Origin of the sequence: Pseudoalteromonas xiamenensis, assembly GCF_030994125.1 — a bacterium.
GTDB lineage: Bacteria > Pseudomonadota > Gammaproteobacteria > Enterobacterales > Alteromonadaceae > Pseudoalteromonas > Pseudoalteromonas xiamenensis_B.
The window spans coordinates 115,344-576,716 of sequence record NZ_CP099918.1 but is presented as its reverse complement, the minus strand read 5'-3'; the positions used below and the strand labels follow the sequence as shown (position 1 = coordinate 576,716).

General features: G+C 43.7%; 388 protein-coding genes and 5 pseudogenes (2 of these 393 running past the window's edge). 220 read left to right on the top strand and 173 right to left on the bottom strand.

Translation table 11 applies throughout. The features are described from left to right. Positions 1 to 718 carry the 3' portion of a cytochrome d ubiquinol oxidase subunit II gene (locus tag NI389_RS19560; RefSeq protein ID WP_308363177.1) on the top strand. 281 nt of this gene lie to the left of the window's left edge, so only the last 718 of its 999 coding nucleotides appear in the window; its start codon lies off the left edge, out of view; the stop codon is at positions 716 to 718. A gap of 79 nt (positions 719 to 797) precedes the next feature. Here the strand turns inward: NI389_RS19560 and NI389_RS19555 are convergent, their stop codons facing one another. Next, positions 798 to 1,394 (bottom strand): hypothetical protein, encoded by a 597-nt coding sequence (locus tag NI389_RS19555; protein WP_308363176.1) that lies wholly within the window; start codon positions 1,392 to 1,394, stop codon positions 798 to 800. 220 nt (positions 1,395 to 1,614) lie between these two features. Here NI389_RS19555 and NI389_RS19550 point away from each other — a divergent pair, with 220 nt between their 5' ends. From NI389_RS19550 to NI389_RS19510, 9 genes are all read left to right on the top strand, one after another. Continuing rightward, positions 1,615 to 2,166: an isochorismatase family protein gene (locus NI389_RS19550; RefSeq protein ID WP_308363174.1), complete on the top strand. Its 552-nt coding sequence runs from the start codon at positions 1,615 to 1,617 to the stop codon at positions 2,164 to 2,166. Positions 2,167 to 2,334: 168 nt separating this feature from the next. Next, positions 2,335 to 3,120 (top strand): GlxA family transcriptional regulator, encoded by a 786-nt coding sequence (locus tag NI389_RS19545; RefSeq protein ID WP_308363173.1) that lies wholly within the window; start codon positions 2,335 to 2,337, stop codon positions 3,118 to 3,120. A 377-nt stretch (positions 3,121 to 3,497) separates the two neighbouring features. Next, positions 3,498 to 6,086 carry a TonB-dependent receptor plug domain-containing protein gene (locus tag NI389_RS19540; RefSeq protein WP_308363172.1) on the top strand — a complete coding sequence of 863 codons (2,589 nt, stop codon included), beginning with the start codon at positions 3,498 to 3,500 and terminating at the stop codon, positions 6,084 to 6,086. 239 nt (positions 6,087 to 6,325) lie between these two features. Then, entirely contained in the window at positions 6,326 to 7,357 is a 1,032-nt protein-coding gene (locus NI389_RS19535; protein ID WP_308363171.1) for a S41 family peptidase, read from the top strand. A gap of 156 nt (positions 7,358 to 7,513) precedes the next feature. Beyond that, positions 7,514 to 7,906 (top strand): hypothetical protein, encoded by a 393-nt coding sequence (locus tag NI389_RS19530; protein ID WP_308363170.1) that lies wholly within the window; start codon positions 7,514 to 7,516, stop codon positions 7,904 to 7,906. A gap of 478 nt (positions 7,907 to 8,384) precedes the next feature. After that, positions 8,385 to 9,593 (top strand): efflux RND transporter periplasmic adaptor subunit, encoded by a 1,209-nt coding sequence (locus tag NI389_RS19525; RefSeq protein ID WP_308363169.1) that lies wholly within the window; start codon positions 8,385 to 8,387, stop codon positions 9,591 to 9,593. Positions 9,594 to 9,607: 14 nt separating this feature from the next. Continuing rightward, a complete protein-coding gene (locus NI389_RS19520) occupies positions 9,608 to 10,309 on the top strand; it encodes an ABC transporter ATP-binding protein (RefSeq protein ID WP_308363168.1) in 702 nt (233 codons plus the stop codon). Between the two features lie 13 nt (positions 10,310 to 10,322). Continuing rightward, entirely contained in the window at positions 10,323 to 11,654 is a 1,332-nt protein-coding gene (locus NI389_RS19515; protein WP_308363167.1) for an ABC transporter permease, read from the top strand. A gap of 8 nt (positions 11,655 to 11,662) precedes the next feature. After that, positions 11,663 to 12,868, top strand: a complete 1,206-nt coding sequence (locus NI389_RS19510) for an ABC transporter permease (protein ID WP_308363166.1) — start codon at positions 11,663 to 11,665, stop codon at positions 12,866 to 12,868. 55 nt (positions 12,869 to 12,923) lie between these two features. Here the strand turns inward: NI389_RS19510 and NI389_RS19505 are convergent, their stop codons facing one another. Genes NI389_RS19505 through NI389_RS19485 form a run of 5 tightly spaced genes read right to left on the bottom strand, consistent with a single transcriptional unit; the run spans position 12,924 to position 20,010 of the window. After that, positions 12,924 to 14,183 (bottom strand): sensor histidine kinase, encoded by a 1,260-nt coding sequence (locus NI389_RS19505; RefSeq protein ID WP_308363165.1) that lies wholly within the window; start codon positions 14,181 to 14,183, stop codon positions 12,924 to 12,926. Beyond that, a complete protein-coding gene (locus tag NI389_RS19500) occupies positions 14,180 to 15,598 on the bottom strand; it encodes a sigma-54-dependent transcriptional regulator (protein WP_308363164.1) in 1,419 nt (472 codons plus the stop codon). The genes NI389_RS19505 and NI389_RS19500 overlap by 4 nt, the downstream gene beginning before the upstream one ends. 35 nt (positions 15,599 to 15,633) lie before the next feature. Beyond that, on the bottom strand, positions 15,634 to 18,051 hold the full coding sequence (locus tag NI389_RS19495; RefSeq protein WP_308363163.1) for an ABC transporter permease: 2,418 nt from the start codon (positions 18,049 to 18,051) through the stop codon (positions 15,634 to 15,636). After that, entirely contained in the window at positions 18,048 to 18,755 is a 708-nt protein-coding gene (locus NI389_RS19490; protein WP_308363162.1) for an ABC transporter ATP-binding protein, read from the bottom strand. Before NI389_RS19490 ends, NI389_RS19495 begins: the two co-directional genes overlap by 4 nt. 16 nt (positions 18,756 to 18,771) lie before the next feature. Next, positions 18,772 to 20,010, bottom strand: coding sequence for an HlyD family secretion protein (locus NI389_RS19485; protein WP_308363161.1), 1,239 nt, complete (start codon positions 20,008 to 20,010; stop codon positions 18,772 to 18,774). Between the two features lie 262 nt (positions 20,011 to 20,272). Here NI389_RS19485 and NI389_RS19480 point away from each other — a divergent pair, with 262 nt between their 5' ends. After that, positions 20,273 to 20,995 carry an alpha/beta hydrolase gene (locus NI389_RS19480; protein WP_308363160.1) on the top strand — a complete coding sequence of 241 codons (723 nt, stop codon included), beginning with the start codon at positions 20,273 to 20,275 and terminating at the stop codon, positions 20,993 to 20,995. A 219-nt stretch (positions 20,996 to 21,214) separates the two neighbouring features. Next, the gene (locus NI389_RS19475) at positions 21,215 to 21,838 is read left to right on the top strand and encodes a hypothetical protein (RefSeq protein WP_308363159.1); all 624 of its coding nucleotides are present in this window, start codon (positions 21,215 to 21,217) and stop codon (positions 21,836 to 21,838) included. Between the two features lie 233 nt (positions 21,839 to 22,071). Here NI389_RS19475 and NI389_RS19470 read toward each other — a convergent pair whose 3' ends face one another. After that, entirely contained in the window at positions 22,072 to 24,870 is a 2,799-nt protein-coding gene (locus NI389_RS19470) for a serine/threonine-protein kinase (RefSeq protein WP_308363158.1), read from the bottom strand. Continuing rightward, positions 24,863 to 25,402, bottom strand: coding sequence for an ECF-type sigma factor (locus NI389_RS19465; protein ID WP_308363157.1), 540 nt, complete (start codon positions 25,400 to 25,402; stop codon positions 24,863 to 24,865). Before NI389_RS19465 ends, NI389_RS19470 begins: the two co-directional genes overlap by 8 nt. A gap of 429 nt (positions 25,403 to 25,831) precedes the next feature. On the opposite strand from NI389_RS19465, the pseudogene NI389_RS19460 reads away from it, so the two are divergent. Further along, positions 25,832 to 26,410: pseudogene (locus NI389_RS19460) on the top strand (aminoacetone oxidase family FAD-binding enzyme); the annotation flags it as partial. 25 nt (positions 26,411 to 26,435) lie between these two features. On the opposite strand, the gene NI389_RS19455 reads toward NI389_RS19460, so the two are convergent. The 5 genes from NI389_RS19455 to NI389_RS19435 form a co-directional block, all read right to left on the bottom strand. After that, positions 26,436 to 29,261 carry a protein kinase domain-containing protein gene (locus NI389_RS19455; RefSeq protein ID WP_308363156.1) on the bottom strand — a complete coding sequence of 942 codons (2,826 nt, stop codon included), beginning with the start codon at positions 29,259 to 29,261 and terminating at the stop codon, positions 26,436 to 26,438. Next, positions 29,254 to 29,793: an ECF-type sigma factor gene (locus tag NI389_RS19450; RefSeq protein ID WP_308363154.1), complete on the bottom strand. Its 540-nt coding sequence runs from the start codon at positions 29,791 to 29,793 to the stop codon at positions 29,254 to 29,256. The genes NI389_RS19455 and NI389_RS19450 overlap by 8 nt, the downstream gene beginning before the upstream one ends. A gap of 260 nt (positions 29,794 to 30,053) precedes the next feature. Then, a complete protein-coding gene (locus NI389_RS19445) occupies positions 30,054 to 30,323 on the bottom strand; it encodes a histidine kinase dimerization/phospho-acceptor domain-containing protein (RefSeq protein WP_308363153.1) in 270 nt (89 codons plus the stop codon). Positions 30,324 to 30,449: 126 nt separating this feature from the next. Beyond that, positions 30,450 to 31,118, bottom strand: coding sequence for a response regulator (locus NI389_RS19440; protein WP_308363152.1), 669 nt, complete (start codon positions 31,116 to 31,118; stop codon positions 30,450 to 30,452). Positions 31,119 to 31,131: 13 nt separating this feature from the next. Then, positions 31,132 to 34,299 carry an ATP-binding protein gene (locus NI389_RS19435; RefSeq protein ID WP_308363151.1) on the bottom strand — a complete coding sequence of 1,056 codons (3,168 nt, stop codon included), beginning with the start codon at positions 34,297 to 34,299 and terminating at the stop codon, positions 31,132 to 31,134. 375 nt (positions 34,300 to 34,674) lie between these two features. On the opposite strand from NI389_RS19435, the gene NI389_RS19430 reads away from it, so the two are divergent. The 3 genes from NI389_RS19430 (at position 34,675) to NI389_RS19420 (ending at position 58,054) form a co-directional block, all read left to right on the top strand. After that, positions 34,675 to 46,605 (top strand): immunoglobulin-like domain-containing protein, encoded by an 11,931-nt coding sequence (locus NI389_RS19430; RefSeq protein WP_308363150.1) that lies wholly within the window; start codon positions 34,675 to 34,677, stop codon positions 46,603 to 46,605. A 258-nt stretch (positions 46,606 to 46,863) separates the two neighbouring features. After that, entirely contained in the window at positions 46,864 to 55,395 is an 8,532-nt protein-coding gene (locus NI389_RS19425; RefSeq protein ID WP_308363149.1) for a beta strand repeat-containing protein, read from the top strand. 463 nt (positions 55,396 to 55,858) lie between these two features. Continuing rightward, positions 55,859 to 58,054 (top strand): carbohydrate binding family 9 domain-containing protein, encoded by a 2,196-nt coding sequence (locus NI389_RS19420; RefSeq protein ID WP_308363148.1) that lies wholly within the window; start codon positions 55,859 to 55,861, stop codon positions 58,052 to 58,054. 59 nt (positions 58,055 to 58,113) lie between these two features. Here NI389_RS19420 and NI389_RS19415 read toward each other — a convergent pair whose 3' ends face one another. Further along, positions 58,114 to 60,177, bottom strand: a complete 2,064-nt coding sequence (locus NI389_RS19415) for a winged helix-turn-helix domain-containing protein (protein ID WP_308363147.1) — start codon at positions 60,175 to 60,177, stop codon at positions 58,114 to 58,116. A gap of 276 nt (positions 60,178 to 60,453) precedes the next feature. On the opposite strand from NI389_RS19415, the gene NI389_RS19410 reads away from it, so the two are divergent. From NI389_RS19410 to NI389_RS19390, 5 genes are all read left to right on the top strand, one after another. Then, positions 60,454 to 61,980, top strand: a complete 1,527-nt coding sequence (locus NI389_RS19410; RefSeq protein WP_308363146.1) for a PPC domain-containing protein — start codon at positions 60,454 to 60,456, stop codon at positions 61,978 to 61,980. A 176-nt stretch (positions 61,981 to 62,156) separates the two neighbouring features. Continuing rightward, a complete protein-coding gene (locus tag NI389_RS19405; protein ID WP_308363145.1) occupies positions 62,157 to 62,999 on the top strand; it encodes a DMT family transporter in 843 nt (280 codons plus the stop codon). 145 nt (positions 63,000 to 63,144) lie between these two features. Then, a complete protein-coding gene (locus tag NI389_RS19400; RefSeq protein ID WP_308363144.1) occupies positions 63,145 to 63,456 on the top strand; it encodes a hypothetical protein in 312 nt (103 codons plus the stop codon). Positions 63,457 to 63,573: 117 nt separating this feature from the next. Next, positions 63,574 to 64,275, top strand: a complete 702-nt coding sequence (locus NI389_RS19395; RefSeq protein ID WP_308363143.1) for a helix-turn-helix transcriptional regulator — start codon at positions 63,574 to 63,576, stop codon at positions 64,273 to 64,275. A 113-nt stretch (positions 64,276 to 64,388) separates the two neighbouring features. After that, entirely contained in the window at positions 64,389 to 64,913 is a 525-nt protein-coding gene (locus tag NI389_RS19390) for a GrpB family protein (RefSeq protein WP_308363141.1), read from the top strand. Here NI389_RS19390 and NI389_RS19385 read toward each other — a convergent pair whose 3' ends face one another. After that, on the bottom strand, positions 64,914 to 68,729 hold the full coding sequence (locus NI389_RS19385) for a CHASE domain-containing hybrid sensor histidine kinase/response regulator (RefSeq protein WP_308363139.1): 3,816 nt from the start codon (positions 68,727 to 68,729) through the stop codon (positions 64,914 to 64,916). It abuts the gene before it with no gap. Positions 68,730 to 68,885: 156 nt separating this feature from the next. Here NI389_RS19385 and NI389_RS19380 point away from each other — a divergent pair, with 156 nt between their 5' ends. Continuing rightward, positions 68,886 to 69,329: a YaiI/YqxD family protein gene (locus NI389_RS19380; RefSeq protein ID WP_308363138.1), complete on the top strand. Its 444-nt coding sequence runs from the start codon at positions 68,886 to 68,888 to the stop codon at positions 69,327 to 69,329. Between the two features lie 38 nt (positions 69,330 to 69,367). Here NI389_RS19380 and NI389_RS19375 read toward each other — a convergent pair whose 3' ends face one another. The 4 genes from NI389_RS19375 to NI389_RS19360 form a co-directional block, all read right to left on the bottom strand. Continuing rightward, on the bottom strand, positions 69,368 to 70,615 hold the full coding sequence (locus NI389_RS19375; RefSeq protein WP_308363137.1) for a hybrid sensor histidine kinase/response regulator: 1,248 nt from the start codon (positions 70,613 to 70,615) through the stop codon (positions 69,368 to 69,370). Next, on the bottom strand, positions 70,608 to 72,983 hold the full coding sequence (locus NI389_RS19370; protein ID WP_308363135.1) for a response regulator: 2,376 nt from the start codon (positions 72,981 to 72,983) through the stop codon (positions 70,608 to 70,610). The genes NI389_RS19375 and NI389_RS19370 overlap by 8 nt, the downstream gene beginning before the upstream one ends. A gap of 66 nt (positions 72,984 to 73,049) precedes the next feature. Continuing rightward, positions 73,050 to 74,657: a ligand-binding sensor domain-containing diguanylate cyclase gene (locus NI389_RS19365; RefSeq protein WP_308363134.1), complete on the bottom strand. Its 1,608-nt coding sequence runs from the start codon at positions 74,655 to 74,657 to the stop codon at positions 73,050 to 73,052. After that, positions 74,648 to 76,045 (bottom strand): ligand-binding sensor domain-containing protein, encoded by a 1,398-nt coding sequence (locus NI389_RS19360; RefSeq protein ID WP_308363133.1) that lies wholly within the window; start codon positions 76,043 to 76,045, stop codon positions 74,648 to 74,650. The genes NI389_RS19365 and NI389_RS19360 overlap by 10 nt, the downstream gene beginning before the upstream one ends. Before the next feature lie 558 nt (positions 76,046 to 76,603). Between NI389_RS19360 and NI389_RS19355 the strand changes: the two genes are divergently transcribed. From NI389_RS19355 to NI389_RS19315, 9 genes are all read left to right on the top strand, one after another. Then, a complete protein-coding gene (locus NI389_RS19355) occupies positions 76,604 to 77,317 on the top strand; it encodes a hypothetical protein (protein WP_308363131.1) in 714 nt (237 codons plus the stop codon). 755 nt (positions 77,318 to 78,072) lie between these two features. Beyond that, positions 78,073 to 81,765: a PKD domain-containing protein gene (locus tag NI389_RS19350; protein ID WP_308363130.1), complete on the top strand. Its 3,693-nt coding sequence runs from the start codon at positions 78,073 to 78,075 to the stop codon at positions 81,763 to 81,765. Positions 81,766 to 81,778: 13 nt separating this feature from the next. After that, positions 81,779 to 83,761 (top strand): Hint domain-containing protein, encoded by a 1,983-nt coding sequence (locus tag NI389_RS19345; RefSeq protein ID WP_308363129.1) that lies wholly within the window; start codon positions 81,779 to 81,781, stop codon positions 83,759 to 83,761. Between the two features lie 48 nt (positions 83,762 to 83,809). Beyond that, a complete protein-coding gene (locus tag NI389_RS19340; RefSeq protein ID WP_308363128.1) occupies positions 83,810 to 85,051 on the top strand; it encodes an internalin in 1,242 nt (413 codons plus the stop codon). Positions 85,052 to 85,061: 10 nt separating this feature from the next. Next, positions 85,062 to 85,901, top strand: coding sequence for a GEVED domain-containing protein (locus NI389_RS19335; protein ID WP_308363127.1), 840 nt, complete (start codon positions 85,062 to 85,064; stop codon positions 85,899 to 85,901). Positions 85,902 to 85,912: 11 nt separating this feature from the next. Further along, positions 85,913 to 86,686: a hypothetical protein gene (locus NI389_RS19330; protein ID WP_308363126.1), complete on the top strand. Its 774-nt coding sequence runs from the start codon at positions 85,913 to 85,915 to the stop codon at positions 86,684 to 86,686. Further along, positions 86,680 to 87,417, top strand: coding sequence for a hypothetical protein (locus NI389_RS19325; RefSeq protein WP_308363125.1), 738 nt, complete (start codon positions 86,680 to 86,682; stop codon positions 87,415 to 87,417). Before NI389_RS19330 ends, NI389_RS19325 begins: the two co-directional genes overlap by 7 nt. Positions 87,418 to 87,466: 49 nt before the next feature. After that, positions 87,467 to 88,606 carry a hypothetical protein gene (locus NI389_RS19320; protein ID WP_308363124.1) on the top strand — a complete coding sequence of 380 codons (1,140 nt, stop codon included), beginning with the start codon at positions 87,467 to 87,469 and terminating at the stop codon, positions 88,604 to 88,606. A gap of 100 nt (positions 88,607 to 88,706) precedes the next feature. After that, the gene (locus NI389_RS19315; protein ID WP_308363123.1) at positions 88,707 to 89,744 is read left to right on the top strand and encodes an NAD(P)H-dependent flavin oxidoreductase; all 1,038 of its coding nucleotides are present in this window, start codon (positions 88,707 to 88,709) and stop codon (positions 89,742 to 89,744) included. Between the two features lie 67 nt (positions 89,745 to 89,811). Here the strand turns inward: NI389_RS19315 and NI389_RS19310 are convergent, their stop codons facing one another. Both NI389_RS19310 and NI389_RS19305 read right to left on the bottom strand, forming a co-directional pair. Further along, complete coding sequence (locus tag NI389_RS19310; RefSeq protein WP_308363122.1) at positions 89,812 to 90,852, bottom strand: M28 family metallopeptidase; 1,041 nt, start codon at positions 90,850 to 90,852, stop codon at positions 89,812 to 89,814. A gap of 124 nt (positions 90,853 to 90,976) precedes the next feature. Beyond that, the gene (locus NI389_RS19305; RefSeq protein ID WP_308363121.1) at positions 90,977 to 91,858 is read right to left on the bottom strand and encodes a LysR family transcriptional regulator; all 882 of its coding nucleotides are present in this window, start codon (positions 91,856 to 91,858) and stop codon (positions 90,977 to 90,979) included. Between the two features lie 119 nt (positions 91,859 to 91,977). Between NI389_RS19305 and NI389_RS19300 the strand changes: the two genes are divergently transcribed. Beyond that, positions 91,978 to 93,126 (top strand): S-(hydroxymethyl)glutathione dehydrogenase/class III alcohol dehydrogenase, encoded by a 1,149-nt coding sequence (locus tag NI389_RS19300; RefSeq protein ID WP_308363120.1) that lies wholly within the window; start codon positions 91,978 to 91,980, stop codon positions 93,124 to 93,126. 56 nt (positions 93,127 to 93,182) lie between these two features. Continuing rightward, positions 93,183 to 94,022, top strand: a complete 840-nt coding sequence (fghA, locus tag NI389_RS19295) for an S-formylglutathione hydrolase (RefSeq protein WP_308363119.1) — start codon at positions 93,183 to 93,185, stop codon at positions 94,020 to 94,022. 130 nt (positions 94,023 to 94,152) lie between these two features. On the opposite strand, the gene NI389_RS19290 is transcribed toward fghA, so the two are convergent. The 4 genes from NI389_RS19290 to NI389_RS19275 form a co-directional block, all read right to left on the bottom strand. Beyond that, positions 94,153 to 96,318 (bottom strand): M3 family metallopeptidase, encoded by a 2,166-nt coding sequence (locus NI389_RS19290; RefSeq protein ID WP_308363118.1) that lies wholly within the window; start codon positions 96,316 to 96,318, stop codon positions 94,153 to 94,155. An 878-nt stretch (positions 96,319 to 97,196) separates the two neighbouring features. Next, positions 97,197 to 99,416, bottom strand: a complete 2,220-nt coding sequence (katG, locus tag NI389_RS19285; protein WP_308363117.1) for a catalase/peroxidase HPI — start codon at positions 99,414 to 99,416, stop codon at positions 97,197 to 97,199. Positions 99,417 to 99,603: 187 nt separating this feature from the next. Beyond that, positions 99,604 to 100,584, bottom strand: coding sequence for a glutathione S-transferase family protein (locus NI389_RS19280; RefSeq protein WP_308363116.1), 981 nt, complete (start codon positions 100,582 to 100,584; stop codon positions 99,604 to 99,606). 10 nt (positions 100,585 to 100,594) lie between these two features. Then, positions 100,595 to 101,434, bottom strand: coding sequence for a pirin family protein (locus NI389_RS19275; RefSeq protein WP_308363114.1), 840 nt, complete (start codon positions 101,432 to 101,434; stop codon positions 100,595 to 100,597). 215 nt (positions 101,435 to 101,649) lie between these two features. On the opposite strand from NI389_RS19275, the gene NI389_RS19270 reads away from it, so the two are divergent. Together NI389_RS19270 and NI389_RS19265 are read left to right on the top strand one after the other, a co-directional pair. Next, the gene (locus NI389_RS19270) at positions 101,650 to 102,162 is read left to right on the top strand and encodes a DUF2141 domain-containing protein (protein WP_308363113.1); all 513 of its coding nucleotides are present in this window, start codon (positions 101,650 to 101,652) and stop codon (positions 102,160 to 102,162) included. 253 nt (positions 102,163 to 102,415) lie between these two features. Beyond that, positions 102,416 to 104,242 (top strand): ATP-binding protein, encoded by a 1,827-nt coding sequence (locus NI389_RS19265; protein WP_308363112.1) that lies wholly within the window; start codon positions 102,416 to 102,418, stop codon positions 104,240 to 104,242. 99 nt (positions 104,243 to 104,341) lie between these two features. Here NI389_RS19265 and NI389_RS21175 read toward each other — a convergent pair whose 3' ends face one another. Beyond that, complete coding sequence (locus NI389_RS21175) at positions 104,342 to 105,433, bottom strand: methyl-accepting chemotaxis protein (RefSeq protein WP_308363111.1); 1,092 nt, start codon at positions 105,431 to 105,433, stop codon at positions 104,342 to 104,344. Positions 105,434 to 105,718: 285 nt separating this feature from the next. Between NI389_RS21175 and NI389_RS19255 the strand changes: the two genes are divergently transcribed. The 6 genes from NI389_RS19255 (at position 105,719) to NI389_RS19230 (ending at position 110,731) form a co-directional block, all read left to right on the top strand. Beyond that, positions 105,719 to 106,222, top strand: a complete 504-nt coding sequence (locus NI389_RS19255; protein ID WP_308363110.1) for a hypothetical protein — start codon at positions 105,719 to 105,721, stop codon at positions 106,220 to 106,222. A 271-nt stretch (positions 106,223 to 106,493) separates the two neighbouring features. Next, the gene (locus tag NI389_RS19250) at positions 106,494 to 107,498 is read left to right on the top strand and encodes a nitrate- and nitrite sensing domain-containing protein (protein ID WP_308363109.1); all 1,005 of its coding nucleotides are present in this window, start codon (positions 106,494 to 106,496) and stop codon (positions 107,496 to 107,498) included. Beyond that, positions 107,483 to 108,526, top strand: a complete 1,044-nt coding sequence (locus NI389_RS19245; RefSeq protein ID WP_308363106.1) for a methyl-accepting chemotaxis protein — start codon at positions 107,483 to 107,485, stop codon at positions 108,524 to 108,526. The genes NI389_RS19250 and NI389_RS19245 overlap by 16 nt, the downstream gene beginning before the upstream one ends. A gap of 423 nt (positions 108,527 to 108,949) precedes the next feature. Next, positions 108,950 to 109,162 carry a transcription antiterminator/RNA stability regulator CspE gene (gene cspE, locus NI389_RS19240; protein ID WP_208844927.1) on the top strand — a complete coding sequence of 71 codons (213 nt, stop codon included), beginning with the start codon at positions 108,950 to 108,952 and terminating at the stop codon, positions 109,160 to 109,162. Between the two features lie 323 nt (positions 109,163 to 109,485). Beyond that, complete coding sequence (locus NI389_RS19235) at positions 109,486 to 109,689, top strand: hypothetical protein (RefSeq protein WP_308363489.1); 204 nt, start codon at positions 109,486 to 109,488, stop codon at positions 109,687 to 109,689. A 751-nt stretch (positions 109,690 to 110,440) separates the two neighbouring features. Next, the gene (locus NI389_RS19230; RefSeq protein WP_308363105.1) at positions 110,441 to 110,731 is read left to right on the top strand and encodes a hypothetical protein; all 291 of its coding nucleotides are present in this window, start codon (positions 110,441 to 110,443) and stop codon (positions 110,729 to 110,731) included. Between the two features lie 137 nt (positions 110,732 to 110,868). Here NI389_RS19230 and NI389_RS19225 read toward each other — a convergent pair whose 3' ends face one another. Beyond that, complete coding sequence (locus NI389_RS19225; protein WP_308363104.1) at positions 110,869 to 111,288, bottom strand: MerR family DNA-binding transcriptional regulator; 420 nt, start codon at positions 111,286 to 111,288, stop codon at positions 110,869 to 110,871. A gap of 75 nt (positions 111,289 to 111,363) precedes the next feature. Here NI389_RS19225 and NI389_RS19220 point away from each other — a divergent pair, with 75 nt between their 5' ends. Then, positions 111,364 to 111,636 carry a SelT/SelW/SelH family protein gene (locus NI389_RS19220; RefSeq protein WP_308363102.1) on the top strand — a complete coding sequence of 91 codons (273 nt, stop codon included), beginning with the start codon at positions 111,364 to 111,366 and terminating at the stop codon, positions 111,634 to 111,636. A gap of 9 nt (positions 111,637 to 111,645) precedes the next feature. On the opposite strand, the gene NI389_RS19215 is transcribed toward NI389_RS19220, so the two are convergent. From NI389_RS19215 to NI389_RS19205, 3 genes are all read right to left on the bottom strand, one after another. Continuing rightward, positions 111,646 to 112,845, bottom strand: coding sequence for an HD-GYP domain-containing protein (locus NI389_RS19215; protein ID WP_308363101.1), 1,200 nt, complete (start codon positions 112,843 to 112,845; stop codon positions 111,646 to 111,648). A 117-nt stretch (positions 112,846 to 112,962) separates the two neighbouring features. Continuing rightward, positions 112,963 to 113,961 carry a helix-turn-helix transcriptional regulator gene (locus tag NI389_RS19210; RefSeq protein ID WP_308363100.1) on the bottom strand — a complete coding sequence of 333 codons (999 nt, stop codon included), beginning with the start codon at positions 113,959 to 113,961 and terminating at the stop codon, positions 112,963 to 112,965. 18 nt (positions 113,962 to 113,979) lie between these two features. Further along, positions 113,980 to 114,942, bottom strand: coding sequence for a GGDEF domain-containing protein (locus NI389_RS19205; RefSeq protein ID WP_308363099.1), 963 nt, complete (start codon positions 114,940 to 114,942; stop codon positions 113,980 to 113,982). A gap of 271 nt (positions 114,943 to 115,213) precedes the next feature. On the opposite strand from NI389_RS19205, the gene NI389_RS19200 reads away from it, so the two are divergent. The 9 genes from NI389_RS19200 (at position 115,214) to NI389_RS19160 (ending at position 126,747) form a co-directional block, all read left to right on the top strand. Continuing rightward, a complete protein-coding gene (locus NI389_RS19200; RefSeq protein WP_308363098.1) occupies positions 115,214 to 117,997 on the top strand; it encodes a TonB-dependent receptor in 2,784 nt (927 codons plus the stop codon). 46 nt (positions 117,998 to 118,043) lie between these two features. Next, positions 118,044 to 119,315, top strand: a complete 1,272-nt coding sequence (locus tag NI389_RS19195; protein WP_308363096.1) for a metallophosphoesterase — start codon at positions 118,044 to 118,046, stop codon at positions 119,313 to 119,315. Between the two features lie 308 nt (positions 119,316 to 119,623). Further along, positions 119,624 to 120,109, top strand: a complete 486-nt coding sequence (locus NI389_RS19190; protein ID WP_308363095.1) for an SPOR domain-containing protein — start codon at positions 119,624 to 119,626, stop codon at positions 120,107 to 120,109. Between the two features lie 82 nt (positions 120,110 to 120,191). Then, entirely contained in the window at positions 120,192 to 120,797 is a 606-nt protein-coding gene (locus NI389_RS19185; protein ID WP_308363093.1) for a DUF4402 domain-containing protein, read from the top strand. A 33-nt stretch (positions 120,798 to 120,830) separates the two neighbouring features. Then, positions 120,831 to 121,244 carry a DUF4402 domain-containing protein gene (locus tag NI389_RS19180; protein WP_308363092.1) on the top strand — a complete coding sequence of 138 codons (414 nt, stop codon included), beginning with the start codon at positions 120,831 to 120,833 and terminating at the stop codon, positions 121,242 to 121,244. A 10-nt stretch (positions 121,245 to 121,254) separates the two neighbouring features. After that, entirely contained in the window at positions 121,255 to 122,031 is a 777-nt protein-coding gene (locus tag NI389_RS19175; RefSeq protein WP_308363091.1) for a fimbrial biogenesis chaperone, read from the top strand. After that, complete coding sequence (locus NI389_RS19170) at positions 122,032 to 124,929, top strand: carboxypeptidase regulatory-like domain-containing protein (RefSeq protein WP_308363089.1); 2,898 nt, start codon at positions 122,032 to 122,034, stop codon at positions 124,927 to 124,929. Further along, the gene (locus NI389_RS19165; protein ID WP_308363088.1) at positions 124,926 to 125,564 is read left to right on the top strand and encodes an SPOR domain-containing protein; all 639 of its coding nucleotides are present in this window, start codon (positions 124,926 to 124,928) and stop codon (positions 125,562 to 125,564) included. The genes NI389_RS19170 and NI389_RS19165 overlap by 4 nt, the downstream gene beginning before the upstream one ends. Positions 125,565 to 125,664: 100 nt before the next feature. Continuing rightward, positions 125,665 to 126,747: a tetratricopeptide repeat protein gene (locus tag NI389_RS19160; protein ID WP_308363086.1), complete on the top strand. Its 1,083-nt coding sequence runs from the start codon at positions 125,665 to 125,667 to the stop codon at positions 126,745 to 126,747. 70 nt (positions 126,748 to 126,817) lie between these two features. Here NI389_RS19160 and NI389_RS19155 read toward each other — a convergent pair whose 3' ends face one another. Beyond that, positions 126,818 to 127,426: a glutathione S-transferase family protein gene (locus NI389_RS19155; protein WP_308363488.1), complete on the bottom strand. Its 609-nt coding sequence runs from the start codon at positions 127,424 to 127,426 to the stop codon at positions 126,818 to 126,820. Continuing rightward, positions 127,413 to 127,862: a VOC family protein gene (locus NI389_RS19150; RefSeq protein ID WP_308363085.1), complete on the bottom strand. Its 450-nt coding sequence runs from the start codon at positions 127,860 to 127,862 to the stop codon at positions 127,413 to 127,415. The genes NI389_RS19155 and NI389_RS19150 overlap by 14 nt, the downstream gene beginning before the upstream one ends. A 124-nt stretch (positions 127,863 to 127,986) precedes the next feature. Between NI389_RS19150 and NI389_RS19145 the strand changes: the two genes are divergently transcribed. After that, positions 127,987 to 128,913 carry a LysR family transcriptional regulator gene (locus tag NI389_RS19145; protein ID WP_308363084.1) on the top strand — a complete coding sequence of 309 codons (927 nt, stop codon included), beginning with the start codon at positions 127,987 to 127,989 and terminating at the stop codon, positions 128,911 to 128,913. Between the two features lie 52 nt (positions 128,914 to 128,965). Here NI389_RS19145 and NI389_RS19140 read toward each other — a convergent pair whose 3' ends face one another. Further along, a complete protein-coding gene (locus tag NI389_RS19140) occupies positions 128,966 to 130,975 on the bottom strand; it encodes a bifunctional 2',3'-cyclic-nucleotide 2'-phosphodiesterase/3'-nucleotidase (protein WP_308363083.1) in 2,010 nt (669 codons plus the stop codon). 259 nt (positions 130,976 to 131,234) lie between these two features. On the opposite strand from NI389_RS19140, the gene NI389_RS19135 reads away from it, so the two are divergent. The 5 genes from NI389_RS19135 to NI389_RS19115 all read left to right on the top strand — a co-directional run bounded on the left by NI389_RS19135 (position 131,235) and on the right by NI389_RS19115 (position 135,190). Further along, the gene (locus NI389_RS19135) at positions 131,235 to 131,609 is read left to right on the top strand and encodes a hypothetical protein (protein WP_308363082.1); all 375 of its coding nucleotides are present in this window, start codon (positions 131,235 to 131,237) and stop codon (positions 131,607 to 131,609) included. A 175-nt stretch (positions 131,610 to 131,784) separates the two neighbouring features. Then, entirely contained in the window at positions 131,785 to 132,195 is a 411-nt protein-coding gene (locus tag NI389_RS19130; protein ID WP_308363081.1) for a GNAT family N-acetyltransferase, read from the top strand. An 89-nt stretch (positions 132,196 to 132,284) separates the two neighbouring features. After that, positions 132,285 to 132,698: a GFA family protein gene (locus NI389_RS19125; protein ID WP_308363080.1), complete on the top strand. Its 414-nt coding sequence runs from the start codon at positions 132,285 to 132,287 to the stop codon at positions 132,696 to 132,698. 337 nt (positions 132,699 to 133,035) lie between these two features. Then, on the top strand, positions 133,036 to 133,869 hold the full coding sequence (locus NI389_RS19120) for an acyl-CoA thioester hydrolase/BAAT C-terminal domain-containing protein (RefSeq protein WP_308363079.1): 834 nt from the start codon (positions 133,036 to 133,038) through the stop codon (positions 133,867 to 133,869). A gap of 427 nt (positions 133,870 to 134,296) precedes the next feature. Then, on the top strand, positions 134,297 to 135,190 hold the full coding sequence (locus NI389_RS19115) for a S1 family peptidase (RefSeq protein ID WP_308363078.1): 894 nt from the start codon (positions 134,297 to 134,299) through the stop codon (positions 135,188 to 135,190). Positions 135,191 to 135,203: 13 nt separating this feature from the next. Here NI389_RS19115 and NI389_RS19110 read toward each other — a convergent pair whose 3' ends face one another. After that, positions 135,204 to 135,515 (bottom strand): phage integrase N-terminal SAM-like domain-containing protein, encoded by a 312-nt coding sequence (locus NI389_RS19110; protein WP_308363077.1) that lies wholly within the window; start codon positions 135,513 to 135,515, stop codon positions 135,204 to 135,206. Positions 135,516 to 135,751: 236 nt separating this feature from the next. Here NI389_RS19110 and NI389_RS19105 point away from each other — a divergent pair, with 236 nt between their 5' ends. From NI389_RS19105 to NI389_RS19075, 7 genes and pseudogenes are all read left to right on the top strand, one after another. Next, positions 135,752 to 136,072, top strand: coding sequence for a hypothetical protein (locus NI389_RS19105; RefSeq protein ID WP_308363076.1), 321 nt, complete (start codon positions 135,752 to 135,754; stop codon positions 136,070 to 136,072). A 115-nt stretch (positions 136,073 to 136,187) separates the two neighbouring features. Further along, entirely contained in the window at positions 136,188 to 137,072 is an 885-nt protein-coding gene (locus NI389_RS19100; protein ID WP_308363075.1) for a hypothetical protein, read from the top strand. Between the two features lie 28 nt (positions 137,073 to 137,100). Next, positions 137,101 to 137,481: a hypothetical protein gene (locus NI389_RS19095; protein WP_308363074.1), complete on the top strand. Its 381-nt coding sequence runs from the start codon at positions 137,101 to 137,103 to the stop codon at positions 137,479 to 137,481. A 121-nt stretch (positions 137,482 to 137,602) separates the two neighbouring features. Then, positions 137,603 to 137,977 (top strand): hypothetical protein, encoded by a 375-nt coding sequence (locus tag NI389_RS19090; RefSeq protein ID WP_308363073.1) that lies wholly within the window; start codon positions 137,603 to 137,605, stop codon positions 137,975 to 137,977. 276 nt (positions 137,978 to 138,253) lie between these two features. Continuing rightward, entirely contained in the window at positions 138,254 to 139,915 is a 1,662-nt protein-coding gene (locus tag NI389_RS19085) for a hypothetical protein (protein WP_308363072.1), read from the top strand. Positions 139,916 to 140,049: 134 nt separating this feature from the next. Beyond that, a pseudogene (locus NI389_RS19080) lies at positions 140,050 to 140,160 on the top strand (HNH endonuclease); the annotation flags it as partial. Positions 140,161 to 140,176: 16 nt separating this feature from the next. Beyond that, a complete protein-coding gene (locus NI389_RS19075; RefSeq protein ID WP_308363071.1) occupies positions 140,177 to 140,509 on the top strand; it encodes a hypothetical protein in 333 nt (110 codons plus the stop codon). A gap of 300 nt (positions 140,510 to 140,809) precedes the next feature. Here NI389_RS19075 and NI389_RS19070 read toward each other — a convergent pair whose 3' ends face one another. Beyond that, positions 140,810 to 141,178, bottom strand: coding sequence for a MerR family transcriptional regulator (locus tag NI389_RS19070; RefSeq protein WP_308363070.1), 369 nt, complete (start codon positions 141,176 to 141,178; stop codon positions 140,810 to 140,812). Between the two features lie 72 nt (positions 141,179 to 141,250). Here NI389_RS19070 and NI389_RS19065 point away from each other — a divergent pair, with 72 nt between their 5' ends. Then, on the top strand, positions 141,251 to 142,132 hold the full coding sequence (locus tag NI389_RS19065; protein WP_308363069.1) for an alpha/beta hydrolase family protein: 882 nt from the start codon (positions 141,251 to 141,253) through the stop codon (positions 142,130 to 142,132). 323 nt (positions 142,133 to 142,455) lie between these two features. Beyond that, positions 142,456 to 142,809 (top strand): DUF3147 family protein, encoded by a 354-nt coding sequence (locus tag NI389_RS19060; protein WP_308363068.1) that lies wholly within the window; start codon positions 142,456 to 142,458, stop codon positions 142,807 to 142,809. A 100-nt stretch (positions 142,810 to 142,909) separates the two neighbouring features. On the opposite strand, the gene NI389_RS19055 is transcribed toward NI389_RS19060, so the two are convergent. Further along, the gene (locus tag NI389_RS19055) at positions 142,910 to 143,899 is read right to left on the bottom strand and encodes a DUF4382 domain-containing protein (protein ID WP_308363067.1); all 990 of its coding nucleotides are present in this window, start codon (positions 143,897 to 143,899) and stop codon (positions 142,910 to 142,912) included. A gap of 394 nt (positions 143,900 to 144,293) precedes the next feature. Here NI389_RS19055 and parS point away from each other — a divergent pair, with 394 nt between their 5' ends. Together parS and NI389_RS19045 are read left to right on the top strand one after the other, a co-directional pair. After that, on the top strand, positions 144,294 to 144,746 hold the full coding sequence (parS, locus tag NI389_RS19050) for a type II RES/Xre toxin-antitoxin system antitoxin (protein ID WP_308363065.1): 453 nt from the start codon (positions 144,294 to 144,296) through the stop codon (positions 144,744 to 144,746). Next, positions 144,746 to 145,219, top strand: a complete 474-nt coding sequence (locus tag NI389_RS19045) for an RES family NAD+ phosphorylase (protein WP_308363064.1) — start codon at positions 144,746 to 144,748, stop codon at positions 145,217 to 145,219. Before parS ends, NI389_RS19045 begins: the two co-directional genes overlap by 1 nt. Positions 145,220 to 145,231: 12 nt before the next feature. Here NI389_RS19045 and NI389_RS19040 read toward each other — a convergent pair whose 3' ends face one another. The 4 genes from NI389_RS19040 to NI389_RS19025 form a co-directional block, all read right to left on the bottom strand. Further along, positions 145,232 to 146,302: a glycerol-3-phosphate dehydrogenase/oxidase gene (locus tag NI389_RS19040; protein ID WP_308363063.1), complete on the bottom strand. Its 1,071-nt coding sequence runs from the start codon at positions 146,300 to 146,302 to the stop codon at positions 145,232 to 145,234. Positions 146,303 to 146,370: 68 nt separating this feature from the next. After that, complete coding sequence (locus NI389_RS19035) at positions 146,371 to 146,787, bottom strand: gamma-glutamylcyclotransferase family protein (protein ID WP_308363062.1); 417 nt, start codon at positions 146,785 to 146,787, stop codon at positions 146,371 to 146,373. A 37-nt stretch (positions 146,788 to 146,824) separates the two neighbouring features. Then, positions 146,825 to 147,397, bottom strand: coding sequence for a GNAT family N-acetyltransferase (locus tag NI389_RS19030; protein WP_308363061.1), 573 nt, complete (start codon positions 147,395 to 147,397; stop codon positions 146,825 to 146,827). Positions 147,398 to 147,399: 2 nt separating this feature from the next. Next, positions 147,400 to 148,572: an MFS transporter gene (locus NI389_RS19025; RefSeq protein ID WP_308363487.1), complete on the bottom strand. Its 1,173-nt coding sequence runs from the start codon at positions 148,570 to 148,572 to the stop codon at positions 147,400 to 147,402. A gap of 108 nt (positions 148,573 to 148,680) precedes the next feature. On the opposite strand from NI389_RS19025, the gene NI389_RS19020 reads away from it, so the two are divergent. Both NI389_RS19020 and NI389_RS19015 read left to right on the top strand, forming a co-directional pair. Then, a complete protein-coding gene (locus NI389_RS19020; RefSeq protein ID WP_308363059.1) occupies positions 148,681 to 149,571 on the top strand; it encodes a LysR family transcriptional regulator in 891 nt (296 codons plus the stop codon). 16 nt (positions 149,572 to 149,587) lie between these two features. Beyond that, on the top strand, positions 149,588 to 150,337 hold the full coding sequence (locus NI389_RS19015) for an EAL domain-containing protein (RefSeq protein WP_308363058.1): 750 nt from the start codon (positions 149,588 to 149,590) through the stop codon (positions 150,335 to 150,337). 186 nt (positions 150,338 to 150,523) lie between these two features. Here the strand turns inward: NI389_RS19015 and NI389_RS19010 are convergent, their stop codons facing one another. Both NI389_RS19010 and NI389_RS19005 read right to left on the bottom strand, forming a co-directional pair. Continuing rightward, positions 150,524 to 151,195, bottom strand: coding sequence for a DUF2461 domain-containing protein (locus NI389_RS19010; protein ID WP_308363057.1), 672 nt, complete (start codon positions 151,193 to 151,195; stop codon positions 150,524 to 150,526). A 44-nt stretch (positions 151,196 to 151,239) separates the two neighbouring features. Next, positions 151,240 to 152,172: a hypothetical protein gene (locus NI389_RS19005; RefSeq protein WP_308363056.1), complete on the bottom strand. Its 933-nt coding sequence runs from the start codon at positions 152,170 to 152,172 to the stop codon at positions 151,240 to 151,242. 106 nt (positions 152,173 to 152,278) lie between these two features. Between NI389_RS19005 and NI389_RS19000 the strand changes: the two genes are divergently transcribed. Continuing rightward, the gene (locus NI389_RS19000; protein ID WP_308363055.1) at positions 152,279 to 153,139 is read left to right on the top strand and encodes a hypothetical protein; all 861 of its coding nucleotides are present in this window, start codon (positions 152,279 to 152,281) and stop codon (positions 153,137 to 153,139) included. Positions 153,140 to 153,161: 22 nt separating this feature from the next. On the opposite strand, the gene NI389_RS18995 is transcribed toward NI389_RS19000, so the two are convergent. After that, positions 153,162 to 154,136, bottom strand: coding sequence for a hypothetical protein (locus tag NI389_RS18995; protein ID WP_308363054.1), 975 nt, complete (start codon positions 154,134 to 154,136; stop codon positions 153,162 to 153,164). A 201-nt stretch (positions 154,137 to 154,337) separates the two neighbouring features. Here NI389_RS18995 and NI389_RS18990 point away from each other — a divergent pair, with 201 nt between their 5' ends. The 3 genes from NI389_RS18990 to NI389_RS18980 all read left to right on the top strand — a co-directional run bounded on the left by NI389_RS18990 (position 154,338) and on the right by NI389_RS18980 (position 157,415). Next, positions 154,338 to 155,297, top strand: a complete 960-nt coding sequence (locus NI389_RS18990; protein WP_308363053.1) for an esterase/lipase family protein — start codon at positions 154,338 to 154,340, stop codon at positions 155,295 to 155,297. A gap of 1 nt (position 155,298) precedes the next feature. Continuing rightward, positions 155,299 to 156,144 carry a lipase secretion chaperone gene (locus tag NI389_RS18985; RefSeq protein ID WP_308363051.1) on the top strand — a complete coding sequence of 282 codons (846 nt, stop codon included), beginning with the start codon at positions 155,299 to 155,301 and terminating at the stop codon, positions 156,142 to 156,144. 83 nt (positions 156,145 to 156,227) lie between these two features. Beyond that, complete coding sequence (locus tag NI389_RS18980; RefSeq protein WP_308363050.1) at positions 156,228 to 157,415, top strand: alpha/beta hydrolase; 1,188 nt, start codon at positions 156,228 to 156,230, stop codon at positions 157,413 to 157,415. A gap of 152 nt (positions 157,416 to 157,567) precedes the next feature. Here the strand turns inward: NI389_RS18980 and NI389_RS18975 are convergent, their stop codons facing one another. The 4 genes from NI389_RS18975 to NI389_RS18960 are packed head-to-tail and all read right to left on the bottom strand — an operon-like array spanning position 157,568 to position 161,229. Next, entirely contained in the window at positions 157,568 to 158,710 is a 1,143-nt protein-coding gene (locus NI389_RS18975; RefSeq protein WP_308363049.1) for an ABC transporter permease, read from the bottom strand. Further along, positions 158,694 to 159,629, bottom strand: coding sequence for an ABC transporter ATP-binding protein (locus NI389_RS18970; protein WP_308363048.1), 936 nt, complete (start codon positions 159,627 to 159,629; stop codon positions 158,694 to 158,696). Before NI389_RS18970 ends, NI389_RS18975 begins: the two co-directional genes overlap by 17 nt. After that, positions 159,626 to 160,570 (bottom strand): HlyD family secretion protein, encoded by a 945-nt coding sequence (locus NI389_RS18965; protein ID WP_308363047.1) that lies wholly within the window; start codon positions 160,568 to 160,570, stop codon positions 159,626 to 159,628. The genes NI389_RS18970 and NI389_RS18965 overlap by 4 nt, the downstream gene beginning before the upstream one ends. After that, positions 160,567 to 161,229, bottom strand: coding sequence for a TetR/AcrR family transcriptional regulator (locus NI389_RS18960; RefSeq protein ID WP_308363046.1), 663 nt, complete (start codon positions 161,227 to 161,229; stop codon positions 160,567 to 160,569). Before NI389_RS18960 ends, NI389_RS18965 begins: the two co-directional genes overlap by 4 nt. A 275-nt stretch (positions 161,230 to 161,504) precedes the next feature. Between NI389_RS18960 and NI389_RS18955 the strand changes: the two genes are divergently transcribed. Together NI389_RS18955 and NI389_RS18950 are read left to right on the top strand one after the other, a co-directional pair. After that, positions 161,505 to 162,266 carry a putative porin gene (locus NI389_RS18955; protein WP_308363045.1) on the top strand — a complete coding sequence of 254 codons (762 nt, stop codon included), beginning with the start codon at positions 161,505 to 161,507 and terminating at the stop codon, positions 162,264 to 162,266. Between the two features lie 122 nt (positions 162,267 to 162,388). Then, on the top strand, positions 162,389 to 162,871 hold the full coding sequence (locus tag NI389_RS18950; RefSeq protein ID WP_308363044.1) for a hypothetical protein: 483 nt from the start codon (positions 162,389 to 162,391) through the stop codon (positions 162,869 to 162,871). 24 nt (positions 162,872 to 162,895) lie between these two features. Here NI389_RS18950 and NI389_RS18945 read toward each other — a convergent pair whose 3' ends face one another. After that, entirely contained in the window at positions 162,896 to 163,522 is a 627-nt protein-coding gene (locus NI389_RS18945) for an arylesterase (protein WP_308363043.1), read from the bottom strand. Between NI389_RS18945 and NI389_RS18940 the strand changes: the two genes are divergently transcribed. Together NI389_RS18940 and NI389_RS18935 are read left to right on the top strand one after the other, a co-directional pair. After that, positions 163,521 to 164,237 carry an ABC transporter ATP-binding protein gene (locus NI389_RS18940; RefSeq protein ID WP_308363042.1) on the top strand — a complete coding sequence of 239 codons (717 nt, stop codon included), beginning with the start codon at positions 163,521 to 163,523 and terminating at the stop codon, positions 164,235 to 164,237. The genes NI389_RS18945 and NI389_RS18940 overlap by 2 nt on opposite strands. Beyond that, positions 164,227 to 166,731 carry an ABC transporter permease gene (locus NI389_RS18935; protein WP_308363040.1) on the top strand — a complete coding sequence of 835 codons (2,505 nt, stop codon included), beginning with the start codon at positions 164,227 to 164,229 and terminating at the stop codon, positions 166,729 to 166,731. Before NI389_RS18940 ends, NI389_RS18935 begins: the two co-directional genes overlap by 11 nt. A 34-nt stretch (positions 166,732 to 166,765) precedes the next feature. Here NI389_RS18935 and nhaR read toward each other — a convergent pair whose 3' ends face one another. Further along, on the bottom strand, positions 166,766 to 167,674 hold the full coding sequence (gene nhaR / locus NI389_RS18930) for a transcriptional activator NhaR (RefSeq protein ID WP_308363039.1): 909 nt from the start codon (positions 167,672 to 167,674) through the stop codon (positions 166,766 to 166,768). 479 nt (positions 167,675 to 168,153) lie between these two features. On the opposite strand from nhaR, the gene NI389_RS18925 reads away from it, so the two are divergent. The 4 genes from NI389_RS18925 to NI389_RS18910 all read left to right on the top strand — a co-directional run bounded on the left by NI389_RS18925 (position 168,154) and on the right by NI389_RS18910 (position 172,362). Then, positions 168,154 to 168,555 carry a phosphate ABC transporter substrate-binding protein gene (locus NI389_RS18925; protein WP_308363037.1) on the top strand — a complete coding sequence of 134 codons (402 nt, stop codon included), beginning with the start codon at positions 168,154 to 168,156 and terminating at the stop codon, positions 168,553 to 168,555. Between the two features lie 16 nt (positions 168,556 to 168,571). Continuing rightward, positions 168,572 to 169,768, top strand: a complete 1,197-nt coding sequence (locus NI389_RS18920; protein ID WP_308363036.1) for a porin — start codon at positions 168,572 to 168,574, stop codon at positions 169,766 to 169,768. Positions 169,769 to 169,850: 82 nt separating this feature from the next. Further along, positions 169,851 to 170,264, top strand: a complete 414-nt coding sequence (arfB, locus tag NI389_RS18915; RefSeq protein ID WP_308363035.1) for an alternative ribosome rescue aminoacyl-tRNA hydrolase ArfB — start codon at positions 169,851 to 169,853, stop codon at positions 170,262 to 170,264. Positions 170,265 to 170,754: 490 nt separating this feature from the next. Beyond that, positions 170,755 to 172,362: a hypothetical protein gene (locus NI389_RS18910; protein WP_308363034.1), complete on the top strand. Its 1,608-nt coding sequence runs from the start codon at positions 170,755 to 170,757 to the stop codon at positions 172,360 to 172,362. 595 nt (positions 172,363 to 172,957) lie between these two features. On the opposite strand, the gene NI389_RS18905 is transcribed toward NI389_RS18910, so the two are convergent. Then, positions 172,958 to 173,686, bottom strand: a complete 729-nt coding sequence (locus NI389_RS18905) for a 5-oxoprolinase subunit PxpA (RefSeq protein ID WP_308363033.1) — start codon at positions 173,684 to 173,686, stop codon at positions 172,958 to 172,960. A gap of 84 nt (positions 173,687 to 173,770) precedes the next feature. Next, the gene (locus NI389_RS18900) at positions 173,771 to 175,540 is read right to left on the bottom strand and encodes a glycoside hydrolase family 3 protein (RefSeq protein WP_308363032.1); all 1,770 of its coding nucleotides are present in this window, start codon (positions 175,538 to 175,540) and stop codon (positions 173,771 to 173,773) included. A gap of 132 nt (positions 175,541 to 175,672) precedes the next feature. Here NI389_RS18900 and NI389_RS18895 point away from each other — a divergent pair, with 132 nt between their 5' ends. After that, positions 175,673 to 176,023: a VOC family protein gene (locus NI389_RS18895; protein WP_308363031.1), complete on the top strand. Its 351-nt coding sequence runs from the start codon at positions 175,673 to 175,675 to the stop codon at positions 176,021 to 176,023. 67 nt (positions 176,024 to 176,090) lie between these two features. On the opposite strand, the gene NI389_RS18890 is transcribed toward NI389_RS18895, so the two are convergent. Both NI389_RS18890 and NI389_RS18885 read right to left on the bottom strand, forming a co-directional pair. Then, positions 176,091 to 176,822 (bottom strand): MBL fold metallo-hydrolase, encoded by a 732-nt coding sequence (locus NI389_RS18890; protein WP_208844981.1) that lies wholly within the window; start codon positions 176,820 to 176,822, stop codon positions 176,091 to 176,093. Then, positions 176,819 to 177,436, bottom strand: a complete 618-nt coding sequence (locus NI389_RS18885; protein ID WP_208844982.1) for a chemotaxis protein — start codon at positions 177,434 to 177,436, stop codon at positions 176,819 to 176,821. The genes NI389_RS18890 and NI389_RS18885 overlap by 4 nt, the downstream gene beginning before the upstream one ends. 218 nt (positions 177,437 to 177,654) lie before the next feature. Between NI389_RS18885 and NI389_RS18880 the strand changes: the two genes are divergently transcribed. The 10 genes and pseudogenes from NI389_RS18880 to NI389_RS18835 all read left to right on the top strand — a co-directional run bounded on the left by NI389_RS18880 (position 177,655) and on the right by NI389_RS18835 (position 185,628). Further along, positions 177,655 to 178,296, top strand: coding sequence for a thermostable hemolysin (locus NI389_RS18880; protein ID WP_308363030.1), 642 nt, complete (start codon positions 177,655 to 177,657; stop codon positions 178,294 to 178,296). Next, positions 178,293 to 179,741, top strand: coding sequence for an AMP-binding protein (locus NI389_RS18875; RefSeq protein WP_308363029.1), 1,449 nt, complete (start codon positions 178,293 to 178,295; stop codon positions 179,739 to 179,741). The genes NI389_RS18880 and NI389_RS18875 overlap by 4 nt, the downstream gene beginning before the upstream one ends. 10 nt (positions 179,742 to 179,751) lie before the next feature. After that, on the top strand, positions 179,752 to 180,441 hold the full coding sequence (locus NI389_RS18870; RefSeq protein ID WP_308363028.1) for a TenA family transcriptional regulator: 690 nt from the start codon (positions 179,752 to 179,754) through the stop codon (positions 180,439 to 180,441). Further along, positions 180,438 to 181,226, top strand: coding sequence for an SDR family oxidoreductase (locus NI389_RS18865; RefSeq protein ID WP_308363025.1), 789 nt, complete (start codon positions 180,438 to 180,440; stop codon positions 181,224 to 181,226). The genes NI389_RS18870 and NI389_RS18865 overlap by 4 nt, the downstream gene beginning before the upstream one ends. Further along, positions 181,223 to 181,873 carry a hypothetical protein gene (locus tag NI389_RS18860; RefSeq protein WP_308363023.1) on the top strand — a complete coding sequence of 217 codons (651 nt, stop codon included), beginning with the start codon at positions 181,223 to 181,225 and terminating at the stop codon, positions 181,871 to 181,873. The genes NI389_RS18865 and NI389_RS18860 overlap by 4 nt, the downstream gene beginning before the upstream one ends. After that, a pseudogene (locus NI389_RS18855) lies at positions 181,873 to 182,531 on the top strand (response regulator). The gene NI389_RS18860 and the pseudogene NI389_RS18855 overlap by 1 nt, the downstream one beginning before the upstream one ends. Further along, entirely contained in the window at positions 182,532 to 183,842 is a 1,311-nt protein-coding gene (locus NI389_RS18850; protein ID WP_308363021.1) for an ATP-binding protein, read from the top strand. Continuing rightward, entirely contained in the window at positions 183,832 to 184,182 is a 351-nt protein-coding gene (locus NI389_RS18845; protein WP_208844990.1) for a cupredoxin domain-containing protein, read from the top strand. The genes NI389_RS18850 and NI389_RS18845 overlap by 11 nt, the downstream gene beginning before the upstream one ends. After that, positions 184,172 to 184,918: an iron transporter gene (locus tag NI389_RS18840; protein ID WP_308363020.1), complete on the top strand. Its 747-nt coding sequence runs from the start codon at positions 184,172 to 184,174 to the stop codon at positions 184,916 to 184,918. Before NI389_RS18845 ends, NI389_RS18840 begins: the two co-directional genes overlap by 11 nt. Beyond that, positions 184,915 to 185,628 carry a hypothetical protein gene (locus NI389_RS18835; RefSeq protein WP_308363019.1) on the top strand — a complete coding sequence of 238 codons (714 nt, stop codon included), beginning with the start codon at positions 184,915 to 184,917 and terminating at the stop codon, positions 185,626 to 185,628. The genes NI389_RS18840 and NI389_RS18835 overlap by 4 nt, the downstream gene beginning before the upstream one ends. A 119-nt stretch (positions 185,629 to 185,747) precedes the next feature. Here the strand turns inward: NI389_RS18835 and NI389_RS18830 are convergent, their stop codons facing one another. Continuing rightward, complete coding sequence (locus NI389_RS18830) at positions 185,748 to 186,452, bottom strand: hypothetical protein (RefSeq protein WP_308363018.1); 705 nt, start codon at positions 186,450 to 186,452, stop codon at positions 185,748 to 185,750. Positions 186,453 to 186,752: 300 nt separating this feature from the next. Between NI389_RS18830 and NI389_RS18825 the strand changes: the two genes are divergently transcribed. Further along, positions 186,753 to 186,962, top strand: a complete 210-nt coding sequence (locus tag NI389_RS18825) for a cold-shock protein (RefSeq protein ID WP_308363017.1) — start codon at positions 186,753 to 186,755, stop codon at positions 186,960 to 186,962. Between the two features lie 137 nt (positions 186,963 to 187,099). On the opposite strand, the gene NI389_RS18820 is transcribed toward NI389_RS18825, so the two are convergent. Beyond that, positions 187,100 to 187,825 carry a substrate-binding periplasmic protein gene (locus NI389_RS18820; RefSeq protein WP_308363016.1) on the bottom strand — a complete coding sequence of 242 codons (726 nt, stop codon included), beginning with the start codon at positions 187,823 to 187,825 and terminating at the stop codon, positions 187,100 to 187,102. A gap of 172 nt (positions 187,826 to 187,997) precedes the next feature. Between NI389_RS18820 and NI389_RS18815 the strand changes: the two genes are divergently transcribed. The 5 genes from NI389_RS18815 to prpF all read left to right on the top strand — a co-directional run bounded on the left by NI389_RS18815 (position 187,998) and on the right by prpF (position 194,695). Beyond that, positions 187,998 to 188,687, top strand: coding sequence for a GntR family transcriptional regulator (locus tag NI389_RS18815; RefSeq protein WP_208845355.1), 690 nt, complete (start codon positions 187,998 to 188,000; stop codon positions 188,685 to 188,687). Then, positions 188,684 to 189,562 (top strand): methylisocitrate lyase, encoded by an 879-nt coding sequence (prpB, locus tag NI389_RS18810; RefSeq protein ID WP_308363015.1) that lies wholly within the window; start codon positions 188,684 to 188,686, stop codon positions 189,560 to 189,562. Before NI389_RS18815 ends, prpB begins: the two co-directional genes overlap by 4 nt. A gap of 94 nt (positions 189,563 to 189,656) precedes the next feature. Further along, positions 189,657 to 190,778 carry a bifunctional 2-methylcitrate synthase/citrate synthase gene (prpC, locus tag NI389_RS18805; protein ID WP_308363014.1) on the top strand — a complete coding sequence of 374 codons (1,122 nt, stop codon included), beginning with the start codon at positions 189,657 to 189,659 and terminating at the stop codon, positions 190,776 to 190,778. 99 nt (positions 190,779 to 190,877) lie between these two features. After that, the gene (gene acnD / locus NI389_RS18800; protein WP_308363013.1) at positions 190,878 to 193,469 is read left to right on the top strand and encodes a Fe/S-dependent 2-methylisocitrate dehydratase AcnD; all 2,592 of its coding nucleotides are present in this window, start codon (positions 190,878 to 190,880) and stop codon (positions 193,467 to 193,469) included. A 44-nt stretch (positions 193,470 to 193,513) separates the two neighbouring features. Beyond that, the gene (prpF, locus tag NI389_RS18795; protein WP_308363011.1) at positions 193,514 to 194,695 is read left to right on the top strand and encodes a 2-methylaconitate cis-trans isomerase PrpF; all 1,182 of its coding nucleotides are present in this window, start codon (positions 193,514 to 193,516) and stop codon (positions 194,693 to 194,695) included. A 30-nt stretch (positions 194,696 to 194,725) separates the two neighbouring features. On the opposite strand, the gene NI389_RS18790 is transcribed toward prpF, so the two are convergent. Then, on the bottom strand, positions 194,726 to 196,132 hold the full coding sequence (locus tag NI389_RS18790) for an aminotransferase-like domain-containing protein (RefSeq protein ID WP_308363010.1): 1,407 nt from the start codon (positions 196,130 to 196,132) through the stop codon (positions 194,726 to 194,728). 103 nt (positions 196,133 to 196,235) lie between these two features. On the opposite strand from NI389_RS18790, the gene NI389_RS18785 reads away from it, so the two are divergent. Both NI389_RS18785 and NI389_RS18780 read left to right on the top strand, forming a co-directional pair. Next, entirely contained in the window at positions 196,236 to 197,585 is a 1,350-nt protein-coding gene (locus tag NI389_RS18785) for a pyridoxal phosphate-dependent decarboxylase family protein (RefSeq protein ID WP_308363009.1), read from the top strand. Positions 197,586 to 197,789: 204 nt separating this feature from the next. After that, positions 197,790 to 198,722 (top strand): hypothetical protein, encoded by a 933-nt coding sequence (locus tag NI389_RS18780; protein ID WP_308363008.1) that lies wholly within the window; start codon positions 197,790 to 197,792, stop codon positions 198,720 to 198,722. Positions 198,723 to 198,750: 28 nt separating this feature from the next. On the opposite strand, the gene NI389_RS18775 is transcribed toward NI389_RS18780, so the two are convergent. The 8 genes from NI389_RS18775 to NI389_RS18740 form a co-directional block, all read right to left on the bottom strand. After that, positions 198,751 to 199,092 (bottom strand): tRNA-binding protein, encoded by a 342-nt coding sequence (locus tag NI389_RS18775; RefSeq protein ID WP_308363007.1) that lies wholly within the window; start codon positions 199,090 to 199,092, stop codon positions 198,751 to 198,753. Positions 199,093 to 199,210: 118 nt separating this feature from the next. After that, positions 199,211 to 199,915 carry an AraC family transcriptional regulator gene (locus NI389_RS18770; protein WP_308363006.1) on the bottom strand — a complete coding sequence of 235 codons (705 nt, stop codon included), beginning with the start codon at positions 199,913 to 199,915 and terminating at the stop codon, positions 199,211 to 199,213. 335 nt (positions 199,916 to 200,250) lie between these two features. Next, positions 200,251 to 200,667, bottom strand: coding sequence for a DoxX family protein (locus tag NI389_RS18765; RefSeq protein ID WP_308363005.1), 417 nt, complete (start codon positions 200,665 to 200,667; stop codon positions 200,251 to 200,253). A 124-nt stretch (positions 200,668 to 200,791) separates the two neighbouring features. Continuing rightward, on the bottom strand, positions 200,792 to 201,664 hold the full coding sequence (locus NI389_RS18760) for an ABC transporter substrate-binding protein (RefSeq protein WP_308363004.1): 873 nt from the start codon (positions 201,662 to 201,664) through the stop codon (positions 200,792 to 200,794). A 241-nt stretch (positions 201,665 to 201,905) separates the two neighbouring features. Beyond that, positions 201,906 to 205,022 (bottom strand): efflux RND transporter permease subunit, encoded by a 3,117-nt coding sequence (locus tag NI389_RS18755; protein WP_308363002.1) that lies wholly within the window; start codon positions 205,020 to 205,022, stop codon positions 201,906 to 201,908. An 11-nt stretch (positions 205,023 to 205,033) separates the two neighbouring features. Beyond that, positions 205,034 to 206,725, bottom strand: coding sequence for an efflux RND transporter periplasmic adaptor subunit (locus tag NI389_RS18750; protein ID WP_308363001.1), 1,692 nt, complete (start codon positions 206,723 to 206,725; stop codon positions 205,034 to 205,036). Then, positions 206,722 to 208,047 carry a TolC family protein gene (locus NI389_RS18745; RefSeq protein ID WP_308363000.1) on the bottom strand — a complete coding sequence of 442 codons (1,326 nt, stop codon included), beginning with the start codon at positions 208,045 to 208,047 and terminating at the stop codon, positions 206,722 to 206,724. The genes NI389_RS18750 and NI389_RS18745 overlap by 4 nt, the downstream gene beginning before the upstream one ends. 100 nt (positions 208,048 to 208,147) lie before the next feature. Next, positions 208,148 to 208,522, bottom strand: a complete 375-nt coding sequence (locus NI389_RS18740) for a hypothetical protein (protein ID WP_308362999.1) — start codon at positions 208,520 to 208,522, stop codon at positions 208,148 to 208,150. A gap of 226 nt (positions 208,523 to 208,748) precedes the next feature. Between NI389_RS18740 and NI389_RS18735 the strand changes: the two genes are divergently transcribed. Next, on the top strand, positions 208,749 to 208,988 hold the full coding sequence (locus NI389_RS18735) for a hypothetical protein (RefSeq protein WP_308362998.1): 240 nt from the start codon (positions 208,749 to 208,751) through the stop codon (positions 208,986 to 208,988). A 12-nt stretch (positions 208,989 to 209,000) separates the two neighbouring features. Here NI389_RS18735 and NI389_RS18730 read toward each other — a convergent pair whose 3' ends face one another. Beyond that, positions 209,001 to 209,456, bottom strand: coding sequence for a hypothetical protein (locus tag NI389_RS18730; RefSeq protein ID WP_308362997.1), 456 nt, complete (start codon positions 209,454 to 209,456; stop codon positions 209,001 to 209,003). A gap of 127 nt (positions 209,457 to 209,583) precedes the next feature. Then, entirely contained in the window at positions 209,584 to 210,693 is a 1,110-nt protein-coding gene (locus NI389_RS18725) for a M35 family metallo-endopeptidase (protein WP_308362996.1), read from the bottom strand. Positions 210,694 to 211,359: 666 nt separating this feature from the next. Between NI389_RS18725 and NI389_RS18720 the strand changes: the two genes are divergently transcribed. Further along, positions 211,360 to 212,901, top strand: a complete 1,542-nt coding sequence (locus NI389_RS18720) for a winged helix-turn-helix domain-containing protein (protein ID WP_308362995.1) — start codon at positions 211,360 to 211,362, stop codon at positions 212,899 to 212,901. A gap of 96 nt (positions 212,902 to 212,997) precedes the next feature. Here NI389_RS18720 and NI389_RS18715 read toward each other — a convergent pair whose 3' ends face one another. Both NI389_RS18715 and NI389_RS18710 read right to left on the bottom strand, forming a co-directional pair. Beyond that, on the bottom strand, positions 212,998 to 213,927 hold the full coding sequence (locus NI389_RS18715) for a glycoside hydrolase family 16 protein (RefSeq protein WP_308362993.1): 930 nt from the start codon (positions 213,925 to 213,927) through the stop codon (positions 212,998 to 213,000). Between the two features lie 257 nt (positions 213,928 to 214,184). Next, positions 214,185 to 216,881, bottom strand: a complete 2,697-nt coding sequence (locus tag NI389_RS18710; protein WP_308362991.1) for a choice-of-anchor B family protein — start codon at positions 216,879 to 216,881, stop codon at positions 214,185 to 214,187. 82 nt (positions 216,882 to 216,963) lie between these two features. Between NI389_RS18710 and NI389_RS18705 the strand changes: the two genes are divergently transcribed. The 3 genes from NI389_RS18705 to NI389_RS18695 are packed head-to-tail and all read left to right on the top strand — an operon-like array spanning position 216,964 to position 219,356. After that, positions 216,964 to 217,698: an MbnP family copper-binding protein gene (locus NI389_RS18705; protein WP_308362988.1), complete on the top strand. Its 735-nt coding sequence runs from the start codon at positions 216,964 to 216,966 to the stop codon at positions 217,696 to 217,698. Next, entirely contained in the window at positions 217,691 to 218,857 is a 1,167-nt protein-coding gene (locus NI389_RS18700) for an MbnH family di-heme enzyme (RefSeq protein ID WP_308362986.1), read from the top strand. Before NI389_RS18705 ends, NI389_RS18700 begins: the two co-directional genes overlap by 8 nt. Before the next feature lie 55 nt (positions 218,858 to 218,912). Then, a complete protein-coding gene (locus tag NI389_RS18695) occupies positions 218,913 to 219,356 on the top strand; it encodes a GNAT family N-acetyltransferase (protein ID WP_308362984.1) in 444 nt (147 codons plus the stop codon). Here the strand turns inward: NI389_RS18695 and NI389_RS18690 are convergent. Continuing rightward, positions 219,345 to 220,205, bottom strand: a complete 861-nt coding sequence (locus NI389_RS18690) for an EamA family transporter (protein WP_308362982.1) — start codon at positions 220,203 to 220,205, stop codon at positions 219,345 to 219,347. The two genes, NI389_RS18695 and NI389_RS18690, sit on opposite strands and share 12 nt — an antisense overlap. Positions 220,206 to 220,483: 278 nt before the next feature. Between NI389_RS18690 and NI389_RS18685 the strand changes: the two genes are divergently transcribed. Next, entirely contained in the window at positions 220,484 to 221,047 is a 564-nt protein-coding gene (locus tag NI389_RS18685; RefSeq protein WP_308363485.1) for a lipid-binding SYLF domain-containing protein, read from the top strand. 44 nt (positions 221,048 to 221,091) lie between these two features. Here the strand turns inward: NI389_RS18685 and NI389_RS18680 are convergent, their stop codons facing one another. Genes NI389_RS18680 through NI389_RS18670 form a run of 3 tightly spaced genes read right to left on the bottom strand, consistent with a single transcriptional unit; the run spans position 221,092 to position 222,576 of the window. Then, positions 221,092 to 221,445 carry a HopJ type III effector protein gene (locus NI389_RS18680; protein ID WP_308362980.1) on the bottom strand — a complete coding sequence of 118 codons (354 nt, stop codon included), beginning with the start codon at positions 221,443 to 221,445 and terminating at the stop codon, positions 221,092 to 221,094. Beyond that, entirely contained in the window at positions 221,399 to 222,004 is a 606-nt protein-coding gene (locus NI389_RS18675; protein WP_308362978.1) for an FMN-binding negative transcriptional regulator, read from the bottom strand. Before NI389_RS18675 ends, NI389_RS18680 begins: the two co-directional genes overlap by 47 nt. Next, positions 222,001 to 222,576, bottom strand: coding sequence for a GNAT family N-acetyltransferase (locus NI389_RS18670; RefSeq protein ID WP_308362976.1), 576 nt, complete (start codon positions 222,574 to 222,576; stop codon positions 222,001 to 222,003). The genes NI389_RS18675 and NI389_RS18670 overlap by 4 nt, the downstream gene beginning before the upstream one ends. Before the next feature lie 103 nt (positions 222,577 to 222,679). On the opposite strand from NI389_RS18670, the gene pdxR reads away from it, so the two are divergent. Continuing rightward, positions 222,680 to 224,092: a MocR-like pyridoxine biosynthesis transcription factor PdxR gene (pdxR, locus tag NI389_RS18665; protein ID WP_308362974.1), complete on the top strand. Its 1,413-nt coding sequence runs from the start codon at positions 222,680 to 222,682 to the stop codon at positions 224,090 to 224,092. A gap of 110 nt (positions 224,093 to 224,202) precedes the next feature. Here the strand turns inward: pdxR and NI389_RS18660 are convergent, their stop codons facing one another. The 3 genes from NI389_RS18660 to NI389_RS18650 all read right to left on the bottom strand — a co-directional run bounded on the left by NI389_RS18660 (position 224,203) and on the right by NI389_RS18650 (position 227,336). Then, positions 224,203 to 225,360 (bottom strand): type III PLP-dependent enzyme, encoded by a 1,158-nt coding sequence (locus NI389_RS18660; protein WP_308363484.1) that lies wholly within the window; start codon positions 225,358 to 225,360, stop codon positions 224,203 to 224,205. Positions 225,361 to 225,784: 424 nt separating this feature from the next. After that, the gene (gene ykgO, locus NI389_RS18655; protein WP_208845024.1) at positions 225,785 to 225,925 is read right to left on the bottom strand and encodes a type B 50S ribosomal protein L36; all 141 of its coding nucleotides are present in this window, start codon (positions 225,923 to 225,925) and stop codon (positions 225,785 to 225,787) included. A gap of 136 nt (positions 225,926 to 226,061) precedes the next feature. Then, positions 226,062 to 227,336, bottom strand: a complete 1,275-nt coding sequence (locus NI389_RS18650) for a Xaa-Pro dipeptidase (RefSeq protein WP_308362970.1) — start codon at positions 227,334 to 227,336, stop codon at positions 226,062 to 226,064. A gap of 268 nt (positions 227,337 to 227,604) precedes the next feature. Here NI389_RS18650 and NI389_RS18645 point away from each other — a divergent pair, with 268 nt between their 5' ends. The 6 genes from NI389_RS18645 (at position 227,605) to NI389_RS18620 (ending at position 234,230) form a co-directional block, all read left to right on the top strand. After that, positions 227,605 to 229,452: a S8 family peptidase gene (locus tag NI389_RS18645; RefSeq protein WP_308362968.1), complete on the top strand. Its 1,848-nt coding sequence runs from the start codon at positions 227,605 to 227,607 to the stop codon at positions 229,450 to 229,452. 252 nt (positions 229,453 to 229,704) lie between these two features. Next, positions 229,705 to 230,361, top strand: coding sequence for a hypothetical protein (locus tag NI389_RS18640; protein WP_308362965.1), 657 nt, complete (start codon positions 229,705 to 229,707; stop codon positions 230,359 to 230,361). Positions 230,362 to 230,399: 38 nt separating this feature from the next. Further along, on the top strand, positions 230,400 to 232,661 hold the full coding sequence (locus NI389_RS18635; protein ID WP_308362963.1) for a hypothetical protein: 2,262 nt from the start codon (positions 230,400 to 230,402) through the stop codon (positions 232,659 to 232,661). Between the two features lie 198 nt (positions 232,662 to 232,859). Then, the gene (locus tag NI389_RS18630; protein ID WP_308362961.1) at positions 232,860 to 233,288 is read left to right on the top strand and encodes a hypothetical protein; all 429 of its coding nucleotides are present in this window, start codon (positions 232,860 to 232,862) and stop codon (positions 233,286 to 233,288) included. Next, positions 233,285 to 233,773 (top strand): hypothetical protein, encoded by a 489-nt coding sequence (locus NI389_RS18625; protein ID WP_308362958.1) that lies wholly within the window; start codon positions 233,285 to 233,287, stop codon positions 233,771 to 233,773. The genes NI389_RS18630 and NI389_RS18625 overlap by 4 nt, the downstream gene beginning before the upstream one ends. A gap of 34 nt (positions 233,774 to 233,807) precedes the next feature. Continuing rightward, a complete protein-coding gene (locus tag NI389_RS18620; RefSeq protein ID WP_308362956.1) occupies positions 233,808 to 234,230 on the top strand; it encodes a nucleotide triphosphate diphosphatase NUDT15 in 423 nt (140 codons plus the stop codon). Positions 234,231 to 234,292: 62 nt separating this feature from the next. Here the strand turns inward: NI389_RS18620 and NI389_RS18615 are convergent, their stop codons facing one another. After that, positions 234,293 to 235,369 (bottom strand): MBL fold metallo-hydrolase, encoded by a 1,077-nt coding sequence (locus tag NI389_RS18615; RefSeq protein WP_372588642.1) that lies wholly within the window; start codon positions 235,367 to 235,369, stop codon positions 234,293 to 234,295. A 132-nt stretch (positions 235,370 to 235,501) separates the two neighbouring features. Here NI389_RS18615 and NI389_RS18610 point away from each other — a divergent pair, with 132 nt between their 5' ends. Beyond that, positions 235,502 to 236,095, top strand: coding sequence for a TetR/AcrR family transcriptional regulator (locus NI389_RS18610; protein ID WP_308362953.1), 594 nt, complete (start codon positions 235,502 to 235,504; stop codon positions 236,093 to 236,095). A gap of 65 nt (positions 236,096 to 236,160) precedes the next feature. Here the strand turns inward: NI389_RS18610 and NI389_RS18605 are convergent, their stop codons facing one another. Then, a complete protein-coding gene (locus NI389_RS18605) occupies positions 236,161 to 237,510 on the bottom strand; it encodes a flavohemoglobin expression-modulating QEGLA motif protein (protein ID WP_308362951.1) in 1,350 nt (449 codons plus the stop codon). Between the two features lie 107 nt (positions 237,511 to 237,617). Here NI389_RS18605 and NI389_RS18600 point away from each other — a divergent pair, with 107 nt between their 5' ends. Then, positions 237,618 to 238,049, top strand: a complete 432-nt coding sequence (locus NI389_RS18600; protein ID WP_308362948.1) for a GFA family protein — start codon at positions 237,618 to 237,620, stop codon at positions 238,047 to 238,049. A gap of 93 nt (positions 238,050 to 238,142) precedes the next feature. Continuing rightward, the gene (locus NI389_RS18595; RefSeq protein WP_308362946.1) at positions 238,143 to 240,170 is read left to right on the top strand and encodes a S9 family peptidase; all 2,028 of its coding nucleotides are present in this window, start codon (positions 238,143 to 238,145) and stop codon (positions 240,168 to 240,170) included. Between the two features lie 166 nt (positions 240,171 to 240,336). On the opposite strand, the gene NI389_RS18590 is transcribed toward NI389_RS18595, so the two are convergent. The 4 genes from NI389_RS18590 to NI389_RS18575 form a co-directional block, all read right to left on the bottom strand. Next, the gene (locus NI389_RS18590) at positions 240,337 to 242,508 is read right to left on the bottom strand and encodes an ATP-binding protein (protein ID WP_308362944.1); all 2,172 of its coding nucleotides are present in this window, start codon (positions 242,506 to 242,508) and stop codon (positions 240,337 to 240,339) included. After that, complete coding sequence (locus tag NI389_RS18585; protein WP_308362942.1) at positions 242,483 to 243,673, bottom strand: sugar ABC transporter substrate-binding protein; 1,191 nt, start codon at positions 243,671 to 243,673, stop codon at positions 242,483 to 242,485. Before NI389_RS18585 ends, NI389_RS18590 begins: the two co-directional genes overlap by 26 nt. A gap of 111 nt (positions 243,674 to 243,784) precedes the next feature. Then, positions 243,785 to 245,122: an NAD(P)/FAD-dependent oxidoreductase gene (locus NI389_RS18580; protein ID WP_308362940.1), complete on the bottom strand. Its 1,338-nt coding sequence runs from the start codon at positions 245,120 to 245,122 to the stop codon at positions 243,785 to 243,787. Next, on the bottom strand, positions 245,119 to 245,691 hold the full coding sequence (locus NI389_RS18575) for a GNAT family N-acetyltransferase (protein ID WP_308362937.1): 573 nt from the start codon (positions 245,689 to 245,691) through the stop codon (positions 245,119 to 245,121). Before NI389_RS18575 ends, NI389_RS18580 begins: the two co-directional genes overlap by 4 nt. A 203-nt stretch (positions 245,692 to 245,894) precedes the next feature. On the opposite strand from NI389_RS18575, the gene NI389_RS18570 reads away from it, so the two are divergent. The 4 genes from NI389_RS18570 (at position 245,895) to NI389_RS18555 (ending at position 250,119) form a co-directional block, all read left to right on the top strand. Then, positions 245,895 to 247,340, top strand: coding sequence for a chitinase (locus NI389_RS18570; RefSeq protein WP_308362935.1), 1,446 nt, complete (start codon positions 245,895 to 245,897; stop codon positions 247,338 to 247,340). Between the two features lie 165 nt (positions 247,341 to 247,505). Continuing rightward, entirely contained in the window at positions 247,506 to 248,681 is a 1,176-nt protein-coding gene (locus NI389_RS18565; protein WP_308362933.1) for an RsmB/NOP family class I SAM-dependent RNA methyltransferase, read from the top strand. A gap of 226 nt (positions 248,682 to 248,907) precedes the next feature. Further along, positions 248,908 to 249,792 (top strand): DMT family transporter, encoded by an 885-nt coding sequence (locus NI389_RS18560; protein WP_308362931.1) that lies wholly within the window; start codon positions 248,908 to 248,910, stop codon positions 249,790 to 249,792. 75 nt (positions 249,793 to 249,867) lie between these two features. Then, complete coding sequence (locus NI389_RS18555) at positions 249,868 to 250,119, top strand: DUF2999 family protein (protein ID WP_208845041.1); 252 nt, start codon at positions 249,868 to 249,870, stop codon at positions 250,117 to 250,119. 53 nt (positions 250,120 to 250,172) lie between these two features. Here NI389_RS18555 and NI389_RS18550 read toward each other — a convergent pair whose 3' ends face one another. The 3 genes from NI389_RS18550 to udk all read right to left on the bottom strand — a co-directional run bounded on the left by NI389_RS18550 (position 250,173) and on the right by udk (position 252,889). Continuing rightward, positions 250,173 to 250,694, bottom strand: a complete 522-nt coding sequence (locus NI389_RS18550; protein WP_308362928.1) for a dienelactone hydrolase family protein — start codon at positions 250,692 to 250,694, stop codon at positions 250,173 to 250,175. A 324-nt stretch (positions 250,695 to 251,018) separates the two neighbouring features. After that, positions 251,019 to 252,242 (bottom strand): NupC/NupG family nucleoside CNT transporter, encoded by a 1,224-nt coding sequence (locus NI389_RS18545; protein ID WP_308362926.1) that lies wholly within the window; start codon positions 252,240 to 252,242, stop codon positions 251,019 to 251,021. A 17-nt stretch (positions 252,243 to 252,259) separates the two neighbouring features. After that, positions 252,260 to 252,889 (bottom strand): uridine kinase, encoded by a 630-nt coding sequence (gene udk, locus NI389_RS18540; protein ID WP_308362924.1) that lies wholly within the window; start codon positions 252,887 to 252,889, stop codon positions 252,260 to 252,262. A 289-nt stretch (positions 252,890 to 253,178) separates the two neighbouring features. Here udk and NI389_RS18535 point away from each other — a divergent pair, with 289 nt between their 5' ends. The 8 genes from NI389_RS18535 (at position 253,179) to NI389_RS18500 (ending at position 261,507) form a co-directional block, all read left to right on the top strand. Next, complete coding sequence (locus NI389_RS18535) at positions 253,179 to 254,393, top strand: phosphopentomutase (RefSeq protein WP_308362923.1); 1,215 nt, start codon at positions 253,179 to 253,181, stop codon at positions 254,391 to 254,393. A gap of 16 nt (positions 254,394 to 254,409) precedes the next feature. Next, positions 254,410 to 255,111, top strand: a complete 702-nt coding sequence (gene deoD, locus NI389_RS18530; RefSeq protein ID WP_308362921.1) for a purine-nucleoside phosphorylase — start codon at positions 254,410 to 254,412, stop codon at positions 255,109 to 255,111. A 175-nt stretch (positions 255,112 to 255,286) separates the two neighbouring features. Continuing rightward, complete coding sequence (locus NI389_RS18525; RefSeq protein ID WP_308362919.1) at positions 255,287 to 256,267, top strand: hypothetical protein; 981 nt, start codon at positions 255,287 to 255,289, stop codon at positions 256,265 to 256,267. A 54-nt stretch (positions 256,268 to 256,321) separates the two neighbouring features. Then, positions 256,322 to 257,062, top strand: a complete 741-nt coding sequence (locus NI389_RS18520; RefSeq protein ID WP_308362917.1) for a ferredoxin--NADP reductase — start codon at positions 256,322 to 256,324, stop codon at positions 257,060 to 257,062. A gap of 46 nt (positions 257,063 to 257,108) precedes the next feature. Then, positions 257,109 to 258,008 (top strand): hypothetical protein, encoded by a 900-nt coding sequence (locus NI389_RS18515; protein ID WP_308362915.1) that lies wholly within the window; start codon positions 257,109 to 257,111, stop codon positions 258,006 to 258,008. Between the two features lie 19 nt (positions 258,009 to 258,027). Next, the gene (locus NI389_RS18510; protein ID WP_308362913.1) at positions 258,028 to 258,759 is read left to right on the top strand and encodes a substrate-binding periplasmic protein; all 732 of its coding nucleotides are present in this window, start codon (positions 258,028 to 258,030) and stop codon (positions 258,757 to 258,759) included. Positions 258,760 to 258,946: 187 nt separating this feature from the next. After that, positions 258,947 to 259,939, top strand: coding sequence for an L-threonylcarbamoyladenylate synthase (locus NI389_RS18505; protein ID WP_308362911.1), 993 nt, complete (start codon positions 258,947 to 258,949; stop codon positions 259,937 to 259,939). A gap of 80 nt (positions 259,940 to 260,019) precedes the next feature. Continuing rightward, positions 260,020 to 261,507: a carboxypeptidase M32 gene (locus tag NI389_RS18500; protein WP_308362910.1), complete on the top strand. Its 1,488-nt coding sequence runs from the start codon at positions 260,020 to 260,022 to the stop codon at positions 261,505 to 261,507. 839 nt (positions 261,508 to 262,346) lie between these two features. On the opposite strand, the gene NI389_RS18495 is transcribed toward NI389_RS18500, so the two are convergent. After that, complete coding sequence (locus tag NI389_RS18495; protein ID WP_308362908.1) at positions 262,347 to 262,856, bottom strand: MerR family transcriptional regulator; 510 nt, start codon at positions 262,854 to 262,856, stop codon at positions 262,347 to 262,349. 153 nt (positions 262,857 to 263,009) lie between these two features. Between NI389_RS18495 and NI389_RS18490 the strand changes: the two genes are divergently transcribed. Then, entirely contained in the window at positions 263,010 to 263,513 is a 504-nt protein-coding gene (locus NI389_RS18490; protein ID WP_308362907.1) for a hypothetical protein, read from the top strand. A 532-nt stretch (positions 263,514 to 264,045) separates the two neighbouring features. Here NI389_RS18490 and NI389_RS18485 read toward each other — a convergent pair. Continuing rightward, a complete protein-coding gene (locus NI389_RS18485) occupies positions 264,046 to 264,513 on the bottom strand; it encodes a nuclear transport factor 2 family protein (protein ID WP_308362906.1) in 468 nt (155 codons plus the stop codon). Positions 264,514 to 264,832: 319 nt separating this feature from the next. Here NI389_RS18485 and NI389_RS18480 point away from each other — a divergent pair, with 319 nt between their 5' ends. Continuing rightward, positions 264,833 to 265,327 carry a hypothetical protein gene (locus NI389_RS18480; protein WP_308362905.1) on the top strand — a complete coding sequence of 165 codons (495 nt, stop codon included), beginning with the start codon at positions 264,833 to 264,835 and terminating at the stop codon, positions 265,325 to 265,327. Here the strand turns inward: NI389_RS18480 and NI389_RS18475 are convergent. Beyond that, complete coding sequence (locus NI389_RS18475) at positions 265,324 to 265,518, bottom strand: hypothetical protein (RefSeq protein ID WP_208845058.1); 195 nt, start codon at positions 265,516 to 265,518, stop codon at positions 265,324 to 265,326. The two genes, NI389_RS18480 and NI389_RS18475, sit on opposite strands and share 4 nt — an antisense overlap. A 202-nt stretch (positions 265,519 to 265,720) precedes the next feature. Here NI389_RS18475 and NI389_RS18470 point away from each other — a divergent pair, with 202 nt between their 5' ends. Beyond that, positions 265,721 to 267,280, top strand: a complete 1,560-nt coding sequence (locus NI389_RS18470) for a GGDEF domain-containing protein (protein WP_308362904.1) — start codon at positions 265,721 to 265,723, stop codon at positions 267,278 to 267,280. A 98-nt stretch (positions 267,281 to 267,378) separates the two neighbouring features. On the opposite strand, the gene NI389_RS18465 is transcribed toward NI389_RS18470, so the two are convergent. Next, on the bottom strand, positions 267,379 to 267,789 hold the full coding sequence (locus NI389_RS18465; RefSeq protein WP_208845060.1) for a hypothetical protein: 411 nt from the start codon (positions 267,787 to 267,789) through the stop codon (positions 267,379 to 267,381). Positions 267,790 to 268,036: 247 nt separating this feature from the next. On the opposite strand from NI389_RS18465, the gene NI389_RS18460 reads away from it, so the two are divergent. Continuing rightward, a complete protein-coding gene (locus NI389_RS18460) occupies positions 268,037 to 270,556 on the top strand; it encodes a putative bifunctional diguanylate cyclase/phosphodiesterase (RefSeq protein WP_308362903.1) in 2,520 nt (839 codons plus the stop codon). Between the two features lie 69 nt (positions 270,557 to 270,625). On the opposite strand, the gene hemH is transcribed toward NI389_RS18460, so the two are convergent. Together hemH and NI389_RS18450 are read right to left on the bottom strand one after the other, a co-directional pair. Next, a complete protein-coding gene (gene hemH / locus NI389_RS18455) occupies positions 270,626 to 271,645 on the bottom strand; it encodes a ferrochelatase (protein ID WP_308362902.1) in 1,020 nt (339 codons plus the stop codon). A gap of 175 nt (positions 271,646 to 271,820) precedes the next feature. Then, complete coding sequence (locus NI389_RS18450) at positions 271,821 to 273,140, bottom strand: HD domain-containing phosphohydrolase (protein WP_308362901.1); 1,320 nt, start codon at positions 273,138 to 273,140, stop codon at positions 271,821 to 271,823. A gap of 113 nt (positions 273,141 to 273,253) precedes the next feature. Between NI389_RS18450 and NI389_RS18445 the strand changes: the two genes are divergently transcribed. The 10 genes from NI389_RS18445 (at position 273,254) to NI389_RS18400 (ending at position 286,453) form a co-directional block, all read left to right on the top strand. After that, positions 273,254 to 274,351: an HDOD domain-containing protein gene (locus tag NI389_RS18445; RefSeq protein ID WP_308363482.1), complete on the top strand. Its 1,098-nt coding sequence runs from the start codon at positions 273,254 to 273,256 to the stop codon at positions 274,349 to 274,351. Then, complete coding sequence (locus NI389_RS18440; RefSeq protein ID WP_308362900.1) at positions 274,348 to 274,887, top strand: heme NO-binding domain-containing protein; 540 nt, start codon at positions 274,348 to 274,350, stop codon at positions 274,885 to 274,887. Before NI389_RS18445 ends, NI389_RS18440 begins: the two co-directional genes overlap by 4 nt. Beyond that, positions 274,888 to 275,838: a sensor histidine kinase gene (locus NI389_RS18435; RefSeq protein ID WP_308362898.1), complete on the top strand. Its 951-nt coding sequence runs from the start codon at positions 274,888 to 274,890 to the stop codon at positions 275,836 to 275,838. A 376-nt stretch (positions 275,839 to 276,214) separates the two neighbouring features. Then, on the top strand, positions 276,215 to 279,352 hold the full coding sequence (locus NI389_RS18430; RefSeq protein WP_308362896.1) for a glycosyl hydrolase family 18 protein: 3,138 nt from the start codon (positions 276,215 to 276,217) through the stop codon (positions 279,350 to 279,352). Between the two features lie 49 nt (positions 279,353 to 279,401). Further along, positions 279,402 to 280,823 (top strand): lytic polysaccharide monooxygenase, encoded by a 1,422-nt coding sequence (locus NI389_RS18425; RefSeq protein WP_308362895.1) that lies wholly within the window; start codon positions 279,402 to 279,404, stop codon positions 280,821 to 280,823. A 58-nt stretch (positions 280,824 to 280,881) separates the two neighbouring features. Next, positions 280,882 to 283,497 (top strand): glycosyl hydrolase family 18 protein, encoded by a 2,616-nt coding sequence (locus NI389_RS18420; RefSeq protein WP_308362893.1) that lies wholly within the window; start codon positions 280,882 to 280,884, stop codon positions 283,495 to 283,497. Positions 283,498 to 283,715: 218 nt separating this feature from the next. After that, positions 283,716 to 284,483 carry a substrate-binding periplasmic protein gene (locus NI389_RS18415; protein WP_308362892.1) on the top strand — a complete coding sequence of 256 codons (768 nt, stop codon included), beginning with the start codon at positions 283,716 to 283,718 and terminating at the stop codon, positions 284,481 to 284,483. Between the two features lie 11 nt (positions 284,484 to 284,494). After that, positions 284,495 to 285,274, top strand: a complete 780-nt coding sequence (locus NI389_RS18410) for a substrate-binding periplasmic protein (RefSeq protein WP_308362891.1) — start codon at positions 284,495 to 284,497, stop codon at positions 285,272 to 285,274. A 245-nt stretch (positions 285,275 to 285,519) separates the two neighbouring features. Then, complete coding sequence (locus NI389_RS18405; RefSeq protein ID WP_308362890.1) at positions 285,520 to 286,149, top strand: DUF6058 family natural product biosynthesis protein; 630 nt, start codon at positions 285,520 to 285,522, stop codon at positions 286,147 to 286,149. Positions 286,150 to 286,162: 13 nt separating this feature from the next. After that, positions 286,163 to 286,453, top strand: coding sequence for a helix-hairpin-helix domain-containing protein (locus NI389_RS18400; protein WP_308362889.1), 291 nt, complete (start codon positions 286,163 to 286,165; stop codon positions 286,451 to 286,453). A 142-nt stretch (positions 286,454 to 286,595) separates the two neighbouring features. Here NI389_RS18400 and NI389_RS18395 read toward each other — a convergent pair whose 3' ends face one another. Then, a complete protein-coding gene (locus tag NI389_RS18395) occupies positions 286,596 to 287,342 on the bottom strand; it encodes an SDR family NAD(P)-dependent oxidoreductase (protein ID WP_308362888.1) in 747 nt (248 codons plus the stop codon). Between the two features lie 240 nt (positions 287,343 to 287,582). On the opposite strand from NI389_RS18395, the gene NI389_RS18390 reads away from it, so the two are divergent. Further along, a complete protein-coding gene (locus NI389_RS18390) occupies positions 287,583 to 288,146 on the top strand; it encodes a helix-turn-helix domain-containing protein (protein ID WP_308362886.1) in 564 nt (187 codons plus the stop codon). Positions 288,147 to 288,225: 79 nt separating this feature from the next. Here the strand turns inward: NI389_RS18390 and NI389_RS18385 are convergent, their stop codons facing one another. Further along, complete coding sequence (locus tag NI389_RS18385) at positions 288,226 to 289,731, bottom strand: DUF2235 domain-containing protein (RefSeq protein ID WP_308362885.1); 1,506 nt, start codon at positions 289,729 to 289,731, stop codon at positions 288,226 to 288,228. 89 nt (positions 289,732 to 289,820) lie between these two features. On the opposite strand from NI389_RS18385, the gene NI389_RS18380 reads away from it, so the two are divergent. The 4 genes from NI389_RS18380 (at position 289,821) to NI389_RS18365 (ending at position 295,610) form a co-directional block, all read left to right on the top strand. After that, entirely contained in the window at positions 289,821 to 291,803 is a 1,983-nt protein-coding gene (locus tag NI389_RS18380; RefSeq protein ID WP_308362883.1) for a RecQ family ATP-dependent DNA helicase, read from the top strand. A 104-nt stretch (positions 291,804 to 291,907) separates the two neighbouring features. After that, a complete protein-coding gene (locus tag NI389_RS18375; protein ID WP_308362882.1) occupies positions 291,908 to 293,293 on the top strand; it encodes a S41 family peptidase in 1,386 nt (461 codons plus the stop codon). 189 nt (positions 293,294 to 293,482) lie between these two features. Beyond that, positions 293,483 to 293,689 carry a hypothetical protein gene (locus NI389_RS18370; RefSeq protein ID WP_308362881.1) on the top strand — a complete coding sequence of 69 codons (207 nt, stop codon included), beginning with the start codon at positions 293,483 to 293,485 and terminating at the stop codon, positions 293,687 to 293,689. A 550-nt stretch (positions 293,690 to 294,239) separates the two neighbouring features. Beyond that, on the top strand, positions 294,240 to 295,610 hold the full coding sequence (locus NI389_RS18365; protein ID WP_308362879.1) for a DUF6765 family protein: 1,371 nt from the start codon (positions 294,240 to 294,242) through the stop codon (positions 295,608 to 295,610). Positions 295,611 to 295,852: 242 nt separating this feature from the next. Here the strand turns inward: NI389_RS18365 and NI389_RS18360 are convergent. Beyond that, positions 295,853 to 296,008 (bottom strand): annotated as a pseudogene (locus NI389_RS18360) (phage integrase N-terminal SAM-like domain-containing protein); the annotation flags it as partial. A 314-nt stretch (positions 296,009 to 296,322) separates the two neighbouring features. Between NI389_RS18360 and NI389_RS18355 the strand changes: the two are divergent. The 6 genes from NI389_RS18355 (at position 296,323) to NI389_RS18330 (ending at position 300,456) form a co-directional block, all read left to right on the top strand. Continuing rightward, positions 296,323 to 296,958 carry a hypothetical protein gene (locus NI389_RS18355; RefSeq protein ID WP_308362877.1) on the top strand — a complete coding sequence of 212 codons (636 nt, stop codon included), beginning with the start codon at positions 296,323 to 296,325 and terminating at the stop codon, positions 296,956 to 296,958. Positions 296,959 to 297,096: 138 nt separating this feature from the next. Beyond that, entirely contained in the window at positions 297,097 to 297,465 is a 369-nt protein-coding gene (locus tag NI389_RS18350; protein ID WP_308362875.1) for a molecular chaperone DnaJ, read from the top strand. A 132-nt stretch (positions 297,466 to 297,597) separates the two neighbouring features. Continuing rightward, positions 297,598 to 297,903 carry a hypothetical protein gene (locus tag NI389_RS18345; RefSeq protein ID WP_308362874.1) on the top strand — a complete coding sequence of 102 codons (306 nt, stop codon included), beginning with the start codon at positions 297,598 to 297,600 and terminating at the stop codon, positions 297,901 to 297,903. Between the two features lie 109 nt (positions 297,904 to 298,012). Further along, positions 298,013 to 298,906, top strand: coding sequence for a hypothetical protein (locus NI389_RS18340; RefSeq protein ID WP_308362873.1), 894 nt, complete (start codon positions 298,013 to 298,015; stop codon positions 298,904 to 298,906). A gap of 107 nt (positions 298,907 to 299,013) precedes the next feature. Then, positions 299,014 to 299,841, top strand: a complete 828-nt coding sequence (locus NI389_RS18335) for a hypothetical protein (protein ID WP_308362872.1) — start codon at positions 299,014 to 299,016, stop codon at positions 299,839 to 299,841. A gap of 93 nt (positions 299,842 to 299,934) precedes the next feature. Then, entirely contained in the window at positions 299,935 to 300,456 is a 522-nt protein-coding gene (locus NI389_RS18330) for a cysteine hydrolase family protein (RefSeq protein ID WP_308362871.1), read from the top strand. An 81-nt stretch (positions 300,457 to 300,537) separates the two neighbouring features. Here the strand turns inward: NI389_RS18330 and NI389_RS18325 are convergent, their stop codons facing one another. Beyond that, the gene (locus NI389_RS18325; protein ID WP_308362870.1) at positions 300,538 to 300,963 is read right to left on the bottom strand and encodes a transposase; all 426 of its coding nucleotides are present in this window, start codon (positions 300,961 to 300,963) and stop codon (positions 300,538 to 300,540) included. Between the two features lie 344 nt (positions 300,964 to 301,307). Here NI389_RS18325 and NI389_RS18320 point away from each other — a divergent pair, with 344 nt between their 5' ends. After that, positions 301,308 to 302,189, top strand: a complete 882-nt coding sequence (locus NI389_RS18320) for a polysaccharide deacetylase family protein (RefSeq protein ID WP_308362869.1) — start codon at positions 301,308 to 301,310, stop codon at positions 302,187 to 302,189. A 690-nt stretch (positions 302,190 to 302,879) separates the two neighbouring features. Here NI389_RS18320 and NI389_RS18315 read toward each other — a convergent pair. The 3 genes from NI389_RS18315 to NI389_RS18305 all read right to left on the bottom strand — a co-directional run bounded on the left by NI389_RS18315 (position 302,880) and on the right by NI389_RS18305 (position 305,337). Next, positions 302,880 to 304,178 (bottom strand): sensor histidine kinase, encoded by a 1,299-nt coding sequence (locus NI389_RS18315; RefSeq protein WP_308362867.1) that lies wholly within the window; start codon positions 304,176 to 304,178, stop codon positions 302,880 to 302,882. Next, positions 304,175 to 304,864 (bottom strand): response regulator transcription factor, encoded by a 690-nt coding sequence (locus tag NI389_RS18310; RefSeq protein ID WP_308362866.1) that lies wholly within the window; start codon positions 304,862 to 304,864, stop codon positions 304,175 to 304,177. Before NI389_RS18310 ends, NI389_RS18315 begins: the two co-directional genes overlap by 4 nt. A 74-nt stretch (positions 304,865 to 304,938) precedes the next feature. Beyond that, positions 304,939 to 305,337, bottom strand: a complete 399-nt coding sequence (locus NI389_RS18305; protein ID WP_308362865.1) for a hypothetical protein — start codon at positions 305,335 to 305,337, stop codon at positions 304,939 to 304,941. A gap of 287 nt (positions 305,338 to 305,624) precedes the next feature. Between NI389_RS18305 and NI389_RS18300 the strand changes: the two genes are divergently transcribed. The 6 genes from NI389_RS18300 (at position 305,625) to NI389_RS18275 (ending at position 312,019) form a co-directional block, all read left to right on the top strand. Next, the gene (locus NI389_RS18300) at positions 305,625 to 306,341 is read left to right on the top strand and encodes a DUF4386 family protein (RefSeq protein ID WP_308362864.1); all 717 of its coding nucleotides are present in this window, start codon (positions 305,625 to 305,627) and stop codon (positions 306,339 to 306,341) included. Positions 306,342 to 306,343: 2 nt separating this feature from the next. Next, positions 306,344 to 307,012 carry a hypothetical protein gene (locus tag NI389_RS18295; protein ID WP_308362862.1) on the top strand — a complete coding sequence of 223 codons (669 nt, stop codon included), beginning with the start codon at positions 306,344 to 306,346 and terminating at the stop codon, positions 307,010 to 307,012. A gap of 164 nt (positions 307,013 to 307,176) precedes the next feature. Then, the gene (locus tag NI389_RS18290; protein WP_308362860.1) at positions 307,177 to 308,628 is read left to right on the top strand and encodes a DEAD/DEAH box helicase; all 1,452 of its coding nucleotides are present in this window, start codon (positions 307,177 to 307,179) and stop codon (positions 308,626 to 308,628) included. A gap of 523 nt (positions 308,629 to 309,151) precedes the next feature. After that, positions 309,152 to 309,589 carry a phosphate ABC transporter substrate-binding protein gene (locus tag NI389_RS18285; protein WP_308362858.1) on the top strand — a complete coding sequence of 146 codons (438 nt, stop codon included), beginning with the start codon at positions 309,152 to 309,154 and terminating at the stop codon, positions 309,587 to 309,589. A 9-nt stretch (positions 309,590 to 309,598) separates the two neighbouring features. Beyond that, a complete protein-coding gene (locus NI389_RS18280; protein ID WP_308362856.1) occupies positions 309,599 to 310,744 on the top strand; it encodes a porin in 1,146 nt (381 codons plus the stop codon). 288 nt (positions 310,745 to 311,032) lie between these two features. Then, complete coding sequence (locus tag NI389_RS18275) at positions 311,033 to 312,019, top strand: hypothetical protein (RefSeq protein ID WP_308362854.1); 987 nt, start codon at positions 311,033 to 311,035, stop codon at positions 312,017 to 312,019. A 75-nt stretch (positions 312,020 to 312,094) separates the two neighbouring features. Here the strand turns inward: NI389_RS18275 and NI389_RS18270 are convergent, their stop codons facing one another. From NI389_RS18270 to NI389_RS18250, 5 genes are all read right to left on the bottom strand, one after another. Beyond that, on the bottom strand, positions 312,095 to 313,387 hold the full coding sequence (locus NI389_RS18270) for a sensor histidine kinase (protein WP_308362852.1): 1,293 nt from the start codon (positions 313,385 to 313,387) through the stop codon (positions 312,095 to 312,097). Between the two features lie 11 nt (positions 313,388 to 313,398). Beyond that, on the bottom strand, positions 313,399 to 314,772 hold the full coding sequence (locus tag NI389_RS18265) for a sigma-54-dependent transcriptional regulator (protein WP_308362850.1): 1,374 nt from the start codon (positions 314,770 to 314,772) through the stop codon (positions 313,399 to 313,401). A 99-nt stretch (positions 314,773 to 314,871) separates the two neighbouring features. Continuing rightward, positions 314,872 to 317,286, bottom strand: a complete 2,415-nt coding sequence (locus NI389_RS18260) for an ABC transporter permease (RefSeq protein ID WP_308362848.1) — start codon at positions 317,284 to 317,286, stop codon at positions 314,872 to 314,874. 9 nt (positions 317,287 to 317,295) lie between these two features. Further along, a complete protein-coding gene (locus tag NI389_RS18255) occupies positions 317,296 to 318,006 on the bottom strand; it encodes an ABC transporter ATP-binding protein (protein WP_308362846.1) in 711 nt (236 codons plus the stop codon). A gap of 18 nt (positions 318,007 to 318,024) precedes the next feature. Further along, entirely contained in the window at positions 318,025 to 319,281 is a 1,257-nt protein-coding gene (locus NI389_RS18250; protein WP_308362845.1) for an efflux RND transporter periplasmic adaptor subunit, read from the bottom strand. Between the two features lie 347 nt (positions 319,282 to 319,628). On the opposite strand from NI389_RS18250, the gene NI389_RS18245 reads away from it, so the two are divergent. The 3 genes from NI389_RS18245 (at position 319,629) to NI389_RS18235 (ending at position 324,457) form a co-directional block, all read left to right on the top strand. Continuing rightward, positions 319,629 to 321,059 carry a hypothetical protein gene (locus NI389_RS18245; protein WP_308362844.1) on the top strand — a complete coding sequence of 477 codons (1,431 nt, stop codon included), beginning with the start codon at positions 319,629 to 319,631 and terminating at the stop codon, positions 321,057 to 321,059. Beyond that, positions 321,059 to 323,218, top strand: coding sequence for a LodA/GoxA family CTQ-dependent oxidase (locus NI389_RS18240; RefSeq protein ID WP_308362842.1), 2,160 nt, complete (start codon positions 321,059 to 321,061; stop codon positions 323,216 to 323,218). Before NI389_RS18245 ends, NI389_RS18240 begins: the two co-directional genes overlap by 1 nt. A gap of 105 nt (positions 323,219 to 323,323) precedes the next feature. Continuing rightward, positions 323,324 to 324,457, top strand: a complete 1,134-nt coding sequence (locus tag NI389_RS18235; RefSeq protein WP_308362841.1) for an NAD(P)/FAD-dependent oxidoreductase — start codon at positions 323,324 to 323,326, stop codon at positions 324,455 to 324,457. Between the two features lie 95 nt (positions 324,458 to 324,552). Here NI389_RS18235 and NI389_RS18230 read toward each other — a convergent pair whose 3' ends face one another. Then, positions 324,553 to 325,908 (bottom strand): 5-methyltetrahydrofolate--homocysteine methyltransferase, encoded by a 1,356-nt coding sequence (locus tag NI389_RS18230; protein ID WP_308362839.1) that lies wholly within the window; start codon positions 325,906 to 325,908, stop codon positions 324,553 to 324,555. A gap of 557 nt (positions 325,909 to 326,465) precedes the next feature. Between NI389_RS18230 and NI389_RS18225 the strand changes: the two genes are divergently transcribed. Continuing rightward, positions 326,466 to 327,668 (top strand): anhydro-N-acetylmuramic acid kinase, encoded by a 1,203-nt coding sequence (locus NI389_RS18225; protein ID WP_308362837.1) that lies wholly within the window; start codon positions 326,466 to 326,468, stop codon positions 327,666 to 327,668. 58 nt (positions 327,669 to 327,726) lie between these two features. On the opposite strand, the gene NI389_RS18220 is transcribed toward NI389_RS18225, so the two are convergent. From NI389_RS18220 to NI389_RS18210, 3 genes are all read right to left on the bottom strand, one after another. After that, entirely contained in the window at positions 327,727 to 330,924 is a 3,198-nt protein-coding gene (locus NI389_RS18220) for a bifunctional diguanylate cyclase/phosphodiesterase (protein WP_308362836.1), read from the bottom strand. 139 nt (positions 330,925 to 331,063) lie between these two features. Next, positions 331,064 to 331,531, bottom strand: a complete 468-nt coding sequence (locus tag NI389_RS18215; RefSeq protein WP_308362835.1) for a hypothetical protein — start codon at positions 331,529 to 331,531, stop codon at positions 331,064 to 331,066. Between the two features lie 212 nt (positions 331,532 to 331,743). Next, positions 331,744 to 332,085, bottom strand: a complete 342-nt coding sequence (locus NI389_RS18210; RefSeq protein ID WP_308362834.1) for a winged helix-turn-helix transcriptional regulator — start codon at positions 332,083 to 332,085, stop codon at positions 331,744 to 331,746. A gap of 86 nt (positions 332,086 to 332,171) precedes the next feature. Here NI389_RS18210 and NI389_RS18205 point away from each other — a divergent pair, with 86 nt between their 5' ends. After that, the gene (locus NI389_RS18205) at positions 332,172 to 332,459 is read left to right on the top strand and encodes a YciI family protein (protein WP_308362833.1); all 288 of its coding nucleotides are present in this window, start codon (positions 332,172 to 332,174) and stop codon (positions 332,457 to 332,459) included. Between the two features lie 81 nt (positions 332,460 to 332,540). Here NI389_RS18205 and NI389_RS18200 read toward each other — a convergent pair whose 3' ends face one another. The 16 genes from NI389_RS18200 to NI389_RS18125 all read right to left on the bottom strand — a co-directional run bounded on the left by NI389_RS18200 (position 332,541) and on the right by NI389_RS18125 (position 353,402). Further along, positions 332,541 to 333,614 carry a bifunctional 3-deoxy-7-phosphoheptulonate synthase/chorismate mutase type II gene (locus NI389_RS18200; protein ID WP_308362832.1) on the bottom strand — a complete coding sequence of 358 codons (1,074 nt, stop codon included), beginning with the start codon at positions 333,612 to 333,614 and terminating at the stop codon, positions 332,541 to 332,543. Positions 333,615 to 333,656: 42 nt separating this feature from the next. Continuing rightward, on the bottom strand, positions 333,657 to 334,253 hold the full coding sequence (locus NI389_RS18195; protein WP_308362831.1) for an NADPH-dependent FMN reductase: 597 nt from the start codon (positions 334,251 to 334,253) through the stop codon (positions 333,657 to 333,659). Positions 334,254 to 334,275: 22 nt separating this feature from the next. Then, positions 334,276 to 335,355 (bottom strand): LLM class flavin-dependent oxidoreductase, encoded by a 1,080-nt coding sequence (locus NI389_RS18190; protein WP_308362830.1) that lies wholly within the window; start codon positions 335,353 to 335,355, stop codon positions 334,276 to 334,278. 28 nt (positions 335,356 to 335,383) lie between these two features. Next, on the bottom strand, positions 335,384 to 336,628 hold the full coding sequence (locus NI389_RS18185) for an ATP-grasp domain-containing protein (RefSeq protein ID WP_308362829.1): 1,245 nt from the start codon (positions 336,626 to 336,628) through the stop codon (positions 335,384 to 335,386). A gap of 11 nt (positions 336,629 to 336,639) precedes the next feature. Next, a complete protein-coding gene (locus NI389_RS18180; protein ID WP_308362828.1) occupies positions 336,640 to 337,860 on the bottom strand; it encodes an ATP-grasp domain-containing protein in 1,221 nt (406 codons plus the stop codon). A gap of 8 nt (positions 337,861 to 337,868) precedes the next feature. Then, positions 337,869 to 339,116, bottom strand: a complete 1,248-nt coding sequence (locus NI389_RS18175; protein ID WP_308362827.1) for a DUF6421 family protein — start codon at positions 339,114 to 339,116, stop codon at positions 337,869 to 337,871. Positions 339,117 to 339,118: 2 nt separating this feature from the next. Further along, positions 339,119 to 339,655, bottom strand: a complete 537-nt coding sequence (locus NI389_RS18170; protein WP_308362826.1) for a hypothetical protein — start codon at positions 339,653 to 339,655, stop codon at positions 339,119 to 339,121. A 43-nt stretch (positions 339,656 to 339,698) separates the two neighbouring features. After that, positions 339,699 to 340,562: a branched-chain amino acid transaminase gene (locus NI389_RS18165; protein ID WP_308362825.1), complete on the bottom strand. Its 864-nt coding sequence runs from the start codon at positions 340,560 to 340,562 to the stop codon at positions 339,699 to 339,701. Positions 340,563 to 340,580: 18 nt separating this feature from the next. Further along, the gene (locus NI389_RS18160) at positions 340,581 to 341,612 is read right to left on the bottom strand and encodes an efflux RND transporter periplasmic adaptor subunit (protein ID WP_308362824.1); all 1,032 of its coding nucleotides are present in this window, start codon (positions 341,610 to 341,612) and stop codon (positions 340,581 to 340,583) included. Then, positions 341,612 to 344,671: an efflux RND transporter permease subunit gene (locus NI389_RS18155; RefSeq protein ID WP_308362823.1), complete on the bottom strand. Its 3,060-nt coding sequence runs from the start codon at positions 344,669 to 344,671 to the stop codon at positions 341,612 to 341,614. Before NI389_RS18155 ends, NI389_RS18160 begins: the two co-directional genes overlap by 1 nt. A 37-nt stretch (positions 344,672 to 344,708) precedes the next feature. Continuing rightward, positions 344,709 to 345,917, bottom strand: a complete 1,209-nt coding sequence (locus NI389_RS18150) for an MFS transporter (RefSeq protein WP_308362822.1) — start codon at positions 345,915 to 345,917, stop codon at positions 344,709 to 344,711. Positions 345,918 to 345,948: 31 nt separating this feature from the next. Beyond that, complete coding sequence (locus tag NI389_RS18145; protein WP_308362821.1) at positions 345,949 to 347,256, bottom strand: ATP-grasp domain-containing protein; 1,308 nt, start codon at positions 347,254 to 347,256, stop codon at positions 345,949 to 345,951. Between the two features lie 658 nt (positions 347,257 to 347,914). Further along, positions 347,915 to 349,867, bottom strand: coding sequence for a methyl-accepting chemotaxis protein (locus tag NI389_RS18140; RefSeq protein WP_308362820.1), 1,953 nt, complete (start codon positions 349,865 to 349,867; stop codon positions 347,915 to 347,917). A gap of 281 nt (positions 349,868 to 350,148) precedes the next feature. Next, a complete protein-coding gene (locus NI389_RS18135; protein ID WP_308362819.1) occupies positions 350,149 to 351,459 on the bottom strand; it encodes a sigma-54-dependent transcriptional regulator in 1,311 nt (436 codons plus the stop codon). A gap of 9 nt (positions 351,460 to 351,468) precedes the next feature. After that, on the bottom strand, positions 351,469 to 351,963 hold the full coding sequence (locus tag NI389_RS18130; RefSeq protein WP_308362818.1) for a hypothetical protein: 495 nt from the start codon (positions 351,961 to 351,963) through the stop codon (positions 351,469 to 351,471). Continuing rightward, positions 351,960 to 353,402, bottom strand: coding sequence for a sensor histidine kinase (locus NI389_RS18125; RefSeq protein WP_308362817.1), 1,443 nt, complete (start codon positions 353,400 to 353,402; stop codon positions 351,960 to 351,962). The genes NI389_RS18130 and NI389_RS18125 overlap by 4 nt, the downstream gene beginning before the upstream one ends. 284 nt (positions 353,403 to 353,686) lie before the next feature. Between NI389_RS18125 and NI389_RS18120 the strand changes: the two genes are divergently transcribed. Genes NI389_RS18120 through NI389_RS18075 form a run of 10 tightly spaced genes read left to right on the top strand, consistent with a single transcriptional unit; the run spans position 353,687 to position 356,047 of the window. Further along, positions 353,687 to 353,917, top strand: coding sequence for an EF-hand domain-containing protein (locus NI389_RS18120; RefSeq protein WP_208845125.1), 231 nt, complete (start codon positions 353,687 to 353,689; stop codon positions 353,915 to 353,917). 58 nt (positions 353,918 to 353,975) lie between these two features. Then, complete coding sequence (locus tag NI389_RS18115; RefSeq protein WP_308362816.1) at positions 353,976 to 354,197, top strand: crotonobetainyl-CoA--carnitine CoA-transferase; 222 nt, start codon at positions 353,976 to 353,978, stop codon at positions 354,195 to 354,197. A 10-nt stretch (positions 354,198 to 354,207) separates the two neighbouring features. Next, positions 354,208 to 354,429, top strand: coding sequence for a hypothetical protein (locus NI389_RS18110; RefSeq protein WP_308362815.1), 222 nt, complete (start codon positions 354,208 to 354,210; stop codon positions 354,427 to 354,429). Between the two features lie 10 nt (positions 354,430 to 354,439). Then, entirely contained in the window at positions 354,440 to 354,661 is a 222-nt protein-coding gene (locus NI389_RS18105) for a hypothetical protein (RefSeq protein ID WP_308362814.1), read from the top strand. A gap of 10 nt (positions 354,662 to 354,671) precedes the next feature. Next, positions 354,672 to 354,893, top strand: coding sequence for a hypothetical protein (locus NI389_RS18100; RefSeq protein ID WP_308362812.1), 222 nt, complete (start codon positions 354,672 to 354,674; stop codon positions 354,891 to 354,893). A gap of 10 nt (positions 354,894 to 354,903) precedes the next feature. Beyond that, positions 354,904 to 355,125: a hypothetical protein gene (locus NI389_RS18095; RefSeq protein WP_308362813.1), complete on the top strand. Its 222-nt coding sequence runs from the start codon at positions 354,904 to 354,906 to the stop codon at positions 355,123 to 355,125. Between the two features lie 10 nt (positions 355,126 to 355,135). Then, the gene (locus NI389_RS18090; RefSeq protein WP_308362812.1) at positions 355,136 to 355,357 is read left to right on the top strand and encodes a hypothetical protein; all 222 of its coding nucleotides are present in this window, start codon (positions 355,136 to 355,138) and stop codon (positions 355,355 to 355,357) included. Between the two features lie 10 nt (positions 355,358 to 355,367). Beyond that, a complete protein-coding gene (locus NI389_RS18085) occupies positions 355,368 to 355,589 on the top strand; it encodes a hypothetical protein (RefSeq protein WP_308362812.1) in 222 nt (73 codons plus the stop codon). Between the two features lie 10 nt (positions 355,590 to 355,599). After that, positions 355,600 to 355,821: a hypothetical protein gene (locus NI389_RS18080; RefSeq protein WP_308362810.1), complete on the top strand. Its 222-nt coding sequence runs from the start codon at positions 355,600 to 355,602 to the stop codon at positions 355,819 to 355,821. 10 nt (positions 355,822 to 355,831) lie between these two features. Beyond that, complete coding sequence (locus NI389_RS18075; RefSeq protein WP_208845131.1) at positions 355,832 to 356,047, top strand: EF-hand domain-containing protein; 216 nt, start codon at positions 355,832 to 355,834, stop codon at positions 356,045 to 356,047. A 68-nt stretch (positions 356,048 to 356,115) separates the two neighbouring features. Here the strand turns inward: NI389_RS18075 and NI389_RS18070 are convergent, their stop codons facing one another. The 11 genes from NI389_RS18070 to cydP form a co-directional block, all read right to left on the bottom strand. Beyond that, positions 356,116 to 356,865 carry a hypothetical protein gene (locus NI389_RS18070; RefSeq protein ID WP_308362809.1) on the bottom strand — a complete coding sequence of 250 codons (750 nt, stop codon included), beginning with the start codon at positions 356,863 to 356,865 and terminating at the stop codon, positions 356,116 to 356,118. A gap of 235 nt (positions 356,866 to 357,100) precedes the next feature. After that, complete coding sequence (locus NI389_RS18065) at positions 357,101 to 358,789, bottom strand: hypothetical protein (RefSeq protein ID WP_308362808.1); 1,689 nt, start codon at positions 358,787 to 358,789, stop codon at positions 357,101 to 357,103. After that, entirely contained in the window at positions 358,786 to 360,606 is a 1,821-nt protein-coding gene (locus NI389_RS18060) for a hypothetical protein (protein WP_308362807.1), read from the bottom strand. The genes NI389_RS18065 and NI389_RS18060 overlap by 4 nt, the downstream gene beginning before the upstream one ends. A gap of 81 nt (positions 360,607 to 360,687) precedes the next feature. Next, on the bottom strand, positions 360,688 to 361,029 hold the full coding sequence (locus tag NI389_RS18055) for a gamma-glutamylcyclotransferase family protein (protein ID WP_308362806.1): 342 nt from the start codon (positions 361,027 to 361,029) through the stop codon (positions 360,688 to 360,690). Positions 361,030 to 361,114: 85 nt separating this feature from the next. Next, on the bottom strand, positions 361,115 to 363,265 hold the full coding sequence (locus NI389_RS18050) for a DUF6351 family protein (RefSeq protein WP_308362805.1): 2,151 nt from the start codon (positions 363,263 to 363,265) through the stop codon (positions 361,115 to 361,117). A 265-nt stretch (positions 363,266 to 363,530) separates the two neighbouring features. Beyond that, positions 363,531 to 364,019: a SixA phosphatase family protein gene (locus NI389_RS18045; RefSeq protein ID WP_308362804.1), complete on the bottom strand. Its 489-nt coding sequence runs from the start codon at positions 364,017 to 364,019 to the stop codon at positions 363,531 to 363,533. A gap of 16 nt (positions 364,020 to 364,035) precedes the next feature. Then, the gene (locus NI389_RS18040; protein ID WP_308362803.1) at positions 364,036 to 364,776 is read right to left on the bottom strand and encodes a phytanoyl-CoA dioxygenase family protein; all 741 of its coding nucleotides are present in this window, start codon (positions 364,774 to 364,776) and stop codon (positions 364,036 to 364,038) included. 193 nt (positions 364,777 to 364,969) lie between these two features. Next, complete coding sequence (locus NI389_RS18035; protein WP_308362801.1) at positions 364,970 to 365,281, bottom strand: cyd operon YbgE family protein; 312 nt, start codon at positions 365,279 to 365,281, stop codon at positions 364,970 to 364,972. Between the two features lie 14 nt (positions 365,282 to 365,295). Next, on the bottom strand, positions 365,296 to 365,415 hold the full coding sequence (gene cydX, locus NI389_RS18030) for a cytochrome bd-I oxidase subunit CydX (RefSeq protein WP_208845140.1): 120 nt from the start codon (positions 365,413 to 365,415) through the stop codon (positions 365,296 to 365,298). Between the two features lie 10 nt (positions 365,416 to 365,425). Then, positions 365,426 to 368,137, bottom strand: a complete 2,712-nt coding sequence (cydB, locus tag NI389_RS18025) for a cytochrome d ubiquinol oxidase subunit II (protein WP_308362800.1) — start codon at positions 368,135 to 368,137, stop codon at positions 365,426 to 365,428. A 16-nt stretch (positions 368,138 to 368,153) separates the two neighbouring features. Continuing rightward, positions 368,154 to 368,309 (bottom strand): cytochrome oxidase putative small subunit CydP, encoded by a 156-nt coding sequence (gene cydP / locus NI389_RS18020; RefSeq protein WP_308362799.1) that lies wholly within the window; start codon positions 368,307 to 368,309, stop codon positions 368,154 to 368,156. A 165-nt stretch (positions 368,310 to 368,474) separates the two neighbouring features. Between cydP and NI389_RS18015 the strand changes: the two genes are divergently transcribed. From NI389_RS18015 to NI389_RS17975, 9 genes are all read left to right on the top strand, one after another. Then, a complete protein-coding gene (locus tag NI389_RS18015; RefSeq protein ID WP_308362798.1) occupies positions 368,475 to 369,788 on the top strand; it encodes a sigma-54 interaction domain-containing protein in 1,314 nt (437 codons plus the stop codon). Between the two features lie 266 nt (positions 369,789 to 370,054). Next, positions 370,055 to 371,311 (top strand): efflux RND transporter periplasmic adaptor subunit, encoded by a 1,257-nt coding sequence (locus NI389_RS18010; protein ID WP_308362797.1) that lies wholly within the window; start codon positions 370,055 to 370,057, stop codon positions 371,309 to 371,311. A 116-nt stretch (positions 371,312 to 371,427) separates the two neighbouring features. After that, entirely contained in the window at positions 371,428 to 372,144 is a 717-nt protein-coding gene (locus tag NI389_RS18005) for an ABC transporter ATP-binding protein (RefSeq protein WP_308362796.1), read from the top strand. 1 nt (position 372,145) lies between these two features. Then, on the top strand, positions 372,146 to 373,459 hold the full coding sequence (locus NI389_RS18000) for an ABC transporter permease (protein ID WP_308362795.1): 1,314 nt from the start codon (positions 372,146 to 372,148) through the stop codon (positions 373,457 to 373,459). Between the two features lie 10 nt (positions 373,460 to 373,469). Beyond that, positions 373,470 to 374,681: an ABC transporter permease gene (locus tag NI389_RS17995; protein ID WP_308362794.1), complete on the top strand. Its 1,212-nt coding sequence runs from the start codon at positions 373,470 to 373,472 to the stop codon at positions 374,679 to 374,681. 110 nt (positions 374,682 to 374,791) lie between these two features. Next, positions 374,792 to 376,138 (top strand): sigma-54-dependent transcriptional regulator, encoded by a 1,347-nt coding sequence (locus NI389_RS17990; RefSeq protein WP_308362793.1) that lies wholly within the window; start codon positions 374,792 to 374,794, stop codon positions 376,136 to 376,138. Beyond that, on the top strand, positions 376,138 to 377,433 hold the full coding sequence (locus NI389_RS17985; RefSeq protein WP_308362791.1) for a sensor histidine kinase: 1,296 nt from the start codon (positions 376,138 to 376,140) through the stop codon (positions 377,431 to 377,433). The genes NI389_RS17990 and NI389_RS17985 overlap by 1 nt, the downstream gene beginning before the upstream one ends. A gap of 43 nt (positions 377,434 to 377,476) precedes the next feature. After that, complete coding sequence (locus NI389_RS17980; protein ID WP_308362790.1) at positions 377,477 to 378,340, top strand: helix-turn-helix transcriptional regulator; 864 nt, start codon at positions 377,477 to 377,479, stop codon at positions 378,338 to 378,340. Between the two features lie 150 nt (positions 378,341 to 378,490). Continuing rightward, on the top strand, positions 378,491 to 379,048 hold the full coding sequence (locus tag NI389_RS17975) for a YbhB/YbcL family Raf kinase inhibitor-like protein (RefSeq protein ID WP_308362788.1): 558 nt from the start codon (positions 378,491 to 378,493) through the stop codon (positions 379,046 to 379,048). Positions 379,049 to 379,153: 105 nt separating this feature from the next. Here the strand turns inward: NI389_RS17975 and NI389_RS17970 are convergent, their stop codons facing one another. The 3 genes from NI389_RS17970 to NI389_RS17960 all read right to left on the bottom strand — a co-directional run bounded on the left by NI389_RS17970 (position 379,154) and on the right by NI389_RS17960 (position 381,229). Continuing rightward, positions 379,154 to 379,810: a hypothetical protein gene (locus NI389_RS17970; protein ID WP_308362787.1), complete on the bottom strand. Its 657-nt coding sequence runs from the start codon at positions 379,808 to 379,810 to the stop codon at positions 379,154 to 379,156. Between the two features lie 186 nt (positions 379,811 to 379,996). Then, the gene (locus tag NI389_RS17965; RefSeq protein ID WP_308362786.1) at positions 379,997 to 380,788 is read right to left on the bottom strand and encodes a dioxygenase family protein; all 792 of its coding nucleotides are present in this window, start codon (positions 380,786 to 380,788) and stop codon (positions 379,997 to 379,999) included. 12 nt (positions 380,789 to 380,800) lie between these two features. Continuing rightward, complete coding sequence (locus NI389_RS17960; RefSeq protein ID WP_308362785.1) at positions 380,801 to 381,229, bottom strand: DoxX family protein; 429 nt, start codon at positions 381,227 to 381,229, stop codon at positions 380,801 to 380,803. Positions 381,230 to 381,449: 220 nt separating this feature from the next. Here NI389_RS17960 and NI389_RS17955 point away from each other — a divergent pair, with 220 nt between their 5' ends. Beyond that, positions 381,450 to 382,343: a LysR family transcriptional regulator gene (locus NI389_RS17955; protein WP_308362784.1), complete on the top strand. Its 894-nt coding sequence runs from the start codon at positions 381,450 to 381,452 to the stop codon at positions 382,341 to 382,343. Here the strand turns inward: NI389_RS17955 and NI389_RS17950 are convergent. Next, complete coding sequence (locus NI389_RS17950) at positions 382,318 to 383,049, bottom strand: substrate-binding periplasmic protein (protein ID WP_308362782.1); 732 nt, start codon at positions 383,047 to 383,049, stop codon at positions 382,318 to 382,320. The genes NI389_RS17955 and NI389_RS17950 overlap by 26 nt on opposite strands. Before the next feature lie 287 nt (positions 383,050 to 383,336). Between NI389_RS17950 and NI389_RS17945 the strand changes: the two genes are divergently transcribed. Further along, entirely contained in the window at positions 383,337 to 384,287 is a 951-nt protein-coding gene (locus NI389_RS17945) for an acyltransferase (protein WP_308362781.1), read from the top strand. A 91-nt stretch (positions 384,288 to 384,378) separates the two neighbouring features. Here the strand turns inward: NI389_RS17945 and NI389_RS17940 are convergent, their stop codons facing one another. Further along, a complete protein-coding gene (locus NI389_RS17940) occupies positions 384,379 to 385,410 on the bottom strand; it encodes a methionine synthase (RefSeq protein ID WP_308362780.1) in 1,032 nt (343 codons plus the stop codon). A gap of 20 nt (positions 385,411 to 385,430) precedes the next feature. Beyond that, positions 385,431 to 386,405, bottom strand: coding sequence for a DUF1852 domain-containing protein (locus NI389_RS17935; RefSeq protein ID WP_308362779.1), 975 nt, complete (start codon positions 386,403 to 386,405; stop codon positions 385,431 to 385,433). A gap of 497 nt (positions 386,406 to 386,902) precedes the next feature. Between NI389_RS17935 and NI389_RS17930 the strand changes: the two genes are divergently transcribed. From NI389_RS17930 to NI389_RS17920, 3 genes and pseudogenes are all read left to right on the top strand, one after another. Continuing rightward, entirely contained in the window at positions 386,903 to 387,712 is an 810-nt protein-coding gene (locus tag NI389_RS17930) for a sulfite exporter TauE/SafE family protein (RefSeq protein ID WP_308362778.1), read from the top strand. Positions 387,713 to 387,976: 264 nt separating this feature from the next. Further along, positions 387,977 to 389,146: pseudogene (locus tag NI389_RS17925) on the top strand (MerR family transcriptional regulator). A 319-nt stretch (positions 389,147 to 389,465) separates the two neighbouring features. Next, positions 389,466 to 389,909, top strand: a complete 444-nt coding sequence (locus tag NI389_RS17920) for an energy transducer TonB (protein WP_308362776.1) — start codon at positions 389,466 to 389,468, stop codon at positions 389,907 to 389,909. Positions 389,910 to 389,914: 5 nt separating this feature from the next. Here the strand turns inward: NI389_RS17920 and NI389_RS17915 are convergent, their stop codons facing one another. From NI389_RS17915 to NI389_RS17905, 3 genes are all read right to left on the bottom strand, one after another. Then, entirely contained in the window at positions 389,915 to 390,562 is a 648-nt protein-coding gene (locus tag NI389_RS17915) for a 2OG-Fe(II) oxygenase (protein ID WP_308362775.1), read from the bottom strand. A 104-nt stretch (positions 390,563 to 390,666) separates the two neighbouring features. Beyond that, the gene (locus NI389_RS17910) at positions 390,667 to 391,134 is read right to left on the bottom strand and encodes a low molecular weight protein-tyrosine-phosphatase (protein ID WP_308363481.1); all 468 of its coding nucleotides are present in this window, start codon (positions 391,132 to 391,134) and stop codon (positions 390,667 to 390,669) included. Positions 391,135 to 391,175: 41 nt separating this feature from the next. Then, positions 391,176 to 392,489: a class I SAM-dependent methyltransferase gene (locus NI389_RS17905; protein WP_308362773.1), complete on the bottom strand. Its 1,314-nt coding sequence runs from the start codon at positions 392,487 to 392,489 to the stop codon at positions 391,176 to 391,178. Positions 392,490 to 392,735: 246 nt separating this feature from the next. On the opposite strand from NI389_RS17905, the gene NI389_RS17900 reads away from it, so the two are divergent. The 7 genes from NI389_RS17900 to NI389_RS17870 all read left to right on the top strand — a co-directional run bounded on the left by NI389_RS17900 (position 392,736) and on the right by NI389_RS17870 (position 398,385). Beyond that, entirely contained in the window at positions 392,736 to 393,134 is a 399-nt protein-coding gene (locus NI389_RS17900; RefSeq protein ID WP_308362771.1) for a hypothetical protein, read from the top strand. A 120-nt stretch (positions 393,135 to 393,254) separates the two neighbouring features. Further along, positions 393,255 to 393,878 carry a LysE family translocator gene (locus NI389_RS17895; protein ID WP_308362770.1) on the top strand — a complete coding sequence of 208 codons (624 nt, stop codon included), beginning with the start codon at positions 393,255 to 393,257 and terminating at the stop codon, positions 393,876 to 393,878. Positions 393,879 to 393,958: 80 nt separating this feature from the next. After that, a complete protein-coding gene (locus tag NI389_RS17890; protein ID WP_308362768.1) occupies positions 393,959 to 394,879 on the top strand; it encodes a bile acid:sodium symporter family protein in 921 nt (306 codons plus the stop codon). 67 nt (positions 394,880 to 394,946) lie between these two features. Next, positions 394,947 to 395,705 (top strand): GH25 family lysozyme, encoded by a 759-nt coding sequence (locus NI389_RS17885; protein WP_308362767.1) that lies wholly within the window; start codon positions 394,947 to 394,949, stop codon positions 395,703 to 395,705. An 89-nt stretch (positions 395,706 to 395,794) separates the two neighbouring features. Next, on the top strand, positions 395,795 to 396,751 hold the full coding sequence (locus NI389_RS17880) for a hypothetical protein (RefSeq protein ID WP_308362766.1): 957 nt from the start codon (positions 395,795 to 395,797) through the stop codon (positions 396,749 to 396,751). A gap of 175 nt (positions 396,752 to 396,926) precedes the next feature. After that, positions 396,927 to 397,787, top strand: a complete 861-nt coding sequence (gene yghU, locus NI389_RS17875; RefSeq protein ID WP_308362765.1) for a glutathione-dependent disulfide-bond oxidoreductase — start codon at positions 396,927 to 396,929, stop codon at positions 397,785 to 397,787. 115 nt (positions 397,788 to 397,902) lie between these two features. Next, the gene (locus tag NI389_RS17870) at positions 397,903 to 398,385 is read left to right on the top strand and encodes a DUF523 domain-containing protein (protein ID WP_444850734.1); all 483 of its coding nucleotides are present in this window, start codon (positions 397,903 to 397,905) and stop codon (positions 398,383 to 398,385) included. Between the two features lie 68 nt (positions 398,386 to 398,453). Here the strand turns inward: NI389_RS17870 and hmpA are convergent, their stop codons facing one another. From hmpA to NI389_RS17855, 3 genes are read right to left on the bottom strand one after another with little or no spacing between them, the layout of a single operon-like run. Then, entirely contained in the window at positions 398,454 to 399,620 is a 1,167-nt protein-coding gene (gene hmpA, locus NI389_RS17865) for an NO-inducible flavohemoprotein (RefSeq protein ID WP_308362764.1), read from the bottom strand. A 21-nt stretch (positions 399,621 to 399,641) separates the two neighbouring features. Continuing rightward, positions 399,642 to 400,859 carry an NnrS family protein gene (locus NI389_RS17860; RefSeq protein ID WP_308362763.1) on the bottom strand — a complete coding sequence of 406 codons (1,218 nt, stop codon included), beginning with the start codon at positions 400,857 to 400,859 and terminating at the stop codon, positions 399,642 to 399,644. Further along, positions 400,859 to 401,083 carry a hypothetical protein gene (locus tag NI389_RS17855; protein WP_308362761.1) on the bottom strand — a complete coding sequence of 75 codons (225 nt, stop codon included), beginning with the start codon at positions 401,081 to 401,083 and terminating at the stop codon, positions 400,859 to 400,861. Before NI389_RS17855 ends, NI389_RS17860 begins: the two co-directional genes overlap by 1 nt. A 161-nt stretch (positions 401,084 to 401,244) precedes the next feature. On the opposite strand from NI389_RS17855, the gene norR reads away from it, so the two are divergent. The 5 genes from norR (at position 401,245) to NI389_RS17830 (ending at position 406,169) form a co-directional block, all read left to right on the top strand. Next, positions 401,245 to 402,810, top strand: a complete 1,566-nt coding sequence (gene norR, locus NI389_RS17850) for a nitric oxide reductase transcriptional regulator NorR (RefSeq protein WP_308362760.1) — start codon at positions 401,245 to 401,247, stop codon at positions 402,808 to 402,810. 182 nt (positions 402,811 to 402,992) lie between these two features. Beyond that, positions 402,993 to 403,463: a bacterioferritin gene (gene bfr / locus NI389_RS17845; protein WP_208845170.1), complete on the top strand. Its 471-nt coding sequence runs from the start codon at positions 402,993 to 402,995 to the stop codon at positions 403,461 to 403,463. Positions 403,464 to 403,466: 3 nt separating this feature from the next. Then, positions 403,467 to 403,949 carry a bacterioferritin gene (gene bfr / locus NI389_RS17840; RefSeq protein WP_308362759.1) on the top strand — a complete coding sequence of 161 codons (483 nt, stop codon included), beginning with the start codon at positions 403,467 to 403,469 and terminating at the stop codon, positions 403,947 to 403,949. Positions 403,950 to 404,126: 177 nt separating this feature from the next. Further along, positions 404,127 to 405,773 carry a methyl-accepting chemotaxis protein gene (locus NI389_RS17835; protein ID WP_308363479.1) on the top strand — a complete coding sequence of 549 codons (1,647 nt, stop codon included), beginning with the start codon at positions 404,127 to 404,129 and terminating at the stop codon, positions 405,771 to 405,773. 90 nt (positions 405,774 to 405,863) lie between these two features. Beyond that, positions 405,864 to 406,169: a hypothetical protein gene (locus NI389_RS17830; RefSeq protein ID WP_308362757.1), complete on the top strand. Its 306-nt coding sequence runs from the start codon at positions 405,864 to 405,866 to the stop codon at positions 406,167 to 406,169. A gap of 65 nt (positions 406,170 to 406,234) precedes the next feature. On the opposite strand, the gene NI389_RS17825 is transcribed toward NI389_RS17830, so the two are convergent. The 10 genes from NI389_RS17825 to NI389_RS17780 all read right to left on the bottom strand — a co-directional run bounded on the left by NI389_RS17825 (position 406,235) and on the right by NI389_RS17780 (position 416,871). Then, on the bottom strand, positions 406,235 to 407,110 hold the full coding sequence (locus tag NI389_RS17825) for an HlyD family secretion protein (RefSeq protein ID WP_308362754.1): 876 nt from the start codon (positions 407,108 to 407,110) through the stop codon (positions 406,235 to 406,237). Beyond that, entirely contained in the window at positions 407,107 to 407,337 is a 231-nt protein-coding gene (locus NI389_RS17820) for a DUF1656 domain-containing protein (protein WP_308362752.1), read from the bottom strand. Before NI389_RS17820 ends, NI389_RS17825 begins: the two co-directional genes overlap by 4 nt. Continuing rightward, positions 407,330 to 409,261 carry an FUSC family protein gene (locus NI389_RS17815; RefSeq protein WP_308362750.1) on the bottom strand — a complete coding sequence of 644 codons (1,932 nt, stop codon included), beginning with the start codon at positions 409,259 to 409,261 and terminating at the stop codon, positions 407,330 to 407,332. The genes NI389_RS17820 and NI389_RS17815 overlap by 8 nt, the downstream gene beginning before the upstream one ends. Positions 409,262 to 409,394: 133 nt before the next feature. Beyond that, a complete protein-coding gene (locus NI389_RS17810; protein ID WP_308362749.1) occupies positions 409,395 to 410,255 on the bottom strand; it encodes an oxidoreductase in 861 nt (286 codons plus the stop codon). A 20-nt stretch (positions 410,256 to 410,275) separates the two neighbouring features. Next, the gene (locus NI389_RS17805; protein ID WP_308362748.1) at positions 410,276 to 411,046 is read right to left on the bottom strand and encodes an SDR family NAD(P)-dependent oxidoreductase; all 771 of its coding nucleotides are present in this window, start codon (positions 411,044 to 411,046) and stop codon (positions 410,276 to 410,278) included. A 25-nt stretch (positions 411,047 to 411,071) separates the two neighbouring features. Next, on the bottom strand, positions 411,072 to 412,028 hold the full coding sequence (locus tag NI389_RS17800; RefSeq protein WP_308363478.1) for an SDR family NAD(P)-dependent oxidoreductase: 957 nt from the start codon (positions 412,026 to 412,028) through the stop codon (positions 411,072 to 411,074). 832 nt (positions 412,029 to 412,860) lie between these two features. Further along, complete coding sequence (locus NI389_RS17795; protein ID WP_308362747.1) at positions 412,861 to 413,730, bottom strand: oxidoreductase; 870 nt, start codon at positions 413,728 to 413,730, stop codon at positions 412,861 to 412,863. A gap of 27 nt (positions 413,731 to 413,757) precedes the next feature. Further along, positions 413,758 to 414,624: an oxidoreductase gene (locus NI389_RS17790; protein WP_308362745.1), complete on the bottom strand. Its 867-nt coding sequence runs from the start codon at positions 414,622 to 414,624 to the stop codon at positions 413,758 to 413,760. Between the two features lie 17 nt (positions 414,625 to 414,641). Further along, positions 414,642 to 415,415 carry an SDR family NAD(P)-dependent oxidoreductase gene (locus tag NI389_RS17785; protein ID WP_308362743.1) on the bottom strand — a complete coding sequence of 258 codons (774 nt, stop codon included), beginning with the start codon at positions 415,413 to 415,415 and terminating at the stop codon, positions 414,642 to 414,644. A 520-nt stretch (positions 415,416 to 415,935) separates the two neighbouring features. Next, entirely contained in the window at positions 415,936 to 416,871 is a 936-nt protein-coding gene (locus NI389_RS17780; protein WP_308362741.1) for an alpha/beta hydrolase, read from the bottom strand. A 127-nt stretch (positions 416,872 to 416,998) separates the two neighbouring features. Here NI389_RS17780 and NI389_RS17775 point away from each other — a divergent pair, with 127 nt between their 5' ends. Both NI389_RS17775 and NI389_RS17770 read left to right on the top strand, forming a co-directional pair. Next, a complete protein-coding gene (locus NI389_RS17775; protein ID WP_308362740.1) occupies positions 416,999 to 417,922 on the top strand; it encodes an AraC family transcriptional regulator in 924 nt (307 codons plus the stop codon). A gap of 868 nt (positions 417,923 to 418,790) precedes the next feature. Next, on the top strand, positions 418,791 to 419,981 hold the full coding sequence (locus tag NI389_RS17770) for a TCR/Tet family MFS transporter (protein ID WP_308362739.1): 1,191 nt from the start codon (positions 418,791 to 418,793) through the stop codon (positions 419,979 to 419,981). A 205-nt stretch (positions 419,982 to 420,186) separates the two neighbouring features. On the opposite strand, the gene NI389_RS17765 is transcribed toward NI389_RS17770, so the two are convergent. The 3 genes from NI389_RS17765 to NI389_RS17755 all read right to left on the bottom strand — a co-directional run bounded on the left by NI389_RS17765 (position 420,187) and on the right by NI389_RS17755 (position 424,586). Next, on the bottom strand, positions 420,187 to 421,842 hold the full coding sequence (locus NI389_RS17765) for an alpha-keto acid decarboxylase family protein (protein ID WP_308362738.1): 1,656 nt from the start codon (positions 421,840 to 421,842) through the stop codon (positions 420,187 to 420,189). A gap of 41 nt (positions 421,843 to 421,883) precedes the next feature. Next, entirely contained in the window at positions 421,884 to 422,714 is an 831-nt protein-coding gene (locus NI389_RS17760) for an MBL fold metallo-hydrolase (protein WP_308362737.1), read from the bottom strand. Positions 422,715 to 423,149: 435 nt separating this feature from the next. Then, positions 423,150 to 424,586, bottom strand: a complete 1,437-nt coding sequence (locus tag NI389_RS17755) for a glycoside hydrolase family 15 protein (RefSeq protein ID WP_308362736.1) — start codon at positions 424,584 to 424,586, stop codon at positions 423,150 to 423,152. 453 nt (positions 424,587 to 425,039) lie between these two features. Here NI389_RS17755 and NI389_RS17750 point away from each other — a divergent pair, with 453 nt between their 5' ends. Genes NI389_RS17750 through NI389_RS17730 form a run of 5 tightly spaced genes read left to right on the top strand, consistent with a single transcriptional unit; the run spans position 425,040 to position 430,626 of the window. Next, a complete protein-coding gene (locus tag NI389_RS17750; RefSeq protein WP_308362735.1) occupies positions 425,040 to 426,965 on the top strand; it encodes a GMC family oxidoreductase in 1,926 nt (641 codons plus the stop codon). After that, positions 426,958 to 428,085 carry a ferritin-like domain-containing protein gene (locus NI389_RS17745; RefSeq protein ID WP_308362734.1) on the top strand — a complete coding sequence of 376 codons (1,128 nt, stop codon included), beginning with the start codon at positions 426,958 to 426,960 and terminating at the stop codon, positions 428,083 to 428,085. The genes NI389_RS17750 and NI389_RS17745 overlap by 8 nt, the downstream gene beginning before the upstream one ends. Further along, positions 428,085 to 428,597, top strand: a complete 513-nt coding sequence (locus tag NI389_RS17740) for a hypothetical protein (RefSeq protein WP_308362733.1) — start codon at positions 428,085 to 428,087, stop codon at positions 428,595 to 428,597. The genes NI389_RS17745 and NI389_RS17740 overlap by 1 nt, the downstream gene beginning before the upstream one ends. A gap of 60 nt (positions 428,598 to 428,657) precedes the next feature. Continuing rightward, complete coding sequence (gene iolE, locus NI389_RS17735; protein ID WP_308362732.1) at positions 428,658 to 429,575, top strand: myo-inosose-2 dehydratase; 918 nt, start codon at positions 428,658 to 428,660, stop codon at positions 429,573 to 429,575. 25 nt (positions 429,576 to 429,600) lie between these two features. Beyond that, a complete protein-coding gene (locus tag NI389_RS17730; protein WP_308362731.1) occupies positions 429,601 to 430,626 on the top strand; it encodes a sugar phosphate isomerase/epimerase family protein in 1,026 nt (341 codons plus the stop codon). Between the two features lie 480 nt (positions 430,627 to 431,106). On the opposite strand, the gene NI389_RS17725 is transcribed toward NI389_RS17730, so the two are convergent. Continuing rightward, a complete protein-coding gene (locus NI389_RS17725) occupies positions 431,107 to 431,265 on the bottom strand; it encodes a hypothetical protein (RefSeq protein WP_308362730.1) in 159 nt (52 codons plus the stop codon). 312 nt (positions 431,266 to 431,577) lie between these two features. Between NI389_RS17725 and NI389_RS17720 the strand changes: the two genes are divergently transcribed. The 6 genes from NI389_RS17720 to NI389_RS17695 all read left to right on the top strand — a co-directional run bounded on the left by NI389_RS17720 (position 431,578) and on the right by NI389_RS17695 (position 437,633). Next, on the top strand, positions 431,578 to 433,743 hold the full coding sequence (locus NI389_RS17720) for an exonuclease domain-containing protein (RefSeq protein ID WP_308362729.1): 2,166 nt from the start codon (positions 431,578 to 431,580) through the stop codon (positions 433,741 to 433,743). Positions 433,744 to 434,093: 350 nt separating this feature from the next. Continuing rightward, positions 434,094 to 434,570: a transcriptional regulator SlyA gene (slyA, locus tag NI389_RS17715; RefSeq protein ID WP_308362728.1), complete on the top strand. Its 477-nt coding sequence runs from the start codon at positions 434,094 to 434,096 to the stop codon at positions 434,568 to 434,570. Then, a complete protein-coding gene (locus NI389_RS17710; RefSeq protein WP_308362726.1) occupies positions 434,570 to 435,628 on the top strand; it encodes an HlyD family secretion protein in 1,059 nt (352 codons plus the stop codon). The genes slyA and NI389_RS17710 overlap by 1 nt, the downstream gene beginning before the upstream one ends. A gap of 9 nt (positions 435,629 to 435,637) precedes the next feature. After that, on the top strand, positions 435,638 to 436,672 hold the full coding sequence (locus NI389_RS17705) for a DUF2955 domain-containing protein (RefSeq protein ID WP_308362725.1): 1,035 nt from the start codon (positions 435,638 to 435,640) through the stop codon (positions 436,670 to 436,672). A gap of 30 nt (positions 436,673 to 436,702) precedes the next feature. Further along, positions 436,703 to 437,230, top strand: a complete 528-nt coding sequence (locus tag NI389_RS17700; RefSeq protein ID WP_308362724.1) for an isochorismatase family protein — start codon at positions 436,703 to 436,705, stop codon at positions 437,228 to 437,230. A 7-nt stretch (positions 437,231 to 437,237) separates the two neighbouring features. Next, positions 437,238 to 437,633, top strand: coding sequence for a DUF1294 domain-containing protein (locus tag NI389_RS17695; protein ID WP_308362722.1), 396 nt, complete (start codon positions 437,238 to 437,240; stop codon positions 437,631 to 437,633). Between the two features lie 64 nt (positions 437,634 to 437,697). Here NI389_RS17695 and NI389_RS17690 read toward each other — a convergent pair whose 3' ends face one another. The 10 genes from NI389_RS17690 to NI389_RS17645 form a co-directional block, all read right to left on the bottom strand. Beyond that, a complete protein-coding gene (locus NI389_RS17690) occupies positions 437,698 to 439,851 on the bottom strand; it encodes a cation:dicarboxylate symporter family transporter (RefSeq protein WP_308362721.1) in 2,154 nt (717 codons plus the stop codon). 276 nt (positions 439,852 to 440,127) lie between these two features. Next, entirely contained in the window at positions 440,128 to 440,562 is a 435-nt protein-coding gene (locus NI389_RS17685) for a hypothetical protein (protein WP_308362720.1), read from the bottom strand. A gap of 472 nt (positions 440,563 to 441,034) precedes the next feature. Further along, positions 441,035 to 442,015: a Gfo/Idh/MocA family protein gene (locus NI389_RS17680; RefSeq protein WP_308362719.1), complete on the bottom strand. Its 981-nt coding sequence runs from the start codon at positions 442,013 to 442,015 to the stop codon at positions 441,035 to 441,037. A gap of 450 nt (positions 442,016 to 442,465) precedes the next feature. Further along, positions 442,466 to 442,819: a hypothetical protein gene (locus NI389_RS17675; RefSeq protein ID WP_308362718.1), complete on the bottom strand. Its 354-nt coding sequence runs from the start codon at positions 442,817 to 442,819 to the stop codon at positions 442,466 to 442,468. Positions 442,820 to 443,489: 670 nt separating this feature from the next. Continuing rightward, positions 443,490 to 444,539: a linear amide C-N hydrolase gene (locus tag NI389_RS17670; RefSeq protein WP_308362717.1), complete on the bottom strand. Its 1,050-nt coding sequence runs from the start codon at positions 444,537 to 444,539 to the stop codon at positions 443,490 to 443,492. A gap of 163 nt (positions 444,540 to 444,702) precedes the next feature. Then, on the bottom strand, positions 444,703 to 445,800 hold the full coding sequence (locus NI389_RS17665; protein ID WP_308362716.1) for a DUF4785 domain-containing protein: 1,098 nt from the start codon (positions 445,798 to 445,800) through the stop codon (positions 444,703 to 444,705). Between the two features lie 9 nt (positions 445,801 to 445,809). Continuing rightward, the gene (locus NI389_RS17660; RefSeq protein ID WP_308362715.1) at positions 445,810 to 446,667 is read right to left on the bottom strand and encodes a hypothetical protein; all 858 of its coding nucleotides are present in this window, start codon (positions 446,665 to 446,667) and stop codon (positions 445,810 to 445,812) included. Positions 446,668 to 446,903: 236 nt separating this feature from the next. Beyond that, positions 446,904 to 447,623 carry a substrate-binding periplasmic protein gene (locus tag NI389_RS17655; RefSeq protein ID WP_308362714.1) on the bottom strand — a complete coding sequence of 240 codons (720 nt, stop codon included), beginning with the start codon at positions 447,621 to 447,623 and terminating at the stop codon, positions 446,904 to 446,906. A gap of 151 nt (positions 447,624 to 447,774) precedes the next feature. After that, positions 447,775 to 448,092 (bottom strand): hypothetical protein, encoded by a 318-nt coding sequence (locus NI389_RS17650; RefSeq protein WP_308362713.1) that lies wholly within the window; start codon positions 448,090 to 448,092, stop codon positions 447,775 to 447,777. 133 nt (positions 448,093 to 448,225) lie between these two features. Next, complete coding sequence (locus NI389_RS17645; RefSeq protein ID WP_308362712.1) at positions 448,226 to 448,714, bottom strand: malate synthase; 489 nt, start codon at positions 448,712 to 448,714, stop codon at positions 448,226 to 448,228. 127 nt (positions 448,715 to 448,841) lie between these two features. Here NI389_RS17645 and NI389_RS17640 point away from each other — a divergent pair, with 127 nt between their 5' ends. Together NI389_RS17640 and NI389_RS17635 are read left to right on the top strand one after the other, a co-directional pair. Next, entirely contained in the window at positions 448,842 to 450,353 is a 1,512-nt protein-coding gene (locus NI389_RS17640) for a DUF3612 domain-containing protein (RefSeq protein WP_308362711.1), read from the top strand. A 94-nt stretch (positions 450,354 to 450,447) separates the two neighbouring features. Next, entirely contained in the window at positions 450,448 to 451,026 is a 579-nt protein-coding gene (locus NI389_RS17635; RefSeq protein ID WP_308362710.1) for a hypothetical protein, read from the top strand. 45 nt (positions 451,027 to 451,071) lie between these two features. Here the strand turns inward: NI389_RS17635 and NI389_RS17630 are convergent, their stop codons facing one another. Both NI389_RS17630 and NI389_RS17625 read right to left on the bottom strand, forming a co-directional pair. Further along, positions 451,072 to 452,445 (bottom strand): Type 1 glutamine amidotransferase-like domain-containing protein, encoded by a 1,374-nt coding sequence (locus tag NI389_RS17630; RefSeq protein WP_308362709.1) that lies wholly within the window; start codon positions 452,443 to 452,445, stop codon positions 451,072 to 451,074. A 376-nt stretch (positions 452,446 to 452,821) separates the two neighbouring features. Next, positions 452,822 to 454,492 carry a cyanophycinase gene (locus NI389_RS17625; RefSeq protein WP_308362708.1) on the bottom strand — a complete coding sequence of 557 codons (1,671 nt, stop codon included), beginning with the start codon at positions 454,490 to 454,492 and terminating at the stop codon, positions 452,822 to 452,824. A gap of 518 nt (positions 454,493 to 455,010) precedes the next feature. Between NI389_RS17625 and NI389_RS17620 the strand changes: the two genes are divergently transcribed. The 3 genes from NI389_RS17620 (at position 455,011) to iadA (ending at position 460,673) form a co-directional block, all read left to right on the top strand. After that, the gene (locus NI389_RS17620) at positions 455,011 to 457,926 is read left to right on the top strand and encodes a TonB-dependent receptor domain-containing protein (protein WP_308362707.1); all 2,916 of its coding nucleotides are present in this window, start codon (positions 455,011 to 455,013) and stop codon (positions 457,924 to 457,926) included. A 167-nt stretch (positions 457,927 to 458,093) separates the two neighbouring features. Further along, complete coding sequence (gene yfcC, locus NI389_RS17615; RefSeq protein ID WP_308362706.1) at positions 458,094 to 459,500, top strand: putative basic amino acid antiporter YfcC; 1,407 nt, start codon at positions 458,094 to 458,096, stop codon at positions 459,498 to 459,500. 6 nt (positions 459,501 to 459,506) lie between these two features. Beyond that, positions 459,507 to 460,673 (top strand): beta-aspartyl-peptidase, encoded by a 1,167-nt coding sequence (iadA, locus tag NI389_RS17610; protein ID WP_308362705.1) that lies wholly within the window; start codon positions 459,507 to 459,509, stop codon positions 460,671 to 460,673. 177 nt (positions 460,674 to 460,850) lie between these two features. Here the strand turns inward: iadA and NI389_RS17605 are convergent, their stop codons facing one another. Further along, positions 460,851 to 461,276, bottom strand: coding sequence for a hypothetical protein (locus tag NI389_RS17605; RefSeq protein ID WP_308363477.1), 426 nt, complete (start codon positions 461,274 to 461,276; stop codon positions 460,851 to 460,853). A 91-nt stretch (positions 461,277 to 461,367) separates the two neighbouring features. Further along, positions 461,368 to 461,373: the 3' portion of a hypothetical protein gene (locus NI389_RS17600; RefSeq protein WP_308362704.1), read on the bottom strand. It continues 693 nt past the right edge of the window; the window shows 6 of its 699 coding nt (coding positions 694–699); its start codon lies beyond the right edge, outside the window; it ends in the stop codon at positions 461,368 to 461,370.

Sequence of the window (461,373 nt, the reverse complement as noted above, 5' to 3'; positions counted from 1 at the left end):
GCTGATCCTGCGCGGTGTTGCGTTTGACTTTCGTGCAAAAGCTAAAAGCAAACGCAAAGATCTTTGGGATAGCGTTTTCAAGATAGGTTCCTATATGACTAGTTTTTTCCAAGGCTACATGCTTGGTAGCTATGTAATGGGTTTTGAACATTCTGCTGCCGCGATGGGGTTCTGCACACTTAGCGGGATCGGGGTTGTGGCGGCTTATCAATTTATTGGCGCCGCTTGGCTTATTATGAAAACGGAAGGTGAACTGCAACAAGATGCTATCCAATGGTGTCGAAGAACACTTCGAATTTGTGCTATTGGGGTTGCTTTGGTATCGGTCGTGAACCCTATTATTCACCCTCAGGTGATGGCGCTTTGGTTTGAATTGCCTATGGCCCTTGTATTGTTGCCTTTGCCTATCATCTGCTTCGGACTGATGTTCTTGCTTGAAGTGACTTTACCAAAATTAGCGTTAAGACCAGAAAAAGGAGTTTGGTTACCCTTTGCAATCGCAGTAATGGTATTTTGTTTGTGTTTCTTCGGGCTAGCTTACAGTTTCTACCCATACATTGTACCGGGTAAATTTACGTTAATTGATACATTAGCTGCGCCTGAATCATTGAATTTCTTAATGTTTGGCGTGTTGTTTGTTGTGCCAACTATTATCTTATACACCGCGTACAGCTATCGAGTATTTTGGGGGAAAGTTACTCCACTAAGTTACTATTAAACAAGAATCGAGAAGGCGAGGATATCTCGTCTCGCCTTGTCGCTAAAGCGTATTTCCTCACCTATTAAGGTAGCGTAGTCTATTGCGCTTCATCCGATTGTTCAGTTACCCATTCCATTACCCCATCGAACGACGTGCAGTCGGCAATGTTGTCTTTGGCATTAGCTACATAAACTTGTTGGGCACTCGATACCGAATATGTGAGGTATTCAGAACACATTGCACTTTGGCCGTTTCCGACGACAACTTTGGTCCCTTGTTTTAATGTGCAACGGCTCATCTTATCGAGAGGGGACCATTGATAGCAAATCTCAAACTGAGCGCGATACTCAGAAATGAGTCCAGCGGGCCTGTTAAACGCCCACCATTGTCCAAACTGGCTCCCCGGATTTGTGCTATTCCAAGCTCGAAAAACGACGACATCTTGCGTTGCCTCGTACACTTTGCCTTGGCAGAGTTTGCCGTTACTGGGTTCGCCAAGTGACGATTGAAGCAACGCAGAGTCTTCGGTTTCAATAAAACTCGACTGAAGTGGTTGAGGAAGCGTGGTTGTGCCTAGACATGCCAGTGTTTCGGGCGATTTTGAGCTCGTGAGCGGCAGTTGGTGGTTATGTTGAGCGCATCCAAACATACCAGACAGCAGCGTTACACAAACGAGTTTGTTGCAAATGTTCATCGTTATCCTTGTTGAACGTTTTATGTTAATTATTTGTATCTTGCAAGCAAGTGTAGTGGGATCTTTGTGCCAATACAACGGATCTTAAAAAGAGTTTATTTCAAGTCTGAAAAAGTCCCATCTGTGTCGTAAGTGTGGCTCGTCAAAACGGTGTGGTCAGATAAAGTAGATGGCAATTCAAACTACGTTGATTAACTTTTTACACCCTTAAGGAATTAGAATGACAACAGCTTTAATTATCATCGATACCCAAGATTCTTTCTTTCACGCGCCCTATTGGGAGACAAGTCACTTCGAATCATTTAAGCAAAATATGAGTGATTTGGTGAATTATTTTCAGGCAAACAATTTACCAATTGTGAAAGTGTTGCATGTTGATGATGTTGACAAAAATAGTCCTTTTTATTTATCGAACGGTTTTGTGAAGCCGATGGATTTTTTACCGAGCAAGTATGATAGAGTCGTACACAAGACAGTACACAATGCATTCACCGATACGGGATTATTACGTTGGTTGACTCGCAATGGTATTCGTAAGCTAGTGATTAGCGGTATTCGAACGGAGCAATGCTGTGAAACAACGACACGTGTTGCCAGTGATCTAGGCTTTGCGGTGGAATTTGTATTGGATGCCACGCTCACGTTTGCGATGACAAGTCCGTTTACTTCGAAGGTACATTCAGTCGAGGACATTCAAGCTCACACAGCGCTTGTGCTTAATAAACGTTTTGCAACGATAACTTCTGTTCAGGATTATGGAATTTCAGAATAACGTTATAAAAAACATTTACTTTGTGATCTCTAAGGCCGTCCTCCCGCTTGATTTGGGCGGTCCATTGCAAGTGTTTTTAGAAGCCCAGCGTGCTGGTGCGCCTATTGTTTTGCACTACGTGAGTCCAACGAGTGAACAAGTCTTGGGGGAGGGCTGACCTTAACTAACTTGACCCCATTACCTCAAACGCTACTTTGCGATGATGTGGTTGTGTTACCTGGGAGTTATGGCTCGTTTGACTATTGCTTAAGTGAAGAAGGCGAAGTAGTCGCCGATTGGCTTAAGCACACTGTGAGTCAGCAACTCGTGTTCACCATTTGTAGTGGTGCATTTATGGCCGCGAAGGCGGGTTTATTGGCCAACAAAAAGTGTACAACTCACCATGAGTTAACTGAGCGATTGAAATTGGCTTATCCAGAACTAAACGTGTTAGAAACATGTCTTTTCGTCGAAGATGGCAATATGTTGACGAGTGCAGGTATTAGTTCGGGGATTGATGCAGCATTGCATTTTGTTGCCAAACAATTTGGCGACGAGCTGTCAATGAAAGTGGCACGTGAGATGTTGGTGTATTTTCGCAGAGACGGACGAGATAGCCAACAGAGTGTTTGGTTGAATGGACGAAATCATTTACACCGTGCCGTACATCGAGCACAAGATTTGATCTGCGCTCGCTTGCATCAAGACATTCGTGTCTCGTCTATTGCCTCTGACGTGGGGATTTCCGAGCGGCAACTCAGTCGCTTGTTTAAACAAGCAATCGGAATTGGTGTTCAGCAATACATCAATTCGCTTAAAATTGTGAGAGCCAAACAGCTCCTGCAGACCCGCCATATTGATATCGAGCTCGTCGCTACTGAATGCGGTTTCTCGAGTAGCCGTCATTTCCGCCGTATTTGGCAGCAATTTGAAACGATTGCGCCAAGCCAATTTCGCAAATCTATAATGAGCTAAAACGTGCGGGATTTGAGTAGATAAATCTAACGCGTATTTTTTGAAAGATAGCTCAAATCTGTAAAGCATACTGAACAATTAGCTTGCTTTTTGACCTGTATGGAGTGCCGTCTTCTTCTGTTCCTTTTTCTCTATATTTCATTATGTTACCAATAAAATGACTGAAATAATTTGTTAAATTTTTTACAAAAAAACAAATTTGTAACGTAATGATATTTAAATGATTAATTTAAATATGGGTTGTAATTTACACAATTCGTTACGGTTTATGCCTGTATAAATCAACGCATTAGATTGTTTTCTGCAAAATACAGTGTTAACTATATTGCGATAAGGGTTTACATTAAGCGCTATTTGGTTAACAAAAAGGAACAATAATGACTAAAAAATACTCTCAACTAACAGCTCTTAGTCTTGCAATCGCGGCAGTTTGTGCGACGTCTGCGCCGGCATTTGCAGCTGATGAAGGTGCGGATAAAGTAGAAAAAATTGAAGTAACAGGCTCACGCATCAAACGCACGGATATGGAAGGTCCATCACCAATCCAGACTATCGGTAAAGAAGAAATTTCCTCGTTTGGTTATGATAACCTTCAACAACTTTTAGAGAAAATGCCAGTTGCCGGTAACGGTACGTTCTCAACGCGTGGCAACAACCAAGATTCTACCGCGAATGGTGGCGCTGCCGTTAGTTTACGTGGTCTTGGCCCAGATGCGACATTGGTGTTGATTAATGGTCGTCGCGTAGCAATCAGTGCGTTCGCGGAAAGCATTACGAATTCATTTGTCGATATTAACAGTATTCCAGTGTCTGCTATTGAACGAATCGATATTCTAAAAGATGGCGCGTCTGCTATTTATGGTTCTGATGCTGTCGCGGGGGTCGTTAACGTTATTTTGAAAAAGGACTTTGATGGTCTAGAGCTAAACTTAGGGTTTGGTGGTACCGACGGTCCAAGTTATGAAGAAAAAACGGCGAGCTTATTGTGGGGGAGCAGCACGAATGACAGCAATGTGACTATCATTCTTGACTACTTCAACAACTCATCGTTTTCTGCGGATGAAGCAGGCCGTTTAGGTACAGCAAATCAATCTCCATATGGTGGTGAAGACTTCCGTTCAAGTCGTGGTTTCCCTGGTTATTTTTATGTTGACGGTGAGAAAACGATCGATCCAAATTGTCCAGCAGAAAACGCAACCTCAAGCGGAAGCTGTCTATTTGATTACGGCCCTTATGGCTATATCATTCCAGCCGCTGAACGTGTTGGTGCAATTGTTCAAGCCGAGCAAAACTTTGGTAATGATATCACCGGTTTCATCGAGTTTGCTGTACAGCACAACACATCACAAGCAGGCGGCGCGCCTACACCTCTAGATGAAGACGCGGGTCTCACAGTGCCTGCTTCGCACCCAAATAACCCGTTTGGCATGGACATTGATATTGGCCGTTATCGTACAGTAGATGCAGGTCCTCGTCGTTGGGATATTAGTTCTGACACCATGCGCATCGTTGCGGGCTTCCGTGGTACATTAAATGATTGGGATTGGGAACTTGCAGCGCAAAAAGGCCGCAGTAAATCTGAGCAAACGGGTTCTAAAGGCCAGGGCTGGGTACGTGTTGATTATTTACAAGCTGAAATTGATGCGGGTAACTACAATCCATTCGGTGGAACGTACAACTCACCTGAAGTAATTGACCGTATTACGACAAGCCTTGTGCGCCGTGGTGAGTCTCATATGACGTCATTCGATGGTAGCATCACAGGCGAAGCGTTTACCTTCAATGATATGCCTGTGCTTATGGCGGCAGGTTTTGAATACCGTGAAGAAGACGTTGAAGATATTCCAGATGATCAATTTGTGCGTGGTTTGATATTCGGAACGGAATCGGTGTCGGCTGCTGCTGAGCGTGATCAGTGGGCTGCTTATGTTGAATTCTCAATTCCGCTTGCGGACAGCTTCGAATTACAATTAGCAGGTCGTTACGATGATTATAGCGATTTTGGTTCAACAACGAATCCAAAAGTCGCGTTCCGCTGGACACCAAGCGATGACATGACGGTACGTGGTTCATGGGCTCAAGGTTTCCGTGCGCCATCACTTGCGCAAATCGGTTTAGGCCCATCAGAAGAAAGCCAATTCTTTACCGATACATACCGTTGTCAGGCAACAGGCAAAGATTGCGGTGTACTTGATTACAATATTCAATTTGCGGGTAACCCAAATCTAAAAGCGGAAGAATCTGAGTCAATGAACTTGGGTATTGTGTGGGCTCCTACGCATGAAATTGGCTTAGGGATCGACTTCTGGTCAATCACACAAGACAACAAGATAGATGAAGAACCATTCGGACCACTTTATGATGCTGAATGTAATAACCAAAACAGTACCGTGTGTGAGCGTCTAGCGCCACAACCTGGTGAATCACTTGGTGTTCTCCGTAAACTACACAGCACGTTCAAAAACGTGACTTCTCAAGAAGTATCAGGTGTGGATTTCTCAGCAAGCTACCTATACAGCTTAGGCGAAAGTGGCGACCTTAAATTTAATTTAGAATACAGCTTCTTGAATAAGTTCGAGAAAGACGATCAAGACTACACTGGTGAGTACGGTTATCCAGAGCACCGCTGGGTTCTTACAAACTCTTGGGTACAAGATAACTTATCAGCCAATTTAAACATTAGTTATATTGGTGAGTTTGAAGATACGCCAGACATCGATTTTGATGGTACGCTTGATTTCGAAGAAAATACATCTCGTATGGTTGATTCGCAAATTCTACTTGATCTTCAAGGTTCATATCGCTTCAGCGATGGCATCAAAGTATCGCTTGGTGTAAACAACCTACTTGATGAAGAGCCGCCATTTGCAATTGGTGATGGTGATTCAGACTTGTATGGTTATGTAGGAAAAACACATAACCCGCGCGGTCGTTACATCTACACTAAAGTGACGTTTAATTTCTAATTGAATATCACTGAATAAGATTCAAAGCCTCCAACATTGGGGGCTTTTTACTTTTAGGCGATATTGTTTTGCGAAACCTATTTGAGTTGTAAAACACCATATTTTTTGAGTATTTAAAACATACTTAGTTACATTTTACAGCAACTAATAAAGGAACTAATCACGTCAAACTAGGGCCATACATCATGACAACCAAGTACCTCGAAATTCATTAATAATAACAATACCGAGCTGCCAATATGAAAACGACATCTCTATTTCTCTGTTCTTCTCTCCTTATTGCGTTTGCAGGGCAAAGTTTTGCTCTGACCCAAAGTGATAAACTCACTATCCAACACGCCGTGGAATCGTCAATTACCAACCATTATGTCGAAACATCCAAGATCCCTAAAATTATGGCCTTGTTGGAAACATTAAACTCGTCATCAGAATGGCAACTAGCAGAGACAGAAGAGCAAATAGCTCACTTATTAACGGACACACTTCAGCAAGTAGATAAGCACTTTGCGGTGAATCAAATTCCCACAACGACAACGACTGAAAAGAAAGAACCATGGTTTCATAAGCTTGCCAGGAAAAACTATGGCTTCACCGACGTCGCCGTTCTCGATGGCAATATCGGCTATCTAAGTTTCTGGGGGTTTGCGGATGTTACACCCAAATTACGTGCTAAGCTCGCGAGTGTTATGAAGGTGTTGGAAGACGTTGATGTACTCATTATTGATTTACGTGAAAATGGCGGCGGGAGTGCACAAATGGTTCAGTTGTTAAGTGGGTACTTTTTGCCAGAAAAAACTCACTTAAATAGCTTTTACAATCGTCAAACCGATGCCACGACCGAATTCTGGAGTGAAACAAACATTATTGGTAAAGTGAGAGCAGATATTCCCTTGTATATTTTAACTGGGCCGAATACGTTTTCAGCCGCGGAAGAATTTAGTTACAACATGAAACACCTAAAACGTGCGGTGATCGTGGGTGAGAAGACGAAAGGAGGTGCAAACCCTTGGCAATATTTTCCTCTTGAACACACTCTGCGCATTGCTTTGCCCGTCTCTAAGGCAATTAATCCGATTACCAAAACGAATTGGGAGAATGTCGGTGTTTTACCTGATATCGCGGTTGCGGCTAAAAAGGCTAAAACAGAAGCGTATTATCAAGCGATTCAATTATTGTTAAAAACAAGCGCCGATCAGGATGCTTTCTTGGTACGTGAACGGGAAGGCGTTGCGGCGACGTTCAATCGAGCGTTAACGAGTCGTAATGACTGAGTTAAAAAGTCTTAATGACACTTGAGCCTGGTCACTGTAAAGCCCCTTTACATGCTGCTGGCTCAAAATTGACACGCTTTGTTACGACTGAACACTTGGCAAGGCCCGGTATCTGAAGTAAGTTGTTTCAGTGTGTAATAATGGTGCAAATTGAACATGAAACGCTGGGTGTATTGGGTTTACGCGAGTACGTTGATTCTATTAGGATTTGAGCGTTTCTACGAGAAATCAGTGCTGTTGTCTGGCGGCTCAAAAATCAACCTTATCCCCGCTTTCGTTATGCTCATTCTGGCGGTTGCCTTACTTAATCACCAGCGGAAAAAGGCAATGTTTAATCCGTTGTTCTGGCAGTGCTGTTTTTGGCTTTGTGCTGGTTTTACCGGACTGCTCTTATTTGCGGCTATTCCTTTCGCTGTATGGTTGGGGCAAGCCAGTTACCAATATATCCTTCTTTTTGCAGCGCTAATCCTTTTTACTGTTCCTGCACAAATCGTGTTATTCCAATATAGCTACGATGACGAGTTGTGGTCAGCACAACTTGCACGCTAGCCCAAAAAGAATGTATCTCAAGCGTTAAAAGTCAACGCTGTTAACGCGAGTCTCTGAGCTTCTTATCCTCCTTATTGTTGCGATCCAGACAGGTTATTTTGTCTGATGTCCTTGCTATGCTGTTGTATTGTCGATCTTCACTGATCATGTCTTATTGCAGTATTTGCTTTGCTTGTCATTATTTCTTTTGGTTAAAAAATGCAAATAATGATTCACGCAATGTAGCAAATGAGTTAAATTTTTCTGTGTACGTAAGCTATGAGAGTAGCATTGCTTATCTCTAGTTTATTGACATATAAAGAACAAATTTATTGATGTTTTGTGTTTCAAATTACAAAAAATTGATGCTATTTGTTTACATAAAAGTTACTATTTTGGATTATATCGAATCGGTACAAATATTTAGATAAGGATATCTCGTGAGTTATATTCCAGATACGAGCGCTCAAGACACCAAGATTGTAAGTTCAAAGCCTACATGGAAAAAGTGGCTGTTGCTTGGGGGGTTATTGCTACAGGCTATTTCGTTGCGCCGAATGTTTATGGGTGGTTTAACAATGAAAGAGCAATTGATGTCAATCAATTGAAATTGGCTACAGTGAAACAAGGCCAATTTGTAAGAGATATCTCTGTACAGGGCAAAGTCGTCGCAGCCAGGCGTCCAACACTCTATAGCCCATCGTCGGGTACGGTTACCTATTTGGTTAAAGCAGGTGATACGGTTGTCGTAGACCAACCGATTGCAATCATTGATAGTCCTGAGTTAACCAGTGAACTGACTCAGCAGCAGGCTGAAAGAGACCGATTATTTTCTTCATTGGAACGTGAAAAAATTAATGCAAAACAGCAAGCACTTGACCATGAAAACAAGATAGGTCGTGCTGAAGTTGCATTAAATGCAGCGAAACGTGAAATGCGTCGAGCGCAAGAAGGCCATGATAAACAGGTGGTCAGCGATATCGACTATCAAAAAGCAAAAGACGATTTGCAAAACGCAGAGCGTGAATACACGTTAACGCTGAAAGCGGTTGAACTGTTGAAAGAAAGTCTCAAGTTTGAAGTGAAAAATCGCGAACTGGAGTTCAATCGACAAAACGTCTTTGTGGAAGAATTACAAAGACAGGTCAATGCGCTAGAAATTAAATCACCGGTTGCTGGGTTGGTTGGTAACTTAACCGTTCAAGAAAAGACCAATGTAGAAAAAAACCAACCGCTCTTGAGTGTGGTTGATTTGACTCAATACGAGATTGAAGTACAGATACCAGAGCAATATGGTGATGATCTTGCCTTGGGTATGGCTGCAGAAATCAACCTCAATGCTCAAATGCTTTCAGGTGAACTCATTGCAATTTCACCTGAGATTGTCAAAGGAACGATTGCTAGCAAAATTCGTTTGTCAGGAGAATACACGATTTCTCTTAAACAAAATCAGCGCCTCACCAGCCGAATCATTTTGGAACAAAAAGACAATGTGCGCTATTTGCCGCGAGGTCAGTTTATGCAAAACAGTGCAGGCCAATATATTTACAAAGTGGCTAATGGGGTAGCGACCCGTACACCAGTTCGCCTGGGGTCTGAGAGTTTAAGCCAAATTGAAGTGTTATCTGGATTGTTACCGGGAGATACCGTTGTGGTTTCAGATTTGCGTGTGTTTAACGATGCTGAACAAGCTCGAATAGTCGAATAAGAAAGGAATCTACCATGTTAAGAATGACTAATTTAGGCAAGACCTACATTACAGATAGTGTCAAAACAGAGGCTCTTCGACCATTTGACCTATCCATTTCACAAGGTGAGTTTGTTGCCGTAACGGGTCCATCTGGATCGGGTAAAACAACCTTCCTTAATATCACAGGGTTACTCGAAAATTATTCGAGTGGTCAATATGTTTTGGATGGTCAAGATATTACGTCACTTTCAGATAAAGCCCGTTCAAAGATTAGAAACGAAAAGATAGGCTTTATTTTCCAAAGCTTCAATTTGATACCTGATTTGGACTTGTACGACAATATTGACATGCCTTTACGTTATCGCTCCTTCTCCAGTAAAGAACGTGACAGTCGAATTATGCAAGTGCTTGAACAAGTGGGTTTAGCCGGACGTAAAAACCACTATCCACACCAGCTCTCTGGTGGGCAACAGCAACGCGTCGCGATTGCTCGAGCGCTCGCAGGTACGCCGTCATTTTTATTGGCGGATGAACCAACAGGGAATCTCGATTCCCAAATGGCAGCTGGCATAATGTCGTTATTAAAAGAAATCCATCAACAGGGCACGAGTATCATCATGGTAACCCATGATCCGAACCAAGCCGCGCAAGCTCAACGTGTGATTGAAGTACGTGATGGTGTCTTACGGGATGCAAGGCCCATAAAAGTAGCCGCTGAAGCGGCAATCGCATAAGGATATTGCGAAGATGTTTGGTTATTATTTAAAAATTGCTTGGGTTAGTATTCGCAAAACCCCATTGCTAAGTTTACTTATTGTGTTGACCGTCGCTGTAGGTATTGCAGCATCAATGACGACCTATACAGTTCAATACATGATGTCGAAAGACCCGCTACCTGGTTTGAGCGACCGCACCTTTCAGATCCAGTTAAACAGTTGGGGGCCTGAAAAACCCTATGGCTATGAAGGGGATGAGGAGCGTACGACTCGTCATATTACTCTGCAAGATGCCAAAAACCTACTTGCAGCGAAACAAGCACCGTTGCAAGCAGCGATTGGTGAATTTGCTGAATTTGTGTATTCAGAAGATCAGTCTTTCTCTGATGGCATCGGAACGGATATTCGTACGGTGACGATTGACTTCTTTGCGATGATGCGCGTGCCATTTTTATATGGAACCGCTTGGTCAGCCGAAGACGATGAAGCGGGTACGGATGTAACCATCATTTCTAAAAAGCTCAATGACAAGTTGTTTGGCGGTGTGAATTCTATTGGTAAAAGTATCGTTATTGGCGAACAACAATATCGTATTGTTGGCGTTCTAGATGATTGGCCGATGTTGCCGAAGTTTTACGGTGCGCCTTTTGAAGCTTATCAACCCACTCGAGATGTGTTTGTGCCTTTTTTCAATCAAATCCGACGTGAGCTGTTAACGCGTTCTGAATTGGCATTCAATTGTTGGAAGACGCCTGCTGATGATTCTATTAGGGCATTCTTCAACTCGGAATGTGTTTGGATCATGTTTTGGGTGCAATTGGATTCACCATCCGATCGTGAGCGGTACTTAAATTTTATTTTTGATTATGCAAAAGACCAACGACGATTTGGACGTTTCCTAAGAGATGGTTTCCACAAGATGTTCAGTGTTGAGGAATATCTACTGAATGAAGAAGTGGTGTCTAAAGACACAAAAATTGGCGTGTGGTTGGCGTTCTTATTTTTGATTGTGTGTCTTTTAAATTGTATGAGCCTAATGACCGCTAAATTTCACAGTAAGGCAGCAGAAGTCGGTTTACGAAGAGCGGTTGGCGCGAGCAAACAGAATCTTTTTGCTCAATTTAGTTGTGAAATTTTGCTGCTCGCATCCTTTTCGGCGGTTCTTGGGATGTTGATGACATTGGCTGGATTGCATTTCACGAAAAGCGCCTACAGCTATCTGTCTGCGGAATTGATGACCATGGACGTGAATATGGTCTTAGCAACAATAGGACTTGCTATTATAGCGACTATGGCGTTTGGTCTTATTCCAATTATCAAAGCGATACAAGTTCAGCCAGCCAGCCAACTTAAAAGTCAGTAGGTAGTCGTATGCGTGATTTAAAACCAATACTTAAAACTATAAAAGTGCGTTTGATGGCGCCAGCCTTACTTGCGCTTCAAATTGCGGTAACGTTTACGATTTTGGTCAATGCGTTTTTTATGATTGAACAGAAAGAGGCCATCATTTCAAAACCAAGTGGTGTTGATGAAGCGAATATTTTTCGTGTTCTATCTAATCAACCATTTCCGAAAGAAGAATATGAAGCGCGCCTTGATGAGACCATCGAATCGATTCGCAATATCCCCGGGGTTAACGCGGTGTCAATGTTGAATACCGTTCCATTGGCAGGATATGGCACTTACGACGAGGTCACCCGAACGCCAGAGGGGCGTCGAGAAACTTGGACTGCAACGTTCTTGGGTAGTACGAATGCTTATCAAACACTGGGCCTAGAGTTAGTTGCAGGCCAAGGATTTACAAAGCAAGACGAAATAACCGTTTCTTTTGAAGCGCAGTCGCACCCGAGCGATATATTGGTAACGCGAGCTTTTGCTGAAAAACTCTACCCAGACAATTGGGAAGAGGCGCTTGGGAAAACCGTTTACTTAGCAATGATCCCCCATCAAATTAAAGGGATCTTAGCTGAAATGAACGGTCCTTGGGGAACGTGGTTCGCTGCTAAGATAAGCGTCCTCAAGCCAGTGCGTGACGCTAATGAAGTACTACCATTAGTGATACGTGCTGAGCCTGGCCAGATTGATGTGGTGATGGAGCGTGTCAAAGAATATTTATTGAAAACACCTAGAAGACAAATCACTTATTTAGATAAATTCGTTGATATAAAAGCAAAGAACTACCAAAAGGAAAGCGCAGCATTAAACACATTGTGGATAGTGTTACTGGGTCTGACGTTTGTCACTGCGCTGGGTATTTTTGGTCAATCCCGCTTTGCCATTATGAAACGGCGTAAACAAATTGGTGTTCGTCGAGCGCTTGGTGCAAGTCAATGGCATGTGTTACGTTATTTTCTGACCGAGAATGCGATAGTTACAACAATAGGAATTCTGTTCGGTTGTGTTTTCGCAATAGTCTTAAACCAGTACACGGTGAGTCATTTCGAGTTCAGTTTGATCCCGGCAGGCTATTTTGCATTTGGTGCGGCATTTTGTATGGTACTGGGCCAAGTTGGTGTCCTTGTACCAGCACTGCAAGCCAGCCGTTTGTCCCCAGCAATCGCAACCCGTACCGTCTAGTAAGGTTTTTTGCTGTGGAATCAAAAAGGGCATCGTGAATGCCCTTTTTACTTTTTCATTTTTGTATTGGCAGCCTAATCTCAGCTATCGTTCTCTCTTTCGTCTGATATAAGTTCAGTTTCCCGTTGTGGCTTTCGATAACTCGCTTACACCAGACTAAACCGATTCCTTGTCCTTCTTTTTTGGTCGTGAAAAATGGCACGAACAAATTATCTAGATTGCTCAATCCAATACCGTTATCCTGAACTGTTATAGTCGTATAGATGTTTGACTGCTTGATGCACAATTCGACAATTGGCGTGGTTTTCTCAGGATCTCGGGCTTCAAACGCATTTTTGATAAGGTTGATAAGCACTTGCTCGAGTAACGCTTTGTCAGCATAGATAGATTCATTGTTAAACGATACAGTGAGCGAAGGGTAGAGTATCGTCAAATTAAGGCACAGCGATTGAGTGTTAATTGTCGAGGCCGAAAGGGTAATTGGCTTTTCCAGATCCGAGAAGTTTGCGACGAATTGATGGAGTTGTTCACTTCGTTCTACGATGACGCCGAGCATTTGCTTTTGCATCTCATCATTCGAAAACTCGGCTAGGCTTTGTGCAAGTGATTTTATCGGTGTTAATGAGTTTTTGATTTCATGGCTCATTACACGAACAATTTGCTGCCAGCTTTGCTGTTGTTTGGCTGACAAGGCATCTTGTATATCAGTGATGAGCATAAGGGTATGTAATTTACCATCCAACGATATTTGACTAGTACGTAACTGATCACTTTCATTTTTACTTTCTAAACTCCAGTGCTCATTGAAACTAAATCCAAGGGTGTCGAGGCGCTTTAGGCGAACCGATTGCCAGCCATAGCCTAGCCAATTTGAGAGTGCTTCATTGCCCATGATGACGCGGTTATCGTCGTTAATAAGCACAATCGGGCTGTTCATGGATTGCAATAGTTCATTCACCAATAATGCATGACGCTGATTATCGACTTGCCACCGAGAGGCTTGTCTCGCAAGCTTCAATACGTCGTCATGTAAGGACTTGGCTACTCCGGTACTAAATCTGATTTGGCTACGAACATGAGTTTCCCCGTTTTGGATAGCGTCGAGCTGTGTTTGGATGTTTCGATAAGGCGTAAAAAGCGCTTGTTTGAAACGCGAGTATCCCAAGTAACAAAGTGGTAAAAGCAATACCCATAACGTGATGATAAAAAGCGGTCGAGCTTGGTACTGCCACACAAGTATACTGGTAAGTAATGCAATGACTAGCGTCACGGCGAGCGCGACGAGGCGCGTTAGCTGCTCTTGTGACTTAATCAAAGAATACCTTCTTTTTGCTGAAATTCTTTGGCCACAATTTGATACTTCTCCAATCGTCTATAAATGGCGCTTTTGCTAAGCCCAAGAATCGCTGCAGCATTTTCGGTATTTCCGTTGGTGTTTGTGAGCGCTAACTTTAAAAGTTGTTGTTCCGCCTCATCAATGGTCATTAGGGGTAACTCTGCCTCGACTGATTTGTTGAACGAAGGCGGTGTTGAATGCGGATTTTGGACGTGGGCTATCATTTCGGATGTTACGTGAATTTCACTCGACAAAATGACGAGGCGTTCCATTAATTGGCTTAATTCGCGTAGGTTGCCTGCAAAATGTTGAGTGCTCAAATAGCGTTCTGCATCATCGGAAAGTTGTTTTTCCGGCAAGCCATGGGTGTGGCTATGCTTGGCCAGAAATCGTTTGGCGAGCATCGGAATATCTTCGATTCGTTCTCTAAGCGCAGGTACGGTAAGGGTGACGGTATTGAGACGGAAAAACAGGTCTTGGCGAAATACGCCTTGTTCAATAAGCGTTTTAAATGCTTCATTACTGGCACTGACAATTCGCGGTTTCGCGGTCATCGTATGGCTGCTACCCACTTTTTCAAACTCGCCACTTTCTAACACTCGCAATAACTTTGCTTGTTGAGAGGAAGGGGTAGCAGTCACTTCATCCAAGAATAATGTCCCTTCTTTGGCTAGTTCAAAGCGACCTATCCGCGCCTTATCTGCGCCCGTAAATGCCCCTTTCACATGTCCAAACATTTCGCTTTCAAATAAGGTTTCCGTAATAGCTGCCATGTTCACGGCGACAAACGCACCCTGTGTGGCACTTCGTTGATGCAAATAGTGCGCAAATGATGACTTACCAGTGCCATTTTCGCCTAACAATAGGACATTTGCGCGCGTCTGCGCTACGCGTTCCAGTTGCGAAAGAAAGGCGAGCATGGCTGGTGATTGTGTTTCCAGCCACACTTCTTGCAGTGTGTCTTGGAGTTGCTGTTCCAATGCTTGATTACTTTGCTTCAATTTGGAAACTTTGGTGGCATTGTCAATGACTTGAACAAGCCGTTGGTTATCCCAAGGTTTTTCAATGAAATCGCTCGCGCCTTTATGCAGCGCTTGAACAATCAATTCGGTATTTGCCCATGCCGTCATCGCAATGGCGGCAACGCAAGTTCCATTTGATTCGTTAAAAACGGCGAGCTTATCGAGGAAATATAGGCCTTCTGCACCTGATGTCGTATCCAACGCGAAATTCATGTCGAGCAGAACGAGATCAACGGACTTTTGCGCAAGCAGCGCTAAACCGATTGCTGGAGAATCAGCTTCTTCGATTTGATACCCGTAATTGCTTAACAAAAAGCGCGCTGAAAGGCGTACATCTGGTTTGTCATCAATGATTAAAATGGTTGCAGTCATAGCCATTGTTTACGTGGCCGAAGCCACGTTACTCCTTACTCGTTTCTCAGTGCCGAAATAGGGTCTGCTTTAATTATTTGTTTTACTGGAATAACGCACGCAAGATAACAAAATCCAAATAAAACGGCTATGGCGATTGCCACTTGAGCAAATTGCGGCTTGGCATACGTCACAAACAACTCATTAAACACGGTATAGCAGCCAGCACTCAGCAAGAAAGCGACAATGACGCCCGTAAGCAGCGGTTTCAAGGCTTCTTTGACCACCATAGCTAAAACGCGCTTCGGCTTTGCTCCAAGTGCCATGCGAACCCCCAGTTCAAAACGACGCATTTGAGTGCCGTAAGACACAACACCGAAAATCCCAGCACATGCCAATCCCAAGGCGAGTATGCTGAGACCTGAACTTAACGCTGCCGCTAGTTTATGATGGAACACCAACTCGTCGCTCGTTTGAGCCACATTAAGGAATTCAAGCACGGTCGCATTTGAATTAACTTGATTGACCAGATCGATGACTTCTTTACGAGACAGTGCTTGTCCAGATTTAGTGCGGATCATTAGATTTAATCGCAATGTAGAGTATGGCCAATACACGTAGCCCGTAAACTGACTGTGCGTAAAAGCGTTGTAATGGTCATCGACTACGCCAACAATCTCAAACAGATTCTCTGTTCTAAAACCTAACCGTTTACCAATCACTTCTGTTGTACCAAAGACTTGCAGGGCAAGGGCTTTGCTCACGATGATCACCTTCGCTTTATCAACAATCTCGTCAGGAGAAAAGTTTCTACCTGAAATAACAGTTTGTTTTAGCATAGGAAAGTAATTTTCATCCACCGCATTGAAGCCGAATACACCTTGATGTTTACCATCTTCAGTGACGAGAGGGCTCGAAAAGTTGCCTCGACGAATGGGCGAGACAAAGCTTCGCGCTGTTTGATCTATTTTCGGATGATTATTGAGTTTTTGTTGCACTTCGTTGATCAGAGCCATTTTTCCGTCCTTAGATAAATCCTCCCCTGCGGTGACAATTTGGGCGCTGTATGTATTCGTCACATCGACACCGAGAGGGTGATTAGCTAAGGAAAGTGCAGAATGCAGGACGGAAGAACTGGCAATAAGCATCACACCGGTAAAGGCGACTTGTGAGGCAATTAAGCCATTGCGGAGTTGTGGTGAGATCTGCTTTTGAGTGCCTTTACCACTGCCGCTCAAATGCGATTTGAGTTCGTGATAGCGAATCGTGTTTTTGGCGAAAAAGGCGAGTATCAGCGCGAGTAACAGAGCACAAACTAACGCAACGAGCGATACTTGCCAATTGAGACCGAGCTCTACAAGTCGATGTACAGATTCCTTCGCGAGTGACTTCGTGAGTTCTAGAAGCCACGCCGCGACCAGCAATCCCAACGCACTGGCAGTAATCGTAAGTACGGATGCTTCAAGGAAAATACGTGTAAATAATTGTTTGGGTTTAGCACCAATACTGGCACAAATGGCCAATGTTTGCTGTTGTTTAATGAGATGAGAAAGGTATAAATTGATGATGTTCGCCAGCGCAATAACCAACAAGGTGATCGCACCTGCAAAAACGGCGATGGTGATCCTAGCACTATCTCCACGGATCGCATCTTCAAGCGGAGTAAAATGTGCCAGTAATTGGTAGCCATCAAAGGTTTTCGCAACGTCGCTATGGTTTGCCAATGTTTGCTGCATGACGTTGGTGAATTGTGCTTGTGTCGATTGCACCAGATTCGGTGTGTTGATACGTTGAATCGTTGTTAAACTCTTCGAAGCATTTGTCCATTTTTGATCATTTAGCACTTGATTGCCCATCGGCAAATAAAGTGCAGCAGGACCGTAGGGAGCTGATGGGGCTGGGTCCTCTACTTTGTCAGCCATCACGCCGATGATACGGTAAGCTATTTTATTGAACTCAATCGTTTGCCCAATCACCGCAGGCGAACCGGCATATTGGCGTTGCCAATACTCATACGACAACACCACTTCAGGTAGTGCCTCGGTATACCAGGCTGACGGTGAAAAATTCGAGCCCAAATGCAGTGGTAATCCTAGCAATTCAAGGTATTCGTACGTTACATACAGCGCGGACTCCACAGGCTGACTTGCATCGCTCGTTACTTGGCCTTGCTGCTGTTTAATCATCGCGGCTGGTTGATGCAGCGCTTTTGCCTGTTTGTACATCGCCACTTGAGGGGCTTCTAGTTGGCCGCCAATATTGTCTTTCCCCTCGGACTGTAAATTCTGTTGCAATAAGTACAGTTGCTCCGGAGATTTATACGGCAACGGCTTAAACAACACCACTTGGTTTAAGTTTATGGCCGCCAGCAACGCACCTAGAGTTAGAGCAAGCGTTAGCACCATTGTGACGCTAAACGTTGGGTTTTTACGAAGTCCCGCAATGACCTGCTTTAGGATAGGATAAAGACTCATGATGCGGCCCTCAACGTTGGCTGAGAAACGATTTTTCCATCTAACAAATGATACTGTTTGTTGGCAAAATCAGCGTAACGAGGATCGTGTGTCACCATGCAAATGGTGGTGCCTTGCATATTAAGCTCGCGTAATAACATCATGACGGCATCACCGTTTTTCGAATCCAAATTACCTGTTGGCTCATCGACAAGCAAAACGGTCGGAGATCCAACTAAGGCGCGAGCAATTGCGACACGTTGCTGTTGTCCGCCTGAAAGTTGATTGGGTTTATGTTGCTGACGATGCGACATTTCTACTTTTTTTAACGCATTTAGGACGGCCGATTCAATGTCGGCTTCAGATACGGCTGGCTCGCGATAGCGTAAAACGAGCGCAACGTTTTCAAATACTGTTAGCTCATCAATCAAATTAAAGGATTGAAAAACAAAGCCGATTTTTTGGTTACGAAATTCTGCACGACGATTTTCGTCCAACTGACTAACTTCTTCACCCTCAATGAAATAATGTCCCGATGAACTACTATCGAGGAGCCCTAAAATGCTCAGCAGTGTTGATTTTCCGCAGCCGGATGGGCCCGAAATAGACACGAATTCACCCTGTCCAATCGTAAGATTGACCCCTTGAAGAGCGTGTGTTTCTAAGCTATCGGTTAAATATACTTTCGTTAAGTCAGTTAGTTTAATTGCGGGTTGCGACGTCATAGTTATTCCCTCTTTGTTATTTTAATTCGATGTTGGTTTGTTGATATTGATTGCCGATATCCGACAAGATGAATTCATCACCGCGTGCAGCACCGTTTAGCACTTCAATGCGTTGACCGCTTTTTTTGCCAAGTTCAACCCACACGAGTTCTGCACTGTGTTGGTCGCTCGACAGCTTATAAAGCGGTACGCGAGAGTTCGCTTTAGCGTTAACGGGGACGGGCAGAGTCAATACGTTCGCAACCGTGCCTAACTCTATCACAGCAGACACGTTAAGTGCAGGACGCGCATTACTCGGTAAATCGCCAACCAGCTCCAATTCGACTTCAACGTGACCGTCTTGTACTACAGGGTCTATGCGAACCACATTTGCTTGTGCTGAACCACCGCGGGTATCAACAATGGCAGGATGGCCAATGGCGAGATTCTGGAGTTCTTGTTGGGGTACTTTGATTAGGGCAATTAAAGAATCAGTGTTACCAACCAGTGCTATTTGACTGCCGATGTTTAAGCTTTGACCTAATTCAATCGGTAAGGCTTGTAACACGCCATCAATACCCGCTGTTACGTTTAAGCGGGCTTGTTGGTTTAGAGCAAGAGAAAGCAGGCTTTGTTTTTCTTCTAGTTTTTGAGATTCTATCTGTTCTTTCTGTTTGAATAACGCTTGGCTTTTTCTATCTCGTTTATGTAAATGCGACAATCGCGCTTCAAGTTTTGCCACGTTGGCTTCGCTATTTAATAAATCTAAGCTTGAAACGACCCCCTCTTTTGCCAAGTTTTTTTCTGCATTTAAACGTGTTTTAGCTACGTTCAAATCAAGGGTAACTTCTTGAATCTCCTGTTGAACGCCAAGTTGTTCTTTTTCAAAGTTCAGTTGAAACTCAGCCATCACCGCTTTTTGAGCATTTACGGTCATTTGAGCGGTTGTCACATTTTGGTCTATCTCAGGATTACTCAACCGTACGATGATCGAATTCTTATTGACCAGTGCACCTGGTTTTAAACGTATTTCTTCAACTACCGCTGAAAACGGTGCGGTGAGAAAACGTTGCGCTTTCGATTGCAAGACGCCAAAACCAGAGGCTTGAAGTGACAAGTCTCCTTGAGTCACTGAAGCCAACCAGAGTTTATCTCTAGAGATGTGTGTCGTTGCTTCGCCCTGCAAGAGCCAAAACGAAGTTAGAATAACAACTGCAACTGCAGGCCATGTTATCCAGGTTTTTGAGTTAGGTTGGGTTGTACGTATTTTGTCCACTGTAACGCTCCATAATTACGATTAATAATAAGGAGCAAGCCAAATGCCAATGTTTAAATTGTTTTAATACAATGTGTTATGAAATTCTTAAGCTGTCAGGCGGATCAGATTTTCGAAATCGGGAAAACGTGTTTGACGATATTGGGAATTTTACATTGAAATTCAGTCAGGCCACTTCAGTTACGCCGTTTGATTTGTCGCGTATCTACTTCTGAACTACAATCGCCTGAAAAATAGAACAATAAAAATAAGGACATATCAAATGTTACTTGCGATGCTTGCCGCAGCAACACTTGGCGAATCATCTTTTCCTGAGTCGCTGGTGGATGAAAGACGACACCGTACCATTCCAATTGAAATTCACCTTCCAGAGAACGAAGCTCGTTGTACGTCACAGCAACGCTGTAACGTTGCCTTTATAAGTTCTGGTTATGGTGTTCCACACAATAAATACCAATTTATCGTTCGTTCTTTGGTACAACGTGGTTTTATGACGGTGTCAATTGGTCATGAGTTGGAGCAAGACCCTGACTTGTCTCCTGTGCAACCGTTTTATGCGACACGCGCTGAAAATTGGCAACGTGGCGCACAAACACTTACGTTTGTTCGAGAATCGTTAGAACCCGTTTTTAAGTCCTATGATTTTGAGCACTTATGGCTGTTTGGTCACTCGAATGGTGGTGACATTTCAGCGTGGTATGCAAACGCAACGCCGAAATACGTTGCTGCGATAGTGACGATTGATAGTCGACGAGTGCTATTGCCTCGGAACAAGGACATTCGTGTCTTGTCGATTCGAGGAAGTGATTTTCCTGCAGATGCAAATGTGCTTTATTCCGACAGCGAACGCGCAACTTATCCTGTATGTGTAAAACAAATTCCAAATGCTCGTCATAATGATATGTCGGACTACGGCCCCAATTGGCTTACAAGCACAATGAGCAACGCTGTTTCTGTGTTTATTGAAAACCAATCGTGTAAATAACGTCTGGTGGTCGGTATATATTTGAAGAAGTTTTTGATGCACCTCTTTAGACATGTTTAGGGCTTCAAGAACAATTTGGATTAAGGAGCCGGAAAATTATTTTTAATTTTCGTTAAATGGTGTGGCGGTTCTATTTGTGTAAATGCGTAATTAATTATACAGCTCAAGTTGCAGTTGACTTGAGCCTTTTTAATCACGCAACACAAGTAAGGATCGATAATGCAAGATAAAACCATCGCAGATACAATGAATTTGACCATTGACTTCAATGATATCGATGATGGTCAGTTTGCAGACGTAATTGAAAAAATCCGTGCAGAGCGCAGAGCTCTACTGAAAGCAACTCAAGAAAAATACGCTAAAAGTCGAGCGCAAAAAGCGCTTATCGAGCAGCAAAAGCAAAGGCTGAGAGTTCAACTACAATGTTTGTATGGCGCTGTAGTACTGATCATGCTGAGTCTGGGTTGGGTTTTCTCAAACTCAGAAGGAACAATACCCAGCCTTGATGAGCCAGGTACCACCCATCGTACAATTGAGATGACCCGCGACCATCGACTTGATGACACTCAATTATCACAGGTTGAGCGTTACTTTACGGCAAAGTTTCTGGTCGGCGATTGGCGTTTTCGCGGTGCCAACGCAGAAGGAAACGGGATAACGATACATATCGAAATGCCGCAGCCTTTATCTCTAGAGCCTCATTATCAAAGAGAGTATATCCGTAATTCGTTATGTCCAAAAGGGGATAGTGAGCTTTGGTTGTCTGTCGAACCGGCAGATCTAACTATTCACCTTTACTCGGATCACCCAAGCCGAGGCCAATCGGCTCTCTGTGCCAGTTAAATCGTGGTGGTTAATGGGGGGAATTGTTTTCAAAACAATTCCAGAAAACTATCGCGCTGAATTGTTAAGCAAAATCAACTCGAGATTGCCACACAAAATCATTCCTCATCGAACGGAGTGGGCATCGTTGTCTGAATCGATGTTGCGCTGAGCTCCGATTTGTAACTAGTGACGTGTTCAATTAGCACTTAAGTAACTAAAGACGCCTTTTTAGGCGTCTTTATTGTGCCCTTTTATTTTAAACGATTAACTCTGTCCTGCATTTGACGATAAAATCCAGAATCTTCAGGTATTTCACCTTTAACTTCGCTCAGGCTTCGGCGCATCAGCTCGATTCCCGAGGTGTCACCAGTCATAAATCTTGCTTCACCGAGCTCGGACTCGATGAAGGCAAGGAGAGGCACTCGTTCAGAATAAATTTCCGACACGCGGGCATGGTATGCCTCGAGTTTGTTGAGCGCATCGGGCCAATCTTGCTTAGCAAAAGCAAGGTCGATTTCGACTTGATCCAAACTTAGATGGGATCCTTCGCTGCGTTTGAAGAAGTGATCAAAACTGTCTCTCGCCTTGGCGATATGAGCCTTGGCTTCATCAAAGCGGCGTTCCTTGATAGCAATTTTTGCCAGTCGCTCATGTGCGCCGCCGACGCCATAATCATCTTCGCCATATTGCTCCGCATTCATACTGCGGATTTTTTCAATCAGCGCCAATCCTTCCTCTCTTTTGCCTTGGTAGACCAACAATTCGCCATAGAGACTACGTGCAAAGAAGGCGATGGAGGAAGTGTCTGGAAGATTTGCAGTAAACAACGAAACGGCTTTGCTAAGATCGGCAAACGCTTTGTCCGTCATGCCGACGAAGTGATAAAGATAGCCGCGATCGGAAAGCACGCGGGCGTTCGATACGGCCTCTTGGGATTCTGCATCAATGGCTTCTGTCATGATGTCAATTGCTTGACGATAATGACCCATGCGCCTAAGCAGGCTGCTATACAATCGAGCAGTAAAACGATATTGGGGATGTTGAACAGAATAAATGGCTTTCGAAGCTTGATATGCCTTCGTCAGCGCCTCTTTTGCTTCTTCCATTCGACCCAATCGCATCAGTCCTTGGCCGAAGTTTTGGTAGCTGTAGAGCGTGTCCGGGTGTTGATCGCCAAAGTAAGCCAGTTTTTCCTTGAGCAACTCACGTTGTAAGTTCACCGATGCTTCGAAGTTGGCCTGGTCGTAATAAGATGTCGCGAGCCTACTTTGAATTCGAATACCCTGTTCGATATCACCACTTTTCAATAGTTTCCATTGGCTATAGGCATTTTGGAAATATTCTGCAGCTTTGACTGGCTTGCCTAGTGCGAGTTGAATCTGGCCCTTACGATACGTTATGTCGACGGAAAGTTCGTTGTTTTCATTGGGCCTTAACTGAGCTTCTGCTTGCTCAATAGTGTGCCATGCGCTATCCAGAACCCCAGCTCTATCATAGTACTTAGCTAAATCCACCAAGGCTCGTGTACCTTGCTCAGGATTTGGGTCGCCTAAACGTTCATCGAGTTCGATTGCGTCGAGTTGCAATTGATAAGCGTCTTTGGGTTTGCCGATCAGATCACTGACCTTAGCTAAGGAGCTAAGCAATTGCGCCTTAACCTTTGGTTCCTCATGGAGTGAGTTGCGAGTTGCTTCTGTGGCTTGTGATAACAAGTCGTCAACATTGACGGTTCGACCCTTCGCATTTTCAGGTGATGCACCGGAAAACACATCCATTAGCAGCTCTGTGACCCTCATAGCAGCATTGGCTTGACGTTTCGCTTCTTGACCGGAAATGACCAAATCGTTGCGCTGTTGAGTCAATGTTTGGTTTAGTCGGTTAGTCACCACTAGTCCCGTTGTCATGGCGATGATAAGCGCTGAGCTCAACACGGCGGCAAGGGGATGGCGTTTGAGTAATTTGCTGAACAGATAGACAGGGGTTGAACGGGTTGCCGACACCGCTTGTCCTCTAAGGTAACGTTTAATGTCTCGGGCAAGATCCGAGGCGCTTTGGTATCTGTCTAGAGGCAGTTTTTCAAGGGCTTTGAGGGTAATATTGTCGAGATCTTTGCTTATGCGATGTTGGAAATCGCTTGGCGCTTTCGGTTTGTCACGGCAAATTGATTCGAGAGTGGCAGCCATCATGTCTCGGTCAACTGTGTGTGGCGAGTGCCCTGTGAGCAATTGATATAGCAGTGCACCGAGGCCATAGACATCAGTGGCGGTCGTTGTTGGCTCGCCGAGGATTTGCTCAGGACTGGCGCAGGACAGTGTCATGGCCATGATGCGAGCGGCATCGGTATCTTCTTGGCCATGTTGTAGTACTCGGCTTGTGCCGAAATCAAGTAGCTTTACAACGCCTTCACGGTTTACCAAAATATTTTCGGCTTTGAGGTCACAGTGGATTATTAAGCGTTGATGTGCGTAGCTGACCGCATCGCAGACGTGTAAAAACAGATCGAGTTTTCGTGTTAAAGACAGCTGTTGTGATGCACAGTAGTCAGTCAGATTTTGACCTTCAACATACTCCATGACGAGGTAAGGTCGCTTGTCGTCGGTGACGCCACCATCAAGTAACATGGCGATATGGGGATGCTGTAGCTTAGCTAATAGTTGACGTTCCGTAGAGAAATGTTGAAGATCGTCCGCGGCGGAAAAACCAGGCGCGAGTTTGATAGCGACAGTTTGTTCGTATTGCCCATCGGCACGTTCAGCTAAAAACACCACGCCCATGCCACCGGCGCCAATTTCTTCAATGATGCGATAAGGGCCAAGTAGCTGCCCCGATTGCAATTGTTGACCTAGTTCGCGAATGTGTTGGCCGATTAGTTGTTGTGCATGACCCGCAAGATGGATGGTCTTGGTCGAGTCTAAGTGGGCCAGCAAACGTAAGACTTCATGTTGTTCTTCCTTGCTACAACCACTTTGTTCTAGGAATTTTTGTCGTTCCTCGACGGCGAGATCAATACAGTCGTCGAACAGCACTTTAACACGTTTGAGATCAAGCATAATCTGGGCTATTACCTTTACTTAGTCGGTCGTATAAAAATGCGCGAGCGAACGTGAGTTCCCGTTCGACAGTCCGCAAGCTGAGGCTAAGTGTATCAGCGACCTTTTGCTGTGGAAAGCCGGCGAAATAATGAAGCTCAACGATTGACTCCATACGATCGCCAACGGTACAAATTTGCTTGAAACACTGTTCAACCGCCAGTAACCCCTCGTTTTCGTCATCTTCACTGAGCAATTCGTCAAGCCACTGGGTTTTTACGGCGCTGCCGCCGCGCTTGGAGGCCGACTTGGCACGGGCGTAGTCGATCAGTAAGTGACGCATCGCCTTGGCGGCTGTGCGGAACAGGTGTTCCTTGCTTTGATAGCTGCCATCGGCTTCGATCAGTTTTACACAGGCCTCATGCACTACCTCAGTGGTTTGCAATGTAATGTTGTTGCCGTATTGGGCCAAAATACGGTTGGCGCACGCCTTAAGTTCCCTGTAAAGCGTCGGGCTTACCATTAAGTCGGCGGGGGTAAGTTGGGTATCCATAGCTTAGACCTCTCTAGCTGATATTGGCAAAGCTGACATAAGCTCTGACGTTTTGGTCGTTGATTTGCATTCCATGTTGCAAGGTTCAACTTAAGAAAACATTAAGCGTTAAGTTCCATTTGACACGGCGAAGAGAAATCAGACCATTGATTATCTCATGTTCAAACTCGCGCGTCATGGAGTCGTACGCACTTGCGCCGCTGACCTTACGCATCGCGGTGCTAATCAAATGAAAGCACACTAAGTTCTCAAGCAGTTTTTCACTTTGTTTTAGCCTCTTTCAGCAGCTCGTCCATCAGCTGCTCGATTTCCTGGCATTTCGCATCCAGCCGAGCAAACGCCAGTAGATGGGGGTCAGGTCTAGAATTGTGCAGATTGCAAAATTCTAGACCTGACCCCAAAAATTCCATGACCCCAAAATTCCAAATACGTTTTGATGGATTATCAGGTATCAGCATTTTTTGTGAAGTAAGTAGCGAATGCGGCACCACATTCAAAGAGAACATTTTATTTACCCACCGTGGCCTGTCAGGCCCTGCTATATTGCAAATATCGTCATTTTGGCGAGCTGGGCAGGCGGTGACAATTAACCTGTTGCCAGAGCTAAACTTAAGCGAAACCATACACCAATGGCGCAGTGAAAGTGCCAGTAAATCATTGAAAAACGCCTTAAGCGCAATCCTACCTAAGCGTTTTGTGGAAGTATTGATTGCTGAGCAAGCCATCCCTGACAAAGCCCTAAACCAGCTAACTCACAGTGAAATAGACGTCATTGCCAACTACCTCCACAATTGGCAAATAAAACCCAACGGCACCGAAGGCTACCGCACCGCCGAAGTGACACTCGGCGGCGTAGACACCGACGAGCTCAGCTCAAAAACCTTCGAAGCCAAAAAACAAAAAGGCTTGTACTTTATCGGCGAAGTCACGGACGTGACAGACTGGTTAGGCGGCTATAACTTCCAATACGCATGGAGCTGTGGATTTGCCGCAGGGCAAGCGGTTTAGAGATGCGTTTCAAATTAAGCATGGTTTATCCACCCGGCGCCGCTTGGTTTAGGTTTATGCCGACCAAACGGGCAGTCTGCTGTGCAATTTGATGGTACTGCGACTCGGACGTCAGCTTGCTTTGCAACAAGTGCGCGGCGGCTGCGACTATTTCGCGGGCATTGTTGGTTTCACCCAGATGCCACAAGGCCTGCGCATCTTTAAGGCGGATTAATTGGCCCTCGACTGAACCCGGGGGATGGTATTTATCCGTCAAGTCCCAAGCCCGAGCTAGCACCTTGTGGGCCTTATGCCATTGTTGCGTCGCCAAATAGTGATCGCCTTCGATACGAAGCAAAGTGATATGGGCCACATGCTCTGGTGGGAAGTGAGCTTCGAAATTGGCTTTGGCAATCTGTATCTTGCGGCCTGCTTTTTCGAAGTCGTGATTGTTGAGGGCGACTGCGCCCTGCAGTAGTGCAACCAGACCCAGATTGTAGTCACCTTTTGGGAACTGCTGCTCGGCCTGAGCATAGAGCGCCTCAAGTGACAGTTCAGCAATGTCGGCTTCACCGAGAAAAGAGCGACTGTATGCCAGGAATAAGCGAGCCGGGAAGGTATCTAGGCTGGAATCTGGGTAATGGGGTCTTAACAGGCTTAACGCTTGTTCGAAATCGTCCTTACTGGCGTGAAAGTTGCCCATTTCTAGGTGAGCCTGACCTCTGTCAGAGTGATAATTACCCAGCGTGATGGGGTTGGTCAGACCGCCCGCCAGCTCTTTATTGAGAAGATCGATTTCTTCCTGATAGCGGCCCAGATCGGTGAGCAGATAGACATAAGACTGGGTCACCGCCTGATTGAGTTGCGAGTTTGGCTCAAGGATCCTGTCGGCCAGTTGATAGGCACGCACTATGCTGGTTTCAGCCTTGTCATAGTCACCGAGGTGACGGTAGTTGTTGGACAACATCCTCAGGGTATTTAGGTTCTGCGGATGATTTTCACCGAATAATCTCTGTGTGTCAGCTAACAGCGCAGTCAGTATCTCTATGGCCTGAGTAAATTCTTCTGCATAGTAATGGATGTAGGCAATTTGAAAACGGATCTCCAGTGGCGTCGTTTCTTGTTCGTCTTGATGTTGCTGCCAATACGCATCAGCCTTGTGATAATAGTCCTGAGCCTGGTCGAATTGGCTTTGTTTTGTAAAGTAGAGACCCAGATAATAATCCACCAACGCCCGATCTTGTCCGCTGACATCGGGAGCGTGTGCCATCAGCTCCCCTTGGCGCAAGTAGTTGAGCGCTTTATCAAATTGACCTGCGATGATATAGGCATTACCAAGTTCAGCGAAATCGGCCACGGTTGGTTGCCCGCCATTTTGCTGTTTCAATTTGAACGCTTCTTCCATCAGGGCGACGGCCTGTTGATCCTCTCCTAGGTTGTTTTGCACCTTCGAAAGTACCCCTAGCAGACGGGATTTAATATCAGGTTGTTGCGACAAGGTATTGCGGGTTTTGCTGATCGCGGTATCGACCAGCTTAGCAATACTGATGGCTTCACCTTGGGCGTTTTCTGGTGAGGCTGCTTCAAACATGTCGGTCAAAAGCTCTATGACTTTTTCCGCCGTATGGGTTTGTTGTTGCAGACCTTTTTGGGTGGCAATCAGTTCGTCTCTTTGCTTTGTCAGGCTTTGATTGAGGCTGTTGGTCACCACCAATCCCGTGGTCATCGCGATGGCCAGAGCCGAGCTCAACACGGCGGCAAGGGGATGGCGTTTGAGTAATTTGCTGAACAGATAGACAGGGGTTGAACGGGTTGCCGACACCGCTTGTCCTCTAAGGTAACGTTTAATGTCTCGGGCAAGATCCGAGGCGCTTTGGTATCTGTCTAGAGGCAGTTTTTCAAGGGCTTTGAGGGTAATATTGTCGAGATCTTTGCTTATGCGATGTTGGAAATCGCTTGGCGCTTTCGGTTTGTCACGGCAAATTGATTCGAGAGTGGCAGCCATCATGTCTCGGTCAACTGTGTGTGGCGAGTGCCCTGTGAGCAATTGATATAGCAGTGCACCGAGGCCATAGACATCAGTGGCGGTCGTTGTTGGCTCGCCGAGGATTTGCTCAGGACTGGCGCAGGACAGTGTCATGGCCATGATGCGAGCGGCATCGGTATCTTCTTGGCCATGTTGTAGTACTCGGCTTGTGCCGAAATCAAGTAGCTTTACAACGCCTTCACGGTTTACCAAAATATTTTCGGCTTTGAGGTCACAGTGGATTATTAAGCGTTGATGTGCGTAGCTGACCGCATCGCAGACGTGTAAAAACAGATCGAGTTTTCGTGTTAAAGACAGCTGTTGTGATGCACAGTAGTCAGTCAGATTTTGACCTTCAACATACTCCATGACGAGGTAAGGTCGCTTGTCGTCGGTGACGCCACCATCAAGTAACATGGCGATATGGGGATGCTGTAGCTTAGCTAATAGTTGACGTTCCGTAGAGAAATGTTGAAGATCGTCCGCGGCGGAAAAACCAGGCGCGAGTTTGATAGCGACAGTTTGTTCGTATTGCCCATCGGCACGTTCAGCTAAAAACACCACGCCCATGCCACCGGCGCCAATTTCTTCAATGATGCGATAAGGACCAAGTAGCTGCCCCGATTGCAATTGTTGACCTAGTTCGCGAATGTGTTGGCCGATTAGTTGTTGTGCATGACCCGCAAGATGGATGGTCTTGGTCGAGTCTAAGTGGGCCAGCAAACGTAAGACTTCGTGTTGTTCTTCCTTGCTACAACCACTTTGTTCTAGGAATTTTTGTCGTTCCTCGACGGCGAGATCAATACAGTCGTCGAACAGCACTTTAACACGTTTGAGATCAAGCATAATCTGGGCTATTACCTTTACTTAGTCGGTCGTATAAAAATGCGCGAGCGAACGTGAGTTCCCGTTCGACAGTCCGCAAGCTGAGGCTAAGTGTATCAGCGACCTTTTGCTGTGGAAAGCCGGCGAAATAATGAAGCTCAACGATTGACTCCATACGATCGCCAACGGTACAAATTTGCTTGAAACACTGTTCAACCGCCAGCAGCCCCTCGTTTTCGTCGTCTTCACTGAGCAATTCGTCAAGCCACTGGGTTTTTACGGCGCCGCCACCGCGCTTGGAGGCCGACTTGGCACGGGCGTAGTCGATCAGTAAGTGACGCATCGCCTTGGCGGCTGTGCGGAACAGGTGTTCTTTGCTTTGATAGCTTCCATCGGCTTCGATCAGTTTTACACAGGCTTCATGCACTACCTCGGTGGTTTGCAATGTAATGTTGTTGCCGTATTGGGCCAAAATACGGTTGGCGCACGCCTTAAGTTCCCTGTAAAGCGTCGGGCTTACCATTAAGTCGGCGGGGGTAAGTTGGGTATCCATAGCTGGGACCTCTCTAGCTGATATTGGCAAAGCTGACATAAGCTCTGACGTTTTGGTCGTTGATTTGCATTCCATGTTGCAAGGTTCAACTTAAGAAAACATTAAGCGTTAAGTTCCATTTGACACGGCGAAGAGAAATCAGACCATTGATTATCTCATGTTCAAACTCACGCGTCATGGAGTCGTACGCACTTGCGCCGCTGACCTTACGCATCGCGGTGCTAATCAAATGAAAGCACACTAAGTTCTCAAGCAGTTTTTCACTTTGTTTTAGCCTCTTTTAGCAGCTCGTCCATCAGCTGCTCGATTTCCCGGCATTTCGCATCCAGCCGAGCAAACGCCTCGTCGGTGTTGTCGTACATACCGTCCTGAAGGGCTTCAACATATAATTTGATAACGGACAGCGGCGTGCGTAACTGGTGGGACAGGGTCGCCAGAAACTGCGCCTTTTTGGCTTCGCCCCCTTCTTCGCTCAGAGGGCCTTTGCTGCCATACTCTGGTAAGCGGGTTGCCCTGTCGGGGTGTTTCATCGGTTTTCAATCGCCATGTAAAATAGGTTCAATGCGAATTAAAACACACAAATATGCACTGAGAATGCAGAGGGGGAGTTTTTGGCAGTGAAATCGTCTGCAGCGGGATCCTGAGAATGGCCGGAATCAACTCATCTCAAATTTATATCCTGCCCCGTAAATCGAGCGGATCAGGTCCTGTTCAAGGGGGAGTTTGGCGAGCTTTTTACGGATGTTGCGGATATGGCTGTCGACGGTGCGTTCAGAGGTGTCGCTGTATTCTTGGTACACCAGATCCAAGATCTGTTGGCGGGAATAGATGCGATTTGGGGTTGAGTACAATAGATGAAATAGCTTGAATTCAACCGCCGACAATTCGACGGTCTCATCGTTCAGGCTGATCCTAAAGCTGCAGTTATCGACCGTTAGGCTGTGTTCCGGTTGCAGGGGGCGATTCAGCCGCCTGAGCTGCACTTTGACTCGGGCGACCAACTCCTTAACCGAATAGGGCTTGCAGACATAATCGTCCGCGCCGATTTCAAGGCCCACCAGTCGGTCAACTTCTTCCACCTTGGCGGTGGTGATAATGACGGGCACAGCACTAAAGGCGCGAATTTCCCTGCATACGTCCAGCCCCTGTTTGGTGGGCAGGTCGAGATCCAGCAATACCACTTCAGGCTCGTTGGCCCTGACCCAGTCGGCTACACCTATCCCGTCTGCAAAGTATTGCGTGTTCATGCCTGCAGCATGCAGGTACAGGGTAACTATGTCGGCAATTTCCTGATCGTCTTCAACGATCACTATGGTGTCTGTCATGGGCATTCGGTATCTACAGCGGAAGTTTAATTGTAATGCTTAAACCACCCAAAGGGGAAGCCGACGCCGTAATTTCCCCGCCGTGGGCTTCGACGATGGAGCGGCAGATCCAAAGTCCGAGCCCGGAGCCCGACTTGCTTTTATCGCGGGTGGATTGTGCGCGATACAGGCGCTCGAACACCCGTTCAAGCTCCGTTTCGCTGATGGCGGGGTGGCTGTCTTCAAAGCATACCACGGCCCTGCCGTCGCCCTGCGTAAGGGTAACACGAACGTGACCCTGTTCGTCGGTGTAGCGGTAGCTGTTTTTCATCAGGTTGTTGAGCACTTGGTTAAACCTGCTCTCATCAAGCATGAGTTTAAGTTCGCCGGAGGTGTCATTGCACAGTTCGAGGCGGATATTTTTTTGCTGCATCATAGGCAGAAAAGAATCCACCGCCGAGGCCAGTAGTTCGCTTAAATTCACCGATTGTTTATTTAAAATAAGGGCGCTCGACTCCATCAGCGATAATTGGTAGATATCGCCGACCAGCTGGTTCAGCCCGGCAATGCGCTTTTGCATCGTGTCGTAGGATTTTTCATCCGCTTGCAGCACCCCATCTTGCAGGGCCTCAAGCTGCATGTTCACCATGGCCAGCGGGGTGCGCAGATCATGGGTTACCTCCGCCAGCATTTTATTTTTTTGATCCATCAGCTCCGTCATCATCTCTGCCCTGCGGATCGCTTCACGCTTTTCATAGGCCTCACGCTGTTTGGTTTTGGCAAGCGCTAGACGCCAGCGGAACAGGGCGGCGATAACGACCGCACCGAGCAGCAACACAAGTGCCTTGAACCACCCGGTTTCGAAAAACTTGGCCTCGACTGATACCGTTAGGGTCAGGGGGGCATTGTTCCAGTTGCCGTTGCGATTGCTGCCTTCGATAAGCAGACTGTATTCTCCCGGCGGCAACGAGGTGTATTTAGCCTGTCGCACATCGGCCGGGGTGTCTATCCAATCGGTGTCGTAGCCTAGCAGTTTATAGCGGTAGCGGTTTGCCTTGGGGGCGGAATAGTCCAGCGCCGCGAAACGCAGCGAAAATTGGTTCGCCGATGCGGCAACTCGAATATTTGGTTGCATATAGTCGAAGGTTAGGGGCTGATTTCCTACGTTGAGTTCGGTGATGGCCAATGGGGGCTCGTAGTGCCATGGCTCCCCAGCGTCTTGTGTCATTAACACTAGGCCGTTAATCGATGTATGCAACAGGTCGTCGTTAATGGGGATAATGCTTCTGCCGTGGCCGCTTTCTCGCACCCCGTCCGCTTCGCCAAACTTATGAATTGGCTTGCCGTTTTCATTGAGCAAGAAGCGGGCGCCGAGCCGATACTCGCCGTTTGCCAGTTGAAACAGCACGTCCTCGTTGTCCATATCTGCTGTTGCCTGATCAGCAAAGGGAACTAGGCGCATGATGTCATTTTCATGCTCTACCAGACGATCGATGCCGGATTTATTGTAAATCAGGATTTCACCGCGGCGATTTTGCAGAAATTGCACTATGGTGTTGTGCCTCAGGGTGCCTTCGGTGCCGCTCTCTTTACTGTATAAACGCACTTCGTTCCTATTTTTATCTATCACTCCAAAGCCGCTGGTGGTGCCGACCCAAACGCGATTTTGCGTGTCGACCATCAGTTCCCGTACATAATTGATAAAGGGCGTACCGTCGATATTGGCAGGTTTGGAAAACGCTAGCGTGTGCACGTTCAGCTTGGCCAGACCTCTGTCCGAACCGATCCAAAGTTCATCATTGTGGCTAAGCGCGAGGTGCCTGACAAACACCCCGTCGTTTTTCGCCAGCGGCAGCTTGAATTCGTTTAACGTTTGGCTGGTGATATTGAAACGGAAGACATTGCCGTTGCCGCCGCCAAGCCAATAGACGTCCTCTGATTGCTTTACAGCACTGAAAAACTGGGTGTTTCTATCGGCCTGTTCCTTAAGCAGGGGGTCGGCGTAGCCAGTCGTTAGGTCAAGCCGGGTTGGTGCGTGCTGATTCAAAACGAGTAGTTCCGACTCGCTCACCTTTAACACGTTAGCCAGATAGGAGTCGAAAGTGGTTTTTAACTGGGGCGCGTACTTGTCGAAATGACGGAATTTATCCGACTGCGGGTTGTAATACTGTAGGCCGACATTGGTGACGCCGAGCCACACCAGACCCGAGCGTGATGTCAGCAAGGGGTAGACCAAATCGCCCCGCAGGCCGTATTTGTCGAGCAGGTTCCCCCGCAATGTTTTTTTCAGTCGGCCGCTAGCGGCGTCGCGAATTTCAATGCCCAAAGTGCCTGAAAGCCATATCTCGCCGTTATCGGTTTCGGCAATGGCCGTATTGGCTGCGGCCTGACGGGAGGGCGGTGTCTCCAGTTTGAGTACTGATTGGCGGTCACCGCTGATGACATAGGTGCCCTGCTTTTGCGTGGCAAGCCATACTCGGCCGTCTTTGGCGGTATAGAAGCGCCTGATCACCACGCCTTTGAGCAGGCTTTCAAAATCGCCCGTTTGCAGCAATGAAAAGTGCAGCTCCTTTGGATTAAGCTTTGCCAGCCCCTTGGCTGTTGCAAGCCACAGCGAACCGTCCGTGTCGGTTTCCAGATCAAGCAGGTAATTAAAGTAGCGGTCCTCGGGGTTGTCGGCGGAGAGATGATGGTTAAATGTCAGTGTTGAGACATCGAACTTGTCTAGGCCGAAACTGTGAGCAATCCAGAGATTGCCCTGTGAATCCTTCTGTAGGCCGTTGACCTGGTTGCCGCCAAGGGAGGCAGGGTTGTCTTTTTCCCGTTGGAAGTGACTGAATTGATAGCTGCGTAGATCGAGCCGAAACAGGCCGCTTGCCATGGTGCCTATCCATAAATCATCCCCGTCGGCCAGCAAGGAGCGCACGTAGATATTGGTCACGTCGAATGGCATACCTTCGGATGTCATTCTGCGGTTTTCATAGCCGTCGTAGCGGAACAGGCCGCGCTGGGTGCCGACCCAGATAAAGCCTTGGTCGTCTTGGGCCAGTTTTAATATTTCTTTGTTGGCCAGCTCCGTATGGGCGTCAGCGGTAAAAATAGTGGGGGCGAACAGGCTCGGGTGATAATCATTCTTCGCCTGAGCGGCGGAGCAAAATACCAACAATAAACAAAAGAACAGCTTGGTACAAAACGGGGACATATAAATCGTATCGGGCCTGTAGTTTCAAGAAGTTTGTCATAGTGCGGGCGGGAAAGCCAGCGACCGCCCCTGAACGACTGTTTGTGTGGTAAGTAGTTTCTTCTTTGAGCTCTGCATCTAGCATCTTCACTGCGTACTTTTTTGTTTTACTACCTCCGCAGTCACAAGTAATGACTTCACTCCCGCCGCTCTTTTTATTGTTCCTATTTTAATTCCATATTGAACGCTGGAGAAAAATATAAATCTTTTGGCGGGTTTTAGGCGGGGGATCCGTAGTTATCTTCATTGGCCCGAATTTTTTAGGTGCGGTACGGCCTTCGCCAGATGCCATGAATCTGTGCCGGTCGTTTGAATTAATTTACTTTGGAGGCGTTGGTGCGTTTGAATTTCTTTGCTGCGAACGGAGCTGGCTTCGGCAAAAAAGCTGTAGCTGGCCTGTTGGTCATGATTTTGTCCCTATTTAACGGTTCGGTGCTGGCTGCAGACACCGACGGTGATGGTTTTGACGACAGTTATGAACAGGCCAACGGCACGGATCCTAACGACCCTAACAATTTCCCGCTGGATCTGGCAATTAAGCCGGTGAACGTATGGACCACTTCTTTTTATACTGGCGGCGGCGGAGAATTCCGTGGTCGTCCGTATTCGTTGATCAGTGGTATCGGCCTCAATTCGGCATCCGAGCCGCTAACCAAACGCCAAACTCATGAACCTGGAGACATCAACGTCTGGTCTGTAGGCTGGGGCGATGGCGGATTAGGCGGCCCTGTTGGCGCTTACCCACCAGTCGATCAGCAGGCCATAGTGGTGGATTTGGGCGAGCGGATGGATATTCGCGGCGCCTATATTTGGAACTTTGTCGGTTATAGCAATACCTTTGTGACGCGCGGAATCAAAAGTATTAATATTTTGGTGTCTGCTGACAGCAACCCGAAAACGGCTAATTACACTGATTTGGGCGCGTTCACTGTTAAGCAGAACAGCGGCCAATGGAACGCCCGCGCCAACGCTCAGGAATTGAGTTTTTCTGCTGACAGCGTGCGGCTAGTAAAAGTAAAGATTAACAGCAACTGGGGGACCGAATCCGTCGTCGGTTTTGCTGAAATCCGCCTTATTGGTACTAACAATGATGGTGACTCGTTGCCCGACCATAGAGATCTCGATGATGATAATGACGGTTACAGTGACATAGACGAGAAGGCCAACGGTACTGACCCTTTGAATGCGGCCAGCGTACCTGCCAATGACAATGACCACGACTTTATCTCTGATCTTAATGATCCTGATGACGATAATGACGGCTTTACTGATGTTGATGAAAAGGCCAACGGCACCGACCCTTTTAATGCCGTGAGCGTCCCAGCCGACAACGACGGTGACCATATTTCTGACCTCAATGACCCGGATGACGACAACGATGGTTATTCGGACGCGGTCGAATTGGCTGAAGGTTCAGACCCAATGAATGCGGCTAGTATTCCCAATGACTGGGATGGTGATTTGATCATCAACAGCAGCGATCCTGATGATGACAATGATGGCGTGCTCGATGCTGCAGACTATTGCCCGATGGGCACAGTTGGCAGAGGCAGCAGCCCTGCCAACCGTGACTTTGACGGCGATGGCTGTGATGACCCAACGGAGGATTGGGATGATGATAACGACGGTTTTGCTGATGTGCTGTGGGATCGCTGTTTAACCGCTGATCACCATCTTAGTAGCGACCGCGACCACGACGGCTGCGACGATGCCGACGAAGACCTTGACGACGACAACGATGGCTACACGGACACAGATGAAATCGCCAATGGCTCGGACCCATTAGACGCAGCCAGCACACCGCCCGATCATGACGGCGACCGTATTTCTGACATGAACGACACAGATACCGACAATGATGGTATCGCAAACGGCGTTGATCGCTGCCCGATGGGCACGGTTGGTACCGGTAGAGGCCCAGCCAATAACGATATCGACGGTGATGGTTGCGACTCTGTGACCGAAGATGACGACGACGACAACGACAGCTTTAGCGACGCAATTGAGGCAACTGCAGGTTCTGATCCCTTGAATGTTAATAGCACGCCCTATGTGCGGGTGCTGACGCCAACGGCCGTGTGGACTTCGTCTCACCGTACTGACTCGACTGATACAGTGAAAGACAACTTGCTCTCCAACATCGGGCTGGTCACCGCACCGGGCGGCAGCAGCGCCTATATGCTGCAATCGGGCAAAGCCTTCTGGCAGACCGGCAGCACAGACGGCGGTCTTGGCGGGCCCTTGAGTTACCCGAGCAGCATACCCCATGTCTCGACTCAGAAAATCGTGGTGGATTTGGGCGGCACTTACGACTTGTCCAAGGCCTTTATCTGGGACCCGAACAATATTGCCAGCTCATACAATGCAGTGAAGGACTTCATTCTTTATGTCTCCTCCGACAGCGATCCGCTGACGGCCAACTTCAGAGAAGTCGGCCGTTACAGTATGCCTGTAATAGCCGTGGACCTGTGGACCAATCAAGCCCCGGCTCTGTTCGATTTTGCCGCAGAAAATGTCCGTTTGGTGAAGATCCAGATTCAGAGCCAGATGAACGGCAATCAGCATTACTATGTGACCCTTGGCCGCATCAAGCTGCAGCACGCCGACACCGACAACGATGGCCAGACCAACGATGTCGACACGGATGATGATAACGATGGCGTTGCCGACGCACTCGACGCTTGTCGTACTGGCACTGTTGGCATTGCAAGCAGCGATTACGACGGCGATGGTTGTAATGACGATACCGAAGATTTGGATGACGACAATGACGGTGTAGCGGATGTTGACGATGCGTTGCCTCGCAATGCTTCGGAAACTGTGGATACCGACCATGACGGTATTGGCAACAATGCCGACAGTGATGATGACAACGACGGTGTGAATGATGTTGATGATGCTTTTCCATTAGACGCGTCTGAAAGTGTAGATACAGACAAGGATGGTATAGGTAATAACGCTGACACTGACGACGACAACGACGGCGTGAGCGATGTCGATGATGCCTTTCCATTGGATGCATCTGAAAGTGTGGATACGGATAAAGATGGCATAGGTAATAATGTTGACACAGACGACGATAACGACGGTGTGCCTGATGTCAATGATGTCTTCCCACTTGACGCTTCTGAAAGCTTAGATACCGACCTTGATGGCTTAGGTAATAATGCTGACAATGACGACGACAATGACGGTTATAGTGATATCGATGAAGTAAGTAACGGTACTGACCCATTAAACAGCGCCAGCACGCCCGCGGACAACGACCATGATTTCATTTCTGACTTAAATGATAGCGATGATGACAACGATGGATTTACTGATACTGCGGAAATTGCATGTCAGCGTGACCCACTATCCAGCAGCGATTTTCCCATAGACAGCGATAACGACGGTACGTGCAACAATATCGACCTCGATGATGATAACGATGGCTATAGCGACAGTGATGAAATTAGTAACGGTACTGATCCACTGAGCAGCGTAAGTATACCAGCGGACAACGATCACGATTTTATCTCCGACCTAAATGATAGTGATGATGATAACGATGGCTTTAGCGATGCTGCTGAATTAGCGTGTAACCACAATCAATTCGACAGCAGTGACTTCCCAATTGATACCGATAGCGATGGTACGTGTAACTACATTGACCTTGATGATGACAATGATGGGGTGAGTGATGCTACTGAAATCCTCGAATCAACCGATCCGTTGGATAGTAATGTAACCCCGGTTGATCGCGCATTGAAGCCAACTTTGGTTTATGTCACCTCTCACATGGCCACTATTGGTCCAGCACCTATGATCAATGGCTTAGGTTTAGGTAAAGCCGAATTCACACGCTACGGGACACATGTGCCTACCACCAGTTGGAGTTGGAATTCCGGCTCGGAACTCGGCGCCTTGAAGGGACCTTATGGTACGAATATTGGCGCACAGGTGATCATATTTGATCTTGGTGAAGCGAAAAATATCAGCGGTGCCTACGTATGGCAGATAAACAGTACATACGCTGGTGAAAAGGAGTACGCTGTTCGCGAATTTGAACTGCTTGTCAGTGCTGATAGCGATCCGATGAATGCGCATTTCACCAGCATCGGTAGTTTTACTTTGGCTAAAGAAGACGGTAGCCCTAGACCGTCACAATACGTTCCGTTTGGACAAACACTCGATAATGTACGACTGGCAAAATTTGCTATCAAAAGTAATTACGGCGGCATTTATGTTGGACTCGCCGAAGTCCGTTTTGAAAATGCGGACACGGATGGCGATTGGCTAACTGACAACATAGATCTTGACGATGATAACGACGCTATCAACGATGACATTGATGTTTGTCCACTTGATTATGCGCTCAATAACATCAATACAGACGCTGATCGTTGGTGCGACGAGCATGATAATGACGATGACAACGACGGTGTGCTGGATGCGGTCGATGCTTTCCCGTTAGATGCTTCAGAATCTGTGGATACCGACAAAGACGGCATCGGCAATAACGCTGATAGTGATGATGATAATGACGGCGTAGCAGACAGCAATGATGCCTGTCCGCTGGTTGGTTTCGTATTAGATCGCAACGGCGACGGTTGTCAGGACAATGATGTTACGCCACCTGTCGTGAGCCTTAGCGGCGCCAATCCGCTGCTGTTGGCTTACGGGGAAAATTTTGTCGAGCCTGGCGTCACAGCCATCGACGATTACGACGGTGATATTTCTGCGTTAGTGATCATCGACAGTAGTGCTATTCGCAATACAGTTTCAGGCGATTATCAGGTCAGTTATAACATCAGTGATACGTCAGGTAACGCCGCCCAAACTCAGTTCCGTGTAGTGCGCGTATTAAAGGAAACCACAGCACCAGTCATTAGCCTGCGAGGCGCTAATCCGCAACTGATTGAACGCGGCAACGCTTATGTGGAGCAGGGTGCCAGCGCCAGCGACAACGTGGACGGCGATCTCAGTGCCGCAGTACGTATTGACAGTCGTGCGGTAGACTCCAATCTGGTCGGTAATTACAGCGTCTATTATGATGTTATGGATGCTGCTGGTAATCAGGCCGTGCAGCAAGTGCGTACGGTTCAGGTGCAGGATACCATCGCGCCAGAACTCAGCATTAGCGCGCCAAGTCTGGCATCGAGTCAAAGTGGCCCGGTTTCTTTTACCCTTAGCTATTCAGGTGCAGATGTAATTAGTCTTTCGGTTGCAGATATTAGACTGATAAATAGTGGCGATGCCAGCGCTAATATCAGTATCGGCGGCAGTGGTAACCTCCGTATCATAACGCTCAGTGAGCTCAGCGGGAGCGGCAGTTTGGCAATTGAGGTTGCTGCCAATTCGGCGCGGGATCTTGCTGGTAACCAGACCGTGACGCGGATCTCCAGTGCTTTTACGGTAGAAAAACGCGATCAACAAATTAGCTTTGCGCCTTTGACGGATAAGACGTTTGGTGATGCTGCTTTTGCATTAAGTGCAACATCGAGTTCAAACCTAACTGTGAGCTTTGCTTCGACCACACCAACGGTATGTGTTTTATCTGGCAGTACTGTATCGCTACTGACTGTGGGTAATTGTTCGATTACCGCCAGTCAGGCAGGGGACGCTAATTATCTTGCAGCAAGCGATGTGGTACAGAGCTTTAATATCGCTAAGGCGACGCAAATTATCAATTTCGCAGCAGTTGCCGACAAAACGCTGGGTGAGGGACCCTTTACTTTAAGCGCGACATCGGATTCAGCCCTTGCCGTCGCGTTTGCGTCGACGACACCAACAGTATGTACTGTGTCTGGTAACTCGGTCAATTTAGTCAGTGCGGGTAGTTGTGCTATCACGGCAAGTCAGGCAGGTAATGGCAATTATCTGGCGGCGAATGATGTGATGCAAAGCTTTAGCGTGCACAAACGTACACAATTGATAAGCTTCAGTGCGCTTGCCGAACGCCACTTCGCCGACGGCGGTTTTACTCTAACGGCGAGCAGCGATGCAGGTCTTATTGTGCATTTTGCATCAAGCACGCCGACAGTGTGTAGCCTGAGTGGTGGTAGTGTGACACTAGTTGGTGTCGGTACTTGTAGTATCACGGCTACTCAGGCTGGCAACGCCGACTATGAACCAGCACAAGAAGTGACACGCAGCTTTAATGTGTCTGATATTACCGCTCCTGTGTTGAGCGTGTCCGGCGATATGACCGTTGCGGCAGTGAATGGCGACGGCACCGCTAAAACGGCGAGTGATGTGGTTATTTTCCTCAATGCGGCGACAGCCAACGATGCGGTAGATGGGTCGCTTGTGGTAACCCATGATGCGCCAGCGGTGTTGCCGCTCGGTGCTAACACCATCACCTTTGAGGCGGTGGATGCAAGCGGTAACCGTGCAAGTCAAACGGCGGTGTTGACGGTTGTTGACCAAACCAAACCCATGCTGAGCTTGAATGGCAGCAACGCGATAACGCTCCCAGTTGGCGACGTATACAGTGAACTCGGTGCCAGTGCGTTGGACAATGTCGATGGTGACATCAGCGCTAAAGTGGTGGTGAGCGGTACGGTAGATAGTGCGACCGTGGGCGTGTACACCTTGACGTATACAGTGAGTGATGCGGCGGGCAATAGCGCCACGGCAACGCGCAGTGTGTCAATTCAGGATGCCAGTGCACCGGTGGTGACGCCACCGAGTGACTTGGTGGTGGCCGCAACGGATGGCACAGGCACGGCAGCGAGTGATGCAATGATTGCAACGTTCTTGGCTGGTGCGACGGCACTGGATGCAGTAGACGGTAATCTAACGGCGCAGATAAGCCATGATGCGCCAGCGGTGTTCCCACTGGGCACCACGCAGGTTAACTTCAGTGTCACCGATGGTGCGGGCAACACGGGCACGGCGCGAGCGAGCGTGACGGTTGCAGATCAAAACAAACCTGAGTTGGTACTCAGTAGCGGTAATACGCTGGTACTGAGTGTGGGCGAGGCGTTTGTTGAGCCGGGTTATACGGCACAGGATAACGTCGATGGTGATATCACCGCCAACGTAGTGCGCACGGGGACGGTGGATGTGAACGCCAAAGGGGTTTACACCCTAAGCTACACGGTTAGCGATGCGGCAGGTAATAAGACCTCTGCGACACGCAGTGTCACGGTACAAGATGCGGCAGCGCCGGTGGTCACAGCGCCGGCCAATATTGAGGTGGCGGCGACGGACGCAGAAGGTACGGCAGACACGGATGCGACGATTACAGCCTTCCTAACGGGCGCAAGTGCCCTTGATGGGGTTGACGGGGTGGTGTTGGTCACGCATAACGCACCACGGGTATTCCCTCTGGGTGTTACCACGGTTGTGTTCTCGGCAATAGATAAAAGTGGTAATACCGGTACAGCACAGGCCACGGTGACGGTGTCAGATCAAAGTAAACCCGTTATCACTTTAACGGGCGAACCTGTCATGCGCGTCAGTCTGGGTGAGACGTTTGTTGAGCCGGGTTTCAGCGCACAGGATAATGTGGATGGTGATGTGACCACCAAGGTCAGTGTTAGCGGCAACATTGATACGGCGACCCTCGGTGCGTACATCTTAACGTACAGCGTATCGGATGTGGCTGGCAATACCACAACCGCGACGCGTAGCGTGTCTGTGGTGGACGAGATGCCACCGGTGATCACCGTTCCTGCGGCAATAACAGTGGCAGCAACAGATGCGTCGGGCACGGTTGTGACGAACAGCGCGATTGCGGCTTTCCTTGCCAGCGCTACGGCTAATGATGCGGTAGATGGGTCGCTTGTGGTAACCCATAACGCGCCATTGGTGTTGCCACTCGGTGCTAACACCATCACTTTTGAGGCGGTGGATGCAAGCGGTAACCGTGCAAGTCAAACGGCGGTATTGACTGTTGTTGACCAAACCAAGCCGGTGCTGAGCTTAAACGGCAGCAACGCAATCACGCTCCCAGTTGGTGATGTATACAGTGAACTCGGTGCCAGTGCATTGGATAATGTCGATGGTGACATCAGCGCTAAAGTGGTTGTCAGTGGTACGGTGGATAGTGCGACGGTGGGCGTGTACACCTTGACGTATACAGTGAGTGACGCGGCGGGCAATACCGCGACAGCGACGCGCAGTGTGTCAATTCAGGATGCCAGTGCACCGGTGGTGACGCCACCCAGTGATTTGGTGGTGGCCGCAACGGATGCTAAAGGCACGGCAGCCAATGACGCAACGATTGCAACCTTCTTGGCTGGTGCGACGGCACTGGATGCAGTAGACGGTAATCTAACGGCGCAGATAAGCCATGATGCGCCAGCGGTGTTCCCACTTGGCACCACGCAGGTTAACTTCAGTGTTATCGATGGTGCGGGCAACACAGGCACGGCGCGAGCGAGCGTGACGGTTGCAGATCAAAGCAAACCTGAATTGTTACTGAGTAGCGGCAATACGTTGGTACTGAGCGTGGGCGACGCGTTTGTGGAGCCGGGCTATACGGCACAGGATAACGTGGATGGTGATATCACCGCGAATGTGGTTCGTACCGGCACGGTGGATACCAATACCAAAGGGGTTTACACCCTAAGCTACACGGTCAGTGATGCGGCAGGTAATAAGACGTCGGCGACACGCAGTGTGACGGTACAAGATGCGGCGGCGCCTGTGGTCACGGCACCGGCCAATATTGAGGTGGCGGCGACGGATGCAGAAGGTACGGCAGACACGGATGCAACGATTGCAGCCTTCTTAACGGGTGCAAGTGCCCTTGATGCGGTTGACGGCGCGGTGTTGGTCACCCATAACGCACCACAGGTATTCCCACTGGGTGTGACGACGGTTGTGTTCTCGGCACTCGATAAGAGTGGAAATACTGGTACGGCCCAAGCCACGGTGACGGTGTCGGATAAAGACAAACCGGTGCTGACCTTAACAGGTGGAGCGGTTGTGCGAGTGGGTCTTGGCGACGCGTTTGTCGAGCCAGGTTTCAATGCGCTAGATAACGTGGACGGCGATGTCACCGCGAAAGTGGTGGTCAGCGGCAGCGTAGACACGAGTAAATTAGGCGCTTATACCCTGACGTATCGTGTATCGGATATTGCGGGTAATACTACAACTGTGACGCGCAGTGTCACTGTACAGGATGCGGCAGCACCGGTGGTCACAGCGCCAGCCAATATTGACGTAGCGGCAACGGATGCATCGGGTACGGCTGTGACGGAGAGCGCGATTGCGGCTTTCCTTGCAGGAGCCACTGCGAACGATGCGGTTGATGGTGTACTTGTGGTGACTCATGACGCACCAGCGGTGTTCCCGCTTGGCACGACAACCGTGACCTTTAGCGCGACTGACACGGCAGGCAATGTTGCAACAGCCAGCGCAACGGTGACAGTTGTTGACCGCAGCGCACCGGTTATTACCCTGACCAATGGTACATCGCAAGAGTTGCCTCTTGGCGAGCGTTTCGTTGAGCCAGGCTTCAATGCGGTGGATAACGTGGATGGTGATGTGACGGCAAACGTGACGGTGACAGGAACAGTTAACAGTTCGACGGTGGGCGTTTATACCGTGAATTACTCCGTGCGCGATGCGGCGGGTAACCAAGGTACTGCAAGTCGTACCGTGACGGTGGTGGATAACACGCCGCCTGACACGACGGCCCCAGTGGTTAATGCCCCAGTAGGTGTGACTGTGGTTGCACAAACGAGCAGCGGCTTACCTGCATCGGATGTGGCTATCAGCGCCTTCTTAGCGGCGGCAACGGCGGTAGATGCGGTAGACGGAGCGCTTACGGTGAGCCATGATGCGCCAGCGGTGTTCCCAATCGGTGCGACTACGGTGACCTTTACTGCACGCGATAACGCGGGCAATACGGGCACGGCGACATCGACAGTGACCGTGACGTTGGCAGTAGACAGCGAAGCCCCTGTGTTTGGTGGTGCGCTTGCCGCGGTGGAAGTGGAAGCAACGGCGGCGCTGACGCCGGTTTCACTTGCGACGCCAGTCGTTACGGATAACAGCGGAAAGTTTGAGCTGGTTGCGGATAATAAAGGACCATATCCACTGGGTGAAACCGTGGTGACATGGACTGCGGTGGACGCGGCTGGTAACAGCGCCAGCGCGACACAGTTGGTGCGTGTGATTGATACCACGGCACCAGTGATTGTCGGGGCCGTTGACCTTAATCTCCAAGCCCGTGGCGTTTTGACGGACATCCGCAATGACCTGAGCTTGAGTGCGACCGACTTGGTAGACGGTAACGTTACGGTGGTTATTGAAGGGGGTAGCCAACTACGCGCTGGCACGCATGCCGTGGTGGTAAGTGCGACGGATACGAGTGGTAACCGCAGCGAGAAGACGATGACGGTTAACATCCTGCCGCAGGTGAGCGTTGGGATTGACCAGATAGCGGAAAGTGGCAGTACAGCGAGCATTGCGGTGCAGCTGAGCGGCGCGGCGCCGAGCTACCCTGTGACGGTGAACTACGCGGTAACCATTAAGGGTGCGACAACGGCGGAGAGCGTGAAGATTGAAAGCGGCACGCAAGCGACGATTACGGTTGCGGTGCCAGCGACACTGACAACGGGTGATGTGATAGGCGTGAGCTTGACAGGAGCGGATGTGGCGGCGCTTGGCGGCGACACGGCAGCAAACATCAATGTGGTCACGGGCAACAAGGCACCAACCTTGACACTGAACGTAGCACAGGGCGGTAAGTCAGTATCGCAGATTGACCCAGCGGGTGGTGCAGTGACCGTCAATGCATCGGTCAGCGACGTTAACACCAACGACAGCCACAGTATCAGCTACAGCAGTACAGTACTGGGCAGTCTTGGTACGGGCACCAGCGTGACACTGGACCCAACGAGCATGGCGGCAGGTCTTTATCGTATCGACGTAACGGCGACGGAAACCAATACCACGCCAGCACTGGGTACAACGGCGAGCGTAAGCTTCCGTGTGCTTGAAGCGGCGCCGGTGTTGTCGGATACGACAGACAGCGACGGCGATGGCATTGTCGATGCGGTTGAAGGGTTCGGTGACAGCGATGGCGATGGTATCCCGGACTATCTGGATGCGGATGCAGACACGGCACGTCTCCCTCTGTCCAGTAATGGCGATACGCTACAGGTGCCTGCGGGTCTGACGATGCGTCTAGGTGACACGGTTCAACAACAAGGTGCAACCTCTTCGGATGCGGGCTTAACGCCAGACGAACTGGTGACATTACTGGGTGAAAGTGCTCGAGACAATGGTCATCAGGGGGTGGGTTACTTAGTGGACTTCCAAGTAACGGGCCTCCAAGCCGGCGGTAGCTTACCGGTGGTGATGCCATTGCCAGCAGGACAGAGCATTCCGAGCGGTGCGACGTACCGTAAGTTCAGCCCGGCGCGCGGCTGGTTTGAGTTTATCGACGATGGCGCAAATCAGTTACTGTCAGCACCGAGAGATGCAGACGGCAACTGTCCGGCGGCAGGCAACAGTGCTTACCGCAGGGGCCTTAACGCAGGCGACACTTGTATGCAGTTGGTGATAGTGGACGGCGGCGAGTACGACAACGATGGTCAGGTCAACGGCTCGGTTGCCGACCCGGGTATGCTGGCGGTGGCGCGCGTGAACAACGCGCCGGTGGCAGCAGTCCAAAATACTGACGTGACGGCGGATGAGCAAACGCGTGTGACGCTGGATGCCTCAAGCAGCACGGACTTGGACGGCGACAGCTTGAGCTATCGCTGGCAGCAGACGTCGGGCACGGAGGTCACGCTTGAAAACGCAGACAGTGCGGTGGCAAGTTTTATGGCGCCAGACATTCAGACGAATGAGCAGCTGACGTTTAGCGTGACGGTAAGCGACGGCATAGCCCAGAGCGTTCAGGAGGTGACGGTTGCTCTGAACTTGGTCAACCAACTGCCAAGTTTGAGCGTGGATGCGAGTGTGAGCGTTGATTCTGGCAAGAGCGTGCGCATAGCCGCGAGCGGCTCGGATGCGGACGGCCACGGCCTGACGTACCAGTGGACGCAGCTTGATGGCACGGCGGTACAGCTTGACAACGCAAACGGCGATACTGTGATAGTGAGTGCACCTGAGGTCACGACAGATCAGACGGTTACGCTGCAGGTCAGCGTCAGCGACGGCTTTGATACGGTCACCAGTCAGGTGGTGCTGACGGTTAAAGCCCCAGCGGTAGTTACACCGCAGCCACAACCTGAAGCTAAGAGTTCGGGTGGTTCGATGCCGCTTTGGGCACTGGGCTTACTCAGCCTGTTGGGCCTACGCCGACGCAACAAAAATTAATTACGACATTCCTTAATCGGAATACTCAAAGAGCGGCTTAGGCCGCTCTTTTTTATGGCCGAAATTTTTCTCTCGGCGTTCTCACCGCACCCTTCTTAGGTTTAATTCGCCGCTTTGATGAAAAAATTTATTTTTTTTGGCGGGTTTTGCCGGGGCAATCCGTTTTTGTATTCAGAGCCATGATATTCCTCGAACGATTCACCGGGGTAAAGGCAATCAGAATCGAATTAACCGTACTTTTTGATTTATGGAGTCGTAATGAAAAATTTATACTCGGACGCAGCCAATCGCTTTGCTGATGTTGGTAGTAAGGACAGACAGAAAAAACACCCAATACGCAGTTTGGTCGCAGCTGGGGTGCTCAGTGCTTTGGCAAGTCCTGCAGCAATGGCTGCAATTCAACTCGACAGCACCATCGGTGAATCGTCTTTTAAAATAGTGCCGATTAACCAAGGGAGCGGATATTTCGACAGTGGTTCAGATGTTTCGGACCGTGTTGCTGTTGATTCAACAGGCCGAGTGCTGATGGTTGGGAGCAACTCTCCGGGTGTAGAACAAAACGACGTCATCTATATCGCGCGCCGCTTGAGTGACAATAGCGTAGATACCAGTTTTGGTAATGGCGGCAAAGTGCAAATCAGCGATGCCAATTATCGCTTGTTTGGTTTGGTCATCACCACTGATAAGCAAGGCCGTATTCTGGTGGCAGGCACCAGTAGTAACAAGGAAATGCGCCTTTATCGTTTGCTCGAAAACGGCACCTTAGACAGCAGTTTTGGTGTAGGTGGTGAAGCAATTTTCGCCATTAACGGTCAGGCGCCTGAAGCGAGCAGCATCCTTGCTGATGCTCAGGGGCGTATTAATCTGGGCGGTTGGGTCACTCAATCAGGGCGAGATGCGTTTGTTGCGCGGTTTGATGCCAACGGCAACATCGACACCAGTTTCAACAGCAGCGGCTATCAGCTTTTAGGTGCAGATAGCGATGATCGCATTCATGCTTTAGCATTTGCTGCCGATGGCGCTCTACTTGCTGCTGGCCACATCGCTTTCAAGTCTAGCCTATTCCGTTTTAACGAAGATGGCAGCTACGACGCCAATTTCGGCACCGATGGTATGGTGAAAGTAAGCCGTTCAACAACTCAAACCAACCAAGCTTATGACTTAGTTGTCGATGGTAACGGTAAGATTTTGGTGACGACCACCGAAAAATTGAGCGATCAGGACACTACACAAGTGTTTAACCTTTACCGTTACAACAGCGATGGCACCTTAGATACCAGTTTTGCCAACAATGGCTGGTTTAGTTTGGATGTGGGTGGCAAAGGTAATAGTGGAACGAACACTTCAACTCAGATCAGCGTCACCAGCCAAGGCCGAATTTTGCTCGGTGGTAAAGTCTTTACAGGCAACAGCTCATCTCATATCGCGGTAGTGGGTTTAAATGATGCCGGCGCGCTAGATACCAGCTTTGGTGTCAATGGTATTGGCAGTTATTTTCTAGAGCCTGGCGACGCAAATAACTTTCCGGTGCTTATTCAGCAGGGTACTGATGGTAATCTTGATATCTTCTCCCATCAATCGGGCAATGAGGGTAATGACCTCGGTTGGAGTAAGGTTGACGCCAACGGCCGCGCTACTAGTCCATTTGCCAAAGACGGTGTTGTCATTGCAGGTGCCGATACGCTGTCTGTGCCGTTTGACAACAGCGAATACTATTCTTTTGTTCGGGTTGATGCCGAAGGTCGCACCTTGGTGGCAGGTTATGGTCAGGATAGCAGTAATACTACAGGTGTTGATCTTGTCCTCCGTCGCTATAACGTTGATGGTAGTCTGGATACCAGTTTTGGTAGCAACGGTAGTTATCAGCTGAATGTTGGCAACAACGATACGCCAATAGACCTAAAATTTGATACGGCTGGCAATATCTGGTTGCTTGGTCTTTCCGAATGGAACAACGGGCAGTTTTTCCTTAGTAAATTGAATGCGAGTGGCCAACCGGACGTGAGTTTTGGTACTAGTGGCCTGTTGACCGTCAGCGGTTTGAAACCAGCAGGGTTACTGGTGCACGCGGATGGTAGCATGTTGGTACTCGGCGATCAGTATAAGCTGATGCGTCTTAACGCGGATGGCAGCCCAGACACCAACTTTGGCAATGGTGGTTTGTTCGCCGCTACAGGCGTGGGCGTCAACGATCACGCTAAGTTTGTTGGCGAAGACAGTCAGGGTCGTATTTTAGTCGCTGGTACTCAATATGTGTCTGGTAACAGACCGTCCATGGTGATGCGGGTCAATGCCGATGGTACATTGGACTCCAGCTATGGTACCAACGGCACAACTGTTTACACCTTACCTAATGAGTATAAAAACGGCTCCAACAGCCATGAAGCCGCTGTGCTCGAAGGTGACACCGTGTGGTTGGCGGTGAGTGGGGGAAGCAACAATACCGGTTCGCTTAATTATTTAGTGCGTCTCGATGCGAATGGTGCGGTTGATACCACTTTTAATGCGGGCAATCCGCTTAAATTTGGTGCAGGCCAATCTCTCTATGTCATGGATATGATCAAAGACAGTTTAGGACGCTTTTTGTTTGGCGGTTGGGTGAGTACGGATAACTACGATTTCTCGTACGTGCAGCGACTCAATGCTGACGGTACGGCAGACGAAAGCTTTGCGACGGGAGGTGCGCGTGTGTTTGATTTCGGCTCGGGGGTCGATTTTGAATCCATTGCCCTCAAACCGAATGGTGACTTGGTTGCTGCTGGCTACTATATGACCGCCAACGACAGGGGCCTCTTAGTGCACCTAACAGAAAACCAAGCCCCGACGATCAACGGATTGCCTGCAACCAGCGTGAACCAAGATGCTGCTTACAGCTTTCAGCCATCGGGAGCCGATGCTAATGGCGATACGCTGACTTACAGTATTCAGAACAAGCCAAGCTGGGCCAGTTTTGACGCTTCCACAGGAACCTTGTCCGGTACTCCGAGCAACGCAGACGTTGGTAGCTACAGCAATATCTTGATTTCGATAAGTGATGGCAAGTACACCGTTAATATGCCTGCATTTAGCGTGAGTGTGGTCAACGTGAACGACGCACCTACAATTTCAGGTCAAGCTACGATTTCCGTGTTACAGGATGCTGCTTACAGCTTTACGCCAACGGCGAACGATATTGATGGCGATACGTTGACTTTCAGTATTTTGAACAAGCCAAGCTGGGCAAGCTTCGATACCTCAACAGGCACGCTTTCAGGCACGCCGAGCAACGCGGATGTGGGCGTGTACAACGATGTGGCCATTTCGGTTAGCGACGGCAAAGTGACCGCATATTTGGAACCTTTCCCACTTACAGTGGTGAATGTTAATGATGCGCCGACGATTTCAGGATCGCCTGCAACGTCAGTTGATCAAGGGGTTGCATACAGTTTTACGCCGTCGGCGAGCGATATTGACGGTGACACCCTGACGTTTAGCATTCAGAATAAACCGGCTTGGGCAAGCTTCGACTCTGCTACAGGCAAGCTTTCTGGTATCCCGGGCAACGCGAATGTAGGCTCATATAGCAATATCCTAATTTCCGTTAACGACGGTACTGTTACGGTAGATTTAGCGGCCTTTGGGTTGACAGTTATCAACGTCAACGATGCGCCGACGATTTCAGGAACACCTGCTACAACCATTAACCAGGGGGCTGCCTACAGCTTTACTCCGACGGCCAATGATATTGATGGTGACAAATTAACGTTTAGCATTCAGAACAAACCTTCTTGGGCAAGCTTTGATACGGCGACGGGCACGCTCTCGGGCACGCCGGGTGATGCTGACGCTGGCAGCTTTACAAATATTCAAATAGGTGTGAGCGATGGCACGGTCACCACTAACCTGACCGCGTTCAACATTAATGTAAAAGATAACATCCTACCTATCTTAACCCTTCAAGGGTCGAACGAGCTGACATTGAGTTTTGGTACTCAATACGTCGAGCTGGGCTATACGGCGCTTGATAACGCTGATGGTGACATTACCGCCAAGGTGGTTGTCAGCGGTAATGTGAATACAGGTAAGGTAGGTACCTACACGCTGACCTACAGTGTATCGGATGCTGCGGGTAATACGGCGACGGCGACACGCAGCGTGTCGGTAGTGGATGTAACGGCGCCAGTAATCACGGTCCCTGCGGCAATGACAGTGGCGGCGACAGATGCGTCGGGCACGGCTGTGACGAACAGCGCGATTGCGGCTTTCCTAGCCAGCGCTACGGCCAACGATGCGGTAGATGGGTCGCTTGTGGTAACCCATAACGCGCCAGCGGTGTTGCCACTCGGTGCTAACACCATCACTTTTGAGGCGGTGGATGCAAGCGGTAACCGTGCAAGTCAAACGGCGGTGTTGACCGTTGTTGACCAAACCAAGCCGGTGCTGAGCTTAAACGGCAGCAACGCAATCACGCTCCCAGTTGGTGATGTATACAGTGAACTCGGTGCCAGTGCATTGGATAATGTCGATGGTGACATCAGCGCTAAAGTGGTTGTCAGTGGTACGGTGGATAGTGCGACGGTGGGCGTGTACACCTTGACGTATACAGTGAGTGACGCGGCGGGCAATACCGCGACAGCGACGCGCAGTGTGTCAATTCAGGATGCCAGTGCACCGGTGGTGACGCCACCCAGTGATTTGGTGGTGGCCGCAACGGATGCTAAAGGCACGGCAGCCAATGACGCAACGATTGCAACCTTCTTGGCTGGTGCGACGGCACTGGATGCAGTAGACGGTAATCTAACGGCGCAGATAAGCCATGATGCGCCAGCGGTGTTCCCACTTGGCACCACGCAGGTTAACTTCAGTGTTATCGATGGTGCGGGCAACACAGGCACGGCGCGAGCGAGCGTGACGGTTGCAGATCAAAGCAAACCTGAATTGTTACTGAGTAGCGGCAATACGTTGGTACTGAGCGTGGGCGACGCGTTTGTGGAGCCGGGCTATACGGCACAGGATAACGTGGATGGTGATATCACCGCGAATGTGGTTCGTACCGGCACGGTGGATACCAATACCAAAGGGGTTTACACCCTAAGCTACACGGTCAGTGATGCGGCAGGTAATAAGACGTCGGCGACACGCAGTGTGACGGTACAAGATGCGGCGGCGCCTGTGGTCACGGCACCGGCCAATATTGAGGTGGCGGCGACGGATGCAGAAGGTACGGCAGACACGGATGCAACGATTGCAGCCTTCTTAACGGGTGCAAGTGCCCTTGATGCGGTTGACGGCGCGGTGTTGGTCACCCATAACGCACCACAGGTATTCCCACTGGGTGTGACGACGGTTGTGTTCTCGGCACTCGATAAGAGTGGAAATACTGGTACGGCCCAAGCCACGGTGACGGTGTCGGATAAAGACAAACCGGTGCTGACCTTAACAGGTGGAGCGGTTGTGCGAGTGGGTCTTGGCGACGCGTTTGTCGAGCCAGGTTTCAATGCGCTAGATAACGTGGACGGCGATGTCACCGCGAAAGTGGTGGTCAGCGGCAGCGTAGACACGAGTAAATTAGGCGCTTATACCCTGACGTATCGTGTATCGGATATTGCGGGTAATACTACAACTGTGACGCGCAGTGTCACTGTACAGGATGCGGCAGCACCGGTGGTCACAGCGCCAGCCAATATTGACGTAGCGGCAACGGATGCATCGGGTACGGCTGTGACGGAGAGCGCGATTGCGGCTTTCCTTGCAGGAGCCACTGCGAACGATGCGGTTGATGGTGTACTTGTGGTGACTCATGACGCACCAGCGGTGTTCCCGCTTGGCACGACAACCGTGACCTTTAGCGCGACTGACACGGCAGGCAATGTTGCAACAGCCAGCGCAACGGTGACAGTTGTTGACCGCAGCGCACCGGTTATTACCCTGACCAATGGTACATCGCAAGAGTTGCCTCTTGGCGAGCGTTTCGTTGAGCCAGGCTTCAATGCGGTGGATAACGTGGATGGTGATGTGACGGCAAACGTGACGGTGACAGGAACAGTTAACAGTTCGACGGTGGGCGTTTATACCGTGAATTACTCCGTGCGCGATGCGGCGGGTAACCAAGGTACTGCAAGTCGTACCGTGACGGTGGTGGATAACACGCCGCCTGACACGACGGCCCCAGTGGTTAATGCCCCAGTAGGTGTGACTGTGGTTGCACAAACGAGCAGCGGCTTACCTGCATCGGATGTGGCTATCAGCGCCTTCTTAGCGGCGGCAACGGCGGTAGATGCGGTAGACGGAGCGCTTACGGTGAGCCATGATGCGCCAGCGGTGTTCCCAATCGGTGCGACTACGGTGACCTTTACTGCACGCGATAACGCGGGCAATACGGGCACGGCGACATCGACAGTGACCGTGACGTTGGCAGTAGACAGCGAAGCCCCTGTGTTTGGTGGTGCGCTTGCCGCGGTGGAAGTGGAAGCAACGGCGGCGCTGACGCCGGTTTCACTTGCGACGCCAGTCGTTACGGATAACAGCGGAAAGTTTGAGCTGGTTGCGGATAATAAAGGACCATATCCACTGGGTGAAACCGTGGTGACATGGACTGCGGTGGACGCGGCTGGTAACAGCGCCAGCGCGACACAGTTGGTGCGTGTGATTGATACCACGGCACCAGTGATTGTCGGGGCCGTTGACCTTAATCTCCAAGCCCGTGGCGTTTTGACGGACATCCGCAATGACCTGAGCTTGAGTGCGACCGACTTGGTAGACGGTAACGTTACGGTGGTTATTGAAGGGGGTAGCCAACTACGCGCTGGCACGCATGCCGTGGTGGTAAGTGCGACGGATACGAGTGGTAACCGCAGCGAGAAGACGATGACGGTTAACATCCTGCCGCAGGTGAGCGTTGGGATTGACCAGATAGCGGAAAGTGGCAGTACAGCGAGCATTGCGGTGCAGCTGAGCGGCGCGGCGCCGAGCTACCCTGTGACGGTGAACTACGCGGTAACCATTAAGGGTGCGACAACGGCGGAGAGCGTGAAGATTGAAAGCGGCACGCAAGCGACGATTACGGTTGCGGTGCCAGCGACACTGACAACGGGTGATGTGATAGGCGTGAGCTTGACAGGAGCGGATGTGGCGGCGCTTGGCGGCGACACGGCAGCAAACATCAATGTGGTCACGGGCAACAAGGCACCAACCTTGACACTGAACGTAGCACAGGGCGGTAAGTCAGTATCGCAGATTGACCCAGCGGGTGGTGCAGTGACCGTCAATGCATCGGTCAGCGACGTTAACACCAACGACAGCCACAGTATCAGCTACAGCAGTACAGTACTGGGCAGTCTTGGTACGGGCACCAGCGTGACACTGGACCCAACGAGCATGGCGGCAGGTCTTTATCGTATCGACGTAACGGCGACGGAAACCAATACCACGCCAGCACTGGGTACAACGGCGAGCGTAAGCTTCCGTGTGCTTGAAGCGGCGCCGGTGTTGTCGGATACGACAGACAGCGACGGCGATGGCATTGTCGATGCGGTTGAAGGGTTCGGTGACAGCGATGGCGATGGTATCCCGGACTATCTGGATGCGGATGCAGACACGGCACGTCTCCCTCTGTCCAGTAATGGCGATACGCTACAGGTGCCTGCGGGTCTGACGATGCGTCTAGGTGACACGGTTCAACAACAAGGTGCAACCTCTTCGGATGCGGGCTTAACGCCAGACGAACTGGTGACATTACTGGGTGAAAGTGCTCGAGACAATGGTCATCAGGGGGTGGGTTACTTAGTGGACTTCCAAGTAACGGGCCTCCAAGCCGGCGGTAGCTTACCGGTGGTGATGCCATTGCCAGCAGGACAGAGCATTCCGAGCGGTGCGACGTACCGTAAGTTCAGCCCGGCGCGCGGCTGGTTTGAGTTTATCGACGATGGCGCAAATCAGTTACTGTCAGCACCGAGAGATGCAGACGGCAACTGTCCGGCGGCAGGCAACAGTGCTTACCGCAGGGGCCTTAACGCAGGCGACACTTGTATGCAGTTGGTGATAGTGGACGGCGGTGAGTATGACAACGACGGACAAGTAAACGGGGCGGTTGCGGACCCAGGTATGATGGCGGTTCAACGTGCAAACAACGCACCAGACGTATCGGTTGTCAGCACGAACATCACGGCGAACGAGCAGACGCAGGTAGTTCTCGATGCATCGAACAGTACTGATGCGGATGGCGACAGCCTAATCTATGTGTGGCAACAAACGTCGGGCACACCGGTGCAACTCGAGCAAGCTAACATGGCGGTGGCGAGCTTTATGGCGCCAGACATTACGACGAACGCGCAACTGACGTTCAGCGTGACAGTCAGTGATGGCATCGCCGAGAGTGCGAAGGATGTCACGGTTGACCTGCTGTTGGTAAACCAATTGCCAAGCGTGAGTGTGACGAGCAACGTCAGTGTGGAGTCAGGCAAGACGGTGAGCCTTGCGGCGAGTGCCACGGATGCCGATGGTCATGCGCTGACGTACCAATGGCGCCAGCTGGATGGGGTTGCAGTCACATTGAGCAACGCAAGTGGCGATACGGTAATCGTAAGTGCGCCAATGGTGAATGCGGATGAACAAGTCCGACTAGCGGTGAGCGTCAGTGACGGCTTTGATACGGTAACGCAAGAAGTGACACTGACGGTGAAAGCCACGTCAACGAGTGTGGTGACGCCAGATCCTGAGCCTCAACCGACGGACAAACGCTCGGGAGGTTCGTTGGGCATGTGGTTGTTTGGTCTGTTCGGCCTGTTGGGCTTTAGACGCACAAAACGATAATTACGACATTCCATAAATGGAATCCCCAAAAGAGCGGCCTAGCCGCTCTTTTTTTATGTTTTCTGAACGAACGTGCTAAGTGAGCTGTTGATCTCGTTTAATTTATTCAACTATGTGTCGATTATTTAACACGTAGTTCGTAGTAATCGGAGGTTATTTGAATTTCGTGCGTATTTAGTCGCCGCTCAAAATAAGCTGTAGAAAGTGTGTCGAGTCATATCGCCTACAAGGAAGCTAACCAAGATCATGAACAGTGAATGATCAGATAAAGCAATCAGTACGATTAGAGAGGCCTCTTTTCAACGTGATTTTTTAAGTTAACGGTGTATTTTTATATAAATCAAAGGACTAATCACCTTTCTGTCATTCAAAATCACCTTTTTGTCACCTTTTTCCCGGTCTTATCACCTCTTTTGGGCGTCGCATATCCACAATCAAGTCTGGATTGAAACGGGAAGCGAACATGAAAAAACAACTTTCTTTGCTCAGTATAGCGATACTTTCTGGCTACTCATTAGCGGCTGAATCGGTGCAATTTAAAAATGAACTAAAAGGCAATGCTGCAACGGGCTACGCATTTTCACGTGCGAATTTGAACCTAAAAAAGGCGCGCGTCGCCCCAGTCATTGACGGACAATTCTCGGAGAATGAATGGCAGGACGCTGTTCAAATTACGGACTTTGTCGTGTTTAGACCCTCATTGGGCGATAAGCCAACCTACCCCGTTACGGCATACTTGAGTTATGACGAAAACTTTCTCTATGTTGCGGCTGAAATTCATCAGCCACAAAACACGATCACGGACCGAGTACTGACGCAAGGCAGTGATCTGTGGAACGAAGATTATTTCGGTATTACGTTAGACACAAATTACGATAAGCGGGACGCCTATTTATTTCATGTGAGTCCTTCGGGTGTGAAAGAAGACGGATTAGTTGATGGAACCGATTACATAGGACAATGGTCAACGCTGTGGTACGCCAAAACGGCGGTTTTTGATGACGGTTGGCGAGTTGAAATGGCCATTCCTATGCAATCAATTTCATTTGAAAAAAACATCGAAACGTGGGGGATTCAACTTCGGCATAAACTCTCTTCGCCTTACCAACAAGTTTACTGGAACTTAAATGACGGCGAGGCAAATGGTTGGACAGCAGGTCAAGTTGCGCCTATTTCTGGCTTACAAGGGCTAGAACAAGGCATTGGGGTAGAGCTTCGACCAGGGCTTGCGTACAAGTCAAATGATGATGAGAGCGAATGGGTCCCTTCGCTGGATGCTTTTTATAAAATAACGCCCAGCCTAACTGGGGTTGTGACCGTAAACACGGATTTTTCTGGTACGGAAGTGGATGAAGTCGACATGAACATGTCGAGATTTGCCCAGTATTTTGACGAAAAACGCGATTTTTTCCTGCAAGACAGTCAGGTGTTTAATTTTGGAGGGATCAATGATGGGTATCCTAATGCCATGGCCTTTTACTCGCGTCGAATTGGTCAGGGTAAATCGGATGGAATTTTAGATATCAACTGGGGCACCAAACTTACAGGGCAAATTGGTGACACGCGAGTAGGTGTCTTATCAGTAAATCAGCAACGTGATGGCGACAAAGACGAAACCACACAGTTGAGCGTAGCCCGAGTCAGCCAGCAGGTAGCCGATCATCATCAAGTTGGCCTTATAACGACACAGGGCAGTGCGGACAACCGCGATAATTCAGGTCTTTGGGGTGTCGATTATCGTTATGAAAACAGTATATTCAATGAGCAACGTATCGAAGGCTATGGATGGTATCAAGAAACCGAAAAGCAACATGAAGACGAGGATACAAAGGCCTACGGTATACAGCTTTACTTACCCAATGATGCTGTTTATTTTCGCGCGAAGTATCGTTACGTTGGTGATGATTTCGATCCAGCACTTGGTTTTGTGAACCGTAAAGGTGTTCAATACTATGAGTTTGTGAATCACTTACGTTACCGACCAACGGACGGCTGGCTTGCAGATCATATTAACTACTTTCAAACCAATGTCTTTTATTGGCAGACAGACGACACGAACAACGAACGCCTAAGCCAAGAGTATCGACTAAGACCGTTTCAAGTGGAATTCAAGGATTCATCCTTTTTCTACATACAGCACGAAACGCGAAAAGAAAACTTGAAAACGCCATTTAAAATGGGCCGCAATATTACATTCAATAATGATGAATTTAAATTCTCTCGCTGGTACGCCTATTTCCGAAGCGATTCGAGTAAGCCGATTTACGGTAACGTTCGAGTGAGTCGAGGTGAGTTTTACGACAGTGACATGAAACATCTTGAGTTTACCTTAAACTATAAACCTAACAAGCATTTCAGTTTTGAATTGAGCAGACAAAACTACTATTACCAACGAGAATCACAACGCGAAAATATGTTTGGTACACGCTTCAAAATGGATGTTGCCTTTGACAGTGATTGGTCATGGAACACCTTACTGCAACACAATACTCAATCCGATACCTTGTCCGTCTTTACGCGACTGCGCTACCAAAGTAAACCAGACGAACTCTATCAGCTTACATTGAGCCAAGGTTATGATATGGAAGACGGATGGCACGAGCGTGTGAAAACAGCAGATGAAACTGCCCTTAAACTCAACTATATTTTTCGCTGGTAACCGGACTGTTTAATGGCAATGGGGATAGACACATAAAGTCTATCCCCAAGGACAAAACATTACCTCGCGATGGTTCGATAGATTTGGCTTCGGAAGGTTTCTTTCCCTGCGAAAATAACCGTGTCCTCTTTTACATCAAAACCGAGATAGGCATTTAGAGGCTCTTCCGAAAGTGGCTGGAAGATATCTCCATTGACGTTGTAGCGACTAAGTGTTTCACCGAATTCAGACACTAAATACAAAATATTGTTGTCCACTTTCAGTTTTGAGTACATGGGTAAATTACCAACGTATTCACCAGTATCAACCGATGGTGTCGTAAAAATACGATCTGTCGGCATACGATATAAATCCCTCTTACTATCTACAAAATAATACCAGTTATCATTTGCTGGATCGGCTAATACCTGACGCCATGGTGCTTCGAGGCGGGCAATTCGTTGGAGGTTAGAATTATAAACCTCAACATATCGCTGATTTTGATAGGTCATAGAAACTGAAAACAACGTATTCGTTAACCATTGAATGTGGTCGATGTAACCATCTAAGAAGATTGATTGCAAAGAGTTACGTTCGTTTAAATTGCTCAGTAAAAGCCGATGACTTTCAGACAACAAAATGAATTCGTCGTTATTGGATAACGCCATTTTTTCAATCATGTAGTAATCATCTAGCAACGGCACCAGCGCTGCGGGCGAATTTGGTGATTGAAAGTACAGTTGGGTGAGTCCGGCCCGATTCGATAAGAAATAGTGACCTTCTTTTGTGTGCGCAAGCGCAGGATTGGAATCGATGACACTGCTGTTATCTAGCCAATAGTTTGTTTTCAACCACTTCACATCGATGTTTTTATCACTGCTTAAGTAAATGTAATCAACCCCATTTGGATGACGTGCAATTGTACAGCAAAGCCTTTCACTGCTGGAGGACAGTAACGTTTGCTCGCGACTGGTTAAGTCCATTCTCACCAATTTGCTATCAGGTGCCGGAGTTGTATAAACAAGACCTTCGCGCGCCTGATCCCAAATAACGTGATGACTAAAAAAGTCGAGTTCAACAACTGGCGTCAGTATCGACTGGTCGATTTGATATTCAAACACAGCGGTTTTGCCATCAATTGAAATCGTGGTTATGAGCAGTTTATTCGCGTCTTGATAGGTATCTAGGCTGACCATCCTCCATTTGTCGCTCAGTTCGATGTTCAGCGCTTGAAGTGATTCACCTACCGTCGCGCTAAACAGCGTATTGCGATGTTCGTGGTGTTTATCGTGACCTAATGCAAAGAGTCTGTTTTGTGTAGGCAGGTACAAAGACCAATGAATTTTTAGCGTGTTGCAAGAGGTCAACAACGTTGAATCAGCACTGACCGTACTTGCATTTAAATTCAAGTCGCTGACATACCAACCGCACTCTGGCGCTTTAACGCGATACATGAGTTTACTGGAGTCTGCAAACAACAGTTCGCCAAAACTAGGCAGACCTTTAATTTCTTTGGGCAATGTTGCATTTCCTGCGTTGACCGCAGTTTGCCAAAGTCCGGTACCTTGTTGGCGATGATTTAAAAACAATAATGTCTCACCATCTTGCGTCACGATAGGGGAGCCTTTTCCACCATAAAAGCGAGAAAGCGCTGCACTATCGCCAAACACGGAAGCAGAAGAGGAATACAAAGCAATATAGCCAAGCACCAATATCATCACAGTGAAAAAAGCGACAAAGTATGGGGTATGAGTACGTGACGAAACAAGCTGCACCTGATTAGTAACTTCTGTTCTTTTCGGTATGGGTTCAGGCGTCTCTATCTTCGGTTCGATAGCACTTATCTGTGCGATAAACACGTAACCTTGCTTAGGGATCGTTTTAACGTACTGAGGATTTTTCGCATCGTCACAAAATAGTTTTCGCAAATTCGCAACCAGCTTGTTAATGGCATTGTCCGTCACAATGACGTTTTGCCAAATCGCAAGCTGCAGCTCATCTCGCGTGATAATACGATTGGGGTTTTCGACAAAAAATGTCAATAAAGTAAGCAATCGGGGATCGAGCGGGATAACTTGTTCATCTTTTGATAGACAAGAATTTAGTGCGTCGAACTTATATTCCCCAACTTGAATGACTTCCATGGATTTCATTTTTGTTGTTGTTTGGAGAAACATGTTAACGAGGATTGAGAGATATGCAACGATTAAAGTGTAAGTAAACGCGAAGAATACAACACTGACACTTCGAGTCGTTGTTATTCACCGACTCTATTTCTTGGCTTAAACGATAAGTTCCTAAAACTCCTACGTTTGTAAAATTTGTGTATATAAAATATTGTATAATGTATATTTTGAGGCTATAAATTTACTGCTCTTTTTTTGAGCGAGTCTAATTCACACATGTAAAGGAAACTCATAATGAGAACAGTAAATAGAATAGGAAATATATTGTCCTTGCTGGCCATTTCCTATCTGCCTTCAAGCCAAGCGATTGATGATGTTGAAAAGATATCCGTCTTTGAAGCAGAGCATAGCACGTTGGCTACGCAGCTTGAATTGGCAGATACGTGCAAGCAAGAGGGGCCTTTTTCGGGTCAAAATCTGGCAAGTGGTGATAGCATTTGTATGGCTAACAGTTCGGTCCGCTATTACAGCATCGCTAATTCAGATAAATACTCAAGTCTGGCGATAAGTACGGCTCATGGCACTGGTGACCTGAGTTTATACGCACAGAACGGTCATTGGCCGTCAACCACGGGGGCCGATCCATCGTCGACTCGTGTCGGCAATCAAGAATGCATCATTTTAACAAATCCAAGCAAGTATTGGAGCTATATTGCCGTGACGGGTAGTTCAACCAATGCTAGTTTAGTGGTGGATTTGGGGGCAACAAGTTGTCGTTCATCGACAACCACTCCACCTCCTCCGCCGTCGAAAGGCAATGATGGCTATAAATATAACTACGCGAAAATCAAGGTATTTCGATTTGAGTTTTCTGATACGCGTTTGTTGTGGCCCGATATGGCACAAGCACTAGACGATGTCGTCAAATATTATGACGAACAGTCGTATGGCAAGTTTTCGGTTGGCTACGATATTAGTGCGCCAATTATTCGGATTAACCAGCCTAAAAGTACTTTTGATAACGATTTTCATGGTTGGACTAAAGTTTGGAAGGCAAAAGTGAGTGAGATGGGGACAAACCCAGACAACCCTGGCGATGGTACGGTGGTTATGATGGTTGCACCGCAAGTCGGTAATTTCAACTCAAGCGCTGCTCCTCCGAGTATTTCGTTGTACCACCACACAGCCGGCGTTGTTGCGCATGAATTAGGCCATGCACTAGGTCTTCGTCATGCTAAAGCCCTTGAAGCTGGTCCCGGTAAGGTGATTGGCGTTGGCGATTACGATAAAGAAAGTCTCAATTACGGTAACGTTTACAGTATGATGGGCATGGGCGCTCATTCGTTAGAGGCCTATAACTTATTGTATAAAAGTTACTTTAATTGGTTGAACGACAGTGAAGTACCTACGATTAATTCATCTGGAACCTACCGAATTTATGCATTTGATCAGGGGCGTGTTGCAAAATCGCCCATAGGATTAAAACTGAAATCTGGTAATGGGCAATACACTTATTGGCTTGAGTATCGTACATCACATAAACGTTATACAGGCACAAAAAATGGCGTGTTGATTAATCTAGAAGGGTATTTCGAAAATGAACAAGACAGTCGCTTCTGGAAAACGACTTCGTACCTTTTAGACATGACACCTGGTTCAAAAACACCAGGTTGGTGGGGTGATGATCAGACCGATTCTGAATTAGTGCTAGGAAAAAGTTACACTGACCATTGGGGTGGGTTCACCATCACACCGACCCAAGTTGGTGGTACACCTGATTCTCCTAATGCATGGATAGACGTAAAAGTCACATTGCACTAATCGCCAATGATAGAAAGCAGACATCGGAGTCTGCTTTCTCCTATTAAAAATAAATTCAAGTTGCTCTTTTCTCCTCGTATAAATTCACTGGTAAATATGACGCAAAATTTTGTACAGTCTTCCTACAAGTTGCATTTCAATAAACACACTGACGATTTATGTTTAAGACGATTTTTATGACAAGCATCGCGCTTATCGCCTTTGCGGGGAATTCGATACTCTGTCGTCTGGCACTGCAAGGTGGCGAAATTGACGCGGCGAGTTTCACTGCTATCCGATTGTTTAGTGGCAGTGTAATGTTGGCCCTTCTCGTCGCATTTACGAAAAGTCAAAAGCACGAAGTTAAAGACAAATCAGGGCTAAAACTTTGGTTGCCCCCTGTAATGCTCTTCACCTACGCAACAAGTTTTTCCTTTGCTTACTTGTCGCTTGAGACGGGAATTGGGGCACTCATTCTTTTTGCATTTGTTCAACTTGGTATGCTTGGACTATCTATATTTTACGGCGAACGCTTAGCTAAAACTGAGTGGATAGGCATCGCGTTTGCCTTCGGTGGTTTAACTTACCTTTTGTTACCGGGTGCTTCGTCGCCATCGATTTTTGGCACATCTTTAATGGCTATTTCAGGACTAGCCTGGGCAGTTTACACGTACGCTGGCAAAGGAGTTCAAAACCCACTGAGACAAACGAGTTTCAATTTTGTCTACACCCTACCGTTTGTAACTGGGTTGGTCGTCGCTGCATTTGGCACGCTGTCGGTGACAAGCCAAGGCGCGGTTTACGCCATCTTATCAGGGGCTGTTACGTCTGGATTGGGGTATGCCATTTGGTACGCGGCGCTTCGGAACCTATCGAGCTCTCTTGCAGCAAGTTTACAACTTTTAGTGCCTATTTTAGCTGCATTGGGCGGTGTATTGTTTGCGCAGGAAGTGCTTACACTGCGTCTTGTTCTGGCAAGTTTGATGATTTTGGGTGGAATAGGGCTTGTGATATATGGGCGAAACACCTCATCAGAATAAAAGGAATACATTTCTGCTAATGTAATGTCATTGCGTGGATCACTACTGACACTCGCTGACACTGGCACATGTTTCAATGTATTTACACCAAAACGGCAGGTTGCCCAGAAGTTGGTGCTATTTGAACAGTAAAAGGAAAAGTAGAATGAAACCTTATCTCGAAGTGATTACATTTAAGTTAAAAGCAGGTGTGAGTGAGCAAGACTTTTACGCTGTGCATGAAGCATTCAGAGCGTTTCTTGATGCGCAAACTGGATTGCTCTATCGAACCCTTGCCAAACATCCAGAAAACGAAACGTTTATTGACATCATTTATTGGCAAAGCAAAGCTGATATTGCGAAAGTCGAGGAGAGTTTCTATGATGACGCACGTTGCAAGGCTCTGATGGACATTGTGGATTCAGAGAGCGTCGTCATGAGTCAAAACGAAATCATCGCACAATCGTGTAATTCTTAGTAGACCCTGTCCCTGTGCCAAACGGCAGTACAATACATAATTGTGTTGCTGTTTGGTTTCTTATTCTTATCATAGAGCTACATTATCCAATCAAAACCGCTAATGAGTATTTAGAACGTGCATAAATCGGAACGCCTTTTTCAATTGGTTAATTATTTGCGAAGTCGACGATTGGCGGTTTCTGCTGATACGCTTGCACAAGCGTTCAATGTGTCCATCCGTACGATTTATCGCGATATTCAAGATTTACAATCGAGCGGTGTTTCGGTCGTTGGAGAACCGGGTGTCGGCTTTATGTTGTCTAACGCGGAACTTCCCCCGCTCATGTTTACGCTTCCCGAGCTTCAAACCTTATTGCTTGGTTCTAAAATGGTGTCACAGTGGACCGATCCGCTTTTCTGTGAACATGCGGCAAGTGCTCTTCGTAAAATTGAAGCGGTAATACCTGCTCCGATGAAGCAAGCACTGGATGACTTTCCGATTATGGTTGCGCGTTTTGGGTTTGATGAGCAAAGTCAGGCGTCCATTCAAGTTGTTCGGCAGGCAATCGAGTTAAAGCAACGTGTGCTATTAAGGTATTGCGATGCCAAAAATGAATCAAGTCAACGTGAAATAGAGCCTCTTGGCATGGTATTTTGGGGCGGTAAATGGACACTCGTCGCGTTTTGTTGTCTACGCAATGACTATCGAGAATTCAGAATAGACCGTATGCAACATGCGCAATTGCTTCAACAAGCTTTTGTAACAACATCAACTAAGTCAATGAATCACTACGTGGAGTTGGTCCGCGCTCGCTATCGTGATGAATGCCAAAACTAAATATTGGCCTGAGCATTTTTCATTGGTTTTGCTTCTCAGAAATGTTGATTGTCTTCGTAACGCAATCAGAGTAAAACATTCGATGAGTTTGGAAAACAAAGAGAAAACACACAGTGAGTTCCCGTATTATCGAAATTGTGGATTACCGAGATACTTGGCCAAGTGAGTTCAAGAAAGCAAAAGACACGTTGTTATCAGAACTAACCCCAAGCAATGTGGTTGCTATTCACCATATTGGCAGTACAGCGGTTACAGGCCTGTGTGCAAAACCGATAATTGATATTTTAATTGAGGTCAATGCGTTGAATGTCGTCGATTTGGACTCAGTGAAACTAGTGGCCATCGGCTACAAGCCTAAAGGCGAAAATGGCATTGAAGGACGGCGATATTTCCAAAAAGGCGGTAATGCACGAACTCATCATGTTCATATTTTTGAAAAAGGTCGAGCGGAAGTGTTTCGGCATCTTGTTTTTCGTGACTACTTAAATACCCACCCTGACGAAGCTCGAGCATATGGCGACGTAAAACGCCGCGCAGCAAGTTTGTGCAACAACAATAGCCAAGCCTATTGTGATTATAAAGACCCATTCATCACCGCGCTTTTGGAAAAAGCGATTGCTTGGCATGTGTACCTGTAGTTAGTTTCCTATCCAACGAACTAATGTGTTTTCCATGGTTTGCAGATTTATCGGTTTGGAAATGTAATCATTCATTCCGACTTCTAAACAGCGAGTTTTGTCACCTTGCATTGCATTTGCCGTCATCGCGATAATGGTAATGTTCTTATTTAACTCACCCGCAATGCCCGCCCTTATTGCGGTGGTTGCTTCAAATCCGTCCATCTCAGGCATCTGACAATCCATCAAGATCATTTGATAAGGTGGTTCTGCTTCTTTTAGCTTTTCGAGAGCGAGTGCCCCATTGTTGGCAATATCACAGGTCAACTCGAGTTGATTCAACATTTTTGAGGCCACAATTTGGTTAACTAAATTATCTTCAACGAGCAAAATCCGAGTGTCTGTATTGATGGTATTTTTGGGTGTATCGACATCACTGGCGACTTCATGGATCAGGTGTTGAGTGATAATCGGTATGCCAGCTTGATCCAAACTCTTGGCAGACAACAAGCTGATTGCCTTAAATAGATCTTCAGCCGTGACCGGTTTTGGGAAATAGGCATTGAACCCGACTTGGGCAAACCGACTACTATCCCCAAGTTGACCCATTGAGGTCATCATAACTAATTTTAGGTCATCAAATCGATTGTCATCCCGTATTTCCCAACCAAGTTGTTCACCATCCATTTCAGGCATTTGCATGTCCAAAATGGCCAGATTAAACGGCAGATTTTCTTCCATTGACTTTCTCAATGTCCGAAGTGCCTCGAGTCCTGAACTGACGGCAACACTTTTGATCCCCCAATTACTAAGTTGGCCACATACCACTTCTAAATTAGTTTTATTGTCGTCAACAACAAGTACATTTAAATGCTGTAAGTCGACCTGAGGAAGCGTTATCGCACTATGAGTACTTTCTCCAAGCAATAAGTCAAAGGTAAATATTGAGCCTTCGCCCTCTTTGCTGACGAGCGTAATATCTCCGTGCATTAAGTTACAGAGTTGTTTACAGATAGCTAAACCAAGCCCTGTGCCGCCAAAGTGACGCGTAGTGGATGCATCAGCTTGAGTAAAGGCCGTGAAGAGGCGATTTTGTGCTGAGCGACTTATACCAATGCCAGTGTCACTTACCGAACATATAAATCGCCACCCACCTTCTTCCGCCTTCATTCTTGCACGGACAACAATTTCACCTTGGCTCGTAAATTTTATGGCGTTCCCAATCAGATTGGTCAGAATTTGACGTAGTCTACTGGGGTCGCCAGACACAAAGCACAAAGGAAGCTCTCGAATATCTAAAATGATTTCGAGGTTTTTTTCACTGGCTTTTAACGCCATCGTCTCACTCAGTTCACCAAGCAGTCGTGCGGGGTTAAAGTCGATATTTTCGAGCTCCAGTTTACCCGCGTCGACTTTTGAAAAGTCCAAGATGTCGTTAAGGATCGTCAGGAGATTTTCAGCACTGGTTGTCGCCAGCTTTAACTTATGCGCTTGTTCTTGATCTAAATTTGTGTTGCTGAGCAAATTCAACATACCAATAACCCCATTCATTGGGGTACGGATTTCGTGGCTCATGTTCGCTAAAAACTCGCTCTTTGCTTTACTTGCTTGCTCAGCGACGACTTTGGCTTGCTTCAAAGCTTGCTGGGTTTGGTGAACATCTGTGATGTCTGTAAAACTCCACACTCGACCGACAACTTCACCCTCAATCCACATAGGTAATGAAACCCGTTTAAACACTCGGCCATCTGTAAAATGGAGTGTTTCTTGTGCTTCAATTTCGGGGGTTTTGTAGAGCGCTTTAACTCGACGGCGGGCCTCGTCGGTGTCCATTAATTGCTCGGTAAGGGTTTTCATGAACTCGCGGTCATTTATGTCTTGAATATCGTCTACTGCAATTCGCCACAGTCGATAAAATTGCTTGTTTGCGCGAAGTAATTTACCTCGTGCATCCGTTACCAGAATACCGCTGTTGGTTGCTTCTAATGTTGCTTCAACGAGGGCTAATGACTCTCGCAGTGAATTGGTTTTTTGTTCTGACTCAGTAACATCTAAATGCGTGCCAATCATTCGAATGGGTTCGTCACCTTCCCATTCAATGACCCGGCCATTACTTAACACCCAGATCCAATCACCACTTCGATGTTGCATCCGAAACTTGCACTGGTACATAGATGTTTCTTTTCGCCAATGAGTGGTTAGCTGTTTTTCACACTCAATGAAATCGATAGGGTGGATTAAATCGCGCCACGTATCTACTGAGACAGGCATTAATTCTTCGAGCGAATAGCCAATGATTTGCGCCCATCGTTCATTAAATTTTACCTCGCCCGAATTGATGTACCAGTCCCACGTACCAACTTCTGTCGAACTTAAAATAAGCTCCAACTGACGAGAATAATCGACTAAAACCGCTTCTGCTTGCTTTCGTTCAGTGATGTCTGTGCGAATTGCTATGTAGGATTGTGCCCGCCCCGCATCGTCTGTTGAAGCGAGAATCGTAGTACCAACCCAGTAAAGCTCGCCATTTTTATTTCGATTGCAGATCTCTCCATGCCACGTTTGTCCTTTTTTCACCGTCGCGTACATCTCTCGCCAAAACTGTTCGGAATGTCGTCCTGAATTTAAGATCCGATGGTTTTGCCCAAGCAACTCGTCTTTGCTGTACCCACTGATTTCGCAAAATTTTCTATTTACGTATTGAATCGTTCCTTTTAAATCCGTTACCGCAACGATTGCGTGTTCATCCAATGCAAACTTTTGGTGATGGAGTTCGGCTAACGCATTTTTTAGTTCAGTTGTTTGTTCGTCAACCCGGCGACTAATTGTGACATTTTTTAAGGCAAGTAAATGTGCCAACAAGGTCATAAATAATGTTGTGATTATACCAACCCAGAAAGCAATCAATTTTGATTTTTGAGGGGATTGGCCGAACGTTTCATCGATTGACATCGCTTGCAACTGCCAGCGACGGCCTCCGTGTTCTGGTAAGCTGTAATTGAAATAAAGATGCGAGTTAAACTCGTCTATTTGGTTTTTATTTTTACTATCATAGAGCAGCGTAGGGTTGAGGATATCCGTTATATCCATCAGTCTGAAATAAAGTGCCGCCGAATGATAAGGGTGGATTTCATGGTTTACGATATCATCCATTTTGAATGTAGCAAGCACAAACCCGAGTAGTTCAGTTTGAGTATTACTGCGCAGTGCAATTTTATCTCGATATACGGGGTAGCTGACGACATAACCTAGGTCGTTGTCATGCATGTACAAAGGGATTGGTTTGGTGGCTTGAATGGAATTCGTCTCTTTCGCGCGAGCCATCGCATCCATCATGTTAGCATCTGAATTAAGGTCGAGACCGAAGATGGTGGATTCTTTGCTTTTGGATTCACTGTACAAAACCGGGAGATACTGTTTTTGTTGGTCTCGGCTACTGAACGTATTGTCGTTATTTCGTTGAACAATCGTTTGGCCGTGGCCACTTTGCTTTAGTTTTTCCTCAAACGAGGTGCGGTCTTCTTGTTTTACGAGTGGCGCCCAGATAAGCGAGAGAATATCTTCGTGTCTGGTAATGATAATTTCGGCTTCACGTTTAAATAATTCTTCAGATGGTGCATGGTTCGAAAATAAAAGTTCAAGGGTGTAAAGCGCTTGTATGTTTATTTCCGTCTCACGAATTAGTGCTTCACCTAATTCTGTAACCGATTCTGAAAAGCGGAGGAAATCGGCTTCTTTCTCGAATTTGTACACTCTATTTGAGACGATAAAGCTAAGAGACAATCCAATGCAAAAGATGACCAGCTGCGTCGCGAATGGTTGTAAAAATTTCAGCATTTCACCTTTTTTCCAGTTATGTAGCGCCAATTTTGATGACTCAGAACGAACCTTTTCGATGCCTCTATTAACTATATGCGGATACGGCAAATTTGCCAGTCAAGGTGAAAACCGAGTAGGCTATAGGGGTCTTTTTGTGGAGTAAGGATTTATATAATGCAAATTTGGGTGGATGCCGATGCATGCCCTGCGGTGGTACGCGAAATTCTGTTTAGAGCGGCAGAAAGGAAAAAACTAGTGACAACGTTTGTTGCTAACCAAAACGTAAAGCTGCCGCCTTCGCAATTTTTAAAGTCATTACGGGTGCAAGCCGGGTTTGATGTTGCAGATAATGAAATCGTTGCACGCTCCAATTCCGGTGATTTAGTCATTACGTCTGATATTCCGCTTGCGGCAGAATTGATCGAGAAAAAGGTACTAGTGATTAATTTTAGAGGGGAGCAATACACCGAAAACAGTATCCGAGAACGACTCAACATGCGGGACTTTTTTGATACTCTGCGAAGTAGCGGGATACAAACAAAAGGTCCTGCCGCGTTTAGTCAGCAAGACCGAAAAATGTTCGCTGACGCGCTAGACCGCATTCTTGCAAGGGTGTAAAGGGCCTTTACAAATTCATTTTTGGCAATTCATGAGTTCTAATGCACTGGCACAGAGTCAAGACGCATCGGCAATTCCAACTTGAATCCAGTGCCTTCATCTAACTTTGAGTACATGCTCATTACGCCACCCAATTTGTCTTCGACCAGTTTCTTTACGATAAACAAACCAAGGCCACTGCCGCCATCGCCAGATTTGGTCGTGAAATACTTATCGAAGACTTTATCCATAATGCTTTGTTCAATACCTTTACCATTGTCCTCAATGGAGAACAAAACATTTTTAGCACCCGATGCTTCAACCTGAATACGAATTGTACCCAGACGATTTGGTTCAAACGCATGGAGTAAACTGTTGTTAATGAGGTTTATCAATACTTGAGAAAGCGCGCCTGACATCGTGTGCATAATAATGTCTTTGGGACAATCAATGGTTAGCGTATGAGGACTCCGTTTTAACTTTGGTGTTAGAATGAGCGCGATATCTTCTAAGAACGTGGCCAGATTTATGTCGATAATTGTTTCATTAAATTCGCCCACCACGATGTCTTTGAAACTGGCAACGAGTTTATTCGCGTAGGTCATACTAGACCCAACAAGTCGCAAACATTCTTGTCCGTAAGTGATAAAATCAGTAAGTGACTCTTTGTTGAGTTGTTGTTGTCCGAAGGCTATTTCAAGCGCATCCAGCTTATCTTTCATACTTGAAATTGCTGTGTTGGTTATACCTAAAGGAGTACCTAGCTCATGGCTCATTTCGCCAACAATTTCCGCTAAGTGACTCATTCTCTCAGACTCTTCGAGTTGTGCGGATTTCAGTTCGCTTAACGTCGCTAGTTCTATATTGTAGTCTCTAAGCTGTGAAATGAGTTCGTCGCGCAGCACAACCAGTTTTCGTAACTGGAGATGGGTACTAACGCGAGCAAGTAGCTCTTCTTGGCGTATCGGCTTTGTCACGTAATCCACGGCACCACTTGAAAATGCCTCTACAATATCGGCAATTTGGGTTTTGGCGGTTACAAATATCACGGGAATTTCTTTGACATCAAGCAGTCCCTTCATTCTTCGGCACGTTTCAAATCCATCGATGCCGGGCATCATTACATCCAGCAGGATCAACTCAGGTTGAAAGAGGGTGGCTACCTGAATGGCTTTTTCGCCGTTTAACGCAAAGGCGACCTCATAACCCTCCGCTTCTAAAATGTTGGTCATTAACTCTAAGTTTTCTTTCTTGTCATCAACAACCAATATTTTGCTGCCATCCAGTTTTATTGGGCTTTTAGACATGTTGAGTTTCCCCCAAAGCGTTAATCAAGCCATCCATGTCATAGTTGTCGATAAATCCAAGTAGATATTCGGCGAATCGCTTCTGCTCACCGATTGGCTCGAATTCGGCGTTGATGATCTCTTTCACTTTAGAAAGGCGATTCATTGAAGCGGCTTGTCTCAGGGCGTTCAAGGTGGCTTCTTGAACATTTAAATCGGCAAAAGAAGCTGTTGGCTCTTCGACGTTCGTATCCAAATCATCGAGTTGGATATCAAATGAATCCGGGAAATAGTGAGTTAAACACTCGAATATTTCGCTAAATCGATAGGGTTTAGGAATAAATCGATTGAAGCCAATGCTAAGATAATATTGGATTTCATGACTTAAGCTAAACGCAGAAATGGCGACGCAAATGAGTTTTTCGAAACGCGAGTCCTCACGTAGTAACACGATGAGTTCATCACCGCGCATGACGGGCATTAGAAGGTCAATAAAGGCGATATCGTAATGCTTTTGTTGTAATAGTTGAAACGCTTCTTGGCCATTGGCGGCTTCATCAAATTCAATATTGCAATCAGACAGTACAGAATTGAGTACTTCTCTGTTTTCTGGGTTGTCATCTACGACTAAGGCTCTGAATATTCGATCAGGCTTAAGTGTAATCGCGTTCAATTGGAGTAAGGGCTCTGAGTTGACGGGTTCTTTGGCTGGTTCGAAATTTAACGTAAAGTAAAAGTTGGCCCCTTTCCCAAGGGTCGAACTGACTTGGAGTTTACCGCCCATCATCGCAATTTGCTTGGCCGAAATAGCAAGCCCAAGACCGGTGCCGCCTTTTTCTAAACCGGCCTGACCTTGGCTAAAATTACTAAAAAGCGTGGCTTGTTCTTCGTCGGAGATACCTGGTCCCGTATCAATTACACTAAATCGATGGCCTGATTGGGTTTTTTCTAACCGTAACGTGACGTCTCCATGGTCAGTAAACTTAACCGCATTACCTAACAAATTAATGATTATTTGCCTCAATTTAGCTTGGTCGGCATAGACGGGTAATGATTCTGAACAGTGATTATCAAACTTAAAATGCAACCCTTTTTGTTCGCATCTTAAACTTAACATTGCGCCGATTTCATGTAGGAGTCCAACTGCATCAAAGCTCAGAGGTTTCAATACCATGGCACCGGCTTCAATTTTTGAAATCTCGAGCACGTCGTTAATAATATCCAGTAAATGCTCTCCCGCCTTACTGATTTTAGATAAGGTATTTATGTGATCATCAGGCATATTTGATGCGCGCGAAAGCACTTGAGCAAAGCCTAGAATGGCATTCATGGGAGTACGAATTTCATGGCTCATGTTGGCCAGAAATTGGCTTTTTGCAATGCTTGCTTGCTCTGCTTTTTGATTTGCGGTGGTGAGCGCTTTTGTACGTTCAGTCACTTTGATTTCTAACTCGTCATTCATCGACGATAACGTTTCATTGAGCCATATATTACTGCACGTAATCACTAGATTTTGACTCAAGGTGGTTAAAAGGAGTTGCTCTTCGTTTGAAATCGCTTCCGGATATTCCAAAACTAAATACAAACAAACGCCACTGTGGTGGCAGTGCAAGAAGATAACAGCATGCTCATCGACGATAACGTTTTGCATGTCAGAGGGGTCTAGAGTGTGTTGTTTTAACTTTTCAAAGACCTCCATCCAAGGCCAGTCTGTGCTGCGCCCAAGTTCAGAAAATTGTTGGTCATTTTTCTCTACAATCGCAAATTTTACTTCGGTTTTGCGCTGTAGTTCAGCGAGTGGCAGTGTTGTCGGGAGTGTCTGTTGCAAGGTTTGAATACAGTCATGCGATGTGGATGTCTGCAAAAGTTGCGCATTACAATGTACTATTTTTGAAAGCGCTAAATGTAAACAAGCCTGTTGGTGCAATTCTTTGTAGCTTCGCAGTGCACCCAGTACGGTTGCAAACAGCCGGTCACTTGTGAGCTCGGTTTTATTTTTGTAGTCATTGATGTCGTATTTTTGCATCACTTGCTTTTCAGGTGCGCAGCCTGGTTGACCTGTTCTTAAAATAATCCTTGAAAGTTGATTGCCAAGTGCCTCACGGCAGTATTTCGCGACGTCTAATCCAGCCGTATCACTCTCCATGACGACATCGAGTAAAATGACCGCGATATCGTCGTGTTCTTTTAACACTTGGATCGCATCTTCACCTGAGTGTGCGTCTAAAAAGGAGAGCGCTTTGTCCTTGAATTTGAAATTAGATAAGGCCAATTTAGTCAGCGCGTGTATGTCTGGCTCATCATCGACAATTAATACTTTCCAAGGGGCGTAGGTCGTACTACAAACTTTTTGATCTTCGCCACCAAATAACGACTCAAAGTCACTCATAGTGGGAGTTTTCGATTATTCAACAACTTTAAAAGTGTAGTTCATGAAACGTGGGGTGGCGAAAATTTATCCCCCAATATCTCGGCGTTCCTCTAATGAAACAATGTCTTTGGTGGAATGGTGTATTTTTACGTGAGGATCACTTACTAGAGATTGAAGAGGTGCCTCCTGAATTTCATTCAACGACTCAACACTTAATGGCACTAATATTTCAATCCATATCCAGCCATCTTTGCCTTGTTCTTTGACCATGTACATCGCTTTGTCCGCCATGTTCAATGTGCCTTCAAAGGCTTTTATGCCGAAATTGAGACTTGGATTTGTACAAATTCCAATAGAGGCGCTTAGTGAACGGCCATGAGGCCAATGCGTGAGTCTAAGGGTTTGGATTAAGCGAGTTGCCATATGGCCGATGCCATCATCTTGTTCAGCAATGATTACAAACTCTTCACCACCCCAACGGAGAATATGGTCTTGCGCTCGACAATGACGACTGAGCAGCGTGGCGAAAGTAACAAGCACTTCATCGCCCACGGCATGTCCAAATTCATCATTAATCTTTTTGAAATCATCAATATCGATTAGAACGACCGTTAAGCGTTTCTTGTTTTCGACGTTTTCGAGAATTTTCTCTAAGTTTTGGGTTAGATAGTGCCGGTTGTACAAACCCGTTAAGGAATCCCTTAAGCTCGCGATGAGTAGTTGTTCATTTGCTAAAGTAAGTTGTTGATTAACATCATTTAATTCAGTGGTTCTTTTCGCTACTTGCTCTTCAAGCTCTTGCTGTCGAATTAACAGAGAGCGTGAACGCAATCGCCAAATCAAGACAATAAAACCGCCACAAGCTGCAATGAACAATAAGTTGAACCACCATGTTTCGTGCCAAAGCCGTCTTTTACTTAACACCACTTCGGTACTTTTGCTCCAAGCGGGATAACCTTTATGCCTGACTTGAACTCTGAACGTATAGTCGCCTCCTGGCAAATTGGTGTAGAGGGCGTCGCGAGTACTGGTGGCGTGTTTCCAAGTGGCATCATAACCAACCAATTGATAGCGAAATTCCAATCCACTCGTTTTTCCATAATGTGGTACAGTAAAGGTCAACCGCCAGTCTCGTTCGTGTGGTTCTAGTTGGTAAGGTGGGAGGATCTCTCGGCCATTGGCTTCCAAACGTTCAAAAAGGGGGCGAGTAGCGGGAGAGGGTTGCTTCAAAAGACGGTGATAAATGTGCAAGAGTCCATTGACGGTCGGTAAATAACTTTCCTTTGAGAAGGTAATGCCTTTGTTGCTGCCCGCACCATTACAGCAGCGATTTTGTTCGTTTTGAGAACCGTTGCCCGTATTGTCCACCACTAAACTGTGTCTAAGAGGTCCATTTTCGATACTCCTCATATCGATATTCATAACCCCCTGAAGTCCAGCCCAAAGTAAATTGCTGCCCAGTTCTGCTACGTAAGTAACGTTATCCATAGGAAGGCCTTGTTCAACACTTAATTGTTGCCAAGTTCGACCATTATAAATGAACAAGCCATGTTGAAAGGTACCTACCATCAGCCGACCATCCGACAATTCACTCATATAGGATATGAATGTTTTGTCTAAAATTGTGTGATTCACTTTTCTGAATGAATCGCCACTTTGGGTCAGTAGCCCTTTTTCAGTGCCTATCCACATTTGGCCCTGATATTCATATAAAAAACGGGCACCGCCGTATTGATTGTTAGAAAAAAAGGGAGCTCCTGAATTGTGTCATTGCCATATACCCAAAGACCTTGTTGAGTACCAAGCCATATTTGGTCGTGAGAGGATTTGACGATAGAGTTTATTTGCGTTTGCGCGAGCGCTTCAAATTGCTTTATACGTTGATGTGTTTTCACGTCATAAACGTACAGACCCCCTTTTGTTCCAAGCCAAAGTTCATTTTTCTGAGCGTCAAAGTAAAAGCTATAAACGGCGGGATTATCTGGCTCTGGGAAAAGCAAAAATGGTTCAAAATGGTCCCCAATTTGTTGGTAGAGCCCAGTCGCCGTGCCGACAATGAAGGTTTGCTGGACGAGCCCTACACTCCAAATAAAGGGTTCGGCAATCCCTTGTTCTGTAGGAATATGATGTGCTGGGTTTAAATCACTTCGAACTAAACCAGAAATCAACGTACCAAGCCACAAATTGCCTGATTCATCAACATATCCATCTAGAATTAAACTGAGAATTGGGTTCGCTTTGTAACTTACCGATTCCATGATTTTGCCTCGATATAGTCGATAAAGCGTTGTTTCAGTACCAACCCAAAGCGTATCATCATTTTGTTTAAATAAAGCGCGGATAGATGGAAGTTCTTCTTCAACTAGCGCGATAGGATGCCATTGTTGGTCATCTGCCAGATAGTAAAGACCTTGTTGTGTACCAAGGTAGGTGAGTCCCTGATATTCTATAATGGATTGGATTTGCCAAGCAGGTGGAAAGCGAGTGCCCAGAGGAATGAACCGATTACCACTTAAACAGCCAAATACGGTTAAGGTACTTAAACACAAACGACTGTTGATTATCGCAAGCTGACTTACGGATTCGAGTGGCACTTTAGGGTTAATTAACTTGCCATTTTGATATTCGTATAAGTTGCCTGCCGCCACGTATATCTTTCCATCCGGCATTTGTAGCATGTCGACGACACGACCTGATTGTGTCTTTGATGTATCAATCGATTTAAACTCATCGTTGACCATTCTAAAAAAGGCACTGTCTGTTGCTATCAGCAGTTCTTTAGTGTTGGTCCAAAGTAACTTTTTTATTCTTGGATTTTCGAGCAAATCCGAATGCTGTTGAGAATAGGTCGTGAATTTATCACCATCAAATTTCACAACCCCTTTTTCGGTCGCGAGCCAAAAAAAGCCCTTATCGTCTTTGGCGATGTCATAAACACTTACCTGTGGTAATCCTTCACTGATTGACCAATTCTGCATGTTGTATTGAGATAAAGGCCAAAACTCACCAGCATAGCTATTTACACAGGTTAAACTGTAAAAATATAACCATAAGCTAAGCGTAATGCGTATTTTCACCATGCTTCGTCGTTACCTTCAGGGTTACGCTGTTAAATAAGTTCACCCGCGTTCGTGTTTTAATTGCTTCATTTAAAAAAGATGACATCTCAAACTAAGCGGTCTACGCCATGTTGCTCGTACCTAAATCTCTCTTTTTTTATCCTATAATTTTTCGATCACCATCTTGATTATTCAGGTTTTCAACCTTTCAGCAACCTTGTCTAAATATGCATTTATGGAGTCGAGCGAGTTGGATACTTATGTTTTCGCCATCGTCCTTAATCGTAGTTCAAAATTCAAAATGTCACTAGGAAGGCCGATAGATTGTTGATTGTTTTGGAAGAACATTACGTGAATGACGGTGAATTTGTGTTGCTTAAAGACGGGGTAGAACAATGTTACCTAAAATCATTAAAAAATGGTGATTTTCACTAAAATTTAGTTTTTATTCTAAGGTGGACTTGCTAAAAAAAACAAATCAACTTTAAGTAATTGAAAAGTAAAGATAAAAAAACTGGCAAGTTACTTGCTGTAGGTCTATATCGTTACCGCACTTAAAAAATTAAAAAAGGAAAGTGGATGTTTAAGAAGTTAGTTGTTGTTGGACTTGCTATTGCAATGTCGGGTTGTGTAATTCATATAGATGGGAATAGTGGCAAGAAAGCAACAGAACACGTAACCGAATCGCTGACTTTAGACGCTAACGACATCAAGTTGTTAACAGCAGATTTAGGGGCTGGTGATATAAAAATCGTTGGAGTTGAGGGACTGAATGAAATCCAGTTGTCGGCTAACATTTTGACGACGCCAGAAAAAAACTATCAGTTAACACTTAAAAGGCGAGGTAATACAGCGGAATTAGTGGCCACACAAAAGGTGGAGATTGGGTTAGTCTGGTATTCGGGCAACAGTCCTAGAATTGACCTTGAATTGAAAGTACCTGCGACTTTGGCGCTCGACATACATGATGAAAGTGGTGATGTTAGCATAGCGAATGTTAAAGGCCATATTGAATTAGAAGATGGTTCGGGTGATATTGATATTTCGAATTCAGGTAGTGTAACAATTGAAGATGATTCCGGGTCGATAAGCATTAAAGATGTTGTGGGTAATGTCGATATTGAAGACGGCAGTGGCGACTTAGTCATTCAGAATGTCACAGGCAACGTCAAAATTTCAGACGGGTCTGGTGATATCGACGTGAATGGTGCTGAACGTCTTGAAATTGTGGATTCTGGTTCTGGTGATGTATCAATCAATAATATCCGAAGCACGGTTGTCGTTGACGATTAAAACCCGCTCGTCTTAAGTTTCACGTAAAATGCAGGATAGCCCTGCATTTTGCTTTTTCAGCGATGAATTAGCTCAAGTTTTTTGTGACTGCCTACGATTTTCCTATTCTCCCTCTGTGTGCTTGTTGAAAAGCTCAAATTCGACACTGTATGTTGTATCGAAAAGCGCTAATTACGGTCAGCATTTACCCCATCGACCTACGTAGCTGAATCTAAATAGCGTATTACACAGAGCCGCGATTTAAGTTTCAGGCTAACCCATCAATTCCATTACGCAATCCTTCACTTATCAGTTCAAGGTTTTTGAATAGTCCTTCAAGAAAGCGGTGCTGAGCTGTGCCTTTATTGTGTTTTTTGTTGAGGTATTGGAAACCCATATTCCATAACGTAATAACTTATTCCTTTTGTTAAGTGAAATTATGGTCCGATCAATTTGTAACCAAAACAACATTATTCGCAATTTGTGTTGCATAAAATACATCAAAAGATTTGTGTGATTACTCTATTTACTATCCTCTTAATTCGATTAAACCCTTATTTGTAAGGGTTTTTAGATCATTTCGTGATTCAAAATAAATTTTCTTTTATTACATTGGGTTAATAAAAAGTTAATTAAAGGTTATTTTAAAGGCGATTTTAATTCTATATATTGAGTGAAAACTCAGCATCGAGCGTGGGTTCTATTTTAAATACCAAGTTGTCTCAAAGGTTTGCTTTGAAGTTGGAGGAAGTTAAGACCATTTAAATGGAGTGAGTATGCATCGGGTAAAGTACCTCTGTACGTTAATCGGGTTATTAGCAACCCAAGCTTCAGCGGCAGACAAAATCCCACTTTTCAATCAAATTGAAAGTGCTAAACGAATATTTGATCTTGAACAAGTACGTTCTCAACAAGTGAATTCAAAGCCTGTTGTGGCATTGACGAGACGACAAAACGATCGTGTTTCGACAGAATCGGATGCGCAGAATTATCGATTCAATGTGCTAAATGAGCAGTCCATCGATGCCCAAACTATTCTCACCGTGCAGCAAAGCTACAACGGTTTACCGATTTGGGGGCATGAGCTTGTCTTGCTTCTTGATAGCAAAAAGCAGCTCGAACAGGCATACGGCTCTTTGGTAGAGGGTTTGAACGCTGATTTGCCTGAGTTTCGTTTAGCGTCAAGCGACAAGCTTGCGCAAATCCAGGCACAGTTCATTGCAACGTTTTATCAAGATAACGAACGCGTTTTCCGTAATGAAACCGTATCTCAAGTTATTTTCATTGATGAAAACAACATCGCCCATCATGCGGCCCTGATCCAATTTTTCACTGATGTGGTGAGTGACAAGTCACAACCTGAAAAAGTCATAGCTTTTCTTGATATTTCAAATGGTAAGTTACTCTCGAAATTTGACGGCTTACACCGCTTTGACGTTGAAGGAGGAAGCGGTCCTTCAGGTAATGCGAAGGTCGCTCGAGATGATTATCAACAATCTGGCTATGCAGCCTACCCACCAACCACCTTTGTCGTTCGTTTAGAAGCGGAAGGACAAGGTAGTAACTGTTATTTTGATGCGAAGAACGTTGAAACGCGTAATTATGCGCACAACATTACTGCAGTGGATACGCCTTATCGTTACGACTGTACCACGTCAACCCGCAATGATTTTCAACCTTTCCATAACGCCAATAACCCACTCAATGATGCGCATTTTCATGCTCAAACAGCAAGTCTGATGTATGAAGCCTATCTTGGACACAAGCCATATTTTGACCAAAAAATCGTCCAAAACGTGCATTATGGCATCAACATGGATCAAGCGTTTTACGAAAATGGCCAAATTTACTTAGGCGACGGCGATTTTCTATTTTACCCAATGGTTGCGCTTGATGTGGTGGCACACGAGATCTCGCATGGGTTTACGGAAGAGTTTGGTACTTCAACGCCTAAATCGATGTTAACTGGGCAAGCTCGTGCCATTAACGAGGCTTTCTCTGATATGGCGGGTGAAGCGGCAGAGTATTTTCTAAAAGGCACAAATGACTGGTTAAGCAATACAGAAGCCTATCGATTAGACGAGGCGTTACGTTATTTCGCAGAACCAAAGAAAGATGGCGCGTCTATCGACCATGTTAACGATTACGACAACAGTATATCGGCGCATCATGGTGCTGGTGTATTCAATCGTGCATTTCATTTTTTAGCCACAAACAAGATGGGCGAAGTTGAAAGTCCATGGACAACGAAATACGCGTTCATTCTTTTTGCTAATGCCAACAAATACTGTTGGACAGCAAACAGCACTTACGAAAGCGCTGCGGATTGTGCATTCAGACAAGCAAGTTCAATTGCAACTTTACTCACTAATGATGGTGTTAAAAAGGCCGATGGTTCGTCTTGGAAAACGTTTGAACTGAAAAATCACATTCGTAAGGCATTTGCTCAAGTTGGCATTTCGCTAGACGTAAATAAAGGTGTTGAAGCTGAGTTTGGTTACGACCGTCGTTTCTTAGCCTATCAGTTTAAGAACCTGACGAATTTCGATGGCAATGTCGTCGAGGGAAGCAGTGGTGCAACAAATTGGCAATGGCATTGGGATTTTGGTCATGATGGTGCCACCAGTAATGCGATTGCCCCAACCCATACTTTTCCTTCCGCCGGTGTTTATACCGTTACGTTAACCGCAACATCTCCGCAAGGGGTGAGTGATTTGTACCAACTGAATGTCACCGTAAACGACTCGTACTGCGCTGCAAATGGCGTAAATCACGATAAATACTTCATTTCAAAAGTGACGTTAAATGGCACTGAAAAGGCATCTGGCTCAACGGGCTATTCCGATTTTTCGGCAAATCCTGTGATCTTACAAGATGGAAACAAGTTAAATGTGACCATTGATGCGGGTAATCATGCCGATACGCAGGACAAAACCAAAAACTTCTATGTGTGGCTTGATAAAAACGACGATGGACTATTCGACAAAAACGCAGAACTTGTTTTATCGGGCAGTAACAAAACCACGTTTACTGGCAGCTTGTCGCTCACAGGCGAGCTCGACAAAGTGTATCGCCTTCGCACCGCCGTATCGTTTGGCTTACTTAAGCAAGCCTGTGGTGATATCTCATGGGGTGAAATTGAAGATTACAGCGTACATTTAATCGAAAACACCACACCCGTTACGCTTTCTATACAAGAAACAATGGGGGTGAATTTGGTGTCGTTTAGTAACAACACGGTTGATGCGCGCATCGAACATTGGCGTTGGAGTTTTGGTGATGGGGCACAAAGTTCGGATAAATCACCAACATATGAATACAGCCGAAGTGGTGCATACGACGTTGTGTTACGCGCGCTAGATAAACACAGTAATGAACTGGCTCGTTGGTCAAAAACAGTCAACTTTCAAACTCAAATTACACCGCGCTTTGAGTATTCGGTTACAGGTAAAACATTGAGTGTCAATGCGATGTCGAGTGTTATGCCAAAAGGCAGTACGGTGTATTGGGAATTTGGTGATGGCTTTACGTCTACGCAAATGCAGACTTCCCATACCTATGTTGAAGAGCGCGCCTATAACGTTACATTGACAGTGCGCCATGACGACGGCGATAAGCAAACAAGCAAAGAAATCACACTGGGTGAAGGCACTTTCAAGCCACAGCTTACGCACACGGTGAAAAAGCTCGACAATGGTCAGTATGAAGTCGCATTTATCAATGACACGCTGAAGCCAAGTGATCTTAGTGGTTCTTATAAGTTAATAAAACTAATCTGGAATTTTGGTGATGGTTCACCAGTTCAAGAAGTCTCCAGCTACGATTTTGGCAAAGACAACGTGCATGTTTATGACGCAGGTAGTTTTACACCATCATTGGAAATTAAGTATTACAACAAAAATTGGGATTACGTTTCTGGCATCACAAGCTTACAACTTGAACTGAAACCTGATGAACCTATTGCCTATTGCCAAGCGAGTGGTTTTACGGAATACGAGCACATCAAGAATGTAACGTTCAACCAAGACGGGCCGTTTACGAATGGCGAATTGCCTGGCGTTGTAAATCCAAACAATCCGATTCGACTCTATGTCGGTCAAAGCAACACTTATCGTATCGAAGCAGACTACGCAGGTGATGACAAGTTTGCTGAGAACTACCACGTTTGGATAGACCTGAATCAAAACGGTCAATTCGGTGATGGAGATTGGCGAAATGACAAGTCAGAACTCATCATCGCGGATTTTGATAACACCACACAAGATTTTGGCAACGGATTTGTGCAAGGCACATTCCAATTGCCAGCCAACTTAATCAAAACAGGGACTACACGTACACGTATGCGTATTTTGCAGTACTACGATTTTAGCCGAATCAACAGTATTGACCCTTGTTCTGACTACAGCAGTTCTGCGACCCCGGGAAGCGGAGAAATCGAAGATTATCTCGTTGAAATCATAAAAAATTAAAGGAAATATACAAATGAAAAAGCCTACGGTTAAACAGTTTGTACCGATGCTCTTGGCACTCTCTGTCAGTCACGTTTTAACGGCTTCTGCAACAGAAGTGGTTGATGTAAAGGATGCGGCAAATGTGATGTCTCATTCAACAGGTCCAGCGGCATCTAAAGGTGCAGAGATTACAAAACGAAATGAACAAGGTGTTCGTAAGTTGGATATGACCAATCCACAACATTACAAGTTGGCGAAAGAGCGTTTGAACCGCGCAAATCGCCCTGCAAGTAAATTCCCGCAATTACACAAAACGCTGGATGAACTACGTACGCAGCAATTTGCAGCAAAACGTGCCGCTGCAATGACTACAGCAGAAACGTTGCCACCAGTAAGTGAAACGGAAGTGGACGTGATTAAAGAAGCGCATTTGTTCTTAGACATGAACATTGCGGTATCTAGCGACAACAACGAACCTTATTTGATGGTTCGTGCGAAAAGTTCACGTTTTGGCGGCACTAAAGCTACGTACATTGACATCTTACTTGAAGATGAAAACGGTAATCAGCTTGCGCCGCTTGGCAGTACAATGAACGTATTAGATGGTAAAGATACTTTAGCAACGTCAGTGGTTTCATTGAAAACGTTGAAACAGCAGTTTCCAAATGTAGAAACTATTTACGCAAGTTCGTATGTTGAGTTAGAGAACGAAGATGGTTCGATTAGTTCAACGATCAAGTACACTGAGTACCCATTTTCTTGGGACCACATCGGTGCGGCTTACCAAACGGCAGGCTTAAATTCTGCAGATAAAATTGCGGCAAAAGATGAGATGAAAATAAACTCGGTACTCGAAGATGGGCGTCCTCGTTATACTGCAGTTCATCCAATTGACCACAACAACGATGCGGTAATTAAAATCTGTTTGAACCGTCAGCACGCTGACTGTGACTACGCGCCGGATCAAGTTGGTAATGCAAACGAAATTACCAACGTAAATATCCCGTTCAACGGCGAAATTCGTGTTGGTCATGAAATTACCGAAATTTACCCAACCGATTTACCAATTGACCAACGTCCTAACGGCGTAGATGAACTAACCAACATCTATCTTCAAGAAGGTAACTATGGCGGTGCAACAAAGCAAAGCTACCGTGGCCTTGGCAGCACAGTGAAGCATTTCTCCGATTACCTTGAAGTGGAAGTGGATACGGTAAATAAAGAGTCGATCATCCGCTGGAACATTCCTCGTGCGGAAGGTCGCTTTGGTAACGCGAAACTGTTCTCAAATATCGCGCAAGCTAACTGGTACATGACATTTGCCGTAAAAGGTTTCCCTTACTTCAAACGTCGTGGCAGCACAGCTCAACCAAAAGCATTCCAAATTTCGATTACCTCTGAGCAAGCTGCGCGCTTTGGTAACTATTACAGCGAAGTGTTGCCGCTGATGAAGTTGGGCTATAGCTGTTTAGCAACGGGGACTTTGATCACGATGGCGGATGGTTCACAACAAGCAATCGAATCAATAGGTAAAGGTGATTTGGTCCGTGGTGCACTTGCGAGTAATCCTCACTTAACAGAAACAATGAAAGTGGTGGATGTGTCTGTTGGTATCGAGGCTATCAAGATGTATCGCATCAAGGGCAGCCACGGCACGAACTTGTTAATGACTGAAACTCACCCAGTTTCGACAGTAAATAAAGGTATTGTTTGGGCAAAAGAACTGGTTGCGGGTGATCAAATCTTAACTGAAGAAGGTTCAGTATTGGTGACTAAAGTCGACACGGAAAGCTACAAAGACAAAATCTACAACCTACGACTTGCACCAAATGAAGGCTCTAAGTTCACTGAAGCGCGTAACTTCGCCATGTTCGCCAATGGTGTAGCGGTGGGTGATCTTGGTACACAAGACGAGTTTAACTACAAAGATCAAAACATCCGTCTTTCACCTGAAGAAATCCTTCAAAAGCTGCCTGAAAAATGGAAAACAGACTACCTCAATAGCCTGAACTAAGCGCCTAGGGACCTGTGCTCACAGGTCCCCATTCAAAAGGAAATTAACATGAAATATCGATTATCTCCTCTTGCGCTTGCGCTAGGGGTTGGGTTCGCTGTTGCCACTAATATGGCTGTCGCAGCCTCTATGCCCGCTGAATTAAATGCAAGTGCATCATCATCTGAGTTGGATACCCTGAATTTAGGTACCGCATATCACAGTGAAAAAGAAGGTTACTACGCGCTGCAAAGTGTGCGCGGCAAAGTCGACGAAACCTACGGCAATACCGAAATGGACTTTGTTGTGGGTGTAGATATGAGCTACACACAGTTGTCGAATATGCTTGATGGTAATTTAGGTGCCGCGCTCGATGTCCCGGTGATTAAAGTGGATGTGGGCGCAAGCTACTCGAAACAAAATGCGGCGGATAATTACACGGGGACCTACACGCTGTTTTTATCATTGAAGCCGAAGAAGCGTTTGCTTGTTGCCGATCCGCAAACGGGTTATTTGCCAACTCAGGCAGCAATCGACTTGGTTAACGAAAACCCGGGCGATAAATTTAATAACGTGGGCAATGAGTTTGTTTCAGCAATGGAATACGGTTCACAAGTGATGGTGACGCTGAAATTCCAATATAAGAATGACGAAGACAAAGTGAAGTGGGGCGGTCAGCTCGGCGTGGATTGGGCGGGCAAAGTGAGTGTCAGCGGTAAACTGCAAAAAGTAGACTCCGACGTTAAACGCAACATCAAAGTGACCGTTTCCGCATTGCAACTTGGTGGTGATCCGACGCAGCTACTTAGTGTTATCCCAAACCAATTAGTGAACTGTACGATGGAAAATCCAACACCCTGTTTTGATGTGTTCAAAAATACTATCGACTATGTGAAGACTAATTATGTTAAGCAGTTCAATGCGTTGGATGACTATAACGTCACAAAAGTATTTACCTCGAACTACAAAGATTCAGGCCCTAGCTTGATGAGTTTAGTGCCTGAAGATACGTATCCTGCAAAAAGTATCCTCACCAAACTTGCCATGAAAAACATGAGTGATGCTTGGGTAGCCGCTATTTTGGATAACCGCCGCGCGGATAACCTCATTAACTATTACGGCAGTGAGTTGAATAATCAACAGCGTTCTGCAATTGAACAAATACGTGATAACGCGTTGTTCAATTCTTTCATCTTGGCAGATGCTGTGGCGTATTGTAAACGCAACCCAATTGGTAGTTACTGTAGAACGCGTGAGGTCGACACTCAATCTCGCCTCAACCAATACGACAAAAAATGGTTAGAGTTGTAAGGAGAAGCACATGATGAAGCCATTACTATCCGGCGTTACCGTTGCAATGCTTGCAGCGATTACTGCGCCAAACGCCTTTGCGACAGACACCGTATTTGAGTCGCGCGACATTTTGTCACCATCACAAGCTCTAGGTCGCTTTCAATGGTTGGAAAAGTGTTATCCGGGTCTACTCATTGAAGTAGCTGACAACGTTTTTGACCCGTCGAATCCAATCCCAAATGAAGAGAAAATCGCGAATCTGAAAAAAGCCTTGTTATATAAAAATGGACAACTGCGGTCAGATGCTCGTTACATCACTTTTGGTGATGAGGAACAAATGAACCCGAAAAACTGGTTTGCAGGAAAGAGTCCGACAGATAGCTGTAATCAGATCCCATCGGATTACCGCATTAGTGCAATGATGATTTCTCCTACTATTCCAACGTACTGTCCAACGAAATCGCGTGAGCGCGATTATGAACACATCAAGAAAGTCACGTTTGCAGGGCTTGAAAATAGCTCGGCGAACACGTTTTACAGTAACTATGTAGGTGAAACGGCGCGTTTGTACCGTGACCGCAGTTATGAACTTACTCTCACTCCTGGTTTCGCGACAGAAGAAACCTATCCAGAAACATGGCATGTATTTATTGATTGGAACCTCGATGGTGATTTCAAAGATACCGGTGAATCCATTTTCGCTGGCGTTTCTGAACAGCCGCTCACTATCCAAGTCAAAGCGCCAGCGGGTGCCAAAGCAGGCGTCACCAAAATGCGCGTTACGATGGATTACTTGGGCGGTAACAATGACGCTTGTAAAGAAATTGATTCGGGTGAGGTAGAAGATTACCTCCTTTATTTGAAATAGAGGGTAAGAACATGAAAAAGACGACAAGTACGATTTTGCTTGCCCTTGCAGCAAGCAGCTCTGTCTTCGCAATGTCGGATGACAACACTGAAGTGAAGCTACTGCAAAAAGCGCAAACTTTGAATACATTCCAAAGTGAAATACCGGGGTTAATGAATGACCACGTCGTGCTCGGTACAGCGTACAACAGTGACAAAAAACTGTTTTTAAATGTCCAAACTGTTGCCGGTAAAGTATCAGAAACCATGGGGAACACGCGTGTTCAATTTGAACTCGTCAATAATGGTAGCTACGACGAAGTGTTGAGCCAGCTGAACGGTAACGTGGATGTCGATGTAGGTTTTCCTGTAATTCGAGTCAGTGCAGGCGGACATTTAGCCAAAGAAATGGCGTCAACGGAATTCTCGAACACCTATACGTTCCAAGCATCACTCACACCGAAAAAGCGCGTGTTGCAACCTTTAGATGCAAACGCGGGCTTTACGTTAACGCCGTCTGGCAACACATTGGCGAACGAGTATCAAAGTAAATTGATGTCGATGGCAGGGGATGCGTTCATCTCAGAAATTGAGTATGGGGCACAGCTGCTTATCAACATGAAAATTGAATACTTAAGTGAGCAACATAAGAGTGAAATCGGTGGCTATTTGGGCGTAAGTTACGGTGCAGGTAATATTGGCATTAAAGTCGATGGCAAACTGAACTACATTGATGAAGATCTCAAAAAGAGCGTGCGCATTACGGTTCGGGCCCTACAAAAAGGGGGGACCCAAAACAATTGCTGAACATCATTCCAAACAACATCATTACGTGTTCGCTTGATAACTACAAACCGTGTTTTACGTTGTTTGAGCAAGCAGTGAACTACGCGAAAAATGATTTTGGTGCGCAGTTTAACAGCCTGTCGGATTACAACGTGGTTCGTTATAAAGCGACACCCTATGAAGTGAGTTCATTAGATGTACGTCGCCTTGACTCTGGCAACCGTGATATTCGTTTTGAAACTACGTACCGTACCCTTTGGCTTGAAGACCAATTTAAAAAGTCGGTAAACCATGAATATCGTGCTCGCGGCGTACTGGCGCAATATGCAAGTTGGATGACTGAAGCGCAGCGTTCAAAAGCAGAACGCGTAAAAGACGCAGCCTATGGCAATGCTTGGATCTATGAAGAGCAAGCGCGTATTTGTCGTGACAACCCGTATGGCACAGCTTGTACGGATAGTTGGAATGATTATTTAGCAACCTGTGGCACAAGTGGCGTAAATTGTATTGTGGACTATAGCCTTGCAGATTTAAACATTCCTGCTGACAACATGACGCAATATTTCAAATGTGAAAACGCGCGTGAGGCAACGGCAAACTTCGGTGTTGAAGACAACAATACGTCTTTAGGTTATCGCAACTTGGGTTGGGCTCCTACGTTCGTAGACCCAGATGAACCAGCAAAAGGTTTGATGGTTTGGCTTCCATGTAAAACCGCACTTCCTACCTACGGTACGTCTTTCGACAACTAATCAAAAGCGGGAGGGAAACCTCCCCCTTTTCGAAGCTTTGAGGTCATTTATGTTTAAAACACACGTTGCAGCCCTTTTCCTACTTTTGTTCGTTCAGCCCTTCGCTTGGGGTCAATCTTTCTATTCACTTGGTACACCAAATGAGCAACTTGGCCAAGGGTTTGAGCTTGAAAACGGCGTCACGAAAGAAGCGTGTCTGGATGGAGATTGGGTGTTCCAAGGTGGTAGTATGGGCGAATTGAGTTATCGAGGTGCGTTTGACTCGAATACCATGATAAATACCATTGCGGGGAGCGTCCAAGGCGGAATTAACTTAGTGATATTCGGTGGTTCGGTGAAGTTTTCAATGCGTCGCCGAGTGACCGAGAATAGAAATAGTGCAGCGTCCGTGATTGAACTTGGCTATGAAAAAGGCAGTTATAATTTCGAAAACCGAACGGTTAAGCCTGCGTTTAGCGACCTACTTAAGCACGATCCATTACAAGCAAGAAATCGCTGTGGGAATAGTTTTATTCACAATATTCGATTGGGATCAAAGCTGTATGTGTCGGCTAAACTTCATTTTAAAACGCGTGAAGAATACGAGTGGTTCCAGACAAAAATCAAAATTAAGGTACTGTTCTTCAAAAAAACGATTACCAAGACAAAAGAATTTTTAGACGCAACGAAAAATGCGGTATATTCCATTCAGGTCAATACGGATGGGGGAATGACTCCAAAGTTGGCTCAACTCACTCAACATGGTCCTATGCACTGTAAAACCGACAATCTAGAACCGTGCATGGCCTTCGCTGATGAACTGTTTGGGTATTTACTGGATGGTGGCGATTATGGTCGAGATTTAACGGATCAACACCTCAATGTGATTAAATACGACGTAGAACGCTACGAAGATTCGGGTCATTATGATTTAGCGAATGCTGGGACGATTGCCATTCCAACACGATACAAAGAACTCTCCGCTCGCTTACGTGGATATCAAGATCTGGTGTGGGATGAGATTGAGCGATTGTCAGCATTTGTTGCTGTCACAGACGATACAACGGAGCGTGCTTCACTGAATAGTCGATTACAGAGCCGACAGAATCAATCGACAACGCTCGCTGCTGCGAGTGACTACTGTGCTACTTTACCGGGCACGTCACTGTGCGAATCGCGTATCGAGGCTGCCATCGCGACAGTGGATTAATCTTCCTACACAATAAATCGACTGTAAATGGACAGTGAAACGGGGTACATTGGTCCTATATGACTGCAACTCGCGCAGTCTTTATCGTTAAAGGATTAATATGGATAGCAATTTCAAAACCTTACTCGGTACGGAGTTACCGGTGATCCAAGCGCCGATGGCTGGTGTACAAAACAGCGCCCTAGCCATCGCGGTATCAAACGCAGGTGGTTTAGGGTCGCTGCCTTGTGGCATGTTAAGCACAGAACAAATCGTTAGTGAACTCGAGCTTATGCGTGCCAACACAAATAAGCCTTACAATTTGAATTTCTTTTGTCATACAGTCCAGCCCTTTGACGAAATGCGACAAAAACAGTGGCAAACGCGGTTACGCCCTTTTTTCAGCGAGTTAGATAGCGAATTTGATGAAAGCAAGAAAGGCAGTAGCCGAGTTCCCTTCAGTCATGAAGTGGCAGATGCTATTGAAGCATTTGCTCCTCCATTTATCAGTTTTCATTTTGGTTTGCCAGAACCGAGCCTTCTCAAGCGTGTGAAAGCGTGGGGGGCAAAAGTGGTGTCATCCGCGACGACCGTGGAAGAAGCCTTATGGTTAGACAAAAACGGGGTTGATGGGATCATTGCACAAGGTAACGAAGGAGGGGGGCATCGCGGGATGTTCTTGACCAATGACATTACATCACAGCTCAGTATGATTAGCCTTGTCTCGCAAATTGTAGATAAAGTCAGTGTTCCCGTGATTGCGGCAGGTGGCATTGTGGACCGTAACACGGTTAAATCGGCATTAGCTTTGGGTGCGTCAGCAGTACAAGTTGGTACAGCCTACTTGCTATGTAAAGAAGCACTTACTTCTAAGTTACACAGAGCCGCGATTAAAAGTTCAAGAGCGTCACACACTGCTCTCACGAATGTTTTTTCTGGGAAACCCGCTCGAGGTATTGTGAATAGAGCAATGGTCGAATTAGGTTTTATGAGTGAACTTGCGCCGTCGTTCCCTTATGCATCGATTGAAATGGCTCAGCTTCGTAGCGTTGCTGAACTGCGCGGGTTAGACGATTTCTCACCACTTTGGTGTGGTCAGAATACTACAGGGTGCAAAGAGGTGTCGGCTGCTGAACTCACACTCTCGCTGGTGGACTGAGTGCTAAACACGTTTGCAAGACGAGATCGTCTCCGTGAAACTGAGACGATCCACAATGTGACTTTCGCTAAAGTGATTTCTTAAGCACGTAATTTGAAAGTAACTCGACATTTGCGTCGAACTGGGTGGTAATTTTTTCTTTTAATTCCCCAATCATTTGTGCCTGCGAATCGTATTGGGTATGCCAAATTTGGCCCCATTTCTTTTCGTCCTTTCTGTCACAGGCACCGAGTTTGGTTTTGTCATAACATGTCCAAAATTTCGATTCCGCCGTTTGTGAATAGCCATCGTACCCGTCTTTTCCATGCAGTGTGAAGTTAGTCGCTTCGATGTATGCTGTTGGAATACCTTGGCATGCAAAAGGCGCATGGTCTGACCATTCACCCGTTTCACCTTCAGGATAATCAACGGTCTTGGGGTGTAAGCCGTATTTGATGGTTTTAATGTTCGCTGCGTCCGCAAGCAGCGCATCTCTTAACGTTTTGCTCGAATTGAAATCAATACCATTGTAGCGATCACACGCATACGGTACGGTATGTGCACTGTGAATATAGAGATTGTCGCCACCGATAACGGTGTCGAGGTTTATCATACCAATGACTTTAGTAAGACTTGCGGCTTTAGCATTGACGTAATGAATCGACCCGTGAAGCCCCATTTCTTCCGCACCGAATGACACCAATCGAACTGTGTAATATGGCTGCTTCCCCACTAAATTATGTGCAATACCTAATAAGGTTGCGGCACCCGATGCGTTGTCCGTAAAGCCACTTGAACCTTCGCGGCTAGGTACGGCATCATAATGAGCACCAATGATCAGCACATCGTCGGATTGACCTGTAATCTCAATTTCGAGATTGCGTGTGGTGAGTGTTTTTTCTCCGAGCTGGAATTGAAATTCGTCTACTTGTGCTTGATAACCCAATGCTTGGTATTGTTTTACTAGCCACTGAGCTGCTTTTGCTTCTTCTTCCGTACCGCCAACACGATTACTGAATTGGGAAGCTAAGTCTACCATGGCTTCCCAGCCAACATTTTTCTGTGCGTAAACATTCAGGCTTGTCAGGCTAAACAGTAAGCCGAAGGTGAAAGGTTGGAGCGATCTCATTATTTCTCTTTGTTATTGTTTGACCGTTTTCAGAAACGTACCACAGAGTGATTTAAATTAGAACCGCGTAGAGCGATGAATGTGCGGTAAAAGAATGTCGATTCAGAGGATATCACCGCAAATTTCAGAATCCTTCGTTACGTAATTGCTCAGCTAAAAAATCAATGAGTAGACGGACTTTTGGCGAAAGGTTGCGGTTTTCAGGGTACAGTGCCCAAATGCCTTCGAGTTTTGCGCGGTAGGGGCGCAAAATTTCGATGAGTTGACCGTTATTTAAGTCCTCTTGAATGTAGTAATCCGGTAATTGGATTAGGCCTAAGCCGCGAATTGCGGCGTCGCGTAGTGCGAACCCACTGTTGCACTTTATTCTGCCGGAAATGCGTAGCGACTTTTCTTTGCCAGCTTCATCAAAGCGCCAATAATCAATCGTACCACTTAAACATTGGTGATGTGCTAACTCCGACAGCGTATGGGGTTCGCCATAGTGCGCGAGGTATTCTGGGCTCGCGCACACGTACAATTGGCGGCTCGAAAGGCGTTTTGCAATTAAACTGGAGTCTGCAAGCTTACCCAGTCGAACGGCGATGTCGATGCCGGATTCGATTAGATCAAGGCGTTGATTGGTTAGGATAAGCTCAAGATCCACTTGTGGGTGAAGCTGCAAAAATTGATTGAGTAACGGTGCAAGGTGTTTTTCACCATACGTTACAGGCGCTGTGACTTTAACTAAACCTTTAGGCGCTGTTTGCATTTGCGTAACGGTGAGTTCTGCGAGTTCAAGGCCATCGACCAAGTGCTTGCACTTCTGATAGTACAGCATACCCGCTTCGGTTAACGTGACTTTCCGTGTGGTGCGATTAAGCAACTTTACGGCAAGTCGCTCCTCCAATGTACCCACTTTACGACTTATTTGAGCTACAGATGTATTTAATTTCTTTGCAGCTTGCGTAAAACTGCTTGATTCTGCCACCGCGACAAATTCACTCACACCTTCCCAATTTGCCATTTCAACACGCCATTATTACGTATACGTAAAAATAATTTTCAATATCGCCATATTATCAATAAATGTGAAATAGCTATACTTGAAAGCGTAAAAATTCTTATTGGTAGAAGGAAACCGTAATGGCATTACATCTTGAACCTGGACAACAGTTTATTAAATCAAAAGCGGCCGTAGCTTGGGCGGCAGGTGAACCACTTAAAATGGAAGAAGTGGACGTACAACTCCCTAAAAAAGGTGAAGTGTTAGTCCGTATCGTCGCCACAGGTGTTTGTCATACGGATGCGTTTACGTTGTCTGGAGAAGACCCTGAAGGCGTGTTTCCTTCTATCTTAGGACACGAAGGGGGCGGTGTGGTTGAAATGGTCGGTGAAGGCGTCACGAGTGTGGCCGTTGGCGATCACGTGATTCCTCTGTACACCGCGGAATGCCGTGAGTGTAAGTTCTGCAAGTCGGGCAAAACAAACTTGTGCCAAGCAGTCCGCGCAACACAAGGCAAAGGTTTGATGCCAGATGGTACAACTCGTTTCTACAAAGATGGCCAACCTATCTACCACTACATGGGGTGTTCAACTTTCTCCGAATATACCGTTTTGCCCGAAATCTCGTTGGCTAAAATCAATAAAGCCGCGCCTCTGGAAGAGGTCTGTTTACTAGGTTGTGGTGTTACAACGGGCATGGGAGCGGTACTCAATACAGCGAAGGTTAAAGCAGGTGACACGGTGGCGATTTTTGGCCTTGGTGGTATCGGCTTATCGGCAATCATCGGTGCGCGTATGGCGGGTGCAAGCCGTATTATTGGTATCGATATCAATGAAAGTAAATTTGATTTAGCGAAACAACTGGGGGCGACGGATGTCATTAACCCACAACAATTTGATAAACCAATCCAAGACGTAATCATCGAAATGACCGACGGTGGAGTCGACTTCTCTTTCGAGTGTATTGGTAACGTAAACGTGATGCGCCAAGCACTCGAGTGTTGTCATAAAGGATGGGGTGAATCTGTGATCATCGGCGTTGCGGGTGCAGGCCAAGAAATCTCAACGCGACCTTTCCAATTGGTGACAGGCCGAGTATGGCGAGGTTCGGCGTTTGGTGGAGTGAAAGGTCGTACGGAGTTGCCGGAAATTGTTGAGCGTTACTTAGCCGGTGAATTCGGCTTGCAAGAGTTTATAACGCACACAATGAGTCTCGAAGAGGTAAACACGGCATTCGACTTGATGCATGAAGGTAAGAGTATCCGTTCAGTCGTCCATATGGATAAATAACTCACTACATTGATGGAGAAAGCGCAGCAGCCTTTTTGCTGCGTTTTTAGGTTACTATGACAATAGAAAATATAAGTCAAAACAAAGTATTTGGTGGTTGGCATAAGCAATATACGCATTATTCCAAGGTGCTTAATTGTGCGATGCGATTTGCTATTTTTTTACCACCTCAAGCAACGGATGCGAACAACGTTCCTGTACTGTATTGGTTATCAGGACTGACGTGTACCGACGAAAATTTCATGCAAAAAGCGGGAGCCTTTCGCGTGGCAGCCGAGCTTGGAATCGCGATTGTCGCGATGGACACCAGTCCGCGTGGTGATGCGGTTGCAAACGATGACGGTTATGATCTTGGGCAAGGGGCTGGGTTTTACGTGAATGCTACTGAGGCGCCATGGTCTGAACATTTCCACATGTATGATTATGTGACAGAGGAATTGCCATCGCTTATCCAAACACATTTTCCCGTGTCGGCGGTGGCATCAATTTCAGGGCATAGCATGGGGGGGCATGGTGCGTTAACGCTTGGACTTAAAAACACGCAGCAATACCGTTCTATTTCGGCATTCAGCCCAATTAGTAATCCTACACAATGCCCGTGGGGGCAAAAGGCGTTCACTGCCTATTTTGGGAATAACGTAACGCGTTGGAAAGAGCATGACGCCAGCATGTTGCTGTCTCAATCAACGGGTGAAACGCCAATTTTAGTTGACCAAGGTGAATCCGATCCATTTTTGATTGAACAGCTTAAACCATTGGCGTTGGAGGCTGCAGCTGAGTCGTACAGCGGACGATTTGAGCTACGCTTGCATGCAGGTTATGACCATAGCTATTATTTTATTGCGAGTTTTATCGAAGATCATTTACGTTTTCACGCGGAATACTTGTTTGATTAAATTGGCCTTAATCAAGCCCGTGTTGGTTGGCGATTTGTAAAAGAGAAAAAAGAGGTGCTTGATTGAATCAAGCACCTCTTTTTTTGAACGTTGCGAAAACGGTGCGACCTCGCACACCATAAGCCGTTTATTATTCCGTTACAGGAAAACCACGGTCACGCATTAACGCATTCACTTCTGCATCACGGCCGCGGAATAGGCGATACGCTTCTGCAGGATCCATCGCGTTGCGTACTGAGAATAGATACTTTACAAGACGAGCCGATACGTCTTTGTCATAGAAACCACCTGGAGCACTCGCGAAGGCTTCTGCCGCATCCGAAGTAAGTACTTCAGCCCATAAATAACCGTAATATCCCGCTGAGTATCCTTCGCCAGAGAAAATATGGCCGAAGTGTGTGCTGCGGTGGCGCATGACAACTTCACTTGGCATTCCGAGTTTAGTTAACTGTTCTTTCTCAAATTTCTGTGGCTCAATCTTCGCAGGATCAGTTGTATGGTACAACAAGTCCATAATCGCAGAAGCCATGTATTCCGTTGTACCAAAACCTTGGTTGAACGTGGCTGAGTTCTTAATTTTTTGAACTAGTTCAGCCGGCATTGGTTTGCCGGTTTCATGGTGAACCAAGAACTGGCTGATCACTTCATCCGTTAACAACCAACGCTCAAGCAACTGAGATTGGAACTCGGTATAGTCACGAACGCCTGAGTGTGAAGTTGGGTAAACGACGTCTGCTGACAGGAAATGAAGTGCGTGACCAAATTCATGGAAGTACGTTTCCGCATCAGACCAAGAAATCAATGTTGGTTTTCCTTCTGCGCCTTTCACGAAGTTTGAGTTGTTTGAACTTAACACATTGGTTTCACCGTCAAACGTAGTATAGCTTCGGTAGGTTGTAGCCCAAGCCCCAGAACGTTTGCCTTTGCGCGCGAACGGGTCGAGATACCAAAGGCCGATGTGTTTGCCCGTGGTTTTGTCTTTCACTTCCCATACTTTCACGTCTTCGTGGAATACTGGCACTTTACCCGCTGGTACTTCAGTAAATTCAAAGTTAAAAAGACGACCAGCGACATAGAACATCGCTTCGCGTAATTTATCTAGCTGTAAGTACTGCTTCACTTCATTTGAATCGAGATCGTATTTATCCTTACGCACTTTCTCTGAATAGAAACGGTAGTCCCACGGTTCAATCTTAATGTTTGCGCCTTCTTTATCGGCAATCGCTTGCATATCAGCGACTTCCTCTTTAACGCGAGCAATGGCTGCTGGCCAGACTTTGTTCATCAGACCCATCGCATTTTCTGGCGTTTTTGCCATACGATCTTCTAAACGCCACTGTGCATAGTTTTCGTAACCCAGTAATTTAACGCGTTCGTTGCGAAGTGTAAGGATTTGTTTAATAACGGCATTGTTATCAAATTCATCCCCGTTATTGCCTCGGTCGTAGTAATTACGCCATACTTTTTCACGCAGTTCACGCTCAGTTGAGTAGGTTAAAAACGGATCCATCGATGAACGTGAATTGGTAATCGCGTACATACCCGCGTGTTCACGCTCGGATGCTGCAGCCGCAGCCGATTCAATGAAGGACTCAGGAAGACCCGATAACTGCTCTTTCGTTAAATAAACAACGTAGTTTTCCTCATCGGCTAAAACATTACTTGAGAATTTCGCATGCAGTGTCGCAAGCTCTTGGTTTATTTCAGCGTAACGTTTTTTGGCGTCGCCTTGCAGCGTTGCACCATTACGCGCATAGCCGTTATAAGTAAGCCAAGTGACGCGTTGTTGCTCTGGCGTTAGTGACTTGAACTCATCACTTTCGTATACCGTTTTGATGCGTGAGAAAAGTGTTTCATTTTGCGTGATTTTAGAATTGAATGCCGCGAGTTTCGGGGCCATTTCGCCTCGAATTTCACGGAACTCAGGGCTAGATACATTCGAAGACCAAATACCATAGTAGGTAAAAACACGATCCAGAGTTTTACCTGCACGTTCTAGTTCGGCAATGGTGTTTTCAAAATTTGGTGCTTCACTGTTATTCGCGATTTTGTCGATTTCAGCTAAGTTTTCCGCCATCGCGGTTTCAAGCGCAGGTTTGAGTAGGTTCAAGTCCATTTTATCGAACTGAGGTACACCTTGATACGGGCCTTTAAATGGTTCTAATAATACGTTCTCAACGGTTTGTACTTGCTCTGTTGTAGTGTTAGCCGTTTGCTGAGATTCCACTGGAGCTTGGCTGCATCCAGCAAGCGCAGCAACAATCGCTGCAGAAAGGAAAGTCATACGAAGTTTCATGCAATTTCTCTTTGTTATTATGATTTGGGTGTTGAAAGTGAAGTGTATGGATTCGAGGGAAAAGTGCAATGGCTTTGCGTTGGAGTGACAGCATATCTAGATAAGCGTGCTCAGTTAGTAAAATTTTGCTCTGGCTAGTATTCATGGGCTCGTACAGATAGCATGGAAAAAATTGAGAGAATTTAACTAGTTACTGTAAAGGGGGTTTACAGTACAAAATTTTACTAACGTTGCCAGCCTAGTTGGTAAAAAAGTGATCTGACGATAGGTTCGTTCAACATACTGATAAATATAAATAAAATGGTATTAAAATTATTAATCTCTCTTACCTCGTTAGTTACAAATGTAATCTTTGAGCTTGCTGCAAGTGAGTAACGACGGTGTCTCTAGACGTTATCGAATGATGAGATCACTTTTTTACTAACTAGACAGACTATCAAGTTAGTAAAAAAGTGATCTCTGTTGACGTCTTCGGGTTATTTAGCCCAAATCACCAATTGTGTGGAGGTGCCAGATCACAATTTTACTAACATTAATTGGTTCCGGAGGCTCAATTTGGGCACGTCATTGGGAAAAATGGGGGGCGAAGACGTAATCAGGGACGGAATAGGTTCTACAGATCACTTTTTTACTAACTTGAAAGTACAATATCAGGCAAGGTACGGGCTGATTGAATCCAAAAACGCGAGTGCTTAGTAAAAATCTGATCTCTGTATTAAAGGCGCTTCGTCTGCGGAGGCGCGGGACATGTGCATAAAGCAAGTTTCAACGCAGATGCTTTGATATCGAACTTCGCGGTTGATGGAAGGTGATGCGCGGTAAATATAGAAGAGAAAGAAAAGCCCACACTCATTAGTGTAGGCTTTTGGCTTATCGAATTAACGTAGGTCGAAGCGGTCTAAACGCATGACTTTTACCCACACTTCAACAAAGTCATTTACAAACTTCTGTTTAGCGTCATCAGAAGCATAAACTTCTGCAATTGCGCGTAGTTCTGAGTGCGAGCCGAAAATCAAATCAACAGGCGTTGCTGTCCATTTGAGTTCGCCAGTTTTGCGGTCGTGACCTTCGTATAAACCTTCCGTTGCTGATTTACTCCATGTCGTAGACATATCGAGTAAGTTAATGAAGAAATCATTCGTCAACGTACCAGGTTTATTCGTAAATACACCATTTTTAGAACCTTGGTAGTTTGCATCGAGTGCGCGCATTCCACCCAGCAACACCGTCATTTCAGGCACTGTCAGACCTAACATGTTGGACTTATCAACTAACATTTCGGTCGGTGACATAAATGCGTCCATAGTGTAATAGTTTCTGAATGCATCAGCCTTTGGTTCAAGGACCGCAAAGGAGTTGATGTCGGTTTGTGCTTGCGTTGCGTCTGTGCGGCCAGGTTTAAATTCAACCTCGACGTTCACGCCAGCTTCGCTTGCGGCTTTCTCCACCGCTGCGCTACCACCCAGTACGATTAGGTCAGCAAGTGAAACGTGTTTCTTGCCAGCACGTTGATTAAACGACTGTTGTATCGATTCAAGTTCAGCCAACACTTTCTTAACTTCGGTTGGGTTATTCGCTTTCCAACTGATCTGCGGTTCTAAACGTAAACGACCCCCATTTGCACCACCGCGCATATCGGTTACGCGGTGGCTTGAAGCCGCAGCCCATGCGGTTCGAACAAGTTCAGGGACACTTAAACCGGATTTTAAAATTTGTGCTTTCAATGTTTTTACATCGGATGCCGTAATCGGAGTGTAATCAGCGTCAGGCACAGGATCTTGCCAAGAGAATACTTCACTTGGTACTTCCGCACCAACGTAGCGAGCACGAGGCCCCATATCGCGGTGAGTCAATTTAAACCATGCTTTTGCAAACGCATGTTCGAACTCTTTTGGATCTGCTCTGAATCGGTCAACAATCTGTTTAAACTGCGGATCAAATTTTAACGCCAAGTCTGTCGTAAACATGATAGGCGCATGGCGTTTACCCGCCACATGCGCGTCGGGAACTAAGTTCGACGCGGCTGCATTGTCAGGGATCCATTGCGTAGCACCGGCTGGACTTTTCGTGATTACCCAGTTGAAATTCATTAGGTTATCTAAATAGTTAGTCGACCATTGAGTGGGCGTAACGGTCCACGCACCTTCAAGACCACTTGTGGTCGTATCTTCACTATGGCCTTTGCCACATTTGTTTTTCCAACCAAAGCCTTGTTCTTCAATGGCGGCCGCTGCGGGTTCTTTGCCTGTGCAATCTGCAGGTTTCTTCGCTCCGTGGGCTTTACCAAACGTATGTCCACCCGCAATTAATGCAACGATTTCGTCGTCGTTCATCGCCATACGGCCAAAAGACATCCGAATATCTTGAGCTGCAAGTAATGGATCGGGTTTACCATGTGGACCTTCAGGGTTCACGTAAATCAAGCCCATTTCTACGGCCGCAAGAGGGCCTTTTAACTTACCTTTATTGTCGCGGCGCTCGTCTTTTAAAAATGCGGTCTCAGGGCCCCAGTATACCAAATCAGGCTCCCAGTCATCCGCGCGACCACCGGCAAAACCAAGCGTTTCGAAACCCATCGATTCCAGCGCGACGTTACCAGCTAAGACCATTAAGTCAGCCCAAGAAAGGCTCTTGCCGTACTTTTTCTTTACCGGCCAAAGTAGACGACGAGCTTTGTCTAAATTCGCGTTGTCAGGCCAGCTATTGAGCGGATCAAAACGTTGTTGGCCGCCTGCCGCACCACCACGACCGTCGTGAATTCGATAAACCCCAGCGCTGTGCCATGCCATACGGATCATTAAAGGCCCGTAGTGACCCCAATCAGCTGGCCACCAATCTTTGGAGTCTTTAAGCGTTGTTTCAATGTCTTGTTTTACTTGCTGTAAATTTAACTTGCTGAATTCAGCGACGTAGTTGTAATTCGTACCATACGGATTGGATTCTGCGGCGTGTTGTCGAAGTGGGCTTAGGTTGAGTTGCTCTGGCCACCAAAACTGGTTGGTTTTTGCTTCATTGGTCATGCTTGCATAGCTCGGTGTGGCAAAAACCGACACCATAATCGCTACAGCAGAGAGCATGTGCTTTTTCGTCGTTCTCATATCGATGCTTCCTAATGTGAATCGTTCTCAGTTCGAATTGAACTTTAGTTCACCTTTTAATTAGTTAACATCGAGAAAAATGAATCGCTGTATTCGGAAAAATTGATAGTACAAACAACTTTATACGAATTATTGGGACATTAATGAGCGGCGGAGGGGTCTATCCACCGCATTTATTATGTTGTCATTAAGCTAGTAATGCACGATTGTGGGGTCGTGATAGATTGAGCTTTGGTCCAATCGGTACGACTTGAGTTGGGTTAATTTGAGTATGGCTGAAGTAATAGTGGCGCTTAATGTGCATTAAATCTGTGGTGTCAGCGACCCCTGCGACTTGGTATACATCTCGCAAATATTCACTTAAATTGGGATAGTCTTCAATACGACATAGATTGCATTTGAAATGCCCAACATAGACAGCATCAAAACGTACCAGTGTTGTAAAAAGACGAATGTCGGCTTCCGTAAGCGTACTGCCTAGCAAGTACCGTTTCGTTGAGAGCGCTTTGTCTAATGTATCTAGCGCTGCAAACAGCGTGTCAAACGCGTTTTCATAGGCGTCTTGTGTCGTTGCGAAGCCAACTTTGTATACGCCATTATTCACGTTGTGGTAAATGAACTCGTTAATGTCATCAATCTGAGTACGCAATGCTTGGGGATAATAGTCATCGTCGTTGTGAGTCAGCGAATTAAAGGCCGTATTAAACATGCGTATGATTTCACTCGATTCATTACTCACAATGCGCTGTGTGTGCTTATCCCAAAGCACAGGCACGGTGACTCGACCAGAGTAGGTTGGATCATGTTTTACGTATAACTCATGTAAAAAATTCAGCTGATACAATGCATCGCCAGAGCTCATGGCGTCGGTGTCAAAACTCCAGCCGTGTGACAACATATCTGGGCTCACTACGGACACGTCGATATACGTTTCAAGCCCTTTTAACTTTCTCATGATCAAGGTGCGGTGTGCCCAAGGGCAAGCAAGCGAAACATATAAATGATAACGGCCTTGTTCTGCTTTAAATCCTGCTTCACCGCTTGGCCCAGCTTCACCTGTGTTTGTTACCCAGTTTCGCAATTTTGCCGCTTCGCGTTCAAACCGCCCATTTGATTTTGATGTGTCATACCATTTGTCATGCCACACCCCATCGACTAACAGTCCCATTTCAATCTCCCTATACAATGTCGCCAAAGCGACCTTGTTGGTAATCACGAATGGCTTGGTGTAGCTCTTCTTGCGTGTTCATTACGAATGGACCCATATGGGCGATACGCTCATTAATCGGGTTGCCTGCAAGGACGAGTAACCCCACACCATGAGTACCGCTTTCAAGAATGACAGGCTCAGTCGGATCAAGCGTTAACTGGATCATTTGTCCGAATCGTTCGTCCAATAAGTTGCCGCTGTGAATGTAAATCAAGGCTTTGCCATGTTGGCTCAAATCTAGGGTCGTTTTGCTGTTAGCGGGCATAACAACATCCGCAAGCGCGCCATCACCAGCGAGGCCTTGCAAGTGAGCGCTGACCGTTTGTCCTTCAATATGCCAATCTCCAGCTAATGCTCGAAGTACAACCCCCTGCGCAGTTTCCACCGTTTTCACGCCAGTCATAGCGGAATCCTGGTAACGAGGGGCACGCATTTTTTCCTTTGCAGGCATATTGAGCCAAATTTGGAAACCGTGCATACCATCGATGGCATCGGCGAGCGGCATCTCGGAATGGACGACACCGCGCCCAGTACTCATCCACTGCACGTCGCCTGAGCGAATAGCTTTGACGTTACCCATTTGGTCGCGGTGTTCAAAACCCCCTTTACGAATATAGGTAAACGTTTCGATACCGCGATGTGGATGCGCTGGAAATCCGGCCATGTAATCGCCGCTGTCATCCGATTTTAATTCATCAATCATCAAGAATGGGTCGAGGCTTTTACCATCAAAACCTGCAATGCGATTTATTTTTACGCCAGCACCATCTTGAGTTGCTTGGGCTTTGCGTGCGGTTAAAACTTTCATACGTCTATCTCTTAAGCGTGTTGATGTGATAACAATAGCATTCTCAAAACGAATCAAAAAATTCAATAATTCGCGTAAATCATTCTCAAAATCAGAACGATTGAGTGTCTCTACAATTTAACCACGCTTCCTTACACATTCTTACAGTATTCTTTTTAAACAACACTATCGTTTAACTGCCTTGCTCTTTTAAACGCCAGTTATAAGGAAATCAGATGAAACACACACTCGTTTTAGTCGCCACGATGCTGACATTAATGGGATGCCAGTCCACCAATTCAGCCAGTATCAATGCTAACCCAGGAAAGCTCACGGAACTCACCGTACGCATAGATAACGTGCAAAACACCGATGGCAAACTATTGGTGTTATTGCATGATAATAGCGAAAGCTACTATGCAGATGATAACGTCAAAAAAGACGGGGCTCGTTACTTCGCTATGAAAGCGGTGGTGCCTCAAATTCCAATGACTTTAGTGCAATTTAAAGACATACCAGCGGGAAAATACGCCGTGAGTGTGGTTCATGATGAAGATGATGATGGCAAACTCGATAGAATGGTGTTTCCCTTCTTAGGTATGCCAAGTGAGCCTTACGCACTCTCAAACAACACCTATAACACCTTTTCAAAAGGGGATTTTGAAGCCGCGTTAGTGACAGTCGACGCGCCACAATCAACGGTCACTCTGCAACTTGCAACGCATTTATCTAAAGTGACTGGACTGTAAATTTTCCCACATCTAAATCAAAGAGCAGTAAAAGCAACCGGTGGTTGATGCAACTGCTCATTCTCGTTACTTATAAACGTCTTGATTGATGAGCCATCATGCTGCGTTTCAAGCCTCATTAACCATCCTTCACGGTTTTACGTTGTTAAAAGCGGTGAGTTTACAAAAACAAGCTACAGTTAATTTTAAAAGGAAGCGTGGGTGAGTTAATCAAGCACCTAAATGGCATTTTCAAAGTAATCAAGGTCGAAGCATGTCAAAGCAATTAGGTGAGATCCGTCAGTTACGCACCAAATTACTGCTTGTACTGGTGGTACTGTTGCTCGCTATTGTTTATTTACTCCCCTCTTTATTCCAAAGTCTGGCTGCCCGCGATAGACAAAATAAACATTTGCAAGCGATACAAATAATGTCGAAAGACATCATTCATTATGATGAAATACTGACCATGTCAGCACGGATGTTTGCCTATACGCAAGACTCAACATGGGAAACGCGTTATCAAACTAACGCCGCACGGCTTGATGAGGCTCTTGCCAGCGCCCAACGTCTAGATCCCGAAATTAATGAGGCGATCACCTCCACGGCGAAAGTTAATCAAGCACTGATTGAGATTGAACGCAAGGCATTTGAACAAGCCAAGCTGGGCTATACGCAGTACGCGCAAAACATCCTTTTGAATTCAACCTATGACGATTTAAAGGCTCACTATGCACAAGGTGTATTTAGTGCCATGAAACACGCGATAGAGGTCGAAGAAGGTGCAATATCAAAGGAAAACGAAGAAAAAATCAGGTCTTATTCTTTTCTCCTTGCGATGCTGTCGCTGTTTTTATTGATTTTCATCGTGTTTTTTTACCGTCATAACAAAACAACCGATGATTACATTGGTGATTTGTTAGCGTCACTAGAGAAAACCATTAACCAACTGCAGCAACAAAAAGAGCATCTAACACAGGCGAATCAAGTTAAGTCTCAACTTCTGGCGAATATGTCACATGAATTGAGAACCCCGATTAATGGCATTTATGGCAGTTTGCAGTTACTCAAACAAAAGCCTATTGCAAAAGAAGACCTCGATTTGATTGACACATCAATTCAGTGCAGTGAATTACTTGTTAGTTTGGTGAATGACATTCTTGATTTCACTTATTTAGAGGCGGGTAAGCTTGAGCTCGATACTAAGCCTTTTGACCTCAATAAAACATTGAACACGGTTGAGCATATTTTTCGCGAAGAATGTCGTGTGAACGGTTTGATGTTTGAATTTGATGCTCAATTAAGCTTTGAACAGCGCGAAGGAGATGAAATACGCATCAAGCAGATATTATTCAATTTGCTTAATAACGCCGTTAAATTTACACCGAAAGGCCGTGTTTCTGTGCGAGTTTCTGATTCTACGGAAAACGACATGGTGAACATAACGATTGCAGATACAGGCATTGGCATGAGTGAGGCGACGATGCAAAAGATGTTTGAACGCTTCGAACAAGCGGATGCATCGACCACCCGAACCCAAGGCGGCACGGGGCTAGGCATGCCGATAGTCAAAGCACTGTTAGATGAGATGTCCGGCGCCATTGAAGTCATGAGCCAAGAAGAGGTCGGAACCCAAATAGACCTTCATTTTTTACTGCCTAAACACCTGCAATCGGATGAACTTAGCGCACAACCCAATAAAGTGACATTCGCACCATTAAAAGGCCTCACCGCGTTAGTGGCCGAAGACAATACGATAAACCAAATCGTGATCAGCAAAATGCTGCAAAACGTTGGTATCGATGCCACATTGGTTGCAAATGGGCAAGAAGCAATCAATAAATTGACCACACAGGTAGACCTCGTTTTGCTCGATATTCAAATGCCGGTAATGGATGGGACGGAGGCTTGCAAAGCGATTAAAGCGCTGCGACCAAACTTACCTATCATTGCGGTCACGGCGAATGTGTTTGAAAGCGATATTGCGCATTACAAAGCAATTGGTTTCGACGCCGTCGTCAGTAAACCGATTTCACAGGATGCTTTTGTCGCTGTACTGCATTCGGTGTCTATGGAAGTTGGAAAATCTGTTGGATCTTGAAAGGCGTAAACGAGAGTGAAAAGACGATACATAAAGGCCAGCTTTACGCTTTCCGTCTTTTCGATTGTCATGACCGTGTACTATTGACTCTAAAGTACTTTAACTGTGCATTTGGCGTTCGATGCCGTTTAAGCAATCAAAAACCTCCATACTGGCTTTTTCCATATTCGAAAGCATGGTGATCAGCATTTCTTTGTCCCCTCGGGCACTCGCACGCAAGGCTTCAATGCCCGAAGTATGAACCTTAGCATGCGGGGCTTCGAGTTTTTTGAAATGAGAAAAGTTGGCGAAATCATCGCGACCTTCCCCTTCGTAGTACCACTTTCCTAAACGACATTGATGATGGTCTGCAAACTTATGTTCTTCGCCTTCTTTTCCGCTGCGTATCGCTTTATAAATGTTCACCTTCCAAACTAAATGATCTAATTTCACCGTCTGGATAAACGTACTCATACTGGCCGCAGAAATTACATCGGCCATAACGCGAGATGAGTCGGCCATGCTTCCAACGGATTCATTGATTTCTGACGCAGTATTGGAAACTACTTCAGTTTCATGCGTGTTTTGTTTCACATGCTCAAACGCATTTTCTGTTTGTTGGGTTGTGATGTTGGTGAGATGTGAAATTTTTTCTGCCGCTTCTGAGGAACGGCTCGCCAACGTTCTGACTTCGTCAGCCACGACAGCAAATCCTCGACCTTGTTCACCTGCGCGAGCAGCTTCAATAGCAGCATTCAACGCAAGTAAATTAGTTTGTTCTGAAATACTTTGCACCTGAGTAACAAACGAATTAATTTCGGAGGCAGATTGAGATAATTTTTCAAACGAATCTTTGAGCTTTTCGGTTTGTCCTGTCAAACCAACCAAGACTTTTACGCAACTGCTTAATCCTGAACTGATGTTTTGAAAGTCACTCAAGCTGCCGGTTAAACGAGATTGCTCGCCTTTTAACAGCTCAGCAGAACTCGCGACGTCATGTCTTACCGCATCCAACATATCCAGTGATAAGAAAAAGTTTTTGACGATGGTCCGTTCAATTTCCACAGCTCTAGCGACTTCCGCGGATTCTTCATATGCTGTGTGCAAACGATGTTCGACATCGTTTAGTTTCTCGAGTAGTTGATCTCGTTCACTCTTGAGTGCTTTAACTTCTTCTTCGAACTTATTTGGAACATTCCGTTTGAAAAACATGCAGTGAGCTCCACATAGGCGGATTAATCGAATTGTTGTTATCTAGGTATAGCAAATTTTGGTTATCTTGCTATTTTTTAGCACTTTTTCATGGGAAAAGCCTTTTACAGGTTCCTTTATTTTACGAACCAGATAAAACACCGAGACAGCATCTTTTCAGCACGCAAAAGTGGATGAACGGGGCTGCAGAGCGCGTGAACACAGTGTAAGTTGTCGTAATGTTTCCCAACTCCTGAAATTCCATAATTAACAGGCCAAAACAACTGTTTATTTAAGGAGATCAAAATGGCAACGAATACGAACTTTAACATTAACGTAAATGACCTTATCTCAAGTATTTTTGGGAGCGATAAAGAGCGCAATGATTTGGCTGTTGGGATCCAAAACCAGTGTGGTGATAGCGTGAAAGTTAATTTTTACGTTGATCATGGCAGCTTACGTGACATGGACGACGGTGACAAAATCGCCCAAGGTGAGCTGTGGGAAGTGGGTGTACACGCCAAAGGTGCTGGCTCAAACATAACCATGAACATTACCATGCCAAATGGTTCTGGTTGGGCGATTATGGCGGCGACGCCAGTCGACAAAGAGAATTACTTTAAAATTGCAACGAGCGAAACGGGCTATTCCAGCTCTAAAGACGCTTACAAAGCAGCAAGTGGTAAAAGTAAGCACTACTCTGGTGATGGCATTTATGACGAAACATTTAATGGCTATAGCGCGGTCGTTAGCATGACAGGAGAAAGTCCGGCGGCGTGTACCATCGTGCTTGAGCGCGCGTCGTCTTGACATAGCGTCACGTAATTCCCAAACAATCAGCGCCCAGTCGATGAATTATCACTGACTGGGCGTTTTCAGCATTTACGGTGAATTAGTATTGTCTGTTGTGGGAAGTATGAAAGGGGAGGTATTAAGTAACCACACAAAATCTAGGGTATTAGTAAAAAGTCGTAATTATAAAAAATCTAACTCGTCATTTTTGGTGGTTTGCGAAAAGTCATCTACAGTGCATATAAGCAGAAATTCGATATTAGTCCAACATTCTATCTGGCAGGTGAGCATGAATTCTCTTTTGCGTCTTTTTAGTCAGTATTTAAGTCTACTGGTCATAACACCCTGTATCTTGCTGCTTTTTTTGGTCTTCGCGAACGTTGGTGTTGCACTAAAAAATGCGAAAGAAGCGGATGAAATTGAAAAATATTCGGAACTAGCAGGTGTTGTGCTAAGTACCATTCATGAAATCCAAAAAGAACGCGGTATGACGGCCGGCTATTTAGGGACAAAGGACAGCAACGTGCTCTCGGATTTAAATAGGCAGCGTCAGGTCGTTGATAACGTGGTGGCTGAGTTAGATGCACTTGCAGCCGACACGGAACGCAGAAAGCGGGTCGAAACTGACTTGAGGGCGATGCGGGCGTTGTTGATGGAGCGAAACAAAGTGCGTGGTGAAGTAAATGCATTTTCGACTACAGTAGCCGATGCCATTGCATTTTATACCTCAATCAATCGAGCTGGGTTTAAAATTGTAGAAGACGCCTCAGACATTAGTACGAATAAACGCGTGAGTTATGAGCTCTCTGCCTTGTATGCTTTTTCGTTTGCGAAGGAGCAAGCGGGTATTGAACGAGCCTTGTTAACGTCTGTTTTCGCAAAAGATGAAATCACCCAAAAACAAGTAGTCAGGGCTTCTGAACTCATTGACTACCAAAGAAATTCATTAAGAACAGCAATCCGTCTTGCGATTGGCGAAGAGAAAGCGCTATTTGAAAAAGCAGCAAATGACAGGTCGTTTAAGCAAGTGAATGAATATCGTGACCTCGTCCTATCTAAAAACACGGGTTTTGGCGTGGACGCGCAAGCTTGGTTTAGCGCTGCCACAAAGCGTATAGAAGTGTTGCGTGAGGCGGAGTTGCAAGCCTTGGACTTTAGCGTGCATGAAGCCAAAGAACTACTGACTAAGTCGCTTTATTTGGTCACTGGCGAGTTTGCATTGTTAATCTTTGCGGTAGCGATAACCTTTGGGGTTTGGAAAACGATGCGATTGCAAAAATGCAATCCGACCTGACCCGTCGCGTTATTCGCCAAGTGATTGAGGATAAAGAACTCCGCAAAACAGTCAACGTGGTGACGCAAGACCAGCTAGGTATGACCGCAAATTACATCAATGAGCTGCTCAAGCAGCTCACCATCGATTTAAGTCAGTTTCAAACAGCATCATCAAAAATTGCCACTGCAACGCATGAAACGGCGTTTGCAATTGTGGATAGCCAAAAGAACCTCTCAGAACAGCAGCAAGGGATTGAGTCGATTTCGGCTGCTGCGGAACAAATGATGCAGAACATAGAGCATGTTACGCACTCAATGCAGCAAAATTTTGAGGTGCTGGGTAACTTGGTGCGTGAGTGTGAACTGGGTGAAAATAAAGCGAAAGATACGTCCAATGTGATTCTCGCGTTGTCGGATGAAATGTCGGGCGCGGCAAACCGAATTAATACCTTGAACGACGAAGTGGGCAAAATTACCGCGGTTGTCGACATGATTAGAAGCATTGCGGAACAAACCAACTTACTTGCGCTAAATGCGGCCATCGAAGCGGCGCGAGCGGGTGAACAAGGACGAGGTTTTGCGGTGGTCGCAGATGAAGTACGCAGCCTTGCCAATCGCACACAAGAATGCACGGAACAAATTGCCAACATGGTGGTGGAGTTACAACACACCGCAGCGTCATCAAGCCAAACCGTATTGGCAAGTAAAGACAGAGCGGGACTTGCCGTTAAGGATATTGGTGCGGTAACCATGCTACTTAAAACCATGGTAGAGCAAGCCAAAGCGGTGGAAATGGGGACCAAAGAAGTAACGGAAAATGCGCACCATCAGAATATAGCATTGCATGAAGTGGTGTCACGGATCACGTCAATACAAGGGAAGTCAGTTGAAAATGTGAAAGGCTCAGAGCAAATCGCGACAGCAGCGGGTCAAATTGCCGATTCAGCAATGAAAATGGACGAGCTGATCGACCAATATCGTCTGAGCTACGAAGAAGCGGCAAACAAAGTGGATGCGTCTAACTTAAGATTGTACAAAATGTCCTAACGCTTAACGGAAAGTTGACTCAATTGGGCGTTATTAACTCCTTGTAGGTTATTGGTTTAGTGCAAGCGCCTTTTTAGATTGTTTTTTGCGGTCACCATTTTACGGTAAAGAAATGTCCTTGAAACGAGTCGATTCGACGATGTTTACAGTAAAAGGCGTGAGTTAACGTTAAATGTGTTCAATTTAAAACGTTTGCATAGGATTTTATTGAAGAAATAAAATAGATTATAAATAGCTAGCTATTCGTTGAATATCGTGTATAGTGCTCGCAGCTCAAACAGCGAGCTATTAATGAAATATCTAGTTCAAGTTTTTCTCAGTTTTCTTTCGAAATTTTTTCGTCATATGTACCCTGCGATATCTTTTCCTTCAATACAGAGTTAGTAGCTAAAAATTTAAATTTATCAATCTATCGAGGTATCTATGTCTAATAAGACAACTGGTTCAGTAAAATGGTTTAACGAAACTAAAGGCTTTGGCTTTATTGCGCCTGACAACGGCAGCCAGGACGTTTTCGTTCACTTTAAAGCAATTGAAATTGATGGTTTTAAAACGCTTCATGAAGGACAAAAAGTGTCTTTCAATGTTGAAAAAGGCGCTAAAGGCCCACAAGCAGCGAACGTTACTGTAGCGTAACTTAGTTGTAGAGAGATGCTTTTGCGAGAAGCATCTCACACACCATTTTATAGTTTAAATAAAACTATCGTTTCAAGTATATTTTCCCCTTTGCATACTTTACATCTGCCACTTACCTCTTTTTGTGTTTAATTTCAGATTAGAGAAAAGAGCAACTATCCAGATAACATGATTGTCTAGATGAATACCGTTTTTCGTCGAAAGTAAAAAGTCAACACGGACGCAGGCAATCGGATTGTTCAAAACATTCGCCATGCCTAACTTTAGTCATGAGTGATGTGAGCACAGGAAAATTATTCAAACGTTGATTTAAAGAGAGAATGATGCGCAAACCTGCAAGAAAGAACAATCAGAAGTCAAAAAAAGACAATTTTGAAGATCGTCTAGAGCAACTAGTTGGTGAGTACCGCCAAGCAAAAGAAGTGCTCGATAGCCTTGAACTAGATGATTCTGAGTATGAATCGCAAAAAGAAAAATGTGATAAGCTTTTTGCCAATGCCGAGCGTTTTATCAATAGACAAAAATAGCTCAGACTAGCTTATGATTTAGATATCGTAGGTCTTTAAGAGGTGTTGTTTATCTATTTTTTGATAAAAACAACTCACCAATGTCAATTCAGTAAGTTAATTTTTACTGTATTTTTAAACGTATAACACGCTCAAGTCGAGTGTGTCGCGATAGTTAGTGTTATGAATACCAGCAGATTTTTGCTTTACCCAACGTGGTTTTTAATCTGCACCTCCTTTTTAGTGTGAATTATATTTAATTTTTCTTTAATGGCTGAGTTTATGTGTGTTTAAGAGCTAAGTATCGTTAAATTAACCTTAAATATAATAAGCTTAAAATATGAATCAAAAATTCAATGGCTCCTCGATAGAAGCCACCCCTCCCATTGTTTCAATTTCCGTAAACAAAAACCGTGTTGTTTTTAAAGATAACGTTGACTTAAAGTGCGTGTGCTTAAGTAGTTCGTCAGAAGCAAAAGAATTTGTATATTGGTTACTGAACAGATAATTATGGCAAAGGTACGCAAAAAAACTGTGTTTTTGGTCTTTACCGGGCGCTGCGAGCACAGCGGGTTTTAATTGCTTGCTTGCGTTGCGTATATCGTGTGATAAAACCGGTTTATATAAAGAATCCAGTCGAATGATTAACGTCTAATTTATTTGTGGTAATAGTACCGCGTACAGAATCTTTGTAAGATGGCAGTTGACTATTCACAGGATAACTAAATCATCAACGCCTCAAAATGAGAATCAAGAAAGGTAGGAAGAGTAAATGGATGTTGAACACATTGAAGCACAAACTCTCATTCATAAAGCACAAAAGAAGCAGGCGCTTATCGAAGAGTTTGAACAATTACGTCCAACTTGGAAAGGCAATATACTCAGAACTGTTAGCATGTTTCTGAGTATGGCTTTGATTGTGTGGATGTATCCGGAGATAATTCATCAACCAATTTCATATATATTGCTTATTCTTGTCTTTGGGGTGAGCGCTGATTTGCATGCACAAAGTAAACGGATCAATCAACGTATTGATACGCTGCATAAATTGCTGAAAGATTAGAGGTAATTTTATAGCCCAATGGCATGCGCCGAAAACGAACCAGATGCTTACTTAGCACGTTAACACTCGGTATTTGCATCGTCTGCTTTACCCGATGCTTTCGTTATGTATTGATTTTTGAGCACTCGATAAGTGCGCTATGTTTCACGGCGTTTGTCATTACAGAGTTCAGTTAAAACACGTTTGGCGTTTTCTTGGCAATCAATGTTGTCTGGTTTGGCTGCTATTTTTTCTAAAATATCAGTAAGATGAGCCTTGTTGTGCGCGAGCTTTGCTTCGAGCAGTTCAATGTCACGGACTTTTTGCTGTAGTGCATTAACGAGCGTTTGATGCTGCCAATTCGTTAAGTCTTCCGGTAACAACACGTTCAGTTCATCTAAACTAAATCCTGCTTGTTGTCCCGATGTAATAAGTTCAAGCGCAAGAACCGCTTCTTTTGGGTAGTGACGATAACCATTCGCTGAACGAGTGACGGTTTTTAACAAGCCAATACTTTCGTAAAATCGGATTTTAGAGGCGCTCAGGCCTGTGACTTTGGCTAATTCACCAATTTTCATTGCAACACCTAATACTCCGTATTTTTCTTTTCTCACGTTATACTTAGCGGCAATAGAGAGTCAATGAGTATCAATATGAAACCTAAAATTACCATCCATTATTGTGTATTGTGTCAATGGTTGTTGCGTGCGGGGTGGATGGCACAGGAACTTCTTTCAACGTTCAGTGACGAGTTGGCTGAAGTGGCATTAACGCCTGCGAGCAAGGGTGTGTATCAAATTTATTATAATGACGAGCTTATTTGGTGTCGTGTACGAGACGGCGGATTTCCAGACGCAAAAATTGCGAAGCGTTTGGTCCGTGACCGACTAGATCCGACCCGCGATTTGGGTCACATTGATAAATAAGTGAGCGGTTTACTCTTCGGCAATTGAGGAGATGGCCTCAAACTTGTCTTCGATGCGCAAAAAGCATGTGACGAGTTTGGGATCAAAATGTTTTCCTTTACCATCTAAAATAAGTTCACGCGCTTCAAAATGGGAAAATGGGCGTTTGTAGCAACGCGGCGTTGTAAGTGCATCATATACGTCCACCAAAGCGACAATGCGAGCACTAAGCGGAATGTCTTCGCCCTTTAAGCCTTTTGGATAACCGGAACCATCCCATTTCTCATGGTGGCCTGCGGCGATGTCTTTGCCCATTTTTAAAAAGCCACAGCTTGGAGCATATTTAATTAAGCTTTCGATGACTTGACCGCCAATTACGGGGTGCGATTTGATTTGCTCAAATTCTTCAGCCGTGAGTTTCCCGGGTTTCAACAAAATGGAATCAGCGACACCGACTTTACCGATGTCATGCAATATAGATGACAGATTAATGTCTGCAATGAAGTCGTCATCCAATTCGATAGGTGCATCTCGGTCTTTTTGCCTTTCTGTCGCCAGCAGCTCGGCGTATTGCCGCATTCGCAATAAGTGTGCGCCCGTTTCGTTGTCTCGATATTCAGCGAGTTTTGCAAGACCGAAAATGGTTGCCTGACGTGAGGATAGAGAAGCGCCTAACGATTCAATTAATTTATTCGTTAAGTACCCTGATGACATGGTGACCATTGCATTCGTCGCGAGAAAGTTGACCGTAAGCACCCACCAGATGATGGCTGAAAAGTCCACGAGGCCCGCCCATCGAAGCAAATCTAGCTGAAACATCACGCCAATGGTGACCAATGACACAACGTTTAAGCCAAGCGCAAAGTAACCAGCTCTTTTTCCAAGCAAAATGGCGCTGAGTGGCGCAAAGGCAAACAGCCACATAAACCCTGCGCCTGCGGGCCCAACGGTGTATAAGAACGCGTTACCGATGAGGTAAGCGAGGCTACATCCCAAGGCGTAGCGATGTTTCGAAGACATGGTTTTGCTTTGTAAGATGTACACCAAAATGGCATAGCTGATGGTGTCCAACACGACCATGGAATAAAGACCGAGTTGAATACACAAATATACGCTGGTGAAATAAACCGGTACGCAGGTAATAGCAAGCGTTCCGAACAGTTTGCGGAAGATTTGCATGCGCCATACGGGCAGTGTGTTGTCTAAAGCAGAGCGTAATTGATGTGACATTGACCGTTATTATTCTGTTTTTAACAGCGAAACACACTCAAAGCATAGTGAAGCGAGTGAGAAATGTCAGGTGAAGAGGTTAATTAAATTAGAATACTCAGCATAACGGAAGGCGAACTACCCAATTCGATTTTTCATAAATGACGGCGTGACACCGGTCCATCGTTTAAATGCACGTCTGAAATTACTGAGGTCGCTGAACTCCAACGCATTGGCAACGCGTTCGGTGTTTTGTCCAAGCTCCAAGCGCACGATGGCTTGCTGACGCAAAATTCGGTCTTTTATTTCAACTAAGCTCGTGTTGTGCTGTTTCAGTTTACGTTTCAGAGTCGCTTGGCTTATTGCCAAAATTTGCGCAAGGTCCTCTAAACTCAAGCGGCTGTTGCGCCTGAGTTGCCATTCTACGTATTGCACAAAACCAAATTGATGTGCCCGATGAGCAGGAATGCGAAGTCGAGGTATCAGGTTGGATAACGTTCCAATTTGAGCCAGTTGCAGCGCGTGACGGTCAATGACCAGTGCGAAGTCATGATGTCCAAAGCTGTACTCGGCGTGCAGATGACTTTGGTATTGTTCAATGTGTTCTGGTTTGGAAAAAGGGAAACGTAGTTCCAGTTTTAACATTGGAAAACGCCATCGTAAAAACCCACAAACCAGAGAGGCTAATGTTTCAATGTAGAAACGTTGCACACTGAATGGCGGCTCGCTAATGGCAAATCCCACAAAATAATAATGTTTATTATCTTCACATAACCGATGGGCAGTTATGCTGGCAAAACACTCCATCTGGTGCAGCACGAGTAACCGCAACAGTTGTTGTAGATTTTTACTGTGGCAAAGCAATTGCCCGCGATACGCGCTCATGGTTTGTACGAGATACGTGCCAAACACAAAGCTGAGCTCCGAGTTGTTTAATTTAAGGGCGTTTTGAATAACCGTGTCAAATTGCGCTTGAGAAATCAGCAGCGTTTCTTCACCGAGCGATTGATAGCAAAGTTTGGTCCCTGCTAATAGCTTTTCAGGCTGCGCACCACGTTGTCGAGATAGCTCAATGAGCGGCAACAATAATTGGATCACACAAAGATGTGGGCGCTCTCTGTCGATGATCTCTGTCATGCTACAACCTTAGCCATGTTAAGCCACTCGCTTTTGCTGCTGCACTTTTTGATGCAAGCGAGAGAGCATGGTATCGACATTTTCTTGTGGCATTGGACTGATGACGCTCCACGTGACTTCACTGTACGCTGTGAATTCGCCCGTGGTTGTATACTGTGTATGCTTTGCCACAATATCGGCAATATGACGTGCAGTTTGCTGTGCTTCAACGAGCTTGCACTCTGCAAATAAAACAATGAAACGATCGCCTGCGTAACGGCACACTAAATCGGCATCACGTAAATTTAGGCTGATGAGTTCACCGATGTCGCGCAGCAGTTGATTGGCTTTGACTAAACCTTGCGCACGTGTCAGGTCGGTAAATCCTTTGATGTCGAACAGCCCAACGCAAAAATCGGGCGTTCCATGATGGGCTCGCAACATTTCTCGTTCAATCTGTTCTTTCATGTACTTGGCATTGTATAAACCAGTAATGAAATCGCAGTGGCTGTGGCTGCGATAGAAACGTTCCTTTTTCATCAAGGTTTGGTTTAGCGTTTCTTGTTCTTTGTACCAGCCTTTTGCGGCTACCGTCATCACTATCATACCGACTACCGCCGGAAACGCTTCCACGTTGGAAAACCAAGCTTCATCAGGTGCAAAACGAACAAATTCGTCAAAGAAATCAAGCAACGTGGAGACGAGTAAACTGCTGAGCCCACAAAACATCCAATTCGTGACACTTCCTTTTGGTCTTGAAAACAACGTGGCAGTAAGCCAAACCAGTACCATGATGCAAATGCCACCTTCACCTATGGCATCTAGCCAATTTATTTCTTCTTGTGATTTCGGCAATCCAAATAAGATTGCTAATGAAAACGTGGCTGCGAGCAAGAGTGTCAGCGAAATCCAAAGTGTTCGATGTGTTTTAAAAGGGGAGTAATTCATGGTGCTAAAATAGAAAGTAATTTGGTCAATGTTGGCATGTGCCTTCGTGGTCAACTAGGGTCAGATTAGCTCATGAGTTGAGACAAAAAGATGACAGCGAGGTGAAATTCCCGCGCTTTTGAGTGCATTATCGTCGTTTGTACCTTTTTTGTGTGGGTCAGATCAGCTCAAATCAGTCAAAAAATGGCCATGAATCAACGTATTTCGCTAGACCATGCGAAATGTTGCAATATTTCCTTCATCAACTCCGATTAGTTTTCCTCGCAGTTTTTTAAGGTAACGCGGCGTTACCAATAACAATAATCCCAATCTGTGCGAGTAAAACATGAATCACAAACTACCGTCTAAGTTTTCCAAAGCGTTAATCGCGCTGACCGTATCGAGTACGTTGTTTGGCGGCGTCGCTGTTGCAAACACGTTGAATGGTCACGTTCAAGATACAAAACAAAAAAACAACTTCGAAGGGGCTGAAGTTGTCGTTAAGGAATTGAACAAACGTGTTGTAACCGGTCGTGATGGCCGTTTTTACATGGCTAAGCTACCAGCAGGTCGCTACACGTTAGAAGTGCGCTATGTTGGTGCTGAACCAACAACTCAGACGATTGAAATTCGTGATGGCGAAACGACCGAAGCATTGGTATTGCTTTCGCCCACCGAATCGCAAATGGAAGACTTAATTGTAGTGGGTCAACGAGCGGGTCAAGCAGGCGCTTTATCACGTCAGAAAAACGCAAACGGTATTAAGTCGATTGTGAGTGCAGACGGTATTGGCCAATTGCCAGATCAAAATGCGGCCGAGGCGCTTCAACGTTTGCCGGGTGTCTTTATCGCCCGTGACCAAGGTGAAGGTCGTTTTGTTGGGATCCGTGGTATCGACCCAAATTTAAATAATGTGACTATCAACGGTGCTAACGTTCCTTCGCCTGAAGCAGGTGTGCGTAGCGTTGCGATGGACGTTATCCCAAGTGAGTTAGTGCAAAGTTTGGAAGTGAGCAAAACCGTGACTCCCGATATGGATGCAGGTGCGATTGGTGGCTCAATTGAAGTAAAAAGCTTAAGCGCATTTGACCGTGAAGGGCAAAGCTACACATTCACAGCTCAAGCGGGCTACAACGAGCAAGTGAGTGAAACCAGTCCAAAATTAGCGGCAAGCTACAGCAATGTGTTTGAGCTGGGCAAAAAGAGCGATTTAGGTATTGCTGGTGCGGTTTCGTGGTTCAAGCGTGACTTTGGTTCACACAACATGGAAACCGACGGTGGGTTCATGGAGCTTGAATTAGAAAACGCAGAAACGGGTGAAGACGAAACGTTTTTTGGCGCCGAAGAAATGGAACAACGTCATTACCTCATCACTCGTGAACGTTTAGGCGCGGCACTAAATATCGATTTACACCAAGGGGCAAAGCACAAATATTACTTACGCTCGTTGTACAGCGAATTCTCTGATGACGAATATCGTATGCGTAATGAGTACAAATTTGCCAAGGGCGATGTGGTCTCGCACGATGCAAACAGCGCACTTTTTAGCAACGCAAAAATGGACCGTGATACGAAAGATCGTTATGAAGAACAAAAGATCCTTTCAACGGTATTAGGTGCAGAGCACCAACTAAAAGATTGGTTTGTTGAATACAGCGTAGGTTACTCCAAATCGGAAGAAGCGGAGCCAGGTCGTCTAGACATCAGCTTTGCGGGTAAAAAGTTGGATTTGGGTTACCGCCTTGGAGGCGATACACCGTCTTTTATTCGTTCAGAAGACGCGCATGACTTAAGTCGGTTTGAGCTGGATGAAGTTGTTTCAGAGAATAACCTGACTGAAGACGAAGCAACGACATTTAAACTAGACGTAAGCAAAGACTTACTTTTGTCAGGTTATAATGCTGAAGTGAAGCTCGGTGCAAAATACCATGACCGTGACAAGTTCAATAACGTTGATGCTCGCGTTTATACAGGCGGGTTTGATGACGTTACAGCAAGTCAATTCTCTGCTGCCGTACCGGACTACAGCCTAGGTGATTTTGGTCCAGGTCTGAATCGCGAAGGGTTACGCGCGTTTTTCAAAACCAATCAAGGTTCAATGGAACTCAACGAACAAGAATCACAAGTTGAAACGCTAGGTCGCAGTTACGATTCAAGTGAAACCATTTTTGCGGCGTATGCCATGTTGAGCGTTGATATTGGTGAGTTAAATGTGATCACGGGTCTTCGTTTCGAAGATACGCACACGGAAACGTCGGGTCACCGTGTTGAATTAGTTGCAGATGACATTACCGGTGACACTACGGTTAACGTGAATGATTGGTCTGCAGAGAAAGATTATTCACATTGGTTACCAAACCTCACGTTGAAATATTCGCACAGTGACAACTTAATTAGCCGCTTTGCGTACACCAATACAGTAGCACGCCCAAGCTTCTCTGATTCGGCAGCTAAAGCGTTAATTGAGACCGAGCGTGAGGACGATGATGGCCAAGTTAAAGTGACCCGTGAGGCTGAGGTGGGTAACCCAGATTTAGATCCATACGAAGCGACCAACGTTGATTTCTCGGTTGAATACTATCCGGGCAGTATCGGTGTAATGTCACTTGGTGTGTTCTTTAAAGACATCGATAACTTTATCGCAGTAAAAGAAGTTCAAGACAACGGCCAATGGGAAGGGTTTAAAAAAGTACTTCAGTCGGTTAATGGCGGTAAAGCACAATTGAAAGGGGTTGAACTGGCTTATGCAAAAAACTGGACAAATGGTTTGATGCTAAACGCTAACGCAACACTGATCGACGCAGATGACAAATTACCGAATCAATCGGATACGGTTGCTAACTTGATGCTTGGCTACGAAAATCAAACGTTTAGCACGCGCTTAAGTGCGTCTTATAAGAGTAAAGCGTTCTTATTTGCAGAAAACGACCGCGATGTGTTTGAAGCGGCACACACTCAACTGGATTTTAGCGCGAAGTATTACTGGAATGACCAAACTCAAGTGTATTTCAATGTTACCAACTTAACAGACGAACCAATGCATCTGTATCACGGTGCAAATCAATACAATTACCAATATGAGACGTACGGTCGCTCGTATGAGCTTGGTTTAACCATCACGTCTTTCTAATTCACTGTTTAACGGGGCTGCCAGCGTTTCGCTGGCAGAATGCAGTATGTTTACATTAAAAAAATCGAGCGCATTTACGTTGGCATTGCTGTTATCAAGTCAAGCGATTGCGAGTGATAACATTTCTTTTTTGGCGTTTGGTGATGGCGGATATCATCCTGATTATCCAAAAACCAAACACATTAAAAATCCACGCAACAAAGATGCATTTATCGCGGCGGAGAAAAAAGATTGGTTGGAAGATAACCGTCCATTAGCGGAATTTGATCATGCGCCAATTTATGTTTACCCGGGCACTCAGACTGCTACTGAACACACGGGCGCACTGGTCGTCGGGCAAGCAATGGCAGCGCTTTGTAAGCAATCGCAATGTGACTTTGCCATTCAGTTGGGTGACAACATTTACCCAGATGGCGCCGATGCGAAAGACGGTAAAGACGACCAAAAACGTATGGACGATTTGATCAAAAAGCCACTGCTCCCCCTTTTTGAGCAGCAGCCGGATTTGATGGTTTATTCGGCGCTCGGCAATCATGACTGGAAATCCTCCCGTAAAGGCGTTGAACTGCAATTAGCTTGGATGGGTAAAGAGCCAAACTTTACACTGGGTGAAAAAGGTTACTATCGATACAAAGTCGGCCAACCAGGCAACGACGTAGAATTTTTTGTGTTAGACACCAACATGTTGTTGTCGGGTCAACATTATTACGACGTGCCACTTAAAGCGGACGGTACCGAGCAAGGACTTGCGTCTGCACTCGCGAGCAAGCAAGCTGAAGTGGAAAAGATAGAAAAGCATGAAACGCCACTGGGTGGTGAAGACCACACCCAACTTGCCTGGCTCGCCGAAGGATTGAAAACATCGCAAGCGAAATGGAAAATTGTGTATGGTCACCATGTGCTTTGGTCAATTGGCGGGACAAAGTTCAATGAGGCACACGTACTGCGCAAATTACTTTTACCTGAACTTTGCCAATACGCAGACGCGTACATAGCAGGTCATGAACATGATTTAGAACTACTTACGGACGATTGTACTCGAGTACTGGGTCATCACGATAAACCTAAATTGCCACTGATCATAAGTGGTGCTGCAGCCAAAATGCGGGGCGTTCACTCACCCTTTGCTAATGCTCAAGAAGCGGCCTACCCGGAATACGATCTCGTGTGGAATAAACCTTTTGTTTGGGGATTTGCACAAATCGAGTTAGATAATACGAACGATGAAATGCATGTGCGCTTTTATTCTACCCCGAAAGAACAAACCGGTGAGCTCGTTAATGAAGCGACTTTTACTTTCCCGCATCGTAGTAAGTAAAGTTGCCCACCTTTAAATTCAAAAGTGTGACGTAAATAAAAGTTGAAACCCGCGTAAGCGGGTTTGTTTGTTTATTGAGCTGATGATTTTATTTAATTAAAAGTTTCATCCATTCGCTTGCTGTTCTTTGTATTTTATTTATTCACCTCTATTTTGATGTAAAGCAAATAAAATGCTGGTATACCGTGCTACTGAGATTAAAATAATGCTCAATATGCATTCAGAAAATAAGTGAATACAAAATGCTCACATTAGGTAGGGATATATCATTAGTTTTGTGTGTGTTTACACTTTGCTCATGCAGTAGTGTGGAAATTGAAACAATGAAGCGAAATGAAGATGACGCTCAGATTACCCAAAAAGACCTAACAGAACTGCTTGAAATGAAAAAAGATCTCGCTATTCTTGTGGACGAACTCAATATTCAGAAAGCGTTGAGTGACAAGCCTTATACAAATGCTCAGAGTCTTACCCGCCCGAGCATTGGTATGGTCATAGCACCGGATGAACAGCAGGTATTAGCAAAATATCAGCAAACAATATCGCTCAATGTTGGTATGTTTGCATCAGAGGCACGCGCATTACAACAAAAAAATATGTTTCAACAGCGGTATTCATCAATGTTTTCTCCATTTACCTTAAACGTTTCAAGTCATCCAGAAAACAGTCAATTTTACTCAATAAAAGTGTCCGGCTTTTCAGGTGAAGTGGCCGCTATACAGTTTTGTAAACAACTAAAAAAAATGAATCAAAGTTGCGTGTTAAACAACAGTGAAAGAAAAATAAATCTGTAGAAATCTTTACTTTTTGAATTAAATAAAATGTAATCTATGCCGATATAAGGTTTGGAAGAATTATTACTAGGAAGGAAAAAGGATGAATAAAACCTCTGCTTTACTCGCTGCAACTGCGATGGGTGCGCTTAGTTTAGCTGCTCATGCGTCTACTAAAACGGCACAACTCGCCGTTTCGGTTAAAGTTAAAAACACCTTTACTTTGGAACAAGGCGAACCAATGTCTTTTGGTTCACTTCTGGCGTTTGCCGACACATCAACCACAGTTGATAACCAAGCAACCATCGTAATGAGTCCGAATCCTTCAACGCAACCAACTTTAACAAGCGCCGGTGAAGCAAAGTTTCAAGTGCTAGAAAGTGGCACACCTGGTTCATTTAATGTTTCGGGCACAGCGCCTTACTCAAGCATGTTAATTACAGCGCCAGCATCCATAGAAGTTACACCAACGACTGCGCCACCCAGTGCGCCAAAATTTACACTGAGTGATTTTAAGTTTTTCATTGACGGTGGTGAGAACACAGGCAAAGCCTACGACGCGGCAACAACGCCACTGATCAGTGATGTAAGCGGTGCGGTGAAATTTTATGTAGGTGGCACGCTTAAAACACAAGCCCGAGCTACGCAATCCATGTATCAAGATGGCGACTATTCTGGGTCAGTTGATGTTACGGTAACGTACAAGTAATCGTAAGCCGATCTCGATCGGCGAAACTCATCGATGAGTCTAACCGCTCTGATAGCGATTTCTGTGCTGCAACCACTTAGTTTCGGCGAGATCGCTATCGTAAAAAATTCAATTGCAAGCCGTTTGGTTGTACCAAGAGGTGGCGCTCCCTATTCATATGGACAAATTTACATTATTGAGCCCGGAGTACCCGCTGAAGTGTTGCTTTATGACGGCCCTGCAAATACTGAACTGACTATCGACGTGAATTTTAACGACAAAATGACGAGTGTTTTCTCCACCAATCAATTTACATTGCGGCGTTTAGATTACCCGACAAAGGTATACACGGACAGCAGTGGAGTGGCGACTTTCAAGATTGGTGCAGAGCTCGCAAATTCTAACAATAGCGAAGTCTATCGAGATATAGATTACGCAACCGATTTCAGTATCACTGTCAGCTTTTAAGGTTGCATTTATGTTTTTACGCCGCACATTAGCGTTTTTCTTGTTGCTTGTTTCAAGCTTTCCTACCTTTGCCAACTTAAGCATTTCCCCAAATCGAGTGGTTTTCTCAGAGCGAGATCGGGTCGCAACAATTATGTTGTTAAACTCAGGTGATCAAGCGGTGAGTTACCGACTGCAATGGAAAAACTTGGCGTTTGATGACTTGGGTAATCTTATCAATGTGGACAAGCCGCAAGGTCCCTTGGTTGAAAATATGATACGCGTAAGCCCGCGGCACGTAACGCTTGCACCGAATGAACGTCAAATTGTCAAATTGGCTATTCGTAAACCCAAAGATTTACCCGAAGCCGAATTTCGCAGTTATTTGAATCTGGTCGCGCAACCGATAGAAATGCCTGAAGAAAAGAAATCATCTGGCCTGCACATCAATTTAATGATCAGCTATAACGTACCTATCATTGTACGAAATAGTAGCCAAATACCAGAAGTGAGTATTGATAAATTTACGTTACCTGACAGCGAAAATATTGAGTTAGTGATGTCTAGACGAGGGCCTTTAAGCAGTTCAGGGAATATGACGATTGAGCATGTTGATACCAACGGTTCGAAAACGGTCGTCGCGCGTTTGAATAATGCCAATATCTACGCTGAGCAATCGACTTCTCTTTTTAGATTACCGTTAATTAACCATACCCAGTTACCTAAACACGGCAAACTTGTTATTCGTTATGAAGGTAATGAGCAATTTAAGAATCATCTGTTTGCTGAGCGAAGCTTCACGCTGTAAATGATCACCGTCCTGCGTCACAAGAGGCATATCGCTTCGGTTAGTTTATTGTTGCTGATGGGCAGTGCTCAAGCAGCTTTACCCGAAGCTGTTCGGCAACTTGCCAATAAATATAAACAACTGAACTCTCATCCGCACGTCAGTTCAACTCCCATTGAGTCGACCATACCGGTCGGGGAATTACTTTTATTAACCGTTAATCTAGAAAATCAGCCTCTTTCCGATGTCTTTGCAATTAAAAGTGCGCAGCAAGCATTACTGGGTATCACGACCCTTACACAAATACTTGAATTACCGCTTGATGTGTCTCTCGAAAATGGCGAGGTAACAGGGTGGATCTATACACAAGAGAATCAGATCCACATTAAGAAAACGGAGAACGCGCTTAAGTTATATCGGAATGGGACGCTGATAGGTGAAACAAATGAGTTTGAGTTGGCAGATGACGATTTGTATATTGAAGCGAAATGGCTAACTGACTTACTCGGTCTCAATTTTCAGTTTGATTATTTTGGCCAAGCGTTGCTTGCGCAACCGATATCGACTCTGCCCATTCAAGAAAAACTTTGGCGTCAACGACGTAAAGCATCTAAGGTCATTGATGGGCAACCCGCATCAATGCCTGAAAGACGTGCAAACTATGGGTTGTTCTCTGATCCAGCCTTAGATTTTCAATTGTTTGCTAAGCATCAAAAAGACCAAGATAGCCTTTCATATTCGATGTTAGCACGACAGGATTTTGCCTATGTGTCGGGTCGTTTTTACCTGTATGGCTCGAAAGAGGATCTGCTTAAATCATCTCGGATTTCATTTGATCGTACATTGACATCGGAGAACCCTTTAACGTCGATTGGCATCCATCGTTGGGAGGCCGGTGACATACAACCCGTGCAGTCGGGACGTTTACTGAATTCGGCTATTGGGCGTGGCATCAAGTTTGATTCAGACGACAGTTTGCTTTCACCCTCGCAAGAACAAGTGAGTATTTCCGGCGACATTCAGCCGAATTGGGATGTTGAACTGTATCTCAATGGTGTATTAGTTGATAAGCAAACAAGTACAGAAGTGGGACGTTATGAATTCAATAACATACGTTTGCAGTTCGGTATTAACAGACTTGAAATTGTTAAGTATGGTCCTTTTGGTGAAGTCGCACGTGAAAACCGAGAAGTGTATTTTGACGGTAAATCAAACACACCTTGGCAAAGCAGACTAAACCTCTCGCTTATTCAACCGAATCGTTATTTACTCAATCAAAATGAAGCGAGCGATCTAGGCGACTATCAGCTTTCTGCGAACTATCGTTTAACCTTGCCATTTGGGTTGCAAACCTATGTTGGCGTGAGTCAATCTTACGGTGCAAAAGAGGATGTTGGGCAATTCTCAACGGGTTTACAAGGTAACCTTGCAAACCTTGCGGCTTGGCAGCTGAATTATGAGCAAAACGACCTACAAGAATTGTGGCATAGCAATTTGCAGACAACGGTTTTAAAACAAAACCTCACTTTTTCTTTGGAAAAAAACAGCCAAAAAAACGAGCCATTAAAAGACAGTAATAGCGCCTCATTACAACTGAGCGGTTTATTGCCTTTCAATATAGGTTATCAACAAAACATTCAATACGCTGATGTTGACGGGTCAGATGATCTTTATTTTCAAAACCAATTGTCAATGCGTGTTGACGACATACAGCTTAACCATCAATTTTCTTGGCGAAATTCGGCGACCTTGATGCGTTATGGGGCAATGCGGATCTCCGGTTTTATCGAGGGATATTTTACTAAGTTTTCGGCAAGTTACGACGTCAGTGACCATTTCGATTGGACTAACTATGAACTTAATATCTCAAAACGGCTGAACGAACAGTGGCAGGCTCAGTGGTCCATCGAACATAATGCGTTGAACAATGTAAACCAATATAGTATTGACTTGTCATGGATTATCCCTCAATTAATGCTGACGAGTTCTATTACTTACGACAAAGAGAATGACGTCGGCGTTAATTTGTTGGCGCGTACCAGTTTGGGAATGGTCACACAAGACAATGCCATGATCCTATCTTCAACACCGCTATCGAATGCAGGAAGTTTGATCGTTCGAGTCTTTACGGATGAAAATGTGAATGGTCGTTATGATCAAGGTGAACCATTGCTGCCGAACGTAAAAGTGATTTCTCGACAAAGCTTCCGAACCGCAATGACGCAAAACAATGGTGTGGCCATTTTAAAGTCTCTACCTCCAAATAAACGAACTGATATCGAAATTGATTTCGCCACCTTACCTGATCCTTTTATGGTGCGAGCAGACAATGGATTTTCAATCACGCCACGCGCGGGCCTTGTTGAGTACGCCGATATTCCAATCACCTTGGGCGGTGAAATAGACGGCACGGTTTACGATGATACGACAGGTAGAGCCGCGGCTTATGTAGAAGTTGAGCTTGTTAATGCAAAAGGTGAAGTGGTTTCGACCACTAAGTCTGAGCACGATGGTTACTATCTGTTTAATGAAATCCGTCCAGGGCATTATTTTGCGCGGGCGTCGGCAACAAACAAAAAAGCGGTTGGTCTGTCGTTGGCTGAATTCAAATTCTCAAGCCAAGGTGAAATATACACTGACGTTGAACTTGCCGTGAGAAAACCTCGAAAGTCTGCGGGTTACATTGCCGAAGTGCAGCAATTTAGTCATTTAAAATTGCTTAAAATGTATTGGAAGCTGCTTAAAAAACGATTCTATGGCAACGCTTCAGAGGTTTTTTACGTGCAAGACCCGAACTCAAAACACTTTAAACTTGCTGCAGGCTATTTTGAACTAGAAAGTGACGCGCAAACGCGTTGTGATGCGCTTCACACTCAAAATATTCAGTGCGTAGTAGAGAAAGTGGAAATTGAATTATGATGGAGAACTATAACGTGTTGAAACAAAAGAGCCAGCTCAGTATTCTTGTGGTCAGTTTACTCGTGATAAGCGGGTGTGGAACCACACCACAAGTACCGACCTCACAAACCGTTTCACGCGCTGAATTCGATGAATTAAAGCAATCCCATCAGCAGCTCGAAGCGCGCATTGAGGACTTACTTGCGGTTGAACAGGAGTTGAAATCGGTTGTTCTAGCGTTAGATTCAATGCTGCCAGAAGCACAGCAAACGGTTGGTGAAGGGGAGATGAAAAAAGACAATTCGGGGTTGTCTGCAACATCTTCAACGTTGACAACAAATCCGACAGAGCCACCACAAGTAATCCCAATGTCGCCTGTTGAAACGGTTTTAGAGGAATCGAAAACTAGTCCACACGCGTTGCAGCTCGCCCTATACTATTCGCAGGCACACGCTGAGCAGTTTATGCAAAAACTCCAACAGATTAAATCGACGTACTTAACGGCACAAAGAATGCGAGTGATTGAAAGTAGTCGAAATGGTACGCAAGAATTTCGCGTAATTGTGCAAGGTTTTGCAGACAAGCAAGGTGCAGTCGACGCCTGCTCTACGTTGATGGACAATAAAATAAGTTGTTTTTACAAACGGTTAAACTAAAGTAGAAACCAACGTCTGTGTGGTAAGGCTTTAAATCATTGTGCCTTCATATTACACTGTTCCGAATGAAAATGAGTCGCCGTGGTAAGGAAAATGCGCGATGTTAAGTGGCATGTTAGAGAATATTCGATTGACAACTCTTTTGCTTTCCCGCGCGAGAGGAGTGAAAACGGCAGCTTATAGTGTGCTGTTTTTCGCCTCAACCTTGTCTTTCGCGACTCAGCAAGCTAATCCCGACGATATTCGTTATCAGATATCTCGAGCGGAATATTTTTTATATAAAGCACCCAAAACGGCGATTGAACATATCGATGCGATAGCACATTTTAATGGAGCTGAGCCAGAACTCGAGTTTCAGGCTAATCTACTCAAAGCCCAAGCTTATTTATTACTGTTTAAGCAAGATGAAGCCGCAGTGTACTTAGACAAAGTCTTTGCTATGGACAAATCGCCAGCTTTTACAATGCGCTTATTCTCCGTACTTTATACAGCATCGACATGGCTTCGACGCAATAACCATCACGAGACAACGACGAAAGGGTATACCTGCGCACTCAAACACGCATCAAACAATTCACAGAAACTTAAAGCGTTGAACGGACTTGCGAATACGGCTCGTGAGAGCAGTAATCTAGGGGTGGCAAACAGCCTATATTTAGAAGCTAAAGAGTTGGCTGAGCGTCTGGAAGATGCAAATGCACTCGCGTCGATCAGCAATAATTTAGGTGTCGTAGAATCGGATAGAGGTAACCGTTCAAATGCCCAGTCGTTTTTTAAAGACGCGTATACGTTGTTTCAACTTGTCCCTAATAAATCAGGCGAATTAAATTCAGGTTTAAACCTACTCGTAACCACACTGGTGAATAAAGATGAAGCAACCTACGCTCGCATCCATGCCAACGTCAAAGCATTGGTCAACGAATATCAAAGCGCCTCACGTGTAGCCTACCTCAATTGGGTTGAATATGGGCATGCGGGCCTTCAGGGTAAAAAATTCACAGACAGCGAAAAAGCCTTTTTGGCGGAAGAATTTAGTCATCTTGATGATTTAGGCTTGCAGCGTATGATTAAAAAATACCTCGCAGATGACTTAGGTGTCGAAGTGACGCTGAGCGAAGTGATCCCTGAAATGCCAAAAGTCGATCACGAATGGGTGGCGACATTGGTGGCCTGTAACTGGTAGCCACCAGTAATTACGAGCTGCTATTTTATGTTAGATAAAACAGATCAGACCAACCTTCATGGGAAATGATCTACATACGTTGTCCATAAAGCCCCGGCATATCAATATATCCAGGTAGTTTTTTCACTCGGTCAATCCATGCAATCACATTTGGATAATCAATTAAACTCAGATCACCTTCTTCAGCCAATGCTACGTATGGGAATACGGCACAATCAGCAATGGTAGGCCTGCCAGCAGCGAGCCAGTCATGTGACGTAAGGTGGCTATTGAGAAGTCCTAATATGTGTTGGCTTCTTGATTTAGCTAGGTTCGCGTCTGCTGGTGAATTAAACTTTACAATTAACCGTGCTACGTTTGGCCCATGTTGGATTTCATTTGCCGCAACAGACAGCCATTGCATGACTTCACCTTGTAAATGTGCCTCTCCTGGCCACCATGCTTCACCTCCATATCGATTACCCAAGTAGACTAAAATTGCTTGGGCATCTCGAAGCACAACTTGGTCATCTTCGAGGATCGGAATTTCGGCAAAGGGATTCAATGCAATCATCTGCGGTGTTTTGTGTTCTGAGGCCATGAAATCAACGGGTACGATAGTTAAGTCTAATTGTGCGAGTGCTGCAAAAAGTCTAACTTTGTAGCAATTTCCTGAGAGGGTGAGATCATATAGTTTCATCATTGTTTTCCTGTTCAATTAGTTGATTAAACTCGAGGACATTGCCATCTGGGTCACGAATAAACAGCGTGATACGACGAGGACCGAGTTGTTTTGGACCTTCGGTTATGTGGATCCCTTGATGTTCTAACCACGTTTGCAATAAGGCTAAGTCAGATACCACGAAGGCTGGGTGTGTTACTCCCGGTAACTTAATTGGTGCATCCAGCAGCACATTGTGTTGTTGAGGTTGCTTTGCAGCATTAAATATCAGATTGATTCGCACGCCTGCAGGTGTGACCATTTCGTTGGCTTCACCGAAGGCAAAACGATGCGTTTCTTTAAACCCCAGCTTTTCGTAAAACGACATGGCAATTTTGCGGTCTGAAACACGGATCCCTACATGGTCATAGTTCAATACAATCGCTGGATTTATTTCTGGGACTGTGGATGTCATTTTCACTCCTCTTAGCCAATTAATCCCCTGAAACGAAATATGACAGATAGTTAAAATAAAGATAATCTAGCTAAAATAAGAATAACCTTCTCAAAATTTGGAATAATCTAAGAGGGAATTCACAATGGATAAATTGGAAGCCATGGCGATGCTTGTCGCGGTGGTTGATAAAGGCAGTTTTTCTGCGGCCAGTAAATCGATGGGCGTTCCGTTGGCTACACTCAGTCGTAAAGTTGGCGAACTTGAAAAGCGGGTGGGGGTTCGTTTGTTATTGCGTTCAACCCGTGCCTTAAGCTTAACCCCTGAAGGGGCAAACTATGTAGTTACTGCAAAGCGAATTTTGGAGCAAGTGGCAGAGGCGGAGCAGCAAGCCGTTGGTGAACACCTAGCCCCGAAAGGGGATCTAGTGATTACAGCGCCGCTTCTTTTTGGTCGAATGCACGTATTGCCTGTTGTCACTGAATTTTTAGCGTTGTATCCAGAAATTAATATTCGCCTCAATCTGTCGGATAGAAATCTGCATATGTTAGATGACCACATCGACATGGCCGTTAGAATTGGCGCATTACCTGATAGCGCATTGTATGCAAGTCCAATTGGTAATATGCGGACAGTCACGTGTGCGAGCACTGACCTACTCAATAATTACGGTACGCCAACAACGCCAAACGACTTATTCGGTTTTCCTTGTATTACGCTGAACACGTTTATGCCATCGACCCACTGGTCTTTTCGTAATCCGCATGATGATAAGGTAACGACATTGAATGTGACGTCTCGTTTAGACGTAACGAATGGAGATGCTGCAGTGAACGCGGCTGTTGACGGCATTGGCATTACACAGCAATTGCTTTACCAAGTTGCCGAAAAGGTACAGGCAGGGCTACTCAAGATTATTTTGTCCGAGTATGAACTCGCACCAGTCCCTATTCATCTTTTACATGCATCGAAACGTGTAATGCCGCAGAAGATGCGTTGTTTTTTGGATTTCGCCGCACCTAAAATCAAAGCGAGAGTAGATGCAATCAGGGCAATGGCGGTTGATATTTAACAAACACATAAAAAAGGAGAGGCTGTTTTAGACCCTCTCCTTAGATTGAGTATTAAGGTTGCGTTAGGTCGATGCGATAAATCGCGAACCCATCCGCATTAACTTGTCCAGTTGGTGTAATGTGTGGGAACTGCTCGCTGTAGCCCACCGTTTTCTCGCTATTAGCACTAATAAACGTGATGTCGACATTTGGCACTGGCGCAAATGACCAGTTCATGTCTGCAGATGGATCTAAACCTTGGCCCGCATTTTGAGTGCTTTGGAATTCAATAAACTCGGCTACAACCTGACGGTTTTCGTTAGGTGAATCCACCACAATCTTGCTCGCGTTGATGTTCGGGAAGTTACCACCACCCGAAGCACGATAGTTGTTTGTGGCGACTAAAAAAGCGGCATTGAGATCAATCGGCTGATTGTTATAACGCAGGTTAACGATACGCTGTCCATCAGACACTTTCTCGCCTTTTGCGTTATAGCGTGCAGGTTGTGTCACGTCGATTTGATAAGTGATACCGTCCAACACATCAAAGTTATAGGATGGGAAATCTGAATTGATCAAAGACTGCATGTCGTTCAATTGTGGGTTGATCTGGTTGAATTGACCTGCCGACATTTCTAACCATTCTTTGACTTCACTGCCAGTGAGTTTCAGCACTTTTAAGACGTTAGGGTAGATATACAAGTCGGCAACGTTGCGATACGCGATGTCGCCAACTGGGATAGACGTAAAGTCCTCAGAACCACCGCGACCCGCTCTGAAAGGGGCTCCTGCAGAGAGAATTGGCAGTCCTTCAAGCTCGGTTCCTTGAACGATTTTCTGGGTATACCATGCTTGCGCATCGGTGACGATTTGAATAGAAGGATCATCATTAACCAGAGCAAAATAGCTATAAACGGGGGCGGTAATTTTTGCGAAAGGTTCATTAACCCACTCACGTGTCGCGTTATGTTCTTGCATCACGGCAGCTTCCACTTGTGCATCGTTTTCAACTAATGCTACCGTTTGTTTATTTTCGTCAGTTCGATAAATTGGTTTTAATTGTGATTGAGAGTCAACCACTTGCCAGTGTTTGTCTTTGTATTGCAGCGATAGATCAATAACGCCTAAGTTGTTGCCCCAAAACCCAGGCATAACAGCAGCAACGCCGTTTAACGTCCCTTTTTCAATATTCACACCTTTGTCTTCAAGGTTCGCATAACGAGCCCCCGGAAAGTCAGCGTGCGCATGACCAAACATAATCGCATCGATGTTTGGCACCTTTGATAGATAATAACTCGCGTTTTCCGCCATTGGTTGTGTGTCACCCGCTTCAAGGCCTGAGTGTGGAATTGCGACGATTATGTCAGCACCTTCCTCTTTCATTTTTGGTACGTAAAGATTCGCCATTTCAACAATATCTTTAGCAATAACTTTTCCTTCCAAATTGGCTTTATCCCATTGCATGATTTGTGGTGGTACAAAACCAATAAAACCGACTTTTATCGAATGAGAGTTTCCTTCGGTGTCTTTAAATGTCTTATCTAAAATCACATAGGGTTTTACGAGTGGCTCATCGTTTGCGCTATTGGCATCACCATCGAATTTATACACGTTCGCAGAAATGTACGGGAAGTTCGCGTCATTGATGGCTTCTTGTAGAAATGGCAAGCCAAAGTTGAATTCATGATTACCAAGGTTTGCTACGTCATAATCTAGCGTGTTCATGGCTTTATAGATAGGGTGAACTTCACCTGCACCTAACTGGTGTATTTTCGCCATGTAATCACCAAGAGGACTACCTTGAATTAGGTCACCATTATCTACCAAAACCGAATTTTCTACTTCAGCGCGAGCAGCGCGAATCAGTGCAGCCGTACGCACCAAACCAACTTTGTCATCGCTTTTATCGCTAAAGTAATTGAAGCTCAGCATGTTGGCGTGTAAATCCGTCGTTTCAAGTAAACGAATGTTCATTGTTGCGCCATCGTTGACCTTTTTATCGTTATTTTCTGAGTCGGCGCAACCCACAAATAAGGTAGCCGTTGTGCAAATCAGTGCTAAGGGGAGGTGTTTAAAGTTCATCGTCCTTTCTCATGAGCTATTTAGAGCGGCCAATATAGATGAGAAAAAAGACGCTTTTGCGAAGTTTAAATGGCAATTCAATGCCATAAATATGGCATTTTTAATACTTAACAAAGAGTTAGCAAACCATTAAAAAGGTGTGTTGGTCGGCTACGGATTTCAGTGAAATGTTCAGACTACACATTTTAACAAACTATGAATCGCTCGCGGTTTTACGCTTAGCTATACTGCTCGGATAATAAAACGGTGAGACAAATAAATGAAAAAACGAGCGCTTGTTTGGGCCTTAATTGGAATGTGTAGCCCCGCTTTCGCTGGCTCCGGCTATGAAATTAGTGTGTCTATTACACAAGGAGATGCGGTGATGACGTTTCCGCCTATCTATCTAAACGCACTAAATGAAAAAGGGCAGTCGACATTTGTTGATTGCACCTATACCGCAACGCTTGAGGCTCAAGATGAGCAAAGTTTGCGTTTGGATGCGGAATATAGATGTGGTCGAGATGGCAACATTGATTCAGGGAAGCTACCTGAATTCGTTTTCAGCCGTGCAGGCGATCGTGTTCAAATTGAATTTGGTGAGCAAGGACAACAGTACTGGAAATACGTTGCGACCGTAACGCCAAAGCAATAACCTTAATAGCCTCAGCTTAATGCGTTATCAGCATATTAACGTGAGCATCTTAGCGACTCGACTGATCCGCTTAACATCTGCTATCAGCATTGGTATGGTAAATTTCTTCATGGTTCGCTTTGGCTCAAATCGCCTATAAAGCGAACAACGGATTAACTATACAAAGCGACTTTGCATGAATATAAACGTTGAAGAAAAAGTACCAAGCCCAGCAGAATTCTGTGCCATGAGGATTAAAGCTGGACTATCTGCCAAATCGATAGAAGCTGCGTCTATTGGCTTACCTAATTCTTTGTATGGAATTTCGATACGTGATGGCGAAAATTTAATTGCTATGGGCCGAGTTGTTGGTGATGGAGCGTGCAATTTTGAAGTGGTGGATATCGCAGTTGATCCAGAGTATCAAGGCACAGGACTTGGCAAAAAAGTGATGGAATATATCGACAACTATTTGGCAAGTGCCGTGATGGAAGGCTCTTATGTTTCAATGATCGCCGACGAATCGGCGTTCTATGAAAAGTTGGGCTACAAACTTGTCGCACCGGCAAGCCAAGGCATGACAAAGAAGTTTAAACCCAATTTATAATGAATTTGTTCATCCGAGCGGGATAGTCGTATTCTTGATGGAGCACGGCTAGAAAACGATTGTTTAAAAGTAAACATGGAGCAAACAAGATGGAATATCCGATTACAGGTGCTTGTCAATGTGGGCAAGTTACTTATGAACTGCATAAAGCCCCTCTAAAAGTACTTGCTTGTCACTGTACTGAATGTCAAAAACTCTCGACTAGTCCGTTTAGCGTTACGGCAATTGTTGATGCATCAACGATTCAATTTAGCGGTCAGTTGAAAGAGTGGGGACGCTTAGCGGAAAGTGGCAACAAAAACCACGCTATGTTTTGCCCAAATTGTGGTAACCGAATATATCATTTCAATCCAGATGAACCGTCCACGGTGAAGCTAAAACTAAAACCCATCAACTTAGAAGATGACGCGGTATTCAAGCCCCAGGCACACGTATGGGTCAGCGAGAAGGTAGCGTGGTTTGACATTCCCGATGATGTGATGGTGTTTGATAAACAACCCTAAATAATGCGCAAAGGGTTAGCCTGCAATCTGCTCGTTGCATGCTGACCACGCTGCCAACCCCTCAGTCAAATTTGACAAACTCTTTCGTATCGTAGTCCATTTTCTAAACTCGCATATTGTCCTTGTGATGCCTTACACATTCTTTTACAAAGCGGTCATATAGACTTGTTGTTTAAACTGGACTTTGCTCATAAAGCTTTTGATAATAAATCACTTTGTGAGCGCTCAGTTTTATTAAAAATCAACCTTACAAATCAATGCAAACGAATATAGGTCTAAAATAATCGCTGGCTACTGCGGTCTCTCAATGATTAGGCTCGCCAAAACAGGAGATAAGATGCGGAAATTTATATCTGTCGTCGCTATTGTGGTGTCTTTGCTCTCTTTCACGACAAAAGCGGACATCCATGAATACGATATTCAAAAGGTAGAGTACAAAAACTTAGTGGCCAATTTATACCTACCAAAATCCGAGAAAAAACTTCCTGTTGTGATTGCATTTGGTGGTTCAGAAGGTGGGATAAATACAGGTAACTCGAATGGCGAAATGATTGCACCACACGGTGTTGCGGTTCTCGGTCTTGCGTTTTTTAAAGAAGAAGGGATATCGCCAACATTAGATCAAATCCCTATGGAGTACTTTATCGATGCGATTGATTTTTTGGAAATGCAACCTGCAATTGATGCCACAAGAATTGGAGTAGTCGCTGGTTCGCGAGGCTCAGAAGCGGCATTTTTGATGGCAACAATGGATTCGAGAATTAAATCGGTTGTCGTAACGACGCCAAGTGAAGTGCCTTGGTACGGGTTAACGTTAGCAAAATCGGCTTGGACTTATAAGGGCCAAGACATTCCCGCCTTAAGCCTAGAACTAGACTCAAATGCGAAGCTTCTAGATAGATTTAAAGCGGCCTTGGCTATCAAAGACAATGTCGAAAATGCACGTTTCAAATTTGAAAAAATCAATGGACCGCTGCTGCTGATTTCAGCGGAAAATGACCAGATCTGGCCATCCTATCAAATGGGCAAAGACATTGAGGCTTATTTAAAGAATAAAGACTTTAAACACAACGTGATTCATCACTCGTACAAAACGGGCCATGGATTTAGCCAAGAAACTGCCCCTGAAATTAAACAATCTATTATCGACCACTTTTTAACGACACTGTAAGGTGTAGTAGCTCACATCTGATCATACGGTGTTGATGGATAGATTCATATCTCATCTGACAGACAGGTGTGAGCGAAAAGCGGACTGTTCCAGTCATCAAGTTCTATAAGCACAACTCCATAGAACGGACGTTCCGCTAACGCAGTACTGCCCCTGTCCAAGCTAACGTAAATGCCCTAACCACGGTTTTGAGCGCATAGGAGTCATTGATAAAGCATTTACCAACGCGCAATATGCAAAATATTTATTCATCTCTACTTAAAAACCAGACGAACATCTGCGCGAGAAATTTTGAATAGCCTAAGCGCTTATGGACTTTCAGAATAAGTATCCAAAACAATTAAAATACTTTCTTACAATTAACAACCAATGGACACAAGATTGTGTGGCATTCTTGTGCAAATCTTTCCCAACAACAATACTCAAAATGCACAAAAACTCATATCTGATAAGATTAAGCGCGTTGTTAATAGCCAATTTGGTATTAACGTCCAACGCTCTAGCAATTGTAATTCGTCATGACAAGCCAGCTGACAGCTATCTCGCCGTTAAAGAAGATTTTCCACCGCTTGCTACATTTTATAATATCGGTGTGCACGGAACATTAATTGATCCAGAATGGGTTCTGACCGCAGCTCACACCGTTTTTTGTTTGAATAGTGGACAGTACATTCAAGTTGGCGATGAAATGGTCGAAGTGGCGGCAAGGTACAGCTACCCGTCTTACGAGCTTGGTGAAGAACACGATCTAGCACTCATCAGGCTAAAGAAACCTGTACTTAGTGTACAACCAGCAAAACTGTTTCGCAGTCAGGATGAACGTGATAAAGAAATATGGTTTATTGGTAGTGGCGGCACTGGTACGGGGTTAACGGGTGAAACGATAAGCTATAAAGACAATGGCGGCGTATTACGTAAGGCGCAAAATAAGATTGTAGCAGTAACAAAGTCAGACCTTCGATTTGTCTTTGAATCAGGTCAAGAAGGGCTTGAACTTGAGGGTGTCTCTGGAAACGGTGACAGCGGTGGTCCTGCCTATATAAAAGAAAACGATGGGTATTATATACTCGGTGTTAGTTCTAGAGTGGATTCATGGTTTAAAGACGTTGGTGAATATGGAGTGAAAGAGCTTTACACAAGGATTTCCACTCACGTTGATTGGATAGATAAAGTGATGGCTGCAGAGGAATTAGAAAGAGCCAAATTGAGTTCATCAGATGGATTTCTACAATCAGGAATGACACCTGAGAATTTACCCAAAATATGCGCATCAATTAGTCTCAAACCCGTTCAAAAGACAAATTTAACTTCGCTCATGTAAATTCTAAGTACTTCTAGTTATTCAAATATTTAGACCGAACAAAATCCAAATTTAACGAAAGTTCATTCTTGATGATGTGTTTGTATAGAAAGACTAATGCATTCAATGCAGTTGCTTGAGTCCGAGGTGATACATTACCTTTGAGTACTATATGATCCAAATAAGTTGTCACCTCGTTATCTCCCATTGAGGCCGGGTGACGTTTACCATGAAAATGAATATAAGAACTTATCCATTTTAAATAGGTTTCAACGGTTCTAAGCGAATAATGCCGACTTAACATGTAATCAGCAATAGAGTTCAAAAACGGCGAACGTGTTTTCATAAAACCCCCTCCCCACATACTGTACGTATATACAGTTGCAGTAAAGTTTCCCCCATATTCAAGAAAATGCGCAAATTGCGCACTTTTATCTTTCTCAAATAATTAACAACATATATTTTTGAGAACGCTGGCAACTAGTTATCAACTTTGTTAAAACTAACCCATTCAGAAAAGTGCGCGATTGAAAATCAGAAATATGCGCGATTTGCGCACTATTAAATTGTTATGTGACTATTGTGAATATCAACATTCGGAAGTATGAAATAGATGGTCAGTTGCTGGCTGTGATCATTGAAGATAAGAACAATGAGTACGATGGTTGGATGGCATTTGAGCAACTAAAAAATGCTTCAGCTGAGTTAGCAGTACATAAAAGTAGTTCAACGTTTTTACCATTTACAGAGATTACTGAAGTTTATACATACGGTGACAGTGAAGTGACGTTACAATACTGTGCAGATACAGGCGATATAGATATTACCTGTGACTCAAATAGTGGTATGGGTACTTTTCTCAGCAAACTAGTTAGTAGCTACAACTTTGTTCTCGTCACATAACAAGCTGTTTAAAAAGGACAAAATTCAGTTGGCTGTTTTCGTCCCTCAACATTTTAGCCAACTAAATTTTGCCTCTTAACAGGGCGTTATGAGTGTTTAGCCAAGGGGCTTGATCGTGCTGGACATACCAAAAAGAATCAAACTCATTAGTTCACTCTTAGAGCAGGATACTGAGCAAAGCCTCACTTATGCTGCTTTAGAATGTAGGCTTACGTTAGAATATTTGTGCTATGAGCGATTCAAGCTCTACTTTTCATACCTGTCAGAAAGTGACTTGAAGAATTGGCAACCAAAACACATCATCAAACAGATTTCAGATGACATTGACGATAATGTTTCAAAGGAGTTCTCAATATCAATTTCAGCTGAAAAAATAGATGGAAGACTGCCAAAAACGAAAGAAGAGTTTGAATCAATAAAATACACCGCTCTGGGTACTCAATCGGAACTTAAGCTTAATAAGCTACATCAGCTTTGGAATGGTGTCTCCAATGTTGCTTTGCATATTCCAGTGCCGAGCATATCTTCCGGTGATCTTAGTATCTATGGTGATAAAGACACTATCAGGAAGAAGGTTAACGATGTCGTTTCGTTTCTATCAGGTATTAAAGGAAATCTATTGATGGGCGGCACTTTCAGGGAAGAATTTGGCTTTAATTGTTTCGCTTGCGATACGAAAATAAAAAGACCTGTAAGAAACTTGCAGCATGAGACAGCTGTAAGCTGTATAAATCCAAGGTGCCAGGAAAGCTATGTCATTCAAAAAGATGGAAATGATGAGTTCGAGGTGATAAGAAGAGTTATTAAGTTTTTATGTGCTGGCTGCAATGAAGACTTAGAAGTTCCAACCAGGCTCTTTCGAGAGTTGCGTTTTGACCAAAAAATCAATATTAATTGTGGGAAGTGTAATACGTTGTCAGAGGTAATTATGCGGCCTCTTATGAAAAGCACCAAAGTGGAAAGTCCTCATAACAAAGCATTGCAGCGGACAAGCCGCTGAATGCGGCGTTATGTGCTTTAGGTGCTGAATGAAACCTGATTTCTCAAAATATAGTATAAGTGAATTACGCGACGTAATTTCTCATATTGACAGTCAAGTGTATCCAGATAGAAAAATAGAAGCAGAAGAAATACTCCGCAGGAAGTTAGAATTTGGCGAAATTGATCCTCAACCGTCTAAAAAACATGTGGATAAGCGACACGCTAGCATTCTTTTTGGAGTTTCATTCAGCATTATTAGTTTGGCGCTTTTGTATTACCCTTTGTTTGAAAATTCCGTATTAACACGCAGCGCTGGTGTAATACACTATTCTCAATCGCCTTCTCTGTTTTGGTTTCATACTTTGCTTTATTTAATTGGTTTTATAGGTTTCACAATTTGGGTTATCAAAGTGATTCGCTCAAAATAGATCAGCACATATCAAGTCAATTATGGATGGGACGTCTAAAGCTTGGCTGACGTTCGTTCCTCACTAATTTAGCCAAGCATTATCCGCCCCATATTGAGGCGTTAGTTTTACTTGAGAACAAATGAATATTTTTACTCTATTAATTGCATTTTTAGCTCCAATAATGGTTGCAGAGTTTTACTCTAGCCGAGAGTACGAATTATCATTTAAAGACCATTTTGATAAATGGAGGTTAGGAAAGTGTCTAGCCATGTTTTTATCTTTGGTTTATTTAATTGCGCTTATGATTTGGGATAGTGATGATTCAGATAGTATTTTCCCTGCTCTTTATGCTGGAATGCTTCTCTCTTTGATTATTTATTCGGAGTCATTTGGTGAACTCATTCTGGCTAATGCTGAAGAGTATAGTAGGGTGGGTTTACTTGATGATGCAGCATTTATAATTGGCTGGATTGGGCTTATTTATCAGTGCGTTTCTTACTTGCTGTATATGTAAAACTAACAAATTAATTAAACTTGGACGCAAAACAGCAGGCTTGCGCTCCTTCGTCGCTAATTTTAGCCAAGCATTTGTGCGCCCCATATTGCGGCGTTAGCACTACTCAAAGGAATATCAATGAAATCTAGAATATTAATAACAATATTAAAAGGTTATGGGGTCAGGTCTTGCTTTTTCAAGACCTGACCCTAATGTGCTCCTATCAACGTTTTGTCATGTAGAAGACTTTAATATTTGCTAATGAGGCAAACTCTGTGCATATGAATCCAGTCAATGAATAAAACAACTATCGCAATTTTAGGTGTTTTGTCGGCCACCTTGGTGGCCTACTATAATTATAATCCTAATCTAATTGAAAAAGACATAACCACTGATAAAAACAAGGTCGAGTTAGAACTGAGTGAGATGCCTCTAACTAATAATAATAAAATAATAACTCAGACAGTTTTGGAATGTAATTTAACTCAAAAGGTAAAAATGGAAAATTTACTTCGAAGATTTAAGAGTGAAGAGTCGAGCATACGCAAGGAAATATTCAATATTATACATAGCTTGCACATTGAGAAATACAAAAAGGAAGCGTTTTTACAGAGCCTTAAAATTCCTTTTTCAATTGTAGATTATCGGAAGCAAACTTCTTGGCATAAAGATTTCTCTTATTCAGAGCTAGCACCAGTAGAGGGTGATTTTGAGTTATTGTCGATGAGTGACAGCATAGACTTCTTGTTGTTAATCAAAGAGCATAATGTTTTGAAACTCTCTGATTATATTCGAGACAAAAGTATCACATCAAACAGTGTCATTGATGGCGTGTCTATTTTGTCCAATATTCTCAAAATGGACCCAAAAATTGAGTTAGGGTGGTTAAAATCATTTATAGACTTGGGGCTTCAACCAAACATTGCTGACGTAAAAACGGCTATTGATTTTAAACATCCTGCAGAAACGATTCTATTTTTAGCTGATAAGTCCGCAAGCCCTAAACAGACGATTTGGTATCAGGACTATGCAAAGTTCAACATGTTGACGTACGCTGTCAGTAAATCACAGTATGATGTTGCACTACAGCTACATGAAAGACATGGATTAGCTCTTTCAGTGGAGCATGATTACACTGTGTTGGATTTTATTAACTACTCTGAGATTTCAGAAGATTTTTATGCAGCAGAACTAATTGAAATTGCTTTAAAAGAAAAGGTTATGCCATACAATCGCCAAACCATATTCGATGTTAAAGACTATTTAAAAAATAGAGAGCTTGTTCACCTTCTCGACCAAATTAGTTATCTGTCTTGGACTAACGAGGATTTAACAGTCAAAGATATTAATGACCCGAAATTTACAACTATTAAAAGGCAACGGTTTAATTATTTAATTGACAGAATTTCTGTTTTACTGGGCGAGATCCTTTTATTAACAGATTCGCTTAAGAGTTGTGTTAAAATTGATACATCTTTATCCGACAATCCTCAAATTGATACTGGGCAAACATTTTTCAATTCAACAACGGATAGTGCTCAAACGAGCAAGGCCACCGTTGACCCAATTAAACAAGCCTCACCGGAAGAAGTGATTTTGATTAAAGAGATCGCATTGGCGTTGGATGAGGCCGATAGTGGCAACTTTGATGGAGCATTGGCAATTATTGACCGCATTGCAAATCAAACTGGTGACAAATCTTTGTATACAGGATTTATTTCTCTAGCTGTTAACGCTAACTATCCAATTGAGGTGATCCATGACGCCTTAAATAAAGGTGGTAAGCTAAAGGATAGTACAATCTTCACCTTTATTATAAATAGCAATTTGGAAGGAATAGAGCTCTATAAACTACATCACGATATTAATGTGGTTACAGACCAAAAAGGGCGGACACCGCTTGATTTTGCGATACAAAAAAAATCAAGTGAAAAAGTAATGTTAAAATTAAAATAATTTCACGTTAAAATAGAGGTTGCGGGGTCAGGTCTTGCTTTTTGCATACTTTGCATATTTCAAGACCTGACCCTAATTTGGTCCTTTTTGCATACTTTGCACATTTCAAGACCTGACCCTAATGTGCTGTTTTTCACCATATTGTGGAAAGGGTAAAGTGCGGTTCAGATGAGCTAGATAACTTGGTGTTGTTGCACCCTAATTGTCATAGGCAGTTGCATTGGGGTAACATGGTTGATAAATAGTCAGGTAGGAATGAAGATGGATACGACCAAAGGAATGATGTCTTTACTGAAAGATATCAGCGAAGGTAAATATAATTCGTCTATTAGTAAAAACGATATTGACAACTTTCGTGACTTGGAAGCATTGGTTGAGTACGGCTACTTGAAAGCGGTACACAGTCCAACACTTGTCAATCCTGGATATTTTGATATCAAGCTAACATCCATTGGCCTTAAAGCCCTTGAGGATAGTCAGTCAACAAAATCTGAATGGACTTTGCCCAATAGGTTGACCGCATTAAACATCGTGGTTGCTCTACTGGCTATAGTTGTTTCGGCAATAATTGCACTGGATATCATAAAAGGTTAAGTCGCTGGTCCGTACTTAGGTACTGACTTATAAAGGCTTGAGAGGTATGCGGGGAAACTCGCTCGTACGGTTCTTAGGGGGCGGCGGTGCAGTAATGCACTGCTGATACCCGACGCGAAAACACTTATTTTTTCAGAAAAGTTTTATGGGCAGTCTATTCCACATGGTGCGTATAAAAACTTCCAAGCGCCCATTTTCTCGACCCTATTGTGCTGCCTTGACCCTATTTTTTTGATAAAAAGGTCTGGTTCTGACCCTTTTTCATTTCAATCGCAGTCTGCACTCATGAGTTTCTTTGATTTAGTTGCCATTTAATTTGTTTTTGTGTTCACACATTCCACGTAATGCTTTGTCAATGAGGTGCTTTATCTTCGTCAACTCATTGATTTTGGTGTCTACCTCTAGGCTTTTCTCTTTCAATTTTACAGCCATAGTCGTCTGAGTTAACGCGTCAGAGTAAAGTAACTGTGCAAGCTCTTTGATTTCTTTTAATGTAAACCCTAAGTTCTTCGCCATGGTAATCATGTTGAGTTGTTCAATGATTTTTTCGTTGTAGATTCGATACCCATTGACGTCACGGGACGGAGGCGGGATCAGGCACTCTTTTTCGTAAAATCGCAGGGTGTCCTTGGTTAATCCGGTCTGTTCTGTAACTTGCTTGGTTTTCATTATTTACACTTGACTGTGGAGTATACTCTATAGTTTAGGGTGTTTTTACTTTGATATCAATGTACGTTAATTATGAAATCAACCATCCAAATTACGACCGAAGATCACGTTACACTGACGGCAACCTGTATCGAAAGCTCAAATGCGAAAGCGGTTATACTTGTTAACCCAGGAACAGCAACGAACACCCTATTTTACCTGCCGTTTTGTGAGTTTCTTGTTGAAAATGGCTATCATATTGTCCTTTGGAATTACCGTGGGTTCTGTGAGTCGAAAACGACAGAATTGAATGTCTGTAACTACCGTTATTCAGATATTGGACGTTACGATATGCCAGCTGTCATCGATGAGATAAAAGGACGTTTTCCTAATTTACCGCTTTATTGCATTGGTCATAGCGCTGGCGGGCAGCAAATTGGCTTTGCAAGAAATAGAGACAAATTAGATGGACTCATTGCAATTGCGGTGTCGGCTGGTTATTTTCCCTATATGCCCCTGTTTTACCGGATCAAAGCAAATTTCTTTTTCCGATTTTTTGCGCCAGTCACTCTTGCTTTTTTTAATTACGTACCGGCAAAAACATTCAATTTTATGGAAGATTTGCCTCGAGGATTTGCAAAGGAATGGGGGGCATGGTGTAGCGAAAAACACTTATTTTTTTCAGAAAAGTTTTATGGGCAGTCTATTCCACGTGGTGCGTATAAAAACTTCCAAGCCCCCATTTTTGTGTTCAGTGCTGATGACGATGAAATAAGTACAGAACGTAACATCAGTAACTTTTGGCAACATGTATCCAGTGAGCAGCCAATCACCTATAAACGCTATGACTCGGCGACCTTTCCCAAAAAATCAATCGGTCACTTTGGGTATTTTAGAAAAACAAATAAGGCTATCTGGCATGATATTTTGGACGTGATAGATCGCTTACATTTTAATGATGGTGTCAAAGAGTAGGACTAAATTAAAGTTCTATGAGTCTTTGCCAAGCGATGTCTTTGATTTGCGGCAGAGCGATAGTATTTATTCGGACATGTGGTGAACAGCGCATTGTGTTTTAGAAACGTGCTTGCTAGCGAATATTAAAAAGCGCCCTGTGGTTATGCAAAGATGAGCATATTCACATTCATATTGGCGGGTTTAACGTGACTATTAAGTTTAATATGTTTGGCAAAAGAATGTCTGTTATTTGGTAGGCTTAGTCTCAATTTGCTTTAGGGATTGTAAGTTGGTGTGGGAGAATCAAAACAGTCTTATTGGTTTTCGTTTCAGGAGTGTTTATGGGTTGGTTGATTACCAAGTATTTAGTGACGGCGGCAGTTGTGGTGGCGGTTTCAGAAGTTGCTAAGCGTAGTGATAAACTTGGTGCGTTAATCGTGGCATTGCCGATGGTGACAATTTTAGCCATGATTTGGCTATACGTTGAAAAGCAGCCGATGGATAAAATTGCAAATCACGCCTGGTACACCTTTTGGTACGTGGTGCCGACGTTGCCAATGTTTTTGATATTTCCTGCGCTTTTGAATCGTTTTGGTTTTTGGTTGGCGCTAGGGATGAGTGCGATTATCACGGTCGTCTGCTTTTGGCTGTTCGCGTATTTTGTTAAGTTATTCGGTATTGATTTGATGCCATGAACAAAGCTTAAATATTCGCAATAATAAATTAGTGATGGATTCAAAAAAGCGCTCAGAGTTGAGCGCTTTTTATGTTTTAAGAATGAGGTTTGTTCTCTGATTATTCCGTGAAGTTCACTTGCGCATTTGATGTTACGTCCACATTTGACGTGCGATACAGCGTAAAGTTTGCGTCTTGTGTTTCAATATTGTCGATATGACCTAGGCAGGTATAACCAACTTGGTAGTTTCCTTGTGCCAAGAACGCGATTTCATAATGACCCGTACCATCTTCATTTAACGACACCAGTGCGGTTGCTATTGGCCCGGTTGCACTTGGCTCATCATTTTCATAATAAATATCTGCGGGTGCTTCGATGCTTGCAGGATATAAATAGATTGCATGTTCGAAGCCGTTGTCGATGTTTGCAAGCGATGCATTAGCGATTTCGCAATCGGCCATTAATTGCGTTGCAATTGTCCCTTCCAATTTAGCTTTTAGCGCCAAATTCTCTAAACGTACACCGCGTGGTTTTAAAACAATGTCCGCGTTACTTTTAGGGTCGACTAACGATTTTTTTAAATCGAACTCCATCACAAACTGATTAGTTCCTGTCACTAAATCAAATCCGTCTAGTTGAATTTCGCCAATACCATCGTTTCCTTTACGGTTAACGATAAGCGGGGCGTACGTACCATCTTTGTAGATAACGTGAGATGTATTTTCATAGTCACTGCTATCGCCGTTGACAACGTCGGCGCGGATCCATGCGTAATTACCTGCCTCAAGTTGCTGATTAGAAAATAATTGATGAATGTCATCACCCGTATATTCAAGTAAATTGACCAGTCGAACTGATTTGCTGCTATCTTCACTTTTGATATCGACGACGGTATCTTGACCGCCGCTTGCGCGCAGCGTGATTTTATCAAATGCAACCCAAACTGCGGCGATGTTCGTTACGGGAGCATCTGAAACGCCTAAAGTTAACGTTGTCGATTCTGCAGCGGGTGGTGTAGTAGGTTGTGTCGGTGTTGAGCCGGAACTTGAGCCGCCCCCACAGCCACCTAATAACCCAACGAAAGTTGCTAGCGTTACGTACTTGTACATATTGACCTCCAAAGTGTTGTACAAATAGGTTAGTTGCAGTTAACTGAATGAAACGTTAAAAAGTTGTACCTAAATTTGATTTTTTATAATTTACTTGAATAAAGTTGTTCAAAGAAAAAGCACACTATCGGTTCCAGTCTACCTAATTTTGATTTTAAATTATTTTATTTGTTTAAAAATCAATATTTTACTAGCTGTTTGGTATGTAAGATGGGAAATGGAATAGAAATCGATAGGCTGAAGTTTTAATAGGTTGTACTAATGAAGCTATGCTTCGGGATGGTAATAATTGTATAAATAGGGATTATTGATTGGGCGTTTTGTATGCTTGAGTTGATTTTTGGGTTCAATTGAGCCAGTATAATAAGACCATATGAGCTTTTTTGGGATTGCCATGGCCACATCAAGTCTAAAAAGTTTTAAGCCCAAACCAACCTATAAACTGAATTATTGGTATTCGCTGGGGATTGAAGACGACGACACGTCTAAAACAGCCTCAATTCACTTGGGGTTTAAGCCTGCGGTCTATCGAAACATTGTTGAAAAAGCAAAATTATCTCAAAACGAATTCCATCATGTTACGTTGATTCCAATCAGCACAATTAAACGTAGGCTTAAAAACGAAGAGCGCTTTAGCACGCAAGAAAGTGACGTGATGTACCGCCTTGCACTGTTGATTAAATTGGCAACGGATATGTTCGATGATGAACAACGTGCGCTTGAGTGGATCCGAGAAGGTGTTTATGGGCTAAATGGCAAACGACCACTTGATATGATATCGACCACGGTCGATTTTGAGACAGTCAAAGATTTAATTGGTCGTATCGAACATGGTGTCTTTTCGTAATGAAGATGTATCGGCTGACACAAAAGAAGTTTGCAGACACACCTTTTAGCCCACAAGGCGCAAAACTGTTTGGCGGAAGGTGGAATTCCAAAGGTACAGAAGCATTGTATTTTGCCGAATCGGAATCATTGTGTGTGCTTGAGGTGTTCGTTCATGTAAATAACGATCCACAGCTGATTGATAAGTACGACCTCTATCGCATTGAAGTGCCCGAATACCTAATTGTCCAGCTAGACAAAGAAGACTTACCTAACAATTGGCGTGCCATACCGGTTGGGGAACTCACGCAGGAAATTGGCGATCAGTTTTTAAAACTGCCTCATCCAGAGTTTGTAGCGCTGCAAGTCCCTTCAACCATTTCTCCTCGGGATAAAAACTTTCTTATCAACCCCAACCACCCTTTGATGCCCGAAATTCTAGACAAAGCAGAGAAGCTTGAATTTAGCTTTGATAGACGGATTTTTAAGCAATAATTAGAAATAAACTCAGTTATTTTTTAGCGCATTTAATACAGCCAGTCCGAGTGCCCGTGCGGTCGTCCACTTCCCACCAAACACCGTAATAAGTCGCTCATTGCGCGTAATTTTGTATTCTCTAGAATGCTTGGAAAGCGAGTCTTTACCGGATAAAAGAGGCCTTACACCGGCATACTTTGAGTGTATGTCTGTTTCATTGACTGATTGCGTGAAATAGTGATTATACAAGTTCAGCAGATAGGTTTGTTCTTCGTTTGAAACCTCGACTGTTTCGTTCAGCGTGTGCTGTACTTCGGTCGTTCCAAGTAGTGTTTGTGATTTGTAAGGCAACACGAATACCACTCGCGATTCACCAGGTACTTCAAGCAGATGACCAAACTTGCTTATCGATGGTAGGAGTAGATGACTCCCTCGAACTAAATCCAAATGTTCATCGTGAGGCAGGTGAGAATCTTCAAGGATCTGCTCACTCCAAGGACCGGCGACATTGATGATGGTATCGAACTCAAACGAGCCTTGAAAAGTGCTCAGTGTGCCATGTTCGGTAATACGATTGACTGGATGCTGGGTAAGGATGCTTACCCCTAATTCACGGCAGCGCTCTGCAACCCAAAGCCCGAGCGCTTGGTCATCCATTTGACCATCATGAAATAAGTAAGCCCCCTCTAAATTTTGTTGGTTTAGGTATGGTGAACAACGTTTAACCTGTCTGGGTGTCAACCATCGGTGTCGGCCAATGCCTTTTTTACCGGCGAGAAAATCATACAACATCATGCCGATTTTCATTTTCCATCGGGCGCGTGTATGGGGATAAATTGGATAAAGGATTGGAAGGCGGCGCGTTAAATTCGGGACGTTTTCGAGCCACCATTTGCGCTCTTCAAGGGCTTCACGGACTAATCTAAACTCAAAGTTTTCAAGGTAACGTATTCCACCGTGTAACAGTTTGCTTGAAGAAGCTGAAGTTTGTTGCATAAGTTCACCACGCTCAAACAGTGTTACCTTAAACCCGGCTTCAGCGAGTTTCCACGCAGTACATAGCCCGTTGATCCCACCGCCGATGATCGCCACTTTTTCCATGCTAACCTCTTGTTTTAGTTTAAGTGTAGCAATGAATCCGTATTTACCTAATAAGTGACAAGTAAATTTTAGCGCCGAGGGAAGCGTAATGTTTGTCGATGTAACGCGTAGTCGCCATGCTCAATCACTTTGGCAAAATGCATTGGTCCTTGGTAGTGATACACCCACGCTCGTTGCGGTTTGTCGTTGGCAAGAAGTACTTGTGTCTCAATTCGCAGATATAGGCTTCCTGCGAGATCATTAGGATGAAAATCTTCGTAAGCATCAAGTTCATGCCAATCTAGCGGCTCTTTGAGTTTAAAGAGCTCACCCATAACTGCACCCGCCGTGGCGTCGACTTGCAAGCCTGGATAATTTCCGAGATCCCAAAGTACGCCATGTGTCTTTGCCTCCCCAACAAAGTCAGCGACTTTTTGGATGTAGCGATAGCAGGGGAGGTTTAGTTTTTTAAGTAAAGTGCCGTAAACAAACAAATGAGCGGGCATAATTGTATGACTTATAAGTAAATGTAGAAATTCATTATTAGCATACCTGTTGAAAAGTGGGAACTGGTTTATTTTTGTTCAAGGCCAACCATTCTCGTTTCAACAAGCCATATACGACGGCATCGGAATAGCCAGATGGAAGCAGCATATACTCGCGTAATACCCCTTCTCGGACCATCCCCAACTTTTCCATTAGCTTCCATGAAGCCACGTTATCAACAGCGGCAATGGCCTGTATTTTGTGCGCCGTGAGTTCATCAAAAACGTAATTAATAAGCCCGTTCGACACTTCTAATCCATAGCCTTGACCAAGATATTCTTCGGCCAATCGGTATCCTATTTCACCAATTCCGGCAGGCTTATTGGTGTACTTAAACATCAGCTCCCCAATCAGTTCGCCGGAGACTCTGTGCTCAATGCCAAGCATCAACCTCTCGCCTTCTGCTTGTGTCCAAGGTTTCATGGCTTGATTTACACGCTCAACCGCATCTTGTTGGGTACTTGGCGGACCAATGTATTTTGATGTTTGGTGGCTGCGCCTATGCGCATAAATAGCGTCCACGTCATCCTGTTTGAGTCGTCGAATAAGGGTCCTTGTTGTATAAAACATTGTTATTTTTCCGTAATTGAGGTCGAAAGTTCTGTTATACGTCGTGTATTTAACTGATACCATGCAAACAGTACGAAAAGCGCACATAAGCCGATAAACAACGCGACGGACAATGGCGAGTCGAGAAGCCATCGGTTGATTGCCAGCGCAAGTAGGGTGAACACAAGTAATTCGACAGCGCCGACCAGCGCATTCGCTGTACCTGCATTGTTTGGTTCTACGACACCGATGAGGTGCATATATACCGGAAAATAAACGCCAAACACGAGCATCACCAGTGCGTAAGCGAATAAATAGCCAAGTGCTGCATCGGCGTGTACAAAAAGTAACGCGCCCAAGAGCAAAATAGGCCAAAACCACAGCACTAAATCGAGGTAGGCAAATCGCTTTTGCAAAACTTTTGCCATGGTCGAACCGCACAATAACCCCAGCATTGGGATCATCATTGCCTGACCAATTTCATGGTCGTTATATCCAAAAGTGTGACTTAAGAAAAAGGGCAAATACAACTGTATTGTCAAATACAAAAAAGTAGGTATCCACTTAATACAGGCGACGTAAATAAAAGGTCCCTGATTCAGTAATGCTCGATATTGTTTTACGAGAAATTTCGGATGCACAGAATTGGCATGATTAGTGGCGCTTTCTAAGAGCGCCAAACCATACAGCGTAACTAAAACATAGTAGCCAATGAGAACACCTGACATACCTTGCCAACCAAACCATTGGGAAAGCACGCCAGAGATGAGCGGCGTCAAAATAGACGTTAGGCTTGATGCAATGGCCATTGTTGCCATTGCGCTTTTGAGCTGAGGCCCCTTTAATTTTGCGGATAGTACGGTACGGCTAATTAACAACGGAGAGGCTGCCCCAATACCTTGTAAAATGCGGCCAATAAAAAACACGGTGGCATTTTGCGAAAGCGTGCAAAGCAATGTGCCGAGAATGAGCGTCATCTGTCCAGCAATAAAAACAGGCTTATCACCAAAACGGTCTCTCGACGGACCGGTGATTAATTGTGAAAGCCCTAAGGTAATGTAGTAGCTGGCAATTAAGGCTTGGCTCGCTGTTTCGCCAATGGAAAATGACTGCCCAAGCGTTGGTAAGACCGGAATGTATATTTGGCTTGCAAGCTGTGAGCAAGATAATAAAAATACGGCAAGTACAACCCACATCGACAACGAACCACCCAATGGTCTAGATTAGAAGCTTCACTATACGGTGCTTTTAATGTCTTAAAAATGAGGTAATAATTAAAATACTTTTTCCTAGTAGGAAATAATATGGATTGGTTAACGGCGATAAAAAGTTTTGAAATACTGGCGCAAACGGGCAGTTTTACCAAAGCTGCCGATCTCTTAAACATTTCACCTTCAGCCATGAGTAAACGGATTGACTGGCTCGAACAGCAGCTTGGTCATACCCTCTTGGTCCGAACAACTCGACACGTTAGTTTGACTGAACAAGGCGCGTTATTTCTGCCTCGAGTGAAACAATGGGTTGCTGATTTTGATGCATTACTTGACGAAGCACAGTCGTCGCATCTCGAGCCTCAAGGCACGCTGAAAATCGCGGCGACACAAGCGGTAGGTAGCACCGTATTAATGCCAAACATTAAAACGTTTCTAGCACTGTATCCTAAATTGACCATTCATCTGAATGTACTTCCACCAGGCGCCCCCCCAGACTTACATCATGATTTAGTGATCACGCGTTACCATGAAGAATTTGATTCGTCTTCCCTTGTCGGTCGGCGTTTAATTGATTATCAAATGCAAATGTTCGCTTCACCTGATTATCTTAAACATCATAAGCGGATTGTTTCTCTAAACGATGTGAGTGAACACAAAATGTTGCTAACAAACTACTATCAGAAAAAAGGAGGATTGGTGCTTGAAGATGGCCGTGTGTTCAGTTTTACTAACTATAATTTTGTGACAGATCATCTTGATGCAATTTTAAAGGCGGCTATCCAAGGCATGGGGATCATTTTTATATCTCCTCATTACATTGAGCGTGAAATTCGCCTTGGATTGTTGGTTCCGGTGTTACCCGAAATCAAATCTGCGAAAACTCAATTGATGGCTTATTACCCTAAAACGGACTTTATACCGTATAAGACAAAACGTTTCTTTGAACATTTAAAGCAAAATCTAGCAAAGAGCCCGTTGTAAACGTAAGGAGATTAAGATGTCAGCGAAACACTGTGAACAATGCCGTCACGGCAACAACTTAGACTTTGAGTTTACGATGGCATTTCAACCGATTGTCAGTCACAAAAATAAATCGATATTTGGCTATGAAGCGCTTGTCCGTGGTGTTAATAACGAGCCTGCTGGCGCCGTTATTGCCAATGTCAATGAAGCAAATCGTTATGCGTTCGATCAATCCTGCCGCGTGAAGGCGATTGCCTTAGCTGCCAAGTTGGGTCTAGAGGGATTTCTCAGCATCAACTTTTTACCTAATGCCGTCTATCAGCCTGAGCGTTGTATCCGCACGACATTAGAAGCGGCGGAAAAATACCACTTTCCGACCGAACGCATTATGTTCGAATTTACGGAAAATGAGCAGATCAAGGATGCGGACCATGTAAAAGGGATCGTTTCGTATTATAAACAGCAAGGTTTTTTAACCGCGATTGATGACTTTGGCGCAGGTTACGCTGGATTGAATTTATTAGCTTCATACCAGCCTAATATTGTAAAACTGGATATGGATTTAGTACGAAACGTAGCAAACAATAAGCCAAAACAAATCATTGCCAAACACACGTTAGCCATGCTTAATGAACTAGGGGTAACTACGCTCGTTGAAGGGATTGAAACTCAAGCAGAGTACAATTTTTTTGCCAATGAAGGTGTTGATCTGATGCAAGGATACTACTTTGCAAAACCAGCATTTGAAGCATTGGTGACAGTCCCAAATGAGCTGTTTAATTGAAAAAGGCGCATAAACGTGAATATTGGAGCTGTACTAGCCCAGACTTGATCTGACTGTCACCGATTGAAAAGGAAGTAACTGTCAGAACTGGTCGAAACTATTTCATTTGAGCCTAGATATTTTGCCTGCCTAGACTTGACCTGCAGACACCTGATGCAGGTCATGAACATTCATTTCAATAATGATTTAATAGTCTAGTTCTAGCGCGAAGCACAGATAGTGCATTAATGGTTGAGTGTGCTGCCATTGCGATAGTAACCAATCTGGAAAGTCAGTAGATGTCGCAATTTGCCTATCGAAATTTTTGAACGCGATAAAGTCTTTGCGTTTTAGTTCTTCAATCAACGGATGGTTTTTGTCATAGCCTCGAGGTGGTCTTTGTAAAGCTTCACCCGTAAGTTCAAAGCCTGCGGCTGTTAATGTTGTGAGTGCTTTTTTATAGGCGTTAGGGTTTTCATCCATACAATGACGAATCGCGTTGAGGGCCTTGCCTTCGGGACGCCACATTCCAGCACCTAAAAAACATTCGTCGTTGGCTATGTGCAAGTATAACCCTGGTGCATGAACGTCTTTGCCAAGAAAATGGCGGAATTGAATACCCACGTTCGTTTTGTATGGTTGCTTGTTGTGACTAAAACGGGTGTCTCGTTGCACGCGCATCAAACTTCCACCGACCTTTTTCGCCACGGCTAACAGTTTTGGCGATAAATTGTTTATCCCTGGCGCCATGGCTTCAATGAGGTTGAGTGCTGGCGTTCGCACGTTTTCTTCGTATCGTGTTTGATTGGCTTTAAACCACTCACGATCATTGTTTTGGGCAAGTTCATTTAAAAACGTAAATGTATTGTCGTTAAACATTATTCAGGCCTGTTCATGTCGTTCGTTTAATCCGAATAACTGATTTATAATCCAGCACTTTTCTTCAAGTCGTTGAGACGTTCTTCGTCACCGAGGTGAAGATTAAATAAATTCTGCAAAGACTTGTCGGTGGTATTTTCATACACATTGAGAATATCAAGCGCCAGTTGCTTTCGGTAATCAGCATCGTTGTGTCGAGCTTGATAAAACTGCGACATTAGCCCATCCACGGCAATACTTCGAACGTAATCATTGCTTTCTTTATCTAACATCGATTTGAACTGCCGAGCAATCCGCACATCGGTTACAGGAGTGTGCGACAGCATTTCGAGCGCCTGTACGCGCAATTTTTCATCATCTAAGCGATTCGTCATTTTCATTATACTGTCGACGACTTCGTAATCTAAATGCTCTAATTTATTGCGGTTAAGTGCATACATGTTCATTTGCAGTTGACCAATGGCGGCAAGACGTTCTGCAGGCGTTAACGATTCATTGAGTACTTTTTGTTTGAGTTCTTTGCCAACTTGTTCTGCGTATTCTGGGTCTGTTTTTATTTTAAATTCATAATCTTCAGGCAGGTCAGAGTAGAAACCGTAAATTGGATTTTCTTTTTGCATTTTATCCATTTCTAACTGCTGCTTTTCGTCAATAATGGCAAAGACCTTATTCTTAAACTCATCGCTTGCAGGTTGTTGGAATACAAGCAATTGCTCTAGCTCTTTGATTCGGTGCTCAAGATTTTGTACATAATTTTTTAGTGCTTGTGTATCTGCTGAATCGAGGTTGATCGTCGTGTGTTGTACGCTTTTTTCTGCCTCGGCTTCGCTGGTCTGTGGCGTTAAATTTGCCTTAGTAGGCTCGACAGGGATTATTTCTGTCTGAGGCGCGGCTTTTTTAGATAATGCGAAGTTTAAGGTCACGCTCAGGGAAATAAGTGAAAACACGAAGGCTAAAATGGTAACAAACTTTTGCATAACTCTTCCATCTGTATCGAATAACGGGTAAATGTATAAAATACAGAGACAAAAAGCACGAACAACTTTGTAGTAAAGTGTTTAAAATAAAACTGGAGTCCACCCGTTGAAAGCGATCGCCCCGCATCATTTAATTATCGTGTCGACACTAGCTTGGATAGTCTCTGTGATCGATGTTGTGCTGACGTTGAGCTCACTAAAGTTATATTTTATCCCATCTCACTGGGCTATCTTACCCAAGTCTATCAGCATGCTAGTATTTATCTTACTGAGTGTTTTGTGGATTGGCTATTTTTTATCTAAGGAGAAATTTCGCCAACAACCAGCCAAACAAATAACCGACATTTGGTTAAGAAAGGAAGTTGTTTTGATGGCAATCCTTGTGTTTATCGGATTGTTGCTAAGCTTTGTGGGTGACAACATTAATTTCAATCGAGAAGCACTCTATTTCCGACATAGTGACTTTGTTAAACATGACTATTTGGCTGATTCTGTTTGGTTTTTTGCACCTGCATACGGTTGCTTTAGTTATGCCGCATGGCGTTGGCTAAGTGCCAATGTCAGTCGCAAAATACGCTGCTTAAGTTTGTTTTTTGGCTGTGCTATTGGATTGGTGTCGTACTTGATCATGATGGACAGCCGAGCGGGTGTCTACGTGCTGAGTATGACTGGGAGTTACTCAATGATCATCATGATACCCGCAGTATTGGGTTTCTTGTTATTTAAATCAAGCAATCAATCTCGCCCAAAAAAGCCATTTATTATCGTCTCATTGGGGCTGGTACTTGCGACATTAGCCGATGCACTAATTGGTCAATTTTGGATCTTTGGTAATAATGGACAAGGGTATTACCCGTTGATAAGAGAGGTAAATTGGCTGGTCTATATTACCTCTCAATTGTTGTTGTTACATCTTCCTTGGTGTTATGCAACCGCTCAGTTAGATAGGAAATATCATTCGAATTAAGCGCTAAGGTAAGTAACAGTAACTACTCGCTCTCTTTGATAAATTGACAATAGGTTACGTAGAGCGGATTGGTTTTAATGTCATCGGATTCAATGTTAATCACCCTTGGATCTGGGGAATTGGCAAACCCTAATTGCGACAGTAAATCAATGGCGTAGGGGTTGTCTTCAGATTTAGCTTGTTCTTCAATTAATCGGTATCGTTTTGATTTGTCCGTTGGATCTTTACTAGTTTGATATTCATGTAAATGGATCAGCAAATTAAGATGGTCTTGAAAGAGCTTGGTCGGCTTTTGCTCGAGCAAACTTTGTGTAAATTTGACATGACGGTTGAACTGCTCTTGATGAGTTTGATACCGAACAATGACATCAAGAATATTGAGGTTTTGAACAACTTGCGCCCTTATATTATCGGCTTTAGTTGCGTAAAGAACCGCTTTTTTGTAATTGCTTAATGCATCACCCGGTTTTAACTGTAAGTCATCAATGTTACCCAGTTGATTGTACATTGATGATTTCTGACCGTCAGAGAGTGACGCCATGTCGACGCGTAGCAGTACCTTTTTTGCGGCATCCAGATCATCCAGCCTAGAATAGGCTATAGAGCTATTTATCGCGAGCGAGTATCGCACCTCTTTGGTGGCGTAATTATTGGCGCAATCATAGAGCATGGCTGCATTGGTGTATTGATCTAGCCGAGAATAGGCTGCACCAATTGCAAGCATAAAATTGGCGAGATAGGGATCAATATGGGTTCGCCAAAGCGGTCTTGCGACTTCAGTTGAGATTGCTCTGATTTTGTCTCGGTTTAGTCCGTAAGAGGCTGCCTGCAATCCTTTCAAATGGGCGAGTATGCCACCTTCGTTTACTTGACCTGTCAGCTTTGGCGCAAGCTCTTCATACAATGCTAGGGCTTGCTTTGGCTCGTTCACCATAAGCGCGTCAATTTTTTCTAATTGTGCATGAATAAAAGCCGATGAAACGAGGGCTAAGAGCACGATTGTTCTCCACTGAAGCAGGATTTGCTACGTTGAGCATAGCATTTATCGTCGCACTTGGCGTTATCGGTTCAAAATTGGTAAGCGTGTGAAAAACATAAAAAATTCACATTTTTTTAATAAATATAAAGTTTCTGGCTTGACCTCTTACCACTTACTACTACGCTTGATTGTTAAATAACTGTAAAAAATGGAGCAAGTATGAAAAAGGTAAAGCAGCTATCCATTGCATTGTCGTGCGCAGTATCTATTGCCTTGAGTTGTCAGGCACAATCAGAAGAAACGATAATAAACAATGAGTTGAGTGTAAGTGGCGTTGAGCGTTATCCCATTGTCCTCGTCCATGGGTTGTTTGGGTTTGATAATTTATTAGGGTTTGATTATTTCTATAGAGTACCGCAAATCTACACGCAACAAGGACGTGAAGTCTTTGTTGCAAATGTCTCCGCGGCAAATAGTTCTGAGTTAAGAGGAGAGCAATTACTCGAACAAGTGGCGATGGTTCGTGCATTAACTGGAGCAGAAAAAGTACATTTGATTGGTCATAGTCAAGGTTCACAAACGAGTCGTTATGTTGCATCGGTTAATCCTGCGTGGGTGGCAACTGTTGCGTCAGTCGGTGGAGTTAACTGGGGAAGTGAGTTTGCGGATGCGGTAAGAGGGCACGTCAAACCTGGAACATTTTCCGAAGCATTTTTAGCCAGCCTAGCGTCTGGCCTTGCAAATTTTATCGGTTGGTTATCGGGTAAAGGGGATGTGCCGGAAGCACCGTTAGAAGCACTTGAAACGTTGACCACTCGAGGAACTTTGGCGTTCAATGCGAAATATCCAGAAGGAATTCCATCTGAGTACTGTGGGCAATCATCGAGCCTTGCTGAAAATGGCGTACGCTATTATTCGTGGAGTGGACAAAGTGCGTATACCAACGTGTTTGACCCTGCGGATGCTGCATTGTTACTCTTTTCCAAAACCTTTTCTGGAAAGAATGATGGTCTTGTCTCTGCATGCTCGAGTCATTTAGGGCAGGTGATTGGGACACATTACAAAATGAATCACTTAGACGAAGTAAACCATTTTGTAGGTATTCATCATCTATTCGATACAGATCCGCTTACGTTATATCGCCAGCACGGTGAGCGTTTAAACAATCTAGGGCTGTGATATGCGCAGCCTTGTTTTAATTATTTTAGGACTTATCGTAGGCGCTGTGTGGCTCACGATAAGCCCTATTCATACTGATTTAAATCGTCAAGTCAGTAATACCCTTGCACAAACATTAGCGGTTGCGAACGTTGACGTACGCCTCCAAACGCAAGAAGACGCAAAGGGTTTAATCGTCAGTTCTACGGAATGCAATGACGTAAACATTGACCGCACTTTTCTAGAAAATGCCTTTTTAGCGTGGCAAGAAAACCCTGACACTCAGGCTTTCTCCGTTTGTGAAGAAGCGTTACTCAAACGATACATTTCGTTTAAACAGGCGCTCGCTCAGTATGCCCCATTAAATCTCTCGTTAAGTGAACGACTTGCGATTTACGAAGAGTTATTACGTAAACATTTTACAGCTGAGCAATTTTCGGCGTGGTTTGCGGATGAAATGCGGTGGAATGTAGGTGCAAAAGAGCGCGCGGAAATTTTGTCTGATATACGGCTGTCTAAGGAGGAGAAGGAGCGGTGGATTGCTGAAAGCATTGAGCGACTTTCCGAAGAAGAACAAAAAGCAATCATGCCTACCCTAATGCTCGAAAAAGCACTCCAGCCAGATCAAACTAAACACGCTGTGTGGCTCTCTGAACAAACACCGGAAGTTCAAGCTCGTATTTTGGTTCTTGAAAAGGAAAAAGAACAGTGGCAAAGCCGTTTGAATGAGTGGTTTCATTTTCTTGAGGATGAACCATCGGTGGTAGATAAGCAGTACTACTTAGAAACTCACTTTTCTTTGCAAGAACGAAAGCGTGTGATGGTTATTACCAAACAATATTTATCTGAATCTGGTCATTCATCTTAATCCAACTGGGTGGGAGTACCTCGACTTGAGTTTTATTCAGGAGTAGGGCAGGATGAATTTGGATAAATTAAGAGAGAAAGGAAATGAAGACACTTAAATTGGGAATCTTATTTTTCACATTAATGGCGAGTCTAACGGCAACAGCTAATGAACCTTTGAACTTTGGTGAGAAAGCATCAATTGAATCAAACGTGCTAGGTGAAACTCGACCTCTTTGGATTTATACACCAGATAAACTCGAAGCAAACAAACGCTATAACGTTGTTTACCTGTTGGATGGTGGTGAACATTACTTTACTGTTGCCGGCGTGCTCAAGTCTTTAATGGATAACGAACAAGTCCCTAACTTGATGTTAGTCGGGGTGGAAACGACAAATCGCCCAAGAGACTATTTTCCAGCGTTAAATGGAGAGGCAAAAACCATCCCTCAACAGTTTATTGTAGATAAACACATTGAAACGAATGCAGATAACTTTGTACTTTTTTTGAAGACAGAGTTGTTTCCATACATCGAAAAAAATTATAAAACGTACCCAAACAAAACCTTGATTGGTCATTCTAACGCTGGGACGTTTGCGCTCCATGCTTTTTATAATTACCCAGATTTATTCAACAACTACTTGATTGTTAGCCCGAACGCCTGGTGGACATCGGAACAAATAAAGCAAAATTTGAGTAACCTGGCGAAACAGCCGCGCAATAACGAGTCGCTGTATATAACGATTGCAAGTGAAGGGGGACATTTTTATTCGGGTGTTATGAACCTTGCGGCGCAACTAGAATCACATCAGCCAAAGGGCGTCAATTGGCAAATTAAGCAATACCCAACGAGAACCCACATGTCCGCTATTTTGCCTGCCGTCACAGAAGGCATGGAGGTATTGTTTAAAGACATGTATTTCAACGTGACGCCTGAACTTGCGAAATATTCTGGTGTTAACGCGGTACTCGATTATTACAAAGAATTGTCTAAAAAAATGGGATATACCATTGCGGTACCAATGGATACGTTTGTCGAGCTAGCTGACATGCAAATCGAATATGCACGTAAAGAACAAGCCATTTCTACACTGCAAGTTTTCACCAAACATTATAGTGATCATGCATATTCACACATGAAGCTCGCGCAAGGTTATGAGTCTCTGAAAAACTACCAATTGGCGCTCGGTAGCTATGAGAAAGCATTGGAAATTGCGACACAACAGAAACGCGAACCGATGATATTGGATGCACTGCTAGACATGGTCAATGCGACAAAGACCAAATTGTAACGTAAATGTCTGCAAGAACGACGGTCTGCCATTTTTATGTTTTTAGAGTCAGCCAGATCGCTTTATGCATCAAAGAGGTGATTAACTGGACCTATTTGCAACTGAATCGCTGCAAATAGGTCTTTGAAGATAACACGTTATCCCAGCTTGAATCAGTCTAAACGTTTCTTAAATTTAAGCGTTGCAAGAATAAATCCGACAATGCTAAATGCAACCAAACAAACCAAGTCAAAACTCAAATCGCTAAAATGTGCCCCTCTTAAGACGACAGCACGGATCGAGCGGACATAATGCGTCGCAGGCAGAATTTCGGCAATGTATTGTGCAGCGGTAGGCATTGCCGCAAATGGAAACATAAACCCAGAGAGCAATATTGAGGGTAATAACACAAACACCGTCATTTGCATGGCTTGTAGTTGGCTTTGCGCTTTTGTAGAAATCAGTAATCCAAGCGTCAAACTAGCGGTAATAAATAGCAACGTTACGAGTAGCAGACTTCCAACATCGAAATTAAGCGGTACATTAAACAGCCAATGCCCAAGCAATAAAATGATCCCCATTTGAATAAAACCAACAATAATGTAGGGCAATATTTTTCCAAGCATCAATTCCGTTGGGCGGATAGGGGTCGTAATTAAGAATTCCATATTGCCTTGTTCACGTTCGCGCACTAAAGCGGAAGCCGTAAATAAAATCATGGTCATGGTTAAGATAACGGCAATCAAACCAGGCACAATGTTTACCGAGGCACGCTTTTCTGGATTAAAGTAGTTTAAAAGGGCAAACTCTGGGTCCGGCAGTGCAGGACGAGGTAATCGTTTGATACTTATAGGTAACTTGGAAAGTCCAGAGACTGCACCACTTAACACGGGATCGGAGCCATCGATTAACCATTGAGCGACACTTTGTTGAACGGTGCTATTGCCAGGACGCATACCCGTAAGTTGGTAATCTCGGTCCAATTGACGACGGACAAAGTCAGCGGGGATCACCAACACGGTACTTACTTGGCCTTTTACAATTGCTTGTTCCGCGGCTTCAGCCGAAGAATAGTAGCGTTTAAAATCGACCACTTGCGTATTTGCTGCCGTTTGGATGAGCTGACGTGACTGAAACGTTTGGCTTAAGTCGACTATTCCTGCGTGAACGTGGCGTACATCTGTATTAATGGCGTAGCCGAACAGCATTAACTGAACCAGCGGGATCATGACGATCATGGCGAACGTAATACGGTCGCGAGCCAGTTGTTTAAACTCCTTACTGACTATGGCGTACAATCTATGCAAGCTCTGCATAACCCCTCCCCGTACTGGTCACAAAGACGTCTTCTAAATTTGGACGAGTAAAATCGACTTCAAATGATTCACCGACCGTGCTTTTCAGTAAATCAATAGGGTTTGTTTCACGTTTGTTGACCAGAACGCGCAAGCGAGGGCCGATTTGCGACACCGAGATGACATTTGGAATATCAAACAAGGGCTTTTTAAGCACCGAAACGTCTTCGCCCGATATTTCGCACACATGGACTTTCAGATTTTCCATCAAAGACGATGGACTATCGTCCGCGCGCTTTACCCCTTGCTCTAAAATAGCGAGGCGATGGCAGCGTTCTGCTTCATCCATGTAATGGGTTGAAACCAAAATGGTAGTGCCTTGCGCGCTCAACAGGAAAAGTTGCTCCCAGAATGCGCGACGGTTTTCAGGGTCCACTGCTGACGTGGGTTCATCCAAAAACAATAAATAAGGTTTGTGTATCACTGCAGCCGCGAGCGCTAAACGCTGTTTTTGCCCGCCGCTTAGTGAGTCTGCCAGGACATCCTTTTTGTCTTCCAATTGATACTCATTAAGCAGTTCTTGAATACGCGCTTTGGCATCTTTATTCGCAAGGCCATAAATTTGCGCAACAAATTCCAAATTTTCTAAAACGGTTAACGTGCCATAAAGCGAAAATTTTTGCGTCATGTACCCTAAGTTTGATTTAAGAGCTTCACCGTGTTGAGCAACATCTTTACCCATGATTTCGACTTTGCCAGTGGTCGGCGTGAGTAGGCCAGTTAGCATTCGTATCGTGGTTGACTTACCACAGCCGTTTGGACCTAGAAAACCATAGATCTCGCCCTTTCGAATTGTTAAATCAAGACTCGAGACAGCCCAATAGTCTCCAAATTTTTTCCCTAAATCTTTGCAATGGACAATGATTTCGTTGTTACTCATGGCATAACCATCCACACTGGCGTACCTGTCGGTAGATCCGTATTCTCGGGCAGTTCAACTTCAACAACGTACATCAGTCGAGCTCGCTCTTCTTGCGATAACGCGAAATACGGTGTGAAACTTGCGCTACTGCTGATGTAAGTAACTTTACCTTGAAGTGCGTTGGTGTTGCCATCGGTATTTAGAGACAAGCTACTGCCAAGCGTAATTTGGCTCAATTTACTTTCTGGTAAATACAAACGTGCAAAGGCGTGTTGGCTGTCAGCGATCAACGCAATTGGTGCGCCGGCTGGTGGACGTTCACCCGACTGCCAAGGTAAGTCTTCAATTACTCCGTTGGTCGGTGAAGTGAGCGTTAAATCATTCAACTGTTTCTTAGCGATGGCGAGTTGAGAGTTTGCTTCTTCAATGGCAATTTGGGCTTGCTGTACGGTTTCAAAGCGAGCGCCATTTTCAAGCTCTCTGAGTTTTTCTTGCGCTTCATTGTAGGCGGCTAATGTTGCGTCTAAATTTGCACGTGCGCTGTCTACAGCGTTTTGAGAGGTCAAGTTATCTTTAATGAGCTGCTCTTGGCGAACGACTTGTCGTTTTGCTTCTGTCCAATTGGCCTGCGTTGCACTCACGCGAGCTTTAGCCTGTTGAAGTTGTTCTTCGCGTGTACCGGCTTGTAGAAGGTGTAGCGCGGATTCGAGCCGCTTGATTTGACTTTGGGCAGCGGCAACTTGCTGCACCTGAATTTCATTGTCCATTTGGACCAATATTTGCCCTTTGGAGACTTGTTCGCCTCGCTTTACAAGGAGTTCGTTAATAAGCGAAGTGGAAGGACTGCTCACTTGAATCTGAGGCCTTTCAATAATGCCAAAAATACGGCTTTCTGGTACCGAACAGCCGCTCATTAATGTGCCAATAACCATGGCAAGGGCTAGAGTTACTTTATTCATTGTGCTTCCTGATGAGTTAAACGCATTAAAAAGGTGTTGAAAATGGCCTGCTGGTGTTTCCCTAGCGCCTCTAATTCAGCTTGCGAGTTTCCAACGCCCAACAACTGTTTAAGAACGGGGGGCATCACAAAAGGAAAAACAGACATACCAATGCACGTGATGAGTAGCCATTCCGTGCGTATAGGCTCTTCTGGTGTTAATTTCGAAAAAGCGGCATTTAATGTACTAACACCAATTTCCAAATGGTCGAAAAAGATTTTTTTAACAATTTCATGTTCTTTGGATGAGGTATCGTGCAAAGCCATGAAAATAATTTTAGGCAGTGTTGGGTGTTGGCTCATTACTTTGTAGTAGCGCTCTATGAACTGAGTGAGTATGTAAGGAGAGACTTCTTGATTTGGCTTTTTCTGCTGCGCAAGATGAATAAGTTCCAGTAGAGGAGCTGCAACATCTCGAAACACCGTTTCGAACAGCCCCGCTTTGTCGACAAAGTAATACTTTATCAACGCCATATTGACGTTGGCTTCTTCAGCAATCGCTCTCGTCGTTACGCGACTGTAACCTTTTTTAATGAATAATTTTTTCGCTGCTCTTAGAAGCTTCTCTCGTGGCGAATCTTGCTCTTCATTACTGAGGTTTTTTGTTTGCTGTTCGTTCATTGAATTGCCTGCTTAATCACGTGATTAATATGCTATTAGAGAATAGCAGACAGCACGAATGATTTTATTAATCAAAAAACAGATAGTGATTAAGTTTTAAGTTGATGGCTCATTTTAAAGTGGATACTATTCCCGTTCCCGAAATGGCGTGTTGATTTCGAATAAGTCAGCAATCATTAATTTATAGGGAAGTATCATTGAGAATGTCGGTTCAATTTCATGCAAAATATCAAGTAATGGAATGACCATATAATAATGTAGCATTAAGGATTTTTATGCGTTTTAAATACACACTGCCAGTGATTGCATTGTTTGCAAGTACGACTATACAAGCTCAACAAAGCTTGCCACAAAAATCGTGGTTCACATCGTTTCGAATTACCGACTTTGAACACATTAGTAATAATGCTTATGCGTTATCTAGCCAGTACTATTTCGCGCCGCAAGAGAGTTCAGGTACGCTAGACGATTGGGGCTACATCGATACGGACAGCAATGTTTCATTTGATTACGCGCATTTTGGTAGTTCGAATCCTTTTGCCGTTAGCGGTGAATATTTCATGGACAAGTTTTTTGCAGTGGGTGGTTTAGCACATAACAATGGTAAAACGACTGGATTAGCGGGTGTGGGCTACCTTTTTGCTGATAATCTCAAAACATCCGTAATGTATAATGAAGATACGGACGACACTTATCTTACCGCGCAATATCAACACGATTTGAATAGCACGGATTATCTAGGTTTTACAGCAAACACGGACGTCGAGTTTGATAGTAGATCTGTTTCAGCTCGTTATTTTGCTTTGGTGAATAATGCAGATCACGTAACTGTAAATTTGTCCTATTCAGACAATAAGTATAATGATTATTGGTCTGGTGGTGTGAAATACTATTTTGGCCAGCAATATTCTTTAGGATTAGGGGCCATTGATTCTAAATTGTTGGTAGAAGCTGACTATTTCTTTAGTAATGAGTATTATGTAACATTTAACTACCTAGATAATGTTTATCAACTAGCACTGACTGCTCAGTTTTAGTTATACCCAGATTTACTTGTCTGAAAAAGCAAGCCGATGCGCTTGCTTTTTTGTTGGGTGCATTTTACCTCAACTATATTCATAGCATGTGTAAAAAACGCAAAGTGCTTCAATGTACCGAAATGACAATACACAAAAATAGAATGTTTAGAGAACGAATTAAAACCCAAGGTAGTTGCTGTGGCGAATTATGGGCGCGTTATCAAACCGTTCGCTTTCAACCTATTCAACCACTTAATCGCTTCAAGCGAGGTGCGATTATTAGTTTGTGCGTACCAGCGGGCGTGACTCAATCGACTATACGTACCAAATTCACTATACGCCGTCATAGTGCACTCTTGAGATTAGGTGGCTTTCAGTTCCAATTGCTATATGGTGGAAATGAACTCATGACGTATCGAGAGCTAAGTGCATTTGTTAAGTGCAGCATTAATGAGGCGTATGAGATAAGTCGAATTTGTAACCAAAACGCATTCTATTGGTTTGAACGTGGCCGGCTTTTTCTGTGTTCGACAGATCGAAAACAAGTCTTAAAACTCCCTCTCAAATCAACGAATTATTTCATCAATATAAAGTTGCCCGAGCGCAACGATGCAATTTTATAGCGCAATTCTGATATGAGAGGACTTTTATTGACTGGCAGTAAGCCACTCATCGATTTGTTTTTCCATTATGTCGCGGATTAATGGCTGAGCTTCATCATTTGGATGTAAATTATCATTTTGCATTAACGCTGGCTTGTCAGCGATTTGGTTCATGAAAAATGGCATTTTAAAGCTACTCGTTTTCTCCGCCACGTTCGCAAATGTATTGCTGAACATTTCGGTGTAGCGAGGGCCTAAATTAGGTGGAATCGCGACCTGCATGATGGCGACTTTAGCGCCAGCAGTACGGCTTTGTGATACTAATTCCATTAGATTTTCTTTAATACGCTTGACGGGAAAACCGCGCAGCCCATCGTTACCTCCAAGCTCGATTAGGACGTGAGTTGGGGTATTTACTTCGAGTTGCTTTGCTATCTTTAGCAGTGCGTTGTCGGTAGTTTGCCCACTCACACTCATATTGAACAATTCGATCGGTTTGTCTGTTTCATCGTATTTATTTTGTAACAATTTTACCCAGCTTTGCGCTTGTTTGAGGCCATAACCCGCGCTTAAGCTGTCTCCAATAATCATGATTTTGGTGAGTGCAAGCGCTGATGAAACAGGCAGCGAAAGAATCATCAAGGCAGTTAAATAGAGGAAAAATCGTTTCATGTCAGTGCTTTCTCAGTTAAACATCATTCAGGTTAAAGGACTTAACAAAACGGTAAGTACCTTTGAAGGTGACCTGACTATCCTTAGCGATATCAATTTTAGTGTCAAGTCAGGTGAGTCAGTTGCCATAGTTGGAGCATCTGGCTCGGGGAAATCAACGCTTCTCAGTTTACTGGCGGGTTTAGATACTGCCAGTAGCGGAGACGTGTTTCTTGATGGTGAGGCGTTAAAGACGTTAGACGAAGAAGCGCGTGCTCGGATCCGCGCACAAAAGGTGGGCTTTGTTTTTCAGTCATTCATGTTGGTTCAAAGTTTAACGGCACTTGAAAATGTGATGTTACCAGCTGAACTGGCTGGCGAACGAAATGCCAAGCAACAAGCGACAGAGTTACTTGTGCAAGTTGGATTGTCACATCGATTAAGCCATTACCCTTCGCAACTCTCTGGTGGTGAACAACAACGAGTGGCCATTGCACGAGCATTTGTTGGCATGCCAAAAATTTTGTTTGCGGATGAACCGTCGGCAAATTTAGACAGCAAGAACGGTCATCTTATTGAAAACTTGCTATTTGATTTAAATAAAGCGCAAGGTACGACATTGATTTTGGTGACTCATGATGAACATTTGGCCCAGCAATGTGACCGTATTATTCATATCGATGGTGGAAAGCTAATAGACAATCGCGTGACGGAGGGGGTTGCTAATGTGGTTTAAATTAGCGTTAAAATTGTTTTCGAGGGAACTTCGACGTGGTGAGCTAACAATTATCTTGGCGGCAATTGCACTTGCTGTGTTGACCGTCTTTAGTTTATCGTCCGTAACCGAGCGCATTTCACTTAACATCGAACAAAAGACCGCAGATTTCATAGCCGCCGACCGAAGACTTTCCAGCAATCATCCGTTTGACCCATCGATTCTAGCTGTTGCGGGCGAAAATAGTGTTGAAACGGCTGAACTTGTCTTTTTTGACTCGATGTTATTTGCAAACGACGAGTTAGTTTTGGGTTCCATAAAAGCCGTAACCCAAGGCTACCCATTGCGAGGAAAGCTTAAGTTAAAGGACTCGCTTGATGGGCAAGAATATGAGGCCCGCGCAATCCCCCAAAAAGGTGAGACCTGGATGAGTGAAGGGATTTTCTATTCACTTGGTCTGAAAGTCGGTGATACGGTTGAATTGGGAGCTGGTCAGTTTACCGTTACAAAAGTGTTGGTGAGTGAACCTGATGCGCCATTTTTCTCACTTGCAGGCAATAAACGCGTTTTAATTAATTTCGATGACATTGAATCGACCAAAGCAATTCAACCAGGTAGCCGAGTTTTCTATCGACTTTTGTTTGCCGCAAGTGAAAAAGCACTTAATGACTTTTATCTTTGGTTAAAACCACAGCTCCTTGAAAATCAGCGTTGGGAAGGGATCAAAGATAGGCAATCCCCACTTGGGGAAAACCTTGCTCGGTCTGAAAAATTCTTATTGTTAGCTGGCCTTTTTGGGATCATGTTGGCTGCCGTTGCGATGGCGGTTTCAGCAAAGCGCTATTGTGAACGTCAGTATGATCCTGTCGCAATGATGAAAACCTTGGGGGGAAGCAGGCAGACTATTCGAAATATTTTTATTACCCACTTAACGTTAATCACCGGATTTTCCGTCATATTAGGGTTAGCGATTGGATTTGGTTTGCAGGAAATAGGAGTTTCTTACCTTGCAAAACTGATGAATACACAGCTTCCAGTCGCGGGTCCAAAACCATGGCTTTTGTCGATTTTTATTGGTGTTGTCTGCGCGTTAATGTTTTCGTTGAAACCTTTACTAGATTTATTTGATATTCCTCCACTTAGAGTACTTCGCCGCAATTTGGGCGATAAACTCATGGTGAGCTGGTTACATATTGGTAGTTCAGTACTGACTATTTTCGCACTCATGTGGTTGTTTAGTGGAGATATTAAAACGACCCTCATTTTGTTTGTGGGTACGTTAGTGGTGATGTTGCTGCTGTTTTTAGTAGCTCGTTTGGCATTTGGCGCAGGACGTAAACTAGGGTTGAGTCCTGGATCTAGTTGGAGTTTAGCAATTGCCACTTTGCAAAAGCGCGCAAATGCCAATGCAGTACAGTTAATTAGCTTTGCACTTGCAATCAAACTGATGCTGTTTTTAGTGGTATTAAAAAACGATCTGATTGCAGATTGGCAAATGCAAATACCACCAGATGCACCGAATGCGTTTTTCATAAATGTCGCTGAAAGTGAAATTGACCCTATTAAAGGTATCTTTGAAGCGAATCAGATCCCGCATGAAGCGTTCTACCCTGTGTTTACAGGTCGAGTGAACGCCTTAAATGGGGAGCTCTTTGCCGCCAATGCTTCCAAACAAGAAGGGGAAGAACAAGATGAAAATGCACGCAAAGGCATCAGTCGTGAGTTAAACCTGACTTGGCTGAGCGAATTGCCCCAAGGTAATGAACTGGTAAAAGGTACGTGGTTTACTAATATATCGGATGAACTGCAAGTATCAGTTGCTGAAGGGGCTGCGGAATATTTAAAACTAGAATTAGGGGACTCACTCACCTTCCTCGTTGGAGTTCAATCTTTTGAGGCGAAAGTGACGAGTATTCGTAAGGTCAATTGGAATTCATTAAAACCGAACTTTGTGATGATCTTTAGTCCGAATATGGCGGGTCAATTACCGGTGACTTATTTTACGGCTGCCCAATTACAAACAGGGAATACCAAAGTTGTGTCGCAGTTGCTGCAAGCGCATCCTACGGTCAGTATGATTGATATAAAAAGTCGGATTGAGCAAGCTCAATCTATGATAGGGCAAGTTTCACTCGCCATTAGTTTTGTGTTGAGTATCGTGTTGGTGAGTGGCGCACTGGTGCTGATCTCTCAAGTTCAAGCTAGCCTTTCAGAACGTCTGCAAGAAGTGGTAATTCTGAGAACCTTAGGGGCAAGAGGTCGCTTAATCAAACTGGCAACCTTATTCGAGTTTTTATTACTGGGTGCTATTGCAGGTTTGGTTGCTGCTTTGGTCAGTGATGTCGCATTGCTTATCTTACAGAAACAGCTTTTTGAATTGCCAGGAAAACTACATCCTTACGTGTGGTTATTAGGACCTACGACAGGAGCAGTTTTTGTCGCAACCATAGGTTATTTTATGGTCGCCAAAACAATGCGTAGAAATACACAGGCGCTACTACGTAACCTAGCTTAGAACTTTAAGGGCTTAGCGGTTGCTAAGCCCTTTGTTACTCTTCCATTTTGCCGACTTGCTGAGCATACCGAACAAACTCTGAATAAATCGCGTCTTTGATAAGTCTGTCTGGAGTGAAGGCATAATAGTGTTGATAGACGTTGTCGATGGGACCAACATAATGAACATCATAGCGCTGCTCAATTTCAGTTTTTAGCGCAATCGGCGCTGGGAAAATACCGAATCCTTGCTGACCCAACGCGTGCATGAGTGCACTATCATCGACATGGCCAGAGACTGATATTTCCAAATTCAGTTCATTTAGCCAGAAGTAGATTGCGTTGGTCATAGGGCTGTTTTTTGCAGGTAAAATAACGGGGCTTGCTTGAAGTGATTGCGGGTAATTTTCCTTCACTTGTTCAAATAAACTCCGCGTCGCAAAAAAACCAAGCTGACTCTTTCCCAATTCATGGGAAAACACTTTAAAAGGCGTAGAGCTGTCAAGTGGCTTATCGGCCAACACGAGGTCTAATTTGTGTGTGGCCATTTGGGCAAGTAACTCAGCTTGTTGGCCGTCAATGCACTGTAAATTGGTGATGCGTTCATTATCAATAAGTGGTGCGAGCCAATTTGATACCTGGGACTTCGGCAAGGCATCGGAAATGCCAACTTTTAGTGATCGCACAATATTGTGGGTATCACTTTGGGTTGTTTCCAGCCATTCTTGCGCGATAGCAAACATATCATCGGCATATTGTTGCGTTAGTTTACCAAACTCCGTCAGTTTCAATCCTCGGCCCTCACGCACAAACAACGGTTTTCCTAAACGGTCTTCCAGTGCACTAATTTGTGCACTAATCGTTTGAGGCGTCAGGTAAAGCACTTTGCTTGCAGCCGCTATGCTGCCATGTTGAGCAACTTGCCAAAAGTAATACAGGTGATTGTAGTTTATGTTTGTAATCATTCGCTAAATTCGATGTTTAAGTAAGAAATAATCAGCTTTTTTCTTTGTTCATACGTTAGTAGATTTAAGGCGTACAGACAAGTCTGTACGATAAAGTTTAATTGATAGGTGTTTTTTAGAACGGATGATGACAGAGCATTCGGTTTCTGGAGACTTATTTGTGATGCAATAAGTTTTCAATAAAGTGCCTTGAGATTGAGCTTTGTTCTCCAGTTTCATGTTCCAATTGGTGTGCAATCAAAAGGAGGAAAGAGGCAGAACAAGATATGCAATTTACAGTTATTCCCAAGCACTTGCTGCGGCATGGATGCCGCATTCTTTTCAAAAACGTACAAATTCATCGAAAATGCTAAAAATAGCATAAAAAATTCCTATAAAAATTAGAAAATTACCCAATAATCAACTAGTATCTCCGGTAAATTACTCTGCGCGCTAAAACGGAGTTTTGCGCTTCCCATGGAAAATCCACTGGAGGTTTTATGAAACTACTTTACGGACTTCTATTTGCCTCAATGACGGCCGCGGCTGATGTGAGTGTTATTGTACACCCAAGCAACGCAAACGCTGTTGACGCCTCAACGATCGAAAAAATCTACACCGGAAAAGTGAAAACGTTTGCAGACGGAAGCAAAGCTACGCCTGTTCGTTTATCAGAAGGTAACCCTGTTTCAGAAGAGTTTAATACAAAAGCATTAAACAAATCGGCCAGCCAACTTAAAGCGTATTGGTCTAAGCTTATTTTTACAGGTAAAGGAACGCCACCAAAAGAAATTGATAGCGATGCCGAAATGCTAAAGCTTGTTGCTGCAAACCCTGATCATATTGGTTTTGTCGCATCCGGTTCGGTGACGGGTGATGTCAAAGTGGTTTTCAGCTTCTAAGATAAGGAACAAATAAATGAAAAAAACGCTAGTTTCTATAAGTATCGCTTTAGCTTGCAGTGCTTCATTCTCTGCAACTGCTGATTTAAGAATTAATGGTTTTGCGTCTGTTTATGCAGGTCAAGCAACGAACGATAAGCAAAAAGTTTATGGCTACGACGACGATGCAACATTTTCAAATGAATCAAAATTTGCAGTACAAATCTCCGCTGATTTGACGGAAGGTCTAACGGCGACTTCGCAAGTGATTGCGCGTGGTAGTGACGACTATAACGCGGAATTTGAATGGGCATATATTACTTATCACATTGATGATTCATCTCAAGTAAACGCGGGTAAAATGCGCATTCCTTTCTATAAATACTCTGACTACTTAGATGTAGGTTACGCTTACCGCTGGGTTCGTCCACCACAATCTGTGTATGGTTTAAGCTTTTCGACTTATGAAGGTGCAAGTTACTTAAGAACGGACACGCTCGGTGAATGGGATTCGAGTCTTCAATTGCTTTATGGAAATCTGTCAGAAGATATTGTTGCTTACACGTACGCTGATCCCGCAGAGATGAAATCAATTTGGGGTATCAATTGGACTATGAGCCGTGATTGGTTTAGCGCACGAGCAGCGTATTTAGTCGCGGATGTGTCAATAGATGAAGTGAACTCAGCACCTCTGAGCCAATTGATCGCTGGTTTAAACAGTTACGGTTTAAGCAATGAAGCGTCAAAATTGCAAACCAATGAAGACAGCGGTTACTTCCTCGGCGTCGGTTTCAGCATTGATTACAATGACATTCTTGTTGATGCTGAATATACCGAACTTGAAGTAGATGACAGTGTTCTTGCGCCACAAGAGCAATTCTTTGTGTCTGTTGGATACCGAATTGGTAGCGTAACAATCCACACGACTTACGAAGAAAACCAGGATAAACATAATGCTTCACGCTTTGATTCCGTTCCTTTGACAATTAATCACCCACAGCTTGGTACTATCCCGGTCACTACGGATCCAACTAATCCAAATGCCCCTACGCTGCGTGCGCTAACCAATGCCGCGTTGAATGGTGTGCATGTCGATACATCAACTTGGTCCGTTGGTATGCGTTATGACTTCCATCCGTCAGCTGCGTTCAAGTTAGATTACTCGTCGCTTGATAATAATGTAACGAATACACGTACCGGTGTTGTGACAGCTGGTGTTGATGTCGTTTTCTAAAACCTTTTCCCAACTTATTGGATAAGAAGGTTTCATCCCAGCTTAAGACTCGGTAAACTTGGGGCTTAAGCTGAGGATGATTATGTTAAAAATTTCAAATTCCGTGAGTATTGGTGATTGGGAAATTGAACTGACTGCGATCCGTGCACAAGGTGCTGGTGGTCAAAATGTTAATAAAGTTTCATCAGCAATCCATTTAAAGTTCGACATACCTCGTTCAAGCCTACCTGAATTTTACAAAGAAAAATTACTTGCCCTAAACGACTCACGCATTACTAAAGACGGTGTCGTTGTCATCAAAGCGCAGTCCTTTCGGACACAAGAGCAAAATAAAGAAGATGCACTAAGTCGACTACAAGCACTTGTCGCGTCGGTTAATCGAATAGAAAAGGTACGAAAAGCAACTCGACCCACACTTGCTTCCAAAAAAAGGCGCTTAGACGGCAAATCAAAACGCAGTTCGGTGAAACAAAATCGCAAGTCAGTTGACTTTTAACCTTTCAACTCGTGCTCAATCATAGCTTCTCGTTAATATGCTTAAAGTTTCAGAGAAAATCATAGATTTTTCTATTTTGAGCGTGCAACGAAATAAGAGAGCCGTACTTAGGTGACCTGCCTTTCCTAACTTGAGTGCTGAGCTTACGTTTTTTGGTGGTACTCACAGGAATCTTGCTGGATTATATGCTTTTCAGGAACTTAACGGATTCAAAAAGTTAAATTTTCGTCAATTTGAATTAGATTTACCTGAGTAGCTGTGCTAGATTATATGAGCCTGTATAAGGTTTAGCTTATGGTTGGTTTTCAACCTGCTTAATTGATCAGGGAATGATTAAGTCCCTGTGTTTTTAAATTTTAAATATCATTGCATTGTGCCGGTGTGATGATGCTCTGCGCTTATTCATTAAGTGTTAACGAGTTTGTTTAATATGACTAATTCAATTGCTTGTGAATGAGTCGTTTTGATTTAAGGAATACAAGGACTGCTTATGCTTACCAATAAAAAATCGTTTTTAGCACTGTCTGTTGTCTCTGCACTGGCATTGACAGCATGTGGTAGTGATAATGATAAAAATGTTACCGTCACACCTCCAGACGTAGTTGAAGTTGTGCCACCTTCTGAACTTATTACAGAACAACCTTCTAAGGTATTTTTGGCGAGTGTTACTGACTCGGCAAATGCAGATGTATTGGTTGGCGCATCTGTTGCTTTTGTGGTAGACGGTGTTGCTGCCACTGAGCTAACAGATGTTAATGGGAATTCGTTAGCTTCTGCTGTTGTTGATGAGTCGGGGAGTTTTACGTTTTTGAGCAAAGAAGGTGCTACAGGTGAGGTTACTGCAATTGTAAATCAATCTGGCTATGCTTCGAAAAGCTTTATTGTAAACTTGGACGCAGAAGTTGAGGAAGGTTCAAAAAATATACCTCTTGAATTTTCTCTTGTTAAAATAGCTGGTAGTAGCTTGAAAGAAAGCACCCAAGCTGTCCCTGTCGATGGTGCAGTTACATCAGCAGAATTGAAATTGGAATCTTCAACTGAAAGTGGAAAGGGTAAAACCGACGTTGCTATCGATGCGAGCACAGAATTAAGAGATGCTAACGGTGCTCCGGTAAGTGGCGGCGACGTGTCATTATCTGTATTGGCTGCTGATTCTAGTAATGGCAGTGTTGGTGCGATTATCCCAGAAGGTTTAAACGCAGCTGGTGCGGCTAATGTTGCTAAGCCCCTTGGTGTTACTAGTGTTAACATGAAAGCTGGCACGACAAAGATAAAGCAATTTAGTAAACCAATTACACTCACGACAACTCTGCCTGCGAGTAGCGGTGTGACAGTTGGTCAAGAGCTTGACCTAGCATCACATAATGAAGATACGGGTAAATGGCAAAATGAAACGAACAAAGCTACCGTAGTAGCTCAAAATTCAGATGGTACGTTTACTGCTCGATTTAAATCTGACCATTTGACTTTCTTCTCAGTGAATAAAAACGCACCTGTTTGTCAAAGCGGTGTCTCTTTGAATGTGACTAGCGGTACTGTCCCAGCTCGCGGTTTAGCTGTCTCAATCACTTCAACGGATGGCTCAATTGGCAGTTATTTACGTGGTAGTTCAAAACAGATAGTTTCTGGTAACGCTACTTCCAGATATGGCATCAGTGCGGATGCGAAAGCTAACGTTCGAATTTATGATTACTCTGGTAACGACTGGTATAACTCTAATGGTGAAATTAACGTTTGTGGTACTATCCCTGTAACTCTGGGCAATCCAGTTCAAACGTTTGATTCAGACTTTTCATTGGTTGGCACGTGTGCTTCTACACAAAACGGAACAGTTGCTGTAGATCTGTCTGGTTCAGTAGTTACTTATGCTAAAAATGGTAAAGCTGCCTCTGTTGCGACTTCTTTAGGTAATTCAACGTTTAGATTATCTGGCTTAGAGGCTAACTCATCTTATACAATTCGTTCAACCGTTCGAGGAGTTCAGGTGTCTTCAGGTGGTCAATCTGTGGTGACAACCTTTACTACGGGTGCTGCAGGTAGCCCTATCTCTCAACCTGTAACTCTAACTTGTACTACTAGAGTCGTAACGGGTGGGTAAGATCTTTATATAGATCTTAATGCTAGTTAAAATTATTAGTGCCTCTTACTTATAGTTTGGGGCACTTTTATTTCTCCCAGTTTGTTTTTTGTAGCAATAGTCAATTTTAATACGTGACGCTTTCGTATAACTTAGTTTTAAACAAATTTTATAGAATATTCATTTTAAAACGACCAAATAAGGCTGCATCATCAATATTGTGACTGTAAAATTCATTTATTTAAATTCGAAGAGTTAAGTATATGGGAGGGTTGACAAAAGATTCAGCTTTTCATGGTTAAGATTGATAACTTGTTAATTCTTTTTCGTCAACAAGAGTATTGCTAATATGCTTCTTGTGGTTGATTCAAATTTAATAGCTTATGTATTGAATTTAGCGTATTGCTATTAAACTAAGATAGATGAAAAAGTTACATATACCACTGTATTGAGAAAGAAAGCGACCAAATTGAATAATCTTTTGCAGGACAATAGCAGGGCTACTACATAATTGTCATTCGTTGAAACGGGCTCATTAACCATTCTCAATACCAATTAAGGGCAGCATTTTAGATAATTCATATAGCGTCATTTTTGTCATGTCGAGTGCGTAGCCTTAGCTCATTAACATCGCTTTTATTTTTTTCATTTCGGTAATCCCATCAAGGTTATCCCCGTGAACACACAATGTGTCCGCCTCTAAATAGAGCATTTGACCAGTTTCTGTTATGATGCAACCATTGTTTGCCAATTGCTTTACTTGAATAAGTACTTGTTCCTTGTCATGTACAGCATTGGGTTTTGTACGTGACACTAGTTTACCTTCATCAGTATAAAGTCTATCAGCGAAGGCTTCGAAATATAGGGATATACCATACTGGCTGGCCAGTAGCCGATGTTCATCTTGTTGCTTAGTAGCTAGCATCATTAATTTCAAATGGTTTGAATAGCTACTAATTGCCTGCATAACAATTTTGAGTAATTCAACATCATCCATCATGTCGTTATATAATGCACCATGCGGTTTAACATAATCGAGCGTAACGTTTTGAACTTTGGCCATGCCCTCAACAGCTGCGATTTGATAATGTAAACAATTAATTAGCTCTTTGGGCTGCAGTTTCATACTACGACGACCAAAGCCTTCTTTATCTGGGTAACTTGGATGAGCGCCAATTTTTAGGTTATGCTGTTTCGCAAGTGAAAGGGTTTTTGCTATAACAACGGGGTCACCGGCATGAAAGCCACAGGCAATATTTGCAGCATCGATATAAGGCATAACTTCACTATCGAGACCCATTGTCCACGCACCAAAACTTTCCCCTAAATCACAATTTAACCACATGACAAACTCTCTCAGTTTATTTCGATAAAACTTTCTAACTCGAATTACAACACTTTTCTTGATTAACGCTCTTCAAAATTCATATTATTTAATCGTCACTGGCAATACTCCACTTGCTTGGTGCTTGCCAAGAATGACTTCCGAAAGAGCAGTAAATGCAGGCCCAGAGACTTCAAATTCTGAATCCACGTCGATGTTGTACGCATAGCTTGCAAGTACGGCATCGCTGAGCTTCGAGAAGTCCGCTATTTCATATGGTGCGCGCAGGCTGATGAAAACGGTTTTTTTCCCCATGTCTTGAGCATAGCCCATGAGTTTCATTAATGTCTTGGGCTGTTGAGCAGCCTGCAATCTATGTGACTTCAATAGTTCAACATCTTCTGCTCCGCCGATTTCTACAGCGCTTTGCTGAGGAGATGCATGAGCCGCAATGAGAATATTTGCCTGTTCAATATGATGTTTTACGACAGTTTCATCTAGTGCTTGCAAGCTTGAATAAGTGATTGATAGATAGCTATTTATCTTTAACATCGCTTGTTTCAAGGCTTCACCTTTGCGACTATCAGGGGTGATAATGTGTAACTTATGCGTGCGCGTAAGTGGCAATACGTTGTCGTTTTTTACAAGAGTGATTGAATCGAGCGCGAGTGCTTTTTCAAGCGCTCGATGTGATGGATTACCAATAACCGATTTTGCTTGCGCTAATGAGTGAAGATTAATGCTTTTCAGAGATTTTTTCAGCGTCAACACACGTTGTAATGATGCATCTAAAAGTGTTTTTGATATGCGCCCTTTTACAACTTCTTCCGTTAGATTGTCCATAAAGGCATTAAATCGGTGAATGTCAGCAATTGAGCGAATAGGCACTGGCATTAGCGCTATATCGACACCCGCGTTGAACGTTTCAATCACGGCTTGAAGGGGGTCAAAAAACGCGCTTATGCCGGCCATATCAAGCGCATCTGTAATAGTGACTCCTTTGTAGCCTAATTCGTCTCTTAGCAGCTCAGTCATAATCTTCTTCGACATAGTAGCGGGGCGTACCATCGCTTTACCACCTGAACTCGTTACAGTGGAGTCATCTAGATTCGGATATTGAATGTGGGCTGTCATAATCATCCCAGGTGGGGCTGTTTTGATTATTTCAGCAAAGGGTTTGAGATCCGTTGCAAAGATGGTTTGCTTATCATGTGAAACCAGTGGCAATCCGGTGTGACTATCTACATGCGTATCGCCGTGTCCGGGAAAATGTTTCAACGCGCTAATGACACCAGAATTTTCCATAGCTGTAACCTGAGCTGCGCCGAGTTTCGCGACGATTTCAGGGTCTTCCCCAAAAGAACGCACGTTTATTACCGGATTACTCGGGTTCATATTTACATCAACGGTTGGTGCAAAGTTTACGTTTATGGCAAGGTGATTGAGTTCTTTAGCTATCACAGAGGCGACCTCTGTCGCGTAATAGGTGCCTTTGCGCGGATATGTTGCACCTATGCTCATGTTACCCGTAAAAGAAGTCGCTTCTTCACGATTAAGTCGAGCGACACGGCCTCCTTCTTGATCAATCGCTATAAATAGTGGAACTGATTTTTTGTTGCGTTGATTTGCGGCTAAAAGCTCTGATGTAAGTTGGAAAGTTTGTGAAATCGTCTGAGTATTTTCAGAAAATAAAATGACACCACCAATATGGTGTTTTGCGATCACCTGAGCGAGTGGTGCTGGGAGTGTTGTAACTGGAGTTCGGCAAGTTGACCCATTTCCTTTTTCACAAAAATAACGGAAGTCCAACATGATTTTTTGTCCAAGGGCAAAACGAATATCATCTTGATTCAATGCGATGGCGTGGTGCGGCATAAGAAACCCTGCTAAAAACACAAAAAGAGACAAAAAGTGACGCAAATCTAATCACCTAACTGCTAAACTTAAGCTTAATGTAACATGGTCAGTGCACACTCGCAGTGCTTTTTGAAAAAACGGAGTTTGTTTATGCAACACAATCATTTGGATTACGTCGAGTTTCCAGCTGCTCATATTGACAAGACACAACGCTTTTTTGAACTTGTATTTGGTTGGCGTTTTACCTCCTATGGACCAGAATATATCGCATTTGATAATGCCGGATTAACTGGCGGCTTTTATGCCAGTGATCTTTGCTCGGAAAGCGAGCGGGGTGGCGCGTTGCTAGTGATCTATAGCCAAGATTTAGAAGACACATATGACATTGTTAAGCGAAACGGGGGTCAGATAGTTAAGGAAATTTTTAGCTTTCCGGGTGGGCGCCGTTTTCAATTTAAAGAGCCAAGCGGCAATGAACTTGCAGTTTGGTCTGATCTTTAACAAAGGTCATTCGGTTTAAGAGAAAGTTGAAACGCGCTGATTATACAGCGCGATTTGGAATGGTTGGCTAACTTGCAATGCCGACGTCGAGCTTGGCAAACCAAGCAAGGAATTCCTCGACCATTTCACCTTTAAATACGCGACCATGTTGAGGAGCCATGATTTCAATATCAAGTTCTCGCACTCGCGCAATCCAATTTGCTTTGGCTCTGTTCGAGGGCATCCATCGTTTGTGGAAATATTCCATTTTTTTTACATGACTACCAAAATCTTCTACGAACATTGGGGCATTGTGATCTTCAAGTGCGGCGCCAATGTCACCGCTCATCAGAATTTTTGCCGCAGGATCATACACGTTAAAGTTACCTGAAGAATGCAAGTAATGTGCAGGGATAAACTTTAAGGTGGCACTACCGACCCTCACTTCGCCACCTTCGTCTTTGATAGGGACGTAGGTAATGTTTTCCATTCCAAAGTGACGGATAAAACCTTCCCAAAGCCACGGCGCATAAAGCTTAGCATTAGGTATGGTTTTGTCCCAAAGTCCAAGAGAGCTGATAATGTCAGGGTCTTGATGAGATGCAAACAGCGACGTAATGTTTTCAAGATCGATGTGTTTCAAAATACCGGCAAGCATCGGTGAAAAAAGTTCGATACCACCTGGGTCTAGAATAATCGCTTCACTTTGGCTGGAAATGACATATTGATTTGTGTCGATGATTTTTTCAGGTTTGCTTTCATCACGCCCAAGCACCAACCATCTGTGCGTTGTGGATTTATATAGTTCCGTCGCTTTCAACGCATCGCTCCTCTTAATTGACTGATCTCTTTTAAATTATCGCCTACAGCTATCTTTATTTTTTGAGCGGCGCCGGCAATAAAGTCCGATACCGATTGTAAACTGTCGCAAAATTCCCCCGCGTTAGAGGCTTCAACGCGGCTAGTCACGGCAATGTATTCTGCACTTCTCATGTGTTTTTGAATGTCTTCGAAAAAGCCAGCAAGCTCAAATACCGCGGATTCAAGCTCTCGAGTTTTTTCCAATAACTGTTCATTTGCGGAGAACTTGAGTTTTCCGAGCACACTTTTGTCGGTCATTGCTTCGGCTCGGAGTAAATGGTCACGGAATTCACTGCAGCGCACTACAGCGAGCGCCATTGCAAAAAGTCGATTTGATAGTTCAGCTATCGATTTAGTTATGCGGATGGTTTGATCGGAGAACTCATCAATGAAATTGGTGATGGGTTTAAAACCAAACGCAGAATCTCCCGCTCGTAATGCGACAACTCGGGCATTTTTTGCCGTTAAAGAGAGATTTTTCGCCTCTAGTAAAATCACGTCTAAATTGGCGATGATGTTTGCAACCCTAACAAAATTGTCGATTGCTCGCGCATGGGCATTTAAATGGTCCATTGCTGCCTCTTTTGCAACTCATTGCATCAAAGCATAGGTCAGAGTTCGTTAGGGCGCACGCTTTTCTCCAAATTTTTTTGAACTAGATCAATCAGCTTTGGATCGTTTGCTCAAAAAAACGACGCGATAAAAATTTTTCAAATATTTTTTCCACTTAAGGTTCACTTAATTTTGGGTTTCTAAATTAGTCAATAGGAACAGAGAAAGAGGTAAACATTATGAGTGCATCAAATGCGAGACAATTAGAAAATGATCCTCCAATGGTTGTAGCAAAGATTGGCGACACATATCGGGCCTACTTGGAAATGCAAATTCAACAGGGCTTTGCTGCCGCTTTTGATGCTGACATTCATGATTTTTATCCACTCTTAAGCCAATTATCAAACGGTCGTGGTGAATGTGTGCTTGGGCTAAGGTTTGCTGAAGATGCTACTTTGTTTCTTGAAAGCTATTTAGACAAACCGATTGAGCGCTATTTGCCTGAGTTTGCTTCGCGTTCGGAAATTGCTGAATTGGGTAACCTCTATTCAACACATCGTAGCGCAACAATAGAACATTTTATTGTAATTGCACGGGCGTTGCTGTCACAAAACATCCACTTCCTAGCGTTTACTGGCACATTACAAGTCAGAAAGTTAATGCAGCTTTTGCAAGTACCCGTCATTGAACTTGGTGAAGCAGACGCTAAGTGTGTCGAATCGGCGAAAGACTATGGTACGTACTACGAAGCAAATCCTAAAACGTGCATTGTTGACTTGCGTTTAGCAAATCAAACTATTGAGTCTGTTGCTCTTTATTCGAAAATTGCAATACAAGTTGAACCTCATATCGAAAAATTAAAAGCAGGGCTAATTGCATGAATGACTTATTAAAACTGTGCCCACACCAGCCACTCGATATCGCATTGTTGAATGATGATAAAAGAGTCACTTTTTCCGAGCTAGCGCTGATCACTCAGTGCGTTGCCGACCAAATTGACGGGTACGAGAGTAATGTTATTGCCAGTTTGATGGATAACTCTCTTGCTTGGGTTGTATTCGATTTGGCGCTTATATCAAGCAAAAAGGTTCATTTACCATTGCCACCATTCTTTACTGAAGAACAGAGAAACTACGCGTCTAAGTCTGCAGGTGCAAAAATTCTGGTGTCGGATGCACCGCTCGATGGATTAGAACTTATCGAGCAATTTAATGTGTTTGGTTCAGAGTTATACGTATACAAGCAAGATGTTGAGCAAGTAAACCTCCATGTTGGGACGCAAAAGATCACCTTTACGTCAGGGTCGACTGGTCAACCGAAAGGAGTGTGCCTTTCACTCGAGAATCAACTCACTGTCGCCAAAAGTTTAAAAGAGAAAATAGCAGTTCCTTGGCCTACACACTTAAGTGTGCTTCCTTTTTCGGTGCTGTTAGAAAATGTCGCGGGTATTTACGCGCCGCTATTAGCTGGAGGCAAAGTAATCGTATCGAGCCTAACGCAGCTTGGTTTTTCGGGTACTTCACTGTCCGACCCGACAGCGTTCTTAACGCGTATTGTAACAACCAATCCGGAAACCATGATTTTGGTTCCTGAACTGCTAAAAGTGCTAGTTCTAAGTGCATCGACAGGTTGGACCGCGCCAGAGAGTCTATCGTTTGTTGCGGTTGGTGGAGCGCAAGTGCCGAAAACCTTATTAGAAGCCGCTCAGGCATTCAATATTCCAGCATTTCAAGGTTATGGTTTATCTGAAGCCGGCTCGGTTGTTGCGCTGAATGTGGGTACTCAAGACGGGAGCGTCGGCGAAATACTTCCGCATCTAGATGCCAAGGTTGTCGATGGTGAATTATGTGTAAAAGGCCCGCTATTCCTTGGGTACTTAGGACAACCTGCTTTCAATCAAGGTGAGTGGTTAGCCACGGGGGATTTAGTTGAAATGGTTGAAGATCGGGTTGTCATTAGCGGCCGGTCTAAAAATCTGATTATTTCGAGCCTTGGACGAAACATCAGCCCTGAATGGCCTGAGAGTGCGCTTCAAAGTGCTCCTTGGTTGCTGCAATGTGTTGTTTTTGGTGAAGCACAAGCCTTTCTCGTTGCGGTCATCTACGCATTGCCAACAATTACAAATGAGCAAATAGAAAAACACGTTGAACAAATTAACCTTCAGCTTCCAGCGTATGCCAAAGTCAATCGCTGGTTTAGGCTGAATACACCTATGTCACCAGAATCAGGTCTGTTGACGGCAAATGGTAGACCAAAAAGAGATGCAATTGCGCTTCATTTCCAAGACGAAATTGCAGAACTCTATCAAACATCACGAATTGCTTAGGAGAGCATAAATGACTTCATTTTACGATATTTTACAAGCGGAAACTCAAGCAGAACGTGAGTATTTGACAAGTGCCCCGATTATTGCGGACGTATTTACTGGTAATATTTCAACAGGCCAATACGTCTCTTTTTTACAACAAGCTTATCACCATGTTAAGCACACCGTGCCACTGTTAATGACGTGCGGCGGAAAACTTGATGATTCTAAAGAATGGTTGCGTGAAGCAATTGGTCATTACATCGAAGAAGAAATGGGCCATCAAGAGTGGATTTTGAATGACATCCAAGCATGCGGATACGATAAAGAAGTCGTTCGTCACAGTACGCCAAGTTTTGCTGCAGAAATGATGGTGAGCTATGCGTACGACAGCATCAATCGAGTAAATCCATTGTGCTTCTTCGGCATGGTGAATGTACTTGAAGGCACATCGATAGCGTTAGCTGATAACGCAGCCAAGATGATCCGTGAAAAATTGGATCTACCAAGAAAAGCGTTCAGCTATTTAACGTCTCATGGTGCATTAGACATTGAACACATCGACTTTTTCAAAGGTTTGATGGAGAAAATTACGTGCCCTAAAGAGCAGGCTCTCATCATTCATAGTGCAAAACGCTTTTATCGACTGTATGGCGATGTGTTTCGCGCTATCGAGGCAAATCCAGCAGTACCTCTTATGAATAATGAGGAGGTTGCATGAGTAAAAAATTAGCCGTAGTGACCGGAGCAACTGGCGGGATCGGTGCGGAAATAGCAAAAAAATTAGCGCAAAGTGGTTGGCGTTGCCTATTGGTTGGACGAAACGAAACCGCATTGGAAACGCTCCGTAAGTCACTTGGAGAAGGCCATGAGATCATTGTCGAAGACCTACAAGATGAGCGTGCAATGGCTGCAATCGCGGTGCGTGCGGACGCGTTAGGTGGAGCGGCATTACTCGTGAATAATGCGGGATTGAATCAAATGTTGCCTTTCGAGAACACGCCAAGTTCCATGATCTTGAATCAGCTGTGCGTGAACTTAGTTGCGCCAATGCGACTTACACAAGCGTTACTCACGCAACTAAAACGTACTCACGGTACGATTGTCAACATTGGGTCCGCGTTTGGTGCCATTGGTTATCCATATCAAAGCATTTACTGCGCGTCCAAATTTGGACTTCGAGGTTTTACCGAAGCGTTATCTCGGGAATTGGATGGAGAGGTGCAAGTAAAGTATCTCGCACCTCGAGCAACCGATACGAAAATTAACGATATGAAAGTACGAGCGATGAACGAAGCATTGGGGAATAAAATGGATTCGCCAGAATTGGTCGCCAATGAATTCATGACACTACTCAATTCGTCAGCGAGACGCCGTGCTATAGGGTTTCCAGAGAAGTTCTTTGCAAGACTAAATGGACTCCTCCCAGAACTTGTCGACTCGGCCATTATTAAACAGTTAAAAACCATTAAATCATTCTTAGGAACTAAGGAGTCATCATTATGAAAATCAAAGCATTTATTTTAGCAAGCAGTGCCTTGTTCTGTACTCAGCTCTGGGCTGGGAATGATTTCTTAGCGGACCTAAGCGCGGTTCAACACAGTTGGGCTACTGTGAATTATGAACTGCAGGATGATGCAAAAGAAAAGGCGTTTGAAGCGTTAGTAAAAGAAAGTGAAGCGTTGGTAGAGCATTATCCTGAAAAAGCAGAAAGCCATATTTGGCATGGAATTGTTCAGTCTAGTTTTGCTGGTGCTAAAGGTGGTTTAGGCGCATTGGGTCTTGCTGAAGCAGCAAAAGATGAGTTAGAAAAAGCCATCAAAATTGATGAGAATGCGCTGCAAGGCTCAGCACTAACGAGTTTAGGTACGTTATACGCGAAGGTTCCAGGTTGGCCTATTGGTTTTGGTAGCGACAAAAAAGCCCAAAATTTTTTCAAAAAGTCATTAGAAATTAACCCAGATGGTTTGGATGTTAATTACTTTTACGCCGATTTTCTCTATGATGAGAAAAAATACCAAGCGGCTTTTGAACATTTGCAAAAGGCAAAGTCAGCACCTAAACGTGATGGTCGTGAGAAAGCAGATAAATATCGCCAGCTTGAAGTTGATGAGTTATTGGCGAAAGTAGAAAAGAAACTGAAAAAGCATTAATGAGATTATTATTAGTTGAAGATGATGCCCTTCTCGCTGAAGGGCTTATACACTCGCTGCAAAAGAAGGTTACAGTGTTGATCACGCGCCTACGTTAGCTGCTGCGGAAAACCTGTTGAGTGAAAACAATACGGAATTAGTCGTTTTAGATTTAGGTCTTCCAGACGGTGATGGCCTAAATCTGTTAAAGACCATTCGACGTAAGAAAATGGCGATCGCGGTTATTATCCTAACGGCGCGCGACAGCATTCAAGATAAAATTTCGGGTCTTGATTTAGGCGCAGATGACTACCTACCTAAACCATTTGAGCCAATTGAACTTTTTGCGCGTCTTCGTGTAATTAGCCGTCGTTTTACTCAAACAACGTCGAGTGTTATCAAGCAAGATGGAATTGAGTTGGATTTAGCTAGTCACTCCGCATCCGTTGATGGCGTTGCGCTCAATTTACCACGTAAAGAATTCATGTTGTTAAAAGCATTGATGGAAAATGTGGGGCGAGTGTTATCTAAAGAACAGCTTGAAAATAAGCTTTATCAATGGGGTGAAGAACTTGGTTCGAATGCGATTGAAGTTCATATTCACCACCTTCGTAAAAAACTCCCTAAAGATACGATTAAAACATTACGTGGCATTGGTTACGTGATGGGTAAGAAGTAAATGACAACGGCCCCAGTCAAACGTTTGTCCATTAACTTAAGGTTGACGTTAATCATCTTGTCCTGCCTTGTACTCACGGCATTTATGGCGCTGCTACAAGGTTATGAGACGAGTTTTAACGAAGCGGAAAAACAGTTAGATCAGCAGCTTGTTAGCTTGAGTCAGGTATTAATCGAGACGCCAGTTGCCTCTTGGCCGGAACAAAACGAGTTTTATGCGAAACTTTGGCAAGGTGAAGAAACTGTATACAGTGCTGCACTTTTGCAAAGCACTCCACAAGAAGATTTCCTAAAATCTGAATTCAAAACGGTTAATGTATCAGGCAAGCGGCTCAGGATTTATGCCGCGCAAAAGGAAGGCAAAACGCTGCTTCTGGCTGAGCCCGTAAATAAACGTTTTGCACTGATTGAATCGCTGATCGTGTCGGCGATGACACCCCTTGTACTCATAATGCCCTTCCTCGCGCTTGCCATTGCTTGGTATGTAAGGCGAGCATTAAAACCGTTAACCTTACTTTCCAAGGAGCTTCAATTTCGACGCGCGAATGATTTCACACAGCTTAATACGAGCTCTGAAGACGCAGAAGTAGCCCCAGTTATTGAACGGATGAATAGTTTGTTCAAGAAAGTCGAGGCAGCGTATTTAAGAGAACGCTATTTCGCCTCCGATGCCGCCCATGAATTGAAAACGCCCATTAGTAGTTTGAAGGTAAATTTGCATAATGTCGCTTCAGGCGATATGCATGGTATCAAAGCTATGGAGCTTGGTATTGCTCAGCTTAATCATATTGTTGAGCAAATGTTGACGCTTGCGCGTACAGAGCCGGATACGTGGCAAAACCAATTTAGCGCAAAAGACTTACTGATCGTGACGCAACAAATTGTGGCTGACAACTATGCCAAGATAGACGCTAAGAATCACCAAATTAGTCTGCAAGGTGATAGCGCAACCATTCAAGGATGTGATTTCACTTTGAATACGTTACTGGGAAATTTGCTGAGTAATGCGGTTAAGTACACACCGCAAGGTGGCGAAATTAAACTCGAGCTGATTCAGAAAAATAACCAAGTAGGTTGGCGTATTGAGGATTCTGGACCTGGCATGACCGATGAGCAAATCGCGCGCGTTTTTGACCGATTTTATCGGGTTGGGGGTGATAAACACCCCTCAGGTGAAAAAGGTGCGGGCTTGGGTATGGCAATTGTTCAACAAATAATTGCAATTTATCATGCTAAAATTGAACTATCTCGTGCTAGTCTTGGCGGTCTTATGGTAACAGTATGGTTTAACAAGGAGTCAGATGAAAATTAACGCTTTTTGTCTTTTATTGACGTTTAGCGGATTTTTTATCAGTACACTTGCTTTTGCGAGTGACAGCTTTCTATTGGTACTTGAAAACCACCTGTTCACGCCCGCGAAAGTCGAAGTGCCAGCAGGAAAGAAAGTTCGCTTAGTGATTGAAAACAAAGACGCCGAACCTGAAGAGTTTGACAGTTTTGATCTGAATAGAGAGAAGGTACTTTTTCCCGGTCGTAAAAGTGTTATTTACATCGGTCCGTTAGAACCGGGTGAATACCGTTTTTTTGGTGAGTTCTCACCAAACACAGCGCAAGGGGTAGTGGTCGCGAAGGAGCCAGACAATGCTTCTTAACACTGTGATTATCAGTATCAATCAATGTTTACCTATCGCGTTGTTATGGGTTTTATTGCGTCAAGTCGTTAGCGACAACCGTATCTCGAACAGACAATCATTGAATGCGACCATTTTGGGTGTTGGGCTGAGCATTGTATACCTAAATTTAATCGGTACGGTGAGTCAGTGGTTCGACTATCGAGGGCTCGAAATTACCCAAATGCTAATGCTCACCGCACTTTACATTGCGATGATTATGAGTGTCATCCATCACAACAGTCGCTGGCCGCAATTTGCAATGGTCATCGCCATAGTGGTTTACCTCAGTAATTTCTTAACCTATATCGTTGGCTTTGCTTCTGCAGAGGCGATGCAATCTCTTGCTATTGGCACCATGCTGGGAATGGGCATTTGTTTTAGCTTCAGCACACTGCTTTATTTCTTCCTTGCAAATGCAAATGTACGTGCACTGCCAATGCTGTTGTTAGCCTTATTCGCATTACATGCAGGCAGCAAAATCGCGATTGCCGCGGATCTAGGGGCGCAAATAGATTTATTGCCAACCTCTTCTGGCGTTTACGATTTGCGGCTCATTTTGGATGAGCATTCGGTAGTCGGCCGAGTGTTGAGAGCGCTCATGGGATATGAAGCAAGCCCGGGGCTTGTCAGTTTAGTGGCCTATATTGGCAGCGTATTATTTTGTTTTTTTATCATCGCATCGGTGCAACGTCGTAACTTAAGGAGTCTTGCATGAAACGAGTAACTGCGTTTGTGTCAGTTTGGTTATGTGTGGCGTTGTCGCCAATTTTTGCACGGGCAGATGGGATGGTCGTGGATAAAGTTTATCATCCTTATGTTTTGCCAAACGAAAAAGCGGCAGAATGGCGATTACACTCAAGACAAACGGACACTAAAAACTATTTGGCACAACGTTTTGGTTTGGGCTTTGCGATAGCGGAAGGACTTGCCATTGAGGGTTTCGCGATTGGCGAGCGGAATCCAAACGACAGCGACAATTACGATTTAGCTGCGTTTGAAGGAGAAGTTCGTTGGCAAATCGTTGAACAAGGTAAGTACTGGGCTGATTGGGGGCTATTATTTGAACTTGAAAAACGTACTAAAGAATCAGCTTACGAAGCGACAACCGGTGTCATTTTCGAAAAAGAGATTGGCAGAACTAGTTTAACGATGAATGCTTTTTTAATCAGGGAATGGGGAAAAGACATTGAGGACGAATGGGAAAGCGAGTTCCGTGCTCAATATCGTTACCGTCTTGTTCCTGCATTTCAACCAGCGATAGAGGTTTACGCGGGGCAGGACTTCTTTGGCATTGGCCCCGGATTTATCGGCCTTTACCGTTTTGAAGGTCAGCGCCAATTAAAGTGGGAAGCGGGATTCATATCGGAAATCGGCCACAATGGAAAGGACCATAGTTTCCGCTTAGCGCTGGAATACGAATATTAATCGCTGATAAAAAATGTGACTGTATGTGTGTTTTTGAGGCATACAGTCACGGTTACTCGTAACGCGTTTCAAATTTAAAGATTTATTATCAGAGCATGACCTAATAGCCCAACGTTTTTCTATTCGTTGGTGTTTTGTTTACCTTGGTTATGCCGCCTCTCTAATTCCTCTTCTATGGCTTTTCCTATCACGGGTGCAATGCTCGCAAATCGCTTATGTAATATGTGATAAGCTTCGGATGAAAAAAGTGGATGCATCTGTAAGTGTTGCAAGCTTTCGGGGAGCGGCCATTCGCTTGAAACAATATAAATGGCGTAATTAAATCGATGCGTATTTAAGAGTTCTGGTAGTTTTCCTAAAAAATTAAGCGGGTAAAAATTACGGTTACGTGCTGAAGGGTACTGGCTGGTGATCACTCTTTTTGATTGGTCGGTGGCCACAATCGTTTCAGGACTTGAAATCAAAACCGAGTTGTCACAAGTCACTTCTGGGGCACAAAGGAGTAGATATTCAACGCGAGTCAAGGGTGGGCCCACTTTCATAATGTTGGAAAATGGTGCAAATATCTCTTGTGCATGGATCACGTCGCCATCAGTGTGTCCTGCATCTATTTCTTGCAATAAACGATGTGCAGGAAGCTCGATAAAATCCGCATCGACGCCTGCTCGTAGGTAAGCACTTTTGACAATTGGAAGTGCGAAAGAAAGCACAGAAGGGTGGTTTAGATACGAAATCCGCAGTTGTGTGGCCGCTTTTGGCTCACTTGCAAAGGTGTATGTACAGAGACTACAACTCAGTAGTAAAGCTTGCAACAAACGGGTCAATTCGTTCCCCTTCCATCAATGAATTGTCGCTATTTTACCTTATCCAAGAACCCGCGTTAACGTGCTAGATCAACTAAGTTAGACACGCTTGAATTATTTTTTATACCGACCCCAAATACATTGACTTGGTCTATGAGTGGCAATAAGATGGTGAAGGACAGAAAAGTCCGTCGTTTGAAATTCCATTACGTTGTCTCGCGTTTGCAAGCTGTAGTACCGTCCTGAAGTTTTAAGCTCCGTATTTTTTTGATCTTTAAAATGCCTTCGGGCACAAATGTTTAATATTTAGGATTTAGTACTATGTCAAACACTGTAACAGGCACCGTAAAGTGGTTTAATGAATCAAAAGGTTTTGGTTTTATTGCACAGGAAAACGGCCCTGACGTATTCGCTCACTTCAGCGCTATCGAAGGTAACGGTTTCCGTACGCTAGCAGAAGGCCAAAAGGTTGAGTTCTCTATCACTCAAGGCCAAAAAGGTCCTCAAGCTGAAAGTATTAAAGTTCTTTAATATATAGAGCTACAGAATTTGATGAAAGAGCAGGCCCAGGCCTGCTTTTTTGTTTTTAGGTTCGACAACTCATACCAGTCATAAAGGTGCTCAATTGCACGCACAGCCCCGCTGTTACTGCTTATCCGTCAATTCGACTAGTTGAGGTGAAGCACTTCGGAATAAACAGCCGATTTGGAAATGTACTGATAAGCACTGAGTAGCGCCTGATATTGTTCTTCCGGTAAATCTTTATTCGCCGCGAGATAGCCTTTGACAAATAATTCAGGAACAGGGAGCGCAAATTTAAACTGATCTTCAGGTAAATTGAGTTCTTTCGCCATATTTTTAATCAGACGTTTGTCATCAATCACAAAATCGATTTTATTTGTCACTAACAGTTGATATGACTTTTCAATATCACTGGTGACGACGACGTCAAAGCCCATTTCAGTGAGAATCGTCTGAGCAATATCGTTACGTTGTACGGCAATTCGGTAGGCTTTGGCTTGCTCTACGGTCGCTAGAGCAATATCGTCTCTATAACTATTGGTGACAAATCCAAGCTCAAATACGGCTACAGGGCCAATCCAACGAAAGAGTGTTTCTCGCTCGGTTGTTCTGGCAATACTATAAATCAGCGCATTGCGTTGATTTTTTGCGAGATGGTAGGCTCGAGCCCATGGTAGTAAAGTAAAATCGCCTTCAAGATTGGATTTTGACAGGATCATTCTCACTAGTTCCGTACTGGAACCAGTCACTTCGTTATTCACCATTGTTTGATTGGGTGGGGACAACTCAGTCAATACTTGCAGCTTTGCCGACGCATCAAAAGTGAGCGCAGAAACAAAGATTACAACCAAAGCTCTAAAAAATGACTTCACAATCAACAACTCCAGCTAGAACTAAATTAAGTATAGTCGACTGCCTCTTGATAGAGAAAGTGAATTTATTGTGTAGGGCATGCTACTTTTGTCGACAATCTTAGGGTTTTATATTGATCATTCTTAGAATACTGCTAAGATTGTCTACAACTTGTCATCTCCACTTTTGAATATGGCCCTAGATATTTTTACTGAGCAAGCTGTAACTTCTTCAGACAAAACGTTTTATCGCATGCGAAAAGAAATTGTCGATGGAGAGATCCCCTCAGGCACTAAGTTGAGTGAAACTGAATTGTCGACAAAGTACACAGTCAGTCGAGCGGTAGTTCGTGAAGCAATTAACCGTCTTGAAGCGTGTCATTTAGTGGAGCGTAAAGCGAATGTCGGTGCTCGAGTCGTCACGCTAAGCGAGGCTGGGCTTGAAGAGTTGTACCAAGTACGTGAATCTCTAGAAGGGATGGCAGCTCGTTTAGCTGCAATTCACATGACGGATGAAGACATTCAAGGTTTAAACGCATTGCTTGGTGATCACTTTGATGAGGTCAAAGGTGGAGAGTCATACTATCAAGAAGCGGGGGACGTCGATTTTCATTATCGGATAATTCTTGGTAGTAAAAATAATCATCTAATTAACATGCTTATTAACGGTATGTACCATCTGATTCGAATGTATCGAGTACAGTTAGGGATGGCGGGACCACGCGTAACTACCGCGTTTGATGAACATAAACATATTGTGCGCGCAATCAGTAATCGTGACCCTGAGCTTGCGGAAATGCTGATGCGTCGTCATATTCAATATTCTAAAAATAACATTGCCAACAAGCTTTCGAGCGATAACAGCAAAGAGAGATCATCATGAGTGCAGGAAAGAAATTTCGTGACGCGTTAGCGGCGAATAAACCATTACAGATCGTTGGGACTATCAACGCGTACAGCGCGATGATGGCGAAGCGCATCGGCCACCAAGCAATTTACTTGTCGGGCGGCGGTGTCGCAAACGCTTCCTATGGTTTGCCTGATTTGGGCATGACGTCGCTAAACGACGTACTTGCAGACGTATACCGTATTACCGCAGCGTGTGATTTGCCATTAATGGTCGATATCGATACAGGTTGGGGTGGGGCTTTTAACATTGCTAAAACCGTAAAAGATATGGAAAAAGCCGGTGTCGCTGCAGTGCACATCGAAGACCAAGTGGCGCAAAAACGTTGTGGTCACCGTCCAAATAAAGAAATCGTATCGACTGAAGAAATGGTGGATCGTATAAAAGCGGCCGTAGATGCGCGTACAGACCCGAACTTCTTTATCATGGCGCGTACGGATTCGTTTGCACAAGAAGGTCTTGAAAAAGCGATTGAACGAGCAAAAGCCTACGTTGCAGCGGGTGCGGATGGGATATTTGCTGAAGCCGTGAAAACAGAAGAGCATTATCGCGCGTTCAGCGAAGCATTGGATGTTCCAATTCTTGCCAATATTACTGAATTTGGGCAAACCGAACTTTGGAACAAAGAAGAGCTAGGTGCATGGGGAGTAGACATGGTGTTGTACCCACTCAGCGCATTCCGAGCAATGAATAAAGCAGCAGAAATGGTGTATCAGTCTATCCTTGCCAATGGTGACCAAAAAGCGGTAATCGATACCATGCAAACGCGCATGGAACTGTATGATTATTTAGGGTACCACGATTATGAGCATAAGCTTGATCAGCTCTTCGCGGAAGGTAAAAACAAATAATTGCAAGGTGCGCGGCAACGCACCTTTTCGTCCTTTGCAATAAAAACGACAGCAAGGACATGTAAAACAGCAGGAAAAATTCAGGAGACAACAAATGGCAAAAGTACTAAGTGGAGCGGGTTTACGCGGTCAAGTAGCGGGTAAAACAGCATTATCAACCGTGGGTAAATCTGGTTCGGGTTTAACTTACCGTGGCTATGATGTTAAAGATTTAGCGGAAAATTGTGAGTTCGAAGAAGTTGCGCATCTTATTCTAAAAGGTCATCTTCCGACGCAAGACGAACTCGCCACGTACAAGGCACAATTGAAGGGTATGCGTGGTTTACCACAAGCACTTAAAGATGTGCTTGAGCGTATTCCTGCTGATGCACACCCAATGGACGTGTTACGTACAGGTTGTTCTATGCTCGGTAACCTTGAAGGTGAGCACAGCTTTGACATGCAACAGCAAGTCACAGATCGTATGTTAGCGGCGTTCCCAAGTATCATTTGTTACTGGTACCGCTTTACGCACGATGGCGTTCGTGTTGATGTTGAAACAGACGACAATTCAATCGGCGCGCATTTCTTACACTTACTTCATGGCAAAAAGCCATCAGAACTCCATGAGCGCGTCATGCATGTGTCTTTGATCCTGTATGCGGAGCATGAATTTAATGCGTCTACGTTTACGGCTCGCGTGTGTGCATCCACGCTTTCGGATATGCATTCCTGTATTACTGGTGCCATCGGCTCACTACGTGGTCCATTACATGGTGGTGCAAACGAAGCTGCAATGGAAATGATCGAACGCTTTAACTCAGCAGATCACGCTGAGCAAGAAATGATGGGCATGTTGGAACGCAAAGAGAAAATCATGGGCTTCGGACATGCGATTTACTCAGAGTCTGATCCGCGTAACGCAATTATCAAACAATGGTCTGAAAAACTAGCTGCAGATGTCGGCGACACGGTACTGTACCCAGTGTCAGTGCGTTGTGAAGAAGTCATGTGGCGCGAGAAAAAGCTATTCTGTAATGCGGATTTCTTCCATGCCTCTGCGTACCACTTTATGGGCATTCCTACTAAATTGTTCACACCGATTTTCGTGATGTCACGCTTAACGGGTTGGGCGGCTCACGTGATGGAACAACGCGCAGATAACCGTATTATTCGCCCATCGGCGGAGTATGTTGGTGAAGAGCTGCGTTCTGTTACACCGATCGCACAACGTTAATTCCATTTAGAAAGATCAAAATGCCAAGTGTGAATAGCACTTGGCTGTGACAGCAAACGTTGCTGTCAATCCTGTCACCGATTGCAGTTGGATATAAACATGAACACGCAATTTCGTAAGACCTTACCAAATACCAATTTAGATTTTTTTGATACGCGCGAAGCGGTCGAAACCATTAAACCGGGCGCTTATGACACGCTGCCTTATACTTCGCGTGTACTTGCCGAAAACTTAGTACGTCGTTGTGCTCCAGACACATTGACAGACTCACTCACACAGATTATCGAACGTCGCCGAGATTTAGATTTCCCATGGTTTCCTGCGCGCGTGGTCTGCCACGACATTCTAGGTCAAACCGCGCTGGTGGATTTGGCGGGTCTTCGTGATGCCATCGCAGAAAAAGGCGGCGATCCGTCAAAAGTAAACCCTGTGGTGCCAACGCAGCTTATCGTAGACCACTCTCTTGCGGTGGAATATGGTGGTTTTGATAAAGATGCATTCGAGAAAAACCGCGCAGTGGAAGATCGTCGTAACGAGGACCGATTTCACTTTATTAACTGGACAAAAACCGCGTTTAAAAACGTCGATGTGATCCCGCCAGGCAATGGTATTTTGCACCAAATCAACCTTGAGAAAATGTCGCCAGTCGTTCAAGTGCGCGATGGTGTAGCGTTTCCTGATACGCTAGTAGGTACTGACAGCCATACACCGCATGTCGACGCATTAGGTGTTATCGCGATTGGTGTGGGGGGGCTTGAAGCCGAAAGCGTGATGCTAGGTCGTGCGTCGTATATGCGTTTACCAGATATCGTTGGTGTTGAATTAATCGGTCAAAGACAGCCGGGTATTACTGCCACCGATATCGTGCTGGCGATCACTGAATTTTTGCGTAAAGAACGTGTTGTTTCAGCGTATTTAGAGTTCTTCGGTGAAGGCACTAAGAGTCTGAGCTTAGGTGACCGTGCAACCATTTCAAACATGACGCCAGAATATGGTGCGACAGCGGCGATGTTCTACATCGATGAAAAAACCATTGATTACCTTCGCATTACTGGCCGTGATGAAGAACAAGTGAAATTAGTTGAACACTATGCGAAGCAAACAGGTCTTTGGGCGGACAGCCTAGCAAATGCGCAATACGAGCGTGTGCTTAAGTTTGATTTATCGACCGTGACTCGCAACCTTGCAGGCCCGTCGAACCCGCACCGCCGTGTGGCAACGACTGAGCTTGCTGCGCAAGGTATCGTGAAAGACTACGTTGAAGAAGAGGGCAAAATGCCCGATGGCGCGGTGATCATCGCAGCGATTACCAGCTGTACTAACACCTCTAACCCACGTAACGTTGTAGCCGCAGGCTTACTTGCGCGTAATGCCAATGCCAGAGGCTTAACCCGTAAGCCTTGGGTGAAGACCTCGTTCGCACCGGGTTCAAAAGTCGTTAAGTCGTACATGGAAGACGCCAACCTATTGCCTGAGCTGGAACAGCTTGGCTTTGGCGTGGTGGCGTTTGCGTGTACAACCTGTAATGGTATGAGCGGCGCGTTAGATCCGGTTATTCAGCAAGAAGTGATTGACCGCGACTTGTATGCAACGGCAGTACTCTCAGGTAACCGTAACTTTGATGGTCGTATTCATCCTTATGCGAAACAAGCCTTTTTAGCTTCACCGCCGCTAGTGGTGGCTTATGCGATTGCCGGTAGTGTGCGTTTTGACATTGAAACGGGTGTTTTAGGGTACGATCAAGCGGGTCAATCGGTTACGCTTAAAGACATTTGGCCATCAGACGAAGAGATTGACGCAGTCATTGCAAAAAGTGTGAAGCCTGAGCAATTTCGAGCGATTTACGACCCAATGTTTGATTTAAGCGTCGATTACGGCGACCACATCAATCCGCTGTATGACTGGCGACCAATGAGTACTTATATTCGCCGTCCTCCGTATTGGGAAGGTGCATTGGCGGCGCCGCGTACGCTGACGGGTATGCGTCCTCTTGCAGTGCTTGGCGATAACATTACGACGGATCATTTATCGCCGTCCAACGCGATTATGATGGATAGCGCGGCGGGTGAATACCTGCACAAAATGGGCTTACCAGAAGAAGACTTTAACTCGTACGCCACACACCGCGGCGACCATTTAACCGCGCAGCGAGCAACGTTTGCCAACCCGAAACTGTTCAATGAAATGGTGCGTGATGAAGCGGGCAACGTGAAGCAAGGTTCACTGGCTCGTGTTGAGCCAGAAGGCCAAGTAACGCGCATGTGGGAAGCAATTGAAACCTACATGGAGCGCAAACAACCACTAATCATCGTCGCGGGAGCCGATTATGGTCAAGGTTCGTCACGTGACTGGGCGGCAAAAGGTGTGCGTTTGGCGGGTGTTGAAGCGATCGTTGCAGAAGGGTTCGAACGTATTCACCGTACGAACTTGATCGGGATGGGCGTGTTACCACTTGAGTTTAAAGCGGGTACCAATCGTTTAACGCTCGAACTTGACGGAACTGAAACCTATGACGTTAAAGGCGAACGTTTACCGGGCACAACGCTTACGTTAATTGTTAATCGTCGAAATGGTGAAAGCATCGAAGTGCCAGTGACGTGCCGTTTGGATACTGCAGAAGAAGTCTCTATTTACGAAGCGGGTGGGGTGTTACAACGTTTCGCCCAAGATTTCCTTGAAGGTAATGTGTAGTCAACGTTTTTGTGGGCGATGCATCATCGCCCAAAGGAAAGCATATGAGTTTTAAACCACAAATGAAAATCCCGGCGACGTATATGCGTGGCGGTACATCAAAAGGGGTATTCCTTAATCTGACGGATTTGCCGTTGGATGCGCAAGTGCCGGGGGCAGCGCGCGATGCGATTTTGCTGCGCGTGATTGGTAGTCCCGATCCGTATGGTAAACACACTGACGGCATGGGCGGGGCGACCTCAAGCACCAGTAAAACAGTGATTTTGAGTAAAAGCACTCAAGTGGGTCATGACGTCGATTATTTGTTTGGTCAAGTGGCGATTGATAAACCATTTATCGATTGGAGTGGTAACTGTGGTAATTTAACCGCGGCTGTCGGCGCGTTTGCCATTGCGAATGGTTTAGTGGACGCGGCGCGTATTCCTCATGATGGCGTTGCGGTAGTGCGTATCTGGCAAGCAAATATTCACAAGACGATTATTGCTCATGTACCAATGACAAATGGTGAAGTGCAAGAAACGGGCGACTTTGAACTCGATGGTGTGACATTTCCTGCGGCGGAAGTCGTGGTTGAATTTATGGACCCAAGCGATGGTGAAGGCGATATGTTCCCGTCGGGCAACTTGGTTGATGTATTAGAAGTGCCTGGTATTGGTGCTTTTCCAGTGACCATGATCAATGCCGGGATCCCAACGCTGTTTTTTAACGCAGATGACTTAGGTTACGATGGAACCGAGTTGCAAGATGCGATAAACGGTTCTGCGGACGCATTAAAACGTTTCGAAACCATTCGTGCACATGGTGCGCTTAAAATGGGCTTGATAAAAGATCTAAGCGAAGCAGAAGCTCGTCAGCATACCCCGAAAATCGCTTTTGTCGGTAAACCAAAAGCGTATGTTTCTTCAAGTGGTAAACCCATTGCAGTAACCGACATCGACTTAAACGTTCGCGCATTATCAATGGGTAAGCTACATCATGCCATGATGGGCACCGCTGCAGTAGCTATAGCAACTGCTGCGGCCATTCCTGGTACATTGGTAAATCAGGCAGCTGGTGGTGGAGAGAGAAGCGTAGTCACGTTTGGTCACCCGTCAGGCACGTTAAGAGTTGGTGCAGAAGCGAAATTAGTAGATGTACAATGGCAAGCCACTAAAGCAATTATGAGTCGCAGTGCACGAGTCCTAATGGAAGGCACGGTTCGAATTCCAAATCTGCTTTCTGATTAATACCCTTTAAACCCCGCAAATGCGGGGTTTTCAGTAAATTGTGTCGCGTTCATTCGACGCGAGTTTTGTGTTTAGGTAATCAAGTAAGTTGATAAATTTGTCTTTCACTTCACCTTGCAGCTTTAGGCCCATATTAATACGAATATAGTGTTGATAATGGGGCGTTGTTGAAAATTCATTGCCTGCGCGAATTGAGATCCCTTGTTGTGCTAATTGCGCTTTTATTTCTTCACCTTGCAACGGTGCAACATTTAGCCACAGTACCAGCCCTCCGGTTGGTGAATGAGCCAACACTTGCTCAGGAAGGTATTGATTAACCATGGAAATATATTCCATACATTGAAACGCAAGTTGCGGGTTAAGCTTGTTTAAGTGCCGGCGATAATGGCCTCGTTCTATGTAATCGGCGAGAGCGAGTTGCAATGGAGCATTTCCACCAAGAGACCGTGCCGCAACTAAATTTAAGAATGATTGATGAAATCGACCGGGCAAACACCAGCCGAGCCGAAGCCCGGGAGCAAGCGTTTTTGACACACTGCTGCACCACATTACCCAACCGTGCGTATCATAAGATTTTATGGGGGCAGGGACATGGAAAGAGTGACTGAGTTCACGAAACACATCATCTTCGATGATTGGTACACGATATTGATGTGCCATATCAGCCAATGCACGTTTTTGATTTGCGCTAATGCTGTGGCCGCTTGGGTTTTGGTGATTGGCTGTTAGCAGGCAGGCCTGTATTTTTTTCCGCGCCATTGCGTCTTCAAGCTGCGCGAGATCAAGGCCATCTTGAGCGCTTGGAATTTCATATGCTTTTAATCCCAGAACGGCCAAAACGTTCAGAAGACCACTATAACAAGGGGATGAAACCGCGACGGAGTCACCCCGTTCACATACGGTTTGTAGTGCAGTCATGACAGCATCTAAGCAGCCGTGTGTAATAACCAGCTCATGAGGTTGTAGATGAAATCCTTGGCTCGAAAAATGTTTACAAAGCGCCTCGCGCAGCAAGTCGCTCCCTGCAACGTTAGCATAACTAAAAATTGCGTTATTTTTCCGGCTTACCCTCGCCACACTTGCGGCCAAATTTTCTGAATCCATCAATAACAAATCAATTTGCGCTGTTGCGAATCCAAACTGTGGATTTTGATCATCGCGTCGAGCAACATCTACAGATTTAATTTGAGCATCAAATTGAGCAAATTGGGCCGGTTTTAGTGGCGAGTTAGAGACAAAGTATCCTCGTTTTTCACTTGCAACGATAGAACCCAACGATTCTAAGTAGCGATATGTGGCGAGTGCGGTTGTCATACTAATTTCATGAAGTTGGCAAAATTGCCTGAGGGAAGGTAAGGGTTGTTCATGTCCATACAAGCCTTTTGAAATGTTGCTCAGAACTAGGTCCGCAAGCATCTTGTATTTTGGTATGCTCATCTGTTATCTAAAATTCATGGAAATCTGTATCTGTTATCTTATTCTAAGTGACCTACACTGAGTTGGTCAAAGTGATATTAACTAAGGAAAACCCATGGAGTGTATGAACTTAATCTCGGCCTTAGCAGAACAATTAAATCATCAAGGTGAACTTAACAACCGGCCAGTCGTCGCGCGCAACGATGCGTACTCCTATTTTGCGTTACCTGAAAGTGGTCTTGGATTTTCAGGGTTTTGTACTGAATTTAGACACCAGATAGAACCACGCTTGTCTGGCAGCAACGGTCCACGCTATTGGGGGTTTGTGACCGGTGGTGCTAACCCAACTGCAACCTATGCCGATTGGCTAGTAACCTGTCTAAACCAGAATGTGGCTAAGGGAGGGGACTCTGCGGCATCCAACATTGAACGTTTAACTCTCAAATGGCTAACTGAATTGTTTGAATTACCTAACATGTTCGACGGTGTTTTTACCACTGGAGCCACAAGCGCGAATGTTCTTGGTGCTCTCGTGGCTCGGCAATATGCCGGACAGCAAAGAGGTATAAATGTCGCATTGGACGGTTTTTATGGCGTTGAGACAAAGGTTTTAAGCGCAACTCCGCACGCCAGTATGGTAAAAGCTCTCGGATTTGCAGGTTTTGGTCAGAAACAATGGGAAGCGATTAAAACAAAACCAAACTCAGAAGCCTTGGCGTTAGACTCCCTAATTTCAAATTTAAAGGCATTGAAACAACAAAATCCGAAATGTGTCCCTATCGTGATAGCCAGTGCAGGAACGGTGACAGGCACCGATTATGATGACTTGGACAGCGTAGCTAAGATTTGTCGTGAGTATAAAGCATGGTTACATGTAGATGCTGCGTTTGGAATTTTTGAACGTTTAGTGGAAGGACCAAATGGAAAAACCAAAGGCTTAGAGTACGCTGACAGTATTACGCTCGATTGTCACAAATGGCTCAATGTGCCATACGATTGCGGTGTGTTTCTGACGAGGCATTTAGAGGTACTTAAAGAGACGTGTCACGTCGATGCGCCTTATCTCGCCAATGAAGATGCTGAAATTCCTTTTATGTCGATTGGCATCGAAAACTCACGACGTTTCCGAGCGTTACCCGTTTTTGCCACTTTACTTAGTTACGGGCGAGACGGGGTTAGAGCGCAAATTATGCATAATATAAAATGCGCTGAGCAACTGGCAAACTGGATTCGTAGTTCTGAAGGCTATGAGTTAGTCAAAGAGTGTCTATTAAATGTAGTACTTTTTAAACCGAAGAATGGCAGCGATGAGGATACGCGAAATGTGCTTAAAAAAGTCAATCAGTCAGGAAAAGTGTTTATGACGCCAGGGCGTTGGCAGGGCCAAAGCGTAATCCGAGCTGCATTTAGTAACTGGCGAACAACAGACGAGGATGTTGAAATCGCGGTACGTGTTTTATCTGAACTCGAGTAACCTCTTAACATAACCAAATACCGAGTTGCTAACCTACACCAAATAGATGCTGTGTAACTTTTGTGTATATTTTGTTTGTTTGGTGTGTCTATTTTGTGCTGTTTTGTGGCGTTTAGCCAAATTAATACCAAAGTGTGATTTTTAACCAAAAGAATCTTGATAAACTGACTTAGTTTAATAAAAATAAAATTAAAACAAGCAATTATGAATAGATTCATAGCATTTCTTGCTCTCTCTTTTTTATCTCTGCAAGTAGCGGTAGGTGCAGAACACATAAGTGACCATGAAACCTACTGCGCGCAAACGACATCTGTCTCTTGCATTGACTTTATCAACAAACGGTTGTCTGAAAAAGAGTATTTATCCCACGATTGGTTGAAAATAAAATCCTACCAGCTTGATTATCTTTATGATTTTCAGAAATTTGAACAACTCATCGTTGAGATAGAACCACTATTAGCTGAGCAATCTAGCCTTCCCCCTATTTTTTGTGCACAACTAAACTTTTATTATGCAAAAAGTCTTCAGGTTGTTGGGCCTAAAGCAAAAGCAGAGCACTACGCGAATCAAACCGGAGTGCTATTAGAAGGTCTCTATGGAGCGTTTGGCGATCCATTAAGAGTTATCGAGCTTGCAAATTTGCAGGTCGTTTTTGGTCACACGAAGCGCGCATATCAAATCTTGTTGATGGCACAAAATCGCTTTGCAAAAAGTAAAGACCCTAATTTTCTTTATGAGTTAAACGAACAATTGGCGAATGTTTTTTTCGGATGGAACAATCTGGAAAAGGCAGTGGAACACCGCAAAACGGCCCTAGAATACGCTCGTAGAATTGGTCATCGCGGTAAAATGCAGATTGCACTTGGCAACCTAGCACGAACACTTCAGTTAAATAATCAATTTAATGAAGCCAGTCGCTACTTTCTTGAAACGCTGCAATATGTCGAGGAACCTGAGCTTGCTTCGTTCAGAGTATTGTATCTACTTCGTTTATCTCAATCGCTTTATGAACTACATGATGTTCAAAATTCACTCTATTACTTTCACCAAATTGATGCTGCACTCGTGACAGACAATTACAAAGAAGAATATCAAAAACTTGAAAATGGGTTCACTCATCACTTAGCCAAAGGTTAAGTGATGAGTGAACCCGGGTACGTCTGTTTCACGCGAGGCGAGTGCCATTGGGCACCTTACATTCGGGAATGGCTAACGCAACATGGCCATTTTCGTTATGAAAACCGGTTACTAAGCATTGAGACTTAAAAGGACCAATTTGTTTCTCGGGGAAATTAATCACAGCGACAACTTGTTTACCGACTAACGTTTCTATCGAGTATAAGTCCGTGATTTGAGCACTCGATTTCTTTACGCCGATTAGCTCTCCAAAATCAACGTACAATTTAAACGCAGGTTTTCTGGCTTCAGGAAACGGTTTCGCCTCGATAATGGTACCCACACAAATTTGGATACGTTCAAAGTCCTGCCAAGATATTGTTTCACTCATTTTATTTTCACCTTTTATTTCGTTCTGAAGGAATGAGACTGTCGTTCAATATTAGCCTGAATACTTACACTGGATTGTGCTAATAAGACGTATCGTTAGGCAGAAAATAAATTATTTTCTAGCGTGTTTTTGATGGTGATATGCCGAAAAATCGATAAAAGCGTCGACTAAAAGCGGAATGATCATGGTAACCAACTTTGTAGGCGACAAGATTAATTGGCATATCGGTGTGATGTAGTAATGCTTTCGCTTTCTCCATTCTCAATCTTGTCAGGTAAGCCATTGGAGTTTCACTTAATACAGCAGTAAAGCGTTTTTTAAATTGGGTTGGACTTAGGCAAGCGATGCCTGCAAGCATCTCAAGGGTTAACTCGTTTGAAAGATTTTCTTGCATGTAGATCATCACTGCTTGGATCCGTTTGTCTTGCGCAATATGTTCACTTAACGTATCGAGCAATACATAAAACAACCTACAAGATTGATGTTCGATGTTCTTATCGACCCTTGATTGCAATTGCGATTCAATAAACGTGAGAAAGTGCATAAATGTCGAAGAAAGCTGATATTTATTATGGTGTTCGAGAGTCAACCTAGTAGGGAGTTGGTTTAAGTCTGCGACGATGAATCGAGCGTCTTCTTGTGCTCTAAATGTATGAGTTAAACCGGCGAGAATAACAACGCATTCACCGCGGGAAATTGTCCCTGAATAGTGCAATGTTGTTATTTCAATATACCCGTTTAACGGTAAAACTATCTGATGATAGGTGTGGGAGTGTGATCGACGCTGCTGCTGGTATTGCCTTATTGAAAGCGAAATGTCCATGGTCTTCGTAAAAACTCCAATGATTTTTGAAACAGCGTCAACGCATGAATGTACGTCTTATTTGCGTAAATGTGAAATTTTTCAAGGTTGCTAATGGATGACTTTCATCCTGTTCACGATGTGGTTGTGAAAGTCTGAACACGCGCTTCAGCTTATGGTCTGCGCTAAAGAAAGCATTTTGTGGCTATATCGGAGAATTCTTAGGCGTTTACGGCAATGAACAGTTCAAGCATCTCTTCAAATTACGTACGTTAGCACAGACAAAATTAGCAACGAAAAAAATTAAAAAACCACAAAACTAAATGTTGTGGTTTTTTATTTCCTAGCGTGTCGTTTTATTTCGACAGGATTTTATGGTCAATACTAAAGCGCCCAGCTCCGGTTGCAGCCAAAGCCAAGAATCCACCTGCCATCGCCACATTTTTGAAAAACAGGATGAACTGCATTTGGTCGCTCAGATTAAAGTGGAATAACAATGCACTTACGATACTAAATCCAGCAAGCGCGATAGCCGTGATTTGTGTCATAAATCCGCTGATAATCAAAAGTGCAGCACCAATCTCAAACACAATGACTAAAGGAAGTAATTCCGCTGGCAATCCACTTGAAGCCATGTACTGTGCATTTCCATCGTAATATTGCACTTTGTTCAAGCCAGCGAGTAAAAAGATAGCGGCCATACTGAGGCGAGCAAATAGAAGGGCAATATTTGAAAGGGTTTTATTGTCTGAAATTACAGTTACTAGTTTCATGGTAGTCTCCAAAGTTTTATTTGTTCACTGCGTATGTGCAGTTGATGGAGAAAGTATAGTTACCGCTTTAAAATAATAAAATTAGTAAAAAAAGCTACTTTCATTCTTTTTAGGAGAATGTTTTTTATTTTCTGCGCGCCAGATGCAATGTGGAATCAGATTGAACGGCATTACTTTTGGCAGGGATTTGGTAAGCGGCTTCAAGAGCATCTTTCAAAAATTGGAACTCTACAGCAGGGAAGGAAACACGATGCATGTTGATCATGTAGTTGAAGTACTCAGGTTTGTCCATTGCTTCGTCAAAGCTGGCTATCGCCATTTTACCATGGACACTGCGTGCGCAAGCAATGTAGCCAAAAACGGTTTCGTTAACACCTTCAATCGAATGGAAAGTGACTTCGTCTGATTCTGGTCGGTTGGCAAAGTGATCAAGGTAAACTTCACTGTATTCAAGTACACCATCCAAGGTGCCTTTTGCAACTCGCTCTCGGTGGTTAAATGCCGAATTGAGCCCTTCGCCCCACACAAATGCTTCTCTGTTTGCCTCAATGATATTATCGAGTTCTTCACCATAAGAACGGCCTTTTACCACACCGATTTTTAAATGTGCTGACTTTAGCACGTCGGTAAGTGAAATTTGGTCTGGCAATGTAATCGATTTTGTTAAGACTAGTCTGATTGACGGAAAAGCGATAAGTGGGTAATGGCTAAATATGGCGTCTTTTTCACGAGCGGAGGTTTTTTGTTTGTTGTAAAGACATGCATAGGGATTGCTTCGTAACTCTCGCCACTCTCGTTGATGGCTGGCTGGCATGTATTCTAAATCTATTTTTTCGTCAACCAATCGAGCTACGTGTGCGAAAACGGTAGCACCAATATCAACAGGGGTTTCACCTTTTTTTGGAATGTAATCCGAAGGTACTTGAATGCGTAAATGAGCTGCCAAACTTGTTGAGGTAAAGACCAATAAAAACAAAGACATTAAAAAGGAATACATGCGTTGAACCTCTATGACCAATTTATATTTAGCTATAAATTGGTGATTATCGCCGCTGTCCTTACGACCTACATTGTTCCTCTATTATAACCTGTCCAAGAAAATTGGATCGAACCATTTTACAGGATTTTTGTAAATGGAGTAAACGATGATGCGTGTTGGATTGTTCTTTGTGCGTGAATGTTACGTCTAAAAAAGGAAAGCGTGCAACCGAACAACGCACGCTTCCCCTTCATTCTAGTTAGCGCAAATTGCGTTTGAGCAACAAAAACGCGGTGGGTAAAACAAACAACGCAAGCACGACCGCTGAAACCATGCCGCCAACCATTGGGGCCGCGATGCGACTCATGATTTCACTGCCAGTTCCTGTGCCATAAAGAATGGGCACGAGACCGATAATTATGGTTGCAACGGTCATCATGATTGGGCGTACGCGCAGTCCCGCACCATTCGCTACTGCTAACATTAGCGATTCATTAGTGATTTCAACGCCTGTTTGCGTATGTGATTTTTGCAATTCTTGATAGGCTTGATTCAAATACACCAGCATTAACACACCGATTTCGACAGCAACCCCTGCCAGTGCGATGAAGCCAACACCTACCGCTACTGAGAAGTTAAATCCTTCAAGATAGAGAAGCCACAAACCACCAATTAGCGCCATTGGTAAAGTACCCATGATAAGCAGTACTTCACTTACTTGACGGAAATTTAGATAGAGTAGAACTATGATAATGCCAAGCGTCAGTGGCAAAACATAACTGAGTTTTGCTTTGGCACGCTCCATATATTCATATTGACCAGCAAACGAGATTGAATATCCTGAAGGTAGGTCTAATTTCTCTGCCAATAGTTGTTTAGCATGTTTAACGTATGAACCGACATCTACGTTCTCAATGTCGACAAAGGTCCAGCCGTTCAAACGTGCGTTCTCACTTTTTATGCCTGGTGGGCCATTTTCAATATAAACATGGGCTACATCACTTAGTGCGATGTGCTGTCCTTTGGGCGTAACGAGTGGTAAGCGAGCAAGTGCTTCAGGTGAATCTCGATAGTCTTGGGGGTAACGCATATTTACGGGATAACGCTCTTGGCCTTCAACGGTTTCAGTCACATTCATCCCGCCAATTGCTGTCGATACAATTTGCTGAATTTCAGTGACGTTCAAACCATATCGAGCGGCTTTCAATCGGTCTATATCTACCTTGATATAACGACCTTGCGCAACTCGCTCGGAATACACCGATGCGGTACCTTTCAAAGGAGAAAGCAAGCGCTCGATGTCTTGCCCCAAGCGCTGAATTTCATCTAAAGAAGGTCCTGCAATTTTGATCCCCACAGGGGTTTTTATGCCGGTAGCAAGCATATCTATACGGGTTTTAATCGGCATAACCCAAGCATTCGTGAGGCCTGGAAACTGCACTAAAGCATCAAGCTCCTTTTTGAGGCTATCCGTTGTCATGCCTTCACGCCACTGAGATTGAGGTTTAAGCTGTATGAACGTCTCGATCATTGTTAGCGGTGCTGGATCTGTCGCAGTTTCTGCCCGGCCAATTTTACCGAAAACATTTTCAACTTCTGGAACCGTCGCAATAAGCTTATTGGTCTGTTGCAATAATTCGCGCGCTTTTCCTATCGAAATACTTGGGTAAGTCGTTGGCATATACATTAAATCGCCCTCATCGAGCGGAGGAATAAACTCAGTGCCAATTTTGTTGATAGGGTAGAAACCGATGACCGTGATTAAAACAGCCATGGCGAGTGTTGTCTTTGGTCGCGCAAGCGCCACTTTGAGCAGAGGCATATACGCTGAAATAAGTAATCGATTAAGAGGGTTTTTCTCTTCTGCGATGACCTTTCCGCGGATAACGTAACCCATCAAAACGGGCACTAGGGTAATTGCAAGCCCTGCCGATGCTGCCATCGCATAAGTTTTGGTGTAAGCGAGTGGCGCAAACATGCGACCCTCTTGTGCTTCCAAAATAAATACCGGTAAGAAACTAACCGTGATAATCAATAAGCTGAAAAATAAAGCTGGGCCAACTTCACTTGCCGCCTCTGCAACCACTTGCCAACGGTTTTCATCGGTGACTTCTTTATGTGCCATATGTTTATGTAGATTTTCTATCATGACGATTGCTCCGTCGGTCATCGCACCGATAGCAATAGCAATCCCACCAAGAGACATTATGTTGGCATTTATCCCTTGGAAATACATGATGAGAAAGGCAACTAAAATACCAAGTGGCAGCGTAACAACCGCGACGATTGAGGAGCGAATGTGGAATAAAAACAATACACAAACGAGCGCAACAACAATCAATTCTTCTACTAATTTACCCCAGAGGTTATCAATGGCCCGGTCGATGAGGTTGGAGCGGTCATAAACCGTCACTATTTCAACTCCCTCCGGCAAACTCGCGCTCAAGCTGTTTAATTTAGCCTTTACACCTTCAATAGTTTGCGCAGCATTTTCACCAAAACGCATAACTACAACACCACCGACCGTTTCGCCTTCACCGTTAAGCTCCGCGATGCCCCTGCGCATCTGCGGTCCGAAAGTAATGGTTGCAATGTCACCGATGGTGAGTGCAGTCCCCTTGTCATTTAGGCCAAGCGGTATTTGTTCAATGTCTTGAATACTTTGGATGTAACCTGTTGTGGTAACAATGTATTCGGCTTCAGCCATTTCAATAACAGAAGCGCCTGTTTCTTGATTTCCCTGCTTTAGCGCAATTTGCACTAAGCTCAAAGGAATGCTGTAGGCGCGCAATTTCTCTGGATCCACTTGTACTTGATATTGGCGAACCATACCGCCGATGGGGGCGACTTCGGAAACTCCGGAAACCGTTTGCAGTTCGTATTTTAAAAACCAATCTTGAATACTTCGTAATTGACTTAAATCGTGTCTACCCGTCTTGTCTACAAGCGCATACAGGTAAACCCAACCGACACCAGTCGCATCAGGACCAAGCTGAGATTTGGCGTTCGCCGGTAAACTGCTAGTCACTTGGCTTAGATACTCCAGTACTCGACTGCGAGCCCAATACAAGTCTGTTTTATCATCAAAAATGACGTAGACGTACGAGTCACCAAAGAACGAGTAGCCGCGTACGGTTTGCGCACCCGGTACAGACAACATTGCCGTAGTGAGTGGAAACGTTACTTGATCTTGTACCACTTGAGGTGCTTGACCTGGATAGGATGTTTTGATGATGACCTGAACGTCCGAGAGATCCGGAATCGCATCAATGGGCGTTTGCTTGAGCGCAAATATCCCAGCTCCACTTAACATTAAGGTGACAAGCAAAACAAAGAATCGGTTGCCTATCGACCAACGAATAATCGCTTCAATCATTATCGTTGCTCCTAGTGACCAGCGTGAGATTGCTGTGGCATGATTTCTACAACCACAAAATCGTCTTGGATTTCAAAGCGAAATTGGACGGACATATTTGGCGATAATGTGTTCATGTCAATGTCATCAGCGACTAAAAAATCCATCGTTGCAGCAGGTCTATCCCATTTTTCAATCGCGTCTCGGCTAATGTTTAACGTGCGGTTGGCAATATCGATAGAGTTGATTATTCCCCCGACCTCCGCACTCGGATACGTTTTTTCGGCCATGCCCATAACGTGAATTCCAGTCACACTGAGCGAACCATCTTGTTGCTTCGTTACTTCAAAATGAAGTGACTGACCAACGGCAAGTTGCTTTACGTCAACTCGCTCATCAAGGTTAAAATCCATCGTCATTTCTGGCCATCCCCAGTCAGGTGCGGCCTCATGTTTAATGGTTGCAACGCGATTTTCCGTGTCGAGTTGGCGAATTTCGCCTGCAATCCAAAGGGTATTCGCTGACGTTTCCATGCGCTTGAAATCAGACGTTTTTGACGACTCAGAATCAATGAGAAATTGTGCGGATGTAACAATTTCATCGCCTTCTGCAAGACCGCTTAAGATTTCAACATGGGTTTTGCCCCAAAGACCAAGCTGCACTTCGACCGATTTAAAGCGGCCATCGCCTTTTGCAAGTACAACTCTGTCTTGGCTACCCGTGCGGATCACGGCTTCTTTAGGCACAATGAGGTGCTGTTGTGTCGATGAGGTGTGAATTTGTACCGCTGCAAACATGTTTGGCTTAAGTGCCAAATCTGGATTGGCAAACTTCAATCGGACACGTAGCGTGCGTGTTTTCGCCTCTACTGTTGGGTAAATGTAATTTACTTTTCCTTCCCATGAGCGGCCTGGCAAGTAGTCTAATGTCATTGTGACTGGCTGTTCGAGATGAATTTTTGCCGCGTCACGTTCAAAGACTTCCGCTTCTACCCAGACGGTATCGAGTTGTCCAATGCTCATCAGCGTAGTGCCGGGTTTTACATAGAAACCCTCGCGTACTTGCATGCCATCAATTACACCCGATTGAGGCGTGTAGAAGGTAATAGATTGCTTTACTTTTCGCTCGCTGGCGAGTTTCTCGATAAAGCTCGGAGAAAGTTGAAGCGCTTGTAAACGTGCTTTAGAAGCGTTGATCAATGCTTGATTGTTACGATTAATTGCAATTAAAAACTCCTCTTGTGCATTAACAAGCTCAGGAGAATATAACGTGTATAGCGGCGTATTTGCTTTCACTGGATCGCCAGCTGCTTTAACGTACAAGGTTTCGATCCAGCCTTCGACTCGTGGATGAATATGCAACAACGAATCTTCATCGTATTGAACATAACCCACGGTTTTGATTGAATCATGCAGTGACGCTTTCGTTGTTGTAATCGTTCGAACACCAAGATTGTTGACGACTTCAGGGCTGATCTTGACTGTTCCAACGCTTTGCGAATCATTTTCTTCATACACTGGAACAAGATCCATCCCCATAGGTGATTTTCCTGGTGAATCTCGTCGATAATTCGAATCCATTGGGGCGACCCAGTAAAGTGGTTTTTTCTCTTCATTTACAGAGGCTTCATTTGCCTTGTGTCCTGTCGAAAACAGGTTCGTACTTATAACACCAGCACCAAAACCGAGCAAAATTAAAGAGATGAGAGTGATTGAACGGTTCATTGCGGTGCTCCTTGGTATTGGCCCAGATTTGGTTGGAGTAAGGCGTTTAGTTTGGCCACACTCTTGAGTGCTTGAATATCGATGTTGAGTGAAGCGAGTTGGATATTGAGTACGTTGACACGTGCCCATACGACGTCAGTAAAATTACCGTCATCGTGTGTGTAGGCGGTAAGTGTCGCTTCGGCTTGCTCACTGCTTTGTTTTTCAAGTTGAGATTTGTAACGGGTTTGACGCTCAAATAACCGTTCCAAATTCGAAATTTCCGCATAGGTTTGGCCAAGTAGGGACTTTATCGTAAGCTGAGTCGCGGTTTTTGTCGCTTCAGCTTGAGATTGCGCTGCCTGTAGCTGTTGATCTTGGCGATTGGAAGTGAAAATAGGCAGATCAAAGCTTACACCTACTGAGAAAAAGTCGGCTCGATTCATACCATTGTCGGCATCGTCACGGTAACCATAACTTGCGTTCACACCCCATTGTGGTTTGTAATTCTGCTTTGCCAATTCGATGTCTTGAGCCACTGTTAGTTCTTGCGTTTGCAAGGCTTTAATGGTCGGATGAACGGTTAACAGTGAAAGAAGCTCTTCTTGGCTTTTCGTTTTAATGCGCTCGCCCAACTTAAGTGCAGGAAGCACGCTGAAATCAAACTTAACGTCTTCAAAGGTAAAGTCATTTCGTTGTATAAGAGACGTCAATCGAGCGTGTATATTAGCGCGTTTTTGCTGTTCACTCGCTAAACGTTCTTCAAGTTGCAGTAGTTCTAACTCGGCACGGATTACGTCTTGTTGTCTTACTTTACCAAGAGCACTGGCGTAACTGGCTTTTGTGACTTCCATCAACTGTTCGAATAGTTGTTTGTTTTTCTCGATAAGGAGAATAGCACCGTCTGCAGCGACGCCATCCAACCATAGTTCGCTGACTAATAATGCTATCTGGTTGTAGCGATTGGCCTGCTGCCAATCAAGTTGGTTACGCTCGAGCGCTACCTTACGCTGTGCTATGTTGAGACTATCGCCGCGAGGGAACATTTGAGCAACACCGACTTTAGCTTGAGTCATCGCTTCTTGATTAAAAGAGAAACTATCCATCGGCAAGTTCATTAAACTGAAGTTAATGGATGGATCTGGCAGTGAACCTGCCGCGATTTCGCGAGCGTCGAGCGCCTTAGATTGGAATCGAGCTTGCTGTTGCCAAAGATCGCGTTGCTGCGCCAATTCAATCGCTTGTTCAAGCGTTAGCGTATTTTGTGCAAGCGCGTTTGTACACACGATCACATTTGATAGCAAAAGTGCGAGTGTTGATAAGGTTTTAGTATAAATTTTCATGCCTTTATTCCGTATTAATACGAGAACAATGCCTAGTTTAGAGGCAAATAATGATTTATTTTTCGACTGTTAGGCTAATTTTGGATGCACTAACCCTGGGTTAGGCGAAAATGGGTGGCTTATAAAGCGACCGAGGGAAGCTTGATTCAAAATGGATTAAAGCAGATTCGACACGTTCGTTTGGTACGTGAAGCGGGTTATAACCGCTTGACATATTCACGAAATGTAGCGCACCACAGGCGTTAGTTGGGCAGTAACATTTCGTATCACAACAATCTTCATCACTCATGGTACTTACCACGTCCATATCCATCAGTGCATGATCTTCCATGCTATGGTTCATTTCGGTGATTTGGAAAGAAGGCATTGTGTGTGTCATTTTATGCGGTTGCATATGACAAGGCATTGCAGCAAACGCTAAGTTTTGCCACATCACAAGTACAACTAAAATGTACGTTGAAATGCCTTTAAGCATGATTAAATCCTAATCTGGTAACTGTCAAAGCCTACCGTGAACGAGTAAGAATGTAAAGTAGAGCGAAGAAAACGCGACTGAATACAGGTGTAATTGGCTGTAATCGGCTTCAAAGGGGAGAGCGGATATAATTGTGAGACAGCAGGATAGAAGCGTGGGGTCGTCGTTGATAGGCAATATGTACCTCATTCTTTTATAAAGAGAACTAACCTAAAGGGCGTCGGAGATGGATAACAAACATTCTCTATCTAAGGAATTCAACCCATACTCAGAATCGGATCCAACTTTTGAAAGTGCAGAAGCTTTATTGTTGTTTGCTACTGGCGAAGCACCTTCGGAAGGTCAAACGGCTCAAATGGAAAAGCTGCTGTTTATGCTAAAAAATGTGTGTGGTGTTGACGTCGAAACGTTAGCGGATGGCGTAGTCAGTCTTCGTTTATCAGGTATAACTAAGTTACATTCTTGAGAGTTCAGCGCACTATTTGCTAACCATGAAGGACCATTGAACCGTGTGTAATGATTGCCAGCATGGAAGGCTTGATTGTGCACTGTTCGGAATTAAGGTGTATTTTCCAGGTGGTATTTCATAAACCTCAGCAAGGTCTAACGACGTACGATAAGATTCATTCGGTTTTAGGTGTAAATAATCATCAGGTGTTGGTGCTAGCCTCTTTGCTTTTGGACCTTGGTACACCAATTCCTGTTTTTGCTGATTTCTCAGTATAAACAAAGAAGACCAAAATCCTTCCAGTGGCGTTAGCCAAGTCAATATTTCAGCTTCTGTTGCAGCATTGTTTTTAACAGTGAATTCCACGATAAAGGGTTTTTCAACAACACCCTCTTTTGGAACATGCAGCTCACAGTCAATCGATGCAAACACGGTGTTTGAAGTCATAGTCAAGGAACCCAACAAAAAGAGAATGCGTTTATTCATTTATCATGCCTTTTTGTAAAATAACGGGGCCTTTGCCCCGTTAACTGCTATGCCCAAAGAGTCGCCAAACGCATTTCAAATGCGTTGGCAAATTCTATACGCGTTGTAATCCTGTCACGCTGTCGGATTAGTTTTGGTATGGCGTATTTTCTGCGAAGTATTCATGGCTATCCGCGTTTTGAATTGCTTGACTTGGGTCTGAAATCGCAAGACTTTTCGCGCCAGATTGACCGTACACGATGTCATCAGTACCTGCAACTGCATTGAAGTGACTTAGCTCATGAATGATTGTACCACCGCGAGAATCTGTACCTGATTCATTTGCACTCCAGAACGCACGACACAGGTATACTTTGTAAGGTTGATTCGGATATACGTATGCAAAGTAGGATTTCTTACAGCTGCAATCGAACGTTAGCGGCTTGTTGTCAATTGCATCATTAATCGCATCAAAATGATCCGATACCGTGTTATAGCGGCTCGATGTGCTTGAACCAAACCATGTTGTGTAACGTGCGCTTGCTGAACTTGATGAATGACTATTTAGGTAGCTAACAGAGCTGTTCGCCATTTGGTCAGCAGCGTTGAGCGCGGATAGAATGTCGTTTTTCTGTCCGTTGTCACAACGTCCAGTGAAGCACGTACCACCGACACAATCGCTTGCAGCAGCCGTTGGTTTTGCTGAAGTTCGCATGTTATCCATTTTTAGACCCATGCCATTAATCCACACTGATACTGATTCAGACTTTAACGTTGATACGTTTGCGTTTGAACGTGACGCGGTGTTGTGCAACTTACTGTCAATTGGCATTAATGTAGGTTGCTGAAATAGGTTGAGTGAATGTACGTTATAACTTACTTCATAATTACCAGGCTGGCTGAAATCGTAAAAACCCGTTAACTCGAACGTTTTAGTCATGCTTTCGCCTGCGTTCAAGGTGATGTAGTCATTTTCTGTTGGAGCAGGACGTTTGAAATGCGGTCCATTGAACGCGACTTCTTCGCCATCACGAGTCACTTTGAAAATGTGCTCTTCTTCTAAGTCGGTGTACCAGCTCAATAGTTTTTGAGTGTGATTTGATTGGTTCGTAAATTGAACCACTGCAGAAACGTTGCCATTTGTATGCGTTTCTAAATTAACAGAAACATCTACGTTGTTTGCTGCAAATGCGCTTGTAGCGCCCATTAACGCCATTGCAAGCGCTGTGCGAGAGAATGCTTGGATACTTGTTGTCATAATTGGTCCTATTGATTTTTATATTGCGTATTTTTCGACCGTTCAGGTCAAGTAGATTATTAGTATGAGGTACAAAGAAATGCAATAAAAAATTTACATATTTTGTAATGTTTTAGTAACACCTGCGATTTATTATTTTTATTTTGTTGTTTTGTAAGTAAATTAATTTTATGTTGATTTTTGTTGGTGTAGTAAAAATGTTATCACTTTGATGTCTTTGGTTCGCTGTAACTGATGAAATGACGGTCAAAAGTGTTTTTGGGGATTCAGAGCGCTAGACGTTTTCTTAAACGATGCGCTCCTAGAAAAAGTTATACACCGCTAGAGTAAGTGTTTGAATATTAATCAGTATGGTTGTGTTATCCACAAAATCTGTGGATAGCTTTGTGTTTAACTAGGGTATAGGCTTGTGACAATTGGGTTTGCGCAAGTTATGCGCACAACGCAACGTCTAAATAGGTTCCGTTATGATTGTCCCAGTTTTGCGCCTACGTTTAATTCCTCGTCCTCTTTCAAGTAGTCTATTTCTACTTCAAATTTACGCAAAAATTCGATAACGTGTTTTGTAAATAACTACTCTGCAAACGACGCATGCAATACTTCGGCAATGGTTTTCAAATCGATGTAAGACGAGGGGTCATCTCAAAAGGGAACGAGGTTTACACCTTGAGAGCCAAAACATTGCAGGTGATCGCTTTACTTTTGCGCGAAAAAGACAGCGTTGTCTCAAAAGATCGCATGCTTGCTGAAATATGGTCGGATGTTATTGTACAAGAGCAGGTTTTGGTGCAGTCAATTAAGGAAATTCGCGATATTCTAGGATCGGATGTAATACGAACGTTCCCACGGCAAGGCTATCAATGGGTAGCTGAAATATCCGACATGCCTTTAGACAAAGCTACAATAACACGTTTTAAGAAGCCGCTCGTTTTTACGTTCTTTTTTTCTCTACTTGTGCTTGCCGTGGCAATCAGTCTGTTTTTCCGCGATAACATCCAAGCGCAGCGAATTGCATTCTTACCTGTTATTAATCAATTGAGCGATGCCAACCACAATTGGGTGAGTATGAATGGTCAACGTTTTCTTATGGATATGTTCTCTCGCTCGAGTCAATCTAACAAAAGCCATTGGCAAATTGTCAGCATGGAGGAGATCCACTATGCGTTTGAGCGATTGACGTCTAAGGAATTGAATGCCGTGCAAGCGGGGGATTATTATGATTTATTGCCATACATTGGCGCTGATGTGGTCGTCGCAACTCGTCTACAGGGATTTCCAGAAGACTATCAACTTCAATACACGTTATATTTTCCGTACGCGCAAGAAAAAGGAATAGTATTTAAGCAACGAGTAAACGAGGCATTTTCCGATTTGATTAAGCGTCTAAATAAGCGTTTTCAATTACAGGATAATGCTGAACACGCTGCACTCATCAGCTATGATTTTGGACATTCCGCGTTTGTCGAAGGGATAAATTACTATCTCAACGGCCACTTTCATGAAGCAATTACATTGCTGCGTGCAGCTAAACAAAGCACGCCAGATTATTTACCGATTAGCCGCTACCTAGGTGCTTCGTATGCCAATTCAGGTGAGTTGGACAAAGGTATACAGGAACTGGATGACGTACTAATGAAGCATGCATCGCAAGTGGATAGAGAAGTGATGCGTACACATCTACTTTTAGGATACTTACTGCTGTCTCATGCACAGGGCGACCAACAAGTATTAGCCAAGGCGGAAACTCACGTAGCAATAGCCGTACAACTTGCACACCAGTTGGAAGACCCATTGTTTGAAGCCTACAGTAATGAGGAATTTGCAAAGATTAAACGAATGCAAGGCGACTTTGTTGCAGCTAAAGCTGCCCTACAAAATTCACTAAGATTGCATCAAGTACGGCCTGAAAGTTATGGACGCACCGCAACGCTTATTGAGCTCGCGAAAGTCTTTGCGGCTGAAAGCGAAGACGAAGCCGCGTGGGATCAGCTCAATCAAGCAATGCTAATTGCGCAACAAGCCGATGTGCCTGCGAATCAAATTTGGGTATTACTTGCCAAGGTGGAACTTGCACAAAATGAACTTAATGAACAAAAGGCTGCGCAATTCTTTGCTGAGGCGGAAAACATTGCCAAAAACAGTGATGATCCGCTATTGATTGCACGAGTTGAAACGTTTAGAAACAAGACCTTTCCACTTGTGAATTAAGGCGTTTTACTGAGCGTACTGCGAAATTGAATGGCATTCTTTTATCAAATTAGGTTGGGGGAATTCTGGATAAGAGAAGCCATTCAAAGGTTGATGCTATAAGCTGCAGTATGCTGGGTAGTTACCTGCGGGCACGGTGTCGGTGAAATGAGCATGTTGTTTTCTGAGCATTTCAACTTTGCTGAGCACCGTTTTTGTATCAAGTTTACTTTTTGCTGCGAAGTACACCCAATCAATATCTTGACTGTATTGGCGCATGGTTTGTTGAGTGACAATTTGCTCGGCAATAAACCATAAATTAAAGTTTATCGACATAGGTACTTCAGGATAAACTTGACTACTGTGCGTTGCGAAAAGCTCTCCATCAACATAATAATTTAAGATATTATCTGCGATAGTGAGCACTAACACGTGCCAACCTTGTAGTGATCCCCTACGGGCGTTGTGTTCGTTTATTGGCGTCCATGGCGTCAGCTGAAAGGTTTCCCACGATGTGGCAAATAACGCATTGTTCTCTTCGCCCCATCCTCCGTTTGGTAAATATTCGAAATCGGTTTCGCTGTAATCTTTATCAAGCGGCTTTTCCAGAGGGCTGATAGCATAAAACGTTTGCACAACACCATCACCGTCTACACCGTAATCAGGTTTGTCGTTAAAATGTACACGTGCCGCGTACGTGCCTTCGAGGTACTTACGTTGATGACATACTTGAGTTTGCCGTGTATTAACGGAAGTGCCATCTGTCTGAGAAGTAATGCGCATTACCTGATTGTTGCTATTAGTGATGTCAGGATGAAATGTCACGCCATCTGCCCACCAAACCCCATTTTTTATGCCAGGGTGACCTGATTCAGTGCGTATGAGCCAGCCGTTACTAGCGGCCTCGCTGAACGACTTGTAGCTAAAGTCATCAAACATGACGTCATTATTGGAATCGGATTTCGCGAAAGCTGGGAAATGCAGCGCGAAACTCGATATAAGGCTGAACGCTATTACAAACGTTCGATTTAACGTTGTTTTAATCATGATTATTCCTCCATCGGCTTTTCTCGAGTTATGGCAGATTAGCGCCAAAAAATGCCAATTAAAGAATCTTAAATTGTAAGAATTATGTGATTAAAAATTATTAAATATGATATACATCATGTTGTTATACCTAACTTGATGTAAGGTAAAACACAAATGGATTTTTAGGATGAAATCATTTCTTGATACTGTTCACTGCCGCGCAGGCCACTTAGAAAATGGGCCGTTCCCATTTTCTAATGTTAAAAACACAATCCTTAATTTTTATTTCTCCCTTTAAGCATCAATAACATGAGCACCAAAAGAGAATATACGCTGCCTCCAGAGGAGTTCGATGGGGCAGTAACTGGAGTTGTTGTCGCGGGTTCCGTGACTTTTACGGTAATTGCTTGTTCTGTTGATTTGCCTCGCTCGTCGGTTGCGGTGAGTAAAAAGCGAAGCTCTCCGGCGATGTCGGGTGCTTGGAAATTTATTGAGGCATTAGCAGGATCGCTGATGGTGACGAGTGTGCCCGATGTTTGCGTCCAGTTGAGGGTTACCGCATCGTTATTTGCGTCTGTTACGTTTGCCGACACTTGGATGACTTGTCGAGTATTCACTTCAACGATTTGTGTGAGGTAAATTTCAGGAGCAACGTTTGATTCGTCATCGAGTATTTGCACCGACAGTTGTTTATTTGTCCCCAGAGCGTCACCTGAAAGGGTGAATTGATACTGATGGTCAGCGTTAGCGGTTGTGTTATCGATGGTTTGGAAAGTTAAGACTTTGTTGGCCGTTTCTCCGTTCTGCCAATGAAGTTCACCTTTGAGGGCTCCCGCAATCGCACCTGCCGCTTCGTCTTCGAACGCGTACTGCACGATTAAATCGCCTTCCGTACCATTAATCCGTTTTATTTCAATATTAAAGGCACCCTTGTTTTCCACTACCCGCACAGCCTGTGAGTGTATATCTGCGTAACCAGCCTTGCTCGGTTGTTCGCCAAAATTCACTCGCGCTACGTGACTGGTGAGTGTGGCTCCGCCTTGAACATTGTGAAGCCGCACAAATACGGATTTATTAAATGCCGAATGAGCGGTAAGGATGGGGAATGAAATGGATTTACTATTCGTGTCCAAAGCAGCCCAAGTTAAGGTGCCTGACGTTGGTGTAAAATCGGTTGCGGTGGCATTACCGGCCAACACATCATAATCCACACTGATGGCGCCGCTGCTACCTTGGATACGCTGAATTTCTATTGTGGCTTGTGTTGCCGTTGGCTCCAATTGCAGAATTGGTTGGGCTACTTTTAGCGTGCCTGAGGCGCTGGTTTTTGTCTGATCTCGAAGTATGTAAAGGCCACTGTTGATGTCGCTGACGAGAATCAGACCGGAAGGTAAGTACGGATAAGTACCCCAAGCACCATTAAATTGCGCGCCATCGCTGTTTGGAAACGTATCAAAAAATCCGATTTGCTGTGGTGAAGTCGGATTTGTTATATCTAATACGGTAAGGCCTCGTTGGTAATTCGACATATAGTAACGGTTACCTTTTACAAAGCCATTGTGGTCAATCGCAGATGTTGGTCCTTGCCATTCTTTCACTAAGATGGGATTGGTCAACACCGAGACATCAAAAACCCGTAAGGTGGTGTTAAATCCGTGGCTAAGTTCGTCCACTTCATCATGAACAAAGAGGTACTGTCCGTCTTCGCTCCACCAGCCAGAATGCACATACTCGGCATTTTGGTATTTAGCCTGAGCAAGTTCAACGTGTTGCGTTTTGTCGGTGATATCCCATAAGCGGACTTCTTCTTCGTTAAAATCAACGAAGACTTCGCACCCTAAACCGTTGGTGTTTTGGCAATCTCGAGACGCGCGAGAATCACGAACCCAAAAAGATACCGCATCGTGTGTGTAATCTGAACGTGTAGTGGCCCTATTTGGACTTGCAAGAGAAAGTGAACGAGGGGACGCGAGTGAAATGTTGCGGTATGCCCCTCCTGATACGTTCTCCCCGACTAAATGCAATGTAGGAGTTTGTTGGTTCAGCGCGATATTTAGACTGTAATCCACATTAGACACATACACGTTGTGCGCGCGCCCTGAGATCAGGTCATTTTTAACTAAACGAATGGAATTGGGTAAGTTTGATAGGTCGATGATCATCACTCCATCGGCCCCGTTTTCTGAGGTGACGTAAGCGTAGGCTTGCCAACGCTTTTGTGTATCTGAGTAAAATTGATAGACCTTGATGTCACGCCAAGTTGTGCTTTTGCCCTTGATAAAACCGACTTCGGTTGGGTTTTCTGGTTGTGATAGATTGACAACAGCGACCCCGTTGTAGAAGCCCATGATGGCGTATTCTGTGTTGTCGTTTAAGTCAACGTGTCCCCAAATGTCGTTACCTGCGGCGCTCGATTGAGAAAACGCAGAAAGCGGCATGTGAGCGACTAAATCAATGTTTGAGCACGCGAATGCGCCCGCTGTTCCATTAACACAAGCAGTTTGAGAATGTGTTTGATTCAGTTCAATTTGGTTACGTTTTAATTTCTCGAAGTCTGTTTGATAACGTGATAGGCCATCCTGAATGATATGAAAGCCTTTGTTGTAGAGAGTGTTTTTTAACTCATTCGGCACGCCATAAAGCGTTGTTGTGTGTATGGATGGTGCTTGATTTAAAAAGTGGTCAAAACGATTGAAACCGCCTAAAACAGGGACCATATCACTGGTTAATGCCAACAATTCTGCACTGCTGCTCACGGTATAGTTTCCCTCGGCAACGAGTACTTTATCGCCCTTTTTGGCTTGTTTGACTGCATACTCGATGCTTTTGCAAGGACGTACAGGTGTATCGCATCGTCCTTTGTCACTGCCATCCGCAGCAACAAATCGTGCTTTGTCATGCTCGGCATGAGCAAACGTTGTACCGCTAAAAATACTACAACAGATTAAAAATGATGATAAAGTAAGCTTCATCGTTTTCTCCAAGCGAATGTGCATCCTGTCATGCACCTGCATAACATCGTCGTAATACACAATATAGGAACACAATACTAACTTGAAAAGAAATTTCCTGTATACATTCTATTCATCCTTGTTGAGTGTGGGTCTTTTAGGGTGTTTACCAAATGAAACGTCAGTCCTATCCATTCGCCCAGTTTGGGGAAACACTGCAGCACCAATTTTATTGTGCCAGTCAAATAACTCGGCAGCGCTTAACGTAGAACAACTACAATTTTACCTGTCTGATTTCTATTTAAATGGTCAACGCCTCACTCTTGTTGACAATGGAATAGAGCAGAATGCGGATGTCGTGTTGGTCGGCGGTGATTGCTCACAAAGCCATTGGCGTGTTGAAATTGAAGGGCATCTCCCAAAGGGGATATTGAGTTTTACCTTGGGTGTACCGTTTGAATTAAACCACCGCAACCCATTAACGCAGGCTTCACCGCTGAATGTGCCTGAAATGTTTTGGACATGGCAGCAGGGACACAAATTCTTGCGTTTAGACTTAAAGCAGCAAAATGAAGGTTGGGAATTTCACTTAGGTTCAATTGGGTGTCAGTCGGCAAGCGTCATGCGTTCGCCAACACAACCTTGTGTTCAAGCCAATCGTTATCAGTATTCCGTTGAGTTAAACGAGAGTCATGTTGTGGAGTTTGATCTGAACGCATTACTTGGCGGTCTCGATTTGACTACTTTGCCTGATTGCATGGGCGATCCTGAGCAGCAAGGATGTAAAACAGTAATGCCGCGGCTTAACTTGCCACTTTTTAGAGGTGAGCATGAGTAAAAAGAAGGCATGTGTGCTTGCATTGTTTGGATTGCTGCCTCTCGTAGGTTGGTTTGTGTATAGCACATTTATTGCCATGCCGAAGGAGTATACGTGGTCAATCCCGACGGGCTTTCCAAAACCCTTGGTGCACGAAGGCAATCCAATGTCTGAGGCAAAGGTTTCGCTTGGTCGATATTTATTTTATGACCAAGCGCTGTCAGGTAACGGTACGCAAAGTTGTGCTAGTTGCCATCAGCAAGCTTATGCCTTTGCTGAAAATCGCAAGGTATCTGTTGGCTCAACTGGGCAGGCTCATACGCGGAATGCCTTGGCTCTTGTGAACGTGGCGTACAATAAAACGTTAACTTGGAGTCATCCATTCCTAACAGACATTGAAGCGCAGCTACTGATCCCGATGTTTGGGCAAAGACCTATTGAAATGGGGATCACAGGCAATGAAGCCTCCATTCTGAAACACTTTCGACAAGGTGATTATCCCAGTAAATTCAAAGCGGCATTTGGGAGTGAAGAGGTGTCGTTCAATCGTATCGTGCAAGCACTCGCCGCGTTTGTACGAAGTTTGATATCGTTGTCGAGTCCATTTGACCGTTACGCTTATAGTGGGGATGATAATGCGTTGACCGAACAACAAATCAAAGGTATGAACCTCTTTTTCTCTGAGCGTTTAGAGTGCCATCATTGTCATGGTGGTTTTAATTTTACCCAATCAACAACCCATGAAAATCAGCCGATTAACCGTTTTGCGTTTCACAATACAGGGTTGTATTACACCGACCAGCCTAATTTTAACCACAAAGGTTATCCCCAATATGACCGGGGCATGATTGATGTCACGCTGAACTTGGGGGATGAAGGCAGATTTAGAGCGCCGACGCTCAGAAATGTCGAATTAACAGCACCCTACATGCATGATGGTAGTATCGCGACCCTATCAGATGTGATTGACTTCTATGCGGCTGGCGGGCGAAATATTGAGTCGGGTCCGTTAGCGGGAGATGGCAGGCTTCATCCAAATAAAAGTTTGTTTGTAAAGGGCTTTGTATTAAGCAACGACGAAAAACAGGCCTTACTCGCGTTTTTGCACAGCTTGACCGACAACGACTTTGTGACGAATGAAAAATATTCTGATCCACGGACGTCAAAAAATAAAAATTAGGCAATCTGACGAATAAGTATGCTCTACCGTAAACCTCATCAGGAATAGGTCTATTATGCACAATGAGTTTGAAATAAAGTCTGCAACACTTGAGCATGTCTTAGAAGTCGAGGCTCAAATCCCAGAATTTGGTGCACCAAAGAAAGCGACTGATCTTCAAAAGCGAATAGCAAATGCGAAGATGCTGCCGCTAGTTGCCTATCATCGAGGTAAGCCTATTGCGTACAAACTGGGTTATGCCTTGAATGACGAAACATTTTATTCTTGGCTTGGCGCGGTTGTTCCGGCGTATCGTGGGAAAGGGATTGCTCGTGCGCTACTGTTGAGGCAAGAAGCGTGGTGTGAAGCCGAAGGATTTAGCGCAATTGAAGTGAAAACCATGAACCAATTCAAAGCAATGCTTCAATTGTTGATAAGTCATGACTATCAAATAGTGAGCGTGAAAGAAAACACGGATCCTCACCTAGTAAAGATCCGCTGTCGTAAACTATTGTGCTGAAATACGACGTTTTTGCCAGTAAGTATCAATGAGCAGCGCCAACAGAATAACCGCACTTCCCAGCGATAAGCGCAAGGGGTCGCTTGGTTTACTCCAGATAATGACATTAACTAAAATGCCAGCGGGGATCAGTAAATTGTTCATGACTGCAAGCTGTCCCACAGACACAAGCGTAGCACCTTTGTTCCACATTAGGTAACCAAGGCCAGACGCGACAAGTCCTAAATAAACGATAACTCCCCATTGCAGTGATGTTTGGGGCAATTTATCGACATTGCAAAAGGCCACTAAACTGCACGAGGATACCAGTAGAGCACCAAGGAAAAACCAGCCAAAGCGCTCGCTATGCTTAATAGTGAGCTGGTTATCTAAGTGTTTATACATGACTTGGCCAGCAGCGAAGCACAAATTCGCACCTTGTACGATAGCGATGCCTTTCCAATAATTCAAATCGAGCGTCTGATAGCGAATGAGCACCGCGCCCAAGACAGCCAAAAGCGCAACAAGCAAATAACGCCAATGGAAGGTTTTTTCCATTAAATCGTTGATTAGAGTGATGTATATCGGGGTCATGACTGTAAAGAGTAATACCTCCGGAACGCTGAGATAGAGAAAAGATTGGTAGTAAAACCCGTACATTGCACCAATTTGAATTGCACCTACCAGCATCAATTTGAGTTTATGTGGTGTCGAGATTCGAGAGGGTCGTAGAAAAGGCAGTAAAACGAGAGTGGCAAGCAAAATGCGTGTCCATGCGGCAAACCATGCATCTACTTGGCCTGCGAGATAGACACCAATAAGGCTAAACGAAAATGCCCAAAGTAGGGTTATCGAAAATAAATACGTCATGGTCTTTGTGTTGTTATATGGCAGAAGTTGAATAGCACGCATTTTAGCGAGTTGTAGCGGATTTCACTATTGTTCGTAAAAAGCGATGATTCTCGTCGTTATAATGTGATTTTAATTTACTATTAAATCTCTAGAATAAGCCTTGTTCACACTTATCCCTTAAGTATACCCATGAACGATTAGCCACGCTTTTTGCGTGGCTTTTTTCTTTCTTGCTTATTCATCACACGCTTATGTTGCTTTGCTACACTCAATGCAAACCAATAAGGAGGTTTATGATGAAAACACTATTACAAATCGTGTCGCTCAGTTTTTTACTGACATTAACAGGCTGCGCAACGAGCGGTGATGCATCACCAGCTGAAAAACGCCAAGTGGTGCAAAGTATGAAAACGAATACCTTGAACCAACTTTATGCTCAAAAACCAGATGTGAGAAAGCAAATTCGCTCTGCACCAGGCTACGCCGTGTTCGATAATGCAAACGTAAATTTGCTGATTGCGAGTGTTGGTGGTGGCTATGGTGTGGTAACAAACAACAGTACTGGCCAGCAAACGTATATGAATATGGCCGAAGCGGGACTTGGTTTAGGCCTAGGCGCAAAAGACTTTAATATCGTGATGGTGTTTCACACCGATGCAGCTATGAAACGTTTTATTGAACATGGCTGGGCATTTGGTGGAAACGCGGATGCAGCCGCGAAACACGAAGATAAAGGTGTCGCTGTTGCTGCTGAGGCGGTCGTGGACGACGTAACGGTTTATTCGTTAACGGATACCGGCCTGGCACTTCAAGCGGTGCTAAAAGGTACTAAGTTTTGGGTAGATAAAGAACTTAATTAGCTTCCACTTTTGATACCCTAAAGAAAAATAGGCAGATCTTCTGCCTATTTTTTCATTAGTACGTTACTGTCGAATATAACGCGGTCCAATCCATGCTCACTGTTCATAAAATGACGGATATTCTGATGGCTCTGACTATCCTTATGAACAAGTACATCTTTGAAGTAATGTTCTGCAAAACAAGCTAATGTTTCGTCCTTGGTTAACTTATGCTGTTTTGCAAAAGCAAATACTTTGCATGATCCTAAATTAGTTCCTTTTTCATTGTCTAAGCCGTTATTGTGAAAACGAGCGGCTGTAAAATGATAATGCGCATCAATGGTTGCGATGACATCACTAAAAACAAGAAGTTCAGGCGATAATCTCAGCATCTCGAGTAGTTTTTTGAGTTCCAGCATGTTGCTCTTTTTTTGCTAGGAGCGCGTCTCGAATGGCGAGTTGATGCTCCGTTGATTTGTGCTGACTGAGTTTAAAGTGACCTTCAATAGAGTCAATGTCTATTGTGAAGACTTGAATTTGTTTCATCAGCATCGCTTGTTCTTCCAAACTCAACGAGTTTGCTTTCCAAGGTGAAGACTCGGTTTGCTCTACATGCTCAACTTGTTTCACCAGTTCATGCCACGCGAGCCTCGGATCCTTGATAGTGTTTAATGTACCTTTCACGATAACTTTTTTGTAATGCCATGTCGGCAAATATTGATTTGGCACCAAGTTCGGTGAAATGTAATCGTCTTCACCGCTAAACACGATAACAATATCTTGGCCATCTGCGTTAACAAGTGGGTTGTACGCCGCGACATGCCCACTGAGTTGTGTGCCCAATTCGTCCGGTTGAAGCGGGACGAAGACGACGTTTTGATGATGATCAACAATCGTAGCCAATGGAAACGCCAACATAACTTTGACAAGTTCATTTGGGTTCGTTTCAATAAACTGTCGTTTTGGGTAACGTTTCATAAACTCAGCTCCAATTTTTGTTTCGCGAGAGGCCAATCTTCATCAATGATGGCGAATTTGGCTGTACTGCGATATTCACCATTGGGCAACAGCCTATCTTTGCGCGCCAGTCCTTCAAACGTAGCGCCTACACGCGCAATCGCCTTTCGCGACTTTGAATTGTGTTCGTGCGTACGAAATTCAACACGTACCATCTCTAGCGTTTCAAAAGCGTGCTTGAGCATGAGGTATTTGGCATGCGTATTTACAAAAGAACGCTGCCATTTATCGGTAATAAATGTATGGCCAATTTCAATCGACCGATTTGCGGGGTCTAGGCGAAATAAACGAGTCGTGCCAACAACTTCGCCTGTTTGAGCAATCGTAGTGGCGAACACTAACTGCTCGTTTGGGTCGAATTGTGCCGTTGTTTGAAACCATGTTTTAAGCGTTTCGGGTGTTTTGCAGTAATTGCCAAATAGCCAGGTCCATACGGACGGGCCTTGTCCTGCTTCGAACAGGGAAGGCAAGTGTGATTCGTTTAGCGGCACGAGCTTGATTTTATCAGAGGTAAGTTCGAGTGCAGTCAGCATATTGGTTCCTTAAGCAGTAATTAGGTTGATTAAAATACGCCTTAATTGGTATAACTAAAATAACCAGAAATTTAAAAGTAACTAGACCAGAATGGTGGGTGTAATGATAGGCGGAACAACGCCAAAATATCAGTCGGTACAAGATGCGTTAAGAGAAGCTATTCGAGCGGGTCAATTTAAACCTAATGAAAAACTGGCTTCGGCCCGAGTTCTCGCTGAGTCTTTTCAAGTAAATAGACATACGATGATGCACGCGTTGCAACAACTCGTCGCTGAAGGGTGGTTGGTGAGTAAAGAGCGCAGTGGCTATTATGTCGAAGCAGATTTACCGATTGAACGGTCTTCAGGTGGTAAAACACTAAAAGCGTTTCGCACTGTGTCACCTTCATTTGCACTTAACCTTGCCAAGCCGACGACATCAGAGATCCATGATTTTGAATTTCACTTCGGCGGCGGGTTGCCAGATATCAGCATTTTTCCTTTCGATTCGTTCCGGCGTTCGCTATCGGTGATGTGTCGTCAAGCAAATGCTCATGCATTGCACTATGGTGAAATCACTGGCGTGCCGCTTTTGAAAGAACAAATTCTACACTATCTACGTCGCGCTCGGGGAGCGACGTTTGATGATGTTTTGGTGTGTAATGGTTCGCAGGAAGCCTTGTTTCTCATTGCTACGTTATTCATAAATCCTGGGGACAAAGTGGCGATTGAGGTACTCGGTTATCCACCAGCACGAAAAGTATTTGAATCATGCGGAGCACAGCTAGTAGGCATTCAGCAAGATAGGACCGGGATCTGTTTAGATCATCTAAAAAGGGTGCTGAGCGCAGGGCGCGTTAAGCTATTGTATTTAACTCCACTTCATCAGTACCCAACTACCGTAACATTGAGTGCAGCGAAAAGACTGGAAATTTATCAATTATGCTATGAGTATGGCGTGTTTATTGTTGAAGATGACTACGATCATGAGTTTCACTACGCGTGTCAGCCTTTAAAACCAATGGCGACAGACGATCCTGCCCAGATTGTCATTTACCTTTCAACGTTTTCAAAAGTGATGTTTGCGGGGACGCGAACAGGTTATCTATGCGCACCTCAACACATTCTTCATCCACTTATAGCGTTAAAACAATTAATGAATCATCGAAATGACGCGCTGACTCAACTATCAATTGGTCATTGGATGGCTGAAGGGCATTTTGAACGTCATTTACGGAAAATGACCAAAGCATATCGACTTCGTCGGGATGCGATGATCAATGTACTGAACGAGATAAAACATTCCGGCCACGTCATGAGTTTTGAAGTACCTGATGGGGGGATGGCGCTTTGGGTTGATATCATGCGTGAGTCATCAGAACTGAAAGAGAGAGCTTGGCAGCATAAAATATACATTCAAAGCGAGCGCGAATTCCATATAACTCCTCCGAATGTAGCAACGCACATTCGTCTTGGTTTCGCGGCGCAACCGGCAGAAAAAGCGCGTGCTGGTCTATTAAAACTATTTGATCTTTGACACAGAAGCGAACACTGTCTAGAAGAAGGGCCAATTAGTGTAATTCAATGATTTGCGTGAAAACAAAAAGAGCCCAAATTTGGGCTCAAACTGAAGGGATAAAGCGTTGTTTAAGCGGCAACGACTGCATTTATCTCGCAAGGGCCGTTAACGACGACAAAGTTAGCCTTACGGAAGAAGTTAAATTCAGTTGCCGACGCCCATGTATACGCACCCATTACGTGACCGATCACAATTTCGCCTACCGCTAAAGGAGGAAGCATGATGTCTTCACGGATCACATCGATGCTATCGCACGTTGGACCAGACAATACGCTTAGCTGTGGCTGGCCTGATGCGTACGGAAAGCTTAATGGGTAAACCATGTGGTCGTAAATTTGGCCTGAATAAGAACCGTATACACCATCATCAAGGTAGTACCACGTTTGCTCACCTCGTTGAGCAATGCCCATTACTGACGACACAGCTGTTACCGCTGGTGCACAAATATAACGGCCAGGTTCTGCTAACACCCGAATATGCTCAGGTAATAGCGCCAGTTGCTCACGGATCGGTGTACAATATTCGACGATGTCAATTGGATTACCATCGTAACTCACTGGGAATCCACCACCAATGTCCAACGTAGAAAGTGTTACGCCGAATTGAGCTGCTTCACGAATAATGTGATTACATGCCGCGACCGCATTACTGTGACGCACAGGGTTTACGGCTTGTGAACCCACGTGGAACGACAAACCAATCACATTCAAACCAAGTTCTTTCGCTTTGCAAAGTAAGCCAATAGCTTCTTCTTGACGGCAACCAAACTTTTTCGATAAATCGATTTTTGTGTCAGGATTTCTAAAGCTAACGCGAAGCAAAAGCTGGGTAACGTCTTTGTAAGCGACAAATTTTTCGAGTTCAACAATGTTGTCCACAACAAACGTACTACAACCATAGTCTAGGGCATAACGAATGTCGCTATCGCGTTTGATTGGATGACTGTGTATGCAACGTTCTGGGTCAACGCCGACATTGCGGACTAAGTCCACTTCACCATTGGTCGCAAGATCAAAATAGCCATTTAAGTCTTTCAATATTGCAACAACGGCGTCATGTGGCAGTGGTTTTAATGCATAATGAAGGGCTACACCTGGAAGCGCCTGCTGCAGCGACAAATACTGCTTTCGGATTGCATCGCCATCTAAAACAAGCAGTGGCGAACCGTGTTCAGAAACAAGTTTACGGTAATCTGTTTGATTTGCATTCAATGCGCTCAATTCCATAAAGTGTGTGGTTACCTCTTCAGTTAGGTTTAATAATCTATTTGCGCGCATTATGCACTCGATGAATTTAAATGCAATAAAATTAAATAATATTTCAACGATAAGATCTTATTTTCACGACAAGTGAATTTGATTGAACGTAGTCATTTTATTCAACTGCTTTTCTGCAAGGTGTAGCTAGGTGATGAGAACAAGCTAAGTTTTTGTAAATCAATAGATTGCAATTAGTTTTGACGTAGTAATTCGGTAGAAGGCTATGTGGAAAATATATGGCTTTTCCATTAGTCGTGGCTGGACATCGTTCTCTCAAAAAGTAATGAAGTAATTTCCCACACAAATTTCATTTCGGAACCTGTGCACATAGCTGAAAAAAGGCGGCTTGCGCCGCCTTGGAAGGTTGGGCTATAGAGCCCCCTAGATGAACTTATGCTCGTTTTTTTGACTTGCCTTGCACGGCTTTAAAACGAGGATTTGTTTTACAAATAACAAAAATTCTTCCACGTCGTTTGACGACTTGGCATCCAGGACGTGACTTAGCACTTTTAAGCGAGCTCAATACTTTCATAACAACCTCAGAATAGTTTAGATATGTTATACTATAACAAAGCGTGGTCGTTTGCTAGTTAAAAAGTGTTCAATGACGCTTGGTTCGGCTACAAAATATTCAAATTAGTAAAAGGGTAGCTGTGCTACCCGCCTTTTTACAGCTTGTTTATTTCAATTTTGCCGTCTTTCATAACAAACGTAACGTTTTCAAGTGTGTCGATTTGTTTGAGTGGATTACCTTTGACCGCGATTACGTCGGCCAATTTGCCGGCTTCTAAAGATCCCAAGTTATCTTGCTGTTTAAGCAGCGTTGCGGAGTTGATGGTTGCGGCTTGAATAGCTTGTAATTCGGTCATGCCAAACTTAACCATGCGGCTAAATTGCTTACCATTATCACCGTGAGGATAAACACCCGCATCAGAGCCAAACACCATATTTACGCCAGCTTTGACGGCCTTGCGGAAACTGTCTCTTTGTTTTGTGCCCACAACACGTTCTTTATCTAGGCTTTCAGCTAAAATACCCGCTTTTTCACCTTCACCCAGAATGTATTCCGTATTGTAGATGTCCATTGAGAAGTAAGTGCCCTTTTTCTTCGCCATTAAGATAGCGTCGTCATCTAAAAAGGATACGTGTTCAACAGAGTCAACCCCGGCTTTAATTGCTGATTTGATACCATCGGTGCCATGGGCATGCGCAGCCACGGTTAAGCCGCGCAAGTGTGCTTCTGACACCAGTGCTTCCATTTCCTCAAGCGAATATTGCTGTGCGCCGACTTTCGTACCTTTTGATAATACGCCACCCGTTGCGCAGTATTTAATAACATCAACGCCGTATTTTATGTTCTCACGAACTTTTGCGCGTACAGCCCACGGACCATCTGCTACACCTTCTGCAATGACTTTATGTTCGTGTGTGAGCAAGTTATCGTCGCAGTGACCACCAGTGATCCCAAGCGCTGGACCTGATGCGAAAATGCGAGGTCCAGGTACATCGCCATCATAAATAGCATCGCGGAGCGCGATGTCAGAGTATCCTGCTGCGCCTAAATTTCTTACTGAAGTGAAGCCTGCTTCCAATGTCCGTTTTGCGTTACGTACGCCTGTGATAGCTTGTCTTTGAGTCGTGCGTTGTAATCGTTTGTAGCCATGCACATGGGCGTCACCTGTCAGATGTACGTGCATATCGAACAAACCGGGTAATAAAGTATGCCCGGATAAATCAACCACAGTCGCGTCGGCTGGCAAGGCTTTTTTATTCGATTTAGCCAAACTGACAATTTTGTTGTCTTCAATGACAAGCGTTGCTGGCTGAATCAGTTTACCTGTTTTAACATCGAGTGCTGCATCGGCATTCAGTATAAAGGTTTGAGCAAAGGAATAGGATGATAATCCTGCCAAAGAAAGCGCAAGTAAAGTACGTTTGAACATGACTAACCTTAATTCTAGTTGTTTGTCTTTGAGTGTTGATGTTTCGTATTGAGAACGCAATCCTAATGCGTCTAAAACGCGATAAAGGTGAGGAAAATGGCGTTAACATGCGGCTTGTGTCGTTTATCGGTATACTGTATTCCAGAAACACGAAACAGTCTAAACACTAAATTCGTCTTAGTTATAATTAAAATTCAAGACAACGTATATTAAAACCGACAACATGACCTAGGCTTGGAGCGCTTTCAAATCATCTAAGGAGAGATAAATGAAACGCGGACAAAGACACTTGCTTTACCCTGTTGCGTTGTTACTCGCATCGTCTTCCGGTGCAATCGCTAAGACAAATCAACATGCTGCAGTAAACGATAGGTATATCGTTGTTCTTAAGCATGTTAAGGAACACCGTCACCAAGAATCCCAAATGCTCACCACGATGATGTCCAACAAATTGGAGCGTCGTTTAGGTATCGCTGTGTCGAGGACATTTTCAGGGGAGTTTAACGCGCTGGTCGTCACGGCAACACAACAACAGGTTAAGCAGTTAAGAGCTGACCCCAGTATTGCTTACATTGAAAAAGACAGGAAAATCCAGGTAGCACCAATGAAATCAGAGGCTTTGTTGGACTCACCTAGTTGGGGATTAGATCGAATAGATCAGCGCAATTTACCTTTAAATGGCACCTTTAATTATGTCGAAACAGGTCGAGGCATCTCGGCATATATAATTGATACAGGTATTAATGTCGGGCATGACGAGTTTCAAGGTCGCGCTGCGCATGGATATGATTTTGTTGATAATGACAACGACGCAAGTGACTGTAATGGACATGGTACGCACGTAGCGGGAACGATTGGAGCACGCAATTATGGCGTTGCAAAAGCCGCCAACCTGGTTGGCGTGCGTGTTTTAGATTGTTCGGGCAGTGGTTCCTATTCTGATGTCATTGCTGGAATTGATTGGGTAAAACAACACGCGAACCGACCAGCGGTAGCCAATATGAGTCTTGGCGGCGGCATTTCGCAAGCGATCGACGATGCGGTAAATGCGGCCGTTCGTTCAGGTATCAGCTTTATCGTTGCGGCAGGCAACGATAATGATTTAGCGTGCAATTATTCGCCAGCTAGAGCACAAGAGGCGATAACGGTTGGAGCTAGCACTCGCCTCGATAAGCGAGCTGAATATTCTAATTTTGGTGGTTGCGTTGACGTGTTTGCACCAGGCAGCGATATCACGTCTACTTGGATAGGGTCTTCAACGGCGACTCACGTTATTAGTGGTACATCGATGGCCGCACCACATGTTGCTGGAGCGGCAGCACTGCTTCTTGAAAGTAAGCCTGAATTGTCACCGCCGGAAATTAAAGCAGAACTGATTCGCAGAAGTTCGAAAAATAAATTAACCGATCTAAAAGTAAATTCGCCGAATCATCTGTTATTTTCGTTTGATGGTGAAACACCGGATCAAGATGCACCAATACCTGAGTTAGCACTTAATAATGGCATTTCGGTAAGTGGCTTGCGCGATACGCAGCAGGTCTACAAGTTTACCTTAACCAAACAAGAGCCTTCGTTGCAGGTTTTGCTAACAGGAGGAAATGGCGATGCAGATCTTTATGTGAGGCAAGGAATGAAGCCGACGATAACCGACTATGACTGCCGACCTTTTCAATCCGGAAACAATGAGAGTTGTGAATTTGCGAATCCGCAGCAAGGTGAATGGTATGTCATGCTAAATGCCTATCAAGGATACAGCGGAGCAATATTAAAAGCGCTGGTGGGAAGTCGAACAGACGTATGCAAAGGGCTGTGCTTGCAAAATGGCATCCCGGTTACGGACCTTGCCGGCGGGCTGAACTCAGATATACGTTATAGCTTTGATGTGCCGCCCAATACGACTGTTTCAATTAACACTTCAGGAGGAACAGGCGATGTAGACCTCTTTGTGCGAATGAACAAACCGCCAACAACCGGACTTTATGATTGCCGTCCTTTTGAAACGGGTAACCGTGAACAATGTGTGCTGGACAGCAAAACGGGAGGTGTTATGCATATTTTATTGCGAGGCCAAGCTCGATACAGTGGGGTTACGTTGCAAGGAAATTACGTTCAATAGAATATATATAACTCGTTGTTACTCCTTTAATTAATTTGTAGTTAATATGTAATTTACTGATTTATAAGGCTCAAAATTTATTGAGCCTTTATTCGTATTTTTTATTTTGGACTCGCTAAAGAAACAAAACTTGTTACATTTTTCCTAAGCAAGGTCGATAAGTTGGGGACTAATATTGATGTAACTACAACAATGTTGTGCGTCAATAGCCAATTCGACAAACCTGAATTTATAGGGTTCAAAGGATAAAATATGAAGGCAAGTGTGCTCGCCAAATTTGGATTGCTGTTAATGATGAGTCTATCAATTAACGTGCAAAGCCAAACGGTCAATGATAAATCTCCACTCGGTATCAACGTAACGGGTATTAATTATTGGTCAAGTCAGTGGATGCTGATTGATGTAATGAAGCAGGCATCGGATGGTCAAGGCCACCTCTGGGCACCAGGTAATAGCTCGACATGGCATACTGGCGAATACGACAAATTGGATTTGGACGACCAAGGTTGGCCAAAATCGCTGCCAAAGGAAGACGATCAAACCGTTCAATATCGTTACTTAACCAGTATTATTTTTGGAGATAACCATCATGCACCTACAGGACGTTATGTGGTGTTATACGATGGTGAGGGGACACTCGAATACATAGGGGCGAGCAAAATAACTTCACTGTCTAGTCCTGGTCGTGACATCCTCAATTTGCCAAAAGACAGCGCTCTGATGGTGCGTATCACGCAAACCGATCCAGAAAACAAAGGTAATTATCTTCGTAATATTCGCATTATTTCACCGGGGGGATTTGTAACCGTGATGCGTTCCACTTTGCAAATAGCCCTAGCGATTGCGAAGCTACATTTACTCCTTTTGAATACCTATACCAAACGCAAACATTCCACCCGTTGTTTTTAGAAGACATTAAGCGCTTTGGCTCGTTACGCTTTTTGAATATGTTTATCACCAACGGAAATGGTGAGCAAACGTGGGAAACTCGAAGCGCATTTAGTTACGCCACATGGGCCTTAGGCAAGGGCGCACCATTTGAAACCGCAATAAAAATGGCCAACAAAGTTCAAGCGGAGCCTTGGTTCAATGTCCCCGCGAGAGTGAACGATGACTACATGAAAGAGATGGCGAAACTTATCAAAAGTCAACTCGATGGTAATTTATCTTTTGCGATAGAGCTTGGAAATGAAATTTGGAATAACGCCTATCCTTATTCACTTGACGCAACGTGGATGGAGCAACAAGGCCGAGCGACATGGCCGCAAGCCGCGGTTACTGATTTTGAATTTCGACTCAATTACTTTGGCATGCGCTCTGCGCAAATGTGCCAATTATTTAAGGCAGAATTCGGTGAACAAGCATCTCGCGTTAAGTGCATGATGGGTGGTTTTGTTGCCAATGATTGGGTAACGGACCGTATCCTGAGTTGTCCACTCTATGCGCAAACTGAAGATGGTTATGTGTGTTCCAAAGACATGTATGGTGTCGCTATTGCGCCTTATTTCGCTGGCTACTTTCATGAAGATAAATATTTGCCTTTATGGCTGGACTGGCTAGACAACGAGCCAGAAAAAGGGTTTAGCCAACTATTTCAAGAAATGTATGATGGACTGCTTTATCAGCGTACCTATGACCCCGATGAACCTGATTGGGCGCAAGCACCGGAGCATGGTGCAATTGCAATGACGACAGAGTTTATCAAACGAAATAAACAAGTTGCGGATAAACATGGTATCAAACTGACGGCCTATGAAGGCGGACAACACATTACGTTTGCAGGCAATCTCTCTGGTGAACGTGAACGGATAAACAACGAACTGTTTTTGCCAGCTAATCGTGACCCAAGAATGGGGCAGGCAATGCATGCTATTTACCAAACATGGAAAGAGCAGGGTGGCGAAATATTCAACGTATTTGAGAGCACAGCAACGTGGGGGCGATGGGGGGCATTTCCACTGAAGGAATACCAATTACAGCCAGATAGTGAAGCCCCGAAGTTTGCCGCAACTAGACGTTTTATAGAACAGACTCCCTGCTGGTGGTCGTTATGCGAGCGTACGACACAAACGCCAATAGCGTACAATCAAACTCAAGCCCCTTATGTAAACGATTACGATATTTATGGTGATGATAGCGGTACGCCTGATCCAGACCCAACCGAACCAGAACCGCAAACACCGATCACGTTAACCGCGGAAGTTAGACCTGAAACGTGGGGAGTTGCGCTCAATTGGAATGCGACAAACAATGAGGTTTTTGCGTACTACATTTACCGTGATGGTGAGTTTGTAGGTCATGTTGATGCTGCAGATAACCATTTTAACAATGACTGGCTAATGCTGAATGTGGATTATCACTTTGTCGTCACTGCAGTGAGCCAAACATCGGAAGTCTTGGCGCAGTCTAATGAAGTGGTTACAAAAGCGGGGGATTCTGTATCACCAACGGCAGTTAGCCTGTCGGGAGAGCTTTTACCTGAAGGCGGCAATCGGTTGAGTTGGACATCATCGACAGACAATACGGGAATTCGGTTTTACCTGATCTATCGAAATGGTGTGCAGTTTACGCATGTAGATGGCATGAGCACATCGTGGACCGATGCTTGGCCACCATCTGGTGTGGTTAGCTATCAAGTTCAGGCTGTTGACTTCTATGAGAATCATTCTGCAATGTCGAATGTGACGAGTTTACCATTCACGTTAACCGCAGAGCCGATTGCAGACGTGTATGGCGTAAAATTATCTTGGGCTGAAATAAGCCAAACCAAGTACTATAAAATTTACGTAGACGGTCAATTGCGCGCTCATACCGACGGGCCAACGTCAAAGACCATTGAGTGGCTCTCACAACATGAAATTCATGAATTCTATGTTGTTGCGGTCGATGAAGAGGAGCACATACTTGCAACGACGCCAATTGTCCAAAGTTTTGCGGGTGACTCCGAAGCCCCATCACAAGTGGTTGGGCTCCAATCTCAACGTGACGGAGGATCTGGTTTTACCCTTTCTTGGCAGCCAGCAAGTGACAACACGGGCGTGCAGTATTACCTTATTTACCGGAACGGTGAGCCATACACACATGTATCGGGCGATAGAACATCTTTTTCTGATGAATGGCCTCCGCAAGGAACACTTAGCTATCAAATTGTGGCAAAAGACGCCTACCACAATATGTCTATACCGTCAGAGGCGGTGATAGCACGTTAAGCAATAACAAGAACGCAAATTAGGCACACCGAGTTGTCCGTGCCTATTTTGCTCGATGTGTGTGGCGTGAAGAGTCGCTTTATCGATAATCGCGTACTACTTTTTTAGATTTTAACAAGCCGATTACGGTGAAAATTGGTCTTAAGCACCACGGTTATGCTAAGGTGCGATGGCGCAATCAACACGGACTGTTTCGTCATGAATATTTTGGCATTGATAATCGGTATTTTGGTGGCTATTTTTATCGTTATCCGTTTTCCAAGTCCTACGCACCCGAAAAAGTCTGCGTATTATCCAATTCTACTGGCAACTTTCCCACTCTATTATGTCGTGTTTGCGCTGAGTGTTTTGCATATTGAGGCACTTGTTCAAGAGGCACTTTATGCGCTGTGGTTTGTTATACCTGCGATACTTGCGCTGAAGTTTTCGGCTCGACCTTTCCTTTTACTACTCGGAGCGGCTTATTTAGGGCACGCGGTTTATGATGCATACCACGAGCAACTATTTATTAATAATGGCACGCCAACTTGGTGGCCTGAGTTTTGTGGTGCCGTGGATGGGCTACTCGGACTATTTATACTGTACAAAGCTTGGCAACGACATCAAGCCGAGAAGCGAGACGCATGAAGTGTTCTTTCGAGGTTGACACGGTACCGCTTAATTTTAGCAACGCGCAATTTTATTTTTGTCCGCTTGAACCCAGTGTTGCTGTCGCTGATTATGACGCTGTCATGGAAAACCCGCGCGGTTTACAAGGGGTGTTTGGGCCAGATAGTCAATGGCCGAACGAATTCATGACTTTTGATGAAAATCTTGCAAGTTTGGTGGTTCATGAAGCCGAGTTTGAGCGCCGTGACGCCTTTGCGTATTCTATTTTTAACAGTGAAAAAACGTATTGTTTAGGGTCGATTTATGTCGATCCTTGTCAGCTCAAAGAATTCGATTGCGAAGTTTACTTTTGGGTTCGACAATCTCAGCAGACTTTGGAAAACGCGTTGTTGGACGTCATACAAGCTTGGCTAAAATCAACGTGGATGTTTTCTAAAGTCGTATTTCCAGGTCGCACAGTTTCATGGTTGGAATGGAAAGAGAAACTTGTAGGAACTGAATAATTAACTTTAGACATTTCAATATAGTAGTAACGATATGAATGACAAACAAGTGCGTGTTGGCGTTGCGGTGGTGATTGTACACCATGGCCGTATTCTTTTGGGTGAACGCATTGGCGCTCATGGTGCGCACACATGGGCGACACCCGGTGGACATCTCGAATTTGGGGAATCGATTGCGGAGTGTGCGATTCGCGAAGTTGCCGAAGAAACCGGTCTCGTTGTGTCAAAAGTAACTGAGCTCGGCTTTAGCAACGATGTTTTCGCCAGTGATAGTAAGCACTATGTGACGGTATTTGTGCATGCTGAGATTTCTGAAGGGCAAGAAGCGCAGATACTAGAGCCACATAAATGTTTGCAATGGGCTTGGTATAAATTGGACGCGCTTCCATCAGCGTTATTTTTGTCTCTTAAAAATTTTATGTCGAAATCACCAGATGTAATAACTAATCTGTTGTAAAAACGAACTTCACGGAAATGCGCGATAAAAACCGCGCAAAAGACTGGTGTAGTGAACGTTTGTTATTTCCACCATGGAGTGGTTGGATACGCTTTTCCTAGCGTTACTGTTTCCCCTACGATTGGTGTACACAGCGCAACGTGTTCTTGAGCTGCCGCTGCAGATACACGATTGAGAGGGTCGTACCAGGCATGAAATGCCAAATCAAACGTCCCATTGTGAATAGGCATCATTACTTGACCGCGCAAATCTAAATGCGCTTGAACACTTTCTTCAGGCGTCATGTGGATATCGTGCCAGTCTTTATCGTAAGCACCTGTTTCAATTAAAGTAAGGTCAAAAGGACCAAATCTGTCGCCAATTTCTTTGAAACCATTGAAGTAGCCCGAATCACCGCTAAAGAAGAGTTTTTGACCGTTCGCCTCAATGACCCATGAACCCCAAAGTGTTGTGTTTCCATCGGATAATCCTCGGCCCGAAAAGTGTTGAGTTGGCGTAAACGTAACCGTTGAATTACCCAACAAAGTCGATTGCCACCAGTCAAATGATGAAATGTTATTCTCTTCAATACCAAATCGCTTTAAGTCACCTTCCACACCCAATGGCACATAGAAATGTTTAACCTTCTCTTTAAGTGCAATGATTGCATTTTTGTCTAAATGGTCATAATGGTTGTGCGAAATCAGGACTCTATCGATCGGCGGTAAGTTGGCAATACTAATGGGTGTAGGTTGAAAACGTTTTGGGCCGATAAAACTAAAAGGTGACGCTCTATCTGAAAAGACAGGGTCAAGTAACCAGTATTCGCCTAACACTTTCAAAATGAACGAAGAATGACCTAATTTGATCACGTGGATCTCTGAGTTCGATAAACCATTGAGTAAATCCCTTGAAACTTCTTTCATAGGCAAAACTCGATTCGGTTCCGTATCTACGCGGTTTTCGCGAAGATAACGCCACATGATTTTGAGTGTTTTTGTTAAGGTATTTGGTGCAGTTGGCGTTTCATTAATAAATTTACCGTTCTCATGGTGCTGAGAGGTCAAAGTGCTTTCATCAACTCGAGCATTTAAATTGTTAATCATAAATCCACCTCCAATGCCTAATGCTGCAAAAACGAACCACGTGATGCGTTTCATAAAATCTACCATAAAGTAAACTACACTGTGCAGTTTACTTTGTTTTTTATAAAAGTAAACTGTGTGGTGTAACTTTTGTGTGTTTCGGTTATTATAGGGTTAACGAAATTAGTCCTATGACCTTGAAACACCATGAAACTTTCTGAGAAAAAACGATTGCAAATAGTTACCGCAGCTGAATCATTGTTCGCATCGCAAGGCGTTGAGGCGACGAGTATGGATCAGGTTTCTTCGCTTGCCGAGGTTTCGAAGCGCACGGTTTATAACCATTTTGCAACTAAAGGTGAGCTGTTTCAGGCCGTATTGGAAGCCATGTTTGCTAAAGTAGATCAAGGAAAACAATTTCAGTTTACCTTGGACTGCTCGATTGAATCACAGCTAATGGAGATAGCGGTACAAGAAGTCCAATTGTTAACGTCGCCAGCGTTTTTAAAAATTGCGAAAGTAGCTTTTATGCAGATGTTGCAAGACGCTAATTTAGCAAACTCGTTGAATGGTCAGTCTGTCGGGTGTTTGCGATTTTTTGAACAGTTTCTGTCTGATGCGGTGAAAGCGAAAGTGTTAACTGTCGACGATGTGTCGTTGGCGGCTAAGCAATTTGTTTATCAGCTCAAGTCCTTGCTGTTCTATCCATTACTTTACGGTATTTCGAGCAAAGATGAGCTCAATGTTGACTATTTAGTACTGGAAACCGTGAAACTGTTTCTTGCTCGATACCAAAAATAGTCCATTCAAGAATACGTTTAAGCGTCGGATAAGAAAAATATCTGCTCATCCGACGAAAAATACGCTTACCATTCGATATCTTGAACCGCCGTTGGGCTCATCGTCGTTGGGCACACTTTGGGTATATCTTTGAACAAGTCAATAAAGTGATTTTGCACTCGTTTCATGTCAATTAAATGCATGCCGTTAGCAAAGCCAAACCAAACATAGAGCCCGTTCAAATCGCTAAACATATCTGGAACATACGTTGGTGCCTCAATTGTGCCATCTAAATAGGCGCCATAGAGAGCCGGAATGTCGTGTAAGTTCAATTTGCCAACAAACAACATAGGGATGAGTTCTGGTCGGCCTGCAGAGATGGCGCTGTGAATAAAGTTAAGGTTCTCAACGAAACCTCTGACATACGAGAGATCTTTCGTGAAGGCCGAACCACCATCGACTCTACCGCCTCGGAATACACGCTGCGCAACGGCGTAACTGTCATTTTTACTCAGTCCTACGTTCACAAAGTGGCGATATACATCTAAAAAGTCCGCGCCTTCTTCCGCCATGTGAATTGCCGTAACACGGTCACTGATCCTTCTTGCTCGAGCAGGGAAACTGGCGAAGGTAAGAGTTTCCATGAGTACAGCAAGCCCCTCTTGGTGAGCGGCGATGCGCGGTGAACCTACACCCAGCCACGTAGCATAAGGTTGGGCTCGACCGTTTAAAGTTGTGCCGACATGGACCCAGCCTTCATGTACTTCCAACACGCGTAAATCTCGGTCAGAAAATGACGAGCGAGAGTTGAGTTTGATGCTGTCACCACCGGCAGCGGCATCTGACACAATGCCGTCGGAAAGTTTGACTTGAACATTATGACGGGTGAAATAGGTATCCAATTTACTTTGCAGGATCTCAACACTTCTCGGTGCGTCGTACAATTTTGGTTGAGCAAACGAAATGTGTTTTGCTGCAGGTAAGTGGAAAATGCCGCAAAGATGTTCACCTACTTCTTTGAGTGAGCGGCGGTCACCAATCAAATGGTCGTGCGCGGACCCATATAATGCGCGACTGTGATCGATAAACCCAGTCGTTCCCCTGTCCTTAATTAAGTCCATGACCTGCAAGTACTGCTGTGTTGTGTCTTGCAATATCAATCCGAGCGCATCTTTCTTACCTAGCGTTTTTTTTATGTCCGCCAATAGGCTTTTCAACTCACCTTTCACAGTGTTTAAGTCAAAGTCCAACGGGATTGACTGGTAATACGCTTTGTCTGCAGGTGGTGGTGTTTTTTCCCCTTTCGCAAAAAACTCCTCACGCCAATGTGGGGGCCATTTTATGGCATCTAGAATCCGAATTGGCTGTTGAATCGCAACGAGACGGTCTGAAAGTGTTTTAAGGTTTTGTTGGTAAGCGGTCGGATTGCTCGGCATTCGATAAACTCTGCATTGTAATTATCCTAAATGTAAGTCATAACCAAGTAATTGAATAGCAAAAATAATCAATCGTTTTGGTCAGATAAATACATAGTAGGAACATTATGAGTAATTTAAAAGTGTTTAACGCGACACGCGGCCAGTGTCTTTGTGGGCAAATCAAATATGAATTGAACGGCGAAGTTTCTTCCTTTCATTTATGCTATTGCAGTCGATGTCGTCACAGCACAGGGTCAGCGCATGCGGCGAACGTGTTTACAAAGCCAGAAGCAATTAAATGGATCTGTGGTGAGGAGCAAATTAAACGTTTTGAACTCGCGCAGGCGAAGTCATTTGCAAAGCAGTTTTGTCAGAATTGCGCAGGAGCAGTACCGTATTTAAATAAGGCCGGTACGTTCCTTGTTGTTCCTGCGGGGTCTTTGGTCGATGAGATTGAGTTTGGACCGGATGACCGGATATTTACGGACTCAAAAGCAAAATGGACCGAATGTATTTTCGAACTGCCCACTTTTGAACGTTATCCAGACAAATTTTGAAACACTATAATTTCTTGTTTACATCGCAAATTGCTGGTGTGAAAAGAAAATAGGTAGTTAGATAACATCAACAATAACAAGCAGGATGGAACAATGAAACGTCTATTTACCTTGGCGCTCGTCAGTGCTGCGTGCAGTTTTACAGCACAAGCTGAGTCGCTGAAGCCGATAAATGTATTTGATCTCGAGTACGCAAGCCAAGTCGACATTAGTAATGATGGTAAAACAACCTACTTTGTTCGCAATCGGATGGACATCAAAACGGACAAGAAAGTCGGTAATATTTGGTCAGTGGATAATATCAGCGGTGAAATGCAGCCAGTGACTTCGGGTGTGCATCGTGACTTTTCACCTGTTTTATCACCTAAAGGGGATAAATTAGCGTTTATTTCGACGCGTGATGGAAGCCCACAAGTGTACATTAAATGGCTGAAAACCAATGCGGTTGCAAAGCTCACGAATCTTACACAATCACCGGGCAAAGTCACTTGGACCCCTGATGGGACTGGCCTTGTGTTTAGTATGTTTGTACCAAAAGCGAGTAAAACGCCAGTTCATGTATCGGGGAAGCCAGAAGGCGCGACGTGGGCGAAACCAGCCGTGTTTATTGACGATGTTTATTATCGTGCAGATGGAATGGGTTATCTCGACCAAGGTTTTGAGCATCTGTTCTGGATAAGTGCAGATGGCGGAAACGCAAGGCAGTTGACCTCGGGTGACTATGATCACGGTGGCAAGGTCAGTTTTAGTCGAGACGGCAAAACACTCTATTTCAGTGCGAATCGACGAGAAAATAACGCGTTAAAACCAACAAATAATGAAATCTACTCGCTTGATATGGATTCAAAGGAAATTACCGCGATTACTTCGCGTTTGGGTCCAGATCGTTACCCTGAAGTATCACCGAATGGTCGCTACCTAGCCTATTTAGGGCATGATGATAAACAAACAAACTATGAAAACAATCTATTGTATGTGATGGATTTGAAGTCAGGTGAAACAGAAGCTTACGGTGAAGAATTAGATCGAAACTTCAGTCGACTGAAATGGGCAGGGAACAGTAATGCAGTGTACCTTGAGTATGATACAGAAGGGCAAACGTCATTAGGCATACAAAAGCTACAAGGCAAGTTCTCGGTTGTAACAAAACAGATAGGAAGCACATCCTTTGGAAGACCGTATTCTGGTGGTGACTTCGACGTCAGTGACCGTGGTATAGTGGCGATTACGCTAGCCGATACACAGCGTCCTGCGGATATCGCCGTAGTTGATAAAGGTGAAGTTAAGCGCCTTACACACTTGAACGACGATGCACTTACAGACATTACGCTTGGTAAAGTTGAAGAAATTTGGGTGAAATCCAAATACGATGGACTGGATATTCAAGGCTGGGTTGTTTATCCACCTGAGTTCGACGCAACCAAAAAATACCCCATGATTCTTGAGATCCATGGAGGCCCAGTTGCAAACTACGGACCTCACTTTGCATCTGAACTTCAGCTAATGGCGGCAAAAGGCTATGTCGTACTGTATATGAATCCTCGAGGAAGTGATTCGTATGGCAAAAAATTTGCGCAAACAATCCACCATAATTACCCAAGCAATGATTTTGATGATCTGATGACGGGCGTTGACACCATGCTCGCTAAAGGGTTTATCGATAAAGACAAACTGTTTGTTACTGGTGGTTCAGGTGGTGGCGTGCTAACAGCTTGGACGGTAGGGCATACTGATCGATTTGCTGCAGCGGTGGTCGCAAAACCAGTGATTAACTGGTATTCATTTGTGCTGACAGCAGACGCATACCCATTCTTTAGTGATTATTGGTTCCCGGGTAAACCTTGGGATCACATGGAACACTATATGAAGCGCTCGCCAATTAGCTATGTGGGCAATGTTAAAACACCCACCATGCTACTGACTGGTGAATCTGACTACCGAACGCCAATATCGGAAACAGAACAATTCTACCAAGCGCTTAAACTACAAGGCGTTGAAAGTGCAATGGTCCGTATTCCTGATGCTTCACACGGCATTACGTCGCGTCCATCAAATCTTTTGACGAAAGTCGAATACATTCTGTGGTGGTTTGAAAAACACCAAACGAAAAAAGAACAGTAGTCGTTCAAAGCAAAAGGGTTTCCAAAGTGAAGCCCTTTTTTGATTTATGTGACCCATCCTAATTAGCGTTGACACTTTTCAAAAGATGAGTTCGCAATCCTTTGGTGAATCTATTCCTAGATGACCAATTAACTCAGACGAATGACGCCAAGAGCCGTGTGGTGCTTTAAGAACTTGTCGGAATATGACTATAGATAGATTTAAAGAGTGCTTGGATCTCGATTGGCTTACCAACGCAATCTGCAAAGTGATTGTTTAAATAATACTCGACGTCTTTCGCCATAACGTTAGCGGTTAATGCAATGATCGGTTTATTAAAGCCCTGCTCAATAAGTTGATTACACGCGCCAACACCGTCCAAATTCGGCATTTGTATGTCCATGAAAATAGCATCGACATAGTATTTTTGGGCGATTGCAACTGCTTCTACACCATCATTAGCAATCAAAATCTCCGCACCTGTCTTTTTGACCATTGCGCAGAATACGGTTTGGTTGATTTTGTTATCTTCCGCGAGTAACAGCGTTTTTCCTGTTAAGTCCGGAGGAACGATAGCATCAGCTACTTTTTTAACTTGTTGAGTTTCGCGTTTGAATGGTAGGCATACGTTAAATGTCGTCCCTTTACCTTCCTCACTTTGTACCGTCACTTCGCCATTCATAAGCTCAATAAGTTGCTTGATGATAGAAAGACCAAGGCCCGTGCCGCCGTATTTTCGAGTGGTAGAAGTATCCGCCTGCGAGAATCGATTAAACAATCGTTCGAGCTGAGCTTCAGACATTCCGATGCCAGAATCCTGTATCGAGAATTCCACTTTTTCTTCTGTGCCCTTGAGTGAAATTTTGACGTCACCTTCGTGCGTGAACTTCAGGGCGTTAGACAAGAGATTCCGAAGAATTTGTTTTATCCTAAGCGTGTCGACTTTGCGTAAAACTTCAAAGTCTTCGTCGACATTTAACTTGATTGGTATTTGTTTGTTTTTAGAAATGTCCTTGAACTCGACACACACCTCTTCGAAAAGGAATTTTAAATCATAGACAACGTATTCAAATGATAATTTCCCCGCTTCCATTTTGGAAAAGTCTAAAATGTCGTTGAGTAAATGTAATAACGATTTGGCTGATACCAGACCTGTATCGACGAGCTCTTTGTTTTCCGGATCGTGTTCAACGTCAGCAAGTAGTTGAAATGTGCCCAAAATACCATTCATCGGTGTACGAATTTCGTGGCTCATGTTCGCTAAGAAGAGAGATTTCGATTGCTCAGAAAGTTCGGCTTTTTGTTTTGCCAGCTTTAAATTCGACACATGTTCATCAAGCTTATCGGCCATGTTATTAAAGGTATCTTGTAAGGTTTGCAGTTCACTAAAATGTACGGGTTCTTGCGACTTTTTGAAATTGCCCGTGGAAAAATCGAGACATTGCTTTTCTAAGCGTTTCAATGGCTGGATCAAACGTCGACCGAAGTAATTCAAAAACCATACGATAAGCAGCAAATCAATGATGCTGATAAACGCAGTTAAGTAGAGAGAATGAACAAAACGTTCAGTATAAAGGCTTTTTGAATGTTGCACGTTAATCGTGGCGTTTGGCCACGTATTATCCGTATTTTCGAAAAGACTAATTGACTGAGAGAAGTGATCTTTAAAAGGCTTGCCTTTTTCAAACCACACTTGCTGGTTTGACTCGATGGTTAAGTGTTCGCCTAGGTTGCTTTTTTCATGAGAGGCATTTGCAATAACAGCATCTAAATCGACTTCAACGAATAAAGCGCCTGTATAGCGATAAGGCCGTACGAGCGATTGAAGCGTTTCACGAAGCGGGATAACAAACAGCAATTTTCCATTTTTAGAATTGGCATCTTGTAATTGTTGAGGTGGGAAAATGATGGCGCGTATACCTAAGTTAGGCTTTTTTGACAAGATGATGTCTTCGCTGAGCTGCGAGATTTCAGTAATGCCCCAGCGTAGGGTATACAATGGATAGCCATCGGTAATATAAGGAGAGCCATCTGCAATAAAGGCACTTTTTACCAAATTATTATCTTTAACCAGATCGGTAAGCTGTTTTAAAGCAAATTGGGTATAGAGCAAATTGTTGGGTGAATCCGCAAGAACTTTGTTGTCCATCAACGGGACGAGCAAATAACTCAGCTCGGTAATTTGGTTTTTAATGTCGTACTTAAGACCGTAGGCGCGCCGAGAGACGTTTTCAATGGCAACGTCTTCTGCTTGTTTGTAGGAAGCATAAGCAAAATAGAAAATCTCCGCGGTAAAGAGCAGTAATATGAATCCGCCTATTTTCAGCTTAAACTCAGTTGCTATGCTTTTGTTTTGCATGATTTATTGACTTGTTTGTAACGTACTGCATGTAATCCGCTGCTTGGGCTGCATTCATGATTCCAGCTTCATAACGGGTAATCCCTTTCAGCATGGCTTCCCACACATACGCCATAGCCGTATCATTTGGTAAGGCTACTGTATTCTCTAAGCCATCGATGAGCAATTGTAAATTACTGTCATTATGGGACAATTTATCTAGTGTGTCTTGTCGAACCGGTAAAGTGTGAAGGCGCGCCCAGACCTGATTTTGAACTTGGGATGATTGTATAAACTGAGAAAAGGCCTTGAGTAATGCTTTCTTTTTGCCCTCAATGCCGTCATTAGGAAAAGCAATAACATGAGGAGAATAGAACGAGCGCATCGGTCTTGTATGATATGCAGGTAAATTTGCAACACCAATGTCTTCGCCCATTTTGTCCATCCATTTATTGAATATCCATGAGCCATTAATCACCATGGAGACATTTCCTGATTCAAATTTTTCCACCATACAGCTGTAATTACATTCAATGTCTAAATGGGATTTTTGTTTTAGCTCATCATACATCAGAAGGCTTGAGATCATCGCTTCTGGGTCAATCGTGGCATACCCAGCTCGAATTAGTGGCTCATCAAATGAGTTATAAAATGCCGCAAACCAATACATTTCAAAGTAGTTCCAAGCAATGAGCTCCTTACCGAGAGGTAATTTTGGCGCTAGATTGAGTAGTTCAGTCCATGTCTTCGGCGGTTCCTTAATCCACTTTTTGTTGTAATACAGCAACAGATGATTGCCAAAGATAAATGGGATCCCCTTGTAACCAGAACCATGTTTTGTACTTTCTCGCGCTTTGGGATTAAGTGCCTGATTTAGCCAGTTGTCTGGAATTGTCGAAAATTGCAGTTGCTCTAAGCCCAAATAGTCAGAGGGAACAATGACAACATCCGGTAATGACGCGGAATTGGCTTTTTGCAGCAGTTGGGATTTAAGTTCGTTATTTTCAAAGGCCATCACGTCAATTTGGATGCCTGTTTTGTGCGTGAATTCATCAAAAAATGGTTTGAAATCATAGTTTTCAATGCCGACAGCAACAGACAAATTAGCACTATTTGCATAAACATTGCTAACTACTGAGATAACTAACGCCAACAGCGTAATTGATTTTTTTAGTACGTTAAACATAGCCGCCGTCACTGGCAAGTTGTGCTTTAAGGTATAGCAAAGGGAACAAAAAGCACAACCGACCAAAGTTATTAATTTGTTGAATTCATATTTAGTTTTATCAATTTAGGCCTAAAAATACTGGTCTTTTATCTGAGCGAATTGATAATAACCCCATTGACCAAATCGCCTTAGTGCAGGAAAGGGCAAATAAGGTAAACCCGTGTTGTATAATGGCACGTTGGGGACGTCAACACCCGCAAGTTGTTGTGCCAAGCGGTAGGCCGCTTGCGCGCTGAACGACACGCCTGCGCCACAATAACCTAAAATGTAGCCCACATTGCCGACAACATTGACGTGCGGCATATCATCCATTGCTGCAGCAATGTAACCATGCCAATAATATTCATGGTCTTTATCGGCTAGAGATGGAAAGCATTCTTTTAAACCCCGCTTTAGATTATTAAGGTAAAAAGGCTTATCTCTATCTTTGGCAAAAATTGCTCCTCGTCCGCCGAAAAGCAAGCGATTGTCTGGCAGTAATCGGTAGTAGTACTTTAACGTCCTCGTATCCATGGTGACTTGATTCGTCTTTAGACCACTGGATTCTAACTCTAATTGAGTTAACGGTTTCGTGACCATCACACTACTTAATATGGGTAAGTAACGATTGTTGATGACTGAATGCGTATTTTTGCTGTTATAAGCATTACCTGTAATAACAAGTTTTTTAGCGTTAACTGTTTGGTCATTTGCTCGAAAAGTGACGCCTGTACTTGTATCATGAATATCCGTAACAAGGGTGTGTTCAAAAATTTTAACACCAGCAGACTGCGCTAACCTGCGATAGCCTAGTAGCAATTTCAATGGATTCACACCAAATCCATCAGGTAGTCGAAGTGCGCCGAATGCTTGTTGGTGATCCATGTAATTTGCTTTTAACTCTTCAATCGACAGAAACTCGGCATCGCTACCTAAGTGCAATTTCAGAAAGTCGGCTTGCGCTTTTAAGTTGTCAAATGCCTGTGGGTTATGGGCAATTTTGATGTACCCTTTTGGCTGCGGATCACAGTCGATTTGGTGGGTTTTTATAAGAGATTCAACACGGCAGACCGCTTCTGAAAACTCGTGATAAATCGCTTTAGAGGTATCGACCCCCCATTTTTTTGCCATTTGCGCGTAGCTAAGTCGCCCAGATCCTTTTAGCACAAACCCCGCATTGCGAGCACTGGCACCAAACCCAACTTGGTTTGCTTCAAAAACGGCACACTCTAGTTGATGTTCTGTTGCAAGATAGTAAGCAGTGAGCAGACCGCTGAATCCACCGCCAATTATGGCTACATCAAAAGACTGTGAAGTCGACAAAGGGATAATGTCCGAGGGAAGTGGAATGGTTGAAGCCCAATAGCTGGGCGCAAATTCTTGCCCTTGACAGTGTTTTGCAAAGATTGGATCGTAATTTTTATTCATTCTTGTTTTTGCTCAAAAATAATTGCCATCTCAGCGGCTTGGCAACGACATTCATTGCCACAAATGGTGCATACATAACCGTCTTCCAGACATAATGGTAGCCATCTGTCATGATGCGTATTAATTAAAACCCCACCGGCTTTGGTGAAGTATTTTACTGCAGCATTACCTGGACTTTGCATCCACAAATGAGCAAGTCCGGCTTTTGCTCCTTGCTGTTTTAGCACATCAATAGAGGCTTCGAGTAGCTTGGGTCCTATACCTCGACCTTGTGCTTTAGGGGCAATCGCGGAACATTTAAAATACGCCATCAGGTCTTTAGCAACAGGCCATTTATCTGGAGTGCACCATTTGTCTATCGACCACTGAGTCGCTGCGTAGGTTGTTCTAAAACCGATGACCTTATCGTTATCATCCACGGCGACAAAACAGGCATTCAGACCAGATTTTGTTCCCTTTCGGATCATGTCAAGTAAGCCGGCGATGTCGAGATAGTTATCCCCATGCACCAAATTTGCGAGTGAAATGACTTCATCGAAGTAGTTTTCTGTTAAAGGTTTTATTTGCATTATTTTTTCCTCTTTAACCCATCCCAACCTTACTCTTATTTTTAATACAAATCATTCAGTTAACCTCAAATAGGTACTAATTTATTGTCAATTTTGGGTCTGTACCTGAACTGGTTGGATTTGACAGCGATGTCATAAAGTTAATAATGTGAATCGATTGTAATAATAAATACTCAAAAACAACATGTAAGGAAGAAGACTAAATGATAAAGACGAAACTATCGATGCTCGTTGCATCGTCGTTACTTTGCGGGAGCTTTCATGCTCTTGCAATGCATCCACAACCAGACCCTGATAATGCGGGTGCTTACTTACTTTCTCGAGAAGAAGTACAACAAGCTGCAAAAGATAAAACCCCCAATCCTATGTACGCGGTTTGGGCTAATGCACTTAAAACAGCAAGCAATGTGGTTGTTGATCAAATAACAATTGGTGCTTCAACGAATCCGGCAAACGTTAAGCGAGTGGAACGTGTCTTTGGTCAAGTGGAATGGGATTTCTTAACGCAAATGGCGGCACCCGAATACACTTATGAGCGCTTTTTAAAAGCTGTAGGTAAGTTTCCTGCATTTTGTGGCGACTATACCGATGGACGTAACGCAGACGCAATTTGTAAGAAATCTATCGTCACTGCGTTTGCACACTTCTCGCAGGAGACCGGGGGCCACATTGCAAAAGATAATGTATCTGATAATCCGCAAGGTTTGGAAGAGTGGCAACAAGCATTAGTACATGTGCGTGAAATGGGTTGGAAAGAGGGCCAAGCAGGGTATACGACAGGGTGTGGTCAAGATGATTGGCAAAATCGCCGCTGGCCATGCAAAGCCGGAGAAGGATATTTTGGTCGTGGTGCGAAGCAATTGTCTTATCATTTTAACTACGGTGCTTTTTCTGAAGCGATGTTCGATGGCGATGCAACGGTGTTATTAAACAATCCAGGGCTTGTTGCAGATTCGTGGCTCAATTTGGCTTCTGCTATTTGGTTTTTCTTAACACCTCAGGCACCAAAGCCTGCGATGTTACATGTTATAGACCGTACTTGGGTGCCATCAGCTCGCGAGTTGAATGCAAACATTGGATACGGATTTGGCACTACAATTAACATTATTAATGGTGGCATCGAATGTGGCGAACAAAATCGTACAAAAGGTCAGCCAGTAAATCGCATCAGGTATTGGGAGGGGTTGGCAAATTACTATGCGATTCCAATCGAAACGGACGAGGAAAACACGTGTTGGCAACAAACACCATACGGTAGTCTAAATTTGAATGGCGCTACGGACGTGCTTTACACAAACTGGGAAGGGGATTGGGGTTATTATGCTGATCGTCCAGGAGGTTATTCCTTTGAATGTAAACTTGTGGGCTATCAAACGGCATATTCTGCATTAGTTCCAGGGGATTACGAAAAATGTGTCACCAATTTCTATAAATCTCATGCTAACTGGCCAACGGTAACGGTGGTGGACAGCATTAAGCCACCAAAAGAAGAACCTCCTGTTGGTGGTGTTGCCGCGTGGAGCGCTGAAAAAGCCTATTCAAAAGGCGACAAAGTTGGTTTTAACAATCAACTGTTCCAAGCAAAGTGGTGGACTAAAGGTGAACAGCCAGGAGTACAATGGGGTCCTTGGGAAGTTGTTGCTGAATAAATGAGTTAACCTAAGAGATGCCAAAGCATAGGCGCTTTGGCTTCTCCGGTAAGTAGCACAATACGTTTAGGTCTACAATGAATTGCTCAAAATGTGAAAACCACTTTGCGGTTTCTGGGTGTCGATATACAATTTACACTTTGCACTACGCCAGAGAGTCCCACATTGTCAAATCGCTACTTAATCGAGCAAATCCTATCGACACTTGCTACCGTTGAATCCGACCAAATTTATGCAGATAAACTGATTGAAACCACGCTTAGAAATCATCCTGAATGGAATGGTGCGGAGCGAGGTGAGTACGTTACGACGTGTTATGGAATGTTGTCGCAAAAGCGCAAATTGGAAGCCGCTGTTGGCTCTAATTCGCTTTGGGCTATGTGGGCCGCTTTTCAGCTTTTGAATGGTAAAACGTTACCAGATTACGATGAAGTTGAAGACATCACGGTAGAGCGAATTGAAGCAAGTTTAGCGGATGCGAGTGAATCCGCATTTTTGAGCTACCCTGAATGGCTTCATGAGAAAGCAAAAGCGGAATATGGAGAGAAGTGGCCGGCTATCGCAAAAGCGATGAACTCTCGTCCAAATACCTATTTGCGTTGTAACACGTTGAAAGGCACAGCAGCTGAGTTACAACAAAAGTTGGAACTAGAGCGTACACAGACAACGCTTGAGGGCGATGATGCGTTACTTGTAGAGTCTGGTGCGAATATCTTCAAAACGAAAGCCTTCCAAGAAGGTTGGTTTGAGATGCAAGATGTAGGTTCACAGCGTATTGCGCCATTACTTGATGTTCGTCCAGGACTGCGTGTAGTTGATGCGTGCAGCGGCGCAGGTGGTAAAAGCTTGCATTTAGCAGCTCTGATGAATAATAAAGGGTATGTTCTTGCAATGGACATACACGAACATAAGTTACAAACGCTGAAAAAAAGAGCCAAACGAGCGGGCGTTCACATGATAGAAACTCGTGTGATCAAAAACAGTAAGACAGTAAAAAGGTTAAAAGATAAGTTCGATCGTGTCTTGCTCGACGTGCCATGTACGGGATCAGGTGTATTTAAACGCAATCCAGATGCAAAATGGAATTTATCTGAAAAGGGACTACTCGAGCTGACACAACTGCAGAGTGAAATTCTGCAGCGATATAGCCAAATGTGTAGACTAGGTGGAAAGCTGGTTTATGCTACATGCTCAATTTTACCAGAAGAAAACCGTGCACAAGTCGATGCTTTCTTAGCAAATAATGCGAATTTCAAACTTGCCGAAGAAATGAAATTATTACCTGGCGTGAATACAGAAGGTGATGGATTTTATGCCGCAGTACTTGAGCGCGCTGAGTAAAATCGGGCTCTTAAACCAAGGATACTGAATGAAGAAGGCACACATGTTTGTGCCTTTTTTGATTGCCCATTCTGGCGAACACGTTGCGTCACCCCTTATTTTGCTTGTACTCACATGCTTTCAACTCGCGATTCCTTTGTTCCCTCTGTTCTAGTGCCAAAAGTGGCTTGTTTGATTTTGTCATGCCTGTCATAGTGTCGCTGAAATTATTTGGGATAAGTAAACAATGTTAGGATTTATTATTCTTGTTTTGCTCGGGGCGATTTGGGGTGGTTCGTTTCTTTTTATGCGAATTGCAGTACCAAGTCTCGGTCCAGCTTACTTAATTGAGCTTCGAGTCTTATTTGCTGCGTTAACGCTCACTATCATTGCATTAATCACTAGACGGGCCATTAATAGCAAAGGCTTAACTAAACATTATTTAATTTTGGGGCTTTTTAATTCGGCACTCCCATTTCTGTTGTTCGCCTATGCCGCACAATACGTAAGTGCTTCTGTGTTGTCGGTTTTAAATTCCACTGCACCTTTCTGGGGAGTTATTGTTGCGTCTGTTTGGCTCAAGCAAGATATCAGTGCGCGCACATTGCTAGGGTGTTTGTGTGGATTATTAGGGGTCGCCGCGTTGGTCGACTTGCAAAGTATGCCAAGCTTCTCCGAATTATTACCTATCTTGGCCGCACTTGGTGCGACATTAAGCTATGGCATAGCATCAAATTATACGAAAATTGCACCCAAAGTTGGGGCCTTCGATAATGCACACGGTAACCTTTGGGCATCTACCTTTCTTGTTATTCCAGTGTTGTTCGTGCAACCGATACCCAGCGCAACCGAAGCAAATACTGTACTTTGGGCGGTGATTGCGCTTGGTGTGATCTGTACCGGAATTGCGTATATTTTATACTTTAAGCTTATTGATTTGATGGGCGCTGCACAAGCTCTTACGGTTACGTTTTTAATTCCACTGTTTGGTATTATGTGGGGTCATATGTTCTTAGATGAGCCTATTGGACCAAATACCTTAATCGGTGCAGTATTAGTTATAATGGGTGTTATGCTCGTGACTGGCGTGAAGATGAAGCAGTTTTTGCCTTGGCGGCAACGAGTATCGTAAAATAGTTGATAACACTTACTTTGGTTGCCGTAAATTCATTTCATATGAAGTCGGCTTTCAGTTAAAGGAATCGAAATGAACCCGATCTTAGCCCTATTAAAAGAGCACAACATTAGCGACGAACAGATTCAATCTTTGTTTGAAACGCTTACCGCAAATCCGTTGATGGCCATGGGTGTTATTCAACAACTAGGGATCCCACAAGAAAAACTACAGCAGTTGATGATGATGGTGATGCAAAACCCAGCACTCATCAAAGATGCCGTTAACGAACTTGGATTGGACTTTTCTAAAGTAGAAGAAGCCAAAGCGAAGTTGCAAAAATAGCAGTGTAAAATGAGAAATGGCCACGTAATGTGGCCATTTTTTTGCTTTTCTGCTTAACGTTTTACATAACTAAAAATGGTTTTTGACAAAATACCGTCGTCGGCAATAGTTTTGATGTCGTCATGTGGCATTGCAAGTTGCAACTTTTTAACCAAGTTAGACTCCAGAACATCGGCATAAAAATAATGCTCTTCGTTTGAGAAGAGCAGGACGGTAGGCTTTACCGGTTTAATGTCAAGGTAATCTCGAATTCTCGAACCAAACACACCAATGCATTGATTCAATCTAGGCAGGTCTAGCGCTGCTAAACGCCACGCCACTGTCGCACCGACACTAAATCCAATTACGCTAACGGGACTGTTACTTTGCTTTAGTTTGTTTAAAGCTGATTCAAAGTAAACATCTATAGAGGAAACGCGTTTAAAAAATTCATATTGGGATTCTGATGGTAGTTTGGTGTTCAAATCAATTGGCGAATAGGGGTGGAGGTACTCGACCTGACCTTTCAATCTTTCTCCAAATTGTCTTAAGTAACTCGTGTCGCCATGTATGTCCGATAAAATAATGTAGTTCATGTCTGTCCTTTGGTCGCGCTAAGAATTGGCCTTTAGGTGCTTTATCCCCAATATCGAGGTCGGATGGCGCGTTATTTTACGTGTCATTTAAGGTAACAAACAAGTGGGTGAAGTGTATAAGAGTCGATACGGGATTTACTATCAGGACTAACGAGAAAGCGGTGGTAAAAAATCACTAAAAAACCGGAATATTCAGAGTACAGAAACGATAAAAGGGCCTTGCGGCCCTTTGGTGAAGTATCGTTCAAGTTAGTGTGGTCACTTTAACCCCTTAAAGCAACCAACCAATTGTTTTGCAACTACGTGGCTTATCTCGTTAAGTTTCTAAGCTAGCGAGAGGAAGAAACCTGCAATTGCGGCACTCATGAGGTTAGCCATTGACCCTGCTAACACTGCTCTGAGTCCTAAGCGTGCGATATCCTTTCTACGACTTGGCGCCATACCGCCCAGTCCGCCTAGTAAAATAGCTATCGATGATAAGTTAGCAAATCCACATAACGCGAATGTGACAATCGCTTGTGTGTGTTCGCTTAACGTATCGCGATAATTAATAAAGTCTAAGTAGGCAACAAACTCGTTGACCACTAATTTTTGGCCGATGAAGCTACCAGCTATCTGAGCTTCTGACCATGGAACGCCAATGACCCACGCGACTGGAGCGAAAACGTACCCTAAAATTTCTTGCAATGTTAGTGTTGGGTGACCGAACCAACCACCAATACCACCTAACATGCCATTGAGCAGTGCGATAAGTGCGACGAATGCAAGTAACATCGCGCCGACATTTAACGCCAAGTGCATACCACTTGATGCACCTGCTGCTGCTGCATCGATAACATTGACCGGTTTGTCGTCACCGCTATCGACTTCCGCTAAATTCTCTTTTGGTTTCTCAGTTTCTGGCACGATCATTTTTGCCATTAAGAAACCACCAGGTGCCGCCATAAAACTTGCCGCAATGAGGTATTTAAGTTCAACCCCGATTGTGACGTAGCCTGCCATAACGGAACCCGCTACGGTTGCTAAACCACCCACCATTACAGCGAAAAGTTCAGACTTAGTCATTGTTGGAATGAACGGCTTTACAATTAAAGGCGCTTCAGTTTGACCAACAAAGATATTCGCTGTCGCTGAAAGTGACTCTGGACGAGACGTATTCAGTAGTTTTTGCAAGCCACCACCGAGAATTTTGATGATCCAATTCATAATTCCCAAGTGATACAACACAGCCACAAGTGCTGAGAAGAACACAATGACAGGTAAAACTTGTACCGCGAAAATAAAACCGAGCGCATCTTGTTTTGCCAACGCACCAAACAAGAAGCCAATACCGTCGTTGGCGTAACCTATAACGGCTGAAACACCACTCGACATTGCTGCAAGCGTATTTTTACCGGCTTCAAAGAAAAGGACAAAGCCACCGATAAACACTTGCATTAAAAACGCACCGCCAACGGTACGCAGATTAATCGCTTTACGATTTGTGGACGCCGTAAAAGCGATGCCAAGGAGCACTGCCATGCCCACAAGGCTCATTATTGTTGTCATGCTGAATAGTTCCCGTTTTATTCTTGCAGTAAATATTTTATTTTACTTTTAATAATATCAATCGCAACGCGATTCATACCACCACGGGTTACGACCAGGTCAGCATTATGCTTCGAAGGCTCAATAAATTGATAAAACATCGGGCGAACAGTCGCCTGATATTGATCAACTACAGAGGCAATGCTACGCCCTCGTTGCTCAATGTCTCGCTGCATTCGACGAAGTAGACAAATGTCTAACGGTGTATCTATAAATACTTTAATGTCGAATACTTCACTCAACGCAGGATCACTTAATAAAAGAATACCCTCAACGATTAAAATCTTTGCGGGATTCACAATACGTGTTTTTTCACTGCGTGTATGCTGTGCGTAGTCATACGTTGGTACTTCAACGGATTGACCTAAACGCAGCTGTTCTAGGTGCTGGCGCAGCAAATCATGCTCGAATGCATCGGGATGGTCGTAATTCGTTTGAGTACGATGTTCAAACGGTAGATGCGACTGATCTTTATAATAGGCATCTTCTTCAATAACGGCAATTGCGCCTGATTCCAGCTCCGCAACTAGTTCATTGTAGATCGTTTGACTAAACAAGGATTTGCCCGACGCAGAAGCGCCAGCTATGGCTATAATAGTTCGTGTCACTAAAGTTCACACCCAGCAGTTGTTCTTGATGGAGATCACAATAACAAAAAAGACACGAATAATCTCTTTTGCCTCGCTTAGGGAGCAAATTTAACGAGTTTATTTGATGTGAAACAGGACTTATGTCCTCTCGAGACAAATCGCTAGGTACAAGGGTTAATTGAATTTTATTATGCTTTTATTACTGAGGACTTATGTCCTGTACGATAAATTTACGTATCAATAAAGTATCCAACATCGGAGTTACAGTGAAAAGACTGAACACTGAAATCGCAGCAAGAGGTAAGGTATGGCTAGAGCAATCATTCTAATGGCGGACAGCTTGGGTATAGGGGCTGCACCAGATGCCGAACAGTTTGGTGATGTAGGTGCCAATACACTAGCTCATTTATTAGCTGCGTATAAAGCAGAGAAACAAGTCGCACTTTCGCTGCCAAATTTAAGCCGTTTAGGTTTGATGGACGCATGTGAAGCTGCAGGAAAAGAAACGTGTGAGATTTCTGATAGACAAACGCCAATTGGAGCGTATGGCTACGCGAAAGAGCTCTCAAGCGGTAAAGATACACCGTCAGGTCATTGGGAAATGGCAGGTGTACCAGTACTGTTTGATTGGGGCTATTTCCCTAACACGACACCTTGTTTTCCACAAGAATTCGTTGACGAATTGTGTAAACGAGCAGGCATTTCCGGGATCTTAGGGAATTGCCATGCGTCAGGTACAACAATTCTAGAACAGCTAGGTGAAGAGCATGTAAAAACAGGCATGCCTATTTGTTACACCTCGGTTGATAGCGTTTTTCAAGTGGCCGCGCATGAAGAAACATTCGGACTGGAAAAACTTTATCAAGTATGCGAAATCGCACGGGCGCTGCTTGATGATTTAAATATAGGACGAGTGATAGCGCGGCCTTTTTTAGGTTCGAGCAAAGCTGACTTCGCACGTACGGGCAATCGCCGAGATTTCTCAGTGTTGCCACCTGCACCTACGGTGTTGGATAAATTGGCTGAAGCCGGTGGCGAAGTGGTGAGTATCGGAAAGATTTCCGATATCTATGCTCATCAAGGAATTACGCAAAAGTTCAAGGCACCAGGCCTCGAAAATTTACTTGCGAAAACCAGTGAGGTGATGGAGTTGATTACAGACAACGCCATCATATTTACAAACCTAGTTGATTTTGATGAAAAATTCGGTCACCGCCGTAATGCCGTAGGTTATGCCGAAGCATTAAAAACGTTCGATGACTATTTACCGACTATACTTGGCAAGATGAGAGACGATGATCTACTCATTATTACTGCTGACCATGGTTGCGACCCAACGGCGGCTGGTACTGATCACACTCGAGAGTATGTACCTGTAGTGGCCTATGTGAAAGGGATGCAGCCAGTAGCACTCGGTGAAAGAGAAACATTTGCAGACATAGGTCAAACCCTTGCCCAGTGGTTTAATTTACCTGCGCTTGAATACGGTGAAGGTTTTGCACCTTTACTAAAGAAAGCTTAATTAAAGGAAACGAACAATGAGTACGCCTCATATTAACGCGAATATAGGTGATTTTGCTGAAACAGTATTGATGCCTGGTGATCCATTACGCGCGAAATATATTGCGGAGAACTTTTTAGAAGATGCTCGCCAAGTGACTGGCGTACGCAACATGTTTGGTTTTACAGGTACTTACAATGGTAAGCCAGTGAGTTTGATGGGATCAGGTATGGGTATTCCATCAATGTCTATCTATGCTCGTGAACTCATTGCAACGTATGGCGTTAAAAACCTTATCCGCATCGGCACATGTGGTGGTATTAGCCAAGACGTTAAAATTCGTGACGTAATCTTCGCACAAGGTGCAAGCACCGATTCGAACGTAAACCGTGCACGTGTTCGTGGTTACGATTTTGCAGCGATTGCTGATTTCGGTTTGCTTGAGAATGGCGTGAACGCAGCGCGTCGTTTAGGCATTGAGGCAAAAGTAGGTAACGTGTTTACAACGGACACTTTCTATCAAGCTGATGGCTCGTTCTACCAACAACTAGATAAACTAGGCGTTATGGCCGTAGATATGGAAACGGCAGGCCTTTACGGTGTTGCAGCTGAATATGGTGCCAAAGCAATGGCTTTGTTTACGGTAAGCGACCACGTAATTACAGGTGAAGCAACACCTGCAGAAGAACGTCAAAGTACATTTAATGAGATGGTTAAGATTGCATTAGAGTCAATCTAACGGTCTTGGTTTTGCACTGCAAAACGACACTGTTCCTTGGTAACGTAATCGCAGAGTTTTGGAGACACGCCTAAAACAACGCGAATCACACCCCAAAAAGCCGCACATCGTGTGGCTTTTTTTTGTCTTCAATCCACGCTAAGATGAAATAACCCTGATTAGTTCGTGGTTATTTATGTCCCTTCCGCTTTTATTGACGCTAGCTATTAATCTCTCGGCACATGTATCACACAGTGATATGGCTCATTTTAAAGAGCTCGTTTACACCAGCCCGAGTGAAGCGATGATGGAGTACGAACGTCTGGTAAAACGTATTGATGCAAATGAGAGCGAAGGCGCGATAGCGATACATCGATTGGCGTTGATTGCAGCCTATCGAGCCAGCCGATTGGAAGACATTCCTAAAATTACACAGGCAATGACAGACGCTAAATTTGATGAGCTAAATGGGGAAATAAAAGCGAATGTTCTGCTCGCATTAGGCGGTATTTATATTTACAACGAGCAACTCGACCAAACACTTTGGCACTATGAATGTGCAAAACGGCTAGACCCATCGCCTGAAACCGCGACCAAGCTGGATGTGAACACGGTGATCGTTTACATAAAACAGAAGAAGTTTAGTGAAGCCCTGTCGCTGCTCGATTCAATCGATGAATCTAAGATTGGCAGCCGTGGTAAGGGGGTAAAGCGAATGCTTGAAGGTAACATCCTCTTTTTTGAATCTCGCTACGCCGAAGCAATTAAAGCCTACCAGCGTTCTTTGTCTTTTTATCAAAGTGAGGAAGACATGACGGGTGCTATCAAGGTAAAGCATAACATTTTATTCGCGGCTTTATTGTCTTCAGATTGGATAACCTATGACCGGTTTTACAACGCATTACACGGTGACATCATAGAAAATGTCGAGTTGTTTGGGCGTAACTGGATAGATCTCATGCATGTGTCTGCTCAATTTCAACGCCAGAAAATTACTCAAGCACAATTTGAAAAAGCGTTTCTCGATATTACGGCTGTCATGGAGGCGGATTATCAAGATGAAATTTCTGAGCTGATAGAGCGGCTTCATTTATCCATCAAACCCTCTGTTTTGAATAAAATGCAGTATCTATTGCCAGTTCAATTGGGAAAACGTTGGTGTAGTCCCTCAAATTGACAAAATGTTTCTTTGTTCCTAGTTTAAAAGGAATTAAAAGAAAAGGGAGCGCGCATGGCTAACTGGGACAAGGGAAAAGTTGTAGATGTGATTTGGTGGACCGATAAACTGTTCTCCATCAAAGTAGATGCTAAAATTCAGCCATTTACGGCTGGTCAATTCACCAAGCTTGCATTGGAAGTTGACGGGAAACGGATTGCGCGTGCGTATTCTTTTGTAAACCCACCTCATGCTGCCTATCATGAATTTTATCTTATTGAAGTGGAAGATGGCGCGCTAACACCTCCACTCGCAACGCTTAAAGTTGGCGATGACATTTGGGTTGATAGTCAACCTTCAGGCTATTTTACCCTTGATGAAGTACCTAAAAGCGAACAGTTATGGATGCTGAGCACGGGGACTGCGATAGGACCTTTCTTGTCTATATTAGCTGATGGAACCGTCTGGGATAAATTTAGCCACGTGGTGTTAGTTCATGGGGTACGACATAATATCGATTTGACTTACCAAAGCTTAATCGCGGATATTAAAGCGGTACAATCAGGCTTTCAGTATGTCCCTGTTGTTTCAAGGGAAAACTCAACCATGGGCTTGAGTGGACGCATAACCAAATTATTAGATGAAGGTGAGCTTGAAAGTTTTACTGGTCTTGCGCTCAATCCAAGTATCAGCCAAGTGATGATATGTGGCAATCCACAAATGGTTAAGGATACAACCGCGCTTTTAAATAGCCGAGGTTTACAACGAAATCGTAGAGCCTCACCCGGGCATGTTACCGTTGAGCAATATTGGTAAACATCATCTATAGTTAGGCAAGGTATGTTTTTAATAATAAATTACTATGGCACTGAAGTGGTTTTGTGGTACTTGCCTTGTTTTGTTAAGTCAGTTTGTTTATGCAGGTACTGACATTGTTCGGTTTGTCGATGCATCAGGCCTGCGAAAAAATCCAAACAACCGCTATTTCATTGCAGTTTTAGACCTAGCACTACAAAAAAGTCAACGAGAATTTGGTGACTATATCCTTCAGCCTATTGACATTCCTATTACTCAAAAACGCCATTTTGTGGAGCTATCACTTGGACGAATAGATGTGTTTTGGACGATGGCATCATCTATCCGAGAAACCTTTGCAAGACCGGTTCCAATCCCCTTAGCGTTTGGAAGTTATGGTATTCGTTTGATGGCGATTAACAAACAATCTGCTGCACGATTTAGTCAGGTAAACGATATTGTCGGGTTAAACGAGTTTTCAGCCCTAAGTGGTGTAGATTGGCCCGATACTGAAATACTAAAGCAAAATGGCATTGTGACAGATTCTTCTCATCCAGAGCGCGACTTTTACCATCTACTTAGCTCCTCAACGAACTCTTACTTTCCGCGAGGAATAACGGAAATATACAGTGAACTCGAACGAAGCGAACTCGACAACCTTGTTGTGGATGAGCATTTAGCCTTGATCTATCCAGCCGTTATGTATTTTTATGTTGCAAACGATAATTTTGAATTGCAAGCGAGGCTGGAGAAAGGGCTTAAAGCGGCAATTGAGGATGGTAGTCTCGAATCTTTGTTTTTTAAATTTGACCATCACGCTAAGGCGTTTGAACAAGCCAATGTAAAACAACGGAATCTTATTTTTTTACCGAATCCTTTATTACCTAATAAAGTCGATATTGATCAGATCCGCGAATTGCAAATGAAAGTAATTGGGGTAAAAGCTAAAAAGGTAATCGAAAATTAATAAGATAAGGAAACCGTTGATGCGTCTTCTCTTTGTTTTTCTCGGCGTTATCCTACTTAGTCCGTCTTTGGATGCATTGCCCCGTTTAAAAGTCGTCACTGAAGAGTGGCGCCCTTACAATTATTTAGATGAAAACGGCACATTGACTGGCGACGCAACGGAGAAAATAAAACGGGTTCTTACTAAGGCGGGAGTAGACTATGAAATAGAGGTGTATCCATGGGTACGGGCGTTGAAAATAGCGCGACAAAAGCCGAATACCCTTATTTTCTCAATCTTTCGTACGCCTGAGCGAGAGTCTTGGTTTCATTGGGGGTGTCCTTTACTACAACCGGTCAAAGAGTATGTTTTCACATTAAAGTCTCGTAAAGACATTAAAATCAGAATGTTAGAAGATGCAAAACAGTACATCACTTCAACAGTTAGAGGCTCTGTCGGACATGACTTTTTAGTGAACCAAGGTTTTGAAACGGGTAAAAACTTAGATGTTGCAGCGGATGCCTCCGCGATTCCAAGAAAATTGTTGGCAGGTCGAGTCGATCTCACCATAACGACTGAATACACGATGTTTGAAGCTCTTAAACATATCGGCATGCCCTATGATTTAGTCGAGCGAGGAATTGAAATAAAAGAAGTTGATACCAACAGAGCTTGTTTAGCCTTCAATTTAGATTCTGATCCAGCCTTAATCAGCATCGTGTTAAAAGCGCTTGAAGAAGACAATCAAGATCTCTCGGTAGTGCAGCCTTAAATATCTAACGGTGACACAGAGAGTTGAACGCTGTTTAACAAATGACCTCTAACAAGCCGTCGATAAAGTGTTCTACTTTATTGCTCCAATTTGAAGTTTTTCGCTATAATACGCGGCTATTTCGCGCTCATTGGTGAATCGTATCTGAGCGCGGTTTTCTCGAAGGTTTTAAGCAAAGGTTACTGTTGTGCACACAGACAAATTAGTTGATGGAAAATCCGTTTCAATCGCAGCAAAGTTGCTTGCGCAAGGTGAGCTCGTGGCCGTGCCAACTGAGACGGTTTATGGGCTTGCTGCGGATGCCCGTCAACCACATGCCGTTGCAAAAATCTTTGCTGCAAAAGGCCGGCCTGCCGATCATCCGCTTATCGTGCATATTCCGAACGCGTCCAAACTTCAAGATTGGGCTAAAACGGTACCAGATACTGCACTGCTACTTGCTGAAGCTTTTTGGCCAGGCCCACTGACTTTGATCCTTGAAAAACAAGAGATGGTCAGTGACGTGGTGACAGGTGGTCATCCAAGTGTGGGCCTTCGTTGTCCCGCACATCCTTTAATGCTGGCGCTGTTAAATGAATTGGACACAGGCCTTGCTGCACCCTCTGCGAATCCGTATAAGAAAATAAGTCCAACAACGGCGGAGCAAGTTTTATTCGGACTATCCGGCAAGATTGCTGCAGTCCTTGATGGTGGCCCGTGTGAGGTGGGACTTGAATCGACTATTGTGGATTTAACTTCTACGACACCTCGAATTTTGCGCGCAGGTCCAATAAGCAAAACTCAGATTGAAGCTGTTTTGGGTGTGCCTGTAGACATGCCCAAAAAGCACAATGTCGCGGTGTCTGGAAATGTAAAAGCGCACTATCAGCCGAATAAACCTTTGTATGCTTTTTCTACCGCTGATTTGCAGTCACGTCTTTTACATGCAGGTGAAAATAAGGCTGTTTTGTACTTTAACGAATCGTTGAATGAGGCAATAAGTCACACCAAAGTTGTCTCGCTTAAACTGGCGGATAACAAAGCTGATTATGCTAAAGGTTTATATCATGGCCTGTTTACGCTCGACCAAGCAGATGTATCAGAAATATGGTTGGAGCTACCGCCAACGAATGACGAGTGGGCGGATGTTCAGGATAGGTTATCAAGAGCCATAACAGAGCTTACAGAAACCAACGAGTAATAGTTGGTTCAAAGACTTGCTATTTAAATTTGGCCGTCATATTCCTATAACTAGAACAGACAATATCGGGAAACAACGTTGTGAGTCCAATAGATAAATTAAAAGCCCATTACGACACATTAGATAGTTTTGAACATTTGCAAGCGATGTCAGGGTGGGATCAAGCTACGATGATGCCAGTGGGCGGCGCTGAGGCGAGAAGCGACGCAATGTCAGCTCTTGCTCTGCATATCCACAAACTGTCGAGTGAGCCTCGCATTTTAGATTGGATTGATGAAGCGAGAGACAAGCCTTTGTCCGACGAGGACGATGCATTTTTACGTGAAGCATTCAACAGCTACATGCACGCGAATAAGCTGCCTGAAAGTCTGATCGAAGCCAAGTCAAAAGCGGGCGCTAAATGTGAGCTTGCGTGGCGAGTGCAACGAAAAGAAAATGATTGGGCTGGCTTTTTAAAGAATTTTGAAGCGGTTGTTGCTTTGTCAAAAGAAGAGGCTGAAATTCGAAAAGATGGGCACGCCACAGCCTATGATGCCCTGATGGATTTATACGAACCAGGGATGACATCAAACTTGGTCGACGGTGTATTCAACGACGTTGAGAAATGGTTACCCTCATTAATCGCTGACGTGATAGAAAAGCAAAAGACGATACCAGATCAAAGCAACGTCGGCCGCACAGCACATTATCCGATAGAAGCGCAAAAGCAACTGAGTGAATCCTTGATGCATTTGTTCGGTTTTGATTTTGAACGAGGTCGTTTAGACGTGAGCATGCACCCATTTTGCGGTGGTGTAAGCGACGATACACGGATCACGACACGTTATGATGAGACCAGTTTTATTCAAGCAATGATGGGTGTCATCCACGAAACAGGTCATGCACGTTATGAGCAAAGCTTACCGGCCAGTTTGAAAAAGTATCCGGTTGGTAAGGCGCGCTCAATGGGGATACATGAATCCCAATCTCTGTTTTTTGAAATGCAAATAGCACGAGATGAGCGATTTATTCCTCATCTTTTTAAATACGCGAATCAACATTTTGCTTCTGCTATCCCAAATGAATTGGGATTGATGCAGTTTCAGCGCGAAATTCAACGCGTAGAGAAAGGTTACATTCGCGTTGATGCCGATGAAGTGACGTATCCTGCACACGTTATACTACGTTATCAAATTGAGAAGGCGCTTATAAATGGTGAGATTAACGCCTCTGACATTCCTGAACTTTGGGACCAAAAAATGCAGCACTACTTAGGGTTATCCACAAAAGGTAACTATAGAAATGGCTGTATGCAGGACATTCATTGGACAGATGGTAGTTTTGGGTATTTCCCAAGTTATACGCTCGGCGCGATGTATGCGGCTCAGTTTAGAGCTGCAATGAGCCAAGAAGTAGATGTGGCTGGTTGCTTTGAACACGCTGATTTAAAACCAATTCAACAATGGTTGAATACCAAAATTTGGTCCAAAGGTAGTGTTTTAACAACAAACGAATTGGTGAAGCAGGCTACGGGCGAAGCGCTAAATGCTGCATATTTTAAAGCCCACCTCGAAACACGTTATTTATAGCAATAGGCAAAACCATGCCCATACTTGGGCATGGACCTCTTTTATTCCTGCTTTTTAATCCCATGTCTCACATCGTACAAACAAAAAGCTAAGCGTTGTCATTTTGATTTATTTATCCTGTTTCGTTAATTCGACCGAATTGTTCAATGTATTGGCTTAGTTATGGGTACTCGCCTTATTTAAACTTATTTCACTCGAAAAGGGCTGTGCCGTTTTGGAGTAAATTACATGTGTTCAGTTTAACTTGAATAACTTGTTTTGATTAGGAAATATAGCATAACTTTTTTATTTAGAAGGAAATTTATAGGCCAGCAAAAGGTGATAGATACATTATGAAGCTCAAAGATGGCCAATATCTAGGTATCCTAAAGGCACTAAAATCGATGAAGAGCATGATCTGATTATTGTTGAAAAGGAAGAAGATGCAATTTTAATCAACCGCTCGACAAAGAGCGTTTTAGAGAAAGGCTATTATACGTGGGCCTTCTACCCACATGGCGAGAACAAAAAGGGTAAGCGCATTGATTATCGACTAAAAGGTGATTTTCGTTGTATTTTCGGCAACAAAAATGACAGTTTATCCGTATCTTGGAAACCAGAAAACGAAGACGGTACTGGAAAGTTTTTCTCTGTCATGCCGCCGAAAACGCAACAGGAAGTTATACGTCCTCGCTTGGGTAACAAAGAAGGTAAACTGATTGCTGCAGCAAATGGTGGTTATGATATTACCCTAATTAAAAAGAGTTAATATCTAGGACTTGTGAATAAATTAAGCCCGTTTGAACGGGCTTTTTATTCCGCTTAATGTTATCGGCTCTCTTATTGATGCTATTTGTGCTTTATAAAGCTCGGATCTTAGTGATTTCGTCACCAGAAATACCAAGCGATTCGAGGAATTTTTGATGTTCACTAGGTTCTAGTTCCTCAAATTTTTGATGCCATCTGACCATGTCCGTTTCGGTGAATCCTGCGGCAATCATGATTTCTACCCATCGTTCTTTGTTCACAATATTTTCCTCTAATAGAGTTGGTTCTTGAAGCAATACGACAACTGCTTTTTGCTGTGCGCGTAGGTTTTGGATTTCTCTTTCCAGCTCATTGAAGTGGTCTTTCAGTATTTGGGTTTGAGTCTCTCCATTTCGGTCTAGTAACGTTTTAATGTTTGAAATAGTAAGTCCGTAGGAGCGATAGGCGATTATCGCTTCTAGGCGCTTAATCTCTATCTGACCATACCAACGGTATCCATTTTCAGAGCGGTATGCCGGGATAAGCAGCTTTACTTTCTCGTAGTACAAAATGGTAGTACGAGAAACGCCAAACTTTTTAGCGACTTGGGTAACTGTTAGCATATAAGCTCCGTTGTTTGACCGAGTGTGCATCTTGAACCCTCTCCTTGTAGACGGGTCAGCAGTTTAGTTGTACATTCCTTTGATGCAGTACGTTTTACCGTCGCATCTAAGGCGGTTATAAATAGAGTTATCAATTGAAATCAAAGGATTAAAATGAAAATAGGATGTTGGTTGTGTTTAAGTCCAGTGCTTTTCTTCAGTCAGACATCGTTGGCGAACATGTCAGATTCTGAAATTCAAATAAGAGAAGTCGTAGAGCAATTTAGGACAAGTATAATCAAAAAAGATAAAGAAGCGTTTAAAGCACTCTTTTTCAGCGATACGGTGCCTTTTATTGCGGTTTTTAGCGACGACATGTTGGCAAGTAAACGATTGGAGCGGCCTAATTACCCAGCCGCGGTTAATCTAGGGAAGTTTGGTCCGCCTGAAAACTTAATTTCAAATGATAAAGACCAAGAAGAAAAAATGTGGAATATCAAAGTGCAGACGGACGGCCATCTTGGCAGTGTCCATTTTGACTACAGCGATCATGAAAACGGCAAAAAGAGAGCCTTCGGCACTGAATCTTGGAGCTTGGTGAAAGTGGATGCAAACTGGAAAATCACGGCGGTTTCTTTTACGGTCACAGAATTAGACATGGAAGATAAAGAGAAATAGCATCGTAATTGAATTAGGCTGAATGATGCACGCGCTCACTTTGTGCGTATTTTACCTGCATTTTTTCTCGGCGTTTAACATTCCACGTATAGTGCATTGATGCATCAATACGTGGATGTTAAGCCTTATTGGGAAACAGAATCTTAACTCGATAATTCGTGAATATTGAGTTGAGATTGGATTCGCTATTGTGAAGCTCATGATTTGGCTCGACTCGACGAACTAAGTGATACCGCTTTAAAAAGGGCATTTCTACCTCAAAAAATAGCGGTGCAAAATCAGTGAGGTTGTTGCTAACCTGATAAAATTGAACAAGTTGCAAGAACGAATATAAAGGCGGCTTTCGACAGCAATCAGACTTGATGAACGGTAAAGCCTACATTCTCGCTTCTTTGAATGCTGTAGTCAGAGAGTACCAAACAAATAGCGATTACCTGTTTTTAGGAAGCCGCTTTTTGTTCAGATGATACAAAATCCAATCTTTTTTCGACCGCTGGCGTGCGATAAAATCGGTTTATTGATTCATTTCTGGCTACCAATTTTCTTTGCGAATAATATCAACTTGGCGATCTTGGATCAGACATTTCCCCTCAAATACGCGAAGTTTGTCGGTGTATTTTCCGTTAATCACTGTTTTTGGCGCATCTACTTTATCCCGTTCTTGTTGATAGAGAATAAAGTATGATTCAGCATGTGCTTCTTCATTCTGAATTGGTAGTACATCGACGGTTGTCATCATATGCATTGTTTTGAATTTTTGAATGGCTTGCTGCTGGCGTTCCGCGATGGTTTCAGCACCGACTAAATGAAGACTAAGTGCAGGTATAGAAAAGGTAGCATCTTGACTAAAAAGAGCTTGATAGTCTGCCCGTGAGCCGTTGTCACGCAGATTGACGTAACTAAGTAAAGTTTCTTTGCATGATGCAATCTCAACATGTGGTGTAGCGGTACAACCCAGCAAAGTAAGAACAAAAGGGAGGCTAATTAGTTTTTTAAACATTCGAGGATGTCCTTTCTAGATGTTGCAGTTGTTACAGCTTATCGTTGAGCTTTTTCCCTTGTCAATGTGAGACATTACCCATAATACGGTCGCTTTAGCTGAAGATAATTGCTATCACTACAAGGAATAAAAGTAAAAACTAATAAATTACAACTACTTAATATTCTTCGTCGTGGTAGGCAGCGATTTATGTGAAATCGCGAACTCGATATACCTAGAAGAAAATGTTTTAAGCGGTACAATTGTAAAAGTTTGAATAAACTCAAACGTATTCACTGCCATATGAAGGCGAACTATAACGATATTGTAAGGAAACAATATGAAGACGTTGGCTCAGCTTATATTGATTTGTTTTGTATTCTATTCGTTTTTAGTGACAGCGAAGCAAGAAGTTGTTGAGGCGAATTGTGAAGATATTCAATACCAACTTTTCTTACTTTCCGTGGCGATGACGTCGAAGCAGCATCCTAATTTGAAGGCACTAGAGGCGATTAAAACCAGTCTATTCGATTTGCATTCCTATCACTGCAGAGATGGTACTTCATTTATAATTGAAAAATCGTCAATGCAATCGAAATCCTTGCCTTTAACTATCAAAGGACAAACTTTTCAAGACGAATCAATGCAACGGGCATGGGAATCCCATTATGCCTTGCCGGAGAAATGCAGAGAGAAAGACTCAGCGCTGTCGACTTTAGTGTGGTGTAGTGAAGACAAGAAAAAGCAACGTCAGCGTTTCTTACTCAATTGGCAGTCTAATAGAGAAATTCGGAAAACTGTTTCACTTGTAGCACGAAACGTGGTGTTGAATTAATGGTGTTTTTTATCGCGGTCTTTAGCTCTGACAACGCAACTTGCTAATGCGTAAACAACGTAGACTAGAATCAGCGCATTGCCAACGACAAGTATGTCTTTGTCGGTCGCCAGCAACCACAATATTGCCGCTGCAAAAATAGCAAACGTGAGTTGAGAGACGAGAGGGTGAACCGTACGGCCTTTTTTCATGTCACAATTTGTATATTGAATATACTCGTAAGTTTATCCGAAAAGCCTTTCTAAAAAAACAGTTATCGTTTTTGGATACGTTGGTCGTCCATTAACCAGTTTCCGTAATCATTACAAATGTACACAAAGTTGACTTAGATTAAAAATACCTTCAGCAATCTCGTTATGATTAGAGTAGCTTGTCTAAATAAGAGCGTGTGCCGTGCAGAAGTTATCGTTCAAAACAATCGAGTTAAAAAGACTCATCTTACTATTAGCAGGATTGGGAGTATTAATTACGTTACTCAGTTCCTTTTATGCGACGTATCAGGTTCAACGTCAATTACATATTCAAAAAACCTTAGAGGCCAATCGAGCCTACGCGACAAAAGTGGCTAAAATTACCAGTTTGTTTTTGGATGCATCGCTTCAGCAGCTCGCCTACAGCGCTAGAAACATAGCAATGCATTTTGATAATGAGCAAGTCGTAAAGTCAGAACTCGAGCGGCTAACGCTTCAAACCGATACATTTAACGCAACTATTTATGCGCGAGAAAACGCAGAAATAGTTTCCGTCTATCCACAGTCAATTCCCGTCAGTGGCGTATTTCTTCAAGATTCACAATCGCTTAAGGTACTTGAAGCCCGTGAGCCAATGGTCTCTGAGCCTTTTGTATCACCAGCAGGCAATTTCATTATTAGCTTGTCTGCACCTGTCATCGACCTTAACGGTACTTATCGCGGATTCATTGGCGGAGCTATTTATCTTGATGGCGATAATATTCTAAACAAATTAATGGGTGAACATTTTTACCAAGATGGGTCATTTTTATATGTTGTAGATGGGCTCGGTACTCTGATTTACCACAAAGATCCTAATCGAGTGGGAGAAATTGTTGTGCAAAATGACGTTGTCAGGCAAGTATTAAGTGATAGGGTTGGCGCACAACAAGTTGCAAACACAAAAGGTGAATTAATGCTGGCGGGCTTCGCGGCGATCCCTGAAGTTCATTGGGGCGTAGTTGCACAGCAACCCTTAAATGTGACCTTAGAAAATCTAAATTGGTCCTTGCTGCGTGTGGTTGAATTGAATTTGCCCGCTATATTTTTGGTTTTCCTTGGTATTTATGTGTTTGGTTCAAAAATCTCTAAGCCGCTTTGGCGAATGGCAAAAGGGGTAGAACTAACCGATTCGATAGGTCACAACAATGTACACAATATCAATGCGTGGTATTTCGAGGCTGCACAACTAAAAGCCGCTATTGTCGACAGTACCAGTAAACTCACTCAGCGTATCGTTAAACTCGATTACGACAGAACGACCGATCCACTTACGGGTTTACTTAATCGTCGCGGGCTTTCGCATCATTTGCATCAAATAGAGTGCCACCAGCAGTGTTTTTCGACATTAGCTGTCGATATTGACCACTTTAAACACGTGAACGACACATTTGGTCATGGTGTGGGTGATGAAGTGCTGAAACAGTTAGCGAACGAATTAAGTAAACATGCACGATTTGGTGACATCGTTTGCCGTGTCGGTGGTGAAGAGTTTTTGGTTTTACTTCCTGAAATCAACATGGATATTGCAACTTCTGTCGCCGAACGTTTACGTAAAAGTGTTGAAGAGGTTGAATTTAAACATGCAAGGCGGGTGACGATTTCAATTGGCGTCGCCTTTTGGGATGGGATTACAAATACACCTAACGATATTCTAGAGAGTGCAGATAAGGCGCTATACAAAGCAAAGCAAATGGGAAGAAACCAAGTGGCCGTTGTTTAGAACGGCCACTAAAGACACGTGATTTTGCTGTGGACGAAGAGTGGTTCAGCCAATTTCCAAACAAGCTCAACGTGGCTGACTAGCACTTAAAGTCAGGTTTAATCACACTTAAAGTGCATTTTAGTAATGTAAGGTTTTCCCATCGATGCTTTGACTGACTCGCCTGTAATCGCCGCGATACCGCCTGCGTCATCGACTCTACCATCACCAAAAATCCACAATACCGTGCCAACGTTTGACACGATATCTGCCGTTTTAAGGTTACTTAAATACTCAGACTCAGGTGTCGAGCCTTGATAAACGACTTCTTCGTTGATCACATACATTTGTTTTTTGATACTTTCGCAATAGTGCTTGGCTTGTTTCATCGCCTCACGACCACCTTCTTCTTTTTGCTGTGAATTAACTGCAACATAATGCGTGTTATTTTCACTTGGGCGAACATCATCATGGTGCGCACAAGCCGCGAGTAAACTGCACAGTGAAAGTGCTACTAAAGTATTTCTCATGAACGTATCTCTTCATTTTGGATTCGGTTAATGAGGCTATTGTGCATTTGGCAAGGACATATAGACAGTAAAAAACTGTTAAAAATTGCAGAAAGAAATTCTATGTTGCTTTATTTTGTGGCTAAAAATTCAACAAAGTGAAAGTCGATTTAAATTTTATTGATCTAAGTTATTACTTATCTCGTCTTTCTACCGTACTATGAAATTCTTGAAGGACCACTCAATCCACAATTGTAAATTCAAAATCATGATTTTAACGTTTAGCCATTTTTTCAATTTGCCAAGCAGCGAATCTCGATACGAGTATGCGGCGCAGTTGCTCCACAAACGATTTGCTGCAAAAGTATGCTTAATTGGCAAATTTTCAGACAACGACACTCGGGTAAAAACCGTAGTGCATACATTAAATGGTGAAATAGTCGACAACATCGTTTATGACTTGGAAGGAACGCCATGTAAGGACGCGCGTTACAGTCATTCAGTTTGCATGATAGACAGTTGTATACAGCAAAAGTATCAGGATGATGAAGCCCTTAGGATCCTAAATGTGGATGGGTATTTGGGAATTACGCTTCGTGCACTCGACCATCGGCCTATTGGTATTATGGTGTGTTTGTTCGAGCAATCGCCAAAAATGACGGAGGAAGATGTAGAGTGGTTTCGAGAACTTAGTCATTTAGTTGGGGCGGAGCTTAATCACAATTTAGAAATTGCACAGCAAGATGCATTACTTAATCACCTCACCAAAGGTGAACGAATTGCAAAGCTGTGTTCTTGGTCATGGAATATAAAAGCGGATCAACATTGGTTCAGCTATGAAATGCCAAGACTGATGTTGAAACCTGAAGCTTCACCAAGCTTGCATACCTTGTTAGAGAATTTAGATGGTGACGATCGAAAGAAACTTGAGCGACTAATCGTTCAAGTTCGGGAAGGTATAACGGAAAAAGCAGACATTACGGTTAGTCACCGCTACCGCAATACCATTCGTGGCTTGTTGCACATCATCGGCCAAGTTGAGCTACTAGAAGATGGTGAACGAGTATTCAATGCCACCATCCAAGATGTAACCTATATTACGGTCCTGAATAAGCAATTAGAGTTAACGAACGTCGTGTTCGAAAACGCGTCTGAAGCCATCATGATTTGTGATGCGAACAACAAAATTATGATGGTAAATAACACCTTTGAAACAGTGACGGGCTATACCGCGCGCGAACTCATTGGCAAAGATCCAAAAGTGTTGTCATCTGGTCTGCAAGACAAAGCGTTTTACTCAATCATGTGGGACGAGTTAGCAAAACAAGGCAATTGGAAAGGTGAAATTTACAATCGACGTAAAAATGGTCAAATCTATCCAGAAGAATTAACTTTGACCGTTGTTAAAAATGAAGTGGGTGAAATACAAAATTTCGTCGCTATTTTCCGCGATATTTCAGAGTGGAAGCGCAATGAAGCCCAGCTTACCTTTTACGCCAATCACGAACCTCTCACAGGCTTGCTAAATCGTCGTAGTTTCATGGATTCACTTGAATCAACCATTTCCGAATCTCGCGCAAAACACACCGCTGGTTCACTCATCTTTTTAGGGCTTGACCGCTTTAAAGAAGTGAATGATGTGTATGGTCCAGAAATTGGCGATAGAATTCTTATCTCGGTTGCAAAACGCCTTCGCAACAGTGTTCGGCAGCAGGATTTAGTCTGTCGATATGGCGGCGACGAATTTGCAATACTCATTTCGAATTCACAGGTAGACGACGCGCTTATCGTTGCCAGCAAACTCTCTTCAAAGTTACGCCAACCTTATGTATTTGGTGAACTTACTGTTGAGCTTACGGCAAGCGTTGGCGTTGCACAACTTGATGAAACGGTCATGATTAGTGCGGCAAATCTAATCCGCAATGCGGCGCACGCGCTGACGAGTGCGAAGAAGGCCAATCCAGGAAGTGTGGCGATACACAATCAAGTGATTCAAAGTGCGTATCTCAATAAAATTCATTTAAAACAAAAACTTAAATTAGCATTAAAAGAAAAAAAGCTGAATGTGTATTATCAGCCAATAGTGCATTTAGATACGAAACGTATCGCGAAATTTGAAGCTCTTATACGTTGGTTTGACGATGAAGAGGGGATGATCCCACCAAATGTGTTCATTCCATTGGCAGAAGAGTTTGGTTTAATTCAGTTGATTGGCCAATTTGTGTTGGAACAAACGTGTCAAGACTTGGCGTTACTCGATAAGGAAGGATTTGGCAACGTGAGCATTTCTATCAACCGCTCTGTCAATGAATTCAAAGCATCGAACAATCAAATTGATTTAATTCTCAAAGCGCTCAGCACACATCAATTAGCGCCAGGACGTTTAACGGTGGAAGTGACGGAATCTATTGCCACCAATAGTTACACTTGGGATGTGTTGGAAGCATTGCGAGGAAAAGGACTTACCATTGCACTAGATGATTTTTGTACGGGTTTCTCATCGCTCAGCAACTTAATTGAACACCAAGTCGACTTTTTGAAAATTGATAAATCGTTTGTTGATAGCTTAATGGCAGACAAGACGAAACAAGTGATGATTTCCGGACTAATCCAAATTGCCTCCAAATTGGGGATAAGCGTGATAGCCGAGGGCGTTGAAACGAATGAACAATTGCAGATGTTACGGGAGTTTGGTTGCCATTATGTTCAAGGGTACTTATTTAGTTCTGCAAAGCCACTAAAAGAATGTTTAATGATGCTTAATGCCCCGGAATTTGAATTTAGCTAATTCCCAATAAATTGATTTACAGAGAAAAAATCGCGCGATAACCCTCGCGCGATTTTGTTATGGTTTAAGTTAAAGAAGCGGCTTTAGCAAACTGAACATCGCATCAATGTGATCGTCTCTGGTATTCAAAGCGGGAATGTATCGATAGTGTTCACCACCAGACTCTAAGAAATAATGACGGTTTTCTTCTTCCAGTTCTTCAAGTGTTTCTAAACAGTCCGCGCTAAAAGCAGGGCTTAAGATTGCAACGTCTTTAATACCATTACTCGGAAACGAACGCAGTGTCGCATCGGTGTATGGCTTTAACCACTCCGCTTTACCGAATCGACTTTGGAACGTGGTTTCGACTAGTTCATCGCTTAAACCTAACTTTTCCTTCACCAAACGGGTGGTTTTCATACAAAAACAGTAATAAGGATCGCCACGTTCTAAAAACAGTTTAGGCGTACCGTGGTAAGAAAACACGAGCTTTTGCGGTGTACCATGTTTTTCTAGGTCTTCTTTTACGGATGCCGCGAGTGACTCAATGTATTCAGGTGAATCATGATAGCCGTTTAAAAAGTGCAGTTCAGGCACCCATCGCCATTTGGATAGAACTTTGGCGATTGCATCAAAGGTTGAGCCTGTTGTCGCACTTGAATATTGTGGATAGAGAGGCAGTACGATTATCCGCGTGATCCCTTCGGCACGAAGCGTTTCTAAACCTTGTTCAATTGAAGGATTACCGTAGCGCATCGCCATGACGACTTTTGCATGAGCTAGGCCTTCTAGTTGTAGTTTTTCATTGAGTTTGGCTGTTTGCTCTTTTGTAATTTGAATGAGAGGTGATCCTTGCTCAGTCCAAATACTCGCATAAGTTTTTGCCGATTTGGCAGGACGAACGCGCAGAATGATACCGTGTAAGATGATCATCCATAGAATACGGGGAATTTCAACAATTCGAGGGTCGGACAAAAACTCGCGAAGATATCGACGAAGCGCGCTTGGCGTAGGCGCATCAGGACTCCCTAAATTAGTCAGTAAGATCCCCGTTTTCTGATTAAAACGGTTGTCATGTGGGTTGTCGGTTATGGCTGAAAAACGGGACACCTCTGCTCCTTTATGACGAATGAAATCAGTCTGTTATTTTACAAGATTAGCTAAACGTATACCAAGCAGATAGCGATCATTTAACCGAATATAATTTTAACGTTGTCGTCGGTTTCGGGTTTGCCTCTCTTCTAATGGCAGCCAAACGCGATGCCGAATCAATGCGACCACATTATCACTTAACCATGATTCTAAACGGATTAGGTCGTTGAGATTCTAACTGTTGGAGCTTAGCGATAGATTTGTCGGAGAACACATGCCCTTTTGGCAGTAACATAATGCCCTTGTTGCTGTGGATAGCAAGACCCAATACCATGCCTGCTTTCAGCTCTTGCGATGAAATAATGTCCATTGATCCTACGTGTTGTGCTTGTGAGGTCTTAGCATCCGCGAGCACGGCAATCAGTGCTTTCACCATTTTTGGATGATAAAAATTACCGCTATACATTTTAAGCATTTCTAAAGAGGTTTCCTTACGCTCATTCATCGGCTTATTGCTATCTTTAATGTATTGCCAGTAGTCGCGCGCCACCGCCAGTATGTGAGCACATACTGGGATCTCATGTTCTTTTAAACCTTTGGGTATGCCATTACCATTGTACTTTTCAAATTGATGATAAATTGCTTCAGAGACTTCATGTAAATGCGTTGCAGGCATAAGCATGAGCTGCGCCGTAGCGGGGTGTGTAAAGTAAATTTTTCTTTTATTTTCATCGAGTTGAGCTACTGGGTGACGGTAAATGGCCGGATCCATCGCAAGTAAACCTACTTGTGCAAGGTAACCCGCCATTCTTGCCGTTTCGACTAAATGTTCGCTAAGTTTCAGTTTTTTCGCGATTTGTGCGCAGGTTGTAGCAACACTTTGTGCAAAATCAGCATCTAAATATGGGTTAGCATTTATGAAGTTGTATAACACTTCAACAGTAGATTTGTGCTCTTTCTTCTCATGTTCATGCGCCACTTCCAGTTGTTTAAGTACTTGTTTTATCTGTGAAGTTCGTTTTTCAACTAACTGTTCCAATGATTGATTGAGTTCTTTGAGTTCGGCGTTTTGTTTTTTGACCTTTTCTTGTAGTTCGGCGTTTTGTTTCTTCAATCGATATTTTTCCACGGCTTCTTTTACCGTGGAAAGTAAATGCTCGTTTTGCCAAGGCTTTTGAAGATAAAAATGAATACCTCCTTCGTTAACCGCATTAACCGTTGACGAAAAGTCGGAATAGCCGGTCAGGAGGATGCGTTGAGAATCAGGCGAGAGTGCTTTGGTTTTGGCAAGAAAAACATCACCGGTCATTTGTGGCATTCGCATATCGCTAATAATGACTTCGAAGTCGTCCTTTTCCAAAGCCGCGAGCGCTTCGAAACCGCTGGTAAATGTTTCTATCTCCATGCCATGGTGTCTAAGTAAGCGGGCGAGAGACCGTAAAACACTTTCTTCGTCATCTAAACAAAGAATCTTAGGCGGGTGTTTTTGTAGGTCTAACTCAATCGCAGTCATAGGCCGTGGCATTTTTGTAATTTACTATCGCTATTCATAATTTAGTCTAAGCTAGAAAGAGAAACAAATAGAAATATGGCTTAGTTTGGTTTTGGGGTAACGCCAAGTTGAAAGTGATATTAATCGATGATGATGCGCTTTTACTAAAAGCATTAAGCCGCGCCATTTTGCACATCGATTTCGAGTGCGAAGTGAAAACGGTCAACAACCCACTTGAATTTGCTGCTTGTGTAGAAGAATTAGGTGAGCCTGATATTATTTTCAGTGACTTAGTCATGCCCGAATGTTCCGGCCTCGAAGTGCTGGAACAAGCCCGAATTATTTGTCCAACAGCGCTGCGCTGTTTACTTTCTGGCGAAGTTGCTACCGATTTTTCTATGCAAGTTGATAATCTTGCCCATTTCTATTTAGCGAAACCATTTACCAAAGCACAACTTGTTGATGTGATAAACGCATCTAAATTGCTTCCCTTGCTAGGCTTGACGCTTGAAGAACGCGCAGAGCTTGGCCAACTGACTAAATTACCTGTCTTACCAGAAACGCTGATTGATACCTTGCGTTTGTTAAGGTTGTCCCCTCCATTATTAGAACAAGCCGCGGACTTAATTTCGTTAAATCCCCCGCTTGCAGCGAAATTGATTCAAATCTCAAATTCAGCCATGTTAGGGTTTGCATCACCTGTCCATTCTGTGCAGCAAGCCGTATTCCGGCTTGGTTCTGAGTTTACGGAAGCTATTTTGACGTGTTTTGAAATAGAGAAAATAGGTAACCAGCGCATTTCTTCGAAACAACTTTTTGAAATAAACAATAAAGCGATGAAAAAGGCACAATTAGCGAAGTCACTTGGGCCTGTTCTCGATTTGGAAAAACAAGATATTGAAGATCTACAAGTCGTTTGTTTACTTGGTGCTATAGGCGAAATCTGTGTATTGCAATTATCCGAACACTCGTTTAATTGGCAAATGAAAGAAGCGACAACACTGAGTGCTTACCTACTGACCCTATGGGGGTTTCCGGGTGACATCGTGCTTGGTGAGCTTATCTGTCAGCCTGCAACGTTAAGTGCGAAGAAATTGACACTTGCCCATGCCGTTTTAGAGGATGCCATTGCTTCACAAGATCCAAAATGGAAAGCAACGGTACAGAAAATATTGTTTGAAAAAGAATTGTATGACAAAGCACTCGATTGGCGTAAGGGGGTATCAAAATGAAAGGTATCGTGTTTAGAGCGTTGGAAGATTTGGTCATTGAAAAGCATGGTATACAAACATGGGACAGTATTCTGGACCAAGTAAATTTGTCGGACCGATATTATCTTGGGCCTCAAAGTTATCCGGATGAAGAGCTTTTTTCAATTGTTCAAGAAATCGGTCGTATCTTAAACGTTCCACTGCCAGATTTGATCCGTGGCTTTGGGCAATATCTGTTCGGTTACTTAGCCAACAGCCATAAAGATATCGTGTCGCAATTTGATAGTTTCGAAGGCTTAATAAAAGGCATTGATAGCGTTATCCATAAGGAAGTTAAAAAACTCTATTCTGAACCTAATCTACCGTCCATTACAGTTGATTTTAATAACTCGGATTCGCTGATCGTTGTTTACGATTCCCCTCGAAAGCTGTGCTTTTGTTCTGAAGGGCTTATTTATGGTGCTGCAGCACATTTTGGTGTAACAGTAAAAATTGAACATCAACAATGTGCTCATCATGGCGCGGATAAATGCATTTTGTTGGTAAGGAAAGTTTAAATGAGCGAACAAAATATTGATTACAAGCGTGCATACGAGAGAGAGCGCAAAGCCAGAGATGAATTAGAAGGCCTTTTGGAAGCGCAGACTCGTCGTTTGTATGAAGCCAATATTGAGCTTGAAGACAAAGTTGCCATGTTAGAAAAACAAAAAAACGTCATTTTAAAGACGGAAAAAATGGCGACGCTTGGTACATTGGCTGCGGGGGTCGCGCATGAAATCAATAATCCACTTGCGTACGTATCGAGCAATATTGAAAGCTTATTTGATTTTAATGACACCTTAGTCGGATTACTTCATTTGGCTCGAGAGCTCAGTCAAAGTGAAGAAATAGACCCTGACTTGAAAGCAAAGTTTGTTGAATTACAAAAAGGCATGTCGTTTGAACTCATGGCGGAGGATATTGTCGACATTGGGGTTGATGTTCAAGAAGGGGTCCGACGGATCGCTGGTATTGTGAGTAACTTACTTAGTTTTTCACGGCCAAAAGAAAATAAATCAAGTAACGTTAATCTTGCTGAAGTGTCTCGATCTATTTTAAAACTCGCGGCATCCCAGCTAAGAAACGTGGTTGTGAAAACGGAGATAGAGGAAGTACCAGAAACATGTTGCAATGCAGACGCAATTGGTCAAGTGATATTAAACTTGTTGCTTAATGCAAAAGATGCCTGTGAATCTGAACTTACTCGGCAAAGTTGTGTCGGGCTCTCTATAAATGCAATCCAAGAACATATTCTGATTAGTGTTTCCGACAACGGAGTAGGAATGGACGAAACGACACTGACGAAAATATTTGAGCCATTTTACACCACGAAAGACGTAGGAAAAGGCACAGGAATGGGGATGGCCATCGTTTATGGTTTTATTGAAGAACACAATGGCACTATCCATGTTGAATCAAAACTCGGACAAGGTACAAGCATTACCGTCTCATTACCGATAATAAATTGAGACTAGATGCAACTATTGTAACCTTTAAATTACATATGGTTCTAAATTAGAACCTAACGTTATATTTATTTTTTACCCTTTTTTTCCTCTCATCATCCCGATTAATTTAATTCTTACTATTTTTAGATAGATAGATGTCTAATCTATTAAATTTTAATTACTTTTTTGTTTTTCGAATGAGTAAATTTCAGGTTGTTTATTTTCTAAACAACATGAGGTTTACTCATTTTTTATTCAATAAAAGCCATTCTATTGTATTAATCTGGAAATTAATCTCATCATTTTGTGCTTGAGAATTAAGTTGACGGCCGTAAAACTTGTGTTACTTTTGTTTAAAGTGTGAAGTTTAAGTTACTAAAAACAGGTTGGAGAATCTATGCAATCACAAAAATCTCTCAAGTCCATACTTGGACTGAGTGCAATAACAATGGGGCTGTATGCCGCTAATGCAGCGGCATTCGACTGCTCAGGATTAGAAAATTGGCAAGAAGGCAAAGCGTACGTTGCGGGTAATAAAGCACAAAAAAGCAATATCGCCTATGAAGCTAACTGGTGGACACAGGCTGATCCAGCGACGCACTCTGGTCCATGGCAAGAATGGAAAAATTTGGGTAATTGTGACAGCGTTGTCAATAATGAGTTGCCAGTTGTCGCTGAGTTTAAACCAGCGAACAATAGTTCTTTTCAGGAAAATGACAGCGTTATCATTAGTGTGAATGCAACAGATTCTGACGGTTCTATCGACAAAGTGGATTTCTTTGTTGATGGAAGCTTATTTAAAACGGTCACAGTAGGCGCCGAGAGTGTCTATTCGGTTGCATGGAACGCAGTAGTGGGATCGCATGCTCTGACTGCGGTAGCCACCGATAATCAAGGCGGTGCAACTTCAACTGCAGCTCATACAGTCTCAGTTGCAAAAATTGTAGATCCTGTAAACCAAGCGCCTAGCGCGAAAATTGCGATTGCAACCCTACCAGAAAAATTAATTATTGGTAGCAAGCTGCAGTTTACGTTAACTGCATCAGATGCGGATGGGCAGGTGACAAGCCTCGAGTTTAAAGTGAATAACTCTGCGGTAGCCAGTTCTACAGGAGCGGACCTTTCTTATACTTGGGAAGCGGTAGCGCTCGGTGCAGTTACTTTTACGTTAGTGGCGACAGATGACAAAGGCGCAGTAACGACTGAAACTCGAACGTTCACTGTGGTAGATAATTCGGAGCCTCCAGCGGACGTAAACTGTCGTCCTGCCGGGCTTTATCAAACGCCAGGTGTGACGGTGCCTTACTGCAGCGTTTACGATGAACAAGGTCGTGAAAAAATGGGCCTAGACCACCCACGTCGCGTCATTGGTTACTTCACTAGCTGGCGTAATGGTGCGAATGGTCAGCCGAGCTATCTAGTTAACGATATTCCGTGGGATAAAATTACACACATCAACTATGCCTTCGCACATGTTGATGCAAATAACCACGTTTCAATCGGTGATCCAAATGCGGTAGGTAATCCTGCGACAAACATGGAATGGCCTGGTGTAGCGGGTGCTGAACTTGACCCTACATTACCATACAAAGGCCACTTCAACTTATTGAATAAATACAAAAAACAATACCCAGATGTAAAAACATTGGTCTCCGTAGGCGGTTGGGCTGAAACAGGCGGTTACTTTGGTTCTGACGGTTCGCGTGTGAACAGCGGTGGTTTTTACACGATGACAACTAACGCCGATGGTTCGGTGAATCAGGCCGGTATTAATGCGTTTGCCATGAGCGCAGTCGCGTTTATCCGCAAATATGGATTTGACGGTGTTGATATCGACTATGAATATCCATCATCGATGGCGGATTCTGGTCATCCCGATGATTTCCCCATTTCTAATGCACGTCGTGCGGGACTCAATGCGTCATACCAAGTGATGATGAAGCGTTTACGTGAAGAGCTCGACAAAGCCAGTGCGGCAGACGGTAAGCATTACATGCTCACTATCGCATCACCTTCATCAGGTTATTTGCTTCGCGGTATGGAAACGTTCCAAGTGACTAAATACTTGGATTATATCAACATCATGTCTTATGACCTTCACGGTGCTTGGAATTCTCATGTCGGCCACAATGCGGCGCTTTTTGACACCGGCCAAGATTCTGAATTAAAGCAATGGAATGTTTATGGCACGGCTGAATTTGAAGGTATAGGGTACTTAAATACTGACTGGGCAGTGCGATATTTCCGAGGCGCGGTTGCAGCAGGCAGAATTAACATTGGTATCCCTTACTACACTCGAGGCTTCCAAGGTGTTCAAGGTGGTACGAATGGTCTTTGGGGTCAAGCTGCTTACCCTGATCAAGCAAATTGTCCTCCAGGTACAGGCAAAGGCGAGAAAAACAAGTGTGGTTTCGGCGCGGTGGGCATCGACAATCTTTGGCATGATAAGAACGATGTAGGTCTAGAAGTACCTGCAGGTTCAAACCCGCTGTGGCATGCGAAGAACTTGGAAAAAGGCGTAACGCCCAGTTACCTGTCTGATTACGGTCTGACACCTGACACGGATCCGACAGACAAGTTGACGGGGACGTATGTGCGTAACTATGACAGCGTTGCCGTTGCACCTTGGCTTTGGAACGATGAGAAGAAAGTCTTCATTTCAACCGAAGACGAGCAGTCGATGGCAAGTAAAGTTGATTACGTTATCAACAATGGTCTGGGCGGCATCATGTTCTGGGAACTTGCCGGTGACTTTGATTACGATGCGGCGAAAGGTGAGTACTTTATGGGCTCGACTTTAACGTCACTCGCACACAGCAAGTTCAATCAAAGTGGTAAAGCGTATGACGTCAATGTTGGCAACGTGAGTTTCCAAGTGCCAGCGGAAGCAGTGAATGTCACCTTTGAAGCAAAAGATTTCCCTGTTGGTGATAAAAACTACCCAATTTCTCCAACATTCGCTTTCACCAATAACTCTGACGTTGATTTATCTGGCGCAAAAATCTCATTTGATGTGCCTGTGTCGACATCTGCAATTTTCAAATCGAATTGGAACGCGCAAGAAAAATTGGGCATGAAAGTCGAAGTAAACGGGTCGAACGCTGCGGGTAACAACATTGGAGGATTCGAAAATGAGTTCCACCGTTTCTCAATTGAACTGAAGAACGAGTGGGGTGGTTCGCCTAAATCGTTTGCTCCGGGTGAAACCGTAAATGCGCAAGTGATGTACTACATGCCAATTACAGGCCCAAGTAACTTTGTCGCGGAGAAAGACGGTAAACGTTACGCATTTAAGTTTGAGTACCCTCAACTACCTGATGCTACTCCAGGCAACGGTGGGCCAGGTGGCGACCCAGTAACGACGTGTGAAGGTAAGCCTATCAGCGACATCGTTGTATATCCAACACTACCACAAGGTACGCATGCAGCGGCTGGGGATCTAATCATTCAAGGTAACGCAGTCTATAAGGCCAAATGGTGGACGAGTGCAGCACCAGAAGGCAACGACGCATATACCAAAGTTTGTAGTATTTAATCAAAAACACACCCAATAGGGAGGGCAACCTCCCTTTTAGGAGATTGCTATGAAACAACATGTAAAGGTTTCTTTCTCGATGTTAGGTTTGTGTGCGACGGTTGCAAGTATGAATGTTGCGTCACATGGCTATCTCGATTTTCCAAAAGCCAGACAATCAATTTGCGAAGCTCAAGGGGGTTATTGGTGGCCAGAAGATGGTTCCAATATCCCGAATTTAGCGTGTCGCGCGGCATTTCTGGAGTCGGGTTACGTTCAATTTACTCAAGAACACGAGTTTTCAGTTAATACTTCGGACTATCGCAATCAAGCGTCGGTAGAAGCGAACATACCAGATGGTCAGTTGTGTAGTGCGGGAGACAAACAAAAAAGAGGGATCAACTTACCTTCTACAGAGTGGCAAAAAACGGTTGTTACACCTAATGAAAAAGGGCAAGTGACGATTAAATGGAATGCAACAACACCTCACAACCCAAGTTTTTGGAAGATTTACCTCACTAAGCCCACATTCAGTCCAGCGACAGATGAACTCCGTTGGCAAGATCTAGAGCTCATTTCTGAATTTGGCAATCTTGAGTTCGTTAAAGATCCAAATGGAAAACGTTACTACAACATGACAATAGACATTCCGAAAGACCGTCAAGGGGATGCGATTTTGTATACGCGTTGGCAGCGGATTGATGTTGTTGGTGAAGGATTCTACAACTGTAGTGACATTCATATAGTACAAGATGCTACTGCTCCGACGTGGCATAAAGCGGGTTATTTTGTGACCGCTTCTCAACAGCCAAAAATAGACGACAAAGTATGGGCTCGTGTATTTGATGGTTCAGGACAAGAAATTGTGAGTCAATCCTTGAACATCAATAACGATAACGTGCAACGTTGGGCGACAACGCTTGCCGAAATGCTAAATCTTAATTTTAGCCAATGGGTCAAGGTGGGAATTAAAAACGCAAATGGAGACATTGAGTTTGACCCAGCCCAATTACTGAGTAATGAAGTTTACGTCACGGATGCAGAGCATACTTATAACCTTACAATTCAGATCCCTACGCCAAATACGCCGCCAGTCGTACATCAGCCAGACCCCGTTTCGGTAAATGAAAATGGCTCCATGTCTTTGCATGTTCATGCCTTTGATGATGAGCAATCGGAATTAACCTATCGCTATGAAACCTCACCACCGTTATCCGTATCGGGCGTCGGTGCAACGGTCACTGTATCTGCTGCCAGCGTGGATAAAGACACACAAAGTACGATTCGAGTGACGGTATCGGATGGTGAATTGGAAACCTCAAAAGACATTGCGGTGACCATTACCAACACAGACCAATCTTTACCTAACTGGTCTGCAACCAACGTGTATTGGGGCGGCGACCAAGTTATGTACAACGGTAAGCGATATGAAGCCAAGTGGTGGACACAGGGTGAACAACCTGACAAAGCCCAAGTTTGGAAAGCAATATAAATATTATTAAAAACAACCGCCCATAGGGTTTGGTTACAACATGTAGAAGGTCTAAACCATGAAATTAAAAATGTTAAGCTGTGCAGTCGGTCTCGCACTGATGAGCACAACCGCTTCCGCAGCACCAGCTGCGCCAAGTATCGATTGGCAACCTCAATTGTATTCGTTTGTTGAGGTCAATTTGGATGGACAAGGTTCATACAAACAGTTGGTGAAAGCAAAAGATACCGTTGATATTTCAATTAAGTGGAATGCTTGGAGTGGTACGGGCGGTAACGCTTATAAAGTCTATTTTGATGACACATTAGTTAATGAAGGTAGCTTAGCGGCTGGCACAAAAAGTGGAACGATTACCTTTCCATATAAAAAGTCAGGCCGTCATCAACTGTTTTTGGAGCTCTGCGATGACACAGGATGTGCGCGCAGTGCTGCCAAAGATATCGTGATCGCGGACACGGATGGTGGACACCTTGCGCCACTTCCAATGAACGTCGATCCGAACAATGGCAATTATGGTACATCTGCCGATACGGTTGTTGGCGCCTATTTTGTTGAGTGGGGCATCTATGGTCGCAATTTTGATGTGACTAAAGTGCCAGCGCAGAATCTCACACACATTTTGTATGGATTTATTCCTATTTGTGGTCCAAATGAATCATTGAAAGAAATTGAAAACGGCAATAGCTGGCGCGCCTTGCAAAAGGCCTGTGCGGACTCTGCAGATTATGAAGTTGCGATTCATGACCCGTGGGCAGCAATTCAAAAATCAATGCCAGGCGTCGATGCGAACGATCCAATCCGTGGTACATACTCACAATTGATGGCACTTAAACAACGTTATCCAGATCTTAAGATTCTGCCATCGGTAGGTGGTTGGACATTGTCTGATCCATTCCACGGTTTTACCGAAAAGAAAAACCGTGATGTCTTTGTAGCGTCTGTAAAACAGTTCCTAAAAACGTGGAAGTTTTATGATGGTGTAGACATTGACTGGGAATTCCCAGGCGGTGGCGGTCCTAACGGGAATCTCGGTGATCCGGTTAACGATGGCCCAGCTTATGTAGCCTTAATGCAAGAACTGCGTGCAATGTTAAATGAACTGGAAGGCGAAGTAGGCAAAAAATACCAGCTTACCTCTGCAATTGGTGTGGGTTACGACAAGATTGAAGACGTCGACTACTTACAAGCGTCTCAGCATATGGACCACATTTTTGCGATGACCTATGACTTTTATGGTGGCTGGAACAATGTGACGGGTCATCAAACAGCAATTTATTGCGGTTCGCATATGTCAGTTGGTGAGTGTAATGGTACAGGCCTTGATGACAAAGGTGAACCGCGTAAGGGGCCGGCTTACACTGCTGATAATGCAATGCAATTGATGCTGAAACAGGGTGTCGATCCGAAGAAGATAGTTCTTGGTACTGCTATGTACGGCCGTGGTTGGGAAGGTGTTTATCCTGCTAATGCGACGGATCCGGACAACCCGATGACCGCACCAGGTAATGGCAAACTCACCGGTACGACTGCGCAAGGTGTTTGGGAAGCAGGTGTTATTGACTATAAAGGTATCAAGTCACACATGATTGGGGCATCAGGCACTGGCATTAACGGTTTTGAAGTTGGCTATGATGAAATGGCAGAAGGTGCGTATGTCTGGAACCGTTCAACAGGCAAACTTATTTCCTACGATAGTCCTCGTTCAGCAAAGGCGAAAGGTCAATATGCCCGTACTTTGGGTTTAGGTGGCTTATTTGCGTGGGAAATCGATGCGGATAACGGCGATATCTTAAACGCAATGCATGAAGGTTTAGGTGGTCCAGTAAATCCAAACAACAAACCAGTTGTGACCGTTCCTGCAAGTGTATCTGTTGATTCTGCTGGCAGTGTGAGTGTTCAGGCTAGCGCAACGGATAAAGACAATGACCCGCTTACTTATTCGTGGTCTGCGGATAGCGCACTCGTGCTTTCTGGTAGCAATGCTGCAACGGTCAACGTTACTGCGCCTTCTGTCTCTGTGGACTCTAACTACACGCTTACGGTAACTGTGTCAGATGGAAAAGCATCTGTATCTAAGCAAGTTACCGTTATGGTAAAAGGCGATGGAACACAGCAAAACAACGCGCCTGTCGTTGATGCAATTGCTAATGTTTCTGTTGACGAAGGTAAGTCCGTTGCTGTGAACGCAGTGGCGTCGGATGCGGACAATGATGCACTAACGTACACATGGAATGTTCCATCAGGCCTTACAGTTACCGGCGCTGGTGCATCTGTATCTCTTGCCGCGGCGGACGTTTCTGCTGACACCACATACACCGTGTCGGTGGCGGTATCTGATGGTAAGGCAACAACCACGCGTAGCTTTGACGTAACGGTGAAAAACGTAGTATCAGGTGGTGATACAACGTGGAGCGCAACAGCGGTATACAACACAGGTGATGTCGTTAAATACAATGGCGTTGAATATAAAGCAAAATGGTGGACTCAAGGCGACCGTCCAGACCAAGGTGGTCCATGGGAAGAAGTGATCCCATCAGATGGTCAAGTGCGCGATTGGCGAGCTGACCTTGTCTATGTTGCTGGTGATAAAGTCACACATAATGGCGAAGTGTATACTGCACAATGGTGGACAAAAGGTGAAGAACCTGGCGTTGCATCTGTTTGGGTAAAATAATTAATTTCCCTTCATAATCAAAAGCACCACGTCCTACTACGTGGTGCTTTTTTGCATTCAAATAAGCAAAGTGGATTCGTTAGAAAACAAAAATTTCACAATTTGCTTTCTAATTATTGACGAAAAGCCAAGATTGCTATATTGCTAAAGGCGTTGCTTTAAATTTTGGTTTTCTCAACCATACTTTAGCGTGAAGTTACTGACAATTTAGGATCAGCGTGCGGTATCTAATTTATTTTATTTTGTTTTTTGTCAGTATGATTGCTCAAGCTGATTGCGGTCGTATCTATAAAGTGGGTATCGGCACTAATTGGCCTCCTTATGTTATGTACCTTAATGACATACCGTATGGTTTAGATATTGAAGTGACAGAAGCGATTCTGAGAAGTGCTGGACTTTGCTACGAATTTATAAAACTTCCTTCGTCGGCGCGTGGTTTAAATGAATTGGAAAAAGGACTGGTCGATATACTTCCGTCTGCTAGTTTTAATACCGAACGGGCTGAAATTGCCTATTTTTCAATGCCATACCGAAGAGAGCGGATGAGGTTGTTTTCAGTCAATCCAGACGAGTCAGCGAAGAACTTAAGTGAGTTATTCGCAGGGGACAATATTTTTACCGCTAATCCTGGTGCCTATTACGGTGAAGAACTGGCTGAAATATTAAGAATTGATTGGTATCGGAAACGCCTGTTCGAAGTAGCGAGTTTGGATAGAAGAATGCAAATGGTCGTTCTTGGGCGAGTAAATTACCTGATAGAAGATGAAATATCAGGTCTGTATTTTGCGAAGCAAAAGGGCTACAACCAAATAAAGCTTCACAGTTACATCGTTAATGATAACGCGATTCATTTTATGCTTGGGCGGCGTTCATTCTCCAAAGAGCAAGTCGATGCCATCAATGAAGCAATTGAGAGACAATTGCCTCACCTTAAAACTTTGGAAGCGAAATACATTTCGACAGTGGCTGAGAGCCCAACCCATTAAAGGAATTGTGATTGATAACCCGCAAATTTTCTTGGTTAATTAGTGTGTTATGTATTCTTTTTATAGTGCCTACTTATGCGTTAGAACCGTGCGTTAGAACGGTCAAACTCGGTTTAGCTTCTGACTGGCCACCGCTTGTCATTTTCAAAGGGCCACATACCACAGGACTTGAAATTGAAATTGCGAAACAGGTTTTTTCGGAAATAGGCATTTGTATCAACTTTGTCCGCTTACCATCCTCATCACGCAGTTTCACGGAGTTGCAAAAAGGGAACATAGATTTCGTGTTAATGGCTAGTTTCACCAAAGAAAGAGCAAAATTTGGTCATTTTTCAGCGCCATATCGACAAGAGCGGATGAGGCTATTCGGAAAAATTAAGGGCAATTTACTGACAACGCTCGCACAAGTTTTTGACAGAGGTGAAAGTATTGCTGTGAGTACCGGGTCGTACTATGGCGAAGAATTTGAACATCTAAGAGCCACCGCTGAAAACCAAAAGCAAATTGTTGAAGTCGCGAATGCCACAAGACGAGCACGATTGCTGGCAATGGGAAGAGTGGATTACGTTATCGAAGATGAAATTTCGGGGGGAGCGCTGCTCAAGAAATACCAAATCGAGGATGGCGTAATGTTACCTTATCCTGTGCATGACAATAATGTTCACTACCTCTTACGCAAAGAAGTCTTTACGGCTCAAGATATTTCGAATTTAAACGCTGCGATTGTCCGTAATAAAGCGTTTATCAATGAGTTAATTCAAGCCTACAGCCAGCCATCGCAAAGCCATTAGCGTTACACATAAGAGCGATTCATGTCGCCACTTGTGTTGAATTAGACACCATAACAATCTGTTATTTTTCTTTAATGAGGTTCAAACAATTCGCTATTTCAGCAAACGCTTTGCACTCGAGCTGAAATCAGGTAAGGTTTAACATTATAAAATTAAACACGTTTTTTAGATTCAATAGGTTATAAATCCAGTTGTATCTTAAACGCGAATCTGACTTGTTACCTTGTCCAAGGAATGTGGCCTACATGGAATTAATGGAATATCTCTCTACACATTTTTTAAATAAAACTCAGTTACTCAGCGCAGCCCAAGTTTCTGATGAAGAACTCAGAAACTATCAGGAATCGGGACTCGTCCCAACGTGTTCTTATAAGCTGAATCTCAATCTAGATTGCCATTCTTTTTTTGGTGAGCATCTAGCACACGGCACAATTGAATATTTTGCAAAAGGTTATGTTGAGTGGCTTCAGCACGTACATGCAGCGAGCGATAAAAATGCGGTTTATCGAGATTTTGCCATCCGATACCGACACACATTAGAGAATTTGAAAAAATTGGGATTTGAATGTGCGCATCCGAATGTAAACGAGTTGCTTGATTCACATATTGATAAGGAATGGCAGCACTTTCTAAACGGCACCTATGGACTTTGCACCCAGTCGGGATTACCTGAAGACATTGCCGCGAAAGAATTAGCGATTTTAATCATCAATGCGTTAACACTCGAACCAATGGCAAGCGATTTAGATAAGGAAAAACTCATGCAAGCCGTTGACCTTTTAGACTCGGTGAGTGCGCAATTTGCGCCACATGAGCGAGAAAGAAGTTCACGCCATAGACTCATAGATGAGGTGAGACGGAAATATTTGGTTTAAAGAACGCTTATTAATGAACCCAAGTAAAGTGATAAGAGAGAACGTAGTCAAGTTAACGGATCTCCCCAACATTGGAAAAGCAAGTGCTGAGGATTTGTTACTTCTTGGCATTGATAATCCGAGCCAACTCATTGGTCAATGCCCGTTTGAAATGTATGAACGACTTTGTGAACTGACCAATGCGCGTCATGATCCCTGCGTAATCGATGTATTTATGTCTGTAACGAGTTTTATGTCTGGTGAGGAGGCAAAACCGTGGTGGGCGTTTACAGACATTCGTAAACAACGTTTGACTGAAAAATAACGTGTGAATAGGTTTGTGAGTGGATTTCATGAGATATGAACTCAAACATGAACTGCTAAAAAGATGCACATTGAGTTTTGTGCATCTTTAAAGACGAGTTTAGACACTAACGTTTAATGTCGTTTAGGTGAGGCGCGAAAGCTTAGATTTGAGCAAGTCCACCATCTACATGAATGTCCGCGCCAGTGATAAACGCGGCATCATCTGAATTGATGAACGCGACTGTTTTTGCGATTTCTTCAGGGGTTCCAATACGCTCGAGCGGCGTAGCTGCTTTAACCTGACCCAAAATGTCCGTTAACGTTGAATCATCAAAACCGAATTTGTTCAAAATAGGGGTTTCCGTTACGCCTGGCGATACGCAGTTCACCCGAATACTTTGTTTACCTAAATCCGCAGCAAATGAACGAGTGAGTGATCGCACCGCGGCTTTTGTCGCACCATACGCAGCCCACACCCCAGCACCTCGAATAGCTTGAATCGAAGAAATCAGGACTACGGAAGCATTTTGGTTTAAGTGAGGGAGGGCTTTTTGGACAGTGAAAAACACACCTTTGACATTAATATCAAAGGTCGCTTGAAAGCTTTCTTCCGTTACGTCTAATATGGCTTCCGGTACTGCGATACCTGCATTGGCAACGACAAAATCGAGTTTTCCTTGTTTTGATGCGCAGTGACTATAGAAACGCTCAATGTCAGCCACCTTCGACACATCTCCTTCAACGCAAACATATTGGTCAGGATAGTCATTTTGTAACGTATTTGGTTCATCAAAACGACGGCTAAGTACTGATACACGGTGTCCTTGTTGAAGATACAACTTAGCGATGGCGTACCCAATACCCGAATTTCCGCCAGTAATTGCTATATGCTTAGACAATGTATTCATATCATTGATTCCTTTTTCATGATTTTTGGTTGTAACACTGAGGGCATGTTTACCAAGATTGGGCCACAGCATGAGGCACGTAGTTTGGTAAACAACTGGCAAACAGATGAGAAAATGTCAGTCCAATTGCCCTAGTCCATGAAATAAAGAGTCGCATTCAATGTTGAAACTGTCTACAATATCTGGGAAATAATCCATTATAACGGATGAATAGAATAAACAATCAGGAACTAGTTAATAATGAGTAATAACGACTTGAACTTCGAATATTTAGGGAGCTTTATTCGCAGCTTTCGTAGTGCAAAAGGAGAGAGTTTACAATCACTTGCAGAGCGTTCTGGTGTCAGTAAGTCAATGATTGCACAAATCGAGTCGAGTAAAACCAGCCCTACATTAGCCGTTCTTGCTAAACTGGCTCATGCGATGGATATTGCGCTAGGCGACCTTGTTCAGCCGCCTGAGCAAGCGTTCAATGTACGCATACATTCAGCGAACGAAAGTAATATTGTGAGCAAAAAAGACAGTGTGTTTGTGTGTCATTTATTGGCGAATGAGCAACGCCATTTTGCGACCGAAGTGTACCGTTTCTATTTCAAAGAACCTGGAAAAACGATGTTTTCGGCGAACTATGTTGGTTCAGTTAAACACGTGTGGTTGGAAGAAGGGTCATTAACGGTTCACATCGCAGATAAAAGTATTCTAATTGCACCGCAAACGCTGACTACGTTTAACGCTTCAGTGCCTCATCGATTTGAAAGCCCCACTCATAAATTGGCTAAGGGGTTGTTCTTTATTGCCTACTAGCTGGCTGAGCATTAAAAAGCCACAATGAATAGACCATCTACTTTGTGGCTTTCCTGTTGAGACTGGGGGAACCGCAGAGCTAACCCAGTCGTGTCACGTTGACTCGAATTTTACCCGCATTTGCGCCATAGTAACGTTGGATATCGTTGGCAAATGGCGTAAATTCTCCGCTTTCCAAAATTTTCACATCTGCGCCTTCGTTAATCGCAAAAGCATGGGCGTCGTTTTTGTTGATTGACCCGATGAGTGAAAACCAATTTGCATTTGGCAATCGTCGGAACGGTTCCATCATGCTAATCGGCATTGATTTTTGTGCAATCGTAATATGCTCTCGTTGCCAGCCACAGGCATTGACACGCGTACCGTTATCAAACCAATAGCTGTCTTGCACGGGCGAAAAGCGATACGTTGCCCCTTTTTGCAGCAAAATACCCGTTGAGTTAAAAAGCTCGCAAGCATAAACAGCACACACTGCGGTTTGTCCGGGTTGAAGCACGGTTAAATTCTGTTGGGTAAGTTCAATGTGAGCGGACAACCCCCTAAAGGTTAGCGTTTCGCCATTAGGGTACTCTAATCGATAGTTTAACCCCTTAAGTGACTCAGGGCGATACGAAGCAAGGTTAAAGATCCTACTTGCAACGGAGTGGTGGATGAGCGGTAAATGATCACTCACGGTATCGTTTTCCATCACAACACATTGACGGTCAATGGGTCGAAGATTGGTCGCAAACCAGAGGTAGTCTTGCTGGTGGCTAATTGCCAGTGGATTAGGGTGAATGGCTAAGTCGTCTTCATCGATGAGTAATCCACCATCAAGTGGCAGCAACGCGGAATAGTCTATCTGTTTCGACGTTAGCAGCCGAATGCCAATTGGTAGATCAATTAACCATTCGATAGCGTAGCGCAAACAGACATCGGAAAGACCATCGCGGTAAAATCCACCACCGACGTCAGAATGAGCGCCTGCAAACCATATTTCTTTTACATTGTCTGCGGCATTGAAAAGCGTTGGTTCAAATGCCCGACGCTTATCGTCAAGCGAAACACAGTGCAAAGCTTGTTCAACGTTATGTGCAACATCGCAACTACTAAAAATGACATGTTCAGCACCACAGGTCGCTTTGGCGATTTTTGATAAGCCTAACGAAGCAACAGTATCAAATACGCACAGGTAAACGTGGTCTTCTATAAATTGTTCCAAACATGTCGCAAAACGCCGAGCTAAAGCCGCTCCACGGCTAAAACCAGTCAATAAAACAACATCACCTGATTGGTGATGTTGTTTAAAGTCTCTAAGTGCCTCATTTAATATCGCAGCAACTTCAATATTGCGAGGGGCAAGGATCTGATTTAGTACGCGTTTTACGGCACTGCCTTGAGAGCCTATGCCGGCATAATAGAAACTGAGTTGGTCGGTAAAATAACTGGGGGCTTGAGGGTGGAGTTTTCCACCAAAAAGAAGGTGAAGTTTGAGGATGTTGGAAATAGCGGAGTCTTCTTTAAAATGTTCCGAAGCAAATTGCTCGGTGTCTCGTGGCTCATTCCCTGTCCCATCGAAGTTGAAAATCAGTAACCTTGGCGCCATGGTATTTCGATCCTACTCTGGTTTTTCTCACTCTAGCGAGAAATTGTGATACTTTTGCGTCAGTGAATAGAATTTAGTGAGACAAATCGATGGAAGGTTTTGATGAACACATCGATGCCCGACTGGATACAAGCTTAAGCCAACATTTTGGATTTTCCAGTTTTAGAAGTGGGCAAAGAGAAACCATAACGCATTTGTTAAAAGGACAAAGCGCCATTGCCATTTTTCCTACAGGTTCAGGCAAATCGTTGTGTTATCAATTGCCCGCGTTGTTGTTGCCCAACTTAACACTCGTTGTCTCTCCATTACTCGCGTTAATGCAAGATCAAGTCGCGTTTTTGCGTTCTAAAGGGATAGCAGCAGCCAGCATCGAAAGTTCACAAAGCAAAGCTGAGCAGCAACACATCATGGCGCAAATCCAATCTGGTGAACTTAAAATCTTGATGGTGTCGGTTGAGCGATTGAAAAACGAGCGATTTAGACAGTGGATAGCCAATATTCCCATTTCAATGTTAGTAGTTGACGAAGCGCATTGTATTTCTGAATGGGGTCACAATTTCAGACCAGACTACATCAAATTGCCGTTTTACCAACAGCAGTTGCAAATCCCTCAAGTGTTGCTCCTAACCGCGACGGCGACCAAAAAGGTGCAAATGGATATGGCGCAGCGTTTTGCTATTGCCCCAAACAACATCATTCAAACTGGGTTTTATCGACCCAACCTACATTTGAGTGTTGTGCCAAAATCACCTGAAGAGAAAATGCCCTATTTGGTCAAAGCGTTAAGCAAAAAACCAGGCGCGTCGATTGTCTATGTCAGCTTACAACAGCAAGCAGAAGACGTTGCAAAGCAACTGCAAGCGGCGGGACTAAAAGCCAAAGCCTATCATGCAGGCATGGATGACACGACTCGACAAGCGGTACAAGCTGCATTTATGGCTGACGAACTCGACGTCGTGGTTGCCACCATTGCCTTTGGTATGGGGGTAGATAAATCCAACATTCGTTTTGTTATTCATTATGAATTGCCAAAATCGCTTGAAAACTATGCGCAAGAAATTGGTCGCGCTGGACGAGATGGAAAACAGTCGTACTGTGTGGTGCTTGGGTCACTTGATGGCTTAAATACGCTCGAAAACTTTATTTATGGCGATACGCCTGAAGCGCAATCTATAGAAAATTTACTTTCACTTATTGCCAAAGAGGTGGATAACGACAACCAATGGCACGTGGTGGATTCCAGAGTTTCAACTGAAACTGACATCAAGCAATTGGTATTAAAAACCTTGCTAGTACAACTTGAATTGCGTGGTGTGTTGGCCGCTCAGTACGCGTTTTATGCACAAATGCGTTTTAAACTTTTGGTCACGGAAAAACAGCTTTTCTCGCACTTTGATGAAAGCCGTCAAACGACGCTAAAAACTATTTTGCGATTTTCGGAAATGAAGCGGAACTGGGCAACCATTGATGTTGATGGACTCTTTAATCAAGGCCAAATTGATAATGGCAAGCTTTTGACAATTATGGAGTATTTGCAACAAAAGGGGCTTGTTGAGTTTGAAAGCAAAGTACTCACGCAGGTCTATCGGGTTGATAAGCGCGCGCTGGCAGAACACGCGTTGCTCGGCGAACTTACAAACTATTTTCAAGAAAAAGAAAAGGCAGAAATTAAGCGTATTCAAACGATGCTGCGCTTTTTCCAATCGTCTCGCTGTTTGTCACAAAATTTATGTGATTATTTTTCTGATGCGCGAGGCCCTAACCACTGCGGCCATTGCAGTGTGTGCCATAGGAAAGTGGCGACATTTGAGCAGTACGAACAGGCTCCGTGGCCGAGTGATGAAGTGCTCAGAGAAGCGATTTTTAGAATGAATAAACATCTCGCACAAGCCGGGGAAAAGGCATCGCCAAGACTTCGAACCCGTTTTTTAAGTGGTTTACTTACACCGAAAATGTCCCGTTTCAAATTGCGGCAAATGCCTGGCTTTGGCAGCTGTGAAAAACAGCGTTTCGCAGACATTGAGGCGACGTTAAAGCGCTTGGGTATTTTTGGGATTATTGAAGAAAGTTAAAATATTTTTTTTAATCTTTAAACCATTTTTTGAATACCTTCGTCATAACAATAACAACGGCTTGTAACAGCCAAATAATAATTAAAATTAAAAAAGGAATTCGGATGCGCGCTTATCTTCAAAACCTCAAAGTAGGGCTAGTGATTGGCTTCTCATTACTTTCTTTCGCTTCATTCGCAAACGAGACCTCTGCGGTCGGGGCGCTAGAGAAAATCCTCACCGTTGAGCAAATGCAGCAAGACATCAACGCTTGGCAAACATTTATGGATAACACGCATCCTGACTTAGGTATCCGTGTTACGGATCCCACTCAACTCAAAGTGTCAATTGAGTCGCTCAGAGATAGTTTAACAGCGCCACTTACGACTAAAGCGTTCATCAATAAACTTGCGGTCTATAACGGACAGTTTCACGATGGTCACATGAGTATTATGGTCCGCAGTCAAAAGAAACTAGCAAAGAGTATTATTGAGGAACACCAAGCCCTGTTGCCATTTGAAGTAACGGTTAAAGACAGTAAAGTCTACGTTCGCTCAAAGCTTGGCGGTGAAGTCAGTGAGTACCAAAATGCGGAGTTGAAAACCATCAATGGCTTGCCAGTTTCAAGCGTTTATAAAACGTTGATTGAACGCACTTACGGCGATACCGTAAGACACAAAGAAGCATTATTGAGTAATAAATTTGCGCTGTTTTACTGGTTGTTTGTTAATCCAACCTCGCAATTTAATGTTGAGCTGGAACAGAATAATAAACAAGTGAAATTGGCTTTAGAGGGCTCAGTTGAACTACCGAGCGCGATGCGTACAAAAAGTTTTGATGATACGTTTCAATTTACGGTGCTCGATAAGAAACAGGCGCTTCTGACGATTAACGAGTTCTGGTGGGAAGACAAAAATGCGTTTTATGACTTTACCAAAAATGCATTCCAAACGTTGAAAGAGAAACAGATTGAGCATTTGATTATCGATGTGCGTCAAAACCCAGGAGGCGATGACGATACATGGAAAACAGGGTTACTACGTTACCTTGCTGATAAACCATATCGCCACACGCGTCGTTATACCAAAAAGATTTTAGCTAAGTATCAAGACGAAGGAGAGGTCGTTGGTGATGTCGTGAGTAAAGATTACGATAAATACGAACCCGTCGTCGCTGATGAGCCGCTTAAGTTTAAAGGTAAAGTGTCCGTTGTTGTTGGGGCGCTCACATACTCTTCAGCTATATTGTTTACCAACACCATGCAGGACTTTGGCTTCGCACAAATTGTGGGCGAACCTTCTGGTGGATATGCTTGGCAAACCGGTGGTATTCAGTTTTTTACTTTGCCTAATTCAGGATTACTTGCAGTAAGCCCCCGTTTCTATCTTGAAAGACCCGTCGGTGGTAGCGCTCACGAACAAATCAAACCTGATGTCGTACTTAACGATAATCCTCTGGCGACTTCGCAAGTCATTGCAGACCTTGCAAATAAGTCAGCGACGCATCTTTAGCAATATCCCACAATGAACTAGGCGGACTCTCGATGTGTCTGCCTAGTTTCAAATTTAACCTAGCCCCAAAGTAAATATAGGTTCTTCGCCTTATTAGCAGCAAATGATGACAAAGGATGTCCAGTGAAAATCCGGATAACGCCCCGTTTATAGCCCCCGAGTTGGATTTCTCGTGCGCAGGTTAACATCATGAAGCAACGTATGACGAGGGTGATTTGTCTGACAAAGCGCTTGACGCCCAGAACGCCAACGACATTACGCGATGGACAAATGAATGAAGATTACTATGCGCTTGGTTGGCGAGTAGGGGGGCTAAACTTGATGATCACGCGGAAAAGCGGAGCGTACTTCATCTCTGCGGTGTTATGGATAAAGCGGCAACCGCGCACATTTTAGTTATTCCTGAATTCAGAGCCTCGAATGCATTTACAACAAATTTCATACCAGCGCAGTTTCGGAGGATTAGAGGGATAATGGCCGAAATGCTAAAAAGCGTCGTCAAAGAAAAGCGCTGCTCTAAGGTAAAGTAAAGGATTGATAATTACTTTTCACGAAGTTGAATTAAGTACTTTGGTATTGCCTCGCGAGAGGGAGGCCTCCAACACAAGTCGCCATCGGCATAGTGACAACAGTCTATTTTATGGAATGGCAAGGGGACAAAAAGTTAGAACGAAACGCTTATATTGCTTTAAAAAGAATGGATTAAGAAGGCACTCGTATTTTTCTAAGAAGATGCTGGGGAAAGCGCCTCGGTGTACCTACCATAATAAATAATGGTCTAGAGGTTTTGTTATGAACTTTATTTAGGATGGCGCTAAATGACGTGTTGTAACGAAGATAGCGTCAGTTTTTAATCAGAATCCCTGAGTTTCGCTTTTTTAATCTTTCTACATTGGATGGGCTGTCCAGTTGTTGGCAGCAGCTACTTAACCAATGGAGATTTTTAATGGATACTGACTTTCATTTCTACGGTACAGCAAGTGCAGCTAAGAGCGCGGGGTTTAGTGCTGAGCAAGCTCAGTTGATAGGTAATGCAGCAGAGTACGTTGATTTTTACAACTCAGATTTCTGGTCCTACTGGTCGATAGTCGATCAATCCGGCAATAATTTGCTCTCAATCGATGTCCCACAGCTCTCTTGTCAGACGATAGGCGCTAAAATGGCAATCGATTATCAAGATGACTTGTGGAATGCCTTCCACTTTCCACCCGGAAACTTACAATACAGCGCAAAAGGTCGTGATGTATACGCGTGGCAAGCAGATTTTCGTCAGCGTTTTAAAGCGCGCGAAACTCGCTCTGGCATTAAAGGCACGTTGCTATGCCGTCCTTATAGTAAATTCGCGCACGACATGATTTTAGATACGATTGAGCGATTTAAATCACTGATGGCATTGTCGAAAATCACCAATGGACAGGAAGCTCAGCAAGGTTTGCAAAAAGCGTTGAATGCCGAATTTGGTGTAGATAAAAACGGCAATCCTCGTCGTTTAACCACTGCGAACATTGAGCGGTTGGCCCACATATTTTTGGGGATCCGCATGCATGTGCTTGCCGATACGTGGGCACACCAAGATTTTAGCGGAATCGCGAGCAAAGATTTGAATGGTGCCGGCACGTTGAACAATGTTTACTATCCGAAAAACTCGGCACCGGATATTTGGCAGCAAAGCACATGGACGGGATCGTTATGGGTGTTTGCAAGTGACACGGATTGCGCAGCAGCACCTAATGCGCCAGGGAGCCAAGCATGCAGAGGCCATGGACAAGTGGGGCATTATCCTGATTATTCTTGGCTCAGCTTCTTTTACCCTGCAGCGTGGATGAGTTCAGGATCGTTCTTATTGCGTTCAAATCCAGAACAGTATAACGAAGCTTGGCTATGGCTACGTCGAGTGATGGCGGAGGCGCTTGGTAAGTCAACGACGGACATGAATATTCCAACCAATGTGCAAGCCGTGATTGCAAAACCGGTAGAACTTAATAGTAAAAAGTTAGAGGCCGTAGAGCTGAAAGAGAAACAATGGCAACAACTCGACTTATGTTCAGGGTTCAGCCTTGCGGATCGTTGGAACAACAAGCAAGGCGTTTTTGATAAAACGAAGCGCAATCAACTTGGTGTGGTGGGCGACTTGCCTTCAACTCGTTTAGGTACATTAAAGATCAAGCAAAACTCAGATTTACACCTTATGGAACTTGCTTCTGCATTCCATTATCTGTGGAGCAGCAATTGGGCAAAAAATAACAAAGAGTATGGTTGGTCTCCGGTTGGTTTAGCGACTGGATATTCGAGCACTGGTCGTTACTCTTACGATTAAAATTCCGATGGCGGGTAAGTGAGTTTAGTGTAACAAATTTCCTTGAATAAAGGTGATTACCATAGGGATGTGTCAGATTTGAAAGCTGGAGTTAAATCAAATCTGACCGTCTTCGGTGTGCCAATTGTGGATCTTCAGCCGTAACTCGCTTCTGCCACTTCGATTCTGCAGTGTGATGTGCAACCAACTTTTTTAGCTTCTGTTGACCCTATTATAGTAATGCTACTGGGTTTCGAAAGGGCGCTGACATTTTCCGTTCCCATTGTCTCAGGGTGGCGCTTGTGGTGAAAGTTAATGAATGCCTGAATCCAATATAGGTAGTTTTTTGTTCTAATGCTGTAACCACGCATACGTATTTCTTCCTGAAGACCTTTCAGAATTGGGCTTTTTGGACTCATGATAACTCCGCACCTTACAGGGCTGTGTATATAGTGCTATTTGAAATTCTCGGATATCAAGGGAAATAATGAAAAATTTTTGCGCGTTTTTACAGTTACTAATTAATTTACTTTAATCTTATCAAAAAGTTATTTATTTGCGATTTGAGATAATAGGTTTGGGAAACGCGCATGCGCATTTTTCCAGATGGTATATTTAGCAGAATGCTGATAAGTTCTTTGCATACAGATAGTTAACTGTGCGCGTTTTCACTGGTCCAACGAGGTAAACGCGCATGCGCACGAATAAAATGTTATGCACCCAAGGAGGTATTGTGCCATATCAAGTAATCAGGAGGGATCTAACGGAAACCACTAGAAAATGTGATTTCTGTCCTCAGTATTTAACCTCTCTTAAGGCATATGTTTTAAAGGATCTAGAGACTGGAGAGTTATTTTATGCAGGTCCTACTTGTGCAATAAATAATGCTGGGGAAGGCTCAACTTCAGGAATTCCTGATTTAACTAAATTTACTTTAGCTACTAATGTTCATATGGGTGGAGGCCCTGGCGGGCAAGGTGGGGCTACTACCGAAAATCCAGAAAAGAGTGCAATCGAGTACTTAATGCTACGAGAGAATAAACTTGTGGATGAACTTAAATGTTCATATTCGATGCTAAAAGAGTACTATGAAAAGCATAATTCTCAAGGGTTATCGGATTCCGACGTTAGACATATAAATAATATTGCATCTAAAGCGCCAGAAAATCTAAGTCCAGCGGTACTACAAAGAATCTACAACTATTTGTTCTGGATTGATGCAGGAATAGCAAAGCTGCCTAAAAATAAAACGGATTTTTTAGTTGGAGTAAGAAATACCATCGTTTCAAAAGGAAAAATATCCGAAAAACAAAAGGCTGCTATAAATAAGTGGCTGGAGAATATCGATGGCGTACCGCAGTTAAAGTGATGCATAACAAAGCAATCAAGCCGAGCGCCAACACTCCACGCCTTTTGTGTTTCTCTGTGCCCAACCTAACACAAAAGGCGTTCCGTATTACCGCCGGCTTATTGCGGCGTTATGTGTTTAGTCAGATGAAGGAGCATCATGAGCGATATTAAATCTAACTTGCACCCTTGCAAGCATTGTAATGAAACAGGGACATGTACATCAGGTGAAAAGGAGTCCAGCTGTATTGCTTGTGCAAAGTATCATGAGCTAAAACGGAGTCAAACATATATAGGACTAGCTTGTGGGACTTGTGGTGGTTTAGGTCAATCGGAGCCACTTACAGAAAGAATAAATAAGCGCACTAAGCCGCTTCTTGCAATGACTATAGTTTTTGTTTTATTAATCTGTGTAACCGTTCTAGCTTTTTCCAACAACCCTAATTTTTCAGCATTTTTAGCATTCGCTGGTACATTAATAGGGAGTATCACCACTTTTTACTTTAGTAAAGGTGATAAAAACACATAACAAGCAATTAAACAGGGATAAAAAACTTGCGGGCTATTCGCTTCGCTCAATTTTAGCCCACAATTTTTTACCCGTTAATCGGGCGTTAGGTGTTTTATCTAGTTTAGTGTTTTCTGATAGTTTGGAGGAATTATGTTGGTTTCAATTGTTCTCGTTTCAATCTGGGTTCTTCTAATGTTTCGTTCTGGGGTAGCTGAATATAAATATTATCAAGCGGTCAAAACACTTGAACCTAAAGTTTGGGAGCAGCTTGGGTCTCCCAAGTATTTTAAAATTCCAATAGTATTTGTATCACCAAAAGGTTCAAAATTATTACGTGGTATTTCCAACGAAATAGTATGTGAGTTTGCAAATAAACATAGGCAAGCAGGTATTCTATTTTTGGCGTATGTTGCGTTTGTTTTAGTTGCAAGCATAGTGTATTTTAAAATCGCCTAACAAGCTGTTTAATTAGGACAAAATGCAGTTGGTTGTGTTTCGTTCATCAACATTTTAGCCAACAATATTTTGCCCATTAACGAGGGCGTTATGAGTGTAGGAAACACATGTGAATATTTCAGAAGAAGTGGATAAAATTGCAATGCGTAATCTAGAACACAGTAAGTCGAATCTTATTTATTTAAAGGTTAAGTTGGATAATTACTTAAACGATAAAAATGCAGACCAATACCTTTCTCATTTGTACAGTAGTGATATAAATGAAGACTGGTTTGAAGCGCAATGTAAGTCAGCTTGCAATCAAATTGAGAAAGTTACTAATGAAGAGTCTAAGTTCAACAAATATTATCAAAAAATTCTAACTGAAAACGATCTGTTGTTACTTACCCAAGAGTTAATTTGTGACGTTTCATTGCTTGATCAAATTTCAGGCGGCCGTTTGGCCTTAGATAATCAAGTTCGTCGTGATAACTATCTATCAAGTCATCAATTTTTTCTGCATGCGAAGTTTTCATACTTCACCAAAAAATACATAGCTGAAACAACTTGTAGGAATTTTAACTTCTCTACAATGCCAACTTTAATACGTCAATCTATCGAAATTAAGTTAAAAAACATGATTGGTTTGGAAAAAGTTGAGAAAGTTGGTGGTGGGTTTAAGTTTGTTCCAATAAATTCTCTACTAGACTTTTTTGCTAGCAATCCTAACTTTATAGAGTTCCCTGTATGTATAGATTTATTGAAAGCAATAAATACATGGACTAATACATTTGTTCACTCTGGTGTCGTTCCCTTTTGTTGGCAGAGTCTAGAAGCAGTTGATTTAATAGAAAGCTTATTCTCTATAAAGGATGATGTGTCAGGTTCATTGAGTTTGCATGGATTTACATACCTAAAAAGCAATGTAACTATTAGTGATATTCAAGTGGCTTTAAATGAACATTTTAATGCTGAATTTACCTTGAATGAAAGTAGTGTAGAGGGCTGTGTAGTACACTCATAACAAGGCCTTAAAGTCGGATTCGTAACAGTTGGCTCGGTTCCGCTTCGCTTCACATTATAGCCAACTATTACTCACCGCTTAAGGCGGCGTTAGCCATAAGGAAATCGATGCTAGAACCAAATTTTTCTGAATCACAGCTACAGCAAGCTGTTAACTCTGCATTTATCAGGTTGATTTATGAGGAGCGCGGAGAATGGGCTTTTGCGAATGTACCTTCTCTATTTGATGAGTTTGTGCTTGGCTGGGATTCGGCATTTTACTTTCCATGGTTGCCTCACCCGGCTTTAGAAGAACATGAAGGCTGCAATTTTTTCATTCAATATAAACTTTCGTGTGAGTTAACTACGAGAGGTGCTGGGCAATGGGAGGATTGGAAAGAGTCCTATCTTCGATTCAAAATCCCGCATAGCACTAAGGGTTCGGATGGCAGGCATCAAGATGACTATCATCAGTGGGAAAGACTTAAAGAACTTGCAGACAAAAATTACCCCACGTTTTATGCGACAAATTCAACTCTAAGCAAAGAATATCTCAAAGAAATATCAAATAATGGTAGTTTGCTATGCAAGACGCCTTTTCTAGATGTACGAGATATTGCCCAGCTACATAAATATGTGACGTTTACTCAGAGTAGCGATTTCTTTTTTCTTCATAGTGAAATAGAGAAATCCCCCAAAGCAGATATAAATGTCATTTTTGAGCGTCTCCGCGAAGCGAGAAAAACCTCAATGTCAGAATCAAATAGACTACTTTATGGATCACTAAAGGAACTAGCGGTTAGCGATGAGAGTTGGCAGGTAGATTTGCGTCAAATATCTGATTTACTTTCAAGTGAAAGTGACGCAGGAGAAGTATTGCTTGTGCGGAGCTTGCTGAGTAATTTTGTCAGGCGGCATATTGGTGCGCAACTGTATTGGTATCCAGGCCGTGGCTAACAATCGCAGGCACAGCGACGGCTTTTTCGTTGCGGCTGCGCCTTCACTACAAAGCCGCGCGTGCTGCGGGCGTTAGGCCTAGGAGGATATAATATGAAATCCGCACTTTTAGTCGTAGATGTACAAAATGGAGTTTTTGGGCCAACTAATCCACCATATTTATCTGAAAATGTAATAAGTAACATTGAGAAATTACTGAGTTACGCTAGCTCGTCTGGAATTGAGATTGTATTTATACAGCACGAAATACCAGGGGTTCTAGTACCAGGAAGTGATGCTTGGGAACTGTTTTCAGGCTTAACCATTAATGCTTCCAGCTACAAGGTTCGAAAAAATACTCCAGATTCGTTTCAGAATACCGATTTAAAAGAGTACCTAGATAAAAATGGGATTGAGCATGTGCTTATATGCGGTTATTCAACAGATTTTTGTATTGATAGAACGGCGTTTAGTGCTGCAAGCAAAGACTACAAAGTCACTTTGATAGAAGATGCTCACACAACACACAGTAAGACTCATTTGGATGCACCTTCGATTATCGCTCATCATAGCTTTACTTTGTCTAAGCATCCTAATATTGAACTTAATTCTACGGCAACGTTAACTTCGGGCTAACAAACGCCTTAAGAGGGATTGTCAATGCTTAGCGTTTCCAGTTCCAATGAGCTGCGGTGGTTGCAGTTGTTGAGATTGAGTTTAGTAAGGGGTTAGGCTTTGCTTTGTGCAGACTTTGCACGATTCAAGACCTGACCCTGGTATTTCGTACTCGCCAATTCGCTTGCGAAAACGAATCATCGAGCTGGAGTCGCAAGGCATCTGATGAGTAAAAAACTGCATCCCACAAAAATACTGCCTATAGGGATTTTTACACCACATGGCGACCGTATTTTCATTCGAAAGTTTATGAATTTGTTTAAGATATTCCAATCCAGCCAGTAACCGAATGGGTTTTCCCAATGCGCCAGTATCTGCACTATAAAGCTGACCAAATTCGGCTTCTAAACGCTGCCAATCAATGATATTTGCCAATTTAACCAGTTCATGGTTGGGCGCCACGGGGTCAATCAATTCGACCGCGAGCAGTTGCTTTTGTGATGTATGGTTGGTCGCTTTTGGCTTCATCTTTAATCTCCATTTTGCAAGGTTTTGAAGGGTGAAAATGCAAACCTTGCAAAATGAGGATAGTAAGGTCGTTTAGATCATCAAGAAGATAAATAAATTAAGTGATTTTCATTGTTGACTAATTAAATATTTTACTAAGATAACAAACGCCAAACTATAAATGAAAAACGACAATAATGGTGTGAAGAAAATAGGGCACAGTAGTAGAATACCACTTAAAAATTGCAAATAACACAATAAAGAGATAAAGGGATACAATTTTAAAATAATCAACAAGCCAACTTCCTAAACAGATAAATTTTCTGTACCATTAATAGGTGTATTCCTTAAAAAATGGATTTTATATGAAGTTTAAGATTTACCCTCTAGCTTTTGCACTTTCATTGACTGCTTGCAACAAAGACAACACTAAGGAAATTGTTAAAGAAGTTGAAGTCATTAAAGAAGTTGAAGTCATTAAAGAAGTTGAAGTCATTAAAGAAGTTGAAGTCATTAAAGAAGTTGAAGTCATTAAAGAAGTAGTAAAAAATGTAGAAGTTATTAAAGAGGTTGAAAAAAAAGCTGAAGGGGGCCTATTTTTGACCTTCGATGATGGTTATTGCTTAGATGGCTGGCTAAATTCAGAGCATATATTTTCAGAATATAATGCTAAAGCGACTTTTTTCATGAGCCGATATGAAAAAGAGCTCAGCAGCAAACTCATTTCTTTACAAAATGCAGGTCATGAAATCGGACATCACACACACTGGCACGCAAATGCAAATACTTGGATTGAGAAAGAAGGATTAGCACATTGGTACAAAAATGAAGTCTATGACACTCTTATTTCAATGCGTGAATCAGGTTTAGATGTGCAATCATTTGCTTTTCCATTCGGTGTTTATAGTCAGGAAATGCTGGAAATTCTCCGAATTGAATTTAAATCAGCGAGAGGATTCTCCACACCTAAGACAAAAGATTTAAGAAACGGATTTTTGAATGATGGTTTCTTTTATAATTCTGTCAGCATGGATACAGCGTATTTGGATGATCGTGTTTTTATAGCTATGGATAATGCAAAAAACAATGGCAAAAACTTAGTTCTTGTAGCTCATTGTATTGTTGAAGATTGGACTGATAGATGGCAAATAACGCAAGAATCACTGCGTAGCATTCTTGAATATGCTAATAAAATCGGCCTAAAAACAAAGACCATGAATAAAATAAATAAAGATCAAGAAAGTTAAATGATGCAGTTTAATTTAGCAGTAGCATTAATAACAAATGTTCTAATGAGATAAAACAACCTTATTCCCACAAAAAAATTACAACTTGTAATTTTTTTGTGGGAATAACTTGAGTTAAAAACAGGAAATACCATAGGCCAGTCGGAATTGTTATTCGAGGTAATTATTACGTGCCTAAAGTTGAGCAATGACTTCTTCTTGCTTCGCTAGCTGCTGACGTAATACATCAAGTGCATTTTGCATGCATGTTACTTTATAAGTAAAATAAATTCATTTAAATTAATAAGTTAAATTGTTTTGTGTTGTAAAAACCGCTGCCACTTTTCTTGTACGGTTTCTATTGCATTGGTCATGTAAATGGCTTTTCGAACATAACTCGGTAAGTTGGATTAACTCATCATTATTGTCAGGTGAGCTGAAAGCGTCACCCAACATGTTTTCAATTACAGCGTTGAAGATCCGCTTTTGGCACAAAGTAGACCTTCAACTCTGAATTGTCCAAAAATGAGCTAGAGTGATGGGTCGCTATTCGTACATAGCAGCCTGTCCTATGTGCGCTAACGTTAGTCGTTGAAACAGTTTGGTGAGATAGGTGTTACGCCCATTTAGTTTTTACTGTGTTTAACAGGGTGTAATGAGTCACCATTTTTTGTCTATACAATAGTGTTAAAATTGTCTTAATGGGGCCAATCAAGTCACGATACACTGAACTGGCAAGGACATTTTAAACTCACACCCTTTAGGATTTAGGTTGGCTACGGTTAGTTCACCATTGTGCGCTTGGGCGATTCGCTTACACAAAAATAGCGCCAAACCTACACCATCCGTTGAACGGTGGTTAATATTTTCTGCATGGAAAAAAGGTGTAAACATGTTTTCCAGCATGTGCTCAGGAATACCTAGACCGTGATCTATCACTGAGAAACTAACGGCGTTCTCTGAAATATTGACAGCGAGTTCGACGTTTTGTTGTGTCTTTCCATGTTCTATCGCATTTTGAAGTAAATTACGCAACACGAATTTGATGCGTCCAACATCGAGTTTTATCGCTTCTTCAGGAAGGGGAGCCATAATCGTCACCCTGTCTCGCAGCCCATTTTCATTCAAGACGTCTTCAATCAATGTGGGTAAATAGTACGTCGACGTTGATAAGACTCTGGGACCTTGTTGCAGCCGCTCGCCTTCTAGAAGTTGGCCGATAAGATTGTTCATGTAATGGATGTCGGAACTTAACTCTTTAGTTATTTCGTTTTGTTCAAGCATGGCGAGCGACACGTTCATTCTACCAAGCGGTGTTCTGAGTTCGTGGCTAATCGCCAATAACATTTCGTTTTTTGACTCAAATAACCGTTGTAGGTCGGCAGCCATTTTGTTCAGGCTTTGTGTGAGTCGAGACAATTCCGATTTGGGGTGTGAGGCAATACGGTAGTGAAAGTCACCTTGGCTAATTCGGTTAGCACTTTCAATGGCGGTGTTTATTGGGTCGAGAAGCCGTTTAAGGATGTAATAACTCGTCATGAGCACCAATAATGCGGCAATCCAAGGCCATAATATGAGCCACTGAGGATACACAATGAGATTCACAAGTCGCGATGTAACAACGACATTGGTGTCCGATGTATTGGCGTATAAGTAGTATTGTGAATTCAATTTACTGAAATACAAATGCCCAATCGGTTCGGCGTTTTTCGCCAATTCATCGATGGAAGGAAATTCCCCAGACGTGACAAAACGTTGCTCTCCACGCTCAACCAGAATACGAACGCGATTACTTTTTGCATCTGAATTAAGTTTTACTTCGTCAATCGGACGTTGTGCAATCTGTTGGATCATCTCAAACAGCTGAGGTTCTCGTTCGTTCACAAACTGTTTTGCTTCTTGTTCGGTCGTGGCGAAGCTGCCTAACAGGACGAACAATGAAAACAAAACCGTGGTTACGGCAAACAGAACTAAAAATCGTCCAAAAAGGCCTAAATGTGGAATTTTCATGATGGTTTCGCAATGAAGGTGTAACCCACATTTCTAAGTGTTTTTATGTACTTAACATGCTTAGGGTCATCTTGTAGTTTCTGCCGTAAACGGCTCATTAGAATATCAATCGAGCGACTGTATATGTCGGAATCAATGCCTTTTAGTTCATTTAAAAGCTGATCGCGATTAAAAACTTCCCCGGGATGAGTGGCGAGGAGATGCAGTAGCTTAAATTCCATGCCGGTGAGTTGGACGTCTTGGCCGTCTAGTTTTGCTTGGTGACTAGCAACAAGAATCTGCAACTCACCAAATGTGAGGTCTTGATGTGTGTCGATTGAAACACTATGGCGGCGCATTAATACCTGGATCCGTGCGACCAGTTCTCTGGGCTCGAATGGTTTGGCAAGATAGTCATCCGCACCTAACTCAAGCCCAAGTACTTTGTCTGAGAGCTCACCGCGCGCTGTCAGCATAATAATAGGCACATTACTCGTCATTCTGATTTGCTTGCACAGGGTAAAACCATCAGTGTCAGGCATCATAACGTCTAATAGCAAGACATCGGGTTTTTGAGTCTCCAACAGTGTTAAGCCAAATGCAGCACAATGAGCAGACCACAGCGTTAGGCTATACATTGAGAAGTATGCTTCGAGTCGAGCACATAAGGCCTCATCATCGTCGATGATTAGCACGTTTATTGTCATTGTTTTACCACTCTACTTGTTTGCTATTTGCGTCGATTTGATTAATGAGCGAAGGCGTAAACCTTCGCACAACATTAATCGTCTTTCTTACTCGCCTTGATAAGTTTTGCCATAAACGCTTGTTTTTGTTCAGGCGTTAATTCGGCATGAAGCTGACTCATTGATTCTAGAAGGTGTAACACGCGAATATCAACGTTTGTTTGCCATTGTTTGTACGATTCATACGCTACGTTTGCATCAAGTTGTTCGCTGTTCGCTGCGTCGATAAAAAACGCTTTGATTGAACCTTTGCTGGATTTGACCTCCTCCGTCACCGCTTTGAACGCGTTAAACACGTTAAGTGCGAGCGCTTCTTGTTGATCTGTAAATCCCTGACTTTGAATAAATAGCTTCGCGAAGGCATCGTTTGCCAAAGTGGGCTTTGAAGCAAACATAGCCAAGACGACAAAGAGAATAGAGACGAATTTCTTCATAATGGTGTTCCTTAGTTCACAATCCTGCGAATTGCAGTTGTGCCATTATGACAAGCTCAAAAAAGGTTTCTTTTCAGTTAAGCAACGGAATGTAACAGAGCGTAACATTCGATATTCTTTGGCCTCGACACTCATCTCATGCCTAGGGAACTGGTTACATAGGGAGTTTATTTACGGATGTTACACTCCGTTACATAGCGTTACGTCAATGCAACCAAGCCGCCGTCGCCTCTCTTTATTATGTAAAGCATCAACACGACCGTGATGAACATAAAAAGGTGTCGAGAATGAAAAAGGTAACATTAAGTACGATTTTAGGTGGGCTGCTATTAGTACAAATGGCAGGCGGGTTGTTTTTGAACTTCCGTTTTTTAGGTATTTTCAAATCGGATATTTTTACGGTAGATATGGCTAGTTTAACGACCGCGTTAGGATTTGCGACCTTCATGGCACTGCTGCTGAGTTTCATTAACGTGGTGGTGGGTATGATTGCGGTTAAGCGTTTTCAATCACAGCAACCAATGCTGAGTTTACTCGTGATCTTAATGGCGTCGTTGGGACTTGTCCTAACCGGAATAGAGTACGCGAATCTGGCAAATTACACCGCTTTTATCAGCGATGTTCAGGCAAAAGGTCTGAGTGAACTTAACGAGTCAATGGAATTTATCCGTAGGTTAATTGTGTCGGAGCGCAACGAATCGCACTACCTGTCACTCTTTCTCTCAAGCTTTAGCCTTTTACTGTTTTATACCTTGTTATATCGAGCTACGCGAATGCCAAAGCTATTACTGGCCTTTGCGATAACGTCTTGTGCACTCCAGTTAATTGCATTAAGTAGTACGTTCTTCCAAGGCCCAGTTATTGTTGCGATTCAATTACCTCTTTTTATCACGCAGTTGGTGATGCCAGTGTACTTTATTGTCTTTGGCTTTCGTGCAAGCACACAGCCCATTGAAGGCAGCATCAAAACCAATTCTTTGGTCGATAACCAAGAGGGCATTTAACGATGTTGATGTTTTTACTCATTTTTCACATAGCTATGGGCACAATGGGGATTGTTTCAGGGTTTAGTGTTATTGCCGTAAAAAAAGGTGGCGCTTTACACAAGCGGATTGGACGCGTGTTCTTTATCACGATGTTCTTTATGGGATTAAGTGGTTGCGTGATCGCGTGGTTTAAACATATTCCACTATCTATGCTTAACGGCGGGTTAGTTTGCTATTTTGTTTTAAGTGCATTATTGGTTATGAGGCCCAAAACGTCGTCAGCCTTAATAAGTAAGGGTTTGTTTGTGTTCGGCTTAATACTCGTTACGGGGTATTCATCCTACTTCTACTTTGCGCTTAGTGTTAGTCCTGCGTTAATCGGTGGTTTTGGACCGAGTGCATTTGCTATGTTTGGTCTAATTACTCTGTATGCCCTTTGTGAGGATTTACATTTTTTGTTTTCGAATCATGTTTCTAAACGATTCGTGCTAATTCGACATTTATGGCGAATGCTTTTCCCTCTTTTTATGGCAAGTGCTGCTGTGTTTTTAGGGCAAACTAAACACTTCCCTGCAATTATCGCAGCAAATGGGGTGCTCATTGTCCCGGTCCTGTTCGTTCTGTGTAGTTTATTCTTTTGGGTCGGTAAAACTTGGTTTCAACAACGTACTTCACCCGCGACGGATTAAATGTCTTGAAAGAGCCTACTGCAGTAGGCTTTCCGCGATGTTTTAGAATATCTCTGCACCCGCTTTGCCGTGAACTATGCTTTAGGTAACTTTCCATGATTCTTTTTGCTTCTTTGACGTTTTTTCCTGTATCCTGTCGCGCTGCAAAAGTTGAGTAACCATAAATGCATTTTTCTGACTTAGGCTTATCGCCACAAATAAACCAAGCACTCTCTGATAAAGGGTATGTGCAACCGACACCAATTCAGGCTCAGGCAATCCCTGCTATTTTAAACGGCCGTGACGTTATGGCTGCGGCGCAAACGGGCACAGGCAAAACAGCGGGCTTTACATTGCCGATGTTGCAATTATTAAGTCAGGGAAATAAAGCTCGTTCCAATCAGGTTCGAGCGTTAGTGCTTACACCAACACGTGAACTTGCTGACCAAGTTTGGCAAAGTGTTATGACGTATTCACAGCATTTGCCTCTATCGTGTCAGGTTGTATACGGTGGGGTGAAAATAAATCCTCAAATGATGAATCTTCGTCGTGGTGCCGACATTTTAGTCGCAACACCGGGCCGACTGCTCGATCTATATCAGCAAAATGCGGTTAAATTTGATCATTTAGAAATTTTGGTACTCGATGAGGCAGACCGCATGCTTGACATGGGGTTTATCCACGACATTAAGCGCATCATTAAGTTGCTACCGCATCGCCGACAAAATCTTTTGTTTTCTGCTACGTTCTCGAAGGAGATCCGTGAACTTGCCAAAGGGTTAATCCACGACCCAATTGAAGTGTCCGTTGCGCCAGCTAATACGACAGCGAAAAGTGTTGATCAGTTAGTGTATGAAGTGGATAAGAGTAAACGAGCGGCATTGTTAAAGCACTTGATCAAGACGTACGATTGGAAACAAGTCCTCGTATTTACCCGCACCAAACACGGTGCAAATAACTTAGTACGAGATTTAGAAAAAGCGAAAATTTCGGCTTTAGCCATACACGGTAATAAAAGCCAAAATGCACGAATGAAGGCGTTGTCAGGCTTCAAAAGTCAAGAAATTAGAGTGCTCGTCGCAACTGATATCGTAGCTCGAGGTCTTGATATTCAAGAGTTACCGCATGTTGTAAACTACGATTTACCGAACGTTTATGAAGACTATGTGCATCGCATTGGGCGCACTGGCCGAGCGGGAGCTTTTGGGCAAGCGGTCTCGTTTGTAACCAAAGACGATGCGGCCGATCTATTTGGAATTGAACGTTTAATTCAAGAAGTCATCGCTCGTAAAGTTGAAGTGGGTTTTGAGCCACAAGAAGCGATACCTGCGTCAAAACTAGATACTCGCCCAATCAAAGCAAAAAAAGCGAAGAAACCAAAGAAGCCAAACGTAGTCAATGGCGAGCAAAATCAACCCGCGCAGTCTGTGGCCCAACAAAAGCCCAAAGCGGACGGTCAAAAGCCGGCACCAAGACCTGCTAGACGTAAACCTCAGTCGAATAATCGTAAACCGCAAGGGCAGGGTGAAGGCAATCCGACGAAAAAACAGGAAAACTCAAACAGCCCTTGGGCTAAGAGTCCGCGTTCAAACACGCGTAAACCCGCGCGCGGTAACTATAGAAATGCAAAAGGCTAAACTTTGGTTATTGCCTAGTAGATTCGAATAGTTGAAAGACCCGATATAGTCTATCGGGTTTTCTATTTTCGGCTCACGTAATGTTCACCGCAACAAAGGCAATAAGTCATTCGTGTTAGGTTTATTCGAAGATTAGATTGCTAAAACTACAATAATTCATATTCCCACTCTTTTCCCCAATCATCACAAAATCAATATGGTGCTCAATTCGCTCGGAAAACCTTGTGCAAAGAAATTGTTGAGTTTTGGTCGGGATTTTAGTGGAAAAAGTGCTGTAAGGGACTAAGTTTAACAAGTGAGTTACGTATAAAACTTAGAATAAGGTGAAAAATTGCGATGAAAGCGAGTTTTTGAGATTCGCTTTTCTGTGTTTTACTATTTTAGGGACGTAATACGGCGATATTTAGGCAGTAACTGAATGTCGTTGGATCAGGGCTGATCACCTTAAACAGACTGCTCGCAATTGAACAACCAAGCACTAAGTTTCACTCGAACTCCGATAACTTTCAGTCGAGGAGTCCTTATGCAAAGTTCTATAAAAAATCGATTACTTTGCAGTATTGGCGCTATTGGTATGCTTTTAACAATATCGCCAGCAGTGTCTGCAGAAGTTGCTGTAATAGTCCATCCAAGTAATAACGTTGCACTTGATAAAGCGGAAATTGAACGAATTTTTTTAGGAAAATCAAAAGCGTTCAGCTCAGGTGAAACCGCCATACCAACCAATCTTGCTGCCGGTGCAGCAACGCGTTCAGAATTCGAAGACAAAGTATTAGGTCGAACAAGTGCTCAAGTTAATGCTTACTGGGCAAAACTGGTGTTTACGGGCAAAGGTACGAAACCGAAAGAGCTGGATTCGGATGGTCAGGTTGCTGAGTTTGTCGCGGGTAACGTAGGGGCGATTGCGTACGTTGCTGCATCGTCAGTTACGGGTAATGTTAAAGTGGTCGCCACTTTTTAAGGAAAGGGTATGTTAAAAGCTAAATATTTAGGTTGCGCGGTTTCAATGGCAGCGGCCCTATTTACTTCGGTCAGCTATGCAGACATTAAGTTTTCAGGGTATGGCAGTCTTGTGGCAGGTAAAACACTTGGGACAGTGGATGACCCTTTAAATCCAGGTCAAACACGGGATGAAACCTTTACGGCCGATTTTTATGATGTAGGGCAATATACGAATGACCTTACATTCAATGCTGAATCAATGATAGCGCTCCAAGCGACAACAAGTTTAGGAGAAAAGCTCGATTTTACAGCGCAACTCGTTGCGAAAGGAACGGATGATTTTAGTCCCGAGTTTGACTGGTATTACCTAACGTATAAACCTTCAGAACAGTGGACGATTTTGGCAGGACGTCGCAATATTCCAATGTATTACTTTTCAGAGTTTTCTGAAGTCGGGTTTGCGTATCCGTGGATGCGTCCGCCCTCAAACTTATATTGGTGGCAAGTCACCCAATTTAATGGGGTTTCAGCGATTTATGATTTCACTATGGGCGATTACGCCAGTAACGTGATGGTCTTTTACGGCAATGAGTATTCGTACGACAACAAAGAGATGAAATATTACGACCGCTTGTATGGTGGTAATGCCCGTTCCGTCGATGAATTTTGGAAAGACATTCTTGGCTTTAACTGGAATGTGTCGGGTGACAACTTTGACGTACGGCTTGTGTATTTCACGAATGATCGTGATAGAACGACGGTCAACGACGATGGCACTTCGACGGATTCGCCTCATTTTACCCAAGAGTTTCTCGGATTTGGTGGCTCTGTTAACTTTGATCCAATTACCGTTTTATTTGATTGGAACTTAGTGAAATATGATGACGTATATGGAACTGAATTCCCAACGTATTTAGTGTCTTTGGTCTACAACGTGGATAAATTCCAACCGTATATTTCGTATTCTAAAGCAGACCATAAACGTACCAAAGTACCGACAGAAGACTTGGAAGAGCATTACTTACTTAGCTATGGTGTTCGATATAATTTCTATCCAAGTGCTGCGTTGAAAGTCCAATATGACAACTTTGTTGATCAAGGTGATAAACCCACAGGTTGGGCATATCATGGTGATTCGCGCGCCATATCAATCGGTGTCGATTTTATTTTCTAATCCGCTACCAGAAGTGCACGGTTTGATAGCAAACGGTGCACTTCGTATCACGCATTTCGATGGGTATAAGTTCTGAGAGTTTGCCTAAATTTGCAAATCACGGTTAACAGTCATAGTTAATTCACTTGTGAAATAGCAACTTGTTCTGCCATCACTAAAATGATAACGTTTTGTAATTCAACACTTTATTCAATCCGGATTCGTCGGCTATAGCTCTTGAATTTGAATATAATCTCACAGTTTCAGTCGATATTATCCGAAGTTTATTCTGCATTTTAGGGAAAATAGGTGCATCTACTTAAGCAAATAGCTAATCAAATTAATGAGAAAGCCAAACACTATGAAGTTGGTAAACTACAAATTATTCGTAAAGAAATCTGTGGGTTAACTAAGTTGCCTTCGTCAAAACTGTTTGATCAACGAACGGTATTTGAACATTGGGGTTGGCATTATGGTGGTCGTAGGGAATTGCAGTTTAATATTGGGATAGAAGGGGATTACCTCCGATTTGGTGTCGCTTTCTCACTCGAATGCAGTCAATCACTTCCAAGTATTGATGTGCTCATTCCTCAGATAGCCCGATTTAATGAGTATATTAATGAGTTTAGTGAGAAATATGCTGACTTAAGGATGTGGCATTACCATCTTGAAAGAGGAAGTGATGGTATGCCTTCGGCTATCCCAAATGAACTTGTTCGAAAGGGAGTGTTTATTTTTCTCGGTGGAAAGCAAAAATTAGTTAGCATTGACTATTCTATTGTGCTCGAAACGTTGGATAGACTTTTACCGCTGTATCTTTTTACCCAAAATGTTAACGCTGCTAGATTAAACACCGTTAACTCAAAAGGTTTTCAATTTAAGGCTGGCTGTTCAGATAAAAGGTCGAATACGGTTGCATCGGTAGTTGAAAAGCAACTTGATATATCTCTTAGACATAACGACCTGCAACTGAAACTCTACAATGAATTACGGCAAATCTACGGTGATGATAATGTTGGCACCGAAATCAAAGTCAACAATGGCAGTATAGATCTGGTTGTGAAACAAGGTGAAGATTACTGGTTTTACGAAATTAAAACATGCTCTTCGGCAAAAGCCTGTATTAGGCAAGCATTAGGCCAAATATTAGAATATTCCTATTGGCCAAATCACGAACAAGCGAAGAAATTGGTAATTGTTGGCGAACCAGTCGCAACCATTGATGAAATGAACTATATCGAATTTTTGCGTATGGAGTTCAATATCCCTGTCGAGTACCTTTCTATCAAGGAATAAATAGAGACGTTACTTGATGCCAATTAATGGTTGGTTCGCTCAGATTTTTCTTTTTCTTACGCGTTCTGCGGCCATTTAATTGGGAAGGCTAACCGTTACCTTACACCCAGTTGGTTGCGTGTTTTCAAGGGTTAGTCGGCCTCCATGGGCCTGCACTATTTGCTTGCTAAGCACGAGACCTAATCCCGTTCCACCTTGTTTGGTTGTAAACAGTGGAACGAATAAATTCGCTTGATTTTGAATGCCAGGACCTTGGTCTTGGATAGTGATGTGATGATAGCCGGCCTCGGTGTACACGTTGATTTGTATCGGCTTGTTTGGGGCTGCTTCGTGAGCGTTCTTTAATAAATTAATGAAACATTGTTCGAGTTGGCTCGGGTCGGCTTGTAATGATGTATCGGTTAAACGATTCTGTATATCAATTTGATATGGAAGCAGCGCAGCGAGTGCATTGAGCAATTGCGCAAGTTTAATCGTTTCCACCTTTGGTTCGGGTAACTGCGTAACGGAACGATAGGCATTGATAAACCCATGTAGTCGATTTGCTCGCTCTCCAATAAGCGTCAGTCCATCGTTTAAATCTTCTTTGAGCTCCGAGTCGAGTTCTGCATTGGATGAAATTTTCTTTAGTGTTGCGCTTATAGAGACTATCGGTGACAACGAGTTGTTGACTTCATGACTTAAAACGCGCACAAGATTTTTCCACGCAGATTGTTCTTCTCGACTCAATAAAACTTCCACGTCAGACAAAATAAACAGGGTTTGTTGTTCACCTTTATCGCGGAATTGATCTTTAAATAAGTGCCAGCGACCGCCTTGTGCAGAATTTAAACTCACCAACGCGTTTGATTGGCTGTTGAGCAAATGCGCAAGACCCAGTTCGTGCAGGTTGTAGGATGTTAATCTGTTTTCGCTTAGTGAAAATAATTTGGTCGCGGCTGGATTGGCCAGCGTAATTCGACCTGAACCATCACAGGCCAAAATCGCCACATCAATTTCTTTCAATAATTTTGCGAGTAGAAGTTGGCTTTCTTTGAACTCAAATCGCTGAGATGACAACGTATCGGCAAGATGATTAATTTCGCGGAGTAACTGCGAATGGGCGGAATCAGTGGCTAGACTTTTGGCGCGCAGGGTAAAGTCGCCTTGATTGAGTGCTTCGATAATATTGCCCAGTTGCACGAATTGATCTTGCAGTTTCTTATGCAGTATTTGATAAGCCACACACGCAGTGAAAAAGACAAGGCTGATTATCAGCAAAGTTAAATAGAGGTTTAGTTTCGCGACATACAGCACGCTACAAAGCATGATAAAACAGGGTATAAACAACCAAGCTATCAGGCGCGTAATTTGCTTTTCAAATGGCATATAACCCCTATCTATATTTCAAACTTTTCGAGACGTCGATAAAACGCACTGCGACTAAGGCCGAGCGATTTTGCGGCGGTCACGGCATTGCCTTTGTGCGCATTCAAACGGGCAGTAATAATTTCTTTTTCAATGTCGTCCATCGTTCGCTCATCAAAGTCACTACGCGTACTTTGAACGGGTGTGGACGCCGAAGAAGACAACATAAGGTGCTCTGCACCGATTTCGGTCGTGGCTAACAAGGCGGCACGTTCCATGGTATGCGATAGCTCACGTATGTTACCTGGCCAATCATAGTGTTCCAGTGCCTTAATTGCCGATTCTGACAGGCAAGGAATAGGTTTTCGCTGACGAATTGCAGCTGCTCTTAGTTGTTGTTCTGCAAGTGGGACAATATCGTCTCTTCGTGTTCGCAGAGGCGGTAGCGTCACGACAAAGGTATTGAGTCGGTAATATAAATCTTGCCGAAAGGTTCTATCGCTTACCATCATCTCGAGGTCTGCGTTGGTTGCACTTACAATCCGCACGTTGGCAACCTGAGTTTTACTCGAACCCACCTTTTCAAATTGTTTGGATTCCAGCACTCGGAGTAATTTACCTTGCTGGTTCAGAGGAATATTACCAATTTCGTCCATGAACAATGTGCCGCCGTTGGCCAGTTCAAAACGACCCACACGTTGTTCTTTTGCGTCAGTGTATGCGCCTTTGGTGTGACCAAACATCTCGCTTTCAAACAAGGATTCCGTTATTGCCCCCATGTTAATGGAAACAAAACGAGCGTGTTGACGAGGACTGAGATGGTGAATGTATTCAGCGAGTAAGCTTTTACCCGTTCCATTTTCACCGGTGATGAGAATATTGAGGTCCGAATTCGCCAGCGGCGCAAGTTGTTGAAGTAGGGTCTTCATGGCTGGTGAATGTGCGATCAGTTCTACTTTACCTTGCGGTTCCAGTGATTGTTTTAATACGTGATTCTCTGCCTCTAATAATGAGTTTTCTTTGTTTTTCGCGCGAAGTGCAAGCTGCGTGTTTAAAATGGACAGAAGACGTTCGTTTTCCCAAGGTTTTTGAATGAAATCACCGGCGCCAGCTTGCATGACCGACACCGCGATGTCGATGCTTGCCCAACCTGTCATCGTGACAATAGCCAATTCTGAATCAATTTCCTTGAGTGCTTTAATGAGGGCAATGCCTTCATCACCTGACGTCGTATCTCGGTGATAGTTGAGGTCGATTAAAGCTAAATCGATTTCTTTACTCTTAACAAAAAACTCAGCTTCAGCAGGAGAAGAAGCGGTTACAACGGTAAACCCTTCGCTTTTTAGGAGTAAACGTAGTGCGCTGACGATACTCGGATCGTCATCACAAACAAGAACGTGCTTCATAGTATTCCCTATATATTCTGACTCTAGTTTACTGTTTTCAAACAAAAGTGAAAAGTGAGCATTTACCCCGAAGGGTAAATGCTCACGAAGTGGCAAGACTTATTCGTCGCGAAGCGCTACAGCGGGTTCAAAGGCGAGAGAATGTCTTACAGGGAAATAAACTGCACACGCGACGACAAGTAAGATAAGCGTTGGTACAGCAATGAAAATAGCCGTAGACCCAGAGGCAATGCCAGCTTGTGCCATGAGTGCAACTAAACCAAACCCAGCAGGTAAGCCAACAAGTAAACCTACCGATAATTGTTTCATACCTTTGATGGTAAAATGTCTTAGTACATCAAAATCGGACGCGCCGAGCGCTCTGCGTACGCCCACTTCTTGGCGCTTTTGTGCGATAGAGTTTGCCATTACGCCGTAAATACCACTGAACGCTAAAACCATTGAAGCGATAGCAAAGCTCAAGAAAATGCGGCTAACAAAATTCATGCCTCCGATACGTTCAGCAATCGCTACTTCAACCGCTTTGACCGAATACGCTGGCGTGTCTTTGTCCAATTGTAAGGCTGCGCGGTTTAGTGTGCTGCGGAGTAAATCAGGGTCGCCGTTCGAGGTAATTGCCAACAGCATGTTACGGCGTGGGCTTTGTCGATATGGCACAAATACTGAGCTACGTATTTTATTACCTTCAACGGGCTGACCGAATATCACGTTTTCTGACACGCCGATAATGGTGATCCAAGGCGCATTGTCTTCATCTACCCACACAAAACGCTTACCGATAGGTGATTCGTTAGGGTAATATTTGTCCACAAAGTTTTGTGAAACAACGGCAACCATAGGGGATGTTTCATTGTCTTGTGGTGTAAACCAGCGACCTTCAACCAACGTGAGATCTAGTGTTTCATTGAAGTCAGTGTCAACCAAGTTTAAGTTCGCCGATGGATAATTCGGTTCTTTACCGTAGTCAAACTGCTCTAAAGCAAAGTTAGTCAAATAACCCCACGTGTGCGGTAAAGAAGAAGCATACGCGACGCCAGTTACCGTTGGGTCTTGTTTCAGTAAATCTTTCAGATTCTCATAGTATTGAATGCGACTTTCATTCGTAGCATAACGATTTTGGTCTAACCCTACACGTGCAGTCAGGTAACCCTTTGACGCCACGCCATAATCCGCTTTTTCAAGTTCGCCAACAGCATTGACCATAGACACAGAGACTAAAATCAATGCGCATGAAAGGGCAACTTCCGAGATAACGATGATCTTACTTAAACGACCTGTACCTTTACTTTGTGCGCCGCGTGTCCCGTCTCGAAGGACTGCATTGATGTCGGTTTTACTTGCTCGCCAAGCCGGTAAAAAGCCAGTAACAAAAATAGTGGCAATACAAATTGCGATTGCGGCGAACAATGTGTCTGACGTCATGTTTTCATGCCAGTAGTAAGGTGCTTCGATTGGCATACCAGTCGAGAAATATTGCACGCTTAGGTTCACTGTGAATCCAGCAATCAAGATAGAAAAAAGTCCTGAAACACAGCAGATGATCACGCTCTCCCACATCATTTGTTTGATGAGCGTCGCACGAGGCGCACCTAACGCACTGCGAATTGCGATTTCTTTATTCTGCTCAATCGCTCGAGACAACAGCAAATTACCTACATTGATACAAGCGAGTAACAAAATGAGCGCAACGGAAATCATCATCGTTGCTAAAATGCTATCACCACCGTTACCCACCATTTCATCTTGATAGGTCCAAATGTAGCCTTGAATGTTTGAGTTAAGTTCAGGGTATTGCTCTTTTAACTCAGAAAAGAATTGCTGAATGAAGGTCATCGCTTGTGCGTCACTTACATTGTCGCGCAGCATACCATGCACAGCAACGTAAGGTGAATTTTCACGTTTGACGCCATGCGTCGTGTCAGTAAATGGCAAATAGAGTTTAGCGGAGCCTGGAAAGCGGTAACCTTGGCTTGTTACACCTATGACGGTATAGTTTTCGCCATCAATACGCAGTTTTTCCCCAATAATTTGCTCATTACCAGCATACAATTCTTGCCATAGCACGTAACTTAGAACCGCAACTTTATCGTGGCCTTTTTCCAAGTCCATTGGCTCAAACAGGCGACCAAGACTTGCATGACCATCCGACATTGAGAAAAAAGCTGGGGTTACGTAATGCGTTTCATAGCGCATGACTTTATCGCTGGTGCTTAAGTTCACCCCTGCAATTTTATATGCATCGATCTGCGAGAATATTTGTTGTTTCTCACGCAGTTCTTCAAACTCATGCAAGCGAAGCGTTGGACCGTCATAAATTACCCCGTCGACAACAGTGGTGACTTTTCGAACTTTATCTCCATGTTCAAATGGGAGAGGCGCAAGCAACGTTGATTGCAAAAAGCCGACCATAAAGATGCAAAGGCTTAAGCCTGTCGTCATAACAAATATTGTTAATACACTGAATTTAGGCGTTTTTAGCAAACGTCTCATGGCATAGCGGATATCATCAAACATACAGACCTCCTACGCCACGTCAGTGGTTTGAGTACGAGCACCAGAATCCGCAATGATGCGACCATCGAATACTTCAATTACCCGTTCTGCGCGCTGTGCACCTCGCGGGTCGTGCGTTACCATACAAATGGTTGCACCTTCTTCGTGAAGTGTATCGAGCAAATCCATCACCAGTTTGGCATTTTTTGAATCCAAGTTACCTGTCGGTTCATCTGCAAGAATGAGCGATGGCGCACCAACTATCGCACGAGCAACGGCAACACGTTGTTGTTGACCACCGGATAGTTGCGAAGGATAGTGCGTAGAGCGATGACTCATATCGACCTTTTTGAGGGCTGCTTCAGCCAACGCTCGACGTGTTTTCTTGTCGATGTCTTTGCGGTAGGTTAATGGTAATTCGATGTTCTCAACTACCGTTAACTCACTAATTAAGTTAAAGGATTGGAAAATAAATCCAATTTCTTTGTTGCGTACAAGCGCTCTTGATTTATTGTCTAAGTCACCAACGATGTGACCGGCTAACTTGTGCAACCCTGAAGTGGCCGTGTCGAGTAATCCGAGAATGGATAGTAACGTCGATTTGCCACAACCCGAAGGGCCAGAAATTGACACGTATTCACCTTTATTGATCACTAAGTGAATGTCGGTAAGAGCGTGTGTTTCAACGTCATCGCTGACGAAGACTTTTTTAATGTTGTTTAGTTCTATCAAATGATTCATGACGTAGTCCCTCTAAAATTAGTTTAACGTGATTGATTCGTGACGCGCTAGCTGTGTTTGTTCTGAAATAATGACCGTGTCGCCTTTTGTTAGCCCCGCCACGATTTCAATTTCTGTACTGGATGCTAATCCAAAGGTCACTGTGGTTTTCTCGGCGATTGAACCTGTTGGATTTAATTTAAAAATTGGCATGGTGCGGTTTTCTTGTGATGCGGAAGGGCGCTTAATGTAAAGGGCGTTCGCTTTAGCATTGATCACAATTTCACCGTCAACGGATAAGTCTGGTCTCGCCTCGGGTGGCAGTGCCTGATTGAATGTCACATCCACTTGAACGGTGCCTTGCGTTACCGCAGGGTCAATACGGGAAACTATCCCCTCGATTTCGCTAAATCGCGTGTCGATGATCACTTTCTGCCCTACGACAACGTTTGACGCTTTAAGCTCGGGTACTTTTAGTTCAGCAATAAGATCTCCCGCCTTGGCGAATTTCGCCACATTGCTACCAAGTGAAACGCGTTGCCCAAGTTCCAAAGGCATGGCTTGCAATACACCGTCTAGAGGGGCTTTCACTTGCAACGAAGCTAGTTCAAATTCAGCGCGTTCAATGGTTTTATCCAGCTTAGATAGGCGTGCTTGGTGTGCTGCAAGTTGAGCAGCTAGATTTTTACGCAATTGTTCAGTTCGTTGATTGTCGATATCGAGCGTTTCTTTTAGCTGAGCAACGGTTAATTTTGAGCTTTCAAAATCGAGTTTTGAAACAGTAGCATTACCTTGATTAATCAAGATTTCTTCCGCGTTCAAGCGCATCCGTGCTTGCTCATATTGCATGTTGGTTTTGGCAACCGCCGCTTTCATGTCGAGTAATCGTGTTTGCTGATCGGTACTTAATGCATTGAGCTCAGCGCTCAGCGCTTGGCGCTCCCAATTGAGTTCTTCTACCTTTTGTTGAAGCTCTGGGTTTGTCAGTTCAACAATCAAATCACCTTGCGAAACAACGGCTCCTGGCTTTTTCAAAATACGTTCGACTTTCCCTTCTACGTTGCTGGCTACCCAGCGAATGTCTTCCGGTACCAACACTCCGGGTGCCGCGACTTTGATGGTGAATTCACCTTGTTGGACGCGAGCGGTAAGTACACTGTTTTTGCTGACCGACGCTTGAGTGATTTGTGACTTCAAAGTCCAAACTCCTGCAACTAACGTCACAAGCAGGCTTCCAACTATCACGATACGTTTGGTGGGAAATTTTTTTGTCGTTGTTGTGTTTAAATAATCCATTGCTTACGTCCACTGATTCTACATGTTGGAATGATTAAATCAGGAAATGTGCCAATGTATTAAGATGTTATAAAACAAAGGTTTGTTATGTTTTGTTTGTAGTTTTTATGCAAGGCGATCCCAAAAATGGGATGAGTGAAATCCCATTTTTGGGACTGGCATTGGCCATTTAGAGATGTCCTCTTACGCCAAAAATAGGTCGGCAACCTAACATTACTGTAATTGCGTGTAATACTTCATTTGTGTATTTGTTGTTAACTTTGTGTATCAAAAGGAGTTCAGCGAGACGATGGGCCCATCTCAAGCGAACACTTTGCTGCAACCGTCTAGTAAGCCTAGGAGGCGACATGAAACAGACAAGTAAGCGAGTACTCAACCGCATTACATATGTGATGTTGTTGGTTGGGGGAATGTATTCAGGCGTGAGCATGGCCGCGACTGATAAAACGGATTCAACAGAACAATGTGTTTTTGAATCCAGTTGGTTAAAGGATGGCCGAGTGGTTCGTCCAAATGACGAGACTTTCCCAAATGATCCTGCTCATCAAAACGATCCGTCAAACTGCGATTTTCATCAATGGTCATGGCAAATGTTTTTGTGGCTTATGGATGGAGACAATGGCAAGCCGCGTTTCTTAGACTTTGCGACACCACAATCATTGCTTGGACTAGAGCAGCGAGGCTTGATGCCAAGAACCAGCAAAAAGCAGCACGGTTCGTCTCTTGACGAGTACTTGCAAGCAGGTACGGACGGAATTTTGGTAGACCAAAACAATCGTGCGGTTTACTACTCGCAATATGTAAATCAAACCTTCGCCGATTTTATTCAGGGTAAGCTTGGTGGGAGCGACCTAACAAAGCCAGCCAATGTGTTGGCGTTGGACCCAACCACTGAGTTTCCGATTCAAAATGGTAAAGGGGCATTAGAGCTTAAAGCATCATGGAAAGTGGTGGCTCCGGGTGAAAAAACGGATGGTCTATTTACAATGAAAAAGGACATCGCCAAGTTTGTAAATACGCCGAGTGGTATCAAAGTAGACCCGACAAAAGTTGAAACACAAACGCTAGCTTTGGTGGGTTTTCATATTGGTGGCATTGTCGCCAATCACCCTGAAATGATTTGGGCCACGTTTGAATTTAATAACAATGCGCCGGATGTCCCTGATGGCATGGCACTTGATCAAGTGGTTTCAGATAAAGACTACTTGTTTTACAAAAAAGGCACTCAGCTTGGAAACTGTAACAAAAACGCGAGTGTGAGTGGACTTGCTGTACAGGACAACACGCAAAAGTTCACGCCAATTACTCAAGTGTGCCGCCGTTACGCTTATGGCAATCAAGCAGGCCAAAAGCAATCTAACACCGACAACATTAAGTCGCTAAATGACAGTGTTTGGGAAAACTTACCCAAGCAACTCAGTTACTTGAAAAACTATTTTGAAGTTGGCGCAATTTGGATAAATAACGGTGCAGTAACCAATAACCCATTAGAGTCACCTTTAGCGCCAGGACTTAATTTTGCCACGGATGAGTATTTGACCGGCTCTTTGCGCCTCTCAAACAGCACGATTGAAACATACACGCAGTCGGCTACGGCCATGAACAACTGTTTCCGTTGTCACAACACGGAACAAGCGTTTGCACCAAAGTCAGGTTTAAAACCTTTGCCGGCAACGAATCTTAATATTAGCCATGCATTTCAAAATATATTCTTCTGGTCGCAAGAAAAAGACAAAGCGGCTGCTATGGCTTATGTAAAATCACAAGGAGAGAAATAATGAGTTATTTCAGAGTCCACCCAAGCATCAACTTCGCGCGTGTTGGTAACAGTGAAGAATACTATTTAGCACCTGAAACGGCTGCTGGCGAACTGATTGATAAAACAACTGGTTTATTCGGTGGCTTACCGATTAAAGCCGGCTCAGAGAATACCCCGATTGATGAGAACGATTTTCGCGATAAAAGTGGCAACGTAAAACGTCAAGCCGCTCGTTTTCGTCTATTTGCCTATGATGTTGAACAAACGACTTATCCGTCAAATGACGTAGGACGTGAAGTCAAAATCGGCGATTCTATTGGTGGTAAAGTCATTAAAGACATTGTTTGGCAAGTACATGTTGCGAACAAGAAGAACAATAACTACAAAATTACGTCCGACAATGGCACATCAGGTGGGGCTGAAGAGGGGATTGTAGCGTATGAAGGGGGTAAAACGCCGCCTATACGCAACCCAGAATTTGGCGCTGAGTTGCAAGATGAAAACCGTTTAAAAACCCTGGTGGTGGATCCAGGACCTAGAGCTCTTTCCGTTAAGACGCAAGCAACAACTATTTTGCACTTTGACCAAGCGACCCCGGCGAGCTTTGTGAACAGTGACAATCTAATTCAGCAAGAAAGTAGTGCGTGGAAATACCCAAAAAGCTTTCCTGATCAACATTTTAATGATGCAAACTATAAAATGTATAACCCGCTTGGCGAAATTTCCTCCCTTGGCGAGATGTGCATAGAGTCGAACACGGGCAGACTTATCGTCGCGGGTGGTTTTGGTAAAGCGAGCGGTATTATGCGAAATGGCCAGTACCCTGAATTGAACGATGCAATAGATAACGACTATTGGTTTGATGATACCTCTGATGGACCGGTGACGGCGACTGTTTACTTTGAAGATGGGTCTGTTGAACAGGCGGTACACGGTTGGGTTGTGTGCACTGACCCGAGTTACGCACCGCAAACGCGCAATGTCGTTTCGACGTGGGACGATGTCTATGACACGTGGGTACAACATTTAAATCTTGAACCGACTATGTTCAGCAATGGATTTAATCAAGATTATGAAGCATCGTTTGATGGTGATGTAATGCCCGTGTTTCACGCTGCATTTTTGCAACAGTGGAACGCCGCGATACCAGAAAAAGGCATTCAAGGACATAAACGGATGAAGGAAATCCAACCTTCAGATACGCCGAGTGAGAAGATCCCTTCATTCACCAGCTTGTTGCGTAAACCTTCACCTCCAGGGACTTCAAATGCACCTGATAATGAAGATGGAACCCGTCTTAAAATGCCCTTGGCACTTGGCGATGCGATGAAGAGTTTTTTGGCCGTAACCGAAACGCAGTATTTTCTATTAATGCAGTGGTATGGTGATAAATTCCACGCTGAAGCTCGCCCTATGGGGGATGGAGAGCGACTTGATAAAGTGGTGCTTGAAAACTGTTTAGGCGGGCGTTATTCCCCGGGTATTGATTTAACCTTTATCGTGCGCGATACCAATCTTTATGTGACGAAGTGGCAAGGTGAGATTGGGCCATTTCGGATCAACATGGAATCCTTGAATTACGCAAACGCAAACAGTTCAAAGCCATTCCTAGGCGTAGGTTACGTGCCGCTTAGAGCAGATGCCGTCGAACCCGGTGATTTGAGTAAATTTATGGCACAGCCTTGGCACACTGATTACAACAGTTGTGCAACGCACGTGCCTGATCCGAATCCTACTATGCCGAACCCAAACAATCAGCAAGGAGAGGCTCCTTTAGCGCCAATTCAGGACAACACGTTGTATTGGTCATGGCCAGCACAGCGTCCAGTGTCAGTGTATCCAAAGAGCTTGTTTACCTATGACGCAGCGTCTGGTCAAGGCAAAGGTATCTCGCTTTACAGTGTTCGAGGTGACGAAGGGCACGGCACGCAGACTTTCTATCCCCAGCAGCAAGGGCGCTATCAATGCTACTTCGATTTCGTCGAAAATTGGCACAAAGTAGGCTTTGTGATCCAAGGTTTGCAAATTGAAGGTGATAAACCAGGTTCTAATTTCGGGCCTGACTACTTCCTTGAAGTGGCAAGTCTTTTTGATAGTCGAGGGGACGGTGTAGAAGTATGGCCACAGCCGTCTGAGCCAGGTTACAAAGCCCCTACGGATTGTGGACCTAAAAGTTAATTAGCTATCAGAAGAGAATACCCGCTACACTGGCCGTGATTCATGCTTAGTAGATGAACCTCGGTCAGTGACGTCGTGGGTAATGAGTACGTCAAGGAGCAGTCGATGACGAGATCACACCTGAGTATCGGTATTGTGGGGGGCGGTCCTGCGGGATGTGCGACGGCACTTGCGTTGCAAAAGCAATTTGCATCAAGCAGCGAAAAGGCCGAAATTACTCTCATAACAGCGCCAGACAGTGGCACACCTAAAATTGGTGAAACAGTACCGCCTGCCGCAAGTTCTTACTTACGAGAGTTAGATCTTGAGTCCCTCTTATCGGAAGAATTTCATTTACGTTGTCCGGGTAGTCTATCGCAGTGGGGTGACGAATCGGTTGGGTATAATGACTTTTTTATTACGCCGATTGGACAAGGCTTCCATTTAGACAGAACACTGTTTGATAAAAACTTACTGTCGGCCTGTTTCAAGCGTGGTGTGACGGTTGTGGAAAACACCAAAGTCACTGCAATTAAACAAAGTGATAGGACTATTTCACTTAACTGCGAACCGGAGCTTGATAAGCATGAATTTGATTTTATTGTCGATGCTTCTGGTCAACATCGAGTTGTGACACGCAGTCTGTCGGTTGCTAACAATCTGTTTGACCGTGTAGTGTCCGTGTGTGCATTCGTTGAATTAGAAAGTAACTCATCAGCTCCAGCCCACACGATTGTATCGAGTGATGAATACGGCTGGTGGTATGCAGCTAGGCTTCCGAACAATCGGGCCATATTGAGTTTTAATACTGATGCGGACGAGCTAAAGCAGCGAAGGCTTAATTCCAATGAAAAGTGGTATCACGCATTTTGTAATAATCAATGGTTTTATACCCAATGCTGTGAACAATTCAACCAAGCGATTCCTTCGCCTAGGGTTCTTTTTGTGCGAACGGCCCCTTCTTCGATTCTATCAGCGGTTATTGGTGACAATTGGCTAGCAGTCGGGGATGCGGCATCAAGTTACGATTCGATTTCATCGGCGGGTATAACTAAGTCCTTAAAGCAGGGAATTCGAGCCGCAAAAGCCATTTTGAATTGGGTAGATAACCCAAATAAAGCCTCCTTGAGCGCATATCAAGCGCTAGTCTTTCAGGATTTTAATGAGTTCATTAAACTGCACCAACTGCATTACGATAGCGGTGCTCACCGATTTCCAAATTCGGCGTTTTGGCAACGTCGCCTGTTAAATGAGATTTAGCGTGTGCTTACGCTTGTGATAAAAGGCATCTGATCGAGATGCCTTTGGGTAGAGCTACAACTTGAAAATGCCTCTAAGTGTAAGGAAACTAGAGCTTAGTGTTGGTCGCCTTCAGGGATCCCAAGCCAAGTCATGCTACTTGGTGTAAACGTAAGTGTTATAGTGTCTTCAATTTCACCTGTGGCGATATTGACTGCGAGAATGGTGGACGTGGCTGAGTCGGTAACGTAAGCCGTGTTTTCTCGTTTAGAGACGACCAATCCAAAGCGTTGGCCTTCAGGAAGCGTTGAAATATCCGCTACGCTAACATCGATTCGTTGTTTAAACGTCCAGTGAACATGACCGTCGTGTTGATGGGCGTCAACGACAGTAAGGTTACCTTGATTATCTAAAATCAAAAATTGTGTGCCATCGACATTAAAGGCATACGATATGGGCTGTGCATTTGCCACTGGTTGCCAATCTAACAGTGCCATTTCATTTTCATCTGGCGTAATAGTCAGGATCTTTACTTCACCGGTTGCGCGATTACTGGCAGTCCCTATGAAGGTGTTACTTTTGTGGTGCCCAAATAAGGTGCCAATACGTAAGTCGGCTATTGCTTCGATGTTTGTAATTTTATCACTTTCAAATTGTCCATTATGAGAATGCGTGATGACGACACCATCTCGACACGCAAACGCAACGGCTTCATGGTTTTGAGCTGCACCATGTAAGTCAGGGCAGGTTATGTCTAATACAGAGTCAAAGTGGAAGTGGTCTTCATGCAGTTCATAAACACCAATTTGATCTGGGAGAACTTTTGCATTGGACGTGCTCTCGTCGTCGCCGCGGCGTACCGTCGCAAACAAGGTATTTTGGTGAAGTTTTGCAACGCCATGCATGTTGATTTCAAAGTCTAATGTGGCTTTAATACGGCGATTAGTGATAGATGTATCATCAATAATTTGAATGGATGCGTTTGCGCCCGTGGCGGCATTTCCATCATTAAATACAATTGTATTTTCATCTGAATACGTTATGTGAGTTGGTGCAGAGCCGTGTAATTCAAAGTTGCTAAAGGTTGGTGCCTGCTCATAACTGTGCTGGTGGTCGTCATGAGTTTCTTGCCAAAGGCCACCGTCAATAAACGAAACGACATCGTTTTGTCTGTCACTGAGTAGTGCATACCGCCCGCCAGCAGAGGTTTGCAACGCAACGCTTGAAGTGCTTAGCGAAAAGCTTTCCAAAATCTTGCGTTGATTTAAATCGAAAACGTGAGCTTCGCTTTTATCCTGATTGAGAAGGACTAAACGGCCTTTTGGTTCAACAGTGTGATCATGCCCATTGTTGGTAGTTGGGCTTTCAATATTATGTTTTATTACGCCTTTTGAACCTCCATCAAAACAGCCGGTAATTAGCACACCGCTTAAGGCGACAGTGGTAAGTTTTAAGTTGGAAAACAAAGTCATGTTTACTAAATCCTTCGATGTTATTGAGCGCTTAGCCACAATTGTTGAGTCAACTATCGTTACTCAAATACCATGGCTTACATAATGTTATATTATATCATTATGTAAATGTTATAATATAACAATTCACATTGAAAGAGTGAATGTTTCTAAAATGCGACAAATCGCCTGATAATGACGACCAAGAAGAATCGAAAGAGTCGCAAATTGGATTGGTGTCGACCAAACGATTTGAACAAAGTGTTTTGTCCTGAAACTTGCAGTGGTTAAAATCAGAGGAGACGGAAGGCTTTGGGCAATTGATAAGCTCAAGCAACTCAATGGGAACAAGTCGAAGCGTGAGCTATGAATACGATAAAAACGGAAATCGTACTTAGCTGACTTATCCTGACGGTATGAATCGACACCAATAATCTAGACACTTCTCAGCCGATCTTTGTATTGCTTTTCATACTCTTCCAGCGAAAGCAGATCATTAGAGCTTTCGTTACTTAACCATGTTGTCGGAATGTGATACTTTGTCGAGGCATTGCCATTGCCTCTCAAAGGAAATCCCCATGTCTGAGCAATCTCCTACGCTGTTTCAAATTCTTGCTAATCTAAGCATCGCTTCATCACGTAAAATCATCGGGCTTATGAGTGGCACATCGCTCGACGGATTGGATATTGCGTTATGCGAAGTACGTGGTCGAGGTGTGAACACCGAATGTACTGTCGTAGCCTTTGAAACAGTGGAATACCCGATAGATGTAAAGCAAAAGATAAGGGAAGTTTTTGCGCAAAAATCGGTAGATCTAGAATATTTAACACTCTTAAACGCTTGGCTTGGTGAATACCACGGTAACTTGGTTTTAACGTGTCTTAAAAAATGGCAAATAGAGGCACGTAGTGTTGATTTAATCGCGAGCCACGGCCAGACTATTTTCCATTGCCCAAAACACCAACACACTTACGATGATTTTAAACATGGGACACTGCAAATTGGCGATGCAGATCACATTGCAGTAACGACAAAAATTCCAACGTTTTCTGATTTTCGACAAAAGCATGTCGCGGCTGGCGGGGAAGGTGCTCCTCTGGCTATCTACGGTGATTACTGTTTGTTTGGTGACAAGAAACGTACTCGCGTTCTTTTAAATTTAGGCGGAATCGCCAACATTACCTTACTGCCTGCGGGTGCTGAATTATCAGAGGTAATTTGTTCAGACATAGGCCCGGCTAATACGATTGTCGATGCGTATGTTCGGTTGCATTATAATCAGCCATTTGACAGCGATAGTGCGATTGCTGAACAGGGCGAGGTAAACGCCCTTTTATTGGCCGCACTACTTATTCATCCGTTTTTAGCGAAACCATTACCTAAATCAACGGGTCCGGAAGTGTTTAACCTGAACTGGCTTGAGCAGGCCATGTTGGAGTCATCAACCGTATCTCTTGCTAAAGAAGACGTCGTCGCGACACTGACCGAATTCAGCGCTTGTGCTGTTGCAAACCACATTAATATGGTAACCCAACCGTACGAAGATGCAGAGGTTTTTGCAAGTGGAGGCGGTGTTCAGAATCCTGTCTTAGCACGGGCTATTCGGTTAAAACTAAACCCGAATGTTAAATGGAATACGACAGCTTCTTTGGGAATCGATCCTAATGCGAAAGAAGCGGTGTTGTTTGCGGTGTTAGCTAACGAAGCGTTGACTCAAACGGCACAGAGTTCGGTCACACTTGCCAATCTCTCTATGGGAAAACTAAGCCTACCTTATTAGGGCAATGAAAAATAGCATTTAAACTTGGACGAAACAAAAACGATACGTTGGAAAGGCGTTATTGGTCAAACTCGAACATTTTGCAATTGATTGGCAGCTCAAAGTTGGGGTCTCTAAAAATGATTTTTAGCATGTGCGCTATAATTTGATTGCTCTGGAGAGCAAGATCGTCACACGACTGACCATGATTTAGGGCGAGTCTGAGTGCTTCAATTTCCGCCGGTATTTGTTGGTTTATTTGATGCAAATTGGGATCTGTTAGAGTGGCAAGTGAGCAATCCCAATTAATAAAGTCTGTTTTTTCGAAAGGTGACGTTCTAAGCGTGTGGTGGTTGTGCTCAATGCGAAGTGCTCGGCACTGACCAATATGTTCTACTACCAATAGTAATGTATCCACCTCACTTGGACTAAGTTGCCTTACTTGTGTCCATAGCGTTGGACATTGCCATTTCTGCGTCCACCGTAAGACCTCAGATGCAGGCATTGGTTTGGCGACACCATAGCCTTGCGCAAGTTCACAACCAAGCGCGCTTAAAAACAAACCATGGAGCTCCGTTTCGACTCCCTCTGCGAGCACGGTACGGCCAAAACGTTTACTCAAATTGATGATGCTGTCCACAATAATCATCTGTTCGCGGTCAAATAGCATCTGACGAACAAAGCTTTGGTCAATTTTTATCGTAGTTGCTGGCAGATTCTTTAGGAAAGTCATCGATGAATACCCGGTTCCAAAGTCGTCTAGCGCAAAATGAATGTCATTACTTTGAAGCTCTTCAATGAGCTGAGATACATTTTGAATTTCCTCAAGCGCGTTGGTTTCTAATATTTCCAGTTCGAGTTGAGCGGGGTCAACATTGGTGAAATCGGCAAGACGCGAAAGTACCCGTTGACTAAAATCAGGGTCATTGAGCTGTATACTGTCGATATTGATACTTACTTTGGTGATAAAACCTTGAGAGTTCCACTGCGAGAGCTGCCCTAGCGCTTCTTTTAAAACCCAGTTGCCTAGTTCAATTGCAAGAGGGTGCATACTGATGATAGGAATAAAACTCACCGGATTTAATAACCCCTTAATTGGATGCTGCCAACGGATGAGCGCTTCGAACCCGATAATATCACCCGTATGAATGGCGACTTTCGGTTGGTAATAGAGAACAAATTCATCTTTGACTAAACCTTCGCGGATTTCGTTGATGGTATCAAAGCGCAGTCGCGCATCTTGGTCGTCTTCTGGATTGAAAACATGAAAACGGTTTTTGCCTGCAATTTTTGCATGATACATAGCTTGATCCGCTTGTCGAATTAGCTTTTCAGCAGACAGGTCAGTATGTTGTTCTGCAAAGGTAACGCCAATACTTGCGGTCAGTTTAAATTGATGGTCTTCAATCAAAAATAAGTCTGCTGCAGCGTAAAGTAACCGCTCAAGTACCGCCACACACAAATGCGGATCAGTCAGCTCCGTTAAAACAACAATGAATTCATCGCCTCCGATACGAGAAAGAATATCATGGTCACGTAGAATAGTCTTAAATCGCGCCGCTGCTTCAATTAAGACTAAATCACCCACATGGTTGCCTTTTGTATCGTTGATTTCTCTAAAGGAATCTAAATCAATAACAACCACCGCACAGGCCTTGAGTGAGTGCTTCATTTTTAGCAACTCTTGGCGTAATTGGGTTAGCAGCAACGCACGATTTGGTAGCCCTGTTAACACATCATATTGGGCAACGAATTCCAGTTGTTTTTCTTGCTCTTTTAAGGTCGAAATATCCGAAAAAACACCGATATAATGAGAGACATTTCCCTTACTGTCTTTTACTGCACTGATATTAAGAAATTCAGCGTATACCTCACCGCTTGAACGGCGATTCCATATCTCGCCAGACCAACGTCCTAGCTGTGCCAAGTTGTGCCACATTGTTTCATAGAAAGAATCGGATTGTTTTCCAGAGCCGAGCAACCGTGCATTTTGGCCAATTGCTTCTTCGCGCGCGTACCCAGTGATGCGAGTAAAAGATTCGTTTATTTCGACGATTGTGCCTTCAGCATCCGTAATCATGATGCCTTCCATTGCTGTGCGAAATACCGATGCGGCGAGTTTTAACTTGTTCTCACTTTGGTGGCGGTCTGTGATGTCATGAGCGATACCCAGAACACCAATGATTTGGTCTTTATTTGTTTTTAGCGGGACCTTGGTCGTTTCGACCAGTTCTTGATGACCATCTGATTTAAAGGTCAACCATTCTTCATTTCTTACGGGTTTATCGGTTTTAAGTGCGAGCTGGTCGAAATGTCGAAATAGTTCAGAGAGTTCCTCATCGACAAAATCAATATCACGGTTGCCAATGATGAGATCTTCCGCAATGCCAAACAGTGATTCAAAGCGCTTGTTGCAACCGATATAGACACCTTCAGGGTCTTTCAACCAGATCAAGTCGGGAATGTTTGCGAGCACAGATTTTAGAAAGGTGCTTTCAGTTTCGAGTTGTGTTTCAAGCACCTTGTGTTTATTGATGTCGGTGTTAAGACCAATCAGACGTTTTGCTTTGTTATCGGGTTGCCATTCGATGACTTTACCCAGTGCCTGGGTCCATTTCCAAGTGTTATCGCTTGCACGTTGTCGATATTCAACTCGAAATTCATTTGTTTTTCCTTGAATATAGCGGCGAAACGCCGAGAAGATCGCTTTTCTGTCGGCGGGATGGATAAGTTGATGCCACGACCGTAAGGATTTGGAAAATGACTTAGGATTGTAGCCAAGCATTAAGGCATGTTCATCGCTCACTTGTATCGTCCCAGAGGGAAGATCTAAATCGAACCAAGCTTGCTTTGCGACGGAAAAGGCGAGTCTTAATCGAGCTTCTTGTTCTTCGAGTGCTTTAGCGGCCAGATAGCTATCGGTGATGTCTTGAAAGGTTGCGACCACCAATCCTGATTGACTTGGGTCAGAAGCAGTAAAATGAATATCAGCGATAAAGACACTGCCATCCTTTCGCCTGACTTTAATGGCGTGCACTCGGTCTAGACTGCCATCAACCATTTGTTGAAAGGTTTCAATGACGCGTGGAAGTTCATCGATGGTATGCAAATCCATAGGGGTCATCGCTTGAATTTCCTCAAGACGATAATTGACCATCGTTAGAAAATTGGTATTGGCGTAAACGAGTTTTTTGGTCTCGATTTCTGCCGCGACAACACCAACCGGTAATCCTTCGAAAATGTGATTTAGTAAACGCTGAGACAGAACTTCTGGCACTAAACAACCTGTTCTTGAACGATTAATAAACTAAAGATGGAAGTTTTACGTTCAAGTGTCAATTCATTTGCACAATAAATAGACTAAAGTTGCGTTAGGCATAAACCCAATGCAATCAGGCTCAGAAAACAATATGCGTTTAAAAAGCCGAGAGTAAAGCAATGAAGCTTTGTTTTGCTCCTTGCTTTACTCTCTCAATCCAATTGGATCCAAGGGGAGAGGTTAAAACCGAGGATGACTCCACATGTGCGTTCGTAATTGCAACCGAAAAGCTGTTGCTGTTTTTGATAGCTGTGTGTTTGCCATATAAATTAAGTTGTAAAACGTAATCACCATCATGGCCTTTGCCAGATAGCGAATCATTAAATTTTCTCAATGTCAGATGATGCTCTGTCAACGTTAATTGAGTTGTAAAATTACTGTTACGGGCGTCTATGGCGGTTGCAGACAGTAAAATAATGTCGCCTACACACGCATCCTCTGGCAAATCACAACTAATCGCGATTTTTCCGTCTTCCACCGTTAGCTGAGGCGGATAAATTGGTGTGTAATCAAAGTTAATAGCAGCACACGCACTTTGACGTTTTTGAGCTGGAATGTCTGCCATTATGCCATCAAACAACATTATCTAAGACCGAATAGAGTAACTAGGGTGCGTATAATGCATTGAGTATATGACACAAATATGACAATCTGAGGTTGAATTTCATTCAACTAGAATAAAAATTCTAACACCGGATATAAGTCGGTATTTTATAGGTGCAATTGATTCATTCTTAAACAACTAAACGAGTCTCGGTGTTTTGATTGACGACATTGTCACTCACTGGATTTCGTACTTAACTCGGCTTCCCATTCTTGCGACCAATGGCGAAGTGGGTCTAACGTGCTCATTAACGATTGCCCGAGTTGAGTCAACTCGTAACCATTTGACGAGGAAACAACGAGTTTTGCTTCCGTTAATTGTTTCATGCGGTTGTTTAACACTGAAGGTGACATTCCATCGCATGTTTGTTGAATGGCTCTAAAGCTCAAATTCTGTGTGCGTAATTCCCACATGATACGCATATTCCACTTTCGGCCAAGAAGGTCGAACACGGCCATGATTGCGATGCCAGAATTTGAACCTCGAACAGATTTTTTAGGTACAGGCGTTGTCATAAATATTGCGCTACTTAAAAAGAAGCGGTAAATTGCTACTAAATAAGTAGCAATTTATACCAATTTTTTTAAAAAGCGAGACTTTTATGTTTTTTGTTGATATGACTTTTACCGATGTTGAACAAATCACACCGGAACTGACAGAGCGTCACCGTGAATACTTGGGTAAGCAGTACGAATCCGGGAAATTGATGTTTGGTGGCCGCAAAGTTCCCCGTTCCGGCGGTATTTTAATTTCTCAGCATGAAAGCAAAGAGGAATTAACTGAAATATTAAACGCTGACCCATTTATTCAAAGTGGTTTAGTCACATATACCATTACTGAGTTTGTGCCGGTGATGGCTTCTCAAGCTTATGAGCACTTAGTTGCTTAAAGCAAATTGAAAAATAAGGAAAGTAGCATTAAGCAAGGTAAATGTTACTTTCCATTCAATCCGGTTGTGCATGAGTACATGCTAATTATGAAGTGACAGTTGTTGTTTCAACGATTCTTCATGGATCATGTTGAACGTATTTTCAATAAAGCTTTCTGGCAACCCATTTTCCTTCGCAAGCGCAAGCATACGATGGATAACTTCCTCCCATCTATTCGCTTTTAATATTTCGATGCCATGTTGTTTTTTTAGCATTCCTATGTCGTTGGTCGTTTTCATGCGAAGTGCTAACGTATTGATAAGTTGCTGATCAAAAATATCGACTTTGTAACGAAGCTTTTGTAAGGCTTTATTCGGGCATGTGTGGTCAACGCTTTGATACAAATCAACGAGTTCAGTCATTAGTGCAGACAATGTTTCAGGCGTAATTTGTTGTTTCGCATCACTCCAAGCACTGTCCGGGGTATGGTGCGTTTCAATCATTAATCCGTGATACCCCAGTTCAAGCGCTTCTTTGGCCAGTGGTGCAACAAAGTCGCGTACACCAGCGATATGTGAAGGGTCACAAATCAATGGGATTTCAGGCAGTTGATTCTTAAAATCAAGCGCGAGAGGCCAATTTGGTTGATTGCGATATACGCTTGAACCATACGTGGTAAACCCACGGTGGATAGCGCCCAAATTAACTACATTTGCTTGCTGAAGACGTTCGAAAGCACCTGTCCAAAGCGCTAAGTCTGGACTAACAGGATTTTTGACGAGTACAATTTTATCTGTTCCTCTAATCGCATCCGCTATTTCTTGAACGACAAACGGGCTGACGGTTGAACGAGCGCCTATCCAAAGCACATCGATGTCATGTTTCAGCGCAAGCTCCGCATGACCAGACGTCGCAATTTCCGTTGCCGTTAGCATGCCGGTTTCTCGCTTGACCTCGTTGAGCCAACCTAATCCTTCTTCTCCGACGCCTTCAAAGGTATTTGGACGGGTACGAGGCTTCCACACTCCAGCGCGAAAAATTTCTACGCCAGATTGTTTAACTTGATGTGCAATGGTGAGCATTTGGTCTTGGGTTTCTGCACTGCACGGACCCGCGATCATCAGCGGTTGGTCCTTTGAGAAACGGCTTAACCAATTGTTGTTTATCATTTTCATGTTTATGACTCTAATCCTAGTGTAATCACTGTGTTTAGGCCGTTAAGCCGCAACTGTTTGGTGTTGAATGTCTGTGCTGCTAATTCTTTTAGTAAACAGCAGCAATTGCTCTGCTACATGTTCTAACCGTGATTTATATTCATTTAGCACGACTTCGCCGTTTTGAATTACTTTGTGGCTACTGCTGATGGCCGCTTGGTAAGGAATCACTAACGCATGTAAGTTTTTCATAATCGACGACATCGCATCCAGTGCACCTATACCGCCATATTGTCCTGCACCTACAGCAACAAGCGCGATAGGTTTGTTTTTAAGTTCATCTTTACTTAAGTAATCTAAAGCGTTTTTGAGCACACCAGTTAAACTGCCATGGTATTCAGGTGTGCCTATTAAAATGGCATCCGCATTTTTGATTTGATCAATGAACTCTATGACTAATTGGTTCTCTTGCTTATTTTGCTCAGTAAAAAAGGGTAAAGGAGCAAGTTGTAGGTCTAAATGAAATGCATCGGCGTGCGACTCGATGTAGTTTGCAACATACTCCAATGCCACTTTGGTGCAACTTCCTTCTCTAAGGCTTCCACAAACAAGCGCGACTCTCAGTTTTCTAGGTTGGTCTAGTTTTAATTCGGATAGCATTATATTCCCCTAACGCGCAGTGTTACACTGCGCAGCTTGCTTGCTGTTCGATCGCTTCTAATTCTCGGACTTTTGGAATGACCAACTTCGCAAAATATTCCATTTCCTGTAGTTGCGGCCAACCCGAAAACAAGAATGTAGAGACGCCTGCGCGCTTATATTCCATGATGTAGTTGGCCACTTCGTCCGGCGAACCAACAAGGGCTAAAGCCGGCCCGCCTCTAAAAGGAATGGCACCGGTCCAGAGCACGTCATTTAGCCAGTCATTTTTCGCTTTTTCAGCGAGTTCAAAGGTTGATTTAATGGCAACTGAATCACATTTCTTGACGTAATCGTCTAGGAATGCTTTCCACTCCATATCCGCGCCACTCATCATTTGATCAATTTCAGCTAGAGCTTCTTCTCTCGTTGGGCGTACAATCACGGACATGCGAATACCCACTTTTATACCTGCGGCTAAAGCGGGCGCTGCACTTTTTGCAATGTTTTCAGCGGTATCGCTGTACCTAAGCCATGTAGCACCATGATTAATAGCGGTTTGCTGAGAAATGTCGGAATTGCCACTTAAATACAAATCAGGTTGTGTGCCACCTTGATAACATAAGCTAAGTTGGCCTTGTTCAATTTCATAGTGTTCACCTTTGAAGTCGACAGGTTTATCGTCATGCCAAAGGGCGCGACACACGGAAATGAATTCATCCAGTCGTGCGTAGCGTTTATCATGAGACAAAAAGTCCCCGTAGTACTTTTGTTCCGCCGGAGAAATACCAGCGAGCAAATTTAGTGCTATGCGTTCGCCACCTTGAAAGGACAACGTATTGATCATTTGAGTAAACAATGTCGGGGAAATTGCGCCTGCACGATAGGCCACCATCATTTTCATTTTTTTGGTGCTCGCTAAAATTTGGCCGACTATCGCGATAGGATCTGGTGTGTGGTAGCCTACACCCATTAAAAGACCTTCAATCCCCAATTCTTCCGCGAACTTTACGTATTCAATCATGCCAGGTAAGTTAAAATTACCTAGATCAATGGCTGCGCCTGCTTTGCTTTGGCCGCCACATGTAGGTACGCCCCACATAAATGTCGCTCGTTGTGTCATTTTGCTTTCCTTATCGTTGTCGTCATGCTTATAAATGATTAAAAGGGGTATCAGACAGTTCAATTGTTAAGTTGGTGAACAAGGTCTGTATTAGCTCTTCCAACTGATGTGTTGTTGAAGCTTTGATAAAAGCTGTAAGCGGTATTTGGTTTTCCAAATAGCTGATATTACTCGGCAAAGGTTTGTCTGGTGCAATTACTTCTAGCGCGAGTAATCCGTCATATGAAGATAAACTTTCGTAACCTGACACTCGGCAGTAAGGTTTGTCGTAGTGATGGCCTGGCACGATTATCCAAGCATACTTATTTTCGCGGTCTAACGTGATTTCAGGTTGATAGTTTGGATTGAGCAGCAAGGACAACTCAACCGACGGTAAATGTACACCAGTTTGTTTTGCGAAAGTGGGAATTATCCGTGCGCCACCGGCTCTATGGGCAATTTCTAAAAAGACCAATTCTTCTTTCGTTTCAATCGCTTCTAAGTGGAATACACCTTGTTCAATCTGTACAGCTGCAACAGCTCTCTGTACCCAGTCACATTCATGTTCTGTAAGATCTTGTTGCACGGATGCTGAAGGCATGCCGTGCGCTGCAAACTCATAAAGTGTATTGATATAACGACTACCAACACAGAGAGTCACTTGACCATTTCTGACAATTCCATCAAAGTGTCGCACAGCACCAGAAATGAACTCTTCCACTTCAAACCCGTCATAATTTGGCGTGTCTTGGTCTAATTGAGGTACGCCTGTGGAGCGACCATCAAGCGCGTGTTTTAATGATAAGCTATTTGGAAATTTAACGACATTTTCAGAGGATGCGCCATCGACTGGCTTTAAAATCATCTCAAATTCGGCATCAAAGTCAGCTTTATCAATTAACCATTCTTTTAATGAGGAAAAAGTAGGCACGCGTAATTTATGTGCAATTACTGCTTTTTTCATCGCGACTTTGTCACGAACTAACGTAACTTGGTCGACAGATGGACCTTTTACGCCGAGTGCTTCACGCACCTTAGCGGCTTCCATGAGCTCATATTCTGACAACGAAATGATGAGGTCAAATGTGATTTCTAAAGTTTCAATCGCCGTTAACACTTCTTTGTGAACAGGTTGCGCTGTTCCTCGTACTACCTTCGAGCAATTAATTTCTAAAGGTATGTTTTCAAGTGCGCTGTCTACGCCAACATAAACGACGTGATGTTCATCATGATCTATTGTGCTGGCGTAGTTAATGTAGTGGTAGGGAATACGATGTAAGACAAGAATATTCATAGTTACTTTCCTTAGTAAAGTTCAATGACTTGCTGTGCCTGCGATAAGCTATGCAGGAGCTGGGCTCTTTCTTTATGATGAAACACAGCAAAAGCAAGACGACCGCGGTAATCTGTCAGCGGAGGAATTGAATCACCAATTTTCTTCATGAACTGATGGCTGACGTAGCCGTCTAAGGATTGCAGCTGCTCTTCACCTGAATACCCAGAAAATTGAGAAAGCTCCTCATTGGCAAAAAACGTAATGCCGCTAACGCCTAACTGAAGATTTTTTGGCACTTCCGTTAGCATATCGAGATAGAGCAACACGGTTGTTTTTGCTAAATCAATGCCCGAAGATAAACGCACTAAGTCAACTATTTTGTCGCCTGGAAGTCTTGCGCCGATCTCGATTAGAACGGGACCTATTGAGGTAAGACGAATTTCACCATGAAATGCACCGAGGTCTAAACCAAGCGCTTTTGCACATTGTGCGATGTAATTGGTAATGTCCTGTCGTTTAACTTCATCGATGTCCGCGGGCACAATGTGGCCGACTTCAACAAAGTAAGGTTCTTTTTCCAGCAGTTTCTTGGTGACTGAAACCACGTGGACTTCATCGTTGAGAACAAAGCCATCAACGCTGAACTCTTCACCGTCCAGATAGCCTTCCAGTAACATGTCGTTGCCGATAGCGAAACCGAGTTCACTACGGGTATCTTCTTGTGCGTTAAGGTATGCTAGAGTTAGTTCTTCAATGGAGGTTACTTTTTTAACGTGCACGCTACCCGCGGCACCAAGCGGCTTTAATACACTGGGAAACAATCCTTCTGTATTCAATTCTTCAATGTCTTTCACACTTCGGATGATATGGAAGCGAGGTGTCGCAAGGCCTGCATCAGTTAAGCACTGGCGCATTTTATGCTTAAAGCGCAAGTTTTCGACGGTGGCAGGAGGAAGCCCCTTAACGCCAATTCTGTTCGCGGCAATCGCGGTAATAGGGACGTAGTATTCGTTCCCAGAAATAATAGCGTCTAATCTCACTTTCGCGTGCAGCGCACAGACTTGTTGAACAAAAAGTCCGTCATCGTTAGTTTCAAACTTAATGATGTCTGTGGCTGTATCCTTAACGATTTGCGGCAAAGTGCGATCGGCATCGTTAAACGAGATCACATATACGTCATGGCCCAGCTCCTTCGCTGCAATGACCAATGCTGCTCCTGAACTTATCGGTTCTACGATTGCGATGTTCATAGCGATCCTCAGTACATTTCAATTTCGTTGAAATTAAGTTGCAGATAAAGCGCCGTGCGTGGGAACAGGGCATGATGATGTTCCTGAAACGCGTAACGTTTTGGTCCAGTTTCTAACCTTAAGTAGCGACTTATAAATGCACGACCTTGCTCGATGTAGTTTTCGTCATCAAGTGCTTCTAGGGACAAAATGGTCTCGACAAGTTCCTCAATTGCTAAAAGAACCTTTTGCCAATCAATGTGAGATTGCGCAGTGTGAACATCAAAGGAAATTGCAGATTTGCTCATCAGCCATTCCAGTAAAAAAATCCCCGTGCCTGAATCAAAGTTTGCTTCAGCATCAAGTTCTTGTGGGTAACGGATTAAACGTTCAAAAAGGATTAGTTCGATGGCTTCTTTACGGTAAGGTAGCGATTCGTCCTTATATAACGTGAGCATTGTTTGACAATCTACTTTGATTTCTTCCATTAAGCCCAAATGCCACTTCATTTTGATATAAACATGTTCATCAAATGGACGCGGCCCTTCGTGATGATATAAATCATGTAGATAACCCCAAACACAGCGGGCTTCATAGAACTGTTTAGTATTTAGTTCACCGGCTAACCACGTTGGTGAGTCAAACAAAGCATCCTTTTCGCCAAACACTGCTCGAACTTTAGGTAGCGTGTAAGTGCGATAAATCCCTTCGAACTTATTGAAGAAAAATAACGCAAAATGCTGACGAGCCATTTTTTCCTTACACAAAATGTTTTCAGGGAAAAAGACGAGTGCATTTCCTTTTGCAATACCTGCACTACCTACGAGTAAACGGACACACTGGCAGATATTACGAGGATGAGGGTAGTTGTCGTGTAGGTCAGTACACACACTAGGGTCGTCTCGCATAACAATGAAAAACTCAGAGCGATAACCTTTTTCTTTATTCGATGCTTCATTTGCCAATAAATATGGACCAAAGAAGAAGGTCCAAGCTTGGTTTTCTGGAATGTTGAAATGAGTGCGACTGTTAATAAAATCTGGACTTTCTTGCAGCCCATTCAGCAACCAATTGTCGATATCTAGGTTGATGGCGTTTGAGTACTGAATACAATCAAGTTGCTTACCAAGGTCGGTAATCTTGCTCTTGATCATGTGTAACAATGCTTTAGCTTTGTCAATTTGTTCAACGACTTGACCTTGACTGTTTTGGAGTTCGCGTAGTTGGTCAGTGTAATGGCTGAGTTCGCTGCCTAAAGGTGTCAGTTGACTATTCATGACTAGTTTAACTCCCGATAGTTTGGCTGAAAGTTGTGGGTCGAATGGATGGTGAAGCACATAGGGACGGGTCCGAAATTCTCTAACACGGTCAGATTGTTCGCTTCAGCAGCAACTGCCGTGGTTATGCATGCATCGGCTTCACCTGCTGCGCATGCTAACGCGGCGGCCGCGTTACTATTTACGAAGACAGGGGCGAGGTGCGACACGAGACTACGAGGTGCTGGGTGTGTTGCAAAGGTAGCTAATGTCTCCTGACCTCGGGATGCAAGCACCATTTCAATCGTTGGCATGATGAAAGAATCAATTAATTTGAGTCGAGGTAAATTCTCGAAAACAATATTGTGTAAGTCTGGATAAACCGCACAGCCGAGTAAAAGGTCAGTATCACTGTTCTCTATTGTTTTAACTGCGATTTCAAGTGTCTGATGTAAAACAATATCGCCTTCGATGTTGTTGTCAGCAAACCATTTTGAAGCTGCTTTTTCACAGTTAGTACCTGTCGGGCCTAAGGTGTGAATAGTAATTTTCTTCGTCATGTTATTTTTCCTTATAACTATTATTGTCATCGGCTGATGGATCTCATTCCCAGCCTTGCACGCACAATGTTTGATATTGATCGATGATTTGACGTGTTAATGTAGGGACATCGAACTCGAAATCCCCAATCACGTGTATGGGTAATACTTCATATGCAGTTCCACACAGGAAGGCACCGTCGAATTTTGCTACTTCGGCAGGTTGAATACGGCGTTGTTCTACGTCGATATCTAGCTCGTTAGCAATGTGAATGACGGTCTGTCTTGTAATCCCATTGAGGAAGCGATCTGCAATTGGGGTCACCAGTTTTTGGCCTTCAACAAAGAAAATATTCGCGCCTGTCGCTTCGGCAATGTTGCCTTCAAAATCAAGTAGCAATGCTTCATCAAACCCTTTGCCGCGTACGTCTTGGATTGCCAGCACAGAGTTCAAATAGTTGCCACCCGCTTTTGCTGCTACAGGAGCCGCTTTAGGATGTTGCCTCATCCACTTTGAGTAACCGAGTCTAAGACCTTTAGTTCGGGTTTCTTCATCAAATAGGTCTGGCCAATTCCATGCTGCAATAGCGACATTGACTTTGTTTCTTGAAGGCAACATAGCCAAAGAGGTATCGTCTAGCCAAGCGACTGGCCTTACATAACCAGTTTGTATGTCGAGGCGTGTGACTAATTCCTTAGTGGCGTGATTTAGCTCATCAACAGAATAAGGTAAGTCGAAGCCGAGCATCTTGGCTGAGTCAATCAAACGTTGGCTGTGGTCATGCAGTCTGAACACATTGCCATTGTAGATTCGCTCCCCTTCGAATACCGACGTTCCATAGTGGAGGCCATGACTAAGTACGTTTGTAACGGCACTTTCTTGTTCTAGCCACTGTCCGTTTAACCAAATCAGTTTTACGTTGTCCATCGTTGCAAGTTCCTACATTTACAAGCTGTTAGTTTTGTTATTTAGCACCTTCACAGCGTCTCCCGTTTTCAAACTCATGTTGCCTTTTGTCACTAGGGTGTCGCCTTGGCTTAGGTTTCCAGCGACCACAACCCAATTTTTGTGATGATCAAGAAGCTCTACTGGGACAACCTGTGCTGTCAATTTGGATTCATCTACTTTGACAACGGAATAGCCATCTTCTTGAATTCTCAATGCATCTTCGTGTACTAACATAGTTGGAACTGAATAAACCTTTGGAATTCCAACATGGATAAGTTGACCAATTGCGAGAGGGCTATTTGGTTGCAAATGGACTTTAAAAAGTTGATTGTTCGAACCGTTGATTGGGTAGATTTTTTCGATAACCGCGGTAACTTTTTGTTGGCCGATGCTAACATTCAAGGGTTCTCCCACTTTAAGCGTCATTGCATGACTAGACGTTATTGTTGTCGTAATATCCGTACTTAGGCTATTTAGCGCCAAAATAGCGGTATTTTCCTCGATATATTCGCCAATATGATGTAATCGTTCCGTTACAACCGCATCAGCAAAAGCGATTACGCGAAGGTTTGTAATTTTCTGTTGTAACTGGTTTATTTGGGCGTGGATGTTTCTAAGTTTCTGCTCACTCACCAATTTCTCAGTATTGAGGCGGTCCGTTTCAACTTCAGAGCTGTAAGCTTCTTTAGATAACATTGAATTGGCTGAGCGCTTTTTTTCAATGTGCTTGAGGTTAAGGGCTTCTTGCGATTTTTGGGCTTCTAACTGCGCAAGTTCATAATGCAGCTTAGGGTCATCAAGTTGTGCAACGACATCGCCCTTATGAACATGACTTCCTAGCTCAGCCAAATAGGAAATACGGCCTGCAACATCTGTTGAGGCTAACACCAAATCTTTACTTTCAACGTGTCCAATATATTGGATCTCTGCAACGGAATCTTGGTGTTCAAGTTGGTAAGTTTCAACGACATTTTCAGCGAATGTGAAACCAGAAAAAGCGATGAGTAGAATATTTAAATAGGATTTCATTAGTTTGTTTCCTCAATTAATGGGGAATGAATTAATTGATTACGTTTTGCGTAAGTGAGTTTGAGTAACGCCGATACCAACATGAGGATCAGAGGGCTACCAACAAGCATGCCGCCAACAATTACAATGCCTAGCCCTCGGTATAACTCGCTACCTTCACCAGGTAAAAGCGCAAGAGGTAGCATGCCTAGGATAGAAGTTACGGTACTCATTGCTATGGGCTGCAAACGGCTAGAGAAGGCATCTTCGATTGCGGAATGAAAGCTCTGCGAGACTTCAATGTTTTGTTTGAAGCTATCTATAAACAAAATAGTGTTATTGATTACAAGGCCAAGCAAAATGACAAAGCCAATCAATGTGAGAAGATCAAGAGAGACTGGAGCAAAGGCATTGGCAATTGCTAGTGCCACAAAGCCACCTATCATGCTAACTGGTAGCGTCAAAACGGTAACTAGAGCAAAATAGACTGAGCGGAATGTCAGTAGCATCAGCAGGAAAAGTACAGCCATGGCAAATGCAAACTGCATTAATAAGTTGTCGAGTGCTTTGTTTAGCGTATCTGATGAACCTGAAATTACAGCGCGTCCGCGACCTAGCTGATTAAATGCTTGCACTTGTTCAGCCACAAGTTGTGTTGCTTGTTCCATCGTCATGGAGTCAGGAATCGAAATTGTTAACGTATGGCCTCTTTGGAAATCAATTTTACGCAGTTCTGATGTTGTGACATCGGTGTGTGTCATCACTAAATCAGATAAATTCAAAATGCCAAATGAGGGCGCGATAAGAGGCTTTTCTAATAGCTGGGAAATCGAATCGGTATCTTTTGCCAACAGTTTTAGATTTAACATCTTCTGTTGGTGTGGGAATTGCCCTAAATAGTAACCATCTCCTCCCATTGCGACAAATGTAGCAACGTCTTGGCCGGTTAAATTGAACTGAGCTAGTTTTACATCATCCGGTACAATAGAAATTCTCGGTACATCTTGGTCAGGTCTAGGCATTATGCGCACTGTGGCGTCAGATATTGCATTACCCAGCTTTGTTTGGAACTCGAGTAAATCGGCTTTCTTACTGTCTTTCTGCTGGTGGGTAACGTTAACGGAAATGCTGCGAGCACTTTCTAATGCGCCAAATAGTCCTGCTTGGTAAGTTATAGCTCGAACGCCCGGGAGTTCGAATAGAATTTCTTCCTTAATCACCTGTTTTAACTGAGCCGTATCTGACTTATTTACGGGACGAACGCCTAGCGCCGTAAAATCAGGGGAGACCACGACATAGTAGTTGGCGATTTGGGGTTGTTTCTCAGCATTCAAATATGGCGTTATGCGCTCAGTTATGACTTGTCCGACACCATGTTCGATGTCATTAAGATTGCTGCCTTTGGACATAATCAACAGGGAATCAATAGCATCGCGGCGAACGGCTGGTAACAAATCTACTTTAGGTATGAGCGTCAACAAAACCGATGCACTCAAGCCTAATATTGCCACAATGATAATGGTCGACTGTTTGGGATTGGAAACAATACGCGCTAACGATGTTGAAATCGATTTATAGTGAGTTTGTTCCTGTGACTCTATAGTAGAGAAAAATTGGGGTTTTAGGCGGTAGATAACCGGCAAAAATAAAATACTGTTAACGAGTGAAAGCGTGACGCACAGAGAAATTGTTAACGCAAGATCTGAAAATATCTTCCCTTCAAAGCTCGTTAGTAGCAGCAAAGGTAAGAAGACTACAACACTTGTTACGGTAGAGGAAAATAGTGCTCTTAACACGTTTTGGCAACCTAAAACGCACGCGTCAAGTATGGCAATCCCACGTTTTAGTTGTTTCGTTATGCTGTCATAAACGATGATTGAAGCATCCACGATAATGCCAGTTGAAAGGGCGATCCCTGCGAGAGAGATGATGTTGAGGTTACGATTGAAAAGATACATCAAAATGAAACTGACACATAACGTATTAGCAATGGATAGCGTGATAAGGAGTGTCGAGCTCCAACGACGTAAAAACCAATACAAGGCAATTAAAGTCAGCATTGAGCCAAGAACCAAGTTTGACATCACGAGATTGATCGCTCGATTCACAAATACGGATGGGTCAAACGATTTTTGTAGTTTCAGGCCGTGTTTTACTAAGGCACCATTATTTAACTCTTCAACAAGGTCAAATACATTGGACAGTGCTTGTAACAAGTTAGCGTCAGGATCTTTAAAAACGTGGATCCCAATCGCGGGAAATCCATTGTGGATCACGAAGTGTTGGCGACGACTTCGACTTTCCTTTAGTGTCGCGATTTGTCCAAGCGTAATTATTGCGCCATTGCTGATCCTAATAGGCGTATTTAATAAAGCCTCTGTCGATTTATAGCCATTGAAACGCAAGTCATAAGCATATTTATTTTTACCGATCAAACCTGCAGAAATGTCTTTATTTGCTTCAAGTAAGCTTATAAGTTGTGAGACAGAAATAGATAGATTGGCAAGTTGTTCAGTATCGACCAGTAACTGTAATTCTTCTTCAGATGATAGGGATAACTCAACGTGGCTTACCCCGTCGATACTATGTAATCGGGTAACAACTTCAGACTCTAGAATATCTTGAAAAGCATCGATTTCTTTGTTTGGCTGTTCTCTATTTTGAGCAAATAGGAATATTAACGTGTTCGATGAACCGCTGCGTTCTATTTTGGGTTGCAGTGCATCAGCTGGCTTTGAACGTATCATACTCAAGCGTTGCTGAATGTTCATAAACGCTTGGTCCATATTGGTGTCGTAGTCGAATGCCAAATCTAGCTCTGCACGTCCGCGATATGCGGTAGAGGTCACCTCATGTAGTCCAGGCAGCCCACGAAGAACTTTTTCTTGAGGCTCTACAACATAGTTCAATACATCTTCTGCTGAGCCGGAGTACCATAGAGTTGTAATTTTTAATGTTGGCCGTTCGATATTTGGCAATAAAGAAATCGGCAGGTGTGTAAATGCAACAACGCCTGCGATGAATAATAGACATAGCGTAGCTAGACCATACACTGGGTCTCGAAACCATTTAACTAGCATATAAGTTCTTCCTGTCAGAGAATTCTGTTTTTATAATTTATTGAGTTGCCTGTATTTCTTCTCGATGGGGAGAGGAGGAAGATAAGTAATAGCGCATAATGAGAATCGAAATAATCGCCGTAAATAACGTTGTGCCACCTAATATGAAGTGAAAACTTGCTTTGTTGGCAATGTAGTAAATGAACAGGCCCGAGAGTGGGATAGATGCAATATTTACAACATAAAACGCGCCCATAACTTGACCGAAACGTTCTTTGTCTATCAACTTTATCCGCTCAGTCCGATTGAACACGTTATAAAAAGAAACGGCGGAGAGCATGACAATGAATCCAAGTAAATAAGGTATGTATGCATGGGCAGTTGCAAGGAACAAACTCATTAAAAAAGTACCTATTAAACCGGAGATCCCCAAACGGGTAACCGACATTCTCTTTAATAGAGACGGGACAAAGGCGAGAGAAACTAAACTGACAACGCCACCAGAGATGTTTAAGTAGCCAAAATATTCAGCTGGAAGCTTCAAAATCCCAGTTACAAACGCGACGTTTAAACCGATAACAACACTAGTTAAAAAGTTGATGGTCATATTTTGTAAAACGAGAGCAACCAAAGGTTTATTTGAAAAAAGCTCCGAAAAGCCATCTTTCATTTGTTTAACTGGGCCAGAAAGTGTTTGTTTCGCACGGAGTGATGTAAGTCCGTAACAGGTAATAAGTGGTACAATAAAAGCGATTCCAGCCATCAGTAAAACGTGTTCTTTGTCAAAGTAAGTAACTGAAAGTCCGGCAAGTGCAGGACCGAGAAGGAGGCTGGATATCTCAGCACTTTGTAACGTAGATTGAAACTTTGCAATGTGTTCTTTAGGTGCATTTTCTTTCACAATCGTTTCAGTTGCCACACGAGCACAGGCTAAAAAGAAAGAGGCGATGCTTGCAAGCAATGTAACCGCCATGATGGTGAACTCAGGTCGTGCGATTAAAATAACAAAAGCGAGTAAACAGGCAATCGCACGAGTTGCGTTGGCAATATAGAAAATTTTAGGTGCACCAAATCGGTCGACCCAGTAGCCTGCGAGAGGAAAAGCTATTAAAGCTGGAGTCCACTCGATAAATAGCAGCATACCCAAATCAGCCATGTTCTCGTGTTCAAGATAAACGAATAGGGGTATGGCAAATAAAAGAAATTGACCCGCAATAAAAAACGACAGCACGCCAATAGCAAATTTCGGCAAATTAAACGTATTCACTTCAATGACTCCAATTCACAGCGTGAGAAAATTACACATATTCAATCGTGAAGATTTCTTCAAACTCATGAACGAGCTCTTCGAGTTCAAAAAGATTGGTAACTCTTGGTAACGCCCAAATACCCTCGGCTGCAAATATTTCTCTATTTGAATCAGGGGTCTGCATACCTGCTTTAACATGAACTCCAAATTGATGTGGTGGTAAAGCGGATTCTTTTGTGTGAACTTTATGGATGGTTTTACCCGCGTCGGCGTAAAAAATCTGAATGTAACTGGATACTTCACTCGTCATCGCTTGCTGTTCTATTTCAGTTAACAATTGGGCAAGCTCCAAACGTTGTTCAGAATGGGTCGCACTCAAAAGCTTAATCCAAAGATCTAACATGGAATATTTGCCGTTGAGCAACTCAATACTGCTATTGATAAGTGAGCCACCCATACGTGGATTTATTTCTATAAGTTCGAATTGATTCGTCGTCTCGTCAAATTTCGCTTCGATATGGAATACACCGTTGGTCGTACCTAGGCAATTTAGTACTTCGGATAAGTACGTTTTTGCTCTGTGCCAGTGTTCGTTAATCGTGCTTACTGGAGGTGAAACAAGTCCGCGTTCTAGCACTGAAAACTCAAGGGCTTCAATGGTGGTTTTTTCATGAATTGCTACGATGTAGATTTCATTATCAAGTTGAACAACTTCATAGCTAAATTCTTGTCCTCCAATAAAGTCCTCAGCAATAAAGTCAAAATTGTCCATGAACATGCTGGAGAAAGTCGCATCGTCTTTGATTTGACGAATTTGTTCTTGAATGAAAGACCAAGTGACGTGTTTATTTAGTGGGAAAGAGCTAAAAGATGCTGCTCCACGACGGGGCTTAATGAAAAGTCGTTGTTGACTTTCTTTACAGTCGTTAAGAGTTTTTTCATCCAACAAATATGAATTACAGCTACTGAGTTTGTGGTCAAGAAGATGTTGTCTGAAAAGATATTTGTCTAGGGTGTGAGCTATCGACTTTGTACTTGAATCAACGGCGTTAAGCATTTCGTTTATTTTCGCCATCGTTAGTCGATAGCCTTCGTAGGTCGCAATGCATCCAATTAAATTTAATGTTGGCTGGACGGATGCAACAAAACTAGCGACCTCATCAAATGTTAGAGATAAGTCGTTAGATACATGCACAAATTCACTCAAAGAATGTAGAAGCTGAATTCGTTCTTCACGTTGTGGTCTGGAGGAGACGATGCAAGGGATTACATTAACTTGACGTAAAAGCGCTGAAATTTCCTCGACAAATGAGAAACCTTGATGCGTGATGATGAGTAAGCTTTGTTTCCTTTCCATGACTCTCTCTACTGTTTAATTGATGAGTACCAATACTTAACTCGATGCATCAGGTCTTGTTGGCGCACGTGCAATACCTAAGTTAGATGCAATTGATGTTAAATTAATGGTTGTAATTGTTCTATTAATGATAATTGTGTTTATAAATTGTTTACAAAATGTATATGCGGTGCGCATGGTTACACAGAGGGATTGATAATTCAACTAGTTCCTAAGTTAAAATTTTTCAACTGTTTAATTTATCAGTTTTTGTGCTAACTAACAGAAACGGAGTAAGGTTTATTTTTTGATTTAAGTTGTTGTAATATAAAAATAAAATCTGTGTATTTTGTGTTGGGTTGTAGAAGGGAGATAATTCAATTTGTGAATTTTGTTATATTTTGAAACATATGAATTTTCTATTTCACCGTTCAAAAAGTCAAAGTTGAAGTAATTTGATAATTACCTAAAGTGAATTAGTTGTTAATTTTTGATGATGGTTTGCGTACAGTACGAGGCAAAAATCGATTACTTTATTTTGCAGGATCTCTATTCTGTTTATGATGCAATTTGGTGGGTGTTTGTAACAAATTCAATGAGTTTGAGTATTGAGATGTTTATCACTGATAATGTCATCATGACGTGTCGAATGTAAAAAGGGGCCAAGTAGGCCCCTTTGCTAGTCGACTTTAAACCGTCCAACGAGCGTATCAAGCGAATCGGCTAATTTAACAAGTTGGTCTGCGCCTTTTGATAGAGCATCTGTCGCGCCACTCACTTGCTGAACAGAATCACTGACACCTTGGATCTGCTGATGCGTTAGACTCGCAGCGTTTCCTTGTTGTTCAGCTTCCGCACTGATGTTGCTGATAATACGTTTGACGGATGAAACTGAGCGTGCAATTTCGTCAAACGCTTGGTGAGCTTGCTCTGACTCACTAATCGCCTGCTTTGATTCCCCCACGCTTTCAGTCATTTGTTTTGACACACTACGTGTTTGTTCAATGAGCTTCGTAAGTACTTGTTCAATTTCCTGGGTTGCATCATGAGAACGTTGTGCCAACGTTCTAACTTCATCTGCTACAACCGCAAAACCTCGGCCTTGTTCGCCTGCGCGCGCGGCTTCAATTGCGGCGTTTAACGCCAGCAAATTAGTTTGTTCAGCAATTGCACGAATAACGCCAAGAATGTTCGTAATGTTATTACTTTGGCTTTCTAGTTGACTCATTGACTGGGCGGATGCACTTAACGATTCATTTAATTTCGCGACTTGTGAGACGGTGCTGGTAATGAGTTTGTTGCCTGTCGTTGCCTGTAAGTCCGTATTTTCAATTTCAGTCAGCGCATCTTGGCAGTTATGGCTCACATTTTGTGCCATATCTTCTACAGATTGAGTGGTGTTTGCAGCTTGTCGTGCAATGACCGATTGATGCTTCCCTTGATCTCGGATATCAGTGATCCGAGAAAGTGAACCCTGTGCTTCTTTGTTGAGCGTTGAAGCATTGTTCTTTATATCTTTTACAAGGCTGTTTATGGAATCTAAAAATTGGTTAAACCATGCGGCAAGCTCACTAATTTCATCCCGACCGATAACTTGCAGACGTTTTGATAAATTGCCTTCACCTTGCGCGATTTCACGTAAACCTTCCGAGACCATTTCAATGGGATGGACAATTTTATTTGCCATGAGTACCGCGATAAAGCTAAACAAAACCAGCATCACGACAGCGATTCCACCAATGCTTGCTGACATACTGTATGCGGATTCCAACACTTCATCGGTTTCAATTACCGCGATAAATTGCCAATCCAACGCATCGGAGTGATAGACTTCGGCATCGAGGTCTTTTTTACCTTCTGTAACGACGAAACTTGCTTTACCTTTATTTGCTTTGAATGCAGCGTAAAGTGGCGAGTTTAATTCATTTATGTGTTTGAAATTATTCGCTTTATTTCTAGGGTCGGCGAGTACCGTGCCATCACCTGAAAGTAAAATTAAGTAACCTGTTTGACCAAATCGAATGTTTGAAACGATGTCAGTAAGTGTACCCAAAGTGACGTCCAACGATTGGACACCAATGAATTGTCCCCCGTTCTTAATCGCGGTTGCAACTGACACCATTGCTTGTCCAGTTACACCTTGATACGGAGAAGTGACGACGACTTCATTTGGTTTGTTTTTAACAGCTTGATACCAAGGTCGTTTTCGAGGGTCATAATTACCGAGTGGTTCAGCGGGAAACTGGAGAAAGCCACCTTGTTCTGTGCCTAAATACACAAACAGCAGTTCCTTATGCGTTTCACCAAAGGATTGATAAAGCTTAAATATTTCAGCTTCCTGAGGACTGTCGTTTAACGGCGCCATTTCTTTTTCTGGGCCAAAATACTGTTGTGTGCTCGGTGGTGCCGCCAGTACTGCTTTGCTTCTTGCGAGAAAACGCGCGTTATTTTTCATCTGCTCAAAGAACAGGATGAAAGTATTTTCTACTTGGCGAATTTCACTTTGTGAAGTTTCATAGAAACGTTCTAAAGATTCTCGTTTTGTTTGAGAAATACTCACAATAGAAATGGCCAAAATCGGCACGATAACAGTCATTACAAAGCCTAAAATCAGCTTTTGTCTCATTCTCATTGGGTTACTCCTCATCCAATCGTGCTAAAAAGTATAACTCAAAATTTACAAATGTTTATTTAAATTACAGCGATTTACTCGTTACTGTTGAGTTTTTTCTACGCACCATTTTGGATAGATTTAAGGCGTATTTTTTCATGTTTGAGATGCCTCGTCGTTGGTCGACGAGTATACGTAGAATTGAGTCGAGAGGACTTGAAAGCGTGTTTATTTATGATGAAGTTCAATAGCGCGTCGAAAATCGTCAAATACGTTTTTGATGCGCTATTTGTCAATTTGGCTCAACTAGGTGCAATATTGTGTTTTTTAAGTAACTTATAGAAGTCTGAGCGATTGCGTTTAGCGACTACCGCGGCTTGTGCAACATTACCTTGGCAAAGTGCCAGCACTTTTTGCAAATAGTCGTATTCAAATTGCGCTTTTGCTTCATTCAGTCCTTGCATCATCGCGGTCGTGTTGACTGGTAATGCGCTCTCAACGGTCGAATCTGTGATTAATTTGCTGGGCGTAAGGACCGCGCAATGTTCAACCACATTGTGGAGTTGACGAATGTTGCCGGGCCAATCGTAATTCAGCAAGCGAGCCATCGCTTCTGGACTGAATGATTTGTCTCCAAAAGAAGTTAAAAAGTGATTCGCCAATAATGGGATATCTTCAGGGCGTTCTTTTAAACTTGGCAGCGTTACGGAAATCACGTTAAGTCGATAGTATAAATCTTCTCTAAATAGGCCATTTTGAACCGCATCCCACAGATTTTTGTGACTGGCGGATAGGACTCGGACATTTACGTCGTATTCTTGTTGCCCACCAATTGGACGTACTTTACGTTCTTGTAAAACACGAAGCAGTTTAACTTGAAGCTCTAAAGGCATGTCCGCAATTTCATCTAAAAAAAGCGTGCCGTTGTCCGCCGCTTGCACAAGTCCCATTTTATCTTTGGTTGCGCCGGTGAAAGCGCCTTTGAAATGCCCGAATAACTCGGATTCTAAAAGATTCGCCGGAACGGCCCCACAGTTTATGGCGACAAAAGGTCCGCTTGACACTTCACTTGCTGAGTGGATTGCCTTTGCGGTCACTTCTTTCCCCGTGCCGCTCTCGCCTTGGATCATAATATTAGCTTTACTGCGTGCGATTGCTTCAAGCTTATGCACAAGTGTATGCATTGCATCGCTTTCATAATAGAGGCCAAAAAATTGCCCAGGTTGAGATGCGATTTCTGAGTTAGGTCTAGCTTTTAGCACCGTGTTTAGAAGATCCTGCAAAGCCGAGATATCGACAGGTTTGGTTAAAAAGCCTGCAATGCCTTGCTCTGTAGCGGCGATTGCATCAGGGATTGAACCATGCGCTGTCATCATGATGACGGGGAGTGCACTGAATCGTTTCTTAATTTCTTGAAATAATGCCATTCCATCCATGTGATCCATTCTCAAGTCGGTCAGTACGACGTCAATGCGCTGCTTTTGTAAAATGGACAGTGCTAAGGTTGCGCGGTGCGCGACGAATACTTGATACCCTAAGCTTTCAAGGCGAATGGACATTAGCTCACTGAAATGTAAATCGTCATCAACTAAAAGTAAGTTTGAAGCAGTCATTGTCGGCTCCTAATGAGATGATTGGAGATTTGTTTCTAGGCGTTTTCTTTCTAAATCCGCTAACTGTTGTTTAAGCTGCGTTAGTCGTTCCGCTTGCAATGCGAGTTCTTCAGAAAGTGCTTTACGCTCATTTTTTTCTTTCGTCAGCGCAGTTTGTGCACTGGCTAATTTACTTTCTTGACCTTTAAGTAGTTGGAAATATTGTGTGTATGCATAAGGCCAAGTTTGTGCTTTGCTTATTTTATTTAGTTGCTCAATTCGGACGTGAACGTTTTTTTGATTGCAATACGCTTCGAAGAAAAGCTGTAATTGTTTTTGCGCGCGGTAATGTTGGTCAAAAGAAATAGCGTCATGGTGACAAGAAGCAATATGCCAGCTGACGAGTGATTCCATAGGTGCAAAGGATTTTTGCATTTGCAGTTCTGCCGTAGGTGTTACTTGTTCTTGCAACAGCGCACAACCGTTAAGCCAAACAACGATTGGAATTAGCATGGCAGGTTTCATTGTTGTGGCTCCTGTAGTGGGAAAGTAATTTGAATGTGCCCACCTGATTTCGGGTAAATTTTTAGGGTTCCGGCAAGCGTTTTAGAGCATTCATTGGCAATCGTCAGTCCGAGACCATGATGGAATTCGCTATTATCAACCTGTTTTTCGAGATTCTTTGGTCCACAGTAAAATGGCTCTAGAGCGCGTGTTGCGCTTACCGGTGTGAAACCGACGCCGTCATCAATAACGTCGATAATACAAGTTTGATGTTCCATCTTTACTTTCACCCAGACGGTTTGGTTTGCGTAGCGAATAGCGTTACTAATCATTTGGATTAGTGCGAGTTTGCAGGGCAAATAGGGGAGTTGGATACCGCTTTCAAGTGTTTGCCAGTTGATATCGATTGAATAAGATTGCTGTCTATCATGGAAATAGGCACTCAATTCAGTTCGTAAGCTGTTCCAATCGGTTGTTTGGCTGGTTTGTCCAAGTTTCGTTGCGCCGCTGTAGCGTAACAGATCTTCGATTAACGACTGTAATTGCTGCGAGCTTCTTACCATGATTTCTAGCACGCGTAATTGTTGGATTGAAATTGGACCTAGCACTTGCTCTTGAAGCAGGGACGTTCCTTCAACAATCGAAGCCAGCGGAGTTTTTAATTCATGACTAACATGTCGTAGAAAGGTGTCTTTCTCTTCGTGTTGATTCTTTAATGCGATACGCAACCAATCTAATTTTTCGCCTAATTGCTGCAACTCTGCACTGCCTGTAAGAGAAATAGGTAGGTCCCATTTTCCTAGTCCAAGCTGATTCGTTGCGTTTTCGAGAGCGTAAATTTTGTTTCGTATGCGAATAATTAAAAACAAACTGGTCGCGATAAGTAACGGTACTAATAAGGCAAGTCCAACGAAAAAAATGGACTGTCGTAGTTGGAATTGTTCATTTGCACTATCTAACTGATTTTCAATCCACTGTTTTAAGGACTCAGAGAGACTGTGATAATTCGTCCACAATTCATTGAACGAAGCATCTTTGGGTTGGACAAAATTCAATTTCGTTATGAACTGTTGCAAATCGGCGACAAACGCAGATTCGTCACTAAAATTTTTTAATCCATTGGCAATATTTTTTACGTCGGTCCACCTGAAATTGATCGCATCCTCAAGTTTTTTGTCTTGTAACAGCTGATTATTCTGATGTGCTTCTTGAAGTGTTTTTAAAGTGTCCGAAAGCAGCGTTAATTCTTTATCAACCTGCTGATTTAATTTATAAAATTTATTAATTTCGGACGATGATTGTTGCAATGAAAACGAGAACCATAAAGTAAGAACAAGCAGCGGTATGGTCGTGGTTAGAATGGCAAAAACAGCCTGATGTACAAAAGAGCGCGAAAAAAGGGCTTTTTTTTGTTCTGCCTGAGGCGAGGTCAGATTACCGATTAACCGAAATTTGTTCATGATTTCCATCCAGTTCACCTATGTGTTGCAAAATGGCGACAATTCATCCTATTGAAAAATAAGGAAAAAGTATTTTGACGTACTTAAACTTGTTGCTATTTGGCAACACTGAGACTTAATCAAATCTGAATAAAAAACACCTTAAAAGTTTAAGCTATTGATATATATGAATTTTAAAAATTTGGCACCGAAATTGACTTAGTTACTGTGAATCGAACGAAGCCACACTCGATGAGTTGAAATCATCACACGGTGTTGGCTGACAATCTAAAAGGAAAGTGACTATGAACAATCGTGTTAAATCAATTTTACTAGTATCTGGTATGACAATTCTTGGTGCGAGCAACGTAGCACTTGCAGAATCAACTTTTTCTCAATACGACGCAGATGGCAACGGTGCAATCAGCTTAGGTGAATCAAAGGTAAATCCGGCTTTGATGGCGCAGTTTAAAGATCTTGATGCGGACAACAGTGGCGATTTAAGCGAAAGCGAATTCGCTAATTTCAAAGGCTAAGGCTTCTTGTCTGGAACGACTACGTTGAACATGGATGTTCTTTTTAATGGAGAAAAAGATGAAAATTTCAAATATCGCCGCTTTAACGTCGGCACTATTAGTAAGCGCAGTAGCATTAGCTTCGGAAGTAGACTTTCAATCACTAGATAAAGATGCAAATGGCATGTTGTCAGCATCAGAAGCCGGAGAAAACCCTACTTTGGCAGCACAATTTAAAATTTTAGATGTGGACCAAGATGGTCAACTATCTGAAAGCGAATTTGCGAACTTTGGTAAATAAGGAGATGAAAATGAACATTTCAAATTTAGCCGTGTTGGCAACCGCATTAATGGTAAGCGCAGTAGCTACAGCGTCAGAAGCAGACTTTCAGTCAGTGGATAAAGACGGCGACGGCATGATTTCGATGGCTGAAGCGAGTCATTTACCAACACTTGCTGCGGAATTCAAAAATCTAGACGCAGACCAAGATGGTCAATTAACGGAAAGTGAATTTGCCAACTTCGGCAAGTAAGGAGAGCACCATGAAGATTTCAAAGATGGCCGTACTGGCAGCCGCGTTGATGGCAAGTGCCGCAGCAACCGCATCGGAAGCTAACTTTAATTCATTGGACAAGGATGGCAATGGTCTGATCTCAACATCAGAAGCAAGCCAACTTCCAATGCTGGCGGAAGAATTTAAAAATCTAGATACAGACCAAGATGGTCAGCTAAGTGAAAGTGAATTTGCCAACTTCGGCAAGTAAGGAGAGCACCATGAAAATTTCAAATTTGGCCGTATTGGCAGCCGCGCTGATGGCAAGTGCCGCAGCAACCGCATCGGAAGCAAACTTTAATTCATTGGACAAGGATGGCAATGGTCTGATCTCAACATCAGAAGCAAGCCAACTACCAATGCTGGCGGAAGAATTTAAAAATCTAGACACAGACCAAGATGGTCAGCTAAGCGAAAGTGAATTTGCCAACTTCGGCAAGTAAGGAGAGCACCATGAAAATTTCAAATTTGGCTGTATTGGCAGCCGCGTTGATGGCAAGTGCCGCAGCAACCGCATCGGAAGCAAACTTTAGTTCATTGGACAAGGATGGCAATGGTCTGATCTCAACCTCAGAAGCAAGCCAACTTCCAATGCTGGCGGAAGAATTTAAAAATCTAGACACAGACCAAGATGGTCAGCTAAGCGAAAGTGAATTTGCCAATTTCGGCAAGTAAGGAGAGCACCATGAAAATTTCAAATTTGGCCGTACTGGCAGCCGCGCTGATGGCAAGCGCCGCAGCAACCGCATCGGAAGCAAACTTTAATTCATTGGACAAGGATGGCAATGGTCTGATCTCAACATCAGAAGCAAGCCAACTACCAATGCTGGCGGAAGAATTTAAAAATCTAGACACAGACCAAGATGGTCAGCTAAGCGAAAGTGAATTTGCCAACTTCGGCAAGTAAGGAGAGCACCATGAAGATTTCAAATTTGGCCGTACTGGCAGCCGCGCTGATGGCAAGCGCCGCAGCAACCGCATCGGAAGCAAACTTTAATTCATTGGACAAGGATGGCAATGGTCTGATCTCAACATCAGAAGCAAGCCAACTACCAATGCTGGCGGAAGAATTTAAAAATCTAGACACAGACCAAGATGGTCAGCTAAGCGAAAGTGAATTTGCCAACTTCGGCAAGTAAGGAGAGCACCATGAAAATTTCAAATTTGGCCGTATTGGCAGCCGCGCTGATGGCAAGTGCCGCAGCAACCGCCTCATCTGTGGACTTTCAATCAGTAGATACGGACGGCAATGGCGTAATTTCAGCATCTGAAGCTGGTCAAATCCCAATGACAGCAGAGGAATTTAAAACTCTAGACCGAGACCAAGATGGTCAACTAACTGAAAGTGAATTTGCCAACTTTGGTAAATAAGGAGAAAGTGATGAATACTCTAGCAAAAACAGCAGTGATTTTATCAACGTTAGTTAGTGCACAAGCATTCGCGGTTAGCTTTTCAGATTACGATTTAGATCAAGATGGCTATATCACGCAAAGTGAAGCGAAAGTGTCAGATACACTAACACAAATCTTTGACCGTCTTGATGTGGACCGTGATGGTAAACTGTCGATGGAAGAGTTCAAAGACATTGAATCATAAGCCCCAATTTATAGTCTCCCGCAACGCTCCGATAAACTCATCGGAGCGTTTTTTTGTATTGAGCAGACCTAAAAATAAACTTTAATGTTTTCTACTGTTCGGATTTGCTCTGCAGAAATTCGACTACCTGACTTATATTTGCTGTCAATGATCCCTTCATTACGGCGATGTAGCGAGAGGGTGACTTCGCATGGTTTGCCTCGATTAATTTGCTCATCTTTTAATCCTTCAAATTGGTCAAATGAAAATTGGTAGTTTCCATTGTCTACGATGGAGCTAACAGACGCGCTGGTCGAGTATGAACCGCCATCTTTCGCTGAGCATGCTGCAGAGTATCTGAAATCAATGCTTTTACCCGAACTTAATCCTTGCCAGCTGATAAATAGTGAGTCTTTGACATTGAAAGATTGGCTTTTTTGCGGTGCAAAAATCGTAAATGATTCTGGTAGTTGAACCGTAGAAATCAATTTCTGAGCGCTTTTTTGACGTTCAAGCACGATACTGTAAGAGGCATTGCTCTTGGTTTCGTCAAAGTATGCTTGATAATCGACATCGAAAAAATCGACATCTTCTTCCAGTTCTTTAGTAACGCCACTGGCCGTCGCATAGAGTTTATCGCCGTCGGTAAGTTTTAGATTGTTACCAAGGCTGCCGTCAACATTGAGTTCAGCAACCAAACGAGTGCGATTACCGTCCGATGTTACTTTGAAATCACCCCAAATTGCTTCGGTTGCAACGTTTTTTGAATCAGTCGTTTCTGTAGAGCAACCTGACAACAATGATAGCGCCGGGGCTGCGATGAGTACCCATTTTTTCATTTTTCAAATCCTTATAAATATCGCCCGTGTAGAGAAGATTGGCTGGCTTCCTGACCTCAGTATTTCAAGTATTGAAAACAAAAAAGGTTTTATAACCAAAACCTTATCGATATTTCATTATGCTACTTGAGTGTTTAGGCGTGAAATCCAACTGAAAATTAGGTCAAATCTACCATGAACTCAATATAAGAACTGTTAAAATGTGTATCAATTATTGATACACAGCAAAGGCAACTCAGAGTTTCGAGCGTTCTAACGTGTTAACGATCAGTTGCATCGTACGTCGATCACTCTGTTTTGTTACTTGCTGTTTTAATGAATCTCTGGCCGTTTCGGAAAGCTCAGATTGTTTGGCCAAAGCAGCAATCGCTGCCTGCTTTGTGATTTCGGAATCACTTTCAACGTATTGAACGACTTTGTTCTGCGTCTCGTTACTAAGCTGATAGTCGCCGACTGCTTTTAGTAAACTTGTGGCGGTTTGTTTAGGAACTTCATTGTTTAACATATCAACAAGAACAATTTTGGCCTCGGTTTTATTTAAACGGCCAAGTGCCTTTATCGCCACATTTTGAGTAGGTGAATGCATTTCCTGCGCATATTTTTTAAGTATACCCAAATGCTGCACATCGCTGGTATTGCCTAGCGCGCCGATTGCGGCTTTTTTCCGCTCAAGACTGTTCGACTCTGTCGCAACGACAGCAAGCGCATCGTGTAACTGTTGGATCCGCTTTGTTTTTCCTCTGTGCCTTACAATGCTGCCGACAGTGAGATAAAAGTTGTTTTGCAGTTCCGATTCCGATGTTTCAAGACCGTTTTGCAGGGCATTGGTCAGCGAGTCAACGGTTTGATCAGAAAGTGCGGCATCACCATATGCTAAGGCTCTTAGAGAACGAAATTGGATTTCTGGTCGGCTTGAGTAGCTCGTCAGAACATTAACAAGCAAGTACTGACTGTTTGCACTGTCTAAATTGCCGAGTGCATGCAAAAGCCTCGATTGAGCTGCATCGGACAAATACTCCTTACCAAAAATTGGCAAGAGGTCTTGTAATACCGGATCCAGCGGGCGTAAACGCATCGCAAGTGAATGCGCATCAATATGACTTAAATCGCTTCTAACCAGTTCAAACAGCGTTTGCTTAAGCTTTTTCAAGTCCTGTGCGGTTAAAACGGACTCTACGATTTGCCACTCGCTTAGCTTGTTGCTCATCGAGAACAGAGGGCTCGTTTGCAATGGTGACTTGATTAACTGGTAAGATTGATGCGTATTTAGACTGATTGCGCCACCATTGGTGATGGTTTCAAGGGTATCTTGTCCTGACTTCTCTTCAAACCAACAATGGTCAGGCTGAAATTGATGTTTGGAATCTAATACCTTTATTTGCTGAGTAGATGGGCTAAGTAACGTTGTGTATTTCTGTTTTTGATACGAAATACTCGTGTCGTTTGAGCGGTAAGTTACTTGGTAAGTACCGGTTGTATCAGATTCAAATTTTGGAAATGGCGTATCTTTTGATTTTGGCACTTGAAAGTAGTACGCAAGCCCTTTGAGCATCAATTGCTGTTGAGGAGGTAGCGTACTCGGAAACCAAAATTGTTCTATCTTTCCGGTTGCTGATTGTTTAAACGCAAATGGAATTTGGTAGATAGGCAGTGGCGTTTCCGATGTGGCTTCCACGCTTCTCACGTTGCTCGCAAGCAATCCCCACCAATTAGTTTCCCCGTCGACTTGAACTGATTTAAGTGCGATATTCGCTTTAACTTTCAAACTGCTAGGAGAACTGGCCGATTTTCCTGCTATTGACAGTGAAGAAACAGTAGTGATGCTCAAGTCATATTGACGTTCGCAATATGCGGACGCATTCGTTGCCATCGTCACGAATGAAAGTGCGAATACATTGGCTAGACAAGCAGAGTTTCTGATCATAGATTTACACTGCCTTCTTGACTGTATAGTGTCCAAGATTTTTGGAATACACTGTCAGTTTGGTATAACCAAAGATCGTAGCGTGTTGTCTTTGAGCCACATGGGTAGGGAATTCCCCATTTTTTGCACCACTTAATTCCTTTTGTTTCCGCGTAGAGTCCAAATTTACCTGAAATTACGTCCATGTCATCAGTGAGCTCCAAGGCATAATAGATACTTGGAGTGGCATTGTCCGTTGACACAAGTGAAAAACCGGCAGATGAATCAAGGCTAAAAACGTTGTCTATCAAATTGAATTCGGCTTCAACTCCCGCTGATGCAACTGCGAGATCGACTCCGCCGCGACCAAAGGCACCAAAATCAACGGAGAACAGATCACCATTTGCATATAATTCAGCGTTGTAACCGACGGTTAATTCAAACCCTAAACTGCCATCGACGCCGGCTTCAACTGACATGGGGATGGGACCAATGGTGAAATTGGCTTTAGCGAGCACCTTTTCTTCTTCCCATGATTTGGTCCAGGACTTTTCAAATTTAGACGTATAGCTTTCATCTTCAAACACGACGTTATTGAAAATGGTCATCTCTGATGAATAGCCCGTATTTAGTCCAGACACATACGCGCTGCCATCATAGGAAATGCCAAACAACGTATTTTGAGCATTGAAAAAATACGCTTCGACATTGCCTTCCGCTGTAATTCGAGCACCTGGATCGCCTGCGGGTACTATCAATAGTTGGCCTGATAAATCGACACCGATACTAAATTTAGATTGGTCGCCGTACGATTTGTCGTAAGACTGAGCGAGTTTGATATTCGCTAATCGATTTTGAGTACCAACCCTTTCTGTGTGGCCCTCAAAGAAGTAAAGCGGGATCGACTGTTCGATGACATTATTGTCACTGTTTAAATCACCCAGGCCGTTGCTGTCAGTGAGTGTGAAACGTAAGGCGAGTTCAGCCCCATTTTGACCACTGAACGTGTGGTAAAGGGCTTGGTTAAGTTCATCATTAAAGGCAATATCAAAACCGATATGTTGATCTGAAAGCACCGTTTTAAAACGGTATGAAAGCTGCTCGAGGTATTGAGTTTCTTCTGCTGACCAAAAGTGAAGAGGGCGCCACGCGCCATTTACGTCAACTTCCGCTTTTATCGTGACGGTATCAAGCGCAGAACCAGAATAGTCGGCAACGAGATAGCCAATTAAATCAGCATGGTGGAATTGGTTTCCATTATCAACATGAGGAGCATCAAGTATCAGCGCGGACTGACCAAACTTAAGTGTTTTTAATTTATAATCGTGGGTACTTTGTATTTCGACCTCAATATCGGCGTGAGGATACTGTCCGTTTGCATAAGAAGCGTTTGTTGTTGAGGGTGCATTGTCATTCTCAATGTCTTCGATGACCATATTCTCCGGATCAACATGCGCGATAATTTGATATTGGCCGCCTTTTAGATTATCGGGAAGTGTTGCTTGTACAGATAGTGAGTGCCTGCCTTCTTTCAACTGAGATAATGAAACAATCGCTAATTGATGCACATCTTCGATTGTTTGTTCTTGGCTATTTTGTGTATCCACCAATTCATTATTGTGAATAAGATAAAAGTGCACATCGACGTCAATGTCACTAAGTCCAGCAACCTCTAAATCGTAAAAAAGCTCAAAGGTCTCATTTTGTTCTAGATTGGCGACTGGCCCTGTGTTGATGCTGGAAATAGATAAGTTACGCGGAGGATCATTTTCAGAAAATTGACATGCGCTTAACAACATCAAAAGAAGAGACAGGCTCATTGCTCGAATTCGATTCATGGTTTTACGTCCGTGTGAAAAACACTTATGCCAACTTTAATAGCGTAGTATAAAAATGTGGAGAGATCATGGATAGACCACTCATTTTAATAGCCTTTCTACGTATGCCCAGCAAGTTAAACCAGATTTTAATGGCACTTCTATGCGTTCATAATCATCTACTTCATAGCTATCAGCCTGACGTAGTTCATCTTCTGAGATGTCAAAAACAATGCCAGCTACTTCTTCACTGACACTATTTGAACGTCTTAAAATTGGGTGATGTGTCTGGCCACTACTAGCCAACACAGCGGGATCAGTGATTTCGACAAGTTCTAACTTGAAACCGATAATGGCGTCGTTTATCCCTTCTAAATGTCTTCCAAAGGTATCCAGTTGTACTTGAGGAAGTTGCAATGTGCCATAGCTAAACAGTCTGGGCATTAATCGCTCCAAGGAGATTTTTTATTGTAATTATTACAAGACAGTAACAAACATTTCGTACCTAAATCAATGAAAATTTAAGTCGTTATATATCATTCGGTCTACCTAAATCCTTTGCATCGTAATTACAAACCCCGGTGGGAAAAATCGACTTAAATGTGTCGAGATACGGGGAAATATCAAGATCACCATACACTCCTTTCTCGACGGCTACGTCAATCGACATTCTAGTACACTTGAATAACGCGCCATTCCACGGTGCTCCTGATTCGATGCGGCTAGTGCTAAACATGGGGAAATGTTTTACACATTCACCAGGCATTCGATGGTTCCATTTTCCATCAAAAACATCATGACCGGACGCCATAATATTGCCATTCTTGTCAAAGCAGGTATCCATGAGTTCGTGAGGTTTTGCCTTTAAAATTCCTTCAGGCGTGTGTTCTTCAATGGCCAAAAGCCATTTATCCATCATCTCGAAGGCACGCGTTGTTGGATTAAAGTCCTTATCCGCCACCCAAATAACTTGGTTTTCATGCTGACCTGTAGCCTGTTCGATTCGAAGGCGAGAGTAAAAAGAAGCGGACATGTGATGCATATCTAGTTCATTTTCAAGATAGTGGCGTGCATCTATAATCGGCAGCTGCACGCGTCCGATGAAAACCTGTCCTGACCGATAGGCTTGATTCATGGCGTTAATACTACCGACGTGACGAGGCGCAACTTCGGGTGAAATTGGAGACATATCAGTGATGTTTTGATTACCCCAAAGGGTTAGCCAAATCGGGAGTTTGGCGCCAAACGGCATCACAATTTCCTCCTGCGCCATGGCTGTTTGTGATTTCCAGCCACCGATTTTCCGATTCAAATCTATAAATTGTGCAATCGAAATTTCGTGATGTACAAGCGCATTTAGACCGTATTGCACGCCTTCGTTATCCCAAGTGGAATTGGCGAAGCCGTCTTCATCGTGTCCAAACACAGCAACCAAGTCCTGCCAGTAACTCCACTGCGTCGTTTCTAACACATCGTCACTGAACAAAGGCCGTAAAAATCCTTGTTTAGGGTTGTTAATAAAGCTGGATAAGCCAAAGTAACCATTGATGCATTCGCTGCTGCCTGTTGGCAAAGATGGAAAAAAGCCTGCTTTCAATTGATTAATGGGTTGCATAAAGCCCGCTTTTTGAGGGAAATCGTTAATGGCGTTCATACCCTCAATGCGTTGTCGATTCTCCCAATCTCGCCAATACGACTTGTCTTTCGCGCGAAAGGTAAAATAGTTGTTGAGCAAATCACAATCAAGCGCGTAGGTTGTTTGCGTGATCATATCTGGGTAAGAATAAAGAGGAATGAGACCATCAAGAACGCCCGAGCCATTTTGTGCAATTAAATATTGCGCTAAACCGCCCCCTGAACCGCCGATCCCAACGGTATAAAGTGGTGCACCGTAGAGACTTACAAATTGTTTTTTCACACGTGCAGCGGTGTCTTCCGCGAGCAGCATATTGTAGGTATAGCTCGTTTTATTGCCGGATGAGCTCACCACGGCGTAACCTAATTTAAGTTGTTCAATTTGATTCTTGATCAAACTCACCGCACTGAGCCTACCTTGACGAAAGCCTATTCCTGAACCGCCATTAAATTGATAAATGAGCTTTTTGTTCCAATTGGTAGAGGTGTTTCGATAGGGAAGGTCGTCAATACCGACAGGCATTACAATTGCGTAAATAAAACGATTTATTGTGCCTTGTTCGACCCTTACTAACAGGCCATGATGGTCACTCTTGATTGCCTCTGCTGTCACATTGTTGATGCCGCGTTCTGTGATTTCATAGTAGGTGTACTGACTTGGTAAACCACAATCTTTACTAAATCCCACGATTTGCTTGCCATGATTGAACACTGGGACGCCATCACTATGTTGGTTATCCACAACGGGTTGACCTAGGTCGGAATCGACGGTCATACAGAAAAAGGGGTATTGGTTTGGTCCAGAATACAAACTGCGATTCGGACCAATATCACCAAGTGGAATAGGGAAGTGATACCACTCGACGGGGCGCGAGACTTTGCTGATGTGCGGGTAAAAGTCCAACAAAAAGTTGTCTTCAGATTGTGCGGTTTGCTTAACCTGGCGAGCTAAATAAGGGTCTTCGGGCTGATTCAAAATCCATATGCTATATCCGCCTATAAGTGTTGCTAAAAGCAAAAATCCGATCGCGAACCATTTTTTCATATGACACCTCCACTACATTTTAAGTGTAGGAGCAAGAATGGAAATTCATTGTTATTTGTTTGTGAGGTTCGTTAACAAAGCTTTGAACGCAATGATTTGTATAAGATTAAAAGCGAGTCTTTTTTATGGAGGCGTGTTTTCGAGCATAGTGTGTATCGTTGTTGCGCAACTCATTTAACTCGAGTTGCAAACTAATCGTTTGAATTGCAATCGAAATGCTTTCCAAGCGCAAGGTTATCTGCGCTCAGAAATAAAAGTGAGCGATTTACTTTTCTGCCAAAGACGTGTTATTTGACGAGAAGTGATTGAACTTGAAACCTTGCTCCGTTTGCTTGAGGATAAAGAGATCATCAAACGTACTTTCATCTATTGGCCAATTCGTACCTGAGAGTAATTTTACTAGTTCAGGTGTTGTATTGGAATGTCCGGCTACGACCACGACTCCTTTCATTTCGCGCAATGATTCAGCAAATGCTTCAAGTTGCCTAGGGTTATAGCTTAAAACCTGCAAACGTGTTTTCTTTGCTAAAGGAGCGATAGTTTGCTGTGTTCGATTGTAGTTTGTTGCATAGAGCGCGGTTGGTGAAAGCGGTGCAAGGAGATTTGCTATACGCTCGGCTCGTATATTGCCCTCGGTAGTTAATGAGGGATCCGTGCCATCTTGTTTCTCTGCATGACGAAACAATACAACGTCTGCGGCAGATGATACGAAGCTTGTGCATAGCAAGGTGCCGAGCAAAATTGATTTGAACATGTCGTTTATTCTTGTTTTAGGGAAATACAGCCAAACACTCTAACGTTGCTTTTATCTCCGCGCAAGGCTGATGTACGTCATTCAGGAACGAATGCATTTCGGGTTCACAAAATAAAATGTCTAGTGCAAACCGTTCTTGTCCGTACAAACCACGGTGCAGCATGTTCGCGGAAAAAGCTAAGACATCGCCACGATTGAGCTGAATAATCTGTCCTTCTGGGAGTGGATCGCTTTTCTTGTGGCCATTTTTCTCAAGCCTTACATCGAGTGCAAGAGGGCTATCCCATGTTTTATGGCTTTTTGGGACGAGTTCCATGCCCGGTTCATTGGCAAGCGGTATTCTCACATGAATAATGTCAGGACCTTGCAGTGCGTCTTTTTGTTCCTCCAGACTCAAGTGATATTGTCCATCACGATGCCAATAATTTTTTTGATGGGGATTAATCGGATTGAAAAATAGTTGTGAGTTCATATAAATGGGGCGTTTAAGCAAGGTAGTTGCAAGTTTGCTCATTTCTTCACTGCCTATAAGCGCAAACAACTTTTGACGTTCTTCTTTCTCCAAATAGGTTTCAGCGGTTAAACCAGATGAATTAATGGCACTGGCCTTATAAAAGAGATGGTTGTCGTCTACCCATCTGTCGTGAAACGCACGCACGACTGGCTCTACCATGTCTAACATAGTTTGAGGCAAAAAATTTCTTAGGCAGACAAAACCGTACTCTTCATAATGTGATGCAGCATGTTCTAAATCCATGTTTCGCTCTCATCATTTGCAACTTATTTGAGTATAGACAGAAGCGATTTACATTTCATCTATAGAACGTATTTTAGTCGTAGTGTCCTTTGGTTAGTTTCTACTTAAGCATGAGTTTTTGCAAAAAGGTGAATAATGAAACGGGTACATTGATACGGCCTAATCGCAAAAACTGACTGGACTAACTGCGTTATTAAACCAGTCCAAGCAAAAACCACATTAAAAGTGGCCATGCAAAAAAAGGGGTAAAAAGACATCGCCACAATAGCGTGTGCGGTTTAAACCCGATGCCATGAATAAATGCAGCACTGTTTGCCAACATAACAAGGGTAAACGTTCCGTGATCAACTTGTCCTTGAGTATTTACTGCAACAGGCGGCCAAAACAGGACAAGTAAGGTCGTGATCGTTGCTAACAAAAAGGACACGTATTGGAAAATCACGTTTTGCTGCCATAAAGCAAAACGTGATGCGTAAAGTGAACAACGAGAGTTTAGTGAAGACATAAATTCGACGTACCTCAATCGTCTTCAAGTTCACTAAGTCGGTCTAAATTCTCTGTGTTTTCAAGCCACATTACATTGATTATTGAAAATGCGCAGGCCAATAACACACCTAAAATCCAAGTGAAATACCACATAATTTGCTCCTTAATACAAAGATTTACTGTTGCTATGGATCGCCTCTTGGCTAATGCGGCCGAACATTTTGAAGTAAGACCAAAGGGTATAGCCAAGCACAATGGGTACGAATATCAATGCAACAACGAGCATGATCGTTAATGTCAGTTCGCTGGATGTTGCGTCCAACGCAGTTAAGCTGTGGTTTGGGTCTAGACTCGATGGCATGACAAATGGGAACATGGCAAATCCTGCTGTTAGAATTATAGCCGCTACTCCCAATGAACTTGTTAAAAACGCCATCGCATTTGCCTGTTTTTTGCTAAATAGCGCCGTTGCAAAAGGCAATATCAGACCCAAAACAGGTGCGGCTATCATCCATGGGTATCGCTCATAATTATGAAACCAAGCACCAGGTTGAGCGATTGCGGTTTTTAACAAAGGATTTGCAGCTTGAGTGCTTGAAGAAAATGCAGTGACCTCGTAACCAAAATGGCCGAAATAGAGCCACACGCCGGCAAAACCAAAGGCAATTGCTGTCGTAATTGCAGATATGACACTGATGTTTTCAGAGCGTATTTTTAATTCATCCGTGGTTTTCATTTGTAACCATGTTGCGCCTTGCGTGACCAGCATAAGTACACTGACGAGCCCACATAAAATGGCAAATGGATTCAATAGCGCAAAGAAGCTTCCTTGGTACGTTGCACGCAGGTATTCATCGAGCAAGAAGGGAACACCTTGTAATAGATTTCCAAAGGCAACGCCAAACACAAGTGCCGGAACAAACGAGCCAATGAATAAACCGTTATCCCACATTTTGCGCCATGTGGGATTGTCGAGTTTGCTGCGATAGTCAAAACCCACGGGGCGGAAGAATAGTGCTGCAAGCACCAAAATCATTGCTAAATAAAATCCCGAAAAGGCGACGGCGTACACTTGAGGCCAAGCAGCGAACAAAGCTCCACCTGCCGTAACCAACCAAACCTGATTACCTTCCCAATGCGGCCCGACAGTATTGATCATCACACGCTTTGTTGTGTCATCTTTGCCTAAGATAGGCAGTAACATGCCGACACCTAAATCGAAGCCGTCTGTTACTGCGAAGCCAATCAGTAACACACCAATAAGTAACCACCAGATGAGTTTTAGTGTTTCATAATCCAACATGTTAGAGCCCCCTTGTGGTGCATTATTCGTTTGCTCAAAGTGATACTTATTCAATCCAAGAGAAGACGGTCCGCGTTTTGCGAAGTGGATCATCAAGTACATTTCCGCGATGAACAATAAGAGATAGAAACTACAAATGGCCAAAAGTGAAAGCGTGACATCGCCGGCACTTACGGAAGAGGCGCTGAGTCCCGTCGGTAAAATTTCGGCAATGGACCAAGGCTGACGGCCATATTCCGCGACAAACCAACCACATTCTGCTGCTATCCAAGGTAAAGGAAGTGACCATAAGCACATTCTTAACAGCCATTTTTTCTTTTCTTGGCGATGCTGTGTGCTTTGCCAAAATGCCATTGCAAAAACGAACAGCATCACAAAACCACTGAACACCATTGCGCGGAAAGACCAAAATAGTGGAGCTACTTTTGGAATAGTGTCTCTGGCCGCAGCTTGTATTTGCTCATCGGTAGCATCGGTTACGTTGTCTGTGTATTTTTTTAGAAGTAGGCCATAGCCCAAGTCCACTTTAACTTCATTAAAAGCTGCGACGGTTTCAGCACTTTTATCACCGTGACGTAATTGTTGAAGTAATCCAAAGGCGACCATCCCTCGACGAATACGTTGCTCATGTTCCGAGATGAGATCTTTAATACCGGTCACTGGCTCGTCAATAGAGCGCGTTGCAATTAAACCTAACACATAGGGGATCCTAATGGCGTAATCGGTGGTCATGGTTTCTTCATTTGGTAAACCAATCAAGGTAAAGGCAGCCGGTGGTTCATGCGTGTCCCATTCGGCTTCGATTGCTGCCAGTTTAGTTTTTTGTACGTCGCCAATCTCATAGCCACTTTCATCGCCAAGTACGATAACAGAGAGAATCGACGCAAGACCAAAGCTTGCAGCGATGGCAAAAGAGCGACGAGCAAAGGCGATGTCTCTTTTCTTCAAAAGGTAATAAGCTGAAATGGCCAAAACAAACATCGCACCCGTGACATAGCCAGACGCGACGGTATGAACAAATTTGACTTGTGCAACGGGGTTAAAAATAAGTTCAGCGAAGCTGACCATTTCCATGCGCATAGTTTCAAAATTGAATTCTGAGCCTACTGGGTTTTGCATCCAACCATTGGCAATGAGGATCCAGAGCGCACTAAAGTTTGAGCCTAACGCGACCAGCCAAGTAGTTAATAAATGCTGGCGCTTGGTGAGTCTATCCCAACCAAAAAAGAATAAACCGATAAACGTGGATTCAAGAAAAAACGCCACCAAACCTTCAATGGCTAGAGGTGCACCAAAAATATCGCCAACATAGTGTGAATAGTACGCCCAGTTTGTACCAAACTGGAATTCCATGGTGAGGCCCGTGGTTACACCCAGTGCGAAATTAATCCCGAACAATTTCCCCCAAAACTTCACCATATCTTTATAGACAGGGTTATTGGTCATCACGTAAACGGATTCCATGATAGCCAAAATAAAGGACAGCCCAAGAGTGAGCGGTACAAAAATAAAATGAAACATCGCGGTGAGTGCAAATTGCAGCCGCGACAGCTCGACGACGGTAAGTTCCATGTAAGTCCCCTTAAGATTATTTAGAGATCAAGTGTTCGCCAACTTGTTGTGATTTTGGGGTGTAGCTGTCTAAACTCGGCTCTGCAAAAAACAGCGACTTAATGAGAAATACTGCACATACCTTGACCACAACAATGACCGCTAAGTGTTTAACCAGTTTGTTATTGAACATCTGACCTCCTTAAAACTAACTTACGCATTACAAGTCCTATGCCAAAAATTTAGTTTAGAAGTTATTGAAAATACTGCAAAAAAATATACTTCCATTTATTTGTTTGTCACTAATGGTGTTTTTGTGTCATAAGTGGCAGACATAATTTGTTTTAGTTGAGCGAAGATGAATATTGCAACAGTGCAAGCGATGATTAACGCGGTTGAAAAACCGGCCATTTTTATCGATACCAACTATCGGATCCTTGCAGTAAATTTACCCTATCGAGAGCTCTACGAGACGACGATTCAAATCGGCTATAGTCGTTGCTATGAAGTCAGTCATCATGTGAATGAACCGTGTGATAAGCAGGGCGAACAATGTCCCTTGTCTGAATGTAAACAAACAGGAAAAGCCAGTAGTGCATTACACATCCACCCAACAGCAGATGGAGATGCTTACTGCGACATTCACATGCGGCCAATCGTGGATGATGATGGGATTACCATTGGCTTTCTAGAAGTGTTGGACAAGATAGAGTACGCCTCTAGACACATTGGGCAAGCACAGATGATTGGTGAGTCTGATGCGTTTAAAGCAATGCTGAAATTGATTAATCGCAGTGGCCAAACCGACATCAATGTATTGTTGTGTGGTGAAACAGGGACAGGCAAGGAACTCGCTGCAAAAGCATTGCATCAAGCGAGTCGTCGCAGTAGCAAACCGTTTGTGGTAGTCGAATGTACGGGACTCAATGAGAATCTCTTTGAAAGTGAATTGTTCGGTCATGAAAAGGGGGCTTTTACTGGCGCAACGCAGAAAAAAGCGGGGCTAGTGGAGCTGGCGCACGGTGGAACATTGTTTTTAGATGAAATCGCTGACGTGCCAATGAGCATGCAAGTTAAGCTTTTACGCCTATTAGAAACCGGGAATTTTCGGTCGGTAGGAAGCACCGTTTATCGTAATGCAGATTTTCGATTAGTGTGTGCAACCCACAAAGATTTGTTATCACATGTAAGAGAAGGGAAGTTTCGCGAAGACCTCTACTATCGAATTGCTGCATTTCCAATTCACCTACCAGCGCTTCGTGAGCGAAAACACGATATAGAGTTGCTTGCCAAACATATACTCGAAAAGTCAGAGTTTGCTGGTAAACGCCTTTCAAATTATGCGCTAAGTCAGCTACAAACTGGGCTTTTCAATGGAAACATTCGTGAGCTCAAGCACGTCATTTTGCGTGCGGCGATAATGAGTGATGACAATGAAATACATAAGGTCGATTTTGGTCCAGACATAGCAATGGCAAAACCGGCCGTGGCAGTGCGCAACGATTCAGATGAATTCAAACCGTTGCTTTCGCTCGACGAAGCGGAAAAACAGTATTTACAGTATGCTGTTGCAAATCATTCCGGGTCGATAGAGGCGTTGTCTGAAGCCCTAGGTATTTCAACTCGTAGCTTATATCGACGTCTTAAGAAGTTCGGAATCACCACCGCGTAAACCTTCAACTTGGGCCTGATTAAAGTGTCCGCTGCGGACACTTTTTGTGTCCGCGGACAGTCTTTTAACGACACTAAATAAATTAAGTTCTTTATAATCAATTAGATAAAAGTTGGCACAAAGTTGGTATTACTTTTCGTACTATCAACTAAATACAAGCAGAAACCGATGTTGTTGAGTTGTTTTTTTATTTCACCTCTTATGGTCATTGCAATTGCTTTGGCAATTCGTGTCAGTGAATTATCTGCTTGGTGTAAGGACTAACCATGATTAAAGATACCAGTGGACAAGACGTCGTCATTACAAAAAGTAAAAAAACGCCGCGTAATATTGTGCTTGCCATCGCGGCCACGTTTGCCATCGCGCTTTCTGCAAATGCCATTATTAATGGCGAAACGGCGGAACAATCCATTGAAAAGGCGCAATTGCAGTTTGCGAAAGTCGAGCGCGGTGACTTAACCCGTGATGTTGTCGCGACAGGCAAAGTCGTCGCGGCTAATGCCCCTCGCGTTTACAGCCCAGAGCAAGGTTTTGTGGATCTGCAAGTGAGTGCAGGTGACCGTGTCGTTGTTGGTCAAGTGGTTGCGATAGTAGATAGCCCTGAACTAAATAACGAATTGCAGCAGCAGAATTCTGAATTTGCTCGATTGCAGGGCGAATTAGCACGTAAGGAACTTGATGCGCGCAGAGAAACATTGAACCTTAATAAAGTACTCGATATGGCTCAAGTTGAACTCAATGCTGCGGACAGAGAGAACCGCAGGGCGCAATTGTCAATTAAAGAACATTTGATAAGCCAAATTGACTTAGAAAAAGCGGTCGATGAGCTCGCTAAAGCGAAGTTAAGTTTTAAACATGCGAAAGAAGAAGTCGCGCTGGCGAAAGACACGCTTGCTTTTGACTTGCAAGCGGCAAAAAGCACGCTCGAGCGACAACAGTTTGTAGTAGAAGAACTGGAGCGCAAAGTTAAGAACTTAAACATTACGGCCTCGGTATCTGGCATTGTCGGTAACTTAAACGTACAACCGAAAGAATTGGTGAGCAAAAACCAAGCCCTGATGACGTTAGTTGACTTAAGCAATTATGAAGCTGAAGTGCAAGTGTCTGAAAGTTTTGCTAATGAGCTAGGACTTGGTATGGACGTTGAGCTCAAAATTGGTAATCAAATGGTCACAGGTAAGCTTTCGGCTATTTCACCTGAAGTCAGTAATCGTGAAGTGACGACGCGTGTTCGCTTCGGCCAAACCGATTTGACCGGCATCCGTCAGAATCAACAACTTTCAGCGCGTATCTTACTAGAAAATAAACAAAATGTACTCAAAGTGAGACGTGGTGGATTCACTCAGGCTGGTGGCTTTGTCGCGTACAAATTGAATGGCAACATCGCCACCAAAATTGATATCGAGTTAGGCGCTTACAGTCTTCGAGAAGTTGAAGTGCTTTCAGGCTTAGAGGTAGGTGATGAAATCATCATCTCGAACTACGAAACGTTTAATCAATCACCTTCAATTCTTTTGAATTAACAAAGCGCAGCAGAGCGACGCGCAGACAAAACGCGCCGCTTAAAAGCACAATAATTTTAATAAGACTTGGCCAGATAAGACGTGAATTAAGCCAAGGAAAACACAGGAATGACAAAATGTTAGAAATGAAAAATGTAGGCAAAATTTACCAAACTGACATGGTGCAAACGCACGCTCTTCGTGATTTTAACCTAAGTGTAAAAGAAGGTGAGTTCATCGCGGTTACCGGGCCATCGGGCTCAGGTAAAACAACATTTTTAAACATTGCAGGTATGCTAGAGCCATTTTCAACGGGTCAATATTTGCTCGATGGTATTGATGTAGGTCGCCTGTCGGACAACCAACGTGCAGATCTACGGAACCAAAAAATTGGTTTTATTTTCCAGGGCTTTAACCTAATCCCTGACTTAAATTTATATGAGAACGTTGAAGTCCCACTTCGTTATCGTGGTATCAAGGCTGCGGAGCGTAAACGTCGTATTGAGCAATGCTTAGAGCAAGTAGGCTTAGCCAGCCGAGCGAAGCATTTGCCACAACAACTCTCTGGGGGCCAGCAGCAGCGAGTTGCAATTGCACGCGCGCTTGCTGGTCAACCTCGCTTTTTACTCGCCGATGAACCAACCGGAAACTTGGATAGTTTAATGGCAAGACAAGTTATGGAGTTACTAGAACAAATTAATCGCGATGGAGCGACTATCATCATGGTGACCCATGACCCAGAATTGGCGCGCCGTGCACCACGTAATATTCAAGTGGTTGATGGGCAACTTGCTGATTTCACGCTTTATCAAGGTCATCCTTCCCAACCTGCGCCAGTACTAGAAGGTGTATAACATGTTTACGCATTATCTAGATTTAAGCTGGCGCAGCTTTAAGCGCACTCCGGTGGTGTCATTTTTAATGGTACTTGCGATAGCAATCGGCGTGGGCGTCACGATGACCAGCTTGTCGGTCTATCACATGATGTCCATGGACCCTATTCCAGAAAAGAGCAACCAGCTTTTTCACCCGCAACTTCAAACCGTTGATGAAGGTGTAAAGCTTTGGACCAAAGATGGCATGCCAAGGCAAATGACCTATCAAGATGCTGTAAACCTGATGAATGCGCCTATTCCAGAGCGCAAAACAGCCAGCGTGAAAACGGGGTTTTCGGTCCATTTAGATTCGTCGACAGTAAAGCCCTTCTCAAGTGCGGCACGGCTCGTGAATCGTCAGTTTTTTGAGATTTTTAACCTCGAGTTTATCAATGGTGCGACTTGGTCTGAAAATGATGACCTCAATGCGTCGCCAGTGATTGTTATCGATGATTATTTGAATAATAAGTTGTTCGGTGGCGGCAACAATGTGGGCAAGTCAATTAACTTAGATGATGGACAGTATCAAATCGTTGGGATAATCAAAACGTGGGACATTCATATTAAGTTCTACGATTTGAATAATGGTGCATTTCAAAAGCCAGAGCATATCTACATGCCATTTTCATTGGTCGCGGCACGGGAATTAGACAACTGGGGGAACACCAATGGTTGGAAATTTGAGCCATCAAATACGTTTCAGGATAAATTAAACTCAGAGCGTTTTTGGGTTCAGTTCTGGGCCGAGTTGCCAGACGAACAAGCCAAACAACGTTATGGTGAATACCTCATGGCGTATATGCAAGAGCAACAGAAATTGGGTCGTTTTAACCGGGATGAACTGGTTTATAAGCTCAATAACGTGGACGATTGGATGGAATTCTTCAGCGTGGTAAGTAAGGACAACAAAGTACTTGTGGCACTGAGCTTCATGTTCCTTGCGGTATGTCTTGCGAATATTTTGGGACTACTACTGGCTAAATTTTTGCGTCGTGCACCAGAGGTGGGTGTCAGAAGAGCGCTGGGTGCAAGTAAGCGACAAGTGTTTTATCAACATTTAGTTGAAGTGTCTCTTCTTGGCTTTCTTGGCGGTACGTTGGGTATCGTGATTTCGCAATTAGGACTTTGGGGCGTGCGCGCGACGCACAGTGTGTACACTAATTTGGCGACGATGGATGCCACAATGTTGTTTGCATCTCCGGTTATTGCCATTGTGTCGTGCATTATTGCGGGATTGTACCCTGCGTGGATAGTGTGCCGCACCACACCCGCTATTTATCTGAAAAGCCAATAAGGAGTGAAACATGTTAGAAATTAAACCAATTATTAACGCCATGCTTCGCTCAAAAGTGGGTGCCTTTTTGTTGCTTATTCAAATTGCGATTACCACCGCGATCGTCAGTAACGCCGCATTCATTATTAGTGATAGGTTGACTTACTTAAAGCAGGACACAGGGTATCAAGAGGAAGCGTTATTCACGTTTAACGTGATGACATTTGGGCGTGATGTAAATATCGACCAGCAGATCGAGCTTGATGAAGCGATGCTTCGCCAAATCCCAGGTGTGATTGACGCCAGTTTGATGCAAACCGTTCCGCTTTCAGGTTCTGGCAGCGCCTCTGGATTTGGTGAAAAACCTGAGCCAGAAAAAGGAAAACAAGTGCGCGCGAGTTACATGTTTGGAGACGAGCATGCGTTAAATACATTAGGTGTTAAGCTCAGTGAGGGACGTAATTTCAGCGATGATGAGATTGTCGTTCATGGCAGCGACGGGAAGCAAACAGCTCCATCAGTTGTCATTGCGTCAAAAGCATTTACCGACGAAATGTTCCCTGAAGGCAATGGCCTTGGAAAGACCATTTTTATGGAGGATAAGCCGGTTCAGATTATTGGTATTGTTGAGCGTATGGCGGGAGCATGGTTGCGTGATTCTAAGCCTTTCAACGCCTTAATTATTCCACTCGTTAAGACGGACACCATTCAAGACTTTGTAGTACGCACCGCGCCGGGTCAGCGTGCTCAAGTGATGGCTCAAATTGAAGACAAAATGCTGGCGTTGTATGACAAACGTGTCGTACGCGAAATAGAAGGGTTCGATTTACTCAAATCAAAGTACAACGCAAAAGATACGTTAATGCTTCGTATGTTGGTTGTCTTGATTGTCGTGCTCGTGCTTGTCACTGCATTGGGCGTCTTTGGTTTAACGCTGTTTAACATTAGCAAACGGACAAAACAAATCGGCACACGTCGTGCTTTGGGCGCTCGCAAATCAGCGATTATTCGTTACTTTTTAGTCGAAAATACCCTGATCAGCGTGAGTGGTTTGGTGATAGGCAGTGTCGCGGCCTATTTGTTGGGACAGCAACTTATGACGGTGTTCTCCTTACCAGCACTGCCGCTGAGCTTTATCGCATTCACCGCGTTATCGGTGTTAGTAATGAGCTTGTTGTCGGTACTTGCTCCCGCAAAGCGTGCGGCTGACATTTCACCGAGTATCGCAACACGCAGTATTTAATGACGGTACAGCGAAAGGATATTTTTTGAAAACAACGTGCTACACTGGAAAACAGCGTAGCACAAGCTCCTTACCCATCGTGAGAGGGCGATAAGAATAAAATGCTGAACATGGAAAAAATCTTAATAGTTGATGATAACCCTGCGATTTTGGACGCGCTGTCCTTGTTACTCGAAATACATGGTTTTCAGGTTGTCACGGCCGACAATCCCTTTGATGCCTCGCAAATCGTTAATTATCAATCGATTTCGTTAGTCATTCAGGACATGAATTTCACGGGAGATACAACGTCTGGTGAAGAAGGTAAGTCGCTCTTTTATCAACTTAGAGGGCTAAATCCACATTTACCTATCATTTTGATCACCGCTTGGACGGAGCTTGAGACAGCGATTGAGTTAGTTAAAGCCGGGGCGTCAGACTACATCGCGAAACCTTGGGATGACCAAAAGCTCGTCACCACAATTCATAATCTCATCGAATTAAGTAAAGCAAAGCAAGATTCCGACAAAATCGCACGGCAGCAATCAGTCATGCAACCAAGTAAAGATAACGCAAACGCGGTTGGATTGATTTATGAAAGTGCGCAAATGCAGCGTGTTGTTGATATGGCGCTGCAAGTTGCGACATCGGATATATCGGTGCTTATCACCGGGCCCAATGGTTCGGGAAAAGAAAAAATAGCGGAGCTTATTCAAGCAAACTCAAAGTTAGCTGATGCACCGTTTATTAAGGTGAATGTTGGTGCACTCCCAAGTGATTTGATAGAAGCAGAGTTATTTGGTGCAGAGGCTGGGGCCTTTACTGGGGCAACCAAAACAAGGATTGGTCGTTTTGAAGCTGCAAACGGCGGAACGTTGTTTCTTGATGAAATGGGCAATTTACCGTTGTCTGGGCAAGCGAAGTTATTGAGGGTTTTGCAAACAGGTGAGTACGAACGATTAGGGTCTGTGGTGACTCATCACACACAGGTCAGGGTTATTTCTGCAACCAATACACACTTGCTTAACGACATACGTGAAGGGCACTTCCGTGAAGATTTGTATTATCGTTTAAACGTGATTGAGTTAAACCTGCCACCGCTTTCAGACCGACCTGACGATATTTTACCGTTAGTAAAACACTTTTTACCGAAACGTGATTTCTCTTTGGAAGCCGAGCAGCATCTTAAAAATCACACTTGGCCTGGAAATGTCAGAGAACTCGAAAATGCGTGTAAGCGCGTAGCCGTACTCAAACCTCATGGGATCATTGAAGCGACTGACTTTGGCCTGCAGTTGAACGTTGCTGCAATGGCATCGACACAAAGTGCGAAGACGGCGCAAAAAGAGCCTAACAAAGCGGAGCTTGAAGCGGCAATGCGTGAATACCAAGGTGTTATTGCGAAAGTTGCGCGTCATTTTGGTCTTACTCGTCAAGCGCTTTACCGTCGTTTGCAAAAATTCGAGATTGATTATTGATGCGCCTAACCTTGATACACAAGTTGCATATGATCACAGGCAGTGTCGTATTATTAACGTCGTTGCCGGTGCTGTGGTTCAGTGAACTGGATGCCTTGACTAAAGGTATATTTCTCCTGTGCTCAATTGTATTGAGCTCTATTTTGACGCGCCAACTCTCAGCTGGGCTTCGCGAGGGGTTGGATGCAATGGAGCTTGGTTTGTTGAACCTCAAAGATGGTGAGTTTGCGACGACGTTGGCGTATTCTCAAAACGATGAATTTGGCACATTGTGCCGACTTTACAATCAAACGGCGTTGCAGTTAAGAGCGGAAAAACAATGGTTGTATCAACGTGAGTTAATGCTCGATAAAGTCCTGCAAAGTTCCCCACAAGCACTATTGCTCGTAAATTCAAATCATCAAGTAGTCTTCAGTAATTACGCGGCTCGCGATCTCTTTAGCCACACTGAAAAACTCGAAGGTCTCTCTTTTGATACGCTTAAACAAAGCGCATCGATGGGGCTTAAGTTGGCTCTGGGTGAAGAACGCGAAGGGTTGTTCAGTGTTACACTCGATAATCAAGAAACGCAAACTTGGCATTTGGCGATAGGGGAATTCCTTCTTAATAATCAACCTCATCGATTATATATTTTGAAGCAAATGACACGTGAGCTAAGCCGCCAGGAAGTCATGGTATGGAAAAAGGTGATACGTATTATCAGCCATGAATTGAACAATTCACTTGGCCCAATATCATCGATGCTGCACAGTGGAAAATTATTAACGCGGCATGTTGATGAGCCAAGGCTAACCCGAGTATTTGCGACAATTGATGAGCGCATCGCGCATTTAACGGAGTTTGTTCAAGGTTATGGCAAGTTTGCAAAGTTGCCTAACCCAAATTTAGCAGCCATTGAATGGGCGCAATTTATGACGGCGATAAGTGAACAGTGGCGATGCAACGTCGAAGGTAATTCATCCTTAAAAATACAGGCCGATCAAATTCAACTAGAACAGTTGATGATCAACTTGCTAAAAAATGCGCATGAATCGGGGTCACCTGAACAGGACGTCTGTGCTCGAGCTTATCGGCAGCATGAAAATGTTATAATTGAAGTGCTTGATCGTGGGAAAGGAATGAGTGAACAGGTGATGGCAAATGCTCTCGTTCCATTCTATTCGACAAAAGCTTCAGGCAGTGGCTTGGGGCTTGCGCTTTGTAGAGAAATTGTAGAAGCACATCATGGTCAGATTGCCTTGTTTAATCGAGAGGGCGGAGGATTGGGTGTTCGAGTGTCGCTTCCAACCAACTAGCTTAATCCTGAGAGCAATGGAGAGATACTGAGTGGGAAAAATCATGGCAGTCAACCAGCATCGTGTGCTAAAGGAATTATTAGTTCGCCTTCAAAAGGTAACGGAGTCATCAAAGCCTTTGCCCTTTGCCTTATACACGGCAAAGACAGAACAAAAGTTACGAAATCTGCGTCTTATCAATCCGGTGTTGATGTTTGTATTGAGTGGTCGCAAAGAGATTGAATTGCAAAATGGCGTGGAAGTGGTTTTACGTGAAGGTGAATGTATTTTACTTGCTAATCGCCAAACTATTGTGGTTCGTAATATTCCAACTGAACGTCCATATTTTGCATTAATCATTGAATTTTACCCGTCAGATAAACCAACCTCCTATTTCGCAAATGGACAAACCGATTTTATTGTTAAACCATTCGATGAAACGTTTATGCTACTTCTCGGTCAGTTTGTGGAGTGGGCTGACATCTCGCCGCCTGAGCTTTGGGAAAATCGTCGTCAAGAACTGGTGAAGTTTATCCAAGTGCAAGGATGGAACGAAGTACAATCACTGTGGCGAGAGCAAGGATTGAGCGATCAAGTGCAGCGCTTTTTGCAGGTGACGATTGAAGAACCCATTTCGGCTCACCAAATTGCTCAACACTTTGGTATGAGTGAATCAACCTTGCGCAGAAGACTCAAAGACGAGCAGACCAGTTTACAACAATTGAAAGATGATGTTCGCTTGGGACTGGGTCTACACCTTCTCCAAAGTACCAGCAAGCCAATTTTACATATCGCATTGGAGTGCGGTTATCAATCCCAATCGAGATTCAGTGAACGCTTTAAAGAACAGTTTGGCATGACGCCGTCAGAGGTTCGCAAAAACGAGTTGACGGGAAAAGGCGAAAGATTGATGGTAAATGGCAAATAACGAACCTTAGATTGGTTTATTGTGTTGCTATCAGAGATTAATCGGTTTAGCTCATTAACGTCATATACAACACTGAAGTGACGCTGAGGTGAGCCAAGCCAATATCTTGAACTTCTAGATATTAATTTAGTTTAGGAAAAGGTCGTTACTATGAAAAATGTGATTTATACACTTGGTTTAGGTGTTTGCTTACTGAGTGCAGGCTCTTCGTTTGCGGGTCAATTTAGGCTCACAAGCCCAGATATTCAAGATGGCAAAATGATGAGTAAGACGCATGAATTTCAGGGATTTGGCTGTACAGGGGACAATCAATCACCAGCACTTGAGTGGCACAATGCGCCAGAAGGCACAAAATCATTTGCCGTGTTAGTGCATGACCGCGATGCGCCAACAGGTAGTGGCTGGTGGCATTGGCAAGTGATTAACATTCCTGCAAAGACGCAGTCGCTACCAAGAGATGCAGGAAATATACATGGTGCGATGTTGCCAAAAGGTGCCATGCAAATTGAAAGTGACTACGGTACAGCGGCATTCGGTGGCGCCTGCCCACCACCAGGGCATGGTGTACATCACTATACCTTTACAGTGCATGCGCTGTCTGGGAACTTAGATTTGCCAGCAACCGCATCAGGCGCGCTAGTTGGTTATATGGTTAACGCGAATACCATTGAAAAAGCGTCAATTGAAGCACTCTACGAGCGCAAATAATACGTGTAGCAATTGATTGCGTTGTACGTCTTTTAAAGCCAACGCCTGTAAAAAAAGTAAAGCACCAAACCGTCATGAAGCATAACGTAGTTTGGTGCTTGAGAATTAATATTCGAGTACGAGACTTTTAAGACCGTTATTATTTACGACCAATAAATAACTACGTCCAAACGACGCAGTACACATGTCGACAGCCACATCTTGGATACGGATATCTCCCGCACATTCATCAACTTGATACCAATTTGAAACTTCCCCTGTTTCTAAGACTACGGCTTGGCCACTAACGGAAGCGGACATTGGCGCCGCGGCCAATAACCGCACAGTAAACACGTTGTCGTGGTCACTGCGTTCTTTCTTCAACACCTTTAAATTGAGCGCGTTACTATTCCCTTGCATCGCGATAAAGTGATAGTCCGTATCGTTTTTCACTTTGATTTTCTCTTGCACGAGCATCCCAAGTTTGTTGACAGACTCCACAAAGAAACTGATCTGCCGATTTGTGTTATGTTCATGAGTAATTTGAGTTGATGCGTCACCTGCGTTCAACACTTTAACGCGGTATTTATCTTCACGTACGTTTCTTTCGTCGCCATCAAGTTCCGTGTTAGCCATGTGAAAGGCAATCTCAACGTCGGTCGCGTTAACGAGGTTGTATTGATTTTTGAAAAAACTCGAGCCGAAGTTAGCTGTTTCAATGTCTTCTTCCGAGCAAGCCGTTAATAGTAGAACACAAGCAGCAATGGTCAGTGGCAATTTCATAAAAGCTCCATTTTGTAAATTGTCGAAGTTTGAGTGGTTAAAAAACGTCCGTAACTGCGGGTAATTTAGTTGATGTGGTAAGGAAATATTGTGAGGGAGTGTCCAAGTTTTGTAAGAAAGTGTAGGTAACGTGCACGTAAGATTACTTATTCTGTTCAACATCCTTGTTGAGCAAAGGAAAGGTCGTTATTCAACGAATTTCCACGTAATGGAGTCCATCGCTAACGCATGCAATTCGATAGGCGCTTCGAAAATATCGACGTGGTCTTCTGGGTGGGCAGAAAAATAGGCTACGTAAAAAGGCGCGAAATGTTCAAAACTAGGATGAGCACGTTTCACGTCTGAATTGTTACGCACGTATTGCTTAAACCCGTCAGTGTCTTTGCTCTTTACGTAATAAAACAAGGATTCCCGCAAACGGTTTACGTAAGACGCCGGCTCAGACGATGTTTTGAGGTCGGCGAAATTATGACTCACTCCGCCCGACATCAACACCGCGTAACCTTCCAACCTTAACCGCGCGAGACACTGTCCAAGTATTTCTAATTGTTCAAGCGTCCAACTTGCTGGGTAGGACATTTGAATAATTGGGACGTCAGACGTTGGCAAAAGGTAACGCATTGGAATCCAAATACCATGATCCAGGTGAGCTTGACTTGTGGTGGTTACCGGCAAGTTTGATGCGGATATCTTTCGTGCAACCTCTTCGGCAAAAGTTTGATGACCTGCCGCTTCATAAGTCAACTCATACAACGGTTTTGCAAAGCCATAAAAATCATGAACAATGCGGTGCTGCTGCGTTGTGTTGATTGTTAAACTTGATGTTGTATAGTGGGGTGACATGGCAATGATTGCTTTTACGTTGCGAAGCTCTTTGCCTTGCTCTTTTAAGTTACTTGCTGCAATCGATGTGTTGTCCAGCGCAAAGGTCGGTGCACCGTGACTGACATAGATAAGTGGCGCATTAGCCGCTTTCATTGCATGTTACTCCTATGCTTTGGCCGTTGTAACTTGAGCCGATTTAAATCGAGATTCGATTGCATAAGCACCATTGCCAAGCAACGCTTGAACGACACTGGCCATAATTAAAAATAACGGATACTCATAACCACCACCAGCATTTCCGAACCCCCAGCCATTCGCTCCATGCACAAAAACAATTGAGCCGATTAAGATAGGAATGAGTAATACTGACACAAGCCTGACTTGAAATCCAATGACCAACAATAGACCACCCGCTAATTCGAGCGACATAGTTAACGGGCCTAAAAACTCGGGTAATCCGAGTGACCCAAAAAATCCCGCTGTGCCTGCTGGCGTAAAAACAAGTAGTTTTAGAAAACCATGAGCGAGAAACATCACGCCCAGTGACAATCGCAAAATGGTGGTTGCTAGAGCCGGTTGATTAAATTTATTCATCTTATACCTCAAAATGTAACCTGTGCTTTCTTATTAAACGACAGGCGTTTGCTTAAACACGATGATTTAATAAGCGAATCGTGTCTGGAAGAAGACGTATTGATGCCGTCCAGCTTGCAGTGAGTCGTCACTAAATCGGTATGAAGTAAAGATACGATTTGCTTTTGAATTGAACAATTGGCAAATTATCTGAAATAGTGTTCAAAAATAATGAACAATTATGGATAAGTTGAATTTAATGAGCTGCTTTATTGCATTGGTTGAAGAGGGTTCTTTTACCAAGGCGGCCAGCCGCTTGGGGCGCTCAAAAGCATTGGTAAGTACACACGTCAAGACACTGGAAGAACAGCTTCAAGTACGTTTGTTATACCGGTCCACGCGTCATATCCGTCTTACAGAGGATGGCCGTGTGTATTACGAAGAAGCAAAGCGTTTACTCGAAGGCATCATACAGCTGGAACACAATTTACTTGCTGACTCCACAGGGATGGCCGGGCGGCTCCGTATAAGCGTGCCGACAACTTATGGTGAGCAATGTCTTGTGCCATTTCTTGCACAAATGAAAATCACCTATCCTCAATTACACATTGATTGTGTATTTCAAGACAGATTTGTCGATTTGGTGTCGGAAGGATTTGATCTCTGTGTCCGGGTTGGTCGACTCTCCGATTCAACACTAATTGCAAAACAAGTCGGCGAAATTAAACTTCAAGTCAGCGTATCACCTGCTTTCCTTGAACAATATGGTCCAATTAATTCAATTGATGTTCTCAGTCAATTGCCATGCATCGGTGACAGCAATGGAAAGTTAGACGGTAAATGGCAGCTTAATGGCGTTAAGTTTAACATTAACGAGACGCTTCGCGTGAACAGTGCAAGTGCCGCTGCACAATTTGCTGCGTTAGGCTTAGGGGTCTGTTTTTGTCCTGATTTTGCACTCAAACCGTACGTTGAAAACGGGCAGTTGGTGACATTACCATTTGAAGAAATGCAGATGCCTGTGCATGTCGTGTATCCGCATCGAAGCCACTCTCATGGCAAAGTCACCACGTTTACCGCTGATTTAAAAAAGTATTTAAGTGAGAAATCTAACGCGAATCCATATAGCGATTAACGATTTGATCATAAGTTCCATTTTGTTGGATAAGTCTCAGTCCTTGATTGAAGGATTCAATAATTTGACTCGCTCTGGGGTTACTTTTAAGTACCGCAATATGAACGGGCCAATCGGCGATGATAGGCTCGCGAAAGGAAAACGAACTAAAAGCGGGGTCTTGTTTGAATTCATACAGTGCAGCATGTTTATCCGCAATGACACCTTCTACACGCTCTTTGTGCAATTGAAGTAAACAGGTACGTAACTCAAGCAACGTCATCTGCTTTAGGTCTTTAATTGGATCGAGTAAACTTTGATAACCAAAGCCCAAAATAGTACAAATGTGATGTCCAGATAGACTTACTAAGCCTTGATAATCAATCGGTACGGTAGGGGAAGTGACAAAATATAATTGATTAGAAATATAGGGTTCACTGAATTCATAGACTGCTTCACGTGCGGGCGTTTTCCAAAGTGCCGTAATCAAATCTAAATCGCCCTTAGCAAGTTCTCTCATGGCACGAGAAAAAGGCGATGGATGAAACTCAAAACCTTTGTTGGATGCATTAAACGCCGCTTTGACTATTTCTACGCTAAGACCCGTTTGTGTTGAAATAAAGTAAGGAGGCCAGATACTGTGGCCGCCGACATACAGGTCTTCGTCCTTAGCTGAAGTCAAAAAGGGTAAAAGTAACATACAGCAGGCGATTGCTGTCCACTTCATCAGCGCATTCCTAATGCAAATTGAAATTTAGCAAAAGACGGTTATCCTGTTTGGTTCCAATAGAGTAATATGACTACTCCAAACAGTCTAAGCGTAGCTCAAACTCCATTTTATACAATTTTACTAAGAAACCGAATATCGTCACTTTTGGTTAGTGAATTTTCTAACGATTAATTGGTCTTTCGGAAGTTTCAGTAACTATATTTATATGTTGGATTTTTTAATAGAAGCTGACTTTGATTTTAGCTGTTTAGTTTTATTTTCTATGTTGTGGGTAAAGGTTTTTTATGCAAAGAAATATGTCATTAGATATATTGAAGTTGGCTATGGCTTTCATGGTTGTTGGCCTTCATGCTGGATTTTTAAATGAATTTACTTCCTTAGGTCACTATCTTACGGTTAATGGCTTTTTTCGAATTGCAGTCCCTGTTTTTTTGATAATAAATGGATACTATTTCTGTGATGTGGTTCTTAAAGGGAATTATTTGAATTGGTTTAAGCGACTTGTTGTTTTGTATTTATTTTGGATGCTTATCTATTCTGTTTTTTGGTTTGAACTACCTGGTTTTTCTTTTATAGAAATAGCGAGGCTGTTATTTAAATTTTTTATTGGTTATCATCATTTATGGTATGTTTCAGGAATGATTGGTGCTGCGGTTATGTTGGTAATGTTACGTAATCGGTCATCAAAATTATTGTTTTCTTTAATGTGTATTACTTTTCTATGTGGTGTTTTAATTCAGTATCTAGGAAATTATCATTACTTCGGTAGTGGTTTTTTGGACAAATTGTTCAATTTAACTTGGATGCATAGAAACGCAATTTTATTTTCATATCCTTTTTTTTGTTTGGGTTACCTTATAAAAAAGCATGAGTTCTATAAAAAACTTGATAAAAATCAGCTGTATCTAATGGTTTTTATCGGTTTGGTCTTTCTTTTGTTAGAATCTTACTATAACTTTAGTAGGCAAGGGGGGGCGTTTGATATTTACTTATCTCTTATTTTTGTAGCTCCTGCAATATTTTTGCTTTTTAATAACATAAACGTGATTGGTAGTAGCAAATCTATTGCCCTTTACTCGTCTTCTATCTATTTCGTTCACTCTTTTGTTTTAAGTGTTCTAATTGACTTTACAAATTTGGGGCCTTCTTTAATAACAGTTTGTTGTATCACTCTTTCTTTTCTCTTATCTATAGCTGTCCTAAAAATTCATGAAAGATTTAGATTTATTCTGTGAATATTCAGGTTTAATGAGTGATATTTTATACTGTGGAGTGAAAAAGAGCTTACTTTAAACTCTTTTTCACAGGTCACAGGTCACAGAATTTTTAGAGGGCTAATAACTCATTGCGCACAATTTCCGCACCGGCTTGAAGCGCTTGAAGTTTCCCTCTGGCTACGTCACGAGGTAGCGGAGCCATGCCACAATTAGTGCAAGGATAGAGTTTGTCCGCATCGACATATAGCAGTGCTTGTCTAAGTGTTTGCGCCACTTCTTCGGGTGTTTCAATGCGGTTGTTTGCAACGTCAATCGCTCCAACCATGACTTTTTTACCGCGGATTAGTTCAAGTAGTTCAATGGGTACATGTGAGTTGTGGCACTCTAAAGAAACAATGTCGATGTTCGATTTTTGCAATTTGGGAAAAACGGCCTCGTACTGTCTCCATTCAGTACCAAGCGTTTTCTTCCAGTCGGTATTCGCTTTGATGCCATAGCCATAACAAATGTGTACGGCAGTCTCACATTTGAGTCCATCGATAGCTCGCTCTAAACAGGCGATTCCCCAATCATTCACATCATCAAAAAATACATTAAAGGCGGGTTCATCAAATTGAATGATATCGACCCCTGCGGCTTCCAATTCTTTTGCTTCTTGATTAAGTATTTTGGCAAATTCCCAAGCCAATTTTTCGCGGCTTTGGTAGTGAGCATCATACAAAGTATCAATCATCGTCATCGGACCGGGTAACGCCCATTTTATGGGTTTATCTGTTTGTTGGCGCAAAAACTTTGCGTCTTCCACAAACACCGGCTTTTGCCTAGAAACGGGGCCTACGACAGTGGGCACGCTGGCTTCGTAACGATTACGAATCGTCACTGTTTTACGATTTTCAAAATCCACACCACTTAAGTGTTCTATGAATGTGGTGACGAAATGCTGCCGAGTTTGTTCACCGTCACTAACAATATCAACACCCGCTTGTTGTTGCTCTTGAAGTGAAATACGTAGTGCATCCTGTTTACCTGAAACGAGTTCATTACCTTCTAGTTTCCATGGCGACCAAAGCGTTTCTGGCTCTGCCAACCAAGCAGGCTTCGGCAGGCTACCTGCGGTTGAGGTGGGTAAAAGTGTTTTCATGAATTTTCTTCCCAATAAAATTATGCGTAATTGGCAGACCAGTTTTCAAGAATCGAACGATACGGCTTGATGAAATGTTCTTCTGCAAACTTACCTTGTGCAATGGCTAACTTGCTGCGCTCTTCTCTGTCATACACAATTTGTGTTAATGAGTGATCTCCATTTTTCAAGTTGGGTTGATAGCGCTTACCCGCCGTTGCGTTGGCGTTATAAATTTCCGGCCGATAGATTTTTTGAAAGGTCTCCATCGTGCTAATTGTGCTGATGAGCTCAAGATTGGTGTAATCATTGAGCAGGTCGCCAAAGAAATAGAAAGCAAACGGAGCGACGCTATTTGGCGGCATAAAGTACCTAACTTGCAGGCCCATCTTTTTGAAATATTGTTCAGTTAACGATGACTCATTGGGTAAATATTCATAGCCAAGTACAGGGTGTTGATTTTCGGTGCGGTCATACGTCTTGTTGTCGGACACGCTTAAACAGATCACGGGTGGCTTTTTAAAGTGTTGATTGTATGCATTTGAATTCACGAAATACTTGAATAGCTTGCCATGAAGGTCACCAAAATTTGCTGGCACGCTAAATGTTGGTTGCTGCTTGTTGTGGTCTAATAATAAGACACTGAAGTCATAGTCCCGAACATAAGAGGAGAAATTGTTACCGACAATTCCCTCAATTCGTTCGTTTGTCGTATGGTCGACAATGTTTGTCTTCAGGATTTCGATAGAGGGAAAACTTGTACCGCTACCCACAATATCAAGATCCACGGACACAATTTCCAATTCGACAGAATAACGTGTGCCATTGGGGTTATCCCAATGGGCAAGCGCATTAAAACGATTATCGATCATCTTTAAGGCGTTGCGCAAATTCTGCTGACGACTAGCGCCTCTCGCTAGATTGGCGAAGTTGGTCGTGATACGTGTATTGTCTGAAGGATGGTAATTTTCGTCGAGGCGAATATTTTTGATATTAAAGTTAAACTCAGTACTCATGGTCATTCCCGTATTCAATATTTCAAAAGAATGTCTAAACCCTATTAGGGGCCAATGGCTTAGGCTTCTGGATTTGGACATTACTGTTTTGTATTTGTAGCTATCTAGCCGTCCAAAGGCTTAGTGGAGTGATTTATACGTGTTTCGGTACATGAAGAAAAACGGTATTAATTCACCTCGAACTTGAGTGAGATTCATGTTCTGGGTGGGGGAAACCTCGCATTTGTAATGCTATAAGGTACAATTCGGGAGGATACGTTTTGAAGTCTAGAAATCTAGATGTTCCATGACTGTTACACCAAATAATTCAACTAAATCGTGAGGATTATTCAAGCATTATCATCTTAAAGCCCATCTTTTGGGGGATTTTTGTTGGTACAATTTAAATCGCTTCAACTCATTTAACCCAATATCCGTTAGATAAATACCTCTGGTTGTACTGAGTTTAATGGGGCGTTTTTTACAACTCTAATGATTAAATAGATGTGGTACATGGAATGAGTGAATTAATACTATTGATTTTTTACTGTGCATTGCTTGGTAGCGGGGTGGGGTTTCTTGCGGGTTTATTGGGGATTGGTGGTGGGCTTGTGATAGTGCCAATTCTTAGTAGTATTCTTCTGCATTTCAGGGTACTGCCAATCGAACACATTGTTATTACAGCGATTGCGACGTCACTTGCGTCGATTCTTTTCACCTCAACCTCCTCCGCTCTTGCGCATCATAAAAATGGCAATGTCCCTTGGGATATTGCTCCATGGATCATGGTTGGCGTCGCACTGGGGGCGCTGTTAAGTGGTTTTATGGCCGCATGGTTGCCAGAAAAAGCCGTTCGCATGGTGTTTGCGATAAGTGTCATGCTGATAGCACTGAAAATGATGTTCAGCGGCAAAAGCCAAGCCCAGAAACAGCGTAATTTGCCAAACAAAGGCGTACTTGCATTGCTCACGTCACTTACTGGAGGATTGTCCGCAATGATAGGTATCGGTGGTGGCGCAGTACTCGTGCCGTTACTCACCTTCTTTTCACTCGATATGAAAAAAGCAATTGGTTGTGCTTCTGCCTGCGGTATCGTGATAGCCCTATTTGGTTCTATTGGTTACATTACTTCGGGTAGTGATCTCTTAGCGTTGCAAGATGGCTTTGCGGGTTTTGTTTACCTTCCCGCTCTCATTGGGATTGTGTGCACCTCTTGGTTTACGGCACCACTTGGGGCTAAAGCCACACATGTTTTGCCAGTCTCCACGATTAAGAAAATCTTCGCGGCATTGCTGTTCTTGGTGGCTACAAAAATGTTACTGGTATAAAGCAAGTTTTACGGGCGCCGACGGGGTATTTTACAATCGTGAACGAAGAAGTAAGTCGCTTAGACAGATAGTTAACTCACTGTTTATGCGTCTATTTATTGATAACCACTTCAATACACTGATTGCTATTGCACAGTTTAAATCCAACTTTTGTCTGCCAAATACTCTGCACAGTTAAATGAAAACCTGGCAAAGAGGTGATTGACCTGTCTATTACTTTATAGTTTAGAGTAGCTATCGCATTAAGAATGTACGAGGTTTGATGTGTATCGTATTTCCGAACTCGCTGAGTTGGTCGGGCTGTCGAGAACAGCATTGTTGTATTACGAGAAATTAGAATTGATAGTCGCAAAGCGTCGCGCAAATGGCTATCGAGTTTACAATGATGAAGATGTTCAAACTGTTAGACTAATACAACAGTTGCAAAATGGCGGTTTGACCTTGGCTGAATGTAAGGCATGTTTAAAAAGTAAGCTCAATAAAGAGGTGCTAAACATGCGGTATACAGCCCTAAAAATTGACATAGAGCAAAAGCAACGGTCGCTTGATTTACTGGCGGAATTACTGGGTAAATCTGAACGTAAATCGTGGCATACAACGCTTGCCCAAATTGCGCCAGATGCACATCTAAACTGGTTAAAAGTCCAAGGGTATGATGAAAAACAAGCCCTGAGAATTAGATGGTTATCAAAAGACATGAATGAACATGAAAAATATATGCACGATTTTTTCAGCATATTTGAAACATTAGAAAATTGGGGGCCTGGCAGTGAAGAAGACACGAGTATTGCTTTCAATAGCCTAGGTTTTAAACCTCAACAAATCTTGGAGATCGGTTGTGGAAACGGCAACTCCACCTTGAGATTAGCTAAACTCTCTGATGCCCATATCGTAGCCATCGATAACGAACAGTCAGCATTGGAGCGATTGTCAGCGAAAATAGCGTTGCTTAATCTTGACGCGAGGATATCGACAGATTGTATGAGCATGACTGGCTTATAGTTTGCCGATGGGCGTTTCGATCTTATTTGGGCAGAAGCATCTATTTACGTTATGGGAGTTCAAAACGCGTTGCAACAATGGAAACGTGTCTTGAACGATAACGGATGTATAGTGTTTAGTGATCTAGTCTGGTTATCTGAGCAAAGGAGCGACGCCGCCCAAATGTTTTGGAACGGCGAATATCCGGATATGCAAAATGTTGCTACTCGAATTTCATTAATAGAGAAAGCAGGGTATCAAATAATAGACTCTTTTACTTTGTCCGAAAATGCTTGGAAACAATATTATGTTCCGCTAGAGGCCAAGATCCATGCTCTCGAAAACGAATTAAATGATTCTCAAGCAGCGCGTGATATTCAAAAAGAAATTGACCTCTACAAGAACTACTTAGGGGAATTTGGATATCAGTTCTTCATTATTCAAAAACAATGATACGCCGCTTAATGGGAATAATTTGTGAGGGGAAGGGCATCGAACATCGTTTGCTCAGCCCCGAATACAATTGAAAACTTACGAACTTCCGTTAGATAAGAGTGTTTGCTCGTCTACTAACCGTTTTATATATCTCAGTGTGGTCTGACTTCGAGGAATGTAGCAGTCGTAGAATGTTACCGTTTAACTATCTAATATCAGGACATCAAAAAATGAGTTGAAATGGGTACAGAAAATCTGTTATTCCTATGCCGCTAGAAAATCAGCCCTTGTACGGAAAGAGGGTTTGGCCATAAAACGATTAGCTAAGGAAAAAGCAATGAAAACATCACTTTTAATAGCGCCAATCTTATTGACAATGACGGCGTGTAACACGATAAATTCCAAAAAAGTGGCGCTTGATTACATCGATTTGTCAAAACAAGAACAGCAAAACCAACTTGAGCAGTATTGGACACTTAAGAAAAACAAACCACCCGTATATCCTGTATCGGCTGCAGCAAACGGTAAATCGGGTTGTGTCGATGTGGTATTTGGTATCAACTCAGAAGGTAAAATGGAAGGCTACTCAATTCGTTCTTCGTATCCGAAAGGCGTCTTTGATGACGCTGCGGTCCTAGCTTTGAATAAGTGGCGTTGGGATCCAACTCAAGATAACGTCGCTAAAAAGCCCGTATTAACCTCCGTTCGTTTAGACTTCATGATCTTGAAGGACGTAAACGATGCTCAGTTTTTGGCAAACTGCCCAATGGCACATTCTTAACAACGTTATCGAGGCGGGTCAATGTCACCGTTAAGACTGGTATTGACTCTGAACCACCCCGCAATGGAGAATCGAGTGTGCTGCGCGGGTAATACCTCGTGTGGAAATTCATCGCTTAAAAACGTGACAAACGTGCCGTAGGAAGGTGTTACACGTAATAATTCTTCATCGTGGTTATCTGGCGAATAGACTACAAGCTCACCGCCAAATTCAGGTTGCCAATTGTTATTCAAATATAAAACTGTGGTGAGAACACGATTAGTTTTACCTTTGAACGCATCAAGGTGTTTCTTATAAAAGTCACCATGCTGATACTTGGCGAAGTGGCTTTCGTAGCTAAATAAGCCCATAAATAGTTGACGATTAACAAATTGCTGGAGTTGGCCCATGTGTTCAAGGTAGCTCTGCTCAAGCTCATTGTGGGTTTCCAGCCAATGAATTTTGTCGCGGCGGATCGTTGCGTTGGTTGCATGGCCCGTTTGACGCCCAATACCTGCAACATCAAAGCTGTCATGGTCAAGCTCATTCAATCTCGCTTCCAATGCACGCAATACATTGTTGGGAATAGCGTTGGTTGAGATGCTAATACCTCTGGTATACAAATCTTCTGCAATTTGTTCAAACGGTTCAAGGGATAGCTCAGGTGCTTGCATTAACGCCTCCAGTTCAATTAGAGGCGCGTTTTACCCTAAATCGAAGTCTGTTTACCAACAAGTATTTTTCATCGTAAAGATTCGTGAGGTTGATGCGTAAGCGATTAGTTCTTTTCTTTGAATTTTAGTTGGTTGATTAAACCCTCAGCTGCATTTTCAACCAAGTCGAGCACCAACTCGAACCCTTTCTCACCGCCGTAATAGGGATCGGGCACCTCGCTGTATCCCATATCGCCGAACTGCAAAAACAGCCCTACTTTGTGAAATTCGCTTGCGGGGCAACGGCTTTTCAAGTCAGCCAAATTTGTTTTGTCAGCGCATAAAACTAGGTCAAAATGAGAGAAATCTGACGGCGTCACTTGCCGAGCTTGCATGCCACTAAATGAATAACCACGTAACTTGCCATGCGATTTACTCCGGCTATCAGGTGGGTTACCTTGATGATAAGAGATAGTGCCTGCTGAGTCGACATGGAGCTCTAAACCAGCGCGCGCTGCTTTGTACTTTAACACGGCTTCCATGGTGGGAGAGCGACATATGTTGCCCATGCATACGACTAAAATGTTCTGTATTTGCGCTTTTTTCATATAGACATTCTTACAAAGTAAAGTGTTTAGTGCTGAATCCTATTGTCCAATTCACACAGAGCCAAATTGAGTTTGGCGACACCGTCCGGATCATTCAGTGTGTCAGTGAGTAAATGCAGGTGTGATTCGACTTCATTGATGCTGTCTGAGCGAAACAAAATTTCAAGCCATTGGTGATAGCTAAGATTCAACGCATTTATGAGCAGTTCATCCCGTTGACTATCCAGTTCACTCACCTCAAATTTTTGTCCGAAACGCATTAGTCGGCAGCGCTGATAGGCACGGGTGAGTTGATAAAGGCCACACGGGCTCCGTTCTGCAAAGTTAGCAATAGATTCGGCGCACAGAGGCTTTTCTGGCTTTGGAAAGTGAAAAACAAACCCGACTTGGTTCTCTTTATGATATTCAAAATGGATCAATTGATTGGGTTCTAATTGGTCGGTTCTAATAGGTAAAACGATAGGTGTATTTAAATTCGAGTCATTCAGCGAAAGTCGGTGGTTTTTGTAAGCCTGAATATCCGTGGTTAAGCACAATTTGTGTTTTGGCGTGATAGCCTCAGGAACAACAATGTTACCGCTAAATCGACTATTGTCATTGCGGTTGATGTCTAATGCGTGAGCTTTATCTAAGCGGAAAAACTCACCGATGGTTAACAATGTCGAGTAATCCGGACAGCCGATGGTAAAGTGCGCCCCAAGCGAAATACATTCTGGGATAAGGGCACCAGATGATGACAAATAAGGGACTAGATTTGCTAAAATCCAGACTTGCGGTTCACTCTTAAGCAGAACATTCATTGTTTCTGAAACGATGATATCAAATGATTCACTATTTTCCGGTGCCCATTTTGTGGCGTCGGCCAGATGGATACTGTCGATTTTGTCCGCCAGATCAAAATAACGGATCATCCTTTGAATGGCTTTAATATTTTCCGGATGTATATCAATCAACGTCACGCGAACGTTCAAACTGGGTAAAAACGCAAGAAGCGGGAGCACAAGTGTGCCATATGGGCCAGTCCCAGCATACAAAACACGTACAGACCTGCCTTTCGCGATACGGTCTTCGATGGCTTCTTTGACGGCTTGCAGAAATACTTGCGTACGCTTGGTTTCTTGTAGGCATTTAGCTGCAGAAACTGGCGAAATTGCGAGACCATGTTCAGTGGAAATATGCGACCACTCGTTTAGGTCAAAGTCCGCTCGGATTTCAGATATTTCACCCAAAAAAGACACGAGCCACTGCGTGTCTTGATGACATTCCCCCGTATTTGGCGAAGTATATAACAAAGCATGCATGACTTTGTAAAACGCATCGTTACCTTGCGGCGAGTCCATTATAGAACCTTTGAACGGAAAGCATTGATCGTAGATTAGCGGTAAATATAATAAAATCAATATACTATTTTAAACATGCGAATCTTGTTGGAGATAGCAGATAAGCATATCGATGGTAAAAATAAACGAGTTTGGCGAGCTAAACCTCGCAGATTCAGCGAAACTTCAGGTAAATCCGACTATACCGCAAGGTTAATATGAGATTTGGCCTTTTTGCTGCCTTACATAATGAATTGGAGAAGAAAGATGCGGATAGGGTATTTATTGTGTTTACTGTGTTTTTCAACGATGTTGAAAGCGAGCGAAGAAGCGTTGTCTGTAGACCAAGTTGTCCCTAGAAATGTCGAACTTGCGTTTCCTAATCCGAGTAACATTCAAGCGGATATTAGTGACTTTGATGTCTTAAGTCTCGTGCTCATGAGTAATGAACAAGGCGAACGTTGGGCCGTTGTGACGGTGGAAAATACGTCGACGGGTCGGCGAACACTGACGCAAAAACACCTTCTTGGTTTGTTTGCAAATGGGGAGCGACGAGCGCCGCTTGATTTTAAGCAAATTCTAAATGGTCGTGAAATAATGTCCTTAACGATAGGGTTTGGTGAAAGTAAATTTCCGTTGTTGGGTGTTTATTCACGTCTAGACTAACGCTTTCTTCACGGTAACCACTCTGAGCGTGGTTGATTTTTCTTGAATAAAAAGTTGAAAACGGGTTTGATGGTCAAGTCTAGTTACAATGTCGTCTAGCACACGGAATGGAATCCCAACATGGACTACTTACTTGCAGTAACACTTTTTGCGTTCGCTTCTTCAGTCACTCCAGGACCCAACAACATTTTGGTTATGTCTTCAGGTGTCAATTTTGGTATGTGGCGAAGTGTGCCTCTACTGTGTGGTATCTGTATTGGTTTTGCTTTCATGGTGGTCTTAGTCGGTCTTGGGTTTTCCCAAGTGTTCGAGCGGTTTCCTGAGTTTCACGTATGGCTTAAAGTAGCGGGCGTCCTGTATCTGTTGTACTTAGCGTGGTTAATTGGAACATCAACGGGCACCTTAGAGATTAAAACGCAGGGCAAACCACTCTCCTTCACCAATGGTGCATTGTTCCAATGGGTCAATGCGAAAGCTTGGGTTGTTGCAACAGGGGCGATCGCCACCTTTACGGATTCTGGGAACCAAGCAGGGTTAGGCTACCTAATTATTGGGCTTGTGTATTTGTTCGTGGCATTTCCAAGTGTAGGAATATGGCTTTGGTTTGGTTCTTTTTTAAGTCGTTTTTTACATACAACGCGTAATCAACAACGATTCAACTATGTCATGGCAAGCTTACTGGTCTTGTCCATTTTACCGGTGCTTATCGAGCTATTTTTGCTGTTAATGAACCCATCAAACTAAGCCGTTCTTGAGACAAAAGAATTGCTTTGATAGCTCATGCACTTATACCATATAGACTTCTACAAAAATAAGAGTCATGTATGAACCGAGTATTGCAATTGTTCCCTATCTGGGCGCTCGCGTTTTCTGCGATTGCCTATTTAAAGCCGGAACTCTTTACTGGCTTAAAAACACTTATCGTGCCGCTTCTGACAGTGATTATGCTCACTATGGGTCTCACTTTAACCCCCAGCGATTTTTTGCGCATAAAAGATAGCAAAAAGGCGGTATTAGCCGGTGTTGTGCTCCAATTTACGGTCATGCCAGCGGTCGCTATTTTCGTCTCCAATGTGTTTCAACTTGACGATACTTTACTCATAGGCATGGTATTAGTGGGGGCTGTAGCAGGTGGAACGGCAAGCAATGTGCTGTGTTATTTGGCTAAAGGTGACGTTGCATTGTCGATTACGATGACCGCAATTAGTACATTGCTAGGCGTTGCCTTAACTCCGCTGTTGATTGAATTGTTGGTTGGTCAAATCGTTGATATTCCAACATCGAGCATGGTCCTGAGTTTATTTAAAATTGTGCTGCTTCCCGTCGCATTTGGAATCGTGCTCAACCATTTTTTTAAAGTCACAATGTCGAAGATTACAGATGTGCTACCGATTTTCTCTATGGTGTCCATTGTGTTTATCATCGCGATTATTGTGGCGCTTAATGCAAACAAACTACACAGTGTCGGCATAATCATGCTGGCGGCTGTTATCGTTCACAACGGAAGTGGTCTACTCTTGGGTTATCTTGCAGGAAAGGCACTCGGGTTTGAGCCAAAAGTTTGCAAGACAATTGCACTAGAGGTGGGCATGCAAAACTCTGGGCTCGCCGTAGCGCTGGCGATGAAGTTTTTCACTCCTGCAGCCGCGATTGCTGGAACGATTTTCTCGATTTGGCACAATGTCAGTGGATCAATATTAGCGAGCTATTGGCAAAGACAAAGTAACAGTGAAAAACAACAATAATAACGCTGAATTGCACCGAACAACTGAATGGGTTTAAGGGTAATTCTTAGATGGGAAGGAAATCCTCATGAGAATAGGTTCTACACGTCGATTTGTTATCTACTTGGCTTTGCTGACATGCGCGTTAGTGGGGCTGTGGTACGTTATTGGGCACTTTCATCAGCCGACACCAAACCGCAGTGAAGCACAAGCGCCAATTTATTACGGAATAGACGTTTCCCATTACCAAGGCGACTTAATCGTTGACTTACCCAAACACACTGGACTTCACTTTATTATTGCGAAAGCAACCAATGGAGCAAAAGGCGTAGACGCCAAATTTGCTGAAAATTGGTCGGCAATTAAGGCGCATGGACGGATTCGCGGCGCGTACCATTTTTACATCGCGGGAGAATCACCTCAAGCACAAGCAATTCATTTTATTAATACGGTAGGTCAATGGGCAGACTCAGACATCACCCCTATCGTAGATGTAGAACAATACAGCGTTTCTCACGATAAGTCGGTCTCTCAGCTTCATGAGGATTTATTGCGTTTTCTGGATTACGTCGAAAGTAATACCGGTCGATTGCCGATGATCTACAGCAACACAAAATTCGCTCAAATGTGGCTGAATAATTCCGAATTTGGTCGCTACCCTTTGTGGTTAGCGGATTATACTAAGGCTAAAAAGCCAGTAGTGCCTGAAGTTTGGCGACATCAAGGATTGTTTATTTGGCAACGCTCTGACACCTACAAATTGGACTCCACGGAAGTGGATTATGACGTGTTCCGTGGTGAGCTGTCGCAATTAAGCGGTTTTAATCATAAGTTGCGCCAGCAGTAAGCAATATGGCTACTCAGCGCAAAATAATATAAGAGTCATAGAAATAATGTAGCGTGGTACATGCTATCAATTGTCTTTGAGGGAGTTACATGAAAAAGCTATTCGTTTCTTTGTATTGTCTGGGGTTGTCGCTTAATGCCGTTGCAAAGTCAGAACCGATAAATTTCTTAGTCTTTGGTGACATGCCATATTCATCAAAAGAAGCTGAATGGTTACAAAAAGATGGAAAGTTAGCTAAAGCCGCCGAAGCTGCACAGCACGACTTTTATGTCCATGTTGGTGATATGAAAGCGAGCATTCAATCGTGTACGGATATACTACTAAAAGAAAATTATGCGCTTATTAGCCATGTAAGTGATAAGCCATTTGTTTATACGCCGGGTGACAATGATTGGACTGACTGTGATCGTTCATCACTGTTAGACCCTAAAGATGAATTAGAACGCCTTGCTTTTATTCGCGCTGAGTTTACAAAAAGCACACCGGCTCTGCCAAAATTTAAACGCCAAGAAAGTATGAAAGAAAATCAAAGCTGGAATATGGATGGCGTACAGTTTTTAACGATCCACGCAGTTGCAACGAATAACGGTAGACGACAAATAAAAATGTCGGATGAGACCAAAGCCTATCAAGAAGTCGAAGCGCGAGACCGACTTAATTTTGAGTGGCTTGAGCAAAATCTACCGAAAAAAGGGCATAAAGCCGCCGTTGTCTTCACTCAAGCTGATCTTTTTGTCGAAGCAAAACATAAAGGCCAATGTACAACCGATAACCCTAAAAAATGCGATGGCCTTGAGGTGTATCGTGACAAATTGGATGAGCTTGCAAAGCAGCTTGATTATCCGCTATTACTCGTTCATGGCGACACGCCAGACTTCTGTTTTTCCGAGCGTAAATCTGGGCTTTGGCACCTCAATGCTCCTGGTGATGTAAAGGTAATCGATATAGCGCAAGTCGAGATAAACCCTGATGCTGAAAAACCATTTACGGTGAAGGCGCTGCTTGGCTCTTCGTTCAAAGCATGCCCTAAAGTATCTAAAGATTAACGTGGTGCTCGAGCGGATGGGGGGCAGATAGACCCTACACGATTTCTTGAGCTTAATGTCAAGGCTGGCATGAATACATTTAGAGGATTGCGCGGTCTTATTGTCTACTCATTTGTTTAAGACAAAAGGTGAGCTCGCAAGCGAGTTATCACTCAGCTAATGTGAAGGAGATTTCATGTCAACGACGTACAATCCACCCAAAGTCTGGACTTGGAACGATGAAAATGGGGGCCAGTGGGCCAGTATCAATCGTCCAACTTCTGGCGCACGTTTTGAACGTGACTTGTCAAAAGGCGAGCATGCGCTTCAACTGTATTCACTTGCAACGCCTAATGGGCAGAAAGTAACTATCCTTTTGGAAGAGTTGCTGTTGGCTGGTGTAAAAGAAGCTGATTACGATGCTTACGCGATTAGCATTAGTGACAGTGATCAGTTTTCATCAGGCTTTGTTGCAGTAAACCCGAATTCTAAGATACCTGCGCTTATGGATTACAGTGGGGATGAACCCGTTCGTGTGTTCGAATCAGGCCATATTCTTTTATACCTTGCTGAGAAGTTTGGGCATTTCTTACCTTCGAACCACGTAGCGAAAACAGAAGCACTGAACTGGTTGTTTTGGTTACAGGGGTCTGCGCCCTATTTGGGTGGCGGATTTGGTCACTTTTATGCGTATGCGCCAGAAAAGTTCGAATATCCTATTAATCGTTTCACCATGGAAACTAAGCGCCAGCTGGATTTGCTTGATAAACAGCTGGAAGGAAAAACCTATATTGTAGGAGAGGAGTATACGATTGCCGACATCGCTATTTGGCCATGGTATGGTAATGTTGTACTTGGACTTGCTTATAACGCAGCCGAATTTTTGGATGTAGAAAGTTATCCAAATGTGATGCGCTGGGCAAAACTCATCGCAAAACGTCCCGGTGTAAAACGAGGCCGGATTGTTAATCGTACTTGGGGTGAGGAATGGGAAATGTTAGCTGACCGTCACAGTGCAAGTGACATAGATTCCGTACTTGAAAAAGCACCGAAATAAAATCGTCCTTAGGTGGGGGTCGACATTGATGCCCACCTGCTCTTAAATTCTAAGTTCCACTTGGCATATTAAAAGGAACAGGCGATTGGACTCAATGAATGACAATAAAACCCAAATAGAACCCATTCTCGTCAGCGCATGTCTTATGGGGCAACCTGTGCGTTACAACGCGAGTTGTGTGGGAAATGACATCGATACCATGACATGGCTACACACACAATTTGAATTGAAAACCTTTTGTCCTGAAGTTGCAGCAGGAATGAGTACGCCGAGAGCTCCCGCAGAAATTGCTCACGGGACCGGTGCTGAAGTGTTAGATGGTTTTAAACAGGTGAAAGAAAATACGGGTCAGTGCGTGACGGACCAATTTATTGCGGCAGCGCAATTGACTTTGACCTTTTGTCAGCAGCACAACATACGTATTGCTATCTTAACGGCATTTAGTCCATCATGCGCGAACAGTCGCATCTACGATGGCAGTTTTTCTGGTAAAATAACGGACGGAAGAGGTGTTACGGCAGAGCTGCTAAGTCGAAACGGCATTAAGGTTTTTAATCAAAATGAACTGGATATTTTACGGCATTTTGTGAATGCCTAAGCCGATGACAATTTTAAAAATGTAAAAAGTAATGAGGAGCACAAGGTGTGCCCCTCAATTTATTCGGGTTACGCTGCTAAGTCACTGTGAGGCCCAAATAACTCGTAATGGATCTGGCTTTGCGAAACGCCAAGCGCGGTGAGCTGCTTATAAATCGCTTTCATGAAACCAATCGGACCACACAAGTAGAACTCACCATCCTTGATGGGCAAGTTCGTCACGTCATGCAAATTCATAAACCCTGTAAACGTTGCGTAATCAGAGTGTTCTTCATGCCAATGAATCACATCGACTAGGGCTGTTTTTTGAGACACGTCATTTAACCAGTCTTTAAAACTGTGCATAGCCTCGTTTTGGCAAGCGTGTAAAAAGTGGCAAGGTGTTGAGCTCTCCATTTCAACGAGATGACCCAACATCGCAACCATTGGAGTGATACCGACCCCGGCACTGATAAACACTTTCGGGTTGTTGGATGTCTTTAATGTGAAATCACCTGAAGGAGGCGTTAATTCAACCAGCGCACCCACACGCGAATTGTGCAAGAAGCCGGACACCACACCATCTTGTTTAACTGAAATACGATATTGTCCATCGAAAATCCCGGTGATCGAATAGTGGCGCATTTGACGGTAAGCTTGACAGTCCGGCTGCACTTGCACTGTTAGGTACTGACCAGGCGTAAAGCCAACGATTGAACCGCCATCGGTCGGCGCTAAATAGAAACTTTTTACCTGTTTAGATTCTTGCTCAATACGCGAAATTTGAAATTGACGAGTGCCACCCCAGCCACCGACTGCCGCAGCATTTTGAGAGTATAGACCGGCTTCTTCAGTGATCAGTAAATCTGCAATAGCCAAATACGCTGCGGTCCAAGCGTCTTCAATGTCTTTTGTAAAATCCTGAGGAAAGAGTTCTTGTAAGGTGGCAATTAGATGTGTGCCGACGATTGGGTAGTGTTCCGGTTTAATCGTTAACGCAACGTGCTTTTGGGCAATCTGCTTTTTCAACGTGTCGAGCTTTTCAGGTTCACCAAGGAATGTTGCAAAGCGAGCAATTGCAGAAAACAGCGCAAACGGTTGTTTACCACTTTGTTGGTTACTTAAGTTGAAGTAATGTTTCACTTCAGGGTTGTGTTCGAACATGCGCGCGTAAAAATGCTCGGTAACGCCTACTCCTACGTTAGCAACCAAGGGTAAAGACTGTTCAATTAGCGCAAACTGCTGTTCTGATAACATATAAACTCCAGAGAAATATAATTAACCACGACGCCCATCAATGCGAGGGCGAGTAAGAATTGGGAAGTAAACCCAGACAAAACAAATAAATGAACTGACCCACAGCGTGCCACTGATAAGCCAAGCAACATGAGGGAAAATGAAAAGTGGGCCGAGTGCACGGATAACTGCGGCAACTAAGCAAACCGCAAACGCGAGATTGATAAGCCAATGAGGTTTTAATGGTCTTGATGTATGGCCTAAAGCTACTCGTGCCATCATGGCAAGGATCATCAGTCCAATCCCGCCAACCGTGATTAGATGAAGTGCATCTTTGCCATGCGGCAATATAAAAATAAACGTCAAGGCAAACCAAAGCAGTCCGAAGCTTGTTGCAAGATAAGCTGCATGCAGAGACCAGAGCAGAGGAACGTTAAACACACCAACGTTAAACCATTTGAACGCCCGAAAAAGGTGTAGCAGCGCTGCAACTAAAATCAAATACCCAGGATTCAATGGGCCGGAGAACACATTGGCCGTCACAAAACCAACCAAACCAATCGTGGAAGCGAACAACAATAACGTATCTACTTTTGGTGTTCTGACTTGGTCTTTCAATGACAAGCCCCGAGCCGTAAAAAAAGGAATTACGCGACCGCCGATAAGCCCGATGAGAAGGGTAAACATCAATACTGCGATTTGAGTAAACGTGGCAGCAAGTGAATGTGCGTCAAATGCAATTAACAGTAGAAAACTGATGTTTGCGATACAAATCCCACTTAGTACATAAATGAAAATGTAGTTGTTCTTCGAGTTAGTCGAAAGCAACACTAAACTAAAGTGGCAAATGGCAAACAACCAAAAGGCACTTTGACCAGCGAGCGCCATCAAAATAGGGTCCGGACTTACGAGCAGCAAAATACGGGTGACAGCCCAGATACACGTGAGCAAACAAAGCGGCAGGCCATTTAATGTCGTTGCGCCAGTCCAGTTCTGAGAAGCTGTAAGCAGAAAGCCGACTGCAATCACACCGGCAAAACCAAAAATCATTTCATGGGCGTGCCACAGAGTAGCTGGAAATACAGCTTGCCAAGCATAGTGTCCTGATAAGATGAGCAGCCAAACCAGCATACTAGAGGCAGCCCACAAACCTCCCGCAAGAAAAAGACTTCGAAAACCCAAATTAAACACAGGCCAACGATGAACATGAAACCAAGGTACATTTGTATCGATGGGTTCAACTAAATTAATTGGGCGCATTAACGTACCTCCAAACCGAGTTGGTACTGGCAAACGCAGCGCACGACGTAACTGATTTTAATTAATGCAGCAACGATTATCGTGGCAATGTGTGCTGCAATCTGTGATTGCATAGAAAGAAAGTTTGCTAACGGATAGGACAACATCACGGTGATACAAAACAACAAAGTGAAGACACAAAGGCATAGATTTGCAAAAGTTAATAGCGAATTGGGTAATTGCATAAGCCACCTAAACACAACGAATGAATGGTTATGTATTAGCGAAAGGCGTGCCAAAAAATAAATCAATAAATTACAATGGGTTGAATCATGTGTATTTGATAAAGGTGTCAATATGACCTATTATGCGATAGGTATAAATCATCTAAAGCGGTCAAAATGACATGAATCAAGCGCAGTTATCTCGATTACTGACATTCAGTTTGGAAATACATCAACACGTTGCACGTTTATCTAATCGTGATCAGGTTGAACACAACCTCACTGAATTTGGGCAAGTGGTATTGAAATCACTATTTAGCGTGCTTGATGCCGATGCTTTGGCAATGTTGTTGTTTGACCAAGGAAAACTCTCACCCATTGCTGTGCATGGTCTACTGCCTGAATGTTTGGGAAGACGTTTTCTAATTAGCGAACATCCACGCCTAGAGACTATTTTAAACGCGGATCACGTGGTGCGATTTGACCATGAAAGCACGCTACCAGATCCCTATGATGGTTTATTGTTGGCAAGTCATGGTGATATTCCTGTTCACGCTTGCATGGGGATAGCGCTTAAACAGCAAGACAAGGTACTGGGTGTGCTGACCTTTGATAGTTTAGACCCGAGCGCGTTTGAGCATTACCCTGACAGCATGCTCGACATGATCACCGCCACGATTAGTAACGCACTTAGCACCGTGCTCAATCATGTGCAATTAGCGACGAGTGCAAAACATCAAAGCGCTGTAGTGCATGCAATGACACAAGCCAGTCATGCGATTATTGGCGAACACCCGCTCATGCAAAAGTTAAAACAAGAAATCCGGCTGGTGGCGAGTTCAGATCTTAGCGTTTTAATTACGGGTGAAACAGGTACAGGTAAAGAACTTGTCGCTCGGCACATTCATCAGCAATCCAATCGTGCGGATAATCCCTACGTACAAGTTAACTGTGCATCGTTACCTGAAGGGCTCGCAGAGAGTGAGTTCTTTGGTCATCGAAAAGGGGCGTTTACAGGTGCAGATAAGCACCGAGAAGGTAAGTTCCTCTTAGCGGATGGAGGAACTATCTTTTTAGACGAAATTGGCGAACTGCCTTTGTCTTTGCAAAGTAAGTTATTAAGGGTACTTCAAAGTGGTGAAATTCAGCCAGTCGGGGCAGATGACACGCACGTTGTGAATGTGCGAATCGTTGCGGCCACGAATCGTGATCTACAACATGAAGTTGCGGAAGGTCGTTTTCGTGCAGATTTATATCATCGTTTAAGTGTTTACCCTATTCAAGTGCCGCCACTTCGCAGTCGCATGAGCGATGTTACGTTACTCTGTGGTTTTTTCCTCGAACAATTGAGGAAAAAACTCAATGTTGAGCAATTAGTTATTACGCCGCCATTAATGTCACGACTAGAAAGTTATGATTGGCCAGGAAATGTGCGCGAACTCGAACATATTTTGAGCCGAACTGCACTCAAAGCAAAGCATGATGAATGGCAAAGCACTATGGTCAAACTGTCACTAGCACATTGTGAGCTTGGTACACACTCAGATTCGATAACGACATTGACGCCGACTCAAACGAGTGTACCGCTAAAGTCGGCAACGGATGATTTCCAGCGAGCGCTTATTACAACCACATTGACACAAGCCGCGTTTAACTGGGCAAAAGCGGCGAGGCTACTGGATGTAGATAGAGCAAACCTCGTACGCTTAGCTAAACGGTTAAATATCTCGGTGAAAAAGTCACTTTAAACACTGTGGTTACAATGGCTTATCAGCTTGACTAAAACGGGAATCTAAATCACTCTTAATTATGTTATAAGTCCTTTATTTTAAAAGAGTATATTTAAAATCTGTTAGGTTCATTTCGTTCTTGATTTGCCCATAAAATAGGCTAGGGTTAAGTGGCGCCTGTCTGTCAATTTGGGGGATTTATGCAAGGGAACAAACAAGTGTTAGTCGAGTTAAACCGCATACTTACGCTCGAACTTACGTCGATTAACCAATTCTTTTTACATGCTCGTATGTTTAAAAATTGGGGATTAGAAGAATTAAATGAGAAAGCGTATAAGAAGTCCATCAAGGACATGAAACAGGCTGATGATTTAATTGAACGGATCCTTTTTTTAGAAGGATTACCTAATTTACAACACCTCGAAAAACTGCGGATCGGGGAGCATACCGAAGAAATGCTCAGTTGTGATTTAATGTTTGAAATGGACCAACTACCGGCACTTCGAGCCGCTATCGCCTTGTGTGAAAAAGAACAGGACTATGTAAGCCGAGATCTGTTGACCGACATTCTGGAATACGAAGAAGAATATGTAGACTGGATAGAAACGCAGCAATCGCTCATTCTAAACATAGGTATCCAAAACTATCTGCAATCCATGCTAGAGGACTAACTTATGCAAGGTAATCAGACTATTATCGACTTATTGAACGTGCAACTTACGCTTGAACTCACCTCAATGGATCAATACCTTGCCCACAGCAAAATGTATGAGGACTGGGGCATTGAGCAACTGCACCACAAACTCGCGCACGAATACGAAGAAGAATTAGACCACGCCAAGAGAATTATTGAGCGAATTTTATTTCTGGAAGGTGTACCGGATACGGCATCCAGAAAGGCAATTCATGTTGGCAGTAATGTAGAAGAAATGTTGGCAAACGATTTGAACGCTGAGCGTGAAGTTGCTGCGCATTTGAAAAAAGTCATTGCGGAATGCGAAAAGGCACAAGATTACGTGAGCCGTGAAATCCTGCAAACCCTGCTTGATGACACCGAAATGGATCACATCTATTGGTTAGAGCAGCATATTAATATGATAAAACTCATGGGGCTGCCAAATTACATTCAGAGTCAGATGGCACAAGGGCATGAATAACCGCTCGATGTTGTTTGTATCGGTTCGGAAAACCACCTTAAAAAGGTGGTTTTTTTATTTATGGGAATGGTGAATCTAGTTCTTTCTTCCTATTTAAATTGCACCTATAGGCTTTTGGTTTGAATCTCAGGCAAAATTTTGACAAATGAAAGGCTGATTGTACGCTTTAATAAAACAATGCTTTGTCGTTTAAAAGATATGCTTAATTCAATTTCTGTTCGTAACCGACTCATCATACTCGCTGCTGTTCCCTTGATTGCTCTAGTATTTACCACCCTTTTTTCATTGAAAATTATGTCTGGATTAGTAAACGGAATTGATAGTCTTTATGAAGATAGGGTTATTCCATTAAAACAAATAAAGGCCGTCTCTGATGTTTACGCGGTGCAGATAGTCGATAGCTTTCATAAATATCGAGCTTCGCAATTAACCGCTGAGAACCTAAAAGGGCAAATAGATGATGCAATGACAAATGCTGAAAAAGTTTGGGGGCAATATAAACAAACCAAATTGACGAGTGAAGAAGCTCGACTGGTTGATATCAGCGATAGACTAATGAAAAAGGCGAATACCGAAATTCAGGTGATGAAACAACAGCTCGGCAGTGGGCAGCTGAAGCAAATGAGTAATGATGAATTTGTGCCTAAATTGTATGCGTTCATGGACCCTTTTTCAGGCAGTTTAGAGGCTTTAATTAATCTGCAATTGGATGAATCAGGCCGTTTTCGTAATGAGGCGGATGCGAAAGCAAAAGAAACTCGCATGCTACTGATTGTAACAATGGCGGCGATGATTGGCATTTTAATTTTAGGTGCAACATTGATCTATCGATCAATATTTCGACCGCTGCGCGCGTTGCAACGTACCGTTTCGCATATTGCGAGTGAAGCGGATTTACGAAAAGACTCCGAAGTGGTGGGCAGTGATGAAATTGCAGAAACTGCATCGAGTGTTAACGACATGCTCTGTGCATTTAGAACGATTCTAAAAGAGGTGAATGGTGCTTCAATGACATTGGGGTCTGCAGCGGAAGAAATGCAGGTTATTTCAAATCAGGTTGCGAATACGGCGAGTGATCAGCAGCAACAAACTGAAATGATAGCCACAGCCGTCACACAAATGAGTGCAGCAATTCAGGAAGTTGCCAACAATGCAGAGTTAACCGCCGGAAAAGCAACCGATTCCGACGTCGCCGCTAAAGCTGGCATTGGTAAAATTGCCGCGAATATTGACTCCATTCAAACACTCAACAAAGTGATTGATGAAAGCACTCAAGTTATAGTGAATTTGAGCGAGCAAGCCAATGAAATTAATTCCGTTGTTCAAATGATCCAAGGGGTGGCTGAACAAACGAATTTACTTGCGTTGAATGCGGCAATTGAAGCTGCGCGAGCGGGGGATTCGGGTCGTGGATTTGCTGTTGTTGCAGACGAAGTAAGGCAGTTAGCCCATAACACTCAACAAGCAACTGAACGTATCAGTGATATGATTTTGCGGTTGCAGCAGGCGTCAAAAACCGCAGTTGGTAGTATGGAGAAAGCACAGCAATGTGCATCGACGAGTGTGAAACATTCGGAAGAGTCTCAAAGTGCGATTGAAGAAATATCGTATTCCATTACGACGATTGCAGATATGAACATTCAGGTTTCTACTGCTACGGAAGAACAAACGACGGTTGCGGCCGACATTTCTAGGAATATAAATGAATTCAATAGCAGTATTAAAACGGTGTCAGAAAGTTCGCGACAAAATGCCATCGCGAGTCAAGAACTTGCCGCGCTCGCGAGCACACTTCAAAGCAAAGTAGCGAAGTTTAAATTGTAGAAATGAGTTTTTTGGCGTGTGCTAAAGCGCCATTGCTATTCAATGCTGGGCTTAACTATAATGCCTATTTTTAACGATTAAAATCGACACATGCTAACAGTCTACTTTCGAGTCAGTGGTTTAACTAAGTTACAAGCCCTTACCTTCACAAAAGAAGTACAAGACGCACAATGCCAAGTACAGCCAGATTTAGCGTATAGTGGCAAAGCCCCATTGACGGTGTATTCGATGGATGACATCAACATGTTTATAGTTAGGCAACATGTACAAATTGAACAATGTGAAATTTTGCTCAACGTGCAACATAACCACTCGATTAACGCATTCAGCGCGCCAAATCAGCTCAATCAAATGCTCAAACATATTGACTGTCGCGTGACTGTTGAAGTGGATTAGCGATGGTCATTGTGCGATATGCTGTTTGCGTATAGGCTCCTTTAGCAGCTCAGGAACATTGTTATTTAGTGAGATTCTTCTAAAGAAACAGAAACCGTGCGCCCAGCAATCAACGCGAACTCTTTTGGCATAATATCGATTTTGATGCGAACGGGAATGCGCTGAGCCAGACGTATCCAACTGAATGTCGAGTTCACATTGGCTAACAAGGTACCAGTAGCAGTGGTTCTCTCACGGTCATTTATGCCTGCCGATAACCCTTCAACATGACCATATATTGGTTGACTTTCACCCATTACAAAGATCGTAGCAGCAGCACCATTTTGAATTCGACTCAGTTTGGTTTCTTCAAAATAGCCAGAGACATAAAAACTGTTTAGATCAATAAGTGCCATAACAGGTACGCCTGCAGCAGCAAAGGAGCCTGGTCTCAGTGAAAAGTTGGTGATCACGCCATCGACTGGTGAGTAGATGTCGGCTCGGCTCAGGTTGATCTCCACCAATTCAAGATCAGCTAGACACTTCTCCAAGCTAGCTTGAGCCAATATACGTTCGTCATGTTTGTCTTCCAGTAGCTGCTCCGAAACGGCACTGTTCAATCGTAGATAACGTTTGTATTCTCTGTCCGCCGCCTGAAGTATCACTTCAGCTTGTTTTACCATCGCTTCAGCTTGTTTTATTTCACTTTTCAAGCGCTTTTTGTCCAAGCTAAATAGCAGCGTACCTTTTCGTACTGTCTGGTTATCGTGAACGTGGACTGTGTCGACAGTGCCTGAAATATCAGCCGCAAGCGCCACGATATCTGCACGAATTCTTCCGTCACGAGTTTGTGGCGCATAGTGGTAGTAAGTATAAAGATTCCATACAACATAACTCGCAAGCAACACTGAACTTATTGTTATCAGAATTTTTAAACTCGAAAAAACTTTATGTTTTATCATGATAATGAGTGACCTATTGGTGTGGTAATGATCGCAAACAGATGGAAGAGCAAACCGACGAGCGAAATATATAAAGCGGAATCGAAAATGGGTCTTTGTGCGATCAGCCTATACACTCCGACTTTGACGAGAAGGCTCGATAGGAGTATGCGAAGAAAGAAGGCCAACACTATGCACATCAGCAGTGGTGAAATGTATATCCCAAGAATATCAAGTTCGCTAAGCATACAAAGGAGTCCAATCCGGTGCAGTTGGATAAAGCGCCATTCTTAATCCAGTTAATAGTTGGACTACGTCCGTTTGGTGTTCGTTGTTAGCTCGTTCGAGAATGTGATCGAGGAGACGGAGATGTTCTTCGGCTGAATGCTCAGGGTGATAGTCTTGTAGACTGAGCACTTCTAATAGCGGTTGAAGAGTTGACGACATTGGGTGAAAGTCGCTCAACTGTCTCAACTTGGCCATCGTGATGTTGGCTTTCAGGTGATTAAGCAGAATAAGGCTCTCTTTGCCAAGCGCTGCCCCTAGTCTTGAGACTTGCAACGCCATTCGGTCTAAAGAACGCGTCGCGTAGGTTTCAATTGCAGCATCATCAAATGTGTGAACCAATGTTTGCTGATCCTGATGTTCGCGTTTTAGCAAGTGTTGTAGAGCATGTTGCGCGCCCCAACGTCGAGACAAGGCAATAGCAATGAATGCCACAAATACGCCCACCAACATCGCTATGGCACTTTCCAAAAAGAACCCGATAGTGAATGGGGAGTAATGATTCTGGAAGTTGACGTTACTTAGACTTAAAGCCAATACCAACATCGCTAATGGATTCTTCGAGGCCCAAATTCCCATTGGCAACATAAATGCCGCCATGATAAGCAGAAAGCTAGTTTGGCTATTAGCCAGAGGCAACAAAACATACCCCAAAATAAATGCCGTTAAAGTCGATATAAAGGCAAAGCGTCCAAAGTGCATGATTGCCATGCCAGGTTCATCGCCCCCGCCAAAAAAGCTAATGGCGACGACACCCAACAAGACCATATTGGGGCCTTGGTTCCATCCGGTGAAGTACCAGAACGTGCTGAGCAGCGAGTAGGACAGCAAAATCCCTACAAACATGCGCAGCATTAATCCGGTATCGGGCGGCAGTGGAAATGCCTTGGCCTTGATAGCTGCGTGGTGCCTACAAACGTGTGTCGGTTTTCCAGCCAAAAAGTGTTGAAACGCCGTAACCGATGCCCAGTCGGAGAGGTGCTGATTGAGTAGTCGCTGCACGCGTTCAAGAACCAGTTTTTCCCAAGGCGACGCGAGTTGGTAAACCGCTTTCGGTATCACAATGGGCTGCATGACCTCGTTGTTTGCTTTCCAGCTTTCAACACTGGGCGACAGGCGACCACGAGTCTCTGGCGACAAGCTATGAATGGCATGCCCCAGCGCTGACAAGCTCGGAATCATCGCCATGATCTGTCTTTGCAGAGCAATCATAGCTTGGCGAGTTTGTCGATCGACAGCATGGTCTAGTTTCATGGTCGAAACTAACTGAGACAGCGATGACACGTCGGCAAGCAAGGCCAGTCGATCCCGTTCTGTGGTTTGATCTGCAATTCCAGTTAGACAATCATCACGCCATGCTTTGAGATCACTTATCCAGTTATCGACTCGCAATTGAAGCATCGTTTGCGTGGTCTCTGGAAAAATCAAAGCATCAACAAAGGTGACAGACAGAATGCCAATGCAAATTTCGACCACTCGTGTCACTACCATGGTAAACATACTCTCTGGCTGATCAAGATAGGCCACCAGAACCAGCATAATCGTTACGCCAGCCAGTTGCAGACTGTAAGCCCTTGGGGTTCTATCGGCATAAGATAACGCCAGAATCGCGGAAGAAACCAAACCGGTGACCATCACCAAAATGAGCGGTTCGTTCACTAACAAAGCGCAGAGTAACAAGGAAATGAATCCAGCGAAAAGTGTGCCTGCAAATCGGTAAGTGGCTTTGGCACGAACGACGGCAGACAGCGGATTACTGAGCACGCAGCAGGTGACCATCGCCCAATAAGGGTTGGCTAATCCCAACTCGACTGCCATAAGATAGGCGAGCATTGCCGAAATATAGACTTTGACGGAGAATAAACACTGTTGACGCGAAATATTCATTTGTTCGATTTCTACTGCTAGTTTGGAATGAGGATTGTCGATAACCTCTTGGGATCTCTATTTTGCAGAGGTCCTGAGTAGCTCGCTTAAATACGAAGCCATCGATTACTCAATGGCTCCGTAGTGGCCTTTCTTAAAGCGCTTCAACCGGATTCATCAGCGCTCCAGGGATTGTTGTTGCTTCTCCACGTTCACGCCATTTGGAGAGATCACGGGTGCGTGATGCGACTGCACCGTCCCACAGCTGATAAGCATCTTCGCCCAACAGTAAACGTACAGGTGCGTTCTCACTCTCCACCATGTCGACAACCACTTGCATCCCTTTAATCGGGTCGCCCATTTGCTGGCCATTTTGAGTGGTGTAGTAGTCTTCCATATCCGAAGTCAGTGGAGCATACGCTTCAATTTGGCCTACAGCTTTCATTGCCGCGCTACTGGCAAAATCGGTACGAAAAGCCCCCGGTTCTATCAGCGTAACGGCTATTCCTAAGGGTTTCACCTCGTGATGTAGGGCTTCGGTAAAGCCTTCTAAAGCAAACTTCGAGGCGTTGTACAAACCACTACCAGGGAATGCAACCATACCCGCAATACTGGTTAAATTGAGAATATGCCCAGATTGCTGTTGCCGCATTTGTGGCAAAACTTCGCGGGATAGTTCTGCTGCTGCAAAGAAATTGAGCTCCATTTGCTGACGGATCTGCTCCGAAGAGAAATTTTCCAGCGCACCATAAGAACCCGCGCCAGCGATGTTTGCCAGTACGTCGATGCGGCCAAATTTTACAATGGCGGCCTTTAATGCATGGGCGCGATTATCTGCATCTGTGACATCCAATGACAGCGCAAAAGCACGTTCACCAAACTCAGCAGCGATTTCTTTTAGCGGTTCAAGACGGCGAGCAGTCAGCACTGCGCTATCTCCTTTAGCCAAAACCAGTTTCGCTAATTCTTTTCCAAAACCGGATGAGGCTCCGGTAATAAACCAAACTTTACTCATTTTGTTCGTTCCTATAGCGGTTAGAAATTGATGCCATTATCGACCGTTAATACACGGCCCGTGACAGCGCGCGACATATCGCTGGCAAGATAAAGAATTGCATTGGCTTGATCTTCAGGTTTGGTCGCAGGTAGCCCTAGGTTGCTGTAAAGTGCCCCATACTTCGCCATACCGGAGCAGCCGCCGAGCATGTTGCCATCAAAGTAAGCTCTAGCAAGATTGGTCTCAGTTGCGCCTGGTGCCACCGCATTACAACGGATGCCCGTTCCCGCAAAACGAATAGCGATATTCTGTGTCAGGTTGTTGACCGCCCCTTTAGTTGACGTATAAGCAGGACCACACACCGGAAGTGCTGCATTCACGGATGAAACATTAACGATTATCCCCGTATTGTTGGGCAGAAAGTGCTTTATTGCCTCGCGGCAGAAACGGAATACGCCAAGGTAATTCACGTTGACGACTTGCTCTAAAACGTCATCGGTGGTCTCTTCAATCGAGCATAAATCAGCAATGCCGGCGTTGTTGACTAAAATGTCCACCTTTCCGAAAGCGTCAATAGCGCGTTCAAACACCAACTTCGGCGCATCACGGTCAGCAGAATCGGCCACCACACCAATCACCTTACCTCCGGATGTACTTAATGCCCGTACTACTTCATCTAATTTGTGTTGTCTTCGGGCGGTAATCACCACATTTGCCCCCTCGGCTAGAAACAGCTCAGCCGTGGCCCGACCAATGCCATCGCTGCCACCAGTAATTACGGCCGTTTTACCTTGCAGAAGTACTTTCATCTCGTTTCTCCTAACAAATAACGTATTATGCAAATGCATTAATACCGGTTAATTTTGCAGACAAATCCCACAGGCGTTTTGCTTGTTCAGCATCAATGGCGTAGCTGCGAACGGCAGTTTCTTGAAGTTCGTCCCCATCATCCACATACGACACATCACAATTAGCACAATACAAACCACCTTTGTTCACTAACAGTGGCGAGGTCGCCGCCCAAACTGTGGTAGCTGCGCCTTGTGGTGGGGTTTTGAAAGCTGGATCGATAAGGACTTCTTTATCATCAAACCAGCCAAGAGCTTGCATTTCTGTCATGTCCATGTGGCGTTGCAGAGGGGTGTAGATTTTGCCTGGATGAACAGCAAAGGAACGTACGCCCTTAGCTTGTGCGAAGATATCTAACTGCTTGGCGAATAGCGCTATAGCGGTTTTGGATTGACCATAAGCCAACCATTTGTCGTAGCCTTTATTAAATTGCACGTCATCCCAGCGTATTGGTGAAAAGTGATGTCCCATCGAAGAAAGTGACACAACCCGCGCACCCGGGGCAATAGCGGGCCAAAGTAGGTTGACCAAAGCGTAATGACCTAAATGATTAGTACCAAACTGAGACTCCCATCCATTGCCTATGCGGGTTTCTGGGTTTGCCATTACCGCTGCATTGCAGATAATGATATCCGCTGTTTGATTGCTAAGGGTAAACCGCTGCGCGAACCAGCGAATACTTTGTATATCGGCTAAATCTAGCTGTTCAACTTGGACATTCTTTATACCTGCAAGCGCTTCACGTGCTGCTTCTGAGTTGCGCGCCAGTACCAGTACTTGTGCACCTGCTGAGCTAAGAGCCTTCGTTGTTTCAAGCCCTAAACCGGAATGACCACCGGTCACTATTGCTAACTTGCCTTGAAGATTGATGTCTGCTAATACTTCATCTGCTGTTGATTTGAAACCAAATCCAGAGTTAACAGGGAATTGTTCTGAATTCATCATAACCTCGCGGATCTTTTTAAAGACCGTAGCTGATATCTAATTGTCAATTTGTTAAAGTTATTTTAAGCGCTATGTTTCGAACTAAACATACCATTAAGTCCCAAATACCCTTTTGATCGTACGGAAATCGATGTCGACGTTTGGATTCATTAATCATTTAAAAAGCCCAACGGCCAATGCCCTCGACAATGTGGTCGATTCAAGTCGGTCTTCTCTTCTTATGTTGGAGTAGCAACCTTGATACGGTGATGAATGGTTATTGCCAACACTTGTTCCAGTATTCCTGCCAAGCGAGCACTGTCGAATGGAACGTACTAATGTAAATGGTGCTCTACCCGTTACTTCTTAGAACGGTCAAACTAATTGAATTTATGCGGGCAGCGGATAGGTCGGTATCCAATTCGGTGCATGTAAGCAATTTCATCGAGAGAGGCGAAGAAGGAATTGTTGCGGGAGGTTTATTAAAAATTTTTCTCGCCAAATAGATACAATAGATTCAGGCATCTCTTCTGGTACTGCCTTTGTGATATTTCAAAACAATCTTTAATCGATTGGGGGACGCAGTGTAATGTTGAAAAGACGATATTACGGATAAATAACAGGTCTGATAATGCTTCTAAAATCGTAATTAAGTATAGAAATGACCAAAATCTTATCGTTATCATCCATGTTTCAGGCTGCATTTGTATCCAAGCTCAGATGGTTCTGCTTGGATAGAAAGTGGGTTAAAGAAAAAAGCTGACAATTTATTTCATGAATCAAGTCAAAGTAGGCAACGTTGCCTACTTTGACTCAGTTGTTGTTGTGTTTAAACGCTGTCAACCGTTAATTACAATTGAATATCCACCATTTGAGCATTGTCGAAGGCGGTATCTATACCACGTTCACGCCAACTGTTCATATCTCTCAAGCGTTTGTTGATAGTGTCATCCCACATGCTGTAAGCATCACGACCCAGCATGAGGCGATACGGCGCGTTGTCACTGGCGACAACCTCGAGCATGCGCTGAGCGGCTTTTGCTGGATCTCCCATTTGCTTTCCAGCCGATTCTTTTAGGTAGGTTTCAAAAGGTTCAACCACGGGGCGATAGGCTTCAATACTGTTCTCAGGGCGCATATTGGCATCTCCTGCAAATTCAGTGCGAAATGCTCCTGGCTCTATCAAAGTAACATCAATGCCCATGTGCTTTACCTCAAGTGCGAGCGACTCTGTCCAACCTTCAATCGCAAACTTCGCGGCGCAATAAGGACCTGCGGCATTCATCGCCACTAAACCCGCAATGCTGCTCACCGTAAGAATATTGCCACAACCCTGCTTTCTCATTTGCGGTAACACAGCTTTGGTAAGTTCAGCCGTAGCAAAAAAGTTAAGTTCCATTTGTTGGCGCATTTGCGATAGGCTAAATTCTTCACATGCACCAGCAACGCCGCTTCCGGCCATATTGGCGAGTACATCGATTCTGCCAAAATGACGGATTGCTTGTGTTATGGCTTTATTACGAGCTGCTTCATCGGTGACATCCATCGCAAGGGGTAGTACGTTTTCCTCATGTCCTGCTGCTATTGCTTCGAGTCGATCTAGTCTGCGTGCGGTGATAATGGCTTTGTCGCCATTTGCGATGACGGCTTCTGCCAGAGACTTTCCTAATCCTGATGACGCACCACTAATAAACCATACGTTTTGGACATTACTTGCCATAATTTATTCCTCTTATATTCTAAGTCGTTATTCGCCGATGGGTTTGGGCTGTGCACCTTCACATGCTGTATCTAAGCCCAATTCTTTCCACGTATTGATATCGTCTATTCGATCTGCAATGGTTCTATCCCAAAGTGTAAAAGCGTCAGCCCCAAGCATCAGGCGTTTTGGTGCTCGCGGTGACTGGGTCACCTTGATCATCACCTCAGCTGCTTTGTTAGGATCCCCCAGCTCGTTACCTGCATTATTCTCAAGAAAGACCTCCACTGGCCCGACAATATCCTGATAACTGTCAATACGATTTTTAGGTCGTACGTTTGCATCGCCTGCAAACCCTGTTCGAAATGAGCCAGGTTCAACTAACGTGACTTTTATCCCCATCGACTCAACCTCTTTAGCAAGTGTTTCAGTCCATGCTTCTAGCGCGAACTTACTCGCACAATATGGACCAACGCCAGTGATAGGAGCCAATCCAGCAACACTCGTTACGGTAAGAATATGGCCACTACCTTGTTCTCGCATGTGCGGCAAGATTGCTCGGGTAAGCTCTGCTGTCGCAAAGAAGTTCAGCTCGAATTGTGACCTTAATTCTTGCTCACTAAACTCTTCAACTGCACCAAGAGAGCCACTCCCTGCGACATTAGCCAGAACATCTATACGACCAAAGTGTGAAATGGTTTCGTTAACTGCTTGATTTCTTGCTTCACTGTCAGTCATATCTACAGCGAGGGTCAAAACTTGTGATTCGTTACCTTTAGCTAATTCTTCTAAACGCTTTAGACGTCGCGCCGTGATGGCAACATAATCTCCTTGTTTAATCACTGCCTGTGCGAGTGATTTGCCAAAGCCAGAAGAGGCGCCCGTGATTAACCATACTTTCTTATCAATACTCATATTTTCTTTGTACCAAGTTAAATCAGTGTCATTCCGCCATCGACGACAAGATCTGAGCCGATGATGTAAGATGATTCATCACTCGCTAAGAACAACGCCACCTTAGCAATTTCTTCGGATGTTCCAGCGCGCCCAAGAGGAATGCCTTGGCGCAAGGTTTTCATCATCTCTTCGTCTTCAGTAAAATGTGTCGCCATAGGCGTTGCAATTAGCCCTGGACTGATGCCGTTCACACGTATGCCACGTCGAGCGAAATCAACTGCTGCGGCTTTCGTTAAGTGACGGCTTGCCCCTTTTGAAGCGCTATAACCCGGTGGTACATCAGGAAAAACAATAATTCCTGCGGCTGAACCAATGTTGACAATAGCGCCTTGTCCGGACTTTTCCATAAATGGCATTACGGCTTTAATACCGTAAAACTGACTGTTGAGGTTAACGTTCATTACATGGTGGAAATCTTCCGCAGTTGCGCTGTCCCAGCTGCCGTCTCTGGGTCCTGGCGTGCCAGCATTATTAATAAGAATGTCAATTTTTCCGTAGCGATTGATGGTGTCGTTAACGACATCATCCCATTGTGCTTGACTAGTGACGTCAAGTACTGACATAGATGCGACCTGACCTTTAGCGGTAATTTCATCAACCAGCGCATTCATGTTATCAACGCGGTTTTTATTACCAGTAATGACAACCACCGCGCCCTCGGCTGCGAATACTCGGGCAATAACTGCGCCTATACCAGTACCGCTGCCGGCACCTGTTATAATTGCGACTTTGTTGACTAGACGTTTCATGGTTAATCTCCTGTTCGGGTTAGAGCGTAGTAAAGCGACGCTGCCTAGTTGAGGTTGATTTATTATGCAATAGCCACCTAGTACCATCCATGCTTCAAAGTCTAATTATCTTTGTTGATCGTACGGATTGTGTGTTTGAATTGTTCAGGGAAAACGGTATTGACTCATATGATCTATTTTGTGTAATTAATGACGACCTATATGCTCAGGTGTCAGCAAGCACCTTTTGATGATGTGTTTATGGGGAACAGTAGGGGAAAACAATCTGAGTTCCTGTGGAGGCTATCTGAATAATTGAGCCTCCATTAGATTTTTTCATAAAAGGTGCCAGAGATTTATTTCATGAGAAAGGCGCGTTCAAATTAACAGTCATGAATTAAGGTTAAGATTTCAGTATAGAAATGAATCTTTAGTCACCAGCGCATGTTGCCCTGGATACGTTTACTAACCTTCTTCGGTTAAAACATAATCTAGTTTGCTATCACCCTGGTCGTTACTAGGGTGATAGCAAGGCTATAATTTAACTTAGGAACTGTTTGAAGAAAGGAATGACCTGAGCCAAGGCCTGTTCAGTTGCTTGCGGCTGATCATATAAATCGTAATGCGTAGCACCCTCTACCACGTGTATGGTTTTTTGGCTTGAACGCGCTCGATTAAACAAATCAAAGCCATCTCGGTATGAACCAAACGCACCGGCTTTACCACCCCCAACTACAATGTGTAGAGGCTGAGTAAGTATTAGCTCTGCCATTGCGAACGCATCCCAGCTGAATGCTGGTGCTAAGCTGGTAAAGCGAAGCTTGTTCGGAGAGCCTGGTTGCTCACCTCGAGATGTACGGTAGTAATCAACCGCTTCAGTCAGATCGACATCGGTGATCCCAGCTGCATCAAGCTCTGTTTGGCTAGAGAACGGTACGTAGGGCACCACCAATGAAGCATTGCCTCTTGCTTCTGCGGTGCGTTGTGCACCTATGGCTTCGAGGGTTTTTAGTGCATTGTCAGGCGTTAAGTCTCCTTCACGCACTATTCTCCCGTAGTTTGCTGCCACGATTGTAGCAACGGCTTTAATTCGTCTTTCTGTCATTGCGGCATTTACAGCGTAGCCACCACCACCGCATACACCTAATACACCAATTTTTTCATCATCAACAAAAGGAAGGGTCACGAGGTAATCTACTGCGCAGCGAAAATCTTCCACACGTTGAGAAGGGTCCTCACTGTATTTGGGCTCACCACCACTTTCACCTTGAGTCGAGGCGTCAAAAGCTAAGGTAATAAACCCTGATTGTGTTAATGCTTTCCCATAAATCTGACCTGAAGTCTGTTCTTTACAACTACTGATTGGGTGGGCACAAATAATCGCAGGGTACTTTTTATTTTCATCAAAATTTTCTGGTAGACGCAAAGTACCGACTAAGTTCCAAGTATTACTTTTGAAAGTGACTGATTTGATCATAATGATTACTCCAAAATTCAAGGCTATTTACAACAATACAGTTGTCCTGCTTATTAATTTATCTCTTGCGTTTGGTACTAGCCATACTCTAAAGTATGTTAAACCTTTTAGATCGTACGAGTTGGTAATGGATCCTCTTTCTGATGTCTTGTCACTGTTGCAACCGCATAACCAATATTACGCTGGATTTGATGCTGCTGGAGATTGGTCATTTAATTTCCCTCCCTACAAAGACAGTATAAAGTTTATGGCAATTACCAAAGGTTCTTGCTGGGGAATGACCGAAGATTCTCAAGAACCAATTCAATTTAATGCAGGTGACTGTATTTTGCTTAATAGTGGTAGTAGGTTAATTCTCTCGTCCCAGCCAGGCTTGGAAACTCAGGATGGTGAAGAACTGGCGAAAGCAGCCGCTAACGATGGGCTTGCTATACACAATGGTGGTGGGGATGTTTTTATTATTAGCGGATTGTTTTCATTTAAAAATAGTCACGTTGAAGTATTGTTGGATGCATTGCCCTCATTAATCTCAATTTCTAAAGCAACGGAGCAGGCCGAAGTCATACGCTGGTCGTTAACTCTTTGGGCGCAGGAACTGAAAAATAAGCAACCGGGAGGAGCACTTGTTGCCACTCATATGGCGCATTTAATGTTAGTTCAAGTACTGCGTTTGTATTTGGAAACTTCGAAAGATATGCCAATAGGCTGGTTTTCTGCCCTCACAGACAAACAAATTAGCCTGATCATAAGTGCTATTCATGCAGAGCCAGAACATAATTGGACCTTAGCAGAATTAGCGCGTATCGGAGGTTTATCTCGTACGGTATTTGCACAACGTTTTAAGTCTCTTGTGGGTAGTACCGTAATGGAGTATGTATCACGCTGGCGCATGTTACTCGCTGCCGATCGGCTAAAAAATACGGTCGATAACATTGCGACAATTGCATTTTCGCTAGGTTATGAATCTGAAAGCGCGTTTAGTACCGCATTTAAACGTGTGATGAACAATTCACCGAGCCAGTATCGACGCAAGTTCAGCGCAGCTGATTAATGTTTGCGATACGTTAAGTCATTCGTGTTTTACTAAACTAAGAAACAACACTAAATGGCGCATACCTCGCGTTCAGAATCAATTATCTGAATGTTCATTGATGACACAGGCTGTATGGTGTGCATTTTGATCTAAAAAAGCCGTTTATGAACGAACAGTCCATGCTTTTTATAAAATATACTGATATTTATAAATAAAATTTATTCAATTTAGCTTCGAGTTTTATTGAGCTAAAGGTGAGATCGATAGATAGCCGTCTTTGACGGCATTTATTTCTAAACAGGGTTCTTTTGTATAAGAGTATCTTGAAGAACAATCTAGTTTGGACACGTAGATTGTGTTTCTCTACTTATTAAGCTGAATTTCATCTGCCAGTTTACTTCCCACGTGTTTCTATTTTCATCTGAAATAGCATGCGCTCATTTAGGATATTCTGCATCGCTTGAGCCCCACTTTTCGATAATAAAAGGGCATACCTGGATCTGCGTTATGTCGCATAACGTTTGCTACTGGGCAGTGATTTTTTGTAAGACGTATCATGTTGCACTGTTTCTTACGCTCGGTTGTCTGAGTTATGGAAATTCAACTACAGGAACTAAAACATTGTGAGTTGACCTTCATGCTTAAGTAAACGGTCATTCAAGAAACGTTGAAAACATCGAATGGCGGTTTGTCAATGAAGGCGTTGTTTTTATGTGGAACGTAATATAGAATTTTGTTCCCCGCGAAAAATTGTCAGCGCGTGTTGGCAACACATATCCTCGTAGCGTTCTACATGGTCAGCGTTTACCCAAGCATCTTTTATCGATGCGGTCAGGTTAACGCGAACCAGTTCAAGTGTTAACCTGATTTTTCAGGACTGTACATTATGAAAAAATCGCTAATTGTAATTTATCTTGCCGTAATACTGGATGCAGTTGGAATTGGTATCATTTTCCCAGTTTTACCCGTACTACTTGAACAAACAGGCCAAACAGAGAATGTCGCACTTTATTTGGGGGCCATGTCCGCTTTGTATGCGACCATGCAGTTTGTTTTTTCACCGATTTTAGGCGCATTAAGCGACAAGTTTGGACGCAAACCAATATTGGTTTTGTCGATTGCCGGCGCCTGTATAAACTATGTAATGCTCTCTCTCTCATCAAGTTTTACGGTATTGTTTGCTGGTCGCGCAGTTGCAGGCATGACTAGTGCGACAATGGCCATCGCCTTCGCTTATATTGCAGATCGTTCCACCTTAAGCCAACGCTCTAAACGTTTTGGAATGTTAAATGCGATGTTCGGGACAGGCTTTCTAATAGGCCCTATTCTGGGAGGATTATTAGGGGAGTACGGTGCGAAGGCGCCTTTTATGGTTGCTTCATTCCTTTCGATGATTAACCTTCTGTTAGCCATGCTATTTTTGTCTGAATCAAACTTTACCGGAAGTAAAGACACACCTGACGCTAAAGTGAACTTACTTCGTTCGCTGAGAATGTTTTCAACCGATAAAATGTTGCAACCTTTGATGTTGTTGTTCTTTTTGTTGAGTTCGACCGGCGAGGCCTATGGAGTGTGCTGGGCACTGTGGGGAAAAGACACATTTAATTGGAGTACTCTTTCTATTGGTGTGTCGCTCGGATTATTTGGTGTGTGTCAGATAATTGTTCAGGCATACCTTGCTGATTTTGTAAAACAATGGTTTGGTGACGTTAAAACGGTGATATTAGGGCTTAGTTGTGCTTGTCTTTCACTGATTGGGCTTGCGGTGGCTTGGCAAGGATGGCAAGTTTATTGGGTTATTCCTTTGTTCTCATTAGGCACAATTGGCACGCCTATTTTACAAGCTTTGGCATCTAAACGGACTCCTTCAGAACATCAAGGTGAATTACAAGGGGTTTTGATGTCCATAGTGAGCCTGGCATCCATTATTGCTCCTCTACTTTTTTCTTCATTTTACTTTATTGTTAAAGACAAATGGACAGGTGCTATTTGGTTACTTACGATGGTATTTTACGTCGCTGCTATCCCACTTGTTCTGTGCTTAAACAGGCGTGCGCCCGTACACGAAATAATGTAGTAAACAGCGCTTTGTGAGGTATGCGATAACGTTCTTCGAATTGATGCGCGAACCTAGTCAAGGCCACACTTACCTAAAGTGCCTAAAGTAGAAGGCAAAAGTGAGTTAAGCAATGGTGCCTGTCGAGCTAAACATTTAACAATAGAGGCGACCTGAAAGAACAACACTCAGGTCGCCTCATGCTGCGTAGTGCAAACAAATTAGCTTACTTTTTCTTCCACTTCGCATTATTCGGTAGTGATTTTTGCGGTACTTTGACCTGAATGATTGACGGACTATCCAAATTGTCTAGTGCTGCGGACATTGCATTCTCTAGCTCGTCGTAGGTATTGACCACCCAGCCTTTACAGCCAAACACATCTGCGAGCTTGCTATATTCCCAGCGATGTAAGACACAGGATTCGAAAAATGCCTGATCGGTTGAGAATATCTCCGCATCATAAAGCCATTGTTCAACGCCATATACGCCATTATCCATGATAAAAATAATGGGATTTAGTGAGAAACGTGTTTGTGTAGACAAACATTGTACCGTCATTTGGAAGCCGCCATCACCAGTAAATGCAACTACTCGTTGATGAGGTTGTTTCGCTAAACTTAACCCGGTTGCAGCTGGACCAATGTAGCCAATTGAAGAGTAAGTCGGTTGCGCAACAAAGCCTCTAGGTGCGCCAACTTTTAACAAAATGCCGCCAAAGAAATTCAAGCTAGCGTCACTGCCAACAATCACATTGTCGTTAATGAATTCTTTGCTCTGGACAAAATCATAGAAACCTTGGTAAGAAATCGCACCGTTGAAGTGTTCACTTGGGGTAACTTGAGCTGTTTCTATGCGCTGAGTTGTTGAACATTCAATTGATTGTGACTGTAAACTCGAGATAAAACTTTTAAGTGGGACTTGTGCCTCAAAATAAGTACCCAATCTTACGGTATCCCAAGAAACAAATGCGGTTTTATCGTAGTCGACCGTTGCACCCAACGAGTTGATGTCAGAAAGCCATACACCTAAGCCGAGCACAAAATCGGAATTCGCAATCAATGACTGTGTAAGCATAGAGGAGGCTTGCCCGTCATAGACCCCTGCAAATAAAGGGTCATTTTCAGACACTACGGCTTTACTAATAAGTTCGGTCACATATGGCAGGTTTAATTTTTTGATTAACGCTTTAGCTTCATCATGTAGTCCCATTCTATCAATTTCAGCGCCCAGCCAAACTACCGGTTTTTCGGCTTTTTCCAAGCGGATTTTAAGTTTCGCTACAGCTGCAACCACGCTTGCGTCATCGGCAATTATGGCTGTTGGTTTCAGTTTCCCTTGCGGAGGTTGACATGGCAATTTCACTATGTCTTCTAAAAGCTCAATGTAGGCGGGTCTTTTTTGAGAAATACATTGAGTAAGCGCTAAGTCAATCAGCATTGGTGCTAAATCAGGGTTATCTAGCTTGACAGCCGCTGCGGTGATATTCTTGTAGATGTTTAAATCGGTTTCACCGTCTAACATATGGTGATAAATGAATCCGGTTTGTTGAGCTGTTAGGCGTTTCTTAATGCTTGGAGCCCCATTAATCACCACAACCGGTACACGCTCGGCGTACGCCGCGGCTACGGCATTAACGGCGCTTAGTGTGCCGGCTGAATAAGTGAAGCACATCGCACCAATGCCTTTTATTCTAGCGTAACCGTCTGCTGCGTAGCCTGCATTTAGTTCGTTAACTTCTTCTATAAGTTCAATACTACTTGGTTCAATATGCTCATTGATCCACTCAATCGTGTAATCTCCAGCAATCGAGAATAGATGACCTAAACCGAGTTGTTCAAGTCGTTCAGTAAGGTATTGCCCTACAGTATATTTTGTTTCCATGCTTAATCTCCTTTAGCGTGAAAAAGCGTAATTACAGCCGACTAAAAGTCACTTGCACCGTCAAACAAGCGGGGCAGATAAATATTGAAAATTGCAGGGCATTGGCGAGTCGGAAAGCGTTTCAACATAAAGGATTTAAATGCCTCATCTTTTAATCCATCGGCCATGGCCTGTTTTGCAGCAATAAGGTACTTAAGGTTTTCCGTTACCTCTTTTTTATCTGCAGGTTCGCCATGACCAGGTAGAAACAAGTCGTAGTCTGACGTAAGCATGTCTTCAAATTGCGCCATCCAGTGGTCTAAATATTTTGTGAGGTAGAGATGTGTGCCACTGTAGATTAAATCTTGAACGATATAGACGCCTAATTCGGGTAGCTTTAGCGTGATCCCGTAGTCAATTTCAGTATCGACAATTTTCTCAATGATGTACGTAACGCCATCAACAACCTCGATACCAGGCTTTACAGCATTTTTCGGTATAACGACCGAATCAGGCGCAAGATCACCAAGCTTAGGTATATGGTCTTCTCGAGACGCTTCTCCATTTTCTTTTAGAAAGTCAATGGTTTCTTGCAGTGTGTAGATTTCAACATCACTGAACGCATCACCTAATCCAAACCAGTGATCTGGGTGGCGATGAGACAGATACAGTCGAGCAATTGGCTTTTTAAGGCTGTCCGCGTATTCTCTAAAGAGTTTTGCATAAGGTTTTAAAAATTGGCCATCAACCAAAACCAACACATTTTTGCTTTCAATGATATGTGTTGCATTGGCAATGTTGTCGCCTTCATAGGAAGAGATGAACGTGTGAATACGTACATCGTCCACGCGTTTTACCATTATCTTAATTGGGGCGGTAATTGGTATATTCATGTCTTGTTGCTCACGGGTTAGTTTACGTTAATATGGGACTGATGATTGGACACAAAACAAGGTAACACTCATCTTTGGCACCTAGTTTTTTGGGCCGCGGTAATGAAGCAAAAAATTTAGAAAGCACAGAGGGGGCGTTGAGATTGAACCGAACTCGGCGAACAGGTCTTTCTAACATCGAACAACGTGTCACTAAGTTTGGTAGTAGCAAGTTTCCTTGATATTTAATGAGACCAATTGCGTCAATTTCACGCGTGATTCGATAGTTCATCCAATGTCCATATTGTTAGTGATGGAAATGGCATCAGATGCCATTTCCAATCGGGTTAGCTGTGCGCTAGTGTCACGGGCACACAGTACTCATCACATACAACGGGATTGTGAAGAATTAAGCGATCTAAAAACCAAAACGTTTTGTTTTAGGCTCCGGCATTGTTAAATTTTGAGTGCGTTGCGTAAGTCGATGCAAATAGCAACAGATACATAACTCCACGTTAGATCATTCGCACTGGTCATGTATCCGTTATAGCGACTAAATTGCTCAGACAACGACACATTTTCACCCGCATGGATTTGAATGCGTCGCAGGTAAGCATCACCTAACGCTTTTAAACCAAGCAAGATTGTTTTAAACGCTTTTGTTTTGTTGTTGAAACTGTCACCTGATTTGAGAATCAAATTTTCGTCAATTAATTGTGCCGAGAGATTCAATTGGTCAGCATTATATGGCGTGATTTCAACGTTTTTTTGCTCAGCAAAGAGTGCCGCAGCTTTGTAGCAAACGCTTGCCAATGATGCAGTACACAAAAACCATGGATTACCTTCACCCAAAGGTGCGCTGCCTGCGTATTTGTCTTCAGGGTAACGCCCAATACCCGGCGCTACCGGTTCTCCGGATGCAATGTGTTCTATAGAATTTATCGGATACAGAGGGTTAAATGCCTGATGGAGCGCATACGCGGTTGCCAGAATTTTATCGTTGTTTGCACTTAAAAATGGGTGGGTATCTGACAATGCCTGACAAACACCCAGTGTCGTAGCAACATCTAGATTTGAGGTTTTATAGTCTAAACCGCCAACACGATTTAGTGTTGCGACGTAGTAGCGTTTTTCTTCATTCCAAAAGTCGTCAAAGGCATTTTCAATTAAGGTTGCTTGTTGATTATAGTAATCAGCCGCTCCTTTATCATTCAATAGCGCAGCGAGGTCAGCGCCTTCACGAAGAGCTACTCGTTGCAGCATACGCGTATAGAAATGCGTGCCATCAACTTCTTCCCATAAATCGAAACACGGGTCTTGCCAATGGTTTGCGACGAAATCAAGGTCGGCTTTGATAAGGCTAAAAGACGGTTCTTGTCCGTCATATAACGTCCCCGAGACGTATTCTTTCTCATTGTTCGCAAGCAGAATATTAGCCCAACGTGTCAAGGTTAGGGCGCGCTGCGCAGGCCCATCATTCTGTGGTCGACCCCAAGGACCATTAAATGCTTGACCTGTGACTTTAAATTTTGGTTCGCCAGGGCTGTTGCTTACTGTGGGGGTAGTTTGATTTATCTTGGAGAATTCAACGTACTCAATCATTCTTTCATAGTTTTGGTCTTTAAAGTTTTTCTTATCTAAACCATTTAGTTTTGCAATTTCGCTCATTGTTCGAGCTGCGTCGCGGATCCAATGATAGTAGTAGTTAGGGTTAGAACGAGATGGAGAAGCCAGTACTGCGCCACGCTCACCATCGTCAGGAGAGATGTTCGCTACCATCTTTTCAAGTACGTGTTGACGTGCCGATACTGCCCATTTGTCCAATGGTTCTGCGGCGATAGACGTTGCACATTCGCTCTCTGCAGACAGTGCTGTATTTGTTTGATTAGTCATAACTTTTCCAAGATCAACTCAATGAATAGATTTCAAATTCTCGGAATGTTTGTGTGAGAAGCCAAACATACAACTAATTTAAATTACTCCAAGCCTCACATTCGCAATCCGTTGTATACGCACTAAGCGCACTCAAAGTATAAACACGATTTTCGATTCTTCTCTTGAAAATTAATAACTATTTAACAAATGTTTGATTTGCTATCGAAAATATTTTTTGTGCTATTTATCTCGATATGCTTGCCTTTGAAATGCTTGAATTTTTACTTTTTGTGTGAATTTGGCCTATTTATTAGGTATTTTGTTGTTAATTTTGATGTTTTTAGTGGTGGTTTAAATTGAACCGCTATGTTTGATTCCAACAATTAATTTGCTTTTTGAAATCTCTGCTACACTCACTTTGGTATAAATGTTAATCAAGTTGTTAATGGGTGATAGCAAAGGAAAAGCTAAATGAACGACTCAATTTCGACACTGCAACAAATCACGTTAGAACAAGCGATTGAACGCTCAAACAAATCTGAGTATCACGCTTGCATCGTTGGTTCAGGGATAAGTGGGGCAATCCTTGCAAAACAGCTCACTCAAAAAGGGTATCGAGTATTATTGCTCGAAGCCGCGCCTGCCAAAGACATGACCTACACAGGATTTAAAGAGTACGTAAGCAACTACTACCTAAACCCCTCTAAAGATAACAACGCACCCTACCCTGAAAACCCAAATGCCCCAATGCCAAGATCTACTGATGTGAGTAAATTGACGCCGGGAGTTGATGACACAAAGGGTTATATGGTGCAAAGAGGCCCTTTGGCACTCGATAGCACGTACACGCGAGTAACTGGCGGCACCACGATGCATTGGGAAGCAAAAATTCTCAGAATGTTGCCGGAAGACTTCGCAATAAAGAGCACCTATGGCGTTGGACTTGATTGGCCTATCAGTTACGACGATTTAATGCCCTATTATCGTTTGGCTGAACGGGAAATTGGCGTGTCTGCGAATGTGGAAGAGCAGGGGTTCTACGGTATTAAGTATGAAGATAATTACGTTTACCCTATGTATGGGTTACCACCATCCTACCTAGACCAAATTGTTGGAAAGGGTATTGATGGCGCCGAGTTTGAACTGTATGGCGAAACGCATACAGTTACCGTCAGAACATTCCCACAAGGTCGAAATGGGATTCCCAATGAACGTTATGACAATGGTCGAGGGTTCAAGCCTGTTGGAGCGATAAGTTCGCATCAAGTTGAGCAAGGAGGCCGATGTCAAGGCAATAACAATTGCGTGCCGATCTGCCCTGTTCAAGCAAAATACGATGCAAGAAAAACATTATTAGATGCAATGCGAACTGGGTTAGTTGATTTCTTACCTCAGGCGGTAGCGAGTAAAGTCGTTGTGGATAGCGATGACCAAAGTATAAAGCATATCGAATTTAAACATTACTCAAGTACTGAACGTACAGAGTTTACGCTCGCGAAAGTGAGTGCAAGCAAATACATTCTTGCAACAAACGCAATCGAAAATGCAAGATTAATGCTGGCTTCAGGATTGCCGAGTTCAAGTGGCCTGATGGGTAAAAACCTAATGGACCACACCTACCTGCTGGCATGGGGATTATTGCCAGAGGCAGCTGGAACCATGCGTGGTACGAAATGTACGTCTGGTGTTGCAGATTTTCGTTACGGTCGTAGTCGTTCAAAACAAGCTCCATTTGGTATTGATATTCATAATGATGGCTGGGGCTGGGCTACAGGTTCGCCGTTTACTGACATTGAAACCTTAGTTGATGAACAAAATCGATTCGGTAAAGATTTACGCAAAAGTGTTGTAGATCGTATTTCAAACCAATTGCTGTTTGCTTATATGGTCGAGCAAGTAGCGGATGAGAGTAACCGAGTTACAGTGGATCCAGAGTACAAGGATGCACTCGGAAACATGCGGCCCATAATCAACTACAATCTCTCTGACTACTCTAAAGCAGGCATTGCATACTCGCGCGAAACATCCAAAGTATTTTTCCAACGGCTTGGAGCGGAAGACTTCTCTAGCTATTCACCTCTCGACTACGGCTACTTCAACTATCAAGGCGAAAACTACTATTTTAGAGGTGGAAATCATTTCTCAGGCACTCATGTTATGGGAACAACTGCGGGCAACTCGGTAGTTGATGCATATCAACGCTCGTGGGATCACCCTAACTTGTACTTGGTGGGATCAGGCAGCATGCCAAGTATCGGTACTTCGAATACCACATTAACCTTAGCCGCACTGTGCTTTAAAACAAGTGAATACATTCTGGATGAAATGAGTAAGCAGTCCGTGAATATTGTCTCGAATTCCGATTTTCGACTAGCAAAGGAAGCAGGCCATGAGTGACCGAGTGATAAATAGTATAGAAGATTTGTACCAAATGCTCGATGCCGCAGTTCAGTTGGAGCACGCTACAATTCCACCTTATTTAACTGCGCTATACAGCATAAAGACTGAAACAAACCCAGAAGCAAGCGCAGTTATTCGTGCGGTACTGGTTGAGGAAATGCTCCATATCACACTGGCTGCGAATGTATTAAATTCACTGGGTAAACACCCAGATTTTGAAGCAAAGGATTTTGTGCCAAGTTATCCCACTTATCTGCCAGATGGTGAATCGGAGTTTTTAGTTTCTATTGATAAGTTTTCGTCTACAACACTCGATACGTTTCTTCAAATTGAACGACCTTCAAAGTGGGTGCCACAGTTAGACAGTAAGTTTAAAGGTTGCGTCAAAAGAAGTAATCACCATGTTTTTGAATTGAAAGCAGTCAAACCACTTAAATCGTCAACTTACAGTTTTTATAGTATTGGCGATTTTTACGAAGCCATTCGAGAAGGCATTGAGTATTTAGAAGACCAAGCAAATCAAAAAGGTGAAACCATTTTTATTGGTGACCCTAAATTTCAGGTTTCCAACCGCTATTACTACTCAGGTGGTGGGGAAGTGGTAGAAGTATTTGATAAAACGTCGGCACTCAATGCACTTGAATTGATTATTGAACAAGGTGAAGGGCATACCCATCAAATATTTAACGAACAAGGTGAGTTATCTCACTACTACCGTTTTCAGCAATTGAAGCTAGGACAGTACTACCAAACAGGTGACTCCCCAGATCATCCAACGGGGCCAAAATTTGAGGTGGACTACAAAAACGTACATCCCGTGAAATGCAATCCAAAAGTGGCCGATTTCCCCGATGATTCAGAACTTAAACAGGCCGCGCTTCAATTCAATGAAAACTACCAAGCCTTTCTTTCAACGATTAATCGTGCATTTAGAGGTGGCCAGGAGGAATTGATCGGCGCTGTTTGTGGCATGTTTCGTTTAAAAGAATGTGCAAGCCAGTTGATCCGAAATCCATTACCAAGCAACCCGTTAGTGAATGGTGGACCAACCTTTGAGATGAGGTATGACTCGATAGAGTTAAAAGCAAAAAGTATAAAAACTTGGGAGACAGCATAATGGTCAAGGAAGTGTATCAAGTGCATCAGTTTGTTGAACTTTCCGGTGCACTGACCGATTTCAATGCCTTAGCACTTAATGGCACCGGGCAAGTGAATGATTATTTGCACACGCTTACTAATATTGTCGGCGAGGAGATAGTTGAACAATTGCTTTCAACGTTTAGTGCTGTCTATGAGGCGTCCGCCGATGAAACAATGTTTATCAATGGTATTCGTCAGCAAATTTTAGGGGATGTGAAATTAGGCCCAGTTGCACGCAACCTCATTAAGCTTTGGTATACAGGTACATGGTATCAATTACCAAACAGTTGGCGCGAAGGCTTTGGCAAGAGTGAACAGGATACGACGTTTTTTGTCAGCTCCGCATCCTATACAGAAGGCCTACTCTGGCAAGCAATTGATGCGAATCCGTCTGGTGCAAAGGGACCAGGTTATGGTTCATGGAGCCAGCCACCCAGAATCAATTTCAACAATGCTTGGCAATTTAAGCCAAGTACTAAATTTAGGTAGGCTCGCGTTGCATGTCCAAACATGAACCTAATTCACACCATCAACGACAGGAAGTTTAAAATGAGTAATGACACTATGTTTCCAGCGGGTTCCGTCAAATTTGGGATCACGCCTACTGGTTGGGTAAACGATGATTTTCCAGACATCGACATCGGTATTCCTTTTGGTCAAATTGTTAGCGAAATGGCTTTAGCAGGGTTTGAGGGATGTAGCCGCGGTCACAAGTATCCAACGGATCCTGTTGTACTCAAACGTGAACTTGATATTCGCAATTTGAAAATGTCAGAGCCTTGGGTCAGTACTTATTTTACGATTAATGAGATGTACCAAAGTACGCTTGAGAATTTCGACAGAGAAATTGAATTTATCAAACAAATGCAAAGCGGTGATCTTGTGCTCGCTGAATTGGGTGGTTCATCACATCAACAACCAATAGCGTTGGTGCCTAATGCGCCGAAGTTTAACGATGATCAATGGAAACGACTTGCTGATGGTTTAAACACCTTAGGCCACAAAGCAAATTGTTGTGGTGTGAAAATGTGCTATCACCATCACATGGGAACGGGTGTAATGACCATGGACGAGATTGGACGATTAGCAGAGCTGACCGATCCTGATTGTGTACATTTATGCTTGGATACTGGGCATCTTCATTTCGCTGGAGGCAATAACCTCGAATTTATTAACTTGTATAGTAACCGCATAAAGCATGTTCATCTGAAAAATATTCGCCAAGATGTGATGAACTATAGCTTAGACAACAACCTTTCCTTTAAAGAAGCCATATTACGAGGTGTCTTTACAGTACCGGGCGATCCTGCAGGGTGTCTTGACTTCAAAGAGATCTTACAAGCGTTGGCTGATAAGGATTTTGCAGGTTGGCTGGTCGTTGAAGCGGAACAAGACCCAGCAAAAGCAACGCCATTACTTTACGCTCAAATGGCTCGTAAATATTTGCGAGAAGTGATTGGTTTGTAACGCCAAGGAATAGGAGCAAACGCACATGCAACAAAAAATAGACATGTACTTTAGCTTTTTTATGTTCGGGTCCAACTTTTCGATTGAAGATGGTGACTTTCTAGATCAGGCGATAGTCCACATGCGCCATCTAGTTTCGATGGGATACTGTGGTTTTGAATTTCACCCAGGTCGAGAACAGACAACATCTTACAAGTACCCCACCTATGAGGAGGAGCTTAAAGCGTACCAAGCCTTTCGTAAGCGGATGGATGAAGAAGGCTTTAGCAACATTAAAGTGGCGACAAACGTAGGTGCGACACCCGATTGTGACCCTAGTTCATCCTGTAAGGCCACTCGCGAAGCTGGTATCGCTTATCTAAAGTCACGAGTCGATATTACCAAGGCGCTTGGTGGAGAAATTATGATGGGGCCGATGGTCATACCGTATGGCGGCTTTGTCGTGAAGGCTCCAAATGGTGAAGAGGTATGGAGCGATAGTCTGCAAGATGAGCTAGCAAAGCGCTATGACACGGCGAAAGAAAGTTTTGAAATTCTCGGCGAGTACGCTCAGTCACAAGGTGTAAAGCTCGCGATAGAGCCAATTAGTCATTGGGAAACTCCAGGTCCCAATAAACTAGCACAATTGATGTCATTTTTAGACACAATCGAGAACCAAACGGTTGGTGTCGTACTCGACAGCGCTCAAGAAGTTCTCGATGGGGATGGACCAACGGTTTATGCGGAGCAGATCAAAGCAATTGCCAGCCAAGGGCGTCTTCATTATGCGCAAGCTTCACCACCAGATAGAGGTGATTTGGTGAATTGTTGGTTGCCTTGGGAGGATATTTTTACGCCCATTCTAACGCACTTCAATGGGCCTATTGCAGTGGAAATTTTTAATGCTGTAGGTGGCTTCGATCATGGGTTAAGGCTGTCTCGTCGAAAGTATTGGATTCCAGAAGTGGATAAGCCGAATGAGTACCCCAACGCCTATGAAGTGGCTCAACAGGCGCATAACTACACATTAGAACGGCTGACACGTATTAAGTGTATGTTAAATGTCAAGTAATAAGCACATAACCCTTTAATGTACATATTGTTTTTACGTGTGTCTGAAGCTTAAATGGTTTTCAATATCCAAAGGACGTAAGCTGTGTTTGCGTCCTTTTACCAATCACTTTAGGCTTTTTTACCGTAATTGTGCGTTTATTTCATTCCAAGCAGCTTAGATATTTTAATTTGTTGAGAATAATAGGTAGTTATATTTTTATTGTAGATTAACGATTCATGCTCAAGTTTATAATTTATTTGGTTGGTTTTATCTTAAATAGGTATTTAATTTTTGGTTGTTTTTTAAGTGGCTTTTATTATAAAGATAACATTTCATGAAGGGGTTGTAATTTTAAACTTCAAGCGAAAGTTATATAGTGAAAACTTCTATTCAAGAGTCTTAATGCCTATTTTCATGACGAAATTCAACTTTATTTGGTTCGTAAGAATGTTTGTTGATGACCTTTGAACTAAGTCAAGGCCATCAAAAAGCTAAGTGTTACTCTTTTTCACAGGCATAAAAGCGCTTTGACACTTTATCTTCGCTTGGTCCTGCTCCATTATTGCCACCAAAAACATTTGGTGTGTTAGGCGAAAGCAATTTAGATTTATCATTTGATAGAGATTTTAATTCTTTTTTCTTAAATGAAATTTTCATAAGTTTTCCTTGTTATGTATTTAACATGGGTACTTTAGATTAGTTAAATCGAATTGTAAATGCTTTATCTGATTATTTGTAAAAAGTGAGGGTTATGTTTCTTTTGTGTTTAGAAAGTGTGTGCGCGATTATAAAGATAACAACAGTATTCCTTGTTAACAATTAACTTAAAAAGTTTTAGGATTATTGAATCGTTCATATTTGAATTAGAAAATTTTATCAGCCTCAATACCTTTCTAGCTTCAGCCAAGGGAAGCATAGCAATTTTGAGCAAGTTCGTTATACTGTTTAAAAAAACAGTAATGAGCCGTTATGCCTCAAGTCATCTTGCCTGAAAAGTACTACTTAACTCATTTTAATGAACTAAGGCATTTTATTCGCTGTACCAGTTTGTCACTGTTAAATGAAGCACAATTGGCACGGTTTCATGCTCTTGATACGTTGTCTGAAGATGCCTTGTGCTTGCTCATTCGGCTGTTCTCTCGTAAGCATCAAGTTTTTGAACAATCAACGCTTATTTATAAAGAAATAGATGATGTACCGACCCGAATTTTAGAGCTTTTTGAGAGTGGATGGGTTTGTACCTTAAGTTCTGGATACATTAATGAGTTTCTGCTGAGCTTAAATAAAGCTCAGCTTCAAGCGTTGTCCTGTGATTTGAACTTAACGGGAATAAGCAAATCAGCGAAGAAAGCGCAATGGCAGGCCTATCTGACTGACACACAATACAGTGAGTTGATTGTAAATAGTGAGTTTGCCAAACAGTTTATTATTCTGGGGTCACAAACTGATTTTGATTACTGGCAGTTTCTGTTCTTTGGTTCAGGCTCTGGACAAATTAATCAATTTTCATTACGTGACATGGGGATTTTGTCTACACGACAAAACAAATCAGAATTTCAGCAAGCGCGCTTCGAAGATATTACCGTTGCGCAATTTGCCTTTAACTTGTCGCAGTGGACAGCCATCAGCAAAACGATGGTTGAAGAGGCGTTGGTTTCAGCGGCTCGCAGTGCGCTCGATGCTTTGAGCGAGTTAAAGCACATTGATGATCCCTCGTTAATTGAGCGTTATCACCATCTACTCCTGCGAATGTCTACGAAGTTAGAGAAAATCGATGAAGTACTCGCAGAACACTGTATTTTGCAAAGCGAGCACCCTAAAGCAATTGAAAAGAAAATACGGCGACATTTCCAAAATGGCGATGTTGAAGCATGTAAATCGCTGCTTGAAGGAGTGATGGCCGAGCCTGAAAACGAAGAGCTGATTTTGTTTGCTGAAGATTTTTGGCAACGCAAATTTGAACACAAACGAACGAGCGTTCTCACTGACGTACTTCGAAATAATGTGTCGACCCTAGCAATCGATGAAGCTTTTAAGAATCAAGTCGAGCAAGGCGTATGTGAACATTATCATCGGCTTGGATGTTCCGCTATGCATGTTGAAAATACCTTGTGGCGTGTTCTATTTGGTTTGGTATTTTGGCGTGAATTGTACGAGCATGAAAAGTCAGGTGTGTTCAATGAATTTCAGCGGACACCGAAAGTCCTAAAACAAAACCAGTTTTATCGTGTTTTAGAAAATGAAGTGAATACACGTTTAGCGTCAATTCAAACGTCAAGTGATCTAAAGAAGCTCTTAATTGAACACTCCACACGCTATTTTGGTGAACCAAACTCGCTGTTTTACTGGCATTCAGAATTGCTAGAGCCCTTAATTCTATTGCTTGAAAATGCACCTATCGAGTCTATAAAAGCTCACCTTTTAGCAATGACGAAAGATTTCAAAGGATTAAAAGATGGTTATCCTGATCTCGTCATTGTAGATGGATCGGGTCTTCGTTTTGAGGAAATAAAAGCACCGGGAGATGTCCTTCGACGAAACCAGCTCGTTTCAATCCGAGCATTAATTCAGGCAGGCTTAAAGGTTGGGGTGCAAACGGTTCAATGGCAGCTCGACCCCAAACAGCCATACGTAGTTGTTGACCTAGAGACGACCGGTGGAAAAGCGCAAAATGATCGAATTACTGAAATTGCCATCGTGAAATACAGAAACGGTGAAATTGTGGATTCTTGGTCGAGTTTGGTTAACCCCGAGCGGAGAATTCCTCAATTTATTATAGGGCTTACTGGAATTAGTAATGAAATGGTGCAAGGTGCACCGACATTTGGCGAAATCATGGATATCGTTGCCGAGAAACTTCAAGAGGGGATCTTTGTTGCGCATAACGTCAATTTTGATTACGGATTTCTGAAACAAAGTTTTTTAAGGCACGGGCGGACCTTTCAAAGACCGAAACTTTGTACGGTTCAGCTTGCTCGAAAATTTTTACCAGGTCACGCATCCTATTCGTTAGGTAAATTATGTGCTGCACTTGACATTGAACTACGTGACCATCACCGAGCGCTTGCGGATGCTACAGCAACTGCGCATCTACTTGGGCTAGTCAATGAGCAGCGCTTTGCAAAGGATAAGTGACAGGAAAATACACGAGTCCACGTCGAGCTGTGGACTGTACCCTGAGCCAAAGTTTGTACCCCATTCAATTCAAATTAGATGTTTGATTGTATTCTCCTGTGCGGAACAGAATCGCAACGACTAAAGCTATTCTCTAATATTCTGACTGCATGCAACCCTAAACGCTTTGCTCGATAGATGGTGAACTACTTCGCTTTTTTCTCACAGTATTAAAGCCATTTCATTAAGTGGATTCCCGCTTTCAAACATATATGCAAAGGAAAAGGGTGCAAAACTAGATGCATAAATCAATTTACTTAGCATGCTAATTAAGTTATATTGCTTAGCATGCTAAGTAAATTAAACTTCCAATGACTCAAGAATTATCAACCTTTATGCAGCTTTCACTTGCCGAGCAGTTAGGGCGCGTATCCCGATTGTGGAAATCTGTTGCGGACAAAGCATTGGCACCGCTCGGTTTAACTCATCCAAGATGGACTGCGCTGTTAAAGTTGCAGCGTTTGGGCGATCACTTAAGTACTAAGCAATTGGCGGAGGCTTTGGAAATCGAATTACCCTCGTTAATGCGAACACTTTCGCAACTGGAAGAGCAAGGGTTGATTACGCGCCAGTGTTGTTCGCAAGACAAGCGCGCGCGCATTGTGAGTTTAACGGCTAACGGCAAAGTACTTTTGGAGAAAATGGAATCTGAGATTCTGCGCGTGCGGCAACATATCTTGGCCGATTTGGGTGAGCAGGAGCAAGCTGCTTTTGCACATGTGCTTAGTGTAATTGCAAAAAATGCGCTAGAGCAACTGGCTGCTTTTAATCATGAGGAGAAACAATAATGACGCCCGATCAACAATTCGCTCGTTGGATTCGTTTCGCCAGTGCTTTTTTTGCACTGGTATTCGGATACTTTTTGATTGCTGATCTGCTCATGCCTGTGACACCAGAAGCGATGGCAACGCGAGTGGTCACCAAAGTCGCACCTCAAGTTAGTGGTCAAATAGCAAAAATTTATGTTGCCAATAACCAACAGGTTCAAAAAGGCGACAAGCTATTTTCACTAGACAGCGCTCCTTTCGAATTAGCTGTTAAACAGGCGAAACTCGATATTGAGCGAGTTGAACTTAACAATGCGCAGCTAGATGCGGCGATTGCGGCAGCAACAGCACAAGTAAATGCAGCTCAAATTGTAGCGGAGCAAAAGCGCCGGGAAGCCTCTCGATTAGAAGCTTTGTTTCAACAACATGTGGTTTCTACGCAGATCCGTGATGATGGGCAAAGTGCAGCGACAGCAGCACAAGCCAACTGGGTTGCAGCAGAAGCAAAGTTAAAAGAGTTGGTTGTTTCGCGTGGAAAAACCGATGATTCAAACCTAAATGTTCAAATCGCGCGCAATGCGTTGGCAAAGGCGGAATTGAACCTCTCTTATACATATATTGTCGCTTCACATAGTGGTGTGGTGACGAATCTGCAGCTTGAATCAGGTACTTATGCTGCCGCAGGGACTCCGCTCATTGCGCTTGTAGCGGATAACGTAGATGTTGTTGCAGACTTTCGCGAAAAAAATCTTCGGCAAATTCAATCTAAACAATCAGCCTTAATTGCATTTGATAGTCGTCCTGGACAAGTATTCACTGCTCAGATTCAAAGTCTTGATGCCGGTGTTAGTAACGGCCAAATTGAAGCAAATGGACGTTTAGCGACGCCAACAGTGTCAAATCGCTGGGTTCGCGATGCACAGAGAATGCGTTTGCATTTCACGGTAAATGATGAAAACGCCAATACACTGCCATCAGGTGCTCGAGCAACCGTTCAGCTAGTACCTTCAAACACATTTTTAGCTTGGCTTGCCCGTGCGCAAATCCATTTACTCAGTGCTCTCCATTATATTTACTAAGGTAAAAGAATGAAGCTTTGGACTCATCCTATCAATCAGAACGATATTCGCCAATGTTTGCGTATCGCAGGTGGGGCATCGATTGGATTCACGGTGAGTAAAATATTTGGTTGGAATTTCGGCGTCTTCTTTACTGTCTTGCCAATGTTGTTATTGGGTTTAGTCCCAGTTATGTCTGCACACGCAGCTCGACAGCTCGTCGCGTCAGGCATTGTGTGCGCACTGGAAGTGGGCATTCTTGCAGGTGCACTTGCGTCTCACCCTGTGTTGATGACGATCGCGGCTTTTTTGCTTTTTGCCTATAAATTCCATTGTATGGCTAAAGGACCGCTTTTCCTGTTTGGCGCGACAGGCGTGATAAGTTTAAGCATTATGTTGCACTTTCAGAGTTACCCGTCCACAGGTTTGAATGAACTGGTGTTTGGTAATTTACTTGCGGGTGTTCTTTCTGTCGTGATTGCCTATTTGATGGGTTATGCACTACCTGATGTGGAAACGCGGATAGCTCCACCTATACCAGCGGTAAAACAACCCAGTCAGATCCGGCATGAAATGCTATTAGGAGCAACAGTAGCGACCTTGTCGTTCATCGTATTTCAAGTATTGAATCTCAGCGACTCTATGTCTGCGCAAGCTACAACCGTGTTATTGCTGTTTCCAATGAATTGGAATGGCGCGCTTAATTACGCGAGAAAGCGAACTATGGGTACGATACTTGGGGTGAGTTTTGGTCTAGCTGTGCAGCTATTGCTCTGGGGGTGGTCGGACATATTATTGTTAGTCGTTCCTTTACTGTGGATTGGCGCGATGTTTTTTAGCTATATGCATGTCAAGGAATCAATGGGCTCAGGCACTGGTTTTGGAGGCCTCACCACGATAGGGATCTTGTTTGGCCAATATTTGGCCCCGAACAACGATTTGGTGTTTAGTGCAATGTATCGAATGTCTAGTGTGCTGGTGGCCATTGTAGCAACTTTGATGGTTGTGTATGTTATCCATCGCATTTTGAATCAATTCAGTGCAACTCGATTTAAAGTAAATTAGGACGAATTACGCGCAAAAGGGCATGCGGTAATGATACTAAAACAAGAGAAAAGTGTTTTGCTGATTATTGATATGCAAGATAAATTGGCCAAGGCAATACCTGATTTTAGTGCGGTAACACACACGCTTTTCAAAGCCGGTCAAATAGCCGATAAGCTCGATATTCCTTGGTTGGTCACTGAACACTATCCTGAGGGCTTGGGTAAAACCGTAGAAAAGCTGCAACATGAAAATACGTTAGTGAAATATTCTTTTGCAGCACCGGTACCGGACATTTTAACTAAGCTCAATGACGAATCGAAAGACACCTTTGTGCTGGGAGGAGTAGAGAGTCACGTTTGTGTCTTTCAAACCGCGTTAGCCCTGCTCGAGCAAGGGAAGAACGTTTGTGTGTTAAGTGACGGCGTGGCATCACGTGACAACGGGCATCGGTTGCAAGCATTCAATCAACTACAAGCGTTAGGCGCTTGGATTTTGCCGTTGGAGAGCGTCGCCTTTATGTGGTTGGAAAACTGTCGCCATCCTGAATTTAAATCCATTCTAGCATTGATTAAGTGAGTTTATTTTGAGTGCCGTAGTCTATCCGAAGACATTGAAATTAATCAAAGGGTTGCAGCTAATTACAACAATGTGGATTGTGTTGTTTTTTACGCTGAAAAGTGTAACTGTTTGGCAACCATATTTAATCTATTTAATGCTGGCAAATCTTGTTGTTATTGCCTTGTTTTGGCTCGATAAACGCCGCGCAGCCAGCCAGCCTCAAGCCCGTATCTCAGAGCGGATGCTCGTGGCCGTCAGTTCATTTGGGCTTTTTATTGGTTCTTTGGTCGCGAGAAAGCTGTTTAAACACAAATCGATTTCGTTGAAGTTTAATATAAAGCTACTTGCCGCTCAGTTAGTTGTAACGTTGTTCACGGTCGGTCTGGTTTGTTTCAAACTTGTTGAGTTTCCATTGCTTTAGGGCATCTTGAGTGCGATGCACTATCGGACTCAAGATGATTACTGGTTCCAAATGTTGATATGGACTACTCATGCCATTCGTCAATTAATGACCAACGCTTTACTCTGATCTGGCTATTTTGACCAAGGATCCAGTAATTGTAAGTGTTTGAAACCGTACCATTGGTTTTTTGAATTTCCAGCCACCCATTGATGTAACTCAGCAAATCCTGATTGTATCGTGCAACAGCAAGTCCGATAGGGTAATGACGTTCAGCACCTTTTGGCACAATGACGCCAAATTCTGGATAGAACATACTCCAAGCAAATCCGGCTTCAGCACTCACTACGAGCGCATCATACTTTTCAGGATGATCAAAGTAGGCTTTGATGTTGGGGATACTCACCGGCTTGACTTGCGGGTAGCTGTTTTTAATTTTACTGAGTAATGCCCCATATTCTACATGTGCTAGTTTTAACTCTGTGTGATTAAGTACATCCTCTCGCTTTGCAAATCGCTTTAATTCATGGTCTTTTGCAACGAGGGCGAGTTGTAAGGTCATTACTTGATTTGAGAAACGTACTCTGGTTAGATCTTTGACGTTTATCTCCAAACCAGACATTGCTACGTCGAAATAGCCTTTGTTCAAGTATTCCGTCAAATCTGGTTTTTTGAACGGAATAAACTCAACCTTTACACCTAAATCTGCGGCGAGTTTATGTGCCAATGCGATGTCAAATCCAACCAACTCACCTTTTTGATTAAAGTATGAAAAGGGGACATTATCGGTTAAATACCCTACGCGTAAAAGGCCCCGCTTTTGGATGACATCCACATTGGTTAGCGCCATATCGCCAAATTGATACGATTTTGGTACGTGATTCAATACCGCTGCCGGCACAGTATCGGCAACCACCATATTGGCAATAACTTCGTCTGCGGCCTGTGTATTTTTTGCCAACCATTGGTTTACAGTAAAACTGGCAAACATACATGCAGGCAAAAGAGCAACTAATAAACTGACATAATAAAAAGAGCGAATGCGTTTAAGGTGTAATTGTTTGCGTACGTAAAAAATAGTCATGAAGACGAAGGCGAAGATGTATACCACCGTAGTTGGAGAGACGACTTTTGCACTGAGGACGGACATAGAAAGATAGAGTTGGTAGCTATCTGCTGGGATTTTAAGTACATCGAGCAGATAGGGTATGGCAATATGGACGTTGGCAAAATAGCTCAGCATTGCACTTAAAGTAATATTTGGAATTTGCTCAACCCCAATAGGATTGCCGGTTAACCACGCAGCAAAGGTAACAAACAACAGCGTGGTTAGTTTTCCAAGACTCGGGAAGGTGTAAGCAATTGGAACCAACACTTCTGCAATATGATCCGATGTTTCGTCACTTTGCTTGATTCTACGCAAATGACTTTTAATGCCTTCCGTGATAACGGGCAACACGATAAACACATTACCTGTACTAAATGCGGTGATCCAAGCGTTGCGTAAAACAAAAATAAAGTCGCGATATTTTACAGGGGTAATTGCTGCAACCAACATGGGTAGTAACACCAACATTAAATAGACCCCAAGACAGATAACCATTACCCAGTAAACTTGTAAGTTAGCGAGTTCAGCCTGGCTAATGGTCCCAGCCGTACTGGCTGTCATTGCAAAGATACCGACAGGGAAAAGAGCGATGATCTTCTTTGAAATGACACTGAGTCCTTGACCTACCACATCAAGAACATCAAGTAGAACATGTTTACTTTGATTTGGAATAAGTGCCATACCGAGCGCGATACAGAAAATCACAAGGGCGGGTACGTTTCCTTCAGCCATCGATGCAAAAGGATTGGCGGGAATGTACTGAGCAATAAAGTCGATTTGAGGTGCTGGTGCGACTAAGGCGGGAGAGAAAAACGTGCCTGCATCATGTTTTGGTAACGTGAGTGAAAAGGCCCATATTGCAGCAAGCCCAATAGTCCAAAGAAGAAACATCACCAAAGTAGCTTTGCCAAGAACTTGTTTCACTTGTGCTTGGCTAAATTTACCAAGGCCAACAATAAGACTGACCACAATATAGGGGAAAATGGTGATTTGCATCAATTTCACAAAGCCAGTGCCGAGAGGCTGCAAAGCCGCCATTCGCTCACCGAAAAGTAAACCGGCCGCGATACCAAGGATCAAAGACCAGAGCATCCAATTAATGTTTTTAAAAAACGCAAGAAACGAAGACATATGAACAAACTGAGAAAAAAGAGCGGGATTATACTCAGTTTAGCTTAAAACAAGATGAATCGAGTAATCGCAAGTAGTCAGTATGTACAAATGAAATGATGAATAACTAGTCGATATTGCGAACCGGTATTTGAATGGTAATACTGGTGATTTTACAAAAGCCCATGCTGGCTGATTAAAGGAGCGTGCGTAAGCATCTAGATACTAGCGAGCGTTCTGATAGAAATAAGCCAGTAACGGTACTGGCTTACCCAAAATCGGTTGCAGTGTAATTAATTACAGGCCGATTTTGTGATCCAGAGTCACTTCACATGGTGCAGAGTTTGTAGAAAACCCTGATTGAATGAACAAGCGGTCACCTTGCTTAAGGTTTAATAAGATGTCACGTGTGTTGTTGTAACGACGTTTAGCTGTTTGATCATCAAAATTAGTTGACGCATCTTTGTTCACATCGTAGTAAATGTGACACCCACCAGTAGCGCCTTCGTTTGTTGTCCAGTTGAAGTTTACTGAATAGTTAGAGATATTGTAGCTAAACTTAGCAACTTGGTTTTGAGAGAAACTGTCTGTAATGTCAACGTAAGTCCAGCGAGCCTGAGGAACACCCGGACGAGGTTGTTCAGTGATACTAGTGCCCAAAGATGATTGTGCTAGAGATCCGAAAGAAGCTGCAGTCATTGAAAGAGCTAGTAAAAGCGTAGATTTTTTCATTTAAAATTTCCTTATTGAATTTAGAGTGTTAAGGGTGCAACCCAATAACAGGTACAATTGTTTAATTTTAGGGAGTAAATGTAAACAATTAATTTACGGAAATTTGCTGTTACTTGAATTGAGCGTTCAGAAAAGAAGGTTTCTACGATTGTTTTGCGGTGCATTGTGGAACTTGTCGAGAGTTTTTTATACTTTTGAGATAATTAGGGATAATAAAAACAGGGCAATCTGCACGTGATGTTATTGTCTAAACAACGGGGTTAATGGGTAATTTAGGTTTTCAAAGGGGTGTACTTGATAGAGTGTAACATGACAATGTTACTCTAAAATATGCAGCGTAATTACGACCGTCTCTGAATTGAAATTCAGTATTCAGTTGTTGTTATGGTTAGGCTGTTGTGGTCAATTCAATTTGCGTGAAATTGAGAACTGGCCACGACACGATAATTGAGCGCAGCCGCATATCCATCTATTAGGCAATCTTATTCAAGATTTTATCCATAACCCATGAAGTATGAAGTGCCGTTAGGCCAGTCGACGGATGCGTATTGTTGTTTAAAAGTGCGGAATGGATATTTTCTACATGAAACTTTTGGATGTGTTTTGGGTATGGGTATTGTAGTTCAACGACGCCATTTGGTGTAATGATCTTCGCATCTTGGTCTCTAAAAATGGAAAATCGAAGTTCACCCGCGCTTCCATACACAACAACTTCGTCGACTCGAGTGTAACTGCCAAAATTCCAAACCCCTGTGCCAGTTACGCCAGATTCATGTTGCCAAGTTGCAGAAACCGAATCGTAAGAAGAATACAGTCCGAGCTGATTACAGCCTATCCCTTTTGCATCAGAATAGTCGCCGAACAAGTACGCGAAGATGTCCAAACCATGACTCGCAAGGTCGTCAAAATAGCCGCCCGTTGCGATACTTTTATCTGTGCGCCAATTATATTCTTTTGACCTGTCGAGTTCAGAGGCAGGTCTACAATAGTGCCAAGCAACATGTCTAACCTTGCCTATTTTTCCTGTGTCGATGACCTCTTTTATCGCGTTAAATAATGGGAGGGAACGGCGGTAGTAGGCAACAAAAAGCGGAATATTTCTTTTTTCAAATGCATCACAGATCTGTTGGCTTTCTTTAAAACTGGGGGACAACGGCTTTTCTATACAACAAATTTTCCCGACATCCGCGACAGCCAGCGCATACTCTAAATGAGTATCTGGTGGTGTAGCGATGTAAACCGCATCAATATTTGGATCAGAAATAAGCGCTTCAGCTGATTTGTGGACATGAGATACATTGTGGCGTTTTGCATAGTCAAGAGCGAGTTCGTGGTTCCTCCGCATAACGGCATAGATTTCAAATCCGTCCGTTTGCTGATAGGCTGGTACGCTTTTTACTTCCGTTACGCTACCGCAACCGATCACACCCCAACGTAAAATGTTACCTTGCATCTTTTGAGTCCTTATTTATTAAAATATCCGAACGTAGTTACCGTTCTTCGTGCTTGTCGAATGCACCACAAAATACAGCTACAATGGCAGTAAGTAAAAAGACAGCGGTGTCATTATCATTCCTGTTGTCCGCACTGAGTATTTAATGAGTAGGAAAAAATAAGAGAGTGCGTAGGCCCTTTCACGGTCATTATCAAGAAAAATGAAAATCATGTAAATAATGAATTTTAATTTCATGAAAATGCAATGCTTTGGAATAAAAGGAGCGTTTATTCAACGTACTCTTTCAACCAAAACCCACTGGCAAAGTTTGAAAATCGAAGCGATACGGGTTCATTTGACTGCTTGTTAGGCATGTTTTGATAAATTCAAAGTGGCTGTCACACTCATTCTTTTATTTTATTAAGGCAAAAAATTAACACCACTTTTTTTCCCAAACAGACTAAAATACTATTGAGCATTTTTCAACATAAAATCATGAAGGCACTTACCACCATACTTTAGTTCTGCAGTTACATATATAGTTTCATTTGAATCAAGAACTATTTTATGTTCACCAGTAAAAACAGCCCTCTTTTTTTCTGGAGACCAAGTTAACAATAACTCATAACGATATTTCTCGGAAGTCAGCGTTAAACTGAGTTTCTTATCTCTACCGCCATATGTCCAAAATTTACGTACGCCATTTCCAATTTTCAAGCAGTCGCTTAAATCAACCAACGCAATAGCTTTATAATCGGACGTTACTGTTCCATAGGTTTCAAAGGTTCCATTGTAGCTGTCCGGATTATTCATAAAGTCCATATAAAATTCTTCGTGATTTTCTCCAAATAAAGACTTTTTCGCTTGAAAAAAAACAAACTTGTACCTACTATTATAAATAACAATGTAACTTGAGCTATTTTCATTTTTTATCCTCATAAAACGAAAAGGTATCGGATATTTTTTACTATTCTTTCGTTTAGGCTACTTCTTTCTGGAGAGGTGAGACCTATTGAACCTTTGATGGTCACCAAAAAATCGAGTAACACCTTAAATACTATTCTTTATTTTATTATGGCCTATCTTAAAGTGGTGGCTATAAGTTACGTTATTCTAAATCATGTCAGGAAAATAAAGAAGCGGGTGGATTTTTTAATGTTAAATAATATTAGAAAATATAGATTTAACATCCTTTGTATGTCAATAATCAGTGCTTATAACCAACTGTAAGTTCAAGGCGAATAGGACGAAGTTGTCGGTGATTCAAAAGGTCTCTCTGTAAAGTGTTTCTCTTGAAGATTTACATTATAAAGGCCGCGTCGTTATTGCGAGTTAATAAAATGGCTTATCTTAGCATGAATAACAGAGCGTCAGCGTGATTTTATAAATTTGTTGGTGCTAAGTTGAAAAAGGGCGCTTTGGCCCTTTTGTTATCTGATGTGAAAATAGGATAATCGTGCCGTTTACGTTAAATTTGACTATTTTAATTCAGTTATGCTTTATACGGATCGCAAACCGTTTGAAACGCATTGTTTATTTCACCTTGCAGAGGGCTTTCGACAGCGTTTGATTGATCATTTAAGGTGATTAAATCCACTTTGGAAGATGGTGTTAAAAACTGGAAACGTTCTAGATCAACCCACACAATGTTAGGCGTTTGCGAATTCTGGAAGAAGTATTTCAGACTTCTATGTGTTGCCACGGTTGTCCACAAGGTGTTCGAAATATTCGGGCTTTTGGTGTCTGTAAAATTATAGCCAATAGGCACCGATGCACTTGCCGCGACAGTGCGAGCTTGAGCTATCGATTCAGAGTCGCTTTCAGGAGCATTTACATGATTTATATAGAAGCTCGCACGTTCAAATCGGTCTGTTGAAAAGGCTCCGCCCGGAATGGTGTGGCTTGGATGTGGGTTTTCTTCGCTCCATTGCCATTGCCAATAGTCGTCAAGTTTGAGTTGCGCATCATAATTAGGTTCATTCGTCATGACTTTATAATTAGCACTTTCGTGGATATGAAATTTGCCTTTGTAGACTTCGAGAATGGCCGAGTTGCCTGTGGCATCGGATAGAGATAAATGGACCGTTGCGGATTTATCTTGACTGTGTGGTACTTTATCACCAATGAGTTGTATGTCGCCTGCACTAAACGATTTTACGACGTCTTTAACAAATACAAAGTTGTCTAGCACATACTGAACCCAACGTAGCACGCTCAGTTGTTTTGCAGAGCCACTTGAGCTTACACCGTCATAAGAAGCATTGGTGTCGTATAACGCATTTACAACAAGGCCCATTTCGTTCATGCCATCAGAGGATGCCCAACCATTGCAATCGTCGCCTACCATAGCAACAACACTGCTGTAGCTTGATTGCCATTTAAGTGCTTTGGCGCGCTCTTCCGGTTTGGTTGAAGAAACGCCTATTTTCTTTAAGCCTTTTTCAAAGACAAATAAGCTGGTTGGCAATACATACATCCAATCCATGTTTCTAGCAGTAGTTAAATATTGAAAATTGATATTGTTAAATACGCGTGTACACATAATCGACCTCGATAGTGATGAATTTCCTTTTAGAGACGGTTTGAGATTGCCGTCGGTACCGAATTAAATACTAGGGCGATTCGATTAAAGTGGTTATTACATAGAATTACAGATGAGTTTTAAGGTGTAAAAGAGGCCACAACGTGACCTCTGCGAAGTTTACTTATCGAGTTTCTAAATCCTTTTGAACAAAACGTTGTAAGCGCGTTTGGTCTTTCAATTCAAGAATGTTTACTTGATAAGGACCCTTAGCACCATTTGGCAATGTAAATCGTATCGGCAACGTATCGGATGTTGAAAAGTCCTGTGCGGCTTCCGACGTTGCAAGCGCGATTTGTTTGTCATCACGGTAACCCATCAACGTCGCGACAACACCGTAGCGACCTTTTTGTAAGACATTTACCGAAACCTCCGCGTCAACGTATTTTGACGTTTGTTCAGTTAACGCGAATGCATCAATTGACGCGCTTTCAAGTTGATGCACGAACGGCAAACGAATACTGCGTTTGACATCAACCCCGTCGACAGTCGTATGGCTGTGGACGACTACATTGTACAACCCAGCCCGCGCACCTATGTGCTCGAGTGGCGTATCAAATGCCACTTTATCGTTGGTAAAGTGGTGCGCTATCGATTGGCCATCTGGTGCGTTAACTTGAATCGTTAACTTTGATTTAATGTTCTTCACACCGGTGACGTCTGCGCGTAAAGCAAGTTGCGCTTCCTCGCCAACCAATACATCGCTTTCAACATTCAGTTGATAGGGAGAATCACTCTCTTTAACATGGAGTAGATACAGATCATCATCACTGATTTTTTGATTAAGTCTAAGCGTTGCGTTTTGGCCCGCAAGTTTGTTCGCTTGTACTGCAGCACTTCCGGGGGCAAACCCATAGCCACTCATTTCATCGCGATTGTAGGTCGCTGATAGAGTGGCTTTTCCTTGCAGCGTACGAAGTTCAATTGCATTTTCTTCGACTGCTGGAGCTCGTTTGAGTCGGCTCATATCGCGGGAATGTTGAGGAGACAATAAAACAACACTTTTGTTGCTTGTAAACGAGATGGGCACGCCTTTTTTTAATTCATCTCCTCGAACAACTTCCCAGTATTCTGTGCTTGAAAGCGTTTGGGTATGAGTCGAAGGATTTGCAGAAATTACCGTAGGATAAGGGAAATTAACATAGCCGTTGTTCGCAAGTACTCCGATACTTGTAAGCGCGCCGAACACAGGTAAAGCTTGGAGCAGTTTCTTGATTTTCATAGTTATTCCTTAAATGCGGTCACGGACAAGGCTGTCTAAATTGAAGCAAGCGCGGCGGCTTTGTTGATGGCTTAGCGGTTCACTGCCCTTGGTTTTTTGTTTATCTTTGAACCAAACGCTGCCTGCGGCGGACTGCGATGAGCAATTGAGAAAGCCATCAGAACAGCTGTCCAACCAGTTTTGGGTAAATTCGAGCGCGACTTGGTTTTGGTAGCCAGCGCAGTAGCTATCGCCATCCCAAATTGCGGAATCCACATCTGAGCCTACAACTGATTCAAATGTTTTTCCGAGGGATGGACGACCTGCAGTACCATACAGCCAATTCGCGTTGTAATAGGCCATGTCAGCAACTTGTTGTTGTTTTACGGCGTTGTTACCAAAACCTAAGATCCAACCTAATGTTTGTTCAAATGAGTTTCCTGCAATAACGGCATCCGCAAGTGGCGTGCCACCACTTGATGGGGCTAGTGCAATAATGTGTGTCGTTTTATTGATGATTGACGGATAACGAGCGTCAGAGGTTGGATTAGAGAGAATCCATCTGACGACATTGCCCCCGTTGGAATGCGTGATAATTTTTAAATTTGTGATAGCGTTTTGGTTTATGAACTGGGTCAATTGCTGTGCTAAACAGCCAGCCGCGCCGTCATCCCACATGTATTGTTCAAAATCACAGTTTACCACCGTATAAAGTGCGCTATTGGGCAGTCCAGAACGTACTGAGTTGACAAATTCTTTTGTCCAATAGTCATTAAGTGCATCAGTTTGTTTGCCCGTACCGTGAACAAACGCCAGTCCCGTATTGCAAAGTGCAGTGGTGCTAAATAGCCCAATCAGCAATGCCGTACATTGGCTCAATCTCTTCATCTTGTGTTCCTATATTGTTGTCATAACTGGTATGAGGTGCGAGGTGTGACCTCGAAATAAACTGTACTTTATTTAACCAGTCTGTCAAATAATATTCACAAAATAATAACGTTGTGATGCGAGTTTGGTCACATAAATGTGAATGGCACACTAAAGGGCATTAAAGATGTGTTGGAATACGTGAAGTCGAGACTTAAATCGCGGCTTTCGACAGGGAAATCAGTCTGTAAACTTTGCTATAACACAGGGGGCATGTCACCTAGCAGTGGTCGTTTGACTTGGTATGCTTTTCTCAAACGTTGAACGAGTTCAAGGTCTGTACTCAAACTCGCCGCCACGTACAACGGCATGGACAAAGAAATGGTTTCAAGTGTTTTGAAATCTTCTTCTTTTAGATGTGCTTCTTCAATAATTCCCTGATAGGGCTTATGTGCAATGGTGAAATCAGCTCTTTTTAACTTGAGCATGGTCCAAACAGCGAGATAATCCTTCACAATAATCAGATTTCGAGACTCCTGAAACCCCTTTTGCTTCAACAGGTCGGCCTCGGCGCTGTCTCGTACCGCAACGGCTAGGTAATCATCAAGATTATTGTTTACCAAGTCGACAATCGACCCGTCGCTTGAGGTATAAACATAAAATGGGATAGCCCCGAGAGGACCAATCCAATGAAAGTTGCTTTCCCGTTTGCTCGTTCTAAATAACGAATAAATAACCGTGTTTTTGTTTTCATTCGCCATTTTGTAAGCGCGAGCCCAAGGCAACGCTAAGGTGTGGTGAAGTATATTAGCTTCTCTGAACACGGATTCCATAAATTCATATGAACTGCCGCCAATTACTTCGCCATTTTTTACTATTTGGTAGGGAGGCAAATGCTCCGTCACTGCCGTCATATCGGTTGCGTATGCACAAGCGGAGAATAGGTAAATGAGAGGAGCAACCAAAAATTTATGCATGAGCAAGCAAATGGTTTATGAGGTTATTTCAGTGTAGCAGACGAAATTAGAAACACGGCTCAGAAACTCAGGTTCGTGCAAAATAGAATGAATTTTTGCCAAGCTTTTTGAGTGATTGTAATTTAGACGTTACGAGTTTTGATTCATAATTTTAAAACTTACCTTCCATATAATCGCCAACGGCATCAGCAATCATGTGCTCAATCTCTTCTTCCAAGGTCTGCTGATTTACTTTAAATGAAGACAAAACAGCCTCAATTTGCTTTTCCGTTAAGCGCTTTTCTTTGTGAAGATACTCCCACTCCGGTAACGATTTGTCAAAACGAGGAACCACAAGTAATGTCGCGAAAGGCGTATTCCAAGGAGATTGGTTTTGTTGTGCGCAAAATGCTTCAATGTGCAACTTACCATCGGGGCCCATGCATCCAGGTTCAAGGCGAAGTTGTATGGTTAATTTTGTGTTCGGCATGTATCAATTAATTTGGACTAACACTTGGTACAGTGTAGTGCTTTGACGGTTAAAAATTAACTACTATTTTGGTCTGTTTGGAATAAATCATTCAAAAAAGAGCTAGGCGCGTGTTTACCTAGCTCACGGAGAATTAAAGTACATAGTCTGAACCGTCTTTTGCAGTAAAGCATTTGCAACCAGTGTAGGCTGAATTGAGTGTTTGAGCGCCATTCACAAAGCTTAGCCAAATGCGCTGGCGTTCCGAATTTTGCATCGCAGCAAGTGGTGTTTCAACTTGCACATCGTCAAGGTGGGCAAGGTCTTGTTCGCCAAGTCGACCCTTACGGTTTATGGTTAATTCAACATGCAATCCATCTTGTTTTTTTAGTAGTAACGTATCCGGTTGCTCTTTATGTCCACAAAGGGCGACAAATTGCGCGCTATTTTCCAGTCCGCAATGTGTTCCGTCTGTAAAGAATGCTAAAAGATGGCGGTAGTAAACCACGTAGTGCGCAACATGTTGATGAGAACCAAATTCTAATGGACAGTGATCGTCCAAATATTGTTTCGCGAGAGTCAGTTGATCATTGGTTGACAGTAAGTGGTGTAAGTCCGATTTTAACTGGGTATGTGTTGTCATTTTGCTCACCTTAGCTACATGAATTTTGTTGTTAAGATGAATGTAGAATATTCAGGCAGAAAATTTCACAAAAAGAATTTCACATTGTAAATTTTACAAAATGGTGAAATTTCACACAGGGTGTGCAATGAAAAAAGAACCCAGTTTGATCCGAAAGTCGCATTTTCTCGGCACAAAGGTTCGTAACTTACGGAAGCGTAATCACTTAACACTGGAAGATCTGTCGGCTCGATGCATTCGCATCGACCCATCTAGTGCACCTTCAGTATCTTACCTGTCAATGATTGAGCAGGGTAAACGTACGCCAAGTATGAATATGCTCGAAAATCTATCAACCGTTTTTCAAAAGCCCGTCGAATGGTTTTTAGATAACGAGCCTGAACCGACAGAAATCATCCCAACGAAAGGGAATTCGGGTGGGATTAGTGGCATGGCACTTGAGCCAAACTTTCTTTTTTCAAAAGATATTTTGCAAATTGCTATTCCTGAGATGCTTTCGCAAGCAGGAATAAGCGGCCGCCAATTTGCACACCTTCTCATTCGTGCCCATCAAGAGCATCATCAAAATCATTTCCCCGATTTGGAGCGTGCAGCCGAAGAAATTGGAGGAAAAGATCTTTATTTGCTACCCGAGTCGTTGCTTGTGCTTTTGAAGCAACAGGGCTATCAATATCGATGGTTTTCAAACGACGAGGTAAGGTTGGACGGCATAGTCATAAAACCTGGTAGTGTTGTAACGTCTTATTTTGTTCCGCCAAACCAAGTCTTTATCAACGAGAAATTGAAAGCGTTTCCAGCAAGGCTAAAGTACGATATTGCTGTACATATTGGGCATGGCGTACTGCACCACAGTGATGGTGTTCAGTGCGTATTGACCACAGGGGGTCTTGGGATAGAAACCGACCAAGAAGATCACCATGAACCAAATGCGCAAGATATTCTAAACGCGTGGCGAGACTTCGAATCGAGCTTTTTTGCAGGCGCATTACTGTGTCCCAAAGTCCCCTATCGGCAGGTATTAGAGCGGCATGGCTATGATATCGGTGTACATGAAAAGTTGGGGATTTCAGCGTCGGTAGCGATGCGCCGAATGACCGTGGTGTCGCCTTACCCGCATTGGCATTACTTTGATGCGTATCAGCCAGGAAAACTTAAAGCGGTGTACCGGGGTAATGGTATTCCGTTGCCATGGGGCAACATGCGCGAAGTGCCTGACCCATGTCAGCATTGGGCCGTATTTAGGAAGTTTGCCTCGACGAATCAAGCCGCTACCTCACAACTTTCCATACTGAACGTGAACAACAAACCTCGCCTTTATTGCTGTGAATCGGTGAGTATTACCGATTTAGCCGAACAACCTCATATCTTATGTGCGGGCATTGATTTAAATCCTGCGATTGCGGCACAAGGGTTGGATGCTGATAGTGTTGTCGGTGAGTTACAGCAGCTCTGTATTCAACACGGTGGTAGCAGCCAAGTACCATACGCACTAGCAAAACAATTGGAACGCGTCGCTAAAATTTTAAACATCAACTGGATTGAAAAAGGACTTGAAAGTGATGTGCGAGTGATATGCACGCGTGGAAGTAGTTGCCCAAGGAAACCAACCTGTTATGAAGCAGGTCAATGTGAGGGATGAACAGGGGGAAGAAGACTCAACATAAAACCCTCAAGCAAGTTGAGCGTGTGCCGATATAGATAACACGCTTATCGGTACATTCAAGGAGCTGAATATGAGTATCGACCCTGTCAAACACGTCGTCACAATAACGAGCACGTATCGAACACTCGCGAGTCACGAGCCTTCTCTAAACGCTCACACCAATGAAGCTGATGTTGAAGCTGTTCAATCAGCAACAGTGCACCTACGGCCCAATTCGAATAAAGAAAAAGGTGAATCACCTCTGTCTGTTTTAGATGAAGAAGCCAATAGCTACAAGAAGCAAAATCGCTCTTTCAAACGGGCCTATGAAAAGCTTGAGCAAACGTTGATTGCTGTTCGTGAACAACTCAATCGTCAACTTGAAGAATTAACCAAGTTGAAACAGTCTAAATCTAGTAGAGCCTTAAAAGTCCATATTGCTTCAGAACCCGACAAGCCCGAGATTGCTGCCCATAAGAATGGACATTCGGTAAACGCTTATCTGCAAAACGAACCACAAGATGAAATTGAAGCGCTCGAATCGCAAATCGCGGCAAACAAATCATTGGAGGGGGAACTGCTGATGGCGATGGCAGAGATGGTGTTTGAAGAAAGAGCTCGAATTAAGGAAGAAGCAGAGCGTAAAGCGCGGTTAAGTCGATTAAGATAAAAGCGAGCCTAGGCTCGCTCGTTAACGTTAGGTCGCGAATAGAGTCTAATAAGGATTGGTTGGGTTATAAAATAGTGTGCTGTTGCCATCAATACTTAATCGACTAGGTAAAACATTTGTTTCACCCGTTGAAAGGTTGAATTGATCGCCAGATTGTAATCGGTAGTTAAGTAAATCCTGGATGATTAGAGGTTTTCCACAGGCTGTTTGTTGAAACTGGGTTTGCATATCTTTAGCAAGTACATAAACGTTGCCAGTGCCATCAATAACAGACTCTCCATTTTCTTTTACGAACATAGCGGTGTGTTCAGAAACTCCGAGAGCGTACTTTTGAGAACTAATGTGTGCAAAGAATGATGCCATTCGGCCCATTCTATCGCGTTCGCTAAAATGGGTGTCGGTGATTACGCCTTGCAGGATTGGCGTTGCCAAAAAGTTGCTGGAAATATGAATTGTTTCGTGGCAAAAATCGGTGACGACTTCTTCGCTTATGGCTCCCAACAAACCATCAGGGTCATAGATGTATTGGCCTTGAACTGCATTTCCTGCTGAAGTTCCACCGATGATCCCATGCTTATCATAAACGTGTGAAAGCGCACTTTGTACTTTTGTGCCTTGCCATTGATTGAGGTAATCAGATTGATCTCCACCTGCGATAAAAACGAATTCTGCAGAGCGAATTGCCCAATCAACGTAATCCGAATTGGCTTTACTGATTGAATCAACGATAAGCGTTTCAACTGAATCAGCACCCGTCAAAGGCGATAGATAGTCGTTATAAGCATCTGTACCTGACGTACGAAGCACGACTACATCACCTCCATCGATGTGTGGTTTGACCCGGTCTGAAAAGGACTCATCCACATCCGTCCCACCACCCATTAGAAGTACGCCGGCGCCGCTGCTAAGCGTCGGGCACACATCATTATCGGAACCAACGATAAACGATTTTAATGCCCCCGGTTTAGTTGGCCGAGCGCCATATTCACATAAAGCCGGTGGTGTAGTGCTGTCTTGCGGATAATCGATCGTTAAATCGTACCATCCTGTGCCAGTGTACCGAGTTACTTTGACAAAGTATTCACCGCTCTCGCCTTGATAGTTGCCTATTTCAGGGTTGGCACTCGTTGCGCCAGAAAGTACTGCACTTCCTGTTGTTTTGAACAGACTCCAATCAAAGTCGTCTGACTGGGCATGAGTAAGTGAAAGAGTAATTTTGCCATTACTCATTGCGTTAAAGGTATACCAGTCTACGTCTTGGCGTGAGTTAATTGAACCTTGAATTAAAACGCCAGAGCACAAGCCTTGGTTAGCAGTAGATTCAAGGTCATTGTTTTCAATTTCTGCGGTTAAGCAGGCATGAGTGGATACAGACGCAAGCATTGCGCACAGCGATGCCGCGAAAACAGTTGTTTTCATGGAAACTCCCATTGATGTTGTTTAGCTATTTATCGTGTTTTACTTTTTTGAGTATTAACGCAGGGCACAAGATTAATTTGTGCTCAGTTAATTAGATGGTATTTGAATAATGTGGCTACTCATCGAACCATTCAGATAGATGGTAATTGTTAGAGCAGTAGAAAAGTGGTGAGACATTAACGTTAGAAATAGAAAAGCAACAGGTAAATACCAAAACCTGTTTTTTGTTGGCTTTTCTTATTTCTAGGTTTTTGTTCATGTTGTTTGTTCGTTATGTTTGTTTTTTAAATCTGTCACAAAAAATCAATTTGATCAATATTTATTCGTTTATGTTTTTTTAAAATAAGATGGTGGTTTTTTATTCAAAATATTTGCTTTAAAATTCACGTTTTGATTGTCTATCTAAATAAAAAATCATATTTTTTATGGAGTAAACACCATTAGCAACCGGAATACATTTACTATCCGTTTTTTTCAATATGCTAAGCTGCGTGTTTTCTTTTAGTGATAATGGATAGACAAGTTTTGATTCCATACTGCGACAGCTAGTTTGAACTACGTTTTTGAATCCGTTCTTTGAAAAAATTGCATTAATATCATTGCTAAACTTATTGTTTGTTTTTTCAACATCTACAGCTTTCGCAAGGGTAACATTCAACTTGCTTTGTTTATTGAGTATCGCTTTATCCTGGGGTTGTAGGTAATGATATCGGAAGCGATTCGGTGTGAGTTGTTCAAGGAACACAACACCATGTTCGCCCAGAACATCGAAGGATACAGCATCATAACCTTTCTTTGTGATCAAGGCGGTTGTTTCATCGACGCCGAAACCGAGTTTTTGCCCGGTTTTATTCAGTAATGTTGCAAGCCGAAATGTGCGGCTACGTTCGCTGAAGTGCGTGTCCAATATGCCGTAGGGAAAAGTGCCAAGACCGCCAACGCTATCGAACGTTACTCGGTTTGCTTTGTCATCTTTACACTTATTGTACTCAGCACAGTCAGTATCAGGTGGCGCTTGCTCAAACGCTCCGAAGTCGAGAGCCGCTTGACTTGTACCATTGGTGATCATCGGAACTCGTCCAAATTGATTCACCCCTCCAGATTGTATTGCTGTACCAGCGCTTGTTCCAATAATCACGGGTCTTGATTGCAGAGCGTCTAACCAAGGGTACGCCTGCCCAGAAGGGTCATACATTACCTGTTTTGTTAGGGATTGATCGCCTCCGTTAAAGATCACGGTGTCCACCGATTTTATTTTTGCAATCAAAGCACTAATGCCTTCCGTGCACAACAGTTGCTCTTGCCGAATTCGCTCTGGGTAAACACGTTCTCTTGTTTCACTTTGGGTCATTTCTTTGCGCAGTTCTGGCAGTGAATCACATTTACCGTTGCTTACGGCCATAGCTAGTGCCGGTGTTAATGCAAGCCATTGGCCAGATAAACCATATTCGTCAAATAAATTGGCATAAAAATCAGAGGCTTCATACGGATCCCTTGATGATGCGGTAATCGCAAGATATTGCTTGGTAGGTGTTGCACGTATGGTGTTTGATACGTAGTCGAGAATTGCTTTACTGCCAGCAATACGGGTTTGCTTTGCTCGCACGATTTCTTGTTGTCGTTGTCCGTTAGCGGCTAAAGGAGAGACCTCTAACGTGTCCAGTAATACCGACCATTCTTCGGAAGACAAAGCTGCTTTTAAGTTAGGTGTCTCAGTGTTTAAAAGCTTAACAAGGTCGGTATAGCGATAGCGCTTGGTTGAGTCAGCGATTTCTAGTGCTTTCAATGTGGAAAGGAGTTCTTGGCTGCGGCTATCCTGTGGCCAGCGTAGAGCGAGTCGGTTGAGTGATTGCTGGCTAATTTCAAAGAAGGTTGTTGAACGTGCGTCATTTGGGAAAGCGGTTGATTCGAGGCAATAGTCAGGGCTGAAGCTTGAGCAAGTTTTGAGCGCACCACCAATCAATATGAGCTCTTGTGCTTGAGAAATACTTGAGTAAAAGACAATAAAAAAACAGATCGTTATATAACAACGGGAAATTGTATTCATTTAAATGTTCCATAATTAGGTAATTTAAAATAACGCTTGTCAGTATAAAAAATACTGTGCTATAACAAAAATGAATACAATCAGGAGCAAACTAACATGCTTTAGTTTGCATTGTCAAAGTCCATCTGGAATGTAGAAATGTTAAAAAAGGCACACTCCCTAACGCATTACTTCTACACACCTCATTACCTGTCAGAATGGTTTAATGAGTAGATACACGGCATAGCCGTGGTTAGTCTATTTTTATTAGCCACCTCTTTTATCTAAATAATAATTATCATCGGTGATGTGACTTCGTATTTTCATATGCGAAACACGTATGTCGATTTTATTTTAATTTTCAAAATTCAATTCGCTTTTAAATGTATTTTGCATTTCGAGGTGTGATTTATTGTGTCTGAAATTTGATATTAATATAAAGTTGGTAATATATTTCGGTCATTTAGAGTGTTTGAGTCAAGCGCTTTGTAATATACGCAAGTCATCCACCGACCAAAATAAACAGGTTAGGTGAAGCAATGTATAACAAGATATCCGTCGCAATAGCGCTCGCATTTAGTGTGAATGCGCAAGCAAATTCAGATGCAGGCAACTCGCCAGTGGTCCCAGAAAAAATTGAGATAACCGGGTCTCGAATTAAAGGGGTGGATTTAGAGGGAACGCAGCCAATAACGATTTTGGACAGTGAGATGATTAAACGGACAGGTGCAAATACCGTTTATGAACTGCTCCAAACCGTATCGCAGGTAAAAGGCGGCAGTGGTACGTTTTCAACCTCTGAAAGCGGCAGTACCTCGACTTCCACACCTGCGGGGCAAGCAGCAGCAAGTTTGAGGGGAATGGGACCTTCAGCGACATTAACGCTCATCAATGGTCGTCGTGTGGCACCAAGTTCTTTTGCTGCTGGAACGCAGAACTTTGTCGACGTCAATGCGATTCCACTATCTGCGATTGAACGTGTCGAGATTTTGGCAACAGGCGCGTCTGCTATTTATGGTGCTGATGCAGTTGCAGGGGTAATTAATTACATACTTAAAGAAGACTATGATGGGGCAGAATTCGATATTTCCTATGGTGATAGTTTTGCTCAGTCAGATGACGGAAAAATTCAGCTTAATGCACTTTATGGCACTGAATTAGGGCGTGGAAATTTGACGGTATTTGCGGATTATTTTAAGCGTAATCAATTAAATGCCTCCGACCGGACGTATACTCGTCACCCAAGTTTAGTGAACGGCTATTCTTATTTACCTAAGCTTAGTAATACACCAAACATTTATTATTACAGTAGCAAAGATGGCAATGAACTCGCAGCCCCAAGTTGCAAAAGCGCATTGGTAACAACGGAGTATGGCGAAAATATCTGCGCATATTATCCAAACGAAGACGATGTATTGAGCCCGCCATTTGAAAGTGTTTCAACGGGATTTATGTTCAACCAAATGTTTGGAGAGCATCGCCTTAAAAGTGACTTTTTCTACAGTAAAACTAAGTCAACAGCCTATTCAAGCCCTGCAGCGATTAATCAACTGGATGATTCTGAAGGCCCCTTTGTCTCAGAAGAAGCGCTGTTTATTTTTGACGATGAAAATGGCGAAAATCCACTGTTGTCTTCCCTGTATATTGACCCGTTTTTAACCTATCTAGGGCAAGAAAGCTGGGGATTTGCATTTGATGCTCGGTTCGATGCACCACGAACGGTCGAAGTGGAGTCGCAGAACCTACGACTCGTCGTTGCGTTGGAAGGGTATTTTGGGGATTGGAACTACGAAACAGGTTTAACCTACTCTCAATCAAAATCAGAGCAAGAAGCGGTAGCGGGTATTTACAATCGCTATAAATTTCATGCTGCCCTATCAGGTGAACTGTGTTCAACTGGTGAGATAGCGTCTTTAGTTGATGGCGTCGCATCGTGTAATGGTGGGAATCTATTGCCATTTTACAATCCATTTGCAGTAAACGATGCGCAAAACGACGCAGTACTTGCATTGGCGGCGGCGACCCCTTCGCGCAGTGGGAAAAGCGAAGTGTTTGGTGCGGATTTTAATATCAGTGGTGAGCTCTTCGAGGTAAATGATATTGAAGTTCGCGCAGCATTTGGTCTGGAAGTGCGTAAGGAAAAATTGTCCGATATTCCTTCATCAGATGCTGTAGCAGATGCAAACAACGGTTATTTAGTGGATGTATTTGGATTTGGTTCAAGTATTGCGAATGCGCAAAGAACACAATTCGGCGCGTACTCAGAATTTTTTATCCCAGTATCAAACGCGTTAGAGTTGCAAGTGGCTGGTCGTTTCGACCATTACGACGATTTTGGGTCGACATTCAATCCAAAGATTTCAGCGAGTTATCGCTTAGATGAAACGATGTTATTCCGAGCGGGTTGGGCAACTTCCTTTCGTGCACCGTCACTTACACAAGCGGGTGTAAAGCTGAGGACGACAACCTCAACCTTTGATTGTGGTGCCAATCAGGCGGTAGCTGATTTGTTCTGTGAAGGTGATGGTACGCTTGTAACGGTTAATTCACTGGAGTTAGGTAACAGCCAATTAAATGCAGAGGAATCAGAATCTATTTCGCTTGGATTTGCTTGGAGTCCGACGACTGAAACGACCCTCACGGTTGATTATTGGCAATTCGATTATTCAGATGTCATTGATACCAATATGACAGCCGTGCTTGGAAGAGCCATTTCGGATGCAACATTGCGGCATTGTGGTCTTGTGCCCGATGGAGAAATGGGCATTTCATTTGGCGAAGATGTGTGTTCGGTAACGGACAATCGAGGTTTGCGAATTGACCAACAAGGCGCTGCACTCAATGAAATACTAGCAAGTTACGTTACGCAATTTAACCCGCGTAATCAAAGTTTGCAGCTTTATCGTGACCATGTCATTCAATTAGAAAATACAGGAAGCCAAGATATCAAAGGGATCGATTTGAAATTCGACCATCGTTGGCGATTTGACCAAAGCTCGCTCAAACTCAGTCTAGACATGACACATTATTTGGCTTATCAACGTAACAAGCCGGGTTCTGATTCAGAGGAAGAATTGGTGGGTTCGTTTAGATACCCTGAAAACATTGCGCGGGTTGAGATGAATTATGACGTCAACGACTATTATGTCAGCGTATTTGCCAATTACATTGATGGATATGACGATGATATCGAGGGATTGCGTGGGCGAGAAATGGACGAACTGCAAAGTCTGGGTTTATTGGATGAACATGACGCTCGTAAGGTAGCAAGCTGGACAACCGTAGGCATTAGAGTGGGGGCATCACTTTCAGAGCAGTTGCACATTAACGTTGCAATTGACAACGTGTTCGACAAAGCACCCCCAAGAGTTTATGGCACGGCAAGAGGTTTTGACTCAATAAACCATAATGCGTTTGGTGCGACCTATCGGGTGGGATTGAATTATCGTTTTTAACTTGCCAAAGTAGGGCCCGACCATTTAGTACACTAAATCTAGGGCCTTTTTAGGCGTTTAGGGTATGTATTGCTTACCAAGGAGAAACTTGAACTTCGTGAGTATAAGTACATGATAATGTGTGACATTAAATACTCGTTACACTGAATAAATGAAGAAAGTCTAAAATGAAAAAAACAATTTCAATGCCAGATGCGTTCGTAATCTTGTTAGGTTTGGCACTACTGACAACGATTGCCTCCTATTTTGTTATTCCTGGGTCATTTAGTTCGCCAAACGCGGAAGGAAGTTTAATACAGCTTTCTGATTTCGTCCGTGCTGAAAACCCAAGTCCAGTCGGTTTGTTCGTCACAGAGTCGGGACGCGGCTTATTCAACATTCTATTTGAAGGGTTAGTCAGTGGTGACCGTTATGGTGCAGCTATTGGCGTGGTTGCGTTTATTCTCATCACAGGTGGTGCGTTCGGTGTCGTGATGAAGACCAACGCTATCGAAAATGGCATGATGGCGCTTATTGATAAGACCAAAACGTTAGATTGGGTATTTCTGCCGGCGCTATTTCTGGTTTTTAGCCTAGGAGGCGCGATTTTTGGCATGGGTGAAGAAGCCATTGCATTTTGTATCGTGCTTTTTCCTATTCTCAGACAGTTAGGTTACGACGCCGCAGTGACGGTGTTGGTTACCTATGTTGCCACTCAAGTTGGGTTTGCGACTTCACCCATTAACCCATTTAGTATCGCGATTGCGCAAGGTATTGCCGACCTCCCACTCTTTTCAGGCGCGTGGCTGAGAGTCGTTTCGTTCGTTGTGCTCAATACGATAGCGTTGTGGTTTACTTTGCGTTACGCCAAGCGAATTAGACAAGTTCATCGCGATATATCAACTACGGCATCGACCGCTCAAATGCAAAGGTTGGATACGGTGATATTAAGCGTATTTGCTCTGTGTCTTGCCTGGGTTGTATATGGTGTAACGGTCAAGGGCTATTATATTCCCGAGATTGCGACCCAATTCTTCGTTCTCGGTCTGATGGTGGCGTTTGTGGCAAAATTGGGTGGGCGATTGACTGTTCAACACTCGGTCGATGCATTTAAGCAAGGTAGCGCGGAATTACTTCCCGCAGCGCTCTTAGTTGGGTTAGCCAAAGGGTTAGTCATATTGCTTGGTGGCACAGATCTCCATTCACCTTCTATGCTAAATACCTTTTTGTACGATTGCGCGTCGTTAATTACATTAGTCCCTGACTATGTAGCCGCCGTCGCCATGTACGTTTTCCAATCGGCATTTAACTTTTTTGTTTCCTCGGGCTCGGGTCAAGCAGCAATTACAATGCCGCTTATGTCACCACTTTCTGACTTGATTGGTGTTTCTAGACAAACGGCGGTCTTAGCATTTCAATTAGGTGATGGACTCACCAATATCATCATCCCCACATCGGCAAGCTTGATTGGTTGTCTTGGTGTCACCAATCTTGCGTGGGGCGATTGGTTCAAGGTTATTTGGCGCTTAATGCTGATGCTATTTATTGCGTCAATTGCGTTTATGGTTTTTGCTCAGTTTATACAATATCAATAGAGAATTATGCTTACAATTATTCAAGGTGCAACGGTATTTGCGCCAGCTCCACTTGGAGTAAAAGATGTGTTGCTTGCGGGTGGAAAAGTGATTGCGATTGAAGACTCAATCGCGCTTGAAACTAATGTTGAGTGCGAAATAGTCAACGCGCAAGGTAATTATTTATTCCCAGGGCTGGTCGATTCTTTAGTGCACATAAGTGGTGGAGGTGGTGAGGCAGGATTTGCTTCTCGTACACCTGAAATGAACGTAGCAGATGCGTTTTCTGCAGGGATCACTACCGTTGTTGGTGCATTAGGGACCGACGACATTAGTCGTACACATGCGGATTTAGTGGCTAAAGCGAAAGGCCTAAAACAAGAGGGTCTCAACGCATTCGTGCACACCGGTTCATATCACGTGCCAATAAAAACGCTAAGCCAATCTATAAGCCACGACATGATGTTTATTGAAGAGTGCATAGGCGTTGGAGAAGTCGCTATCGCTGACCACCGAGGTCGTCAACCGACCATTAATGAACTAACTAAAGTTGCCGCCGAGGCGCGCACTGCGGGTTTACTTTCTAACAAACGAGGAACGGTAAGTGTGCATGTAGGTTCGGGTGTAGGCCACCTGTCATTATTGCATGAGGTGGCGAAAACGAGTGAGCTTCCGCTTGACCAATTTTACCCTACGCACATTAATCGTAATTCAGACCTCCTGCTTGCAGGGATTGAATTTACGAAGCTCGGTGGAACCATTGACTTTACGGCAAGCACGACGGACTACGATTTAGCCCATGGTGAACTCGCCGCGGCAGAAGCTTTGGCGTATTGCCTTGAAAAAGGCGTACCGGTGGATAAGCTAACCATGAGTTCGGACGGCCATGCGAGTTTACCCATTTACGATAATCGTAATCAGTTGGTCGGTTTTGAGGTGGGTGACGAGCAGGCGTTATTTCAATCGTTGCGACAAGCTATCGTCGAATTTAATGTGCCCGTTGAAATCGCAATTCGAAGCGTGACACAGAATCCTGCTCACATATTAGGATTGCCAAAAGGACACATCGCAAAAGGATGTGATGCAGACTTGATTTTAGTGAACATGGCGACGTTTGAATTAAGCGATGTTTGGTGCTTAGGTCAGCGAGTTATGAAAGAGGGTCAGGTGCTAAATCGAGGATTTTTCTCTTAGGCTTAAGCCTTAAACTAGCGTAGTTTCATTATGATGAAACACATCAAAGCCCACAATCGTGGGCTTTTTTTCGGACTCAAAAGAGGCTTTTGATGTTCGAACTTTTGTTCTTTAACACGGCTTGTGCGATCGCTCTTTCATTCATCGTGAGTGCTTTAATTGGCAAAGATGACAACGTTATTCTTCACCATTATTCACGTTTAGGTGTGGTGTTTGCTGTAACAACTCGATTTGTGATTTTTCTTCTTCAGAGAGTGCTTTGTATAAACGGGGGTAAGTCCAACCATAACCCCATCGAAATGAAGTCGGGAGATAAGGGCTGCCGCCGACGCGCACGCCAGCCAGCATAAGAGTTGCTATTTCTGGCTCGCCGACATGTGCCACACAAGACTCTAATGCTTCGTCTGCTTTTAGACGCTCATCAAACGTACCACCTTGCCAATATGCGAAATCATGCGCGGTACAGCAAGCAAGCCAAAGCTGTTTGTGCGCAGGCGTACCATCAGGAAAAATACTGCAACCATCTGATGTAAATGGTTTCAATGTATCGGCTTGAGCCGAATTGAATAGGGCGGATAATACAATGAATAAAAAGGCTCTCATCATGTAATGTCCTTCAGAGAAGAGCCTCTATTTAAGCGGAATTCCGAAATACTGGCAAGCTAAACTCGAAGCGAGCCTATGTTTGTGATGCTTATTT

Bases quoted from the DNA above. Each gene is read 5' to 3' on its own strand.
- NI389_RS19555 (WP_308363176.1), bottom strand. From the start codon at position 1,394: ATGAACATTTGCAACAAACTCGTTTGTGTAACGCTGCTGTCTGGTATG.
- NI389_RS19550 (WP_308363174.1), top strand. From the start codon at position 1,615: ATGACAACAGCTTTAATTATCATCGATACCCAAGATTCTTTCTTTCAC.
- NI389_RS19540 (WP_308363172.1), top strand. From the start codon at position 3,498: ATGACTAAAAAATACTCTCAACTAACAGCTCTTAGTCTTGCAATCGCG.
- NI389_RS19535 (WP_308363171.1), top strand. From the start codon at position 6,326: ATGAAAACGACATCTCTATTTCTCTGTTCTTCTCTCCTTATTGCGTTT.
- NI389_RS19530 (WP_308363170.1), top strand. From the start codon at position 7,514: ATGAAACGCTGGGTGTATTGGGTTTACGCGAGTACGTTGATTCTATTA.
- NI389_RS19525 (WP_308363169.1), top strand. From the start codon at position 8,385: ATGGAAAAAGTGGCTGTTGCTTGGGGGGTTATTGCTACAGGCTATTTC.
- NI389_RS19520 (WP_308363168.1), top strand. From the start codon at position 9,608: ATGTTAAGAATGACTAATTTAGGCAAGACCTACATTACAGATAGTGTC.
- NI389_RS19515 (WP_308363167.1), top strand. From the start codon at position 10,323: ATGTTTGGTTATTATTTAAAAATTGCTTGGGTTAGTATTCGCAAAACC.
- NI389_RS19510 (WP_308363166.1), top strand. From the start codon at position 11,663: ATGCGTGATTTAAAACCAATACTTAAAACTATAAAAGTGCGTTTGATG.
- NI389_RS19500 (WP_308363164.1), bottom strand. From the start codon at position 15,598: ATGACTGCAACCATTTTAATCATTGATGACAAACCAGATGTACGCCTT.
- NI389_RS19495 (WP_308363163.1), bottom strand. From the start codon at position 18,051: ATGAGTCTTTATCCTATCCTAAAGCAGGTCATTGCGGGACTTCGTAAA.
- NI389_RS19490 (WP_308363162.1), bottom strand. From the start codon at position 18,755: ATGACGTCGCAACCCGCAATTAAACTAACTGACTTAACGAAAGTATAT.
- NI389_RS19480 (WP_308363160.1), top strand. From the start codon at position 20,273: ATGTTACTTGCGATGCTTGCCGCAGCAACACTTGGCGAATCATCTTTT.
- NI389_RS19475 (WP_308363159.1), top strand. From the start codon at position 21,215: ATGCAAGATAAAACCATCGCAGATACAATGAATTTGACCATTGACTTC.
- NI389_RS19470 (WP_308363158.1), bottom strand. From the start codon at position 24,870: ATGCTTGATCTCAAACGTGTTAAAGTGCTGTTCGACGACTGTATTGAT.
- NI389_RS19465 (WP_308363157.1), bottom strand. From the start codon at position 25,402: ATGGATACCCAACTTACCCCCGCCGACTTAATGGTAAGCCCGACGCTT.
- NI389_RS19455 (WP_308363156.1), bottom strand. From the start codon at position 29,261: ATGCTTGATCTCAAACGTGTTAAAGTGCTGTTCGACGACTGTATTGAT.
- NI389_RS19450 (WP_308363154.1), bottom strand. From the start codon at position 29,793: ATGGATACCCAACTTACCCCCGCCGACTTAATGGTAAGCCCGACGCTT.
- NI389_RS19445 (WP_308363153.1), bottom strand. From the start codon at position 30,323: ATGAAACACCCCGACAGGGCAACCCGCTTACCAGAGTATGGCAGCAAA.
- NI389_RS19440 (WP_308363152.1), bottom strand. From the start codon at position 31,118: ATGACAGACACCATAGTGATCGTTGAAGACGATCAGGAAATTGCCGAC.
- NI389_RS19435 (WP_308363151.1), bottom strand. From the start codon at position 34,299: ATGTCCCCGTTTTGTACCAAGCTGTTCTTTTGTTTATTGTTGGTATTT.
- NI389_RS19425 (WP_308363149.1), top strand. From the start codon at position 46,864: ATGAAAAATTTATACTCGGACGCAGCCAATCGCTTTGCTGATGTTGGT.
- NI389_RS19420 (WP_308363148.1), top strand. From the start codon at position 55,859: ATGAAAAAACAACTTTCTTTGCTCAGTATAGCGATACTTTCTGGCTAC.
- NI389_RS19415 (WP_308363147.1), bottom strand. From the start codon at position 60,177: ATGGAAGTCATTCAAGTTGGGGAATATAAGTTCGACGCACTAAATTCT.
- NI389_RS19410 (WP_308363146.1), top strand. From the start codon at position 60,454: ATGAGAACAGTAAATAGAATAGGAAATATATTGTCCTTGCTGGCCATT.
- NI389_RS19405 (WP_308363145.1), top strand. From the start codon at position 62,157: ATGACAAGCATCGCGCTTATCGCCTTTGCGGGGAATTCGATACTCTGT.
- NI389_RS19400 (WP_308363144.1), top strand. From the start codon at position 63,145: ATGAAACCTTATCTCGAAGTGATTACATTTAAGTTAAAAGCAGGTGTG.
- NI389_RS19385 (WP_308363139.1), bottom strand. From the start codon at position 68,729: ATGCTGAAATTTTTACAACCATTCGCGACGCAGCTGGTCATCTTTTGC.
- NI389_RS19380 (WP_308363138.1), top strand. From the start codon at position 68,886: ATGCAAATTTGGGTGGATGCCGATGCATGCCCTGCGGTGGTACGCGAA.
- NI389_RS19375 (WP_308363137.1), bottom strand. From the start codon at position 70,615: ATGTCTAAAAGCCCAATAAAACTGGATGGCAGCAAAATATTGGTTGTT.
- NI389_RS19370 (WP_308363135.1), bottom strand. From the start codon at position 72,983: ATGAGTGACTTTGAGTCGTTATTTGGTGGCGAAGATCAAAAAGTTTGT.
- NI389_RS19365 (WP_308363134.1), bottom strand. From the start codon at position 74,657: ATGTGGATAGGCACTGAAAAAGGGCTACTGACCCAAAGTGGCGATTCA.
- NI389_RS19360 (WP_308363133.1), bottom strand. From the start codon at position 76,045: ATGGTGAAAATACGCATTACGCTTAGCTTATGGTTATATTTTTACAGT.
- NI389_RS19355 (WP_308363131.1), top strand. From the start codon at position 76,604: ATGTTTAAGAAGTTAGTTGTTGTTGGACTTGCTATTGCAATGTCGGGT.
- NI389_RS19350 (WP_308363130.1), top strand. From the start codon at position 78,073: ATGCATCGGGTAAAGTACCTCTGTACGTTAATCGGGTTATTAGCAACC.
- NI389_RS19345 (WP_308363129.1), top strand. From the start codon at position 81,779: ATGAAAAAGCCTACGGTTAAACAGTTTGTACCGATGCTCTTGGCACTC.
- NI389_RS19340 (WP_308363128.1), top strand. From the start codon at position 83,810: ATGAAATATCGATTATCTCCTCTTGCGCTTGCGCTAGGGGTTGGGTTC.
- NI389_RS19335 (WP_308363127.1), top strand. From the start codon at position 85,062: ATGATGAAGCCATTACTATCCGGCGTTACCGTTGCAATGCTTGCAGCG.
- NI389_RS19330 (WP_308363126.1), top strand. From the start codon at position 85,913: ATGAAAAAGACGACAAGTACGATTTTGCTTGCCCTTGCAGCAAGCAGC.
- NI389_RS19320 (WP_308363124.1), top strand. From the start codon at position 87,467: ATGTTTAAAACACACGTTGCAGCCCTTTTCCTACTTTTGTTCGTTCAG.
- NI389_RS19315 (WP_308363123.1), top strand. From the start codon at position 88,707: ATGGATAGCAATTTCAAAACCTTACTCGGTACGGAGTTACCGGTGATC.
- NI389_RS19310 (WP_308363122.1), bottom strand. From the start codon at position 90,852: ATGAGATCGCTCCAACCTTTCACCTTCGGCTTACTGTTTAGCCTGACA.
- NI389_RS19305 (WP_308363121.1), bottom strand. From the start codon at position 91,858: ATGGCAAATTGGGAAGGTGTGAGTGAATTTGTCGCGGTGGCAGAATCA.
- NI389_RS19300 (WP_308363120.1), top strand. From the start codon at position 91,978: ATGGCATTACATCTTGAACCTGGACAACAGTTTATTAAATCAAAAGCG.
- fghA (WP_308363119.1), top strand. From the start codon at position 93,183: ATGACAATAGAAAATATAAGTCAAAACAAAGTATTTGGTGGTTGGCAT.
- NI389_RS19290 (WP_308363118.1), bottom strand. From the start codon at position 96,318: ATGAAACTTCGTATGACTTTCCTTTCTGCAGCGATTGTTGCTGCGCTT.
- katG (WP_308363117.1), bottom strand. From the start codon at position 99,416: ATGAGAACGACGAAAAAGCACATGCTCTCTGCTGTAGCGATTATGGTG.
- NI389_RS19280 (WP_308363116.1), bottom strand. From the start codon at position 100,584: ATGGGACTGTTAGTCGATGGGGTGTGGCATGACAAATGGTATGACACA.
- NI389_RS19275 (WP_308363114.1), bottom strand. From the start codon at position 101,434: ATGAAAGTTTTAACCGCACGCAAAGCCCAAGCAACTCAAGATGGTGCT.
- NI389_RS19270 (WP_308363113.1), top strand. From the start codon at position 101,650: ATGAAACACACACTCGTTTTAGTCGCCACGATGCTGACATTAATGGGA.
- NI389_RS19265 (WP_308363112.1), top strand. From the start codon at position 102,416: ATGTCAAAGCAATTAGGTGAGATCCGTCAGTTACGCACCAAATTACTG.
- NI389_RS21175 (WP_308363111.1), bottom strand. From the start codon at position 105,433: ATGTTTTTCAAACGGAATGTTCCAAATAAGTTCGAAGAAGAAGTTAAA.
- NI389_RS19255 (WP_308363110.1), top strand. From the start codon at position 105,719: ATGGCAACGAATACGAACTTTAACATTAACGTAAATGACCTTATCTCA.
- NI389_RS19250 (WP_308363109.1), top strand. From the start codon at position 106,494: ATGAATTCTCTTTTGCGTCTTTTTAGTCAGTATTTAAGTCTACTGGTC.
- NI389_RS19245 (WP_308363106.1), top strand. From the start codon at position 107,483: ATGCAATCCGACCTGACCCGTCGCGTTATTCGCCAAGTGATTGAGGAT.
- cspE (WP_208844927.1), top strand. From the start codon at position 108,950: ATGTCTAATAAGACAACTGGTTCAGTAAAATGGTTTAACGAAACTAAA.
- NI389_RS19235 (WP_308363489.1), top strand. From the start codon at position 109,486: ATGCGCAAACCTGCAAGAAAGAACAATCAGAAGTCAAAAAAAGACAAT.
- NI389_RS19230 (WP_308363105.1), top strand. From the start codon at position 110,441: ATGGATGTTGAACACATTGAAGCACAAACTCTCATTCATAAAGCACAA.
- NI389_RS19225 (WP_308363104.1), bottom strand. From the start codon at position 111,288: ATGAAAATTGGTGAATTAGCCAAAGTCACAGGCCTGAGCGCCTCTAAA.
- NI389_RS19220 (WP_308363102.1), top strand. From the start codon at position 111,364: ATGAAACCTAAAATTACCATCCATTATTGTGTATTGTGTCAATGGTTG.
- NI389_RS19215 (WP_308363101.1), bottom strand. From the start codon at position 112,845: ATGTCACATCAATTACGCTCTGCTTTAGACAACACACTGCCCGTATGG.
- NI389_RS19210 (WP_308363100.1), bottom strand. From the start codon at position 113,961: ATGACAGAGATCATCGACAGAGAGCGCCCACATCTTTGTGTGATCCAA.
- NI389_RS19200 (WP_308363098.1), top strand. From the start codon at position 115,214: ATGAATCACAAACTACCGTCTAAGTTTTCCAAAGCGTTAATCGCGCTG.
- NI389_RS19195 (WP_308363096.1), top strand. From the start codon at position 118,044: ATGTTTACATTAAAAAAATCGAGCGCATTTACGTTGGCATTGCTGTTA.
- NI389_RS19185 (WP_308363093.1), top strand. From the start codon at position 120,192: ATGAATAAAACCTCTGCTTTACTCGCTGCAACTGCGATGGGTGCGCTT.
- NI389_RS19180 (WP_308363092.1), top strand. From the start codon at position 120,831: ATGAGTCTAACCGCTCTGATAGCGATTTCTGTGCTGCAACCACTTAGT.
- NI389_RS19175 (WP_308363091.1), top strand. From the start codon at position 121,255: ATGTTTTTACGCCGCACATTAGCGTTTTTCTTGTTGCTTGTTTCAAGC.
- NI389_RS19170 (WP_308363089.1), top strand. From the start codon at position 122,032: ATGATCACCGTCCTGCGTCACAAGAGGCATATCGCTTCGGTTAGTTTA.
- NI389_RS19165 (WP_308363088.1), top strand. From the start codon at position 124,926: ATGATGGAGAACTATAACGTGTTGAAACAAAAGAGCCAGCTCAGTATT.
- NI389_RS19160 (WP_308363086.1), top strand. From the start codon at position 125,665: ATGTTAAGTGGCATGTTAGAGAATATTCGATTGACAACTCTTTTGCTT.
- NI389_RS19155 (WP_308363488.1), bottom strand. From the start codon at position 127,426: ATGAAACTATATGATCTCACCCTCTCAGGAAATTGCTACAAAGTTAGA.
- NI389_RS19150 (WP_308363085.1), bottom strand. From the start codon at position 127,862: ATGACATCCACAGTCCCAGAAATAAATCCAGCGATTGTATTGAACTAT.
- NI389_RS19145 (WP_308363084.1), top strand. From the start codon at position 127,987: ATGGATAAATTGGAAGCCATGGCGATGCTTGTCGCGGTGGTTGATAAA.
- NI389_RS19140 (WP_308363083.1), bottom strand. From the start codon at position 130,975: ATGAACTTTAAACACCTCCCCTTAGCACTGATTTGCACAACGGCTACC.
- NI389_RS19135 (WP_308363082.1), top strand. From the start codon at position 131,235: ATGAAAAAACGAGCGCTTGTTTGGGCCTTAATTGGAATGTGTAGCCCC.
- NI389_RS19130 (WP_308363081.1), top strand. From the start codon at position 131,785: ATGAATATAAACGTTGAAGAAAAAGTACCAAGCCCAGCAGAATTCTGT.
- NI389_RS19125 (WP_308363080.1), top strand. From the start codon at position 132,285: ATGGAATATCCGATTACAGGTGCTTGTCAATGTGGGCAAGTTACTTAT.
- NI389_RS19120 (WP_308363079.1), top strand. From the start codon at position 133,036: ATGCGGAAATTTATATCTGTCGTCGCTATTGTGGTGTCTTTGCTCTCT.
- NI389_RS19115 (WP_308363078.1), top strand. From the start codon at position 134,297: ATGCACAAAAACTCATATCTGATAAGATTAAGCGCGTTGTTAATAGCC.
- NI389_RS19110 (WP_308363077.1), bottom strand. From the start codon at position 135,515: ATGAAAACACGTTCGCCGTTTTTGAACTCTATTGCTGATTACATGTTA.
- NI389_RS19095 (WP_308363074.1), top strand. From the start codon at position 137,101: ATGAAACCTGATTTCTCAAAATATAGTATAAGTGAATTACGCGACGTA.
- NI389_RS19090 (WP_308363073.1), top strand. From the start codon at position 137,603: ATGAATATTTTTACTCTATTAATTGCATTTTTAGCTCCAATAATGGTT.
- NI389_RS19085 (WP_308363072.1), top strand. From the start codon at position 138,254: ATGAATAAAACAACTATCGCAATTTTAGGTGTTTTGTCGGCCACCTTG.
- NI389_RS19075 (WP_308363071.1), top strand. From the start codon at position 140,177: ATGGATACGACCAAAGGAATGATGTCTTTACTGAAAGATATCAGCGAA.
- NI389_RS19070 (WP_308363070.1), bottom strand. From the start codon at position 141,178: ATGAAAACCAAGCAAGTTACAGAACAGACCGGATTAACCAAGGACACC.
- NI389_RS19065 (WP_308363069.1), top strand. From the start codon at position 141,251: ATGAAATCAACCATCCAAATTACGACCGAAGATCACGTTACACTGACG.
- NI389_RS19060 (WP_308363068.1), top strand. From the start codon at position 142,456: ATGGGTTGGTTGATTACCAAGTATTTAGTGACGGCGGCAGTTGTGGTG.
- NI389_RS19055 (WP_308363067.1), bottom strand. From the start codon at position 143,899: ATGTACAAGTACGTAACGCTAGCAACTTTCGTTGGGTTATTAGGTGGC.
- parS (WP_308363065.1), top strand. From the start codon at position 144,294: ATGGCCACATCAAGTCTAAAAAGTTTTAAGCCCAAACCAACCTATAAA.
- NI389_RS19045 (WP_308363064.1), top strand. From the start codon at position 144,746: ATGAAGATGTATCGGCTGACACAAAAGAAGTTTGCAGACACACCTTTT.
- NI389_RS19040 (WP_308363063.1), bottom strand. From the start codon at position 146,302: ATGGAAAAAGTGGCGATCATCGGCGGTGGGATCAACGGGCTATGTACT.
- NI389_RS19035 (WP_308363062.1), bottom strand. From the start codon at position 146,787: ATGCCCGCTCATTTGTTTGTTTACGGCACTTTACTTAAAAAACTAAAC.
- NI389_RS19030 (WP_308363061.1), bottom strand. From the start codon at position 147,397: ATGTTTTATACAACAAGGACCCTTATTCGACGACTCAAACAGGATGAC.
- NI389_RS19025 (WP_308363487.1), bottom strand. From the start codon at position 148,572: ATGTGGGTTGTACTTGCCGTATTTTTATTATCTTGCTCACAGCTTGCA.
- NI389_RS19020 (WP_308363059.1), top strand. From the start codon at position 148,681: ATGGATTGGTTAACGGCGATAAAAAGTTTTGAAATACTGGCGCAAACG.
- NI389_RS19015 (WP_308363058.1), top strand. From the start codon at position 149,588: ATGTCAGCGAAACACTGTGAACAATGCCGTCACGGCAACAACTTAGAC.
- NI389_RS19010 (WP_308363057.1), bottom strand. From the start codon at position 151,195: ATGTTTAACGACAATACATTTACGTTTTTAAATGAACTTGCCCAAAAC.
- NI389_RS19005 (WP_308363056.1), bottom strand. From the start codon at position 152,172: ATGCAAAAGTTTGTTACCATTTTAGCCTTCGTGTTTTCACTTATTTCC.
- NI389_RS18990 (WP_308363053.1), top strand. From the start codon at position 154,338: ATGAAAAAGGTAAAGCAGCTATCCATTGCATTGTCGTGCGCAGTATCT.
- NI389_RS18985 (WP_308363051.1), top strand. From the start codon at position 155,299: ATGCGCAGCCTTGTTTTAATTATTTTAGGACTTATCGTAGGCGCTGTG.
- NI389_RS18980 (WP_308363050.1), top strand. From the start codon at position 156,228: ATGAAGACACTTAAATTGGGAATCTTATTTTTCACATTAATGGCGAGT.
- NI389_RS18975 (WP_308363049.1), bottom strand. From the start codon at position 158,710: ATGCAGAGCTTGCATAGATTGTACGCCATAGTCAGTAAGGAGTTTAAA.
- NI389_RS18970 (WP_308363048.1), bottom strand. From the start codon at position 159,629: ATGAGTAACAACGAAATCATTGTCCATTGCAAAGATTTAGGGAAAAAA.
- NI389_RS18965 (WP_308363047.1), bottom strand. From the start codon at position 160,570: ATGAATAAAGTAACTCTAGCCCTTGCCATGGTTATTGGCACATTAATG.
- NI389_RS18960 (WP_308363046.1), bottom strand. From the start codon at position 161,229: ATGAACGAACAGCAAACAAAAAACCTCAGTAATGAAGAGCAAGATTCG.
- NI389_RS18955 (WP_308363045.1), top strand. From the start codon at position 161,505: ATGCGTTTTAAATACACACTGCCAGTGATTGCATTGTTTGCAAGTACG.
- NI389_RS18950 (WP_308363044.1), top strand. From the start codon at position 162,389: ATGACAATACACAAAAATAGAATGTTTAGAGAACGAATTAAAACCCAA.
- NI389_RS18940 (WP_308363042.1), top strand. From the start codon at position 163,521: ATGTCAGTGCTTTCTCAGTTAAACATCATTCAGGTTAAAGGACTTAAC.
- NI389_RS18945 (WP_308363043.1), bottom strand. From the start codon at position 163,522: ATGAAACGATTTTTCCTCTATTTAACTGCCTTGATGATTCTTTCGCTG.
- NI389_RS18935 (WP_308363040.1), top strand. From the start codon at position 164,227: ATGTGGTTTAAATTAGCGTTAAAATTGTTTTCGAGGGAACTTCGACGT.
- nhaR (WP_308363039.1), bottom strand. From the start codon at position 167,674: ATGATTACAAACATAAACTACAATCACCTGTATTACTTTTGGCAAGTT.
- NI389_RS18925 (WP_308363037.1), top strand. From the start codon at position 168,154: ATGAAACTACTTTACGGACTTCTATTTGCCTCAATGACGGCCGCGGCT.
- NI389_RS18920 (WP_308363036.1), top strand. From the start codon at position 168,572: ATGAAAAAAACGCTAGTTTCTATAAGTATCGCTTTAGCTTGCAGTGCT.
- arfB (WP_308363035.1), top strand. From the start codon at position 169,851: ATGTTAAAAATTTCAAATTCCGTGAGTATTGGTGATTGGGAAATTGAA.
- NI389_RS18910 (WP_308363034.1), top strand. From the start codon at position 170,755: ATGCTTACCAATAAAAAATCGTTTTTAGCACTGTCTGTTGTCTCTGCA.
- NI389_RS18905 (WP_308363033.1), bottom strand. From the start codon at position 173,686: ATGTGGTTAAATTGTGATTTAGGGGAAAGTTTTGGTGCGTGGACAATG.
- NI389_RS18900 (WP_308363032.1), bottom strand. From the start codon at position 175,540: ATGCCGCACCACGCCATCGCATTGAATCAAGATGATATTCGTTTTGCC.
- NI389_RS18895 (WP_308363031.1), top strand. From the start codon at position 175,673: ATGCAACACAATCATTTGGATTACGTCGAGTTTCCAGCTGCTCATATT.
- NI389_RS18885 (WP_208844982.1), bottom strand. From the start codon at position 177,436: ATGGACCATTTAAATGCCCATGCGCGAGCAATCGACAATTTTGTTAGG.
- NI389_RS18880 (WP_308363030.1), top strand. From the start codon at position 177,655: ATGAGTGCATCAAATGCGAGACAATTAGAAAATGATCCTCCAATGGTT.
- NI389_RS18875 (WP_308363029.1), top strand. From the start codon at position 178,293: ATGAATGACTTATTAAAACTGTGCCCACACCAGCCACTCGATATCGCA.
- NI389_RS18870 (WP_308363028.1), top strand. From the start codon at position 179,752: ATGACTTCATTTTACGATATTTTACAAGCGGAAACTCAAGCAGAACGT.
- NI389_RS18865 (WP_308363025.1), top strand. From the start codon at position 180,438: ATGAGTAAAAAATTAGCCGTAGTGACCGGAGCAACTGGCGGGATCGGT.
- NI389_RS18860 (WP_308363023.1), top strand. From the start codon at position 181,223: ATGAAAATCAAAGCATTTATTTTAGCAAGCAGTGCCTTGTTCTGTACT.
- NI389_RS18850 (WP_308363021.1), top strand. From the start codon at position 182,532: ATGACAACGGCCCCAGTCAAACGTTTGTCCATTAACTTAAGGTTGACG.
- NI389_RS18845 (WP_208844990.1), top strand. From the start codon at position 183,832: ATGAAAATTAACGCTTTTTGTCTTTTATTGACGTTTAGCGGATTTTTT.
- NI389_RS18840 (WP_308363020.1), top strand. From the start codon at position 184,172: ATGCTTCTTAACACTGTGATTATCAGTATCAATCAATGTTTACCTATC.
- NI389_RS18835 (WP_308363019.1), top strand. From the start codon at position 184,915: ATGAAACGAGTAACTGCGTTTGTGTCAGTTTGGTTATGTGTGGCGTTG.
- NI389_RS18825 (WP_308363017.1), top strand. From the start codon at position 186,753: ATGTCAAACACTGTAACAGGCACCGTAAAGTGGTTTAATGAATCAAAA.
- NI389_RS18815 (WP_208845355.1), top strand. From the start codon at position 187,998: ATGGCCCTAGATATTTTTACTGAGCAAGCTGTAACTTCTTCAGACAAA.
- prpB (WP_308363015.1), top strand. From the start codon at position 188,684: ATGAGTGCAGGAAAGAAATTTCGTGACGCGTTAGCGGCGAATAAACCA.
- prpC (WP_308363014.1), top strand. From the start codon at position 189,657: ATGGCAAAAGTACTAAGTGGAGCGGGTTTACGCGGTCAAGTAGCGGGT.
- acnD (WP_308363013.1), top strand. From the start codon at position 190,878: ATGAACACGCAATTTCGTAAGACCTTACCAAATACCAATTTAGATTTT.
- prpF (WP_308363011.1), top strand. From the start codon at position 193,514: ATGAGTTTTAAACCACAAATGAAAATCCCGGCGACGTATATGCGTGGC.
- NI389_RS18790 (WP_308363010.1), bottom strand. From the start codon at position 196,132: ATGAGCATACCAAAATACAAGATGCTTGCGGACCTAGTTCTGAGCAAC.
- NI389_RS18785 (WP_308363009.1), top strand. From the start codon at position 196,236: ATGAACTTAATCTCGGCCTTAGCAGAACAATTAAATCATCAAGGTGAA.
- NI389_RS18780 (WP_308363008.1), top strand. From the start codon at position 197,790: ATGAATAGATTCATAGCATTTCTTGCTCTCTCTTTTTTATCTCTGCAA.
- NI389_RS18775 (WP_308363007.1), bottom strand. From the start codon at position 199,092: ATGAGTGAAACAATATCTTGGCAGGACTTTGAACGTATCCAAATTTGT.
- NI389_RS18770 (WP_308363006.1), bottom strand. From the start codon at position 199,915: ATGGACATTTCGCTTTCAATAAGGCAATACCAGCAGCAGCGTCGATCA.
- NI389_RS18765 (WP_308363005.1), bottom strand. From the start codon at position 200,667: ATGAAACTAGTAACTGTAATTTCAGACAATAAAACCCTTTCAAATATT.
- NI389_RS18760 (WP_308363004.1), bottom strand. From the start codon at position 201,664: ATGTATTCCTTTTTAATGTCTTTGTTTTTATTGGTCTTTACCTCAACA.
- NI389_RS18755 (WP_308363002.1), bottom strand. From the start codon at position 205,022: ATGATTGAAGCGATTATTCGTTGGTCGATAGGCAACCGATTCTTTGTT.
- NI389_RS18750 (WP_308363001.1), bottom strand. From the start codon at position 206,725: ATGAACCGTTCAATCACTCTCATCTCTTTAATTTTGCTCGGTTTTGGT.
- NI389_RS18745 (WP_308363000.1), bottom strand. From the start codon at position 208,047: ATGAAAATTTATACTAAAACCTTATCAACACTCGCACTTTTGCTATCA.
- NI389_RS18740 (WP_308362999.1), bottom strand. From the start codon at position 208,522: ATGCTTAAAGGCATTTCAACGTACATTTTAGTTGTACTTGTGATGTGG.
- NI389_RS18735 (WP_308362998.1), top strand. From the start codon at position 208,749: ATGGATAACAAACATTCTCTATCTAAGGAATTCAACCCATACTCAGAA.
- NI389_RS18730 (WP_308362997.1), bottom strand. From the start codon at position 209,456: ATGAATAAACGCATTCTCTTTTTGTTGGGTTCCTTGACTATGACTTCA.
- NI389_RS18725 (WP_308362996.1), bottom strand. From the start codon at position 210,693: ATGACAACAAGTATCCAAGCATTCTCTCGCACAGCGCTTGCAATGGCG.
- NI389_RS18715 (WP_308362993.1), bottom strand. From the start codon at position 213,927: ATGATTAAAACAACGTTAAATCGAACGTTTGTAATAGCGTTCAGCCTT.
- NI389_RS18710 (WP_308362991.1), bottom strand. From the start codon at position 216,881: ATGAAGCTTACTTTATCATCATTTTTAATCTGTTGTAGTATTTTTAGC.
- NI389_RS18700 (WP_308362986.1), top strand. From the start codon at position 217,691: ATGAGTAAAAAGAAGGCATGTGTGCTTGCATTGTTTGGATTGCTGCCT.
- NI389_RS18695 (WP_308362984.1), top strand. From the start codon at position 218,913: ATGCACAATGAGTTTGAAATAAAGTCTGCAACACTTGAGCATGTCTTA.
- NI389_RS18690 (WP_308362982.1), bottom strand. From the start codon at position 220,205: ATGACGTATTTATTTTCGATAACCCTACTTTGGGCATTTTCGTTTAGC.
- NI389_RS18685 (WP_308363485.1), top strand. From the start codon at position 220,484: ATGAAAACACTATTACAAATCGTGTCGCTCAGTTTTTTACTGACATTA.
- NI389_RS18680 (WP_308362980.1), bottom strand. From the start codon at position 221,445: ATGCTGGAACTCAAAAAACTACTCGAGATGCTGAGATTATCGCCTGAA.
- NI389_RS18675 (WP_308362978.1), bottom strand. From the start codon at position 222,004: ATGAAACGTTACCCAAAACGACAGTTTATTGAAACGAACCCAAATGAA.
- NI389_RS18670 (WP_308362976.1), bottom strand. From the start codon at position 222,576: ATGCTGACTGCACTCGAACTTACCTCTGATAAAATCAAGCTCGTGCCG.
- pdxR (WP_308362974.1), top strand. From the start codon at position 222,680: ATGATAGGCGGAACAACGCCAAAATATCAGTCGGTACAAGATGCGTTA.
- NI389_RS18660 (WP_308363484.1), bottom strand. From the start codon at position 225,360: ATGGAATTGAGCGCATTGAATGCAAATCAAACAGATTACCGTAAACTT.
- ykgO (WP_208845024.1), bottom strand. From the start codon at position 225,925: ATGAAAGTATTGAGCTCGCTTAAAAGTGCTAAGTCACGTCCTGGATGC.
- NI389_RS18650 (WP_308362970.1), bottom strand. From the start codon at position 227,336: ATGTTCAAACGTACTTTACTTGCGCTTTCTTTGGCAGGATTATCATCC.
- NI389_RS18645 (WP_308362968.1), top strand. From the start codon at position 227,605: ATGAAACGCGGACAAAGACACTTGCTTTACCCTGTTGCGTTGTTACTC.
- NI389_RS18640 (WP_308362965.1), top strand. From the start codon at position 229,705: ATGAAGGCAAGTGTGCTCGCCAAATTTGGATTGCTGTTAATGATGAGT.
- NI389_RS18635 (WP_308362963.1), top strand. From the start codon at position 230,400: ATGTTTATCACCAACGGAAATGGTGAGCAAACGTGGGAAACTCGAAGC.
- NI389_RS18630 (WP_308362961.1), top strand. From the start codon at position 232,860: ATGAATATTTTGGCATTGATAATCGGTATTTTGGTGGCTATTTTTATC.
- NI389_RS18625 (WP_308362958.1), top strand. From the start codon at position 233,285: ATGAAGTGTTCTTTCGAGGTTGACACGGTACCGCTTAATTTTAGCAAC.
- NI389_RS18620 (WP_308362956.1), top strand. From the start codon at position 233,808: ATGAATGACAAACAAGTGCGTGTTGGCGTTGCGGTGGTGATTGTACAC.
- NI389_RS18615 (WP_372588642.1), bottom strand. From the start codon at position 235,369: ATGAAACGCATCACGTGGTTCGTTTTTGCAGCATTAGGCATTGGAGGT.
- NI389_RS18610 (WP_308362953.1), top strand. From the start codon at position 235,502: ATGAAACTTTCTGAGAAAAAACGATTGCAAATAGTTACCGCAGCTGAA.
- NI389_RS18605 (WP_308362951.1), bottom strand. From the start codon at position 237,510: ATGCCGAGCAATCCGACCGCTTACCAACAAAACCTTAAAACACTTTCA.
- NI389_RS18600 (WP_308362948.1), top strand. From the start codon at position 237,618: ATGAGTAATTTAAAAGTGTTTAACGCGACACGCGGCCAGTGTCTTTGT.
- NI389_RS18595 (WP_308362946.1), top strand. From the start codon at position 238,143: ATGAAACGTCTATTTACCTTGGCGCTCGTCAGTGCTGCGTGCAGTTTT.
- NI389_RS18590 (WP_308362944.1), bottom strand. From the start codon at position 242,508: ATGCAAAACAAAAGCATAGCAACTGAGTTTAAGCTGAAAATAGGCGGA.
- NI389_RS18585 (WP_308362942.1), bottom strand. From the start codon at position 243,673: ATGTTTAACGTACTAAAAAAATCAATTACGCTGTTGGCGTTAGTTATC.
- NI389_RS18580 (WP_308362940.1), bottom strand. From the start codon at position 245,122: ATGAATAAAAATTACGATCCAATCTTTGCAAAACACTGTCAAGGGCAA.
- NI389_RS18575 (WP_308362937.1), bottom strand. From the start codon at position 245,691: ATGCAAATAAAACCTTTAACAGAAAACTACTTCGATGAAGTCATTTCA.
- NI389_RS18570 (WP_308362935.1), top strand. From the start codon at position 245,895: ATGATAAAGACGAAACTATCGATGCTCGTTGCATCGTCGTTACTTTGC.
- NI389_RS18560 (WP_308362931.1), top strand. From the start codon at position 248,908: ATGTTAGGATTTATTATTCTTGTTTTGCTCGGGGCGATTTGGGGTGGT.
- NI389_RS18555 (WP_208845041.1), top strand. From the start codon at position 249,868: ATGAACCCGATCTTAGCCCTATTAAAAGAGCACAACATTAGCGACGAA.
- NI389_RS18550 (WP_308362928.1), bottom strand. From the start codon at position 250,694: ATGAACTACATTATTTTATCGGACATACATGGCGACACGAGTTACTTA.
- NI389_RS18545 (WP_308362926.1), bottom strand. From the start codon at position 252,242: ATGACAACAATAATGAGCCTTGTGGGCATGGCAGTGCTCCTTGGCATC.
- NI389_RS18535 (WP_308362923.1), top strand. From the start codon at position 253,179: ATGGCTAGAGCAATCATTCTAATGGCGGACAGCTTGGGTATAGGGGCT.
- deoD (WP_308362921.1), top strand. From the start codon at position 254,410: ATGAGTACGCCTCATATTAACGCGAATATAGGTGATTTTGCTGAAACA.
- NI389_RS18525 (WP_308362919.1), top strand. From the start codon at position 255,287: ATGTCCCTTCCGCTTTTATTGACGCTAGCTATTAATCTCTCGGCACAT.
- NI389_RS18520 (WP_308362917.1), top strand. From the start codon at position 256,322: ATGGCTAACTGGGACAAGGGAAAAGTTGTAGATGTGATTTGGTGGACC.
- NI389_RS18515 (WP_308362915.1), top strand. From the start codon at position 257,109: ATGGCACTGAAGTGGTTTTGTGGTACTTGCCTTGTTTTGTTAAGTCAG.
- NI389_RS18510 (WP_308362913.1), top strand. From the start codon at position 258,028: ATGCGTCTTCTCTTTGTTTTTCTCGGCGTTATCCTACTTAGTCCGTCT.
- NI389_RS18495 (WP_308362908.1), bottom strand. From the start codon at position 262,856: ATGCTAACAGTTACCCAAGTCGCTAAAAAGTTTGGCGTTTCTCGTACT.
- NI389_RS18490 (WP_308362907.1), top strand. From the start codon at position 263,010: ATGAAAATAGGATGTTGGTTGTGTTTAAGTCCAGTGCTTTTCTTCAGT.
- NI389_RS18485 (WP_308362906.1), bottom strand. From the start codon at position 264,513: ATGTTTAAAAAACTAATTAGCCTCCCTTTTGTTCTTACTTTGCTGGGT.
- NI389_RS18480 (WP_308362905.1), top strand. From the start codon at position 264,833: ATGAAGACGTTGGCTCAGCTTATATTGATTTGTTTTGTATTCTATTCG.
- NI389_RS18475 (WP_208845058.1), bottom strand. From the start codon at position 265,518: ATGAAAAAAGGCCGTACGGTTCACCCTCTCGTCTCTCAACTCACGTTT.
- NI389_RS18465 (WP_208845060.1), bottom strand. From the start codon at position 267,789: ATGAGAAATACTTTAGTAGCACTTTCACTGTGCAGTTTACTCGCGGCT.
- NI389_RS18460 (WP_308362903.1), top strand. From the start codon at position 268,037: ATGATTTTAACGTTTAGCCATTTTTTCAATTTGCCAAGCAGCGAATCT.
- NI389_RS18450 (WP_308362901.1), bottom strand. From the start codon at position 273,140: ATGACTGCGATTGAGTTAGACCTACAAAAACACCCGCCTAAGATTCTT.
- NI389_RS18440 (WP_308362900.1), top strand. From the start codon at position 274,348: ATGAAAGGTATCGTGTTTAGAGCGTTGGAAGATTTGGTCATTGAAAAG.
- NI389_RS18435 (WP_308362898.1), top strand. From the start codon at position 274,888: ATGAGCGAACAAAATATTGATTACAAGCGTGCATACGAGAGAGAGCGC.
- NI389_RS18430 (WP_308362896.1), top strand. From the start codon at position 276,215: ATGCAATCACAAAAATCTCTCAAGTCCATACTTGGACTGAGTGCAATA.
- NI389_RS18425 (WP_308362895.1), top strand. From the start codon at position 279,402: ATGAAACAACATGTAAAGGTTTCTTTCTCGATGTTAGGTTTGTGTGCG.
- NI389_RS18420 (WP_308362893.1), top strand. From the start codon at position 280,882: ATGAAATTAAAAATGTTAAGCTGTGCAGTCGGTCTCGCACTGATGAGC.
- NI389_RS18405 (WP_308362890.1), top strand. From the start codon at position 285,520: ATGGAATTAATGGAATATCTCTCTACACATTTTTTAAATAAAACTCAG.
- NI389_RS18400 (WP_308362889.1), top strand. From the start codon at position 286,163: ATGAACCCAAGTAAAGTGATAAGAGAGAACGTAGTCAAGTTAACGGAT.
- NI389_RS18395 (WP_308362888.1), bottom strand. From the start codon at position 287,342: ATGAATACATTGTCTAAGCATATAGCAATTACTGGCGGAAATTCGGGT.
- NI389_RS18390 (WP_308362886.1), top strand. From the start codon at position 287,583: ATGAGTAATAACGACTTGAACTTCGAATATTTAGGGAGCTTTATTCGC.
- NI389_RS18385 (WP_308362885.1), bottom strand. From the start codon at position 289,731: ATGGCGCCAAGGTTACTGATTTTCAACTTCGATGGGACAGGGAATGAG.
- NI389_RS18380 (WP_308362883.1), top strand. From the start codon at position 289,821: ATGGAAGGTTTTGATGAACACATCGATGCCCGACTGGATACAAGCTTA.
- NI389_RS18375 (WP_308362882.1), top strand. From the start codon at position 291,908: ATGCGCGCTTATCTTCAAAACCTCAAAGTAGGGCTAGTGATTGGCTTC.
- NI389_RS18370 (WP_308362881.1), top strand. From the start codon at position 293,483: ATGAAGCAACGTATGACGAGGGTGATTTGTCTGACAAAGCGCTTGACG.
- NI389_RS18365 (WP_308362879.1), top strand. From the start codon at position 294,240: ATGGATACTGACTTTCATTTCTACGGTACAGCAAGTGCAGCTAAGAGC.
- NI389_RS18350 (WP_308362875.1), top strand. From the start codon at position 297,097: ATGAGCGATATTAAATCTAACTTGCACCCTTGCAAGCATTGTAATGAA.
- NI389_RS18345 (WP_308362874.1), top strand. From the start codon at position 297,598: ATGTTGGTTTCAATTGTTCTCGTTTCAATCTGGGTTCTTCTAATGTTT.
- NI389_RS18335 (WP_308362872.1), top strand. From the start codon at position 299,014: ATGCTAGAACCAAATTTTTCTGAATCACAGCTACAGCAAGCTGTTAAC.
- NI389_RS18330 (WP_308362871.1), top strand. From the start codon at position 299,935: ATGAAATCCGCACTTTTAGTCGTAGATGTACAAAATGGAGTTTTTGGG.
- NI389_RS18325 (WP_308362870.1), bottom strand. From the start codon at position 300,963: ATGAAGCCAAAAGCGACCAACCATACATCACAAAAGCAACTGCTCGCG.
- NI389_RS18320 (WP_308362869.1), top strand. From the start codon at position 301,308: ATGAAGTTTAAGATTTACCCTCTAGCTTTTGCACTTTCATTGACTGCT.
- NI389_RS18315 (WP_308362867.1), bottom strand. From the start codon at position 304,178: ATGAAAATTCCACATTTAGGCCTTTTTGGACGATTTTTAGTTCTGTTT.
- NI389_RS18310 (WP_308362866.1), bottom strand. From the start codon at position 304,864: ATGACAATAAACGTGCTAATCATCGACGATGATGAGGCCTTATGTGCT.
- NI389_RS18305 (WP_308362865.1), bottom strand. From the start codon at position 305,337: ATGAAGAAATTCGTCTCTATTCTCTTTGTCGTCTTGGCTATGTTTGCT.
- NI389_RS18300 (WP_308362864.1), top strand. From the start codon at position 305,625: ATGAAAAAGGTAACATTAAGTACGATTTTAGGTGGGCTGCTATTAGTA.
- NI389_RS18295 (WP_308362862.1), top strand. From the start codon at position 306,344: ATGTTGATGTTTTTACTCATTTTTCACATAGCTATGGGCACAATGGGG.
- NI389_RS18290 (WP_308362860.1), top strand. From the start codon at position 307,177: ATGCATTTTTCTGACTTAGGCTTATCGCCACAAATAAACCAAGCACTC.
- NI389_RS18285 (WP_308362858.1), top strand. From the start codon at position 309,152: ATGCAAAGTTCTATAAAAAATCGATTACTTTGCAGTATTGGCGCTATT.
- NI389_RS18280 (WP_308362856.1), top strand. From the start codon at position 309,599: ATGTTAAAAGCTAAATATTTAGGTTGCGCGGTTTCAATGGCAGCGGCC.
- NI389_RS18270 (WP_308362852.1), bottom strand. From the start codon at position 313,387: ATGCCATTTGAAAAGCAAATTACGCGCCTGATAGCTTGGTTGTTTATA.
- NI389_RS18265 (WP_308362850.1), bottom strand. From the start codon at position 314,772: ATGAAGCACGTTCTTGTTTGTGATGACGATCCGAGTATCGTCAGCGCA.
- NI389_RS18260 (WP_308362848.1), bottom strand. From the start codon at position 317,286: ATGTTTGATGATATCCGCTATGCCATGAGACGTTTGCTAAAAACGCCT.
- NI389_RS18255 (WP_308362846.1), bottom strand. From the start codon at position 318,006: ATGAATCATTTGATAGAACTAAACAACATTAAAAAAGTCTTCGTCAGC.
- NI389_RS18250 (WP_308362845.1), bottom strand. From the start codon at position 319,281: ATGGATTATTTAAACACAACAACGACAAAAAAATTTCCCACCAAACGT.
- NI389_RS18245 (WP_308362844.1), top strand. From the start codon at position 319,629: ATGAAACAGACAAGTAAGCGAGTACTCAACCGCATTACATATGTGATG.
- NI389_RS18240 (WP_308362842.1), top strand. From the start codon at position 321,059: ATGAGTTATTTCAGAGTCCACCCAAGCATCAACTTCGCGCGTGTTGGT.
- NI389_RS18235 (WP_308362841.1), top strand. From the start codon at position 323,324: ATGACGAGATCACACCTGAGTATCGGTATTGTGGGGGGCGGTCCTGCG.
- NI389_RS18230 (WP_308362839.1), bottom strand. From the start codon at position 325,908: ATGACTTTGTTTTCCAACTTAAAACTTACCACTGTCGCCTTAAGCGGT.
- NI389_RS18225 (WP_308362837.1), top strand. From the start codon at position 326,466: ATGTCTGAGCAATCTCCTACGCTGTTTCAAATTCTTGCTAATCTAAGC.
- NI389_RS18215 (WP_308362835.1), bottom strand. From the start codon at position 331,531: ATGGCAGACATTCCAGCTCAAAAACGTCAAAGTGCGTGTGCTGCTATT.
- NI389_RS18210 (WP_308362834.1), bottom strand. From the start codon at position 332,085: ATGACAACGCCTGTACCTAAAAAATCTGTTCGAGGTTCAAATTCTGGC.
- NI389_RS18205 (WP_308362833.1), top strand. From the start codon at position 332,172: ATGTTTTTTGTTGATATGACTTTTACCGATGTTGAACAAATCACACCG.
- NI389_RS18200 (WP_308362832.1), bottom strand. From the start codon at position 333,614: ATGAAAATGATAAACAACAATTGGTTAAGCCGTTTCTCAAAGGACCAA.
- NI389_RS18195 (WP_308362831.1), bottom strand. From the start codon at position 334,253: ATGCTATCCGAATTAAAACTAGACCAACCTAGAAAACTGAGAGTCGCG.
- NI389_RS18190 (WP_308362830.1), bottom strand. From the start codon at position 335,355: ATGACACAACGAGCGACATTTATGTGGGGCGTACCTACATGTGGCGGC.
- NI389_RS18185 (WP_308362829.1), bottom strand. From the start codon at position 336,628: ATGAATATTCTTGTCTTACATCGTATTCCCTACCACTACATTAACTAC.
- NI389_RS18180 (WP_308362828.1), bottom strand. From the start codon at position 337,860: ATGAACATCGCAATCGTAGAACCGATAAGTTCAGGAGCAGCATTGGTC.
- NI389_RS18175 (WP_308362827.1), bottom strand. From the start codon at position 339,116: ATGAATAGTCAACTGACACCTTTAGGCAGCGAACTCAGCCATTACACT.
- NI389_RS18170 (WP_308362826.1), bottom strand. From the start codon at position 339,655: ATGACGAAGAAAATTACTATTCACACCTTAGGCCCGACAGGTACTAAC.
- NI389_RS18165 (WP_308362825.1), bottom strand. From the start codon at position 340,562: ATGGACAACGTAAAACTGATTTGGTTAAACGGACAGTGGCTAGAACAA.
- NI389_RS18160 (WP_308362824.1), bottom strand. From the start codon at position 341,612: ATGAAATCCTATTTAAATATTCTACTCATCGCTTTTTCTGGTTTCACA.
- NI389_RS18155 (WP_308362823.1), bottom strand. From the start codon at position 344,671: ATGCTAGTTAAATGGTTTCGAGACCCAGTGTATGGTCTAGCTACGCTA.
- NI389_RS18145 (WP_308362821.1), bottom strand. From the start codon at position 347,256: ATGGAAAGGAAACAAAGCTTACTCATCATCACGCATCAAGGTTTCTCA.
- NI389_RS18140 (WP_308362820.1), bottom strand. From the start codon at position 349,867: ATGAGAATGAGACAAAAGCTGATTTTAGGCTTTGTAATGACTGTTATC.
- NI389_RS18135 (WP_308362819.1), bottom strand. From the start codon at position 351,459: ATGACTGCTTCAAACTTACTTTTAGTTGATGACGATTTACATTTCAGT.
- NI389_RS18130 (WP_308362818.1), bottom strand. From the start codon at position 351,963: ATGAAACCTGCCATGCTAATTCCAATCGTTGTTTGGCTTAACGGTTGT.
- NI389_RS18125 (WP_308362817.1), bottom strand. From the start codon at position 353,402: ATGAACAAATTTCGGTTAATCGGTAATCTGACCTCGCCTCAGGCAGAA.
- NI389_RS18120 (WP_208845125.1), top strand. From the start codon at position 353,687: ATGAACAATCGTGTTAAATCAATTTTACTAGTATCTGGTATGACAATT.
- NI389_RS18115 (WP_308362816.1), top strand. From the start codon at position 353,976: ATGAAAATTTCAAATATCGCCGCTTTAACGTCGGCACTATTAGTAAGC.
- NI389_RS18110 (WP_308362815.1), top strand. From the start codon at position 354,208: ATGAACATTTCAAATTTAGCCGTGTTGGCAACCGCATTAATGGTAAGC.
- NI389_RS18105 (WP_308362814.1), top strand. From the start codon at position 354,440: ATGAAGATTTCAAAGATGGCCGTACTGGCAGCCGCGTTGATGGCAAGT.
- NI389_RS18100 (WP_308362812.1), top strand. From the start codon at position 354,672: ATGAAAATTTCAAATTTGGCCGTATTGGCAGCCGCGCTGATGGCAAGT.
- NI389_RS18095 (WP_308362813.1), top strand. From the start codon at position 354,904: ATGAAAATTTCAAATTTGGCTGTATTGGCAGCCGCGTTGATGGCAAGT.
- NI389_RS18090 (WP_308362812.1), top strand. From the start codon at position 355,136: ATGAAAATTTCAAATTTGGCCGTACTGGCAGCCGCGCTGATGGCAAGC.
- NI389_RS18085 (WP_308362812.1), top strand. From the start codon at position 355,368: ATGAAGATTTCAAATTTGGCCGTACTGGCAGCCGCGCTGATGGCAAGC.
- NI389_RS18080 (WP_308362810.1), top strand. From the start codon at position 355,600: ATGAAAATTTCAAATTTGGCCGTATTGGCAGCCGCGCTGATGGCAAGT.
- NI389_RS18075 (WP_208845131.1), top strand. From the start codon at position 355,832: ATGAATACTCTAGCAAAAACAGCAGTGATTTTATCAACGTTAGTTAGT.
- NI389_RS18070 (WP_308362809.1), bottom strand. From the start codon at position 356,865: ATGAAAAAATGGGTACTCATCGCAGCCCCGGCGCTATCATTGTTGTCA.
- NI389_RS18065 (WP_308362808.1), bottom strand. From the start codon at position 358,789: ATGATCAGAAACTCTGCTTGTCTAGCCAATGTATTCGCACTTTCATTC.
- NI389_RS18060 (WP_308362807.1), bottom strand. From the start codon at position 360,606: ATGAATCGAATTCGAGCAATGAGCCTGTCTCTTCTTTTGATGTTGTTA.
- NI389_RS18055 (WP_308362806.1), bottom strand. From the start codon at position 361,029: ATGCCCAGACTGTTTAGCTATGGCACATTGCAACTTCCTCAAGTACAA.
- NI389_RS18050 (WP_308362805.1), bottom strand. From the start codon at position 363,265: ATGAAAAAATGGTTCGCGATCGGATTTTTGCTTTTAGCAACACTTATA.
- NI389_RS18045 (WP_308362804.1), bottom strand. From the start codon at position 364,019: ATGTTCAAATCAATTTTGCTCGGCACCTTGCTATGCACAAGCTTCGTA.
- NI389_RS18040 (WP_308362803.1), bottom strand. From the start codon at position 364,776: ATGGATTTAGAACATGCTGCATCACATTATGAAGAGTACGGTTTTGTC.
- NI389_RS18035 (WP_308362801.1), bottom strand. From the start codon at position 365,281: ATGTCTTCACTAAACTCTCGTTGTTCACTTTACGCATCACGTTTTGCT.
- cydX (WP_208845140.1), bottom strand. From the start codon at position 365,415: ATGTGGTATTTCACTTGGATTTTAGGTGTGTTATTGGCCTGCGCATTT.
- cydB (WP_308362800.1), bottom strand. From the start codon at position 368,137: ATGGAACTTACCGTCGTCGAGCTGTCGCGGCTGCAATTTGCACTCACC.
- cydP (WP_308362799.1), bottom strand. From the start codon at position 368,309: ATGTTCAATAACAAACTGGTTAAACACTTAGCGGTCATTGTTGTGGTC.
- NI389_RS18015 (WP_308362798.1), top strand. From the start codon at position 368,475: ATGAATATTGCAACAGTGCAAGCGATGATTAACGCGGTTGAAAAACCG.
- NI389_RS18010 (WP_308362797.1), top strand. From the start codon at position 370,055: ATGATTAAAGATACCAGTGGACAAGACGTCGTCATTACAAAAAGTAAA.
- NI389_RS18005 (WP_308362796.1), top strand. From the start codon at position 371,428: ATGTTAGAAATGAAAAATGTAGGCAAAATTTACCAAACTGACATGGTG.
- NI389_RS18000 (WP_308362795.1), top strand. From the start codon at position 372,146: ATGTTTACGCATTATCTAGATTTAAGCTGGCGCAGCTTTAAGCGCACT.
- NI389_RS17995 (WP_308362794.1), top strand. From the start codon at position 373,470: ATGTTAGAAATTAAACCAATTATTAACGCCATGCTTCGCTCAAAAGTG.
- NI389_RS17990 (WP_308362793.1), top strand. From the start codon at position 374,792: ATGGAAAAAATCTTAATAGTTGATGATAACCCTGCGATTTTGGACGCG.
- NI389_RS17985 (WP_308362791.1), top strand. From the start codon at position 376,138: ATGCGCCTAACCTTGATACACAAGTTGCATATGATCACAGGCAGTGTC.
- NI389_RS17980 (WP_308362790.1), top strand. From the start codon at position 377,477: ATGGCAGTCAACCAGCATCGTGTGCTAAAGGAATTATTAGTTCGCCTT.
- NI389_RS17975 (WP_308362788.1), top strand. From the start codon at position 378,491: ATGAAAAATGTGATTTATACACTTGGTTTAGGTGTTTGCTTACTGAGT.
- NI389_RS17970 (WP_308362787.1), bottom strand. From the start codon at position 379,810: ATGAAATTGCCACTGACCATTGCTGCTTGTGTTCTACTATTAACGGCT.
- NI389_RS17965 (WP_308362786.1), bottom strand. From the start codon at position 380,788: ATGAAAGCGGCTAATGCGCCACTTATCTATGTCAGTCACGGTGCACCG.
- NI389_RS17960 (WP_308362785.1), bottom strand. From the start codon at position 381,229: ATGAATAAATTTAATCAACCGGCTCTAGCAACCACCATTTTGCGATTG.
- NI389_RS17955 (WP_308362784.1), top strand. From the start codon at position 381,450: ATGGATAAGTTGAATTTAATGAGCTGCTTTATTGCATTGGTTGAAGAG.
- NI389_RS17950 (WP_308362782.1), bottom strand. From the start codon at position 383,049: ATGAAGTGGACAGCAATCGCCTGCTGTATGTTACTTTTACCCTTTTTG.
- NI389_RS17945 (WP_308362781.1), top strand. From the start codon at position 383,337: ATGCAAAGAAATATGTCATTAGATATATTGAAGTTGGCTATGGCTTTC.
- NI389_RS17940 (WP_308362780.1), bottom strand. From the start codon at position 385,410: ATGAAAACACTTTTACCCACCTCAACCGCAGGTAGCCTGCCGAAGCCT.
- NI389_RS17935 (WP_308362779.1), bottom strand. From the start codon at position 386,405: ATGAGTACTGAGTTTAACTTTAATATCAAAAATATTCGCCTCGACGAA.
- NI389_RS17930 (WP_308362778.1), top strand. From the start codon at position 386,903: ATGAGTGAATTAATACTATTGATTTTTTACTGTGCATTGCTTGGTAGC.
- NI389_RS17920 (WP_308362776.1), top strand. From the start codon at position 389,466: ATGAAAACATCACTTTTAATAGCGCCAATCTTATTGACAATGACGGCG.
- NI389_RS17915 (WP_308362775.1), bottom strand. From the start codon at position 390,562: ATGCAAGCACCTGAGCTATCCCTTGAACCGTTTGAACAAATTGCAGAA.
- NI389_RS17905 (WP_308362773.1), bottom strand. From the start codon at position 392,489: ATGGACTCGCCGCAAGGTAACGATGCGTTTTACAAAGTCATGCATGCT.
- NI389_RS17900 (WP_308362771.1), top strand. From the start codon at position 392,736: ATGCGGATAGGGTATTTATTGTGTTTACTGTGTTTTTCAACGATGTTG.
- NI389_RS17895 (WP_308362770.1), top strand. From the start codon at position 393,255: ATGGACTACTTACTTGCAGTAACACTTTTTGCGTTCGCTTCTTCAGTC.
- NI389_RS17890 (WP_308362768.1), top strand. From the start codon at position 393,959: ATGAACCGAGTATTGCAATTGTTCCCTATCTGGGCGCTCGCGTTTTCT.
- NI389_RS17885 (WP_308362767.1), top strand. From the start codon at position 394,947: ATGAGAATAGGTTCTACACGTCGATTTGTTATCTACTTGGCTTTGCTG.
- NI389_RS17880 (WP_308362766.1), top strand. From the start codon at position 395,795: ATGAAAAAGCTATTCGTTTCTTTGTATTGTCTGGGGTTGTCGCTTAAT.
- yghU (WP_308362765.1), top strand. From the start codon at position 396,927: ATGTCAACGACGTACAATCCACCCAAAGTCTGGACTTGGAACGATGAA.
- hmpA (WP_308362764.1), bottom strand. From the start codon at position 399,620: ATGTTATCAGAACAGCAGTTTGCGCTAATTGAACAGTCTTTACCCTTG.
- NI389_RS17860 (WP_308362763.1), bottom strand. From the start codon at position 400,859: ATGCGCCCAATTAATTTAGTTGAACCCATCGATACAAATGTACCTTGG.
- NI389_RS17855 (WP_308362761.1), bottom strand. From the start codon at position 401,083: ATGCAATTACCCAATTCGCTATTAACTTTTGCAAATCTATGCCTTTGT.
- norR (WP_308362760.1), top strand. From the start codon at position 401,245: ATGAATCAAGCGCAGTTATCTCGATTACTGACATTCAGTTTGGAAATA.
- bfr (WP_208845170.1), top strand. From the start codon at position 402,993: ATGCAAGGGAACAAACAAGTGTTAGTCGAGTTAAACCGCATACTTACG.
- bfr (WP_308362759.1), top strand. From the start codon at position 403,467: ATGCAAGGTAATCAGACTATTATCGACTTATTGAACGTGCAACTTACG.
- NI389_RS17835 (WP_308363479.1), top strand. From the start codon at position 404,127: ATGCTTTGTCGTTTAAAAGATATGCTTAATTCAATTTCTGTTCGTAAC.
- NI389_RS17830 (WP_308362757.1), top strand. From the start codon at position 405,864: ATGCTAACAGTCTACTTTCGAGTCAGTGGTTTAACTAAGTTACAAGCC.
- NI389_RS17825 (WP_308362754.1), bottom strand. From the start codon at position 407,110: ATGATAAAACATAAAGTTTTTTCGAGTTTAAAAATTCTGATAACAATA.
- NI389_RS17820 (WP_308362752.1), bottom strand. From the start codon at position 407,337: ATGCTTAGCGAACTTGATATTCTTGGGATATACATTTCACCACTGCTG.
- NI389_RS17815 (WP_308362750.1), bottom strand. From the start codon at position 409,261: ATGAATATTTCGCGTCAACAGTGTTTATTCTCCGTCAAAGTCTATATT.
- NI389_RS17810 (WP_308362749.1), bottom strand. From the start codon at position 410,255: ATGAGTAAAGTTTGGTTTATTACCGGAGCCTCATCCGGTTTTGGAAAA.
- NI389_RS17805 (WP_308362748.1), bottom strand. From the start codon at position 411,046: ATGAAAGTACTTCTGCAAGGTAAAACGGCCGTAATTACTGGTGGCAGC.
- NI389_RS17800 (WP_308363478.1), bottom strand. From the start codon at position 412,028: ATGAATTCAGAACAATTCCCTGTTAACTCTGGATTTGGTTTCAAATCA.
- NI389_RS17795 (WP_308362747.1), bottom strand. From the start codon at position 413,730: ATGGCAAGTAATGTCCAAAACGTATGGTTTATTAGTGGTGCGTCATCA.
- NI389_RS17790 (WP_308362745.1), bottom strand. From the start codon at position 414,624: ATGAGTATTGATAAGAAAGTATGGTTAATCACGGGCGCCTCTTCTGGC.
- NI389_RS17785 (WP_308362743.1), bottom strand. From the start codon at position 415,415: ATGAAACGTCTAGTCAACAAAGTCGCAATTATAACAGGTGCCGGCAGC.
- NI389_RS17780 (WP_308362741.1), bottom strand. From the start codon at position 416,871: ATGATCAAATCAGTCACTTTCAAAAGTAATACTTGGAACTTAGTCGGT.
- NI389_RS17775 (WP_308362740.1), top strand. From the start codon at position 416,999: ATGGATCCTCTTTCTGATGTCTTGTCACTGTTGCAACCGCATAACCAA.
- NI389_RS17770 (WP_308362739.1), top strand. From the start codon at position 418,791: ATGAAAAAATCGCTAATTGTAATTTATCTTGCCGTAATACTGGATGCA.
- NI389_RS17765 (WP_308362738.1), bottom strand. From the start codon at position 421,842: ATGGAAACAAAATATACTGTAGGGCAATACCTTACTGAACGACTTGAA.
- NI389_RS17760 (WP_308362737.1), bottom strand. From the start codon at position 422,714: ATGAATATACCAATTACCGCCCCAATTAAGATAATGGTAAAACGCGTG.
- NI389_RS17755 (WP_308362736.1), bottom strand. From the start codon at position 424,586: ATGACTAATCAAACAAATACAGCACTGTCTGCAGAGAGCGAATGTGCA.
- NI389_RS17750 (WP_308362735.1), top strand. From the start codon at position 425,040: ATGAACGACTCAATTTCGACACTGCAACAAATCACGTTAGAACAAGCG.
- NI389_RS17745 (WP_308362734.1), top strand. From the start codon at position 426,958: ATGAGTGACCGAGTGATAAATAGTATAGAAGATTTGTACCAAATGCTC.
- NI389_RS17740 (WP_308362733.1), top strand. From the start codon at position 428,085: ATGGTCAAGGAAGTGTATCAAGTGCATCAGTTTGTTGAACTTTCCGGT.
- iolE (WP_308362732.1), top strand. From the start codon at position 428,658: ATGAGTAATGACACTATGTTTCCAGCGGGTTCCGTCAAATTTGGGATC.
- NI389_RS17730 (WP_308362731.1), top strand. From the start codon at position 429,601: ATGCAACAAAAAATAGACATGTACTTTAGCTTTTTTATGTTCGGGTCC.
- NI389_RS17725 (WP_308362730.1), bottom strand. From the start codon at position 431,265: ATGAAAATTTCATTTAAGAAAAAAGAATTAAAATCTCTATCAAATGAT.
- NI389_RS17720 (WP_308362729.1), top strand. From the start codon at position 431,578: ATGCCTCAAGTCATCTTGCCTGAAAAGTACTACTTAACTCATTTTAAT.
- slyA (WP_308362728.1), top strand. From the start codon at position 434,094: ATGACTCAAGAATTATCAACCTTTATGCAGCTTTCACTTGCCGAGCAG.
- NI389_RS17710 (WP_308362726.1), top strand. From the start codon at position 434,570: ATGACGCCCGATCAACAATTCGCTCGTTGGATTCGTTTCGCCAGTGCT.
- NI389_RS17705 (WP_308362725.1), top strand. From the start codon at position 435,638: ATGAAGCTTTGGACTCATCCTATCAATCAGAACGATATTCGCCAATGT.
- NI389_RS17700 (WP_308362724.1), top strand. From the start codon at position 436,703: ATGATACTAAAACAAGAGAAAAGTGTTTTGCTGATTATTGATATGCAA.
- NI389_RS17690 (WP_308362721.1), bottom strand. From the start codon at position 439,851: ATGTCTTCGTTTCTTGCGTTTTTTAAAAACATTAATTGGATGCTCTGG.
- NI389_RS17685 (WP_308362720.1), bottom strand. From the start codon at position 440,562: ATGAAAAAATCTACGCTTTTACTAGCTCTTTCAATGACTGCAGCTTCT.
- NI389_RS17680 (WP_308362719.1), bottom strand. From the start codon at position 442,015: ATGCAAGGTAACATTTTACGTTGGGGTGTGATCGGTTGCGGTAGCGTA.
- NI389_RS17675 (WP_308362718.1), bottom strand. From the start codon at position 442,819: ATGGACTTTATGAATAATCCGGACAGCTACAATGGAACCTTTGAAACC.
- NI389_RS17670 (WP_308362717.1), bottom strand. From the start codon at position 444,539: ATGTGTACACGCGTATTTAACAATATCAATTTTCAATATTTAACTACT.
- NI389_RS17665 (WP_308362716.1), bottom strand. From the start codon at position 445,800: ATGAAAATCAAGAAACTGCTCCAAGCTTTACCTGTGTTCGGCGCGCTT.
- NI389_RS17660 (WP_308362715.1), bottom strand. From the start codon at position 446,667: ATGAAGAGATTGAGCCAATGTACGGCATTGCTGATTGGGCTATTTAGC.
- NI389_RS17655 (WP_308362714.1), bottom strand. From the start codon at position 447,623: ATGCATAAATTTTTGGTTGCTCCTCTCATTTACCTATTCTCCGCTTGT.
- NI389_RS17650 (WP_308362713.1), bottom strand. From the start codon at position 448,092: ATGCCGAACACAAAATTAACCATACAACTTCGCCTTGAACCTGGATGC.
- NI389_RS17645 (WP_308362712.1), bottom strand. From the start codon at position 448,714: ATGACAACACATACCCAGTTAAAATCGGACTTACACCACTTACTGTCA.
- NI389_RS17640 (WP_308362711.1), top strand. From the start codon at position 448,842: ATGAAAAAAGAACCCAGTTTGATCCGAAAGTCGCATTTTCTCGGCACA.
- NI389_RS17635 (WP_308362710.1), top strand. From the start codon at position 450,448: ATGAGTATCGACCCTGTCAAACACGTCGTCACAATAACGAGCACGTAT.
- NI389_RS17630 (WP_308362709.1), bottom strand. From the start codon at position 452,445: ATGAAAACAACTGTTTTCGCGGCATCGCTGTGCGCAATGCTTGCGTCT.
- NI389_RS17625 (WP_308362708.1), bottom strand. From the start codon at position 454,492: ATGAATACAATTTCCCGTTGTTATATAACGATCTGTTTTTTTATTGTC.
- NI389_RS17620 (WP_308362707.1), top strand. From the start codon at position 455,011: ATGTATAACAAGATATCCGTCGCAATAGCGCTCGCATTTAGTGTGAAT.
- yfcC (WP_308362706.1), top strand. From the start codon at position 458,094: ATGAAAAAAACAATTTCAATGCCAGATGCGTTCGTAATCTTGTTAGGT.
- iadA (WP_308362705.1), top strand. From the start codon at position 459,507: ATGCTTACAATTATTCAAGGTGCAACGGTATTTGCGCCAGCTCCACTT.
- NI389_RS17605 (WP_308363477.1), bottom strand. From the start codon at position 461,276: ATGAGAGCCTTTTTATTCATTGTATTATCCGCCCTATTCAATTCGGCT.